We start from the raw sequence: 458428 nt of genomic DNA, 5'->3' as shown, positions 1-458428 counted from the left end.
GAAGGCCCGCCCCGCCTCGGTGCGGTGGGTCACGAACCAGAACACCCGATGGGGCTCGTGCACCCCGGCGGAGGGCAGCATCCGACTCTCCCACCGGTTGCAGGGCATGCCCGAGTACGTCGTCGACTACGTGCTCATCCATGAGCTCGCGCACCTGCTCGTACCCGGGCACGGGCCGCGGTTCTGGAGGCTCATGGAGGCGTATCCGCGCACGGAGCGGGCGCGCGGATATCTCGAAGGAGTGGTCGCGGCCGACCGGCTCCCGCATCTGCCCGCCGCACGCGGCGACTGATCGCCTTTCAACGCGGCTTCTGTACCAGGGGTGTACCGACTTCTCTCGCTGTCGGTGTTTGCGGTTAGCCTTGCGCGACGCAATCACCATCGGGATGGGGGACGGTCGTTACGTATGGCCAGGGAATTCCAACGCGGCCACAAGGCCAAGATCAGTGACCTCACCGCAGGCACGGATCTGTACGTGGGTGTACAGATCACCGGCCCCGGACTGAGCTTCGACATCAGCTGTTTCGGCCTCGACGCCGAGGAGCGGTTGTCCGACGACCGATACTTCGTCTTCTTCAACCAGCCGAAAACTCCCGAGGAGTCCGTTCAGCTGCTCGGCGCACAGGCCGGGGACACGGAATCCTTCCGCGTCACACTCGAGAAGATCCCCGCCCACATCCAAAAGCTCTCGTTCACCGCGACCATCGACGGTGCGGGGCAGATGTCGCAGGTCGCTCCCGGATACATCCGCATCGTCGCCGGTGGTGAGGAAGTCGCGCGGTATTCCTTCCAGGGTGGTGAGTTCTCCACCGAGCGTGCGGTGATGCTGGGCGACTTCTATCTGAAGGATGTCTGGCGGTTCGCCGCTGTCGGGCAGGGCTTCGACGGGGGCCTGGACGCGCTGCTGAGGAACTTCGGCGGTGAGGTCGCGGAGGAGGAGCCCGCCGCCGAGCCGCAGCAGGCCGCGGCTCCCAGCTTCGCGCCCCCCGCCCAGGCCGCCGCACCGCCGTCCTTCGCGGCCCCGGCGGCGCCTGCCCCGGCACCCGCGCCGGCCCCGCCCGCACCGGCCCCCGAGCCGATGCCGCAGAACGTCGCCCCGGCGCAGAACCCCACACCCCCGCCGACCCCCGCGCCCTCGGTGCACGCGGCGCCCACCATCGCCGCCCCGCTCGCCACGCCGCCCGGCACGGTCCCGCCGCCGCCCCCGGCGCCGAGCGCTCCCAGCCCGTACGGCCAGCAGCCGCCCCAGCAGCCGCAGTTCGGCCAGGTCCCCGGCCAGGGAGGCGCGACCCTGCCGCCCGGCTACGGCCAGCAGCCCCAGACGCCGCCCGCTCCCCAGGGCTTCGGGCAGCAGCCCCAGACGCCCCCTGCCCAGCCGGTCTTCGGCCAGGCGCCGGCCCCGCAGGGCGTCCCGCAGCAGGCCGCCGCGCCGGGTGTGGCCGCCGCCCTGGAGAAGTACCGCGAGGCCCCCACAGGGCAGCGCTGGACACTCCAGAACAAGAAGCTGATCCGCGTCGACCTCGGCGCGAGCGGAGACCAGCCCGTCCTCGCCCGCCAGGGCAGCATGGTGCTCTACCAGGGCAAGGTCGAGTTCAGCTACAAGGGTGCCGGGTTCGCGGGCCGCATCGTGGGCAACGCCACGGGCCAGGAGATGCAGCTGATGCGCTGCACCGGCCGCGGCCAGGTCTTCTTCGCGGAAGAGGCCACCCATGTGCACCCCATCGAGCTCCAGGGCGACGCGATCTGCGTCTCCGCGGAGAACGTCCTGGCGTTCGACGAGAGCTTGCAGCACGAAGTGCGCAGGATCGAGGGGCACGGCATCCCCGGAGGCGCCCTGTTCGTCCTCCAGTTCCAGGGCACCGGGACGGTCGTCGTGAAGACCCACGGCACGCCCGTCGTGCTGCCGGTCACGCCCACCACGTTCACCGACTCCAACGCCGTCGTGGCCTGGTCCGCGGCCGCGCAGGCGATCGTGTCCAACCAGGTCCGCATGCGCCGCAACGCCTATCCGGGCGACAGCGGCGAAGGCGTCAACCTGCAGTTCCGGGGCGCACCCGGCAACTTCATCGTCGTCCAGCCGTACGAGGTCTGAGGGAGCCCGTCATGAACCAACCACTCGCGGGCTTCGCCCCGACCCCGGTAGCCGCCCGCATGGAGAACCACGGCAGCAACATGCTGAAGGTCGCCATGCAGACCGGAAACGACCTCTTCGCGCGCGTGGGCTCGATGGTCGCCTACGAAGGCTTCGTCCAGTACGAGCCCAACCCGCCCGCCGTCCGCCAGGTCGCCCGTGACTGGATCACCGGTGAGGGCGCGCCTCTCATGAAGTGCTCCGGTGACGGCCTGCTCTACCTCGCCGACTACGGCGCCGACGTCGTCGTCATCAACCTCGGTGGCGAGTCGATCTCCGTCAACGGCACGAACCTCCTCGCCTTCGACGCGCACCTCCAGTGGGGCGTCGAGCGCGTCAAGGGGCTCGCCAAGTTCACCGGGCAGGGCCTGTGGAACATCACGGTCGGCGGCCAGGGACACGTAGCGCTGACCTCCCGCGGCACGCCCATCGTGGTCGACTGCGGCCGCGGCGAGGACGAGACCTACGTGGACCCGGACGCGCTCATCGCCTGGTCGCCGAGCCTGAAGGTGAAGGGCAAGCGCAGCTTCCGGGCCGGCTCGCTCATCGGGCGCGGCAGCGGCGAGGCCTACCAGATGGGCTTCTCCGGGGAAGGCATCGTCGTCGTACAGCCCAGTGAGGACAGCACCGACCGCCTCCGAGTCCGGGGCTGAGGGGGAGCGAACACACCATGCAGAGCCCGCTTTTCGCGTACACCGAGCAACAGACTCAGGAGCGCTACACGGTGCAGAATCCGCAGATGCTGCGGGTCGCCCTGGAAGGCCACGACGACATCCTCGCCCGCAAGGGCGCGATGGTCGCCTACCAGGGGCTGATGGAGTTCGACGGCGAGTACCAGACGTCCGGACAGCAGCGCGCCCGCGCGCACACCGGCGAGGGACTCAGCCTGATGCGCTGCCATGGGCAGGGCACCGTCTATCTGGCGAACCTCGCCCAGTACATCCACGTAGTGGATGTCGAACAGGACGGCCTGACCGTCGACAGCAGCTACGTGCTGGCGATGGACTCCTCGCTGCACCACGAAGTCGTCGCCGTGGACAGCCAGTTCGGCATCTCCGGCTCGGGCAAGTACCAGCTCAACATCACCGGGCACGGCAAGGTCGCGCTGATGACGTCCGGCCAGCCGCTGATGCTCCAGGTCACCCCCGACCAGTACGTCAACGCCGACGCGGACGCCATCGTCGCCTGGTCCACCGGGCTGCGGGTGCAGATGCAGGCGCAGACGCATTCCTCGGGGGTCTGGCGGCGCCGTGGCAACACCGGCGAGGGCTGGGAGCTCAGCTTCATGGGCAGCGGTTACGCGCTGGTCCAGCCCAGCGAGATGCTGCCGCCGCAGCACGCGGCGGTCGGTGGAGGCCTCGCCGCGCAGTACGGGATGGGTCAGCAGGGCGCCCGCGGCCAGAACCAGGGCAACGTCTGGAGCTGACGCCTCCGTAAGAGCATGTGTAAGGGGCGGTCGCCATGGGCGACCGCCCCTTACACATGGAGGGCCTCGGACAGAGAACCTCAGAGTCGCGCTCGCGTGGCCTCCACGAGACGGACGACGGACGCGTCGGCGACGTCCGCCACCTCGTCGTAGCCGAACCAGCGCAGGTCCAGGGACTCGTCGCTGATCGCTTCCGTGGCGTCCGCCGGGGCGAGCGCCGCGTACTGCACGTCCAGGTGCTGGGTGCACGGCCCCGGAATCGGGTGCCGGTCCAGGCGGACCGGGCCGCCCTCCAGGAGGGTGAGGCCGGGGATGCCCGACTCCTCCGTCGCCTCGCGCAGGGCCGCGGCCCGCAGCGTCGTGTCGCCCTGTTCGCAGTGCCCGCCCATCTGAAGCCACATGTGCAGCTTCTTGTGGAGCGTGAGCAGCACGCGCCCGCGCGCGGGGTCGACGACCAGGGCGCTCGCCGTGATGTGCCCCGCGGTGCAGGGCTTCCACAGGCCGTCGGCGCCGTGCTCCGACAGGTGGTCCAGGTAGGCCTGGCGCAGGTCCGGCTGGTCCTCGTAGCCCTTGAGCACGAGGACCGTGTCGTCGTACAGGCTCACTTGTCGGAGTCGCCCTCGCTCGTGTCGCCCTCGCCCTGGGCGTCCTGGTCGCCCTGGTCCTTCTTCAGGTCCGGCTTCTCGGTGGAGCGGCCGCTCGCGGCCTCGCCGAGCATCTTGTCGATCTCGGAGAAGTCCAGCTGCTCGTCGCGGTGCACGAAGCCGTCCGGGTCGTCCAGGTCGGACGCCGTCGGCAGCATGTCCGGGTGCGCCCACAGGCCGTCACGCCCGTCCACGCCGCGCGCGTCCGTGAGCGAGGCCCACAGGCGCGAGGCGTCGCGCAGGCGCCGCGGACGCAGCTCCAGGCCGATCAGCGTCGCGAACGTCTGCTCCGCGGGGCCGCCGGTCGCGCGGCGGCGGCGCAGCGTCTCGCGCAGCGCGTCGGCGGACGACAGGCGCGGCTTCGCGGCCGCGTGGACCACGGCGTCGACCCAGCCCTCGACGAGCGCGAGAGCCGTCTCCAGGCGGGCCAGAGCGGCCTTCTGCTCCGGCGATTCCTCCGGCTGGAACATGCCCTGCTGGAGCGCTTCCTGGATCTGCTCGGGATTCTGCGGGTCGAACTGGCCGACCACGTCCTCCAGCTTCGAGGTGTCGACCTTGATCCCGCGCGCGTACCCCTCGACCGCGCCGAACAGGTGCGAGCGCAGCCACGGCACGTGCGAGAACAGCCGCTGGTGGGCCGCCTCGCGCAGCGCCAGGTAGAGGCGGACCTCCTCCATGGGGACGCCGAGGTCCTTGCCGTACGCCTCGATGTTCAGCGGCAGCAGCGCGGCCTTGCCGGCCGGGGCCAGGGGCAGACCGATGTCCGTGGACCCGACGACCTCGCCCGCGAGCACGCCGATGGCCTGCCCGATCTGCTGGCCGAACATGGCGCCGCCCATGGAGCGCATCATGCCGATCAGCGGGCCCGCCATGGCCTGCATCTCCTCGGGCAGCACATCGCCCATGGCCATGCCGACGCGCTCGGCGACCGGGTCGACGAGCTCCTTCCACACCGGGAGGGTCGCCTCGACCCACTCGGCGCGGCTCCAGGCCACCGACGAGTGCGCGCCCGAGGGCAGCGACGTCGCGTCGTCCAGCCACAGGTCGGCCAGGCGCACGGCCTCCTCGACCGCGGTGCGCTCGGCGGGACCCACGCTGGCGTCCTTGACGCCGTCCTGCGTGCCCTGCGAGACGGTCTGGCGGGCGATGTCCTTGGCCATGTCCCAGTTCACCGGGCCGCCCTCGTAGGAGAGCATCTGTCCGAGCTGCTGGAAGGCCGCCCCCAGATCGTTCGGATTCATCGAGCCGAACATGGCCGCGAACGGGTTGTCCCCGCCCTCGCCTCCCGGGCCGCCCGCGCCGGGCAGGCCCGGGAACCCGAATCCGAACGGGCCGGCCGGTCCCTGACCGCCACCGCCCTGCTGGTCCTTCTTCTTGCCCTCGTCGCCGTCTTCCGGCTCCTCCGGCGGAAGGCCGAAACCGAATGGGGTGTCACTCACGGGATTCCTCGGCTGGTTGGGCCGCCGGTTTCTGGGCCCGGCGGCGACTGCCCGACTACACACCCAGCGTAGACACCATGACCGGATCGGGCCTCAGTGCTTCGCCGACGAATGGCCTGCGGCAGGATGGATGCCTCCTGGTACGTACGCGTCATACAGGTACGTACTGAAGACAACCGCTGGAGACGCCTGGTGAGTTCCCCAGATCCGCAGGTTCGCGCAGCGCGAAACCCCGCATCCCGTTCAGCAGTCCGCGGCCCCGTCGTCGCGGTCACCGGTGCCGCGTCCGGCATCGGCGCCCTGCTCACCGAGCGGCTCGCCGCGTCGGACGAGATCAAGCAGGTCCTCGCGATCGACGAGCGGCGCGGCGAGTGCACGTCCGCGACCTGGCACGTCCTGGACGTGCGGGACCCGGCCATCGCCGAGAAGCTGCGCGGCGCCGACGTCGTCGTGCACCTGGCCCTCGACCTCGACCTGGAGTCCGACCCCGCGGCCCGCACCGCGTACAACGTGCGGGGCACCCAGACGGTGCTCACCGCCGCGGCCGCCGCGGGCGTGCACCGCGTCGTCCTGTGCACCTCGACGATGGTCTACGGGGCCCTGGAGGACAACGAGCTTCCGCTCGCCGAGGACGCGGAACTGCGCGCCACCGCGGAGGCGACCGGGGTCGGCGACCTCCTGGAGGTCGAGCGGCTCGCCCGCCGCGCCCCGCGCGCGCATCCCGGCCTGAACGTCACCGTGGTGCGCCCCGCGGTGCTCGTCGGCGGCACCGACACCGCGCTCACCAGGTACTTCGAGTCGCCGCGCCTCCTTGTGGTGGCCGGTTCGCGGCCCGCCTGGCAGTTCTGCCACGTCGACGACCTGTGCAGCGCCCTGGAGCACGCGGCCCTGGAGAAGGTCGACGGCGAGCTCGCGGTCGGCTGCGACGGCTGGCTGGAGCAGGAGGAGGTCGAGGAGCTCAGCGGCATCCGCCGCATGGAGCTGCCCTCCGCCGTGGCCCTGGGCGCGGCGGCCCGGCTGCACCGGATCGGCCTGACGCCCTCCCCGGCGGGCGACCTCGCGTACACGATGTACCCGTGGGTGGTCAGCGGGAGCCGGCTGCACGAATCCGGATGGCGACCCCAGTGGACCAACGAGGAGGTCCTGTCGGAACTGCTCGAGGAGGTCGCGGGCCGGCGCACCGTGGCGGGCCGGCGCCTCGGCCGCAAGGACGCGACGGCGGCCGGTGCCGCGGGCGCGACCGTCGCTCTGCTGGGCACGGCGGCCGTGGTGCGACGGGTGCGGAAGGCGCGGCGGCGCATCTGACACCGGGCCGCCCGCACGGCACACCTGTAGGAGGCTCCAACCCCGTACGCGTGCGTGCCGGTCGAAAACGCTATTCACGGTTGTCGGCGGCGTGCGGCACGATGAGGGCATGGCACCCACCCAGCACGAGCACCCCGGCGAGCACGCGGCACAGGACCCGATCAAGCTGCTCGCCGTCCGAGAGACGCCGCTCTCCGTCGACGAGATCTTCCGGGCCGTCGGCGACGACGCCGCGGGCGGCACCGCGCTCTTCGTGGGGACCGTGCGCAACCACGACGGCGGGGCCGACGTGGACAAGCTGGGCTACTCCTGCCACCCGACCGCCGAGGCGGAGATGCGGCGCGTCGCCGAGAAGGTCGTCGCCGAGTACCCCGTGCGCGCCCTGGCGGCCGTGCACCGAGTCGGCGACCTGACCGTGGGCGATCTCGCGGTCGTCGTCGCCGTGTCCTGCCCGCACCGCGGAGAGGCCTTTGAGGCCTGCCGCAAGCTGATCGACGACCTGAAGCACGAAGTGCCGATCTGGAAGCACCAGACGTTCTCGGACGGGACGGAGGAGTGGGTGGGAGCCTGCTGAGGCTCCAGTTGCGTAACCGCCCCCCTGCGGCGAGCGTTGGGACTGCGGATGGTTAATCTGCTGATACGTCGGTGGCAGTCGCTCATGGGGTCGGGAGGTCGGCATGGCAGCGCTCCTGTGGTTGCTCATTCCGGTTGTCGCTGCGGTGGCCGCGGGGTTCTGGGGCATCTGGGCCGGCCGCCAGCGCCACAAGACCGGTGACGTCACCGAACTCAGTGGCTACGCGCGCTTCCGCGAGGCGATGGAGAAGTCGCACCAGGGCACCTGACGGACCCGGCCCCACAGGTGCGCCGACAGCGTCGTCCCGTACTGTCGTTCCATGCCACGCCGCACTGCGACGATGCTCGCCTCGACCCTGATTCTGATCGCGCTCTTGTGCGCGGGGGTACTCATCAAAGTGCCCTACGCGGAGATGTCGCCGGGACCGACGGTGAACACGCTCGCGGACCACGGCGGCGAACCCGTCATCCAGATCAACGGCCACAAGACGTACGAGGCGTCGGGCCACCTGAACATGACGACGGTCCGGGTCACCAGCGCCGACTACAACATGAACCTCGTGTCGGCCGTCTACGGGTGGCTCGCGCACGACAGCATCGTGGTGCCGCACGAGACGCTCTACCCGGACGGCCAGACCGAACAGCAGTCCTCGCAGCAGAACGCCGAGGAGTTCAGCCAGTCCCAGGAGAGCGCCAAGGTGGCGGCGCTGCACGAGATGGGCATCCCCGTGAAGTCCTGGGTGATCGTCTCCAGCGTCGTCAAGGACAGCCCGGCCCAGGGCAGGCTGCACGCCGGTGACGTCATCAAGTCCGTCGACGGCACCAAGGTCACCAAGCCCGCCGATGTCGCCAAGCTCGTCACCAAGCACAAGCCGGGTGAGAACGTCGTCTTCACGGTCGTGCCCGTCAAGGAGGCGGCCGCCGCCGAGAAGGCCGGCAAGACGGCGACGCGCACGGAGAACGTGACGATCAAGACGAAGAAGGCCGAGGACGACCGAGCGATCGTCGGCATCCAGGCGGGGACCGACCACACCTTCCCGTTCGAGATCGACATCAAGCTCGCCGACGTGGGCGGCCCGAGCGCGGGCCTGATGTTCTCCCTCGGCATCGTCGACAAGCTCTCCCCGGACGACCTGACCGGCGGCAAGTTCGTCGCGGGCACCGGCACGATCGACGAGGACGGCAAGGTCGGCCCGATCGGCGGCATCGGCATGAAGACCGTCGGCGCGCGCGACAAGGGCGCCCAGTACTTCCTGACGCCGAAGGACAACTGCGCCACCGCGGCCAAGGACACCCCGGACGGGCTGACGCTGGTCAAGGTGAACACCCTGGACGACGCGATGGACGCCCTGAAGGACATCCGCAGCGGCAACACGGCGGACCTGCCCACGTGCACGGCCAAGGGCTGAGCGAGCGCAAACACCGCACTACGTAGAGGGGCGCCACCGGAACCGACCGGTGGCGCCCCTCTACGTAGCCGAGGAAAAGCTCACTCGGCGAACGTCACCGACAGGGCCTCCGCGAGCCCCGGTACGAGGTTCGAGCCCGTGAGGACCTCCGTCGTCGCGTCCTTCTCGCGCAGCCGCAGCGCCGAGTCGCGGGTGCCGTCGCGCAGCACACCGACCGTCATGCGGACCTCCTGGCGGTCCGGGTGCTCGGAGACCCACTTCGTGAGCTTCTTGCCGCTCAGGCCCTCCGGGACGGACGCCTCCGCGGACGGCGGCAGCATCAGACGCTCGACCGTCAGTGCGCAGCCCACGACGGCGTCGGGCCACGCGATGGTGCCGAGGAACTCGTCCAGCGGCTTTCCGGCAGGGATCTCGTCCTGCTCGATCGGGGTGAGGCCGGGGGCCTCCTGTTCGCCCTCGAGCCCGAGCTGGGCGGCGAGAGCGGGTTCCTGGGCGCGCAGCGCGGCGGTGTCGACGAGGGCGAAGAGGCGAGCGGGCTGGTCCCAGCCAAGCCCGGCGGCGTACTCGTCGATCTCGAGTACGGCTCGGGTGAGGGGGCTCGCTGCCATGGGAGTGTTGGACATGGTCACAATCCTGCCTCGTTCGTCGCCCGAACCGGGAACTGAGTAAAGCGTGAGTAAGTTGCATAGGTGATGGGTCCGCGATCTCGGGGGCCCGACCGACCGACCGAATACCGAACTTCGAGGTGCACACCTTGGCTTTCCAGATGCCGGACCGCGGCGGGGGCCCAACGGGACCGCGGATCAGAGTCGGCCGACCCTCCCGGCGTGCCCGGACGCTGTTGTTGACGCTGGGCGTCCTGGCCGTGCTCGGCATGGCTTTCGTCATGTTCGCCGGATTCTGGACCGACTGGCTCTGGTACCGCTCGGTCAAGTTTTCGTCCGTCTTTACGACTCAACTGTGGACGAAGATCGGGCTCTTCTTCGTCTTCGGACTCCTGATGGCGCTCGCCGTCGGCGTGAACGTGTGGCTGGCGCACCGGCTGCGCCCGCCGCTGAGCGCCATGTCGATGGAGCAGCAGAGCCTCGATCGGTACCGGATGGGCATCGCGCCCTTCAAGCGATGGCTGCTCGTCGGCGTCACCGCCCTTGTGGGCCTGATCGCGGGAGCATCGGCCGCCAGCCAGTGGCGTACCTGGCTGATGTTCGTGAACGGCGTGCCGTTCAACCAGAAGGACCCGCAGTTCCACATGGACGTGTCCTTCTACGCGTTCGATCTGCCCTGGTACCGCTTCCTGCTCGGCTTCGGGTTCGCGGCGGCCGTCATCGGCCTGGTCGCCGCGGCGCTGACGCACTACCTGTACGGCGGCCTGCGGATCACCAGCCCGGGCGCGCGCGCCACGGCCGCGGCGACGGGGCACCTCTCCGTCCTGCTGGGCGTGTTCGTGGCCCTGAAGGCGGTCGCGTACTGGCTCGACCGGTACGGGCTCGCGGTGAAGCAGAGCGACTTCAAGGCGACGGACAACTGGACGGGTCTCAGGTACGTCGACGCGAACGCGTATCTGCCGGCGAAGACGATCCTGTTCTGCATCGCCGTCATCTGCGCGATCCTCTTCTTCGCGACCCTGTGGCGGCGCACCTGGCAGCTGCCGGTCATCGGCTTCGGCCTGATGGTGCTCTCGGCGATCCTGATCGGCGGCCTGTACCCGGCCATCGTCCAGAAGTTCCAGGTCCAGCCGAACGAGCAGTCCAAGGAAGCCCCGTACATCACGAAGAACATCGAGGCGACCCGTAAGGCGTACGGCATCGACAATGCCAAGCCGGTGGACTACAAGGGCAAGGGTTCGGACGACGCCAAGAAGCAGCGGACCGAGTCCGACTCGGCGGCCAGCTACCGGCTGAACGACCCGAACATCGTCTCGCCGACCTTCCAGCAGCTCGAGCAGCAGCGGAAGTACTACCAGTTCCCGACGACGCTGGACGTGGACCGCTACAAGGGCCAGGACACCGTCGTGGGTCTGCGCGAGCTCAACCTGAGCAAGCTCGACAAGCGCAACTGGATCAACGACCACTTCGTCTACACGCACGGCTACGGAGCCGTGACGGCGAAGGGCACGGCGACCTCCGGTGGCGCCCCGCAGTTCACCGAGTCGGGCCTGCCGACCACCGGCGACCTCGGCGACTACAACCAGCGCATCTACTACGGCGAGAAGACCTCGCAGTACTCGATCGTCGGTGGGCCGCAGAAGGAGCTGGACTACGAGCAGGACGACGGCACCCAGAAGACGACCAGCTACAAGGGCAAGGGCGGCGTCAATCTGGCGAACCCGCTCAACCGCGCCGCGTACGCCGTCGCCTTCAGTGAGCCGCAGATCCTCTACTCGGGAGCCATCGGTGAGGGCTCGCGGATCCTCTACAACCGCACTCCCAAGGAGCGCGTCGAGGCCGTCGCGCCGTGGCTGACGATCGACGGAGACCCGTATCCGACGGTCGTGAACGGCAAGATCAAGTGGGTCATCGACGCCTACACGACGTCGAACGGCTATCCCTACGCGTCCCGTACGACGCTGGGCGACAGCACCGCCGACTCGCTCAACGAGGCGGACAGCCAGCGTGCCGTGGTGGCCCAGCAGAACCAGGTCAACTACATCCGCAACTCGGTGAAGGCGACCGTCGACGCGGGCACGGGCGAGGTCAAGCTCTACACCTGGGACGACAAGGACCCGGTCCTGAAGACCTGGAAGAAGGCCTTCCCGGGCACGGTCGAGCCGAAGAGCGCGATCCCGGCCTCCTTGAAGGAGCACCTGCGCTACCCGCAGGACATGTTCAAGGTCCAGCGTGAGCTGCTCAGCCTCTACCACGTGACGAACTCGAACCAGTTCTACAACGCGTCCGACGCCTGGCAGGTGCCGAACGACCCGACCAAGAAGGACAACAGCGCGGTTCCGCCGTACTACCTGTCCATGAAGATGCCGGGTCAGACCAGCCAGCAGTTCTCGCTGACGACGACGTTCACACCGAGCGGCAGGCCCAACCTGAGAGCGTTCATGGCGGTCGACGCCGACGCGACCAGTAAGGACTACGGCGCCATAAGGCTCCTCAGAGTCACCGAGGACAAGGTCGCGGGACCCGAGCAGGTGCAGAACACGCTCAACTCCTCGAACACCGTGGCCAACTGGGTGCGCGACATGAAGGGTGCCGACTCGACGGTCCTGTACGGCAATCTGCTGACGGTGCCGCTCGACAAGGGCTTCCTCTACGTGGAGCCGATCTACGCCCAGGGCCGCAATGCCGAGTACCCACTCATGCGCAAGGTCGCGGTCTCGTACGGCAACAAGATCGGGTTCGCCGACTCGCTGCCCGAGGCGCTCAACCAGGCCTTCGACGTGAAGGGGGACACGCCTTCCGAACCGGAGAAGCCCGGCAGCGCCCAGCCGCCGGAGAACTCGACGGTGAAGGAGGCGCTGGCCGACGCGGACAAGGCGTTCAAGGACGGCCAGAAGGCCCTGAAGGACAACGACTGGACCGCCTACGGCGAGGCCCAGGACGCGTTGCAGGACGCCCTTCAGCGCGCCGAGGACGCCCAGACCAAGGCGGACAAGGCGGCAGGGGACAACAAGAACGACAAGAGCAGCGACAAGGAGGCGGCCGGCGGCTGACTGGTCAAGTGACCCCTCCGCGCCGTGGTACGGTTTGAACACAACGGCGCGGGGTGGAGCAGCTCGGTAGCTCGCTGGGCTCATAACCCAGAGGTCGCAGGTTCAAATCCTGTCCCCGCTACTGAAGATCGAAGGCTCGGAAGCTAAGGCTTCCGGGCCTTCGGTGCGTCGGGGCCCCTCTCGTCATGAGCCCCTGGCATGTGCGAAGCATGTGCGAACGATGCTCCCCTCGGGGGGAGTTCAGAGATCTGTGTTTCACTTGTCTCCCTGTGGGCATGTCGACAAAACGCTGAAGTGACCTCACTGGCTGCGGTATACGAGGTGTACCCAGGTTGCAGGTGGTGCGACGATGGACGTTATGGGGGACAAGGCAACTCTGTTGGAGACAGGGCGGTTTGTGCAGCCGACCGATCGGGACGAACCCGGCGAGGCTGCGGAAGAAGCACGCCAGCGGCTGGCCGCGGAGGCCGGCGACGTCGAGGCGATGAGCGTCCTCGGCGCCATGCTGCTGCGCCGCGGAGATCTCGACGGAGCCGAGCCCCTTCTTCGTGCTGCCACCGGCGCCGGTGACCGGGCCGCGGCCAACAACCTCGGAGTCCTGCTCCACACGCGCGGCTACGCGGACGAGGCCGCGGGCTGGTGGCGGGTCGCGGCCGTCGCGGGCTCCGCGCCTGCCGCGCACGCCCTGGGCCGGCACTTCCGCGAGCGCGGCGACGAGCCCGCCGCCGAGTACTGGCTGCGCCAGGCCGCCGAGCACGGCCACACCCTGGGCGCGTACGCCCTCGCCGATCTTCTGGAGCACCGCAGCGACGTCGGGGCCGAGCGCTGGATGCGGGTCGCCGCGGAGCGCGGGCACCGTGAGGCCGCGTACCGGCTCGCTCGCGCGCTCGACCGGAAAGGCGGCACCGATGTGCTCGTCTCCGGGGACGGCGGCAACCCGGCGGAAGAGGCCGAGCAGTGGTACCGGCAGGCCTCCGCGCGCGGGCACCGGCGGGCCGCGCTGCACCTCGGTTCGATCCTGGAGAAGCGCGGCGAGTTGAAGGAGGCCGGGCGCTGGTACCTGACGTCCGCCAAGGACGGTGAGGCGCGCGCCGCGTGCGCCCTCGCGTTCCTGCTGCGCGACGCGGGCGACGAGGAGAGCGCCGCCGTGTGGTGGCTGCGGGCCGCCCAGGACGGAGACGGCAACGCGGCGAACGCGCTGGGCGCCCTGCACGCCGAGCGCGGCGAGACGCAGACCGCCGAGCGCTGGTACCGCGCGGCCATGGACGCGGGCGACAACAACGGCGCGTACAACCTCGGGCTGCTCTGCGCCGAACAGCAGCGCACCGCGCAGGCCGAGGGCTGGTACCGCCGTGCCGCCTACGCGGGTCACCGCGAGGCGGCCAACGCGCTGGCGGTGCTGCTCCTCCAGAACGGGGACGCGGTCGGCGCCGAGCCCTGGTTCTCCAAGGCGGCGGAGGCCGGCAGCGTCGACGCGGCGTTCAACCTGGGGATCCTCTACGCGAGTCGGGACGACGAGGCGGCGGCGCTCCAGTGGTACGAGCGGGCCGCGGCCGGTGGGCACACCGAGGCCGCGTTGCAGGCCGGGATCGCGCGGCAGCGCGAGGGCGACGAGCAGGCCGCCGAGCGGCACCTGCGGTGTGCGGCCGGTGGCGGCAGCGGGGAGGCCGCGTACCGGCTCGCCTCGCTGCTCGACGTGCGGCGGCCGCCGGCGGTGCGGCACGAGCTGGGGGAGCCGGTCACCGAGAAGAGCGAGTGCGAGGAGTGGTACGAGCGGGCCGCCGAGCACGGGCACCGGCGGGCGCAGGTACGGGTCGGGATGCTGGCCGCCGCGCGCGGCGATGTGGTCGAGGCGGCGCGGTGGTACCGCGAGGCCGCGGAGGCCGGGTCGCGCAACGGGGCGTTCAACCTCGGGCTGCTGCTCGCCCGGGAGGGCAGTGAGCCGGAGGCTGCGCTGTGGTGGACGCGGGCGGCCGATGCGGGGCATGGGCGGGCGGCGTTGCGGCTCGCGCTGCTGTGTGCGCGGCGCGGTGATCTCGCCGAGGGGCAGAAGTGGGCGTCGCGGGCGGTCGAGCTCGGTCCTGCGGAGGTTGCGGAGCGGGCGGGGCGGTTGCGGGATGCGTTGCGGCAGGAGCTGTCGGCGTAGCGCTGCGCTTGGGGGTTCGGCTGGGGCGGGGTTCGGGCCTGAGGTGTGTGCGGCCGGTATCGGTGTTTTCCGGCTGCGACGGGGTGGCGGCCGGGCGTGAGCGTGGCCTGTACCGGTGTTTCCGGCTGCGCCGGGGCGAGGCTCGATGCTGTCGTTGCGCGGCACCGGGCGCCGCCTTGCCCACCCTGCCGCCCAAGGCGGCAGATTGCCCAAGGCGGGGGTGCGGTCGACCGTGGCGGGTGGCGAGCGGTGCCCGAGACGGGTTGCCCGAGGCGGGGGTGCGGCCGACCGTGGCGGGTGGGCAGCCATTCCCGTGGCGGGCTGCTTGTGGCGGGGTAGAGCCCCGTGGGGCCGACGCCCCCGGAGGGGGCGGGTGGGTGGGGTGTGGCGTGGGGTGCGCCCGGGCGGCCGGGGGGCTGTGCCCAGCGTGCCGGGGCACCCGTCACCCGTCATCGGTCGCACGCCGCCCGCCGCTGGCCACCTGTCGCCCGCCCCGCCTCCTCCCGCCACCGGCCCCCCGCGGAGCGGTTTGCGCTGGTCGGGGGTGTCGCGTAAGGTTGTGAACACAACGGCGCGGGGTGGAGCAGCTCGGTAGCTCGCTGGGCTCATAACCCAGAGGTCGCAGGTTCAAATCCTGTCCCCGCTACTCAAGGTCTGAGGCCCGGAACCAGTAATGGTTCCGGGCCTCAGGCGTGTTCACGGCTTGTGGCCGACCGCCTCCTCGTACAGCTTCCTGTTCACCGTCTTCGACTCGGGCAGCGGATCTCCCTCGGAGACGCCCGCCGCTTTGTACGCGGCTTGCAGCCTGTCCGTCGTGCCGGATCGGATCTCCCAGTCCATCCGCAGCGAGGGCGTCTCCTCCAGGACCTTCTTGTCCGTCTTCAGGAGGCGGGCCAGCTCGGCCACGAAGGCGGGGTCCTTCTTGTAGTCGTCCGGGAAGTACGTGTTCACCGTGCGGATGTACGCGCGCAGCAGCGCGACGCCCGCGTCCGGGTCCTTGGTGAGGAGGTTCGGGCCGAACAGCATGCCGCCGAGGGGCTCGCCCTGCGGCTGACCGCCGAGGAACGCGAAGCGCTTGTCGCCGTCGACCTTGCGCCAGATCGGGTCGAGGAGCCAGGCCGAGTCGACGCCGCCGTTCTGGAGGCCGGTCAGCACGTCCGCCGAGCCGAGCTGCTGGAACTGGATCTTGTCGAGCCCTCCGCCGTGCTTCTTCAGGGCGATGTTCATTGGGTACGAGGCGACCGAGCCCTTGCCGATCAGCGTGCCCATCTTCTTGCCCGCCATCCGGACCTGGGACGCGCTCTGCCCCTTCTTGAGGCGCACCCACAGGCCGCTCTTGGACTTGGGGTCGGGGGAGAAGTTGCCGGACACCCACTTGATGTCGAAGCCGCCGAGGATGCCGTTCATGACCGCGGCCTCCGGGGCGGCCCACTGGGCGTCGATGTCGCCCTTGGCGAGGAGGGGGAGGGCGTCGGGCGTGGGGAGGACCTTCAGCTTCACATCGAGGCCCTCCTTCTTGAACTCGCCCTTCTTGACGGCCATTTCGAGCGGGGCCACGTACTCGGCGCTCAGCGTGCCCGTCGCGATCGTCAGCTTGCGGGGCTTGGCCAGCTTCTGCGGCGCGGGCGCGCCCTTGTCGCAGCGGGCCGGTTCGCGGTCGGGGGAGCGGTCCCCCGGATCCGTCCAGGAGCCCTTGCCGCAGCCGTCCACCGCCTTGATCGTGCGGGGTTTGGCCGCGGCGGCGTCCGACGGCGTGTCGTTCTTCGCGCAGGACGCCGTGCCGAGCAGCAGGGCGCCGACCGCGAGCAGGGTCGTACCCGCGTATGACGTACGTACGTGTCTGGTGCGCATGGAGCCTCCGTACAAGAAGTCGAGAGGGAGTCAGGACTGGCCGCGGCCGCGGTCGCGCGGGGCCCAGGGGGTGAGGAACCGGCCCGCCAGGCGCACCAGTTCGGAGAAGAGGACACCCAGGGCGGCGACGCAGACGATGCCGACGAACATCACGTCGTTCTGGAAGAGGGCGCGGGCGTCGAAGATCAGGTGGCCCAGGCCGTCGTTCGCCGCGATCTGCTCCGAGGCGACGATGACCAGGACCGCGACGCCCGCCGCGATGCGCGCGCCGACCAGGACGGCGGGGAGCGAGGCGGGGAGCAGGACGTGGCGGAACATCTGCCACGGTGAGGCGCCGAAGACCTGGCCGGCGTCCCGGTGGCCGGTGGGGACGGAGATGACCGCCGCCATCGTCGAGATCCACACGAAGAAGAAGACCGTCGCCGCGACGAGCGCGATCTGCGGGCCCTCGCCCAGGCCGAACATGTTCAGGAAGATCGGGAGCAGGGCGAGCTTCGGGACCACGTAGAGGGCGTCGAGGAGGGGTTCGAGTGCCGCGCGGACCAGGGAGATCGAGCCCATGAGGAGGCCGAGGAGATAGCCCGACACCGTGCCGATGACGTAGCCGGCGAGGACCCGCTTCAGGGTGGCCCAGACGTCCGGCCACAGTTCGCCGTCGGCCGCGCGCTGCCAGCCGTCGGCGAGGATCGTGGACGGGGCCGGGTAGATCCGCTCGTCGATCCAGGACTGGGAGGCGGCGAGCTGCCAGAGCAGGATCAGGACGACCGGGACCGCGATCGCGAGGGAGAGTTCGAGGGCGCGGCGCCTGCGCCGGGCGCGGGTGGGGTGGAGCTCCTCGGGGCCCGGGGCGCGGACCAGCAGATCGTCGGTGGCCTTGGTCGGGGTGAGCGCGCTCATGCCGGGACCGCCTCCTGGTGCACCTCGCCGCGCAGGAGGTCCCACAGCTCGCCCTTCAGCGACGTGAATGCGGGGGTGTCGCGGATCTCGCCGGTGCGCGGGCGCTCGAACGGCGGCCTGCGCTCGGCGATCACCCGTCCGGGGCGGGCCGACATCACCAGGACCCGGTCGCCGAGGACGATCGCCTCCTCCAGGCTGTGCGTGATGAACAGCGTGGTGGTCCGCGTCGTCTGCGTGAGCGCCAGCAGCTCGTCCTGGAGGATCGTGCGGAGCTGGGCGTCGAGGGCGGCGAAGGGCTCGTCCATGAGGAGGATCTCCGGCTCGACCGCCAGTGCCCGCGCGATGGCGACGCGCTGGCGCATGCCGCCGGAGAGGGCGGACGGGTAGGCGTCGGCGAAGTCGGCGAGGCCCATCCTGGCGAGCCAGTCGCGGGCGCGGGCGTTCGCCTCCTTGCGCGGGACCTTCTGGATGTCGAGGCCGAAGCGGACGTTGGCCAGGACGGTCTTCCAGTCGTAGATCCCGTAGTCCTGGAAGATCATCGCCGCCGGGCGGGGGCTCGTCGTACGGATCTCCAGGGTGCCGCCGGAGGGGCGGGTGAGGCCCGCGGCGATGCGGAGCAGGGTGGACTTCCCGCAGCCCGAGGGGCCGACCACGCAGACGAACTCGCCGGGGGCGAGCGTCAGGTCGAGCGGTCCGAGGGCGTGCGTGCTGCCGAACGTCCTGGTGAGTGCGCGGGCTTGGAGCTTGGGATGCATGGGCCCTCCGGGGTGCGGCGGATTCTCGTGGGCGACCGCGAGAATATGACGACCCGTCAGATTGCGGAAGGGGGTGCGTGGTCGGCTCATGCAACGCGAAAGGCCCGCACCGTGCGGTGCGGGCCTTTCGGAGTGTGTGGAGTGCTGGGGAGCGCTACACCTTCGCGGCGCAGTTCGGGCACAGTCCTCGGTACGTGACCTCGACGTCCGAGATCGTGAAGCCGAAGCGCTCGTCCGACGGCAGGGCCGTCAGCGGATTGCCCGTCGGGTGGACGTCGCGGATCTGGCCGCACAGGTCGCAGACCAGGTGCTGGTGCGGGCGGTGCGCGTTCGGGTCGTAGCGCTTCGCGCGCTTGTCCGTCGCGACCTCGATCACCTCGCCGAGCGAGACCATCTCGCCCAGCGTGTTGTAAACGGTGGCCCGCGAGATCTCCGGCAGCTTCGCGGCCGCGCGCGAGTGCACCTCGTCGGCCGTGAGGTGTACGTGGTCCCCGTCGAGAACCTCGGCCACGACGCGCCGCTGTGCGGTCATCCGCCAGCCGCGTCCGCGCAGCCGTTCCAACAGGTCACTCATAAGGACCAGCCTAACAGTCAGGGGACCTTGGCCCCGATTGGATGTGACTTTGGAGCTTTCCTTGACTTAGACATTGTCCATTGTAGGATCAGGCTTGGCTATAGCCAAGCGACAGGACGACTCGGGAAGGGCACCCAATGTCCGAGAATCAAGAATTTGTGACGGACCCCAACGCGGAGGCGGGCGGTTGTCCGGTCGCGCACGGCCGAGCGGCGCACCCCACGCAGGGTGGCGGCAACCGGCAGTGGTGGCCCGAGAGCCTCAATCTCAAGATCCTTGCGAAGAACCCGGCCGTGGCGAACCCGCTGGGTGAGGAGTTCGACTACGCCGAGGCGTTCAACTCCCTGGACCTCGCGTCCGTGAAGCGCGACATCGCCGAGGTCCTGACCACCTCCAAGGACTGGTGGCCCGCCGACTTCGGGCACTACGGCCCGCTGATGATCCGGATGGCCTGGCACTCCGCCGGTACGTACCGGATCAGCGACGGCCGCGGTGGCGCGGGCGCGGGTCAGCAGCGCTTCGCCCCGCTCAACAGCTGGCCGGACAACGGCAACCTGGACAAGGCCCGCCGCCTGCTGTGGCCCGTGAAGAAGAAGTACGGCCAGAGCATCTCCTGGGCCGACCTTCTGATCCTCACCGGCAACGTCGCCCTGGAGACCATGGGCTTCGAGACCTTCGGCTTCGCCGGTGGCCGCGAGGACGTGTGGGAGCCGGACGAGGACGTCTACTGGGGCCCCGAGCAGGTCTGGCTCGACGACAAGCGCTACACGGGCGACCGTGACCTCGAGGACCCGCTCGGCGCCGTCCAGATGGGCCTCATCTACGTCAACCCGGAGGGCCCGAACGGGAACCCGGACCCGATCGCCGCGGCCCGCGACATCCGTGAGACGTTCCGCCGCATGGCGATGAACGACGAGGAGACCGTCGCCCTCATCGCCGGTGGCCACACCTTCGGCAAGACGCACGGCGCGGGTGACGCGGACCTGGTCGGCGCCGAGCCCGAGGGCGCGCCGATGGAGCAGATGGGCCTCGGCTGGAAGTCCGGCTACGGCAAGGGCAAGGGCCGCGACGCCATCACCTCCGGCCTCGAGGTCACCTGGACCGAGACGCCCACCCAGTGGAGCAACTACTTCTTCAAGAACCTCTTCGAGTACGAGTACGAGCTCACGCAGTCCCCGGCCGGCGCCAACCAGTGGGTGGCGAAGAACGCCGAGGCGATCATCCCGGACCCCGAGGACCCCTCGGTCAAGCGGCTGCCGACGATGCTCACCACGGACCTCTCGCTGAAGTTCGACCCGATCTACGAGCCGATCTCGCGGCGCTTCTACGAGAACCCCGAGGAATTCGCCGACGCGTTCGCCCGCGCCTGGTACAAGCTGACGCACCGTGACCTGGGTCCGGTCGTCCGCTACCTCGGCCCGGAGGTCCCCTCCGAGGTGCTGCTGTGGCAGGACCCGCTGCCGGAGCGCGAGGGCGAGCTCATCGACGCCGCCGACATCGCGGAGCTCAAGCAGCAGATCCTCGCCTCGGACCTCACGATCCCGCAGCTGGTCTCCGCGGCCTGGGCCTCGGCCTCCTCCTTCCGCGGCGGCGACAAGCGCGGCGGTGCCAACGGCGCCCGCATCCGCCTCGAGCCGCAGCGCGGCTGGGAGGTCAACGACCCGGAGAGCCTCGCGCAGGTGCTCCGCGTCCTGGAGGGCATCCAGGAGTCGTTCAACGCCAAGGGCGCCAAGAAGGTCTCCCTGGCCGACCTGATCGTGCTCGCGGGCACCGCGGCCGTCGAGCAGGCCGCCAAGGACGGCGGCGTCGAGGTCGAGGTCGCGTTCACGCCGGGGCGTGTCGACGCCACGCAGGAGCAGACGGACGTCGAGTCCTTCTCGGCCCTGGAGCCGAAGGCGGACGGCTTCCGCAACTACGTGGGCAAGGGCAACCGCCTCCCGGCGGAGTTCCTGCTCACCGACAAGGCGAACCTGCTGACCCTCAGCGCGCCCGAGATGACCGTCCTCGTCGGTGGTCTGCGCGTCATCGGGATCAACGCGGGCGGGTCGAAGCACGGCGTCCTGACCGACCGTCCGGGCGTCCTCAGCAACGACTTCTTCGTCAACATCACCGACATCGACACCCAGTGGAAGTCGACGACGAAGGCGCAGGACGAGTTCGAGGGCACGGACGCCTCGGGTCAGGTCAAGTGGACCGGCACCCGCGCCGACCTGGTCTTCGGCGCCAACTCCGAGCTGCGTGCGCTCGCCGAGGTGTACGCGAGCGACGACGCCAAGGAGAAGTTCGTGAAGGACTTCGCCGCGGCGTGGACCAAGGTCATGGACCTGGACCGGTTCGACGTGCGCTGATCGCGGACCGTTGAGTGAAGAGGGCCGGTTCCCTGCGGGGAGCCGGCCCTCTCTGTCGTGGGTCTACGGTCTACGCGGGGAGCGGGGCGGGCTGTCGCCGGGCCGGGGCCCAGCGGCGGATGATGTCGCGGACCGACACGATGCCGACCGGCTCCTGTCCGTCGAGCACGATGAGGTGCCGGAAGCCGCCGTGCGCCATCGCGGCGGCGGCCTCTTCCACGGTCCACGACGGGGCGGCGAAGACGACGTCCGTCGTGGTGTGGGCGCCGGCGGTCTCCAGGTCCGGATTCTGGTTCTGTCCCAGGGCGTTGAGGATGTCGCGCTCGGTCAGGATCCCGATGCCGCAGCCGTCCGGGTCGAGGACGACGGCGGCGCCGATGCGGCGCGCGGACATCAGTCGGGCCGCCTGGCGCAGGGTGTGGTTGGGGCCGATGGTGAGGACCATCGTGCTCATGGCGTCACGGACGAGCATGGATGGAGCCACCTTCCTGTGTGAGGCACTTGTGGGGCCGGTCCCGTGCGGTACGAGAAACGGTTCACAAGTTCACAAGTGGGGGGACTCTCAGAGTTGCAGGTAAAGGGAGTGTCAACAAGGGGGCGCGGGATGCGAGTTCAGGCGCGCGGGTGGCTCAACCCGAGGTGCGCGTGTGGCTCACCCCGCCTCGCGCCCGTCGCTCACACCGAAGCGCGCAGATAGCTCAGCAACTGGTCGTGCAGCAGGCCGTTCGAGGCCGCCGCGTTGCCGCTGTGCGGGCCCGGGCGCCCGTCGAGCCCGGTGTAGCTGCCGCCCGCCTCGGAGACGACGATCGACGGCGCCGCCATGTCCCACAGCGAGAGCTCCGGTTCGGCGCACATGTCGATCGAGCCCTCGGCGACCATCATGTAGGGCCAGAAGTCCCCGTAGCCGCGCGTGCGCCACACGGTGCGCGACAGGTCGAGGAAGCCGTCGAGCCTGCCCTGCTCCTCCCAGCCGGTCAACGAGGAGTACGCGAACGAGGCGTCCTCCAGGCGGCCCACGTTGGAGGCGTGGATGCGCGACGCGGAGGTCAGGCTGCGGCCCGTGTACGCGCCAGCTCTCTTCGCGGCCCACCAACGACGCTGGAGCGCGGGGGCGGAGACGACGCCGACGACCGGCTGGTAGCCGCCCTCGCCCGCCTCCATCAGGGAGATCAGCGTCGCCCAGACCGGGACGCCGCGCACATAGTTCTTGGTCCCGTCGATCGGGTCGATGACCCAGCGGCGCGGGCCCGTGCCCTGGATCCCGTACTCCTCGCCCAAGATCGCGTCCCGCGGCCTGGCCCGTTGCAGGTTGCCGCGGATCAACTCCTCGGCGGCCTTGTCCGCCTCGCTCACCGGAGTCATGTCCGGCTTGGTCTCCACCTTCAGGTCGAGCGCCTTGAACCGGTCCATCGTCGCGGCATCGGCGACGTCCGCGAGGACGTGGGCGAGCCGCAGATCATCTTGGTAGTCGGGCATGAGTGAACAGTATCGATCGTGGTACGCCGACTGCTACAGGGACCGATCCGACGGCGGGCCCGGGGTGCTCGGCGAGAGGCCTTGACACTGCGTACGGGCGCGTCAACTCTGGCCACACAGGCCTTGTGAAACCCGGCGAACCGGGGAGGCGACGATGCCGGCAGCGCGGGAATCCCTACTCGACGCGGCCTATACGGCGCTCGCGCGGCGACCGTGGGGCGGCGTGCGGATGGTCGACGTGGCGGCGGTCGCCGGGGTCTCCCGGCAGACCCTCTACAACGAGTTCGGCAGCAAGGAGGGGCTCGCGCGCGCCCTCGTGCGGCGGGAGGCCGACGCGTATCTCGCGGGCGTGGACCGGGCGTTGAAGGAGGGCGGGCTCGACTCCGTGGCCGAGTGGACCGTCGCCAGCGCGCGGCGCAATCCGCTCGTGCGGGCCGCGCTCACCGGCTGCTGGAGCGAGCGCCTGCCCTCGCCGACGCTGTCCGCCGTGCCGTCCTCCTCTTCGGTGCCCGCGCAGCGCAGAGCGGACGGGCCGCTGCCGGGTCCTGTCGACTTCGTGGCCGCCGTGCGGGACCGGAGCGTGGCCGCGCTCGGGGTGCCGGGGGCGGCGAAGAGCGAGGGGGAGGCGCTGGCGCGGGACTGCGAGGTGGCCGTGCGGCTCGCCCTGTCGTGCGTGCTGGCGCCGCCGGGTGAGGGCGGGGTCGCGCGGATGGTGCGCGAGGTCGTACGCCGGTAGGGACGCCCGTGGAGCGGACGGCGTCAGTGCGCGGAGCCCGACAGTTGCAGGCCGATCACGCCCGCGATCACCAGGCTGATCGAGACGAGCTTCAGGACCGAGACGACGTCGCCGAGGAAGACCATGCCGTAGATCGCCGTGCCGGCCGCGCCGATGCCCGTCCACACCGCGTAGGCCGGGCCGACGTCGAGCTTCTTCAGGGAGAGCGTGAGGAGGCCGAAGCTGCCGAGGGCGAACGCGGCGAACGCGACCGTCGGCCACAGCCGTGTGAAGCCGTGGGAGAGCTTCAGACAGACGGCGAACCCGGTCTCCAGGATCCCCGCGACGACGACCAGCAGCCACGCCATGTCCTTGTGCCTCCCGCGTTCCACTGATCTCTGAATGTCTGTGATCTTGCGTCCGGCTTGGTGCGATTATGCCCTTACCTGTGCGGCGCGGCAGCAAACAAGTGCGAGTTCAGTCGCCTTCCCGGCGCTCCCGTGTCGCGAGGAGCCGGCGCAGCGAGTACAGCCGGGCGGGATCCGCGTGCCCCTCCTCCACGTAGGCGTCCAGGGCGCAGTCCGGCTCGTCGTGGCTGCACGCGCGCGGGCAGTTCTCCGTGCCCGGCTCCAGGTCGGGGAAGGCGTGGATGACGCGCGAGGGGTCCACATGGTGCAGTCCGAACGACCGCACGCCGGGCGTGTCGATCACCCAGCCCGCGTCCCCCGACAACGGCAGGGCGAGGGCGGAGGTCGTGGTGTGCCGGCCGCGGCCCGTGACCGCGTTGACATGCCCCGTCGTACGCCGCTGGTCGTCCGGCACCAGCGCGTTGACCAGCGTCGTCTTGCCGACACCGGAGTGCCCGACGAACGCCGTGATCTTTCCGTCGAGCTGCTCGCGCACCCGCTCCACGGCCGTGCCGTCCTCCAGCTCCTCGCGGCTGGTGACGACGTACGGGATGTCGAGCGCGCCGTACAGCTCGAGCATCTTGTCCGGCGGGGCCAGGTCCGACTTCGTCAGGACGAGGAGCGGGGTGAGGCCGCCGTCGAACGCCGCCACCAGGCAGCGGTCGATCATGCGCGGGCGCGGCTCGGGGTCGGCGAGCGCGGTGACGATGGCCAGCTGGTCGGCATTGGCGACGACCACCCGCTCGTACGGGTCGTCGTCGTCCGCCGTGCGGCGCAGCAGGGAGCTGCGGCCCTCGATGCGGACGATGCGCGCGAGGGTGTCCTTCTTGCCGGACAGATCGCCGACGACGGAGACCCGGTCGCCCACGACCGCCGCCTTGCGGCCCAGCTCACGGGCCTTCATCGCGGTCACGGGGACGTCGTCAATGAGGACGGTGAGGCGGCCGCGGTCGACCGTGAGGACCATGCCCTCGGCCGCGTCCTCGTGCTTGGGACGGATGTTGCTCCGCGGCCGGTTGCCCTTGCGGTTCGGGCGCTGGCGGATGTCGTCCTCGTCGGTGTGCTTGCCGTAGCGGCGCATCGCGGTGTGCCCCTACGCCCGGTCGGTCCCGAGCATCGCGGCCCACATGTCGGGGAAGTCCGGCAGCGTCTTCGCGGTGGTCGCCACGTTCTCGATCTGTACGTCCTTGACCGCGAGGCCGATGATCGCGCCCGCGGTGGCCATGCGGTGGTCGTCGTACGTGTGGAAGATCCCGCCGTGCAGAGCCCGCGGGCGGATGTGCAGACCGTCGGCGGTCTCCGTCACGTCACCGCCCAGCTCGTTGATCTCCTTGGTGAGGGCGGCCAGCCGGTCCGTCTCGTGCAGTCGCAGGTGGGCGACGCCGCGCAGGGTGGACGGGGAGTCGGCCAGGGCGGCCACCGCGGCGATGCCGGGGGTCAGCTCGCCGACCTCGCTCAGGTCGACGTCGAGGCCGTGCACGCTGCCGGAGCCGGTGAACTCGAGCCCGCGCTCGGTCAGCTCACAGGCGCCGCCCATCTGCGTGAAGATGTCGCGCAGCGCGTCGCCGGGCTGCGTGGTGTGCTCCGGCCAGTCGGGGATCGTCACCTTGCCGCCGGTGACCAGGGCCGCGGCCAGGAACGGCTGGGCGTTCGAGAGGTCCGGCTCGATGGTGATGTCCCGGCCGAGCAGGGCGCCGGGGGTGACCCGCCACACGTTCGCCTCGCCGCCCGACTCCGGGGTGTCGACCTGGGCGCCGACCGCGCGCAGCATGTCGACCGTCATACGGATGTGCGGCATGGAGGGAAGCGCCGAGCCCGTGTGCCGGACCTCGACGCCCTGGTTGAAGCGCGGCCCCGACAGCAGCAGGGCGCTCACGAACTGGGAGGACGACGAGGCGTCGATCTCGACCGGGCCGCCCTCCAGGGCGCCGCCGCCGTGCACCGTCAGGGGCAGCGCGCCGCGTCCCTCGTCGTCGATCCGGGCGCCGAGCGCGCGCAGCGCGTCGATCACGCCGTGCAGCGGACGCTCGTACGAACGGGGGTCGCCGTCGAAACGGATCTCGCCGTCGGCGAGCGAGGCGACCGGCGGCAGGAAGCGCATCACGGTGCCGGCGTTGCCGACGTCGACCGTGGCGGGCCCCTGAAGGCCGGACGGGATGACGCGCCACGCCTCACCGGACCCGTCGGGGCCCACGCCTTCCTCGATGCCCACGCCCATCTCGCGCAGCGCGGCCGCCATCAGCAGTGTGTCGCGGGAGCGCAGCGGGCGGCGCAGCCAGCCCGGCTCCGCGGCGAGCGCGGCGAGCACGAGCGCCCGGTTGGTGACGGATTTGGACCCCGGCACCTGAACAGTCGCGTCGACGGCTCCGCTCGCGAGAGGGGCGGGCCAGAGGGCGGTGTGGGCCGGGTTCGAGGTCATGCCCCAACTCTAGTCGGCCCCCGGGAAGGCACCTGCTCACAGCCCCAGCAGCCAGCGACCCCCGCCGAGCAGTGAGCACAGTGAGACGGCGTGGAAGAAAAACAGCCACATGCCCGCGGGGACGTGCGTGAGGCGCGAGAGCTGATCCGCGTCGGAGTCGCCCGCACCGCCCCTGTGGCGCTTGCGCTGGAGCTCGAAGGCGGGCCGTACGCCGCCGAGCAGCAGGAACCAGACGACGGTGTACGCGAAGGCGGCCTGCACCTGCGGCCCCGCGAGCCAGGAGACCAGGACGAAGGCGCCGCCGGTGACCACCACGGTCAGCGCCCCGTACGCGTTCCGGATCATCACCAGCATCACCACGAGCAGCGCCGTGGCCACCCACAGCAGCAGTGTGATGTGTCCCTCGGAGAGCAGCGCCGCGCCGCCGAGGCCGAGCAGCGGCGGGGCGGTGTACCCGGCGGCCGCGGTCAGGACCATGCCGAGCCCGGTCGGCTTGCCCCGGCTGACGGTCAGGCCGCTGGTGTCGGAGTGCAGCCGGATGCCGTCCAGCTTGCGGCCCATCAGGAGCGCGATCAGGCCGTGGCCGCCCTCGTGGGCGATCGTGATGGCGTTACGGGTCAGCCGCCAGACGGTGTGCGGGACGATCGCGGCGAGCGCGACGACGGCCGTGGCGATCGTCACCCACTGGTCGGGGTCGGACTGGGTCCCGAAGATCCGGTCCCAGAGGCTGGAGTCCATGGGTGGAGGCTGCTCCCGTTCGGGTTCGGTGGCGGTTCGGCATCTGGCACTGTGGCACGTATGTGCGGACGTTATGCATCGAGTCGCAGGCCCGAGGATCTCGCAGGAATCTTTGAGATCGAGAAGTGGGAGCCGGAAGAGGCCTTTGAGGCCGACTTCAATGTGGCTCCCACCAAGGAGGTCTACGCGGTCCTCGACCGCCCGGTGAAAGACGCCGATGACCCCCGTCCGGTTCGCCAGCTCCGCAAGCTCAAGTGGGGACTCGTACCGTCGTGGTCCAAGACCCCGGAGGGCGGCGCCCGCATGATCAACGCGCGGGCCGAGACCGTGCACGAGAAGCCCTCGTACCGCCGCGCCTTCACCACGCGGCGCTGCATCCTGCCCGCCGACGGCTATTACGAGTGGGTGACCGCGGCCTCCGAGCGCGACCTGGAGGTCGAGGGCAAGAAGAAGCGGCCCCGCAAGCAGCCGTACTTCGTGACGCCCGCGGACGGCTCGGTCTTCGCGATGGCCGGGCTCTACGAGTTCTGGCACGACCGCACGCTCCCGGACGAGCACCCGCTGGCCTGGTGGGTGACGTGCTCCGTGATCACCACGGAGGCGGAGACCGCGCCGCTCGGCGTCGCGCCGGAGGACGGGCCGCGCACGCTCGCCGACATCCACCCCCGGATGCCGCTGATGCTGACGCCGGACCGGTGGGACGACTGGCTCGACCCGGCCCGCACGGACGTCGACGACCTCCGGGCGCTCCTCGCCCCTCCTCCGGAGGGGCTGATGCGGGCGTATCCCGTGTCCACGGCGGTGAGCAATGTGCGCAACAACGGGCCGGAGCTGCTGAAGGAGCTGGAGGGGCCGGAGGAGGGGACGCTCTTCTGACGGTTGCGGGCGGCCGGGGTCGACGTCTCGGGGCTCCGCCCCGGACCCCGCCGCTCAATCGCCGCAGGGGCTTGATCGGCCCACAGTGCGTGCACCATGAGCAGGTGACACGCACTGAGATTGTGACCACCGAAACCGGCGACGCCCGTATCACCTGGCACGCCGCCAAGAGCCCGAAACTCACGCTCGCCGTCAGTCACGGTGCCGGGGGCGGCATCGAGGCCCGCGACCTCCAGGCGCTCGCCGCCGCCCTGCCCGCCCACGGAGTGACCGTCGCGCTCGTCGAGCAGCCGTGGCGCGTCGCGGGGAAGAAGCTCGCGCCCGCGCCGAAGACGCTCGACACGGGGTGGCGGGGCATCTGGCCCGCCCTGGAGAAGCCCGGACTCCCGGTGATCGCCGGAGGCAGGAGCGCCGGCGCCCGCGTCGCCTGCCGCACCGCCGAAGAGCTCGGCGCCGCCGCCGTCCTCGCGCTCAGCTTCCCGCTGCACCCGCCCGGCAAGCCGGAGAAGTCCCGCGCCGAGGAGCTCCTCGGCGCGGGCGTGCCGACCCTCGTCGTCCAGGGCGGCAACGACCCGTTCGGCAGGCCCGCGGAGTTCCCGGAGCAGGGCGCGTACGAACTCGCCGAAGTCCCCTTCGGGGACCACGGTTTCGCCGTTCCCAAGCGCGCGGACATCACCCAGGACGAGGCCCTCGCCGTCATCACCGACGCCGTCACGAAGTGGACCGGATCACTCGTCTAGCGGCCGGGAATGTTGAGGGCGGGACGACTGTTGTGCCCACTGTCGGTGCACAGAGTTCGTACGAGAGGAAGTCCGCCGCATGGGTTCAGTCGCTTGCCCCAGCCGTGCCAACGCTCCTGACCTGGAGTGGAGCGTGCTGAGCGCGGCCAAGACCACTTCTGTTCGGGCGGCGGGCGGACCGGATCGTCGTCTATCCTCCGATTCGAGCGGGGTCTCGTTCGTCCCCGCGACGTCGCTTGAGGAGGTGGGTCCGGTCACAGGGACCGACGCAGGGACCGAGTACGGCCAGGCGGACGAGCGCCCGGAGAGCACGGCAGAGCGCAACGCGCGTTTCGAGCGGGACGCTCTGGAATTCCTCGACCAGATGTATTCGGCGGCCCTGCGCATGACGCGCAACCCGGCCGACGCCGAGGACCTGGTGCAGGAGACGTACGCGAAGGCGTACGCCTCGTTCCACCAGTTCCGTGAGGGCACCAACCTCAAGGCGTGGCTCTACCGGATCCTGACCAACACCTTCATCAACTCGTACCGCAAGAAGCAGCGCGAGCCCCAGCGCAGCGCCGCCGAGGAGATCGAGGACTGGCAGCTGGCCCGGGCCGAGTCGCACATGTCGACCGGTCTGCGCTCCGCCGAGTCGCAGGCGCTCGACCACCTGCCCGACTCGGACGTGAAGCGTGCCCTTCAGGCGATCCCCGAGGAATTCCGCATCGCGGTCTATCTCGCGGACGTAGAGGGCTTTGCGTACAAGGAGATCGCGGACATCATGGGAACACCTATCGGTACGGTGATGTCCCGGCTGCACCGTGGCCGTCGCCAGTTGCGCGGCATGCTCGAGGACTACGCCCGTGACCGCGGGCTCGTCCCGGCCGGTGCCGGTCAGGCGAACGAAGCGAAAGGCTCGGGCTCATGAGCTGCGGAGAGCCGCACGAGACGGACTGCGCGGAAGTCCTGGACCATCTCTACGAGTTCCTCGACCACGAGATGCCGGACAGTGACTGCACCAAGTTCGAGGTGCACTTCGAGGAGTGCTCCCCGTGCCTGGAGAAGTACGGCCTGGAGCAGGCCGTGAAGAAGCTGGTGAAGCGGTGCTGCGGTCATGACGACGTGCCCACCGATCTGCGGGCCAAGGTCATGGGGCGGATCGAAGTGATCCGTTCCGGCCAGGCCACGCCCGAAGAGGGCATGGGCAACCCGCTCGCCTGAGCCGGCGGGGCTCTTCGGGGTCCCGTTCACCCGATCGTGCGAATCCGGGGCCCGAGGCCCCGGCAATCCCCGCGATGCCCCGCGAGCGACTTCCCGCGCGTCCTATCCTCCCTGAACTGGACGCCTTGGGGAGGGAGTTGGGGCATGCGGTCCGTTCCGCCCGTGGCCCGCGCGTATGTGCTCCTGACCGCCGGTGTCGCCGCGGTCTGCGCCGCGCCCGCGATCTCCGCCGCCACCCGGTGGCCGGGCGTCGCCCTGCTCGCGCTCCTCTACGCGGGCTGTGAGCAGCTCGGCCGCTGTCGGCTCGTCGGACAGCGTGCGCCCAAGGGGATGGGCACCTTCTTTCCCGTGCTGCTCGCCGGGGCCTTTCTGCTGCCGCCCGCCGCCGCCGCGCTCGTCGCCCTGCCCGGTGCGCTGCTCGCCTCCGTCGAGCGGCGGCCCGCATGGCTGCGCAAGGTGTGGCGCGCGGCCCAGCTCGCCCTCGCCTGCTGGGCTGCGGCACGGGTCTTCGGAGCGCTCGGCGGCCCCGGCGCGGTCGCCGACCCCCGGTTCCCGTACGCGCTCGCGCCCGGAGGCGCCGCGGTCCTCGCGTTCTGCGCCGTCCTCACGGTGCTCGACGGGGGAGTGCTCGCCACCGCGGAGCGGGTTCCGCTGCGCAGCGCCTGGCGCGGGCTCTTCCTGCGGATGCTCGCGCCGGTGGCCGCGCACGGGCTCGCCGGTCTGGTGATGGCGACGATGTGGACGAGTTCGTACGGCCCGATCGCCGCCCTGCTCGTGCTGCTGCCGATGTACATCTCCTGCTGGGTGTTCGCCCAGTACCAGCGCGAGCGGTCGGCCCACCAGGCCACGATCCGGGCGCTCGTGCAGGCCGTCGACATCAAGGACGGGTACACGCGCGGGCACAGCGAGCGGGTCGGGCAGGCGTCGATGCTGATCGCGCGCGAACTCGGCATGGCGGGGGAGCGGGTGGAGGCGCTGAGGTTCGCCGGAATCCTGCACGACGTGGGGAAACTCGGCGTGCCCACGCGGCTGTTGCGGAAGGACGGGCCACTGACACCCGAGGAGCGCGAGGTCATTCAGCTGCATCCGGAGTACGGGCACGAGATGGTGCGGGGCATCGCCTTCCTCGGTGAGGCACGCGCGGCGATCCTGCACCACCACGAGCGGCTCGACGGGAGCGGGTATCCGTACGGGCTCGCGGGGCCGCAGATTCCGGAGTTCGCCCGGGTGGTGGCGGTGGCGGACGCGTTCGACGCGATGACGTCCACCCGTACGTATTCGCGGGCGCGGCCGGTCCCGGTGGCGCTGGCGGAACTGGAGCGGTGTGCCGGTTCGCAGTTCGACCCGGTGATGGTGGGAGCGCTGGTGAAGGTCCTTGAGCGGGACGGATGGCATCCCGTGGTCACGGCGGACGAGACGGTGGTGCCCGCGCCTCGTCCGGAAGGCGTCGCCGTCCCGCCGGCGGCCTCCCGGTGACGGGGGCCGACCCGGAGCACCGCGCCGAAGGGGTCCGCGCGCGCAGGGCGGGGCGGCTGCCCGGGCTGCTCGTGGTGGTGTTCGGGATCGCCGTGGCGGTCGCCTGCGCGGCCCTCGGGGACACCGTGTGGCACGGCGTCGTCGAGCGCGGGAACGCGCTGGCGTTCGGGGTGCTCGTCGCCGTGGGGGAGCTGGCCCGCCGGGGCGGCGCCGAGGACCGGGAGGCCGCGCCGCTCGGGGCCGCGGGGGCGCTCGCGTACGCGTTGCTCGGGGAGGTCGCGGGGCGCCCCACGCACCACGGTGCCTTGCAGGTCGTCGCGATCGCCGTCGCGGGCACGCTCGTCGGCTGCATACCGCACGTGGCGCGCGGCAAGGGCGCCTCGCTCGACCACGTGACCCGGCGCGTGCTCACCGTCGCGTTCGCCGCCGTCTGCTTCCAACCGCTCTACAACCAAGGCGTGTTGGCGAGGTGGTTCGGGGACGGGTCCTCCTACGCGTTGCTCATCGTCGCGCTGCTGGTGCTGACGGCGCTGTGCGACGCCGTGCTCGCCGCCGCCATGGCGCACGCCAGGACGCGCTGGCCGTTCGGCCCGCTGCTGCGCGACGAGCTGCGGGCGATGCTCGGCATCGGCTCCGCGGTGTGCGCGACGGGGGCCGTCATGGCGCTCGCCGTCGCCGTCGCCGGGCTGTGGGCGCTGCCGCTGATCAGCCTGCCGCTGCTGCTCACCCAGTTGGCGTTCCGGCGGTACTCCGTGGTCAAGGCCACGTACCGGCAGACCATCACCTCACTGGCCCGCGCCACCGAGATCGCCGGCTACACCCCGCACGGGCACGCCCGCCGGGTGGCCGCGCTCAGCCGGGCCGTCGGCCGCGACCTGGGGCTCTCCCAGCCGGATCTGTCGGTCCTCGAGTACGCGGCGCTGATGCACGACATCGGGCAGCTCTCGCTCGTCGACCCGGTGGCCGAGGGCGCCACCGCCGCGCTGCCGCCCGCCCAGCAGCGGCGGATCGCCCTCCTCGGCGGCGCCGTCGTCCGCCAGACCGGGGTGGACACCCAGGTGGCGGTGGTGGTCGAGCGGCAGGCCGATCCGTACCGCGAGCAGCCGCTCACCGCCCGGATTGTGCGGACAGCGAACGCGTACGACGAGATGGCGAGGGAACAGGGACCACAGGGGCCGCTCAGGGCCCTGGAAAGCCTGCGTCTGGCCACGGGCCGGGACTACCAGCCGGAGGTCGTGGAGGCGCTGGCCAGAGTGGTCTGCACGCCCGGTCTGAGCCTAGGGTCGGTTGGGTAACCCATGGGTAATGAGCGGCCGTGCGACCGTACGTGGTTGGATGCGAAGCAAGGCAGAACGCGCAAGGCAGAACATGCAAGGCACGCGGAAGACTCGGCGTCCGGGGGCACAGGCCTCGAGTATCGGCAGGCGGGAATCGTGAGGATCTTCGGCAAGGGACGGCACCGGCCCTCCGCCTCCTGGCGGCAGGCCACGGATCGCGCGTTCACGCTGATCGGCGACGGCCGGTACGAGGACGCGGGAGCGCTGCTCACGCGGGCCGCCGATCTGGAGCCCTGGCTGTCGGAGTCCTGGTTCAATCTCGCGCTGCTGCACAAGTTCCGGCACGACTGGGAGCAGGCCCGCACCACGGGCCTGCGGGCCGTCGCCCTGCTCGAGAAGGAGGGCGGGGCACCGGACTGGTGGAACGTGGGCATCGCCGCCACCGCGCTCCAGGACTGGCCGCTCGCCCGCAGGGCCTGGCAGGCGTACGGGCTGAAGGTGCCCGGCGGCGCCACCGCTGCCGGCGAGCCGACGGGGATGGACCTCGGGAGCGCAGCCGTGCGGCTCTCGCCCGAGGGCGAGGCGGAGGTCGTGTGGGGGCGCAGGCTCGACCCCGCGCGCATCGAGCTGCTCTCCATCCCGCTGCCGTCGTCCGGGCGGCGCTGGGGCGAGGTCGTGCTGCACGACGGCGTCCCGCACGGGGAGCGGACCACGGCGTCCGGGCACTCGTACCCGGTCTTCGACGAGATCGAGCTGTGGGCGCCCTCGCCGGTCCCCACCTGGGTGGTGCTGCTGGAGGCCGCCACCGAGGACGACCGGGACGCGCTGGAGCGGCTCGCCGCGGACGCGGGCTTCGCCGCGGAGGACTGGTCGTCCTCCGTACGGCTGCTCTGCCGGACGTGCTCGGAGTCGCGGATGCCGTCCGACGAGGGGGACGGCACGCATCTCGATCCGCACGACCACAGCGAGCCGGGGCATCCGGGGCCGCTCGGGCACCGGACCGACGGGCAGCTGTGGGTGCCGGAGCGGGAGTGCGGGGTGGCCGCGCCGGCCTCGCTGGTGCGGGGGCTGCTCGACGGGTGGGTGGCGGATTCGCCGGACTCCCGTGACTGGCGGGATCTCGAAGAGGTCTGTTAGGCGGGGCAGGTGCGGGGCGGGTTCTGTCGGTATGCCCCCGTACCCTGTAAGGGTTCGACCCCCTCGTTTTCCCAGGAAGGCTTTCGTCCCCCATGGCTCAGCAGGACACCGATCAGCAGCACGCCGGCGTGCTTCCCGTGGATGACGAGGGCTTTGTCGTCGACAGCGAGGACTGTGAGGCGCGGGAGGCGGCGTACCGGGAGCGCGGCACGTCGCGGCCGATCACCGTCGTCGGGAACCCGGTGCTGCACAAGGAGTGCAAGGACGTCACCGCGTTCGACGACGAGCTGGCGAAGCTCGTCGACGACATGTTCGCGAGCCAGCACACCGCCGAGGGCGTGGGCCTCGCCGCGAACCAGATCGGCGTGGACCTGAAGGTCTTCGTGTACGACTGCCCGGACGACGACGGCGTGCGGCACACCGGCGTCGTCTGCAACCCCGTCCTGCGCGAGCTGCCCGCCGAGCAGCGGCGCCTCGACGACTCCAACGAGGGCTGCCTGTCGGTCCCGACGGCGTACGCCGAACTCGCCCGCCCCGACTACGCGGTGGTCGACGGCCGGGACGAGAAGGGCAACGCGATCACGGTGCGCGGCACCGGCTACTTCGCGCGCTGCCTCCAGCACGAGACGGACCACCTGTACGGGTACCTCTACATCGACCGGCTCTCGAAGCGGGAGCGCAAGGGCGCGTTGAAGCAGATGGAGGAGGGGACGCCGCGTTACCCGGTGGTCCCCAACGCCTGAGCAACTGCCCCTTCCCCATGGGGGAGTTGAGGCGTCACGCGGCGTCCGGTACGGAAGAAACCTCCGTCCGGGCGCCGTTCGCATGTGCGGGCAGGGGTGCGGGGCCCGGTCGCGTACCGCCCGAATCCGGTCATGGCGCGTGAAGAATCGGGAAGTACGGGGTAGTGAGGGGAGCAAATCCGTTCCCACAGCGGTCAGTTATGGTGCTGAATAGAAAGCGCGGGGATACACGACGGCGCGCGACCGGCACAGCGGGAGGCGTGCGCCGCAGGCCACAGAGAGGGGTTACTACGTGCCTGCTTTCGCACATACGTCGGTTCCGGCGGCTGTGGCACTTCCGGTGATCGAGGGTGGTTTTCCTCGCCGGCTGCACCCGTATTGGCCGAAGCTCCAGGGAAGGACCAGGTCCTGGCTCCTCGAAATGGGGGTCATGCCGCCCGACAAGGTGGCCAAGTACGCCGATGATCTCTGCTATTCGGACCTCGTCGCGGGCTACTACATCGGAGCGCCGGACGAGCTGCTCGCGACGATCAGCGACTACAGCGCGTGGTTCTTCGCCTGGGACGACCGGCACGACCGCGACGTGATCCACGGCCGCGCGGACAACTGGCGGCGGCTCGTCGCCCAGTTACACGCGGCGACCGAGGCGCCCGAGCTCCATCTCGACCACGGGGATCCGCTGGTCGCGGGCTTCGCTGACTGCCTCCAGCGCTTCTACGGCTCGCTGAGCCGGACCTGGAACGTGCGGTTCGCCCGGCACTTCCACCCGGTGATCGACGCGTACGACCAGGAGTTCAGGAACCGGACGACGGGGACCGTGCCCGCCGTCGACGCGTACATAGAGTTGCGCCGGCAGACCTTCGCGCACTGGATTTGGATAGACCTGCTCGAGGCGACGGCGCAGTACGAACTCCCGGCATGGGTGCGGAAAACACCGGCGTTCACGCGTGCGGCACTTGCGGTCCAGGACTTCTCCGCCTGGTACAACGACCTGTGTTCACTCCCCAAGGAACTCGCGGGAAACGAATTCCACAACCTCGGGATAAGCCTCATCGAGCACGAGGGGCTTTCCGTCGCCGAAGCCTCCGCGGAAGTACGCCGCCGGGTTCTCGGATGTGTCGACGATTTCCTTGAGGCGGAAATCGAGGTCGGCAACATCGCGGACGGTGTCGAGAAGCTCGGGGAAAAAGGAAAAGACCTCTCCGTGGCCATGCGGTCATGTCTGGAGAACATGCGGAACTGGTTCAGTTCCGTCTACTGGTTCCACCACGAATCGGGCCGTTATCAGGTCGACGACTGGGAGGACCGCAGCAACCCGCCGTACGTCAGCGACGAGCCGGTCGGCGCCGATGCCGCGCCCGGCGCGGGACGCATCCCGAGGCAGGCTTCCCGACGGATCCCCGACGGGGTCCCCGAACAGGCAGGTGAGTGCGCATGACCATGGAATCCACGCTGCCGCCCCCGGCGCCCGGCCAGGTGGGAGCGTCGCTGCCGCCGCTCGCACCCGGCGGTGCGCCGCTGCTCGGCCACGCCCCGCAGATGCTCCGCGACCCGCTGGCCTTCCTGACCCGGCTGCGCGACGGCGGCGACATGGTCCGGCTGCGGCTCGGCCCCAAGACGGTCTTCGCGGTCTGCGACCCCGTACTGGTCGAGAAGCTCCTGAAGAGCCCGGACTTCCTCGTCGGCGGCGCGCTGTGGGACACGCTCGAGGTGCTTCTCGGCGAGGGCGTGGCGACCAGCAACGGGCCGAAGCACCGGCGCCAGCGCCGTGCCATCCAGCCCGCGTTCCGGGCCGAGCGGATGGCCGACCACGCCTCGTTGATGACGGAGGAGGCGCAGGCCGCGGCAGACCGCTGGCAGGACGGGCAGACCGTCGACATCAACGCCGAGATGTTCCGTCTGGCGGCCCGGATCACGGCCCGCGCCATGCTGCACATCGACGCGGAGGACGACCGCTCGGACCGCCTCGGCGAGACGATGGGCACGGTCTTCGCCGGCATGTACCGGCGGATGATCCTCTCCTTCGGGCCGCTGTACCGGCTGCCCCTGCCGGCCAATCGGCGCTTCGAGCGTGCGATGGCCGAATTGCACCGCATGGTCGACGAGATCATCGTCGAACGAAGGGCTCAGGCGGCCGAGGGAATCGACACCGGGGACCTTCTCGTGGCATTGCTCGAGGCGCACGACGATGACGGGGAGGCGGTCACCGACCAAGAGATCCACGATCAGGTTCTCGCCCTCCTGTTGGCCGGCGGCGAGAATATCTCCAAGACGCTTGCATGGACGCTCGGGCTCCTCGCCGAACACCCCGACCACGAAAGGCGGCTGCACGAAGAAGTTGAATCGACTACCGGCGGCGTCAGGCAGGTGACTTTCGGTGATCTCGGGAAACTCGCATATATGCGGAATCTCGTGACCGAGTCGATGCGTATTCGTCCCAGCGTGTGGATATTCACGCGCGTTTCGGCGGTCGATACGACGCTCGGCGGGTACAGCATTCCGGCGGGAACGGACATCGTCTACAGCCCGTACGCGATGCAGCACGACCCGCGCTCGTTCGACGACGTGGACGTCTTTGACCCCGACCGCTGGCTGCCGGAGCGCGCCACGGAGGCCGCGCACGTGGCCCACCAGCCGTTCGGCACCGGCAACCGCAAGTGCCCGGGCGATCACTTCAGCATGGTCGAACTCTGCCTGATCCTGGGCACCTTGGTGTCCCAGTGGCGGTTCGAGACGGTCCCCGAGACGGATTCGGTGGCCAAGCTGGGGATCACCATAGGGCCCAGGAACGGGAACCTGCGGGTGCGGGCCCGCGGCTGACCTCCGGCATCCGGGGGCTAGGAGGCGATCCGCACCCGGAAGGTCCTTCTGAAGGCGTTGGGCGTCGTGCCCAGCGCCTTCATGAACTGGTGGCGCATCGCCGCCGCGTTGCCGAACCCGGCGCGCGCGGCGATCGCGTCCACCGTCTCGTCCGTGCGCTCCAGCAACTCCTGCGCGAACAGCACCCGTTGGCGCAGCAGCCAGCGGTACGGCGTCGTGCCCGTCTCCTGCTGGAAGCGCCGGGCGAAGGTGCGCGGGGACATGTGGGCCCGCGCCGCGAGCTCCTCCACGGTGGCCGGCTCGTCCAGGTGCCGCTCCATCCACGACAGCACCTCGCCCACGGTGTCGCAGCGGGTCGCGGGCAGCGGGCGCTCCACGAACTGGGCCTGCCCGCCGTCCCGGTGCGGCGGTACGACCATGCGGCGGGCGATCGTGTTCGCGACCTCGGCGCCGTGTTCGGTCCGCACGATGTGCAGGCAGGCGTCGATGCCCGCGGCCGTGCCGGCGGAGGTGATGACCTGCCCCTCGTCGACGTAGAGCACGTCCGGGTCGACGCGGGTGCGCGGGAAGCGGACGGCGAGCTCGCGCTCGTAGCGCCAGTGGACCGCGCAGCGGCGCCCGTCGAGCAGGCCGGCCGCGCCGAGCACGAACACGCCCGAGCACACGCTGAGGACGCGCGCGCCCCGGTCCACGGCACGGCGCAAGGCGTCGAGAAGTTCGGGCGGGTATCCGTCGTGCGGCTCGGCGGCGGCCGGCACCGCGATGAGGTCGGCCTCGTCCAGGCGGTCGAGGCCGTACGGGGTGGAGACGGTCATGCCCGGCACATGGGTGCCGAGCGTGGGCCCCGCGGCGGAGACGGCCGCGAAGTCGTACACGGGAAGCCCGGCCTCGCTCCGGTCGAGGCCGAACACCTCGCACACGACGCCGAGTTCGAAGGGATGCACGCCGTCGAGCAGCACGACGGCCACGTTTTTCAGCATGCCTGCCAGTGTGCCGCAGGGCTGGCAGTAATTCGAGGGTCAGTGTCAGTCCTGCCACTGCCGCGTGCCGTCGAACCGGCGGACAGTAGAGGACATGAACACAGCACTGAACTACCTCGCCGTCCTCTTCGTCTTCCTCCTCCTGGCCGCCCCGTCCCTGTACGGCATGGCCCACGACCGCCGCATCGACCGGCAGCTCCGCGAGGCGCGCCGGGCCGCCGAACGCCCGTCGAGCCGCGCGGAGTTCACCGAGGCGGCCTAGAAGTCCTCGTCGAAGCCGACCGAGCCCTCGACCGCCACCTGGTACGCCGAGGGGCGACGCTCGAAGAAGTTGGTCAGCTCCTGGACGCCCTGGAGCTCCATGAAGGAGAACGGGTTCTCCGAGCCGTAGATCGGCGCGAAGCCGAGGCGCTGGAGGCGCTGGTCGGCGACGCACTCCAGGTACTGCCGCATCGAGTCGGTGTTCATGCCCGGCAGGCCCTCGCCGCACAGGTCGCGCCCGAACTGGAGCTCCGCCTCGACCGCTTCCCGCAGCATGTCGGTGACCTGCTGCTGGAGCGCGTCGTCGAAGAGCTCCGGCTCCTCCTTGCGGACGGTGTCCACGACGTCGAAGGCGAAGCTCATGTGCATCGTCTCGTCGCGGAACACCCAGTTGGTGCCGGTGGCCAGGCCGTGCAGGAGGCCGCGGCTGCGGAACCAGTAGACGTAGGCGAACGCCCCGTAGAAGAACAGGCCCTCGATGCACGCCGCGAAGCAGATGAGATTGAGGAGGAAGCGGCGGCGGTCCGCCTGCGTCTCCAGACGGTCCATCTCCTCGACCGAGTCCATCCACTTGAAGCAGAACTCCGCCTTCTCGCGGATGGAGGGGATGTTCTCCACCGCCGCGAACGCCGCCGTCCGGTCCTCCGGGTCGGGGAGGTAGGTGTCGAGCAGCGTCAAGTAGAACTGGACGTGCACGGCCTCCTCGAAGAGCTGGCGCGAGAGGTACAGGCGCGCCTCGGGGGAGTTGATGTGCTTGTAGAGGGTGAGGACCAGGTTGTTCGCGACGATCGAGTCGCCCGTCGCGAAGAACGCGACCAGGCGGCCGATCATGTGCTGCTCGCCCGGCGACAGCTTCGCGAGGTCGGCGACGTCCGAGTGGAGGTCGACCTCCTCCACCGTCCACGTGTTCTTGATGGCGTCGCGGTAGCGCTCGTAGAAGTCCGGGTAGCGCATGGGACGCAGGGTCAGTTCGAAGCCCGGGTCGAGCAGGTTCTTCTCGGCAGGGGTGGTCATTACTGGCAGGCCTCGCAGGACTCGGGGTTTTCCAGGGAGCAGGCGACGGCCTCGGGGTCGGCCGCCTGTACGGGGACGGTGCTGTTGCCCGCCGCCCGCGCGATGCGCGTCGCCGGACGCGAGCGCAGGTAGTACGTCGTCTTCAGGCCCGACTTCCAGGCGTACGCGTACATCGAGGAGAGCTTGCCGATGGTCGGCGTCTCCATGAAGAGGTTCAGGGACTGGGCCTGGTCGAGGAACGGGGTGCGGGCCGCCGCCATGTCGATGAGGCCGCGCTGCGGGATCTCCCACGCCGTGCGGTACAGGGCACGGACCTCGTCGGGGATCCAGGTGAAGCCCTGCACCGAGCCGTTGGACTCGCGCAGCGCCTCGCGGGTCTGCGCGTCCCACACGCCGAGCTTCTTCAGCTCGTCGATCAGGTACCCGTTGATCTGGAGGAACTCGCCGGACAGCGTCTCGCGCTTGAACAGGTTGGAGACCTGCGGCTCGATGCACTCGTAGACGCCGGCGATGGAGGCGATCGTGGCGGTGGGGGCGATGGCCAGGAGGAGGGAGTTGCGCATGCCGACCGACGCGATGCGTTCGCGCAGCGCCGCCCACCGCTCCGGCCACGTGAGCCGGACGTCGTAGTGGTCGGGGTGCAGCACGCCGCGCGCCGTGCGGGTCTTCTCCCAGGCGGGGAGGGGCCCGTTGCGCTCGGCGAGGTCGGCGGACGCCTCGTACGCGGCGAGCATGATGCGCTCCTGGATCCGCGTGGACAGGGCCTTCGCCTCGGCCGAGTCGAACGGCAGGCGCAGCTTGAAGAAGACGTCCTGGAGGCCCATCGCGCCCAGGCCCACCGGGCGCCAGCGGGCGTTGGAACGGCCCGCCTGGTCGGTCGGGTAGAAGTTGATGTCGACGACGCGGTCGAGGAACGTGACGGCCGTGCGGACCGTCTCGTCGAGGCGCTCCCAGTCGATGTCCCGGCCCTCGACGTCCACGAGGGCGCCGAGGTTCACGGACCCCAGGTTGCAGACGGCCGTCTCCCCGTCGTCCGTCACCTCCAGGATCTCCGTGCAGAGGTTGGAGGAGTGGACCGTGTGGCCGGGCTCCGCCGTCTGGTTGGCGGTGCGGTTGGCGGCGTCCTTGAAGGTCAGCCAGCCGTTGCCGGTCTGCGCGAGGGTGCGCATCATGCGGCCGTACAGATCGCGGGCCGGGATGGTCCGCTGGGCCTTCCCCTCGGCCTCGGCCCTGCGGTACGCGGCGTCGAACTCCTCGCCCCACAGGTCGACGAGCTCGGGCACGTCGGCCGGCGAGAACAGCGACCACGGCTGGTCCGCGTTGACCCGGCGCATGAACTCGTCCGGGATCCAGTGCGCGAGGTTCAGGTTGTGGGTGCGGCGCGCGTCCTCACCGGTGTTGTCGCGCAGCTCAAGGAACTCCTCGATGTCGGAGTGCCAGGTCTCCAGGTAGACCGCGGCGGCGCCCTTGCGGCGGCCGCCCTGGTTCACGGCGGCGACCGAGGCGTCCAGCGTCTTCAGGAACGGGACGATGCCGTTGGAGTGCCCGTTCGTGCCGCGGATCAGCGAGCCGCGGCTGCGGATGCGGGAGTACGAGAGGCCGATGCCGCCCGCGTGCTTCGAGAGGCGGGCGACCTGGTGGTACCGGTCGTAGATCGAGTCGAGCTCGTCCAGCGGGGAGTCGAGCAGGTAGCAGCTCGACATCTGGGGGTGCCGGGTGCCGGAGTTGAAGAGTGTGGGGGAGGAGGGCAGGTAGTCGAGGCGGCTCATCAGGCCGTAGAGAGCCTCCACCTCCTGAAGCGCGCGCAGGGAGTCGTCCTCCGCCAGACCCGCCGCCACGCGCAGCATGAAGTGCTGCGGGGTCTCGATGACGTGCCGGGTGATGGGGTGGCGCAGCAGGTACCGGCTGTGCAGGGTGCGCAGGCCGAAGTAGCCGAAGCGGTCGTCGCCCGCGAGGTCGATGAGCGCGTCGAGGCGCGCCGCGTGCACCCGTACGAACTCGGCCGTGCGGTCCGCGATCAGGCCCTCGCGGTGGCCGACCGCGACCGATTCGGTGAAGGACGTGACGCCCTGCGAGGCGGCCTCGGCGGCGACGGCACGGGCGAGCAGCCGGGCGGCGAGCCGGGAGTAGGCCGGGTCCTCGGAGATCAGCCCGGCCGCGGCCTCGGTGGCGAGATCGCGCAGCTCGGCCTCATCGGCCCGCGCCGAGCGGCCGCGCAGCGCGGCGGCCGCGATCCGGCCGGGGTCGGCGTCGGGGAGGTCGGCGGTCAGCTCGGTCAGGGTGCGCAGCAGGGCTGCACCCGGACCGTCCTCGGGGGTGGCTGAGACCGGTTCGGCGGGCGCGATGGTCACGTGGAGGCTCTCCCTCGCTCGGCTCGGGGCCTGCGGGGAGGAGGTGGCAGCGCGGGCGCGCGAAGGCGGGCCCTCGTCCACCGGCCCTTTCCGCGAGGCCCGGACGTCGTCGACGCCCGGGCCGGACGGCTCGGGCGTGCCGTCGACAGGTCATCGGACTCGCGCGGGCGCTTTTGTACGCCTACGCACACCGTTGCGGGACAGTTCCGGATTCGCACCGGATTCCCCTGCGGTGACAGCGAGAGCGAGCATACATGTTGTGCCGGGCTTTCGCGTCAGCCCCATATGTTGTGTCGGCCCGGTTCGGGAGTGGACCGGCTAGAGCTTCAACTCGTACGCCCGCAGCGTCACTTCCGGGATCGGGTCCCAGTCGCGCTCCGGGGTCCGGGTGAAGCCGAGGCGTTCGTAGAGCCGGTGCGAGGCCGTCGCCACGGGCTGCGTGCACAGCACCACGGCCTTCTTCCCGGCCGCCCGCGCCCGCTCGATCACGGCCTTCACGAGAGCCTCCCCGACGCCCTTGCCCCGCGCCTCGACCGCCACCGCGAGCATCCGGAACTCGGCCTCGCCGGGGCGCGAGACCTCCGCGTACGGGTGGTCGTGCGTGGGGACGTACGTGACGGCGCCGAGAATCCGGCCCTCCGGGCCCTCGGCGACGAGGACCTCGGCCTGCTGCGCGCGCTTCTCGACGTCGCGCAGCTCGGCGGCGTACCAGTCGTTCTCGCCGTCCGCGAGGAGCCCGCTGCCGAGATAGGCGCGGGCAATCAACTCGCCGAGGGCGGCGTACTCTTCGGGGCGCACAGTTCTGATCACGTCGTCATGGTTACGTGACGTGCGGCGGTGGTCGCAATGCTTTCCCGAAAATGCCTCGGGCCCCTCCATCAGGGAGGGGCCCGAGAGGTGTCCGTACGGGTGACTAGTGGCCGGAGCCCGCGCCGACCTTCGGCAGGTCGACCTGGACGCCCTTGTCGCCCGCGTCGGCCGTGTAGTCCTCGGGGGCCGTCTCGTCGACGCCGTCGGGGGCGTTGAACGCCTTGAGGACGAAGGTCAGGACGACGGTGACGACGACGTTGAGGACGAACGCCGTCATGCCGATGTAGCCGATCTGGCCGATGCCGGGGATCTCCGCCGACGAGCCGCCGAAGTGCTTCTGCGTCGGCGACGCGACACCGTACGCGGCGAGCGTGCCGTACACCATGCCGACGGCCCAGCCGGCGAGCAGCGCCCAGCGGTGGAACCAGCGCGTGAACAGGCCGCCGACCAGCGCCGGGAACGTCTGGAGGATCCAGATGCCGCCGAGCAGCTGGAAGTTGATCGCGACGGTCTTGTCCATGGTCAGGACGAAGGCCAGCGCGCCCACCTTCACGAGCAGCGACACCAGCTTGGAGACCTTGGTCTCCTGCGCGGCCGTCGCGTCCGGCTTGATGAAGTCCTTGTAGATGTTGCGCGTGAACAGGTTCGCCGCGGCGATGGACATGATGGCCGCGGGGACCAGCGCGCCGATGCCGATGGCGGCGAACGCGACGCCCGTGAACCAGTCGGGGAACATGTCCTCGAAGAGCTGCGGGATCGCCAACTGCCCGTTCTGCACCTTGATCCCGGCCGCGATGGCCATGAAGCCGAGCAGCGCGAGCAGGCCGAGCATCAGCGAGTACAGCGGCAGGATCGTGGTGTTGCGGCGGATCACGTTGCGGCTCTTGGAGGACAGCGTCGCCGTGATCGAGTGCGGGTACATGAACAGCGCCAGGGCGGAGCCGAGCGCGAGCGTCGCGTACGTCCACGTGCCCGAGGAGCCCGGCGCGAGTCCCGCGACGGGTTTGCCCGCCGCCTCGTTCGCGGCGTCGAACTTGTCGCCCGCCGCCGAGAAGATGTGCTCGAAGCCGCCCAGCTTGATCGGGATGTAGATGATGGCGACCGCGATCACGAGGTAGATCAGTCCGTCCTTGACGAACGCGATCAGGGCGGGCGCCCGCAGGCCGGAGGAGTACGTGTACGCGGCCAGCACGCCGAAGGCGAGCAGCAGCGGCAGGTCCTTGATGAACCAGTTGGTGTTCTCGCCGCCGCCGACGCCCATCACGTCCAGGACGGCCTGGATGCCGACCAGTTGGAGCGCGATGTACGGCATCGTGGCGAGGATGCCGGTGATCGCGACCGCGAGCGAGAGCCCCTTGGAGCCGAAGCGGCCGCGCACGAAGTCGGAGGTCGTCACGTAGCCGTGCTTGTGCGAGACCGACCACAGGCGCGGCAGGAAGGTGAAGATCAGCGGGTACACGAGGATCGTGTAGGGCACCGCGAAGAAGCCGGCGGCGCCGGCCGCGTAGATCGCCGCGGGGACGGCGACGAAGGTGTACGCGGTGTAGAGGTCGCCGCCGAGCAGGAACCAGGTGATCCAGGTGCCGAACGAGCGGCCGCCGAGGCCCCATTCGTCCAGCGAAGCCTCGTTCTCGGCCTTCCGCCAGCGCGCGGCGAGGAAGCCCATGACCGTGACGGCCACGAAGAAGAAGATGAAGACGGTGAGCGCGACACCGTTGACGCCGCCGTTCACGCGCCCGTCCCTTCGGAAGTGACCTTACGGGCGCGCTGGTCGCGCTGCCACAGCTTGTACGCGATCATCGTGAGCGCGGTCGAGATGAGCACCCAGAGCATCTGGTACCAGTAGAAGAACGGGATGCCGATGAGGGTCGGTTCGACCTTGGCGTACGAGCTGACCCAGAGCATCGCGACGAACGGTGCGACCAGACAGAGTGCAATGATCACGCGGACCGGCGTGACCACCGGTTGTTTCACTTCAGGCGCATCGGACATTCGCGGTTCCGTTCCCCTCGCTGATCAGAGATCCCACTTATCTCATGCTTAACGTGCGGGAAATCTAAGCGAGAGTCTTGATCTATGGAACCCCCGTCCGGATAACGGACGTGCCCAAAGGCCCGTTCAGCAGCAGCGGAACCCCTGCCGGGGATCCGCTTCCTGCCGGTCCGTCCGCATGCGCTCGAAGTCGCGCCGGGACGGCACGGGCGCACCGGGGTGGGTCTCCCCGACGTGCGCCACGTACCGCTCGTACGCGCTCTCGTCCGTCAACTCCCGGACGAACCACCGCACATACCTAGCCACCCGTAGCACTGCCGACGCCGGCATCGCGCGCCTCCGCCTTCTCTTCCTGCGTGGGGACGAGCCCGGCCGGTGCCACCAGCGTGGACTCGACGTACGGCGCCTCGCTCAGCTTGGACGACTGCGGGTTCCGTACGTGCTTCACGCATACCCGCAGCGCGTCGAGAACCACCACGACGATGAGGAGCGCGAGCGCGGCCGAAAGGACGCCGTCCACCGTGGAGTTGGTCACCACGGTGTGCATGTCGTCCATGGTCTTCGCGGGCGGCAGCACCTTCCCGGCGTCGATGGCGTCCTGGTAGTTCGAGCGCTGCTGGAAGAAGCCGACGCGCGGATCGGACGAGAACACCTTCTGCCAGCTGGCGGTCAGCGTCACGACGGTGTCCCAGATCAGCGGAACCCCGGTGATCCAGGCCCACTTGAGCCGCCCCGACTTCACGAGCAGGGTCGTGCAGACGGCGAGGGCGACCGCGGCGAGGAGCTGGTTGGAGATACCGAAGATCGGGAAGAGCTGGTTGATCCCGCCGAGCGGCTCGTGCACGCCGACCCACAGGAAGTAGCCCCACAGACCGACGACGACGGCGCTGGTGAGGAGGAGGCCCGGCTTCCAGCTGATGTTCCTGAAGGGCTTGTAGACGTTGCCGAGCATGTCCTGGAGCATGAAGCGGCCCACGCGGGTGCCCGCGTCGAGCGCGGTCAGGATGAACAGCGCCTCGAACATGATCGCGAAGTGGTACCAGAAGGAGCGCAGGCCGCCCCCGGTCACCTGCGAGAAGATCTCCGATACGCCGACGGCGAGGGTGGGTGCGCCGCCCGTACGGGACAGCAGGCTCGACTCCTCGACGTTCTTCGCGGCCTGCGCGAGTTCCGCGGGTGAGATCGAGTACCCGAAGTTCGCGACGGCCTGGGACGCGGACTGCACGCTGTCGCCGATGACCCCGGCGGGCGCGTTCATCGCGAAGTACAGGCCGGGGTCGATGATCGAGGCGGCGACCAGCGCCATCACGGCCACCGAGGACTCCATCAGCATGGAGCCGTAGCCGATCATCCGGACCTGCGTCTCCTTCTGGATCATCTTCGGCGTCGTGCCGGAGGAGATCAGCGCGTGGAAGCCGGAGAGCGCGCCGCACGCGATGGTGATGAAGACGAAGGGGAAGAGCGAGCCCGCGAAGACCGGCCCGTCGCCGCGCGAGGCGAAGTCGGTGACCGCGTCCATCTTCAGGGTCGGCAGCGCGACGACGACACCGATGGCGAGCAGCCCGATGGTGCCGAGCTTCATGAACGTCGACAGGTAGTCGCGCGGCGCGAGCAGCATCCACACCGGCAGCACCGAGGCGACGAACCCGTAGATCACCATCCAGATCACGAGCGTCGAGGGCGCGAGCGTGAAGGTGTCCGCCCAGGAGGACTCGGCGACCCAGCGGCCCGCGACGAGCGCGAGCAGCAGCAGCGCGACGCCGATCAGCGACACCTCGGACACCCGTCCGGGGCGCAGCACGCGCAGGTAGAAGCCCATGAGCAGGGCGATCGGGATGGTCATCGCGATGGAGAAGGTGCCCCAGGGCGAGGCCGCCAGCGCGTTCACCACGACCAGGGCGAGCACCCCGAGCAGGATGATCATGATGGCGAACGCGGCGACCAGGGCGGCCGCCCCGCCGAACGGGCCGATCTCCTCGCGCGCCATCTGCCCGAGCGAGCGCCCGTCGCGCCGCGTCGAGAAGAACAGCACGACCATGTCCTGGACGGCGCCCGCGAAGATCACGCCGACGATGATCCAGATGGTGCCGGGCAGATACCCCATCTGCGCCGCGAGCACGGGTCCCACCAGCGGTCCCGCACCCGCGATGGCCGCGAAGTGGTGCCCGAGGAGCACGCGCCGGTCGGTGGGGTGGAAGTCGATGCCGTTGTTGAGCCGCTCGGCGGGCGTGGCCCGCTTCGCGTCGACCTTGAGCACCCTGTTCGCGATGAACTTCGCGTAGAAGTGGTAGGCGATGGCGTACGAACCGAGGGCGGCGGCCACCATCCACGCGGCGGAGACCTCCTCGCCGCGGGAGAGCGCGAGTACGGACCAGCCGGCCGCGCCCACCAGGGCGACGACGGTCCACAAAACGATGGTTCTAGGAGAAGCGGTACGCACCGGTCTGTCCTCCCCGTCCATGCGACGACGGGAGGACCGTAAGCCAGAGGGTGTGAGCCGCGCTACACCGCGTGCGGGAAAGCGTCTGCTCCGTTACCGGGCGGGGGAGTTGGGCCCGCTCGGCCGGCTAGTCCGTCGGCCGCTTCAGCCGCGCCACGAACTTGTACCGGTCGCCGCGGTAGACCGACCGCACCCACTCCACCGGCTGCCCCGAGCCGTCGATCGAGTGGCGGGAGAGCATCAGCATCGGCAGGCCCACGTCCGTGCCGAGCAGGCCCGCCTCGCGCGGGGTGGCGAGGGAGGTCTCGATGGTCTCCTCGGCCTCGGCGAGGCGTACGTCGTAGACCTCGGCGAGGGCCGTGTAGAGGGAGGTGTACTTGGTGAGGCTGCGGCGCAGCGCCGGGAAGCGCTTGGCCGACAGGTGCGTGGTCTCGATCGCCATCGGCTCTCCGCTGGCGAGGCGCAGACGCTCGATGCGCAGGACGCGGCCGCCCGTGCCGATGTCGAGGAGCTGCGCGAGCGTCTCGTCGGCGGTGACGTAGCCGATGTCGAGCAGCTGCGAGGTCGGTTCAAGGCCCTGGGCGCGCATGTCCTCGGTGTACGAGGTGAGTTGGAGCGCCTGGGAGACCTTGGGCTTGGCGACGAAGGTGCCCTTGCCCTGGATGCGCTCGAGCCGGCCCTCGACCACGAGCTCCTGGAGCGCCTGGCGGACGGTGGTGCGGGAGGTGTCGAACTCGGCGGCGAGCGTGCGCTCGGGCGGGACCGGGGTGCCGGGCGGCAGCGTCTCCGTCATGTCGAGCAGATGCTTCTTGAGGCGGTAGTACTTGGGCACGCGTGCGGTACGGACGGGCGCCCCGCTCTCGTTCTCCGCACTGCTGACGTCGGTGCTCATGCTCCGCCTTCCCGGCTCCGGTGCCGATGCGACCGACGTCCCGTCGGCCACGGCTCACATCGTGGCACGGCTCGCTCGGAGGAACTCCCTTTGAGCCTTCTCGCACGCACCGTGATCCCTTCTTATACCGCCCGGTGACCGTCTGGTCTAGTCCACCCGCCGGAGTTGCCCGAGGGGCCCAACGACCTTGCCCTGTCTGGCGGGTGTCGTTCCGATAACGGACCCGGAGGCCCTTCTCGTCGACCCTTGACAGCCCTATTGGTCTGGGCCAAGCTCCCGGTACTGGTCTACACCATTAAAGATCAGGTCCCAGTCCCGCGTGCACTACTCGTCGTATGCGCCGCTGTGGGTGGGGGGTTGCTGGATCCCTGAGGAGGGTGACGTGAAGCGCAAGCTCATTGCGGCCATCGGCGTCGCGGGCATGTTGGTCTCGATCGCGGCCTGTGGCGGCGACAGCGAGGACGACGGGAAGAAGGCGGGGCCCGAGAGCTTCAAGGGGCAGACGCTGACGGTCTGGGCCATGGACGGCTCCACGCCGGCGAAGTGGACCAAGGACCTCCAGGCCGCCTTCGAGAAGAAGACCGGCGCGAAGCTGAAGTTCGAGACCCAGAAGTGGGACGGCATCCAGCAGAAGATCACCACCGCGCTCTCCGAGACCACCCCGCCGGACGTCATCGAGGTCGGCAACACGCAGACCCCGGCCTACGCGGCCACCGGCGGCCTCGCCGACCTGAGCGACCTCAAGAAGGAGATCGGCGCGGACTGGACCGAGTCCGTCTCCAAGTCCTCCGTCTACGAGGGCAAGCAGTACGCCGCGCCGTGGTACTTCGCCAACCGCGTCGTCGTCTACAACAAGAAGATCTGGGCCGACGCGGGCATCAAGGACACCCCGAAGACCCGCGACGAGTTCCTCAAGGACCTCGCCACGATCGACAAGAAGACCGACGCCGAGCCGATCTACCTGCCCGGCCAGAACTGGTACTTCTTCGACGGCCTGACCATCGGCCAGGGCGCCGACCTGGTGAAGAAGGAAGGCGACAAGTACGTCTCCAACCTCGCCGACCCCAAGGTCTCCGCCGCCATGGAGATCTACAAGAAGTACGCCGCCCACTCCAAGGCCCCCAAGGACAAGGACGAGGCCACCCCGCAGCAGGCCGAGGTCTTCGCCAAGGGCAAGACCGGCGCCTTCATCGGCATGGGCTGGGAGGCCGGCACGGCCGTCGCCGCCAACAAGAAGATCGAGAAGGACATCGGCTACTTCACGATCCCGGGCGAGACGGCGGACAAGCCCGAGGGCGTCTTCCTCGGCGGCTCCAACTTCGCGGTCGCCGCGGGCAGCAAGAAGCAGGAGCTCGCCAAGGAGTTCCTGAAGCTGGCCCTGGGCGACAAGTTCGAGGGCGCCCTCGCCAAGGAGAACGGCGTCATCCCGAACAAGAAGTCCCTGGAGACCAACCTCAAGGGCAACGAGGTCGCCGAGGCCGCCGCCCCGGCCGCCGAGTTCGGCGGCACCACGCCGCTGATCCCCGAGTGGGCCGCGGTGGAGAACACCCCGAACCCGATCAAGAACTACATGACCTCCGTGCTGAACGGTAAGTCGCCCGCAGCCGCCGCCAAGGCGGTCGAGGGCGAGATCAACAAGCGCCTCGCGCAGAAGAACTGAGCCGCACCGTGCCGGGGGAGGCGTCCACGCACCCCCGGCACGGACGCGCTCGACCGTACGGCGACGGAAGAAATGGCGAGTCATGTCAGTGCAGACCGAAGGCACGGACACGGCCGGGGCGACCGGTGTCCGCAAGTCCGAGGCGCCGCCCCCGCGTGAGCCGGAGAAACCGGCGAGGAAACGCGGCACAGCCCCCTACCTCCTGCTGCTGCCGGCGCTCGCGGCCACGCTGATCCTGCTCGGCTGGCCGCTGGTGAAGAACGGCCTGCTGTCGTTCCAGAACCTCAACCCGCGCCAGCTCATCCTCCACCTCACCGAGTGGAACGGCGTCGACAACTACACCGAGGTCCTCGGCAGCTCGGAGTTCTGGCGGGTCGTCCTGCGCTCCGTGATCTTCACCGCCGCCAACGTGGTGCTGATCATGCTGCTCGGTACCCTCGTCGGCCTGCTGCTCGCGCGGCTCGGCAAGCGGATGCGGCTGCTGCTCCTGTTCGGCCTCGTGCTGGCCTGGGCGATGCCGCTGCTCGCCGGCACCACCGTCTTCCAGTGGCTGTTCGCCCAGCGCTTCGGCGTCGTCAACGGCTTCCTGAACCAGCTCGGCTGGCACTCGATGGCCGACCACAACTGGCTCGACACCCAGTTCTCCACCTTCTCGGTGATCACGATCCTGATCGTCTGGCAGTCGATCCCGTTCGTCGCCATCAACCTCTACGCGGCGACGACCACTATCCCGAAGGAGCTGTACGAGGCCGCCTCCCTGGACGGCGCCGGAGGCTGGACCTCCTGGACCTCGGTGACCTGGCCGTTCCTCAAGCCCTTCCTGCTGGCCACGACGTTCCTCGAGGTCATCTGGGTCTTCAAGGCGTTCCCGCAGGTCTTCGCCATGAACGAGGGCGGACCCGACCGGCTCACCGAGACCCTGCCGATCTACGCCTTCGTCGAGGGCATGGGCAACCAGCACTTCGGCATGGGCGCGGCCATCTCGTTCCTGACCGTCCTGGTGCTGCTCGTCATCACCTCGTACTACCTGCGCATGGTGCTCAAGCAAGAGGAGGACGAGCTGTGAGGCGCTCACTCTTGGGACGCCTGTGGCCGGGGGCCACGGCCACGGCCCTCTTCGTGATCTTCGCGTTCCCCGTCTACTGGATGTTCGCCACGGCCTTCAAGCCGACCAACGACATCCTGACGGACAACCCGGTCTGGTTCCCCACGGACATCACGCTCGACCACTTCGACCGGGCCGTGCACGCCGACCACTTCTGGACGCTGGTGGGCAACTCGCTCACCGTGACGCTGCTCTCGGTGTCCATGTCCCTGGTCATCGCCCTGGTCGCGTCCTTCGCGCTCGCCCGGATGCGGTTCAAGGGACGGCGCGGCTTCCTGGTCGTCTTCATGCTCGCGCAGATGGCCCCGTGGGAGGTCATGGTCATCTCGATCTACATGATCGTGCGCGACAACGACATGCTGGACAGCCTGGTCCCGCTGACCGTCTTCTACACGATGATGGTGCTGCCCTTCACGATCCTGACGCTGCGCGGCTATGTCGCCGCGGTGCCCAAGGAACTGGAGGAGTCGGCGATGGTCGACGGCTGTACCCGCACACAGGCCTTCATCAAGGTGATCTTCCCGCTGCTCGCGCCCGGCCTGATGGCCACGTCGCTCTTCGGCTTCATCACCGCCTGGAACGAGTTCCCGCTCGTGCTGATCCTCAACAAGAGCGTCGAGAAGCAGACCCTGCCGCTGTGGATCTCGCAGTTCCGCACCGCCTTCGGCGACGACTGGGGTGCGACGATGGCGGCGTCCTCGCTGTTCGCCCTCCCCATCCTCGTCCTCTTCGTCTACCTCCAGCGCAAAGCCGTCAGCGGCCTCACCGCCGGCGCCGTGAAGGGATAACGCCACCAGATGACGACATTGACACGTGGTACCGACACTCTGACGCGCGACGCCCTGACCGTCCTTCAGCCCGGGTTCACCGGTACGTCGGCTCCGGACTGGCTGCTGCGCCGGCTCGGCGAGGGTCTTGCGTCGGTCGGGCTGTTCGGGCGCAACATCGCGACGCCGGAGCAACTGGCCGCCCTCACCGCCCAGCTGCGGTCCGAGCGCGACGACGTCCTGGTCGCCATCGACGAGGAGGGCGGCGACGTCACGCGCCTGGAGGTGCGTACGGGCTCGTCCTTCCCGGGCAACCACGCGCTCGGCGCGGTCGACGACGCGGCGCTGACCCGCGCGGTCGCCGCCGAGCTCGGCCGCCGGCTCGCCGAATGCGGGGTCAACCTCAACTGGGCGCCCTCCGCGGACGTCAACGCCAACCCCGACAACCCGGTGATCGGCGTGCGTTCCTTCGGCGCGGACACCGCCCTCGTGGCCCGGCACACCGCCGCGTACGTCGAGGGCCTCCAGTCCGCGGGCGTCGCCGCCTGCGCGAAGCACTTCCCGGGCCACGGGGACACGGCGGTCGACTCGCACCACGACGTGCCGCGCATCGATGTCGGTCCGGACGTGCTGCACGCCCGTGACCTCGCCCCGTTCCGCGCGGCCATCGCGGCGGGCTCGCGGGCCGTGATGAGCGCCCACATCCTGGTGCCCGCGCTCGACCCGGAGTACCCGGCAACGTTGTCGCGTCGCATCCTCACGGGCCTGCTGCGCGAGGAGTTCGGCTACGAGGGCCTGATCGTCACGGACGGCATGGAGATGAAGGCCATCTCCGCCACGTACGGCATCGAGCGCGGCAGCGTCCTCGCCATCGCCGCGGGCGCCGACGCGATCTGCGTGGGCGGCGGGCTCGCCGACGACGACACGGTGCTGCGGCTGCGGGACGCCCTCGTGGGCGCGGTGCGCTCCGGCGAGCTTCCGGAGGAACGCCTCGCGGACGCGGCGACGCGGGTCCGCGCGCTGTCGAAGTGGGCGACGGCCTCGGCCCGCACCGGCACCGTGGAGGGCAACCCCGAGGTGGGGCTCGACGCGGCGCGCCGCGCGGTCACGGTGGCCCGCGCGGGGCACGGGGCGCCCGTATCGGGACCCGTGCACGTGGCGGCCTTCACGCCCGTGGCCAACATCGCGGTCGGCGACGAGACCCCCTGGGGCGTCGCCGCCGAGCTCGAACGACTGCTGCCCGGCACCACCACCGGCTCCTACACCGGTCCCGACGCGGGGTCCGCCGCCCTGGCCGCCGCGGGGGAGCGGCGAGTGGTGGCGGTGGTCCGCGACGAGCACCGCCACCCGTGGATGGCCCGGGCCCTGGACGACCTGCTGGCCGCCCGCCCGGACACGGTGGTCGTGGAGATGGGAGTGCCCCAGGCCGCACCGCGCGGCGCGCTGCACATCGCGACGCACGGGGCCGCGAGGGTGTGCGGGGTCGCTGCCGCTGAGGCGATCGTCGGGGCTTGAGGTGTCGCCGCCTTGGGCAATCTGCCGCCAGGGCCGGCAGGGTGGGCAAGGCGGCACCCCGGCGCGGGCAGCGCCCTCGGCAGGCGCCCACCCCGGCACCCCCGGGCACACGCAACGGTGCCGGTCACCCCGAGCGGGGCGACCGGCACCGTTGTACGTGCGGCAGACCTACAGCCCCTGCCACTCCGGCTTGTTGGCGTACGTGTGCCGGAAGTAGTCCGCGAGCTTCAGCTTCGACGCGGCCGCCTCGTCGACCACGACGGTCGCGTGCGGGTGCAGCTGCAGCGCGGAGGCCGGCACCACGGAGGCGACCGGGCCCTCGACGGTCGCGGCGACCGCGTCCGCCTTGCCCTCACCGGTGGCGAGCAGCACCAGGTGCCGCGCCTCCAGGATCGTCCCGATGCCCTGCGTGATCACATGCCGCGGCACCTGGCTCAGGTCCCCGTCGAAGAACCGCGCGTTGTCCGCGATGGTCTGCTCGGTCAGCGTCTTGATCCGGGTCCGCGAGGCGAGCGAGGAGCACGGCTCGTTGAACCCGATGTGCCCGTCCGTGCCGATGCCCAGCAGTTGCAGGTCCACGCCCCCGGCCTCGACGAGCGCGTTGTCGTAGGCCTCGCAGGCGGCCTGCACGTCGGCGGCGCTGCCGTCGGGCCCCATGAACGCCGCCTCGCTCAGTCCGAGCGGCTCGACGACCTGCCGCAGCACGGTCGCCCGGTACGACTCGGGGTGCCCGGTCGGCAGCCCCACGTACTCGTCGAGCTGGGCGATCCGCGCCTTCGACGCGTCGACCGCACCGGCGCTCACCTGGGCCGCCAACGCCTCGTAGATGGGCAGCGGAGTCGAGCCGGTGGCCACGCCGAGCAGTGCGTCGGGCTTGCGACGCAGCAGCTGGGCCATGGCCTCGGCGATCAGCTCGCCACCTGCCTTGGCGTCCGGAACGATCACAACTTCCACGCTGGGCCTGCCGTTCTGGTCAGAGGGGACGGGATGACATGTGGTATAGACCAATCTAACAGAGCGCGACCCCTCGGTCAGGCCCTTCACCACACCTCTTCGTCCATGCTCGGCGCTGCGCCGGAGCCCGGCACCTCGAAGCGCCCGGTGGGCGGCCCGGGCACCCCGAGGCCACAGTGGAAGGTGCCAGGGGCCCTCGATCCCCGCCCGGCCCCCCGTCGCCCCACCGGAGGTGCCCGTATGAACGCCACTCCGTCCGACCCGGAGCGCCCCGGCCGGATCATGACGCGGGAGATGCGCGAGCAGCCCGACGTGCTCCGGCGACTCCTCGACACGGGCGCCCCGCACATCCGGGACGTGGCCCGCCGGGTCGCCGACCGCGCCCCCCGCTTCGTCCTGCTCACCGCCCGCGGCACCTCCGACCACGCCGCGCTCTACGCCAAGTACCTGCTCGAAATCCGGCTGGGCCTGCCCTGCGGGCTCGCGTCGATGTCCACCACGACGGCCTACGGCGCCCGCCCCGATCTGCGCGACGTCCTGGTGATCACGGTCAGCCAGTCCGGCGGCTCACCCGACCTGGTCGCCTCGACGAAGGCGGCCCGCGAGGCCGGCGCGATCACCCTCGCCGTGACCAACAACCCGGACTCCCCGCTGGCCGCCGTCTCCGAGCACCACATCGACATCATGGCCGGGCCCGAGAAGGCGCTGCCCGCGACGAAGACGTACACCGCCTCGCTGCTCGCCCTGTACCTCTTCGTGGAGGGCCTGCGGGGCGGCGACGGGGCGGCCGCCGCCGTGCTGCCCGACCACGCCGACCGGATCCTGGCCCGCCAGGACGAGGTCCGCACCCTGGCCGCCCGCTACCGCTTCGCCGGGCGCATGGTGATCACCTCCCGCGGCTACGGCTATCCGACCGCCAAGGAAGCCGCCCTCAAGCTGATGGAGACCAGCTACATCCCCGCCCTCGCGTACTCCGGCGCCGATCTGCTGCACGGCCCGCTCGCCATGGTCGACAACATCTCCCCGGTGATCGCCGTGGTCACCGACGGCCGGGGCGGGGAGGCCCTCCAGCCCGTCCTCGACCGGCTGCGCGGGCGCGGCGCCGATCTGATGGTGGTCGGCCCCGAGGCCCAGGTGGCCCGCGCCTCCGCCGGTTTCGTGCTGCCGACCGAAGGGGTGGCCGAGGAGGTCCAGCCGGTGCTTGAGATCCTCCCGCTCCAGCTCCTCGCCTACGAGGTGACCATCGCCCGCGGCCAGGACCCCGACGCCCCGCGCGCCCTCGCGAAGGTGACGGAGACCCGATGATGAACCGACCGGGCCCGGCACTCGTGCAGAGGGACGTACGTTGTAGTGGTGGGAGTGGGAGAAACCCACGACAACAAACCTTCGCGCACGCATGGACATACAAGAATGGTCTAGTCCACAATGCGTAATTGAGACCTCCGCCCTCCCCGCACAGGAGGACGGACAGAGGACCCGACGCTCTCTGCCCTGACCGCGTCGGATCCTCGATCGGCAGCCGGGACCGCACACCTGGAAGCCGGTGCACCTGAAGGGCTGCGGTGCCAGGGAAAGGGCTGAGGGTCCCTACCCCCGGCGCCGCGGCCCGTCGGTCTTTCCGGACCCCGGAGCTTGTCGGACTCCGGAGCTTTTCGGACCCCCGCGCCCCGGCGGTTAAGCTCGGCTCGTGCCCTCCATGAACGATCTCGTCCGCCAGCACACCGCCCTCGGTGACTCCGATCTCGAGTGGCTGCATCTGCTGGTCTCGGAGTGGCAGTTGCTCTCCGACCTCTCCTTCGCCGACCTCGTCCTGTGGGTCCCCACCCACGACGGCACGCGATACGTCTCCGTGGCCCAGATGCGGCCCAACACCGGTCCGACGTCCTACCAGGACGACATGGTCGGCCACCTCGTCCCGCGCGGCCGCCGCCCCATGCTGGACGTCGCGCTCGACGAGGGCCGCATCGTGCGCGAGGGCGACCCCGAGTGGCGCGAGGAGGTCCCGGTGCGGGTGGAGTCCATCCCCGTACGCAGGGAGGGCCGGGTCCTCGGCGTCATCGCGCGCAACACCAACCTGCTGACCGTCCGCACGCCCTCGCGCCTGGAGCTGACCTACCTCCAGTCGGCCTCCGACCTCGCCCAGATGATCGCGGCCGGCAGCTTCCCGTTCCCGGACCAGCAGGTCGACATGGACGCCTCCCCGCGCGCGGGCGACGGCCTGATCCGGCTCGACGCGGACGGCGTGGTCCAGTACGCCTCGCCCAACGCCCTGTCCGCGTACCACCGGTTGGGCTTCCAGGCCGATCTGGTCGGCCACCACCTCGGCACGACGACGGCCGAACTCGCCCCGTCGCGCGGCCCGGTGGACGAGGCGCTCGCCAAGGTGGCCAGCGGCTGGGCGCCGCGCGAGTTCGAGATCGAGGGCGAGGAGGGCTCGATCCAGCTGCGCGCCATCCCGCTCAAGCCCAAGGGCCCGCGCATCGGTTCGCTGGTCCTGCTGCGCGACGTCACCGAACTGCGTCGCCGCGAACGCGAGTTGATCACCAAGGACGCGACCATCCGGGAGATCCACCACCGGGTGAAGAACAACCTCCAGACGGTCGCCGCCCTGCTCCGCCTCCAGGCCCGCCGCATCGGGTCCGACCGGGGGCGCGAGGCCCTGGAGGAGGCGGTCCGCCGGGTCGGCTCCATCGCGATCGTGCACGAGACGCTCTCCCAGAACCTGGACGAGCGCGTGGAGTTCGACGAGATCGCCGACCGGGTGCTCGCCATGGTGGCGGAGATCTCGCCGGGCCAGGTGGTGGGCCGGCGCACCGGTCACTTCGGCATCCTCGACGCCGAGGTGGCGACCCCGCTGTCCATGGTCCTCACCGAGGTGTTGCAGAACGCGCTGGAGCACGGCTTCCGGCAGGGCGACACCGGCACCGTCGAGGTCTCGGCCGTGCGCGGCGGCACCAGCAAGGAGGCCCGCCTCCTGGTCACCGTCCAGGACGACGGCGTCGGGCTGCCCGAGAACTTCGACCCGAAGCGCGCCGGGAACCTGGGACTGCAGATCGTACGCACATTGGTGGAGGGCGAGTTGGGCGGAACGTTCGACATGGTGCCCGCACCGGAGCGCGGCACGCAGGTCATCCTCGACATTCCCGTACGCAGCAGCAAATAGCCGTACGAGGCACGCGCGGTGCCGGAACGGCAGGGCCCGAACACAGCAGTGAGCCCCGGACCGTCGTACGGTCCGGGGCTCACTGCTCGCGTTGCTCGGGTCATGTCCCGGGCTGAGCCTGGGGGAGCATCGGGGGTACTGCGCGCTGCGGCTCGGGGGCGGGAGATGCGTACTCGATGTACGCGCCGCCGGGCTCAGGCTCGTGGGGGGTGGGCTGTCAGGCGGAGGCCTGACGGGCCCGGTTGCGAGCGGCGCGGCGCTTCATCGCGCGGCGCTCGTCCTCGCTGAGGCCACCCCAGACGCCGGAGTCCTGGCCGGACTCGAGCGCCCACTGCAGGCACTGCTCCATGACGGGGCAGCGGCGGCAGACGGCCTTGGCTTCCTCGATCTGCAGCAGCGCAGGACCGGTGTTGCCGATGGGGAAGAAGAGCTCGGGGTCTTCCTCGCGGCAAACGGCGTTGTGACGCCAGTCCATGGCTGCTACCTCTCCTTGGTATTACGTGCAAGTTGCTTGTGAATGTGAACGCTTTCACGAATCCCTCAACAAGTGAACCGGACGAACGTCACATCTGCGACGGATGTCCGTTGCTTTGAGGAGGGGATTCGGGCTCTCTGTGGGGCCGATGTTTCGGGCCGTCCCGAGCGCCATGTAGAGATTCGCAAACCTCGGCGGCGGATACAACCCCTTCCGGAAAGTTTTTTTTGATTCCTCGGTGTCGGCTAGGTCACAGCCGTACTTCCATGGGGTGGATGCCAGCCCAAACGTTCGAGATGAAGGACTTTAGTCTCTTCCACTCACACAATCACACGCAGTGCACGGCGTACGCCTGTGAACGTCACGCTGGTCCGCAGTCCCAGGTGGTCACCGTCCATCTGAAGGGGCAGGGGCGCCTTCGAATGCAAGGTGAAGTCGGTCAGGTCGTGGAGCGTGACCGCGTTCTTTCCGTGCGGGCCGCGTTCGGGTGTCGAAGCCAGCAGCTGGGTGCCGTAGCGGGCCACCGCGGGAGTGGAGAGTTTCTTGAGTCCCAGCACGTCAAGGCCGGTGTCGAAGGACGCCTGGGGCGTCGGGTACAGCGGCCGGTTGCCCAGGAAGGACCACGGCGACGTGTTGCTGACTATGGAGACGACGAGATCCGTGACCGGATCCTCGCCCGGCCGTTCGAGCGTGATCGTGCCGTGCCGGCGGTCGGCCTCGCCGAGGAACTGGCGCACCACCTGTCGCACGTACAGGGCATGCGTCGAACGCTTGCCGCGCTCCCGCTGCTGCTCGACCCGGCCGACCACGCCCGCGTCGAAGCCGAGGCCCGAGGCGAACGTGAACCAGCGGGACGGTACGCCCTCGTCTTCCGTGCCCGCGGTGCCCGAGGCGAGACCGAGGCCCACCGTGCGCCGCCGGCCCTCGCGGAGGGCGTCCAGAAGCTGTCCCGTGGCCTCCACGGGGTGGTTCGGCAGCCCGAGGGCGCGCGCGAAGACGTTCGTGGAGCCGCCGGGGACGACGGCGAGGCCGGGCAGCCGGTCGAGGTCGGGGCCGTGGTGCAGCAGGCCGTTCACGACCTCGTTGACCGTGCCGTCGCCGCCGAGGGCGACGACCAGCTCGATGTCCTTGCTCTCCGCGGCCTGCCGGCCGAGGTCGCGCGCGTGGCCCCGGTACTCGGTGGTGACGGCCTCGAGCTTCATCTCGCTCGCCAACGCGTGGATCAGCACATCACGCGTGCGCGCGCTGGTGGTGGTTGCCGCCGGATTGACCACGAGGAGTGCACGCATGCAAGGCAGCGTACCCAGCGCCCTTGATCGGGCCCAGACCGAGGTGGGCGTCGGGGGAGGGTTCGCGCGGTTTGCGCACGGGGTCCGGGCTTCGGGACGGCATCGGCGGGCGGCTACGCTGCAAAGGTGACCTCAGAGCAGAATCCCGCCCCCGAGCCCGACGAAGACGACACCCCGCGACCCGGCCGGCTGACCGCCGCCGCGGCCCTCGCCGGGCTCGAAGGGCTCGCGCTCCTCGCGGGCGGCGCCTACATGCTGATCGCCGGTCTCGCGGGGCATCCCGACAACCCGGAGCAGGCCGTCACCGGCGGTGTCACACTCATCGTGCTCGCGCTGCTCCCGCTGTTCGCCGCGCGCGGACTGCTCGCCCGCAAGAGCTGGAGCCGCGGCCCCGCGATCATCACGCAGATCATGGCGCTGCCGGTCGCCTACACGCTGTTGCAGGCCGACAGCATGGCCATCGGGGGCGGCATCGCGCTCGCCGCCGTGTCGATCGCCGCGCTCGTGCTGCTCGTCAACCGGGAGACCACGCGCGCCCTGGGCATCCGTACGCCGGGGTCCTCCCAGTAGCTCGCGACGAGAAGGCGCCCGGAGCGAATCCGCTCCGGGCGCCTTCTCGCGTGCACAGGCGGCTCACTCCTCGACGAGGAGCCTGTCCCGGAGCTGGGCCAGCGTGCGGGCCAGGAGGCGGGAGACGTGCATCTGGGAGATGCCGACCTCCTGGGCGATCTGCGACTGCGTCATGTTCCCGAAGAACCGCAGCAGCAGGATGCGCTTCTCGCGCGGCGGCAGGTCCTCCAGGAGCGGCTTGAGGGACTCGCGGTACTCGACGCCCTCCAGCGCCTCGTCCTCGGACCCCAGCGTGTCCGCGACCGCCGGGGACTCGTCGTCCGTGTCCGGGACGTCCAGGGACAGCGTGGAGTACGCGTTGGCCGACTCCAGGCCCTCCAGGACCTCCTCCTCGGAGATGCCCAGCTTCTCGGCCAGCTCATGGACCGTGGGGGAGCGGCCGTTCACCTGGGACAGCTCCGCGGTCGCCGTCGTCAGGGCCAGGCGCAGCTCCTGGAGGCGGCGCGGTACGCGCACGGCCCAGCCCTTGTCGCGGAAGTGCCGCTTGATCTCGCCGACGACGGTCGGCGTCGCGTACGTGGAGAACTCCACGCCGCGCTCGGGGTCGAAACGGTCGACCGATTTGATCAGGCCGATCGTGGCGACCTGGGTGAGGTCGTCCAAAGGCTCGCCGCGATTGCGGAAGCGGCGCGCCAGATGCTCGACGAGCGGCAGGTGCATGCGGACGAGCTGATTGCGCAGCTCCGCGTACTCCGGGCTGCCGTCCTTCAGCGTGCGCAGCTGGATGAACATCGCCCGCGCGCCGCTGCGGTCCGTCGGATCGTGTCGGCCGTGCTGCTCACCGTGTCGCTCGTGATCGCTCATCAATCCCGCCCGTCGCGCGTCCGATCCCCCTGAGCCCCCGCGAAGTACGGCCCCCGGGGTCGGCGCTGCCTGCTGTGCCGCGTCGGTCGCCGGGTCCGCCGTGTCCGCAGCGTCCTCTGGGTGTGGCCGGGCCTGCTGCTCGGGGATGCCGGTGGTCGGCCGCTGCATCCCGCCCGTGCCGTCGGCCGGGAGATCCCGTGTGCCGCGCTTGTCGTCCCGCACCGGACCGTCCCCGTTCCTCACGTCGGGCCGGGGCCCGCGCCGCGCTTCTTGTAGAGGCTGATGGAGACGGTCTTGTCCTCGGCCACCGTGGAGTCGACCTGGCCCGCGAGGGCCGACAACACCGTCCACGCGAAGGTGTCGCGCTCAGGGGCCCGGCCGTCGGTCGTCGGCGCGGAGACCGTCACCTCCAAGGAGTCGTCGACCAGCCGGAACACGCAGCTGAGCACGGAGCCCGCGACGGCCTGCTGAAGCAGGATCGCGCAGGCCTCGTCGACAGCGATGCGCAGGTCCTCGATCTCGTCGAGGGTGAAGTCCAAACGCGCTGCGAGGCCGGCCGTCGCCGTACGCAGCACCGACAGGTAGGCACCCGCAGCCGGGAGTCGGACTTCCACGAAGTCCTGATTTCCGGGGTCGCCTGCGATCTGGGACACCCTCACCTCCAAGGTGGTACAAGCACTTTCGGGCTCCGGAGGCGTCGTCCCCCGGGTGATGCGCCACTTATATCTGCGGTGACGCTACCGCGCGCCCGACTTTCCTGTCCCGGGGACCCCCGGCCCGTTGCTGTCACTCATAGTAAGCCTACGGGTACGGACAGTGGCTAGAGGGTGTGCGGGCTCAATTGGAAAGAGCGGGCGCCGGTTTGAGTTACCCAGGCGTCAGTGGATCGAACCCCGCCGGGGCCGGGGATCCGTCGCGTCAGACGAGAATCGAGTCGACAAAGCACCAACGCCAGCTCTCACCAGGCTCGAAGGTGCGCATCACCGGATGGCCGGTCTCGGCGTGGTGGGCCGTCGCATGCTTGTACGGGGACGAGTCGCAGCACCCGACGTGACCGCAGACCAGACACAGCCGTAGTTGCACAGGGTGACTGCCGACGGCCAGGCACTCCAAGCAGGTCTCGCTCAGAGGCGCGGGCTCGGGGTGCGGCAACGCGGCGACGTGCGGGCACTCGTTCATGATGGCCAGGTTACGACGGCCGGCGCGGAGCAGGGCGGTGGAAGGCGGGTCATGGACGTATTGCCTTTGGTGGGACTGGTCGCCGCGAGTGCGGCGGTGGCGGGGGCGGCGCGCAGGACGCCCGTGCCCGCACCGCTGCTCCTGGTCGCCATCGGCCTGATCGCGTCCTACGTGCCGTGGGTCCCGGAGTACGTGCTCGACCCGCACATCGTGCTGCCGCTGATCCTGCCCCCGCTGCTGCACACCGCCGCTCTGGAGAGCTCCTACCTGGACCTGCGGGCGAACATCAGGCCCGTCGCGCTGCTCTCGGTGGGCTACGTCCTGTTCGCCACGCTCGCGGTGGGCTGGCTGGCGTACGAGCTGATCCCGGACCTGCCGCTGACGGCTGCGCTCGTCCTGGGGGCGGTGATCGCGCCGCCGGACGCGGTGGCCGCCACGGCGATCGCCCGGCGGGTGGGGCTGCCCTCCCGGATCACGACGATCCTCCAGGGCGAGTCCCTCGTGAACGACGCGACCGCGATCACCGCCTACAAGGTGGCGCTCGCCGCGGCGGTCGGGGAGGGTGCGAGCTGGGCGGGCGGGATCCAGGAGTTCCTGGTGGCGGCCGTCGGCGGGGTCGGCGTGGGGCTGCTCCTGATGGTGCCGCTGCACTGGTTGCGCACTCATCTGAAGGAAGCGCTGCTTCAGAACACGCTCTCGCTGCTGATCCCCTTCGTCGCGTACGCGGTCGCGGAGCAGGTCGGCGCCTCCGGGGTGCTCGCCGTCGTCACCGTGGCGCTCTACCTGGGGCACCGCTCCTGGCAGGTCGATTTCGAGACACGGCTCCAGGAGACTGCGGTGTGGAAGGTCGTCGCGTTCATCCTGGAGTCGTCGGTCTTCGCGCTCATCGGCCTCCAGCTGCGCGTCGTCCTCGAAGGCCTCGGCGAGTACAGCGTGTGGCAGGCCGTCCTGTACGCGGTCGGGGTGTTCGTCTTCGTGGTCGTCATCCGCTTCGTGTGGTCGTATCCGGCCACCTATCTGCCGTGGTGCATCTCGCCCCGCATCCGCGCGCGGGAGAGCGACACGGACTGGAAGCGGCCGCTGGTCGTGAGCTGGGCCGGCATGCGGGGTGTGGTGTCGCTGGCCATCGCGTTCTCCATCCCGCTGGTCACGGAGGACGGGGAGCCGTTCCCCTCGCGCAACCTGGTGCTCTTTTTGACCTTCACGACGGTCATCGGGACGCTCGTCGTCCAGGGGCTCACGCTGCCGCCGCTCATCAAGTGGCTGAAGCTGCCCGGCCGGGACGCGCAGGCCGAGACGCTCGCCGAGGCCCAGGCGCAGAACGCCGCATCCGTGGCCGCCGAGGAGCGCGTGGACGAGTTGATGCGCGACGAGCGCAACTGCCTGCCCACCCCGCTCCAGGACCGTCTGCGCACCGTTCTGGAGCGGCGCCGCAACTCGGTGTGGGAGCGGCTCGGGCAGGCCAACCCGGTGACCGGAGAGTCCGCCGACGACACGTACCGCCGCCTCGCGCGGGAGGCCATCGCGGCCGAGCGCGAGGTCTTCGTACGGATGCGGGACGAGCGGCGGATCGACGACGAGATGCTGCGGACGCTGCTGCGCAAACTGGACCTGGAAGAGGCCGCCGCCTACCGGGAGGTCGACGGCTGAGCGTCCTCGAAGGGGGCTCCCGTGATCACCGCCGCGAGCGTCGTGCCGCGTGGGAACGCGCCCTCTTCGGCGAGGGCGACAAGTGCGTACAGCGCTTTGGCGACATACAGGCGCTCGACGGGCACGCCGTGGCGAGTCTCGAAGTCCTCGGCGAACGCCGCGAGTTCCTCGGGCACGCGCGCGTAGCCGCCGAAATGGAACCGGTCCTCCACACGCCAGGTGCCCCGCGGCCCGCCGAACGCCGCCTCTTGCAGGGCGCGTACGTCGTCCGCCAGGAACCCGCCCTTGAGGACGGCGACGCCCACGGCGCGCTGGCCGGGGGAGAGTCCGGCGGCGAGCCCCGCGAGGGTGCCGCCGGTGCCGCAGGCGAGCGCGACGACGTCCGCCCGGCCGCGCAGTTCCCGGCCGAGGTCGGCGCAGCCCTGAACGGCGAGGGAGTTGCTGCCGCCCTCGGGCACCACGTACGCGTCCTCGGCACCCGCGGCGTCGAGGAGTCCGGCCAGCACGTCGGGTTCGGTCTTGCGCCGGTACGTCGACCTGTCGACGAAGTGCAGGCGCATCCCGTCGGCCGCGCAGCGGGACAGGGACGCGTTGAGCGGGCGGTCGGCCAGCTCCTGGCCGCGGACGACACCGATGGTGGGCAGGCCGATGAGACGGCCCGCCGCGGCCGTCGCCCGCAGATGGTTCGAGTACGCGCCTCCGAAGGTGACGATCGCCCGGCCCCGGGCCGCCGCCGCGTCGAGGTTCCGGGCGAGCTTGCGCCACTTGTTGCCGATCAGATCCGGGTGGATCAGGTCGTCCCGCTTGAGCAGCAGCCGCAGGCCGCGGCCCGCGAAGCGCTCGTCGTCGACCTCCACGAGGGGAGACGGGAGGCGAGGGTGCGGGCCGGAGCCGATGGGGCGGGACACCCGGCCATTGTCGGACATCAGGCCGAGTCCCCGCCCGCGCGACGGCGGGCGGCTACTTGAGCCGGTCCCCGATGCGCTTGCGCATCGACGACATCGTGAAGCCCTTGGGGTCGACCTTCCCCGGCTGCCACTCCAGGTGTCCGATGACCGAGCGCTCGGTCCAGCCGTGGTGGCGGCAGATCGCCGCGGCCGCCTTCTCGATGGCCTCCAACTGGGCGGCGGGCCACGGATCGTCGCCGTCGCCGAGGTTCTCGCACTCGAAGCCGTAGAAGCGGCTGTTGCCGTCCGTGTTCGCCTCGTTGTCGTGCGGCAGCCGCTTCTCCGCGATCACCGCGCGCAGCACGTCGTCGTCGCCCAGGCCCGCGTGGTTCGCCCGCCCGTAGCCGACCAGGTGGACGCGGCCGTCCTTCGTGATGACCCCGTGGCACAGGGGCCCCGGCAGGTTCGCGTGGCCGTCGCGGCAGATACGCACCGTGCTGGCGCTGCCGGAGGTGGCGGTGTGGTGGATCATCACCCCGTTCAACGGGCCCCAGTCGCCGATGTGATTGCGGTTGTGGTGCTGCCAGTCGCCGACTTCGACCACCGTCAGACCCTCGTCCTTGAGGGCCTTGATGAAACTGCTTGCGGACATGGGTGGGGCCACGGCCGCCTCCTTCGAAGAGCGGCGGCCGCCGACTGCGCACCGCCTCGTACGGTTCGCTTTTACCCGGAACCGCCGCTCAGCGACCTACTGTTCGCATAACGTGCACAAGGCTCGCGGCGCCGGCGGCCAGGTCGCTCAGCCGCGCAGGACGCCGTCCCCGTTCGCCGCGATGTGGGACTCGAGGGCCTGCAACGCCTGCTGCGTCGCCTGCGGGCTGCCGGTGCCCTTGCGCTCCGCGTAGTACGCCGCGCCCAGTCGCTTGAGCAGGTCGCCGCCCGCGCGCTGCGCCTGCACCTCGTCCAGCTTCTGCTTGCCCTGCGTCAGGCCGCGCTGCGCCTGCTCCTTGGCCCGGTCCATGAAGCCCGCCATGGTGATCACCCTTCGTCGTCTTTACCGTTTCCTGACCAACGCGCGCCGGGATCTTCGAGTTCCGCCCGGTGCCGCCGGATGGGTCGGAAGGGCGCGAGAACTGCCCGCCCAATGCCCCGCCCGTCCGCCATCCATTCCCCCTCATTTGTGTAATGGTGCGATCTCTCTCCGTGCTGAAAGGCTTGTCCTCGCAGGTCAGTTCATGATCGGGAGGGCATTGCACATGTCGGTAGGCGAAGAGGTCCGCGAGCAGACCCCCGGACCGCAGAAGAGTCTGGGTACGTCCGCGGCGCGGAACCTGGCCACGACCACCAAGTCCGCACCGCAGATGCAGGAGATCAGCTCCCGCTGGCTGCTGCGGACCCTGCCCTGGGTGGATGTGAAGGGCGGCACGTACCGGGTCAACCGACGGTTGAGCTACTCGGTGGGGGACGGACGCGTCACGTTCGTGAAGACGGGCGACGACGTCCGGGTCATCCCCGCCGAGCTGGGGGAGCTCCCCGCGCTGCGGGGCTTCGAGGACGAGGACGTGCTCGGCGAGCTCGCCCAGCGCTGCACCCAGCGGGAGTTCGCGGCAGGCGAGCTGCTCGCCTCGTTCGGCAGCCGGTCCGACGAGGTGTTCCTGCTCGCGCACGGCCGCGTCGAGAAGGTCGGCACCGGGCCCTACGGGGACGACGCGGTGCTCGGAGTGCTCGCCGACGGCGCCTACTTCGGCGATCAGGCACTGCTCGACCCCGAGAGCATCTGGGAGTACTCGGCGCGCGCGGCCACCGCGTGCACCGTGCTCACGCTGCCGCGCAGCGACTTCGAGCAGGTCGCCGAGCGCGCCGGGTCGCTGCGCGACCACCTCCAGGGCCTGCGCTCGCTGCCCCAGCAGCGGTCCAACACCTACGGCGAGAAGGCGATCGACCTCGCGGCGGGACACGTCGGGGAAGCGGTCCTGCCCGGCACGTTCGTCGACTACGAAGCCGCGCCGCGCGAGTACGAACTGAGCGTCGCCCAGACCGTGCTGCGCATCCACTCGCGCGTGGCCGACCTCTACAACCAGCCCATGAACCAGACGGAGCACCAGCTCCGGCTCACGGTCGAGGCGCTGAAGGAACGCCAGGAGCACGAACTCATCAACAACCGGGAGTTCGGCCTGCTCAACAACTGCGAGTACGAGCAGCGCCTGCAACCGCACGACGGCGTGCCGAGCCCCGACGACCTGGACGAACTGCTCAGCAGGCGGCGCGGATCCAAGCTGTTCCTCGCGCACCCGAAGGCGATCGCCGCGTTCGGCCGCGAGCTCAACAAGCGGGGCCTGGTCCCCGAGAGCATCGACGTCGGCGGGACCCGCATCCCGACCTGGCGCGGTGTGCCGATCTACCCGTGCAACAAGATCCCGGTCACGGAGGCGCGGACCACATCCATCATCTGCATGCGTACGGGCGAGGAGGACCAGGGCGTCATCGGACTGCGCCAGTCCGGCATCCCGGACGAGATCGAGCCCAGCCTGTCCGTGCGGTTCATGGGCATCAGCGAGCAGGCGATCATCTCGTACCTGGTGTCGACGTACTACTCGGCGGCGGTCCTGGTGCCCGATGCGCTCGGAGTGCTGGAGAACGTCGAGGTCGGCAGGTGGCGGTGACGAGCCGCGCCCCGTTCGCCGTGTCCCCGTCCGACCGGGCGGGTACACCGAGGAGGTACGCGCCCACCCGCAGCGGAACCGCCACCGTCCGCACCCTGTCAGGGGTGAGTCCATGACACAGCCGGCTGTGGAAGAGCAGACACGCGTGGCGGTGGAGACGACCGGTGCGGCCGCGGCGGAAGGGCCCGAGGCGCAGGAGGCGTCGGCGATCCTGGCGCAGGCCAGGGCCGCGGTCGACCCCGAGCTGCGGCGGGCGGTCGAGGCCCTGCCGGTCTCGATGCGCCGCGTCGCCCGCTACCACTTCGGCTGGGAGCACGCCGACGGCACGCCCGCCACGGAGAACGCGGGCAAGGCCGTGCGGCCCGCCCTCGTGCTCGCGGCGGTGCGGGCCCTGGGCGGGCGACCCGAGCGGGCGGTGCGGGCGGCGGCCGCCGTGGAGCTGACGCACAACTTCACGCTGCTGCACGACGACGTGATGGACCGGGACGCCACCCGCAGGCACCGGCCCACCGCATGGGCGGTGTTCGGGGACGCCGGTGCGATCCTCACGGGCGACGCGATACAGGCCCAGGCGCAGCGCATGCTCGCCGAGGAGGGGCACCCGGCGGCCTTCGCCGCGGCCGCCCGGCTCGCGGCCTGCGTCGTGGAGCTGTGCGAGGGCCAGGCCGTCGACGTCGCCCTGGAGGGGCGGGACCCGGCGGACGTGTCGCTGCCCGAGACCCTCGCCATGGCGGAGGCCAAGACCGGGGCGCTGCTCGGCTGCGCCTGCGCGGTCGGCGGACTGTACGCGGGGGCCACCGAGGAGGAGGTCGAGGCGCTCGACGCGTTCGGGCGCTGCGCCGGTCTCGCGTTCCAGCTGATCGACGACGTGATCGGGATCTGGGGCGACCCGGCCCGCACCGGCAAGCCGGCCTGTGCGGACCTGGCCGTGCGCAAGAAGTCCCTGCCCGTGGTCGCCGCGCTCGCCTCCGGCGGCGTCGCGGCGGACGAACTGGCGGCGCTGTACGGGCCGCCCGGAGCGAAGAAGGAAGGAGTGGCCGAGCTGGAGCGGATCGCGCTGGCCGTGGAGCGGGCCGGTGGCCGGGACTGGGCACAGACCCAGGCCGCGGACCACATGTCCCGCGCGGTGGACCGGCTCTCCCAGGCGGTCCCGGTGCCGGAGGCGGCGGACGGTCTGCTGTCCCTCGCGGAGTTCGTCACGCGCCGCGGCTACTGACGCCTGCCGGCCGGGGTGCCGTCGTCACGCACGGCACCCCGGCCGGGGCGGCGCGACCGAGAGTGATCGCCTAGAGTGCCAACGGCCGTGCAGGAAAAGCTGGTTGGGCGAGGGGCGGGACGGATGGGCGTGGGCATCAGGCGGGCGGGGGAGGCGGACCGCGATCTCGTGGTGCGGCTGCTCGACGAGGCGTTCATGGACGACCCGGTCAGCGGCTGGGTGTTCCCCGGCGAGCAGCGGCGCAGGGAGCGGCACTCCGGGCTCATGGGGGCGTTCACGGACGCGACGTTCGCGGACGGGTTCGTGGATCTCACCGAGGACGGCTCGGCGGTCGCCCTGTGGGTCGACATGCCGGCCGATCCGGCGGACGAGGGCGAGGAGGACGTGCCCGCGCAGGTGCGGGCGGCCGTCGACCCCGACAACGTGCGGGTGGAGCAGATAGCCCGGTGGACGGCGCAGGCGCATCCCGTGGGCCGGGCGCACGCCTACCTGTGGATGATCGGCGTCACGCCCGAGCGGCAGGGGCAGGGACTGGGGACCGCGCTGATGGCGCCGGTTCTCGAGCGCTGCGACCGCGAGGGGCTGCCCGCCTACCTGGAGGCCAGCAACCCGCGCAGCCGCGAGCTGTACGAGCGCCTCGGCTTCGTCTTCACCGGGACGGCCATCGAGCTGCCGGACGGGCCGACGATCTGGCCCATGTGGCGGGAGGCCGACGCCCGCTGACGCCACCGCGGGCAGGCCGCCGGTCAGGCGTCGGGGAAGCTCGCGAAGTACGTCGCGGCCATGTCCTCGTCCCCGTGCCCCTGCGCGGACGCGCGCCGGAAGCGGTCGTGGGCGGCCGCCACCGCGTCCACGCGGATGCCCGCGCGCTCGGCCGCGGCGAGCACCAGGCCCGCGTCCTTCGCCGCGTTGTCGACGGAGAAGCTGGGGGTGTAGTCGTCGCCGCGGATGGCGGCGGACTTGTTCTGGAAGTAGCCGCTGTCCAGCGGGCCGCCGGTGACGGCTGCCACCAGGTCGTTCGCGTCCACGCCAAGACCCTTGGCCAGCGCGAGGGCCTCGCCGACGCCCGTGGTCAGCGCGATCACCCAGGAGTTGAGCGCGAGCTTGAGGCGGCTGGCGGGACCCGGGGCGCCGTCGCCGACCCACAGGGTGCGCGAGCCGATGGCGTCGAAGAGCGGCTGGACCGCCTCGCGCGTGGTCTCCGCGCCCGCCGCGAGCACGGTCAGCGTGCCCTGCTCGGCGGGCTGCCGGGTGCCGAGCACGGGCGCGTCGACCAGCGGGAGCCCGGCGCGGGCCGCGTACTCGGCGAGCTCGTCGATGCCCTCGCCGACGGTCCCTGACTGCACCCATACGGTGCCGGGCTTCGGCGTGGCCTCCCGGACGACGTCCAGGGTGCGCGGCCCGTCCGGCAGCACGGTCACGACGACATCGGCGTCGCGGACCGCGTCGGACGCGCTGTCCGCGACGCTCACACCGTCCGCGGCCAGCGGCTCGGCCTTCGCACGGGTCCGGTTCCAGGCCCGCACGGTGAACCCGGCGCGGGCCAGATTGCGGGCCATCGGCGCGCCCATCGTTCCGGTGCCGAGCACGGCGACGACGGGGCGGGCGGCGGACGGTTCGGTGCTGCTCATGAGCGAACTCCCTGGGTGGGTGGTGTCCTCCGTGCGGTGCTTGCTCCTCAGACGCTAGCCCGGACCGAGGCCGTCATCGCGGTCACGAACGCCTCCCGTGTCGCCTCGTCCACCAGGTCGAGCGAGAGGTACGGGTTGAGGTCCTCCAGCTCCACGAGGAGCAGCTCGCCGTCCGGGGCGCGGCAGGCGTCGACGCGCTGGATGCCGTGCGGGAGGGTGTTCCACTCGACGAAGGAGCGGGCGAACTTCCGGTCCGCGGCCGTCGGTTCGTACGGGCGCAGCTCCCAGCGGCGTGCCGGATCGGGCGCGTACAGGGCGTAGAGCAGCTGGTCGTCGACGAAGTAGAACGAGACCTCGTACTGGAAGTCGATGCGCGGCTGCACCAGCAGGCCGTCCCCGTACGGGAGCCCGTCGAGTTCGGCGGCGGGGACCACGCGCAGGCCGATCGAGTCCGCGCCCAGCTTCGGCTTCGCGATGTACGTGTCCGTCTTCGGCAGCCGGTCCAGGTCCGCCGCCCGGTCGACCGTCGGGATGACGGGGAATCCGGCCGTGGTCAGGTCCAGCAGGTACTGCTTTCCGGCCATGTCGGCGCGCCCGGTCAGCGGGTTGTAGACGTTCGTGCCGCGCTCCAGGGCCCGCGTGCGGAACGCGTCGTACGCCTCCTGGTAGCCGAGTACGGGGCCGCTGTTGCGGACCACGACGGCGTCGAAGCCGTCCATGAGCGCGGTCGCGTCCAGCGGGTGGCACAGGGCGAGGTCGAACGCGGAGCGCAGCCGGGACGTGAGGTGGATGTCCTCGTCGCAGTAGCGGCGGCCCCGGGCGGGATACGCGAGATCGGTGACGTAGAGGACGCGGGGACGCGAGGGGGACAAGAAGGGACTCCCGATGGTGCCAAAGAGTGATGCGGGTGGGGACGACGAAGGGGCCCGGCCGGGCGGCAGCGCCGCTCGGCCGGGCCCCTTCAGGAGTTCACGGACCCGCGGGGGTGCACCGCCCGCCGGTCGCCGATGTGAACAGGGCCTGGGTCAGGCCTTCTTGGTCTCCCAGAAGATCTTGTCGATCTGGGCGATGTAGTCCAGCGCCTTCTGGCCCGTGGCCGGGTCCGACGAGCCCTTGGCGGCCGAGAGGGCCTTCAGGGTGTCGTTGACCAGCTGGTGCAGCTCCGGGTACTTCTCGAAGTGCGGGGGCTTGAAGTAGTCGCTCCACAGCACCGAGACGTGGTGCTTCGCGAGCTCGGCGCGCTGCTCCTTGATGCCGATGGCACGCGTCTGGAACTGCGGGTCGTCGTTGCCGGCCATCTTCTCCTGGACGGCCTTGACCGACTCGGCCTCGATGCGGGCCTGGGCCGGGTCGTACACGCCGCAGGGGAGGTCGCAGTGAGCGCTGGCCTTCACCTTGGGGGCGAACAGGCGGGAAAGCATGTGCTGTCCTTCCTCGTGATCGTCTTCTCGGGTGCGACATTACTCCGTGGGGAACGGCTTTTCTCGGGTGCCCCCGGCGGCTTAGGACAAAAGTCCGGGGTGAGACCCAGACCCGTGCGTCTGATGGAGGATGGGACCGTAAAGGCACCGGGCCGACGGGTCGGCGGGAGCAGTGGTGGGAACCGGGGAGGTTTTCTGATGCCCGAGGCGATCGAGGAGATGCGCGAGGCGAAGGTGCCGTTTCAGATCATTGAGGTGGAGGGGCCCTCCATGGTCCCGACGCTGTACCCCGGTGACTGGATGCTGGTGCAGCACGGGGCGCGGGTGCGGGCGGGCGACGTGATCGTGTTGCGCCATCCCTTCCAGCAGGATCTGCTGGTGGTGAAGCGCATCGCCGAGCGCCGCGAGGGCGGTTGGTGGGTGCTCGGCGACAACCCGGGCGCCGGAGGCGACAGCACGGTGTACGGGGTCGTGCCCGACGAGCTGGTCCTTGCGAAGGTGCGCGGCAGGCTGCGGCGCCGCAGGCCGTGGGCCGAGGGTGAGGGTCAGCGCTCGGTGACGGCGGTGCTGTCCTGGGTCTTCTCGGCGGTACGTCCCGTGCTCTCCGACCGGTCGGCCTCCAAGCGCTTGCGGGCCCGGTAGGCGGCGACGTTCGCGCGGGTCGCGCAGCGGTCGGAGCAGTAGCGCCGGGAGCGGTTGGTGGACGTGTCCAGGTAGGCGTTGCGGCAGGGCGTCGCCTCGCACACGCCGAGGCGGTCGACGCCGTACTCGGTGAGGTGGAAGGCGAGGCCCATCGCGGCGATGGCGGCGTAACCGGCCGTCGCGTTCGACGGGTGGTCGGACAGGTGCAGGTGCCACAGCGGGCGGCCGTCGTCGTCGCGGTGGTTGTGCCCGGAGATCTGCGGGCTCACCGGGAACTCCAGGAGCAGCGAGTTCAGCAGGTTCACCGCGAGTTCCTCGTCGCCCCCGTCGGCCGCGTCGAACACCGCGCGCAGCCGTCCCCGTACGCCCCTGAAGCGGGTCAGATCGGCGTCCGTGGCGCGGCGGGCCGCCTCCTTGTTCGCGCCGAAGAGTTCGCGCACCGCGTCCACCGACGTCAGGGAGTCCTTGCCGCGAGCCGGCTCCTCGGTGTTGACGAGGCGCACGGCATAGTCCGAGTAATAGGCCAGTTCCACTTGTAGTCCTTACCGGTGCGCTCTATCGTCGTATCGAGCGAGGGTAATACTCGCTCGCGCCTTAAGGGTATTACGGGAGGGTTCATGTCCGAGACCGCTGCCACCACTCGTACCACCGACTGGCGGGCCTGGCAGGAGAGCTGGGACCGGCAGCAGGAGTACTTCATGCCGGACCGCGAGGAGCGGTTCCGGGTCATGCTCGACATGGTCGAGGCGTTCGTCGGGTCCGCGCCCCGGGTGCTCGACCTCGCCTGCGGGACCGGGAGCATCACGGACCGGCTGCTGAGCCGGTTCCCCGGCGCCACGAGCGTCGGGGTCGACCTCGATCCGGCGCTGCTCGCCATCGCGCGGGGCACGTTCGAGGGGGACGGGCGGGCGACGTTCGTGACCGCGGACCTCAAGGACCCGCGGTGGACCGAGGCGCTGCCGCACGACTCGTACGACGCGGTGCTCACCGCCACCGCCCTGCACTGGCTGCACTCCGAACCCCTCGGGACGCTCTACGGTCAGGTCGCCGGGCTCGTCCGTGACGGCGGCGTCTTCATGAACGCGGACCACATGATCGACCAGTCGACGCCGCGGATCAACGCCGCGGACCGGGCGCTGCGGCACGCGCGGATGGCTGCCGCCAAGGGGGGCGGGGCGGTGGACTGGGCCGCGTGGTGGGCGCTCGCCGCCGCGGATCCGGTGCTGGCCGGGCCGACGGCCGAGCGCTTCGAGATCTACGGGGAGCATGCGGACGGGGACACGCCGTCGGCGGCGTGGCACGCGGAGGCGCTGCGCGCGGGTGGGTTCGGGGAGGCGAGGGTCGTGTGGGCCTCGCCGTCCGATGCGATGGTGCTGGGCGTGAAGTAAGCCCCCGCGGCGACGGCGGCGAGGTCGCGGGGCGCTGCCCCGGACCCCGCTGCTCAATCGCCGCAGGGGCTTGAATTGCCTACAGCACCTTCGACAGGAAGGACTGGGTGCGTTCCTGTTGGGGGTTGGTCAGGACCTCGCGCGGGTCGCCGGATTCGACCACCACGCCGTCGTCCATGAAGACCAGGCTGTCGCCGACCTCGCGGGCGAAGCCCATCTCGTGCGTGACGACGACCATCGTCATGCCGGACTCCGCGAGGTCGCGCATGACGTCGAGGACCTCGCCGACCAGCTCGGGGTCGAGCGCGGACGTCGGCTCGTCGAACAGCATCAGCTTCGGTTCCATCGCGAGCGCCCGGGCGATCGCGACGCGCTGCTGCTGGCCGCCGGAGAGCTGCGAGGGGTAGCTGCTGGACTTGTCGGACAGGCCGACGCGGTCGAGCAGCTCCTGGGCCCGCGTCCGGGCCTCGGACCGCGACTGCTTCTTGACCTGGACCGGCGCCTCCATGACGTTCTCGAGAGCCGTCATGTGCGGGAACAGGTTGAAGCGCTGGAACACCATGCCGATGTCGCGGCGCTGGAGCGCGACCTCGCGGTCCCGCAGCTCGTACAGCTTGTCGCCCTGCTGCCGGTAGCCGACCAGGTGCCCGTCGACGTACAGCCGGCCGGCGTTGACCTTCTCCAGGTGGTTGATGCAGCGCAGGAACGTCGACTTGCCGGAGCCGGACGGGCCGATGAGGCAGAACACCTCACCCTGCTTGACCTCCAGGTCGATGCCCTTGAGGACGTTCACGTGGCCGAAGGACTTGTGGACCTGTTCGGCCTTGACCATGGCGTGCTGTTCGGTCATGCCGCGCCTCCGTTCGGACGACCCAGGGAGAACAGGGTGCCGCGCACCTTCTGCCAGGGCGTGGCCGCCAGCTGGCGGCTCGTGCCGCGGGCGTAGTGCCGCTCGATGTAGAACTGGCCGACGCTGAGGATCGACGTCATGACCAGGTACCAGGCCGCGGCCAGGAAGTACATCTCGACCGGTGAACCGGACTGCTGGCCGATGTCCTGCGCGGCCCGGAACAGGTCGGGGAACTGCACCGCGGACACCAGGGAGGTCGTCTTCAGCATGTTGATGACCTCGTTGCCCGTGGGCGGCACGATCACGCGCATCGCCTGCGGGATGATCACCCGGCGCAGCGTCTTCGCGTGGCTCATGCCGAGCGCGTGCGAGGCCTCGGTCTGACCCTCGTCGACCGACTGGAGGCCGGCGCGGCAGATCTCCGCCATGTACGCGGCCTCGTTGAGGCCGAAGCCGAGCAGCGCCGTCAGGAACGGCGTCATGAAGGACGACCAGTAGTCCTTGTAGATCGGCCCGAGGTTGATGTACTCGAAGACCAGGCCCAGGTTGAACCAGACGAACAGCTGGACCAGGACCGGGGTGCCGCGGAAGAACCAGATGTAGAACCAGGCGATGGAGCTGGTCACCGGGTTCTTCGACAGGCGCATGACGGCGAGCAGGATGCCGCCGACGATGCCGATCACCATCGACAGGACCGTCAGGAGCAGGGTCTTCCCGGCGCCCGTGACGATCCGGTCGTCGAAGAAGTAGTCCGGGATGGCACCCCAGTTGATCTTGCCCTGCGCGAACGCGTAGACGATCAGGGCCAGAACGGCGACGGCGATCAGCGCCGAGAGATACCGCCCGTAGTGCCGCACCGGGATCGCCTTGATGGCTGCCGGTGCGGCCGCGGGCGGCGGGGTGTCCTCGGGGCCGCCGCCCGTCTTGTCTATGTCAACAGACACGGATGTTGCCTTTCACGACGTCGCGGACGTCCATGACGTGAGCCGCGCGGTCAATGACGTGGGACGTGCGGTCACTTGCCGCCGTTGAGGGTCGCCGACTTCACGGCACCCGCCTCGACGCCCCACTTGGCGATGACCTTGTCGTACTCGCCGTTCTTGATGATCGCGTCAAGGGCGGCCTTGATCGCGTCGCGCAGCTGCTTCTGGTCCTTGGAGACCGCGATGCCGTACGGGGCGGCCTCGACCTGGTCGCCGACGAGCTGGAAGTCCTTGCCGCCGCCCGAGGTCTTCACCGCGTACGCGGCCACCGGGAAGTCGGAGGAGCCGGCGTCCGCGCCGCCGGAGCGGAGGCGGGTCTGGGCCTGCTGGTCGTCGTCGAAGGCCTGGATGCCGATCTTCTTGCCGCTCTTGCACTTCTTGGCCTGCGCCTTGGCGAGGTCGTGGGAGACCGTGCCGCGCTGCACGACGATCTTCTTGCCGCAGAGGTCGTCCCAGGTCTTGATGCCCTGGGTCTTGCCCTTGGGCGTGTAGATCGAGACGCCGGCGTTGAAGTAGTCGACGAAGTCGACGCCCGCGCCGACCTTCTTGCCGGTGTCGGAGTCGATGCCGTTCTGACGGTCCTTGGTGTCGGTCATGGCCGACATGGCGAGGTCGTAGCGGTTCGACTTCAGGCCCGTGACCAGGGTGTCGAACGTGCCGTTCTGGAACTCGAACTTCACGCCGAGCTGCTTGCCCATCGCCTTCGCGAGGTCGGGGTCGATGCCGATCGCCTTGCCGGACTTGTCCTTGAACTCGACGGGCGCGTAGGCGATGTCCGAGCCGACCCGGATGACGCCCTTGTCGCGGATCTCCTTGGGGAGCTTGTCCGCGAGCGGCGCGGACTTCGAGCTGCCCTTGGTGCTGTCGGACTTGGTCTGGTCACCGCAGCCGGTCAGCAGCAGAGTGCCGGCGACCGCGATCGCGCCGACCGCTGCTATCCGGGACTTCGCGGACTTCGCGGTCGTGCGCTGGGTGGTGCTTGCGGTCATGGTTGGTTCCTCCGGCCGGGGTGGGAGTTGCCGTGCTGGTCGCCTTGGCACGCACCTTCGGGTGTCGCGACCTCGTGTGATGAGGCATCTTGCCATTCGGACTGGCCGATTCAGGAGGTCAGCCATGTCAAAATCGGATAACGGGTGACCGAAGAGCGCCAACGACCCCCGCGTTCACGGTGCATGGGGGGTACAGCTTCTGCGGCGCTTCCGCCCTCCGGCCGGAGATCCTCCGGTGGACCGCCCGCTGTCTCACCATTCGGGCGGACTTCCCTCCTTTTGGGCGATGGACCTGCGGACTTGTCCAGATATTCGGCTATGAGTCATGTCACCGAGGCGTGATCGATCACGGGCGGGCTCGTCGCCGACACCGCCCGTCAGGTAAGAAGGTTCTTTACACCCCTCATCCGGGGCTCAGGGCGCGCGTGCGGCGCGCCCGTCGCGCAGGTGCCCACAGGCCGGCCCACGACAGGACCGTCCGGCGCGTGCGCGGTGCCCGCCCGTCCCTCAATCAGGGTCGGAACCACCCTCAACCTGTGCAAAATGACTTAAGGGGTCAGAAAAGTGGCAGCGGAGATCGTCAACCCTCGCAGCGACGCGAGTACCGGCAACGAGGGCTCCGACGAGCCCTTCGATCCGGCTTTCGCCCTGCATCGTGGCGGCAAGATGGCCGTGCAGGCCACCGTGCCGGTCCGCGACAAGGACGACCTGTCCCTGGCGTACACGCCCGGCGTCGCGAAGGTGTGCAGCGCGATCGCCGAGCAGCCGGAGCTCGTCCACGACTACACGTGGAAGTCGAGCGTCGTGGCCGTCGTGACGGACGGTTCGGCCGTTCTCGGACTCGGTGACATCGGTCCCGAGGCCTCCCTCCCGGTGATGGAGGGCAAGGCCATTCTCTTCAAGCAGTTCGGCGGCGTGGACGCGGTGCCGCTCGCGCTCTCGACGAACGACGTCGACGAGATCGTCGACACCGTCGTGCGCCTCGCCCCGTCCTTCGGCGGCGTGAACCTCGAGGACATCTCGGCGCCCCGCTGCTTCGAGATCGAGCGCAAGCTCCAGGAGAAGCTCGACATCCCGGTCTTCCACGACGACCAGCACGGCACCGCCGTCGTGACGCTGGCCGCGCTGAAGAACGCGGCCCGGCTCAGCGGGCGCGCCCTCGGCGACCTGCGTGCCGTGATCTCCGGCGCCGGTGCGGCGGGCGTCGCGATCGCGAAGTTCCTCCTTGAGGCGGGCCTCGGCGACGTGGCGGTCACGGACCGCAAGGGCATCGTCAGCCGGGACCGCGAGGACCTCACGCCGGTCAAGCGCGAGCTCGCCGAGATCACCAACAAGGCGGGGCTGTCGGGCTCCCTCGAGGACGCCCTCGCGGGCGCCGACGTCTACATCGGCGTCTCCGGCGGTACGGTCCCCGAGCCCGCGGTCGCCTCCATGGCGCCGGGTGCCTTCGTGTTCGCGATGGCCAACCCGAACCCCGAGGTGCACCCCGACGTCGCGCACAAGTACGCGGCCGTCGTGGCGACCGGTCGTTCGGACTTCCCGAACCAGATCAACAACGTGCTCGCGTTCCCCGGCATCTTCGCCGGTGCGCTCCAGGTCCGGGCCTCCCGGATCACCGAGACGATGAAGATCGCGGCCGCCGAGGCGCTGGCCGCGGTGGTCGGCGACGAGCTGTCCGCCGAGTACGTGATCCCGTCCCCGTTCGACGAGCGGGTGGCGCCGGCCGTCACCGCCGCGGTTGCCGCCGCCGCCCGGGCGGAGGGTGTCGCGCGCCGCTGACACCGGGTGCGCTTTTCGGTCGAGGCCCCGCCTTTTCGGCGGGGCCTTTTCCGTGGGCTCTTTTGGCGGCTCTCGTGCGGGCTCCTCCGGGGACCTTTCCGCGCCCGTGGCTACGGGACGTGTGTCACAGGTGACGGTGGTTCCCCGGCCGGGGGAGCGGCGCCTATCGTCAAGGTCATGTTCGCCGCCTACGCAGCCCGCATCGACCGTGATCAGCCGCTGAACGGCCTGGAGTTGGGGGAGCGGCCCGCCCCCGAGAACCGGCCGGGCTGGACCACCGTGAACGTCAAGGCCGCCTCCCTCAACCACCACGACCTGTGGTCGCTGCGTGGTGTCGGCCTCGGGGAGGAGTCCCTGCCGATGATCCTCGGCTGCGACGCCGCCGGGATCGACAGCGAGGGCAACGAGGTCGTCCTGCACTCCGTCATCGGCCAGACCGGCTACGGGGTCGGGCCGCGCGAGAAGCGCTCGATCCTCACCGAGAAGTACCAGGGCACCTTCGCCGAGCAGGTCACCGTCCCCGAGTGGAACGTGCTGCGCAAGCCGAAGGAGCTCTCCTTCGAGGAGGCCGCCTGCCTGCCGACCGCCTGGCTCACCGCGTACCGGATGCTCTTCACCAACGCGGGCGTACGTCCCGGTGACTCGGTCCTCGTGCAGGGCGCGGGCGGCGGGGTCGCGACGGCCGCGATCGTCCTCGGCAAGGCGGCCGGTCTTCGGGTCTTCGCGACCAGCCGCGACGAGGCCAAGCGCAAGCGGGCCCTGGAGCTCGGCGCCGTGGAGGCCGTGGAGACGGGCGCGCGGCTGTCGCAGCGGGTGGACGCGGTGATCGAGACCGTGGGCGCGGCCACCTGGTCGCACTCCGTGAAGTCCCTGAAGCCGGGCGGGACCCTGGTCATCTCGGGCGCGACGAGCGGGCCGAACCCGCCGGCCGCCGAGCTGAACCGGATCTTCTTCCTCGAACTCAAGGTCGTCGGCTCGACCATGGGGTCCAAGGACGAGCTGGAGGACCTGCTGTCCTTCTGCGCCGCTACGGGGGTCCGGCCGGTCGTCGACGAGGTGCTGCCGCTGGACCGGGCCCGCGAGGGCTTCCAGAAGATGGCCGGTGGCGAGCTGTTCGGCAAGGTCGTGCTGAGCGTCTGACGGGCGCGGGGAGGGGCGGGGCGGGTGTGCTCCCGCCCCGCCTTCGTCACGCCTTCGGGGCCCGCAGCGTCGCCGCGATGCGGGACGCCGCCTCCGACAAGTGGCGCCGGGTTTCCTGGAGCTGGGGTTCCGTGACGCCATGGTCGCGGGCCGTGTCGCGGATCTCGTCGCGGAAGCGGTCCAGGAGGCGGTCCAGGTCGCGGGCCGGGTCGCCGCTGGAGTGCTCCTCCGAGGCCCACGACGGGATGTACTCGGCGGGGACCTCGTCGTTCGCCGGACGGTACTGGAGGTCGGCCGAGGCCGCGGGCCCGGAGTGTCCGGCGTCCTTGCCCCAGGACTTGCCGAACTCGCCGAACTCCTTGGCCAGTTCGGTCAGGCCCTCGCGGACCCCCGTCGGCCAGTCGCCGCGCGTGAAGTGGTCCTGCACCTGCTCCTGGACGCGCTTGGCCATGCGCTGGAAGTCCTCCGCGGCCTGCGCCCGCACCTGCTCCTGCGACTCCTTCGCCTGGCGGCGCGCCCGCTGGGCCTCCTCGCGGGCCCGGCGGCTCTCGTCCTTCGCCCGCCGCGCCTGCTCCTTCCACTCGTGCTTGACGCGCCGCACCTCCTCCTTGGTGGCGCGCCACGCCTCCTTGTCCGTGAAGTCACCGGGCCCGGCCCCCGCGCGGGTCTGGGACGCCGCCGCGCGCACCTCGCGGCGCAGATCGCCCGCCGCTCCCCGCACGTCGTCCCTGATCTCCGCCGCCAGCTCTGCCACGGACTCGCGGATCTCCAGCTCGAGGTCGGCCAGCTCGCCGCTGCGGTCCGCCAGTTCGGCCCGGCCCGCATCGGTGATCGCGTAGACCTTCCGGCCGCCCTCCGTGGTGTGCGTGACCAGGCCCTCGGACTCCAGCTTGGCCAGGCGCGGGTAGACCGTGCCGGCCGAGGGTGCGTACAGGCCCTGGAAGCGCTCCTCGAGGAGACGGATCACCTCGTACCCGTGGCGCGGCGCCTCGTCGAGCAGCTTCAGCAGGTAGAGGCGCAGGCGGCCGTGGGCGAAGACGGGGGGCATGTCAGAGCACCTTCTTGTCGTCGGGGCCGGCGGTGTTGGCGGGGCCGTCGAGGTCTGCGGGCCCGGCGTCCTGCGGCTCGGGGGTGTCCGAGGGCTCCGGGGCGTGCGGGGCCTCTTCGGCAGGAGGCCCTTCCGAAGGTGGCCTGCGCAGCAGGGCGATCGATCCGGAGACCGTCGTCGCCTTCAGCTTGCCGGTGCCCGCGCCTAGGCGGCCGGTGATCTTGTGGGCGCCCCAGGCGCCCGCCACGCGCAGATCCTCGAAGGCGTTCGACACCGCTCCGCTCGCCGTGTTCGCCTCGACCTCTGTGTCCGCCGGGTGCGGGATGCGGATGGCGATCTCGCCGGAGACGCTCGTGAGGCTCACATCGGTGGGGCCCGCGGGGTCCAGGTCCACGATCATCGACCCGCTCACCGTGTCCGCCTTCACGAAGGAGCCCGAGCCGTCGACGACGGTCAGGTCGCCGGAGACCGAGTTGAACCGGAGGTCGCCGGTGACCGCCTGCGCCTCGACGCCACCGGACACCGTGCTGGTGCGCACCGGGCCCGTGACCCCGACGAGTGTCGTGTCGCCGGTGACGCCCTTCACGTCCGTGACCCCCTCGGTGCCCGAGACCACGGCCCCGGCGCCGACCACGCCGACCTCGACCCGGGTGTCCGCGGGCACCGCGAGCGAGACGACCGCGCTGCGGTGCCAGCCCTTGCGGTCGAGCCACTTGAGGAAGCCCTTCCACGGCAGGTCGTCGTACGCGACGGTGAGGACGCCGTCCGACTGCGTGACGCGCAGGGGCGGTCCCTCGATCTCCGAGACCTCCAGGCGGGCCGGGCCCTCGGCCGTCCCCACCACGTTCACCGCGCCGCTCACGATGCGTACGTGCAGGGCGGAAACCGGTTCGTCGAAGACGAGTTTCCGCGGCTCTGTGACGGACCACTCGGGCATGGTGCGACCTCCTCGACGACGGGAGTGAACGCGCCATATCGCGTCCTCTGTCAAACACGATATATCGCGGAACGGGAAAGTCAAGACTGTCGCGAAACTCCGGGCCCCGGCATCCGGTGGGGTGTCCAATTGCTGCGGAATTGCACCGACTTGCCCTAGCGTGGGGCCATGTCGTCCCTCGAACCCGCCGGTGCGCTGCTGCTCTGCCGCGCCGAACCGTCCGTCGTCGGGCCCGCCGCCCTGCTGCTGCGCGAGCGGATGCTGCTCACCCGCGCCGGACGTGAGTGGAGCGTCCTCGTGCCCGAGGCGAAGCCGTGGCTGTCCATGGAGGACAGCGGCGGCGAACCCGTCGACCGGGTCCTCGGCGGCTGGGCGGGCGCCCTCGCCGTCGGCGCGACCTGGCCGGTGCTCGCGCTGTGGTGGGACGCCGACCGCAGCGGATTCACGCTGGCCTCCGGTTTCCGCCGCCCGGTCGGCTACGAATGGCTCGCGAACGGCACCCCGGTCGGTGAGGCCGAGGCGCTGCGCACCTTCGCGGCCCGCCTCGGCCTCGACCCCGTATTCGACCTGCAAGCACTCGAGGCCCTCGCGAAACCCGACACCGGCGACGGTGCCTCCGACGCGCGCGCCCGCATGCTCGGCCTCCTCGCCGTGCTCACCCGCGCCGGGCTCAGCCTCCCCGCCGGGCTGACCCCCGGCGAACCCGCCGACCGGCTGCGCGAGGTCGCCCGGATCCAGCCGGACGCGCAGCAGGTCACGTGGTCGGGCTGGCGCGACGCCGTGCACGCCGAACTCGACGTCGTGGAGGCCACGAGCGTCGGTCCCTGGCTGCGCGGCCCCAGGGCGCGGCTGCTCGCCGCCGCCCAGCTCGCGGCCGGGCTGCCGCTCACCCTGCACGGCCTGCGGCGGCGCAGCGGCGGCTGGATCACGGCCGGGGCGCTCCTGCTGCTGCACGGGGCGCTCGGATTCGCGTACGAGAAGGTGCGGGCGGCACGAAGGACGCCGTGAGCTCCGGGCCCTGCCGGGGCAGGCCTACTCCTCGTCCTCGTCCTCGTCGTCGAGCCGCGCCAGCCAGGTGGCCAGCCGCTCCACCGGCACCTCGAAGTCCGGGTTGAGGTCGACGAACGTCCGCAGCTGCTCGGCGAGCCACTCGAAGGTGACCTCCTCCTCGCCGCGCCGCTTCTCCAGCTCTTCGATGCCGCGGTCCGTGAAGTACATGGGGCTGTTTCTCCTGCGTGCGGGGCCCGCGCGGGCGCGCGGGCGTGGTGTGACTGCCCACCAAGCCTATGGGGAGGGCGGGCCCCGGGTTCCCGCCGAGGGGTAGCCCCCGCTCAACCGGGGAAGGACCCTTGTCCCGCAAGGGGGGTCACGGGGGAACGGGAAACGGGGGAGCGGTATGGAGCGGCAAGGGGCGCAAGGAGAAGCACGGGAAGTGACCAGGGTCGCGCGGATCGCGCTGCCCGACGGGACCCCGGTATGGGCCCGAATATCCGGGGACGCCGAAGAACTGGGCCTGCGCGAGGGCGAGTTGTCGTACTCCGACACCGGGTTCACGGACCGGGTGGAGGCGAGTGTCGAGAGCCTGCACGCCCTCGTGACGGGGGTCGCGCGCTCCCTCGCGCGGCCGCTGCGCGCCGTGCGCCCCGACGAGGTCAGCGTCGAGTTCGGCGTCGAGCTGACCGCCAAGGCCGGCAAGGTCGTCGGGCTGCTCGCGGACGGCGAGGCGAAGGCGGGCATCAAGGTCACGCTCACCTGGAACGAAGGGCCGCCCGACCTGGAGAATCCGCAGGACCCCGCCGCCCACCCGGCCACGGTCCCGCCGCCCGCCTCGCACGCGGACCCGGGCGCGCCACCCGGCGCCCCGGCGCACGGGGGAGCCGATCCGACCGTCGCCGGGGCCGGGGCATGACACCCGGGCGCGACGGGGGCGCACCGGGCCGGCGGGATGCTGCCCTCCTTGCACTGCGTGAACTCGTCATGGCGGCCACGGTGCGCATTCATCGGACGGGGGCCGGGTATGCAGCCGACGAACCCGAAAGCTTCGTCGGGAGCGGCTTCTTCATTGCCCCGAACTGGGTGTTGACCTGCGCACATGTGGCACGCGGCGGGGAAGGGGGCGAGCTGGCGGTGGTCTACGAGAGCGGAGCGGGGCGCGGCACGTCCCAGGTCCCGGGAGAGGTCGTCGCCACGCTCCCCGAGGGAGTCGACCAGGTGGTGTCCGGCAGCTGGCCCGCTCCCGACCTCGCCCTCGTGCGGCTGCGCGAGCCCGTCGACCACGAGTGCGTCTACGTGGCCGAGCGGCCCGCCGCGTACTACAGCGAGGGGGAGGTCTTCTACGCGGGCTGGACCGTGGTGGACGGACAGGTCTGCCGCCTGGACGGGCCGATCGCCGTCAAGGGCACCATCGGCGACTGGTCGTCCGGCGTACAGCTGCGCCTCGGGGAGAACGACCTGCCGTACGGGATCTCCGGCGGCCCCGTCGTCGACCCGGTGCGCGGCGAGGTCATCGGCGTACTGAAGTCGCGGGCGGACCACGGACGGGGCGGCACGTCCATCGGGATCGAGCAGCTGCGCACGCTGCCGGCGCCGGCGCCGGGGCAGGCGGTGCGGGCCGAGCACGACGACCTCTACCAGGCGGTCTGCCACGCCCACGACCGCTACCACCGGGACCGCCAGCGGCAGTCGCAGCCCGCCCGGAACACCTGGGCCGACGTGCAGAACCGGCTCGGCGCGCGGCCGGGGCGCACCCTCACCGCGGGCGAGCGCGTCCAGTTGCTCGGCCGGCTCGCGGACCTGCCGCCCCCGGTCAGCACCCGCGGCCTGCTCGACATCCTGGAGTCGCTTCCGGAGTTCGAGGGGAGCACCCCGCTGCCCTCGCCGCGCGGCTGGCGGGACGGGCTCGGCGCCCTGTACGAGGGCGCGCACGACGAGGGTGTGCGCGGGCTCGTGCTCGACTACGCGATGCGGGTCCTGTCGGCCGAGCGCCCCTTCGTCACGGCGGGCACGGCGGACGCGGAGGCGGCCCTGTGGGAGTGGGTGCGACAGGCGGGCGAGGGACGGCTCGACGGCGTGCGCAGGCGGCGCATCGAGAAGCAGCGGATCGAGCGCCTGCGGCAGCGCAGGCCCCCGGGCACCGCGCCGGAGCCCGCCCCCGACCGGGCGGCCCGGCCCGCCGCGCTGCTCGAACTCGTCGAGCGCGGCTGGGAGCGCGACCACTGGGACTGGCAGGTGTACGTGACCCGGCCGGGCGGCGCGCGCGACTGCGTGCGGCAGGACGAGCGCACCCCGACCGAGGCCCTCCCGGAGCGGCTCGCCGCACCCCTCGCGGAGGCCTTCCGGCAGTGCGACGAGCCCGGGTGGCCCGCGACCCTCCAAGTGGTGCTTCCGCACACCCGCCTCGACCTGCCCGTGGACTGCTGGCGGCTGCGTCCCGACGAACCGCCGCTCGGCGTGCGCGGCCCCGTCGTGCTGCGCTGCGGCGACCGGGACCGGCTGCCCGGCGAACCGGGCTTCGAGGACCGCGGCCCGGCGTCGTCCGAATCCGACGCCGACCGTGTGGACCGCTGGCGCTGGCTGCATGCGCACGGTGCCCGGGCCGAGATCCTCGACTGCGACGACGGGGTGCCCCGGCCGGTGCCGGAGGGCCTGGACCTGCGCAATCTGTCGCCCGGGTCCGTACCGGTCATGTGCCGCTACGGAGAGCACCGCTACGAGGACGACACCGAGGCGCTGGCCCGGATCCTGCTGGGCGGCTTCGGTGTCGCCCTGTGGCGTCGGGGACCGGCCCGTTCGGCCGCGGTCTGCGGCGAGTTCCACCGGGGCGCCGCCGTCACGGTCGCCGACCCGCGCGGGGCGCGGCATCTTCCGGAGCGCGTCCACGAGTTGCGCAGAAAACTCCTGGCGAGCCACACGGAGGCGTACTGGGCCGACGGCATCGCCCTCTTCTACGACGACCCGAACCAGCCCCTGCCCGGCACGGGCGAACTCCTGGAGGCGCCGTGACGCCACCACGTCCCTTCAGGCCAGCTCTCCGCGGAGCCCTTACCAGCGCCACGAACCATCGATACCGTGAGGCACGTCCCTTCGGCTGCCCTGCTGGACGAGTGACGACGAGGACCGGACCATGACCGAATCCAGTGAGTGGCTCATCTACCGTGGCGCCGGCGAACCCCACGAGGGCCTCGACCGCCTGCCCCCGCCGCCGCCCTGGCGCGACTTCTCGGGGCGGGGCGGAGGCGGTGGGGACGGCTCCGAGGACCGCAGGCTCGGCGCGCACCGGCACCTGGCGGAGCTGCACAGGCCCGGCGCCGAAGAGCTCGAAATGATCAACGCGGCGCTGTATCTGCGCCGCCCCCTGCTCGTGACGGGCAGCCCCGGCGCGGGCAAGAGCACGCTCGCGCACTCGGTGGCGTACGAGCTGGGGCTCGGCAACGTCCTGCGCTGGTCCATCGTCAGCCGCTCCACGCTCCAGGACGGGCTCTACCACTACGACGCGATCGCCCGCCTCCAGGACGTGCAGATCGCGGCGCAGGGCGGATTCGGCTCGGCGGCCGGGTCGCCGGGGGCCGTCGAGGGGATCGGCAGCTACATCAGGCTCGGGCCGCTGGGCACCGCGCTGCTGCCCTCGCGGACGCCGCGCGTGCTGCTCATCGACGAGCTCGACAAGAGCGACATCGACCTGCCCAACGACCTGCTGAACGTGCTGGAGGAGGGCGAGTTCGCGATACCCGAACTCGAACGGGTCGCCGACCGGTTGCCGGACGGCGAGGCGGAGGTGCTCACCGCCGACGGCGTCAAGGTCCGCGTCAGGGACGGCCGGGTGCGCTGCAACGCCTTCCCGTTCGTGGTGCTCACCAGCAACGGGGAGCGCGACTTCCCCGCCCCGCTGATGCGTCGCTGCATCCACCTCGAACTCGGCAGGCCCGACCACAACCGGCTCGCCACCTTCGTACGTGCCCACCTCGGCGACGAGGCGGCACGCGCGGGCGACGACCTGATCAACCGGTTCCTGGAGCGCTCGCGCAGCGAACTCCTCGCGACCGACCAGCTGTTGAACGCGATCTACCTGACCGACGCGGCCGCCCCCACCAGCCGCGAGTCCTTCGCCGACCTCCTGATCCAGCGACTCGACCGCCCGAGGTGAAGCGGTGACTCCCGACGCGACGGCGCGTCAGGGTCCCGGTTCGCCCTCGGAGCCCGGACCCCGGGGCGGCGACCCCGTCGCCGAACTCATCGCCAGGCTGCGGCGGATCGGGCTCGACCCCGACGCGGAAGGGCTGTGCGACGCACTGTGGCTGGCCGGGTACGCGCGCCCCGCGCGGGCCGAGGAGCAGCCGGAGCCCGGCCCCGGGCCAAGGCCCCCCTTCGTCGGGCCGCGACCGGCGCCGGTGCTGCCCGACCCGCGCCCCGCGCCACCGGAGCCCGAGCCCGAGCGGCCCGCGCCCCAGGTGTACGACGAGGGCGGCGAGCGGCGCGTCGCGCTGTACCCGGTCCCGCGCTCCGGCAGCGGTCGGGCGCGCGGCGGCGGCCGTACCGCCCCGCTCCCGGTCGGTGTCCCGGCGGCGCCCGCGTTCCCCGCACCGCTCGAACTCCAGCGCGCCCTGCGGCCGTTGCAGGGCTACCGCAGCGCCGCCCCGCCGCTGCGCTCGGTGCTCGACGAGACCGCGACCGCGGAGCGCACCGCGCGCGCGGGCGGCCTCGTGCTGCCGGTGTTCCGCGCGGTGACCCGCGCCGACGCGCGCCTGAGCCTCGTGATGGACGCCTCCTCGTCGATGCGCGTGTGGGACCGGATGTTCACCGAACTGGAGCAGGTCTTCAGCCGGTTGGGGGCCTTCTGGGACATCCAGGTCAGCTATCTGCACGAGGGCCCGGACGCGCAGGCCGCCGTCAGCCGCAGCCCCGAGCTGTACGGGGCGCCCCTGCACTCCACCGACCGGCTCAGCGACCCGTCGGGCCGCCAGATCACCCTCCTCGTCAGCGACTGCGCGGGCCCGCTGTGGCGCAGCGGCCGGGCCCACCGCCTCCTGCACCAGCTGGCACGGCAGGCGCCCGCCGCCGTGCTGCAACCCCTGCCGCAGCGCATGTGGAACAGGACCCGGCTCCCGGTCTCGTACGGGGAGTTGAGCCGCGGCGAGGCACTGGGCGGCGCCGCGGCGCTGCGCGTGCGGACGGCGGCGGGGCCCTCGGCGCAGGCCCGCGCGGGCGCGCTCCCGGTGCCCGTGCTGCCGCCCGAGCCGGTGGCGCTCGGCGCCTGGGCGCGCCTCCTGTCGGGGGCTGGCGCCGGGCCGGTCTCCGGGGCCGTCGGCTGGGTCAGGGCGGACCAGCGGCGGGCGTCGGCGGGGCGGCAGGCGCAGCGGCCCTCCGTGCTCGAACTGGTCTCCCGGTTCCGCTCCACCGCCTCACCGGACGCGAGCCGGCTCGCCGGATTCCTGGCGGCGGCCCCGCTGTGCCTGCCGGTGATGCAACTGGTGCAGCGGACCATGCTGCCCGGATCGGGCCCGTCCGAACTGGCCGAGGTGCTGCTCAGCGGCCTGCTCACGCGCACCAAGGCGGAGCACGGGGGCGGCGGTGGCGATGGCGTCCAGTGGTACGAGTTCGCGCCGGGCGTGCAGGAGGCGCTGCTCGGACCGCTCGGCAGGGACGAGGCGGTGCTGGTCCTCAAGCACTGCTCGGAGTACATCGAGGCCCGTTTCGGCAAGGGCGGCCCCAACTTCCCGGCGCTCGCGCTGGCCCAGCTCGGCGACGGAGGCGGGGACGGCGGCCGCGACACCGGCACCGACCGCCCCACCGGCTCCGGCACCGGATACCGTCCCCCGCACCCCGTCGACGGCGACAACGGGGAGGGCGGGGTGAACGGCCCCGGCCTGGTCCCGCAGCCCTTCGCCGAGGTCGCCGCGCGGGTCCTGGAGCGCTTCATGCCGCTGCCCGAACAGTTCGCGCCGTACGGACGCCCGGGGCGCGACGGGTCCCAGGAAGCACCACCCACCCACCCCGCCGTCACCCGCGCCCGCTCGCTCGCCGCCCGCTTCGACAGCGACCGGATGGTGCAGGACCTCATCGACGCGGTGCAGCTGCTGCGCGGCGCCGCCGAGCACGAGTCGCCCACGGAGCGGGACTTCGAGCTGTGGGCCGAGTACGCCCACTGTGTGCTGCGCCTGTGGGAGGTGCAGGGCGGAGCGGAGCTGCTGCGCGAGGCCGAGCAGGCCGCCGAGCGCGCCGCCGCCCACCCGCACGCGCTGCGCGAACGTGCCGTCCTCGCGCGCGTGCTCTCCACCGCCGCCACGGACCGCAGGCGCCGCGGCGACCGGAGCGGCGCGCTCGAACTCCTGCGCAGGGCCGACCGGGAGTACGCGGTGGCCTGCTCGGCGCCCGACCTCGCGGAGCCGGAGGCGCTGCGGCTCACCCTGGAGCGCGTCACCGCCCTGGAGGCGCAGTGGCGGCTCGGCGGCGACAGCGCGCTGCTCCAGGGCGCCGTCGGCATGCTGGAGGCGTTCGTCGACACCTGGCAGGGCCGCAGCCACCCGCCCGAACTCCCGCTCGCGCACGGGCGCATCCTGCTCCGGCTGTCCGGCGTCGCCGCCGAGGGCGAGCAGGCCGTCAAGTACGCGGAACAGGCGGCGGGTTCGCTGCGCACCGCCCTCAACGGCGAGGCGCAGGACCCGGGCGGCGTGCCGCGGGTGCGGGTGCTGCTCGACCTGGTGGACGCCCTGCTCGTCTGCGGCGACGGGCTCGACGAGGCGGCGGCCCGGGTCGACGAGGCCCTCGCGGCCGCCCGCGACCAGCGGCTGCGCGCCGCGGTCCTGATGCGGGCCGCCCGCGTCGCCCGCGCCCGGCACGCCGAGTCCGGCGACCCGCGCGAACTCCAGGAAGCCGCACGCCACTTCGAGCAGGCGGCGCACTGGATGCCGAGGGACTCCGCGGCCCACGCCGACGCGCTCGCCGAGTGGGGCGAGGTGCTGCTGCTCCGGGCGGGCGCCGAACCGTCGACGCCCGCCGAGCAGGACGCCCTGTCCCGGGCGATCAGGGTGCTGCGGGACTGCCGCGCCCAGACCCCGGCGGGCAGCGCCCGGCTCGCCCACCGGCTGCTGCTGCTCGGCCGCGCCCTGATGCTGCGCTACCGCGCGCGGGGGGACCGCGTCGACCTGCGCGAGGCCGAGTACCTCCTGGGCCTCGCCGCCGCCGAGGCGGACGACTTCCTGCCCGCGGCGCGCAGCTGGCTGGAGCTCGGGCAGGTGCAGTTCGAGGTGTTCCGCAGCCTCGGCCGCCCGGCCCGCCTCGACGAGGCGGTGGACGCCTTCCGGTACGCCGCCGAGTCGGCCCGCGGCGCCGAACGGGAGGCCGATACCGAGCGGTCCCGCCAGGAAGCCGTGCTTCTGGGCGCGCAGGCACACCACTTGCGGGGTATGTCCTACGAAGCGGCGGCACGCCCGCGTGCGGCCCGTGAGGCCTATCGGGCGGCCCGCCGCGAGTGGTCGAGGCTGTCGGACGACAACGTGACCAGGAGCGGACCGACGGCACGGCAGACAGCGGAGCGCCTCGCCGAGCTGGACTGACACCGGGCCGTCGGCCGGGGGAGAGGGGACGTCATGCACGCACAGGAGCCATGTCAGGAGCCGCACCGGGAGCCGGCCGAGCCGTGCCCGGATCTCACCGCCCTGAGCCTCGCCGAACTGCGCGAGGCCCGGCACCCCGTCCTGGACGAGGTCCTCGCGGACCTGCGGGAGCGTGAGGAGCGCCCCGGGGAGATGCTCTGGGGGTTCAACAGCGCGCTCTGACGCGCCGCGCTCGTGCGCGGAGCCGATTTCGGTCGCCGCGCGCGAGCGAACCGGACAACGTTGAACCGACCACGTTTGTGCCGCGCACCCCACCGGGAAGGCGCCCCTTACGCGCGAGCCCGTACTGCGGGCGCACGGCATGGGGGGTACCGGAGTGGCTGGAGTCTCCGAAGGTGCCGTCGGGCGGACACCGCGGCAACGGCCCGTCCCCTTCCGGCAGTTCGTCGTGAAGGTGCACGGCCGCTGCAACCTAGCCTGTCGCTACTGCTACCTGTACGAGGGGCCCGACCGCACCTGGAGCACCCGCCCCGCCGCCGCGTCGCCCGAGGTCCTCGACCGCACCGCGACCCGGATCGCCGAGCACGCGCGCGTACACGCGCTCCCGCACCTCTCGCTCGTCCTGCACGGCGGTGAACCGCTGCTCGCGGGCGCCGCCGCGCTCGGCCGCTTCACCGGCCTCGTCCGCGAACGGGCCCCCGCGGGGTGCCAGGTGCACGCCGTCGTACAGACCAACGCCACCCTGCTCACCGAGCGGCGCCTCGCGACCCTCGCCCGGCACGGCGTCCGCGTCGGCATCAGCCTCGACGGCGGCCTGGAGACCCACAACGCCCGCCGTGTCGACCGCGCCGGACGCCCCTCCTGGGCCGCCGCCGCCCGCGGGGCCCGGCTGACCGCCGAGCGCTTCCCGGACTCGTACGCCGGGATCCTCGCCGTGATCGACCCCGCGCAGGACCCGGTGGAGACGTACGAATCGCTGCTCACGCTCCGCCCACCGGCGCTCGACCTGCTGCTTCCGCACGGCAACTGGTCCGCGCCGCCGCCCGGCTGGGAGCCGAGCGGAGAGGCGTACGGCGGCTGGCTGTGCGCCGCCTTCGACCGCTGGTGGGGCGCCGGGCGCCGGGAGACCCGGGTGCGCCTCTTCGAGGAGTGCCTCGCCCTCCTGCTCGGCCTGCCCTCGTCCGTCGAACCGCTCGGCCTCGCCCCCTTCGACGCCGTCGTCGTCGAGACAGACGGGACGATCGAGCAGGTCGACTCGCTCAAGTCTGCCTACGACGGCGCCGCGTGGACCGGACTCGACGTCTTCCGGCACGACTTCGACGCGGCGCTCGCCCACCCCGCCGTCGCCGCCCGGCAGGCGGGCGCCGCCGCGCTCGCCGCCGACTGCCGGGCCTGCCCGCTGCTCGACGTCTGTGGCGGCGGCCAGTACGCCCACCGCTACCGCGCGGGACACGGGTTCGCCAACCCGTCCGTGTACTGCGCGGACCTCCAGCGCTTCATCCGTCATGTGGCGGCGGTGCTCACCGCGGACACGGTGCCCGCCGCCCACCCCGAAGGGGACTCCCCTTGACCTCCGTCATGCTTCCGGCGATCCCGGACCACGCCCTGACCGAACTCGGCCGCACCGAAGGCGGCCCGCGCGCCCTCGAACTGCTCGTCCGCGCCCAGGACACCCGCAGGCTGCTCGCGCTGCGCGCCGTGCTCGACGCCGCGACGGAAGCCGACCCACGGCTGTGCCCGCCGCCCGCCCGCAGGCGCCTCCAGGAGGACTGGGCGCTCATGGAGGCGGCGGACGCCACGACCGCGCGGCCCGCCGACTCGCCCGCCCGCGAACGCCTCCTGCACCCCCTGGTCGGCCCCTGGGCCCAGCGCTGCCTGACGCTGCTGCGCACCGACCCGGCCCGCCCCGGAGCACAGGAGCGCAGTCGGCGACTGGCGTACGAACTCGCCCACTTCGGCGCCCTCGCCGCGGCGGCGGCCGCCCGCGCCGGCCTCCCCTTCGACAGCCGCCTGACGTCCCGCGACGGACACCTCGGCCTGCCCTCGCTCGGCGCGCTGCGCACCTCGGCGCCCGACGGCACGGCGGTCGAAGTCACCTGCAAATACGGCCAGTTGAAGCTACGCGAGCGAGGCTCTACCCCCGTCGTCGTCCGCCTGGAGCGCGGCACCGGAGCCTGGTCCGACGACCCCGCCTGGACGCCCGCCTACGCACTGCCCGGCCTCACCGAGGGGGCGGGCCCCACCCCGCTCGACGACCTCGACCCGTACCGCGCGGCGGAGGGCGGCGCGCACTACCGGGGCGCCAGTGAACCCCTGGCCCTCGACGACGCCGAGCGCAAGCGCTGGCTGCACGCCTGGTCGGGCACCGCCGTCGAGCTGCGCCTCGGCGGCGAACAGCGGCTCACCGAGGCCGTCGCCCTGCTGCGTTGCCTCGTCCCGCTCACCGCGCCGCCCGGCTCCGACCCGTTCGACGCCACGGCCGGGACGTGCAGCGGCACCCGGCGCGAGGCCTTCGGCGCGGTCCTCAGCAGCACCCCGCCCACGGCCCCGGTGTTCGCGGCGACCCTCGTCCACGAACTCCAGCACACCAAGCTCCTCGCGGTCGCCCAGCTGGTGCCGCTGCACCGGGCGGGCGGCGCGGCCCGCCACTTCGCGCCGTGGCGCCCCGACCCGCGCCCCTTCGACGGGCTGCTCCAGGGCGCGTACTCGCACCTGGCGCTCGCCGACTTCCACCAGCGGCGCGCGCTGCGCGTCGGCAGGACCGCCGAGCGCGAGTCGGCGTGGGCCGTGCACGCGCGCTGCAAGGCGCAGGTCGGCGCCGCGCTCCCCGCCGTCGTCGGGTCGACGGACCTCACCCCGCAGGGGCGGCGCCTCGTGGACCAGATGGTCGCCACCTACGAACGGCTCGACGAGCACCCGCCGCCCCGCGGGCACGCCGCACGCGCGCGTGCCTATGTGGACGCGGCCCGAACTCTGTTCTCCGCACGTCGGATGCGGTCAACTGGGTGATATTCGGGGCCGGTTGGGGCGAGGATCGGGGCATGAGCGAGAAGGGATGCGAGCGCGGCGCGCGCAGCCGGGGCGGGGCCGTCCCGGCCCTGTCGCGGTGTCGTGCCGAGGTTCTACGATTACGTGCCGGGAGGCCGCTGCATGTCTGCAATCCGTAGGCCGGTCGGAGCCACCGGCAAGGGCGCCGGGAAACCCACGGTCACCATCAGCTTCGCCGGGTTCAACCGGGCCTGGGCGGCCTGGATCGGGGACCGCCTCGAGCGGCGCGGCCTGCGGGTCGTCTACGCGCGCTGGGACTCCCGCGCCGACGTCCCGCTCGCCGACCTGCTGGGCGACCTGTTGCTCGCAGAGGGCCGCATCCTCGTCATCGTCAGCGAGTGGTACTTCCAGCTCGGCCCGCGCACCCACGAGGAGTGGAACGCGGCGCTGCGCCGGGTCGTCGCCCCCGACGCCGACCGGTTCGCGGCCGTCTCCGTCACCACCGCCCCGCTGCCCACCGCCACGACCGTGCTGGCCGCGACGCAGCTCACCAACATGGGCGCCGACGAGGCGGAGCGCCGCCTGCTCGACCGGCTCGACCTGCCGACGGACCCGCTGCCCGAGACGCCGGCCGGAGAGCGGCGCGGGCCGCGCTTCCCCGCCTCCATGCCCGAGGTGTGGGGCGGGGTCCCGCGCCGCAACACGCGCTTCACCGGCCGCGAGCCGCTGCTCAACGACGCGTACCACCTGCTCCAGGGCGCCGAACCCGGCGCGGGCGTGCTCACCATGCACGGCATGTCCGGGGTCGGCAAGACCCAGCTGGCCGCCGAATACGTCTACCGCTTCGGCTCCGAGTACGACGTCGTGTGGTGGGTCAACGCCGAGGGCCGGGTCACGTACCGCCGTCTGATGGCCGAACTCGCCCCGAAGCTCGGCCTGTCCACCGGGCCCGAGTACGGCGAGCGGCTGCGCGCCGTGCGCGACTCGCTGCGCCGCGGCGACCCGTACGGGCGCTGGCTGCTCGTCCTGGACGGCGCCGACGAACCCGACCAGATCTGGGACCTGGTGCCCACGGGCCCGGGACACGTCCTGATCACCTCCAGGAACCCGGAGTGGACCGAGCACAACAGCAAGCTCCTGGAGGTGCCGGTCTACTCCCGCGACGAGTCCGTCGCCTTCATCCGCCGCCGCGCGCCCCGGCTCTCCGAACCGGACGCCGACCAGCTCGCCGAGGCCCTGGAGGACCTGCCGCTGCTGCTGGACCAGACGGCCGGCTGGCTCAACGACTCGGACATGTCCGTCGAGGAGTACATCGGGCTCCTGGAGGGCGGCATCGACCAGGACGTCGTCAAGGTCTCCGCCGACTTCCCCGTCGCCTTCCAGACTGCCTGGTCGATCCTGCTCAACAAGCTGCGCGAGACCGTCCCCGAGTCCATCGACCTGCTGCGCCTGTGCACGTTCTTCGCGCCCGGGTTCATCCCCGTACGCCTCCTGCGCGAGATGCCGCACGACGAACTGCCCGAGCAGGTCGCCGGGCTGCTCAACGACCCGCTGCTGTGGAACAAGGCGATCAACCAGCTGCGCCAGTACTCCGTCGTCCGCCTGGAGTCCCACGAGACGGTCGGCGACGAGTCGGCCGCGGCGGGCGAGTCCCTGTATCTGCACCGCATGGTCCACCAGATCGTGCACAAGGACATGCCCGACGAGGACCGGCGCGAGTTCATCGACGTCGTCCGCAGGGCGCTCGCCGCCGCCGACCCGGGCCGCGCCACCGACACCCGCCTGTGGGACGAGTACGCGGCGATCGTGCCGCACCTGAAGTACGCCGACGTCCTTCAGAGCAAGGACCGCAAGGTCCAGAACATGGTCCTCAACTGCCTGCGCTACATGTTCTTCACCGGCGAGTACGTCTCCGGCATCAAGCTCGGCGAGCGCGCCCTCGCCACCTGGAAGCGCCGCCTCGGCGAGACCCACCAGCGGATCTGGGACCTCTCGTACCACCTGTCCAACCTGCTGCGCGCGGCCGGCGAGTACGAGCGGGCCGAGGAGATCGGGCGGACCGCCGTCGACCACCTGCTGGTCGAGCGCGGCGCGCAGGACCTGGACTACCTGCGCGCCAACATGGGCCGCGGCGCCGACCTGTGGGGCCTCGGCCGCTACGAGGAAGCGCGGGAACTGTACGACTGGCTGTACCCGGCCTACCGCGAACTCCTCGGCGAGCAGGACTCCCGGACCCTCAACGCCCTGAACAACCTGGGCTTCGCGCTGCGCCTGCTCGGCCGCTACAAGGAGAGCCTCGACATCGACCGGCGCACCCTGGAGGCACGCAGGCTGCTCCTCAAGAGCCGCCACCCCTGGGCGCTGTTCTCCGAGATCCACTACGCGACGAACCTGCGCCTGCTCGGCCGCTACACCGAGGCCGAGTCCATGCAGGCGAAGAACGTGCGCGAGTACCGCATCGTCATGGGCGGCGACAACCCGCAGACGCTGCTCGCCGAGCACAACCTCGCGCAGTGCCTCTACCGGCTCGGCGACCACGGCCGGGCGGGACCGCTGTTCACCCGCGTCCGGGAGCGTTACGAGCGACAGCTCGGGGACAACGACCCGCAGACGCTGGCCGCCGCCGTCAGCCACAGCTGCTTCGCCCGCGAGCACGGCGACATCGACCAGGCGCGGGAGACCAGCGAGTACGTCCTCGCGCGCTACGAGGAGAGGCTCGCCCAAGGCCACCCGTTCATCGCGGGGGCCCGCGCCAACCACGCGCTGATCCTGCGCAGCGTGGGTGAGCGGGATCTGGCGCACGAGCTGATCGAGCGGGCGATGGCCGACATGGCCGACGCGGTGGGCGAGGACCACCCGTGGACCGTGGGCTGCGCCGTCAACGCGTCGGCGCTGCGCAACCTCGTCGGCGACACCGAGTCCGCGGCCGGCCTCAGCGCGTCGGCGGCCGCCCGCGCGGCGGAGACCCTCGGCCGTACGCATCCGCTCACCCTCACGGCGCGCGTCGCGCACGCGGCCGACCTGCGGGGCCTCGGCAACCGGCAGGAGGCGGAGAAGACCGAGCAGGAGGCGCTGTCCGACCTGACGGCGACACTGGGCAAGCAGCACGTCCACACCCTGTCGGCGCGGGCCCGCAACCGGCCCTACTGGGACTTCGAGCCGCAGGTGACGTGAGCCGTTCGGGAACGGAACGGCCGAAGGCCCGGCCCCCTTTCGGGGACCGGGCCTTCGGTCTGTCGCTGTGCTCCGGGGACTAGGCCTCGAAGACCTCGCGCACCAGCTGCTCCTGCTCGGCCTGGTGGCGCTTGGCCGAGCCGACGGCCGGGGACGAGCCGTGCGGCCGCGAGATGCGGCGCAGACGCTCGGCACCCGGGATGTCGGCGCCGACGGCCAGATCCAGGTGGTCGATCAGGTTGAGCGCGATGAACGGCCACGCACCCTGGTTCGCCGGCTCCTCCTGCGCCCAGAGGTACTTCTCGGCGTTCGGGAACTTGGCGATCTCGGCCTGGAGCTCGGCACCCGGCAGCGGGTACAGGCGCTCGACGCGGATGATCGCGGTGTCGGTGACGCCGCTCTTCTTCCGCTCGGCCTCGAGGTCGTAGTACAGCTTGCCCGCCACGAAGACGACCTTCTTGATGGCCTTCGGGTCCGTGGCGCCCGAGTCGACCTCGGTGTCGCCGATGACCGGACGGAAGCCTCCCGTCGTGAACTCCTCCACCTTCGACGCGGCGGCCTTGAGGCGCAGCATCGACTTCGGCGTGAAGACCACCAGCGGCTTGTGGTGCGGGTTGTGCACCTGCCACCGCAGGAGGTGGAAGTAGTTCGACGGGAGCGTCGGCATCGCGACCGTCATGTTGTTCTGCGCGCAGAGCTGGAGGAAGCGCTCGACACGGGCCGAGGAGTGGTCCGGGCCCTGGCCCTCGTAGCCGTGCGGCAGCAGCAGCGTGACGCCGGAGGTCTGGCCCCACTTCTGCTCGGCGGCCGAGATGTACTCGTCGACGACGGTCTGCGCGCCGTTGACGAAGTCACCGAACTGCGCCTCCCACATCACGAGGGACTCGGGACGCGCGAGCGAGTAGCCGTACTCGAAGCCCATGACCGCGTACTCGGAGAGCAGCGAGTCGTAGACGTTGTACCGGGCCTGGTCGGGCGACAGGTAGAGGAGCGGGGTGAAGTCCTCGCCCGTCTTGTTGTCGATGAGGACCGCGTGGCGCTGACCGAAGGTGCCGCGGCGCGAGTCCTGGCCGGAAAGACGGACCGGCGTGCCCTCCAGGAGCAGCGAGCCGATGGCGAGGGTCTCGCCCATGCCCCAGTCGATCGTCCCGTCCTCGATCATGGTGGCGCGACGCTGAAGCTGCGGCAGCAGACGCGGGTGCACCGTGACGTGGTCCGGGATGTTGACCTGGGACTCGGCGATGCGCTTGACGACCTCCTGGGAGATCGCCGTCTGCACGGCCACCGGGAACTCGGCCTGCGGGTCGGGGACCTCGGCGGCGCCCGGGTGCGCGACGGCCTCGCGGACCTCCGTGAAGACCTTCTCCAGCTGGCCCTGGAAGTCCTGGAGCGCCTGCTCGGCCTCTTCCAGGGTGATGTCGCCGCGACCGATGAGGGACTCGGTGTAGAGCTTGCGCACCGAGCGCTTCTTGTCGATCAGGTCGTACATCAGCGGCTGCGTGAACGCCGGGTTGTCCGACTCGTTGTGACCGCGGCGGCGGTAGCAGATGAGGTCGATGACGACGTCCTTGTTGAACGCCTGGCGGAACTCGAAGGCCAGACGGGCAACGCGGACGACGGCCTCGGGGTCGTCGCCGTTCACGTGGAAGATCGGCGCCTCGATCATGCGGGCCACGTCCGTGGCGTACATGGAGGAGCGCGAGGACTCCGGGGCGGCGGTGAAGCCGACCTGGTTGTTGATGACGATGTGGACCGTGCCGCCCGTGCGGTAGCCGCGCAGCTGCGACATGTTGAGCGTCTCGGCGACCACACCCTGGCCCGCGAAGGCCGCGTCACCGTGCAGGGCGACGGGCAGGACCGTGAAGTCCGTGCCGCCCTTGTTGATGATGTCCTGCTTGGCGCGGACGATGCCCTCGATGACCGGGTCGACCGTCTCCAGGTGGGACGGGTTGGCGGCCAGCGAGACGTTGATCTGCTCGCCGTCCAGGCCGGTGAAGGTGCCCTGGGCGCCCAGGTGGTACTTCACGTCGCCGGAGCCGTGCATCGACTTCGGGTCGAGGTTGCCCTCGAACTCCCGGAAGATCTGCGCGTACGACTTGCCGACGATGTTCGCCAGGACGTTCAGACGGCCGCGGTGGGCCATGCCGATGACGACCTCGTCGAGGCGGTTCTCGGCGGCGGAGTCGATGACCGCGTCGAGCAGCGGGATGACGGACTCGCCGCCCTCCAGGGAGAACCGCTTCTGACCGACGTACTTGGTCTGGAGGAAGGTCTCGAAGGCCTCCGCCGAGTTCAGCCGGCGCAGGATGCGCAGCTGCTCCTCGCGCTCCGGCTTGGCGTGCGGCCGCTCGATGCGGTCCTGGAGCCAGCGGCGCTGCTTCGGGTCCTGGATGTGCATGAACTCGACGCCGGTGGTGCGGCAGTACGAGTCGCGCAGCACGCCGAGGACGTCGCGCAGCTTCATCATCGACTTGCCGGCGAAGCCGCCGACGGCGAACTCGCGCTCCAGGTCCCACAGCGTGAGCCCGTGCTCGGTGATGTCGAGGTCGGGGTGCTTGCGCTGCTGGTACTCCAGCGGGTCGGTGTCGGCCATGACGTGGCCGCGGACCCGGTAGGAGTGGATCAGCTCGAAGACGCGGGCGGCCTTGGTGACGTCGTCGTCGTGCGAGGCGTCGATGTCCTTGAGCCAGCGGACCGGCTCGTAGGGGATCCGCAGGGCCTTGAAGATCTCGTCGTAGAACTCGTTCTCACCGAGGAGGAGGTTCGCGACGATGCGCAGGAACTCGCCGGAGGCGGCGCCCTGGATGACCCGGTGGTCGTAGGTCGACGTGAGCGTCATGACCTTCGAGATGCCGAGCTTGTTCAGCGTGTCCTGGGACGTGCCCTGGAACTCCGCCGGGTAGTCCATGGAACCGACGCCCATGATGACCGACTGTCCGGGCATCAGGCGCGGGACCGAGTGGACGGTGCCGAGGCCGCCGGGGTTGGTCAGGGAGACCGTCACACCGGTGAAGTCGTCCATGCCGAGCTTGCCGTCACGGGCGCGCCGGACGATGTCCTCGTAGGCCTGCCAGAACTCGAAGAAGTTCAGCGTCTCGGCCTTCTTGATGCCCGCGACGACCAGCTGGCGGTCGCCGTTCGGCTTCACGAGGTCGATGGCCAGACCGAAGTTGATGTGGTCCGGCTTGACCAGCGTGGGCTTGCCGTCCTTCTCCGCGAAGGAGTAGTTCATCGACGGCATGGCCTTGATGGCCTGCACCATGGCGTAGCCGATGAGGTGCGTGAAGGAGATCTTCCCGCCCCGGGCCCGCTTCAGGTGGTTGTTGATGACGATGCGGTTGTCGAACAGCAGCTTCACCGGGACCGCGCGCACGGACGTCGCCGTGGGGACCTCGATGGACTTGTTCATGTTCTTCGCGACGGCGGCGGCGGGACCGCGCAGCGTCACGAGCTCGGGGCCGGCAGGGGCCTCGGTCGTCACTTCTTCAGCCTTCTTCGGTACGGGGGTGGCGGCGGCAGCGGCCGGCTTCGGCGCGGTGGGCGCGGCCGGTGCGGCGGGCTTCGCGGGGGCCGGAGCGGCAGCCTGTGCGGGAGCTGCGGCTGCGGGCTTCGCGGGCGCGGCGGGGGCCTGCGCTGCTGGTGCGGCCGGGGCCGCGGGCTTCTCGGCCGGCTTCGGGGTCGTCGCGGCCCCCGCGGCCGCGGCACCTGGCTTGTAGTCGGCGAAGAAGTCCCACCAGGCTCGGTCAACCGAATTCGGGTCCTGGAGGTACTGCTGATAGATCTCGTCGACGAGCCACTCGTTGGGGCCGAAGGCCGCAGCAGGGCTCTTGCCCTGCCCGGCTTGGTCGGTCTCGGTGGAGATGCTCGAGTTACTGGGGGACTGTGGCGACACGGCGGTAACCGCCCTCTTCCGCTTCTCACAAGGTGATGGACAGCGGGAATAAAGGCTACGCCTCCATTGACGAGACGTGCAGACCGGGCCGGTCATCCGTCACGTAAGTCACATCGGAAGTCGCGTTTCGGGCCGGGAAATGGCGGGAAACAACCGGGGTTTCGGTACGTTCGGATGCGCGCCCGGCGTGTTCGTGTCTGCCCGGCGCGCTCTTGACCCTTGCCTGACCGAAACCCTACGTCAACTTTGCGTTCCGGGCTCTCCCGGAAGAGTGACCTTGATCCGGCAGCCCCGAGCGGATTCGGCCACCCGGATCTGTCCGCCGTGCAGTTCCACGGCCCAGCGGGCGATGGCGAGGCCGAGGCCCGTGCCGCCGTCGCCCTTGTCGCCGGTGGCGGCGCCCTGGTTGAAGCGCTCGAAGACCTTGTGCCACTCGGACTGCGGGATGCCGGGGCCCTCGTCGATCACCTCGAGGTCGAGGGATTCGGGGTAGGGGCCGCGGCGGGCGAGCACGGTGACACGGCCGTGCTGCGGAGAGTGCTTCACCGCGTTGTCGATGAGGTTCGCCACGACCTGGTGGATGCGCTCCGGGTCGGCGTTCGCCGTCAGCTCCGGCGGCGAGACGTCGAGGTGCAGATGGACGTCCGTCCGCGTGTGGGTGCCGGATCCTGAGGCGAGTCCCGCGCGCTGGGAGACCGCCATGTTGGCCTCCTTCAGGACGCCCGACAGGTACGGCCAGACCTCGAAGCGGCGCGTCTTCAGCGGCACGACGCCGTTGTCCAGGCGGGACAGGTCGAGCAGCGTGTCGACGAGGCGGCCGAGCCGCTCCGTCTGTTTGAGCGCCGTGCGCATCGTCTCGGGGTCGGCGGCCATCACGCCGTCGACGACGTTCTCCAGGACCGCGCGCAGGCCCGCGATGGGCGTGCGCAGCTCGTGCGAGACATTGGCCACGAGCTCTTTGCGCTGCTGGTCCTGGGCCGCCAGCTCGTCGGCCATGCGGTTGATGGTGACCGCGAGGTCACCGATCTCGTCGCGGCGGCCCGCGCCGCGCACCCGGCGCGAGTAGTCGCCGTTGGAGATGAACCGGGCCACCGTGTTCATCTCGTCGAGCGGGGCCGTCAGCGAGTGCGCCACGAACTGCGTGATCAGCAGCGTGGCGATGATCGAGAACACGGTGATGAAGCGCAGCTCCGTCGCCGTGTACATCGCCACCATGAGCAGGCCCGTGGTGATGAAGACCGAGACGACGACGAGCGTGCCCAGCTTCGCCTTCACGGAGAAGGGGCGCAGACCGCCGGACGCCCACTGCGGGTTGAACGGCGGCCGGTGCGGCCGCCCGCCCGGTGCCCGGTTCCGGTCCGCGGTGCTCACGGGTTCGGCGTCTCCAGCGCGTAGCCCACGCCGTGCACGGTGCGGATGCGCTCCGCGCCGATCTTCCGGCGCAGCGCCTTGATGTGGCTGTCGACGGTGCGGGTGCCCGAGGCGTCCGCCCAGTCCCACACCTCGGCGAGCAGCTGCTCACGGGAGAGGACCGCGCGCGGCGTGTTCGCCAGGCACACGAGGAGGTCGAACTCGGTGGGAGTGAGGTGCACGTCCTCGCTCCTGACCCGCACGCGGCGCTGCGCGTGGTCGATCTCCAGCTCGCCGAGCCGCAGTATGCCGCTGCGCGGCGTCGTGGCGGCCAGCGCGGCCCGCTCGACGCGGCGGAGCAGCACGTGCACGCGCGCCGCCAGCTCCCGCATGGAGAACGGCTTGGTCATGTAGTCGTCGGCTCCCACACCGAGGCCGACGAGCATGTCCGTCTCGTCGTCGCGCGCCGTGAGCATCATGACCGGCACCGGACGCTGGGCCTGCACGCGGCGGCAGACCTCCAGGCCGTCGAAGCCGGGCAGCATGATGTCGAGGATCAGCAGGTCGGGCTGCCAGGCCTCGGCCGTGTCCACCGCCGCCGGGCCGTCCTGCGCGGTTTGCACGAGGAATCCCTCGGCACGCAGCCGGGCGGCGATGGCATCGACGATGGTCGGATCGTCCTCGACGACCAGGACCCGTCGCTGGGCTCCCTGGGTCGTCGTGGTGGTGTTGTGGGAGGTGTGTGTCTGCTCCATCGCCCCGCCCCTGAGTGCGCGCCGTCGTGACGCGCTTGACGCTTGAATGATCGGGTTTCGGACGTCAGCGTACGGGGAGTTACCGCCGGTCGGCTACGTGGGCCTCAGTGCGAGGTGCACCACGTCAGGGACGCCCCGGACAACCGGGATCTCTTCGGTGCGCACCGCCTGGAATCCGGCATTCCGCAAGGTTTCTTCGAAATTTGCTGACGGCTGTGCGGACCATACGGCGAGAACACCGCCCGGGTCGAGTCGGTCCTTGCAGGCGGCGAGGCCCGCCGGCCCGTAAAGGGTGTCGTTGTCCTCGGTGACCGTCCACTCCGGACCGTTGTCGATGTCGAGGCAGAGCGCGTCGTAGGTGTCCGTGGTCGTGTGCAGGTGCCGTACGAGGTCGGCCTCGACGATGTCCGTGCGGGGGTCGGCGAGGGCGCGCTCGGACAACTCGCGCAGCGGGCCTTCCAGGTGCCAGTCGATGATCGCGGGCTCCCGCTCGACGACCGTGATGCCACCCCAGTGCGGATCGGCGGCCGCGTGTTCGAGGGAGAAGCCGACGCCGAGGCCGCCGATGAGGACGCGCGGTTTCTCGCGGTCGTCCAGGGCGGCGCGGGCCGAGTCGACGAGCCGCCGCTCGGAGCGGCCGTCGGAGGTGTCCATCAGGAACGTGCCGTTGGCGATGATCTGGAGCAGGTCGCCGTGACGGCGCAGGACCACCTCGCCGAAGGGGCCTTCGCGGCGATCGAGGACGACGGGTGGATCGGGGTGGTGCGGAGTCGTCATGGCCGACATTGTGGCCGAGAGGGTGGGTGGCCCGCCGGTGTTTTCTGTGTCCCACGTCTCACATGGCGCTCGTCACAGAGGGTGAACCGAACAGGTCCGCGCCGCGTCGGGGGGTGCCCGTGCGCTTCGCGTTCGCCGGCGGCGCCTCGCCCGGCCGCCGCGTGCTCACGACCGCGCACCGGGGCCCGGTCGACGTGATCGCTGACAGCGAACGCCTTCGGCGGAACATCTGGAAGCTCCCGTGCATTGAGTCCATGTAACTCAACTTGACTGCCAAAGGGGAGATCATGGCTTCGACGTCCACACCGCTCACCCTGCCCGTGCTGCCCCTCGACGACGAGGTCGTGCTGCCCGGAATGGTGGTGCCCCTGGACCTCAGCGACACCGACGTACGGGCCGCGGTGGAGGCCGCTCAGGCCGCCGCGCGTACTGGACCCAGCAAGCCGAAGGTGCTGCTTGTTCCACGTATCGACGGCACGTACGCGAACACCGGCGTGCTCGGCACCGTCGAGCAGGTCGGACGCCTCGCCGACGGCGACCCCGGCGCGCTGATCCGCGGCGTCGGCCGCGTCCGCATCGGCGCCGGTACGACCGGGCCCGGCGCCGCCCTGTGGGTGGAGGGTCTGACCGTCGAGGAAGAGGTGCCTGACCCGCTGCCGGGCGCCGTCACCGAACTCGTCAAGGAGTACAAGGCGCTCGCCACGAACTGGCTGAAGAAGCGCGGCGCCTGGCAGGTCGTGGACCGCGTGCAGCAGATCGACGACGTCTCCGCGCTCGCCGACAACTCCGGCTACTCGCCGTTCCTCACCACCGCCCAGAAGGTCGAGCTGCTCGAGGCGGCCGACCCGGTGGAGCGTCTGAAGCTCGCCACCCAGCACCTGCGCGACCACCTCGCCGAGCAGGACGTCGCCGAGTCCATCGCCAAGGACGTCCAGGAGGGCGTCGACAAGCAGCAGCGCGAGTTCCTGCTCCGGCGCCAGCTCGACGCCGTCCGCAAGGAGCTGCGCGAGCTGAACGGGGAGAAGGACGAGGGCGAGGAGTCCGACGACTACCGGGCCCGCGTCGAGGCCGCCGACCTTCCGGAGAAGGTCCGCGAGGCCGCGCTCAAGGAGGTCGAGAAGCTGGAGCGCTCCAGCGACCAGTCGCCCGAGGGCTCCTGGATCCGCACCTGGCTCGACACCGTCCTCGAACTGCCGTGGAACGAGCGGACCGAGGACGAGTACGACATCCAGGGCGCGCGCGGCGTCCTCGACGCCGAGCACGCGGGCCTCGACGACGTGAAGGAGCGGATCACCGAGTACCTGGCCGTGCGCAAGCGCCGCGCGGACCGGGGCCTCGGCGTGGTCGGCGGGCGGCGCGGCGGCGCCGTGCTCGCGCTGGTCGGCCCGCCCGGCGTCGGCAAGACCTCGCTCGGCGAGTCCGTCGCGCACGCGATGGGCCGCAAGTTCGTCCGCGTCGCGCTCGGCGGCGTCCGGGACGAGGCGGAGATCCGCGGCCACCGGCGTACGTACGTGGGCGCCCTGCCCGGTCGCATCGTCCGCGCCATCAAGGAGGCCGGGTCGATGAACCCGGTGGTCCTGCTCGACGAGGTCGACAAGGTGGGCTCCGACTTCCGCGGCGACCCGGCCGCGGCGCTGCTCGAAGTCCTCGACCCGGCGCAGAACCACACCTTCCGGGACCACTACCTGGAGGTCGAGCTGGACCTGAGCGACGTCGTCTTCCTGGCGACCGCGAACGTCCTGGAGGCGATTCCGGAGGCCCTGCTCGACCGCATGGAGCTGGTCCGTCTCGACGGCTACACCGAGGACGAGAAGGTCGTCATCGCCCGCGACCACCTGGTGCCGCGCCAGCTGGACCGCGCGGGGCTCGCGGCCGACGAGGTCACCATCGGCGACGACGCACTGCGCAAGCTCGCCGGCGAGTACACGCGGGAGGCCGGCGTCCGCAACCTGGAGCGGTCCGTGACGCGGGTGCTCCGCAAGGTCGCCGCGCAGCACGAGCTCGGCGAGCGGGAACTGCCGTTCACTGTCGGCGAGGGCGATCTGCGTTCGCTCATCGGGCGGCCGCACCACGTGCCCGAGTCGGCGCAGGACCCGGCCGAGCGGCGCACGGCCGTGCCGGGCGTGGCGACCGGGCTCGCGGTCACCGGGGCCGGCGGCGACGTGCTCTTCGTGGAGGCTTCCCTCGCGGACCCGGAGACGGGCGCGGCGGGCCTGACGCTCACCGGTCAGCTGGGTGACGTCATGAAGGAGTCGGCGCAGATCGCGCTCTCCTTCCTGCGCTCGCACGGGGCCGAACTGGAGCTGCCCGTCGCCGACCTGAAGGAGCGCGGCGCGCACATCCACTTCCCGGCGGGCGCCGTCCCGAAGGACGGGCCGAGCGCGGGCGTCACGATGACGACGGCGCTCGCGTCCCTGCTGAGCGGACGGCTCGTCCGTACGGATGTGGCGATGACCGGCGAGGTGTCGCTGACCGGTCGTGTGCTGCCGATCGGCGGCGTGAAGCAGAAGTTGCTCGCGGCGCACCGGGCGGGGATCACCACGGTGATCATTCCCAAGCGGAACGAGGCCGACCTGGACGACGTCCCGGCCGAGGTCCTGGAGAAGCTGGACGTGCACCCGGTGACGGATGTGCGGCAGGTTCTGGAGCTGGCGTTGACGCCGGCCTCGGCTTCGGCGGACGTGGCGGTGCCGGTGGCCGCGTAAGGGCCTGCTGTGCGGCCGGGGTCCGGGGCTCTGCCCCGGGCCCCGCTGCTCATGGGTTACGCGGCGTCGCCGCCGTCGATGACCAGGTCGGTGCCGACGGCGGAAGCGGCGTCCGGGGAGGCGAGGTAGAGGACGGCCGCCGCGATCTCCGCGGTGGAGGAGACGCGGCCCAGGGGCGACTCGGACTTCATCCGGGCGGCGCGTTCGTCCTCCGTCTCGCCCGGCCTCAGCGACATGGTGGTGGCGGACGCGCCGGGGCTGACGACGTTGATGCGGACCCCGTCGGCGATGTGGTCGAGAGCGGCGGCCCGGGTGAGGGCGGCGACGGCCGCCTTGGTGGCGATGTAGCCGGCCACGCCCGGAGTGCGGGTGTGCGCGCCGAGGTTGGAGGCGATGTTGACGATCGCGCCACCTGTGGGCTGCTCGCGCATCCGGGCGACTTCGGCCTGGAGGCTGAGGAACACACCGGTCACGTTGATGTCGAGCAGGGTGCGCCAGTCCTCCTCGGGAAGGTCGGCCAGGGGCGTGCCGCCCCGGAAGACCCCCGCGTTGTTGACGGCGACGTCGAGGCTGCCGAACAGTTCGACGGTGCGGCGGACCAGCTCCCCGACGTCCTCGGAGCGGGTGATGTCCGCGGTGACCGCGGCCGCCGTACCGCCCTCCTCGTGGATCAGTTCGACCGTCTCGTCGAGCGTCGCGGCGGTACGCCCGGCGGCGACCACCGAGGCCCCTTCGGCGGCGAAGGCGAGAGCGATGGCCCGGCCGATGCCGGAGCCGGCGCCGGTGACGAGGACGGACTTGCCGGCGAAGCGTGCGGTCATGGTGATGACATCCTTCAATGGATAGCAGATCGATCGTTCTAGAATTTGGCCATGCGAGACACCTCCTTGGGAGGAGGTGTCGTTCAGTCCAGAAGGCGCAGCGCCTGCTCGGCGGCATCCCGCGTCCGGCCGGGGTCGTCGGATGCCTTGCCCGCCACGCGCAGGCCCTGCATCAGTACGAGCAGCATCCGCGCGAGGGCGCGCGGATCGCGGTCCGCGGGCAGTTCGCCCTCGGCGCGGGCCCGGACCAGCGCGGAGTGCAGCAAGGTCTCGATGTGCTCCCAGCTCGCCTCCACCCGGCGGGCCGCCGCCGCGTCGTGCGCGCCCAGTTCGGCGGCCGTGTTGGTGACGAGGCACCCCTTCATGCGCTGGTCGGGGGAGCCCGCCTCGGCGGCGAAGCGTCGCACCAGTGCGCGTACGGCGGGCAGTGCGGGGCCCGGCTGGGACAGTTCGTGCAGCAGGCCCGAATTGTGGGTCTCGCTGTACCGGTCCAGCGCCTTCAGATACAGCTCGTGCTTGTTGCCGAAGGTGGCGTAGATGCTGGCGCGCCCGATGCCGAGGTGGGCGACGAGGTCCGCCATCGAGGTCGCCTCGTAGCCGCGCAGCCAGAACAGCTCCAGGGCTGACTGAAGAGCGGCGTCCGGATCGAATTCCTTGGTTCTGGCCACGGTGGGACTGTAGGGCTTATTGGAACGCTCGGTCAATTTGCGGTGCTGGAGTGAGCGGTCGAACGGGACCGGGGCCGCGGGGCGCCGCCCCGGACCCCGGCCCCAAACGCAGGACGGGCTTGAACGCGGTCAGCCGTTGGCGAGCGCCACGACGCGGTCGAGGGCGCCGTTGAACTTGTTGTGGTCGCCGACCGTCGGGCCCGACGACGTGTACTGCCACATGGTGTAGTAGCCCCAGCCGGCCGGCAGCGTGCCGACGGTGGAGGCGTACCGCGCGATCCACAGCGGGTTGTTGGCGGCGAAACCGCCGTAGTTGCCCGTGCACTGGGTCCACCAGCTGGTCGCCGTGTAGATGACGGCGTCGCGTCCCGTGCGGGCCTTGTACTGGTTCAGGAAGTCCCGGATCCAGGTCACCATGCCGCTCTGCGTCTTGCCGTAGCAGGCGGCGCCGTACGGGTTCCACTCGATGTCGAGCGCGCCCGGCAGCGTCTTGCCGTCCCTGGACCAGCCGCCGCCGTGGTCCACGAAGTAGTTGGCCTGGGTGGCGCCGCTCGCGGTGTCCGGTGTCGCGAAGTGGTACGCGCCGCGGACCATGCCCACGTTGTAGGAGCCGTTGTACTGCTGCGCGAAGTACGGGTTGGTGTAGTACGTGCCTTCGGTGGCCTTGGTGTAGGCCCAGCGCACGCCGCTGTTCCAGAGCGTCGACCAGGCCACGTTGCCCTGGTGGCTGGAGACGTCGACGCCTTCGGTCTGTACGGCGCTGGTGCCGGCGCCGGGCGGCAGGGAGCCGACGCCGTCGTGCGCGGCGACCCCCATGCCCATGTGGGCCCCGCCGCGGGCGGGCGTGTCGGCGGCCTGCGCGGGGCCGGGCAGGGCGAGGAGGAGGGAGAGCGCGGCGAGCAGGGTCCCGGTGATTCCCAGGCGGGTGCTGCGTCTGCGACGGTTGGCGACAGGTCTGTGCACGGGCATGAGCGGCCTCCGAGAACGACGTGGGGTGACGTGCGGTGGCGCCGGTGCGCTTGATGGTGTGTGCATGCCACGGCTGGCAGCGGTGAAAACGCTACGCACGTAGACCCGCGGTGGGAAGAGGGGCCGGTGTGTGCCGTTGGTCTACTCCTGCGAAATACTGGTGGAACTGCGGTGATGACCGTGGTGGGCGAAAACTTTCAGAGGTGCTGACGTGCGCGAAGAGGGAAACGGCGGGCGGCGGAGCGCGGAATCCGAACCGCGAGCCGCTGCCGCGCCCGTGACTGTGGACGGCGAGTTCCTCGCCCTGGAACGCGAGTTGACCGTCTTTCTGCGCCGGGCCCGGGCCAACTCCGGCGAGATGGCCCGTGAGGTCCACCCCGACCTGGAGCCGGCCGCGTACGGGCTGCTCGTCCGCCTTGAGGAGTGCGGGGCGCAGCGTGCCACCGAGCTCGCCGGTTACATCGGCGTCGGCAAGGCGACGATGAGCCGCCAGCTGCGGGCTCTGGAGGAACTGGGCTTCGTCGCCCGGGAGCCGGACCCCGCGGACGGCCGGGCGTGGCTGGTCTCCCTCACCGACTACGGGCGCGAGCACTTCGGGCGGGTCAGGGACGCGCGGCGGATGCGGTATGTGCGGCAGCTCGACGGGTGGGATCGGCGTGAGGTGGCGGAGCTGGCGAGGTTGTTGCACCAGTTGAATGCCGGGGCCGAATAGGTTTGCCCGGTCTCGCCGCACCGGCGTTGCGCTCTCGGGGCTCCGCCCCGGACCCCGCGCCTCAATCGCCGGCGGGGCTTGATTGTGCCTGCGGGGCTTGATTGTGCCTGCGGGCTGTCATGGGTCATAGCTCCACGTACGCCACCGTCGCGTCGTCGTGGGTCTTGCTGCGGCGCAGGTACTGGCGGGTCTGCGCGTCCGCGTCCTCCAGGGCGCGGACCCGGGACACCACCGCCTCCGCGCCCTCCTTGCGGACGAGGGTGAACAGGTCCTGCCAGTCGCCCTCGTGGAACTTCTCCACCCAGCGCGTCACACCGTCCGTCATCGCGGCGAGCGCCCGCACCTCGCCGCGGGGGAGCGTGCCGGTCACCGCGCGTGTCGCCACCGACGGGTCCGCGGCGGCCGTGAAGAAGCCGCCCTCCTTGTTGCGCGCCGTGGCGTCGGCCACCTCGTTCGAGACGAGTTGGGCGCGTGGCACCCGGTCGAGGCGGTCGTCGAGCAGCGGCGTGACCGTTCCGTCGGGGGCCTCGACGAGCAACGCCGAGTCGGAGAGCACCAGATGCTCCACCCGCTCCGCGTCCCAGCGGGCGAGCACGACGGTCGCCTGCGGAGTGCGCGGGTGAGAAAGGTCACAGGTGTCCCGATGGGCGTCGGCGGTCCGGCCGATCGCCGCCGCGAGCGCCTCGGCCAGGCTCATGTCCCGGCGCGAAACGGACAGTTCGGCCAGTGCGCCGCCGAGGTGGGCGGTGAACCAGGGTACGGAGTGTCGACAGCCGTCGTCGGTGGCCGGGGGAGTGACCCCGTCGAGGACGACCAGTGATCCACCGTGCCCAGCGGCCGGTGCGGCCACCGATACGTAGTCCTCGTTCGGCCGCTCGACGGCGCTCGGCTCGGTGGTCAGTTCGATGCGCATGCGGTCAGTCTGCATGAGCCATCCTCACGGAGCGGTGGGGCGCGGGGAGTTGGGGCGAGTCGTTCCGTATGGATTCTGTGGAGATCCGGAGGCGGCCCGAAAAACCCCTCTGAGCGCCGGGTTTGCACGGAATGATCACTTCCGTCGGGGGTGTGGCGGGGCATCCTGCCAAAGGCCGCCGAAGACGTCCAACCGGCGCACGGTTGACAGAGCGTGATCGTGACACGGGAACTTGCTCCCCAACTCCCGCTCGATGTTCACTCCTTCGGGTGGCGGGCGAGGTGATGGGCGCCCCCTGCTCACCGGCACTGGAAGGGTCAGGGGCCAGGCCAGAGGGTCACGGGGTGTTGACGCAGCGTCACCCGGACCCATGGGGTAGGACGAATCAGGAATGCGAGCATCAGTGGGGAACACCTCCGGCGGTAATGGAGCCAGTGGTCTTGGTGTGTCGGGTGATGTCGCACCGGGCCAGGCGTCCGAGGTGAGCCGCACGGGTTCCGGTCGGGGCAAGCGTGCCCGGGTCCGCAGCCGCTTGATCGTGGCGGTGGCCGTGGTCGCCGCTGCCGTCGTCGGCGCCGGAGCACCGGTGATCGTCGGCGCCTCCGACCGCGTGGGCGAATCGCAGACCCTCGTCGACGACGCCCAGCAGACGCAGCGCTCGCTCGCCCTCTCGCACGCGCTCGCCGACGAGCGGGACGAGGTCACCCGGTTCATCGCGGCCGGCCGCCCCAAGGGCGCGGGCCTGAGCGAGGAGCGCGGGGCCCGTGTCGACCGCCAGGTCGACGAGCTGCGCGTGGACGCGCCCGCCGCGCTGCGCGGCACTCTCGACGACGTCGCCGCCGTGCGCCGCTCCGCCCTCACCGGCAAGGGATCGGCCCTGGAGGCGCACGCCGCGTACTCCCGCTCCATCGGTGAACTGCACGCGCGCGCAGAGGATCTCGCCGAGCGCATACCCGTACGCGCGGGATCGGGGGCGTACGCCCTCGCCGACCTGGACCGCGCCGTCGAGCAGGCGTCCGCCGCGCGCGGCCTGCTGCTCTCCGCGCTCGCCGTGCCCCGCTCCACGGCCACGCAGGTCAACCCGGCGACCGGCCTGCGCGAGCCGGTCGTGGGCCAGTCCGCCGCGAGCAGTCAGCGCGACGCGCTCAGCGCGGCGGGCCAGCGGGCCCGGGTGCGCGAGCAGGCCGCGCTCGACGACTTCCACGACTCGGGGACCGCCAAGGCCGTGGGCGGGTACGACTCCACGGTCACGGGCCCGGACGTCACACGCGCCGAGGCGTACCTGAAGCGGCTCGCCGACGCCCCGACGCTGAGCGCGAGCGAGCTCCGCTACAACCCGAAGAGCGTCGAGGACGCCCTCACCGCGCGCATCGACCTCATGCGGGGCGCCGAGGCCGCGCTCGGGGACCAGCGGGTCAAGCGCCTGGAGCAGCTGCGCGACGACGACGTGACGGCGCTGGAGATCCGGATCGCGCTCGTCGGCATCTGTCTGCTCGCCGCCGTCGGCGTGGCCATGGCGACGGCCCGCTCGCTGACCCAGCCGCTCGCCGCGCTGCGCATCGGCTCCGCGCGCGTCGCGGGCGATCCGGCTGCCGAGGAACCGGTCAAGTACAAGGGCCGCAACGACGAGTTCGCCCAGGTCGTCGACTCGATCAACGCCCTGCACGCGCACGCCGTCGGGCTGCACGGACGCATCGGCACCCTGGAGTCCGACCGCAAGCACCTCGTCGGCGAGCGCCAGCGGATGGCCGACGAGCGGGACCGGCTGCGCGGCGAACTCGCCGACACCGCCCGCAAGCTGGACCGGGTCAAGCACTCGATCCACGGGACGTTCGTCAACCTGGCGCTGCGCACCCTCGGACTCGTCGAGCGGCAACTGGGCATCATCGAGGGCCTGGAGGAGCGCGAGCAGGACCCGGACCGCCTCGCCACGCTCTACAAGCTCGACCACTCCGCCACCGTCATGCGTCGGCACAGCGAGAACCTCCTCGTCCTCGCGGGCACCGAGCGCGGGCCGCAGCACGGCGGCTCCGTGGCCCTCGTCGACATGGTGCGCGCCGCCGTCTCCGAGATCGAGCGCTACGAGCGGGTGCGGATCGCCGCGCTTCCGCCGCACGCCCACATCGCCGGCTTCGCCGCCGACGACCTCAGCCACCTCATCGCCGAACTCCTGGAGAACGCCACGTCGTTCTCGCCGCCGGACGCCTCCGTCGAGGTCTCCGGCTGGCTCCTGGAGAGCGGCTCGGTCATGCTCTCCGTCCAGGACGAGGGCATAGGGATGACCGACGACCGGATGAGCGAGCTGAACACGCGGCTCTCCACCTTCACTCCCGAAGAGGCGCACGACCCCGAGGACGTCGACGGGTTCGGGCTCGGCCTGTACGTCGTCGCGCGGCTCGCCGTGCGGCACGGGGTGCGGGTACGGCTGCGCGAGCAGAAGCAGGGCGGAGTGGCGGCGGTCGCCGTGCTGCCCGCCTCGCTCTTCGCCGCCGCGCCGGCGGCCTCGGTGCCGCCCGCCGTCCTGGTGCCGGGCGCCGCGCCCGCGGTGCGCCTCGCGGGCTCCGAGGCGGAGGCCAACTCCAACGAGCTGTACGGGCGTACGGAGCCGGAGCACGGGCTTCCGGTCTCCGGTGACCCGCTCATCGAGGCGGCCGAGCAGGCGGTGCGCGCGTCCGAGGAGCCGCCCGCGGAGTACCCGGCGGAGGAGTTCCCGGCGGAGGCCCCTTACGAGGCTCCCGTCGAGGCCCCCGCGGAGACGACGATGGCGCTGGGCGCGCCGGTGCCGCCGGAGCCGGAACCCGAGCCGCAGTCGCAGCTGATCCCCGAGCCCGAGCCGTTCCCGGAGCCCGTCGCCGAGGTGCCGCACCCGCGCGCGCCGCGCGACGAGCACGACGGGCCCGCGGGACACCCCGAGCAGCTCGACCAGCCGCTCGATCCGCAGCCGGCGCCGGAGCCCGCGCCGGAGCCCGCGCCGGAGCCCGCCCCGGAGCCCGCCCCGGAGCCCGAACCGGCCGAGCGCGTCACCGCCAAGGGGCTGCCCAAGCGCACCCCGAAGGCGACCGCTCCCGCCGCCCCGCCGAAGCCGCGCACCGGCTCCGTGGACGCGGACGCGCTGCGCCGCAAGCTCGGCGGGTTCCACCGCGGTGCCACCGCGGGCCGCCGTGACGTGACGGCGGAGCTCGCAGACAACCCTGGACGTAGAAGTGAAGCCGAGGGGGACACAGCCGAGGAGGCAAGCAGTTGACTGCGCCCACCCCTGCACTCAACGGACAAAAGGGAATGAACGGTCTCAGTAGCGAGGCACGAAACCTGCATTGGCTGCTCACCGACCTGGTCGAGGAGGTGCCAGGACTCCAGTCCATCGCCGTCGTCTCGTCCGACGGGCTGCTCCTGCTCTCCTCCGACCCGGGTCTGCACGACGCGGCCCCGGCGACCGACCCGAGCAAGGGCCCCAAAGGGTCCAGCGCCGACCTGGCGGCCATCGTGGCCGGGCTCGGCTCGCTGACCATCGGCGCCGCCAAGCTGATGGACGGCGGAGGCATCAAGCAGACGATGGTCGCGATGGACGAGGGAAGCCTCTTCGTCATGTCGATCAGCGACGGCTCCCTGCTCGGCGTGCACGCCTCCGCGGACTGCGACATGGGTGTCATCGCGTACCACATGGCGCTCTTCGTCGGCCGTGCCGGGCACGTCCTGACGCCCGAACTCCGCAGCGAGCTGCGCCAGTCGATGGAGGCCACCCGATGACCCCCGGCACTTCAGGCAGTGCACACAGTACGAACGGCACGAGCAGGACCTACGGTTCGAGCAGGCTCCCCGTGCGCGGCGGCGACCGCAGGCCCGCCCGCGTACGCCCCTACTCGCTCACCGGCGGCCGTACCCGCTTCGGCCATGTGCTGCTCGTGGAGACCTTCATCTCCAGCACCGCGGCCATCGAGGCGCCCGAAGAGCGTCCCGAGCTGGGCAAGGGCGGGCTCGCCGGGATCATGCCGGAGATGCGTGCCATCGTCGCGCTGTGCCGCCGCATGCGCACGGTCGCGGAGATCGCCGCGCTGCTCAAGATGCCGCTCGGCGTGGTGCGTGTGCTGCTCAGCGACCTCGCCGACCAGGGAAAGATCCGTGTATACGGAACAGGCCACGGACCCGGACAGCCGGACCGGGCACTCCTCGAAAGGGTGTTGAGTGGACTCCGCCGCCTCTGAACTGCTCGGCGAACTGCCCATGGAAGACGAGCAGTTGCAGGCCTGGCAGACCGACAGAACCCGGGCCCCCGTCGCCACGAAGATCATCGTGGCGGGTGGTTTCGGTGTCGGCAAGACGACCCTGGTGTCCGCCGTGTCCGAGATCGAGCCCCTCGAGACCGAGGCGCTGATGACGCAGGCGAGCGAGGAGACCGACGACCTCACCGCGACGCCCGGCAAGTCGACGACCACGGTCGCCATGGACTTCGGCCGCATCACGCTCGACGACGACCTGGTCCTGTACCTGTTCGGCACGCCGGGTCAGCAGCGGTTCTGGTTCATGTGGGACGACCTGGTGCGCGGCGCGATCGGTGCCGTCGTGCTCGCCGACACCCGCCGCCTGAAGGACTGCTTCCCCGCGCTCGACTACTTCGAGAGCTGCGGACTCCCGTACGTCGTGGCCGTCAACCACTTCGACGACACGGAGGAGTTCGCGCCCGACGACGTACGGGAGGCGCTCACGGTGCCGCCGCACGTGCCGGTGCTGATCATGGACGCGCGGCGCCGCATCGCGGCGATCGAGACGCTCCTGGCGCTGGTCGGCCACGCCCTGGACGCGACCCCCGAGTAGTCGCGCAGGCTCCGTGCCCGCATAGTGGTCAAGCCCCGCCCCCCACACATTAGTTACGGCAGTTAAGGCAGTCTCATATGTCGCGGAAGATACTCGTCGTGGGAGCCGGCCAGTCCGGCCTCCAGCTCGCCCTCGGCCTGCAGACCCAGGGGTACGAGGTCACCCTGATGTCCAACCGCACCGCCGACGAGATCCGTTCCGGGCGGGTCATGTCGACGCAGTGCATGTTCCACACGGCGCTCCAGCACGAGCGCGACCTCCAGCTCAACTTCTGGGAGTCGCAGGCCCCGCGGATCGAGGGTCTCGGCGTCTCCGTCGCCGCGCCCGGTTCGCACGACCCGGGTCCCACGCAGCGCGCCATCGACTGGGTCGGGCGGCTCGACGGCTTCGCGCAGTCCGTCGACCAGCGCGTGAAGATGGCCGGCTGGATGGAGACGTTCGCGCAGCGCGGCGGGCAGCTCGTCATCCACGGTGCGGCGGTCTCCGACCTCGACTACTTCTCGCGTACGTACGACCTGGTGCTGGTCTCCGCGGGCAAGGGCGAGCTGGTCTCGATGTTCGGCCGGGACGCCGAGCGGTCCCCGTACAGCGAGCCGCAGCGGGCGCTCGCCGTCGCGTACGTCCACGGCATGGGCGTGCGGCCCGAGCACCCGGACTTCGACGCGGTGCGCTGCAACCTGGTGCCGGGTGTCGGCGAGCTCTTCGTGATGCCCACGCTCACCACCTCCGGCCGCGCCGACATCCTCTTCTGGGAGGGCATCCCCGGCGGCCCGCTGGACGCGTTCAAGGGCATCAAGGACCCCTCCGAGCACCTGGCGCTCACGCTGGAGCTGATGGAGAAGTTCACGCCGTGGGAGTACGCGCGTGCCACGAAGGTCGAACTGACCGACGCGAACGGTACGTTGGCCGGTCGCTATGCCCCGACGGTCCGCAACCCCATCGGTCGGCTGCCCTCCGGCGGCGCGGTGCTCGGTGTCGCGGACGTGGTCGTCGCGAACGACCCGATCACCGGGCAGGGCTCCAACTCGGCCTCCAAGTGCGCGGCGTCGTACCTGGAGTCGATCGTCTCCCACGGTGACAAGCCGTTCGACGAGGAGTGGATGCAGTCGGCGTTCGACCGGTACTGGGAGACGGCGCAGCACGTCACGAAGTGGACGAACACGATGCTCCAGGCTCCGCCGGAGCACGTCCTGAACCTGATCGGTGCGGGCGGTCAGCTCCAGCCGGTGGCCGACCGCTTCGCGAACGGCTTCAACGACCCGTCCGACTTCGAGAACTTCTTCTACGACCCGGCGAAGACCCAGGCGTACCTGGACTCCTTGACGTCCTAACCCACCGGCGCAGCGCCCTTCACACGGCGCTGCGCCCTCCCTTCGCTTCGCGGCGCTGTCCGCCCGCGCCTGTGCCTGTGCCCGCGCCAAGGCGTCATGCCTGCGGAACGCCCTGCTTGCCCGTCCGCCCGTGCGTCTGACCGCCCGCGCTTCGGCCCCGCCGTTCGCCCCGGCCACTTGCGCCGCGCCGGTTCCGTCGCTCGTCGGCCTCGCCGCCTGCTCCGGTCACCCGCGACGTGCCGGTTCCCGGCTCGTTGGCTTGGCCGCTCGCTCCGCTCACCCACGCCACGCCCGCTCTAGCCCGGCCGCGGGGCACATCCGCTGCCCGGCCAGGGCGTCACGTGGGGCTGCCGAAGCCGTGCAGCAAGGTGTCGACGACCCGCGTGGCGAGGGCGTCGAGGGCCGCGTCCGTGTCCGGGGCCTGGCCGGCCGCCTCGTGGATGAGGGCGTAGTAGACGCGCCGGGCCCAGTCCAGGTCGGTGTCAGGCCGCAGGACACCGGTGTCGCGGAGGCGTACGAACAGTCGCGCGCACTGGTCCAGTACGTCGGCGTGGACCCGGGCGACCTCGGGCGCGTCCGTGGGCAGTGCCCCCATGGCGAACCCCCAACCGATCTTCACGCGCAGCACGTTCGCGGTGACCTGGTAGAGCGCGACCGCGGGCGGCGAGGTCTGCGGCCTCGCCGCCTCGACCGCTTCGTGGAACCGCTGCGTCGCCCACGCGGCCAACGCCGCGACCAACGCCTCCCGGGACGCGAACCGCCGATGCACGGTGGTGCGCGCGACCCCGGCGGCCTCCGCGATCTGCTCCATCGTGGCCGCCGGGTTGGTGGAAAGTACCTGCTCGGCGGCTTCGAGGATGGCGCGCACCGTCCGTTCGGTGTCCGCGCGCAGCGGTTTCGATGAGGCGGGCAGCGCCATGGCCTGTTCCTTTCCGACGGGGCGACTGGTCGACGATCTCTCCAGGGTACGACAGTGCGGCAAGTTGCCAGCTAGTTGCATCACACGTGTTGCATGTCGTACGTTCAGTGCGTCATAAGCGATGCGTCCAGACGTGGAGGGGCACCATGGACCTGAAGTTGAACGGCAAGACCGCCCTGGTCACGGGGGCCAGCCGGGGAATCGGGCTGGCCGTCGTCCAGGAACTGGCCGCGGAAGGCGTGCGCGTTGTCGCCGCCGCCCGCAATCCCACCCCGGAACTGGCGGCGGCCGGCGCGAAGGCGGTGGCCGTGGACCTGTCCGACCCCGCCTCGGCCGAGCGCCTGGTCGCGGAGTCCGTCGCCGAGCTGGGCGGTCTCGACGTCCTGGTCAACAACGTCGGAGGGGGCGACGGCGGGCTCGACGGCGGGTTCCTGGACCTGGCCGACGCGCAATGGGCGCAGGTGCTGGACCTGAACTTCCTCGCCGCCGTCCGCGTCACCCGCGCCGCGCTGCCCGCGCTGACGGCAGCCAAGGGGGCGGTGGTCAACGTGTCCTCGATGGGCGCGCGTGTCCCGCACAGCGGCCCCGTCGCCTACACCACCGCCAAGGCGGCCCTGACCGCCCTCGGCAAGGCCCTGGCCGAGGAGTTCGGCCCGCGAGGGGTCAGGGTGAACACGGTGTCGCCGGGGCCGGTCCGCACCGACATGTGGGAGAGCCCGACCGGTTACGGTGCCGAACTCGCCGCTGCCATGGGCGTACCCCATGCGGATCTTCTCGCCGGGCTGCCCGGGGCGACCGGCATGCTCATCGAGCGGCTCGTCGAGCCCGACGAGGTCGCGGCGCTCGTCGCCTACCTCGCGTCACCGCGTGCCGCGGCGACCACCGGTACCGATCACCTCATCGACGGCGGCGCGGTCAAGACGGCCTAGGGCCCTCGCCATCGGTCACGGGGTGGGCGAGGGGGCCGTCCTCGCCCGCCCCGTGACCACTCCCGCTACTGCCCCGGCGCCCCCGCCGCCCCGTACCCCGCGTCGTCCCCCGCCTCCGCCCCCTCCGGCAGGACCGGCGCCCGGTACCCGGACATCGAAGGCGCGTCCCGGTCCGGGCGGACCGCGCCGAGGAGGGGGTTCGCGGCGATGGGGGAGACCTTGACCTTGGCGCCGGGGCGCGGGGCCTGCACCACCATGCCGTCGCCGAGGTACATCGCCACGTGCGTGGCCTTGGGGAAGTAGACGACCAGGTCGCCGGGGCGCAGCTCCGACATGGGAACGCGGGGCAGCGACGCCCACTGTTCCTGAGAGGTCCGGGGAATCACCCGCCCCGCATGCGCCCACGCCTGCGACGTGAGGCCGGAGCAGTCGAAGGAGTCCGGCCCCTCCGCCCCCCAGACGTACGGTTTCCCGATCTGCCGGACGGCGTAGGAGAGCGCCTCGTCGCCCGCCTCCGACGGCGCCCGGCCAGTCGAACTCAGCGCCCCGGACGCCATGAACGCCTCCTGCGCCCGCGTCGTCCCTTGCGCCTCGAGGCGCGCCACATCCGCGAGCTGGTCGGCGGTGAGGGAGGCGAGCAGCTCCTCGACCTCCTTCAACCGGTCCCGTACCGCGTCCCGTTCCTTCTTCTGCCGCTCCGCGAGCCGCAATTGTTCGTCCAGCGCGCCCCGCGCCTTCGTCGCCAGCACGTCGGCCTTCTTCTCCCGGCCCGTGAGCCGCTCGACCGTCGCCTGCCGCTCACGGGCGGCCCGCCGCATCACATGCCCCTCGTCGAGCGCCCGCTGCGGATCGCGGGCGAGGAGGAGCCGCAGGTACGGGGAGAACTCGCTGCGCCCCTGGTACTGCTCGCGCGCGAGCCGCCCGGCGTCGGTCCGGCTGCTGTGCAGCGACGACCGCGCGGCGGCCAGCCTCTTCGCGAGCCCGTCCGCGTCCTCGCGGCGCTCCTTGAGCGCCTCCTCGGTCGCGTTGTACGTCTCCGTGGCCGCCTCGACGTCCTGGTACAGACGCTGGAGGTCCGAGAGGAGGTCGGCGACGGAACGGGTTCCACCGGGCCCCGGCCGTGGCTCGGGGCCCGGCGCCGCGCTCACGGGGAGCGGCGTCAGCAGCGCGCCCGTGACGGCCGCCGTGCACACCCACCGCACCAGCCTGCCTGACACCTGATCACCTCCGGTGCGGGACAACCCCTGTGCCCCGCACCGTGAACATGAACAGAAAGGCGGGCCGCCCACCCGCCGGGCTGCTCGCTTCGGCGCAACCCCACCACCCGTCCGGTGCCCGCCCGGCGAGCCGCCTTTACGCCTCCGGGGACCGCTTCCCGGACCACGGCCACCTGACGGTCCGCCCGGTGTTCCCGTCCGGGGCGAACACGTAGCGCCACTGCGTCACGAGCCGCACCCGCGTGCCGCTGGGCGCGGCCTCCCGTACGTACACGAGCACGGCGTCCGGCACCGGCACCTTGTACACCTTGGGCGGATTCCCGGTGGCGGTCACGAACACGGGCAGCACCCGCCCGTCGAGGGGCCCGCCGACAAAGGGAACGTCTTCGCTCTTCACAGGTCCAGTGTCACGCAAGGCGCCGCACGGCCGTCACGCAGAGCCGCTCACGACCGCCACGCAGAACACCGCACAGCCGTCACCCGCCACATCCACGCACACCCGCCCGCCCCCACAGTCCGTCACAGCAGCCGCGCCGCATCCCCCACCACCGGCAGCACCCGCCGCGCCAGCTCCCCCACGGGTCCCTCCGGTGATTCGAGCGCGAGGGCGTACCGCACCACGGTCGCGGTCTGCGGGTCGCGGCCCGCCGTCGCCGTCAGGACCGCCATGAACTGGTCGACGAGCCCGTCGCGCAGCTCGTCCAGCGGCGGCTGCTTGCCCTCGTCGAGCCAGATCAGGGAGGCCGCCTCCACCGCCGTGATCCACATGCGGACGGTCATCCGCAGCCGCGGCCCCGGCGCGGCCTGGCCGAGGTGACTGAGGACGTGCTCGGCGGCGGCCCTGCGCACCCCGTCGACGATCGCCGTCGTACGGGAGGTCTCCACCACGCTGCCGCCCTGGAGCAGCGCCGCGAAGCCCATGTCGTGCTGGTCGACGAAGGCGAGATAGCGGTCGAGCGCGTGCGTGAGGCGGGCCGTGAGCGGGCCCTCGGCCGGCTCGGCGAAGCACTGTTCCAGGTCCTCGGCGGCGGAGCGCAGCGCGGCCTCGTACAACTGCTGCTTGCCGCCGGGGAAGTAGCGGTAGACGAGCGGCCGGGACACCCCGGCCACCTCCGCCACGTCGTCGAGCGAGACGTCCTCCGGGGCCCGGTGCGCGAACAGCGACAGCGCCGATTCGAGCAGCTGCGCCCGCCGCGCCTCGACGCTGAGCCGCTTGTAGGCGGGCGTGCCGGTTGCCGAGGTCATGTTCCGAGCGTAACCGGCACGTCGAGGGTGCCGGTCAGGCCAGAAGTCCCGAAGACCGCCACATCTTCCGGCCGACGCCGCGCAGCACGCCGATGTCGTCGAGGAAGTCGGTCAGGCGCTTGGCCCCGGACTGCATGACCTCGCGGCGGTGGCCGCTGGCCTTGACCTGGGCCATGGCCTCCTTCTTGTCGAGGCCCACGTTCTCGTACACCTGCGGGTTGATGAACGCCACGGAGAAGACCCGGGCGAACTCGCCCGAGGTGAGCCGCGTGAACTCCTGCGACCAGCGCGGCGCCGTCACCATCTGGCGCCTCAACTCCTCGCGCGCGTACCGGACATGGCGCGCCTCCTCGACGACATGGATGCGCGTCACGCCGCGGATCAGCGTCTGGACGCGCTCGTCGGGGAACGTCAGGCGCTGCATCCAGTCGAGGACCTCCTCGCCGAGCAGCGTCGCCGTGAACGAACCGGGCGTCGTCGAGATGGTCTTGAAGAGGCGGCCGAGGTTGTGGTGGACCGGCGCCACCGCGTACCAGGGCGTCTCGCCGCGCTGGATCAGCCGCGCGAACATCTTCGAGTGCCGGCACTCGTCCTCGATCTCGGTCAGCGCGTAGCGCACGTGCGCGCTCGTCGCCGCCTTGTCGTAGACGTGCCGGACGAGCAGTTGCATCAGGATCAGCTCGAACCAGATGCCGAGCGAGGCAAGCGCCGCCGCCTCGTGCTGCGACAGCTTGATCCGCTGCTCCTCGCTCATCCGCTTCCACAGCGGGGTGCCGTACAGGGACACCAGCTCGGGCGGCCAGAACCATTTGCCCGGCTCGAAGGGGGCGTCCCAGTCCAGCTCCTTGTCCGGGTCGAAGGAGTGCTTGGCGGAAGAGTCGAGCAGCCGCTGGGCCACCTGCTCGCGGTCCTTGAGCAGACCGAGCGCGTCGCGCAGTCCCGCCAGCGCGTCGGCTTCCGTCATGGTCGTCATGGCTGTCCCCACCTCGTCGTACGGGTGTGCGTCGGGCGGCCGCCGGTTACCGGCGGTCACGCCGCCTCCGGTCTTATGAGACTGCGCGTCAGCAAGCGCGTCAATCCCTTGCGCACGACTTGTTGACCCCGCGTCTACCACCGTGTGAGCCTGCCAGCATGGCGACGCATGAGCTGTACACCAAGGCCCCCGATGGGTCCAACTGGCAAGTACCGTCCGCCAGTTCGGCTCGCCTCAGCTGGGAATACGACGATGGGCGCGACCGTCTTCTGTCCCTGTACCAAAAGGGCAAGGACAAGCAGTGGGACGGCGCCAAGCGCATCGACTGGGACCTGGAGGTCGACCCGTACGACCCTCTCGGCACCCCCGACGACGCGCTGGCCCTCTACAACACGCCCTACTGGGCGAAGATGACCGACAAGGACAAGGCCGAGCTGCGCAAGCACTCCGCCTCCTGGCAGTTCAGCCAGTTCCTGCACGGAGAACAGGGCGCCATGGTGTGCGCCGCGCGGATCGTGGAGTCCGTCCCCGACCTCGACGCCAAGTTCTACTCGGCGACGCAGACCATGGACGAGGCGCGGCACGCGGAGATCTACGGCCGCTTCCTGCACGAGAAGCTCGGGATGCTCTACCCGATCAACGACAATCTCCAGTCGCTGCTCGGCGACACCCTGCGCGACTCCCGCTGGGACATGCCCTACCTCGGCATGCAGGTCCTCATCGAGGGCCTCGCGCTCGCCGCCTTCGGCCTGCTCCGCGACACCACCGACAAGCCGCTGCCCAAGCAGATCCTCGCCTACGTGATGCAGGACGAGGCCCGGCACGTGGCCTTCGGGCGGATGGCGCTGCGCGACTACTACAAGCAGCTCACCGACGCCGAGCTCCGCGAACGCGAGGAGTTCGTCATCGAGGGCTGCTACCTGATGCGCGACCGGCTGCGAGGCATCGAGGTCCTGGAGAACTTCGGCATCCCCAAGGCCGACGCGGAGAAGTACACGGAGCAGTCCGAATTCCTGGCCATGTTCCGGCAGTTGCTGTTCTCGCGGATCGTCCCGTGCGTCAAGGACATCGGCCTGTGGGGCAAGCGCCTCCAGCAGGCCTACGTCGACATGGGCGTCTTCGACATGGGCAACTCCAACCTCGACCAGCTCATGGCCCAGGACGAGGAGATCGCCGAACAGCTCGACGCGCAGCGCTTCGCCGCGGAGGAGCAGGAGCGGGTGGCGGAGGTGGCGGAGGCGGTGGAGGCCGGCAGGTCAATCTGAGCCGAGCACCGCTTCCATCACCGACTTGGCGATGGGGGCCGCGCTGCCGCCGCCACTGATGTCGTCGCGGTTCGCGGACGCGTCCTCGACGACCACCGCGACCGCGACCTTCGGCGTGGAGGCGTCCTTCTCCTTGGCGTAGGAGATGAACCAGGCGTACGGCGTGCCCTCGTTGTTCTCGCCGTGCTGCGCCGTGCCCGTCTTGCCGCCGACGGTGGCGCCGGGGATCCGCGCCCCGGTGCCGGTTCCCTTGGAGACGACGTCCTCCATCATCTCCTGCAACTGCGTCGCCGTGTACGGGGACATGGCCTGCTTGTAGGTGTCGTTGCCGGTCTCCGAGACCGTGTCGCCGTCGCTGTCCGTCGTCCTGTCGACGAGGTGCGGTTGCATCAGAACGCCGCCGTTGGCGACCGCCGAGGACACCATCGCCATCTGAAGCGGCGTCGCGGCGGTGTCGTACTGGCCGATCGAGGAGAGCGCCAGCTGCGCGTCGTTCATGTCGGTGTCGAAGTTCGACTTGGCGGCCGTCATCGGGACCTTGATCCCGCTGTCGTTGAAGCCGAAGTTCTCCGACATCTTCACCATGTCCGAGAGCCCGGTCCTCACCCCGAGATTGGCGAACACGGTGTTGCAGGAGACCCGCAGCGCGTATTCGAGCGTCGCGTCCTCGCAGGCGGCCGACGAGGACTCGTTCGTCAGCTGAGTCGTCGTGCCCGGCAGGGTGTACGGGGAGGGGGTGTCGGTCGACGTGTTGATGCCGTTGACGACGCTGTTCTCCAGGATCGCGGCCGCCGTGACGACCTTGAACGTGGAGCCCGGCGGATACGTCTGGCGCAGCGCCCGGTTGAGCATCGGCTGCTCCTCGGACTTGTTCAGCGCGCTCCAGGCATCGGTCGTGGCGGAGTCGGTGCCGGCGATCCGACCGGGATCGTACGAGGGCGTGGAGACCAGCGCCAGGATCTTCCCGGTCGACGGGTCGATCGCCGCGACCGCGCCCTTCTTGCCGCCGAGCCCGGAGTAGGCGGCCTGCTGCGCGCGGGCGTTGATGGTGGTCCGCACATCGCCGCCGGGCTCCTGGGCGCGCGAGATCTCGTTCCAGAACGGGACGGGGGAGAGCATCGGGTCGGTGCCGGAGAGGATGTCGTCCTCGGCGCTCTCCACGAACGTCGTGCCGTACGTCTGCGAGGCGTAGCCGGTGACGGGGGCGTAGAGCGGCCCGTTCTTGTACGTCCGCTCGTAGCGCAGGGACTCCCCGGTGTCCCTGGAGCCGGTGACCGACTTCCCCTGGACGAGGATGTCGCCGCGCGGCTGCCCGTAACGCTCGATCGTGGAGCGGCGGTTGGCGGAGTTGTCGTCGAGCTTGTCGGCCTGGAAGAACTGGATGCGGGCCGCGTTGAGCAGCAGCGCGATCAGCAGGATCAGGCAGAAGACCGAGGCCCGGCGGATGTACTTGGTCACTTGACGCCCTCCACGGGCTCCGGGGCGGTCCCGGGGGACTCGGGCAGCAGCTGGCTCCGGGCCCGGTCGCTCACCCGGATGATGATCGCGACGATGATCCAGTTGGTGACGAGGGACGAGCCGCCCTGCGCGAGGAACGGCATCGCCATGCCGGTGAGCGGGATGAGGCCCATCACGCCGCCCGCGATGACGAAGACCTGAAGGGCGACGATCGAGGCGAGCCCGATGGAGAGCAGCCGGCCGAACGGATCGCGCAGCGCGAGCCCCGCCCGGTAGCCGCGCTCCACGAGCAGCGCGTACAGCAGGAAGATCGCGGTGAGCCCGGCGAGGCCCAGCTCCTCGCCCGCCGTCGCCAGGATGAAGTCCGATTTGGCGGCGAAGCCGATCAGGTTCGAGTGCCCGAGGCCGAGCCCGGTGCCGAGCATCCCGCCCGCCGCGAACGCGAACAGCGACTGCGCGAGCTGACTGGCGCCCTGACCCGCGTCGATGGAGGCGAAAGGATGCAGCCAGTCCTCGACGCGGCTGTGCACGTGCGGCTCGAAGGAGGCGACGACGACCGCGCCCGCGGCGGCGAGCACGAGTCCGATGGCGATCCAGCTGCCGCGGCCCGAGGCCACGTACAGCATGATCACGAACAGGCCGAAGAAGAGCAGCGAGGTGCCGAGGTCGGTCTCCAGGACGAGCACGCCCACGGTCATCAGCCAGATCACCAGGATCGGCGCGAACACCCGCATCGTCGGCAGCTGGAACCGCCAGATCCGCTTGCCGGTGTACGCCAGGGCGTGCCGGTTGGCCGCGAGATAGCTGGCGAAGAAGATCGCGAGCAGGATCTTGGCGAACTCGCCGGGCTGGATGGAGAAGCCGCCGATCTGGATCCAGATCCGGGCGCCGTTGATCGGCGGGAAGAAGATCGGCAGGATCATCAGTACCAGGGCCGTGACGACGCAGATGTACGCGTATCTCTGCAACACCCGGTGGTCGCGCAGGAAGAGCACGGTGAGGATGAACAGGGCCACGCCGAGCGTCGACCAGATCAGCTGGGTGGGCGCCGCCTGGTCGCTCGGCGTCTCCAGGTCGAGCCGCCAGATCAGCACCAGGCCGAGGCCGTTGAGCAGCACCGCGATCGGCAGCACCAGCGGATCGGCGTACGGGGCGCGGAAACGGACCACGAGGTGTGCGACGAGCGCGAGCGCGCCGAGCCCGGCGCCGTAGCCGAGGGCGCCGCCCGGGACCCTGCTGTCCTTGGCGAGCCCGACGTCGATGTATCCGTAGACGCTGAGCAGCACGGCCACGACGAGCAGGGCCAGTTCGGTCCCCCGGCGCCGGGGGACGCGCACAGCGGGCACCGAGGAGGGGGTGCTGGTTCCCGACGTACCCGATGATCCGGTCATACCGGGAACGTAGCAAGCAAGTCCCCGATATCAGGTCATGTCAGCACCAGCGCGGCACGGCGCCGATGTTCTGGATGTACTTCGCCGAACCCCATGCCCAGGTGCCGTCGGTGAGCAGGTACCAGTACGAGTTCCCGCCGATGCTGTCGCCCGAGGTCTTGCAGAAGATCGGGACGATCGCGTGGTACGGCTCGGAGCGGACGACCTTGGCGCCGCGGGTCGGGGCGTCGCGCAGCAGCAGCCCGGACTTGGCGATGACGCGGCCCTTGTAGACGGGCGGCGAATCGTCGGCGCCGGGGGAGCCGGAGGTCTGGGCGACGGACGGGACGGCCGCGGTCGTGACGAGGGTGGCGACGGTGGCGATGCCCATACCGAGGCGCGTGGTGAGGGACATGCGAGTCTCCCTGAGGTGGGGGTGAAGGGCCGGGCGGGGGCGCCCTGAATGCCCGGTTTCACACTAGAAGCGGCACGCAGGGCGCGCAAAAGGTCACTCTCCGCTACGAACCCTCGGGCTCGGCCCCCTCGTGCGGCAGCGTCAGCGTCGCCACCGCCCCGCCGTCCGGCGCGTTCCCGAACTCGAGCCGTGCGCCCAGGACTTCGGCCTGTCCGAGCGCGATGGTCAGGCCGAGCCCGTGCCCCCGGGCGCCGCCGTCGGTGCGGAAGCGCTGCGGACCGTGCTCCACGAGATAGCCGGGATAGCCCGCGCCGTGGTCGCGCACCGTGATCACCGGCCCGTCCACGGTCAGGGTGACCGGCTCGGCGCCGTGCCGGTGCGCGTTCGCCACGAGATTGCCGAGGACCCGCTCCAGGCGCCGACGGTCCGTCAGCACGCAGACGTCCCGCACGAGATCGACCTCCGTGGCCGTGCCGGACGCCCGCACCACCCGCTCCGCCACCGGACCGAGCCGGTTCTCGTCCAGGTCGAGGCGCTCGCTGCGCGCGTCGAGCCGCGAGATCTCCAGCAGGTCCTCGGTGAGGGTGCGCAGCGCGGCGACCCGGTCCCGCACCAGCTCCGTGGGCCGCCCCGGCGGCAGCAGCTCGGCGGCGGCGTGCAGCCCGGTCAGCGGCGTGCGCAGCTCGTGCGCGACATCGGCCGTGAACCGCTGCTCGGTCAGGATCCGGGCCTGCAAGGAACCGGCCATGCTGTCGAGCGCGCCCGCCACATCGGCCACCTCGTCGTGGCGTCGCCCCGGGTCCTTCGTCCTGCGGTCGTCGACCCGCGCGTCCATGTCGCCCGCGCTGATCCTGCGCGCCACCCGCGCCGTCGCGTGCAGGCGCCGCGTCACACGGGTCACCGCGAACGCGCCGACCAGCAGCGTCGCCCCGATCGCGAGCACGGACGAGGTGAGGATCGCCCGGTCGAGCCCGTCGATGGTGCGCCGGCCCTGCGAGAAGTCGACCCGCACCGCGAGGGCCCGGCCGCCGCCCCGGTCGGTGGCCGCCGGGCCCGCCGCCCACATCGTCGGCCGCTCCCCGGACGTCGAGAGCATCGTGCCGCGCTCCCCGCGCGCGGCGAGGGCGCGCAGCTCGGCGGGCAGGCCCCGCGGATCGAGGCCCGCGCCCGGCGCGAGCCTGCCCCCGGCCTCGTACCGCTTGGTGGTGGACTTCAGGAGGGTGAGCGCGCGCTCGCGGGCCTGGCCCGTCGTCTGATCCGTGACCGAGACGTGCACCAGGACGCCGAGCAGCGCGGCGAGCGCACAGCACATCACGGTGATGAAGACCGTCGCCTTCCACGTCAGGGACGCGGTCCAGGCGGGCAGCCGGGGCGCGCGCGGCCTCATGAGCGGCTCGGTGACGGCACGTCAGGAGTGCGCGCCGACCCGGTGCGCAGGATCTCGTCGCGGGTCGGCAGCATCGCCTTCTGGTGGCCGTCGTACGACCAGGACGTGCGGTACTCGTACCCGGACAGGTCGGCGGCGGCGCGCACCACGATGTTCCGGCCCGCCAGATGCACGTTGATGACGGCGTCCTTGTCGTCCATGATCTCGGTCAGCTTCCCGCCGCGGTACGTGTACGCCTGGAGATACGCCTGCCGGTGCGGGGCCCGGACGGCGACGAGCAGATCGTCCTCGCCGTCGCCGGTCAGGTCCCGGTAGTACCCGCCGAGCACGGGACAGTCCTTGGAGTCCGGGCAGCCGGCGACCTCCTTGGCGATGTCCTTGTAGTCGTCGGGCGCGGCGGCGACCCGGGCCCGCACGATCGTCGCCGGGTCGACCGCGCGCAGCTTCCCGCCGGGCACCTCGACGCCCTTGACCACGGCGGTCTCCCCGGCGCCGTAGTCGTCGGCGGCGCGGGTCGCGGGCGGCAGCGTGGGCCACAGTCGCTCCGGTCCGACGGCCGTCGGGGTCGGGCCCGCGCTCTGCGGTCCGCCCTGGTCCCCGCAGCCGGCGCACCACGCGCACAGCAGCGCGGCGGCGGGCACGGCGAGAACCGGTCGGCGAAGGCGCCGGGGCCCTGTCTTCACTGCACTCCTGCCTGCCTGGTCCTGCCGGGTGGAACGGGTCGCGATGGTCATCATGCCGGGCCTGCGGGCTTCTTGCCCTGCGGCATGGCTTGCTGCTCCCATGGTCGTGGGGTGATGGGGCATGAGCGGACTGCGCGTCATACCGACCTGGCGGCACGGCCAGGAGTGGCTCTACGTGTGCGGGGACGACGGCACGAACGTCGCCTGGTACGACCGGGATGCGGCCCGGGTGAACCTGCTCAGCGAGACGCACCGGGCGGACGTCCTCGACGTGCTCCGCCCGTTCATCGTCGGCCAGGTGGCCATCGGTCCGCCCCCGGTGCCGACCCCCGCCGAACTGGCCGGGCTCACCCTCCACCCCGACGACGACCTCGCGCCGAACCGTCCGGGCGAGGCCCTCGTCGTCTCCCTGGACCGCGACCCGGCCCCGCAGCGCCGCCTGCGCACCGACCCGCGCCGCAAGGCGCTCGCCGCGCAGGTGCGGGTGGGCGAGGTCCTCGACGAGCTGGAGGCGGCGGGCTGGCGGGTGCTGCACTCGGTGCCGCTGCCCGGCGGGTCCCGCATCCACCATCTGCTGATCGGCCCCGGCGGCCTGTTCGCACTGCACACCCTGCCCGTGCGCAGGCAACGGGTGCGGGTCGACGATCCCTGGGTGGCGGCGGGCCGCACGGAGCCGCAGCCCCTCCTGCGCCGGGTCCGCGCCGACGCCTCCCGGGCCTCGTTCGCCCTCACCGCGGAGGTCCGCGCGGCCCTGGTCCTGGTCGAACCGGCGACGGTGGAGGTGCGGACACCACCACGCGACGTCCACCTCTTCACGGACCCGGACCTCGCCACCCTCACCCGCACAGGCGGCCACCTCAAACCGGCGGACGTGGAGGCGCTGCACATGATGGCGCGGGACAGGGGAACGTGGACGAGGGTGTGAAACCGCTTCGTCCATGGCCCGCACATTCCAAGCGGTGCTCGGCAAGTCGAGCGGTGTTCGGCAAGTCGAGCGGTGCTCGGCAAATCAAGTGGTGCTCGGCAAGTCGAGCGGTGCTCGGCAAGTCGAGCGGTGCTCGGCAAATCAAGTGGTGCTCGGCAAGTCGAGCGGTGCTCGGCAAGTCAAGCGGTGCCCGGCGAATCGAGCGGTGCTCGGCAAGTCAAGCGGTGCCCGGCGAATCGAGCGGTGCTCGGCAAGTCGAGCGGTGCCCGGCAAGTTAAGTGGTGCTCGGCAAGTCGAGCGGTGCCCGGCGAATCGAGCGGTGCTCGGCAAGTCGAGCGATGCTCGGCAAGTCAAGCGGTGCTCGGCAAATCAAGCGGTGGCCGGGCAAACCAAGCGGTGCCCGGCAAATCAAGCAGTGGCCGGGCAAATCAAGCCCCGCCGGCGATTGAGGCGCGGGGTCCGGGGCAGAGCCCCGAATCCGCAACGTCGGTTCGGCAAATCAAGCCCCGCCGGCGATTGAGGCGCGGGGCCCGGGGCAGAGCCCCGCGACCGCAACACCATCCGCGTCAAGAAATCTCCCCGGCCCGCCCAACGTCGAACAACCCCGCGAGCAAATCCCCGTCCCGCTCAAGCCGCGCAACAACGTCCCCCGCAACAAAAACCAGCTCCTCCGCGGCACCACACCCCTCGACCTCCCCCCACGTCACCGGCGCGGACACGGTCGGCCGCTCCCGCGCCCGCACCGTATAGGCCGCCGCCGTCGTCTTCGCCGCGGAATTCTGACTGTGGTCGACGAACACCTTCCCGCCCCTCAGATTCCGCGCCATCCGATGCACCACGAGCCGCGGCAACGCCGCCTCCGCCTCCCGCGCCAGCCCTTTCGCGTACGCACTGACCCGCTCGGACGCCGTGGGCACCAGCGGCACCAGCAGATGCAGCCCCTTCGACCCGGACGTCTTCGCGAACGCCTCCAGCCCGTCCCGCGCCAGCCGCTCCCGCAGCCACACCGCCACCTCGCAGCACTGCACGATGTCGGCCGGGGCGCCCGGGTCCAGGTCGAACACGAGCCGGTCGGCCCGCCCCGGCGCGTCCGCCCGCCACTGCGGCGTATGGAACTCGGTCACCAGGTTCGCCGCCCACATCAGCGTCGGCAGGTCCTGCACGAGGAGCTGCCGCGAGACCCCGTCCGAGCGCGGCACCTCGGCCGTCCTCACCCAGGAGGGCGTCCCCGGCGGCGCGTTCTTGGCGAAGAACCGCTGACCGTCCGGCCCGTCGGGAAAGCGCAGGAAGGAGACGGGGCGGTCCCGCAGCTGCGGCAGCAGGGCGTCCGCGACCGTCGCGCAGTAGTGCAGCAGCTCGCCCTTGGTGAATCCGGAGGCCGGGTACAGCACCTTCTCCAGATTGCTGAGCGTGAGCCGCCGCCCCTCCACTTCTGTGATCGGAGCCATACGGTAATACTCTGGCAATCCAGCCCGTTATGTCTGCTATGTCGTGCATCGGCGACGCGAACCGGGAGGTCCACCGTGCGCTCCATATGGAACGGCGCCATCTCCTTCGGCCTGGTCAGCATCCCGATCAAGCTGGTCAACGCCACCGAGAACCACTCGATCTCCTTCCGCCAGATCCATCTGGAGGACGGCGGCCGCATCCGCTACCACAAGGTGTGCGAGCTGGAGGACAAGGAGATCCCGAACGACGAGATCGGCAAGGGGTACGAGGACGCCGACGGCTCGATCATCCCGATCACCGAGGACGACCTCGCCCAGCTCCCGATCCCCACGGCCAAGACGATCGAGATCGTCGCCTTCGTGCCGGCCGAGCGGATCGACCCGCTCCAGATGGGCACGGCGTACTACCTCCAGGTCAACGGCGTCCCGGCCGCCAAGCCGTACACACTCCTGCGGGAGGCGCTCAAGCGCAGCAACAAGGTGGCCATCGCCAAGTTCGCGCTGCGCGGCCGGGAGCGGCTCGGGATGCTGCGGGTCGTCGACGACGTCATCGCGATGCACGGCCTGCTCTGGCCGGACGAGATCCGGGCTCCCGAGGACGCCGCCCCCGACTCGAACGTCACGGTCCGCGACGCCGAACTCGATCTGGCGGACGCCCTGATGGACACGCTCGGCGAGGTCGACATGGACTCGCTGCACGACGACTACCGGGACGCCGTGGAGGAGATGATCGAGGCGAAGTCCTCCGGCACGGAACCGGCCGGGCCCCCCAAGAAGTCGGACGGCGGAGGCGGCAAGGTCATCGACCTCATGTCCGCCCTCGAGAGCAGCGTCCGGGCGGCCAAGAAGGCGCGGGACGAGGGCGAGGAGGGCGAGGACGTGGCCGAGGTGACGGAGCTGTCCTCCCGGTCCCGTACGAAGAAGTCCACCGCAAAGAAGAGCACGGCAGCCAAGAAGAAGGCGCCCGCGAAGAAGGCGCCGGCGAAGAAGACCACGGCCAAGAAGTCGACGGCGACGAAGAAGACGGCGGCAGCGAAGAAGACGGCGGCAAAGAAGAAGCCGACGCCTCGCAAGAAGGCGTCGGCCTGAGCATTCAAGCCCCGCTTTTGGACGAGAGCCCGCGGGGCCCGGGGCAGAGCCCCGAGACCGCAACCCCGTCGCCGGGCGGACGGAAGGCGACTACCGCCCCCTGGCAAGCTTCGCGGCGTCCCGCTTGAACGCCCACTCCATCTTCGGCTCCATCACGAACCGGAACATCCGTTGCACGGGTGGCGTGCACAGCACGGTGATCAGGCTGCCCGCGAGCAGCGTCACCACGACCTGGCCCCACGGGGTGTGCACCCAGTCCACCTCGTACCAGTCCCAGAAGCGGGAGCCCTTGGCGACGAAGCCGTGCAGCAGGTAGCCGTACAGCGTGCCCGCGCCGAGCGCCGTGAACCACAGCTTGCGGCCCGGAACCCACGCGAAGAAGCACGCGGTGAGGATCACCGAACAGCCGAACATGGCCAGGGTCATGACGATTCCGGTCCAGCCGGGCGCGCCCAACTCCTGTGCGCTGTCCCGGTGATACGTCCACGCCGCGGTCATCCGCGGCGCCGCCCAGTACGCGAACACCAGCGCCGCCGCGAAGACCGGCAGCGCGATGATCCGCGCCTCCTTGCGGCGCACAAGCCGGAAGTGCTCCGGCTTCAGGCACAGGCCGAGCACGAAGAACGGCAGGAACTGGAGCAGGCGCTGCATGTCCAGGTCGTCGCCGATGCTGGGGGAGACGGACGCGAGCGCCGCGATGGCGAGCGACACCGGCAGCGGCCAGCGGATCACCTTCCAGATCGGCGTGGACAGCCGCCACACGAACAGCGACACCAGGAACCAGGTCAGGTACCAGGGGTCGAGCAGGCTGAAGTCGTATCCCGGATCGTCACCGGCGTACCGCTTGAAGAGCGTGTAGACGACCTCGAACACCACATACGGCACCGCCACACCCGTGATCAGCCGCTTCAGCCGAGCCGGGCTCGCGTCGAACGACCGCGAGAAGTATCCGGAGATCACGATGAACGCCGGCATGTGGAACGTGTACACGATGATGTAGAGGGCGGAGGCCGCTCTGCTCCCGTCGCGCAGCGGCTCCCAGGAGTGCCCCATCGCGACCAGGACGATCGCCAGGTACTTGGCGTTGTCGTAGAACGCGTCCCGGGCCTTGCCCGGCTTCTGTGTCGCGGCCGCGGCCGGTGCGGCCGCGTGTCTCCGGGATGGAGTGCTCGCGGGCTGTGCGACGGCGTCCTGCTGATCGGGCAGCGGGGCCCGATGAGCCGCGAGCTGTACCGGTTCGCTCACGATCCCTCCCGTTGGGAACCCCGGCTACCGGACACGCATCTTCCTGGATTTGTGAGGTTCAAGTGGCTGCGAGACATCGACCGAACCGTAGTCATGCGGTGGGGCACGAGTAAACCTGGATCGGGTCCGCGTGGCGGCTCTCACAGTCCTGATCAGGAATGACAATCGCTCAAACGGGTTCCCCGGTGGTCTCCGTAGCGAGAAGTCGACAACGGCCGAAAGTGTGCGTCAGCCGAGCCCGTTCTCCGCGACCCGCCGCAGCAGCCCGTGCAGCGTCTCGCACTCGTCCGCGTCCAGCGGCGCGAGCAGCTCGCTCGTCACGCGCAGCCCCGCCTCGTCCGTGCCGCGCAGGAAGTCCCGCCCGTCGTCCGTGAGCACCACGATCCGGCTGCGCCGGTCGCCGGGGGACGGCCGCCGCTCCACGAACGAGGCCTTCTCCAGGTCGTCGACCAGGCCCACGATCGCGCTCGGGTCGTAGCCGAGCTGCGCGCTCAACTCCCTTTGCGGCGCGCCCTCGCTCGTCGCCAGGAAGCGCAGTACGGCGTAGTGCCGCAGGCGCAGCCCCGACTCCTGGAGCGAGGCGTTGAACAGCTGCCCCGAGCGCAGGCCGAGCCGGTACAGCAGATAGCCCGTGTCGGAGTGCAGCCCGCGCATCCATGGCTCGTGCGCGTCGATGGGGGCGGGCGTCATGGGGTCTCCCTGGGGTGGTCATGGCGGGTGTCGCGACAGTCTCTCGCAACGTACGGGTCGGCGACAACTATTGACGTCACCAATTATTGCTCTTAGCTTCCTTCTTGCCTCACGTATCGCCGTCAGGAAGGGATCCACACGTGTCCATCGATCTCACCGGGAAGGCGGCCGTCGTCACCGGCAGCGGCCGTGGCCTCGGCCTCTCCTACGCCCACGCCCTCGCCGCCCACGGCGCCTCGGTCGTCGTCAACGACGTCGACGAGGCCGTCGCCGAAGCGGCCGTGAAGTCCATCAGGGAGGCCGGCGGCACGGCGGTCGCGGAGGTGGTCCCGGTCGGCACGGCGGAGGCCGCGGACCGCCTGGTGGCGCGGGCGGTGAGCGAGTTCGGCCGCCTCGACGTCCTGGTCACCAACGCCGGAATCCTGCGCGACAAGGTCCTGTGGAAGATGACCGACGACGACTTCGACGCGGTGCTCACCACCCACCTGAAGGGCACCTTCACCTGCGCCCGCGCCGCCGCCGTCAGGATGCGCGAACAGGGCGAAGGGGGCGCGCTCGTCCTCGTCGGCTCGCCCGCCGGGCAACGGGGCAATTTCGGCCAGACGAACTACGCGTCCGCGAAGGCCGGCATCGTCGCCATGGCCCGCACCTGGTCGATGGAGCTGTCCCGGGCGAACATCACGGTCAACGCGATCGTGCCGGTCGCCGCGACGGCCATGACGGAGACCATCCCGGCCTTCGCCCCGTACATCGAAGCGATGCGCGCCGGCGAACCGCTCCCCTCCTTCCTGCGCAAGGGCGAGGGCTTCGGCACACCGGAGGACTGCGCGGCCCTCGTCCCCTTCCTCGCCTCCGAAGCGGCCCGCTCGGTCACCGGCCAGGCGATCGGCATCGGCGGCGACCGCCTCACGCTCTGGTCGCACCCGCAGGAGATCAAGTCGGCCTACGCGGACGGGGGCTGGACCCCGGACTCGATCGCCGAGGCATGGCCGACCTCGGTCGGCGCCGAACTCCAGACGGTCGGCATCCCGGCCCCGAAGCTCCCGGGGGAGTGACGGTCATGAACATCGACGAACTGACGGCGATCGACGTCCACACCCACGCCGAGGTCTCGTCCAAGGGGCACGCCTCCCTCGACGACGACCTCCACGAGGCCTCGTCCGCGTACTTCAAGACCGAGGGCAACCGGAAGCCGACCCTCGAGGAGATGGCCGCGTACTACCGCGAGCGCCGGATGGCCGCGGTCGTCTTCACGGTCGACGCCGAGTCCGCGACGGGAACGCCGCCGGTCCCCAATGAGGAGGTGGCCGAGGCGGCCGCCGCCAACCCCGACGTCTTCATCCCCTTCGCGTCCATCGACCCGTTCCGCGGCAGGTCGGGCGTGAAGCAGGCCCGCCGCCTGGTGGAGGAATACGGAGTGAAGGGCTTCAAGTTCCACCCCTCCATCCAGGGCTTCTTCCCCAACGACCGCTCCGTGGCCTACGACCTCTACGAGCTGATCGAGGAAACCGGCACGATCGCCCTCTTCCACACGGGCCAGACCGGCATCGGCGCGGGCGTCCCCGGCGGTGGTGGCATCCGCCTGAAGTACTCGAACCCTCTGCACGTCGACGACGTGGCAGCCGACTTCCCCCACCTCAAAATCATCCTGGCGCACCCGTCGTTCCCCTGGCAGGACGAGGCCCTTGCCGTCGCGACCCACAAACCCGGGGTGCACATCGACCTCTCCGGCTGGTCCCCGAAGTACTTCCCGCCCCAACTGATCCAGTACGCGAACACGCTCCTCAAGGACAAGGTCCTCTTCGGCTCGGACTACCCGGTCCTGACCCCCGACCGCTGGTTCGCGGACTTCGCGAAGCTCCAGATCAAGGACGAGGTCCGCCCCAAGATCCTCAAGGAGAACGCGGCCCGGCTGCTCGGACTCACCAAGCCCTGAAGGGGGCCGGTATGCGCAACGAGGGACTGGGGTCGTGGCCCGCACGCCGGGCCCGCAAGACCCCGCACCGCACGGCCCTGATCCACGACGGCACGGCGTATTCGTACGCGGACCTGCACGACCGAACGACCCGTCTGGCGCACGCCCTACGAGCACAGGGCGTACGTCGCGGCGACCGCGTCGCGTACCTCGGCGCGAACCACCCCTCGTACCTGGAGACGCTGTTCGCGGCGGGCACGTTGGGAGCGGTCTTCGTCCCGCTCAACACGCGCCTGTCGACGCCCGAACTCGCGTACCAGCTGGAGGACTCAGGAGCGAAGGCCCTCCTGTACACGGGAGACAGCGAACCCACGGAGTCCCTGCCCACCCCCCTGACGATCGAGGCCGCCGGAAGCGGCTACGAGGACCTGCTCGCGTCCGCCCCCTCGGACCCGATCGACGAGGCGGTCGCCGGCGACGACCTCTGCCTCATCATGTACACCTCGGGCACGACGGGCCGCCCCAAGGGCGCCATGCTCACGCACGGCAACATCATCTGGAACGCGATCAATGTCCTGGTGGACCACGACCTGATCGCGGACGAGGTCGCCCTGGTCTCCGCACCCCTGTTCCACACGGCGGGCCTGAACATGCTGACGCTGCCGGTGCTCCTGAAGGGCGGCACCTGCGTCCTGGTCGCCACCTTCGACCCGGCGGCAACGTTCGACCTGGTGCGGCGTCACCGGGTCACCTTCATGTTCGGCGTGCCGACGATGTTCGACCTGCTGACCCGCCAGCCCGCGTGGCCGACGGCAGACCTCTCCTCCCTCCGCATCCTGACCTGCGGCGGGGCCCCCGTCCCACCGCCACTGATCGCGGCGTACCAGGAACGCGGCCTCACCTTCCTCCAGGGCTACGGCATGACGGAGGCGGCCCCCGGCACCCTCTTCCTCGACGCCGAACACGCGGTGAGCAAGGCGGGCTCCGCGGGAGTGCCGCACTTCTTCAGCGACGTCCAGGTGGTGGGCCCGGACCTCACGCCGGTGGGCGTGGGGGAGACGGGCGAGGTGGTGGTCCGCGGCCCGCACGTGATGCCGGGCTACTGGGGCCTGTCGGCGGAGACCGAGGCCGCCTTCTCCGACGGCTGGTTCCGCACCGGGGACGCGGCCCGCGTCGACACCGACGGCTACGTCACGATCGTCGACCGCTTCAAGGACATGATCATTTCGGGCGGCGAGAACATCTACCCCGCCGAGATCGAGGCCGCACTCCTGGCCCACCCCGACGTGGCGGAGTGCGCGGTGATCGGCGTCCCCGACGCGAAATGGGGCGAGGTCCCACGAGCGGTGGTGGTCCCGGCCTCCGGAGCAACCCCGGACGCATCGGCCCTCCTGGCCGCCCTCTCCGGGCGGTTGGCGAAGTACAAGATCCCCAAATCCCTGACCTTCACGAACGAACTGCCACGCACCGCTTCCGGGAAGCTCCTCAAATCCCGCCTGCGGGAAACCTACGCACAGAACGGCTGACGAGAATGCCCCTCACGGTGAACGGCCTGACCGAACTCACGAAACTGCCGGCCGGCACGGACCTGGGCACCAGCGACTGGCTGGAGATCACCCAGGACCGCATCGACACGTTCGCGGACGCCACGGGCGACCACCAGTGGATCCACGTGGACCCCACCCGCGCCGCCGCCGGCCCCTTCGGCGCCCCGATCGCCCACGGCTACCTGACCCTCTCCCTCTTCATCCCCCTCTTCACCGACCTCCTGGACGTCCAGGGCGTCACCACCAAGGTCAACTACGGCCTGAACAAGGTCCGCTTCCCCTCCCCGGTCAAGGCGGGCTCCCGCATCCGCCTGACGGCGAAGGTGGCCTCGGTGGAAGAGGTCGCGGGCAACGGCGCCCAGATCACGATCGACGCCACGATAGAAGCAGAAGGCTCCCCAAAGCCGGCCGCCGTCCTCCAGTCGGTGTCGCGCTTCTACGCCTGAGGCGTGCACACCGGCCGGTGTCATACCCCTCTACTAGCCTTTTGGGCATGGGACTTGGGGATGTGACCCGCGCAGGGGTGCTGGCTGCCGTCGGTGAGTGTAAGGACCTGGGGCGCGAGTCGTTCCGCAAACGCTACGACTTCGACCCGAGCGTGGCGGATGAACTGGTGGTGGACGGAAACCGCTACGACCCGGAGGTCATCGCGGGCGTCGCTCACCTGTACTCGGTGGGCGATCTGCTGCCGGCTCAGAATTTCAGCGACGGTGTGCGCACGGTGGCGAGCCATCTGCGCGAGCTCGGTTTCACCGTCGAGCACGATGACGCCGCCAGGGGTGGGGCGGAGCATCTGGTTCCGCAACTGGTGCTCCAGCCCCGCGGCGGGGCTCGGGACCGCGGACCGCAGAACTTCGCCCACTCGGTGCGGCGGGGAATTCCGATCGCGGACATCAAGGATGCACTCGGCGAGCAGGCCGACGTACTGACCCGCTTGTACCCGGACGGGATCGCTCGGCTATGGGGCTCGACTCCGACCACGCAAGTCAACAACGAAAAAGCGAAGGCTCTCCGGAATCGACGTGTCGGCGACGACGTGTATTTCTATGCCGAGAAGCATTTCATCGCCCGGGCCCGCATCATCCACCTGTTCAACAGTTTGTCCGCGGCGCGGGCGGTCTGGGGCACGGACGAGGAGAACGCGACCTGGGAACACGTGATGGCGTTGGGGGATGTCGAGGAGTTTCCCACTGCCATACCTGCTACGCCTGTGCTCCGCGGCCTTGGCGTCCCGGTGCCTCTGCGAAGCCTGACCCTGCGGTCGGCCGACGACCGCCGTCGAGTCGCCCGGCTCCTCCCGGCCGCTCGACGGCCGGTCCCGGCCCTGCCCGGGACGCGTCTCCGTACGACACGGTCACAGCGCACCCCGGAACAACTGCTCGAGCGGATCGGCTCCCTCAATACTCATCGCCACCCGGGGACCGGGGCTCCGAGCCGGCACCAACCGCTGGCCCTTCTTTGGGCGATTTCCCGGATAGCGGCCGACAAGCCGCGACTGGCGCCGTGGTCCAGTTTCCGCTCCGAGGTCGGACCGCTTCTCGCCGAATTCGGGCTGCCGGGGTCCAAGGTCACTCCCGAGTACCCCTTCTGGCACCTGAAGGGCAGCGACTTGTGGGAGGTGCATGGGATAGAGGAAGACGTCACCCCCATGCCGCAACCAACGTTCTTCAACAAGGTTCAACCAGTCGCGGGTCTCACGTTGGCGACCGCGGAATTGCTGCAGAACCCGCTGACGCGCCTGGAAACCGTCATCAAGCTGTGCAGCACCTACTTCGCCGACGATGTCGACCAGCGCCAGTTGCTCCACCGCGTCGGCCTGGGCGGTTACGCGACCGCCGACGGTCTGGCCGACGCCGAGGGGAACGACAACGATCGGACGGCCGCCGACGAGGAGGGTGAGACAGGCCCGGTCGGCCGCCGGGAGTCCACATCTTCGAAGCCGATGCGCAATCCCGCGATCGTGAGTCGCGTCAAGGAACTGCACCGCCACGAGTGCCAGGTGTGCGGAATCAGCTTGCGGTACCGGCGCGGTCCGTACAGCGAGGCTGCCCACATACGTGGCCTCGGTACTCCGCACAATGGCCCGGACGTGCTGCAGAACCTGCTGTGCCTCTGCCCCAACCATCACGTTCTCTTCGATGGATTGGAGATCTACGTCGACGACAAGGGCATGGTGAGGCAGGCCCACGGCGACAAGGAACTGGGGGTTCTCCGCCGCCACAAGGCCCACCGGATCGACGAGGCTCACTTGCGCTATCACCGAACTCTGTGCCAGCTGAACGCCGTGAATCCCAGGTAGCACCAGTCGGCGCCTCCGCAGTACCGCCGGGGGCGTCGGCGGAGGCCCCCGGCCGCACTCGCCCGCAAACACAACAAGACCCCGTCGTCAGCATCCGCTGATGACGGGGTCTTTGAGCACCCAGTCCAAGGTGCCCCCGGCAGGATTCGAACCTGCGCACACGGCTCCGGAGGGCAGGCGTCATTGAGCTCGGAATACTCATCTGACCTGGGAGAATGTCAGTAGGAGTAGGCGAACTTGGTTCGCTCACGCGCTGCTCACGCGAGGAGAAGCCTTCGCCTGTGCCAAGGCGCCATTGGGCCAGAAGCTGGCCGCCTTCCAGCCGGCAGTCAACTTGACTTAGTTAGGGACGTCATCCCAGCGAAGCCGGCTGCTGTTCGGTTTCGGAAGAGCAGAACACCCCGTGCGCACCGACCGCTCGACGGGATCATCTCGGCATGGATCTCCAAGGAATCGGAGCGCTGGCTGCGGCCAGCGTGGCACTGCTCAGTGTTCCTGCCACGCTGCTCGTGGGCCGATGGCAGACGAAGGCCGCGCTCCAGACAGCGCAAGCTGCCATGAGGCAGGCAGACGCCACCTATCGGGCCGCACTGGACGCTGTACACGCACAGGGCATCAATGAGCGCGAGCAATGGAGACGTGGCATCCGGCGAGACGCATACGCCGCACTGCTGCAAGCAGTCCAGAACTACAAAGAGCACGCAGGCAGCGTGTTGTCGCAGGTCGCCACCGATGCGCATCAGGCACCGGAGGCCATCGCTGCTTCCAAGCCGCTGGCAGCCGACATGACGCACAGGAATCTGGTGGTGAGACTAGAGGGCCCAGATGAGGTAGCCAACGCTGCGCAAGTTGTGGCGGATGCTGCCGAGCATCTCATGCAGGTATGCCGTACCTGGGCGGGCTCGGTTCTCACCAGCACGCTCCTCGACGAGTGTCGTGCGAGCCATCCGCAAGAAGTAGAGAGAGTCGCGTATCTGGGCGCAACTTTTCGTGGCAGGAACTACTGGCACCTGGTCGGTTCTCCGGATATGCCGACCGAAGCAGACGAGATCTTGAGTGAACTCCGTTCCCTGCTGCGCACCATCGGTCTACTTGGACGGATGCCCTTCTTGCTGACCCAGCAGGAGCCAAGCGCCTACGGGGACGCTTCGTCCACTCTCGAGACTGCCATCGGCGACTTCATCGCGACGACCAGGACGGCATTGCACGCCGGGCCGCAAGCGATCAGCGGTTCCCCGCCCATGCCTGACGTGACTTAAAGGCCGGGCTTCAGCCTTCTCGTACAACCTCTCCGGTCCTCAAGCAGTCTTCATCTCGCCAGTCATCACGGAGAGAGCAACACACGAGCGAAACTGCACTTGAGTGGGTGCAAGAGGGAGATGAGTGGGTGGTCACGATCAACAGCACGACCTACCGGTCCTCTTACGGCAAGGTGTTCGGTCAGGCCGGGACGTACTACGTGCAAGGCGGGACCCTGAGCGGTGAGTATCGGACCCTGAGCCGCTGCCTGCGAGCAGTCATCGACCACGAGTCTGCAACGGAACTCAGATGACCTCATTGGTGACGGTTACAGCAGCAGTCATAGGTGGGACAAGTGGCGGGTTCCTCGCCCCGCGGGCCAAGGCCCGCTTCGATCGCCGGCACGAACGGCACCAGGCGTTTGACCGAGCCATCGCCGCAGTCAAGGCGGTCCTCTACGCCTGCACAGCCCCAACGAACGTTGATCGCGACCAGATTGTTTGCGAGTGGGTTCCAAAAGACCCGAAACTGGGGGGACATTGAGAAAGTACGGCACTGAGCTCGGGCTGACGCTCGTTGTGTCGCCAATGGTTCTCGGAAGGCAGCGAGACCTAGAGAAGGCAGATATACCTAGAGATCCGCCATGTCACATCTACGTGGTTAGCCAGATTCCCCGTATCTCGATTCCGCCGGAAAGCGTGACCATCGAGAACGGTTCGATATCTGGAGTTGCCAGAAGGCAGAACGAGGGAGGCTTCACCTCGATTAATTTCACGATGGGGTACGAACTGACTGGCGGCTCAGGTCCTATAGCCTGGGTATCCGATTACCCGCACGAGGACTTTTCGCTAGTAGATGAGGGGAGTGGGGAGGAGCTCATATCAGGGAGTGCCTATGTCCTCCTGACTCATCTGGGTGTTGACCCTTCATGGCGCACGCATGAGGTTCTCTATGTAGGGCAGGCTTTCGGGAAATCTGGAGAAAGGCAGGCTTTCGACAGGCTTCGAAAGCATGACACTTTGCAGAGAATCTATTCCGAGCAGCGACCGGATCGGGAGATCTGGCTATCGCTCTGTGCGATTACAGACGTTGTGATGATGTCGACTATGCATCCCACCGATAATGGAACTGTTAGCGCCAAGGAAAACACGGACCATGTGGTCCGAGCCCATCGGCGAGTCGTTGAAAACCGGCATTTTAATGGTCGTGAAGGAGTGGCCATTGCGGAAGCTGGGCTTATTCGCTACTTTCAGCCAAAATACAACAAGGTGTTCAAGAACAATTTCCCGGATCCGGATCACGTGTCGCTTGCCGAGTGTATGGATTTGGAAATAAATACCGTTATTCTTGAGCTGCATGGAATGAACGCCCAAACGCGTTATATGTCGCCAGGTGTTGAGGCCAACCACCTACATTTTCCTCAATATCCACTGTTTGAGGCGGACGGTCGGGATTCTCTCCTCGACTTCATGGGTTCATTGGGGGAAGACAAGGCAAGTGACTGAGTTCGGTGGGGCAGGTTTGTGCTAGAGCCGCTCGTGCATGTGCACAGCGCGCCGCTGGGGCGCAGCCAGGAGGCGGGCTATGCCTCAGTAGCGGCGCGCGCCCGTGGCTCGCGCGGAAGCCGCACCGTTGTCGACTACAACCCCCACCGTTTGCTCTGCTGGACCCGGTACCGCACCCGCGGTCTCAATGACTTGGCGTTCGTACTCGGCCCGGACCTTCGCCGACGCGCGACAGGCATGCTGTACGCGGTCCGGCCGCCAACGAGTCAGCAAGCAGTTGTTCTTGCTCCGATTGCAGTGAGAACAGGCAAGCACCAGGTTCGCGACCTCGTGCAGACCGCCACGGCTCAGTGGACGAATATGGTCGACATCGCCGGATTTCGTGGGGCGGTCGCAGTAGACGCATAGTCCTTGGGCGCGAATCTCCGCATAATCTGCCTCGGTTACAGGGTCCTCGACGATTGATCCCAAGACGTGGGCGCGGCGGGCGTTGTAGTACGCCCGGGATCGGTTGGTCCGGATTTCCGCAGGGACTTTTTGCCACTTGCACGGCCCGCAACGACGACTGCGGCCCCAGAACGTGTTTTGGCAGTCAACGCACACTCGGTCTGAGGCCTCACAGCAAGGACAGCGGGACCGGGTGCTCCAAAAGACCCTGTGGCACTCTGGACACTCTCGGTCCTTGGACCTGCAGGTGGTGCAGAGTCGGTTGCCGGCGCTGCGAAACTCGCGTCCGCATCCCGCGCACTCTCGGTCTTCGTTCTGGCAGCGGTTGCAACGGCCCCGCTTGCCGAAGAAGGGGACCCCGCAGTCGCGACACTCACGTTCCGATGCTCGGCAGAAGTCGCAGTAGTTCGTCGCGCCGATGAAGGTCTCGCTGCACCCCCAACAGTCGCGTTCAACCTTGCGACATTGCCAACACCTCAGATCTTTACCTACAAAGACCGTGTCGCACTGGGTGCATTGCCGTTCGACTGCCTGGCAGCTACTGCACCTGAGCATGTCATTGAGGGTTTCTCGGCCACAGTCTACGCAGCTCCGCCGCACCTTCCGGCAGGGCTTGCATTTTCTGTTCGATCCCTTGAATGACGTACCGCAGACGTCGCAGATCCGCTCCCTCTGGCCGCACGATCCGCATACGCGCCCGTGTCCGTGGAATTGCACGTCGCAGTGCTTACATGTGCGCCAGTCAGCACGGCAGGGTGAGCACTTGAAATTGGTTCCCCGGAATCTTCGCCCACAGGCGCATATGCGCTCTAGTACAGGCACCGTTGCCCGTTCCTCTCCTGTCGGCCTCTACAGAGGTCGTGACCTTGAAGGGAGGCTATACGTCGCCTCTGACACACGATCGGCCACGCGACGCGCACAGGTGGCCCAAGTCCCCCATGCAACTCGTAGATGGCGCTTCCTGAACGTCTCACCCAAGCCTTGGACATTGCCAAGGACGCGGCCTCCACCCTGGAGAGCTCTGCCGTCTCTCCGCCGCCGCATCCCTTCGGTACTCACGAGGAGTGGGAGCGCAACCGCAACACCGCGCACCAGGTCTACGAGACCCTGGTGAGGGCGCAACCCCGACCCCGACGAGGGCTTCATCTCTAGTTCCTCCCCAGGCGAGGACGAAGAAGCGGACTACGACGACGCGTGATTTAAGCCGAATGAGGGCCGGCGCTGCTTTGGCGGCGTCGGCCCTCAACTTGCGTGTGACGTCTCGACGCCTCGCAATCAACGGTTGAACGGGCACGAGGTCTTGGCCACGTACCTGTCGAAGACCCGTCCTGCCTGCGTGCTCTCCGCCCCGGTTTCACCCTTCGGCTATGGGGCGGTGGTGAGGGCTGAACCCACGACCTCTTGTCCCGAATAACGTGCGGAAAGATCGCTGACCAGCGAGATTCGACTTCCGTGCAGGTCAGCGGCTTGGTGTGCGTTGGCCTCACCGGGTCGATTGGGGTGTGGTTTTCATGATCCACTCCCCGCTCACTCCCCACTCGATTAGCTTCGAGGTGGTCATGCTGAGTCCTTCTGCATGCTCCCTACTGGTGGCGTCAGGATCGAACCTGCCGCAAGGCCCCGAGGGCAGGGCTAGCCGCAGGTAGTCAGGCGCGGCGCCACGCTTCAAAGAACCGTTCACGGTCTTGAGCTGTCTCGAATTCCCGCCGACCCGCTAGAGCGACGCGCCATGCGCTCATCTCCGCGTCCCGCAGCCATAGTTCGCCGCCGTACCGTCCACTGACGCCGACAGGGGTGCCGCCGAGGGCTGTCCCGATGACTTCCGCCACGTCGGTGCGCTGGGACGGCGTCAGCTCCTCCAGGAAGGTCAGGACGCGCGAGGCGATTCCGCCCTCGTTGCCGTTCTGGGTGCGGTCGAAGAAGGGGCCGCCTATGTTGGCCGGAATGATGTTCCACGCCGCGCTGCCTCCGGCGTCTCGGATGCTCTTCCAGAAGGCGATTCCCTCTGTAGTGCCCGGCAATGGGAGCGCCGCGAACAGGTCAATCAGGTGGCCGTTGGCGGCTCGACTGTATGCGGTGTCGCAGGTTGCGGCAGAGGCAATCTTGGCAACGTGGCTGACGGTGAGGCTGCTGTCCATGGGCCAGTCGAGCGGAGTGTTGAGGCCCTCGACGAGGTGCTGTTCCAACTCGTCGTAGTCATCGGGCTGTTCGCCACTGATGTACCGGTGCACGAGCACACTGTCCCCCTGGAGGTCCGGACCGATGCTCGGTTTTGTCAGCATGCCAGCGATGGCGATCTTCGGGGTGGGCGACTTTTGGTCGAAGTGGCCTACCAGCGCGAGTTTTAATGCGCCACTGCTTCGCCTCGAGCAAGGCGTCACGCTGGCGTGCGTTGATCGCTGATACGCAGGGTTCGAGGGGACGGCAAGGCGCGGCTCCTCGCGAGTTCGAGGAGGGCAGCGGGTACGCCGGCGGGAGCCGCAAAAACCGGCAACGCGCGCGTGATGTGGATCACGTAGGGGGTGACGAAGTGTCATGCCGCTTACGTTGTGCCTGCTGACGGGGTTCGCGCCCCGCTCTGAACGTAGTGCGATGCATCACGCGCGTGTGATTTGCGACTCGCCATGCCTGGGAACTGGCACGGCGTACCCGACGGCCCGTCAAAGATCGCCGCTGGTGGTGGCGTTGCTACATATCTGTACCGGGTGGCGACAGTGGGTAGCTCGCGCTGGGGTGGCACGCGGTGCCGCGATGGGGGTACCGCGAGCGGGAGTTGGTGCGCACTGGTGTACCCCGGGACCCGGGTAAGGTACCCGCTATCCACCCCTGGGTCGGCGGTCCTTCATGTGCCTCCCGGGAGTCCATGACGGTCATGGGCCCAGAAAGGGGTGGATCCCGATGGCTGACAAGCCTGAGGGGCACTGCCGCTGCTGCAGCGGGCGTGACCACTCGTACAGGGCGGCACGCTGGCTGGGGCCGATCTACACGATCTACAAGATCGTGCGAGATCACTGGCCTTACTAACGCGAAGAGCCCCGACCTAAAGGTCGGGGCATCGCTGCATACGGTGTGCTGACGAAGGGCCCTGCCTTGTAGCTTCGCGGGCGACAGGCGGGGCCTTTCCCATGTCCCGAATGCGGTTACCGCGGCGTACAGCAAGCAAAGCGAGGGAAGTGTGTCCCTGATCACATGCCGGCGCGGCGCTGCCCCCATCTTGCCTTGTCCGCCGGCAGTTGGGTACCAGGGGATCGCATGTTGAACTGCGGACTTGCCCCGGCAGGCGCCGGCAAGTTGCAGCTCACTGGGGATATGGGGAACGAAATCCCAATTCCGCCTGTGCGACACATCACACCGCACGAGTGACAGCCTGTACTACTGAACGGGCGCCACTTTGACTGAATTTGTCTGTGATTCACATCCCCGATCACGCCCGGAAGACCCAGCTCCGAGATGAGCGGATGTACCTTACCGGCCGCCACTGACAACGAGCCTCTCGTCTGACCCGTGCGACTCGCCCGCGGTACGACGCAGCAAGCCTGCGGACTGCGTGCAACCTGGACTGACCGAACACGCCTCCGGGCCGCGGCGCAGAGTGCAGTCGATGCTTGCCAGTCCGGCTGTCAGGGACGGGGGAAGCTCTGTTCCAGCCAGTGCTGTACGGCTTCTACGGTGGTGTGGCCGTGCTGCCGCAGGACTTCGATGATGTCCTTGCCGCAGATGAGGGCGATGGGGTGGCCGTCTTCGTGAACCTCTTCCTGAACCTGCTTGTTGAAGTGGGAGGTCGTGACGAGGACGCCGAAGTTGCGGTGCCGGATGCGGGAGATGAGGCGGGAGGCCTCCCGGACGCCGACAGAGTTGGTGGGCGCGTAGCACTTGGCTTCGAGGGCGAAGTCGATAGCGATGGTGTTCGAGGCGGGGCCGAGGATGTACTGGCCGACGGCGTCGCGTCCTCCGTCTCGACTTGGACGGGTGACGTCACAGGCTCCGGTCCGTGGAGCGATGAGGCGCCAGATGGCGACGGCGCAGCTTTCGAAGTCGCTCTCCCGCCCGCGGAAGTGATTACGAACTGCCTCCAGAACGGCCTGGCCGTATCGGTCTTCCGGCAGCTGGTCGGCCTTCGAGCGGATGACTGTCGTGGCGGGGGCGAGTAGCGGTGTGTAGGCGCGGCCCTTGACCCACTGCCGCCAGGTCGGCGGGCAGTCGCCGTCGAGGGGACTTCCGCCGTCGAGGAGGTGCTGGATCCAACTGCGGCTGATCCGGCCGTGATCGAGGACGGTGAAGCGGGCGCGGTAATTCTGGAACCGCTCGCCGGAGGTGGTGCGCCAGATCGCGGCCAGTTCGTCATCGGGGGACAGAGAAGGCCCGCCGGGAACGAGCAGTCCGCGGAACCGCACAGTGCGGCCCGCGCCGCCAGCCTTCTCGAAGAGGAGGAAGGGCGGCACGTTAACGAGCCGGTCCTCCTCCGTGCCGTGGGAGGCTTCGAATGCGTTGCGAAGCAAGACGTTGCCCCTGCGCGAGGTTCCGTGCAGGTCCTGGCCAGGCTTCTTGTTGTCGCCGTAGTACGTGAACGTGCCCGTCTCCATGTCCAGATGGTCAGGCCAGTCCAGGTCAGTGCCGGTGGTGTACAGCACGGCCAGGCGCACGTTCTTCTTGGGGATGGAGCCCTTGTAGCGGAAGCCGCCCTGGTTGCCCACGCCCTTGATCAGGTGGGTAATGGGGTCGTCGCCGGTGCTCCCGCTCGAACCGCCGGCGTAGAGGGTGTCCGCCGTCAGATCAGCGGTTGCCAGGCGATGTGCGGTTCGGGAGCGGCAGGCAGAGTCATGCAGGTACAAGTAACACGCGGCGCTGACAGGGCTGCCGGTGCCGGTGCCGAGTGCTGGAGAGACGGTCCGACCCACACGTGGCCCGGAGCCACAACGTTCAGGGCACAGGTCTGATGGCATCAACTCTTGTTCAACTAGTCCCGACGTACGGCCACGCTGCCCTTGTCGCCCACGTAAGATCCGTCCGTGCCCGATGAGCTGCGTGTGGTCGTCCCGGGGTCAGATGGGCTGCTGGGCCCCACCAAAGATGCACTTGAAGCCTCTGTCACTAAGTACGGGCAGGAGCTCCTCCGCGAGGCCCAGCGCCTGGAGTCCCTCAACCGTGCCAACACTGGTCCTGCCCAAGTGACCGTCCGAGATGTTCGGGATGCCGAGATAATCAAGACCCGGAACCTCACCCCACCCAAGAAGGACATGGCCACTCAGATCCTGTGGGTAATTGCCTCAGCGAGCGGGATCGCAACCGGCTGGTTCGGGAATCAAACGCAGGAAACCTGGGGCGTCATCGGCTTCTTTGTCTGCGGAGCAACTATGGTTGTGACCGGATTGCTGGGGTACCTCAAGTGAACGCATTCGACGAGAATAATGATGTTCAACTGACGCCCGCTGCGGAAGCAGCCCTGCACGACGCACTCAAGGAGATTTCCGCCGAGATCACCTTTCGAGCCGCGGCGAACGCCCACAAGGGAACTAGGGATTCAACACTCGTCGGCGTACTTGACGTGGCAGAAGCCCTAAGCGAGACAAGGCGCCGCCAAAATGGTCTGCCGTCAAGAATTCGCTCACTGTTTCTAGCGACAGGATTCTACGGAGTTACCGGCTTCTTTGTTTTCCTGTACACGCTAACTAAAGATAACCCCAACAGTACACTGCAGTTCGCAGGCGGGCTGCTGATGGGGATTGGGGTGCCGGCGCTTACCTACTCGCTTTTGTATCGATTCTTCGGTGCCGGATTCCCTTTCCAGAGGAAGGCTTCAATCCAGGCGGAAGGAAGCGAACAGCTCCTAATCTTCCGCGCATGGCTAGAAGTCGAAAGCGCCATCCGGTCCTACTACAGTAATCGCCACGGAGAATCCCGAGCAACAGCACCCATTGTGGAGATGGTTAGGGCCCTGTCGAATGATCAAGTGATCAGTCCCGAAATCACCGACAAGATCCAGCGCCTCCGTATCGTCAGGAACTCGCTGGCCCACGGGCTTGAATTGAATTTGAGCAGTAAAGAGGCAAGGGATTTCCTGAAGGATGCGCAAATTGTCCTGAATGCCCTCCGGGCTTAGAAGTCGGTGGTCACTGTTATTGCGGCTATTTCGGAGCCGCCTGCTCGGGCGTATCTGCACAACGAAAACCTGCGTCGTCAACGTGCATCGCATCATTAGCATCATTGGGAACGGTTGACTTCCCCTTAAGTAGAGGGCTCGTGATGGTGCTGTCGCGAAGTTCCTACCTAAGGTGCCCGAACCAGGCCCAGCAGTACGGGCCGTCGGCGTCGTTACGGCCATCGAGCCCGTTGTGCAATGTCTGGCGAAGGCCGAGGTGTAGCGCAAGCGAAGCAGTGCCTGGCAGTCGACTATGCCGGTCTACTGGCGACTTGGGTGGGGTCGATCCACCGCAACCGCGGACGGCGCCTCGTGACCTACTTCGCCTGCCTGATGTACGCGGCGATGCGGCCGTCCGAGGGCGTAGGGCTGAAGCTGGACGACTGCCACCTCCCCGAGAAGGGCTGGGGCACGCTCACCCTTCGCGAGACGCGCCCTGTCTCCGGGAAGAAGTGGACCGACTCGGGTACGCGGCACGACCGGCGCGGCCTGAAGGCCCGGGAGGTCAAGACCGACCGGCCGGTGCCGATCCCGCCCATCCTGGTGGCGATGCTCCGCGACCACGTCGCGGAGTTCGGCACGGCGAAGGACGGCCGGCTGTTCCAGAACGAGCGCGGGGGAGTGCTCGGCACCTCGAGCTACTGGCGCGTGTGGCAAGAGGCCCGCCCGCTGGCCCTGCCGCCCGACAGGGTCAAGTCCCCGCTCGCGCAGCGACCGTACGACCTGCGGCACACCTGCATCACGAACTGGCTGAACGCCGGGGTGCCGGTGGCAGAGGTCGCGCGACGGGCGGGCAACTCCCCGGAGGTCATCCACCGCCGCTACGAGGGCTGCATCGACGGCCACGAGGAGGTGAACAACGAGAAGATCGCCAAGGCCATGGGCTGGACCTAGACAGCGGCGAGGCCCGCGTAAAACTCACGCGCCACTCACGCGTGGACAGTGCTGAACAACGACAAAGAGCGGGACCCAGTGAGACTGGTTCCCGCTCTTTGATCTTGGCACTCGTGCAGGTCAGCGACTTGATCGCGGCTAAAGCTGCAGAGTGCCCCCGGCAGGATTCGAACCTGCGCACACGGCTCCGGAGGCCGTTGCTCTATCCCCTGAGCTACGGGGGCGTGCGCCGCGCTGTGCGTGGCGACGGGTAGAACACTACCAGCTCCTTTGAGGTGTTCAGGAACGGGTTATTGCGTGGGGGAGGGCGGGGTTCGGGTCGCCTGTAGGGGGCGGAAGTGGGGAAAACCCGGACGCGGTGGCCGGTGTCGACCTACTCTCGAGTTGTGCCAGGCGCGTCCGGCCGAGTCCTTGTCGTGGATGACAACAAGGTCATTCGGCAGCTGATCAGGGTCAATCTCGAGCTGGAGGGCTTCGAGGTCGTGACCGCGGCCGATGGTGCCGAGTGCTTGGACGTGATCGACCAGGTGCGGCCCGATGTCGTCACGCTCGACGTCGTCATGCCCCGGCTCGACGGGCTGCGGACCGCCGCCCGGCTGCGGGCGGACGCGCGGACGCGTTCGCTGCCCATCGTCGTCGTCAGCGCCTGCACCCAGTACGAGGTCGAGAGCGGGCTCGACGTCGGCGTCGACGCGTTCCTCGCCAAGCCCTTCGAGCCCAGTGAACTGGTGCGCGTGGTCAGGCAGTTGAGCGAGCAGGGGCGGGCGGGCGCAGGTCCCGCGGGCGCCTCGCGGGCGAGCGTCGCGCGGGCCGCCGACGAGGCCGAGCAGGCCCCCCGTACCGCCGACGCCTGAGCGCCGCCGGGTGAGCGGCCTCGTCCGCATCCCGGACCATCCGGGAAACCGAGTCGCCTACCCACCCCCCTCCTCCCATACGCTTGTCCCGTGACCCCCGCCGAGCTCTCCCGCACCGTCCTGCGCGCCGTCCGTCGCGCGGTCGACGACGGTGAGCTCGACGCGGCCGTGTGCGCGGCCGAGCAGCGGGTCGTCGTCGAGCGGCCGCGGCCCGGTGGGCAGGGGGACTACGCCACCAACGTCGCGTTGCAGCTCGCCCGCCCCGCAGGCCGGCCCCCGCGCGAGGTCGCCGAGATCCTGTCCCGTCGGCTGGGGGAGATCCCCGGTATAGACGGTGTCGTCGTCACCGGGCCCGGGTTCCTCAATTTCAGGATGGCCGAGCCCGGATCCGCGTCCGGCGCACTCGTCGCGGAGATCCTGCGCGCCGGGGAGCGGTACGGATGCGTCGAAGAGGTCCCCGGGCAGGCTGTGCGGCTGCATGCCCCCCATGAAGTGCGCGCCCTCGTCGTCATGGACTCCGTCGCCTGTCTGCTGCGTTCCCAGGGCGTCCTCGTACGGACCGGTTGCGCCGACCGTCCCCGTCCCGAGTGGGTCGACGTCCTCGGCGTGCGCGTGGACGAGGTGGCCGCCGCCGAGCCCGGGGATGTCGGCATCCGCCCCGTGCCCGCCCCCGCCGACCCCACCCCGCTCGGCCGCGACGCCGCCCGCTGGGCCCTGCTCCACCCCGCGGCCCACGACCACCCCCGCGGCGGCGCCGAGCACCTCGCCCAGCGCGAGTCCAACCCGCTCTTCCGCGTCCGGTACGCCCACGCCCGCACCCGCGCCCTGAGTCGCAACGCCGCGGAGCTGGGATTCGACGGTGCCCCCGGCGGCGTACCCGGGCAGGAGGACCTCGTCGCCGCCCTCGGCGACCACCCCCGCATCCTCCGCGCCGCGGCCGAGCAGCACGCCCCCGACCGGCTCGCCCGGCACCTCGTCGGCGTCGCCGACACCTTCATGGCCTCGCTCCACCCGGCCGTACTCCCCCAAGGCGAGGAGAAACCCTCGGCCGCCCACCGCTCCCGGCTCGCACTCGCCGAAGCCGTCGGGACGGTGCTCGCAGGCGGCCTGACCCTGCTCGGCATCGACGCCCCCGAACATCTGTGACACAGAAGTAGACGAAGAGAGCCACCGCAGCCATGAGCCGTTCCGCACACCCCGCCGGTCCCCGTCACGCCGACGTGCTCCCCGAGGGGCACTGGAGTGCCCCGCCCGCCGACCTCAACGCCCTGGACCCGAAGGTGTGGGCGCAGACCGTCGCCCGTGCCGAGGACGGTTCCGTGACCGTCGGCGGCATCGAAGTCGCCCGGCTCGCCGAGGAGTTCGGCACCCCGGCGTACTTCCTCGACGAGGCCGACTTCCGCGCCCGCTGCGCCGCCTGGCGCGATGCCTTCGGGCCCGACGCCGATGTCTTCTACGCCGGCAAGGCCTTCCTGTCGCGCGCCGTCGTGCGGTGGCTGGACGAGGAGGGGCTGAACCTGGACGTGTGCTCCGGGGGTGAGCTCGCCACCGCCCTGTCCGCCGGCATGCCCGCCGAGCGGATCGCCTTCCACGGCAACAACAAGACCGAGGAAGAGATCAGCCGCGCGGTCCAGGTGGGCGTCGGCCGCATCGTGCTCGACTCCTTCCAGGAGATCGCGCGCGTCGCCCACATCGCCGACGGCCTCGGCAAGCGGCAGCGCGTGCAGATCCGCGTGACCGTGGGCGTCGAGGCGCACACCCACGAGTTCATCGCCACCGCCCATGAGGACCAGAAGTTCGGTATCGCGCTCGCCGACGGGCAGGCGGCGGAGGCGGTGCGGCGCGCGCTGAAGCTCGACGGCATCGAGCTCATCGGCATTCACTCGCACATCGGGTCGCAGATCTTCGACATGGCGGGCTTTGAGGTCGCCGCGCGCCGCGTCGTCGGGCTGCTCGCCGAGATCCGCGACGAGCACGGCGTCGAGCTCCCGGAGATCGACCTCGGCGGCGGCCTCGGCATCGCGTACACCAGCGACGACGACCCGCGCGAGCCGCACGAGATCGCCAAGGCGCTGAACGAGATCGTGAGCCGTGAGTGCGAGGCTGCCGATCTGCGCACGCCGCGGATCTCCGTCGAGCCGGGGCGGGCCATCGTCGGGCCGACCGCCTTCACGCTCTACACCGTCGGCACCGTCAAGCCGCTCGAAGGACTGCGTACCTACGTCTCCGTCGACGGCGGCATGTCCGACAACATTCGCACCGCGCTGTACGACGCCGAGTACACCGTCGCCCTCGTCTCCCGTAGTTCCGACGCCGAGCCGATGCTCGTCCGCGTCGTCGGCAAGCACTGTGAGAGTGGCGACATCGTCGTGAAGGACGCGTTCCTGCCGTCGGACGTCGCGGCCGGTGATTTGATCGCCGTACCGGCCACCGGCGCGTACTGCCGTTCCATGGCCAGCAACTACAACCACGCGCTTCGCCCGCCCGTCGTCGCCGTCCGTGACGGTGAGGCCCGGGTGATCGTCCGGCGCGAGACGGAGGAAGATCTCCTGCGTCTCGACGTCGGATAAATGAAATCTACGTCTCACGATCCGGACCCTGGGCTGAAACCCCGGTTCGGTGGGTGAGACTGGTCCCACCGCAGAATTACGTAGTAGTAGAGGAAACGAGGTCGCATGATGCGTACGCGTCCGCTGAAGGTGGCGCTGCTGGGCTGTGGGGTTGTCGGCTCAGAGGTGGCGCGCATCATGACGACGCACGCCGACGACCTCGCCGCCCGGATCGGCGCCCCCGTCGAACTCGCGGGTGTGGCCGTGCGGCGGCCCTCCCGGGTGCGCGAGGGAATCGATCCTGCCCTGGTCACCACCGATGCCACCGCGCTCGTGAAACGCGGTGACATCGACGTGGTGGTCGAGGTCATCGGCGGTATCGAGCCCGCTCGGACCCTCATCACCACCGCCTTCGAGCACGGCGCCTCCGTCGTCTCCGCCAACAAGGCGCTCGTCGCCCAGGACGGCGAGGCCCTGCACGCCGCGGCCGTGGAGCACGGCGAGGACCTCTACTACGAAGCCGCGGTCGCCGGAGCGATTCCGCTGGTCAGGCCGCTGCGGGAGTCGCTCGCGGGCGACAAGGTCAACCGCGTCCTCGGCATCGTGAACGGCACGACGAACTTCATCCTCGACGCCATGGACACGACCGGCGCCGGCTACCAGGAAGCGCTCGACGAGGCCACCGCCCTCGGGTACGCCGAGGCCGACCCGACCGCCGATGTCGAGGGCTTCGACGCCGCCGCCAAGGCCGCCATCCTCGCCGGGATCGCCTTCCACACCCGGGTCCGCCTCGACGACGTGTACCGCGAGGGCATGACCGAGGTGACCGCAGCCGACTTCGCTTCCGCGAAGCAGATGGGCTGCACCATCAAGCTGCTCGCCATCTGCGAGCGGGCCGCCGACGGGCGGTCCGTCACCGCCCGCGTGCACCCGGCGATGATTCCGCTCTCGCACCCGCTGGCCTCCGTGCGCGGCGCGTACAACGCCGTGTTCGTCGAGGCCGAGGCCGCGGGGCAGTTGATGTTCTACGGGCCCGGGGCCGGCGGCTCGCCGACCGCGTCCGCCGTACTCGGCGACCTCGTCGCCGTATGCCGCAACCGCCTCAATGGCGCGACGGGACCCGGCCAGTCCGCGTACACACAGCTGCCCGTCTCGCCGATGGGCGATGTCGTGACGCGGTACCACATCAGCCTCGACGTGGCCGACAAGCCCGGCGTTCTCGCGCAGGTGGCGACGGTCTTCGCCGAGCACGGTGTCTCCATCGACACCGTGCGCCAGTCGGGGAAGGACGGCGAGGCCTCCCTCGTCGTCGTCACCCATCGCGCGGCGGACGCGGCCCTCACCGGGGTCGTGGACGCGCTGCGTCAGCTCGACACCGTGCGCGGTGTCGCCAGCATCATGCGTGTTGAAGGGGAGTAGCAGGGATGACCGGAATGACCCATCAGTGGCGCGGCATCATCGAGGAGTACCGGGACCGGCTCCCGGTGACCGACACCACGCCGGTCGTGACACTGCGCGAGGGCGGCACGCCGCTCGTCCCCGCGCAGCTGCTCTCCGAGCGCACCGGCTGTGAGGTGCACCTGAAGGTCGAGGGTGCCAACCCGACGGGTTCCTTCAAGGACCGCGGGATGACCATGGCCATCACCAAGGCCAAGGAGGAGGGCGCGCAGGCCGTCATCTGCGCCTCCACCGGCAACACCTCGGCCTCCGCCGCGGCGTACGCCGTGCGGGCCGGCATGGTCTGCGCCGTGCTCGTCCCGCAGGGCAAGATCGCCCTCGGCAAGATGGGCCAGGCGCTCGTCTACGGCTCGAAGATCCTCCAGGTCGACGGCAACTTCGACGACTGCCTCAACCTCGCCCGCGCCCTCTCCGAGAACTACCCGGTGGCGCTGGTCAACTCGGTGAACCCGTACCGCATCGAGGGCCAGAAGACGGGCTCGTTCGAGATCGTGGACGCGCTCGGCGACGCGCCCGACATCCACGTCCTGCCGGTCGGCAACGCCGGCAACATCACGGCCTACTGGAAGGGCTACCAGGAGTACGCCGCCGACGGCGTCTCCTCGCGTACGCCCCGGATGTGGGGCTTCCAGGCCTCCGGCTCCGCGCCGATCGTGCGCGGCGAGGTCGTCAAGGACCCGTCGACGATCGCGACCGCGATTCGCATCGGCAACCCCGCCTCGTGGCAGCACGCGCTCGCCGCGCGCGACGACTCGGGCGGCTTCATCGACGAGGTGACGGACCGTGAGATCCTGCGCGCCTACAAGCTGTTGGCGTCGCAGGAGGGTGTCTTCGTCGAGCCGGCGTCCGCCGCGTCCGTCGCCGGTCTGCTGAAGGCCGCCGAGCAGGGCAAGGTCGACAAGGGCCAGAAGATCGTCTGCACCGTCACGGGCAACGGCCTGAAGGACCCGGACTGGGCCGTCGCCGGTGCTCCGCAGCCGGTCACCGTGCCGGTGGACTCCGCCGCGGCCGCCGAGCGGCTCGGTCTCGCCTGAGCCACGCCGCACTTCGGGCGACTTGCGCGACACTGACACCTCGTCAACTGGGCGTTTCAGTACAGGGGGTGCACAGGGGGGGCTTACGACACGCATCGTGCGCCTCCTGTGCGCCCTATGTCGCCACTGAACCTTCCTTCGATAGGCTGTATCGAACCCGCCCACCGCATATGCCGTGGTGCCGCCGCTGTTCCGTCGATCGCGGCCCGGGTGTCGACGTACGCATCACAAGACATCGGAAGTTCTCGAAACATCCCGCAGCTCAAGGAGAGTCATCGACCGATGGCCGGTCCCGCTTTCCGCGCCGCCGCCGTCAGGGTGCGCGTCCCCGCCACCAGCGCCAATCTCGGCCCGGGCTTCGACAGCCTCGGCCTGTCGCTGGGGCTCTACGACGACGTGGTCGTCAGGGTCGCCGACTCCGGGCTGAACATCGACATCGCGGGAGAGGGCTCCGAGACCCTGCCCCGCGACGAGTCGCACCTTCTCGTACGGTCCCTGCGCACGGCCTTCGACGCCCTCGGCGGACAGCCGCGCGGCCTCGAGATCGTCTGCGCCAACCGGATCCCGCACGGCCGTGGCCTGGGCTCCTCGTCCGCCGCGATCGTGTCCGCCGTGGTCGCCGCGCGCGCCGTGACGATAGGCGGGGGCGCCCTGCTCGACGACGCGGCGCTGCTCGAACTCGCCACCGAGATCGAGGGCCACCCCGACAACGTGGCCCCGTGCCTGCTCGGCGGCTTCACCATCGCGTGGACCGAGACCGGCGCGGGCCGGGCGGTCCGTCTCGACGCCGCCAGTTCCATCGTTCCGGTGGTCTTCGTCCCCGGAAAGCCCGTCCTCACCGAAATGGCGCGAGGACTCCTGCCGCGCACCGTCCCGCACGTGGACGCCGCGGCCAACGCGGGCCGGGCGGCCCTGCTCGTCGAGGCCCTGACCAGGCGCCCCGAGCTGCTGCTCCCGGCCACGGAAGACCGTCTTCACCAGGAGTACAGGGCGCCGGCGATGCCGGAGAGCGCCGCCCTGGTGGAGCGGCTGCGGGCCGACGGGGTGCCCGCGATGATCTCCGGGGCGGGGCCGACGGTCCTCGCTCTGGTGGAGGAAGAAACGGCCGACAAGGTCGCCCGGCTGGCCGGGGAGGGCTGGGCGGCGAACCGCCTTGACCTCGATGTCGACGGAGCGAGCGTGCTGCCGCTTGGCTCCTGACACCCGGTTGCCGGAATACGAGAGGGGGAATGTTTGTTGGATCCGGTAGTGTTAACCTCAAGTCTGCACCCGGCCCTACCATGGCGAGGTGCTGTGTGTCCCCGTCAGGGACAACCATTCTTCCGGGAGCCTCCCCAGCGATTCTTTGCATCGTCCTCGCATGTCGAGACGTGGCACTGAAGAGTGGCGAGCACGCTCCGGAACCGGCGTGACCGAGCCGCGTGACACAGAAATCCAGTGCACCCGCGGAATCGGGCTACGCCGTCACCACCGAATTCTTCCGCCTCTTCGGCGGACAACCGCCCCGGCACGGTCCGTACAGGCAGGACCTCCGCCGGACAGCACAACCGGTCGCCGAGCCAGACAGGCCGACGTCCGCTCCAGGGAAGGACCCTTCGTGAGCGACACCACCGATCTGATGGGCGTGACTGCCGACAGCTCTGCTGCCGCGCCCGCCGCGTCCTCTGCGGACGCCTCTGCCGCGCCCGCCGCCGGTGCTACGGGCTCCCGGCGGCGCCGCGGTACCGGCCTTGACGGCATGGTGCTGGCCGAGCTGCAGCAGGTCGCATCGGGCCTCGGAATCAAGGGCACCGCGCGGATGCGCAAGAGCCAGTTGATCGAGGTCATCAAGGAGGCGCAGTCCGGGGGAGGCAACTCACAGTCCGCCCCCGCGAAGAGCGCCGACGCCGCAGAGACGAAGCCGAAGCGGCGGGCCACCTCGAAGGCCCGTACCGGCGAGGAGTCCGCGGCCGACGCCGCGCCCGCGAAGTCGGGCGGCAAGGCCGACAAGGCCGACAAGACGCAGCAGGCCGAGGCGGGAGACGCCAAGGCGAAGAAGTCCGCCGCCCAGCAGCAGATCGACATCCCCGGCCAGGGCGCCGGTGACGAGCAGCCGGCCGGCGAGCGTCGCCGCCGCCGCGCCACGTCCGAGGCGGGCAGCCCCGAGACGGTCACCGCCGAGGCCAAGTCCGACCGGCAGGACCGCCAGCAGGACCGTCAGGACAAGCAGGAGCGTCAGGACGGCGGCGACGGCGCCAAGGGCGACGGCGGCCAGGACGGCAACCACGAGGGTCGTCGCGACCGCCGTGACCGCCAGGGCGGCGGCCGTGGCGGACGCGACCGCGACGGCGGCCGCGAGGGTGGCCGCGACCGCGACCGCCGCGGCGGCAAGGGCGACGACCAGGGCGGTAACAGCCAGGGCGGCGGACGGAACAACCAGCAGGGCGGCGGCCGGAACAACCAGCAGCAGGACGACGGCTACGACGACGACGGCGGCGGCCGTCGCGGGCGCCGCGGCCGTTACCGCGACCGCCGTGGGCGTCGTGGGCGTGACGAGCAGGGCTTCGGCAACGAGCCGCAGATCTCCGAGGACGACGTCCTGATCCCCGTCGCGGGCATCCTCGACATCCTCGACAACTACGCCTTCATCCGTACGTCGGGCTACCTGCCGGGTCCCAATGACGTCTACGTCTCCCTGGCCCAGGTCCGCAAGAACGGCCTGCGCAAGGGTGACCACGTCACCGGTGCCGTGCGGCAGCCGAAGGAAGGCGAGCGCCGCGAGAAGTTCAACGCGCTCGTCCGCCTCGACTCGGCGAACGGCATGGCGGCCGAATCCGGCCGCGGGCGCCCGGAGTTCAACAAGCTGACGCCCCTTTACCCGCAGGACCGCCTCCGCCTGGAGACGGACCCGGGCGTGCTGACGACGCGGATCATCGACCTCGTCGCGCCGATCGGCAAGGGCCAGCGCGGTCTGATCGTGGCCCCGCCGAAGACCGGCAAGACCATGATCCTCCAGTCGATCGCCAACGCGATCACGGTGAACAACCCCGAGTGCCACCTGATGGTCGTCCTCGTCGACGAGCGTCCGGAAGAGGTCACCGACATGCAGCGGTCGGTGAAGGGCGAGGTCATCTCCTCGACCTTCGACCGTCCGGCCGAGGACCACACCACGGTCGCCGAGCTCGCCATCGAGCGCGCCAAGCGCCTCGTGGAGCTGGGTCACGACGTCGTCGTGCTGCTCGACTCGATCACGCGTCTGGGCCGTGCGTACAACCTCGCCGCCCCGGCCTCCGGCCGCATCCTGTCCGGTGGTGTCGACTCGACCGCCCTGTACCCGCCGAAGCGCTTCTTCGGTGCGGCCCGCAACATCGAGGACGGCGGCTCGCTGACCATCCTCGCCACCGCGCTGGTGGACACCGGGTCCCGCATGGACGAGGTCATCTTCGAGGAGTTCAAGGGCACCGGCAACGCCGAGCTCAAGCTCGACCGCAAGCTCGCCGACAAGCGCATCTTCCCGGCGGTGGACGTCGACGCGTCCGGTACGCGTAAGGAAGAGATCCTGCTCGGCAGCGACGAGCTGGCGATCACCTGGAAGCTGCGTCGCGTGCTGCACGCGCTCGACCAGCAGCAGGCGATCGAGCTGCTGCTCGACAAGATGAAGCAGACGAAGTCCAACGCGGAGTTCCTGCTTCAGATCCAGAAGACGACGCCGACGCCGGGCAACGGCAACGACTGACGCTTCACCCGGATCCAGGGGCTGGGCCCGCCGCTTCGTGCGGCGGGCCCAGCCCTTTTCCATGCCTGGTCGGACCGGATCGGGGCACCCGGCGCCCGGAGACCTTCACCACACGTATAAGGATCTGTGCCCTCTGTGAAGCATGCGGCACATGGGCGTGAAAGTGCAGGTGAGAGGGTTGCTGGCCATTGGTGCCGCTACGTACCGTCGCAACTCCGTCCCAGAATGCGCACATACGTTTGTGCAACCCTTCTTCCCGGTCCGTCGTCACACCGAGTGAACGAAGAAGCGGGCCGAAGGATCAGAAGCAGACGAACCTGCGAGGAGTTATGCCGGACCGTGACAGCAAGCCCGGGCGCCACCGCAGCGCCAAGGGCAGCCGCCGCAAGGCGCGCAGCGGGGGCAGCAAGGCGCTGCGCATCGCGGCGTGGAGCGCCGCGGGCGTCGTCGTCCTCGGTGGCACCGGCCTGGGGTACGTCTACTTCCAGCTCAACGGCAACATCAAGAGCGTAGACATCAACGCGCAGCTGGGCACCGACCGTCCGCAGAACGTGGACAACGGCTCCGAGGACATCCTCGTCCTCGGCTCCGACACCCGGGCCGGCGACAACGAGAAGGTGGGCGGCGGCGCCGACGAGGGCTCGGCGCGCTCCGACACCGCGATGGTCGTGCACGTCTACAAGGGCCACAAGAAGGCGAGCATCGTCTCCATCCCCCGGGACACGCTCATCGACCGGCCCTCGTGCACGGACAAGAAGGGCAACGAGTACCCGGCGCAGAACGAGGTCATGTTCAACTCCGCGTACTCGACGGGCGGCGCGGCCTGCGCGGTGAAGACCGTCGAGTCCCTGAGCGGAATCCGCATGGACCACTACGTGGAGGTCGACTTCAGCGGCTTCCAGCGGCTGATCGACGACCTCGGGGGCGTCAAGGTCACCACCACCAAGGCGATCAACGACCCCGACAGCCATCTGAACCTCGCCGCCGGCACGCACAAGCTCAGCGGCGAGCAGTCCCTCGGCCTCGTCCGCACCCGGCACGGCGTCGGCGACGGCAGCGACCTGGGGCGCATCCAGCTCCAGCAGTCGTTCATGAAGGCCCTGATGGACCAGATCAAGAGCGTCGGCGTCTTCACCAGCCCGAGCAAGCTGTACGCACTCGCGAACACCGCCACGAAGACGGTGACCACGGACTCGCAGCTGGCCTCGGTCAAGGACCTGACCTCGTTCGCGAGCGGCCTCAAGGGCATCGGCTCCGGCGACATGAACATGGTGACGCTGCCGGTGAAGTACGACCCGAACGACGCCAACCGCGTGCTGCTCGACGAGACCAACGCGGACAAGGTCTGGAAGGCCCTCAAGGGCGACAAGCCGGTGCCGAAGTCGGCCACGAAGGACTCCGCCAAGGGCTCCGCCGACAGCGTCGTGAAGTAGCCGCGACCCCCTCGGGGAGGGCCGGGAATACTTCCGGGCCCTCCTCGGTTTTGGGGGATACGGCCAGTCCTGGCAGACTGGTACGTCGGCCCCGGTTCACGCTCCCGCATCCCGCGTCAGCGACCCGGCGCCCTCCCGAACCTAGGAGACACCTTGAAGCGCGACATTCACCCCGAGTACGTCGAGACGCAGGTCTCTTGCACCTGCGGCGCGTCGTTCACCACCCGTAGCACCATCTCGTCCGGCACCGTCCGTGCCGAGGTCTGCTCCGAGTGCCACCCGTTCTACACGGGCAAGCAGAAGATCCTCGACACCGGTGGCCGCGTGGCCCGCTTCGAGGCCCGCTTCGGCAAGGCTGCCGCTGCCAACAAGTAGCGAGGCTTCAGCGCCGGTCTTCGGTGCCCCTGGTCACACGGGGGCACCGGGACCGGCGCTTTGCGGTGCAGCCCCTTTTGACCCCCGTACCTGCAGGAGCCGGAGATGTTCGAGGCCGTCGAGGAATTGATCGGTGAGCACGCCGATCTGGAGCAGAAGCTCGCGGACCCCTCGGTCCACGCCGACCAGGCCAACGCGCGCAAGCTCAACAAGCGTTACGCCGAGCTGACCCCGATCGTCACCACGTACCGCTCCTGGAAGCAGACCGGGGACGACATCGAGACGGCGAAGGAGTTCGCCGCCGACGACCCGGACTTCGCGGCCGAGGTCAAGGAACTGGAGCAGCAGCGCGAGGAGATCACCGAGAAGCTGCGGCTTCTGCTGGTGCCCCGCGACCCGTCCGACGACAAGGACGTGATCCTCGAGATCAAGGCCGGCGCCGGCGGTGACGAGTCCGCGCTGTTCGCGGGCGACCTGCTGCGCATGTACCTGCGCTACGCGGAGCGCATCGGCTGGAAGACCGAGATCATCGACGCCACCGAGTCCGAGCTGGGCGGCTACAAGGACGTCCAGGTCGCCGTGAAGACCAAGGGCGGGAACGGCGCGACCGAGCCCGGCCAGGGTGTCTGGGCCCGCCTCAAGTACGAGGGCGGCGTGCACCGCGTGCAGCGCGTGCCCTCGACCGAGTCGCAGGGCCGCATCCACACCTCCGCGGCGGGCGTCCTTGTCACGCCCGAGGCCGAGGAGGTCGACGTCGAGATCCACGCGAACGATCTGCGCATCGACGTGTACCGGTCCTCCGGCCCCGGCGGGCAGTCCGTCAACACGACCGACTCCGCCGTCCGGATCACGCACATCCCCACCGGCGTCGTGGCTTCCTGCCAGAACGAGAAGTCCCAATTGCAGAACAAGGAGCAGGCGATGCGTATCCTGCGCTCCAGGCTCCTTGCCGCGGCGCAGGAGAAGGCCGAGGCCGAGGCGGCCGACGCCCGTCGCAGCCAGGTCCGCACCGTCGACCGCTCCGAGAAGATCCGTACGTACAACTTCCCGGAGAACCGCATCTCGGACCACCGTGTCGGCTTCAAGGCCTACAACCTGGACCAGGTGCTCGACGGCGATCTCGACTCCGTGATCCAGGCGTGCGTCGACGCGGACTCGGCCGCCAAGCTCGCCGCCGCGTAACACCGCACAGCCCGCCCGTACGACAGCTCAGCCCGGAGGACCAGCGTGCAGCAACATTTTGGGGGGCGACCCTCGAACCCCCGCAGCGTGCTGCTCGCGGAAGTGGCCCAGGCCACTCAGCGGCTCGCCGACGCCGGCGTGCCCTCGCCGCGCAATGACGCGGAGGAGCTCGCCGCCTACGTGCACGGGGTCAAGCGGGGCGAACTGCACACCGTCAAGGACGTGGACTTCGACGCCCGGTACTGGGAGGCGACCGCGCGCCGCGAGGCCCGCGAGCCGCTCCAGCACATCACCGGGCACGCCTACTTCCGCTATCTGGAGCTCCAGGTCGGTCCCGGCGTCTTCGTGCCGCGCCCGGAGACCGAGTCGGTCGTCGGCTGGGCCATAGACGCCGTGCGCGCGATGGACGTCGTCGAGCCGCTCATCGTCGATCTCTGCTCGGGGTCGGGCGCCATCGCGCTCGCGCTCGCCCAGGAGGTGCCGCGCTCGCGCGTGCACGCCGTGGAGCTGTCCGAGGACGCGCTCAAATGGACGCGCAAGAACGTCGAGGGGTCCAGGGTCGACCTGCGCCAGGGCGACGCCCTGACGGCCTTTCCGGACCTCGACGGCCAGGTCGATCTGGTGATCTCGAACCCGCCGTACATCCCGCTCACCGAGTGGGAGTACGTGGCGCCCGAGGCCCGTGACTACGATCCGGACCTCGCCCTGTTCTCCGGCGAGGACGGGCTCGACCTGATCCGTGGCATCGAGCGCACCGCCCACCGGCTGCTCCGCCCCGGCGGCATCGTCGTCATCGAGCACGCGGACACCCAGGGCGGCCAGGTGCCGTGGATCTTCACCGAGGAGCGGGGCTGGGCGGACGCCGCCGACCACCCCGACCTCAACAACCGCCCGAGGTTCGCGACGGCCCGCAAGGCGTTGCCGTGACCGACGCGTTGTCCGTTGAGTTTGATGAATTCGAGCGATCCGCAGACCAGCACACCGAGCAGGAGGCCCGCTAGATGGCACGGCGTTACGACACCAACGACGCAGTCGACCGCGCTACCGGCCTGCGTGAAGCCGCCTCGGCAGTCCGCCGCGGCGAGCTGGTCGTGCTGCCCACCGACACCGTGTACGGCATCGGTGCCGACGCCTTCACGCCCGAGGCGGTCGGTGACCTCCTGGAGGCGAAGGGCCGCGGGCGCACCATGCCGACGCCGGTCGTCATCCCCTCGCCGAACACGCTGCACGGCCTCGTCACGGACTTCTCCGAGATGGCCTGGGAACTGGTCGACGCGTTCTGGCCGGGCGGCCTGACCCTCGTCGCCAAGCAGCAGCCGTCGCTCCAGTGGGACCTCGGCAACACCCGTGGCACCGTCGCGGTCCGGATGCCGCTGCACCCCGTCGCCATCGAACTGCTCACCGAGGTCGGCCCGATGGCGCTGTCCTCGGCCAACCTGACAGGACACCCGGCCCCCGAGGACTGCGACGCCGCGCAGGAGATGCTCGGCGACTCCGTCTCCGTCTACCTCGACGGGGGGCCGACGCCCGGCAACATCCCGTCCTCCATCGTCGACGTCACCGGCAAGATCCCGGTTCTGCTGCGCGAGGGCGCGCTGACCGCGGACGAGCTGCGCAAGGTCGTACCCGACCTCGAGGTGGCGAATTGACAGCCCCTGAGACGGGGCGTGGCATAGGCAACGGGTACGTACGCACGCCGGCACTCCCCGGCGACACCTTCCGCATCCTCCACGTCAGCACCGGCAATGTGTGCCGCTCGCCGATCACCGAGCGGCTGACCAGGCATGCCCTCGCGGACCGGCTCGGCGCGCCGCTCGCCGGCGGTCTCGTCGTGGAGAGCGCGGGCACCTGGGGCCACGAGGGCGCGCCCATGGAGGCCAATGCGGAAACGGTCCTGGCCGACTTCGGCGCGGACGCCTCCGGCTTCGTGGGCCGTGAGCTCCTCGACGACCACGTCATAAGGGCCGACCTGGTCCTGACCGCGACCCGCGACCACCGCGCGCAGGTCATCTCCATGGGCCACAGCGCGGGCCTGCGCACGTTCACGCTGAAGGAGTTCACGCGGCTCGTGCAGGCCATAGACCCGGCCACGCTCCCTGACCCCGTGGAGTCCGGCGTGGTGGAACGCGCGCGCTCCCTGGTCCGTGCGGCGGCCGCGCTGCGCGGGTGGCTGCTCGCCCCGTCGATGGAAGCGGACGAGGTCTACGACCCGTACGGCGCACCCCTCCCGTTCTTCCAGTCGGTGGGCGGCGAGATCAACGAGGCCCTGGACCCGGTGGTGACGGCCCTGACGGGCGTGCACAAGTAAGCCCCGCCGGCGATTGAGGCGCGGGGTCCGGGGCGGAGCCCCGTGACGTGAGCACGGGCGGGCGCAACGCTGCGGATCTACATTGGAAGGCACCAACCTCCCCGACGCGAGGCCCGGAGCCGACCATGCCGGTGATGACAGAACCCGCAGCCACAGCGGAGCTACAGCGGCAGGATCCCGAACTGGCCGAGATCCTCCTCGGGGAGGCCGCCCGCCAGGCGGACTCCCTCCAGCTCATCGCCGCGGAGAACTTCACGTCCCCCGCGGTCCTCGCGGCCCTCGGCTCCCCGCTCGCCAACAAGTACGCGGAGGGCTACCCCGGCGCCCGCCACCACGGCGGCTGCGAACTCGTCGACGTCGCCGAGCGCCTCGCCGTCGACCGCGCGAAGGCCCTCTTCGGCGCCGAACACGTCAACGTACAGGCGCACAGCGGCTCTTCGGCCGTGCTCGCCGCGTACGCCGTCCTGCTGAAGCCCGGCGACACCGTCCTCGCGATGGGCCTGCCGTCCGGCGGCCACCTCACGCACGGTTCCCCGGCCAACTTCTCGGGCCGCTGGTTCGACTTCGTCCCGTACGGCGTCGACGCGGAGAGCGGGCTCATCGACTACGAGCAGGTCCGCGCGGCGGCCCGCGCCCACCGCCCCAAGGCGATCGTGTGTGGCTCGATCTCGTACCCCCGGCACATCGACTACGCCGCCTTCCGCGAGATCGCCGACGACGTGGGCGCGCACCTCATCGCCGACGCCGCGCACCCCATCGGCCTGGTCGCCGGGGGAGCGGCCCCGAACCCGGTCCCGTACGCCGACATCGTCTGCGCCACCACGCACAAGGTGCTGCGCGGGCCGCGCGGCGGGATGCTGCTGTGCTCCGCGGAGCTGGCGGACCGCGTCGACCGGGCCGTCTTCCCCTTCACCCAGGGCGGCGCCCAGATGCACACGATCGCCGCGAAGGCCGTCGCCTTCGGCGAGGCGGCGAGGCCCGCCTTCACCGGGTACGCCCATCAGGTCGTCGCCAACGCGCGGCTGCTCGCGGGGGCCCTGGAGGCGGAGGGCCTCGGCGTCACCACGGGCGGCACCGACACCCATCTGGTCACCCTCGACCCGGCCCCGCTCGGCGTCGCGGGCGCGGTGGCGCGCGGCCGGCTGGCCTCCGCGGGCATGATCCTCGACACATGTGCCCTGCCCCATGAGGGCGGCCGAGGACTGCGCCTGGGCACCGCCGCCGTCACCACCCAGGGCATGGGTGAAGGAGAGATGGCCCGCATCGCGGTGCTCCTGTCGGGTGTCGTACGGGGCGTTCTCGACGTCCGCACCGTCCGGGAAGAGGTGCGCGAACTGGCTGGAAGATTCCCCCCGTACCCCGCCCGGAACGGGGTATGCGCCCAGTAAGACACCCCCTGCGTCGCACCAGGTACGTCTCTGGAACCGTCAGCCGTGCAACCATCGTCGCTACCCGGAAGTCCCCAACCCTAAGCACGCGAGACTAGGGTGTGGGGCTGAGATGGCCAGCGATACCTGTGGGGAAGCCCGTGCGTGAATACCTGCTGACGCTCTGCATCACGGCCGCGGTGACCTATCTGCTCACAGGCCCGGTGCGGAAGTTCGCGATCGTGGCCGGCGCGATGCCGGAGATCCGTGCGCGTGACGTGCACCGGGAGCCCACGCCGCGGCTCGGCGGTATCGCCATGTTCTTCGGCCTGTGCGCGGGCCTGTTGGTCGCCGACCACCTGACCAACCTGGACAAGGTCTTCGAGTCCTCGAACGAACCGCGGGCGCTGCTCTCGGGAGCGGCCCTCATCTGGCTGATCGGCGTCCTGGACGACAAGTTCGAGATCGACGCCCTGATCAAGCTCGGCGGTCAGATGATCGCCGCGGGCGTGATGGTCATGCAGGGCCTGACGATCCTGTGGCTGCCGATCCCGGGTGTCGGCACGGTCTCGCTGACCCAGTGGCAGGGGACCCTGCTCACCGTCGCGCTCGTCGTGATCACCATCAACGCCGTGAACTTCGTCGACGGTCTCGACGGCCTCGCGGCGGGCATGGTGTGCATCGCCGCCTGCGCGTTCTTCCTGTACGCGTACCGGATCTGGTACGGCTACGGCATCGAGTCAGCGGCCCCGGCCACGCTGTTCGCGGCGATCCTGATGGGCATGTGTCTGGGCTTCCTGCCGCACAACATCCATCCGGCCAGAATCTTCATGGGCGACTCGGGCTCCATGCTCATCGGCCTGGTCCTGGCGGCCGGTGCGATCTCCATCACGGGACAGGTCGACCCGGACGCGCTCAAGCTCAACCTCGGCGGCTCCACCCGTGACACCACGCACGCGATGCTGCCCGTCTTCATCCCGCTGCTGATGCCGCTGACGATCATCGCGATCCCGTTCGCGGACCTCGTGCTCGCGATCGTGCGCCGCACCTGGAACGGGCAGTCGCCGTTCGCCGCGGACCGCGGGCATCTGCACCACCGGCTCCTGGAGATCGGTCACTCGCACTCCCGCGCGGTGCTGATCATGTACTTCTGGTCGGGGCTCATCGCCTTCGGGGCGGTCGCCTACTCCGTGCACTCCGCGTCGGGGATGTGGGTCATGCTCACCCTCGTCGCGCTGAGCTTCGTCGGGCTCGTCATGCTGCTGCTGCCGCGCTTCACGCCGCACGCGCCGCGCTGGGCCCAGCACTTGGTCCCGCCGCGCTACCGGCGGCCGGCCGAGGCCGCAGAGGGGGACGGGGCGGCCGAGCCGTCCGAGGGTGCCGAGGTCCCCGAGGGCGAACGGGACCGCGACCGGATCCCCGCGGGTGTCAACGGGGCGACGGCGATCGGCGCCCGTTCGCGCTTCACGGATCGGCGTAAGGCCGGAACGTCGCGTTGACGTGACGAGCGCGGGACCCGAAATGAGCCCAATACCAGACATGTTGACCCTGTGCGTGCACAGACGCGCAGGTTCCCCCTCACGTGTGACGGTTGGCACACCTTCTAGGTAAAGACCGCATCAAATAGTTTGTGATACCGTTCACGAAGCCGGGGGAAGGACCGAAAGGCCGTAGTGCGACGGTCATTTGGCCCGAATCGGACTGCTGAATCCCCGGACTACGCTCGTCCATGACGACACCTGCCCCACACCAGTAAGCGGAGCTGCCGCCATGCCGTCCAATGACGCACGGACCCTTCTTCACACCGTCGTACCCACCGCCGCCGCAGGCGTGATTGCCGCGGTGATCAGTGGTGTGGTTGCGGGGGGCAAGGGGGCCATCGGTGCGCTGGTCGGTGCTCTTGTGGTGATCGTGTTCATGGGCCTCGGGCAGGTCGTGCTGATTCGCACGGCAAAATCGCTTCCGCAGCTGTTCCAGGCGATGGGGCTGATGCTCTACGTCGCCCAGCTGCTGCTGCTCATGATCTTCGTGGCCATTTTCAAGGACACGACTCTCTTCAATCCCAAGACCTTTGCCGTCTCTCTGGTCGTCTCGACCGTCGTGTGGATGGCGGCCCAGGCCCGCGCGCACATGAAGGCCAAGGTTTTCTATATCGATCCCGAGGCGGCTCCCGGTTCCAAGGGGACCGGGACCAGTGAGAAAGCCGAGAAGACCGGGTCGTCATCGTGAGAGGTAGGGCCGGGATAAACGCCCGTTCGTCGGGCTGCTATCGTCCGGTGCCAACTGCGGCATCGCCGGCGCGGGCACGAGAGCTGACGCCTGCACGATCGCGAGGCTCACTGCCTGCCCGCCGCCCCCACGCCCGAAACACCAGACCGGTGCCGATCCGCGGCTGCACGCCGCACCGACACAACGAGGTTGCCGTACTTATGCGTCACGCCGAAGGAGCCCGCGGTGAGTGCTGACACGACCCAGCTCGCCTTTGACTGGAGCTGTCGGATCATGTCCGACAACGGATGCGGCTTCCCGGCGCCGGGCCTGCACTCCTTCCTGTTCGAACCGATTGCCGACTTCGGCTGGTTCTACTTCAACAAGGTGATGCTGCTCGCCCTGCTCACCACGATCGTCATCTGCGTTTTCTTCTTCTTCGCCTTCGGCCGCTCCAAGGTCGTCCCCGGGAAGATCCAGATGATCGGTGAGGCCGGCTACGACTTCGTCCGCCGCAACATCGTCTACGAGACGCTGGGCAAGAAGGAGGGCGAGAAGTACGTACCGATCATGGTCTCGATGTTCTTCTTCATCTGGATCATGAACGTCTGGTCGGTCGTCCCGCTGGCCCAGTTCCCGGTCTCCTCGGTCATCGCGTACCCGATCGTCCTCGCGGTGATCGTGTACCTGATCTGGGTGCCGCTGACCTTCAAGCGCCACGGTTTCGTGGGTGGTTGGAAGAACGTCACCGGCTACGACCCGTCGCTCGGGCCGATCAAGTGGCTGGTCTCGTTCATCGAGTTCTTCTCGAACCTGCTGGTCCGCCCGTTCACGCACGCGGTGCGACTCTTCGCGAACATGTTCGCGGGTCACCTGATGCTGGTGATGTTCACCGTCGCCTCCTGGTACCTGCTGAACAGCTGGATGATCCCGGCCGCGGGCGTCTCCTTCGTGATGACGATCGCGATGATCCTCTTCGAGCTTTTCGTTCAGGCCGTCCAGGCGTACGTCTTCGTCCTCCTGGCCTGCACGTACATTCAGGGCGCTCTCGCCGAGCACCACTGAGCCCCACCCGTCCAACCACCCCAGGTCGTCCGGTGGACAACCCCCACCGGTTCGTAAAGAAAAGGAAGTAACGGCATGTCCGCGTCCATCGAACTCGCCGCTGGCGTCTCCGGCTCCCTCGGTTCCATCGGTTATGGTCTCGCCGCGATCGGCCCCGGCATCGGCGTCGGCATCGTCTTCGGCAACGGCACCCAGGCGCTGGCCCGTCAGCCCGAGGCCGCCGGCCTGATCCGCGCCAACCAGATCCTCGGCTTCGCCTTCTGTGAGGCGCTCGCCCTGATCGGCATCGTTATGCCGTTCGTGTTCGGTCAGTAATCACCGCGTACTGACTGACACTTTCGACGAAAGGCACTGATGTGATCGCCAACCTGGTACAGCTGGCGGCCGAGGAGGAGCAGAACCCGCTCCTCCCGCCCGGTCCCGAGCTGCTCATTGGCACCCTTGCCTTCGCCATTGTCTTCTTCGTCTTCGCCAAGAAGCTCCTTCCGCGCATCAACAAGACGCTGGAAGAGCGCCACGCGCAGATCGAAGGCGGCATCGAGAAGGCTGAGGCCCTCCAGACCGAGGCCCAGAGCGTGCTCGAGCAGTACAAGGCTCAGCTTGCCGAGGCCCGGCACGAGGCCGCGCGGCTGCGCCAGGAGGCGCAGGAGCAGGGTGCCTCGCTCATCGCCGAGATGCGTGCGGAAGGCCAGCGGCAGCGTGAGGAAATCATCGCCGCCGGTCACTCGCAGATCGAGGCCGACCGCAAGGCCGCCGCTCAGGCGCTGCGCCAGGACGTGGGCCTGCTGGCCACCGACCTGGCCGGCAAGCTGGTCGGCGAGTCCCTCGAGGACTCCGCCCGGCAGTCGCGCACGATCGACCGCTTCCTCGACGAGCTCGAAGAGAAGGCAGAGGCTGCACGATGACCGCCCACGGAGCGAGCCGCGAGGCCCTGGCCGCCGCGCGTGAGCGTCTGGACGCGCTGACCGACGCTGCGGACATTAACCGCGCCTCGGTCGACGCCAAGGCGCTCGCCGGCGACCTGGCCTCGGTGACCGCGCTGCTCGACCGCGAGGTCAGCCTGCGGCGGGTCCTGACCGACCCGGCGCAGGCCGGCGAGGCCAAGGCCGAGCTCGCGAGCCGCCTGCTCGGTGGCCAGATCAGCGGCGAGGCCGCCGATCTGGTGTCGGGCCTGGTCCGCTCCCGGTGGTCGGCCTCCCGCGACCTGGTCGACTCCCTGGAGGAGCTGGCCAACACCGCGGACCTGACCGCGGCGCAGAAGAACGGTGACCTCGACGACGTCGAGGACGAGCTGTTCCGGTTCGACCGGATCGTCTCCTCCAACACCGAGCTGCGCGCCGCGCTGACCGACAAGTCGGCATCGGCCTCGGCCAAGGCCGAGCTCGTGAAGCGGCTGCTCGACGGTCGGGCCAAGCCCACCACCGAGCGGATCGTCGCGCGTCTTGTGACCGCGCCGCGTGGACGTAGCCTGGAAGCGGGACTCGAGTCCCTCTCCAAGCTCGCCGCGGAGCGTCGCGAGCGCATGGTGGCGGTCGTCACCACGGCGGTCCCGCTGAGCGACGCGCAGAAGCGGCGCCTGGGTGCGGCCCTCGCGAAGCTCTACGGCCGCGAGATGCACCTGAACCTGGACGTGGACCCCGAGGTCCTCGGCGGGATCAAGGTGCAGGTGGGCGACGAGGTCATCAACGGCTCCATCGCGGACCGCATCGAGGAGGCCGGCCGCCGCATGGCCGGCTGACCGCAACACCTCAACACGTACGACTACGGCCCTAGTTGGGCCGTGCAGAGGATTCCTGGGGGCTGACCCCAGACCCCCCAAGAACACTTCGGGCCCAACAAGGAGAGCAGGGAACCCAGATGGCGGAGCTCACGATCCGGCCGGAGGAGATCCGGGACGCGCTGGAGAACTTTGTCCAGGCGTACAAGCCGGACGCGGCCTCGCGCGAGGAGGTCGGTACGGTCACCCTTGCCGGCGACGGCATCGCGAAGGTCGAGGGTCTCCCCTCGGCCATGGCCAACGAACTGCTGAAGTTCGAGGACGGCACGCTCGGCCTCGCGCTCAACCTGGAAGAGCGCGAGATCGGCGCCATCGTCCTCGGTGAGTTCAGCGGTGTCGAGGAGGGCCAGCCGGTCACGCGTACCGGTGAGGTCCTGTCCGTCGGTGTCGGCGAGGGCTACCTCGGCCGCGTTGTCGACCCGCTCGGCAACCCGATCGACGGTCTCGGCGAGATCGAGACCAGCGGTCGTCGTGCCCTTGAGCTGCAGGCCCCCACGGTCATGCAGCGCAAGTCGGTGCACGAGCCGATGGAGACCGGCTACAAGGCCGTCGACGCGATGACCCCCGTCGGCCGTGGCCAGCGTCAGCTGGTCATCGGTGACCGCCAGACCGGCAAGACCGCCCTGGCTGTCGACACGATCATCAACCAGCGTGACAACTGGCGCACCGGCGACCCGTCGAAGCAGGTCCGCTGCATCTACGTCGCCATCGGTCAGAAGGGTTCGACCATCGCCTCCGTGCGTGGCGCCCTCGAAGAGGCCGGCGCGCTGGAGTACACGACCATCGTCGCCGCCCCGGCGTCTGACCCGGCCGGCTTCAAGTACCTGGCGCCGTACACCGGCTCGGCCATCGGCCAGCAGTGGATGTACGAGGGCAAGCACGTCCTCATCATCTTCGACGACCTCTCGAAGCAGGCCGACGCCTACCGCGCCGTGTCCCTGCTGCTCCGCCGCCCGCCGGGGCGCGAGGCCTACCCGGGTGACGTCTTCTACGTGCACTCCCGTCTGCTCGAGCGCTGCGCGAAGCTCTCGGACGAGATGGGCGCCGGTTCGATGACGGGTCTCCCGATCGTCGAGACGAAGGCGAACGACGTGTCGGCGTTCATTCCGACCAACGTCATCTCCATCACCGACGGCCAGTGCTTCCTGGAGTCCGACCTGTTCAACGCCGGCCAGCGTCCGGCCCTGAACGTCGGTATCTCGGTCTCGCGTGTGGGTGGTTCCGCCCAGCACAAGGCCATGAAGCAGGTCTCCGGCCGGCTCCGTCTCGACCTGGCCCAGTACCGCGAGCTGGAGGCGTTCGCCGCCTTCGGTTCCGACCTGGACGCCGCGTCGAAGTCGCAGCTGGAGCGCGGTCAGCGTCTGGTCGAGCTGCTGAAGCAGGCTCAGTACCAGCCGATGGCCACCGAGGACCAGGTCGTCTCCGTCTGGGCCGGTACCAACGGCAAGATGGACGAGGTGCCGGTCGCCGACATCCGCCGCTTCGAGAAGGAGCTCCTGGAGCACCTGCACCGCAAGGAGCAGGGCCTCATGACCTCCATCAAGGAGGGCGGCAAGATGTCGAACGACACCATCCAGGCCATCGACGAGGCCGTTGCCGAGTTCAAGAAGCAGTTCGAGACCTCGGACGGGAAGCTTCTCGGCGAGGACGCTCCGGCCGCCGCCGGTAAGTGACGACGGAAGGGACCTGACTCATGGGAGCCCAGCTCCGGGTCTACAAGCGTCGCATCCGATCCGTCACCGCGACCAAGAAGATCACCAAGGCGATGGAGATGATCGCCGCCTCGCGCGTCGTCAAGGCGCAGCGCAAGGTGGCGGCCTCCACGCCCTACGCGACCGAGCTCACGCGCGCGGTCACGGCGGTGGGGACGGGGTCGACCACAAAGCACCCGCTGACGACCGAGCCCGAGACGGCGACCCGCTCCGCGGTGCTGCTGCTCACGAGCGACCGCGGTCTGGCCGGTGCCTTCAACTCGAACGCGATCAAGGCCGCGGAGCAGCTCACCGAGCGGCTCCAGGCCGAGGGCAAGGAGGTCGACACGTACATCGTCGGCCGCCGCGGTCTCGCCCACTACAACTTCCGCGAGCGCAAGGTCGTGGAGTCGTGGGCGGGCTTCACCGACGAGCCCACGTACGCGGACGCCAAGAAGGTCGCGGCCCCGCTGATCGAGGCGATCGAGAAGGAGACGGCGGAGGGCGGCGTGGACGAGCTCCACATCGTCTACACCGAGTTCGTCTCGATGATGACGCAGACGGCCATCGACGGCCGGCTGCTGCCGCTCAGCCTCGAAGAGGTGGCGGAGGAGTCGAAGGCGTCCGGCAAGGGCGACGAGATCCTTCCGCTGTACGACTTCGAGCCGTCGGCGGAGGACGTCCTCGACGCCCTGCTGCCGCGCTACGTCGAGAGCCGGATCTACAACGCGCTGCTCCAGTCGGCTGCTTCCAAGCACGCCGCCACGCGCCGCGCGATGAAGTCGGCGACCGACAATGCGGGAGACCTGATCAATAACCTCTCGCGACTTGCCAACGCGGCCCGCCAGGCCGAAATCACCCAGGAAATCAGCGAGATCGTCGGTGGCGCCAGCGCCCTGGCCGACGCGACCGCGGGGAGTGACAAGTAATGACCACCACTGTTGAGACGGCCGTCGCCACGGGCCGCGTCGCCCGGGTGATCGGCCCGGTCGTCGACGTGGAGTTCCCCGTCGACGCGATGCCGGACATCTACAACGCCCTTCACGTCGAGGTCGCCGACCCGGCCAAGGACGGCGAGAAGAAGACCCTGACGCTCGAGGTCGCGCAGCACCTCGGTGACGGCCTGGTCCGCGCGATCTCCATGCAGCCCACCGACGGCCTGGTCCGCCAGGCCCCGGTCGTGAACACCGGCGCCTCCATCACGGTGCCCGTCGGCGACTTCACCAAGGGCAAGGTGTTCAACACCCTCGGCGAGGTCCTGAACACCGACGAGCAGTACACGGGCGAGCGCTGGGGCATCCACCGCAAGGCTCCGAACTTCGACGAGCTCGAGTCGAAGACCGAGATGTTCGAGACCGGCATCAAGGTCGTCGACCTTCTCACCCCGTACGTCAAGGGTGGAAAGATCGGCCTGTTCGGTGGTGCCGGCGTCGGCAAGACGGTGCTCATCCAGGAGATGATCTACCGCGTCGCCAACAACCACGACGGTGTCTCCGTGTTCGCCGGTGTCGGCGAGCGCACCCGTGAGGGCAACGACCTCATCGAGGAGATGGCCGAGTCCGGCGTCATCGACAAGACCGCGCTGGTCTTCGGTCAGATGGACGAGCCGCCGGGCACCCGTCTGCGCGTGGCCCTCGCGGGTCTGACCATGGCGGAGTACTTCCGCGATGTGCAGAAGCAGGACGTGCTGTTCTTCATCGACAACATCTTCCGCTTCACGCAGGCCGGTTCCGAGGTCTCGACCCTGCTGGGTCGCATGCCCTCGGCCGTGGGTTACCAGCCGAACCTCGCCGACGAGATGGGCCTCCTCCAGGAGCGCATCACCTCGACGCGTGGTCACTCGATCACGTCCATGCAGGCCATTTACGTGCCCGCGGACGACCTGACCGACCCGGCCCCGGCGACCACGTTCGCCCACCTCGACGCGACGACGGTGCTTTCCCGTCCGATCTCCGAGAAGGGCATCTACCCGGCCGTGGACCCGCTGGACTCCACGTCCCGCATCCTGGACCCCCGCTACATCGCGGCGGACCACTACAACACGGCCATGCGCGTCAAGACGGTCCTCCAGAAGTACAAGGACCTTCAGGACATCATCGCGATCCTCGGCATCGACGAGCTCGGCGAGGAGGACAAGCTCACCGTCCACCGCGCCCGTCGCGTGGAGCGCTTCCTGTCCCAGAACACCCACGTCGCCAAGCAGTTCACCGGCGTCGACGGGTCGGACGTCCCGCTGGACGAGTCGATCACCGCGTTCAACGCGATCATCGACGGCGAGTACGACCACTTCCCGGAGCAGGCGTTCTTCCTGTGCGGTGGCATTGAGGACCTCAAGGCCAACGCCAAGGAGCTCGGCGTCTCCTGAGCCCCGTGCTCGTAGGGAGGGTCGGGGGTATGTCCCGGCCCTCCCGTCACGCCCACTAGACTTTGAACCGACACCCGGCAGCGGATGCCGCCGGGTGGTGACCCGAGGAGCCCACCTTGGCTGCTGAGCTGCACGTCGAGCTCGTCGCCGCGGACCGCAGTGTCTGGTCCGGCGAGGCCACCCTGGTCGTCGCGCGTACCACGTCCGGCGACATCGGCGTCATGCCCGGTCACCAGCCGCTGCTCGGTGTGCTGGAGTCGGGACCCGTGACGATCCGTACGACGGACGGCGGAACGATCGTGGCGGCTGTCCACGGCGGTTTCATCTCGTTCGCCGACAACAAGCTGTCCCTGCTGGCCGAGATCGCCGAGCTTTCGGACGAGATCGACGCCCAGCGGGCGGAGCGGGCGCTGGAGCGCGCGAAGTCGGACGCCGACGCGTCCGCCGAGCGTCGTGCCGACGTGCGACTCCGTACGGTGGCGGCGCGCTGAATCCAGCGAGCCACATGATGTACCTCAGCCGCGGCCCGAGCCGGAGATAATCTCCGGACCGGGTCGCGGCTGAGGCGATCTACAACTGTTTTGCTGTTCCGTTATCGGTCGAGAAGCGAGGAGGTCGGTGCAGATGGTCCTCGTTCTTGTGCTGTGCGTAGTCGCGGTCGTCGTGCTCGTGGTGGTGGGGCTTGTCGCCTTCGGAGTCCGGCGGCGGCTCATCCAGCGCTCCGGCGGTACGTTCGACTGTTCGCTGCGGTGGGACGCGCCGGCGCCCGAAGCGGCGGATGCCTCCGGCAAAGGGTGGGGCTACGGGATCGCCCGCTACAACGGTGACCGGGTCGAGTGGTTCCGCGTCTTCTCGTACGCGCCGCGGCCCAAGCGGATTCTGGAGCGGGCTGCCATCGAGGTGACCGGGCGGCGGGCGCCCGAGGGCGAGGAGGAGCTGGCGCTCCTCTCGGATGCGATCGTTCTTGCCTGTACGCATCGCGGTACGCGTCTGGAGCTCGCCATGAGCGAGGACGCGCTCACCGGCTTCCTCGCGTGGCTGGAGGCGGCGCCTCCCGGCCAACGGGTCAACGTGGCGTGACGCCACGGGGCTCCGCCCCGGACCCCGCTGCTCAATCGCCGCAGGGGCTCCAAAATTGGAGCCCGTGGGGGAGCAGGCATGGAGAAGCCGGGCCGACGGGGGGCGTTCCCGTGGGCCCGGCTTCGGTCTGCGGGGGTTACTTCAGGCCGGAGTTGATGGCCGTGACCAGTTCGCCGTTCGAGGTGTCGCCGGAGAACTCCCAGAAGAACGCGCCGCCCAGGCCCTGGGACTTGGCCCAGCTCATCTTCGAGCCGATCGTCGCCGGGGTGTCGTAGGACCACCAGTCCGAGCCGCAGTGCGCGTACGCCGTCCCGGCCACCGTGCCGTTCGAGGGGCACTTGGTCTTGAGGACCTTGTAGTCCTCGATGCCCTGCTCGTACGTGCCGGCGGCGGGACCCGTCGCCGTGCCGCCCGGCTCCTTCTGCGTCACGCCGGTCCAGCCGCGGCCGTAGAAGCCGATGCCGAGCAGGAGCTTCGAGGCCGGTACGCCCTGAGCCTTCAGCTTGGCGATCGCGTCGGCCGAGTTGAAGCCCTGCTGCGGGATGCCGGAGTACGAGGTGAGCGGGGAGTGCGGGGCCGTCGGGCCCTTCGCGTCCCAGGCGCCGAAGAAGTCGTACGTCATGACGTTGTACCAGTCGAGGGACTGGGCGGCGCCCGCGTAGTCGTTCTTCTCGATCTTGCCGCCGGACGAGGCGTCGGCCGTGATCGCCGCCGTGACCAGGTTCTGCGAGCCGAACTTCGAACGCAGCGCCGTCGTCAGCTTCTTGAGCGCGTCCTGCCCGGACGTGTCACAGCTCAGACCGCACGCGTTCGGGTACTCCCAGTCGATGTCGATGCCGTCGAAGACATCGGCCCAGCGCGGGTCCTCGACCAGCTTGTAGCAGGAGTCGGCGAACGCGGCCGGGTTCTTCGCGGCCTCACCGAAGCCGCCGGACCAGGTCCAGCCGCCGAAGGACCAGATGACCTTGAGGTTCGGGTGCTTGGCCTTCAGCTGGCGCAGCTGGTTGAAGGCGCCGCGCAGCGGCTGGTCCCAGGTGTCGGCCTGTCCGGAGACGGAGTTGGCGGCCGTGTACGCCATGTCGGTGTCGGCGTAGGCGTCGCCCATGGTGCACTTGCCGCCCTGGACGTTGCCGAAGGCGTAGTTGATGTGCGTGACCTTGGCGGCCGAGCCCGAGGTTTCCAGGTTCTTCGGGTAGTACTGGCGGCCGTAGACGCCCCAGTCGGTGAAGTAGCCCATGTTGACCTTGCCGCCGGTGCCGGGGCCCGGGTCGGTGCCGCCGCCCGTGGTGTGCACCTTGACGGAGCCGGAGACCGGCCCGGTCTGGTCGGCGGTGTCGCGGGCCTGCACCGTGTACGAGTAGTCGGTGCCGGCGCTCAGCCCCGTGTCGGTGTACGAAGTGCCGGTCACCGTGGCGACCTTGGCGCCGTCGCGCAGCACGTCGTAGTTCTTGACGCCCTTGTCGTCGGTGGCGGCCGACCAGGACAGCTTGGCCGAGGTGTCGGTGATGCCGGAGGCGGTCGGGGTGCCCGGCGCGGAGGGTGCCGCGTCGCCGGGGACGTCGCCGCCGTCGCAGGAGGCGCCGTTGAGCTTGCAGCCCGTGGGGGCGCCGGAGCCGGTGCCGTTGAAGCCGAAGGAGACCGAGGCGCCGGGGGCGAGCGTCCCGTTCCAGGAGAGGTTCTTGGCGGTCCAGTGGTCGGCGGAGTTGGTGACGGTCGCGTCCCAGGCCGAGGTCACCTTCGTGCCGGACGGGAAGTCCCACTCGACGTTCCACGAACTCACGCTCGTGGTCCCGGAGTTCTTGATGGTCCACTTGCCCTCGAAGCCGCTGCCCCAGTCCTGGGTCTTGGCGTACGTGGCGGTGACGGTGGTGGCCTCGGCGGCGGCGTGGGAGGGGGTGGCGAGGCCGACGAGGGCGGCGGCCGGCAGGACGAGGGTCGCCAGTGCCGCGGTCGTTCTGTGCCGAAGTCTCGGTCTGGGTACGTCAGTCGGGTGCATCGGGTGCTCCTCGGGAGGTCCGGGGTCCGTAATGGGGGTGGAACCCTGCGACGCCCATGAGCACCGGAGTGGGGGGGTGTGCTCACCGCAGTGCGGCGAGAATAGAAAGGTCTGGACCAGCGGTCAAGGTCTAAACCAATCACGGCTTTCGGCCAAGTTCCCGCGCCAGCACGGCTGCCTGCACCCTGCTGCGCAGGTTCAACTTGCCGAGCAGGCGGCTGACATGGGTCTTCACCGTGGCCTCCGCCATGTCGAGCCGGTCCGCGATCTCCGCGTTGGACAGGCCGTCGCCCAGCCGGTCGAGCACTTCCCGCTCCCGGCGCGTGAGCGTCTCCAACTCCGGTGGGAGGTCGGCCGGTTCGTCGTCGCAGGGTCGCGCGAACTCGGCGATCAGGCGGCGGGTGACGGCCGGCGCGATCAGGCCCTCGCCCCGGGCGACCGTGCGGACGGCCTCCAGGAGGTCCTTCGCGTCCGTGTTCTTGAGCAGGAACCCGGACGCCCCCGCCCGCAGTGCCCCGAACACGTACGCGTCGAGGTCGAAGGTGGTCAGGACCAGCACGTCGGCGAGCCCCTCCTCGACCACGGCACGGGTGGCCGAAACCCCGTCGAGCCGCGGCATCTGGACGTCCATGAGGACCAGGTCGGGCCGCAGCTCGCGGGCCAGTTCGAGCGCCTGCTCGCCGTCCGCCGCCTCGCCCACGACCTCGATGTCGGGCGCGCTGTTCAGGATGAGGACGAGCCCGGCCCGTACGGCGGACTGGTCCTCGGCGACGAGTACGCGGATCACTCGGTGACTCCTTCCAGGGGGAGGCGGGCGCACACCCGCCAGACCGTGCCGCCCGGGGTGTCGGGCCCCGCCTCGAACGTGCCGCCGAGCAGCGCCGCCCGCTCCCGCATCCCGACGAGCCCGGCGCCGGAGCCCGGCACGCGCGGCCCGCCGTCCCGCTCGCCGCGCGGGCTGTCGACCCGCACGTCGACGTACGCGTCCGTCCGGTCGACGGCCACCGTGACGCGGCCGGGCCCCGCGTGCTTGAGCGCGTTCGTGAGGGACTCCTGGACGATGCGGTAGGCGGCGAGCTCGACCGGCGCGGGCAGACCGGTGACGGCCCCCGACACGCTCATCCGGACGTCGAGGCCGTTCGTGCGGGACTGCTCGACGAGGGCGCCGAGGCCCGCCAGGGTGGGCGCGGCGGCCGGCTCCTCGCCCTCGCCCGCGTCCCGCAGGATGCCGATGAGGCGGCGCATCTCGGCGAGGCCGTCGACGCTGTTCTCGCGGATCGTCCTCAGCGCCGTACGGGTGGTGTCCTGGTCGTCGAGGGACAGCGCGGCCGTGGAGTGGATCGCGATCGCCGAGAGGTGGTTCGCCACCATGTCGTGCAGCTCGCGGGCCATCCGGGCGCGCTCCGCGGTCACGGCCTGCGTCCGGTCGAGCTCGGCGAGCAGCGCGGTCTGCTCGGCCCGCAGCCGTTCGGCGGCCGCCTTGTCCCGGTGGCTCCGCATCAGCACGCCGGTGGCCGCGGGCCCGAACGACACGAGTCCGGTCACCACCCCGATCAGCACCGCCTCGGGCTTGCGCCACCACGCCAGGAATCCGAGGGTGACGACCACGGTGAGCAGGCCGGTGATCACGGGGAGGCGGCGCGCGGTGGCCGGTGTCCCGTACAGCGCGGCCGCGTACATCAGGTCCGTGAACATCAGCACCGTGGCCAGATTGCCGTCGGTGAACTGGTCGGCGATCGCGACGAAGGTCCCGACGACCACCGCGAACCGGGGCCGGGTGCGGCGCAGCAGCTCCAGGGCCGCCATGAGGACGAGCGGGAGGAGCGCCCACGCCCCGCCGAGTGGCCGGCCCCCGTTCATCGGAAGGCCGATGCCCCACAGCGCGAGCCCGCCGAGCAGCCCGCCGACGGCGATGCGCACGTCGTCGCGGTGCGGGCGGGGGAGAGCGGGGGCCTGCATGACTCCATCCAACACGGCCGGGGCGGTCCTGCCATGGTGCGGCGGGACGAGCCCGGTCCGCGCGGCACTACATCGAAGGATGCAGTGCCACTTCGTCACGTACGACGACGATCCCGCGCCGCGCGGCAGGGAGCCTGGAAACAGGGGAACGGAACGAGAGGAGCCCACCGTGATCGTCACGCTGATCGTCGTCTGCGAGGTCGCCTTCTGGGTGCTCCTCGCCGCGGGTCTCGCCCTGCGCTACTGGGCGAGGATGCCGCGTGCGAGTGTGGCCGTCCTGCTGTGCGAGCCGCTCCTCGAAGTGCTGCTGCTGATCGTCACGGCCATCGACCTCAAGAACGGCGCCGAACCCGACTGGAAGCACGGCCTGGCCGCCGTCTACATCGGCTACTCGATCGCCCTCGGCCACTACACGATCACGTGGGTCGACGTCCGCGTCGCCCACCGCTTCGCGGGCGGCCCGCCGCCTTCGACCCCCAAGTACGGGGTCCCGCGCGCGATCCACGAGTGGAAGCTGGCAGCGCGCTGGATCCTCGCCGCCGTCATCGCGATGGGGCTGTTGCAGGGCGCGATCTGGTACGTGGGCGAGGCCGGGGCGACCGAGTCCCTCACGCAGTGGCAGCAGCGCATGCTCTTCCTGATCGCGATCAACGTGATCATCGCGCTGAGCTACACGGTGTTCCCGAAGAAGGCGCCGCCGGTGACGGCCGGCAAAGGGTGACTAACGCTCGCCGCCCGGCACCCACAGCACGTCCCCGACCTCCTTGTTCGCGATCCGCGCCAGGATGCTGTGTTTGCCCGGGGGGCGACCCCCGGACCCCCGGCAGGGGGCGGATGTTGTCGGCGGTTCTCGTCGGGGTTGCGCGAGTGTTGTCAGCGCTCGCCGCCCGGTACCCACAGCACGTCCCCGACCTCCTTGTTCGCGATCCTCGCGAGGATGAACAGGAGGTCGGAGAGGCGGTTCAGGTAGGTCGCCGTGAGCGGGTTCATCGTCTCGCCGTGGACCTCCATCGCGGCCCACGTCGAACGCTCCGCCCGGCGGACGACCGTGCACGCCTGGTGCAGGAGCGCGGCGCCCGTGGTGCCGCCGGGGAGGATGAAGGACCGCAGCTTCTCCAACTGCTCGTTGAAGTGGTCGCAGTCCGCCTCCAGCTTGTCGATGTAGAACTGCTCGACGCGCAGCGGCGGGAACTCGGGGTTCTCGACGACGGGGGTCGACAGGTCGGCGCCGACGTCGAAGAGGTCGTTCTGGACGCGCGTGAGCACCTTCACGACCTCCTCCTCCAGACCGCCGAGGGCGACCGCGGTGCCGATCACGGCGTTCGCCTCGTTGGCGTCCGCGTACGCCGAGATCCGCAGATCGGTCTTGGCGGTGCGGCTCATGTCGCCGAGGGCGGTGCTGCCCTTGTCTCCGGTACGGGTGTAGATGCGCGTCAGATTGACCATGCGACCACCCTAATTACGCGGCGGCCCGCCGGAAGCCGCGTGTGCCGACCGTCACGGCGAGCGCCGCGAAGGCGAGCGCGACCAGCGCCCCGTAGAGCATGTTCGCCGTCGCGTAGTGCCCGACGTACGCGTCCCGCATCGCGTCCACGAGATAACGCAGCGGCATGACGTGCGAGAGCGCGTCCAGCCAGCCGGGCGCGAGTGCCATCGGCAGCATCAGGCCCGACAGCAGCATCGACGGCATGGTGACCGCGTTGATGACGGGACCGAACTCCTGCGGGGTACGGGCTTTGAAGGCGAGCGCGTACGACAGGGACGCGAGCGAGACCGTCAGGAGCGCCACGAAGGCGAGGCCGATCAGGATGCCCGCGAGCGGCGCCCGCAGGCCCATCGCGAGCGCGGTGAGCACGAGCAGTACGGCCTGGAAGGCGAACAGCGCGGTGTCGCGCAGTACGCGCCCGAGCAGCAGCGCGAGCCGGCTGACCGGCGTCACCTGCATCCGCTCCAGCACGCCGTGGTTCTTCTCCATGAGGATCCCGAAACCGCAGAACGCCGCCCCGAACAGACCGAGTTGAAGCAGCAGTCCGGGGACGAGGACCTGCCAGGAGCTGCCGGTGGAGCCCAGCGGGAGCCCGGTGAGCAGCGGCCCGAAGAACAGCAGGTACAGCAGCGGCATGAGGATGCCGAAGAGCATCTGGAACCGGGAGGAGAGCGTCTGGCGTGCGTAGCGCCCGAAGATGATCCTCGTATCGCAAGCAAGGGTCTTCATCGCGCTCACACCGCCACCGGGGTCGTGTCCACGGGCGCCGGTCCGCGCCCGGTGATGGCCAGGAACGTGTCCTGGAGCGTCGCGTCGATCGACCCGCCGTGCGCCAGCTTGAGCGCGCTCGGCGTGCCCTCCGCGGCCACGACTCCCTTGTCCACCACGACGATCCGGTCCGCGAGCGCGTCCGCCTCGTCGAGGTAGTGCGTGGTCAGGAAGACGGTCGTGCCGTGCTCGGCGCGCAGCCGGCGGACCAGGTCCCACAGGTCGGCGCGGCTGCCGGGGTCGAGCCCGGTCGTCGGCTCGTCGAGGAAGAGCACCGTGGGGTGGTGCACGAGCCCCATCGCGATGTCGAGGCGGCGCCGCTGCCCGCCGGAGAGCGCGCCCGCCTTCCGGTCCATGAGGTCGGTGAGGCCGAGATCCGCCGCCAGCTCCTCGGCGCGCGCGGCGGCCCGGCGCTTCGGCAGCCGGTACAGGCGGCCCTGCGTGACCAGTTCCTCGCGTACGGAGATGTTCGGGTCGACGCCGCCGGACTGGGCGACGTAACCGACGGCGCGCCGCACCCCCGCCGGATCGCTCGCCAGGTCGTGGCCCGCGACGGTGGCCGCGCCGCCGGTCGGCGCGAGCAGCGTCGTGAGCATCCGCAGGGTGGTCGTCTTGCCGGCTCCGTTCGGTCCGAGGAAGCCGAGGATCTCGCCCGGCTCGACGCGCAGGTCGATGCCGCGGACCGCCTCGACGGGGCCGTTCTTGGTGGTGAAGGTCCGGGCGAGCCCGGACGTGCTGATGACTGCCATGCGGGCCAGAAAAACAGAGTCGCTTAAATTTTGCAACGTCCCCAAAATTTCAGCGAGGCCAGCGAACCCGTAGAATCGGCGCATGGCAGAAGGGCTCAGGGAGCGGAAGAAGCGGCAGACCAGGCAGTACATCTCGGACGTGGCGACCGGCCTGTTCCTGGAACGCGGCTTCGACGCGGTGACCGTCGCGGAGATCGCGGACGCGGCGAACGTCTCCGTGAACACCGTCTACAACTACTTCCCGGCGAAGGAGGACCTCTTCCTCGACCGGGCCTCCGGGGTCGTCGACCGGATGTCCCGCTGGGTGCGCGGCCGGGGGGCGGGGGAGTCCGCGGCCGCCGCCGTGCTGCGTGAGCTGCGTGAGGAGGTCGAGTCGGTCTCGCCGCGCGTCGGGCTCATGGAGGGCTACAGCGACTTCATGCGCGTGGTGCACGCCGCGCCCGCCCTGCGCTCCCGACTGTGGGCCATCCAGCAGGAGGTCCACGACAACCTCGTCGAGACGCTGCGCGAGGAGACGGGCGCCGCGGAGGGCGACGGGCTGCCGGATCTGATCGCGGGTCAGATCGGGTGGGTGCACCAGACCGTCATGGCGCACATCGGACGCCGGATGGTCGAGGGCGGCACCCCCGCCGAGGTCTCCCGCGAGATGCTCGACGAGCTCGACGAGATGGAGGAACTTCTGAGCGCCAAGGTGCTCAACTACGCCGTCCGTGGCGCCTGATGAGCACGGATGATCGATCAGTGATCCGTACCAGTGTGATGTCCGTCATTCGAGACGTGACGCGCATCTCTTAGCTGTCACACGGCCGCTCACGGGCGCTAGTGTCCGCCGGAGAGCAAGTAAACAGCGGTTAAGCGGTCGCGCGGGACACGCGGTTAGGGGACGTACGTGGCAAGGAAGCTCGCCGTCATCGGGGCCGGCCTCATGGGGTCGGGCATCGCGCAGGTCTCCGCCCAGGCGGGCTGGGACGTCGTCCTGCGCGACGTCACCGACGAGGCGCTCGCGCGAGGCACCGACGGGATCAAGGCCTCGTACGAGAAGTTCGTGAGCAAGGGGAAGCTCGACGCCGCCGACGCCGAAGCCGCGCTCGGCCGCATCACCGCGACCACCGACCTGGACGCGGCGGCCGACGCGGACGTCGTCGTCGAGGCCGTCTTCGAGAAGCTCGAGGTCAAGCACGAGATCTTCCGCGCGCTCGACAAGATCGTGCGGGACGACACGGTGCTCGCCTCGAACACCTCGGCCATCCCGATCACCAAGATCGCGGCGGCCACCGCCCGCCCGGAGCGCGTCGTCGGCGCGCACTTCTTCTCGCCCGTGCCGATGATGCAGCTCTGCGAGCTGGTGCGCGGCTACAAGACGAGCGACGAAACGCTCGCCACCGCGCGGGAGTTCGCCGAGTCCGTCGGCAAGACCTGCATCGTGGTGAACCGGGACGTCGCCGGGTTCGTGACGACCCGTCTCATCTCCGCCCTCGTGGTCGAGGCCGCGAAGCTGTACGAGTCGGGGGTCGCCACCGCCGAGGACATCGACGTCGCCTGCAAGCTGGGCTTCGGGCACGCGATGGGGCCGCTCGCCACCGCGGACCTGACGGGCGTCGACATCCTGCTGCACGCGACGGAGAACATCTACACCGAGTCGCAGGACGAGAAGTTCGCGCCGCCGGAGCTGATGCGCCGGATGGTGGACGCCGGTGACATCGGCCGCAAGAGCGGGCAGGGCTTCTACAAGCACGCTTGACCGCACGGCTGATGCCATGTCACCCCTCGGGGTGAATTCGGTATCGGTTCGCTTACAGACGGCAACTTTCGGCCCCCGCGGCCCGTCAGTTGCAGTGACATACCCAGATCACCCGGATCACATGACCAGCTGAGTACCGGCTCAGAAGCACTGGAGCAGTCGCGTACTCCGACCATTCTGAATTTCCCACGGGGAGCGCATATGTACATCAGGGGCGACCACGTCGAGCTGGTCGTCGGGGGCCGCCTCGACGTCCGCAGCGCGGCGGACGCCCGTTCGGTCCTGCACACCGCCGTCGACGACGGAATCGGCGACCTGGTGCTCGACCTGTCCGAACTCGACTCCTGGGACGCGACGGGCCTCGGCGTCATCATGGGCGCCCACCGCCGCGCGGGCCGCTGCGGACGCCGGCTCGTGCTGCGCCGCGTGCCGCCCCAGATGCAGCGCCTGCTCGTCGCCACCCGGCTGCACCGGATTCTGGCCATCGAGGGCGGCATCGGCGTCGAGTCCCTGCCCCGCGTCTGAGGCGGAAGGCCGCGCGTGTGGCCGGAGTTGTGCGGTTGAAACGGAAGGTATGTCCCCGGAAGGGGTGAACCAGTCATTCCGGCTGGAATCGCCGACAATCCTCACGAGACTGTGACGTCTCGGGCGGCGCGGTACCTCCCGGCTTCGTAGATACTGGGCGCAGCGACAGCGTGGTGCGCACAGGCCGGGAGGGGCAAGCGGCGCACCACGCTTTTGGGGGGCTTTGACGATGGACCCGACGAACCGGGGACCGGAAGATTCCAGCCAGGAACGGCACGAGGGGACAGAGGGCGGCAGCGGGGGACGACAGCGTCCGCCCCGCGATCCTCTGACACCTGACTACGGCCAGCCCGCACCCGCGCTCGCCCGCACCGTGCAGATCGTCTCGGGCGGCCACCTGCTGACCGTCAATCCCGTGGACGGCAGCGAGATCGAACCCTGCCCGCCCGGAGAGCGCCCGGGCCGGCCCGCCAAGTACGACGCCACGGAGCGCGCGGCACTCGCCCGCGCCGCCCGGCCACCGCTGCCGCCGGGGCCCGCACAGCCCCAACGGCCGCTCCTGGAGCGCCAGGAGGAGCGCGAGCGCCTGGTGCGGCTCCTGGCGCGCGGCCGCTCCGTCCGGCTCACAGGACCCGCGGGCTCCGGGCGCACGGCGCTGCTCGACCAGGTCACCGAGGACTGCGCCGACATCGCGCCCGACGGCGTCGTCCGGCTCTGCGGCCACCGGCGCTCCGTCGACGACCTGCTGTACGAGCTGTTCGGCGCGGTCCACAAGGCGCCGCTGCACCGACCCGACCGCGCGCTGCTGCTCGAACTCGTCCACGAGATCGGCGCCGTCGTCGTCCTCGACGACCTCGAGTTCGGCGGCGCCGCGCTCGACGAACTCCTCGAAGCGACGCCCGAGTGCGCCTTCCTGCTGTCCGCGACGCCCGACGTGCCCGCGCCGTCGGCCGACTCGCACGTCGAGGAGGTCTTCCTGGCGGGGCTCGGGCGCGGCGGCGGCCAGGAGCTCCTGGAGCGGGCCGTCGGCCGGGTGCTCACCGACGAGGAGGCGCAGTGGGCCGCCGACCTCTGGTTCGAGTCCGAGGGCCTGCCGCTGAGGTTCGTACAGGCGGGCGCCCTGCTCCGGCAGCGCGACCAGCTCAGGACCGACCCCGAGGCATTCGACGCGTTCGGGTACTACGAGGGTCCGGACGCGGCCCCCGTGGACGCGCCCTTCGACACCGCCGACGGGCACGACGTGCCGCTGCCCGCGCTCGCCGAGGCCGCGGCGCCCGCCGCGCTGCTCGCCTCCCGGCTCGGCGCGTCCGCGCGCGCCACGCTGGAGTTCGCGGTCGCGCTCGGCGGCGAGATCCCGCACCAGGCGCATCTGCCGGCGCTCGTCGGTGACACGCACGCCGACGCGGCCCTCGCCGAACTCGTCTCCTGCGCGCTCGTCACGCCGGCCGGCAACCGCTACCGCCTCGCGGCCGGGGTGCGCCAACAGTTGGAGGCCGCGGGCTACGGCACCGACGCCGCGGGACGCGGGCGCACCGCCGCCCAGCACTACGCCTGGTGGGCCGCGCACCCGTCGGTGGGGCCCGAGCGGGTCGTCGCGGAGTCCGACGCCGTCCTGGCCGCGCTCGCGGCGACGACGGCGACCGAGGCGTGCGTGGAGCTGGCCCGCGCGGCCGCGCCCGGCTTCGCCGCCGGGCTCGCCTGGGGCGCGTGGGAGCGCGCCCTCAGGGCCGGCCTCGAATCGGCGCGCACCACGGGCGAGGTGGCCGAAGAGGCGTACTTCCACCACGAGTTGGGCATCCTCGCGCTCCTCGGCGGGCAGCTCGACCGGGCCCGCGTCGAGCTGGAGGCCTCCATCGCGCTGCGCGGCGCCGTCGCCGACAAGCACGGCACGATCGCCGGGCGCCGGGCCCTCGCCCTGGTCGCCGACCTTTCGGGCGTCGCGCTGCCCGGCGCGAGCGCGGCGGCGGGGGAGGAGATCCCGGAGGCGATGTACGAGGAGTCGGCCTCGCCGCCCGGCGGAGTCCCCGCGTACGCGCAGTCGGAGGCGCCGCCCGAGCCCGACACCCTGGTGACCCGCCAGCCGGCCCCGCCCGCCTTCGGCGGCAAGGCGCCCGCGCGCAAGTCGGTGGTCGGCGGAGCCCGGCGCAACATGGTGGCGGCGGGCGCGGGCGCCCTGCTCGCGGCGGTGCTCGGCACGGTCGTCACGCTCGGCGCCACGTCGGGCAACGACGACCCGCCGTCCGACAAGGTCGACACGAAGCCGTCGGCGACGGCGGGGGAGAACGGCGGGGACCTCGGCGCCGACAAGGCGGGTGGCGGCAAAACGAGCGCGGCGCCGTCCGACCCCGGCAAGGACGGAGTCCTCGGCACGTCGGACGACCCGACGCCGTCGAGCGGGGCTTCAGGGTCGCCGTCGGACGGCTCCAGCGGCTCCAAGTCGCCGGACGACCCGACGAAGTCGCCGTCCAAGTCGCCCACGAAGTCCCCGACGAAATCGCCGACCAAGTCCCCGACGAAGTCGCCCACTCCCACCAAGCCACCGACGACCCCGCCGACCACGCCGCCGACAACTCCTACGGCGACGCCGACGACGACCGCGCCGACGACCCCGGACACCTCGGACACGGCGAGCGGCCCGATCACGACGACGCCTGACAAATCAAGCCCCGCCGGCGCTTGAGGCGCGGGGTCCGGGGCGGAGCCCCGAGACGTCAACCGCGCCTCCCGCAACGTCAGAAGAGACGCAGCTTGTCGTCCTCGATGCCCCGCATCGCGTCATAGTCGAGGACGGCGCAGCCAATGCCCCGGTCCGTCGCAAGAACCCGCGCCTGCGGCTTGATCTCCTGCGCCGCGAAGACGCCCCGCACCGGGGCCAGGTGCGGATCCCGGTTCAACAGCTCCAGGTAGCGGGTGAGTTGCTCGACCCCGTCGATCTCGCCGCGGCGCTTGATCTCGACGGCCACGGTCTGCCCGTCGCCGTCCCGGCACAGGATGTCGACCGGGCCGATCGCCGTCATGTACTCGCGGCGGATGAGCGTGTAGCCCTCGCCCAGCGTGTCGATGCGGTCGGCGAGCAGCTCCTGGAGGTGGGCCTCGACGCCGTCCTTGATGAGGCCGGGGTCCACGCCGAGCTCGTGCGAGGAGTCGTGGAGGATCTCCTCCATCGTGATGATGAGCTTCTCGCCCGCTTTGTTGACGACGGTCCACTTGCCCTCGTCGTCCCCGGTCCCCTCCTTCAAGGTGCACGGCGGCGACATCCAGTTGAGGGGCTTGTAGGCACGGTCGTCCGCGTGGATGGAGACGCTGCCGTCCGCCTTCACGAGGATGAGGCGGGGTGCCGACGGGAGGTGGGCGGTGAGCCGGCCCGCGTAATCCACGGAGCAACGGGCGATGACGAGACGCATGGTCGGCAACGCTACTCGAACCCCACGGCTCCACGCACTTCGCCCTAGTAAGCACGGTAAGCACGCGTTCGCCATTGGCCGGTTGTGTGCGAACGAATACCCCTACGCCCTGTTGCGGTTCGGACACGTTGCCTACCGTAGAAGACAGGAGGTCGCGGCGCGTGCACGCTGCGTGTTCCACGGGCCCGTGCGTGCCGAGGACTTCTGCCCTGTCCGTAAGCCCCCGCTCCCCGGGGGTGCGAGAGGAGAACCCATGTCGCTCGACGTCTCACCGGCACTGTTGGATCAGGCCGAGCGAGGCGAGGTCGACGAAAAGGACTTCGTCGACTGCGTCCGGACCTCCCTGCCATACGCATGGGAGATGATCAGCTCCCTGGTGGCTCAGCTGAAGGTCGACGGCGGAGCGTTCGCCGACAACCAGACGCCGCCCCCGGACGAGCAGGCACGTGGACAGCTTCTGCGTGCGCTCGCGAGTGACGCCATACGTGGGGCGCTTCAGCGGCACTTCGGTGTCCGCCTGGCGTTCCAGAACTGCCACCGGGTCGCGGTGTTCCCGCAGGACCCGGCGGTGGACGAGACGCTCGCCCGCTTCACGTCGGCTCGCAATCAGCTGCTCAACCAGTCACCGGAACTGCGTGACTGCTGAGCGCTGAGGGCGTAACAGCCTCTGCCTGCCGGCCCGTACGCGGGAGGTGCATCTGTACGGGCCGGCAGGCGCCGGGCTGAAGTGCCCACAAGGTCAGCCGAGTTGCGGCAGTACCTCGGCTCCCAGGCGCCGCACGTTCTCCTCCGTCGCCGTGAGATCTCCCGAGCCCTCCACGAGCAGCGCGAACCGGGTGATCCCCGTCCGCTCCGACGTGGCCGCGAGCCGGTCCGCGCACAGCTGTGGGGTGCCGACCGGGTGCAGGGAACACAGCAACTCCGTGTACGCGTGCGGGTCGCGCATCGACCGCGCCCGCCCGTCGACCGTCACATGGGCGTCAAGACCCTGCTTCAGCCAGCCCGGCATCGCCTTCAGGAGTGTCTCCGAGGCCTCGGACCCGGTGTCACCGATCTGGGCGACACCGGCGGACACGTGCTCCGCCGCGTAGATCTCGTCGACCGGGCGCCCGGCGTCGCGCGCGCAGCGCCGCCACAGGCCGACCATCTCCGCCTTGTCCTCGTCCCCGACGTGCATGCCGAGCAGCATCGGCAGACCCCGCTCGGCGGCGAGCCGCACGCTCTTCGGCGACGTACAGGCAACGATCACTTCCGGCCCTTCCCGGCCCGCCCCGCCGATCGCCTCAGAGGGGCGCGGCACGACCGGGACCTCGCGGAAGGCGAAGCGCTCCCCGGCGCCCCCGACGTGCTCGTCGCGCAGCCACTTGAGGAGCAGGTCGAGGGATTCCGGGAACCCCTTCTCGTACGCCTCGATGCCGGCCCCGAAGACCTCCAGGTCCACCCAGGGCCCGCCCCTGCCGACGCCGAGCGAGAACCGGCCGCCGGACGTGACGTGCAACAGGGCGGCCTGCTCGCCGAGGGCGACGGGGTGCGCGGTCGGCAGCACACTGACCGCCGTGCCCACCCGCAGGGTGTTGGTGCGGCCGAGCAGCAGCGCGGCCAGCGTCACGGCCGAGGGACAGGTCCCGTACGGCACGAAGTGGTGCTCGGCGAGCCACACCGAGTCGAGGCCCGCCTCCTCGGCGACCTCGGCGGACCGCACCGCGCGGTGCAGCGCCTCCCCCTGCCCCTGGCCCGGAAACTGGGCCGCCAGTACAAACGTCCCTACACGCATCGCACTCCTGCCTTCCTTGGCGCCGACGCGGGCATTCCCCCTGAAGGCAATAACGGTTGGCAAGTGCCAAAGACACGGCCTCCCAAGAAGATTGGCGGATTTTCCGGCAAGTCTTGACGAGGTCCCCTCGGCGTGACGGTCTTCGGGTGCCCCCCGGCCTTCGGCGTACGCTGGAGATGACCTCCAGCTCCGTTCACACACCCCGAGGTGAGACGTGTCTCCGCGCCGCAACCGTCCGAAGGCAGGCGGATCGTCCAGCAGCAGCGCATCCGCCGGCGGTGGGGACGAAGGGCGGCGCTACGGCGGGTTCCAGTCCACGGAGAGCTGGCAGGGCGAGGAGTGGAGCGTGCGCCACGTGGCGGGCGCGAGCGCGGCCGGGAAGACGTACCGCTGCCCCGGCTGCGACCAGCAGATCTCCTCCGGGGTCGCCCATGTCGTGGCCTGGCCCGAGTACGGGGGAGTGGACGACCGGCGGCACTGGCACAAGGCGTGCTGGAACGCGAAGGACCGCCGCACCACGAAGGTGCAGCGGTCCAGGAACGCGCCGCGGTACTGAGTCCGGCCGGTACGCCGATACCGCTGGACGCCTACACGTCGCGGTTGTTGATCGACAGGAACGCGCCGCCGAGCGCCACCGCGGTGATCCCCGCCATGATCCACAGCGGCTCCCAGCCGGTGGGACCCGAACTGCCGGTCACGGACTGGTCGTAGAGCACGGCTAGCTGGCTGGGGACCGAGTACTCGAGGAGGGCCTGCTGGAGGTCCTTGAGCGACTCCGCGAACATGAAGATCGCCATGACCAGCGGCAGCAGCACGACGCCGACCATGATGGTGATCGCGCCCGCCGAGTGCCGGACGAGCGTGCCGACGGCCAGGCCCAGCAGGCCGAGCAGCGCGACGAACAGGCCGACGCCGAGCGTCGTCTTCACCCACACGCCGCCGCCCGGCGAATCCGAGCCCACGATCCCCACCTGGAGCGCGCCGACGAGCGCGGCGAACACCGTGGTCAGCACCGTGACGAGGGCGAAGAAGACGATCGCCTTCGCGGCGAGCACCCGGCTCCGGCTCGAGCACGCCGTCATCGTCGTACGGATCATTCCGGTGCCGTACTCGGAGGCGATGGTCAGGACGCCGAGGGTCATCACGCAGATGGTGCCGAGCAGCGTGCCGAAGAAGCCGAGGCCGAGCACCTGGTTGCTGTCCGGCGTCGGTCCTTCGTCGGAGGCGACCACGGCGGCGGAGGCCAGACCGAGGCCGACCATGAGCACGATCATCACGCCCAGCGTCCACATCGTGGAGCGCACGGAACGGATCTTCGTCCACTCCGAGGCCAGCGCGTCGCCGAGGTGGGCCTTGCGGATCGGGATGGGCGAGGCGTACGAGGCGCCGGGTGCGGCGAGGGGCGGGGGCGGCGTGCTCATCGGGCGTCCTTGTCCATCGGCGGGGCGGTCGGGGCCGGCGCGGCGGGCGGCGCAGGAGCGACGGGCGGGGCCGGCGGGGCCATCGGGGTCGCGTACGGGTTCTGGTCCGCGACGGGCGGCTGGACCGGCGGCTGCCCGGGCGGCGCCTGCATCGGGGCCTGAACGGGAGCCTGTCCCGGCGCCTGGGGCGGCGGCGGGGCGTACCAGCCCGGCTGGCCCTGACCCGGCACCGGCATCTGGCCGGGCGGCACCGCGCCGGGCGGCAGCTGCTCGTGCAGGCCCGCGCGCTGGTCGGCGGTCGAGCGGTAGTCGACGGCGCCCTGCGTCATCCGCATGTACGCCTCCTCCAGCGAGGCCTGGTGCGGCGACAGCTCCCACAGCCGTACGTCCGCGCCGTGCGCCAGATCGCTGATGCGCGGCAGCGGCAGGCCCGTGACCCGCAGGCCGCCGTCCTGCTCGGGCAGCACCTGGCCGCCCGCCTCGGTCAGCGCGGCCGTCAGCTTCTCGCGCTGCTGCGGCTCGCTGTCGGGGGTGCGCACCCGCGCGAACCCCGCCGAGTTGTGCGCGATGAAGTCCCGCACGCTCATGTCGGAGAGCAGCTGTCCGCGACCGATCACGATCAGGTGCTCGGCGGTCAGCGCCATCTCGCTCATCAGGTGCGAGGAGACGAAGACCGTGCGCCCCTCGGAGGCGAGCTGCTTCATCAGGTTCCTGACCCAGAGGATGCCCTCGGGGTCGAGACCGTTGACCGGCTCGTCGAAGAGCAGCACCTGCGGGTCGCCGAGGAGCGCGGCGGCGATGCCGAGCCGCTGCCCCATGCCGAGCGAGAACCCGTTGGAGCGCCGCTTCGCGACCTCCTGGAGGCCGACGACGCCGAGCACCTCGTCGACCCGGCGGGCCGGGATGCCGGACAGCTGGGCCAGGCTCAGCAGATGGCTGCGGGCCGTCCTGCCGCCGTGCACGGCCTTCGCGTCGAGCAGCGCGCCCACCTGGCGCGGCGCGTTCGGGAGCTTGTTGTACGGGTAGCCACCGATGGTCACATGGCCCGCGGTCGGCTGGTCGAGGCCGAGGATCATGCGCATCGTCGTGGACTTGCCCGAGCCGTTCGGCCCGAGGAACCCGGTCACGGTCCCCGGCCGCACCTGGAAGGAAAGGTTGTACACGGCTGTCTTCGCGCCGTAGCGCTTCGTCAGGCCGACTGCCTCGATCATTCTCCGCACCCATCGGAAGGTTCTGAGAGTTTCAGGACGTCGGGGCAGACGCCCCCGTAAGGGTTAGGAGCGTATACGCGAGCTGACGGTTCCGGCCAAGAGTGAGCAAAGCGTCAGGCGGGGCCGGAGGGGATGGTTCCGCCCGCGCGCAGGATCCGGGTGCCCTCCTCGCGAACGGCGGGGGACGCGGCGGCGCGCCGCACCCAGTCCCGCGGTGCGGGCCCGAGCAGCGCGGACAGCTCCGCGGAGGCCGCCATGAGCGCGCTCAGGAGGCCCGCCTGATCGCCGCCGCCGGCCCGCGGGCGTCCGGTGCCCGGATCGACGAGAACGCCGTGCTCGCCCACGTACATCTGGAGACCGGGAACGGGGGCGTTCGGGACGTGGGTCCTGCGGTAGTTCGGCAGCTCGGTGGCGTCGACCGCCTTGAGCTGCGCCGCGTCGAGCCAGGACACGACGAGGGTGCGTGCGGCCCGCGGGTCGGGGTAGGGGGCGGCCGCCACGTAGCCGTTGCGCCCGATGTGCGCGGAGCAGCCGACTCCGATGCCGCGCGTGGGCAGCGGGACCATCGGAACGGTGACCGGGAGGCCGAGCTTGTTCAGCTTGTACGCGATCTGGGCGGGGGCCGCGTTGGAGCCGACGGCGAGCACGGGGGTGCGGTCCGCGGTCCAGCGGGGCAGCTCGCGCTCCACGTCCAGGTCGAGGAGTTCGTCGCCGCGCAGCAGGGCGGGGGCGGTGACCGGGCGCCCCGGGTAGCTGAGGGGGGTGAGGGCGGGGACGGTGTCGTAGCCGAGCGAGACGAGGGTGCGGCCGGGGTCGATGAGCGCCATGGTGCCGCAGCGTAGGGCAGGCCCCGGGGCCCGTCCTACGCGTCCCGCTTCTTCAGCAGTACGTAGCCGATGATCAGCGCCGCCGCGACCCACACCAGCAGGATCCCGAGCCCGCCCCACGGCCCGTACGGCGCGTCGTCGCTCGGCGGGTCCACCACCTGCATGATCTTCAGGCCCGCCTGGTCGGGGAAGTACTGGGCGACCTTCTTCGTCGCCGAGACGCTGCCGAGGATCGGCGAGACCAGGAAGAAGAACGGCATCAGGATGCCGAGAGAGAGCATGGGGGAGCGGAGCATCGCCGCGACGCCCATGGAGAACATCGTCACCAGCGTCATGTAGACGGCGGCGCCGAACACCGCGCGCAGCACGTTCGGGGCGCCCAGGTCCGTGCCGTGGTCGCCGAGCATCAGCTGGCCGAGGAAGAACGACGCGAAGCTGATGACCAGCGCGACGACGAGCGCGAGCAGCGCGGCCACCAGGATCTTGGAGAAGAGGAAGGTGCCGCGCTGGGGGACCGCCGCGAGCGAGGTGCGGATCATGCCCGTGCTGTACTCGCTCGCGACCACGAGGACCCCGAAGACCAGCATGGCGAGCTGGCCGAGGGTGAGGCCGGAGAAGGAGATGAAGGTCGGGTCGAAGGTCAGCTTGTCCCCGGTCGACATCTTGTCGAACTCGTTGCTGGTGAGCGCGCTGATCAGCATGCCGAGGCCGACGGAGACGAGCACCGCGAAGCCGAGCGTGAAGGCCGTCGAGTTCACCGATTTGATCTTGGTCCACTCGGAGCGGAGGACCTGGGCCGCGGCCATCTCAGGCGCCCTTCTCTCGGTTCGCTTGATCTGCCTGGTTCGCTTGGTTCCAACTCGAACCCCAGCCCGACTGCTGTGGGTTCTGTGAGGCCTGAGGGTTCTGCGGGGCCTGGAGGGCCTGGGGGTTCTGGGGGTATTGCGGGTTCTGCCGCTCCGGGGCGTCCGTGTGCGCGTGGTACTCCACCGACTCCGCCGTCAGCTGCATGAACGCCTCTTCGAGGGAGGCCTGCTGCGGGCTCAGCTCGTGCAGGACGAGCTGGTTCCGCGCCGCGAGTTCACCGAGCTCCTCGGCGGTGTGGCCGTCCACCTCGAGGGCGCCGCCGGACTCCACGACCGTGATGCCGGACCGGTGCAGGACGTCGAGCAGGCGCTCGCGCTCCGGGGAGCGCAGCCGGACGTACGAGCGCGAGTTCTGCCGGATGAAGTCCGGCATCGACATGTCGGCAAGGAGGCGTCCCTGCCCGATGACCACCAGGTGGTCGGCGGTGAGCGCCATTTCGCTCATCAGGTGGGAGGAGACGAAGACCGTACGGCCCGCGGCCGCGAGGGATTTCATCAGGTTGCGGATCCAGTGGATGCCCTCGGGGTCGAGCCCGTTGACCGGCTCGTCGAACATCAGGATCTGCGGGTCGCCGAGCAGTGCGCCCGCGATGCCGAGGCGCTGGCCCATGCCGAGCGAGAAACCCTTCGCCTTCTTGCGGGCCACCGCCGTGAGACCGACCGTGTCGAGCACCTCGTGCACGCGCTTCTTGGGGATGCCGTTGGACTGCGCCAGGCACAGGAGGTGGTTGTAGGCGTTGCGGCCGCCGTGCATCGCCTTCGCGTCGAGCAGCGCGCCGATGTAGCGCAGTGGGTCCTTCAGCTGGGCGTAGTGCTTCCCGTCGATCCGGACGTCGCCGGCCGTCGGGTTGTCGAGGCCGAGCATCATCCGCATCGTGGTGGACTTGCCCGCGCCGTTCGGGCCGAGGAAGCCGGTGACGATTCCTGGCCGGACGGAGAAGGTGAGGTCGTCCACGGCCGTCTTCTCGCCGTAGCGCTTGGTCAGCCCCGAGAGCTCGATCATGCGGCCACGCTAAAACGTGACAAAGCCCCCGGCCACTTGTGTGTGACCGGGGGCTTGCGTGTGGCCCTTCAAGCCCCCGCGCCTCAATCGCCGGCGGGGCTTGAATTATCGGGACTGCTGAGCCGGAACTCCCCGGGAGACCGGCTCGTCCTCCGCCGGGGCCCCAGCGGCAGCGACCGCCGCACCGGTGAGGGTGGCCAGCATCTCGCGGACGTTCGTGAGCTGCGCGTTGATCGAGTCGCGGCGGTTGGTGAGAGCCGCCAGCTCGCGCTCGGATTCGCTGCGGATACGGTCCGCCTTGGCGTTCGCGTCCGCGACGATGTCCTCGGCCTGGCGCTGGGCCGTCTCCACCGTCTGGCGGGCGCGGCGCTCGGCGTCCGTGCGGAGCTTCTCGGCCTCCAGGCGGAGCTGCTCGGCGCGGTGCTCGATCTCGGCGAGGCGCTTCTCGGCCTTGGCCTGACGCGAGGCCAGGTCGCGCTCCGACTGCTCGCGGCGCTTGGCCAGATTCGTCTCGAAGTCGGCGGCGGCCTGGGCGGCCTTGGCGCGCGTCTCCTCGAAGAGGGCGTCCGCCTCCTCGCGCTTGGACTGCGCGTCCTTCTGCGCCTCGGTGCGCAGCGCGGTGGCCTCGCCCTTGGCCTTCTCGACGATCCGAACGCCCTCGTCCTCGGCCTTGGACTTGCGCTCGGCGGCGAAAGACTCCGCGTCGTTGCGTACCTGCTGGGCCGCGGACTCGGCGAGCTCCCGGTGCTGCTCGGCCGCCCTGCGGGCCTCTTCGCGCAGGTCCTTGGCCTCCTCCTCGGCGAGGCGGAGGATCTTCTCGACGCGAGCGCCGAGTCCGGCGTACGACGGCTCCGCGTCGTTCACCTGAGCCTGGGCGTTCTGCGTCTCGAGGTGGAGTTCCTCGATGCGCTTTTCCAGAGCAGTGATACGGGCAAGAGCGCTGTCACGGTCGGAGACGAGCTTGGAGATCCGTTCGTCCACCTGAGCGCGGTCGTACCCACGCCGCACAAGCTCGAAGCCGTAGGGGGAAGTGTCGCTCATGGGGTTCCTGTCGAATGAGACCGGTGAGGTGATAGTGGGAATCCTAGGGGGCGCAGCGGCGTGTCATCGGGCAGATGTCGGATTGATCAGCCTTCAGCTCTAGAATGACCCCCCTTTTGAGTGGCGTAGGGACGGAGTGCTTGCCATAACAGGGCCAAACGTCCTTGGCGAGCACGGTAGTTGACCTAAAGGCTAGCCCTCCGAGCCCTTGCCACTCGAACGTGTGGCTCCCGCTGCGGCCCCCGCCTTGACGCCACTGTCCTTGTTACCCCCGCCGGACGGAGCCTCAAAACTCTCCAACGCCTCCAGCACGTCCTGGACACGGGAGATCTCGGCATTGATGTCCTCGCGGCGCCTGACCAGCACGTCGAGGTCCCGCTGACCCTTCTCGATCATGGCGGTGGCCTCCTGCTCCGCGTCCGCCTTGATCTTCTCGGCCTCGCGGGACAGCTCGGACTTCTTCTGCTCGGCCTCCTTGAGGAGACCCTCGGCCTTCTTCACGGCGGCGATCCGGACCTTGCCGGCCTCCGAATCCGCGTCGTTCAGGACCTCCTTGGCCTTGGCCTGCGCCTCGGAGAGCTGCTCCTCCGCGGCCTTGACCAGGGCGTCGCAGCGCTCGCCCGCGCTCTTCATGGCCTCCGCCGACTCGCGGCGCGCGCGCTCGTGCAGCTCCTCGATCTCGGCCGTGATCCGGTCGCGCAGCTCCTCGGCGCGCTCCCTGATCTGCGTCGCGTCCCTGCGGGCGCCGACGAGCAGCTCGTCCGCGTCCGTGCGGGCCTTCTCCACGATCGAGTTGCCCTCGACCGTGGATTCCGAGATGAGGCGCTCGGCCTCCGTGCGGGCCGCGCCGACCATCGTGTCGGCCTGCGACTCCGCGTCGGCGGTCGTCTTCTGCGCCGACTCCTGCGCCTCGCGGGTCAGCTTGTCGGCCTCGGTCGCGGACTCCGTGATCAGCTTGTCGACCTGCTCCGCGGCCTCCGTACGCCGCTTGTTGGCGTCCTTGCGGGCCTCGTCGAGCGTGCGCTCGGCCTCCTCGCGCGCGGCGGCCGTGATGCGGTCCGCCTCGGCCGCGGCCTCCGCCTTGACGCGCTCGGCCTCGGTACGGATCCGCTCGGCGTGCTGCTGCGCGGACGCGACCGTCTCGGCGGCCTCGGCGCGCAGCCGCTCCGCGTCGCCGGAAGCGTCCGAGATCAGCTTCTCGGCCTTGGCGACGGACTCGGAACGGACCCGCTCGGCCTCGGCCCGCGTCTCGTTGGTCAACTGCTCGGCGGCGGCCGTCGATTCGGCGCGCAGCCGCTCGGCCTCGGCGGTCGCGTCACCGACGAGCTTCTCGGCCTTCGCCGTGGACTCGGAGCGGACCCGCTCCGCCTCCGTGTTGGTCTCGGTCGTCAGGCGCTCGGCCTCGGCGGTCGCCTCGGTGATCAGCGTGTCGGCCTGCTCGGCCGCGTCGGAGCGGATCCGGTTGGCGTCCTCGCGGGCGTCGGCGCGGGTGCGCGAGGCGTCCTGGTCGGCGGCCGTGCGCAGGTCGGAGGCCTCCGTGCGGACCTGCTGGGCGTGCTCAGAGGCGTCCGTGCGCAGCCGCTCGGCCTCGGTGAAGGCCTCGGAGACGGTGCGCTCCGCCATCGCCTTCGCGGCCTCGGCCTCGGCGGTGGCCTCGGAACGGACCCGGTTCGCGTCCTCGGTGGCGCGCTCGCGCTCCGCGTAGGCGTCGGAGCGGACCCGGTCGGCCTCCTCCTGCGCCTCCGTCCTCGTGCGCTCCGCCGCGTGCTCGGCGGCACTGCGCAGGCCGGTGATCTCCTCCTGGGCCTGCTCGTGAAGCCCGGCCACGGAGTCGCGCACCTGCTGCGCCGTCTGCTCGGCGGTGGAGACCATCTCGGTCGCCCGCTGGTCCGCCTCCTCGACCAGACGTACGGCCTCGGTCTGCGCCTCCTCGACACGCGCGCGTGCCACGGCGAGCAGTTCCTCGCTCTGCTCGCGGGCCCGCTCGCGCTCCTGCTCGGCCTCCTCGCGCGCGCTGCCGAGCGTCTCCTCGGCCTCGCGGCGGCGCCGGGCCGCCTCCTCCTGGGCCGCGGCCAGCGTCTCCGCGGCCTCGGCGGCGATCCGCTCGGCGGCGGTCTGCGCCTCGGCGCGCATCCGGTCGGCGGACTCCTGCGCCTCCGTCTTGAGCCGCTCGGCCTCCGCGGACGCCTCGGAGGTCAGGCGCACGGCGGCGTTCTCGGCCTCGGAGCGGGTCGTCGAGGCGTCGGCCGCGGCCTCCGTGCGAAGGCGCTCGGCCTCCGCCTCGGCCTGCGCCTGCACCGTGCGGGCGCGCTCGGCGGCGTCCGCACGCAGTCGCTCCACCTCGTCGGCGGCCTCGCGGCGCAGCGTCTCGCCCTGCTCCCGCGCCTCGTTCAGCGCCGTCTCCGCGGCGGTGAGGCGCTCCTCGGCCTCCGTGTGCAGGCGGGTCAGCTCGCGGGCCGCCTCCTCCTGCTTGGCCTGCATCGCCCGCTCGGCCTCGTCCTTGAGCGCCTGCGCCGCGCGCTCCGCCTCGGCCCTGGTGGCCTCGGCCTGCTCCTCGGCCTCGGTGCGGTACCGCTCGGCCTCCGCGCGCGTGCGCTCCAGGGTCTCCTCGGCCTGCTTGCGCAGCGACGTGGCCCGCTCGATGGCCTCCGTGCGGACGCGCTCGCTCTCCGTCGTCGCGGCGGTGCGCAGTTCGTCCGCGTCCGCCTTCGCCTTGGAGAGGAGCTGTTCGGCGGTGCTGGCCGACTCCTCGATCTGCTGGACGGCCTCGCGGCGGGCCTCGGCCCGGATCCGCTCGCCCTCCTCGACGGCCTCGGCCCGCAGCTGCTCGGCCTCGCCACGAAGCCGCCGCGCCTCCTCCTGGAGCTCGACGGTCTTGGCGCGGTACTCCTTGGTGTCGTCCTTGGCCGCGCCCTTGAGCTCGGTGGCCAGGTCGTGCGCCTCGGCGCGCAGCCGGTCCGCCTCGGCCTCGGCGTCGGCGCGCAGCCGCTCGGCCTCGTCGGCCGCGGCCTTCGTCGTCGCCTTGGCTTCCTCGGACGCCTTGTTGAGCACGTCCTCCGCGGTGCGCGCGGCCTTCGCGAGCTCGCCGGCGGTCTCCTCGGCGGTGACCGTACGGGCCTTCTCCTTGGCCTCGGCGATCAGCTTCTCGGCCTCGGCCTTGGCGTCGGCGATGACCTGCTCGGCCTCCGACTTCGTCGTCTCCGCGTCCTTGGTGGCCTCCTGGACGAGGCGGGCCACCTGCTCCTTCGCGGTACGGGTGCGCTGCTCGTTGGCCGCCTCGGCGCTCGCGAGCTGCTTGCCCGCGGCTTCCTTCGCCTCCGCGAGCACCTTGTCGGCCTCGGCGCGGGCCTCGCGCAGCGCGCTGTCCGCCTCGGCGATCTTCTGCTCGGCGGCGCGGTTCAGCTCGCCGGACCGGCGGCGGGCCTGCTCGGACTCCTCGCTCGTCGACGTCCGCAGCTGCTCGGCGTGGTCGGTGGCCTCCTGGGCCTGCGTCGACGCGGCGTTCAGCAGGCGCTCGGCGTCCTGCCGGGCGCGGGCCAGGATCGACTGCGCCTCGGCGCGCGCGTCCTCGGCCTCCGAGGTGAGGCGCTGGCGGGCCTGCTCGGCGACCCGCTCGGCCTCCGCGCGGGCGGCGGCGAGCGCCTGGTCGGCCTCGGCGCGCGACTCGTCGAGGAGGCGGCGGGCCTGCTGCTCGGTGCGGGCGCGCAGCTGCTCGGCCCACTGCACGTTCTCGTTGACGTGCGTCTCGACCGTGCGGCGGCGCTCGGCGAGCTCCTGGTCGAGCTGCTGGCGGCGGTTGACCGCCTCCGTGTGCAGCTCGGACTGGAGCCGGGACTGCTGCTCGGCGTGCTCCTGAAGGATCCGCTGGGTCTGCGCGCGGGCATCGCGAAGCTCGCGCTCGGCGTCGGCGCGCAGCTGGTCGGCCTGGATCTGCGCGTTCCGCAGGAGCTGCTCGGCCTGGTAGCCGATGTCCGACCCGTCGTAGGCAGGCCGGGACGCGAGGCTGCGGCGCGCCTCGTGCAGCTTGGCGCGCAACACCTCCACCTGGTAGCCGAGGTCCTCGGCGTGCTGGACGGCCTTCTCCCGATCGGTCTTCAGCCGGTCCATCTCGGCTTCGAACCGCGAGAGATGGTCGGTCTCAGCCGGCCGTCGGCCGTCCTGGCTCTCATAGCCCCGCACTGCGCGGTCCCATCCGTCCCCTGGTCGCAAGTTCTTCTTACGAGCCCCGCTCATTCACGCGAACGGGGCCCCCGGGGAATGGTGTCAGATCGAATTCGCCGGTGCCGTCGGACCGTTCCGGCTGATGCCGTTCGTTCCCGACGTGCCCCGACCCTCGTCCCCCGATACCCGGACCCCGGCCCACGACCGGCCGTTGGTGACGGCAGCCGCCCCACAACCCTACCGGCACGGCTATGTGGAGGTCAGTGCTCCGCCGAGTCCTTCGGTGCGGCGGTGACGAGTTCGGTCAGTACGCCGTGGCAGTCCTTGGGGTGCAGGAACGTGATGCGGGAGTCCATCGAGCCCCGGCGCGGCTCGTCGTAGAGGACACGGACCCCCTTGTTCCTGATGTCCGCGGCGTCCGCGTCGACGTCGGCCGTGCCGAAGGCGATGTGGTGCACACCCTCGCCGTTCTTGGCCAGCCACTTGCCGACGGCGGAGTCCTCGCGGGTGGGTTCGAGCAGCTGGAGGTAGGTCGCGCCCCCGTCGCTCGTCTCGTTGACCTTGAGCATGGCCTCGCGCACGCCCTGCTCCTCGTTGACCTCGGAGTGGTACACCTCGAAGCCGTACGTGGCCCGGTAGAACTCGACGGTCTTGTCGAGGTCGAAGCAGGCGATCCCGATGTGGTCGATTCGCGTCAGCATGCTGTAAGTGCAGCGCGGTTCGAGGTGGTTACGCAACGTGCGCGCGATCACACTCCTGTGGCGATGACGTGCGCCATACCGGTCAGTACATTCGAGTAAACCCTCGTTCACTCCTCACCTCCAAGGGGCCGTGCCTCATGTCAGGAACGACCGGTACCACGTCAGTGATCGTCGCGGGCGCGCGGACGCCCATGGGCCGTCTGCTCGGCTCGCTCAAGTCCTTCTCCGGAGCCGACCTGGGCGGCTTCGCGATCAAGGCCGCCCTCGACCGTGCGGGAATCGGTGGCGACCAGGTTCAGTACGTGATCATGGGCCAGGTGCTCCAGGCCGGGGCGGGGCAGATCCCGGCGCGCCAGGCCGCGGTCAAGGCGGGCATTCCGATGAACGTCCCGGCGCTCACGATCAACAAGGTGTGTCTGTCCGGGCTCGACGCCATCGCGCTCGCCGACCAGCTCGTTCGCGCCGGCGAATTCGACGTGGTCGTGGCCGGTGGCCAGGAGTCCATGACGAACGCTCCGCACCTGCTCCCGAAGTCCCGTGAGGGCTACAAGTACGGCGCCGTCGAGATGCTCGACGCGATGGCGCACGACGGCCTCACCGACGCCTTCGAGAACATCCCGATGGGCGCCTCGACGGAGAAGCACAACACCCGCCTCGGCATCGCCCGCCCGGAGCAGGACGAGGTGGCCGCCCTGTCGCACCAGCGGGCCGCCGCCGCGCAGAAGAACGGCATCTTCGAGGCCGAGATCACGCCCGTCGAGATCCCGCAGCGCAAGGGTGAGCCGGTCGTCTTCAGCAAGGACGAGGGCATCCGCGCGGAGACCACCGCGGAGTCGCTCGGCAAGCTGCGCCCGGCCTTCGCCAAGGACGGCACGATCACCGCCGGCACCTCCTCGCAGATCTCGGACGGCGCCGCCGCGGTCGTCGTCATGAGCAAGGCGAAGGCGCAGGAGCTGGGCCTGGAGTGGATCGCCGAGATCGGCGCGCACGGCAACGTCGCGGGCCCGGACAACTCGTTGCAGTCGCAGCCGTCGAACGCCATCCAGCACGCCCTCAAGAAGGAGGGCATCGCCGCCGAGGACCTCGACCTCATCGAGATCAACGAGGCCTTCGCTGCGGTCGCCGTGCAGTCAATGAAGGACCTCGGTGTGTCCTCGGAAAAGGTGAATGTCAACGGCGGGGCCATCGCGCTCGGTCACCCGATCGGGATGTCCGGCGCGCGCATCGTGCTGCACCTCGCCCTGGAGCTGAAGCGCCGCGGCGGCGGTGTCGGCGCGGCCGCCCTGTGCGGTGGCGGCGGTCAGGGTGACGCGCTGGTGGTGCGGGTACCCAAGGCGTAACGCCCTCGATGGCGGAACTCTTTTCGTACGTGTACGGGAACTGGCGAACGGAGCTGTGATGCAGGACGTCCCCACGTTGGTCGCGCAGGCGAGGGAGGGCAGGCCGCGTGCCGTGGCCCGGCTGATCTCGCTGGTGGAGGGGGCGTCCCCGCAGCTGCGCGACGTCATGGCCGCGCTGGCCCCGCTGACCGGGAACGCGTACGTGGTCGGCCTCACCGGTTCGCCCGGTGTCGGCAAGTCGACCTCCACGTCGGCGCTCGTGAGCGCGTACCGGCGGGCCGGGAAGCGGGTCGGCGTGCTCGCCGTCGACCCGTCGTCGCCGTTCAGCGGCGGCGCGCTCCTCGGCGACCGGGTCCGGATGTCGGAGCACGCGTCCGACCCCGGCGTCTACATCCGCTCGATGGCCACGCGCGGACACCTGGGCGGCCTCGCATGGGCCGCGCCGCAGGCGATCCGGGTGCTCGACGCCGCCGGCTGCGACGTGATCCTGGTCGAGACGGTCGGCGTCGGGCAGTCCGAGGTCGAGATCGCCTCGCAGGCGGACACGTCGGTGGTGCTCCTCGCGCCCGGCATGGGTGACGGGATCCAGGCGGCCAAGGCCGGAATCCTGGAGATCGGCGACGTGTACGTGGTCAACAAGGCCGACCGGGACGGGGCCGACTCCACGGCCCGCGAGCTGAACCACATGCTGGGTCTCGGCGAGTCCCGCGCCCCCGGCGACTGGCGCCCCCCGATCGTGAAGACGGTCGCCGCGCGCGGCGAGGGCATCGACGAGGTCGTCGAGGCGCTGGAGAAGCACCGGGCGTGGATGGAGGAGCGCGGCGTGCTCTCCGAGCGCCGCGCGGCGCGGGCGGCCCGTGAGGTCGAGACGATCGCGGTGACGGCGCTGCGCGAGCGGATCGGCGACCTTTCGGGGGACCGGCGCCTCGGCGCGCTGGCCGAGCGCATCGTCTCGGGCGACCTCGACCCGTACCGGGCCGCGGACCAGCTGGTGGAGGGCCTCACCGGGGCCTGAGCGGCGAGCCCGGCCGGACGCTCCGGCCGGGGTTCCGCGCTCTGTTCTTCCCCTCCGCCCGCTGTTAGGGTGCGGCCATGTCATTCCTCCGTGCGTAGAGAACTCCGGTGCTTTCACGCCCCGTTGAGTTCTCCCCGCATGCTCGCTCCGGAGGAAATCCATCATGTACGCCGCCGTGCTGCGGACCCCGTACGCCCTGCGCACCTTTGGTGCGGCCCTGCTCGGGCGCCTCTCGTACGGGACCGTCGCCCTCTCCCTGATGCTCGCCGTGACCGCCGCCACCGGCTCGTACGCCGTCGCGGGCGCCGTCATGGCGCTGTACGGCGCCGCCAGCGTGCTCCTGTCGCCGCTGCGCGCCCTGTTCATCGACCGGTACGGGCCGCGCCGCGCGCTGCCCCCGATGGCGCTGTCCTACGCGGCGCTGCTCGCGCTCTTCGCCGTGGTTGCCTGGCGGCCGGGGGCGTCGGGGCCGCTGCTCGTGGCCCTCGCCCTGCCGACCGGGGCGCTGACGCCGCCGCTCGGGCCCACGATGCGCGTGGTGTGGGGGCGGATGCTGGCGGACGACCGGCGGCTGTTGCAGCGGGCGTACAGCCTCGACGGGGTCGCCGAGGAACTGCTGCTCGTGTGCGGTCCGTTGCTGGTGGGCGTCCTTGTGCTGTGGGCGCCCGCCGCCTTCGGCGTCGCCCTGAGCGCCGGGCTCGTGGCCGTCGGAACGCTGGCCTTCGTCGCCTCGCCCGCGGTGGCGGGGGTGGCCGCGGTGCCGCGGGCGGCCGGGCGGCCTCGTGCGGCCCGGGGGAAGCTCGCCCGCCGGCTGCGGCAGCCCGTGGTCGTGACCCTCGGCGTCGGTGTCGCGCTCGGGGCGGCCGATCTGCTGGTCCTCGCGTTCGCCGAGGAGCGGGGGCGGGGCGGGGCGGCCGCGTGGATCCTGGCCGCGCTCTCCGCCGGCAGCGCGGTGGGCGGGCTCGTGAACGGGGCCGTGGACTGGCGTGCGCCCGCGCGAACCCGGCTCGCGGTTCTGGCGGCCGGGCTCGCGGCGGCGCTGGGAGGAGCGGCGCTCGCGCCGGGGCTCGGCGCGCTCGCGGTGGCGGCGGCGTGCGTCGGCCTCTTCGTCGCGCCGGCCCTGACCACGGCGTACCTGCTCGCGGACGAGTCGGTGGACGCCGGATTCCGTACGCAGGCCGGGGCGTGGGTCAACACGTCCCTGAACGCGGGCTGTTCGGCAGGGACGGCGGGCATCGGGCTCCTGGTGGGGCAGGTACCGCTGCCGGTGTGTTTCGCGGTGGCGGCGGTGGCTCCGCTGCTCGTGGCGCTCCCACTCAAAGCCCCGCACTTGGACGAGAGCCGACGGGGCCCGGGGCGGAGCCCCGTGGCCCACGCCCCGGTGCCGGGTGAACGTCAGTCGTCGTCGCCGTCGTCGTCCGACGCGTGATCAACGGTCACCGCGCCCGTCTTGAAGTCGACATGCCAGTCGTGCTCCGTGCCGTTCGAGGACGTCGTCTCGACCTCCCAGACCTTCACCGAGCCGTCGTCGTCGGCGTCCACCGAGGTGACCGTGCCCTTCGAGGCCGCGGCCCTGGCGGCGTCCTCCGCCGACGTCGACGCGTCCTTCAGGGTCGCCGCGACGCGGGCCGCGCTGTCGTCGCCGTCGTCGTCGCGCTCGGTGTGGGAGCCGAGCACCTTGCCGTTGCCGGGGTCGACGTCGACGTGCTGCCACTTGTCGCCGGAGCCGATCACGTCGACCTCCCACACCAGGCGCCCGTCGTCGGAGTCGAGGTCGGCGCCGACGGCCGTGCCGGGCGTGTGCTTCAGGGCGGCGGCGATCGCGTCCTCGGCGGACACCTTCGCCCCCTTGGCCTCGTTCGCCTCCTCCTGGTTGTCGCTGACGCCGTCGTCGTCCTTGACCTGCACGGACGACTGCCGTGCCGAGTTCGACGAAGACGAACCGGCACCGTCGTCGCCGGAGACCGCGACCGCGGTGGCCGTGCCCCCGCCCAGCAGGGCGACGACGGCGATGGCGGAGATGACAGTGGTACGGCGCTTCATGGGGTTCCTCCCGTGGTGGGGTTCCGACGGGAAACACACTGCCCGGCCGACCCTGAAGCCCCGCTGAAGGCACCTGAAGGGTTCTTCAGCTTCCTTCAGGGTTCTTCAGGTTCGACCTGCGACCCTTGCTCCCATGCGCCTGTTGATCGTCGAGGACGAGAAGCGACTCGCCCTGTCCCTCGCCAAGGGCCTCACCGCCGAGGGCTACGCCGTCGACGTGGTCCACGACGGCCTGGAGGGCCTGCACCAGGCGAGCGAGGTGCCGTACGACCTCGTCGTCCTCGACATCATGCTGCCGGGCATGAACGGCTACCGGGTCTGCGCCGCCCTGCGCGCCGCGGGCAACGACGTGCCGATCCTGATGCTGACCGCGAAGGACGGCGAGTACGACGAGGCCGAGGGGCTCGACACCGGCGCCGACGACTACCTGACCAAGCCGTTCTCCTACGTGGTGCTGGTCGCGCGCGTGAAGGCGCTGCTGCGGCGCCGCAGCAGCAGTCAGAGCGCCAGCCCGGTGCACACCGTCGGGCCCTACGCCGTCGACACCGCCGCGCGCCGCGTCACGCACGCCGAGGACGGTGAAGTCGCGCTCACCACAAAGGAGTTCGCGGTCCTGGAGCAGCTCGTGACGCGGGCGGGCGAGGTGGTGTCCAAGGGCGAGATCCTCGACCACGTGTGGGACTTCGCGTACGAGGGCGACCCCAACATCGTCGAGGTGTACGTGAGCGCGCTGCGGCGCAAGCTCGGCCCCTCCCTGATCCGCACGGTGCGTGGCGCCGGATACCGGTTGGAGGCGCCGCGATGAGCAGGCTCAGGAGGCCCTTCAGCTCCGTACGGGCCCGCGCCGCCCTCGCCGCCACCCTCGTCGTCGCGGTCGCCCTGGTCGCGGCCGGTGCCACCGTGCTGCTCTCGCTGCGCGGCAACCTCACCGACCGGGCGGGCGGCGACGCCGACTCCACGGCCCGCCGCGTCGCCACCTCCCTGGCCACCGGCACCGCGCCCGACGCGCTCGACCTGGACGACGAGGACCCGGTCCAGGTCGTCGACGACGACGGCAGGGTGCTGGCCACGTCCGAGGACCTGGAGAAGATCTCCGGCACCGGCGCGAGCGGCGTCAAGCCCGTCGCGGCGCGCCCCGACGACGACGGCGACGACGACGGGGGAGACGACGGCAAGCAGAACGGCAGCGTCTCCGACCACACCGACCACACCGACGGCAGCGCCACCATCGACGGCGACAGCGCCGACTACCGGTTCGCCGCGGTCGAGGTCGAGGACACCGCGTACGGGGATCTCACCGTGTACGCGGGCGGCTCGCTGGAGGCCGAACAGAGCGCGGTCGGCACGGCGTTGACCTCCATGCTGATCGGCTTCCCCGTGCTGCTCGTCATCGTGGGCGGGGTGACGTACCTGGTGACCCGGCGCGCGCTGCGGCCCGTGGAGGGCATCCGCGCCGAGATGGCCGCGATCACGGCCTCGCAGGACCTGGGCAGGCGGGTGCCGGAACCGGACACCCACGACGAGGTGGCCCGGCTCGCCGGCACCACGAACGAGACGCTCGCCGCCCTGGAATCCTCGGTGGAGCGCCAGCGCCGCTTCGTCGCCGACGCCTCGCACGAGCTGCGCAGCCCGATCGCCTCGCTGCGCACCCAGCTGGAGGTCGGCGCGGCGCACCCGGAGCTGCTCGATGTGGACGGAGCCGTCGAGGACACGGTGCGGTTGCAGGAGCTGGCCGCGGATCTGTTGCTGCTTGCCCGGCTCGACGCGGGGGAGAAGCCCGGCGGCGCCGGGGTCGACCTCGCCGCCCTGGTGCGCGAGGAGCTGTCCCAGCGCACCGGCGACCGGGTCCCCGTGGCCGTGGACGTGACCGCGGTGCCGCAGGTCAGCGGCTCCCGGGGCCAGTTGGCGCGGGTCCTCGGCAACCTCGTCGACAACGCGCAGCGGCACGCCCGCGCCGGGGTCCGGGTGGCGGTGCGCGCGGAGGGCGGCCGGGTGGTGCTGAGGGTCTGCGACGACGGGCAGGGCGTGCCGGAGGACGAGCGGGAGCGGATCTTCGAGCGGTTCGTACGGCTCGACGACGCCCGCACCCGGGACGGCGGCGGGGCCGGTCTCGGCCTCGCCATCGCCCGGGACGTGGCGGAGCGGCACGGCGGCTCGCTCACGGTGCGTTCCGCGCCGGAGGGCGGGGCGCTCTTCGAGCTCGAGCTGCCCGCCGGCGGCGACGGTCCCTAGCGGATCACGGTTTGCCGCGTTGCGAACGCAGGTGTTCCGCGATGGGGGAGAGGGCCTGGCGCAGGTTGCCCAGCTCCTGCGGGGAGATGAGGTCCACGAAGTGCCTGCGGACGGACGCCACGTGGTGCGGGGCGACCTTCCGCATGGTCTCCATGCCGTAGTCGGTGAGCACGGTGTAGAGGCCCCGGCGGTCCGACTCGCAGTTCTCGCGACGGACCAGGCCGGCGTTCTCCATGCGTGTGATCTGATGTGAGAGCCGACTCTTGGACTGCAAAGTCGCGGCCGCGAGGTCGCTCATCCGCATCCGGAGGTCCTCGGCCTCGGAGAGGTTCACCAGGATCTCGTAGTCGTTCATCGTCAGGCCGAACGGCTGGAGATCCTTCTCCAGTTGGTAATTGAGCAGTCTGTTGACCTCCAGGTGGGTGCGCCAGGCGCACTGCTCCTCGTCGGTCAGCCACGCGGTGGCCGTCTCGGTCTCCATGGAATCGATTCTACCTAAGAAGTTGAAAGGTGAACGAATGTGGGGGGTGACAAATTACGCACTCGCGTTCGACGTCACACTCCGCAGACTACCGCTCACAGCCCGAAGCGACGCTGGAGGTCGCCGAGCTGTCCGGGAAGACGCGGTGCTCCAGGATTACCCGCGGAGGCCCCCGGTCCGCCCGGAACTCCCCCCTGGTGAGGTACGTCACCCACCGGCTGTTCCGGCATCAACGACTCGCTGGATTGCAGCAGCACCGTCCCGGCGCCCACGAACTCGAACTGGTGCTCCTCGCCCGAGACCCCGCCGATGCCCGTCATCGCACGTAGACCGCCGATCACACCCGTCAGATATCCGTGGTCGTAGTGGTGGCACGGCGAGGGGCAGTCGGCCCAGCCGACCAGCGCCTGCGGATCGACCCGGATCGGCGGCTCCATGAACACAACCGGACCGTTTGATGCCGCGACGAATTTGCCGGTGCCAATGAGTGTGAGGAAGCCGGGAACGATCGACTGCTTCAGCGCGAGAGTTGGCTGAAAAGCGAGCAGATTCCCCGCGCGGATCGTCAGATTCCCCTCGTCCAGGTCGTACGAGTTCACGTCGAAGGCCCGGTCCGCGAGCAGCATCTTGCCGCTGCCCTCCGCGACCACCCAGTCGCTCGCGTGCAACGGCGAGTGGAACGAGGTGCGCACGAGCCGGTCGAGCCGGCCGTGCCCGATGCCGTTGAAGTCGATCCGCCCGTAGTGGGCGATCATCTTCCCCTTCTGGAGGAACCACTGGCCGCCGCGCAGTTCCACGCAGAAGGTGTACGCGTTGACGTTGTCGTCGACCGGCAGTGTCGCCGGGTCGTACACGATCGGGGTCACAGCTTTTCCTCCGACGCCTGGACGTACACCGCACCGCTTCCGCTCAGCTCCAGCTGGAACGCCTCGCCGCTGCCGCGCCCCACCATGTCCCGCCAGCCGAGCGCCGTGGACAGCTTGTTGCGCACGTCGCCGTGGTGCGCGACGTACGCCTGCGGGTCGACGTGCACGGGCCTGCCCGGGGTGATCGGGACCTCGATGACGCCGCCGTGCGCCATCACCGCCACCGAGCCGTGGCCCTGCAACGTGGTCGTGAACAGGCCCTGTCCGGTCACCTGGCCGCGCACCATCCCCATGACGCCGCCCTGCGCGCCCATGAACATCGTTCCCTGCCGCAACGCCCCGTCGAAGGCGAGCAGTCGGTCCGCCTCCACATAGAGGGTGTCGCCGGACAGCGTGATCACCTGCACGTGGTGCCCGCCGTGCCCGAACAGCACGGTGCCGCTGCCCTCGACGGTCATCAGCGGCGTCGACTCGTTCGCGACCCGCCGCCCGATCATGGACATCACGCCGCCCTGCCCGCCCTGGACGTTGGGGGTGAAGGAGACGTCGCCCTGGTAGGCGAGCATCGCGCCGCGCTGGCTGTAGAGCCGCTGCCCCGGCACGACGGTCGCCTCGACCATCTTCGAATTGATCTCCCGGAACGCCGCCGATCCCGCCGTCGTCATCACACGTCCCCCGCGATCGTGTTGCGCTCACTGGGCTGTACGTAGACGAGCCCGTCGCCCTCGAAGAGGATCTGGAAGGCCTCGCCGCCGCCCTCTCCGAGGAACGTACGGAAGGTCACTCCGGACTGGAACGACTGCCGCAGGTTCCCCTGGTGCGCGATGTACGCGCCGGGGTCGACGGTGAGTGGGTGGTCGTGGCCGACGCGGAGCACGACGGCCGGGCCCTCGCTCATGATCGCGGCCTGGCCGTGGCCCTCGACGGTCGTCGTGAACAGTCCGTTGCCCTGGGAGGCGCCGCGTACGCCGGTGAACGAGGTGCCCGTGCGCAGGCCGGTGTCCGTGCAGAGCAGGTTGCTCGACTCGACGTACAGCTTGTCGCCCCGCAGTCCCACCAGATTGATCTCGCTCGCCCGGTCCGCGAACCAGCAGGTGCCCTCTCCTTTGACCTCCATCATGGTCATCTGCTCACCGGTGATCCGGCGGGTCACCATGCCCCGGACCCCCTCGCCGCCCCCGCTCAGCTTCTTGAACGCCATCCGGCCGTCAAAGGCGACCATCGAGCCGTTCTTCGCCTTCACGCTGTCGCCTGTCATGTCGACGGCGAGCACCTTGCTGCCCTGAAGTCGGAACGTAGCCACGAGGTCGAAGGTAGCCGCCAAGGAGAGCCCGCCGACAGGGCCCCACCGGCGCGATGCCACAATGGGAAAACGCTTGTGCGTACATTCACAAGATCAATGACCGTCCGCCCGCTCAGCCGAAGGTGCACCTGTGGACCTCAAGACCGCCTCCGCCCTCCGACGCCTCCGCCTCGTCTCCGCCCCCGAGGCCGTCTCGTTCCTCCTGCTGCTGCTCTGCTCGGTCCTGAAGCGGACGACGGACTTCAACGCGGTGCCCGTGATGGGCATGATCCACGGCGTCCTCTTCGTCCTGTACGTGATCTTCTGGCTCGACGCCTGGAACCGCACGAAGTGGAGCTTCGGCACCGCCGCGCTCTACTTCGTCCTCTCGGTCCTGCCCACCGGCGGCTTCTTCGCCGAGCGCAAGCTCAAGCGCGAGGGGGAGGCCGCGGTGATCGCGGGCCGCGCCCGCCAGGAAGGTGTCGTGAACGCATGATCGTCGCCTTCTCCGTGACCCCGCTCGGGGTCGGCGAGGACGTGGGGGAGTACGTCGCCGACGCGGTCCGCGTGGTCCGCGAGTCCGGCCTCCCGAACCGCACCGACGCGATGTTCACCTCCGTCGAGGGTGACTGGGACGAGGTGATGGCGGTGATCAAGCGCGCCGTCGCGGCGGTCGAGGCGCGTGCGCCTCGTGTCTCGGTCGTCATGAAGGCGGACATCCGCCCGGGGGTGACGGACGGTCTGACGTCGAAGGTCGACACGGTCGAGCGACACCTCTCCGAGTAGCTGCCTGGCACGCTTCCGGCCCGGCCCCTCCGTGGGGGTGCCGGGCCGGCTGCTGTTTGCGGCCGGGGGTGACGGACGGTCTGACGTCGAAGGTCGAGACCGTGGAGCGGCAACTCTCCGACGGCTGACCGGGGTAGCCCTCCCCTTAGCTCACTCTTACGCGCCCCTCTGGTCGACACGCCCGGGAAAGTCCCCTTTTGTGGGGGTACCGAGACGGTCGAACACCAGATCCTGGAGGGCGCTGTGCGGCCTGACGAGGGCTACGACTACGACACCTACAGCAGGCTCGCCGGGCCGCTCACCGAGCCGCCCGGCGACGGCGCCTACCGGGTGCAGTACACCTCGCTGCTGGCGAACGAGCCGCACCGAATACGAGCGGTCCTCCTGATGACGCTCGCGCCCCTGCTCACCGGGGCGCTCCTCGTGTACCTGGTGTGGCCCACCCACTGGGTGGAACGCGAGGGCGGCGAACGCTGGTTGGTCTCGCTCGACATCGTGATGCTCGTGGCGATCGGGCTCATCGAGCTGTTCATGGTCGTCAACGTCATCTCCATCGCCCACGCGACGATGGTCGCCAGGGACCCGGTCCCCGTCCGCGCCGAGCCCGGCACCCGCGTCGCGTTCCTCACGACGTACGTCCCCGGCAAGGAACCCCTCCCGATGGTGCGGGCCACCCTCGAGGGCGCCGTGCGCCTCACGCACGAGGGCCCGCTGGACATCTGGCTCCTGGACGAGGGCGACGACCCCGACGTCAAGCGGCTCTGCGACCGGCTCGGCGTCCGGCACTTCACCCGCAAGGGCATCCCGGAGTGGAACCAGAAGAAGGGCCCCCACAAGGCCCGTACCAAGCACGGCAATTACAACGCCTGGCTCGCCGCGCACGGCGCGGACTACGACTTCTTCGCCTCCGTCGACACCGACCACGTGCCGCACCCCGAGTTCCTGGAGCGGATGCTCGGCTACTTCCGCGACCCCGACGTCGCGTTCGTCGTCGGCCCGCAGGTCTACGGCAATTACGACTCCCCGGTCACCAAGGCCGCCGAGTCCCAGCAGTTCCTCTTCCACGCGCTGATCCAGCGCGCCGGCAACCGCTACCGCGCCCCCATGTTCGTCGGCACCAACAACGTCGTACGGATCTCCGCCCTGAAGCAGATCGGCGGCCTCGTCGACTCGATCACCGAGGACATGGCGACCGGCTTCGAGATCCACCGCCACCGCAACCCGGACACCCACGAGCGCTGGCGCTCCGTCTACACCCCCGACGTGCTCGCGGTCGGCGAGGGCCCCGCCTCCTGGACGGACTTCTTCACCCAGCAGCTGCGCTGGTCGCGGGGCACGTACGAGACGCTGTTCCGGCAGTACTGGAAGGCCCCGGCCACGATGCCGCCCGGCCGCCTCTTCTCGTACTCGATGATGCTCGTCTACTACCCGATGACGGCCGTCAACTGGCTGCTCGGCGTGCTGAGCTGCGTGCTGTTCCTGTGGACCGGCGCCTCCGGCACCCAGGTGTCCGCGTCCGTGTGGCTGATGCTCTACAGCGACGCCGCCGCCCTCCAGATCGGCCTCTACCTCTGGAACCGGCGGCACAACGTCTCACCGCACGAACCCGAGGGCTCCGGCGGCCTGGCCGGCATGGGCATGTCCGCGATCTCCGCGCCCATCTACCTGAAGTCGCTCGGCGCGGCCCTCCTCGGCCGCCCCAGCCGCTTCGTCGTCACGCCCAAGGGCGGCGACGCCAGCGCCGACCAGCCGCTGACCTTCCGTATCCATCTGGCCTGGGCGGGCGTGCTCGCGACCTCGCTCGTGGCGTCCGTCGTCCTCGACCACACCCACGTGGCCATGCGCACCTGGGCGGTCCTCGCCCTGTGCATCGCGCTCGCCCCACCCGTCGTGTGGTTCGTCTCGCAGCGCCGTGAGGCCACCGCGGCCGCCGCGGTGGCGGCCACCGTCAGGAGGGCGGAGATCGAACGCGTCCGTGCCGTGCAGCCCGCCGCCCCCAGCACGTCGACCACAGGAGGGAACTGACGCATGGCCTACAGACCTTCGCGCCGGATGAAGAAGACCGTCTTCGGAGCGGGCGGCGTCGCACTCCTCGTCGGCCTGAACGCCCCGGCCGCCTGGACCTTCGCCACCGAGCGGTACGAGAACTGGAAGATCGCACAGCCCGGCTACAAGGCCAAGTACGGCTCCTGGTCGCAGGTCGACATCCCCAAGGAGTACCGCACCAACGCCATCCACGCCGCGCTCCTGCACACCGGCAAGGTCCTGATCGTGGCGGGCTCGGGCAACGAGCAGAAGAAGTTCGACGCGGGCACCTTCGACACCGTCCTGTGGGACCCGAAGGCGAACACCTTCAAGAAGATCCCCACCCCCGCCGACTTCTTCTGCGGCGGCCACGCCCAGCTCCCCGGCGGGCGGCTCCTGGTGGCGGGCGGCACCGCACGCTACGAGCGGCTCGACGGCGAGGTCGACAAGGCCGGCGGCGGCATGCGCGTCAAGAACGAGAGCCCCGACAAGGCGGTGCACCTGAAGAAGGGGACGAAGTTCCGCTCCCCTTCCGGCACCGAGTACGTCTCCAAGTTCGACGTCACCGTGCCCAAGGCGAAGCGCACCTTCGACAAGAAGCGCAACGCGGCCGGCGTCATGCGGCCGTGGCGGACCAGGATCAAGGCGAGCGAGTCCCGGGTCTTCGTCGAGGCGGCGAAGAAGGGCAGGCAGTACGTCACCGACGACAACGCCCAGTACGAGATCGAGGGCCTGCGCGGCAAGGACGCCGACAACGCGTACGGCCTCTCCGAGAAGATCACCATGGAGAAGCAGGACTTCCAGGGGATCAAGGAGGCCTACGAGTTCGACCCCGTCGCCGAGCGGTACGTGCCGGTCGACCCGATGGAGAAGGCCCGCTGGTACCCGACGCTTGTCGGCCTGGAGGACGGCAGGGTGCTCGCTGTTTCGGGGCTCGACGACGTCGGCATGATCGACCCCGGCGACAACGAGATCTACGACCCGAGGACCAAGAAGTGGTCGATGGGCCCCAAGCGCTACTTCCCGACGTACCCGGCGCTCTTCCTCACCAAGGGCGGCAAGCTCTTCTACCCGGCCTCGAACGCCGGTTACGGCCCCGCCACCAAGGGGCGCGTCCCCGGCCTGTGGGACCTGAGGACCAATGAGTTCGAGAAGGTCCCCGGCCTCGCCGACACGGACCAGACGGAGACCTCGTCCTCGCTGCTGCTGCCGCCCGCGCAGGACCAGCGGGTCATGATCCTCGGCGGCGGCGGTGTCGGCGAGTCCAAGAAGTCGACGTCCCGCACGGCGGTCGTGGACCTGAAGGAGGCGAACCCCGCCTTCAAGACGGGCCCCAAGCTCCCGCAGGGCACCCGCTACTTGAACTCGGTCATCATGCCGGACGACTCCGTCTTCACGACGAACGGCTCCAGGGACTACCGCGGCCGCAGCGCCAGCAACATCTTCAAGGCGCAGTTCTACGACCCCGAGCAGAACGCCTTCCAGGAGGCCGCCGCCCCCAAGGTCGGCCGCAACTACCACTCAGAGGCGCTGCTGCTGCCCGACGGCCGGGTCGCCAGCTTCGGCTCCGACCCGCTCTACGACAACCAGCAGAACACCAAGCTCGGCCACTTCGAGCAGCGCATGGAGATCTACACGCCGCCCGCCCTGCACCGCGGCGGCGACCAGCGGCCCGTCCTCGGACCGGGCCCCGAGACCCTCCCGGCGAGCGGTGAGGCCACGTTCCGCACGAAGGACGCGGACGGCATCGCCAAGGCCCGCCTGATGCGGCCGTCCGCCGTGACGCACACGACGGACGTGGAACAGCGCTCGATCGCCCTCGACGTCAAGAAGTCCAAGGGCGCGGTGACGGTGGACGTCCCCAAGGACAAGACACTGGTCCCGCCGGGCTGGTACATGCTGTTCGTGTCCGACGCGGACGGCGTCTCGTCCGAGGCGAAGTGGATCCAGGTGACGTAGTCAATCCCCGCCACCGCCGACGGGCGTAGTCAATCCCCGCCACCGCCGGCGGACGTAGGCAATTTCAGCCCCGCCGGCGATTGAGGCGCGGGGTCCGGGGCAGAGCCCCGCGACCTCAGCCCCGGTGGGGCTCAACTCTTGGCGTTCCGGGCCAATCCCAACGCATAGTCCGCCCACCACGTCCCCGCCGCCGGCCCCCCACGACACGTGCCGTCCGACTCACCGGGCCGCTTGATCCAAAGATTCGCGTCGTTCAGCGCGTCACCCGTCCTCGTGGTCGGGGCGGAGCCCAGCGCACGGCCCGGCGGGTTGCACCACGCGTCGCCCTGGCCGTCCCCGTAGGGGCCCGCGCCGTTGCGGCTGGTGTCGACCACGAAGTGCGCGCCGCCGAGCAGCCCGGAGAGCCGGCGGCCGTACGCGGTGCTGTCCTGGTCCGTCTGGAAGTTGGAGACGTTCAGGGAGAAGCCGTCCGCCTTCTCGATTCCGGCCCGCCGCAACGGCTCCACCAGCTTGTTCGCGTCGGGGATCCAGGCCGGGTTGCCCGCGTCGACGTACACCTTGGTGTTCGGCTGCCGCTTCAGGCGCTCGATCGCCGAGGACATCAGCGCGTACCGCTCGTCCTCGTACCGCTTCGGGGTGCAGCCGCTGACGATGTGCCCGATCGCGTCCGGTTCGAGGACGACGACGGCCTTCGCCTTCCCGATGCCGGAGGCGAACGCGTCGATCCACTGGTGGTAGAAGTCCGCGCTGTGCGCCCCGCCCGCCGAGTGCTGGCCGCAGTCGCGGTGCGGGATGTTGTACGCGACCAGGACCAGCGTCCTGCCCGCCTTCGCGGCCTGCGCGGCGGCCTCGGAGACCGGCGGCCTCGGGTAGTCGCCCGGGGCCCACATCGCCTGCGGGTGCGCGGCGATCCGCTCGATCAGGGCGGCGTCGGAGCCGCGGCCCTCCCGCTTCCACTTCGCGACCTGGTCCGCGGCCGCGGTGTCCGGGTCGACCCAGAAAGGCGAGGAGTCGCGGACGGAGCCGGACGGGTCCTTCCGCTGCGCCACCTCCGCCGCGGAGTCGCGGCCGCCGCCGCTGCTGCCCGCGCCCCCGCCACCGCCGCTGCCGGAGCAGCCGATGGCGAAGGAGGACAGGAGGATCCCGGCGCTCGCGAGCGCGAAGGTGCGGGTGGGGGTGCGGGCGGGCGTGTGGGCGGGTGGGACGGGCATCCTGCCCCCTGGTTCGGAGCGCGTACAGGGCGTACAAAGGCGTACGAAAACGTAAATACCCGGCAATCGTTACACAGGGTTGCCGCTTCGCCGCGCATTAGGCGCCGCGTCAGGAGCCCTGATCGCCCGTCACGAGCGCGCCGCCGAGGGGCGTCCGCTCGTACAGCACCTGGTGCCCGCGCCGCCGCGACGTGAGCAGCCCGGCCGCGCGCAGCGCCGCCAGATGCGCGGACACGGACGACGGCGCACGGCCGAGCCGGTGCGCGAGCGCGCTGGTCGAGGCCGGTTCGGTGAGCGCGCACAGCACGTCCGCGCGGCCTTTGCCGAGCAGGTTCGCCAGCGCGTCGGGGGCCCGCGCGGCGGGCGCGGACCACAGCGCGCCGACGCCCCGCGCCGGATACGCGACGGTGGGCTGCCACGGCGGGTCGAAGCCGCTCACCACGTCCGGCCAGCAGAAGACGCTGGGCAGCAGCACCAGACCTCGGCCGTCGAGGTCCCGGCTGTGCTCGCTCGCGAGGGCGCTGAGGGTGAGGGTGCCGGGCTCCCAGCCGAGCCGTGGATGCAGCTCCCGGAGCAGCCCTTCGAGTCCGACCTCGGCCAGGCGCCGCGAGTGGTGCGCCACGTCCGCCTCGAGCAGCGCCCGCAGCCGCGGCCACTCCGGCTCCACCAGGACGTGCCAGGCCCGCTCCACGAGGTCGGCCAACTCCCTTACGGCACGGGCCGGTTCGGCGGTCATCGCGCGGCCGGGCGGGGTGTCGGCGGCGCCCGGCGTGCACGCCAGCGACTGGACGATGCCGCGCAGCGCCTCCTCGGGAGCGGTCGCCCGCAACGCGGCGATCTCCTCGTCGAAGGTGGCGGCCGGACCGATCGGGGGCGGCCCGAGGAAGTCCGGGGAGTACCCGCGCCGCGGCATCAGGAGCCACACCGGCGCCAGGTCGAGCCCTCGTGCGGCGTCCCGGATCCGGCGCAGCCACGGCAGGTGATAGCCGTGCCGGTCGGGCCGCTTGAGCGTGCGGATCGCCTCCTGTGTCTCCCACAGCGGCGAGATCGCGAACCGGCACCGCAGCAGATCCTCCTGCCCGAACCGGAGATGCAACGGCATCCGTCCCCCCAACATTCGCCGTACGCCGAAACACTACGACCGGCGCGAGCCACTCGGCAGGCTGCGCCCATGACCAGCGAACCGCCGCCCGAACGCCCCGGCTACGCACGGCTCTTCCGGATCGCCGAGTTCCGCGCCGTGTTCACCGCGCACGCCGCCTCCCTCCTCGGCGTCGTCGTCTCGGAGATCTCGCTCACCGTGCTCGTGTACGGGCTGACCGGGTCGCCGCTGCTCAGCGCGCTCACCTTCACGCTCGGCTTCCTGCCGTACCTCGTCGGCGGGACGCTGCTGTCCGGGATCGCCGACCGGTTCCCGGCCCGGCGGGTGCTCGTCGCCTGCGATCTCGTGTGCGCCGGGTGCGCGGCGCTGATGGCGCTGCCGGCCACCCCGGTCGCCGGGCTCCTCGCACTGCGCTGCGTCATCGCGCTCGTGTCACCGGTGTTCAGCGGCACCCGCATGGCCACGCTCGCCGATGTGCTCGGCGACGGCGACCTGTTCGTGCTCGGCCGCTCGCTGCTGCGCATCGTGTCGCAGAGCGCGCTCCTCGTCGGCTTCGGCCTCGGCGGCGTCCTGCTCACGGTCGTGTCCCCGCGCGCCGCGCTCACCGTCACCGTCGCCACGTTCCTGTGCTCGGCGACCCTGCTGCGCCTGGGGACGAAGGCGCGCCCCGCGCGGGAACGGGAGGCGGACGAGGGCGGCGCCCTCCTGACGTACTCGCTGGCCGGTGCCCGGCAGGTCCTCGGGCACCGCCGCATCCGCGCCCTGCTGCTCCTGCTCTGGGTGCCGCCCATGTTTGTGATCGCGCCGGAGGCGCTCGCGGCGGCGTACGCGGACGAGATCGGGGCGGGTGCGGCGGCCGTCGGACTCCTGATGTGCTCGATGGCCGTCGGGACCGTCACCGGCGAACTCGCCGCGGGCTCGCTGCTGTCGCCCTCCGCCCGCTCCCGTATCGCGCTGCCGCTCGCCTCGGCGACCCTGCTGCCCCTGATCGGCTACGCGCTCACGCCCGGACTCGCGTGGGCGGTGGTGATCCTGCTGCTTGCCGGGGCCGGATCCGCGTACACGCTCGGGCTCGACCGCTGGTTCGTGGACGCGGTGCCCGAGGAACTGCGCGGCCGGGCGATGGCGCTGCACAGCGCGGGCCTGATGACCATCCAGGGCGTGGGGACCGCGCTCGCCGGGGCCGCCGCCGAGGTCCTCGACGTGTCCACCGTCGTGTCCTGCGCCGGGCTCATCGGCGGGCTGTGCTGCGCGGCGCTCGCCCTCGAAGTACGGGCGAGCGGACGGGCCGCGGAAGCGGACGGTGGCCCAAAGGCCGAGACGGGGCTGACCGCCATGTGACCGCCCGGTAAGGTCGGATGCGTGCCGAAGCCCCTCTCTCTCCCCTTCGATCCGATCGCCCGCGCCGACGAACTCTGGAAGCAGCGCTGGGGGTCCGTGCCGTCCATGGGCGCGATCACCTCGATCATGCGCGCGCACCAGATCCTGCTCGCCGAGGTCGACGCGGTCGTCAAGCCGTACGGGCTCACCTTCGCGCGCTACGAGGCGCTCGTCCTGCTCACCTTCTCCAAGGCGGGCGAGCTGCCCATGTCGAAGATCGGCGAGCGGCTCATGGTGCACCCCACGTCCGTGACGAACACGGTCGACCGGCTCGTGAAGTCCGGCCTCGTCGACAAGCGCCCCAACCCCAACGACGGGCGCGGCACCCTCGCCACGATCACGGACAAGGGCCGCGAGGCCGTCGACGCGGCCACCCGCGACCTCATGGCGATGGACTTCGGCCTCGGCGTGTACGACGCGGAGGAGTGCGGCGAGATCTTCGCGATGCTGCGGCCCCTGCGGGTGGCGGCGAGGGATTTCGAGGACGCCGAGTGAGCTGACGCGTTAGCGTTTTCGCGGGTCAGCGCGGTGCTCCCCGCCGATGCGGGGGTGTTCCCAAGAGTGTGCTCACTCGGTACCGCAGCATTGAGCGCTCCCCGCTGACGCGGGGGTTTTTCGGGCGGTTACGCTCGTATCCATGAAGAAATCCGTGCTGACCCGCTACCGCACCATGGCCTATGTGACCGGTGTGCTCCTGGTCCTCCTGTGTCTCGGCATGATCGCCAAGTACGCGTTCGGCATGGACGGCGCCGCGGACTTCACGCGCGTCATCGCCATCGCGCACGGCTGGCTGTACGTCGTGTACCTGGTCTTCGCCTTCGACCTGGGCTCCAAGGCCAAGTGGCCGGTCGGCAAGCAGCTGTGGGTGCTGATCGCCGGCACGATCCCGACCGCCGCCTTCTTCGTGGAGCGCAAGATCTCCGCGGAGCTGGAGGGCAAGGTCACGGGCACCGACTCGAACCTCGCCAAGGCGTAACCCCGGCGCCGGACCTCGCGCGCGTCCCTCCCAGGAGCGGACGCGCGCGTTTTCTGTGACGAGGAGTGAGCAGCGCGCCCCGCGGCTCGCCGCCCGGTACGGGCAGGCCTTCCTCGACGACCCCGGCACGGCGGGCGAGCTGCGGCCGCCGCCCGCCGCCCGGAGTACCGGGAGCTGACCGGTGAGGCGGTGCGGCGCCTCGCGATCATGCAGACCGCCTGTGGGGCACGGACCTGACACCGTGTCCCCACAGGCACGCACGGCCCCGAGGAGCACCCGCATGACCGCCACCGCACCCCGCGTCGAGGACCATCCGCTGGTGAAGGCCGCGCGCCGGCTCGCCGCCGAGGTCCTCGCGCCCGCCGCCGAGGCCCACGACCGCACCGGCGTCACCCCGGAGGCGATCGCCGCGGTCAAGGCCTCGGGCGTGCTCGGCGCGAACGCGCCCGTCGAGTACGGCGGGTCGGGCGCCCCGGCCGCCGTGGGCCGCGAGCTCGCGGAGATCCTGGCGGGCGCCTGCTGCTCGACCTTCTTCGTCCAGGTCCAGCACCAGACGCCGGTACGCACCCTCGCCACGGGCAGCGCCGCGGCCCGCGAGCGGTGGCTGCGCCCGCTGTCCGAGGGCACCGCGCTCGCGGGCATCGCCTTCTCGCACCTGCGGGCCTTCCCGAAGCTGCCGGTGCGGGCGACACCGCTCGCGGACGGCGGGGTGCGCTTCGACGGACGGGTGCCCTGGTACACGGGCTGGGGTCTCAACGACGTGTTCCTGCTCGGCGGCGCGACCGAGGACGGCGAGGTCGTCTTCGCGGTGGCGGAGCCGCGCGAGCAGCCCGGCCTCACCCCCACCGAGCCGCTCCAGCTGGCGGCGCTCACCGGCACCCGCACCGTCGGCCTGCACCTGGACGGGCTCACGGTGGCCGAGGAGGACATCGTCGTACGACAGCCGTACGAGGAGTGGGCGCGGGAGGACCGGCCCAAGAACACCAACACCAACCCGGCCGTCTTCGGCGTCGCGCGCGCCGCCCTCGGCCTGCTCGACGCGTCCGGCGACGCCGAGGCCAAGGAGACGGCGGGCGTCCTGCGCGAGCGCCTCGACGCCGCGCGCCGGGAGGCGTACGCGCTGGTCGACGAGGTGCCGGCGGGGGAGGGGCTCGCGGACCGGCTCGCGGTGAAGACCCGCGCGTACGACCTGATGCGGGCGGCGACGACGGCCGCGATCGTGGCCGGTGGCGGCCGCGCCTTCGGCCTGTCGGCACCGGCCCAGCGGCTGGCCCGCGAGGGCCTGTTCCTGGTGGTGCAGGGGCAGACGGCGGACGTGCGCGCGGCGCATCTGGCGGCGCTGCGGGCCTGAGCGCGTCCGGGATCGCGGGGATCGGACGCCGTGGCCCATCGACATTTAGTAGGACGTCCAAGTAAATTTGAAGCATGGACGCTGACGCGATCGAGGAAGGCCGCCGACGCTGGCAGGCCCGTTACGACAAGGCCCGCAAGCGGGACGCGGACTTCACCACGCTCTCCGGGGACCCGGTCGACCCCGTCTACGGGCCCCGGCCCGGGGACGCGTACGAGGGCTTCGAGCGGATCGGGTGGCCGGGCGAGTACCCGTTCACGCGCGGCCTGTACCCGACGGGGTACCGGGGCAGGACCTGGACCATCCGCCAGTTCGCGGGCTTCGGCAACGCCGAGCAGACGAACGAGCGCTACAAGATGATCCTCCGCAACGGCGGCGGCGGGCTCTCGGTGGCCTTCGACATGCCGACGTTGATGGGGCGGGACTCCGACGACCCGCGCTCGCTCGGCGAGGTCGGGCACTGCGGCGTCGCGATCGACTCGGCGGCCGACATGGAGGTCCTGTTCAAGGGCATCCCGCTGGGCGACGTCACGACGTCGATGACGATCAGCGGCCCGGCGGTCCCGGTCTTCTGCATGTACCTGGTGGCGGCGGAGCGCCAAGGAGTGGACCCGGCCGTCCTGAACGGCACGCTCCAGACCGACATCTTCAAGGAGTACATCGCGCAGAAGGAGTGGCTCTTCCAGCCCGAGCCCCATCTGCGCCTGATCGGCGACCTGATGGAGCACTGCGCGTCGTCCATCCCCGCGTACAAGCCGCTCTCGGTCTCCGGCTACCACATCCGCGAGGCCGGCTCGACGGCCGCGCAGGAGCTGGCGTACACCCTCGCCGACGGCTTCGGCTACGTGGAGCTGGGGCTTTCGCGCGGCCTCGACGTGGACGTGTTCGCCCCCGGCCTCTCCTTCTTCTTCGACGCGCACGTGGACTTCTTCGAGGAGATCGCCAAGTTCCGCGCGGCGCGGCGGATCTGGGCCCGCTGGATGCGCGACGTGTACGGGGCGCGCAGCGAGAAGGCGCAGTGGCTGCGCTTCCACACGCAGACGGCCGGGGTCTCGCTGACGGCGCAGCAGCCGTACAACAACGTGGTGCGTACGGCGGTCGAGGCCCTCGCGGCGGTCCTCGGCGGCACCAACTCCCTCCACACGAACGCGTTGGACGAGACGCTCGCCCTCCCGAGCGAGCAGGCGGCCGAGATCGCCCTGCGCACGCAGCAGGTGCTGATGGAGGAGACCGGCGTCGGCAACGTCGCGGACCCGCTGGGCGGTTCCTGGTACATCGAGCAGCTCACGGACCGGATCGAGGCGGACGCCGAGAAGATCTTCGAGCAGATCAAGGAGCGGGGCCTGCGGGCGCACCCGGACGGGCAGCACCCGATCGGGCCGATCACGTCCGGGATCCTGCGCGGGATCGAGGACGGCTGGTTCACGGGCGAGATCGCGGAGTCGGCGTTCCGCTACCAGCAGTCCCTGGAAAAGGGCGAGAAGCGCGTGGTCGGGGTGAACGTGGCGGAAGGCTCCGTCACCGGCGACCTGGAGATCCTGCGGGTCAGCCACGAGGTCGAGCGGGAGCAGGTCCGGGTGCTCGCCGACCGGAAGTCGGGGCGGGACGACGCGGCGGTGCGGGCCGCGCTTGACGTGATGATCGGCGCGGCGCGCTCGGGTTCCAACATGATCGCCCCGATGCTCGACGCGGTCCGCGCGGAGGCGACCCTGGGCGAAATCTGCGGGGTGCTCCGCGATGAGTGGGGCGTATACACGGAGCCACCGGGCTTCTGACCGGGTGTGGTGGCGGGACCCGGCCGTCCTTGCCGCGCGGCACCGTGGCCCCACCGCGCCGTGGCGGGCCCCGCCGGCCCTGTTGCGCGGCACCACACCGTGGCGGGGCCCCGTCGTTTCCGTTGCGCGGCACCGGGGGCCGCCTTGCCCACCCTGCCGCCCAAGGCGGCAGATTGCCCAAGGCGGGACCGGATCATTCAAGCCCCTGCGGCGATTGAGCAGCGGGGTCCGGGGCGGAGCCCCGAATCCGTAACGCCGGTGCGGCAAAACAGCCCCGCCGGCGTTTGAGGCGCGGGGTCCGGGGCGGAGCCCCGTGGCCGCCACCACGGTGCCGGCCCAGGGGAGTTACAGGTGTCACCTGGTGATCTTGGGGTAGGCGCGGGCACGTCAAGTGCCCGCGAATACCCAGGAGCCACCGTGCCGCTGACCGCGCCCACCCGCACCACGACGACCGTCGCAGTCGCCGCCCTCGCCCTCCTCGGCGGGATCGCCATCGGCGGCGCGGGCGCGGTGAGCGCGAGCCCGCCCGCCGAGCCCAAGGTGCAGAACAGCTTCGACTCGCTCGGCGCCGACGTCCACGCCGCGGACCTGTCCTCCGGCCGCACCGCCCACTACACGGACTCCGGCCCGGCCGACGGCACCCCCGTGCTCTACATCGGCGGCACAGGAACCAGCGCCCGCGCCGTCCACATGACCGACTTCATGCGCACCACCAGGCAGAACCTGGACCTCCGCATGATCACGGTCGAGCGCAACGGCTTCGGCGACACCGATTACGACCCGAAGCTCGGCAAGGCCGACTACGCCAAGGACGCCCTCGAGGTCCTCGACAAGCTCGGCGTGCAGAAGTTCAAGGTGATCGCGATATCCGGCGGCGGCCCGTACGCCGCCGAGATCGCCGCCAAGGCCCCCGGCCGGATCAGCGCCCTGCACCTCGCCGCGGCCCTCCCGCCGTACGGCGAGAAGCCCGCGTACTGCGGCCTGACGGACGACCAGCTGGCCGCCGCCGTCAAGGACGAGATCAAGGACCCGCGCAAGTGGTGGGCCTTCCCCGACGACAGCCCGGTCAAGTCGATCCCCGGCTTCGCCGACACCGCGTACGAGGAGGGGGCGCGGACCTACAACCAGCGCGGCCAGCAGGCCGACCCGGCCCCGCAGGTGCACGAGCAGCGGCTGTACTGCGACCGCCCGGGCCCGGACCTGTCGAAGCTGAAGGCCCCGGTGTTCCTCTACCACGGCGACAAGGACACGACCGTGCCCGCGAGCACCCTCAAGGCCTGGCGCGACAACCTCCCGAAGACGGCGCCCGTGAAGACCCGTACGTACGCCGACACCGGCCACGACGTCCAGTACCGCCACTGGGACCAGATCCTGGTCGACCTGGCGGGCCGCGCCGACCGCACGGTGGTCTGCCACGACCGGCGCACGCGCGCGCTCCCGGCGACCGAGGCGGACGCCCTGGTGACCAAGAAGCGCGCCACGCTGGGCAGCTGCGCCTGGAACGACTAGCAGGCACCGCCCGTACACGGCACTAATCGGTGGCGGCGGCCGCGAGCCCTCCCAGCAGGAGGGCCGTGAACCGCCGCACCCACTCCGCGTCGGCCGGCTCCGCGCTCACCAGGGTGCGGTGCACGACCGCCCCCGCCGCCACGTCGTAGATGAGATCCGCCGTGGCCGCGGCGGCGGCGGCGTCCCGGGCCGGCGGAAGTTCGCCGCGGCGCTCGGCCCGCGCCCGCCCCTCCAGGACGAGTCGTTTCTGCCGGTCGACGATCGACGTACGGATCCGGTCCCGCAGCGGCGCGTCGCGGGTGGACTCGGCGACCACGGCCATCAGCGCCGTCTTCGTCTCGGGCCGGTCCAGGATCGCCGCGAACTGCCGCACCACGCCCTCCACATCGGAGGCGAGCGAGCCCCGGTCGGGCAGCTCCAGCTCGTCGAAGAGGACCGCGACCGCGTCCACGACGAGCTCGCTCTTGCCCGGCCAGCGGCGGTACAGCGTCGTCTTCGCGACACCCGCGCGCGTGGCCACGTCCCCGAGCGTCAGCTTCGACCAGCCGAGCTCCACGAGCGCGGCCCTGGTCGCCTCCAGGATCGCCTCGTCCGCCGCGGCGGAACGCGGACGCCCCGTCCGTACGTTGGCAGGGGGAGAGGGGCGAGACGAAGGGGACGAGGGAGACGGCGTGCGGCTCTGCATGGTCGTCGACCATACCGGCGGGTACGGCCGAAAGATCGCGTGAGGCAGATCACCGGGCGATCACGGGGGCCCGGTTCCCGCGTCCCGCCCATGGCAGTTACGCTACGAGTCGTAGCGAAAGCTCGATCTCGTACGAGCGCCTCGGATCTGCACCCCGGGGCGGCCCGGACGAGCGGCAACCACTAGGTGCCGGGTGGGGACCCGGTGCCGAAAGCGCAACCAGGCCGAGTCCGCTCCGTGCCTCCAGATGCGTCTCGCATTCCGGCGGGAGGTGCACGGGGCAGGACCCGGCCCACAACTGTCCGCGGAAGGGGGAGACTGTACGCATGCAGCCACGGAACATGTCCATGAGCGGAGTCGTCGACCTCGCCGCGGTGAAGGCGGCCCAGGAGGCCAAGGCGAAGGCGGAGCAGACGCGCGCCGAGCAGGCCCGGCAGGGCGGCGGCGGTGCCGTACCGCCGTCGAGCCTGGTCATCGACGTCCAAGAGGCCGACTTCGAGAGCGCCGTATTGCAGCGCTCCGCCGAGGTGCCCGTCGTCATCGACTTCTGGGCCGAGTGGTGCGAGCCCTGCAAGCAGCTGAGCCCGCTGCTCGAGCGGCTCGCCGCCGAGTACAGCGGCCGCTTCGTGCTCGCCAAGATCGATGTCGACGCCAACCAGATGCTGATGCAGCAGTTCGGGGTCCAGGGGATCCCGGCCGTCTTCGCCGTCGTGGCGGGCCAGGCCCTCCCGCTCTTCCAGGGAGCAGCCCCCGAGTCCCAGATCCGGGGCACGCTCGACCAGTTGATCCAGGTCGCCGAGGAGCGCTTCGGGCTCACCGGCATCGCCGTCGACCCGCAAGCGGAGGGCGAGGCGCCGGTCGTGGAGGAGGCCCCGGCGGGCCCCTACGACGCGCTCCTCGAGGCGGCCGTCCAGGCCCTGGACGCCGGCGATCTCGACGGCGCCGTGCAGGCCTACAAGAACGTCCTGTCCGACGACCCGGGCAACACCGAGGCCAAGCTCGGCCTCGGCCAGGCGCAGCTCCTCCAGCGCGTGCAGGGCCTCGACCCGCAGCGGGTCCGTCAGGACGCCGCGGAGAAGCCCGCCGACGCGCAGGCGCAGATCGCGGCGGCCGACCTGGACCTGGTCGGCGGTCACGTCGAGGACGCCTTCGGCCGGCTCGTCGAGACGGTGGGGCGCACGGCGGGCGAGGAGCGGGACGCGGCGCGTGTGCGACTGCTCGAACTGTTCGAGGTCGTGGGCGGCGACGACCCGCGCGTGACGACGGCGCGTACGGCTCTGGCCCGAGTTCTCTTCTGAGCCGTCAGTGACCAGTTGTTAAACACTGCGGCTTGTGATGCCGGAGTGAAAATTCTGTCGCCGGGGGCTCACAGCGGCCGCGTTTTGCCAAAACTTGGCAATCGCGGCCGCTGTTACTTGGAGTAAGTCGGACCCGATCTTCTGTCCGATTTCGTCCCATATTCAACCTGTATAAAAACTCGGTTGACTGCACCCTCAGTTGTTGTTCGGTGTCACTCTGCACGTGTTCGGTTACCCGTCCGTTACCCGCGAGTAACGAACCCCCTTGTGTCTGCGCCGCGAATGCACCACGATCGGGCACGCTCGGTCCTCTCCCCACCGTCCGGCAGCCATTCGTGCGGCGGGGTTTTTGGGTCCCCACCGGGCGGTCGACGGCGAACCAAGGGGAGCGCCGGCGGTCTAAGGACAGGGGGGTCTCAGCCTTCCGGCTGGGCCTGTCCGGCAGGTTGCGCGTGATGGCTCAGGTGCGACCAGTGGTTGTCGCTCGGGGGTGATCGCCGGTGATCAAGGTGCGGAACAGACCAAGCACTTCCGATGCGGGCGCTCTCCTTCCCGAGGACGTAGCACTTCTCCCATCCCTGCCCGGCTGAGCCGCCTCTAGGGGCAGTCAGGGCCGGAGATGTACGTCCGAGAAGGAGGAACAGTCATGAAGTCCGTGACTCGTGGCGGAACCAGATGGAAGCGGTTCGCCGTAGTCATGGTGCCGAGCGTCGCGGCGACTGCCGCGATAGGCGTGGCCCTGTCCCAGGGTGCGCTCGCGGCATCGTTCAGTGTGTCGGGTCAGTCGTTCAAGGTGACGGCCGATTCCCTCGACGGCAAGGGCTTTGTCCAGTACGGAGCCGTCGACTCCGGCAAGACGGGTGCCCACCCGGTCGCCGTTGTCGGCATGAAGACCGCGACGATCAACAACCTCTGCCAGTCGGTGGTTGTCCCCGTCCCGGTCTTCGGCGATGTGTCGATGAAGCTGTCGGCCGGTGCGGACAAGAGCGCTCCGGTCGAGGCCAAGACCCTCTACATCGACGCCGATGACCTGAAGGCCGATGCGACCTTCAAGAACATCGACATCGGTGTGGCTGCGGGTGACGCCAAGAAGGGCCCCGGTATCCACCAGGGCGACAAGGCGGACCCCAACGCGTTCGCGCAGCAGGCCGACTCGGTGCACTTCGAGAACGTCCAGCAGCGTGCGTGGGCCACGACAGCCGGCACCTTCAAGCTCTCCGGCCTCAAGATGAAGGTCCAGAAGGGCAAGCACGAGTGCTACTAGGCCCACAGGGCCCGTGTACGGGCCGGGGTCTTGGCACTTGATGTGCTGAACGGCCGGGCGCGGGGGCACTCGCAGTGACGTGGGGTCGTCCCCGTGCCCGTTTCCGGACAGCCACCATCACCACAGATCAACGCCTTTCCCGAGGAGCTGTACGACATGAGCGCCGAAGCGCACGAAGGACTGGGCCCCAAGCTTGGTCAGATGCGCCAATCGTTCCGAGGGTGGCGCGGTCAGCGCCCGTTCTGGGGCGGTCTGCTGTCAATCCTCGGCGGCCTCCCGATCATGTACTTCCCGTACGCGAACCTCGCGATCGGCAACATGACGATCAAGATGGCGACCACGGCCGGTGCCGGATCGCTCATCATCGGTGTCCTGCTGGTCGTGCTCGGCCTGACGATGTGGTTCCAGCCGCACTCCCGTGTGTTCGCGGGTGTCGCGGCGATTCTTCTCGCCCTGGTCTCCCTCGTGGTTTCGAACTTCGGCGGCTTCGTCATCGGTTTCCTGCTCTCCCTCGTCGGTGGTGGCCTCGGCATCGCCTGGGCGCCGGCGGAGCAGCAGGACGACTCGGCCGGGAAGGGCGGTGACCAGGCCACGTCCTCCCCGGACGCGGCGCCGGTCGTGCCGCCGGTTGCGGGAGCCACCTATCAGGTCGCGGGCGTAAACGACGACGTGTCAGGGACGAGCCCGAACAACGGGACGAACGGGAGGCACCGTGCCGGCTGACGAGGTGCAGTACGAGGGCTCTTCGGAGCCCCGTGCGAGAACCGGGCCGCGGCATGCGGCGCGGCGGCATGCGGCACCAAAGAAGCATCTCTTCACCAAGATGCACATGCCGGCGGGCAAGGCGGTGGCTCTCGCGGCCATGCCCACGGCCGTGCTCATGGGACTTGGCCTGACGCCGACGCTCGCGTCGGCCAAGGACAATCCGACGAAGTTCTCGGTCGACGACTACAAGGCGTGCGCCGACGCCGTCGAGTCGAACAAGGACGACGGGTCCGACGAGGCCAAGGACAAGGCCAAGGAGTCGGCGAAGCCGACCCCGAAGCCGTCCCCCTCCGCCTCCGAGGACGCCGAGAGCAAGAAGGAGAAGGCGACCCCGACTCCTTCGCCGTCCGCCTCCGAGTCCAAGGAATCGACGGACTCCGAGGACAAGGACGCGGCCACGCCGTCGCCCTCGGCGTCGGAGACCAAGAACCCGCTGGACCCGCTGGGCGTCGGCGACGCCCTGAAGAAGCTCACGTCCGGCGACCAGGAGTCCGAGAGCGCGACTCCTTCGCCGTCGGCGTCGACGTCTTCGAAGGACTCCGGCGGCCTGCTCGGTGGCACCACCGACAAGGTGGGCGACACGGTCAAGGACACGACCGGGTCGGTCAAGGACACCACCGACAAGCTCGGCGACACGGTCAAGGACACCACCGACAAGGTCAAGGACACGACCGACAAGGTGGGGGACGCGGCCAAGGACGCGACCAAGAACGTGGGCGACCCGCAGGGCTCCGGCGATGTGCCGGACAACTGCCCCGCGGCCACGGACGCGTCGGGCGCCGACGAGGACACCCCGTCCCAGCTTCCGGACAAGACGTGGAAGCTGGAGGCCAGTTCGCTCCTGCTCAAGGGGGCGGACTACAAGGGCCTCGTGGACGTCCGGATGGCCGACGGGTCGACCAAGCGCGTCATGAAGTACGTCGTCTCCAAGGGCACGGACATCGGTGATCTGCACCAGATCGCCCCGGGCCCGGACGGGAAGTTCTTCCACATCCGGTCGGACAAGGGCTCCACGTCCACCATCCGCGACGGGCAGACGACGATGTACACGGAGGAGCTCTCGGGCAATCTGTTCGGGCTCGTTCCGCTGACGTTCAACGCCAAGAACCCGCCGCCGCTCAACCTGCCGACCCTGTTCTTCACGAACGTCAAGGTCACGCAGGCCTCGCAGTTCGGCGGGACCCTGCACGTGCCCGGTCTGCACACCACGGTCGAGGACAGCTGACCGTAGTCTCAAGGCCCGTTCGGGAGCCGCACACGACAAAGGGCGCCCCCTTCAAGGGGGGCGCCCTTTGTCATGCGCTCATGTCGTGCTCGGGCGCGCGGTGACGCGTCAGTCGCGCTCGCCGCCGCCCAGGTGGTGCACCCGGACCATGTTGGTGGTGCCGGGGACGCCGGGGGGCGAGCCGGCGGTGATGACCACGGTGTCGCCGTCGTCGAAGCGGGCCAGCTTGACGAGCTCCGCGTCGACCAGGTCGACCATGCCGTCGGTGTTGTCCACGTGCGGCACGACGTGCGACTCGACGCCCCAGCTCAGCGCGAGCTGGTTGCGGGTCTCCTCGTCCGTGGTGAACGCCAGGATCGGCTGGGCGGCGCGGTAGCGGGACAGGCGGCGGGCCGTGTCACCGGACTTGGTGAAGGCGACGAGCGCCTTGCCGTCCAGGAAGTCCGCGATCTCGCACGCGGCGCGGGCCACCGAACCGCCCTGCGTACGCGGCTTCTTGCCCGGCACGAGCGGCTGGAGCCCCTTGGAGAGCAGCTCCTCCTCGGCCGCCGTGACGATCTTCGACATCGTCTTGACGGTCTCGATCGGGTACGCGCCCACACTCGACTCGGCGGACAGCATGACCGCGTCGGCGCCGTCGAGGATCGCGTTCGCGACGTCGGAGGCCTCGGCGCGCGTGGGGCGCGAGTTGGTGATCATCGACTCCATCATCTGGGTCGCGACGATCACCGGCTTGGCGTTGCGGCGGCACATCTCCACGAGGCGCTTCTGCACCATCGGGACCTTCTCGAGCGGGTACTCGACGGCGAGGTCGCCACGGGCCACCATGACCCAGTCGAAGGCCGCGACGACGCCCTCCATGTTGGCGACGGCCTGCGGCTTCTCGACCTTGGCGCCGACGGGGACGCGACGCCCCTCCTCGTCCATGATCTTGTGGACGTCCTTGACGTCGTTGGCGTCGCGCACGAAGGACAGGGCGACCATGTCGCAGCCCATCTTCAGCGCGAAGCGCAGGTCCTCGATGTCCTTCTCGGACAGGGCCGGGACGTTCACCGCCGCGCCGGGCAGGTTGATGCCCTTGTGGTCGGAGATGACACCGCCCTCGACGACGATCGTCTTCACGCGCGGTCCGTCGACCTCGACGACGCGCAGCTCGACGTTGCCGTCGTTGATCAGGACCTGGTCGCCCTTGGAGACGTCGCCGGGCAGACCCTTGTAGGTCGTGCCGCAGATCGACTTGTCGCCCGGGACGTCCTCGGTGGTGATGGTGAACTCGTCACCGCGCACCAGCTCGACGGGGCCCTCGGCGAAGGTCTCCAGGCGGATCTTCGGGCCCTGGAGGTCGGCGAGCACACCCACGGCGCGGCCCGTCTTCTTGGCGGCGGCGCGAACACGGTCGTAGCGACCCTGGTGCTCGGCGTGGGTGCCGTGGCTGAAGTTGAAGCGGGCCACGTTCATGCCGGCCTCGATCAGCGAGACGAGCTGCTCTTCGGAGTCGACGGCGGGGCCCAGCGTGCAGACGATTTTGGAACGGCGCATGGGGGCGATCCTATCGGTTTGTTTCGCTACGGAATATTCCGTCTGGTGGAATCTACAAATGGGCGGGTGGGCGCTCAGTCGTTGCGCTTCTGTACCAGGGCGTAGGTCTGCTGCGCGATCTCCAGCTCCTCGTCGGTCGGCACCACGGCCACGGCCACCCGGGCGTATTCGGGGGAGATCAGCCGGGGTTCGTCGGAACGTACGGAATTGAGCTCACCGTCGACCGCGAGACCCAGCTCCTCGAGGCCCGCCACCGCAGCCTCGCGCACCGGCGCCGCGTTCTCGCCGACCCCGGCCGTGAACGCGACCGCGTCCACCCGGCCGAGCACCGCGTAGTAGGAGCCGATGTACTTCTTCAGGCGGTGCACGTAGATGTCGAAGGCGAGCTTCGCCTCCTGGTCGCCCTCGTCGATGCGGCGGCGGATCTCCCGCATGTCGTTGTCCCCGCACAGCCCGATCAGGCCGGACTTCTTGTTGAGCAGGTCGTCGATCTCGTCCGCCGACATATTGCCCACCCGCATCAGATGGAAGATGACGGCCGGGTCGACATCTCCCGAACGTGTACCCATCACGAGCCCCTCAAGCGGCGTGAGCCCCATCGAGGTCTCCACGCACTGTCCGCCGCGGACCGCGGAGGCGGAGGCACCGTTGCCCAGGTGCAGCACGATGACGTTGACGTCCTCCGGCTTCTTGCCGAGGAGCGCCGCCGTCCTGCGGGAGACGTACGCGTGCGAGGTGCCGTGGAAGCCGTAGCGGCGCACGCGGTGCTCGTCGGCGGTCTTCACGTCGATCGCGTAGCGCGCGGCCGACTCCGGCATCGTCGTGTGGAACGCCGTGTCGAAGACGGCGACCTGCGGCAGGTCCGGGCGGAGCGTCCGGGCGGTGCGGATGCCGGTCAGGTTCGCCGGGTTGTGCAGCGGCGCCACCGGGATGAGCCGCTCCACCTCCTTGAGCACCGCGTCGTCGATGACGGTCGGCTCCGTGAACAGCTTGCCGCCGTGCACCACGCGGTGGCCGATCGCGGCCAGCTCGGGGGAGTCCAGGCCGAGCCCGTCCTCGGTCAGCTCCGCGGCGACCGCCTTGAGCGCCTCCTCGTGGTCGGCGATCGGCCGGTTCTGCTCCCGCGCCTCGCCTCCCTCGATGAGCGGCGTGTGCTTCAGGCGGGAGGTCTCCTCACCGATGCGCTCGACCAGGCCCACGGCGAGGCGCGAGTGGTCCGCCATGTCGAGGAGCTGGTACTTCACCGACGAGGAGCCGGAGTTGAGGACGAGGATGCGAGTCGCGGTCACGGTACTGCTTTCGGTGGGAGTGGGGAGGAGGGTCAGGTGGCCGGCGTCTGGGCCTGGATCGCCGTGATGACGACCGTGTTCACGATGTCCTGCACGAGCGCGCCGCGCGACAGGTCGTTGACCGGCTTGCGCAGGCCCTGGAGGACCGGGCCCACGGCGATCGCGCCGGCCGAGCGCTGCACGGCCTTGTACGTGTTGTTGCCGGTGTTGAGGTCCGGGAAGATCAGCACGCTGGCCTGGCCCGCGACCTCGGAGTCGGGCAGCTTGGTCGCCGCGACGGACGGCTCGACGGCGGCGTCGTACTGGATCGGGCCCTCGATCTTCAGGTCGGGCCGCGCCGCCTTGACGATCTCCGTGGCCTCGCGGACCTTGTCGACGTCGGCGCCGGAGCCCGAGGTGCCGGTGGAGTACGACAGCATCGCGATCCGCGGCTCGACGCCGAACCGGGCGGCGGTGCCCGCGGACTGGGTGGCGATGTCGGCGAGCTGCTGGGCGTTCGGGTCCGGGTTCACGGCGCAGTCGCCGTAGACGAGGACCTTGTCGGCCAGGCACATGAAGAAGACCGAGGAGACGATCGCGGCGTCCGGCTTGGTCTTGATGATCTCGAAGGCGGGCCGGATCGTGGCGGCCGTGGAGTGCACGGACCCGGAGACCATGCCGTCGGCGAGGCCCTCCTGGACCATCAGGGTGCCGAAGTAGTTCACGTCGGCGACCACGTCGTGGGCCAGCTCCGGGGTGACGCCCTTGTGGGCGCGCAGCGCCGCGTACGCGTCGGCGAATCGTTCCCGCAGCGCCGAGGTCTGCGGGTCGATGATGTCGCTGTCGGCGAGGTCGACGCCGAGGTCGGCGGCCTTCTTGCGGATCTGCTCGACCGGGCCGAGGAGCGTCAGATCGCAGACGCCGCGGCGCAGGAGCACATCGGCGGCGCGCAGCACGCGCTCCTCGGTGCCCTCGGGCAGCACGACGCGGCGCTTGTCCGAGCGGGCCTGCTCCAGGAGCTTGTGCTCGAACATCATCGGGGTGAGGCGGTCGGAGGACGGCGCCTGGATCGTCTTCAGCAGGGCCGCCGTGTCGACGTGCTTCTCGAAGACACCGAGGGCGGTCTCCGCCTTTCGCGGCGTCGCGGCGTTCAACTTGCCTTCCATGGCAAAGAGTTCGGCCGCCGTGGGGAAGGAGCCGCCGGCGACCGCGATCACCGGGGTGCCCGGCGCGAGCCGCTCGGACAGCTTGAGGATCGCGTCGCCGGGCCGCTCGTTCAGCGTCAGGATCACGCCCGCGATCGGCGGGGTGCCCGCGCTGTGCGCGGCGAGCGCGCCGACGACCAGGTCGGCGCGGTCCCCGGGGGTGACGACCATGCAGCCCGGGGTCAGGGCGTTGAGGAAGTTCGGCAGCATGGCGCCGCCGAAGACGAAGTCGAGCGCGTCGCGGGCGAGGCCCGAGTCGTCGCCGAGCAGCACCTTGCCGCCCAGCGCGTGGGTGATCTGGGCGACGGTGGGTGCGGCGAGCGCGGGCTCGTCGGGCAGCACGTAGCAGTCCACCGGCAGCCGCCCCGCCAGCTGCTCGTGCACCTCGTCCCGGTCCCCCGGCGCCACGCGGTTGACGACCATCGCGAGGACGTCGCAGCCGAGGCCGTCGTAGGCGCGGTAGGCGTTGCGGGCCTCGGCGCGCACCGACTCGGCGGTCTGCTTCTTGCCGCCGACGACGGGGATCACGGAGGCGCCGAACTCGTTGGCGAGCCGCGCGTTGAGCGCCAGCTCGTCCGGGAGCTGGGTGTCCGCGAAGTCGGTGCCGAGCACGAGCACGACGTCGAAGTCGCGGGCCACCTCGTGGAAGCGGTCGACCAGGCGGGAGACCAGCTCGTCGGTGCCCTGCTCGGCCTGGATCGCGGAGGCCTCGTGGTAGTCGAGCCCGTAGACCGTCGCAGGGTCCTGCGCGAGGCGGTAGCGCGCCCGCAGCAGATCGAAGAGCCGGTCGGGGCCGTCGTGGACGAGCGGCCGGAAGACGCCCACCCGGTCGACCTGCCGGGTCAGGAGCTCCATGACCCCCAGCTCCACGACCTGGCGGCCGTCGCCGCGATCGATCCCGGTCACGTACACGCTGCGCGTCACGCGTGCTCTCCGTTTCCCTCGTGGTTCTACGCGTCCTGGTCCTACGCGTCCCAACCCGGAGCTTCCGGGTCGATTCGGTCTCTTTCGGGTCAAAAAAAGGCGCGCAATGGAAGCCGTGCCCCCTTGACAATACCTCTGTCGGTGGCTAGGTCGCCCGCCGGACAGAAGGCCTTTTCCACCGGGTACAAGTGCCCATCGAACCCCTGCCGAAGCTCCCTGCACAGCCGAGCGCGAGCGCGTCCCCTCCAAGGGCGTGGAACAATCGACATCGCTCACCGACGTACCAGTAGCGAGCAGGAGACACAGCACGATGCGTATCGGAGTTCTCACCGCAGGCGGCGACTGCCCTGGCCTGAACGCCGTGATCCGGTCGGTCGTGCACCGCGCCGTCACGCACTACGGCGACGAGGTGCTCGGTTTCGAGGACGGCTACGCGGGGCTGCTCGACGGGCGCTACCGCCCGCTCGATCTGAACGCGGTCAGCGGAATCCTCGCCCGCGGCGGCACCATCCTCGGCTCCTCCCGCCTGGAGCGCGACCGATTCCGGGCGGCCTGCGAGAATGCGAAGCAGCTCGCCGAGGAGATCGGTTTCGACGCCCTCATCCCCATCGGCGGCGAGGGCACGCTGACGGCGGCCCGGATGCTGTCCGACGCGGGCCTGCCGGTCGTCGGCGTTCCGAAGACGATCGACAACGACATCTCGTCCACCGACCGCACCTTCGGCTTCGACACCGCCGTCGGCGTCGCCACCGAGGCCATCGACCGGCTCAAGACGACCGCCGAGTCCCACCAGCGCGTCATGGTCGTCGAGGTCATGGGCCGGCACGCGGGCTGGATCGCCCTGGAGTCCGGCATGGCGGGCGGCGCCCACGGCATCTGCCTGCCGGAGCGGCCCTTCGACCCGTCCGACCTGGTCAAGATGGTCGAGGAGCGGTTCTCCCGCGGCAAGAAGTTCGCCGTCATCTGCGTCGCCGAGGGCGCCCACCCGGCCCCCGGGACGATGGACTACGGCACCGGCGAGATCGACCAGTTCGGCCACGAGCGCTTCCAGGGCATCGGCACGGCCCTCGCCTACGAGCTGGAGCGCCGCCTCGGCAAGGAGGCCCGCCCGGTCATCCTCGGCCACGTGCAGCGCGGCGGCACCCCCACCGCGTACGACCGCGTGCTCGCGACCCGCTTCGGCTGGCACGCCATGGAGGCCGTGCACCGCGGCGAGTTCGGCAAGATGACCGCGCTGTACGGCACCGACATCGCGATGGTGCCGCTCGCCGAGGCGGTCACCGAGCTCAAGACGGTCCCGAAGGACCGGATGGACGAGGCGGAGTCGGTCTTCTAGGGCCGCGGAGCAGCCCTTACGGATGACGGATCCTGGACCAGAACTCGTCCAGGATCCGCTCCAGGAACTGCCGTCCCGCGTCCCCCGAGCCGGGGGACGTGCCACCGCCCCAGCTCAGCGTGGCGGCCATCAGCGCCTGGTACTCCAGGTGCATCTCGTGCAGTACGTCCTCCAGCTCGCGGCGCTGCACCGGCACGAGCCGGGCGATCGGCCGCACGGACCCCTGCCAGCGCGTGCGCACCGCGTCCCGCAGCAGCTCCGCGAGGTGCGCGTCGCGCCCGGTCACCGTCGCGAGCGCGCGCGGGCTGAGCCGCAGCGTGTCGGCGAGCGCCGTCGACTGCCGGTCGTTGCCCTGCCAGTCGCCGGTCTCCTCCATCCGCAGATACGAGTGGATCTCCAGGCCGACGGAGCGGGCCACGTCCTCGGGCGCGAGCCCCAGCGCGAGCCGGTGCTCGCGCAAGGTCCGCGGCACGCCGATGAGTTCGCTCATGGAGCACCACAGCGCCCCCGCGAGCGCCGTGAGTTCCCCGGCGGAGGGCGCCGCGTCGCCCCGCTCCCACGCGACGATCACGTCCGGCGTGATGTGCGCGAGCCCGTAACTGGCACGCATGCCGTACGCGACGTGCCCCGGCGCCATCCCGAGCGCTTCGCGCAGACGTCGGGCGGCGGGGGCGTTGAACGGTGGGGTGGGCTGGTTGGGCATGGCCTCGTGCTGCACGGGCACAAAGTAGGGGGTCGCGGGGCGTTTGGCTACGGTCTGTACGTCCTACGTGACAAGTTGGTGTCTGTTGACGGAACTTGTCGCCCGCCCGTCTCATGCACAAGGACGAGAGCGCTCAGCCCTTCACCGCGCCGCCCAGCGCGAAACCGCCGCCGAAACGCCGCGACACCAGGACGTACAGCAGCACCACGGGCGTCGAGTAGATGATCGAGAACGCGGCGAGCTGCCCGTACACGACGGTGCCCCGGTTGCCGAAGAAGTCGTTGATGCTGACCGAGGCCGGCATCTGGTCGGGGGAGAGCAGCAGCATGAACGGGACGAAGAAGTTCCCCCACATCATCGCGAACGAGTACACGGTGACGACGGCGACCCCGGGCCCCATCAGCGGCAGCACGATCCGCACGAGCCCCTGGAAGGTGTTCGCGCCGTCCGTCCACGCGGCCTCCTCCAGTTCCTTCGGCACGCCGTCCATGAAGTTCTTCATCAGCCATACGGCGAACGGGAGCTGGGACGCGGCGAAGAAGTAGATCGTGCCCGACATCGTGTCGATCAGGTTCACCTGCACGAACAGCGCGTACACCGGGACCATCACCGCCGTGATCGGCAGACACGTCGCGAACAGCGTCGTCGTGAGGAACGGGGTGTTCAGGCGCGAGCGGTAGCGGGAGAGCGGATACGCGGCGAGCGCGGCGCAGCCGACCGTCAGCGCGGTCGCGCTGCCGCACAGGATCAGCGAGTTGAGCAGCGGCGTGAAGGTGACATCGGGTGTGAGGACGTCGTCGAAGTTGCCGAACGTGAACTCCGAGGGCCACTTCACCCGCAGATTCGCGCCCGCGTCGAGCGAGGAGAGCACGACCCAGGCGAGCGGCAGCGAGAAGGCGAGCGCGACGAGGAGCAGCGCCGCGTCCGCCGAGAGTCGTCTACGGATCCGGGTCTTCACTCAGTCCTCCGTGCGCAGCAGCCGCATGTACACCAGTGAGAACAGGGAGCCGACCACGAGCAGCAGCAGCGCGACCGCGGTGCCGTAGCCGATCATGCTCTTCTGGAAGGCCTGCTCGTACATGAACAGGGGCAGGGTCTGGCTGTGATTGCCGGGCCCGCCCCTCGTCATCACCCAGATCAGTCCGAAGACCGACAGGGTCTGAAGGGTGTTCAGCATCAGGTTCGTGCCGATGGAGCGGCGGATCATCGGCAGCGTGATGTGCCACAGGCGCTGCCAGGCGTTGGCCCCGTCCACCTCGGCGGACTCGGTGACCTCCGTCGGGATCTCGGAGAGCGCCGCCGAGTACACGAGCATCGAGAAGGCGGTGCCGCGCCACACGTTCGCGAACGACACCGCCAGGATCGGCAGGGTGAACAGCCAGTTCTGGCCGGGCAGTTGGAGCCAGTCGAGAATCGCGTTGAGGGTGCCCTCGCGGCGGAAGAACGCGTACAGCAGAAACCCGGCGACGACCTCCGGCAGCACCCACGCCGTCACCACGACCGCCCCGGTGACCGTCCTGACCGGCTTCGACGCGCGCTGCATCAGCGCGGCGAGCGCGAGCCCCAGCGTGTTCTGGCCGACGATCGACGACAGGAACGTGAAGACGAGCGTCAGCCATACGGCGTTCAGGAACGCGTCGTCCTTGAACGCCGCAGTGAAGTTGTCGAAGCCGACGAACGACGACTCCGCCTGCCCGGTCAGTTGCAGATCGGTGAAGGCGATGTAGGCGCAGTACGCGATCGGTCCCGCGAGGAAGAGGGCCATGAGGACGGTCGCCGGGGCGACCGGCACGAGCCGGAGGACGGTTCTGCGGCGGGTACGGGTCACTGTGACGCTCGCTTCTCGTTCAACCCCCTTGCGCTTACGGCTTCTTGACGACCTTCCCGTCCGTCGCCGTCCTCACCTGCTCGTCGTACGTCGACGCCGCCTTGTCGACCGAGGCGTCGCCCGTCGTCACCGACTCCATCGCCTCCTGGATCGCCGTGGACACCTTCGGGTACGCGGGGTAGGCCGGCCGGTAGTGGGTGCTCGCCACCAGGTCCGTGAAGAACTTGATGCCGGGCTGCGCCTTCACGTACGCGGGGTCGGCGGCCACGTCCTTGCGGACCGCGATCCCGGAGTTGGCGATGTACCAGCGCTTCGCGTTCTCCTTCGTCTGCATCGTCTTGACGAAGTCGAAGGCCAGGTCGGGGTTGGCGGACTTGGCCGGGATCGCCCAGGTCCAGCCGCCCGACATGGAGACCTTGCCGGGGGCCTGGCCGGTTTGCGTCGGCATGTGGGCGAGGCCGAGCTTCTGGGACCACTCGGGCCACTCGTGGCCGCTGCCCTTGATCCAGTCCTGCGGCAGCCAGGAGCCGTCGAGGTTGATGCCGAGCTTGCCCTCGGGCAGCAGCTCGCCGCGCACCTGGGTGGGGAAGTTGGGGTCGAGGGCGTCGGAGACGTCGGGGCCGAGCTTCTCCTTGAAGACCGTCCGCACGAAGTTCAGGCTGTCCTTGAACGCCTTCGTGCCCGTGACCCACTTGCCCGACGCCTTGTCGTAGAGCGGGTCGGCGGTCCCCGCGCCGGTCCCGTACAGGAGCATCTGGAAGCCCTGCATCGTCGAGGCCTCACCGGCCGGCTTTCCCGTGTAGACGTTCAGCGGGGTGACGCCGGGGACCTTCCTCTTGATGGTGCGGGCCGCGTCCAGGACCTCGTCCCAGTTCTTCGGCTGCCACGGCACCTGGATCCCGGCCTTCTTCAGGATCGCCTTGTCGTACCAGAGGCCGCGGGTGTCGGTGCCGTCCGGAACCCCGTACGTCTTCCCGTCCCTGGCCTTCGCCGCGGTCTTCGCCGTGTCGATGAACTGGCCCCAGTCCGGCCACTTGTCCAGATAGGAGTCGAGGGGCTTCAGATAGCCGCTGGCGATGTCGGAGTTGATGAGGAAGGTGTCCTCGTAGACGAGGTCGGGCGCCGTCCTGGGGGAGCGGAGCATCTGCTGGAGCTTGGTGTAGTACTCCGCGTCCGGCGCCTTGATCGGGACGAACTCCACCTTCTTGCCGGGGTTCGCCTTCTCGAACTCCTTCTTCATCGCGGCCAGGTAGTCGTCCATGACCTTGACCTTGTTGTCCGTGGACTGCTTGAAGGAGACCTTGATGGTGTCCGAGTCGCTTCCGGAGCCGCCGCCGCAGGCGGTGAGCGTCGCGGCGGCCAGCAGACCGGTGACGGTGAGGATCGGGGCGGTGGGACGCACGGGCACGACCTCCTACGGAGCAGCGCGGGCTTCGTTGCCTCGCGTGGCTGCCGTGAAGGTATGAGCGGCGGCGATCAGGGTCAATGGGTGATGCAAGTTAGGCAAAGCTAAGCCAAGTTGGTCTCCGGGTGGCGTCGCCGTGGCCCTCGTCGCGGGCGAGGACGCCGTGACGTGGTTCGGCGTACGGAAATAGCGCATACGCCTACTTCCAGGTGTAGACGAGCTCCGGCCGGCCCACCTGCCCGTACTGCGGGCTGCGCACGGCAAGGCCGGAGTCGACCAGATGCTCCAGGTAGCGGCGGGCCGTGATCCGCGAGATGCCCACGGTCTCCGCGGCGGCGGCCGCCGTCAGGCCCTCGGGCGCCTCCCGCAGCGTCTGCGTGACGCGTTCGAGGGTGGGCGCGCTCAGCCCCTTGGGCAGCGCGGCGGGCGCCGGCGAACGCAGGGTCGCGATCGCCCGGTCGACCTCGTCCTGCCCGGACGCCTCGCCGGTCGTCGCGCGGTACTCGGCGTAGCGCACGAGCCGGTCCCGCAGCGTGGCGAACGTGAACGGCTTCAGCACGTACTGCACGACCCCGAGCGACACGCCCTCCCGGACCACCGCGAGGTCGCGCGCGGACGTGACCGCGACGACATCCGCCTGATGCCCGGCCGCGCGCAGCGAACGGGCGAGGGAGAGGCCGTGGCCGTCCGGCAGGTGCAGGTCGAGCAGGAGCAGGTCCACGGGGTTCCGGTCCAGGAACCGCCGGGCCTGCGCCGCCGAGTGCACCTTCCCCACGGCCGTGAACCCGGGAACCCGCCCCACGTACAGCGCATGCGCATCCGCCGCGACGGGGTCGTCCTCGACGACGAGAACCCGGATGGAGCGGTCGACGTCACTCATGGGCTCCCCTTCCTGCGCCCCCGACCGTACCGACACTCCCAACCCCACTGGAGCCTGCCCTATCGGCTCCGGCTGGGCCCGCGCTGTCGGCTCCGCCTGGACTCGTCGTGTCGGCTCCGGCTGGGTCTGCGCTGTTGGCTCCGCTTGGGCCTGCCGTGTCGGCTCCGCCGGAGCCTGCATTCTCAGCCCTGTCGGACCCCGTCCTGTCGGCCACGCCGGAGCCCGTCCTGTCGGTCCCGCTGGGGTCTGCATTTTCAGCCCCGCCGGCGATTGAGGCGCGGGGTCCGGGGCAGAGCCCCGCGGCCGTAACCCCCTCCGGCGCCGAGGACTCGGGGCTCCGCCCCGGACCCCGCTGCTCAAAGGCCGCAGGGGCTGAACCGCCAATCGGCACCCGAACCGTGAACTCCGCGCCCCCCTCCACCGCCCGCCCCAGATCCAGCACGCCCCCACACCGCGCCAACGCCTGCCGCACCAACGCGAGACCGAGCCCCCGCCCACCCGCCACCCCGGAGGGCTTCGGCTTGGTCGACCACCCCCGCTCGAAGACGGCGTCGACGTGCTCCGGATCGACCCCGGGCCCCGTGTCCGCCACCCGCAACAACAACACGTCGTCCTCGGCCCGCGCGGTCACCGTGACCCGCGCCCCGGGCGACCCCTGCGCCGCGTCGACCGCGTTGTCGACGAGATTGCCGAGCACGGTGACCAGGTCACGCGCGGGCAGCGCCTGCGGCAGCAGCCCGTCGTCGATCCGGGTGTCGTCCGACACCACCAGCTCCACCCCGTGCTCATTGGCCTGCGCCGCCTTCCCGAGGAGCAGCGCCGCCAGCACCGGCTCGTTCACCGCGCCCACGACCTGATCGGTCAGCGCCTGCGCCAGCTCCAGCTCCGCGGTCGCGAACTCCACCGCCTCGTCCGCCCGGTCCAGCTCGATCAGCGAGACGACCGTGTGCAGCCGGTTCGCCGCCTCGTGCGCCTGCGACCTGAGCGCCCGCGTGAACCCCCGCTCGGAGTCCAACTCGCCCATCACGGCCTGTAGTTCGGTGTGGTCCCTGAGCGTGACGACCGTGCCGCGCCGGTCCCCGCTCGCCACCGGCGACGTATTGACGACCACGACCCGGTCGACCGTCAGATGCACCTCGTCGACCCGCGGCTCGGCGGCCAGCAACGCCCCCGTCAGCGGCGCCGGCAGCCCCAGCTCGGCCACGGACCGCCCCACCACGTCGTCGCCGACCCCGAGAAGGGCCCGCGCCCCGTCGTTGATCAGCGCGACCCGCCGCTGCCCGTCCAGCATCACGAGCCCTTCGCGCACCGCGTGCAGCGCGGCCTGGTGATAGGCGTGCATCCGGCTCAGCTCGGTGGCGTTCATCCCGTGCGTGTGCCGACGCAGACGGGCGTTTATGACGTACGTACCGATACCGCCCAGCACCAGCGCGGCGAGCGCGACCCCCGCCACGGCGAGCACCTGCCCCTGCGCCTGAGCGGTGATGACATCGATCGTGATGCCGGCGCTGACGAGCCCGACGATCCTGTGCCGCCCCTCGTCGTACACGGGCGTGACCACCCGCACCGAGGGCCCGAGCGTCCCCGTGTACGTCTCCGAGAACGTGTGTCCCTTCAGGGCCGGCCCGATGTGCCCGAGGTAGCGCTCCCCGATCTGCCGCTCGTCGGGATGCGTCCAGCGAATCCCGTCCGGATCCATGATCGTCACGAAGTCGACCCCGGTGTGCCGCTGCACCTCGCGCGCGTACGGCTGCAAGGCCCCGGTCGGATCCACGGCACCCGAGGCCGCCTCGCGCACGGACCGCGCGTCGGCCACGGCCCGCGCCGTGGCCGTGGCCTGGCGCCGCGCGCTGCTCTCCGCCTGCCCCCGGTCACTGACGTACGTGAAGAGCGCACACCCCGCCACGACGACGGCCACCAGCACGACCTGCATCGCGAAGAGCTGGCCGGCGAGGCTGCGGGGACGGGGGAGGCGCATGAGCAACAGTCTGCCTCTTCGTATAAGCACGAACTAAATGAACGGAAGGGTGACGGTCCTCACCGGGGGGAGAGATAGTCGCCAGGATTCGCAGGACGTGAGCCGCACGACCTGGTACGCCGACGTCGTCGTCAGGAGGAACCGTGGCCGATACAGAGACCGCGAACCCAGCCGCACCAGCGAAGCGGGACCGCACTCACTATCTCTACATCGCCGTCATCGTGGCCGTGCTGCTCGGTATCGCAGTGGGCTTTGCGGTGCCCGACTTCGCCAAGGAGCTCAAGCCCATCGGCACGGGCTTCGTGAACCTGATCAAGATGATGATCTCGCCCATCATCTTCTGCACGATCGTTCTGGGCGTCGGCTCGGTCCGGAAGGCCGCGAAGATCGGCAAGGTCGGTGGCCTCGCCCTCGGCTACTTCATGGTGATGTCGGTCGTGGCCCTCGCCATCGGCCTCGTCGTCGGCAACTTCCTGCACCCCGGCGACGGCATGCACCTCACCGAGGCCGTGAAGGGCGCCGGCCACACGGCGGCCGAGGAGGCCAACGAAGGCCCCGTCGACTTCATCCTCGGCATCATCCCGACCACCATGGTCTCCGCCTTCACCGGCGACTCGGTCCTCCAGACGCTGCTCGTCGCGCTCCTCGTCGGCTTCGCCCTCCAGGCCATGGGCCGCTCCGGCGAACCCGTCCTGCGCGGCGTCGAGCACATCCAGAAGCTCGTCTTCCGGGTCCTCGGCATGATCATGTGGGCCGCTCCGGTCGGCGCCTTCGGCGCGATGGCGGCGGTGATCGGCGAAACCGGCGTCGATGCCCTCAAGGCCCTCGCCACGATCATGGTCGGCTTCTACGTCACGTGCGCCCTGTTCGTCGGCATCGTGCTCGCGGCGATCATGCGCCTGGCGACCGGCTTCAACATCTTCTCGCTGCTCAAGTACCTGGGCCGAGAGTTCCTCCTCATCCTCTCGACCTCCTCCTCCGAGTCGGCGCTGCCGCGCCTGATCGCGAAGATGGAGCACCTGGGAGTGAGCCGTCCGGTCGTCGGCATCACCGTCCCGACCGGCTACTCCTTCAACCTCGACGGCACCATGATCTACCTGACCATGGCGTCCATCTTCATCTCCGACGCCATGGACCAGCCGATGTCCGTCGGCCAGCAGATCGGTCTGCTCCTCTTCATGATGATCGCGTCGAAGGGCGCGGCGGGCGTCTCCGGTTCCGGTGTCGCCGTCCTCGCCTCGGGCCTCCAGTCCCACAAGCCGGGCCTGGTCGACGGCGTCGGCCTGATCATCGGCATCGACCGCTTCATGAGCGAGGCCCGCGCCCTCACCAACTTCGCGGGCAACGCGGTGGCGACCCTGCTGATCGGTACGTGGACCGGAGAGGTCGACCGGGACCGCGTGAAGCGGGTCCTCGCCGGCGAGATCCCCTTCGACGAGCGCACGCTGCTGGACTCCGGCGCTGCCTCCGACTCCTCCGACGCCGACTCGGACGTTCCGACGCCGCGCGACGGCGGGGCGAAGGAGCCGGTCGGGGCCTGATCCCCCAGCGCTTCCACGAGGCGGGGCCCGGTGCGATACGTCGCACCGGGCCCCGCTTTTGTGTCACGGGGGCAGGTGGCGTAGAGTCCTTCGAGTTGCCCACAGGGCGGCACCCCCCCAACCACTCGCACGATCTCCCGACCGGGATTCTATTCGGCATGCCCGAATTCAATTCCGAACCCCCGATTCGCTCGGGGGCCGGGAATCCGCTAATGTTTGGGACGTCGGAACGGCCCAACAGCCGGGAAGACAAGCCCCCCTGACTGGGAATCAGGCCCGAAAGGATCTGATAGAGTCGGACTCGCCGGAAAGCCGAAAGGCCGGAAAGCGGAGCGGAACCGAGGAAAACGGGCCGGGAAACGGTCTGATAGAGTCGGAAACGCAAAACAGCAAGAACAAAAGCAAGACCGAAGGGAAGCGCCCGGAGGAAAGCCCGAGAGGGTGAGTACAAAGGAAGCGTCCGTTCCTTGAGAACTCAACAGCGTGCCAAAAATCAACGCCAAAATTTGTTGATACCCCGTCTCCAGCATCCGCTGGGACGAGGTTCCTTTGAAAAGTCCTGCCGGTCATTGGCTGGTAGGCGCACAGCGAGGACGCTGTGAACGGTCGGATTATTCCTCCGGCCGTTCCGCTCTCGTGTGTGTCACCGGGATATCCCGGAAACATTCACGGAGAGTTTGATCCTGGCTCAGGACGAACGCTGGCGGCGTGCTTAACACATGCAAGTCGAACGATGAAGCCCTTCGGGGTGGATTAGTGGCGAACGGGTGAGTAACACGTGGGCAATCTGCCCTTCACTCTGGGACAAGCCTTGGAAACGAGGTCTAATACCGGATAACACTCCCATTCTCCTGGATGGGGGTTAAAAGCTCCGGCGGTGAAGGATGAGCCCGCGGCCTATCAGCTTGTTGGTGAGGTAATGGCTCACCAAGGCGACGACGGGTAGCCGGCCTGAGAGGGCGACCGGCCACACTGGGACTGAGACACGGCCCAGACTCCTACGGGAGGCAGCAGTGGGGAATATTGCACAATGGGCGAAAGCCTGATGCAGCGACGCCGCGTGAGGGATGACGGCCTTCGGGTTGTAAACCTCTTTCAGCAGGGAAGAAGCGAAAGTGACGGTACCTGCAGAAGAAGCGCCGGCTAACTACGTGCCAGCAGCCGCGGTAATACGTAGGGCGCAAGCGTTGTCCGGAATTATTGGGCGTAAAGAGCTCGTAGGCGGCTTGTCACGTCGATTGTGAAAGCTCGGGGCTTAACCCCGAGTCTGCAGTCGATACGGGCTAGCTAGAGTGTGGTAGGGGAGATCGGAATTCCTGGTGTAGCGGTGAAATGCGCAGATATCAGGAGGAACACCGGTGGCGAAGGCGGATCTCTGGGCCATTACTGACGCTGAGGAGCGAAAGCGTGGGGAGCGAACAGGATTAGATACCCTGGTAGTCCACGCCGTAAACGGTGGGCACTAGGTGTGGGCAACATTCCACGTTGTCCGCGCCGCAGCTAACGCATTAAGTGCCCCGCCTGGGGAGTACGGCCGCAAGGCTAAAACTCAAAGGAATTGACGGGGGCCCGCACAAGCAGCGGAGCATGTGGCTTAATTCGACGCAACGCGAAGAACCTTACCAAGGCTTGACATACACCGGAAACGTCTGGAGACAGGCGCCCCCTTGTGGTCGGTGTACAGGTGGTGCATGGCTGTCGTCAGCTCGTGTCGTGAGATGTTGGGTTAAGTCCCGCAACGAGCGCAACCCTTGTTCTGTGTTGCCAGCATGCCCTTCGGGGTGATGGGGACTCACAGGAGACCGCCGGGGTCAACTCGGAGGAAGGTGGGGACGACGTCAAGTCATCATGCCCCTTATGTCTTGGGCTGCACACGTGCTACAATGGCCGATACAATGAGCTGCGATACCGCAAGGTGGAGCGAATCTCAAAAAGTCGGTCTCAGTTCGGATTGGGGTCTGCAACTCGACCCCATGAAGTTGGAGTTGCTAGTAATCGCAGATCAGCATTGCTGCGGTGAATACGTTCCCGGGCCTTGTACACACCGCCCGTCACGTCACGAAAGTCGGTAACACCCGAAGCCGGTGGCCCAACCCCTTGTGGGAGGGAGCTGTCGAAGGTGGGACTGGCGATTGGGACGAAGTCGTAACAAGGTAGCCGTACCGGAAGGTGCGGCTGGATCACCTCCTTTCTAAGGAGCATCTAGGCCGCCAAACTTGTTTGGTGGTCCAGGGCCATTACGTCGGCACACGTTCGACGGTGGTTGCTCATGGGTGGAACGTTGATTATTCGGCACGGTCAGGATGAGGACTGTTAGTACTGCTTCGGCGTGGAACACAGAGCTTCAACTGAACGTGTCGGGCACGCTGTTGGGTGTCTGAAGGTACGGGCTGTAGAGCCTGATCCTTCAGTGCCGGCCCCAGTGCACTCGAACCGGAAGGTTTGGGGTGATGGGTGGTTGGTCGTTGTTTGAGAACTGCACAGTGGACGCGAGCATCTGTGGCCAAGTTTTTAAGGGCGCACGGTGGATGCCTTGGCACCAGGAACCGATGAAGGACGTGGGAGGCCACGATAGTCCCCGGGGAGTCGTCAACCAGGCTTTGATCCGGGGGTTTCCGAATGGGGAAACCCGGCAGTCGTCATGGGCTGTCACCCGCTGCTGAATATATAGGCAGTGTGGAGGGAACGCGGGGAAGTGAAACATCTCAGTACCCGCAGGAAGAGAAAACAACCGTGATTCCGGGAGTAGTGGCGAGCGAAACCGGATGAGGCCAAACCGTATACGTGTGAGACCCGGCAGGGGTTGCGTGTGCGGGGTTGTGGGATCTCTCTTTTACGGTCTGCCGGCCGTGAGACGAGTAAGAAACCGTTGATGTAGACGAAGGACATGCGAAAGGTCCGGCGTAGAGGGTAAGACCCCCGTAGTCGAAACGTTAGCGGCTCGTTTGAGAGACACCCAAGTAGCACGGGGCCCGAGAAATCCTGTGTGAATCTGGCGGGACCACCCGTTAAGCCTAAATATTCCCTGGTGACCGATAGCGGATAGTACCGTGAGGGAATGGTGAAAAGTACCGCGGGAGCGGAGTGAAATAGTACCTGAAACCGTGTGCCTACAAGCCGTGGGAGCGTCGCTGTATGTGCTTGCACATGCAGTCGTGACTGCGTGCCTTTTGAAGAATGAGCCTGCGAGTTTGCGGTGTGTTGCGAGGTTAACCCGTGTGGGGAAGCCGTAGCGAAAGCGAGTCCGAACAGGGCGACATAGTAGCGCGCTCAAGACCCGAAGCGGAGTGATCTAGCCATGGGCAGGTTGAAGCGGAGGTAAGACTTCGTGGAGGACCGAACCCACCAGGGTTGAAAACCTGGGGGATGACCTGTGGTTAGGGGTGAAAGGCCAATCAAACTCCGTGATAGCTGGTTCTCCCCGAAATGCATTTAGGTGCAGCGTCGTGTGTTTCTTGCCGGAGGTAGAGCACTGGATAGGCGATGGGCCCTACCGGGTTACTGACCTTAGCCAAACTCCGAATGCCGGTAAGTGAGAGCACGGCAGTGAGACTGTGGGGGATAAGCTCCATGGTCGAGAGGGAAACAGCCCAGAGCATCGACTAAGGCCCCTAAGCGTACGCTAAGTGGGAAAGGATGTGGAGTCGCAGAGACAACCAGGAGGTTGGCTTAGAAGCAGCCACCCTTGAAAGAGTGCGTAATAGCTCACTGGTCAAGTGATTCCGCGCCGACAATGTAGCGGGGCTCAAGCGTACCGCCGAAGTCGTGTCATTGCAGCTATAGGGCCAACGCCCGCTGTGATGGGTAGGGGAGCGTCGTGTGCCGGGTGAAGCAGCACCGGAAGGTAGTTGTGGACGGTTCACGAGTGAGAATGCAGGCATGAGTAGCGATACACACGTGAGAAACGTGTGCGCCGATTGACTAAGGGTTCCTGGGTCAAGCTGATCTGCCCAGGGTAAGTCGGGACCTAAGGCGAGGCCGACAGGCGTAGTCGATGGATAACCGGTTGATATTCCGGTACCCGCTGTGACGCGAAAGACATCGAATCCAGTGATGCTAAGGCCGTGAAGCCGTTCCGGACCCTTCGGGGAATGGAAAGTGGTGGAGCCGCCGGCCCAAGCTGGTAGTAGGTGAGCGATGGGGTGACGCAGGAAGGTAGTCCAGCCCGGGCGATGGTAGTCCCGGGGTAAGGGTGTAGGGCGCTGTCCAGGTAAATCCGGACAGCTTGTGCCTGAGACCTGATGCCGAGCCGATTGTGGTGAAGTGGATGATCCTATGCTGTCGAGAAAAGCCTCTAGCGAGTTTCATGGCGGCCCGTACCCTAAACCGACTCAGGTGGTCAGGTAGAGAATACCGAGGCGTTCGGGTGAACTATGGTTAAGGAACTCGGCAAAATGCCCCCGTAACTTCGGGAGAAGGGGGGCCATTCCTGGTGATGAGTCTTGCACTCTGAGCTGGGGGTGGCCGCAGAGACCAGCGAGAAGCGACTGTTTACTAAAAACACAGGTCCGTGCGAAGCCGTAAGGCGATGTATACGGACTGACGCCTGCCCGGTGCTGGAACGTTAAGGGGACCGGTTAGTCACATTTCGGTGTGGCGAAGCTGAGAACTTAAGCGCCAGTAAACGGCGGTGGTAACTATAACCATCCTAAGGTAGCGAAATTCCTTGTCGGGTAAGTTCCGACCTGCACGAATGGCGTAACGACTTCTCGACTGTCTCAACCATAGGCCCGGTGAAATTGCACTACGAGTAAAGATGCTCGTTTCGCGCAGAAGGACGGAAAGACCCCGGGACCTTTACTACAGTTTGATATTGGTGTTCGGTTCGGCTTGTGTAGGATAGGTGGGAGACTGTGAAGCGGCCACGCCAGTGGTTGTGGAGTCGTCGTTGAAATACCACTCTGGTCGTGCTGGATGTCTAACCTGGGTCCGTGATCCGGATCAGGGACAGTGTCTGATGGGTAGTTTAACTGGGGCGGTTGCCTCCCAAAGGGTAACGGAGGCGCCCAAAGGTTCCCTCAGCCTGGTTGGTAATCAGGTGTTGAGTGTAAGTGCACAAGGGAGCTTGACTGTGAGACCGACGGGTCGAGCAGGGACGAAAGTCGGGACTAGTGATCCGGCGGTGGCTTGTGGAAGCGCCGTCGCTCAACGGATAAAAGGTACCCCGGGGATAACAGGCTGATCTTCCCCAAGAGTCCATATCGACGGGATGGTTTGGCACCTCGATGTCGGCTCGTCGCATCCTGGGGCTGGAGTCGGTCCCAAGGGTTGGGCTGTTCGCCCATTAAAGCGGTACGCGAGCTGGGTTTAGAACGTCGTGAGACAGTTCGGTCCCTATCCTCTGTGCGCGTAGGAATATTGAGAAGGGCTGTCCCTAGTACGAGAGGACCGGGACGGACGAACCTCTGGTGTGCCAGTTGTCCTGCCAAGGGCATGGCTGGTTGGCTACGTTCGGAAAGGATAACCGCTGAAAGCATCTAAGCGGGAAGCCTGCTTCGAGATGAGTATTCCCACCCCCTCGAGGGGTTAAGGCTCCCAGTAGACGACTGGGTTGATAGGCCAGATCTGGAAGCACCGCAAGGTGTGGAGGTGACTGGTACTAATAGGCCGAGGGCTTGTCCTCAGTTGCTCGCGTCCACTGTGTTGGTTCTGAAACCACGAACAACCGTCGTAGCCATGTGCCACGGCTCCGGTTGACAGTTTCATAGTGTTTCGGTGGTCATAGCGTGAGGGAAACGCCCGGTTACATTCCGAACCCGGAAGCTAAGCCTCACAGCGCCGATGGTACTGCAGGGGGGACCCTGTGGGAGAGTAGGACGCCGCCGAACTAATTTTAGAGAAAAGCCCCGTGCCATTGGCACGGGGCTTTTCTGCGTTTTCTACTGGGTTGAAATCCGGAGGCAGGCCCGCAATTCCTCGACCGCCTCAGGAGCCCCGGTGACTCGCACCTTCGAGGTCTCCTCGGCGTCCGCCCGGTTCCAGAGCTCGCGCAGCAGTGCCGTCGGCGTGCCGCTCAGGGTGACGTCGGCAGAGCTTCCCGCTTCGCCGTCCTCGACCGTGAAAGAGGGTTCGGCCCCCGTACGGATCCGCCACGTCGCGCCCTTCCCGGTCTCCGCGCGTACCTCGTACGTCCGGCCCGGGGACGCGGCCAGTGGCTCCCGGAAATAGTCGGACCACTCGGTGACCGCGTAAGCGGTGAACACCTTGAGGAGTTCGTCGATACCGTCGACGGCGAGGTCGTCCGGGACCGCGGTGACCGGTCCGCCGGCCGCGAGTTCGGCGTCGATGCGGTGGATGACCGTCTCCTGTGCCATGCGGCGGATCCAGAAGCCGACGGTCTGGTCCGGGGCGTACCAGGTGCCCGACGGGTCCGCCGGGTTCCGTGCCTCGATGGACGTCCGCAGTTCGGTGTACGCGCGGTGCAGGAGGGCGAAGGGCTCCTCGTCGGACGTGCCCTTCGGCGGCCACTCGGGTTCGGAGCCCGGAGCGGCCGCCACAATGGCCTCTGTCTTGTGTGCGTAGACCTGGCCGACATGGCGCACCAGGTCGGTGGCGGTCCAGCCGGGGCAGCTCGGGACCTGTGCCGTCGGGTCCTGCGCGGCGGCGGCCTCGAGCCGCTCGAAGTCGGCGGCCAGGCAGTCGAGATACCGGGCGACGGACAAGGTGGTGCCTGCATCGTGGCTCATGGACGCAACGTAGCGGCAGGCACTGACAATTGGCCGGGGATGTGCGGCCCGTCAGGTCAGGAGGCCTCCCGTTCCACCGGCAGCCACAGTTCGGCGTCCGCCGTCGTGCCGTCCGGGGACATCCGGGTGCGGAGGATCTCCGGGCCCGGGCGGGTGCGGTACGGGTTGGCGGGGAACCACTCCGCGTACACCGTCGCCCAGAGGGCCTGGATGGCCTCCGGGGCCGGGCCCGACGTGGTGAAGACGGCCCAGGTGCCGGCGGGCACGGGGAGCACCGTGGCGCCCGCGGGGGCCGGTGCGTCCGGGCCGGCCACCACCCCGTGGTAGTAGTCGAGTTCGCTGCCCTCGGCGCGGCCGGGGTCCAGGTCGTCGCAGACCGCGACGATGCCCTCAGGGTCCTCACCGGAAGCCTTCGACAACTGCTCCAGGGCCGAGACGGTTTCCGGCGCGACGGAGCGGACGAAGTCGATGATCGCCCGGTTCGGGCCCAGGTGGATCAGGGGGACCCGGGCCTTCGGGCCGACGACGCTGAAGTCGGGGCGGTCCACTACGCGGTAGCGCATGCTGCTGTTCCCTTCGACGGTGAGCCGGAAGGAGAGGCGGGGCTGGGAGACCAGGGCCGGTTTCGTGCGGCGGGCCTCGCCGGGGCCGACCCCGTGCAGGGCACGGAACGCCCGGGCGAACGCCTCGCCCGAGCCGTACCCGTAGCGCACGGCGATGGTCAGGAGCGGCTCCTGGCCGGCGAGGACCTCGGCGCCCGCCACCGTGAGCCTGCGCCGCCGGACGTACTCCGACAGCGGCATGCCCGCGAGCGCCGAGAACATCCGGCGCAGGTGGTACTCGGACGTGGTGGCGATGCGCGCCAGTTCCGCGATGTCCAGGGGCTCGTCGAGGCGCAGCTCGACGTGGTCCATGACCTGGTTGAGTCGGTCGAGCAACCTGGCCTCTCCTCTCCGGTTCCTGCTGCTTTCCGGTGCTGCTGTTGACGTCTTGAACGCTAGGCGCGGTGGCCCGGGGCGGACCCGACATCCTGTGCCCGATCAAGTCGGCTGTACGGGCTTGGACAGCTGAGTACATGAGCTGAGTACGCGCACTCAGGTAGGGGAACGGCTGTCCGCCTTGGATGGAGACATGATCTCCGAACTCGTGGACGACTCCGTCGCACCGCCCGCGCCGCGTCCCCGGTCGTGGGTCGCTCCCCTGGTGTCCAGTGTGATCACGCTGCCCGCCGCGCTCCTCGCGTACGGGGCCGCCGCGGCCTCGCAGAAGTGGCCCTTCACCGTCTTCGGCTGGGGCCTGACGGTCGCGCTCCTCACGCTCGCCACCGCCTGGCTGCTGCCGTGGGAGGAACGGTTCGTGGCCCGCAGGCGGGGGTTCTCGGTGGCGGCGCCGTTCGCCGTCATGGCGGCGTTCGCGCTGTACCTCGTGCTCGTCGACTGGCCTTGACGTCAGCGGCAAGGTCTAACGTCTCCCGTATGCGCATCGGAGAGCTCGCCGCCCGCGCCGGTACGACGACGCGGGCGCTCAGGTACTACGAGTCGCGGGGGCTGCTGCCCGCGCGGCGCGGCGGCAACGGCTACCGGACGTACGACGAGGACGATCTGCGGGCCCTGCGGCAGATCCGCACGCTCCAGGACTTCGGGTTCGACCTGGAGGAGACCCGGCCGTTCGTCGAGTGCCTGCGGGCCGGTCACCCGGAGGGCGACTCGTGTCCGGCGTCGGTGGCCGTGTACCGGAGCAAGGTCGCCGAACTCGATGCGCTGATCGGCGAGTTGACCGCCGTGCGCGAGACCGTCGGCGCGCAGTTGGCGCGCGCCGAGCTGGCCATGGAGGCGCTGGCCGCGTCGCAGGAGACGGAGCCGCGCTGCGAACTAGGGGAGACAGGATGACGTTGCGTGGAGTGAGTGACGCGGACTTCGATGAGCAGGTGCTGCGGGCACAGCGGCCGGTGCTCGTGGAGTTCACCGCGCGGTGGTGCGGACCCTGCCGGCAGCTGGGGCCCGTGCTCGAGTCGATCGCCGAGGAGGAGCGGGAGCGGCTCGACGTCGTGGCCGTCGATGTCGATGTCAGTCCGGAGGCGGCCGTGAAGTACCAGGTGCTCGGGACGCCCACGCTCATGGTCTTCAAGGACGGTGAGCCGGTGTGGTCGCGCGTCGGGGCGCGGTCCAAGCGGAAGCTGCTGGAGGAACTGGCCGAGCTTCCGTAACCCTCGAACTCCCGCAATTGGAATTCGGCCCCGCCCGGGGTATATTCGGTGTTTCTGTGTGCCCACAGAAAAGGCCCCACAGTGGGGGCCAACAAAAACCACGGTACCGGGCAGGGAGTTGTTTTGTCAAGCCGGGACAGCCTGGAATTGCAGAAAGAGCAGGAATACATCGACGCGCTCTACAGGCGCGTCGATGAGCTGCGTGGCGTCGCCGCGGACTCCGTCCGGGATGCGATCACCCCGGTGGGAAGCGGCCAGCAGGCGCTCCTCGAGCGGGACCTGTTGGTCGTCGAGCGCTCGGGGCTGCTCGCCGCGTTGAATGCGGTGGAGGGGTCGCTCTGCTTCGGTCGAATTGACCTCAAGGGCGACGACGATCAAGAACTCGGTGTGGCGCATCACATCGGCCGTATCGGAATTCGCGCCGACGACTCCGAGCGCACGCCGATGCTGATCGACTGGCGGGCGCCCGTCGCCCGGCCTTTCTATCTCGCCACCGGTCATACGCCGATGGGTCTGCGCAGGCGCCGCCACCTCACGTTCGACGGGCGCACGGTCACCGAGCTGCACGACGAGATCCTCGACCTCGACGACTCGGAGCGCACCGGGTACGAGGACCCCACCGGCGACGCCGTGCTGCTCGCCGCCCTGAACTCGGCGCGCACCGGCCGCATGGGCGACATCGTGCAGACGATCCAGGCCGAGCAGGACCGCATCATCCGCCACCCGCACCCCGGCGTACTCGTCGTCGAGGGCGGCCCCGGCACCGGCAAGACGGCCGTCGCGCTGCACCGCGCCGCGTTCCTGCTGTACGAGCAGCGGGAGCTGCTCGCTAAGCGGGCCGTGCTGATCGTCGGCCCGAACCCGGCCTTCCTGCGGTACATCAGCGAGGTGCTGCCCGGACTCGGCGAGACCGGAGTGCTGCTCTCGACCGTCGGCGAGCTCTTCCCGGGCGTGCGCGCCACGCTCAAGGACACGCCGCGCGCGGCCACCGTGAAGGGCTCGGCCGCCATGGCCGAGAGCCTCGCCATGGCCATCGAGGACCAGCAGCGGCTGCCCGAGCCCGGCGCGCCGCTGATCGTCCCGCACGACGACGGCGACCTGATCCTCGACTGGGAGATCGCCTACGAGGCCCGGCAGGCGGCCCGCGACACCAAGCTGCCGCACAACCTCGCCCGCCCGCACTTCGCGTTCCGGGTGATCGACGCGCTCACCGAGCAGCTCACCGAGCGGATCGGCGCCGACCCCTACGGCGGCCCGAACTTCCTCGGCCCCGACGACATCGCCCAGCTCGGCAAGGCCGTCGCGTCCAGCGCCGACGTGCACGCGGCGATCGAGGAGCTGTGGCCCCAACTGACGCCGCAGGGCTTCGTCGCCGACTATCTGGCCGACCCCACCCATCTGCCGGACGAGGACGCAGATGCGATCCGCAGCGAGCGGCAGGGCGAGGGCGAGTGGACGGTCGGGGACGTGCCGCTGCTCGACGAGGCCGCCGAGCTGCTCGGGTACGACGACAGCGCCGAGCGGGCCGCCGCGGAGGCGGCGCGGCAGGAGCGGATCGCGTACGCGCAGGGCGTGCTCGACCTGTCCAAGGGCTCGGAGACGTACGAGTTCGAGGACGAGGACGAGTCGGAGGTGCTCGCCGCGCACGACATCGTGGACGCGGACCGGGTCGCCGGCTGGTACGAGGAGGAGGACCACCGCAGCGCCGCGGAGCGGGCCGCAGCCGACCGGACCTGGGCGTTCGGGCACATCATCGTCGACGAGGCGCAGGAGCTGAGCCCGATGGCGTGGCGGCTGCTCATGCGCAGGTCGCCGACGCGGTCGATGACGCTGGTCGGCGACCCCGCGCAGACCTCGGAGGAGGGCAGCGTCGGCGCGTGGGCGGACATCCTCGCGCCGTACGTCGAGGACCGCTTCGAGCACACCCGGCTCGGCGTCAACTACCGGACCCCGTCCGAGATCATGGACGTCGCGGCGGCGGTGCTGCGGGACTCCCACCCCGAGTACGAGGCGCCGTCATCGGTGCGCTCGACCGGGGAGCGGCCGTGGGCACTGCGCGCGGACGACGTCGTGGAGGCCACGGCCAAGGCAGCCGTCGAGCGGATCCCGGAGGAGGGGCGGCTCGCGGTGATCGCGCCTCGGCGGCTCCACGAAGGGCTGGCCGCCCGGCTGCCCGGAGTCGTCGCTGGGGGTGAGCCCGACCTCACGCGGCATCTGGTGCTGCTCGATCCGCGGCAGGCCAAGGGCCTGGAGTTCGACCGGGTGATCGTGGTCGAGCCGGGGGAGTTCGGGGTGAGCGATCTGTATGTGGCGCTCACGCGGGCGACGCAGGACCTGGGTGTGGTGCATGCGGGGGAGTTGCCGGAGGCGTTGGGGGCGGCGTTGCGGTAGGCCGCGTCGGGGTGGGGCGTGTTGATTCCCCCACCCCGCCCCTTCCCGGAACCGGGGGCTTCGCCCCCTGGACCCCCCTAAAAGATTGCGCAGTTCCCCGCGCCCCTGGGGATCAGGGGCGTAGCCACACCGTTGCCAGGGGCGGCAGTGTGAGGGTGATGGTCGCCGGGCGGCCGTGGGTCGGTTCGGAGATCGGTTTGATCGGGTCCCGGTTCGTCACGTCGCCGCCGCCGTAGCGTCCGGCGTCCGTGTTGAGGATCTCGTGCCACGCCGGGATGTCTTCGGGGACGCCCAGGCGGTACTCGTGCCGGACGACCGGCGAGAAGTTCGACACGGACAGCAGCGGGGTGCCGTCCGCGGCGTGGCGGAGGAACGCGAAGACGTTGTCCTCCGCCGCGTCGCCCGCGATCCAGGAGAAGCCCGCCGGGTCGGTGTCCCGCTCCCACAGGGCGGGTGCCGCCCGGTACAGGGTGTTGAGATCGCGTACGAGGTCGCGCACGCCCCGGTGGTCGGGCTCGGCGCCGTACGCGGGGTCGAGCAGCCACCAGTCGGGGCCGTGGGCCTCGGACCATTCGGCGCCCTGGGCGAACTCCTGGCCCATGAAGAGGAGTTGCTTGCCGGGGTGGGCCCACATGAAGCCCAGGTAGGCGCGGTGGTTGGCGCGTTGCTGCCACCAGTCGCCGGGCATCTTGGAGACGAGTGAGCGTTTGCCGTGCACGACCTCGTCGTGGGAGATGGGCAGGACGTAGTTCTCGCTGTACGCGTACACCATCGAGAACGTCATGTCGTTGTGGTGGAACTTTCGGTGCACCGGTTCGTGGCTCATGTAGGCGAGGGAGTCGTGCATCCAGCCCATGTTCCATTTCAGGCCGAAGCCGAGACCGCCGAAGCCGCCGGGCCCGATGTGGTGGGTGGCGCGGGTGACGCCGTCCCAGGCCGTCGACTCCTCGGCGATCGTGACGACGCCCGGCACCTGCCGGTACAGGGTCGCGTTCATCTCTTGGAGGAAGGCGACGGCGTCGAGGTTCTCGCGGCCGCCGAACCGGTTCGGGGTCCACTGGCCGTCCTCGCGCGAGTAGTCGAGGTAGAGCATCGAGGCGACCGCGTCGACCCGCAGGCCGTCGATGTGGAACTCCTGGCACCAGTACAGGGCGTTGGCCACCAGGAAGTTGCGGACCTCCTTGCGGCCGTAGTCGAATTCCAGGGTGCCCCAGTCGGGGTGCGCGGCGCGCAGCGGGTCCTCGTGCTCGTACAGCGGGCGCCCGTCGAACTCCGCGAGCGCCCAGTCGTCGCGCGGGAAGTGGGCGGGGACCCAGTCCATCAGGACGCCGATGCCGGCCTGGTGCAGGGCGTCGATCAGGTGCTTGAAGTCGTCGGGGCTGCCCAGGCGGGCCGTGGGCGCGTAGAAGCCGGTGACCTGGTAGCCCCAGGAGCCGCCGAAGGGGTGCTCGGCCACGGGCAGGAACTCCACGTGCGTGAACCCCAGATCCGCGACGTAGGCGGGGAGTTGCTCGGCGAGCTGGCGGTAGGTGAGGCCGGGGCGCCAGGACGGCAGGTGCAGCTCGTACACCGAGAACGGCGACGCGTGGGCGGGGTGCGCGGCCCGCCACTCCAGCCAGTCCTCATCACCCCAGACGTGGTGGGAGGCGTGCACCATCGAGGAGTTGGCCGGAGGCTCCTCGGTGCGGGTGGCCAGCGGGTCGGCGCGCATCGTCTTGCTGCCGTCGGGCCGGGTGATCTCGAACTTGTAGAGCTCGCCCTCGCCGATGTCCGGCACGAACAGCTCCCACACGCCGGACGAGCCGAGCGAGCGCATGCTGTGGGCCGCGCCGTCCCAGAAGTTGAAGGTGCCGACGACCCGGATGCCCCGGGCGTTGGGCGCCCACACCGTGAAGCGGGTGCCCTGGACCCCCTGGTGCTCCATGGGGTGTGCGCCGAGCGCGTCCCAGAGCCGTTCGTGCCGGCCCTCGGCCAGCAGGTGCAGGTCGAGGTCGCCGAGGGAGGGGAGGAGGGCGTAGGAATCCGCGATGCGCTGGGTCGTGTCGGCGTACGTGATCTCCAGTTCGTACGCGGACGGGACCTCGCGGAGCTGGAGCAGGGCGGTGAAGAACCCGTCGCCGTCGTCGTGGAGTTCGGCGTGCAGGCCCTCAGGGGTGGTGACGGCCACCTGCCGGGCGTAGGGGCGCCAGGTGCGGAAGGCGATGCCGCCGTGGGAGGCGTGCGCGCCGAGCACCGCGTGCGGGTCGTGGTGGGTCGCTGCGAGCAGCCGGGCGCGGTCGTCCGGGGGTACGGGGGCCGGAGTGGTGGTCGGGCGGCGGGTCACGGTGGGGGCCTCCTTGGGCGCCTTCGTGTGTGCGGGCCGGGTCTCGTGCGGTGCGACCTAGTCGGCGGCCAGGCGTTTCAGCGCGGCCAGGGGGACCTGGAGCCAGTCCGGCCTGTGGCGGGCCTCGTACAGGGCCTCGTAGACGGCCTTGTCCGTTTCGTAGGCGCGCAGCAGGACCGGGGCCGTACGGGGGTCGGTGCCCGTCACCTCCGCGTAGCCGTCGCAGAACGCGGCGCGGCAGGACAGCGACCAGTCGCTCTGCGGGGAGGCGTAGTCGAAGGAGCGGAGCATGCCGGCGATGTCGCGGTGGACGGGGTGCGGCAGTCGGCGTTCCGCGAGGGGGCGGGTCGGTTCGCCCTCGAAGTCGATCAGCTTCCAGGTGCCGGACGGCTCGCGCAGGCACTGGCCCAGGTGCAGGTCGCCGTGGATCCGCTGGGCCTGCCAGGTGCGGCCCTCGGCGCCGAGCTGGGCGAGTGCCTCGAAGGCGGAGCGGAGGTCGTCCACGTAGGGGAGCAGGGGCGGGACCTGCTGCGCCGTCGCCTCCAGGCGGTGCGTCATCGACTCGGCGAGCTGGTCGATGTGGGCGCGCGTGTACGTGACCGTGGGCAGCGCGCGGGCCAGGGCCGTGTGCACCTCGGCGGTGGCGCGGCCGAGGTCGCGGGCCTGCGCCGTGAAGTCCTGCTGGTTGGTGACGTGCTTGAGGGCGAGGTCCCAGCCGTCGGTCGCACCCCTGAGGAAGGGCTGGAGGAGGCCGAGCGTCGAGCGCTGCGCGGGCTGCGTACCGGCCGTCTCGAACCAGGCGACCGGCGCGGGCACCCGGTCGCAGCCCTCCCGGGCCAGGGCCAGTGGGAGTTCGAGGTCGGGGTTGATGCCGGGGACGACCCGGCGGAACAGCTTGGCGATGAGCGTGTCGCCGTACACGACCGAGGAGTTGGACTGCTCGGCCGTCAGCGGGCGGGGCGCGAGGTCGCGCGGAACCTCGCCGTGCGGGCCGCGGTGGAAGCGGAGGGCGCCGAGCGCCCCGGGTATTCGGAGCCGCTCCAGCAGGACGGCGCTGTGGCGCGGGTCCTGGAGCGCTTCGTACGCGGTGCGTCCCGCGAGCGGTCCGTGCGTGATGTGCCCGATCACGGCGGGCGCGAGATGCGGGGCCGCGGCCTCGGCGGTACCGATGAGCAGCTGGTAGCGGTCGCCGGGCCCCTCCTCGTCGGCCGGTGGCTGATGGGCGCGGACGAGGAGGTGCAACAGGGCGGCGTCCGGCAGCAGTTCGGTGACGGAGTCCAGGGTGAAGCCGGTGACGGGGCGGCCCTTGCCGGCGAACCAGCGCTGGCGCGGCAGCCATTCGCGCAGCAAGGGGTCGAGCGACATGAGCAGCTCGGTTTCTCCGGCCGTCGGGGCGGCGGCCCGGGTTGCGGCTTCCGACATGGCGTCGCGTCCTTTCCCGGATATGCGTGGAGAGTGCCCAGGTATGTCGTCGTCAGTCCTTGCGGAGGCGGAACCAGTAGAACCCGTGTCCCGCGAGGGTGAGCAGGTAGGGGAGTTCGCCGATCGCGGGGAAGCGCACGCCGCCGATCAGTTCGACCGGGTGCCGGCCGTTGAACGACTGGAGGTCCAGCTCGGTGGGCTGGGCGAAGCGGGAGAAGTTGTGCACGCACAGCACCAGGTCGTCCGCGCCGTCCTCGCCCGCGGGGGCCTCGCGCAGGAACGCGAGGACGGCCGGGTTGGAGGAGGGCAGTTCGGTGTACGAGCCGAGGCCGAACGCCGGGTTCTGCTTGCGGATCTCGATCATCCGGCGGGTCCAGTGCAGCAGCGAGGACGGGGAGGACATCGACGCCTCCACGTTCGTGACCTGGTACCCGTAGACCGGGTCCATGATCGTGGGGAGGAAGAGGCGGCCCGGATCACTGGAGGAGAAGCCGGCGTTGCGGTCCGGGGTCCACTGCATCGGGGTGCGCACCGCGTCGCGGTCGCCGAGCCAGATGTTGTCGCCCATGCCGATCTCGTCGCCGTAGTAGAGGATCGGCGTGCCGGGCAGCGACAGCAGCAGCGCGGTGAACAGCTCGATCTGGTTGCGGTCGTTGTCCAGGAGCGGGGCCAGGCGGCGGCGGATGCCGATGTTGGCGCGCATCCGCGGGTCCTTGGCGTACTCCGCGTACATGTAGTCGCGCTCTTCGTCCGTGACCATCTCCAGCGTGAGCTCGTCGTGGTTGCGCAGGAAGATGCCCCACTGGCAGCCGGCCGGGATCGGCGGGGTCTTGGCCAAAATCTCCGAGACCGGGTAGCGCGACTCGCGGCGCACCGCCATGAAGATCCGCGGCATCACCGGGAAGTGGAACGCCATGTGGCACTCGTCGCCGCCGGACGCGCTGTCGCCGAAGTAGTCGACGACGTCCTCCGGCCACTGGTTGGCCTCCGCCAGCAGCACCACGTCCGGGTACTGCGCGTCGATCTCTTTTCGGACCCGCTTGAGCATCTCGTGGGTGGCGGGCAGGTTCTCGCAGTTGGTGCCCTCCTGGGCGTACAGGTAGGGGACCGCGTCCAGGCGGAAGCCGTCGATGCCCAGGTCGAGCCAGAACCGCAGGGCGGCCAGGATCTCCTCCTGCACGGCCGGGTTCTCGTAGTTGAGGTCCGGCTGGTGGGAGAAGAACCGGTGCCAGTAGTACTGCTGGCGCACCGGATCGAACGTCCAGTTCGACGCCTCGGTGTCCACGAAGATGATCCGGGCGTCCGCGTACTGCTTGTCGTCGTCCGCCCACACGTAATAGTCGCCGTACGGGCCCTCGGGGTCCGAGCGGGACTCCTTGAACCACTCGTGCTGGTCACTCGTGTGGTTCATCACGAAGTCGATGATCACGCGCATGCCCCGCTGATGCGCCGCGTCCACGAACTCCACGAAATCGGCCAGATCACCGAACTCCGGGAGCACCGAGGTGTAGTCCGAGACGTCGTAACCGCCGTCCCTGAGCGGCGACTTGAAGAACGGCGGCAGCCAGAGGCAGTCCACCCCCAGCCACTGGAGGTAGTCCAGCTTGGCCGTGATGCCCTTGAGGTCTCCGACGCCGTCGCCGCTGCTGTCCTGGAAGGAGCGGACCAGGACCTCGTAGAAGACCGCGCGCTTGAACCAATCCGGGTCCCGGTCCTTCGCAGGGGTGTCCTCGAAGGTGTCCGGGACGGGCTCATTCATCATCATGGTGTGGGTGACCCTCCGAATCCCATGTCCCGAATGCTCCTGAGAATTCATCGCGGCGTGGCCGGTGGCGTCAGGACGAGGATGTGCGCGGGCGTGCGGCCCGGCTCTAGGCGCACATAGTTCGTCCTGCCCCAGTGGTACGTGTCGCCGGTGAGTTCGTCGTGCACCGGCACGGACGCGTGCCAGTCGAGGCCCAGGTGCGGCATGTCCAACGACACCGTCGCCTCCTGGGTGTGGTGCGGGTCGAGGTTCACGACCACCAATACCGTGTTCGATCCCCGTGCGGACGCCGTGGTTTTGGAGTACACGAGCACCGCGTCCTTGTCGGCCCGGTGGAAGTGCACGTCCCGCAGCGTGCGCAGGGCCGGGTTGCGGCGCCGGATCGCGTTGAGCGCGGTGATCAGCGGGGTGATCGTGCGGCCGTCCCGCTCGGCCGACTCCCAGTCCCGCGGCCTCAGTTGGTACTTCTCCGAGTTCAGATACTCCTCGCTTCCCGCGCGCAGCGGGGTGTTCTCGCACAGTTCGTAGCCGCTGTAGACGCCCCAGGTGGGCGAGAGCGTCGCGGCCAGCACCGCACGCAGCTCGAAGGCCGCACGGCCGCCGTCCTGCAAGAACTCGTGCAGGATGTCGGGGGTGTTCACGAAGAAGTTCGGCCGCATATAGGCGGCCGCATCGCCGCTCAACTCCTCGGCGTACTCGGTGAGTTCGCGCTTCGAATTGCGCCAGGTGAAGTACGTGTACGACTGCTGGAAGCCGACCGCGGCCAGGGTGTGCATCATCGCGGGCCGGGTGAACGCCTCCGCCAGGAAGATCACGTCCGGGTCGGTGCCGTTGATGTCGGCGATCACCTTCTCCCAGAACACCACGGGCTTGGTGTGCGGGTTGTCCACCCGGAAGATCCGCACCCCGTGCCCCATCCACAGCCGCAGGATCCGCGTCGTCTCCGCGATCAGCCCCGGCATGTCCCGGTCGAAGGCGATCGGATAGATGTCCTGGTACTTCTTCGGCGGGTTCTCCGCATACGCGATGCTGCCGTCCGGCCGGTGATGGAACCAGTCGGGATGCTTGTGCACCCACGGATGATCCGGCGAGCACTGGAGCGCGAAGTCGAGGGCCACCTCCATGCCCAGCTCCCGCGCCCGGCCCACGAAGGCGTCGAAGTCCTCGAAGGTGCCCAGGTCCGGATGGAGCGCGTCGTGACCGCCCTCGTGCGAACCGATCGCCCACGGCACCCCCACGTCAAAGGGGCCCGGGGACAGCGAGTTGTTCGGGCCCTTGCGGAAGGTCGTGCCGATCGGGTGCACCGGCGGCAGATACACCACGTCGAAGCCCATCGCCGCGATCGCCGGCAGCCGCCGCGCCGCCGTACGGAACGTGCCACTCACCGGCGGCCTCCCCGGCTCGACCACCGCCCCCTCGGACCGCGGGAAGAACTCGTACCAGGACCCGAACAGAGCCCGCTCCCGCTCCACGAGGAGGGGCAACCGGCCGCTGCGCGTGACCAGTTCGCGCAGCGGATGGCGGGCCAGGACCCGGCTCACGTCGGGGGCCAGGGCGGCGGCCAGCCGGGAGGGGGCCGGGCGCGTGGTGTCGCGGAGCGCGGCGGCGGCCCGCACGATCGTTTCGCGCAGCGGTGCGGGGGCGCTCTTCGCGGCGCGTTCGTGCAGCAACGCGCCCTCCTCCAGGACGAGTTCGGTGTCGATGCCCGCCGGAATCTTGATCTTCGCCGTGTGCCGCCACGTGGCCACCGGGTCGCCCCATGCCTCGATCCGGTACGTCCAGTGGCCGGGCTTGTCCGGGGTGACCTCGGCGCCCCAGCGGTCGGTGCCGGGGGCCAGCTCGCGCATCGGGGTCCAGGGGCCCGGCTCGCCGTCGGGCCCGCGCAGCACGACGTTCGCGGCGACGGCGTCGTGCCCCTCGCGGAACACGGTGGCCGTCACCAGGAAGGTCTCGCCGACCACGGCCTTGGCGGGCCGCCGGCCGTGGTCGACGACCGGGCGGACGTCACATATGGGGATGCGGCCCATGGTGGCGCGTGGTGTCGTGGGCGTAGGGCGCTTTGAGGGCATGACCGCTCCTGTCCGCGGGGGATCGGGGGTGCGGAAACGAGATTCGGGGAGAGGGCCGTGCGGTGGAGCCGTGCGGCGTACCGAGGGAGCCTTCCACGCTCCATCGGCGGGCAATCCGTGTCGTACCCACTACTCGTCACTACTGGCGCGTAAGGGAACACATGAGACCGGCCCCGCCGAGAACGACGGGACCGGATCATGAACTCACCTCCTCCTAAGGGTTGTTGACCTGAAGCAGCTTGTTCGGCGAGCCGAGGCCCGCGCCCGACACCTTGCCCGTCGCCGCCCGCCCGGCCAGCGCCTTGCTCACCTCTGCGGGCGAGGCGGTCGCGTGATCGGCGAGGTACAGCGCGGCCGCGCCCGCGACGTGCGGCGAGGCCATCGACGTACCGGAGAAGGTGGCCTTCCCCGAGTCGCTCTTGTACGAAGCGGACGTGATGTCCACGCCGGGCGCGAACAGGTCGAGACGAGTACCCCAATTGGAGAAGCTCGCACGCGCGTCCTTCTTGTCGCTCGCGCCGACGGTGATCGCTTCCTTGACGCGGGCCGGCGAGTACAGCTCCGCGGGCAGCCCGTCGTTGCCCGCGGCCACCGTGTAGGTGACACCGGAGGCGATGGAGTTGCGGACGGCGGCGTCGAGCTGGGCGTTCGCATAGCCGCCGAGGCTCAGGTTCGCCACGGCCGGCTGCTGGGCGTGCTTGGTCACCCAGTCGATGCCCGCGAGCACCTGCGCCGTCGTGCCGGAGCCCTCGTCGTCGAGCACGCGCACGCCGACCACGTCGGCCTGCTTGGCGACGCCGTACGTCTCGCCCGCGACGGTCCCGGCGACATGGGTGCCGTGCCCGTTGCCGTCCTGGGCCGTCGAGTCGTTGTCGACGAAGTCCCAGCCGCTCGTGGCCCGTCCGCCGAAGTCGCGGTGGGTGGCGCGGATGCCGGTGTCGATGACGTAGACGTGCACGCCGGCGCCCGCGGACTCGGGCCAGGTGTACGACTTGTCGAGCGGCAGATCGTTCTGGTCGATGCGGTCCAGGCCCCACGAAGGCGGGTCCTTCTGGGAGTGCTCCATCGTGACCCGGGAGTCCTGGACGACCGACGCGACGCTCCCGTCGGCCGCGAGCCGCTTCGCCTGTCCCTCGCCGAGCGTCACCGCGTACCCGTTGAGCGCCTTGCTGTAGGTGTGGCGTATTTTCGCCCCGTACTTCTCCGCGAGGCCCTTGCCCGCCTCGGACGGGGCCTTCGTGCCCCCCTTCAGTGTCACTATGTAGCTGCCCGCTATGGAGCCGGGCTCCCCGGCGCCGAATATCCGTCCCTGCGCGGGGGCGGCGTCCGCGGGCAGCGTGATGGCCGAAAGCACCGCGACCGTGGCGACCGCGGTGAGCCCGCCGGCCCAGCGCGTCCGTCGCTTCCGCGTCACTCGCACGGTCCCTGCCATGGATGAGTTCCCCTCCTCAACTCGGCGCGGTCTCACGCCAGTTGGCAGCCTCTCGTGCGGTGTGAAGCACCACAAGGAGGTACGAGGTGGCGGAATCGGCCATATCGGTCGTGAGGGTTGTGCGATTGAGTTGCGGCGTTTTTCGGTCTCCGTACGGGGCTTTCGGCCGCAGGGCGGGCGCGCAATTGCCTGGCGCGGCACGGGGCGAGGTCCGATGATGAAGCCGTGTCGATCATTCACCGCACCACACTGAAGCCCACCAAGCTGGAACTCCTCGCCGAGTGGCTGCCGAAGCAGCCCTGGTACCGGGGCTCCGGAACCCCGGAGCTGACCAAGGCCGGCGGGTTCCGGCTCGACGACCCGGCCGGCGAGGTCGGTATCGAGTTCATGGCCGCGACGGACACCTCGGGCCCCGAGCCGGTGACGTACCACGTGCCGATGGCCTACCGAGGGGCCCCGCTGGAGGGCGCCGCGGACGACGCGCTCATCGGCACCGTCGAGCACGGCGTCCTCGGGAAGCGCTGGGTGTACGACGGCGCCGAGGACCCGGTCCTCGTACGGGAGTTGACCGCGTTGCTGAAGGGCGATGTGCCCGCGCACGCGCAGAGCATCGACGGGGCGCTCGACCCGACCGTGCACGCGCACGTCACCGCCGACGGCGCGCGACCCGAGATCGTGCGCGTCCTGGAGGCCGGGTCGAAGGCCCCCGACGACGCCGTCGGCGAGGTGTCCGCGGAATGGGTCGCGGAGGACGAGCGGCGGGTCCGTGGGGTTTTCGTGGTGGTCCGCGCCGGCTGACGACCTCTGGGCGTTGCGTGCCTCTGGGTGATCATGAAATCTGGCATCGTGGGAAGGTCGCCGATGACCTACGGCGACAACTTCCTGCACCGACGTCCGAATGGTTTGGATGTGGTTTTTTGATCTGGGGGGCAACACGCATGACAGCGACCCGACGTCCGCGACGGCTTGCACGCATCTTCACGGGAGCGGCCCTCACGGTGGGCGCGCTGCTCGGCGCCGCGGCCGCACCGGCCGCGGCCTACGACCCCAACCCCGACGCCTCGGTCACCTACCGGCAGGCCGCGGGCGGCAGCCTCGGCGCCGACGTGGCGCTGACGCAGAACGGTTCGCGCCTCGGTGAGGTGGAGTTCCAGCCGGAGACGCAGCAGTTGCGGGTGTACGACACCCGCAACGACGACGACACGTTCTACGTGCACGTCTCCTCCACCACGAACGGTGTCACGCACAACCTGGGCACGTACGCCGCGCCCGGCAGCGAGGCCCCCGTGGACTTCCTCGTGAAGGACTTCCACCTGACCAAGGGCACCCCCGTCGACATCGAGGTGTACGACGACGCGGCACTCACCGACTACATCGGCGGGGCGCGCGGCACCGGGGCGGCCATCGCCTGACAAGAGCCCCCAGGGCATCCGCGTACGGCGGTCCGGGCGCACGCAGCGCGTGCCCGGACCGCCGTACGCGTTCCGGCGCCAGGTCACGCGCCGTGGCCCGTGGCGTGGGAGGGCGGCTACCGTCGGGAGGCGACTCCGGCATCCGACGCGCAACCGCAGAGGTGAGCACGTGAAGGCCATCCGTCGATTCACCGTCCGCCCGGTCCTGCCCGAATCCCTCGCCCCGCTGCACGAACTGGCGCGCAATCTGCGCTGGTCCTGGCACGCCGGGACCCGTGACCTGTTCGCCGCCGTGGACCCGGGCCGCTGGGCCGCGTCCGGCGGCGACCCGCTGCGACTGCTCGGCAGCGTCCCGCCCGAGCGGCTCGCCCGGCTCGCCGTGGACGAGGACTTCCTCGCGAGACTGAGCGAGGTCGCCGACGATCTGCGCGGCTATCTGCACGACGACCGCTGGTACCAGGAGCGGTCGCGGGCCTCTCAACTGCCCGCCGCAATCGCCTACTTCTCGCCCGAGTTCGGCATCACGGCCGCGCTGCCGCAGTACTCGGGCGGCCTGGGGATCCTCGCGGGCGACCACCTGAAGGCGGCGAGCGACCTGGGGGTGCCGCTGATCGGCGTGGGACTCCTCTACCGGCACGGCTACTTCCGGCAGTCGCTCTCGCGGGACGGCTGGCAGCAGGAGACGTACCCGGTCACCGACCCGAACGAGCTGCCGCTGAACCTGCTGCGGGAGCCCGACGGCACGGCCGTGCACCTCGCGCTCGCCCTCCCCGGAGGCCGGCGGCTGTTCGCGCGGGTGTGGCAGGCACAGGTCGGCCGGGTTCCGCTGCTGCTTCTCGACTCGGACGTCGAGGAGAACGACGCCCACGAGCGGGACGTGACCGACCGGCTCTACGGCGGCGGCAGCGAACACCGGCTGTTGCAGGAGATGCTGCTCGGGATCGGCGGGGTGCGCGCGGTCCGCGCGTACTGCCGGCTCACCGGGCATCCCGCGCCCGAGGTCTTCCACACGAACGAAGGGCACGCGGGCTTCCTCGGCGTGGAGCGGATCGCCGAACTCGCCGAGCGGGGAACGGACTTCGACTCGGCGCTCGAAGCCGTGCGGGCGGGCGCCGTCTTCACGACGCACACCCCCGTCCCCGCCGGCATCGACCGTTTCGACCGGGAGCTCGTCGCCCGCCACTTCGGGGCCGCGGCCGAGCTGCCGGGCCTCGACGTGCAGCGCATCCTCGGGCTCGGCATGGAGACGTACGCGGGTGGCGACCCGAACGTGTTCAACATGGCGGTGATGGGGCTGCGGCTCGCCCAGCGCGCCAACGGCGTCTCCACCTTGCACGGGTCCGTCAGCCGCGACATGTTCGCCGGTCTTTGGCCGGGATTCGACGTCGAGGAGGTGCCGATCGCCTCCGTGACCAACGGCGTGCACGCGCCCACCTGGGTCGCGCCCGAGGTGTACCGGCTCGGCGCCTGCCAGATCGGGGAGCGGCGCACCGAGGACGCCCTGTCGGTCGGCGGTTCGGACCGCTGGGACGCGGTCGGCGAGATACCCGACCGGGACATCTGGGAGCTGCGCGGCGAACTGCGCGGTCAGCTCGTCGACGAGGTGCGCGAGCGGCTCGCCGCTTCCTGGCGCCAGCGCGGCGCGGGCGCGGCCGAACTCGGCTGGATCGACGGCGTGTTGGATCCGGACGTCCTCACCATCGGCTTCGCCCGCCGCGTCCCCTCGTACAAGCGGCTCACGCTGATGCTGCGCGACCCGGACCGGCTGATGCGGCTGCTGCTCGACGAGGAGAGGCCCGTGCAGATCGTCGTCGCGGGCAAGGCGCACCCGGCCGACGACGGCGGCAAGCGGCTCGTGCAGGAGCTTGTCCGGTTCACCGACGACCCGCGGGTGCGGCACCGCATCGTCTTCCTGCCCGACTACGGGATGGCGATGGCGCAGAAGCTCTACCCCGGCTGCGACGTGTGGCTGAACAATCCGCTGCGCCCGCTGGAGGCGTGCGGCACGTCCGGCATGAAGGCGGCGCTCAACGGCTGCCTCAATCTGTCCGTCCTGGACGGCTGGTGGGACGAATGGTTCGCGCCCGACTACGGCTGGGCCATCCCGACGGCCGACGGCACGGCCACGGACGAGCACCGGCGCGACGACCTGGAGGCGGCCGCCCTGTACGACCTGCTGGAGCGCCGGGTGACGCCGCGCTTCTACGAGCGGGGACCCGAGGGGCTGCCCGACCGCTGGATCGAGATGGTCCGCCGGACCCTCACCCACCTCGGCCCCAAACTCCTCGCGGGGCGCATGGTCCGTGAGTACGTGGACCAGCTGTACGCTCCGGCCGCGGGCTCCGCGCGCGCCCTCACCCCGGACGCCGCCCGGGACCTCGCGGCGTGGAAGGCCCGGGTCCGCGCCGCCTGGCCGCGGGTCACCGTCGACCATGTGGAGGCGTCGGCGGGCGGTGCCGAGCTGGGCGCCACGCTCGGGCTCCATGTCCGGGTCGCGCTCGGCGAGTTGGGGCCCGACGACGTCGAGGTGCAGGCCGTCGCGGGCCGCGTCGACACCGAGGACCGGATCACCGAACCGGGGACGGTGCCGCTGAAGCCGGTCGGCGGGCCGGACGCGGAGGGCCGCTGGGCGTACGAGGGGCCGCTGGCCCTCGACCGCAGCGGTCCTTACGGGTACACGGTCCGAGTGCTGCCCGCGCATCCGCTGCTCGCTTCGGTGGCGGAGACCGGGCTTGTCGCGCTGCCGACGGAGGCGACGCAGGAGGGCGCCGGGGTCCTGATGCGGTGAGACGACGGCCGGGGCGGACGCCCGCGCGCCCGCCCCGACCGCCCTGCCGTGAGAACTACTTGACGTTCACGGCCGTCCACGCCGCCGCCACGGCCTTGGACTCCGCGGAGTCGGCGCCGTACAGGTCGTCGGCCGCGCTCAGCGTTCCCGTGCGCGCCTTCGCGTAGTCCGTGGTGGACGTGAAGTACGACGTCAGCGCCTTGAACCAGATCTTCTCGGCCTTGTCGCGGCCGATTCCGGTGACCGTGGAGCCGTCCGCGGTCGGGGAGTCGTAGTCGACTCCGTTGATCGTCTTCTTTCCGCTGCCCTCGCTGAGCAGGTAGAAGAAGTGGTTGGCGATGCCCGAGGAGTAGTGGACGTCCACGTCCCCCGCGCCGTCCTTCCAGCTGTCGAGCGAGTTGCCGTCCTTGCTCGGCTTGTCCATGTAGCGCAGCGGCTTGCCGTCGCCGGCGATGTCGATCTTCTCGCCGATGAGGTAGTCGCCGACGTCCTCGGCGTTCTTCGCGTAGAACTCGACGGAGGTGCCGAAGATGTCGGAGGTCGCCTCGTTGAGGCCGCCGGACTCACCGCTGTAGACGAGGCCGGCCGTCGCCGACGTGACGCCGTGGCTCATCTCGTGCGCGGCCACGTCGATCGAGGTGAGCGGCTTCTTGTTGCCCTCGCCGTCGCCGTACGTCATGCAGAAGCAGCTGTCGTCCCAGAACGCGTTGGAGTACGCGTCGCCGTAGTGGACCCGGGAGTAGGCGCCCTTGCCGTCGCCGTTGATCCCGCTGCGGCCGTGCACGTTCTTGTAGTAGTCCCAGGTGACCTGCGCGCCGTAGGCGGCGTCGACACCGGCGGTCGCCGCGTCGTTGGTCGTGCCGTCGCCCCAGGTGTCGTCGGCGTCGGTGAACAGCGTGCCCTTGCCGGACTCGCCGTGCTTCAGGTCGTACGTGGAGTGGCCGCCGCGCTCGGCGTCCGTGAGGGAGAAGGACGATCCGGATCCCGAGGTCCCGATGTCGACCTTGCCGCTGTAGAGCGAGTCGCCCGCGCCGGTGCGGATGTCGTCGTACTCGTAGATCTTCTTGCCGGACCTCGCGTCCGTGATGACGTGCAGCTTGCTCGGTGTCCCGTCCTTCTTCGTGGACGTGACGACCTTCTCGTAGGCGAGTCTCGGGGTGCCGGACGCCGCCCAGATCACCTTGCGGGCGCCGGACGGGGCGGCCTTGAGGGAGACGCCTTCGGTTTTGACGGCGATCGACTTGGCGGTGGCGCGGGTGACGCCCTCGCTCGCGCCGGACTTCTTCCGGTGGACGATCAGGTCGCCGCCGAGCACCGGGAGCCCGTCGTAGGTCCGCTCGTAACGGGTGTGGGTGGTCCCGTCCTTGTCCTTCACGACGTCCTTGACCACGAGCTTCTCGCCCGAGGCCGCGGGGTCCGCCGAGGCGCCGGTCGTGGCGAGGGTGCCGGCGAGCAGGGCGCCCGCGGCGACGGCGGTGGCGATACCGAGGGTGGTCCGCTTGCCGCGCGAGAACGAAGTGCGGCCGGATATGTGGGGGTTCACGAAGAAAGCTCCTTGTGTGATGTGGGGGGTGAGCTTTGCCGTGCGGGACGACTGTGACAGCAGACGTCGGTAAATGTCATGTACGTGATCGCAGGTTGACCAGAATTCGTCCGTTCAACGGAAAACGGCCACCGGATTGCGAACGGAACATGAACAGGCGCGCCACGACGTGGAGTTGATCCGCCGTCGTGGCGCGCCCGGTTGGGTGGTGCCAGGGGGCTGGGGCCTACGGGAACGTCAGCTTGAAGCTGTTGATGTAGCCCGTGTCCTGCTGGCCGAGGTCCTGGACCTTCAGCTTCCAGGTGCCGTTCGCGGTCTCGGCCGAGGCGTTGACCGTGTACGTCGTCTGGATGTTGGGCGTCGGGTCGTACGTCGAGCTGTGCAGCCGGTACGTTCTGCCGCTCGGGCCGACCAGATCGACCTGGAGGTCACCGCTCCACGTGTGCACGATGTCGACGCCGACCTTCAGCGTGGACGGGGCCGCGCCGCTGATGCCGGTGACCGGGACGGACGAGGTGACGGCCGCCCCCGGGTAGTCGGGGATGTTCACGTCGGTGTCGTTGGTGAACGTCTTGCCGGTGCCCGGGTCGCCACCGCCGGACCGGGCGCCCACGGCGACGCCGGCCCACGCGTCCTGGACCGCCTTGTACTCGGCGGACGTCGTCCCGTACAGCTCACCGGCGGCCGCGAGGGTGCCGGTGCGGGCGCCCGCGTAGTTCGTCGTCGACGTGAACTTCGTGGACAGCGCCTTGAACCAGATCAGCGCCGCCTTGTCGCGGCCGATGCCGGTGACCGGAAGGCCGTCGGAGGTCGGCGAGTTGTAGGTCACGCCGTTGATCGTCTTCGTTCCGCTGCCCTCGCTGAGCAGGTAGAAGAAGTGGTTCGCAGGACCCGAGGAGTAGTGCACGTCGACGTTGCCGATGCCCGAGTACCAGGCGTCCTTGGACGCGCCGTCCTTGCTCGGCTTGTCCATGTAGCGCAGCGGCGTTCCGTCGCCATTGATGTTGATCTTCTCGCCGATGAGGTAGTCACCCACGTCGGACGAGTTGTTGGCGTAGAACTCCACGGTGGAGCCGAAGATGTCGGAGGTCGCCTCGTTCAGGCCGCCGGACTCGCCGGAGTAGTTGAGGCCCGCCGTGTTCGACGTGACGCCGTGCGTCATCTCGTGCGCGGCCACGTCGATGGACGTCAGCGGGTGCGTATTGCTGGTGCCGTCGCCGTACGTCATGCAGAAGCAGCTGTCGTCCCAGAACGCGTTGACGTACGCGTTGCCGTAGTGGACCCGGCTGTACGCGCCGACGCCGTCGCCGCGGATGCCGCTCCTGCCCTGCACGTTCTTGTAGTAGTCCCAGGTCAGCGCGGCGCCGTAGTGGGCGTCGGCGGCGGCCGTCTCGGTGTTGGAGGCGGAGCCGTTGCCCCACACGTCGTCGGCGCCGGAGTAGAGGGTGCCGGTGCCCGACGTGCCGCGGTTCAGGTTGTACGTCTTGTGGCCGCCGCGCGTGGTGTCGTTCAGCGTGTACGAGGAACCGGACTGCGCGGTGCCGAGGGTGACGGTGCCGCTGTACTGGGTGTTGCCCGTGCCCGTCTCGATGGCCTGCCACTCGTGGAGCTTCTTGCCGGTGGTGGCGTCGGTGATGACGTGCAGCTGGTTGGGCGTGCCGTCCTCCTGGAGGCCGCCGACCACGGTCTCGTACGCGAGGGTGGGCTGCCCCTTCTTCGCGCCCTGGCCGAGCCAGACGACCTTGCGGGGCGCCTTGTCGGCCTCGGTCCGCTTCGAGCCGTCGGCCTTCGCGAGCTTCACGGCCTGGGACTCGGCGGTGGCCGCCTTCACGTCGGCGGTGGTGTCGACGTTCTTGAGCTCGGCCTTGGCGGCCTTGGTGACGCTCTTCTCGGCGCCGGACTTCGTGGCCTCGACGATCAGGTCGCCGCCCAGGACCGGGAGCCCGTCGTAGGTGCGCTCGTAGCGGGTGTGGGTGGTGCCGTCCCTGTCCTGGAGGACGTCCCGTACGACGAGCTTCTCCTGCTTGCCGAGGCCGAGGTCCTTCGCGGTGGCGGCCTTGCCGGCGTTCGCCTCGCGCATCAGCTCGGCGCGCTTGGCGGGGGAGAGCTTCGCCGGGAGGGAGCCCGGGTCGGCGCCGTGCGAGGCGTCCGCCGTGGCGGGGAGGGTCTGGAACGTGACCGTCAGCAGCGCGGTGAGGGTGCCGGCGGCGAGGGCCGAGGCCCGGCGTCTGGGCGAGCCGGGTCTGTGGGAGGTGGTGTTCTTGCGCAACGCTGAACTCCTTACGCGTGACCGCGGATCGGCGGTCAGTGGGGACCGGCCGGTGGGTGTCCGGCCGGGCAGAGCGCAATGCGGAGTGGTGCGGTTGGGAGAGTGGCACCAAGCGCTGCCGCGTGTCAGGAGCCCGTCAACAGGTTGGCCGGAAATCGTTCGTTGTCCGGTGTGCGTCGTTCGTTAGCCGGTGACGTGGTTGCGGCCACGGGGCTCCGCCCCGGACCCCGCGCCTCGCGGGTGGGCAATTCAAGCCCCTGCGGCGATTGGGCAGCGGGGTCCGGGGCGGAGCCCCGAGGCGTAGGACCGGTGCGGCGGGTCAGCCGATCACGCTGTCGCGCCATGCTCGGTGGAGGTCGGCGAACTCGCCTGTTCCGGCGATGAGTTCCGACGGGGGGCCGTCCTCGACGACCTCGCCCGCTGCCATCACCAGCACCCTGTCCGCGATCTCCACCGTCGACAGCCGGTGCGCGACGACGACCGCCGTACGGCCGCGCAGCACCGTCCGCATGGCCCGCTGCACCGCCCGCTCGCCGGGGATGTCGAGCGAGCTGGTCGCCTCGTCGAGGATCAGCACCGCCGGGTCCGCGAGCAGTGCCCGCGCGAACGCCACCAACTGCCGCTGCCCGGCGGAGATCCGGCCACCGCGCTTGCGTACGTCCGTGTCGTAGCCGTCGGGGAGCGCCGCGATGAAGTCGTGGGCGCCGATGGCCTTCGCGGCCTGTTCGATCTCCTCGCGGCTCGCCTCAGGGCGGCCGATCGCGATGTTCTCTGCCACCGTCCCGGAGAAGAGGAAGGCCTCCTGGGTGACCATGACGACCCCGCGCCGCAGCTCGGCGCCCGACAGTTCGCGCAGGTCGACGCCGTCGAGGAGGACCTGGCCGTGGGAGGGGTCGTAGAAGCGGGCCAGGAGCTTGGCCAGGGTCGACTTGCCCGCTCCCGTCGAGCCGACCACCGCCACCGTCTGGCCCGCCGGAATCGTCAGGTCGAAGCGGGGGAGGACCTCGCCGCCCGTGCGGTAGCCGAAGGAGACCGACCGGAACTCGACCTCGCGGCCCGGCTGTTCGCTCTCCAGGGCGGGCAGCGGGCGCGGTGTGGCCGATTCCGGTACCGAGGGGGCCTGCACCAGGAGGCCCGCGATCTTCTTGAGGGACGCGGCCGCGCTTTCGTACGCGTTGAGAAACATCGCCAGGCGGTCGATCGGGTCGTACAGGCGGCGGATGTAGAGCACCGCCGCCGCGAGCACGCCGAGTTCGAGCGTGCCGCCCGCGACCCGGTACGCGCCCCACAGCACCATGCCCGCCACCGCCGTGTTCGCGAGGAGCCGGGAGCCGACGACGTAGCGCGCCATCTCCAGCATCGCGGTGCCGTTGGACCGCTCGTGCCGGTGGTTGAGCCTCGCGAAGTGCTCGTCGTTCGCGCGTTCGCGGCGGAAGGCGCGCACGGGACGGATCCCGTTCATGGTCTCGACGAACTTCACGATGACGGCCGCGATGGCCGAGGAGCGCTCCGCGTACGCCCGCGCCGCGCGCTGCCGGTACAGCCGGATCAGGACGTACAGCGGGGCGAAGGACAGGGCCGCGACCGAGCCGATGCCGAGGTCGAGCCAGAGCAGCATCGCCGTGATGTAGACCGAGCCCACGATGACGTTGACCAGTTCCTGGAGGCCCTCGCTGAGCAGTTCGCGCAGCGCCTCGACGTCCGTGGTGGCCCGCGAGATGACCCGGCCCGAGGTGTACCGGTCGTGGAAGTCGACGCTCAGCGCCTGCGCGTGCCGGAAGATGCGGCCGCGCAGATCGAGCAGCACGTTCTGGCTGACGCGGGCCGAGAGCCGGATGTACGCGTACACGAACGCGGCCGAGCCGACCGCGCACAGCAGGAAGCCCGCGCCGACGACGATCAGCGGCCCGTAGTCGTGCGCCCGGAACGCGGGGACCGCGCTGTCGATGGCGTACGCGACGATCAGCGGCCCCGACTGCACCGCGGCCTGTTGCAGGAGCAGCGCGAGGACGGTGAGGGCGACCATGCGGCGGTGGGGCGCGAGCAGCGAGCGCAGCAGCCCGCCCGTCGCACCCTCGGGTGTCGGCAGGTCGTCCTGGTCGAACGGGTCGCCGGGGGAGCGGAGTCGGATGTCCTCGGGCTGCTGGGGGTCGCCCTGCGCACCCGTCGTGTCGTTCGGCTTCGCGGTCGTCGTCATACGCGCTCCGTCTCCGTCCCCGCGTCCGTCTCCCCGGTGTGCTCGCCCGACATCAGGTGTCTGTACTCGGCGTTCGTGCGCAGCAGTTCGTGGTGGGTGCCGACCGCCGTGATCCGGCCCTCGGACAGCAGCGCCACCCGGTCGGCGAGCAGCACCGTGGACGGCCGGTGCGCGACCACGAGGGCCGTGCTGTCGGCGAGCACCCGGCGCAGCGCGGCCTCCACCGCGGCCTCCGTGTGCACGTCGAGCGCGGACAGCGGGTCGTCGAGGATGAGGAAGCGGGGCGTGCCCACGACGGAGCGGGCCAGGGCGAGGCGCTGGCGCTGGCCGCCGGACAGGCTCAGGCCCTGCTCGCCGACCTCCGTGTCGACCCCGTCGGGAAGCCGGTGCACGAACTCGGCCTGTGCGACGCCGAGCGCCTGCTCCAGGTCCGCGGTCCCGGTGTCCTCGGAGGCTCCCATCAGTACGTTCTCGGCGACCGAGGCGGAGAACAGGGTGGGCTCCTCGAACGCCACGGACACCAGCTCGCGCAGCTCGGCGCGCGGCATCGCCGTGATGTCGCGGCCGTCGAGCGTGATGCGGCCCTCGGTCACGTCGTAGAGCCGCGGCACGAGCGCGGTGAGCGTGGTCTTGCCGCTGCCGGTCGAGCCGACGAGGGCCATGGTCTCGCCCGAGCGGATGTGCAGGTCGACGCGGGCCAGGGTGGGGGCGGAGTCCTCGGCGGCGTCGGGGTAGCGGAAGGCGACGCGTTCGAACCGTAGGCCGTCGTCGGTCTCGCCCTGTGGGGCCGGGGAGGGGAGCGGGGTTGCGGGCGCGGGGCTCTGCCCCGGACCCCGCTGCTCAAACGCCGCAGGGGCTTGATCTGCCTCCGGGTCCACGTCCAGCACCTCGAAGTACCGCCGCGTCGCCGTCGCCGCCTCCTGGCTCATGGCCAGCAGAAACCCAATGGACTCGATCGGCCAGCGCAGCGCCAGCGCCGTGGACAGGAACGCGACGAGCGTGCCCGCGGACAGCGAGCCGTCGGACACCTGGATCGTGCCGATCACCAGGGCCGCGCCGAGCGCCACCTCGGGAAGGAGCGTGATCACCGTGAGGATCCCGGCGAGGAGGCGCGCCTTGAGCAGTTCCGTGCCGCGCACCGTGCGCGCCAGGTCCCGGAAGGCGCGGGCCTGGCTGCGGTGCCGGCCGAAGCCCTTGATGACGCGGATGCCGAGGACCGACTCCTCGACGACCGTCGTCAGATCGCCGACCTGGTCCTGGGCGCGGCGCGAGGCGTGCGCGTACCCGTGCTCGAACTTGTAGCAGAACGCGATCAGCGGGACGGCCGGCGCGAGCAGCACGAGGCCGAGCGACCAGTCCTGGACGATCAGCACGGTCAGGCCGGCCAGGATCGTCACGCCGTTGACGATCAGGAACGTCAGCGGGAAGGCCAGGAACATCCGCAGCACCATCAGGTCCGTCGTGCCGCGCGAGAGGAGCTGGCCCGAGGCCCACCGGTCGTGGAAGGAGACCGGGAGCCGTTGCAGATGCCGGTACAGATCGGCCCGCAGCGCCGCCTCCACCCCCGCGAGGGGCCGCGCCACCAGCCACCGGCGCAGGCCGAACAGGAGCGCCTCCGCGATGCCGAGCGCGAGCAGCACCCCGGCGCCCAGCCACACCCCGCCCGGATCGCGCTCGGTCACCGGGCCGTCCACGATCCACTTCAGGACCAGCGGGAAGACAAGGGCCAGACACGACGCGAGCACCGCCACGAACGCCGCGCCCGCCCACCGCGCCCGCACCGGACGCACGTACGGCCACAGCCGCAACAGCGTCCGCACGGCGGAGAGTTGGCCGGTCGTCTCTGTGGTGGCACGTGTCGTCGTCGGCATCAGGTGCGAGCCTACGGTTTGCCACTGACAACGCCCACCGAGTTTCGGCCCGGCGCCCGCGGGACCTCGGAGTCGTACCGGCCATCAACCGATCGGCTGATGCGTGCTCGAGCGCGATGGCCGATGCCCCGGCAGGGCCCGCACGGCGAGTCTTGATGCCATGACCACCACCACAGCACCGCTCATCGAGGTCGCCGGGCTGCGCAAGACGTACGCCGGGCGGGCCGTCGTCGACGGGGTGTCCTTCACCGTCGGCGAGGGCGAGATCTTCGGGATCCTCGGGCCGAACGGCGCGGGCAAGACCACCACCGTCGAATGCGTCGAGGGGCTGCGCGCGGCCGACGAGGGGCACATCCGGGTCGCCGGGTTCGATCCCGTACGCGATCACGCCCAGGTCACCGGGATCCTCGGCGCCCAGCTCCAGGAGAGCGAGATCCAGCCGAAGCTGACCGTGAAGGAGGCCCTTGAGCTGTACTCCGCCTTCTATCCGGCGCCCCTCGACTGGCGGCCGCTGGCCGACCGGCTGCGGCTCACCGACAAGCTCGGCACCCGGTTCGCGAAGCTCAGCGGTGGCCAGAAGCAGCGCCTGTTCATCGCGCTCGCCCTCGTCGGCAACCCCCGCGTCGTCGTCCTCGACGAGCTGACCACCGGGCTCGACCCGCGCTCGCGCCGCGACACCTGGGAGCTCATCGAGGAGGTCCGCGACAGCGGCGTCACCGTCCTCCTCGTCACGCACTTCATGGAGGAGGCGCAGCGGCTCTGCGACCGGATCGCCGTGATCGACAAGGGCCGGGTCGCCGCGCTCGACACCCCGGCGGGCCTGATCCGGCAGGCCGCGGGCGCCACCGTCATCTCGTTCACGCCGTCCGCGCCGCTCGACGAGCACGAACTCGCCGCGCTGCCGGGCCTCGCCTCCACCGAGCACAAGGACGGCCGGGTGACCCTCACCGGCGGCGAGGACACCGTCGCCGCCGTCCTCACGCTGCTCGCCCGGCACCGCGTCACCGCCCACCAACTCCGCGTGTCCGACGCCACCTTGGACGACGCGTTCCTCGACCTGACGGGAGCCGGACAGTCATGAGCACCACCACCGCGCCCACCAGCACCGCCGCCGCACCCGCCGAGCGGGCATCCGTCAACAGGGCGGTCCTCAAGGCCGAGTTCACGCTCTTCCGGCGCGAGGCCGGCAGCCTCGTCGGAATCCTGCTGTTCCCGGTCGCGCTGCTCCTGATCCTCGGCTCCATCCCGTCCTTCCGCCAGGCCGACGCCGGGCTCGGCGGCATCCGGCTCGTCGACGCGTACGTGCCCGTCACCGTGCTGCTCGGCATGATCGCGGGCGGCATCCAGTCGATGCCGCCGATCATCACCGGGTACCGCGAGCGCGGCATCCTGCGCCGCATGTCGACCACGCCGGTGCGCCCGACATCCGTCCTCGGCGCGCAGATGGGCATCCACGGCGTGGCCGTCCTCGTCTCGGTCGTGGTCTGCCTCGCCGTCGGCCGGACCGCCTTCGACGTCGCGCTGCCGCGACAGCTCGGGGGCTATCTGCTCGCGCTCGTCCTGTCCGTCGTCGTCTCCCTCGCCCTCGGCGCGCTGATCGCCTCCCGGGCCCGGACGACCAAGATCTCCAACGCGATCGGCTCGATCGTCTTCTTCCCCGCGATGTTCTGCGCGGGCGTCTGGCTGCCGGTGCAGGCGATGCCGGACACGCTGGCGCGGATCGTCGAGCTGACGCCGTTCGGCGCCGCCGCGCAGGCCCTGAACCAGGCCGCTGCGGGCGACTGGCCCGCCTGGTCGCACCTGCTCGTGCTCGCCCTCTGGGCCGCGGGCCTGACCGGCGCGGCCGCGCGCTGGTTCCGCTGGGAATGACCGAGGAGGCGGGCGTGGTCGCGCAGACTGGGGGCATGGACCAGCGGGACCCACAGGGCGTACGGGCAGCGGGCGGCCCGCTCGGCGACGCCGTGGCGGACGTCGAGCGGCGGTGGCGGGACTTCCACCGCTACTCGCCGTACGCGCTGCTCGGCGTCAGTGTGCTGCTGTCGCTGCCGACGAACGCGGCCTTCGGAGTGACCCGCCCCGGCTGGTACGCGATGGCCGGACTGGTGGTCGCGGCGGCGGTCCTGGAGGGTGTCGCGGTGCGGGCCCGGCTCGCCGCGAAGGGGCCATCGGCGACCGGGTCCGTCTACTACGGGCTGCGCTGGGCGCTCGCCTTCGGCCTCGCGTGGATCAACCCGCTCTTCGCGTTCTACGCCGCCATCGGCTACTTCGGCGCCGACCGTTTCCTGCTGCCGCGCCTGATCAAGCCGGGGCTCGCGGCGTCCGCGGTGATCCTCGCCGGTTCGCAGTCCGGCGGCCTTCCGCCGGAGAACGCGGCGCAGTGGGCGCTGTTCGGCGCGCTGTACGCCATCAACATGGCGCTGGTCGCGGCCATGATCCACCTCGACTCCAAGGAACGGGAGCGCACCGAGGCGCAGGTCGCGACCATCGCCGAGCTGGAGCGCACCAACAAGGCGCTCCAGGACGCGCTCGACGAGAACGCCGCGCTGCACTCCCAGCTGCTCGTCCAGGCGCGGGAGGCCGGCATCTCCGACGAGCGGCGCCGGCTCGCCGCCGAGATCCACGACACCATCGCCCAGGGCCTGACCGGGATCATCGCCCAGCTCCAGGTCGTCGCGGGCACCGACGACCCGCGGCTCTCCCGCGAGCACCTCGACCGGGCCGCCGATCTCGCCCGGCACAGTCTCGGCGAGGCCCGCCGCTCCGTGCACAACCTGGCGCCCGCGGCCCTGGACGACGCGACGCTCGCCGAGGCCCTCAAGAAGACCGTCGCCGACTGGTCGTCCCGCACCGGAGTCCGCGCCGACTTCACCCTCACCGGCACCGCGGAGCCGCTGCACGAGGAGATCGAGGCGAGCCTGCTGCGGATCGCCGAGGAGGCGCTGTCCAACGCCGCCCGGCACGCGGCCGCCACCCGCGTCGGCGTCACCCTGTCCTTCATGGCGGGCCAGGTCACCCTCGACGTGCGCGACGACGGCCGCGGCTTCGACCCCCTCGCGGTGCCCGCCCGCTCCGGCAGCGGCGGCTTCGGACTCGACGGGATGCGGGCCCGCGCCGAGCGGCTCGCGGGCGGCGTCACCGTCGAGTCGGAGCAGGGCGGCGGCACGGCGATCTCCGCTCACGTACCTTTGGTGCGCCATGACCAGTGACTCCGCACCTCCCGCCATCAGCCTGCTGATCGTCGACGACCACCCCGTCGTACGGGACGGTCTGCGCGGCATGTTCGAGTCGACCACCGGCTTCACGGTCCTCGGCGAGGCGGCGAACGGGGTGGAGGCCGTCGCCCGCGCCGCCGCCCTCGACCCGGACGTCGTCCTCATGGACCTGCGGATGCCGGGCGGAGGCGGCGTCGACGCGATCCGCGAGCTGGCCAGACAGGGCGTGCGGGCCCGCGTCCTGGTCCTCACCACGTACGACACGGACTCCGACACGCTGCCCGCGATCGAGGCGGGCGCCACCGGCTATCTGCTCAAGGACGCCCCGCGCGAGGAACTCTTCACGGCGGTACGGGCCGCGGCCGAGGGCCGCACCGTCCTCTCACCGGCGGTGGCGTCCCGCCTGGTCACGGCCGTGCGCACGCCCGCGGCGCCCGCCGACGAGACGCTCTCGGCCCGCGAGCGCGAGGTCCTGGTCCTGGTCGCGAAGGGCACCTCGAACAGGGAGATCGCGCGCGAGCTGTTCATCAGCGAGGCCACGGTGAAGACCCATCTCACCCACATCTACGGCAAGTTGGGCGTGAAGGACCGCGCGGCGGCGGTCGCCGTGGCCTACGACCGCAAGATCCTCGGCTGAACCGCGGGCTGCCCAGGGCCCTTCTGACGGATCTTGCTGGAGTCGCGGGCCCTAGCGGATCTGGTCCGGGGTGACCGTCACCCACCGCTTGTCGGCGGTCACCTTCTGGCCCAGCTCCTTCTGCCGCTTCACCCCGTCCGCCTTCATCCCGTCCAGCTCCTTCATGTAGCTGTCCTTGCGGTTGACCCACACCCGCACTCCGCCGTGCGCCACGTCCACCGAACGGAACAGCATCGGACCGTCGCTCTTGGGCGTGTCCCCGGCGGCGAGAATCGGCTTCTTCCAGGCGTCGATGTACGTACTGATGGCGGCGGGCTTGCCCTCGTACCAGGTCGCGGGCGCCCACAGCGACGGCGTCAGCTCCCGGTTCTCCAGGGCCTTCTGGTCGAAGGTCCCGGCGGCGATCTCCTTGCGCGAGCTCGTCACGTCACCCGTCCTGCGGTCCTTCAGGAGGGCTGCGACCCCGAGGACGTTCTCCGGCTTCACGTCGTAGCCGTACTTCGGATCGGCCAGCACCATCCGTACGAGGTCCTCGCTCGCGGCGCTCACTACGTACACCTCGATGCCGTGCGAGCGCAGCGCGTGGTACAGCTCGCGCATCCCCTCCGAGAACTCCGGCGGCTTCGCCCCGCCCGGCAGCGGCTTGTCGTACGCGAGCAGCTCGTCGATCCAGCCCTTGAGCTGCTTCAGCGTGAACCCGGAGAAGATCTGCGCGGCCCACGGATAGCAGACCTGGTCGTCGACCTCGCACAGCCGGTTGTAGTACTCGGTCAGCGTCTCCTTGTGGTCCGCCGTGTCCTTGAAGGGGATCACCTTCAGCGACGGGTCCATCGTGTCCCGCGTCAGGACGCCCTTCTGCTCCAGGAACGGCAGCAGCGACTCCTCCAGGTCGTTGCGGTACGTCGTGTTGTCCGCGTCGAACGTCGCGTACGCGCCCTTCTCGCCCTCGTGCGCCGCCACGACCCGGGCGAGCTGCTTCGCCTGCGCCTTCGGCCAGTGCTTCAGCTGGGCGGCGACGGTCCGCGCCGTCGCGTCCCGCCCTGTGGCGGCCGTCGCCTCGGTGTCCGGCCACAGCACGGTGGCGGCGAGCGTCGCGGTGAGGGCGGCGCCCACGGCACCGGCGATGAGGGGCTTCTTGCGCAGGGGGTTCTTTCTGACTTCGGTCACGGCGCGCCACCTTAGAGCCACAGCGCCCTGATTCCCATGATCGAGGTCACCGACCGTGACCGGCATGCGACCGCCGGGCGCGGGTAGATGTCCGGCTCGCATACTGGAGTCATGAGCAACGGCTCCCAGGAGTTCGTGCGCGTGACGCCACGGCCCGGCGGCCCGATCGTCTCCGCGGTCGGCTATCGCACGCGGGGCCTGCCTCCCGCGCTCCACCGCGGCCTGCCGTCCCCGTACCTCACGGTGATCTTCACCCTCGACGAGCCGGTCGTCGGCGGTCACACCCCCGAGGAGGCCCTGGGCCCCGACGCGGTCCGCACGGACATCGTCGTGGGCGGCCTGCACCAGCGCCCCGAGTTCATCGCGCAGTCCGGCTCCGAGGCCGGCATCCAGCTCGCGGTGCACCCCCTCGCGGCCCGCGCGCTGCTCGGGGCGCCGGCGGCCGACCTCGCGGGCCCCGTGGCGGTCGAGGGCACGGACGTGCTCGGCCGGACGGCGGCCCTCGTACGGGAGGAGCTGGCCGAACTCGACGACTGGCGGGCCCGGTTCGAGCTCGTCTCCGGCTATGTGGCGCGCCGGACGGCCGGGGACCCGCTGGCCGGGGTGCGCCCCGAGGTCGCCGAGGCGTGGACCTGGCTCGCCCGGCACCGTGGCGCGGGCACCCTGCGCGGGCTCGCCGCCCACATGGCCCTCAGCGAACGCCGCCTCACCACGCTGTTCCGCGCCGAGACGGGCCTCGGCCCGAAACAGGCCGCCCGCCTGATGCGCTTCCAGCACGCGAAGGCCGCCGTCGTCCGCGCCGTGGCCGCGGGCGCCCCGCCGGACCTGTCCCGCGTCGCCGCCGAGCACGGCTACTGCGACCACTCGCACCTGGTCCGCGACTTCCGCCAGTACACGGGCCTGAGCCCGACCGGCTGGCTCGCAGAGGAGTGCCGAAACATCCAAGCCGGGGGACACCGGAACGGCGAAGACTCGGACCCATGAACACCACACAGAGCACCCAGCAGAGCACCCCGCGGACCCCGCGCGAGCCCGCCGTCTGGCCCACTCTCCAGGCGAACGACGCGCCCGCGCTCATCGACTTCCTCGTCGACACCGTCGGCTTCCTGCGCACCGCCGTCTACGAGGACGGCGACCGCGTCGCCCACGCCCAGCTCGACTGGCCCGAGGGCGGCGGGATCATGCTCGGCTCCCACAAGCCGGACGCCGAGCCGGGCACCTGGTGCGTGAAGCCGGGCAGCTTCGGCGGGTACGTCGTGACCGCCCGGGTCGACGAGCTGTACGCCCGCCTCGTCGACGCGGGCGTCAAGATCCTCCGCGAGATCGAGGACCAGCCGTACGGCAGCCGGGAGTTCGCGATCACCGACCCCGAGGGCAACCTGTGGTCCTTCGGCACGTACGCCGGCGAGCCGCGGCCCCGATAAGGGGCGCGGGTCTGTGTCGATGTGCGGCTCCGCCGCGTGGGCGCAAACCCACAGCGGAACCGGCGGCCGCCGACGAAACGGCACCCCCGCCGCACGAGGCGGGACCTACTCGACCACGCGGAGCAAAAGCACCGTCCGCGCGGCGACGGTGACCGTGGCGCCGGCCTCGTGCAGCACGGCCGGCGCCGCGCCCTGCTCCTCCTCGCCGGTGTCCACCACCACCTCGTACGAGCGGGCCCAGGGCTCGCCCGGCAGCACGAAGGACTCGGCCCGGTCGCCCGCGTGCAGCACCGCGAGGAAGCTGTCGTCGCGCACCGGCTCGCCGCGCGCGTCCCGGCCGGGGATGTCGCGCCCCGACAGATACATGCCGATCGTGGCGGCGGGCGCGTACCAGTCGCCCTCCGTCATCTCGGTGCCCCGCGAGGTGAACCACGCCAGGTCCCGCAGGCCGTCCGCCGAGTGCGCGCGCCCCGAGAAGAACGCGCGGCGCCGCAGCACGGGGTGCGCGTGCCGCAGCGCGACGAGCCGTGCGGCGAGCGCGAACAGCTCCCGGCAGCCGGGGTCGTCGAGCAGCCCCCAGTCGACCCAGCTGATCTCGTTGTCCTGGCAGTACGCGTTGTTGTTGCCGCGCTGCGTGCGCCCGAACTCGTCGCCCGCCACCAGCATCGGCACCCCGGTCGACAGCAGCAGCGTCGTCAGCAGGTTCCGCAACTGCCGCCTGCGCAGGGCCCGCACGTCCTCGTCGTCGGTCTCGCCCTCGACGCCGCAGTTCCAGGACCGGTTGTCGTGCGTGCCGTCCCGGTTGCCCTCGCCGTTGGCCTCGTTGTGCTTCCTCTCGTACGACACGAGGTCGCGCAGCGTGAAGCCGTCGTGCGCGGTGATGAAGTTGACCGAGGCGTACGGGCGGCGCCCGCCCCACGCGTACAGGTCGCTCGAACCCGAGAGGCGGTACCCGAGGTCCCGTACGTCCGGCAGCGCGCCGCGCCAGAAGTCCCGCACGGCGTCGCGGTAGCGGTCGTTCCACTCGGTCCACAGGGGCGGGAAGGAGCCGACCTGATAGCCGCCCGAGCCCACGTCCCACGGCTCGGCGATCAGTTTCACGCGGCGCAGGACCGGGTCCTGCGCGATGACGGCGAGGAACGGGGAGAGCATGTCGACGTCGTGCATGGAGCGGGCGAGCGCCGCCGCGAGATCGAAGCGGAAGCCGTCGACGCCCATCTCCGTGACCCAGTACCGCAGCGAGTCCGTGATCAGCCTGAGCACCTGCGGCTGCACGACGTGCAGGGTGTTGCCGCAGCCCGTGTAGTCGGCGTAGCGCCGTGCGTCGTCCTGGAGGCGGTAGTAGCCGCGATTGTCGATGCCCTTCAGGGACAGCATCGGGCCCAGCTCGCCGGCCTCCGCCGTGTGGTTGTAGACGACGTCGAGGATGACCTCGATGCCCGCGTCGTGCAGCGCCCGCACCATCCGCTTGAACTCGCCGACCTGCTGCCCGGCCGTCCCGGTCGCCGCGTAGCCCGCGTGCGGAGCGAAGTAGCCGATGGAGTTGTAGCCCCAGTAGTTGCGCAGGCCCCGGCGCAGCAGATGGTCCTCGTGGGCGAACTGGTGCACGGGCAGCAGCTCCACCGCCGTCACGCCCAGCTTCACCAGGTGCTCGATCGCCGCGGGGTGCGCGAGCCCCGCGTACGTGCCCCTCAACTCCTCGGGAATTCCCGGGTGTTGGCGCGTGAAGCCGCGCACGTGCAGCTCGTAGATCACCGAGTCCGCCCACGGCGTCTTCGGCCGCCGGTCGTCCACCCACTCGTCGCCGGACGCGTCGTCGTGCACGACCACGCCCTTGGGGACGTACGGCGCCGAGTCCCGGTCGTCGCGCACCGTGTCCGCGACATGCTGCTCGGGCCAGTCCCGGACGTGCCCGTACACCTCGGGTGGCAGTCCGAACTCGCCGTCCACGGCCCGCGCGTACGGGTCGAGCAGCAGCTTCGCCGGGTTCCAGCGGGCGCCGGTCCACGGGTCCCAGCGGCCGTGCACCCGGAACCCGTAGCGCTGCCCCGGCGGCACGCCCGGCACGAAGCCGTGCCAGATCTCGTGCGTCAACTCCGTGAGCGGGGCCCGGCGTTCGCGGCCCTCCTCGTCGAAGAGGCACAGCTCGACGGATTCGGCGCCGCCCGCCCACAGCGCGAAGTTGGTGCCCGCGACGCCGTCAGGACCGACCCGGTAACGGGCGCCGAGCGGCACGGGCGTGCCCGGCCACACCGGCTCCAGTGGGGACACCCGCTCCCGCTCGCGGCCGGGGAACGGGGCCGGCAGCGCTCTGCCGTTGCCCGCGCGCGGCGCGCTCTGAACTGCCTCCTGCTCGGGTGCGCTCGACACCTGACGGCCTCCCGCGGCTCCACGGATCCTGGGCGGCGGGGCGTGCGGCGTCCCGGCCGCGCTCGCCCTGCTTCCTCCCACTGTTCTGCCCAGAGCTTCGCTCGCACTCACGTTTCCCCAGCGGGGTGCACGTCGTTGCCCTTGGCGTGAACAGAGCATTGAGGCGTGCGCGGCACGCAGGGGCGACATTGGGCGCCGTACTGACCTGGGCGGGACTGATGGGTGCGCTCGCCGGATGCGGCGGCGGGGACACGGTGTTCGGCAAGCCGCGATCCGCGAAGGAGCTGATCCGGGTCACGCCCGACAACGGCGCGAAGGGGGTGCGGGCGCGGGGGCGACTCCACGTCACGGTCCCCGAGGGCCGGTTGGAGTCGGTCAAGGTCGTCAAGGTCCAGGACGCCGAGGAGCGGGCCGTGCCCGGCCGCCTGGAGCGGGACGCGATGCGCTGGCGCCCCACGGGCTCGGGCCGCCTCGCGCTCGCCGCGCAGTACAAGGTCGACGCGGTCGCCGTGGACGGCCACGGCCGCCGGGTGGCCCGGCACACCACGTTCCGGACGTACGTCCCCGACAGGCGCTTCATCGGCTACGTCACGCCCGAGCACCGGGCCCGGGTCGGCACCGGAATGATCGTGAAGGTCGCGTTCAACCGGGAGATCGAGAACCGGGACGCGGTGCGGCGCGCGATCAGGGTCACCGCCGAGCCCGGCGTGGAGATCGCCCCGCACTGGTTCGGCAGGAGCCGCCTCGACTTCCGGCCCGAGCACTACTGGAAGCCCGGCACCAAGGTCACCGTCGACCTGCGGCTGCGCGACGTACAGGCGGCGCCCGGCGTCTACGGGCTCCAGCGCAAGGCGTTCACGTTCACGGTCGGCCGCAGCCAGGTCAGCGTGGTGGACGCGGCGGCGCACACCATGAAGGTGCGCAGGGGCGGCAAGGTGGTGGACACCGTGCCGATCACCGCGGGCGCGCCGGGCTCGACGACGTACAACGGGAAGATGGTCGTCAGCGAGAAGCTCGACGTCACCCGCATGGACAGCCGCACCGTCGGCTTCGGCGGCGAGTACGACATCCCGGACGTGCCGCACGCCATCCGGCTCACCGACTCCGGCACCTTCCTGCACGGCAACTACTGGTCGGGCGGCGTCTTCGGCCGCAGCAACGTCAGCCACGGCTGCGTAGGACTGCGCGACGTGAAGGGCGGCGGCTCGGGCACCCCCGCGGGCCGGTTCTTCGACCGCAGCCTGATCGGCGACGTGGTGGAGGTCAGGAACAGCGCGGACAAGAAGGTGGCCCCGGACAACGGGATGGGTGGCTGGAACATGGACTGGGCGCGCTGGAAGGCCGGGGGAGCGCTTACGCGATAGCCGAAAGTCGGGCATCCTCCCCGCTGTTGGGACGAAACGGTGACATCCCTGGGGATCCGTTTCCCCAGGTCGTGTGGTTATCTTTCGCAGTGCGCGCGTGCAGGCGCGGTAGTGCGGGCCTTGGGGCAAGGCCGTGCGAGGGGAGAAAGATCTTGAACGGGCGACGACCGATATCCGCGGCTCTGCTGGGGGCGGCACTCTTCCTTGTCACCGCGTGCGGGGGCGGCGGTGGTTCCGGCGACGGCAAGGGGACATCCGGCAAGGCGGCCGAGGCGAAGAAGGAGTCGCAGGCCGTGGTGAAGGTGGCCCCCAAGAACGGCGCCGACGGTGTCGCGACCAGCGGGGCCCTGGAGGTCACCGCGGACAAGGGGAAGCTGACCGAGGTGAAGGTCGCCGACACCAAGGGCAACGAGGTGCAGGGCGAGATCGCCGACGGCGGCAGGAGCTGGGCTCCGGCGCGGCACCTCGCCGCGTCGACCGAGTACAAGGTGCACGCGGTCGCCAAGGACAAGGAGGGCCGCGAGTCGGCCAAGGACTCCACGTTCACCACGCTCACCCCGAAGAACACCTTCATCGGCACGTTCACTCCGGAGGACGGCTCGAAGGTCGGCGTCGGCATGCCGTTCTCGATCCGCTTCTCGCGCGGCATCACGCACCCCGAGGACGTCGAGAAGGCGATCTCGGTCAAGGCCGAGCCCTCCGTGCCGGTCGAGGGCCACTGGTTCGGCAACGACCGCATCGACTTCCGCCCGGAGAAGTACTGGGCGAAGGGCACCGAGGTCACCGTCAAGATGAACCTCGACGGCGTCGAGGGCCGCCCCGGCGTCTACGGCAAGCAGGTCAGGACGGTGAAGTTCACCGTCGGCCGCAGCCAGATCTCCACCGTCGACGCCAAGACGCACATGATGACGGTCAAGCGCGACGGCAAGACGCTCAAGAAGATCCCGATCACCACGGGCAAGCCGGGCTACGAGACGTGGAACGGCACGATGGTGATCAGCGAGCGGCTGCGCGTGACCCGCATGAACGGCGAGACGGTCGGCTACGGCGGCGAGTACGACATCAAGGACGTTCCGCACGCCCAGCGCCTGACCGACTCCGGCACGTTCATCCACGGCAACTACTGGGGCGGCGGCACCTTCGGCAACGTCAACTCCAGCCACGGCTGCATCGGTCTGCGCGACGTCCGCGGCGGCTACGACAAGAAGGCCCCGGCGGCCTGGTTCTTCGACCAGTCGATGACGGGCGACGTGGTGGTGGTCAAGAACACCCACGACAAGAAGGTGGACGCGGGCAACGGCCTGAGCGGCTGGAACATGTCGTGGGCGGACTGGAAGAAGTAGACACCGCGGGCTACGGCGGCGGGTGAGCATATTGAGCCCCGCCGCCGGTGGGCCGCAACCACCGGCTGGGTACGCTGCGCCGCATGACCGTTCACCTTGAAGTAGCCGACGGCGTCGGGACCATCCGTCTGGACCGCCCCCCGATGAACGCCCTGGACATCGCCGTCCAGGACCGCATCAAGGAACTCGCCGAGGAGGCCACGGCCCGGGACGACATCCGGGCCGTGGTGGTCCGCGGCAGCGAGAAGGTGTTCGCGGCCGGCGCGGACATCAAGGAGATGCGCGAGATGGACCACGCGGCCATGGTCGCGCGCTCCCGCGGGTTGCAGGACTCGTTCACCGCGGTCGCCCGCATCCCGAAGCCGGTCGTCGCAGCCGTCACCGGCTACGCGCTCGGTGGCGGCTGCGAGCTGGCGCTCTGCGCCGACTTCCGGATCGCCGCCGACAACGCCAAGCTCGGGCAGCCGGAGATCCTGCTCGGCCTGATCCCCGGCGCGGGCGGCACCCAGCGTCTCTCCCGGCTCGTCGGCCCCTCCAAGGCCAAGGACCTGATCTTCACGGGCCGCCAGGTGCGGGCCGACGAGGCGCTCACGCTCGGGCTCGTCGACCGGGTGGTCCCGGCCGCCGAGGTCTTCGAGGCCGCGAACGCCTGGGCCGGGCAGCTCGCCAAGGGGCCCGCGATCGCGCTGCGGGCGGCGAAGGAGTCGATCGACACGGGTCTGGAGACGGACCTCGACACCGGCCTCGCGATCGAACGCAACTGGTTCGCAGGTCTGTTCGCCACCGAGGACCGGGAGACCGGTATGCGCAGCTTCGTGGAAGAGGGCCCGGGGAAGGCGAAGTTCGCCTGAGGGGTGTTCCCGACGCCGCCGGACGGCCCGTCAAATGCCGTGCGGGCAAGCCGAGTTGATCAGTTCGCTCGTTCGGGGAGCATTATCCGGACCTTAAGCGAACCTTAAGCGCGTTCGGCGGCAAACGATCAACGGTTGCGCGCCCCCGGAGCGTTTCCGCAGGTCGTCCCGGGTGTCGATGCCCTTGTACTGCCAAAGGCATATGCCCAGACAGCCCTCCGGAACGAAGCGTTCCGGGGGGCTTATTCCGTCGGAACGGCCCCACGGGGCGCTCCCTGGCCCCATCATGGAGACATGGCGGGGCTTGAGGGTGTGGAACAACCGCGGCGGCATGCGAGTGCCACCGCGGCGCGCTGGTCTCCCGCGGTCGAGGACGAACACGCCCTGAGGGCACTGGAGTTGTTCGGAAACCCGGCCGAGGCGGAGGTGTCGCTGCCGTCGCGCCCCGAATCGGCCGCGACCGCGCGGCGGCTCGCGCAGGTCGTCGTCCTGCGCCACTGGGGCCTCTCCCCGAAAATGACCGAGGACGGCGTCCTGCTCGTCTCCGAACTCGTCGGCAACGCGGTGCGGCACACCGGTGCCCGCCACTTCGGCCTGCGCATGCTGCGCCGCCGCGGCTGGATCCGCATCGAGGTGCGCGACCCGTCCCGCGGACTGCCGTGCCTGATGCCCGTGCACGAGATGGACATCTCAGGACGCGGCCTCTTCCTCGTCGACAAGCTCTCCGACCGCTGGGGCGTCGACCTGCTGCCGCGCGGCAAGACGACCTGGTTCGAGATGCGTGTCGCGGACCGCTGACCCCTGTGCATCTGCATATGTAGCCGTTCGCATGCGTCAGAGAGCGTCGCGAGCGGCGGGGGCTCCTCCATGGCGCCGACGGCTTGGCCCCGGTCAATGGGAGGGCGCGCGGCCGATCATGACGTACGCCCATGAGTCTGGCCAAGTGGGTGGAGATCGCAGGGTGTTCAGCAGTCGATGGATTGGCTTGGGGGGTGGGGGCCTTCCTGGGCTACGCGGGGGTAATGGGTCGGGGGCATACGGGCGTGTGTAACTCGTACGGGGGTGCGGTCGTTGATGTGATGGTCGGTCCGATCGCGCGGAACGTGTTCGGGAGTGGGGGTGGGGCGGGTGCGACGCAAGGTTGCGGTGGGTGCGGGGGAGGTGCAGCAGGTCGCGGTGGCCTGCGCCCGGGTGTTACGGGGCGTGGACCTGACGACCGGCGAAGCCTTGGGCGAGGCGGGAGTGGTGGAGCGGGCCGGCTGGCTCGCCACGCTGGTCGGCGAGATGGCCGAAGGGTTGGTCCGCACACACTGGACGCAGGCCGATCTGGCTCAACTGGCTTCCGGCGTCGACCGGTTCGGGGCAGCGTTGCCGTCGCAGGCGTGGATGGCGTTGCGCCGCCTGGGCTGGGGGCCGGTGGTGCCGGAGGGCGTGTATGTGTCCGATCGGGTGGCGCGGATGGCGCAGGAACAGGCGGGCCGGGTCTTGAGATCGGCCTGGTGGCGTGCCCAGCTTGCCGATGCGGTGCTGGCGACCTGGCCCGCCGATCCCGACCGCCGCACGACGCAGGAGTGGGAAGCGCTGAGGGCCGCGCTGCCCGATGACAGCGGTGCGGTGGCATCCAGTGTGCTGAAAGCTCGCACCCGGCAGATCGCCGCCCACAGGGCCCGGCATCACTCGCTTCCGGCGGGGCTGACCGAGTGCGAGGACGTCCCGCGGGTAGGTGGGCAGGTGCTGCTGGCCGCCGTCGACCGGCGGATGGCCGTTCTGGAGCGCTGCGATCAGGATCCGGTCCGCTACGCGGTGCTGACTGTGCGGCTGCCGGTGCGGTCCGACCCTACTACCCGGACGGACTGGCATTCGGTGCGTCTGCGTTTCCGCCTGCCCCCACACGTCCCCGCGACCTCGGTACTGTGCCCGCCCACCCTGCGGATCCGCCAGGGCCGCCTGCTGCTGGACGTGCCCTACGCGCACCCGGTGCCCAAGACTGAAAAGTCGGGGCATCGGGTGGCCGTGGCCTTCGACTGGGGGCTGAACACCCTGCTCACCGGCGGCCACCTGCATCTCTCTGACGAGGCCCAGCCCCGCGTGGTCACCGAGGGGCGGCCGCTGTTCTTCCGCGCGGACGGGGTGCTGGCCAAGACCGACCGGCTGCGCGTCCAGGGCGAGCACCTGCATGCCCGCATCAGTGCGCTCGATACTCTGACCGCCGCCCGCACCGCACACGTCCTGCCCCAGGATCCGTGGGTGCGCGGCAAGCTTTCAGTCCTGGAGGTGGAGCGGGAACGGGTCGGCCGCAAGCGGTCTCGTCTCAACGCGCATCTGGCGCGGGCCGCGGCCCGGTTCATGGTCGACCACGCGCGGGCGGCCGGGGCGAGCGTTATCTACCTGGAGGATCTGCGGGACATGGAGGCCCGCGGCAGAGGCCGCACGCTGAACACCCGGCTGTCCCAGACGGTGCGCGGCGCGATCGTCACCCACGCCCGGCATCAGGCCGCCGTGCACGGCATCGCTGTGGTGATCGTCCCGCCGCGCGGCACGTCGAAGTACTGCCCGCGCTGCCTCACCGCCTTCCGCCACCACCGCGCCCCGGATGACCCCCGACCCGGGTGGGCGTGGGCGAGCTGCCCGAACAGTGCCTGCGGGTACAGCACCGGTCGGGATCAGGCTGCCTGGCAACGGATCGGTGCCCGCGGGCTGACCCACCAGCACACCACCCGCTCCGATCGCACCAGCGGCACCTATGTGATCCGCGGCGTCATCGAGGCCCTGGACCGCGCCAGTGCGGTCCACCCGCAAGCTCCGGATCGCACCAAGAGCGGTCCGACAACCAGACGCCCTGTGCCCGGGAAGCGGCGCAGGGTCCCCGCCCCACCCGATACCCCCACCCCCGCCCCGGCGGGGACGACGGGTCCGGGTGGCAAGCGTCCGGCGGGGCGGCTCCCCACGCACCCGACACGCCGCAGCCAGCGGCGGCCACGGCAGCAGGGCCCGACCACGATTGGCACTCCTCCCCGGCCACTCCGGCCGGACGGGACACGACTCGGGGCAGGCTTCCATCGCCATGCCCACACCACACCCACCCGAAGACCGAGGCGGCCGTGGCGGAGTCACCCTCCCGGATCATCCCGAACACTCGGGGTGACTCAGGAAACCCAAGCCAATCAGAGACGCTTGAGTCTCCACCCACTGGAAGGCCCAGACTCCTCGACATGATCGACGACGGCCCGCAGCTGCTCACGATCGGACAACTGGCGCGCCGCACCGGCCTCACGGTGCGCACCATCCGGTTCTGGTCCGACGAGGGCGTCCTGCACCCCGTGACCCGCAGCGAGGGCGGCTACCGGCTCTACGACGCCGAGTCCGTGGCCCGCCTGGAGCTGATCCACACCCTGCGCGAGCTGGGCCTCGGCCTGGACGCCGTACGGAAGATCCTCTCCGGGGAACGGGACATCGCGTCCGTCGCCGCCGCGCACGTGGCGGCGCTCGACGCGCAGATCCAGGTGCTGCGGCTCAACCGGGCCGTGCTGTCGACCGTCGCGAAACGGAATTCGAGCGCCGAGGAGATGGCCCTGATGAACAAGATGGCACGGCAGTCCACCGCCGAGCGCAAGCGGATCATGGACGAGTTCGCCGAGGAGATGCTGCACGGCCTGGACACCGTCGACCCGGCGGTCCAGGAGCGGATGCGGGGCATGAGCGCGGGCCTGCCGGACGAGCCGACGCCCGAGCAGGTCGACGCCTGGGTGGAGCTGGCGGAACTGCTTCAGGACCCGCAGTTCAAGGCCCGCATGCGGCGGGCCACCGAGTACAACGCCGCGGACCGCAGCGCTGAGGACACGGCCGGCTCGTCCATGCGGTTCCTGAGCAAGCTGGTCGCCCTCGCGGGCGCCGCGGTACGCGACGGGATCGACCCGGAGTCCCCGGAAGCGGAGCCCGTCCTCCAGGAGCTGCTCGGCGACGCCGACCGCGCGGCCGTCCTCGACCGGCTGCTCGCCACCATGAACGACAAAGTGGCCCGCTACCGCGAACTGCTCGGCGTCCTCAAGGGCGGCACTCCCGAGCACCCGCACCGCGAGGAGTTCGCCTGGGTACTCGCCGCACTGCGTGCGAGGGTCGCCAGTTAATCTGGCCTCCGTCAACACGGTAGTGCGAAAAAACGAGGGGTGACCCGGTGGCGGACATCGAAGAAGCACGCAAGGCGTTCCAGCGGTTCGACGCGGACGGCGACGGCTTCATCACGGCGGCCGAGTACAAGAGCGCCATGGCGCAGATGGGCGACTTCAACGTCACGGACTCCGTGGCCGAGGTGCTCATCGCCGGGCAGGACGCCAACGGGGACAAGCGGCTGTCGTTCGACGAGTTCTGGGCGAACCTGAACAAGTGAGCCCAGGGCCTGTCGTCAAACTCCCGTCTGCTTCGCCGCCCTGCGGGCGACGACGGGAGTTTGACGACAGGCCCTGCCCGGTGGGGCGTGCGCCATGGTGCGCACGCCCCACCGGTGTCTCACGCCCCGGCGGCCGCCCTGTTCACGGCCGACAGCACCGCCCGTACGGAGGCGGCCAGCACGGACGTGTCCCGGCCCGCGCCCCACACCGGCACCCCGTCGACCCGGCACCGCGCGAACGCCACGGTCTCGGCCTCCCGCCCCGCCGTCAGCGCGTGCTGGCCGAAGCCCAGCACGTCCACCTCCCGGCCGGCCGCCGCCAGCGCGTCCGCGAAGGCCGCCAGCGGACCGTTGCCCTTGCCCTCCGACTCCCGTACGTCACCGTCCACTTCGAGGGCGCACGTGAAGTGGTGCACGGCGCCGTCCTGCCGCGCCGACCAGCCCTCGGCGAGCGACACGGGACCGGTGGCATCCAGATACGCCGCCCGGAACAGCTCGTACAGGTCGTCCGGCGTCGCCTCCCGGCCGCTGTCGTCGGTCGCCTCCTGCACGATCCGCGCGTACTCGGGCCGCAGCTCCCGCGGCAGATCGACGCCGTGGTGCTCCTTCAGCAGATACGCCATCCCGCCCTTCCCGGACTGCGAGTTGACGCGGATCACGGCCTCGTAGGTGCGCCCCACATCGGCCGGGTCGACCGGCAGGTACGGCACGTCCCACGGCTCGTCCGGGTGCGCGGCGCGGGAGGAACTCGAGGTGATGCAGGGGAAGTTGCGGAATTAGGGCCCCGTCGGCGCGGCACCTGTACCCCGGTCGGCCCGTCGACGGGCGGCGGACGGAGTGGCAGCCTCGGCCGGTACAGCATGTTCGACCGCACGGGGGTGCGCGATGAGGTCACCGGGATGGATATCGGGAAGGCACGGGCCTGCGCTGGCGCTGATGCTCTGTCTGACGTTGGCGGGTGCGGGCTGCGGCAAGGGCGGCCCTGACGCCTCCGGCGATCCGGACGGCGGCCAGGGGCAGCCGACGTCGACGGAGCGGCTCACCTCCGGCGGGACGGAGGGGGACGACGCGGACGGGGGCGCTGTCGGGGGCGGCGGCTCGGGTTCCTCGGGCGGCTCAGGGGGCGGCGCGAGTTCGAGTCCGGGCTCGGGTTCAGGGGACGGCGGGAGTTCCACCGGCGGGTCCGGCGGGTCAGGCGGCAGCGGCGGCGGAGGCTCAACTGGCGGTGGCGGTAAGGACGGCGGGGGTTCCACCAGCGGCGGACCGAGCGGCGGAAAGGGTGGCGGTGGCGCCCCCGGAGGTCCCGGCGGCGGAGGCAACAGCGGTGGCGGAACCGGTGGAGGCGGAGGCGGCGGTGGTGGTGGCGCGCCGGGGACGCCGATGCACGTACCGGACATCGTCCTGGAGGGCCGGCCGATCAACGACGAGGGCGTCGAAGGCGACGAGAGCGTGTGGCCCACGATCCGGCAGCAGTTCATCGACGAGTGCGGCGGAAAGCTCTGCGTCACGCTTGCCCGACAGTACGAAACGTTGCCCGGCGTCAGCGAGTGCGGGTACGCCAACAAGACGTTCCCCAAGGAACTGGACGAGATGAAGGCCGGCCAGACGGTCGTCGTCTACGGCGGCGCCCCCTGCCCGCCGAAACAGGAGCCACCGCCCGAGGACTCGACGTCCCCCGCTGGTTCGGCCTCCTCCTCCCGGTCGCAACCCGCGCCATGACGGGGACCCCCGACCCGGAGCCGCCCACTTTGCCGGACGGCGCGTCGCAGGCGGCCGGCATGCGCCGCGTGGGCGCACTGTTCGGGGCGGTCGTCGCACCGACCACCTTTGTCACCGCGCTGCTCTACTACTTCGGGTGGCACCACGCGTTCTGGTTCTTCGACTACTTCGGCGTGAACTCGACGCTGCTCGGCTTCAGCACCTTCGACTACCTCATGCGCAGCCTGGACGGCCTGTTCGTGCCGATGATCGTGACCGCGGGCATCGGACTGCTCGCGTTCTGGGGCCACGACATGCTCCGCGCCCGGCTCGCGGCGGGCCACCGTCCCGCGCTGCTTCGGCGTGCGGTGCCGGTCCTGGCAGGCATCGGCTTCCTGCTCGCGCTCGTCGGCTTCTGGAGCGTGTTCGCCCGGACGTTCCTCACGCCGTATCTTGGCCTGCCCCCGATCAGTCTGGTCGCGGGCGTGATCCTGCTGTCGTACGCCGTGCACCTGCGCCGCGCACTCGGCCCGCGGCCGCGGCCCCACCAGGACCCGGGCCCGGACCCGTCGCCGGACTCTCAGGGAGACCAGGGAGACCAGGGAGACCAGGGAGACCCGCCCTCGCCCACCCCAACGCCCCTCCGGTCGACCCCACTTCGCGCCGAATGGGCGACTGTCGCCGAATGGGGCGCCCTCTTCGTCATCCTCGGCCTGGGCCTGATGTGGGCGGCCAATGACTACGCCGCGTCCGTCGGTCACGGCCGCGCCGTCAGCTTCGCGGCGAGCCTCGACTCCCTGCCGTCCACCGCCCTCTACAGCGAGCGCGACCTCGCCCTCCACGAACCCGGAGTGCGCCAACTCCACTGCGAGGTGGGCAAGTCGGGCTACGCCTACCGCTACGAGGGCCTCGTCCTGGTCCTCCAGTCCGCGGGCCAGTACGTACTCGTCCCCAGGAAGTGGACCCCGGCCACGGGAGTCGCCCTCGTCCTGCCGCGCAACGACTCCGTCCGCCTGGAGTTCGCGCCGGCCCCGGCGACGGGGGTGCTCGGGCGCACCCGTTGCTGACGGCCGCGGAATAGCCCGCCCGCTCTCCAGGTTCGTACTTCCTGCGCATGCACGAACCACTGGTTCCCGAAGGGCGGCACACAATGAAGATCGGCATCATCGGCGCGGGCAACATCGGTGGCAATCTCACGCGGCGCTTCACCGCCGTCGGCCACGACGTCCACGTGGCCAACTCCCGCGGCCCGCACACGCTCACCGCGCTCGCGGAGGAGACCGGGGCCACCCCCGCCACCATCGAGGACGCGGTCCGGGACGCGCAGGTCGTCGTCGTCACGATCCCGCTCAAGGCCGTGCCGAACCTGCCGAAGGGCTTCCTCGACGCGGCGGCTCCCGACGTGGCGGTCATCGACACCGGCAACTACTACCCGCAGCAGCGCGACGGGAGGATCGCCGGGATCGAGGACGAGGGCCTGACGGAGAGCCGTTGGACGGAACGCCAGATCGGCCACCAGGTGATCAAGGCCTTCAACGGCACCTACGCCCACGACATCCTCGACAAGCCCCGCCCGGCCGGCGACCCGGCCCGCGTCGCGCTCCCGGTCGCGGGCGACGACGCGGCGGCCAAGCGGGTCGTCACGGCGCTCCTCGACGAGATCGGCTTCGACACCGTGGACACCGGCGGCCAGGACGACTCCTGGCGCCAGCAGCCCGGCACCCCCGTCTACGGCATGGCCGCCGACGCGGCCACCGTCCGCAAGGCGCTGGACTCGGCGTCCCCGCAGCGCACGGCGGAGTGGCGCGCCTGACCGCCGCCTCCTGTCAGACGCCGCCCGCCCACTCGTACAGGGAGTCCTTGCTCTCGAAGTCGGCGACATTCTTGTCGAGCGGGCTGTCGGTGTACTGGTGGATCGCCCAGTCCGCCTTGATGCGGGGCTTGCCGGCACTGACGTAGTCGGCGATCCAGAGGCCGTCGCCGGCGTATGAGGTGGAGTCCTGAGTGAGCCAGTAGTGCCTGTTGCAATAGAGCAGAACCCGGTGGTTGGGCCGCAGCCGCTTCACCTCGCGGATGAACTTGTCCTTCTCCGCGTTGCTCGCGTGCGTGCCCTCGCCGGTCGTCTCCCAGTCCACCGCGAGCAGGTCGCCCACCTTTTCCGGGGACTTGCTGACGAAGTACTCGGCCTGCTCCTTCAGGTTCCCCGGCCACAGGAAGTGGTAGAAGCCGACGACGCAGTGCGCGTCGCGGGCCCGCTTGGTCTGCGCAGCCAGGCGCGGGTTGACGTACGAACGCCCCTCCGTCGCCTTGATGAACACGAACGACAGGCCGTCCGTGTCGAACGTGGACTGGTGCGAGCTGACGTCGATGCCACGGATCATGCGGGCCTCCCGGTCGGTGGGGCGACGAGGTCGAACTTTCATCGTCCCTGATCCGGACGGTTATGAGATCCCCTTTACGTAGATCGGTGACGGTCGGTCGCGTCCGTGGCTCGGGACGCGTCTGCGGGTGGAGGGGGCCGGGACCACGGTGCGTGGTCGTTCCGCTGCGCACTCGCCGTGGCCACCCCGGTCCTGAGGGTCACTGTCTAGCGTTCGAGGTTTCGGACGGCCCAAGTCTTGGAACGCGCTTTACCGCGGAGACGCAACTGGCGGAGCCCCTGTGCCTGTCTGACAGGGAGGCTGGGGCGGACTCGGAGAATGGGGCAGGTCGTGGGACGGAGCAGGGGCAGCGGCATAGGGATCGCGCTGGCGACGGTCGCGGTGCTGGTGGGCGCGAGCGCCTGTGGCGGTGGCGGCACGGACAAGGCGGGCGCGGAGGCGTCGGGGAAGGCGAGCGCGAAGCCCTCGCCGACCAAGCCCAAGGGCCCGCCGATGCTGCTGGAGACGATCACTCCGCAGACCGACGCCAAGGTCGGCGTCGCCATGCCGGTGTCGGTGGTCTTCACCAACCCGGTGGCGGCGAAGGCGCGTGCGAACGTCGAGAAGCACATGAAGGTGAGCACGTCGCGGCCGGTCGAGGGCGCCTGGCACTGGTTCGGCGACAAGCGCGCCGACTGGCGCCCCAAGACGTACTGGCCCTCCGGTACGAAGGTGAAGGTCGACGCCGACATGAAGGGCGTCAGCAACGGCAACGGCCGGTACGGCGTGCACGGCTACACCCACACCTTCACGGTCGGGGACGACGTCCGCGCCGATGTCTCGGTGCCGGGACACACCCTGAAGGTCACGAAGAACGGCAAGCCCGTGCGCACGCTGTCGATCAACGCGGGCAGCTCCGAGTACCCGACCTGGAACGGCACGATGGCCGTCATCGACAAGCAGAAGAAGGTCCACATGACCTCGTGCAGCGTCGGGATCAGCTGCGACAAGGGCAGCCCCAATTATTACGACCTGACGCTGCCGTGGGACGTCCACCTCACCCAGTCCGGCACATACGTTCACTACTCGACCGGTGACCCGAACCCGGGCAGCGGCAGCGCCCGCGGCTCGCACGGCTGCGTCCACCTGTCGATGTCCGACGCCAAGTGGTTCTACGAGCAGGTCAAGCAGGGCGACCCGGTCACCATCACCGGATCGCCGCGCGCCAAGGCCCCGGCCGACAACGGTTACGCGGCCTTCAACCTGAGCTGGGACGACTGGCTCGCGGGGAGCGCGGCGGGCGCCGGGAAGGCCGCCGCCCTGTAGCGACGGCGGCCCCGGTTCCGGTGCCGGTCCTGGTTCCGGTCAGCACTCGATGATGTTCACCGCGAGGCCGCCTCGCGCCGTCTCCTTGTACTTGACGGACATGTCGGCCCCGGTGTCCCGCATCGTCTTGATGACCTTGTCCAAGGACACCTTGTGCGAGCCGTCGCCGCGCAGGGCCATCTTGGCCGCCGTGACGGCCTTGACCGCCGCCATGCCGTTGCGCTCGATGCACGGGATCTGGACGAGGCCGCCGACCGGGTCGCAGGTCAGGCCGAGGTTGTGCTCCATGCCGATCTCGGCCGCGTTCTCGACCTGCTCGGGGGAGCCGCCGAGGGCCTCGGCGAGCGCGCCCGCCGCCATCGAGCAGGCGGAGCCGACCTCGCCCTGGCAGCCGACCTCGGCGCCGGAGATCGAGGCGTTCTCCTTGAAGAGCATGCCGATGGCGCCCGCGGTGAGCAGGAGGCGGACGACGCCGTCCTCGTCGGCGCCGGGCACGAAGTTCACGTAGTAGTGCAGGACCGCCGGGATGATGCCGGCCGCGCCGTTCGTCGGGGCGGTGACCACGCGGCCGCCCGCCGCGTTCTCCTCGTTCACGGCCATCGCGTAGAGGGTGATCCACTCCATGGCGTGGGCCACGGGGTCGCCCTCGGCGCGCAGCTTGCGGGCCGAACCGGCCGCGCGGCGGCGCACCTTGAGGCCGCCGGGGAGGATGCCCTCGTGGGACATGCCGCGCGAGACGCAGGCCTGCATGACGCGCCAGATGTCGAGGAGCCCGGAGCGGATCTCGTCCTCGGTGCGCCAGGCCTTCTCGTTCTCCAGCATCAGGGCCGGGATGGACAGGCCGGTCTCCTGCGTGAGGCGGAGCAGCTCGTCGCCGGTGCGGAAGGGGTACTTGAGGACGGTGTCCTCGGGGACGATCGGGTTCTCGCCCTCGACCGCGTCCTCATCGACGACGAAGCCGCCGCCCACCGAGTAGTACGTCTTGGTGAGCAGTTCCTTGCCGTCGGCGTCGTGAGCCCACAGCGTCATGCCGTTCGCGTGGTACGGGAGGGCCTTGCGGCGGTGCAGGACGAGATCGTCGTCGTAGGAGAACGGGATCTCGTGCGCGCCGAGCAGGTTGAGGAGACCTTTTTCCTTGATCGTCTCGACGCGTTCGTCCGCCTTCTCGACGTCGACGGTGCGCGGGGAGTCGCCTTCAAGGCCGAGCAGTACGGCCTTCGGGGTGCCGTGCCCGTGTCCGGTCGCGCCCAGGGAGCCGTAGAGCTCGGCGTGGACGGAGGTGGTGTGGGCCAGCAGGCCCTCGTTCTTGAGGCGCCGCGCGAACATGCGGGCCGCGCGCATCGGGCCGACCGTGTGCGAGCTGGACGGGCCGATGCCGATCGAGAACAGGTCGAAGACCGAGATGGCCACGGTGGGACTCCAAAGGTGGTGGTAGACGCCGTTGTCTGCCGGACGAGCGGGAGTGCGGTGGAAGCGGCCGGGGCACCGCGCTCACTGATGCCTTCTGGTTCCAGTGTGCGTGGTGCCCCGGTAGGACGTACGTACGCAAGGGTACGTAATCCGGGCCGAAGGGCCGTGGCTACTTCAGGCCGGGGTACAGCGGGTGCTTGTCGGCCAGAGCGGTCACCCGGGCCTTGAGCGCCTCCGCGTCGTAGGACGGCTGGAGGGCGAGCGCGATGACGTCGGCGACCTCGCGGAAGTCCTCGGCCCGGAAGCCGCGGGTGGCGAGGGCCGGGGTGCCGATCCGCAGGCCGGAGGTGACCATCGGCGGGCGCGGGTCGTTCGGGACCGCGTTGCGGTTGACCGTGATGCCGACCTCGTGGAGGCGGTCCTCGGCCTGCTGGCCGTCGAGCTCCGACTCGCGCAGGTCGACGAGGACCAGGTGCACGTCGGTGCCGCCGGACAGGACGTTGACGCCCGCCGCGCGGGACTCCGGGGTCGTCAGGCGCTCGGCGAGGAGCTGGGCGCCCTCGATCGTGCGGGCCTGGCGCTCCTTGAAGTCCTCCGAGGCGGCGACCTTGAAGGAGACGGCCTTGGCCGCGATCACGTGCTCCAGGGGGCCGCCCTGGAAGCCCGGGAAGACCGCCGAGTTCAGCTTCTTCGCGAAGTCCTTGTTGCGGGCGAGGATGATGCCGCCGCGCGGGCCGCCGAGCGTCTTGTGCGTCGTGGACGTGACGACGTCGGCGTGCGGGACCGGGTTGGGGTGCAGGCCCGCGGCCACGAGGCCCGCGAAGTGCGCCATGTCGACCCAGAGGTACGCCTCGACCTCGTCGGCGATGCGACGGAACTCGGCGAAGTCCAGCTGGCGCGGGTACGCGGACCAGCCGGCGATGATCACCTTGGGGCGGTGCTCCTTGGCGAGCCGCTCGACCTCGGCCATGTCGACCAGGCCGGCGTCGTCCACGTGGTACGGGACCACGTTGAACTGCTTGCCGGAGAAGTTCAGGCGCATGCCGTGCGTGAGGTGGCCGCCGTGCGCCAGGTCCAGGCCGAGGATCGTGTCGCCCGGCTTGGCGATGGCGAAGAGCGCGGCCTGGTTCGCGGAGGCGCCGGAGTGCGGCTGCACGTTCGCGTACTCGGCGCCGAAGAGCGCCTTCACGCGGTCGATGGCGATCTGCTCGGTGACGTCGACGTGCTCGCAGCCGCCGTAGTAGCGGCGGCCGGGGTAGCCCTCCGCGTACTTGTTGGTGAGGACCGAGCCCTGGGCCTCCATGACGGCGGCGGGAGCGAAGTTCTCCGACGCGATCATTTCGAGGGTCGACTGCTGGCGCTTCAGCTCGGCGTCGACCGCGACGGCGACCTCGGGGTCGAGCTCGTGCAGGGATTCGTTCAGTACGGACATCGGTGGGGTCAGCTCCCGGAGAACTCGGTGTACTCGTCGGCGGAGAGCAGGTCCTTCGGCTCGTCGGCCAGCCGGACCTTGAACAGCCAGCCGCCCTCGAACGGGGCCGAGTTCACGAGGGCCGGATCGTCGACGACGTCCTGGTTGATCTCGGTGACCTCGCCGTTCACGGGGGAGTACAGGTCGGAGACCGACTTGGTCGACTCGAGCTCGCCGCAGGTCTCGCCCGCGGTCACGGTGTCGCCGACCTCGGGGAGCTGGACGAACACGATGTCACCGAGCGCGTTGGCGGCGTGCTCCGTGATGCCGATGGTGGCGACGCCGTCCTCGACGGCGGAGAGCCACTCGTGCTCCTTGCTGTAACGCAGCTGCTGGGGGTTGCTCATGATGCGAATTCTCCTGTACGCGGGAAGGTGCTGGTGACGGAGGGGGCGCCCGGACGGGCGGGGCCTACTTCTGACGCTTGTAGAACGGCAGTGCCACGACCTCGTACGGCTCGTGCGTGCCGCGGATGTCGACGCCGACGCCCGCCGTGCCGGGCTCGGCGTGCGCGGCGTCCACGTACGCCATCGCGATCGGCTTCCCGAGCGTCGGGGACGGGGCTCCGGAGGTGACCTCGCCGATCACCTGGCCGTCCACGACGACGGACATCCCGGCGCGCGGGACGCGGCGGCCCTCGGCGATGAGGCCGACGAGCTTGCGGGGCGGGTTGGCCTCGGCGCGCTCGGCGGCGGCGACCAGCGCGTCATGGCCCACGAAGTCGTCGCTGTGGGAGGTCTTCTCGAACTTCACGACCCGGCCGAGACCGGCGTCGAAGGGGGTGAGGGACGTCGACAGCTCGTGCCCGTACAGCGGCATGCCCGCCTCCAGGCGCAGCGTGTCCCGGCAGGACAGGCCGCAGGGGATCAGGCCGTACTCGGCGCCCGCCTCGGTCAGCGCCTGCCACAGCTTCTCGGCGTCGGCGGGGGAGACGAACAGCTCGAAGCCGTCCTCGCCGGTGTAGCCGGTGCGCGCGATGAGCGCCTGCACACCGGCGACGGTGCCGGGCAGCCCCGCGTAGTACTTCAGGCCGTCCAGGTCCGCGTCCGTGACCGACTTCACGATCGCCGCGGAGGTCGGGCCCTGCACCGCGAGCAGCGCGTACGCGTCGTGGTCGTCGCGGACCTCGGCGTCGAAGCCGGCGGCGCGCTCGGTGAGGGCGTCGAGCACGACCTGCGCGTTGCCCGCGTTCGCGACCACCATGTATTCGGTCTCGCCGAGCCGGTACACGATCAGGTCGTCGAGGATCCCGCCGTCCGCGCGGCAGATCATCGTGTAGCGGGCGCGGCCGAGGCCGACGGAGCCGATGTTGCCGACGAGAGCGTGGTTGAGCAGGTCCACGGCCCCCGGCCCGGACACCGTGATCTCGCCCATGTGGGACAGGTCGAAGAGACCGGCCCGCGTGCGCACGGCGTTGTGCTCGTCGCGCTCACTGCCGTAGCGCAGCGGCATGTCCCAGCCGGCGAAGTCGGTCATCGTCGCGCCGAGCGAACGATGCAGGGCGTCGAGAGATGTCGTACGGGTCATCAGTGGTGCTCCCGGGCATGACGGCGATGGCGAAGTGTCCTCCCCATCTGTCATCGGAACCTGAGAGGTTCGCCCCGAGGGGGCTTGCACCTTGGGTGGGGGCGCCGTGTCACAAAGGCGCCCCACTTTTCAGATCTGCCTCGCCCGCGCGGTACGGGGCCTGAGAGATTCAAGGGAGGAACTTGCTCCTTCGGCGTCCGGGGACCGATGGGTACCCGGAACTCTCCCGCGCGGATTCAAGCGGCCGGTATGCAGTTGCGCGCACATCATTGCATGCCCGTCCGACAGGGAAACCCCTTGAGTGGCATTACCTTCTCTTTACACTTGAGGGGCAAGGGTGACGTGACCGGAACGGGGAGGACGATCGCGGTGCACAAGGCAGTGGCGGGGGCTTACGCGGTGTCGGCTTCGGCATCGGTGGTGGCGGGGGTGCGGATCCCCGGCCAGCGCTCGGTACGGGACCTGCGCGGCCGCCGCGGACACACCCCGCGCAGACTCGCCTTCGAGGCGGGCGACCTCGTCGTGCTCTCCGGCCTGCCCGGCAGCGGCAAGTCGACGCTGATGCGGCGGGCCGTCAAGGAGATCCGGATCGATTCGCAGGACACCCGCGAGCGCTGGGCCGCGCGCATGCCGGCCCGCCTGCCGTACGCGCTGTACCGGCCGCTGGTCCGCATCGCGCACTATGTGGGCCTGCGGCGGGCGATGCGCTCGGGCGTCAGCGTCGTCGTGCACGACTGCGGTACGCAGGCGTGGGTGCGCCGCTGGGTGATCCGCACGGCGCGGCGGCGCGGGGTCGCCGTCCACCTGATGCTGCTCGACGTACCGGCGGACACGGCCCTCGAGGGGCAGCGGGACCGCGGCCGTGGAGTGTCCCGGTACGCCTTCGCCCGGCACCGCAGGGCGGTGGGCGCGCTCGTCAGCTCGACGGAGCGGGGGGAGCCGCCGGCCGGGATGGAGTCGGCGGTGCTGCTCGACCGGGCGGCGATGGAGGCGCTCGCCGGGATCACGTTCGGCGACTGACGGCCGGGGCCCCTGCGCAAGCGGACGGAACCGCACCGTGTCCAATTGTGTGTACGAGTTAAGGTCGGCGGGCACAGCAGCGGGCAGAACGGCAGAGGTTGATGGCAGTCATGGAGTTCCCAGGCACCCCGGAGCCGGGTCACGGTCACGCCCAGGGGCACGAGGGCGGCTACGGCCACCCCGCGCAGGGCTGGCCCGCCAACGAGTTGGAGGAGGTCCTCGCCGCGGCCCTCGGCCAGGAGGCGGGGAGTGCTGGGGATTCGGCGGGGCGCCGAATAGTCGAGGTCCTCGGCCGCAGCCACGTGTGGATCCCGCTGCCCCGCGGCGGCTCGAACGCGAGCCGGGACCTCGACCTGCCGAGCCTGGAGATCGGGGGCCAGGCCTTCGTCCCCGTGTTCAGCTCCGAGCAGCAGTTCATGGCGGTCACCGGTGGCCGGATGGACTGCACGATCGCCCCGGCGGTGGAGTTCGCGCGCGGGCTTCCGCCGCAGGTCGGCATCGCCGTGAACCCGGACGGCACGGTCGGTGTGCCGCTGCCGCCGCCGGCCGTCGCCGAGCTGGCCCGCAGTGGCCGCACGCCGCTCGACGGTCCGGCGACGGGCGGCCGCGTGGTGCTGAGCGAGCCGGACTGGCAGGTCGACCCGATGGACTTCCTGGCCGCGGTGCGCGAGGAGTTCGAGGGGCTCGGCACGGTGCTGAGCGCGCGGCGCTGCCTCGCGACCGTGGAGGACGCGGAGCCGTCCCTGTTCATCGGCGTGGAGCTGGCGCAGGCGGTGAGCGCCCCGAGCGGCGCGGGGGACCTTCCGCTGGACGCGCTGGGGCGGGCGCTGGGCCGGGCGCCGGTGCCGTGGGCCGTCAACCTGGTGTTCCTGGATGTGACGCAGGACCCGGTCGCGGACTGGCTGCGTACACACGTACGGCCGTTCTACGTACGAGAAGGGTGACGGCGTCCGTCAAGTCGGTGTCAGTATCGCCGCTTAAGCTGGTTTCATGACGTGACCGGTCGGCGCTTCGCTTTCCGGCCACGTGTGGAACACGGACGTATTTGAAGAGCCGAAGGGGCGGTTACGGGTGAGTGCGGGCACGGCCGCGGCCGGACAGGTCGAGCACATGCTGCGCCAGGTGACTCCCGGGCGCTACGACGCGTACGAGGCGCTCCTCAAGGCCCTCGCCGACCCCGCGGCCGGGCAGGTCTGGATGCTGCTCTGGCACGGTCAGGCCGGCTCCCCGGACGCCCAGTACGGGAACATGGAGGTGGACGGCTTCAGTTACGCCCCCTGCGTCACCTCCGCCCAGGAGCTCTCCGCCTCCGGCTGGTCGCGGGCGTACGAGGTGGTGAGCGGGGTCGACGCGGCGCGCACGCTCTACCCGGACCACTACGGGCTCTGGCTGAATCCGCACGCGCCGGGCGGCGGCGTCGGCATCCCGTGGCTCGACCTGCGGCGCATCGCGGGCGGCCTGGACCGGCAGCCGGCCGGCCCGCTCAGGCTCTCCGAGCCGACGATCGAGATCCCGCAGTTCTACGCGACCCTGACGCAGAACGCGCACCGCACGACGGCGATCCGCTCCCTGCGCCGCGCCTGGGTCCAGCCCGCGCTGGGCGCGCCCTACCTCGCCATCGGCCTGGACGTCTACGACACGTCCCCGGCGTCGGTGGACGCGGTCCGGGCGATGATGCAGCAGTCCATCCCTGCGGTCCCCGAGGGCCTTCCGGTCTCCACGGTCGCGATGTCGGACGAGTACGACCCGGTGGCGATGTGGCTCCGACAGGCACGTCCGTTCTATGACCGGGAGGCCCACGCGGCGCCTCCCGCTCCCGCCGGTGGGGGGTACGGATTCCCGCCGCCGTACGGGGCGACGTACTGAATGAAAAAGCTGCCCTCAGTCGCCGGGCGGGCTTGATCTGTCCGGACGGGCTGGAGAAATCCAGCCCGTCCGGCGTTTGAGGACATCATTTCAAGCGGCGACCGCAACATGACCCGTTCCGTACCAACTCGCCCGGCCAAAGACCGGGTTGACCACTCGCGTCCCAACTGCCCACCGTCCGACCCCCGTTCACGGCAGTCCGGATAACGGAACACCCCAGCCTGCATCACGTTTAGGCATCCTTTCGCCGTCAAGTCTGGCAACAGATCGCGCCCAGGTTGAAGACTCCCGCTCCAAGGGGGCTTCGCCTCTGTGTACGACGGACTGAACCACGCCGCCACAGCGGCAAGTGCGGGCCGGTCACCGCCGGTTGAGAGGGGTCCCTGCCACGATGACGGCACCATTGCACGACACGAGCGCGGAAGCGGAACCGAGCGCACCGGTCGAGCCTGCCAAGGGAGACGGAGGCCGCAAGGTCGAGGGCCGGTCGCTCAAGCAGATCGCCTGGGGCCGGCTCAGGCGCGACAAGGTCGCCCTCGGCGGTGGCATCGTTGTCGTCCTCCTCGTCCTGGTCGCGGTCTTCGCTCCGCTCATCGTCAGCCTGCTCGGCCACCCGCCGAACGAGTTCCACCAGGACAAGCTGGACGAGCTGACGAACCTGCCCAAGGGCGCCCTGGGCGGAGTCAGCGCCGAGCACCTCTTCGGCGTGGAGCCCAACAAGGGCCGCGACATCTTCAGCCGCATCGTCTACGGCGCCCGCGTCTCGATGCTGGTCGCCGTCCTCGCCGCGTTCGTCGCCGTCGTGCTCGGCACCTTCTTCGGCATCATCGCCGGCTACTTCGGCGGCTGGGCGGACGCGGTGATCAGCCGCGTGATGGACGTGCTGCTGTCCTTCCCGCAGCTCCTCTTCATCATCTCCCTGGTCTCCGTCCTCCCCAACGACCTGCTCGGCCTCACCGGCAGCGGCGTGCGCATCATGATCCTGATCATGGTGATCGGCTTCTTCGGCTGGCCGTACATCGGCCGGATCGTGCGCGGTCAGACGCTCTCGCTGCGCGAGCGGGAGTACGTGGAGGCGGCCCGCAGCCTCGGCGGCGGACCCCGGCACATCCTCTTCCGCGAACTGCTGCCGAACCTGGTGGCGCCCATCACCGTGTACACCACGCTGATGATTCCGACCAACATCCTCACGGAGGCGGCGCTCAGCTTCCTCGGCGCCGGTGTCCGGCCGCCGACCGCCTCGTGGGGCGGCATGCTGCGGGACGCGCTCAGCACGTACGAGCACGACCCGATGTTCATGGTCTTCCCTGGCGTGGCGATCTTCATCACCGTGCTGGCCTTCAACCTCTTCGGGGACGGCCTGCGCGACGCGCTCGACCCCAAGGGCACCCGATAGACCCAGTTCACTGCCCCTGCCGTCCCGTCAGGAGCACTCCCTGTATGTCCCCCTTGGTCACGCGGCCGCAAGGCCGGGGACCGCGAATCCCGGAGGATGCGAGAAGAATGCCCAAAGGTTTCCAGAGTCGACGGATGATGGCGGGCGCGGCCCTCGTGGCGGCGTCGGCGCTCACGGTCACCGCCTGTGGCGGTGGCGACGACAGCGACAACGAGTCGAAGGGCGCCGGCTACAACGCCGCCATAGGCAAGATCGCCAACAAGTCGACCACAAAGGGCGGCACGCTCCGCATGGTCGCCAAGCAGGACCTGGACAGCTTCGACCCGCAGCGCGCCTACTTCGGTATGGCGTGGGACTTCATGCGCTTCTACAACCGCACCCTGGTGACGTACGACACCAAGCCGGGCGCCGCGGGCAACGCGCTGGTCCCCGACATGGCGAAGGGCATGGCCGAGGTCAGCGACGGCGGCAAGACCTACACGTACAAGCTGCGTGACGGTCTCACTTGGGAGGACGGCTCGAAGCTGACCTCCAAGGACATCAAGTACGGCATCGAGCGCATCTGGGCGGACGACGTCATCACCGGCGGTCCGGTGTACCTGAAGCAGGTGCTCGACCCCAAGGGCGAGTACAAGGGCCCGTACAAGGACAAGTCCAAGGACAAGCTCGGCCTGAAGGCGATCGAGACGCCCGACGACACCACGATCGTCTTCCATCTGCCGCAGCCCAACAGCGACTTCGAGCAGATGCTCGCCATGCCGTCCGGCTCCGCCGTGAAGGCCTCGGCGGACACCAAGGAGAAGTACACGACCAAGCCGCTGGCCAACGGTCCGTACAAGGTCCAGTCGCACAAGGCGAACAAGTCGATCGTGCTGGTCCGCAACAAGGCCTGGAAGAAGGCCTCGGACCCGAACAACCCCGCGCTGCCGGACAAGATCACTGTCGCGATCAACAAGAACCTCGAAGAGAACGACAAGAACCTGATGGCCGGCCAGTACGACGTCGACCTCAACGGCACCGGCATGACGCAGTCCGGCCGGACCACCGCGGTGACGGACCACAAGGGCGACGTCGACAACATGCAGACGCCGTTCGTCCGTTACGTCGCCCTGGTCACCACGACCAAGCCGATGGACAACGTCGCCTGCCGCAAGGCCGTCTTCTACGCCACCGACTTCAAGAGCCTTCAGCAGACCCGAGGCGGCGAGGTCGCGGCCGGCAAGATCGCCAACAACCCCTTCCCGAAGGCGGTTCCGGGCCACGACGACAGTTACGACCCGTACGGCGTGGTGGAGCGCAAGGGCAAGCCGGACCTGGCCAAGGCCAAGGACGAGCTGAAGAAGTGCGGCAAGCCGAGCGGCTTCTCGACCGTGCTGACCGCGCGCAGCGACCAGCCCGGTGAGGAGGACGCCGCCGAGGCGCTCCAGGAGCAGCTGGGCAAGGTCGGCATCAAGCTGACCATCGACACCTTCTCCGGTGCCGACGCCTCCTCCATCTCCGGTGACCTCAAGAAGGTCAAGGAGCGCGGCTACGGCATGACGATGAGCGGTTGGGGCCCGGACTTCAACACCGGCCAGGGCTTCGGCCAGCCGCTGTGGGACAGCCGCTTCATCCAGAAGACCGGCAACTACAACGAGTCGCAGATCGACGACCCGAAGATCGACAAGATGTTCGACAAGGCGCTGAAGACGACCGACAAGGCCGAGGCGAAGAGCATCTACACCGACATGGGTCACCGGATCCTCGACGAGGCCTACTGGATGCCGTTCATCTACGAGGCCAACATCACCTGGCGCGGGCCGCGTCTGACGAACGCCTACTCGGCTCCCGCCTGGAGCGGCCGCTACGACTACGCCAAGCTCGGCGTGACGAAGTAGCAGCGACCGACTCGCTGAAATCCCAGCCGACACCCACCAGTCCGAAGGGCAGGTGATGGTCCCGGCAGGCGGCCGGACCCCGCGACCCGAGGTCCGGCCGCCCCCAGGGGCCGCGCACAGTGCTTGCTTACCTCATCCGGCGCCTGAGCGCCGTCATTGTGATGGTGCTCATCGTCCTGCTGACGACGTTCGCCATCTTCTTCCTGCTGCCGAAGTGGTCCGGCCAGGACGTCGCCGCTCTCTTCGCGGGCAAGGCCACATCGCCGGAGCAGCTGGCGGGCATCCGCGTCAAGCTCGGCCTCGACGACCCGCTGCTCGTGCAGTTCTGGGACTTCGTCAGGGCGATCCCGCTGGGCCGGGACTACGTCTCCGGCGGCAGTGTGACCCACTGTCCGGCGCCGTGCCTGGGCTACTCCTTCCGTACGGAGGAGCCGGTCTGGAACACGATCACCGACGCCCTGCCGGTGACCGTGGCGCTCGCCGCCGGTGCCTGCGTCCTGTGGCTGGTCGGCGGCGTGGCCGTGGGTGTCGTCTCCGCGCTGAAGCGGGGCACCGTCTGGGACCGCAGCGCGATGATCGCCGCGCTCTCCGGCGTCTCCATGCCGATCTTCTTCACCGGCATGGTGATGATGGGCATCTTCGTCCACAGCCTGGGGCTCATCAAGATCAGCGACAACCTGTCGAGCGACCAGCCCATCGGTACCTGGATCGAGACGCTGATCCTGCCCTGGATCGCCCTGGCCTTCCTTCAGGCGGCGATGTACGCCCGCCTCACCCGGGCCACCATGCTCGAGGTGATGGGCGAGGACTACATCCGCACCGCCCGCTCCAAGGGCCTCGGTGAACGGTCCGTCATCACCCGGCACGCGCTGCGCTCCACGATGACGCCGATCCTCACCGTCTTCGGTCTCGACCTGGGCGTGTTGATGGGCGGCGCCATCCTGACGGAGTCCACCTTCGGGCTGAAGGGCGTCGGCTTCGAGGCCGTCAACGCCGTCGAGGCGAAGGACCTCCCGGTGATCCTGGGGGTCACCCTGGTCATGTCGCTGGCCATCGCCATCGCGAACCTCGTCGTCGACATGATGTACGCCGTGATCGACCCCCGAGTGAGGCTGGGATGAGCGAGCAGAGCAACACCGGGACCGTCGTGGGCGAGCCGTTCGCGGCCGACTCCCCGCCACCGTCCGCCTTCCTTGAGGTCCGCGACCTCAAGGTGCACTTCCCGACCGACGACGGCCTCGTGAAGTCCGTCGACGGCCTGAACTTCTCGCTGGAGAAGGGCCGGACCCTCGGCATCGTGGGCGAGTCCGGCTCCGGCAAGTCCGTGACCTCGCTCGGCATCATGGGCCTGCACACGGTCGGCCAGTACTCCAAGCGCCGGGCGCAGGTCTCCGGCGAGATCTGGCTGGACGGGGAGGAGCTGCTGTCCTCCCCGCCGGACAAGGTGCGCCGGCTGCGCGGCCGCGAGATGGCGATGATCTTCCAGGATCCGCTGTCGGCCCTGCACCCGTACTACACGATCGGCAAGCAGATCGTGGAGGCCTACCGGGTCCACCACAACGTCGACAAGAAGGTCGCGCGCAAGCGGGCCGTCGAGATGCTCGACCGGGTCGGCATCCCGCAGCCGGACAAGCGGATCGACTCCTACCCGCACGAGTTCTCGGGCGGCATGCGCCAGCGCGCGATGATCGCGATGGCGCTCGTCAACAACCCCGAACTGCTCATCGCCGACGAGCCGACCACCGCGCTCGACGTGACGGTGCAGGCGCAGATCCTCGACCTGATCCGCGATCTCCAGAAGGAGTTCGGCTCGGCCGTCATCATGATCACGCACGACCTCGGGGTCGTCGCGGAGATGGCCGACGAGCTGCTGGTCATGTACGGCGGCCGCTGCGTCGAGCGGGGCACGGCCGAACAGGTCTTCACCACGCCCCAACACCCTTACACCTGGGGCCTGCTGGGTTCGATGCCGCGCATCGACCGGGACCAGACCGAACGGCTCACCCCGGTCAAGGGCTCCCCGCCCAGCCTCATCAACCTGCCGAGCGGCTGCGCCTTCAACCCGCGCTGCCCGTACGCGGATCTGCCCAAGGACAACATCACGCGCACCGAGCGCCCCGAACTGCGGGAGGTCGGCTCCGGACACTTCTCCGCCTGCCACATGTCGGGCGAGGAACGCGAACGGATCTGGACCGAAGAGATTGCGCCGAAGCTGTGACGGATGCCGAAGGAACGGACGCCAAAGGACCTGACACCGAGATGACGCCCCCTACGCTCCCTCAGCAGACGACGACCTCTCCGGACCCGGCGGCCGGTGAGCCGCTGCTCAAGGTCGACGGCCTGGTCAAGCACTTCCCGATCCGCAAGGGCCTGCTCAAGCGGCAGGTCGCCGCCGTGCAGGCGGTCGACGGGCTCTCCTTCGACGTCCGCGCGGGGGAGACCCTCGGTGTCGTCGGCGAGTCCGGCTGCGGCAAGTCCACGATGGGCCGGCTCATCACGCGGCTGCTCGAACCCACGGGCGGGCGCGTCGAGTTCGAGGGCAAGGACATCACGCACCTCGGCACCGGCGGCATGCGGCCGCTGCGCCGCGATGTGCAGATGATCTTCCAGGACCCGTACTCCTCGCTGAACCCGCGCCACAACATCGGCACGATCGTCGGCACCCCGTTCCGGCTCCAGGGCGTCAAGCCCGAGGGCGGCGTGCGCAAGGCCGTGCAGGAGCTCCTGGAGAAGGTCGGGCTCAACCCCGAGCACTACAACCGCTACCCGCACGAGTTCTCCGGCGGGCAGCGCCAGCGCATCGGTATCGCGCGGGCGTTGGCGCTGCGGCCGAAGCTCGTGGTGGCGGACGAGCCGGTGTCGGCGCTCGACGTCTCCATCCAGGCGCAGGTCGTGAACCTCCTGGACGACCTCCAGGACGAGCTCGGGCTCACGTACGTGATCATCGCGCACGACCTCTCGGTCATCCGGCACGTCTCCGACCGGATCGCGGTCATGTACCTCGGCAAGATCGTCGAGTTGGCGGACCGCGACGACCTGTACTCGACGCCGATGCACCCGTACACGAAGGCGCTGCTGTCGGCGGTGCCGGTGCCGGACCCCAAGCGGCGCGGCGCGAAGAGCGAGCGCATCCTGCTGCGCGGCGACGTGCCCTCGCCGATCGATCCGCCCACCGGGTGCCGGTTCCACACGCGGTGCTGGAAGGCGACGGAGGTCTGCACGACGAAGGAGCCTCCGCTGCTCCAGCTCGGCAGGGCCCACCAGGTGGCCTGCCATCACCCGGAGAACGCCCCGGACCAGGCGCCGGAGGACACCAAGCTCCTTCAGGTGGCGAAGGAGGCGATCGACGTGATCACGGTCCCGAAGACGGTGGCTCCGCCGGAGGACCGGAAGCCGTCTTAGCGGCGGGGCGGGCGCGGCACCGGGGTCGCGGTTGCGGGTCTCCGGTTTGCCGCACCGGGGTTGCGGTCGCGGGGCTCTGCCCCGGACCCCGCGCCTCAATCGCCGGCGGGGCTGAGTTGGTGGAGCCCTCGTGGGGCTGTTGCGCTGCATCGGGGTTGCGGTCGCGGGGCTCCGCCCCGGGCCCCGCTGCTCAATCGCCGCAGGGGCTTGAAATACCTGCCCGCACCGCCCCAACAGGCCCGGTTTGCCTGGCCCGTGGGACGTAGGCCCCACGGGGTTCCGCACCACGCCTCGCGGCGATCTGCTGCGGGTACGACTTCCCGCCCGTTGCGGTCGACCGCCACCGCCTTGGGCAATCTGCCGCCTTGGGCGGCAGGGTGGGCAAGGCGGCCCCCGGTGCGGCGCAACGGGGCGATGGGCGCCGACCCCGTGAAGCGGCCGGGCGCCGGACGACCGGAGCCCCCGGAGGGGGCGGGTGGGTGGGAGATGGGCGGCGGGAGCACCGTGATGCCGCACAGAGCCCCTCGTTCGGCTGGGCGGCGCAGCCGGGACGCCGCATAGCGCCCCACCCGTTCCGTGAGGCCGTACAGGGCCCACCCGGAGGGCACCCGTTCCGCGGGGCCGCGCGGCGGTCATCCGTTCCGCGGGGCCGCACCGGCCCGCCCGTTCTGCGGGGCCGCACCGGCCCGCCCGTTCTGCGGGGCCGCACCGGCCCGCCCGTTCTGCGGGGCCGCACCGGCCCGCCCGTTCTGCGGGGCCGCACCGGCCCGCCCGTTCTGCGGGGCCGCACCGGCCCACCCGTTCCGCGCGGCAGCGCAGGGTGGCGACATGGCCCAAAAGGGTCATGTACACGCACACCCCCTCACGGCAGAGTTCCGCTGTCCGTTACACCGGAACCCGTTCGAAGGGACGCCCCATGGCACTCTCCCGTTGGGCACGACTGGCCGCGCTCACCGTAGCCGCGGCCTCCTTCTGCCTGATAGCCGCCGCACCCGCCCCCACCCCCGGCTCCGACGGCATCGGCGACCCGTACTTCCCGCAGCTCGGCAACGGCGGCTTCGACGCCCGGCACTACGCCCTCGACGTCGACTACAACCCCGACACCGACCGCCTCGACGGCCGCACGACCCTCACCGCCCGCGCCACCCAGAACCTCTCCGCCTTCGACCTCGACCTCCAGAAGCTGACCGTCACCAAGGTCGAGGTGGACGGCAGACCCGCCCGGTTCACCCGCAGCGGCGACGAACTGCGCATCACCCCGCGCACGTCGATCCGCAAGGACAACACCTTCACGACCACCGTCACGTACGGCGGCGTGCCCGAGCCTCTGAGCGGTCCCATCGTCTTCGGCTCCGACTACGGCTGGATGAAGACGGGCGACGGCGTCTTCGTCGCGTGCGAGCCGAACGCCGCCTCCACCTGGTTCCCCTCCAGCGACCACCCCTCCGACAAGGCCACGTACGACATCAGGATCAAGGCGCCGAAGGGGCTCACCGGCGTATCGAACGGCCGGCTCGTCGACACGTACGACACCGACAAGGGCAAGCGGACCGTCCACCACTGGCGCGAGACCAAGCCCATGGCGACGTATCTCGCGACCGCCACCATCGGCAAGTTCGATGTGAAGACCGGAAAGACGGCCGGTGGCATCCCCGTCTACGTGGCCATCGACCCCGTGCTCGCCAACAGCAACAACGTCGACGTGTACGCGGTGACCGCCGAGGCCACCGACTACTGGTCGCAGGTCTTCGGCCCGTACCCCTTCGAGGAGACGGGCGCGATCGTCGACGACATGCCGCAGGCCGGCTTCTCCCTGGAGACCCAGTCCAAGCCGATCTACTCCGCCGTCCGCTCCGAGTCGACGATCGTGCACGAGCTGGCCCACCAGTGGTTCGGCGACTCCGTCTCGGTCGACCAGTGGGACGACATCTGGCTCAACGAGGGCTTCGCCACGTACGCCCAGTGGCTGTGGACCGAGCACAAGGGCGGCGCCTCCGCGCACGACTCCTTCCTCGCCGGCTACAACTCGCGCCCCGCCAACTCCACGTTCTGGCAGGTCAAACCGGGCGATCCGCAGCGCGACACGATGTTCGCCTCCGCCGTCTACCAGCGCGGCGCGATGACGCTCCAGATGCTGCGCGAGCGCATCGGCGACAAGGCGTTCTTCAAGCTGCTGCCGCAGTGGACGCGGCTGCACCGGTACGCGAACGCCGACACCGACGACTTCATCGCCCTCGCCGAGCGGGTCTCGGGCAAGCAGCTCGACGACCTGTTCGAGACCTGGCTGTTCACGACGGGCAAGCCCAGCCTGTAAAGGGTCCGCGGACGCGACAGGTAAGAATGTCGCGTGCTTCAGGAACTGTTCAGTCCCTCCGTCCAGCATTGGCTCGACCTCATCGGGATCTTCGTCTTCGCGATCTCCGGCGCCCTGATGGCCGTCCGCAAGAACTGGGACGTCTTCGGGATCGCCGCGCTCGCGGAGGTCACCGCGCTGGGCGGAGGGGTGTTCCGCGACCTGGTCATCGGCGCCGTGCCGCCGGCCGCGTTCACCGACCTCGGCTACTTCGTCACGCCGCTGATCGCCGCCGCGCTCGTCTTCTTCCTGCACCCGGAGGTCGAGCGCACCCAGACGGCGGTGAACGTCTTCGACGCGGCGGGTCTCGGCCTGTTCTGCGTCACGGGCACGACGAAGGCGTACGACTACGGCCTCGGCCTCACCGCGTCCGCCGCGCTCGGCCTCGCCACCGCGGTCGGCGGCGGTGTGCTGCGCGACATCATCGCCAACGAGGTGCCGTCCCTCGTGCGCTGGGACCGCGATCTCTACGCGGTGCCCGCCATGGTCGGCGCCGGGATCGTCGTCCTGTGCATCCATCTCGACGCCCTGGACGGCTTCACCAGCGGCCTCGCGGTCCTCACCGCGTTCGTTCTGCGGCTGCTCGCGATGCGTTTCCACTGGCGGGCGCCCCGCGCATGGAACCGCAGGTCGGCCGGGGTGGAAGTGACGGAGGAGACGCCGTAGCCGGGGGTCGGGCGGCAATGAAAGCTACCGCTTAGTAATTTCCTGTTGTACGTTTCCTGGTATGGCAGACGCAGTATCCACGCAGAGTCGCCCGGCGACCATCGGCGACAGCGAGTTCGACCGCGACACCGCCGTCATCCGGCGCGCGGGCGAGCCCGGTGTCTACGACATCGACCTCTCCGCGGGCTGGACGATCATCAACGCCCTCAACGGCGGCTACCTCCTCGCCGTGCTCGGCCGCGCCCTCGCGGACGCCCTGCCGCACGACGACCCGTTCACGATCTCGGCGCACTACCTGACCGCGTCCGCGCCCGGTCCCGCCGTGATCAGGACCGACGTGGCCCGCTCCGGCCGCACCCTCTCCACGGGCCAGGCCTCCCTCTTCCAGTACGCGGAGGACGGCAGCGAGGTCGAGCGGATCCGGGTCATCGCGTCGTACGGCGACCTGAACACGCTCCCCGACGACGTGCGCACGAGCGCCGAGCCGCCCGTACTGCCCGCCATCGACCAGTGCTTCGGCGCGGGCGACGCCCCCGAGGGCGCGCCGCCCGTGCCCGGCAGCTCCGCGATCTCCGACCGGCTGCACCTGAAGCTCGACCCCGCCACGCTGGGCTGGGCGCTCGGCGCGCCGTCCGGCAAGGGCGAGATGCGTGCCTGGTTCGGCCTCGCCGACGGTCGCGACATGGACCCGTTGTCGCTGCTGCTCGCGGTGGACGCGCTGCCGCCGACCGCCTTCGAGATGGGCCTCAAGGGGTGGGTGCCGACGGTCGAGCTGACCGTCCACGTGCGCTGCCGCCCGGCCCCGGGCCCCGTCCGCGTGTCGATCACGACGCGGAACCTGGCCGGCGGCTTCCTGGAGGAGGACGCCGAGATCTGGGACGCGAAGGACCGCCTGGTGGCCCAGTCCCGCCAGCTCGCGCGCGTACGGCTGGGCTGAGCCGCTACGAACCCAGGAACTCGCCCAGTACGGCGGCGAGTTCCGCGGGCGCGTCCTCCTGGACGAGATGCCCGGCGCCCTCGATGATCCGCAGCTCGGCGCCGGGGATCAGCTTGGCCAGCTCGTGCGCCCGCTGGACCGGGATCCAGCTGTCCTCGGCGCCCCAGGCGACCAGGACGGGAAGCTCCAACTCCCCGTAGCGGCCCTGGATGTCGTCGGTCGCGGCCCACAGGGGGTTCTGCTCGATCTGCCGGTAGAAGGAGTCCTTCCCGGCCTCGGTCAGCCAGGGCGCGACCACGCGCGCGTGCGTCTCGGGGTGCAGCCCGTGGTGGCTGCCGGAGGCGATGTAGCGGTGCACGAGCGCCTCGTGCAGATCGGGCGGCAACTGCCGGAACACATCGGAGTGTTCGCCGAGCAGCCGGTACGTGGGGGAGCCCCACGGCCGGACCGCCACCGGGTCGACCAGGGCGAGGCGGGCGTACGCGGCGCCGTGCACCAGGTGCGCGCGCAGCGCGATGCAGCCGCCGAAGTCGTGGCCCACGACGGCGGGTGCGTGTCCCTCGCCGGTCAGGCCCCAGTGGTCGAGGAGTTCGGTCAGGACGCGGGCCTGGGTGTCGAGCGAGAGGTCCTGTCCCGGGCCCGTCTCGGAGACGCCGTAGCCCGGCAGATCCCATACGTGGACCCGGTGTTGACGTGCGAGCGCGCGGGCCGGCTGCCGCCAGACGTACGAGGAGAACGGCGTGCCGTGGACGAGGACGACGGGCGGCGCGTCGGCCGGTCCGAGTGACGTCCAGCGGATCTCGCCGGACGAGCTGGAGAAGCTTCGGTCGAGGTTCCAGTCGGCTGCTGTCATGACCGTAACGCTAGTTGCTCATGACACGTCGAGCCAGTGCTTTCGGCCGATACTGACGAGCCGCAGCTGCCGCTCGGCCCGGTCCGCCACCTGTTCGAACTCCTCGATAGGCGTCGTGAGCAGCACCGATGCCGTCACCAGCATGTGATCGACGTACAGGTTCGCCAGCATTCTCAGGTCCTCCTCGCTCCAGCCCGCCGCGCCGGGGTCGTGCCGGAGCGCCTCCCGCACCTCGTCCGCGAACTGCCCGAGCTGCTCGCCGATCGCCTCCCGCACCCGCTGCACGCCGCCGTTCCGCTCGCGCGCGATGAAGCGGACGTGTGCGGGGTGCGCGTGCACATGGCGGACGATCAGCTCGACGGTGCGCGTGATGCGCTCTTCGCTGTCCCAGGTCGCGGTCAGCGCGTCGCGGATCACCGCGTGCAGGCTGCCGAGCGCCTCCTCGACCAGGGCCACTCCGAGGTCGGCCGTGCTGTCGAAGTGCCGGTAGAACGCGGTCGGCGTCACGCCCACGGCGCGCGTCACCTCGCGCAGGCCGAGGCTGCTGAGGCTCTGGTCCTCCAGCAGTCCCAACGCCGCGTCCAGGAGCGCCTGTCGGGTCTTCTGTTTCTGCGCCTGACGGGCGCCGAGGGTGTGACTCATGTCATCCAGTTAACAACTGTTCTCTGTAATGGGGAAGTCGTGACGCGAGCTAGACTCGATAGTCAGTGAACAGTTGTAACCCAACTTTCCGAGAGGCTTCCATGCTGTTCCTCGTAGCGGCCCTCCTGCTGCTGGGCTTCGCGCTCGGCACCGTGGCCCACGCCCCGCTTCCCGTCACGCTCGTCGCGGCCGCCGTCATCGGCGTCTGGCTGGCCGTCTTCGCCGTTCGCGAGCGCCACGCGCGCCGTCGGCACCAGCACTGAACCGTTCGGCGGTTCACCTTCCGCAGTTCACGTTCAGCAGTTCACGCATTCAGGGGGTATCACCGTGCAACTCACCGCAGAACCGCAGACGACGTCCCGGCCCCAGGCCCGCCCCGCCGTCCGGCGGGACGCCGACGGCATGGCCGTCGCCTCGTTCGTCCTCGGCCTGGTCGGGCTGCTCGTCATGAACGTCTTCCTCGGCCCCGTCTCGATCATCCTCGCGTCCGTCGCCCTGTGGCGCGGCACCGAGCGACGCGGCCGCGCCTTCCTCGGGCTCGGTCTGGGCCTCGCCGACCTGGTCGTCCTCGGCGCCCTGATCGCCGCCGACGGCACGATGTCCTGGAGCATCACGGGCTGACCGTCAAACGCGCACACGTGGGCTCGTAGAATCGAGCCCACCATGGCTTACCTCGACCACGCCGCGACCACCCCGATGCTTCCGGAGGCGGTCGAGGTGATGACCGCCCAGCTCGCCGTCACCGGCAACGCCTCGTCCCTGCATGCCGCGGGGCGCCGCGCCCGGCGCACCGTCGAGGAGTCCCGCGAGACCCTCGCCGAGTCGCTCGGTGCCCGGCCCAGCGAGGTCGTGTTCACCTCCGGCGGCACCGAGGCCGACAACCTCGCCGTCAAGGGCCTGTACTGGGCGCGCCGCGCGGCCGATCCGGCCCGCACCCGCGTCCTGGCCAGCCCCGTCGAGCACCACGCCGTGCTCGACGCCGTGCACTGGCTCGCCGAGCACGAGGGCGCGACGGTCGAGTACCTGCCCGTCGACGCGTACGGCCGGGTGCACGCCGAGGTGCTGCGCGAGGCGATCGAGCGGAACCCCGACGACCTCGCGCTGGCCACGGTCATGTGGGCCAACAACGAGATCGGCACGGTCCAGCCCGTGCGCGAACTCGCCGATGTCGCGGGCGAGTTCGACATCCCGCTGCACGCCGACGCGGTGCAGGCCTACGGGCAGATCCCGGTCGACTTCGCCGCCTCCGGGCTCGCCGCGATGACCGTGTCGGGCCACAAGGTCGGCGGGCCCTACGGCATCGGCGCCCTCCTGCTCGGCCGCGAGTACACCCCCGTCCCCGTACTGCACGGCGGCGGACAGGAACGGCACGTCCGCTCCGGCACGCTCGACGTCCCCGCGATCGCGGCCTTCGCCACGGCCGGCCGGATCGCGGCCGAGCAGCGCGAGTGGTTCGCCCGGGAGATCGGTGGGCTCCGGGACGCCCTGGTCACCGCCGTGCGCACCGCCGTCCCCGAGGCGATCCTCGGCGGCGACCCGGCGCCCGGCGGCCGACTGCCCGCCAACGCCCACTTCACGTTCCCCGGCTGCGAGGGCGACTCGCTCCTCCTTCTCCTGGACGCCCAGGGCATCGAGTGCTCCACCGGCTCGGCCTGCACCGCGGGCGTGGCCCAGCCGAGCCACGTCCTGCTGGCCACCGGCACCGACCCGGACCTGGCGCGCGGCACGCTCCGCTTCTCGCTCGGCCACACCACGACGAAGGCCGACGTGGAGGCGGTGGCGACGGCGATCGGGCCGGTGGTGGAGCGCGCGAGGTCGGCGGGGCTCAGCTGACTGCCGGGCGCTGCCCTACGCCTTCGCCGAGCCGTCCCGCTCGTACGCCGCCTTCACCAGGCGTATGTACCGGTCCCAGTCCCAGTTCGGCCCCGGGTCGGTGTGGTCGGTGCCCGGAACCTCGACGTGCCCGATGATGTGCTTCCGGTCGACCGGCATGTCGTAGCGCCTGCATATTTGGGCGGTGAGCCGCGCCGACGCCTCGTACATCGCGTCCGTGAAGTCCTCGGGCCGGTCCACGAAGCCCTCGTGCTCGATGCCGACACTGCGCTCGTTGTACTCCCGGTTCCCCGCGTGGAACGCGACGTCCAGCTCCCGGATCATCTGCGCGATGTGCCCGTCCTGCCGGACCACGTAGTGCGCCGCCGCCCCGTGCCACGGGTCCTTGAAGACCTTCAACGTGCCCTGGTAGCTGCCCTGGGTGACGTGAATGACGACGCGGTCGACGGAGTAGTCGGCAGGGCGGTCCGCCCGCCGCCAGTTCGCCGCCGCCGCAGCCACCCACTCCGCGCCCTTGAAGTCCACCGCGCCGGCCTTGCGCGGCTTGTCGACCCCCGGCATCTGCCACCACATGCGGGCGAGATCCCCGCGCGCGAGCAGCCCGACGCCCACGGCCGACGCGGCCCCGCCGATGATCAGGGTCCGGCGGCTGATCCCGCGGTCGCCGTCCCCGCCGCGGCCCTTCCCGGACCCCGCCCCCTGCTTGCCCATATGACGCCCCCGTCCGTCCCGTACGAGATCCACAACGGATATCCGAACGATTCGGTTCCCGCGGGCCCGTACCCTGTTAGTGCTATGACTTCGCAGACCTCGATGCTTCCCGCCGACCGCCCCCTCCGTGTCCTGGCCGCCATGTCCGGCGGCGTGGACTCCGCCGTCGCCGCGGCCCGCGCCGCCGAAGCGGGCCACGACGTGACCGGCGTGCACCTCGCGCTCTCGGCGAACCCGCAATCGTTCCGCACCGGCGCCCGCGGCTGCTGCACCATCGAGGACTCCCGCGACGCGCGCCGCGCGGCCGACGTCATCGGCATCCCGTTCTACGTCTGGGACCTCGCCGAGCGCTTCCGCGAGGACGTCGTCGAGGACTTCATCGCGGAGTACGAGGCGGGCCGCACGCCGAACCCGTGCCTGCGCTGCAACGAGAAGATCAAGTTCGCCGCGCTCCTCGACAAGGCGCTCGCCCTCGGCTTCGACGCGGTCTGCACGGGCCACTACGCGCAGGTGATCGTCAACGAGAAGGGCGAGCGCGAGCTGCACCGCGCCGCCGACATGGCCAAGGACCAGAGCTACGTCCTCGGCGTCCTGGACGACCGCCAGCTCGCCCACGCGATGTTCCCGCTGGGCGACACGGAGACGACCAAGGAAGAGATCCGCGCGGAGGCGGAGCGCCGCGACCTGGCGGTCGCCAAGAAGCCCGACTCCCACGACATCTGCTTCATCGCCGACGGCGACACCCAGGGCTTCCTCGCGGACCGCCTCGGCAAGGCGGAGGGCGACATCGTCGACGAGTCGGGCGCCAAGCTCGGCACCCACGAAGGCGCCTTCGGCTACACGATCGGCCAGCGCAAGGGCCTGCGCATCGGCAGGCCGGCCGCCGACGGCAAGCCGCGCTACGTCCTGGACATCTCCCCGGTCGACAACACGGTGACGGTGGGCCCGGCGAAGGCCCTCGACGTCACCGGCCTCACGGCCATCAAGCCCCGCTGGTGCGGCGCCGCCCCGACCGGGCCCGGCACGTACACGGCCCAACTGCGCGCGCACGGCGGCGAGACCGAGGTGTCGGCCGAGCTGGTCGACGACGAGCTGCGGGTGCGCTTCACGGAGGCCGTCCGCGGTGTCGCCCCCGGCCAGGCGATCGTGCTGTACGACGGCACGCGCGTGGTGGGCTCGGCGACGATCGCCACGACGGAGCGGGCCACCGCGGCGGTCTGAGCCTGGCCTCAGCGGCCCTGCAAGTAGTAGTGCAGTACGGCGCCCAGCTGGCCGCACCACTCGGCGGCCTGCGCCTTCTTCCGGGCCTGCACCTGGCAGGTGTAGACGGCGCCGTCCGACATCGAGGCCGTGACGAACACCCCGGACGGCAGCGGCTGGAAATTGGCCGTGCGCACATGCGACCAGGGCAGGTCGATGGCGTGCGGCCCCTGCTCGAAGTGCAGCCCGTCCACGTCCACGACCATGCCGTTGTGCTGGTCCGCGGCCACGAACTCCGGTCCGGCTGGCCCGGCCGGAGGCCCCGCCGGGGGAGCGGGCGGCGTGGGTGCGTGCGAGGGCGGCGGCGGTGCCACCGGAGGGTGCGGCGGCGGTGCCGGAGCGAACGGGGGCGGGGGACCGCCGAACCCGCCCGTCGGAACGTTCTGCTGTCCGTCTCCGTGAGCCATGTCGCCTCACCCTCCGCCGTGCGCCGTGTACCTCCTCATTCGACCACGCGCGCGTGGTTACGCGGCGTCGACCTGCGTCTCGTAAAAGCACAGGTGGTCCTTGATCGCGGCCACCTCGGCCTTCGGGTCCGGATACGCCCACACCAGGTCCCGCGCGTCGGGCAGCGACCAGTAGGAGGCGTCGCCCTTGAAGGGGCAGTGCGTCGTCGTGTCCGATGCCGTCAACAGCTCGGTGCGCACATCCTCCGGAGGCAGGTAGTACCGCACCGGACAGCCGGTCTCCTTCAGCACCAGCGGGCGCGAGCTCTCGGCGAGCACCTGCCCCTGGTGGACGACCCGCACGCGCTGCGAGCCCTGCTCGACGGTGATCGTGTGTCCTTGAGTCATACGTGTGTCAGCGCTCACAGCGCCCGGGTTCTTCCCGGGGACGGCCGCGGATCGCTGTCGGAGGCGGCCCGTACGGTAAGGGGTATGAACATCTGCGTCTTCCTCTCCGCCGCCGACCTCGACGAGCGCTACACCCGGCCCGCCCGCGAATTCGCCGAACTGCTCGGCAAGGGCGGGCACACCCTCGTGTGGGGCGGCTCGGAGAGCGGCCTCATGAAGGTCGTCGCCGACGGTGTGGCGGAGGCGGGCGGCGGGCTCGTCGGGGTGTCCGTGGACTTCCTCGCGGCCAAGGCGCGCGTCGTCGCCGAACCCGACCAGATGGTGATCGCCAAGGACCTCGCGGAGCGCAAGGCGCTGCTCCTGGAGAAGTCCGACGCCATCGTGGTCATGGTGGGCGGCACCGGCACGCTCGACGAGGCCACCGAGATCCTGGAGCTGAAGAAGCACGGCAAGACCGACAAGCCCATCGTGCTGCTCAACTCCGAGGGTTTCTACGACGGCCTGAAGGAACAGTTCCGGCGCATGGAGGACGAGGGTTTTCTCCCGATCCCCCTCACTGACCTCGTCTTCTTCGCCGAGGAGCCGGTCGGCGCCCTGGCTTACCTCGAGGAGTCGCGCGGCGTCGAGTAGTGAAAGCATGGCGGGCATGGCTACACATGTGATCACCGGCGCCGGTTCCGGAATCGGCGCCGCCGTCGCCCGCCGCCTGCACGAGCGCGGGGACGAAATCTTCCTCCACGCGCGCGACGCGGGCCGCGCCAAGGAGCTCGCCGCCGAGTACCCCGGCGCCAGGACGCTCGTCGGCGACCTCGCGGACCCGGACAAGCTGTCCTGGGCCTTCTCGCACCAGACGCTGCCCGACCGGATCGACTCGCTGCTGCACATCGCCGGCGTCGTCGACCTCGGCAAGGTCGGGGAGCTCACCCCGAAGGCGTGGCGCAACCAGCTCAACGTGAACCTCATCGCCCCGGCCGAGCTGACCCGCCACTTCCTGCCCCAACTCCGCGTCGCCCAGGGCCACGTGGTGTTCGTGAACTCCGGCTCCGGCCTCAACGCGCACGCGGGCTGGTCCGCGTACGGCGCCTCCAAGCACGGCCTGAAGGGCCTCGCGGACGCGCTGCGCGAGGAGGAGCACGGCAACGGCGTGCGCGTCACGTCCGTCTACCCGGGCCGCACCGCGAGCGCCATGCAGGCCAAGGTGCACCAGCAGGAGGGCAAGGAGTACGACCCGGAGCGCTGGATCGACCCCGAGTCGATCGCCACGACGATCCTCATGGCGCTCGACCTCCCGCGCGACGCCGAGGTCAACGACCTGACGGTGCGACCCGGCCGCTGACGCGCCGCCCGTCCGGTGGCCCGACGTGCCGCCCGCCCGGCGGCCGGCGTTACGTACCCTTCCTGGGTGACTGAAAAGAGCGACTTCAGGTGGGGGCCGGCCACGGGCGTCGGCTCGATGCCCGGTGGTGACGCCCGCGAGGCCGCCAAGACCGTGACCGGCAGCTTCGAGGGCCCCGAGCAGGGGATGCCGTTCCTCGCCGAGCTGCCCGCGCGCGGCCCCGGCGCCGACATGATCGGCCGCACCGCGGGGATGCTGGTCGACCTGTACGCGCGCGTGGAGCCCAGCGGCTGGCGGATCGGCGACCGGCCGGGCCGGGACACCAAGCGGGCCCGGTCCTGGCTCGGCGAGGACCTCGACGCGCTCGAGGAGTTCACGCAGGGGTACGAGGGACCGCTCAAGGTCCAGGCCGTCGGGCCCTGGACGCTCGCGGCCGCACTGGAGTTGCGGAACGGGGAGGCCGCGCTCTCCGACCTCGGCGCGTGCCGCGACCTCGCCGCGTCGCTGGCCGAGGGGCTGCGCGAGCACCTCGCCGACGTCCGCCGCCGGGTGCCCGGCGCCCAGTTGGTGCTCCAGCTCGACGAGCCCTCGCTCATCGCCGTGCTGCGCGGCCGGATCAAGACCGCCAGCGAGTACCGCACGCACCGCGCCGTCGACCGCCAGATCGTCGAGGGCGCGCTGCGCGACGTCATGGGCGTGCTCGACGACGGGCCGCGGCTCGTCCACTCGTGTGCCCCCGACGTTCCGTTCGCCCTCCTGCGCCGGGCCGGCGCCGACGCGGTCTCCTTCGACTTCTCGCTGCTCACCGAGCGTGACGACGAGGTCATCGGGGAGTCCGTCGAGTCCGGTCTGCGACTCGTCGCGGGTGTCGTGCCGGGCGTGGACGGCCCATTGTCAGACCCTGCCGGTAGCGTCATGGGTGTCAGGACGCTGTGGCGCAGGCTGGGGCTGAATCCGGGTTCCCTCGCGGACTCGGTGGTGCTCACGCCGTCGTGCGGACTCGCGGGTGCGTCGCCCGCGTACGCCCGCGCGGCGCTCGCCCACTGCGTCCGGGCGGCGAGATCACTCGCGGACAACCCTGAGTGACCGTGGACGAAGGCAAACGGGAGGACGAGACGGTGGCTGACGCACTGCACAGCGAGGGTTCCGTGCCGGCGAAGGCGCGGGAAGAGCACACCCAGCTGGCCGAGCAGATCGAGGAGCACCGCTTCCGGTACTACGTGAACGACGCTCCGGTCGTCTCCGACGCCGAGTTCGACAAGCTCCTGCGCTCCCTGGAGGCGCTGGAGGAGGAGCACCCCGAGCTGCGCACGCCGGACTCGCCGACCCAGAAGGTCGCGGGCCAGTACGAGACGGTGTTCACCTCCGTGGAGCACCGCGAGCGCATGCTCTCGCTCGACAACGCCTTCGACGACGAGGAGTTGGCGGCCTGGGCCGACCGCGTCGCCAAGGACGTGGGCGCGCCCGGGTACCACTTCCTGTGCGAGCTGAAGATCGACGGCCTCGCGGTCAACCTGACGTACGAGGACGGGCGGCTCACGCGCGCGGCCACGCGTGGGGACGGCCGGGTCGGCGAGGACATCACGTCCAACGTCCGCACGATCACGGAGATCCCGAACCGCCTCAAGGGCGAGAACATCCCGCCGCTCGTCGAGATCCGCGGCGAGGTCTTCTTCCCCATGGACAAGTTCGAGGAGCTGAACGCCCGGCTCGTCGAGGCCGGCGACAAGCCCTTCGCCAACCCCCGCAACGCGGCGGCGGGTTCGCTGCGCCAGAAGGACCCGCGCGTCACCGCGACGCGCCCGCTGCACATGGTGGTGCACGGCATCGGAGCCCGCGAGGGCTTCGACATCGACCGCCTCTCCGAGGCCTACGCCCTGCTGCGCGAGTGGGGCCTGCCCACCACCAAGTACAGCAAGGTGGTCGACGACCTCGAAGGCGTCCGGAAGTTCATCGCGTACTACGGGGAGAACCGTCACTCCGTGGACCACGAGATCGACGGCGCCGTCATCAAGCTCGACGAGATCCCGCTCCAGGGCCGCCTCGGCTCCACGGCGCGCGCCCCGCGCTGGGCCATCGCCTGGAAGTTCCCGCCCGAAGAGGTCAACACCAAGCTGATCAACATCCGCGTGGGCGTGGGCCGCACGGGCCGCGTCACGCCGTACGCGCAGGTGGAGCCGGTCACCGTCGCGGGCTCCGAGGTCGAGTTCGCGACGCTGCACAACCAGGAGATCGTCAAGAAGAAGGGCGTCTTCATCGGGGACACCGTCGTCATCCGCAAGGCCGGAGACGTCATCCCCGAGATCCTCGGCCCCGTCGCCGACCTCAGGGACGGCAGCGAGTACGAGTTCGTGATGCCCGCCGAGTGCCCCGAGTGCGGCACCGAACTACGGGCCATGAAGGAGGGCGACATCGACCTCCGGTGCCCCAACGCCCGCACGTGTCCCGCCCAGTTGCGTGAGCGCCTCTTCTATCTGGGCGGCCGCCAGTGCCTGGACATCGAGAACTTCGGGTATGTCGCGGCCGCCGCGCTCACCGGGCCGCTCGAGCCCGAGCAGCCGCCGCTCACGGACGAGGGCGACCTGTTCGACCTCACGATGGACCAGCTCCTGCCCATCAAGGCGTACGTCCTCGACCAGGACAGCGGACTGCCCAAGCGCGATCCGAAGACGGGCGAGGAGAAGATCGCGGACATCTTCGCCACGAAGGCGGGGGAGCCGCGCAAGAACGCCGTCTCGATGCTGGAGCACATCGAGGCCGCCAAGAGCCGCCCGCTGGCCCGCGTCATCAACGGCCTGTCGATCCGTCACGTCGGACCGGTCGCCGCCGAGGCGCTCGCCCGCGAGTTCCGCTCCATCGACCGCATCGACCAGGCCACCGAGGAGGAGCTCGCCGCCACGGACGGAGTGGGCGGGATCATCGCCGCCTCCGTGAAGCAGTGGTTCGCCGAGGACTGGCATCGGGAGATTCTGCGGAAGTGGCGTGCGGCCGGTGTGAGGATGGAAGAGGAAGGGGCGGGAGAGGACGAGGGCCCGCGCCCCCTCCAAGGGCTCACGGTCGTGGTCACCGGAACGCTTCAGAACTTCACGCGGGATGGCGCAAAAGAGGCCCTTCAGACCAGAGGCGCCAAGGTCACGGGTTCCGTTTCGAAGAAGACGTCCTTCGTGGTCGTGGGGGACAACCCAGGCTCCAAGTACGACAAGGCCATGCAGGTCAAGGTTCCGGTTCTGGACGAGGACGGGTTCGCCGTCCTGCTGGAACAGGGGCCCGAAGCGGCGGTCGAGGTGGCGCTTCCCGCCGAGCAGGAGGCCGCCGAGTAGCGGCCGCGGGTCACTCGAACGGCGCATATCAGACGCAGGCGGAACGCCGGGGTCATTCGGGCAACCGTGCCCGGGCGCGTCCGTCTGGTGCCCGTGGAAGCCTTCTGCGGCCTACTGTTGAGGTGTGCGCCTGCCGAGTCCTGCTGCGGATGGGGCGAATCCTCGCCCGCTGGGTACGAGGAGAGCGGGCAGCGGACGCAGGCACCGCCGGCAGTGAGAGGGACGGGAATGGAACCGACCGAGAGCGCCGCCCCGGACTCACGCCTGCGCCCACGTCGACGTGCGCGGCGCGACACGGCACCGCGCGCCGACCGGGGCGACGGAGTCGACGGCAGCGACAGCGGTCACGGGGAGAACGAGCGCGGTGGTGTGGTGAACTGGCGCAAATGGTGGCGCGGGGCCGGATTCGGCGCCGACCGGACGAGCGGCGCGCCTGGCCCTGAAGCGGCCGGGCCCGAAGTGCCGGGCCACGAGGGGCCGCTGAGGCGCGGGGCGAAGGACCACCCCGCGGACAGCGGCAGTTCGGCCCACGCCCACACGGCGCCCGGCCCCGAGGGACCCGCCGCGGCCCGGCTCCGGAACACCGACGAGCAGCCCCCGCGCGCACTGCCGGCCCGCCCCCCGAGGACCGAGGGCCTGCCCGGCGAGCAGATATCGGGCGGCCGGGGGCCCGGCGCCCGCCCGCAGGACATCGGCGCGGTCAACTCACGTAGGTCCGGCGCCCGGCCGTCGGGCGACCGGGAGGCCGGCGCCGAGGCCTCCCACGCACACGCTTCGCACCCCCACGTGACGGCCGCTGGCCCGGTCGTGCACGGGCGCACCGCGGACGGTCGGCCGGAGCTCGCCGCGGGAGGCGCCCGGCCCGCCGCGGCCCAGCGCGGCGCCGGAATCGGCAGGGGCCCGCTCCCCGGCACCGTCCCCGCGGGCGGCAGCGTCGGGATGGCGACGCCCGCGCGCAATCAGCTCGCGGGCCAGGGGGAGACCTCGCGGGCCGCGCTCGTGCCGCTGCTGCCCGGCGTCGTGGTGGCGCTGGCCGCCGTGGTGCTCGGCGCCGGGTTCTACTGGTCGCTCGAACAGGGGCACGCGCTCTTCCCGTCCGGCACGGTCGGCTGGTGCCTCGCGCTCCTGACCGGGATCATCGTCGGCCACCTCGTCGCCCTCGGCCGCGACCGCTGGTGGGGCGGCACCGGATCCGGCGCGGCCCTCACCCTCGCGGTGCTGCTCCTGTACGGCTGGGTGCCCGCGGGCATGGTCAGCCTCACCGTCGTCGTCCTCGTCGGCATCGCCCGCAGACACTGCTGGCGCCAGGGACTGCTGCACGGCGCGATCGACATCCTCGGCATCGGCGCGGGCGCCCTCGTCCTCGCCGCGTTCGGCCGCGTGCCCTCCGTCGAGACGCCGTGGAAGCCGGAGGGCTGGGGCCTGACCACGGTGCCCGAGGTGGCCCTCGCGGCCCTTGCCTATCTGTTGATCACCCGCACCCTGCTCTGGTACGTGCATGCGCCACCGAACTCGGGCCTTCCGACCGTCGCCCGCACCTCGCTCGTGCGGCAGGGCCTGGTCGCCGTCGCGCTGCTCGGCATCGCGCCGCTGATCTGCGTCGTCGCCGTCGCGCTGCCGGTGCTGCTGCCGCTGTTCGCGATCCCGCTGATCGCGCTCGACTCCACGCTGTGGATCGCGCGGGCCCGCGCCGAGGAACAACTGCGCGACCCGCTCACCGGACTGCCGAACCGCCAGTGGCTGCTCGAGCGCACCTGGAGCGCGCTCGACGACGCCGAGCGGATCGGGGTGCGCAGCGCGCTGATGCTGATCGACCTCGACCGGTTCCGTTCGGTGAACGACACGCTCGGCCATCTCGCCGGTGACCGGCTCCTGTTGCAGATCGCGGACCGGCTGAGAGCGGCGCTGCCGCGCGGCGCGGAGGTCGCGCGCCTCGGCGGCGACGAGTTCGCCGTGCTGCTGCCCGTCGCCGACTCCACGACGTCCGCGACGCGGGTGGCCCGCAACCTCGTGGCGACCCTGGGCTCCCCGCTGGACCTGGACGGGCTGACCCTCGTACTGGAGGCGAGCGCGGGACTCGCCGTCTTCCCCGACCACGCGCTGGACGCGGAGGGGCTGCTCCGCCGGGCCGACGTCGCGATGTACCAGGCCAAGCGGGACCGCACGGGCGTCGAGGTCTACGAGTCGAAGCGGGACTCCAACACCCCGGACCGGCTCGGCCTGTTGGGCGATCTGCGGCGCGCGCTCGACGCGGGCGATGTGGAGCTGCACTACCAGCCGAAGGTCCGGTTCGACGGGCACGTCGCGGGCCTTGAGGCGCTCGTGCGGTGGGTGCACCCGGAGCGCGGGAAGGTGCCGCCGGACGAGTTCATCGCCATCGCCGAGTCGTCCGGACTCATGCCGCACCTGACCGAGTACGTCCTGGAGACCGCCCTCGCGCAGGTCGCGCGCTGGCGTGCGCAGGGGCTGCACGTGCCGGTCGCGGTGAACGTGTCGCCGCGTGATGTGCACACGCCCGGCTTCGCCGGAGCCGTCGCCGCCCGGCTCGCCCGGCACGGGGTCCCGGCCGGGTCCCTCCAGCTGGAGATAACGGAACACGTACTCCTGGAGGACCCGCAGCGGGCCGCCGACACCCTGGCGGGGCTCACCGGGCACGGCGTGAAGATGTCGCTCGACGACTTCGGCACCGGGTACTCGTCCCTCGTGCACCTGCGGCGGCTCCCGGTCAGCGAGCTGAAGATCGACCGGTCCTTCGTGGCCCGGCTCGCCGTGGACAACGAGGACGCGGAGATCGTCCGCTGCACCGTCGACCTGGCGCACTCGCTCGGCCTGCTGGTCGTCGCCGAGGGCGTCGAGGACGACGAGACGTGGGAGCGGCTGCGGGACCTCGGCTGCGACGCGGTGCAGGGCTGGCTCGTCGCCGCCGCGATGCCGCCCGACGAGACGACGGCCTGGCTCCGCGCCCGCGGCGCCCGCGGCTGGCGCCCACCGGCGGCCCTCCCCGCGGCCCAGTCCGACGACTGCGGCCCCCTCGGCTGACGGCGCCGGGCGGTTTCCGCCGCCCGGGTGGGCATCTCGGGGGCGCGGGGGACTGCGCGCCCAGCCCCGTACAGCATGAACCCGGGGTGCGGCCCCGCCCCGCCCCCGTAAACCGTTTACCGACCATGGTGCCGCGACCCATAGGATTGGGGCCAAACCGAGAACACGCACCCCGTGAGGATCCGCATGCCTGGCATCACGCGCGAGGAGGTCGCCCACCTCGCACGGCTGGCGCGTCTGGAGCTGAAGCCCGAAGAGCTCGACCACTTCGCAGGCCAGCTCGACGACATCATCGGCGCGGTCGCCCGCGTCAGTGAGGTCGCCGACCAAGACGTACCGCCGACCTCCCACCCGCTGCCGCTGACGAACGTCATGCGCGCGGACGAGGTCCGTCCGTCGCTCACCCCCGAGCAGGCGCTCTCCGGCGCCCCGGCCCAGGAGCAGCAGCGTTTCAAGGTGCCGCAGATCCTGGGGGAGGACTAAACAGTCATGACGGACATCAACGTCAACATCATCAAGCTGACCGCCGCGGAGATCGCGGCGAAGATCGCTTCCGGCGAGCTCACCGCCGTCGAGGTCACCGAGGCCCACCTGGCCCGGATCGGTGCCGTCGACGAGAAGGTGCACGCCTTCCTGCACGTCGACCGTGAGGGCGCGCTCGCGCAGGCCCGCGCCGTCGACGAGAAGCGCGCCAAGGGCGAGAAGCTCGGCCCGCTGGCCGGCGTCCCGGTCGCGCTCAAGGACATCTTCACCACCGAGGGGATCCCGACCACGGTCGGCTCGAAGATCCTCGAGGGCTGGATCCCGCCGTACGACGCGACGCTGGTCAAGAAGCTGAAGGCCGCCGACGTCGTCATCCTCGGCAAGACCAACATGGACGAGTTCGCCATGGGGTCGTCGACGGAGAACAGCGCGTACGGGCCCACCGGCAACCCGTGGGACCTCACCCGGATCCCCGGCGGCTCCGGCGGCGGCTCCTCCGCCTCCCTCGCCGCGTACGAGGCCCCGCTCGCCATCGGCACGGACACCGGCGGCTCGATCCGCCAGCCCGCGGCCGTCACCGGCACCGTCGGCGTCAAGCCGACCTACGGCGGCGTCTCCCGCTACGGCATGGTGGCGTTCTCCTCGTCCCTGGACCAGGGCGGGCCCTGCGCCCGTACGGTCCTGGACGCGGCGCTGCTGCACGAGGCCATCGCCGGGCACGACCCGCTCGACTCGACGTCCATCGACGCCCCGGTTCCGGCCGTCGTCGAGGCCGCGAGGAACGGCAGCGTGCAGGGCATGCGCGTGGGCGTCGTCAAGCAGTTCCGCGGCGAGGGCTACCAGGCCGGCGTCGTACAGCGCTTCGACGAGTCCGTCGAGCTGCTGAAGTCGCTGGGCGCCGAGGTCGTCGAGCTTGACTGCCCGTCGTTCGACCTGGCCCTGTCGGCGTACTACCTGATCGCGCCGTCCGAGTGCTCCTCGAACCTCGCCCGGTTCGACGCCATGCGCTACGGCCTGCGCGTCGGCGACGACGGCACGCACTCCGCCGAGGACGTCACCGCGCTGACCCGCGAGGCCGGCTTCGGCGACGAGGTCAAGCGCCGCATCATCCTGGGCACGTACGCGCTGAGCTCCGGCTACTACGACGCGTACTACGGCAGCGCCCAGAAGGTGCGCACGCTGATCACCCAGGAGTTCGAGGCCGCGTTCGAGCAGGTCGACGTCATCGTGTCGCCGACCACGCCCACCACCGCCTTCCCGATCGGCGAGCGCGCCGACGACCCGATGGCGATGTATCTCGCGGACCTCTGCACGATTCCGACCAACCTCGCGGGGAACTCGGCGATGTCGCTGCCCTGCGGCCTGGCCCCCGAGGACGGGCTGCCGGTCGGTCTGCAGATCATCGCCCCCGCGATGAAGGACGACCGCCTGTACAAGGTGGGGTCCGCCGTCGAGGCCGCATTCGTGGAAAAGTGGGGGCACCCGCTGCTTGAGGAGGCTCCGTCGCTGTGAGTGCCATGGCAAAGAAGGCCAAGAACTTCAAGAAGTCCAAGACCGGCGTCTACGTCTCGCTGGCCAGCACCGCCTTCGGCGCGATCAGCGTCGCGAAGCAGGCGAAGATGGCCCGCAACGACGCCGACACCCTGCGGCTGATCGACGCCGCCGTGTCCGCCGCCGCCATCGTCACCGGTATGGCGATCCTCTACCGGGAGCTCAAGCGCCTGGGCGACGACGACGTCCTGCTGGGCTGAGAGGGAAGTTTCAAAAATCGTGACTGCCACGACCACGTCCGAGCTGATGGGGTACGAGGACGCGCTCGCGTCGTACGACCCGGTCATGGGCCTCGAGGTCCACGTCGAGCTCGGTACGAAGACGAAGATGTTCTGCGGATGCTCCACCGAGCTGAAGCAGGACGCCAACAGCCAGACCTGTCCGACCTGTCTCGGCCTGCCCGGCGCGCTGCCGGTCGTGAACGAGATCGGCGTCGAGTCGGCCATCAAGATCGGCCTCGCGCTCAACTGCTCGATCGCCGAGTGGTGCCGCTTCGCCCGGAAGAACTACTTCTATCCGGACATGCCGAAGAACTTCCAGACCTCCCAGTACGACGAGCCGATCGCCTTCGACGGTTACCTCGACGTACAGCTGGAGGACGGCGAGGTCTTCCGCGTGGAGATCGAGCGCGCCCACATGGAGGAGGACACCGGCAAGTCGACGCACGTCGGCGGTGCCACGGGTCGTATCCAGGGCGCCTCGCACTCGCTGCTCGACTACAACCGCGCGGGCATCCCGCTCATCGAGATCGTCACCAAGCCCATCGAGGGCGCGGGCGAGCGGGCCCCCGAGGTCGCGAAGGCGTACGTCGCCGAGCTGCGCGAGGTCATCAAGGCGCTCGACGTGTCCGAGGCCCGGATGGACAAGGGCCAGATGCGCTGCGACGTGAACCTGTCGCTGCGTCCCCACGGGACCGAGAAGTTCGGCACGCGCTCCGAGACGAAGAACGTGAACTCGCTGCGTTCCGTCGAGCGTGCCGCGCGCTACGAGATCCAGCGGCACGCCGCGGTGCTGTCCTCCGGCGGCTCGATCGTGCAGGAGACCCGTCACTTCCACGAGGAGGACGGCTCCACCACGTCGGGCCGCATCAAGGACAACGCCGAGGACTACCGGTACTTCCCGGAGCCCGACCTGGTGCCCGTCGCCCCGTCCCGCGAGTGGGTCGAGGCGCTGCGTGCCGAGCTCCCGGAGATGCCGCTCGCGCAGCGCAACCGGCTGATCGAGGAGTGGGCCATCAGCGCCCACGACATGCAGTCGATCCGCAACGCCGGTGCCATCGGCCCGATCGTCGCCACCATCGCGGCCGGCGCCGACTCGGCGTCCGCCCGCAAGTGGTGGATGGGCGAGCTGGCCCGCTCCGCGAACGACCAGGGCGTCGAGCTTGCCGCGCTGCCGATCACGCCGGAGCAGGTGGCCCGCGTGTCCGAGCTGGTCGCCGCGGGTGACCTCAACGACAAGCTGGCCCGTCAGGTCATCGACGGTGTGCTGAAGGGCGAGGGCACGCCGGACGAGGTCGTCGAGAAGCGCGGCCTCAAGGTCGTCTCGGACGAGGGTGCGCTGTCCACCGCCGTGGACGAGGCCATCGCCGGGAACCCGGGGGTCGCCGACAAGATCCGTGGCGGCAAGGTCGCTGCCGCGGGGGCGCTCGTGGGGGCCGTCATGAAGGCGACCCGGGGTCAGGCCGACGCGGCGCGCGTCAAGGAGCTGATCCTGGAGAAGCTGGGCGTCTCCGACGGTTGATCGGATCGGGGCGGCGGGCATCGGGCAGCCGGTGCGCCGCCGCCTTTCCGCGTCCGACGTCTCGGGGCTCCGCCCCGTACCCCGCTGCTCAATCGCCGCAGGGGCTTGGAAACGGGGCTCTGCCCCGGGCCCGGCTGTTCAATCGTCGCGGGGGCTTGAAGTGGGGCTCTGTGCCGGACCTGGCTGTTCAATCGTCGCAGGGGCTTGGAAATGGGCTCTGTTCCGGACTCGGCTGCTCAATCGCCGCAGGGGCTTGGAAGTGGGGCTCTGCCCCTGGGTCCCGCTGTTCAATCGCCGCAGGGGCTTGAAGTGGGGCTCTGTGTCGGACCTCGCTGCTCAATCGCCGCGGGGGCTTGGAAATGGGCTCTGTTCCGGACTCGGCTGCTCAATCGCCGCAGGGGCTTGGAAATGGGGCTCTGCCCCTGGGCCCCGCTGCTCAATCGCCGCAGGGGCTTGAAGTGGGGCTCTGTGTCGGACCTCGCTGCTCAAATGCCGCAGGGGCTTGAAATGGGGATGCTCTGCCCCGGGCCCCGTTGGCTCTCGTCCGAAAGGCGGGGCTTGAATGAGGGGGTCGGCCCCGTACTCAGCTCCCCATCACCGCAGGGGCTGTAAGTGCTCGTCTCCCTCGCTCTCCTCGCCATCACGCTCGTCTTCGCGGTTCTACGGCCCCGTAAATGGCCGGAGGCCGTGGTCGCGGTGCCCGCCGCAGTCGTGGCCGTCGTCACCGGGAAGGTGACACCCGCCCACGCCTGGTCGGAGACCCAAGAGCTGCTGCCGGTCGTCGGGTTCCTCGCCGGGATTCTGCTGCTGGCCCAACTCTGCGCAGACGAAGGACTGTTCAAGGCCGCGGGTGATCTCGTCGCGCGTGCCTGTCACGGGAGTCCGAAGCGGATGCTCGGCGGGGTGTTCGCGGTCGCCGCCGGGATCACCGCCGTACTGAGCCTCGACGCCACCGTGGTCCTGCTCACCCCGGTCGTGTTCGCGACCGCGGCCCGGATCGGCGCACGCCCGCGCCCGCACGTCTACGCGAGCGCCCACCTCGCCAACTCGGCGTCCCTGCTGCTCCCCGTGTCGAACCTCACGAACCTGCTGGCCTTCACGGCGAGCGGGCTCACGTTCACGCACTTCGCCGGGCTCATGGCGCTGCCGTGGCTGGTGGCGATCGGCATCGAATACGCGGTGTTCCGGCGCTACTTCGCCGAAGACCTGGCCGCGCCCGCGCACGAACCGGACCCCGAAGAGCCGCCCGGCGTCCCGCTGTTCACCCTGACGGTGCTCGCGCTCACCCTCGTCGGCTTCGTCGTCACGTCCTTCGTGGGCGTCGAACCGCTGTGGGCCGCCTTCGCCGGGGCGGCCGTGCTCGCCGTCCGGGCCCTCGCCCGCCGTCACAGCACCCCGGTGGAGCTGCTCAAGGCGGCCAACCTGCCGTTCTGCCTCTTCGTCCTCGCGCTCGGCATCGTGGTCAAGGCCGTGGTCGACAACGGGCTCGGCGACGCCATCGCCCGCTTCCTGCCGGACGGTTCGTCCCTGCCCACGCTGCTCGCGATCGCCGGGGTCGCGGCGCTTCTCTCCAACGTCATCAACAACCTGCCGGCGATCCTCGCCCTGCTCCCGGTCGTCACCCCGATGGGCCCTGGCCCGGTGCTCGCCGCCCTGATCGGCGTCAACCTCGGCCCCAACCTCACGTATGTCGGCTCCCTCGCGACGCTGCTGTGGCGGCGCATCGTGCACGAACACGGAACCGAGCCCGAGTTGGGCGAGTTCACCCGCCTCGGGCTGCTCACCGTCCCCGCGACGCTCGCGGCGTCGACGGTCGCGCTGTGGGCCGTGCTGCTCCTGTGAGGGGGCGACTCCCCTTGTGAGTAAGGACACGAAAGCGACAAAGGATCACTTCCGGCTGTAAGAGTGTCTCGTCATTGCTCATGTGTTCTTTGCGGACGGTTCACGCTCCAAGCGGATGTTCCCGGACAAAGATCCACGAAATGACTCAGGGAGCACGTCCGTGGCCGCACTCGCCCGCTGGTGTGTCAATCACCGGCTCGTGGTCGTACTTCTGTGGCTGACCGCCCTTGTGGGCACGAGCGCCGCCGCGGCCGTCGCGGGCTCCGCGTACTCGAACGACTACGAGGCGCCCGGCACCGAGTCGGGGCGCGCCACCCAGCTCCTCGACGAGAACTTCTCCGGGCTCGGCGGCGACAGCGACACCGTCGTCTGGCACATCGAGGGCTCCACCGTGCGCGCCGACGACGTCGAGAAGACGATGAGCAACACGCTCGGTGAGATCGCGGACCTGCCGGGCATCGTCTCCGTCGGCTCGCCGTACGAGGCCGGGGGCACCGGCCAGGTCAGCGCCGACGGGCACACCGCGTACGCCACGGTCACCTTCGAGAAGCAGGCCGACGACATCCCCAAGGGGCAGGCCCAGGCTCTCGTCGACACCGCGCAGGCAGCCGAGGACGACGGGCCCGACGGGCTCCAGGTGGAGCTGGGCGGCAGCGCCGTCGCGCTCACCGAGTCCACCTCGGCCCACACGTCCGAGATCATCGGCGTCGTCGTAGCGGCCGTCGTGCTCTTCCTCGCCTTCGGCTCCCTCGCCGCCGCGGCGCTGCCCATCGCCACCGCGCTGGTGAGCGTCGGCACCGCCTACGCGGGGATCGTGCTGCTCGGGCACGCCATGACGGTCGCGGACTTCGCGCCGATGCTCGGCATGCTCGTCGGGCTCGGCGTCGGGATCGACTACGCGCTGTTCATCGTGACCCGGCACAGGAGAGGGCTGAAGCGGGGGCTCCCGGTGGCCGAGGCCGCCGAGCGGGCCGTCGCCACCACCGGTCGGGCCGTGGTGTTCGCCGGGGCCACCGTGTGCATCGCCCTGCTCGGCATGCTGATGCTGGGCCTGAGCTTCCTCAACGGCGTGGCCATCGCCGCCTCCGTGACCGTGCTGCTCACCGTCGCCGCGTCCGTGACGCTGCTGCCGGGGCTGCTCTCGTACATCGGGATGCGGGCGCTGTCGCGGCGCGAGCGGCGCCGGCTCGTCGAGCACGGCCCCGAACCCGTGCTGCCGACCGGGCTCGCCGCCCGCTGGGCCGCCTTCGTGGAGCGCCGGCCGAAGCTGCTCGGCGCGCTCGCCGTCGCCGTGATCGCGGTGCTCTCGCTGCCCACCTTCTTCCTCCACCTGGGCACGTCCGATCAGGGCAACAATCCGGCGAGCAGCACCACCCGGCAGGCGTACGACCGCCTTGCCGACAGTTTCGGGCCCGGTGTGAACGGGCCGCTGACCCTCGTCACCCAGGTCGACGGCGCCAAGGACAAGGCCGCGCTCGCGGAGCTGACGGGGGAGCTGCGGGCGACCGACGGGGTCGCGTCCGTCTCGCGTGTTACGTATAACGCGGACGACACCGCGGCCCATGTCACCGTCGTGCCGAGTTCGTCGCCTCAGTCCGAGCGGACCAGCGACCTCGTCGACCGGCTGCGCACCGACGTCGTGCCGGCCGCCGAGCAGGGCAGCACCCTCGATGTGCAGGTCGGCGGCGTCACCGCGAGCTACGACGACTTCGCGGAGGTCATCGTCGGCAAGCTGCCCCTGTTCGTCGGGGTCGTGGTCGGCCTCGGCTGCGCGCTGCTCCTGCTCGCCTTCCGGTCCATCGGGATCCCGCTCAAGGCCGCCGCGATGAACGTCGCCGCCGTGGCCGCGGCCTTCGGTGTCGTCGTCGCGATCTTCCAGTGGGGCTGGGGGAGCGAGCTGCTCGGTCTCGGGGCGTCCGGGCCGATCGAACCCTTCCTCCCCGTGATCATGGTGTCGGTCCTCTTCGGCCTTTCCATGGACTACCAGGTGTTCCTCGTGAGCCGGATGTACGAGGAGTGGCTGGAGACCGGCGACAACCGGCGGGCCGTCCGGGTCGGGCTCGCCGAGACCAGCCGCGTGATCAACTCGGCCGCCGTGATCATGATTTCGGTGTTCCTCGCGTTCGTGCTCAGCGGGGACCGGGTGATCGCCATGTTCGGCATCGCGCTCGCCGTGGCCGTCGCCGTCGACGCGTTCGTCCTCCGTACGCTCCTCGTTCCCGCCCTGATGCACATGCTCGGCGGCGCCAACTGGTGGCTGCCCGCGTGGCTCGACCGGCGCCTGCCGCGACTGAGCATCGAGCCTCCCGAGTGCCGCGCCGCCGCGGGTGCGAGGATCCCGGTGCGGCGCGCGCCCACCGACGAGGCGCTGGACGAGCTGTTGACGAAGGAGACCGAGGACACCGATGTACGCGATCCCGCTGGGTGACGGCAGCGCCGAACTGAGGCCACTGGAGACCTGGCACGCCGAGGAGTTCCTGGCCCATCTGGACCGGGGGCGCGAGTTCATCGGGCGGTTCATCCCGTTCGGCTCCACGGCGACCGACCTCGCCTCCACCCGGGAGCTGCTCCAGCAGTTCGCGGACGCGAGGGCCGCGGGCACGCGCGCGTACCACGGCATCTGGCTGGACGGCCTGCTCGTCGGCGGCGTACTCGCGCTCAACTTCGACGAGGCGAACGGCAACTGCGAGGTCGGCTGCTGGCTGGAGCCGGCCGGCGCCGGCCGGGGCCTCGTCACGCGCGCGATGCGGCACCTCGTCGACTGGGCCGTCGAGGAGCGCGGGATCCACCGGGTGGAGTGGGTCGCCGCGGCCGGAAATGTCCCGAGTCTCAACGTGGCGCGGCGCCTCGGATTCACGAAGGAGGGCGTCCACCGGGAAAGTTTTCCCTGGCGCGGAACCCGCCATGACATGGAGGTTTGGTCGGTGCTCGCGCCCGAGTGGCGTAGCGCACGGAGCGGGCACAGGGAACGTTAAGACACCTCTCAGACTCCGTCCGTACCGTGCGCAGCATGACTACGAAGACTGAAGCGCAGCGCGACGCCGAGACGCGGGAGGAGGGCGTGGAGGCCCAGGACGCCAAGGCCACCGAGGCGACCGAGAAGGCCGAGGCGACCGAGGCGACCGAGAAGGCCGAGCCGACCAAGGCGGCCGACGAGGCCACCGAGGACGTGCAGGACGAGGACGCGGCCGATGAGGCCGCCGCCGAGGCCGAGCTCGCGGCCCTCGCCAAGGCCGAGGCCGACAAGCCGTCCGGCGTCGGCCAGGGCGCGGGCGCGATCGTCTCCGTGGCCCTCGGCATCGTCGGCCTCAGCGGCGGCTGGCTCGGCACCATCGCCTCGGCCCGCGCGCAGCTCAAGGGCCAGCTCACCACCGCGCAGAGCGCGGGCATCGCCAAGCAGATCTCCGCGATGTACGGCGAGGCCTGGCACTCCGCCGCCCTGGTCGGCGGCCTCTTCTCGCTCGTCGCCCTCGTGATCGGCGCGGCCGTCCTGGCCAGGCCCGCGTTCGGCGCGCCCGGCAAGCCGCAGGCGCCGTGGATCAAGTCGACCGCCTGGGCGGGTCTCGCCGTCGGCGTCATCGGGCTGCTGCTCGCCGTCGCCAAGTACACCGATCTCATCCTCGGCATGCCGGGCACCAGCGGCTGAGGCACTTACGTAAGGGCGGCCGAGCCGCCTAAGGCACACCGTGGGCCGCGCCTAAGGAGGCGCGGCCCACGAACATGCGGCACTCTCCCGATGTGCCGCACCCCCCTGGGAGACGAGAGTCGAGGCATCGCGGAGAACGCTCCGCGAGAGCCGCAGAGACCGTCACCAGGGAGACGAGATGTTCGAGTACGAAATGCACCAGCTCCGCTCCGCCGAACTCATCGAGGAGGCCGAGCGGTTCCGCCTCGCACGCTTCGCCCGCAAGCAGGCGAGGGCCCAGCGCGCGGAGCGCCGAGCACCGGAACACGACACCGAGAGGCCGGTGAGCACCGGCCGCTCGGACCGGCGCCGCGCACCGCGCACGGCGTGAGCGCGCCCGCCGCGGCCGGCGGCGCCGACATCATGGTCCCGCTGTCAGACCCGTGTGCCATCCTCGGCGATGTGGAGACCAGGTCCGTCAGCCCGGTGTTCGTCGGTCGCGCCGACGAGCTGGGTGTACTCAGCAAGGCCCTTGAGCGGGCCGAGGCCGCCGAGCCGCAGGCGCTGCTGCTCGGCGGCGAGGCCGGTGTGGGCAAGACGCGCCTCGTCGAGGAGTTCGGCGCGGCCGCCCGCGAGCGGGGTGCCGTCGTCGTCACCGGCGGCTGCGTCGAGATCGGCGCCGACGGACTGCCGTTCGCGCCGTTCTCCACCGCCCTGCGCGCCCTGCGCCGCGCCCTGCCCGCGGAGGTGGACGCGGCGGTCGCGGGCCGGGAGGACGAACTGGCCCGCCTGCTGCCGGAATTGGGCGACCACGAAGGCCGCGGATTCGACGGGCGCGGCGATGAGAGCGCGACGGCCCGCCTCTTCGAACTCACCGCCCGGCTCCTGGAGCGCGTCGCCGCCGAGCACACCCTCGTCGTCGTCCTGGAGGACCTGCACTGGGCGGACGCCTCCACCCGCCACCTGCTCTCCTACCTGTTCCGTACGCTGCGCAGCGGCCGCCTCGCCGTCATCGCCAGCTACCGCGCGGACGACGTGCACCGCCGCCACCCCCTGCGCCCACTGCTCGCCGAACTCGACAGGCTGCGCACCGTCACCCGCATCGAACTCGGCCGCCTCAGCCGGGACGAGGTGGCCCGCCAGATCGCCGGAATCATGGCCGCGGAACCCGAACCCGCCGACGTGGACGACATCTTCCGACGCTCCGACGGCAACGCGTTCTTCGTCGAGGAGCTCGCCGTGTCCGCCGCCGAGGGCTGCGCCACGGGCCTGACCGACTCGCTGCGCGACGTCCTGCTCGTCCGCGTCGAATCCCTGCCCGAGTCCGCCCAGCGCGTCGCCCGGATCTGCGCGGAGGGCGGCTCCACGGTCGAGTACTCGCTCCTCGCGGCCGTCGCCGGGCTCGGCGAGGACGAGCTGATCGAGGCGCTGCGCGCGGCCGTCGGCGCGAACATCCTGCTCGCCTCGCCGGACGGGGACGGCTACCGGTTCCGCCACTCCCTGGTCCGCGAGGCCGTCAGCGACGACCTGCTGCCCGGCGAGCGCTCCCGCCTCAACCGCCGCTACGCCGAGGCCCTGGAGGCCGAGCCGACACTGGTGCCCGCCGACGCGCGCGTGACGCGCCTGGCCAGCTACTGGTACCACGCCCACGACGCGGCGAAGGCCCTGCCCGCCGTCCTCGACGCCTCCGTGGCGGCCCGCCGCCGGCACGCGTACTCCGAGCAACTGCGTCTCCTGGAGCGGGCGATGGAGCTGTGGGACGGCGCGCCGCGGGAGATCCGCGCCGCACTGCGGATGGGCGACTACGTCATCGCCTTCAGCGCCTGCGGCTGCGATCCCGCCGAGACCCCGCTCGACCACCTCGACCTGCTGTCCGAGGCCGCCGTGGCGGGGCGCCTGTGCGGGGAGCGGGAGCGCGCGCTGAAGATCGGCAAGCGGGCGCTGCGCATCCTGGAGGAGGCCGAGGGCACCGGGAAGGCCGACCCCCTGCGGGCCGCGTGGTTCCACATCCAGAACTCCAAGATCGTCTCTCATATCGGGCGCGGCGACGGGTGGGACGAGATCGCCACGGCCCAGGAGCTCGTCCGGGGCCTCCCGCCGTCCGCCGTGCACGCCGAGGTCCTGGCGAACGTGGCGGCCTGGGGCATGCTGCACAGCCCCGGCGCCGAGACCCTCGCCGCCGCCGAGCGGGCCGTCGAGTACGCGCGCATGGTCGAGGACGCGGAGGAGATCGAACTCCACGCCCGGCTCGTCCGCGGCGGACTCCTCGTCGACGCGGGCGCCGTCGAGGAGGGCTTCGCCGAGATGTACGCGGTCCGCGAGCGCTCCTTGGCGCTGGGCATGACCGCCCGCCTCATCAACGTCAACGTCAACCTGCCCTCCCACCTGGAGGGCGTCGGGCGGTCCGCCGAATCCGTGCGGATCTGCGAAGAGGCCGTCGTCCTGTGCCGCCGCTACGGCCTCTCCGACAACAAGGGCTGGGTCCGTTCCAATCTGGCCGAGTCCCTCGTCTCCCTCGGCCGCTGGGACGAGGCGGTCGAGGTGGCCGAGTGGGTGAGCCGGCGCTTCGGACTCAGCGACAAGCCGCGCGGCACCGCGTGCGCGCACCTCGCGATGATCGCGCTCGGCCGCGGCGCCCTCCAGGAAGCGTCCGACCACCTCGCCGCGGCCAACGGGTACTACGGCGCGCACGACCCGCAGCCCCAGTACACGCTGCCCCGCGCCCACCTCGCCCTCGCGCTCGCCGCCGCCCAGGGCCGCCTCCTGGACGCCCGCGCCGAGCTCGACCGGCTGGTGTCGGCGGGGCTGCCGCCCTCCATGCACCGCTACTCCTGGCCCCTCCTGCGCACCGCCGCCGCGGCCGAGGCGGACGCCCGCGGACTGCCCGCCGCCGACGCCGGTCGCGCCGAGGCGGTCGCCCGTATCCGGGACGCCGCCAAGCGGCAGGCCACCCCGGTCCCGGTCTGGCGGGCCCATGAGCAGTGGGTGCGCGCCGAGCTGCGGCGCGCGGAGGACCGCGACACCCCGGAGGACTGGTCCGCCGCGGTCACCGCCTTCGAGTCACTCGACCGCCCGTACGATCTGGCCCGCGTCCGGTTCCGCCTCGCGGAATCCCTGGTCGCGCGGGGCGCGGCGGGGGACCGGGACCGCGCCACCGAACTCCTCCGCCTCACCGGAGCCGTCGCCGAGCGGCTGGGCGCGCGCCCGCTCACCGAATCCGTCGCCCTGCTCGCCCAGCGCGCCCGGCTGACCCTGGCCCGCGAGGCGCCCCGACAGAGCGCTCCGGCCGACCCCGCGCAGGAGTTCGGCCTCACGAGCCGCGAGCGGGACGTGCTGCGCCTGGTCGCGGCGGGCCGCAGCAACCGCCAGATAGCCGAGGAGCTGTTCATCTCGCCGAAGACGGCCAGCGTGCACGTCTCCAACATCCTCGCGAAGCTGGGCGTCGCGGGCCGCGGCGAGGCGGCGGCCCTGGCCCACCGCCTGAGCCTCTTCCCGGCGGAGCGGGCTCCCGTACGCTGAGGGGGAGGGCCCGGTCGGACCCCGCCCCTGGGAGGCGCCGTGTTCAACATGTTCGAGGAGCTGTTCTCGCCCGGCCGCAAGCACACCAACGACGAGCGCAAGCGCCTTGAGCTGACCCGGGTCGACATGAACGACGGAGATCCGGGCCGCGGCCCGATAGACCTGACCTCGGGCAAGGTCGTGGTCCGCCCGTCGCGCCCCGCGGAAACGGCCGAGGACGCCAGGAACGCCAGGGACGCCAAGGACGCCGAGGACACAGCGGACGCCGCCGAGGGCGACGACGTCAGCTGACCTTCAGCTCCAGGATCCGGTCGTCCCCCTTCTCGGGCGTCCCGCGCGTGTCCGTCTCGCTCGTCACGAGCCACAGCTTGTCGCCGCCCGCCGCGACCACGGTGCGCAGCCGCCCGTACTTCCCCTCCAGGAACGCCTGCGGGTCGTGGGCCGCCTTCGCACCGTCCAACGGAATGCGCCACAGCCGCTCGCCCCGCAGCCCGGCCATCCAGATCGACCCCTTGGCGTACGCGATCCCGCTGGGCGAGGCCTCCGAGGTGTGCCACTGCGCGACCGGGTCGTGGTACTTCTCGTCGCCGCTCTTCCCCTCGGCGTCGGGCCAGCCGTAGTTGTCGCCCGCCACGATGTGGTTCAGCTCGTCCCAGGTGTCCTGCCCGAACTCCGAGGCCCACAGCCGCTTGTCGTCGTCCCAGGCCAGACCCTGCACATTGCGGTGCCCGTACGAGTACACGGGGGAGTCGCCGAAGGGATTGCCCGGCGCCGGCTCGCCCTCCGCGGTCAGCCGGAGGATCTTGCCGCCCGTCGACTTCTTGTCCTGCGCCAGCGGCTTGTCGTACGTCTCGCCGGTGCCCACGTACAGCAGCTTGTCCGGGCCGAACGCGATCCGCCCGCCGTTGTGATTCGTGCCCTTCGGAATGCCCCGGAAGACGGTGTCGGGAGCGCCGAGCTGCTCGCCCGACGGCTTCTTCTCGTCGTAGATCATCCGCACGATGCGGTTGTCCGACTCCGTCGTGAAGTACGCGTAGACCATGTGGTCGGAGGCGTACGAGGGGGAGAGCGCGAGTCCGAGGAGGCCGCCCTCGCCCTCGGGCGCGACCCCGGGCACCTCGCCGAGCACGGTCTTCTTCCCGGTCTTCGTGTCGACACGGGTGATCGTCCCCTCGTCGCGGGACGAGACGAGCAGGCCGCCGCCGGGCAGCTCGGCGAGCCCCCACGGCGACTTGAGGCCGTCCGTGACGGTTCGCTCGACGCTCACCGAGCCCTTCGCCGCCGGTACGTCCCCCTGGGGTGACGCGGAGCCGCCAGAACCGCTCGCGCTCGGCGCGGACGTCGAGTCCTTGCTCGGCGCGGGGGAGTCGTCACCGGAGGAGCACCCGGCCGTGAGCAGGAGCGCGGCACAGGCGGTGAGGGCCAACGCGGGCCGCACAGCTGGACGTTGCACGATCAGGATCCCTTCGACGTGAAGCTCGGTCGTTCACACACCGCTCTACCGTTGAAACACCCCACACGCGGCTCAGGTTCCCGAGCTGCCCGCCGCAAGGCTGTTCGCTCAGTCCCAGGAGCCCTGCGCCGCCGGGAGCCCCGCGATCTCCGTGAAGTCCTCCGCGGTGAGCCGCAGTTCGGCGGACGCCGCGTTCTCCAGCGCCCAGCGCTCCTGCTTGGTGCCCGGCACCGGAACCACGCCCTCACCCTGCGCCGCGGCCCAGGCGAGCGCCACCTGGGCCGGTGTCACGTGCTCGCCGTGCCGCGCGGCGACGCGGCGCAGGCCCGCCACGATCGGCTGGTTCGCCGCCATCATCTCGGCGGTGAAGCGGGGATGGCGGGCGCGCAGGTCGTCCGGCTCGAAGCCGCCTCCGGGGGTGAGCGTGCCGGTCAGGAACCCGCTGCCCAGCGGCATCGCGGCGAGGAACCCGACGCCGCGCGCCGCGCACCACGGCAGCAGCGCCCCCAGCGCCTCCGGGGACCACACCGACAGCTCCGCCATGACCGCGCTCACCGGGAACACCTGCTGCACGCGTTCGAGCAGGCGGATCGTTCCGGCATGCCGCGCGGCCCGGCCGCCGCGCCGCGAGCCCCGCGCGCCCACGGCGCAGAAGCCCAGCGAGCGCACCTTGCCCGCGCTCACCAGCTCCGCCATCGCACCCCACGTCTCCTCGACGGGAACCTCGGGGTCCTCGCGGTGCAGCTGGTACAGGTCGATGACATCGGTCTGAAGGCGCCGCAGCGACGCGTCACAGGCCCGCTTCACATAGCCGGGCCTGCCGTTGGCGACGATGTGCTGCTCCCCGACGAGCAGGCCCACCTTCGTCGACACGAAGGCGTCCGCCCGCCGCTCCTTGAGCGCGCGGCCGATCAGCAGCTCATTGGTGAAGGGCCCGTACATGTCCGCGGTGTCGACCAGGCTGGACCCCCGGTCCAGGGCCGTGTGCAGAGCGCGCAGGGATTCCTCGCCGCGCTGCATCGAGCCCGTGTACGCCCAGCTCATCGGCATGCACCCGATTCCGACGGCACCCACGTCGAGGCCCGCCGCACCGATCGCCTTGCGCTTCACCTGCCCGTGACCCTCCCTGGCCCCCTCCGGCCCCTCGTGCTGAGGACCCCAACCTAACCTCTGTACCTTCACGTGGCTGACATAGCCTCCTGGCCATGACTGGAGATGTGTGGCTGCCTTTCCGCGCCGATGAGATTCCGGGCCTCCCGCAGGGGCTCAACTACCGCTTCTGGAACGGCGAACCCGAGTTCCCCGCGGACCCCGCCGACTGCGCCTACTACGTCGTCCCCTACATGAAGCCGCCGGGCGTCGGCGTCCGCCCGATGCCCGAGATGACGTCCGTACGCGCCGTGCAGACGCTCTCCGCAGGGGTCGACCACGTACAGGGCGGCCTGAAGTACCTGCGCTCCGGCGTCCAGTTGTGCAATGCGCGCGGCGTGCACGACGCCAGCACCGCCGAGCTCGCGCTCACCCTGATCCTCGCTTCCCTGCGCGGCATCCCCGACTTCGTCCGCGGGCAGGAACGCGGCGAGTGGCGCGGCGGATTCCGGCCCGCGCTCGCCGACAAGCACGTCCTCATCGTGGGCTACGGAGCCATCGGCAGTGCCATCGAGGACCGGCTCACGCCGTTCGAGGTCGCGCGGGTGACACGCGTCGCGCGCTCCGCCCGTACAACGGAGCGCGGGCCCGTGCGCCCGCTCACCGAACTGCCGGAACTACTGCCCGAGGCCGATGTCGTCGTCCTGGTGACCCCGCTCACCGAGGACACCCGCGGCCTCGTGAACGCCGAGTTCCTCGCGCGCCTCAAGGACGGCGCGCTGCTCGTGAACGTCGGCCGGGGCCCGGTCGTCGAGACCAAGGCCCTTCTCGCGGAGCTGGAAACCGGCCGTATCTCCGCGGCCCTCGACGTCACCGACCCCGAACCGCTGCCCCAGGAGCACCCGTTGTGGCAGGCTCCAGGGGTGCTCATCTCGCCGCACGTGGGCGGTCCCACGTCCGCCTTCCTGCCGCGTGCCAAGCGTCTCCTCGCCGCTCAGCTCACCCGGTTCGCGGCGGGGGAGCCGTTGGAGAACGTCGTGCTCACCATCGATGGGCAGGGCGACTGACACCCGGTCACCCGCGTCCCCGCACACCCCGCGGGCCTCGCGGACCACACCGGTCCCTCGGGCAACTCCCGTAAGGTCGCATGCCGTTCGCCGGGCACGCTGTGCGCCCGTCCGGATGCACCCCGTGCCCACTCCGCGCCCGCATCGTGCCTGGTCGTCACGGAGAGTAGAGGAACTATGTCCCTGAGTGACGAGACTGGTGTATCGTCCCGACTGGGGCAGCGCCGTGCCAGCACACGGCGCCGGGGAAGAGTGACGGACTGCGAGGGGGGCGACGGGCGATGCACGGCCTATGGGCGAACGATCCGACGCGACGGGGCCGCCGGCGGCTGTCCTGTGCGGTGACCCTGACAGTGACGCGCGGCCGAAGTCCGGGCTGTCGCAGGACCCCTGTGCATCGGAGCGGCCCGCGCGGGGGCCGCAGAAGGCATCAGCAGCCGGGTCAGGCCAAGGCGGACCCGGGAGTCGCCCGGCGGACCGGGGCGGCCCGGTGAGTACGTCCCCCACGCCGACGACAGCCCTGGGCGCCTCGATGTACTCCGGCGGCCAGGCCCCCGCCCGCGCACCGCAGCGGGGCGCCTCGGGAGCCCAGTTGCTCCTCGCCCTGCTGTGCGCCGGCTTCGCGGTGGGGTCCGCGCTCGGCTGGGGATCCGACCGACTCGCCCTGATCATGGGCGACTTCGGCCTGAGTCTCGCGGCGGCCGTCGCCGCCGTGTCGAACTTCGTGTATGCACGCAGCAGCCGCAGCCGTTTTCGACCCGCCTGGCTCCTGTTCGCGTTCTCCTCGCTCATGGCCAGCCTCGGCAACGGGGTGTGGGGCTGGTACGAGGTCGTCCTGCGCGAGCCGGTGCCCACGCCGAGCCTCGCCGACCTGTTCTTCCTCTGCTTCGCGCCGCCGGCCATCATCGGGCTGCTCGTCCTCGCCCGGCGGCCCGTTACCAAGGCCGGCTGGATCTGCCTCGCGCTCGACGCCTGGCTCATCGCCGGCTCCCTGATCACCCTCTCCTGGAGCCTCGCCCTCGCGCACACCGCCGAGTTCGAGGGCCAGAGCGTCACCCGCACCGCGCTCTCGCTGGCGTATCCGCTGCTCGACATCGCCCTGGTCAGCATGGTGCTCGCGCTGCACTTCCGGCGCACCCCAGGCAACCGCACGGCGGTGAACACCGCGATCGGCGCGCTCGCCCTCACCGTGATGTGCGACGCGCTGTTCACCTCCCCGCTGCTGCACGCCAGTTACCGCTCGGGCGAGATCCTGGACGCCGGCTGGTTCGCGGGCTCGCTGCTGCTTGCGTACGCGCCGTGGGTGGGGGCGCGCCGCGGGGTGCGCGAGGAGGAGCGCTCGCCCGGTTCCGGCGGCCGCTACCAGGTCAGCTACACACGGCCGATCTCCGGCTCGCTCGCCGCGCTCACCCCGTATCTGGCCGCCGCCGTCTGCACGTTGGGCATCCTCTACAACGTGCTGAACGGGCACAGGGTGGACCGTGTGGTGCTCTTCACGGCCTGCACCGTCGTCCTGGCGCTCGTCATGCGCCAGGGCATCATGCTGCTCGACAACATCACGCTCACCCAGGAACTGGCGCAGAAGGAGAACCACTTCCGCTCCCTGGTCCAGGGTTCGAGCGACGTCATCATGATCGCCGCGCCGAACGGGACGCTGAGATACGTCAGCCCGGCCGCCGCGGGCGTCTACGGGCGGGAGGCGGAGGACCTCGTCGGCTCCGAGCTCTCGTCGATCATCCACCCCGAGGACCTCGGGCGTGTGATGCACGAGGTGCGCAGATTCCTCGCCGCGAGCCAGGTCGAGGAGCCCACTACGCGCATCGAGTGCCGCTTCCGGTCCGGCACGGGCACCTGGCTGAACGTGGAGTCGACGATCAACCGCCACCACGGCGGCCTGATCCTCAACAGCAGAGACGTGACCGAAAGGGTCCGCCTCCAGGCCCAGTTGCAGCACAACGCGGAGCACGACCCGCTCACCGACCTGCCCAACAGGTCGCTGTTCACCAAGCGGGTCGGACAGGCCCTCGCCGGCCGGCGGGCCGGTGACCTGGGCACCGCCGTGCTCTTCATCGACCTGGACGGCTTCAAGCAGGTCAACGACACGATCGGCCACCAGGCGGGCGACGAGCTGCTCGTGCAGGCGGCGAGAAGGCTGGCCGAATCCGTCCGCGCCTCGGACACCGCGGCCCGCTTCGGTGGTGACGAGTTCGCCGCGCTGATCGTCGGCGACGGGGGGCGCGACCACACCGCGAGAGAGCAGCAGATCTACGAGCTGGCCGACCGGCTCAGAATCACCCTGTCCCAGCCCTACACGATCGAGGGGCACGACGGGGTGCGGGTCGCCGCCTCCATCGGCGTCGCCTTCGCCGAGCCGGACATCACGGCGGGCGAGCTGCTGCGCAACGCCGACCTGGCGATGTACCGCGCGAAGGCGGCGGGCAAGGGCCGCGTCGAGCTGTACGCGCCGCAGATGCAGGCCGACGTCGTACGCAAGGCGGAGCTGGCGACGCGGCTGCGATCGGCACTGCACGAGGGCGAGTTCGCCCTGCTCCACCAGCCGATCGTGTCGCTCGACGACGGCCGGATCACGGCGGTCGCCGCGCAGGCCCGATGGCGCAGCGCGCAGGGCATCCTGTTCACGCCCGCCGAGTTCCTGCGGGTGGCCGACGACAGCGAGCGCACCGCCGAGCTCGGCCGCTGGATGCTGGAGGAGGCCGTCGAGCAGGCCGCCGAGCGGGGACACAGCGGGCATGCGACGCCGGTCGCCGTGCGGATCAGCGCCCGCAGGCTCCTCGACCGCTCCATGCCGCTCGCCTCCATAGAAGCGCTCCTCACCCGGCACGGACTGCCCTCGGGTGCGCTCATGATCGAGCTGGCGGACAGCGACCCCAGAGTCCCGCTGGACGAGCTGGAGCGGCGTCTGACGGCGCTGCGCCGCCTCGGCGTCCGGATCGCCCTGGACGGCTTCGGCAGCGGCTATGCGGCCATCACAGCGCTGCGCCGTCTCCCCGTCGACGTACTGAAGCTGGACCGCTCGCTGATCGAGGGCGTCGTCGAGTCCGCCCGGCTGCACAAGATCACCAGTGGGCTGCTGCGGATCGCGGGCGACCTCGGCCTCGGCTCCGTGGCGGACGGCGTGGACCTGCCCGAGCAGGTCGCGGCGCTGCGCTCGATGGGGTGCACGCACGGGCAGGGCATGGCGTTCTCCGGGCCGCTCGACGAGTACCGGCTGCGCCGCGCGCTCACCTCGGGGGAGTACCCCGTCCCCGCGGGGCCCGCCGAGCCGGTGTTCGCGGGCATCACCGCGCTGCGCTCACATAATGAGACGTCCGTCCCACCCACTTGACACGCCCTACGCGCCGGGGGGAGGGTCAGTGCCATGCGCACCCGAATTCTCGTACTTGGAAAGCGCGTCGGCTGAAGCTGGGACCACCGGTAGAGACACCGGAAACCCGGCGACCGCACCCGGCGCGCTCCCCTCGCTTGCCTCACGGCACGAGGGGTTTTTTGTTGCACCGGTGCCGCTTCAGACCCGCCGCCACCCACCCGACAAAGACGTAAGACCCTGCACAACCCTCGCAAAACACCCTCAGCATCGAGAAGAGAATGCCGATGACCGAGCAGGCCACCGGGGCCAGCCAGCCGCAGCCGCGGCCCCGTTCCGGAGGACAGCAGTCCGCCCCCGTCGAGCACGTCACGGGTGCGAAGTCCCTCATTCGCTCGCTTGAGGAGGTCGGGGTCGACACCGTATTCGGTATCCCCGGCGGCACGATCCTTCCCGCGTACGACCCGATGATGGACTCGAGCCGGGTGCGCCACGTGCTCGTCCGTCACGAGCAGGGTGCGGGCCACGCGGCCACCGGTTACGCGCAGGCCACCGGCAAGGTCGGCGTCTGCATGGCGACTTCGGGTCCGGGTGCGACGAACCTGGTGACCCCGATCGCCGACGCGATGATGGACTCGGTGCCGCTCGTCGCGATCACCGGCCAGGTCGTCTCCAAGGCGATCGGCACGGACGCCTTCCAGGAGGCGGACATCGTCGGCATCACCATGCCGATCACCAAGCACAGCTTCCTGGTCACCAAGGCCGAGGAGATCCCGCAGGCGATCGCGCAGGCGTTCCACATCGCCTCCACCGGCCGCCCCGGTCCCGTCCTCGTGGACATCCCGAAGGACATCCTCCAGGCGCAGACCACCTTCTCGTGGCCGCCGCAGCAGGACCTGCCCGGATACCGCCCGGTGACCAAGCCGCACGCCAAGCAGATCCGCGAGGCCGCGAAGCTGATCACGAATGCGAAGCGGCCCGTCCTCTACGTCGGTGGCGGCGTCCTCAAGGCGCAGGCCACCGCCGAGCTCAAGATGCTCGCCGAGCTCACCGGAGCGCCCGTCACCACCACCCTGATGGCGCTCGGCGCATTCCCCGACAGCCACCCGCTGCACGTGGGAATGCCGGGCATGCACGGTGCGGTCACCGCCGTCACCGCGTTGCAGAAGGCCGACCTGATCGTCGCCCTCGGAGCCCGCTTCGACGACCGCGTCACCGGCAACCTGGACAGCTTCGCGCCGTTCGCCAAGATCGTGCACGCGGACATCGACCCGGCGGAGATCGGCAAGAACCGCGCCGCCGACGTGCCGATCGTCGGGGACGCCCGCGAGGTCATCGCCGACCTGATCCAGGCGGTCCAGAAGGAGCACTCGGACGGCCACGCGGGCGACTACAGCGCCTGGTGGAACGACCTCAGCCGCTGGCGCGACACGTACCCGCTGGGCTACGACCAGCCCTCGGACGGATCGCTCTCCCCGCAGCAGGTCATCGAGCGCATCGGTCAGCTCGCCCCCGCGGACACGATCTTCGCGGCGGGCGTCGGCCAGCACCAGATGTGGGCCGCGCACTACATCCAGTACGAGAAGCCGGCCACCTGGCTGAACTCGGGCGGCGCCGGGACCATGGGCTACTCGGTGCCCGCCGCGATGGGCGCCAAGGCCGGCGCGCCGGGCCAGACGGTCTGGGCGATCGACGGCGACGGCTGCTTCCAGATGACCAATCAGGAGCTGACCACCTGCGCCCTGAACAACATCCCGATCAAGGTCGCCATCATCAACAACGGCGCCCTCGGGATGGTCCGCCAGTGGCAGACGCTGTTCTACAACCAGCGCTACTCGAACACCGTGCTGCACGCGGGCCCGGACGGCGAGACCCCGCCCAACAAGGGCACGCGCGTCCCGGACTTCGTGAAGCTGAGCGAGGCCATGGGCTGCTACGCCATCCGCTGTGAGCGCCCCGAGGACCTCGACAAGTGCATCGAGGAGGCGAACTCGATCAACGACCGCCCGGTCGTGGTCGACTTCATCGTCCACGAGGACGCCATGGTGTGGCCGATGGTCGCCGCCGGCACCTCCAACGACGAGATCATGGCCGCTCGGGACGTCCGCCCCGACTTCGGCGACAGCGAAGACGACTGAGAGCCGCAGGAGAAGGAACCAAGACCATGTCCAAGCACACGCTCTCCGTCCTCGTCGAGAACAAGCCCGGTGTCCTGGCCCGGATCACCGCGCTCTTCTCGCGCCGCGGCTTCAACATCGACTCGCTCGCCGTCGGTGTCACCGAGCACCCCGACATCTCGCGCATCACCATCGTCGTGAATGTCGAATCGCTCCCGCTCGAACAGGTCACGAAGCAGCTCAACAAGCTGGTCAACGTCCTGAAGATCGTCGAGCTTGAGCCCGACTCGGCCGTGGCCCGCGAGCTGGTGCTCGCCAAGGTCCGCGCCGACAACGAGACGCGCTCGCAGATCGTCGAGATCGTCCAGCTGTTCCGCGCCAAGACGGTGGACGTCTCCCCGGAGGCCGTCACCATCGAGGCCACCGGCTCCAGCGACAAGCTGGAGGCGATGCTCAAGATGCTGGAACCCTTCGGCATCAAGGAGCTCGTCCAGTCCGGCACCATCGCGGTCGGCCGCGGCTCGCGCTCCATCACCGACCGGAGCCTGCGGGCGCTCGACCGCTCCGCGTAGCTCGCATCGCGAGACCCCCAAACCTCATTTCCGCACCCGCCGTACGGTGGGACGCAACACCAGCACACCAAGGAGAACCCCAGTGGCCGAGCTGTTCTACGACGACGATGCCGACCTGTCCATCATCCAGAACCGCAAGGTCGCGGTGATCGGCTACGGCTCCCAGGGCCACGCCCACGCGCTCTCGCTGCGCGACTCGGGTGTCGACGTGCGCGTCGGTCTGCACGAGGGCTCCAAGTCCAAGGCCAAGGCCGAGGAGCAGGGCCTGCGCGTCGTCACCCCGTCCGAGGCGGCGGCCGAGGCGGACGTCATCATGATCCTGGTCCCGGACCCGATCCAGGCCAAGGTCTACGAGGAGACCATCGCCCCGAACCTGAAGGACGGCGACGCCCTCTTCTTCGGTCACGGCCTGAACATCCGCTACGGCTTCATCAAGCCCCCGGCCGGCGTCGACGTCTGCATGGTCGCCCCGAAGGGCCCGGGCCACCTCGTGCGCCGCCAGTACGAGGAGGGTCGCGGCGTTCCGTGCATCGCGGCCGTCGAGCAGGACGCCACGGGCAAGGGCTTCGAGCTGGCCCTCTCCTACGCGAAGGGCATCGGCGGCACCCGCGCCGGCGTCATCAAGACGACCTTCACCGAGGAGACCGAGACCGACCTGTTCGGTGAGCAGGCCGTTCTCTGCGGTGGCACGGCCGCGCTGGTCAAGGCCGGCTTCGAGACGCTGACCGAGGCCGGCTACCAGCCGGAGATCGCGTACTTCGAGTGCCTGCACGAGCTGAAGCTCATCGTCGACCTCATGTACGAGGGCGGCCTGGAGAAGATGCGCTGGTCGGTCTCCGAGACCGCCGAGTGGGGCGACTACGTCACCGGCCCGCGGATCATCACGGACGCCACCAAGGCCGAGATGAAGAAGGTCCTCGCCGAGATCCAGGACGGCACGTTCGCCAACAACTGGATGGACGAGTACCACGGCGGCCTGAAGAAGTACAACGAGTACAAGAAGCAGGACGAGGACAGCCTGCTCGCCACCACGGGCGCCGAGCTGCGCAAGCTCATGAGCTGGGTGAACGAGGAGGCCTAGGCCTCCACGAACGGGGTCGCGGCACACGCCGCGACCCCGTTCTTCATCACTCGTCCACGCTGTTGTCCACCGTGTCCAGCCTCGGACGAGTGATCCTTCCGGGGAGGCGCAAGACGGCCTCCCCAGCGCCACTACACTGCTGACTACATTCGCGTTGGGCCCACAGCGTCGTGCGTCTTCGCGGCAAGCACCCTCCACCGCCTGCGGCCGTCGGGACGGCCGTCCGCACTGGACCTGTGAGGACTCACGTGAGCACTGCTGCCAACGGCAAACCCGTCGTACTCATCGCCGAAGAGCTGTCGCCTGCGACGGTCGACGCCCTGGGCCCGGACTTCGAGATCCGCCAGTGCAACGGCGCGGACCGGGCGGCGCTGCTGCCCGCCATCGCCGACGTCGACGCGATCCTGATCCGCTCGGCCACCAAGGTCGACGCCGAGGCCATCGCCGCCGCGAAGAAGCTGAAGGTCGTCGCGCGAGCCGGCGTCGGCCTCGACAACGTCGACGTGTCCGCCGCCACCAAGGCGGGCGTGATGGTCGTCAACGCGCCGACCTCGAACATCGTGACCGCCGCCGAGCTGGCCTGCGGTCTGCTCATCGCCACCGCGCGCAACATCCCGCAGGGCTCGCAGGCCCTCAAGGCCGGCGAGTGGAAGCGCAGCAAGTACACGGGCGTCGAGCTCGCCGAGAAGACCCTCGGCGTCGTCGGCCTCGGCCGCATCGGCGCGCTCGTCGCGCAGCGGATGTCCGCCTTCGGCATGAAGGTCGTCGCGTACGACCCGTACGTGCAGCCCGCCCGCGCCGCGCAGATGGGCGTGAAGGTCCTCTCCCTCGACGAGCTGCTCGAGGTCTCGGACTTCATCACCGTCCACCTCCCGAAGACGCCGGAGACCCTCGGTCTCATCGGCGACGAGGCGCTGCACAAGGTCAAGCCGAACGTGCGCATCGTCAACGCCGCGCGCGGCGGGATCGTCGACGAGGAGGCGCTGTACTCGGCGATCAAGGAGGGCCGCGTCGCGGGCGCGGGCCTCGACGTGTACGCGAAGGAGCCCTGCACGGACTCCCCGCTCTTCCAGTTCGACCAGGTCGTCTGCACCCCGCACCTCGGCGCCTCCACGGACGAGGCGCAGGAGAAGGCCGGCGTCGCCGTCGCCAAGTCGGTGCGCCTCGCGCTCTCCGGTGAGCTCGTGCCGGACGCGGTCAACGTCCAGGGCGGCGTCATCGCCGAGGACGTCAAGCCGGGTCTGCCGCTCGCCGAGCGCCTCGGCCGGATCTTCACCGCGCTCGCGGGCGAGGTCGCGGTCCGCCTCGACGTCGAGGTCTACGGCGAGATCACCCAGCACGACGTGAAGGTGCTCGAACTCTCCGCGCTCAAGGGCGTGTTCGAGGACGTCGTCGACGAGACGGTCTCCTACGTCAACGCCCCGCTGTTCGCGCAGGAGCGCGGCGTCGAGGTCCGCCTCACGACGTCCTCCGAGTCGCACGAGCACCGCAACGTCGTCACGGTGCGCGGCACCCTCGGCGACGGCCAGGAGGTCTCGGTCTCCGGCACGCTGGCGGGCCCGAAGCACCTCCAGAAGATCGTCGCCGTCGGCGAGTACGACGTGGACCTCGCGCTCGCCGACCACATGGTCGTCCTGCGCTACGAGGACCGTCCCGGCGTCGTCGGCACCGTGGGCCGCGTCCTCGGCGAGGCGGGCATCAACATCGGCGGCATGCAGGTCTCGCGTGCCGACGTCGGCGGCGAGGCCCTCGCGGTCCTCACCGTGGACGACACCGTCCCGCAGAACGTTCTGAACGAGCTGGCCGCCGAGATCGGCGCCACGTCGGCGCGGTCCGTCAACCTCGTCTGAGGTCCGACGGCTTTCCCGAGTACGGCTGAGGGCCGGGTCACCCACGGGTGGCCCGGCCCTCGTGCGTTCCCGCACGCTCAGCCGGAGGCGCTGGTCTCCGGTTCGATCAGCCCCTCGCGGTAGGCGATGCCGACGGCCTCGGTCCGGCTGGACGCGCCCAGCTTGGCGAGGATGTTCGAGACGTGGACGCTCGCCGTCTTGCCGCTGATGAACAGCTCCTCGCCGATCTGGCGATTGGTGCGCCCCCGGCCGAGCAGCCGCAGCACGTCGCTCTCCCGGGCGGTCAGCGCGGCGATACGGTCCTTGGCCGCCGGTGCGTCGGCGAGGCGGCCCCGCCGGATCAGGGTGTCCAGGGCCTCGCGCAGCGGCTCGGCGCCGAGCCGTACGGCCTCCTCGCGGGCCGCGTACGCCTGCTCGGCTGCCTCCTCGCGGCGGTCGTCGGTGAGCAGGGCCTCGGCCAACCGCCGTCGGCAGCGGGCGAGTTCGTACGGCTCGCCGTAGCCGAACGCCGTCACGGCCCGCTCCCAGGCCGCGACGTCGGGGCCGCTCACGGCGCGCACCCGCTCGGCCTCGGCGCGGGCCAGCCAGGCCAGGCCCTCGGGGCCCTGCTCCGTACCGTCCTCACCGTGGGTCGCGGTGTCGCGGGCCAGCTCCACCAGCTCGCTTGAGGTCGCCGCCCAGCGGTCCGCGCCCGCCGTGTCGCCGGAGAGCCGGGCCGCCTCCGCCGCGTCCGCGACGGCCGCCAGGGCCAGCGCGGCGAGCCGTACGACGGCGTCGGGCCGGGTGCCGCCCGAGACGTCGGTGAGCGACTCGACCGACGAGCGCATCTGCCGCACACAGCCCTCGGCGTCGCCGCGCAGCGCCGCCGCGTCGGTCAGCACGATCGCGGCGACGAGCGCCGCCATCCAGTCGAAGTGGTGGTCGAGCAGCCCGCTCGCCCCGGCGACGGCCGCGTCGTACTCGCCGCGGGCCAGGGCCACGTACAGGGCGGGCGCGATCGCGAACCCGCCCGCGGGCGGCAGCAGTTCGGTGTCGGCGGCCGCCGCACGCGCGCACTCGTCCCAGCGGCCCAGCGTGTAGAGCAGCAGGGACTGGAGGTAGCGCAGCTCCAGGGCGTACGGCGAGGTGAGCAGCCCCGCGCGGCGGGCGATGGCGAGGCCCTCGGCGAGCCAGGGCAGGCACGCGTCCAGGTCACCGGACTCGTAACAGCCGATGGCGAGGTTGTAGAGCGCCCGCATCTCCACCGCGAGGTTCCCGGCGGCGTCGGCCAGCGCGCGGGCCGCGATCAGCCGGTCGCGGCCCTGCGGCGTACGCCGGTTGTGCGCCTCGAGGCCGACGAGCGAGATGATCAAGTCGGCCTGGGCGTCGGACAGTTGGAGCCGCTCGGCGACGCCGAGCGCCTGCCGGGCGACGCGCTCGGCGTCCTCGTTGCGGCCCACGTAGCGCGCGGCCAGGACGTGGGTCGCGGCGGCCCACACCCAGGTGCCCGAGGGCGGCTCGGCCGGGATCAGCGCGAGCGCCTCGCTGCTGTACGTGAACGCCGCGTCCATGTGGTCGATCCGGATCAGATTGCCCGCGAGGGTGTAGCGCACGCGCGCCGCGAGTTCGGAGTCGGCGTCGGATCCGGCCCGGGCGAGCGCGGAGCGGGTGAGCTGGACCGCGCGATGGGGGTCGCCCGCGCGGGCGGCGGCGGCCGAGGCGCGCAGGGTGAGCGTGGCCGCGTCGTCGGCCTCGGGGTGTGCGGACGCGTCCACCACGGCCAGCAGTTCGAGCGCGGTCTCCAGGTGCCGAAGTTCCTCGGCGGGCGCGCCGACGCGCTGGGCGTGGTCGGCGGCCTCCAGGGAGGCCGCGAGGGCGTCGGCCAGGTCGTGGCTCTCGCGCGAGTGGTGGGCACGCTCCGCCGCGCTCTGCGGCGAACGGCCCTCGCCCGCGAGGAGCGCGGCGAACCGCCCGTGCAGCCGGACCCGTTCGCCGGGCAGCAGATCCGCGTACACGGCCTCGCGGATGAGGGCGTGCCGGAACGAGTACGTCGCGTCGTCTCCCGGCACGAGGAGCAGGCGTCCGACGGCCTCGCGCAGCGCCGACTCCAGCTCCTCCTCGGGCAGTTGCACGGCGGCCCGCAGCAGCTCGTGCCCGACCCGGCGGCCCGCGACGGCCGCCGTGCGCAGGACCTGCTGGGCGGTCTCGGTGAGCTGCTCGACCCGGATGAGCAATACGTCAGCCAGGCCGCCCAGGTCGTCGGGCGCGGCGGGGGAGTCGGCCCCCGCGCCGTCGCCGGGCAGCGCGGCGAGCAACTCCTCGGCGTAGAAGGCGTTTCCCTCGGCGCGGTCGACGATGCTGCGGACCGTGCTGTCGGGTACGGGGCCCGTGCGGCGCGCGCGTACGAGCCGGGCCATGTCGGCGTCGGCCATCGGGCGCAGGTCGAGCCGGTCGACGGCGGGCAGCCTGATCAGCTCGGCGAGCAGCGGCCGCAGCGGGTGGCGGCGGTGCAGGTCGTCGGCGCGGTACGAGGCGAAGACCGCGAGGCGGCGGGGCGGTCCGCCCGGCGCGGGCCGTTGCAGGACGCCCCGGCTGAGCAGGAAGCGGAGCAGGTCGCGGGAGGACTGGTCGGCCCAGTGGAGGTCCTCGACGACCAGGAGCAGCGGGGTCAGGTCCGCGAGGTCGGCGAGGAGCCCGGCGACGCCCTCGAAGAGCTGGAGGCGGCTGCCGGGGTCGGGGGCCGGGCCCGCGCCGGAGGCTCCGCCGATGAGCCGCTCCACCGCGGGGTACGCGGCGAAGGCGGGGGCGAGCCTGTCGTCGGCGGCCGCCGCGCCGAGGATCTCCGTGAACGGGAGGTACGGCAGGCCCACGTCCCCGAGGTCCACGCAGTGGCCGGTCAGGACGGTCAGGCCGGTGGCGGCGGCGTGCGCCGCGGCCTCCGTCAGCGCCCGGGTCTTGCCGACGCCGGCGTCCCCCGCCACCAGGACGGCGCGCGGGTCGCCGGCCGCGGCCCGCTCCAGGACGCCGGTGAGCCGGGCGAGTTCGTCCGCCCGGCCGATGAACGGCGTATCGAATGTCTGAGAGGGCACGGGCCCATCCTGGCACGGTCCGTCCCGAGGCCCGGGCGGCTGTCGGAGCCGCCCGGGCCCACGGGCTCTCAGACCGTCGCCTTCTCGCCCGGCGCCGCGTCCTCGGGGGTCGCCTCGGTCTCGCGCACCACCACCTTGCGCAGGGTCGCCACGGAGAGGACCGCGGCGGCCAGGAGCAGGACCGCCCCGGCGATCGCCGCCGCCTGCATGCCGTCGGTGAACGCGTCCCGCGCGGCGGTGGTCAGGGCGCGGCCCGCTTCGCCCGGCAGCTGCGCGGCGACCGCGAGGGCGCCGCCCAGCGTTTCGTGGGCCGCCGCCGGGGCGTCGGCGGGGACGCCGTGGCGGTAGACGGCCGTGCCGATGGAGCCCAGGACGGCCATGCCGAGGGCGCCGCCGAACTCGGCTCCCGTCTCCAACAGGGACGCCGCGGAGCCGGAGTTGGCGACCGGGACGGTGCCGAGCGCCAGGTCCATCATCTGGGACATCACGGTGACGATTCCGGCGGCGAGGACGCCGGCGCCGGCCAGGACGAGCCACAGCGAGTCGGTGCCCGCGAGCGTCAGCAGGCCGTAGCCGCAGGCGGCGAAGGTGAAGCCGCCGGCCACGACATGGGCGCGGTGCACGCCCTTCTCGACGAGCCGCGCGGCGACGGGCGCCGCGACACCGACCAGGACCGTCGGAAGCAGCGCCCAGAGCGCGGCCGCCATCGAGCTCTTGCCGAGCACGGACTGGAGGTACTGGGTGGTGAAGTACGCCGAGCCCATCATGCCGAAGGAGGAGACGAGGTTGAGGACGACGGCGGGGGCGAAGCCGCGGCCGCGGAACAGGGCGGGGGAGATCAGCGGGGACCTCGTGGTGCGCTGCCGGTGCACGAAGAGGGCGGCGAACAGCAGGCCGACCGTGATCGAGACGACGTAGCGCACGTTCCAGCCCTCGGACGGGATCTCCTTGATGCCGTAGATCACCGGCAGCACGGCGGCCATCGACAGCGGCACGCTGAGCAGGTCGAAGCGGCCGGGCTCCGGGTTCCTGGACTCCGGCAGCAGGAACGGGCCGAGGGCCAGGAGCAGCACCATCGCGGGCAGGTTGACCAGGAAGACCGAGCCCCACCAGAAGTACTCGACGAGGACGCCGCTCATCACCGAGCCGAGCGCGACGCCGCCGGTCATGACCGCCGACCACAGGCCGATCGCCTTCGCGCGCTGCCCGGCGTCGGTGAACATCGTGCGGACGAGCGCCATGGTCGACGGCATGAGTGTCGCGCCGCCCACCCCGAGGAGCGCGCGGGCGGCGATGAGCGTCTCGGCGCTGTTCGCGTACGCGGCGAGGAGCGAGGCCCCGCCGAAGGCGGCGGCGCCGAACAGGAGCAGCCTGCGGCGCCCGATGCGGTCGCCGAGCGAGCCCATCGTCATCAGCAGGCCGGCGAGCACGAACGCGTAGATGTCGAAGATCCACAGCTGCTGGGTGCCGCTCGGCTCCAGGTCGGCGCTGATCTCCGGGATTGCGAAGTAGAGGACGGAGACGTCCATCGAGACCAGGAGCAGCGGAAGCATCAGCACGCCGAGGGCGGTCCACTCGCGGCGCCCGGCAAGGGGGGCGGCGGGTGGGGTGGTGCTCGTCGGGTTCGTCATGCCAGGAACTGTACGAGCGTCTTAAACGCTTGTCTAGTACGAGCGTTTAAGACGTGCGTCTGGATTCCGGTTAGGGTGGGGTCATGGGACATCGTGAGGATCTGCTCGAAGGCGCCAAGCGCTGCCTGATGGAGAAGGGGTTCGCGCGCACGACGGCGCGCGACATCGTCAAGGCGTCGGGGGCCAATCTGGCCTCCATCGGCTACCACTACGGATCGAAGGACACGCTGCTCGCGCAGGCGTACGTGGCCCTGATTGAAGGGGCGTCGCTCGACTGGGGCGAGCCGCATGAACTGGCGGGCGCGCCGGGCTCGCTGGAGCGCTTCCACGCCCTGATGGAGAACGTGATCGCCGGCCTCGGCAAGCCGGACTCCATGTGGCACCTGAGCATCGAGCTGCTGACGCTGGGCGACAAGATGCCCGCCCTGCACGAGTACCTGGTGCGGGCCCAGGCGGAGGCCGGGCGCGGGTTCATCGGAATGATCACGGGGGAGGAGCCGCCCGCCGACGACCCGAAGGTGGCGACGCTCGGCGGACTCCTGTCGGTGCTGTTCCTCGGGCTCGTCGCGCAGTACACCTTCGACGCGCAGACGTCGCCGTCCGCCGAGCAGCTCACCGAAGGGCTGCGGCAGCTCTTCGAACTGTCACAGGCGTGAGGCCTTCAGGCCCATGTGCAGGAGCAGCCGGTCCTCGCCCTCGTCCAGGTCGAGACCGGTGAGCTGCTCCACCCGCGACAGGCGGTAGTACAGCGTCTGGCGGTGGATGCCGAGGGCCGCGGCCGTGCGGCCCGCCTGGCCCGCGCAGTCGAGGAACACCTCGGCGGTGCGCGCCAGTTGGCGGTGCGCGGGGGAGAGCAGGGGTGCGACCGCGGGGTCGTGCGCGGCCTCCGCGGGCAGGGCGGTGAGCAGCCGGTACGGGCCGATCGACGACCACTGGGCATCCGGGCCGAGGCGCGGGTCGGCCAGCGCCGCGCGCGCCGCGGCCGTCGCCTCCTGCCAGGCCGTGGCCAGTTCGGCGAGGTCGTCGCGCGCGGCGCCGACGCCCGCCGCCACCGGGGAGCCCGCACGGGCCCGCAGTTTCGCCGCCGCCGTCAGCGCGGGCGCCAGGGCCTCGCGCGAGCGCAGCCGCACGAGCAGGGCGAGGCACTGGCCCGTCACCCCCCACGGCACCGTGCACAGCGCGTCCGCCGCCGGGATCGTGCGGACGGACGGGGCGTCGTCCGGGTCCGCCGAGGGCCACGGCGCGACGCAGACCACCGTGTGCAGGCCGGACGCCCGGCTGCCGAGCGCCGTGCGCAGCGCCGCCACCGCCATGTCCCGCTGCCAGCCCCGCTCCGCCGTCAGTACGGAGTGGAACTCGCGGGTCAGATCCGCGCCCGCCTGCGCCTCGTCGGCGAGCTGCGCCCCGATCCGTCCCGTCACCTCCATCGCTGCATCGAGCTGCTCCTGCGTGGGACCCGGATCGTCGTCGAGCAGCCATACGTAGCCGAGGACGAAACCGTGATGGCGTACGGGCAGGCAGATGCGGCCGCGGTAGACGCCGGCCTCCGGGGTCGCCGGGATCCGGACCGGCTCCTTGGCGCTCGTGATGCCGAACCCCTCGAACCAGGAGCGGACCGCCGAGGTCGAGCCGCGCGTCAGGATCGAGCGCGTGCGCACCGGGTCGAGCGCCGCCTCGTCGAAGCCGTCCGCGTCGTCGTCGGCGCTGGCCTGGGCGCCGAAGGCGATGAGCCGGAAGTCGCGGTTCTCCAGGGTCGCCGGGGCGCCGAGCAGCGCCGAGATCTCGTCGACCAGGTCCTGGTAATCACCTTTCACCCCACCATTCTCGCCCATCCCGGGCCCCTCTTCATACAGATGTCTGAGGTGGTGGCCACAGATGCGTGACAGGTGTCGATGGCACAGGATCGGAGGGATCCTTAGATTTCTGAGTGGTTCTCCGTGCCGTCCCGTTACGCGCGGAAATGAACCCAATTGACGTACTGAATCAGTGGTCCGCTCTCAACTCGTGATCCGTGGAGGTGCCCCGTGCTGGCTCCCTTGATCCTCGCCGCGTCGCGCAGCGACAAGATGCGCGCTTTCGTGTCGGCGGCGCCGGGCACCAAGCAGGTCGTCGACCGCTTCATCGCCGGTGAGTCGGTCGACCAGGTCGTGCCGATCATCGAGGACGCCGCCGCCAAGGGCCTGGAGGTCACGCTCGACGTCGTCGGTGAGGACATCACCACCGTCGAGCAGTCGCAGGCCGCGCGGGACGCCTACCTGACGCTGGTCGAGCGCCTGAAGGACCTGGGCCTCGGCACGAAGGCCGAGATGTCCGTGAAGCTGTCGATGTTCGGCCAGGCGCTGGAGGGCGGCCACGAGCTGGCGCTCGCCAACGTCCGCCCCGTCGTCGAGGCCGCCGCGAAGATCGGCACCACGGTCACCCTCGACGCCGAGGACCACACCACCCTCGACTCGATGTTCGCCATCCACGAGGAGCTGCGGAAGGACTTCCCGCAGACCGGCTGCGTCATCCAGGCCTATCTGTTCCGCACCGAGGACGACGCCCGCCGCCTCGCCGCCGCCGGCAGCCGCGTGCGCATCGTGAAGGGCGCCTACAAGGAGCCCGCCGAGGTCGCGTACCAGGACAAGGCGGAGATCGACAAGGCGTACGTGCGGATCATGCGCATCCTCATGGAGGGCGCCGGGTACCCGATGATCGGGTCCCACGACCCGCGGCTCGTCTCCATCGCGCAGGAGCTCGCGCGGCAGGCCGGGCGCAAGCTGGACGAGTACGAGTTCCAGATGCTGTACGGGATCCGCAGCGACGAGCAGCTGCGCCTCGCCGCCGAGGGACACCGGATGCGTGTCTACACCGCGTACGGCACCGACTGGTACGGATACTTCATGCGCCGCCTCGCGGAGAAGCCGGCCAACCTCCTCTTCTTCGCCCGCTCGGTCCTCACCAAGGGCTGACCCCTCCCGCTTGCTCAACCGATAACTCCCCGACCCCCCGAAGGAGATACGGACCCATGACCCTCGACGCCGTGACCCAGGTCCCCGCCCCGGTCAATGAGCCGGTGCACGGCTACGCCCCCGGTTCCCCGGAGCGTGCCCGCCTGGAGGCCAAGCTCAAGGAGCTGGCCGAGAACCCGATCGAGCTGCCCTGCACCATCGGCGGTGTGCGTCGGATGGGTGGCGGCGAGCGCTTCGACGTCGTGCAGCCGCACAACCACAAGTCCGTCATCGGTACGTACGCCAACGCCACCGAGCAGGACGCCCAGGACGCGATCGACGCCGCCCTGGCCGCCGCCCCGGCCTGGCGCGCGACGTCCTTCGACGACCGCGCCGCGATCATCCTGCGCGCCGCCGAGCTGCTGTCCACGAAGTGGCGCGAGACGATGGCCGCGTCGACGATGCTCGGCCAGTCGAAGACCGCGCAGCAGGCCGAGATCGACACTCCCTGTGAGCTCATCGACTTCTGGCGCTTCAACGTCCACTACGCCCGCAACCTGCTCGCCGAGCAGCCGCCGGCGAACTCCACCGGCGTGTGGAACCGCATGGACCACCGCCCCCTCGAGGGCTTCGTCTACGCGATCACGCCGTTCAACTTCACGGCCATCGCGGGCAACCTGCCTACCGCGCCCGCGCTCATGGGCAACGTCGTGGTGTGGAAGCCGTCGCCGACGCAGACGCACGCGGCCGTGCTGCTGCTTCAGCTCCTTGAGGAGGCCGGTCTTCCGAAGGGCGTCATCAACCTGGTGACGGGTGACGGCCTGGCCGTCTCGGACGTCGCGCTGAACCACCGCGACCTCGCCGGCATCCACTTCACCGGTTCGACCAAGACCTTCCAGCACCTGTGGAAGACGGTCGGCACCAACATCGAGAAGTACCGCACCTACCCGCGGCTCGTCGGCGAGACCGGCGGCAAGGACTTCGTCGTCGCCCACCCGAGCGCCGACCGTGCGGTCCTGAAGACCGCGCTGACGCGTGGTGCGTTCGAGTTCCAGGGCCAGAAGTGCTCGGCGACTTCGCGGGCCTACATCCCGGCGTCCATCTGGAACTCCGGTTTCAAGGAGGAGTTCGCGGCCGAGGTCGACGGCATCAAGATGGGTGACGTCACCGACCTGACGAACTTCATCGGCGCCCTCATCGACGACCGCGCGTTCGCCAAGAACAAGGCCGCGATCGACCGGGCGAAGGACGACGCGTCCTGCACGATCGTCGCCGGTGGCTCGTACGACGACTCCGTGGGCTACTTCGTGCGGCCGACCGTCGTCGAGTGCTCGGACCCGGAGAACGAGGTCTTCAAGACCGAGTACTTCGGCCCGTTCCTCGCCGTGCACGTCTACGAGGACGACCAGTACGACGCCATGCTGGAGCAGATGGAGTCGGCCTCGGACTACGCGCTGACCGGCTCCGTCGTCGCGAACGACCGTGCCGCCGCGGCCCACACGATGGAGAAGCTGCGGTACGCCGCGGGCAACTTCTACATCAACGACAAGTCGACCGGTGCGGTCGTCGGGCAGCAGCCGTTCGGTGGTGGGCGTGCGTCCGGTACCTGTGACAAGGCCGGGGCGCCGCAGAACCTTCAGCGGTGGACGCTGACCCGTGCCATCAAGGAGACGTTGGTTCCGCCGACGGACTACGTGTACCCGCACATGGGCTGACCGCCCCTGCAACGCGTGCCGCCCCTGGCCGAGGTCTTCCCCTCGGCCGGGGGCGGTTCTGCGTGGGCCGGTCCTACGCCACGGGGCTCTGCCCCGGACCCCGCGCCTCAATCGCCGGCGGGGCTCGATGTGGGTCCGGGGCAGAGCCCCGGGAGCGCAACGCCGGTGGCGCTCAGGAGACCGTCAGGACGATTTTGCCCTGGGTGTGGCCCGAGGCGCCCAGTTCGTGGGCCTTGGCGGCCTCTTCCAGGGGGAGAGTGGCCGAGACGTGGGGGCGGAGGCGGCCCGCGGCGAGGAGGGCCGCGACCTTGCGGAGCGTCGCTCCCGAGGGCTGGACCGAGACGGGGGCGAAGCGGACGCCGCGGGCCTCGGCGTCCTCCTGGCTGACCCCGGGATCCCAGATCACCGCCGAGGCAAGAAGCCCACCGGGCCGCAGGGTGACCAGGGTGCGCGGGCCGTAGTCGCCGCCGATCAGGTCGAAGGCCACGTCCACGTCGCGCAGGGCGTGGGCGAAGTCCGTGGTCGTGTAGTCGATGGTTTCGTCGACGCCGAGCTCGCGCAGGAAGTCGTGCTTGTCGGGGCGTGCGGTGGCGATGACGTACGCGCCCTCGGCCTTGGCGATCTGGACCGCGACGTGGCCGACGCCCCCCGCCGCCGCGTGGATCAGTACCCGGCGGCCCGGCCCGATCTGCCCGGTGTCGACGAGCGCGAGCCAGGAGGTGAGCGCCGCCGCGGGCACCGCCGCTGCGTGGACGTGGTCGACATTGCCCGGCTTCGGCGCGAGGTGTTCGGTGCGGATCAGGGCGTACTCGGCGTAGCCGCCGCCCCGGATCATCGCGAACACCTCGTCGCCCGGCCGGAATTCGGTGACGTCCTGGCCCGCCGACTCGACGACCCCGGAGACGTCCCAGCCGAGCGTGAACGGCGGGTCGCCGAAGAGCGCCGCGTCGCCGGAGCGCGCCAGCCGGTCCACCGGGTTCACCCCCACGGCACAGATCCGGACGAGCACTTCGCCCGCCAGTGGCTCGGGCCGTTCCACCTCCACCACTTCGAGCACCTCGGGTCCGCCGAGCCGGCGCTGACTGATGACGCGCATGGTGGGACTCCTCCCCAGGACCCGCCGGGCCACCGCGGCCCGGCCGGTAGGGGACCCATCGTGGTGCGTGCGCGTCGGCCGCGCCATGGTCGGGACCGCCCCTGCCACCGGACTCGGCCACCGCCGTGACGCCTGTGACCAAAGGGGCTGGTGGGGCCGGAGAAGCGGCTCCCGTCTCAGATAGTAGGAAGTCCGAGTAATTGTGGAGACAGAAGCAGGGACCTGTCCTAGCTTTGTAGAAGCCGAACGACTCGCCCGATCCGGCGAATGGCGGCCGCGAGCCGGAGCACCTGGCAGGCAACCCCTGCGCTCCCGCTTCCCGCCCTTCCGGCGCCTCGAAATCCCCTTGCGCGCATGGCGCGCGAGGAGTCCCACGGATTCTCAAGGAGTCGATCCCTCATGGCCACTGCCACGCCCGTCCGCCGCCGAGTCCGTCACGTCTCCCCGTCGAGCGAAGCCGACCGCCAGGCCGCCAGGACCGCTGCCGCCGCCCTCCAGCGCGCCCTCGACCGCAGGGACAACGGCGGCGAGACCGGTCACTGAGACCGGCCCCCACCGGCTGCCTCAGGAACCGCGCCGCACCTCGAAGTGGTCGATGCGCTCGCCGGTCTCGGCCAGCGCCGACACCTTCATCCGGCCCTTCTCCACCTCCACCGCGAGGAACGAGAAGCCGGTGTACCGCACCCGGGACCACTCGACGGTGTCCGGGTCGGGAAGGCGTGACCTGGTCCAGTGGAAGGTGACGATCGGCTCGCGGTCGGCCGCGCCGTCCTCGTGTCCCTCGTAGCTGTCCTGCACGCCCGGCCCGAAGCCGTAGAGGTCCTTGCCGGCGCCGCCCGCGGTGACGTACACGATGCCGTCGCGCGTCGGATCGGTCGACGCGCCGACCGGCACCGGCTTGCCGACCTCGCCGTTCCCCGCACCCTTGATCGCGTCCGTGCGCTCGTAGACGTGGTTGTGCCCGTTGATCACCAGGTCCACCTGGTGCTTCGCGAACAGCGGCACCCAGGCCTCGCGCACCCCGCCGTCCGAGGCGTGCGTGGACGTCGAGTACGCGCAGTGGTGGAAGAAGACGACGAGGAACTCGATGTCCTCACGGGCCCGCAGTTCGCCCAGCCGCTTGTCCAGCCACGCCGTCTGCTTCCCGTCCAGGTAGCCCTTGTTGGCGGGGATCTCGAACGAGACGTCGTTCGCGTCGAGCGCGACCACGCCCACGCTCCCGTACGTGAAGGAGTAGACGCCGGGCGCCGCCTTCGGGTCCGGTCCGTTGTCGGGCAGCGACCAGCGGGCGCTCTGGCCGCCGTACCCGTTGGGCGAGTACCAGGCCTCCATGTCGTGGTTGCCGGTCGTCACCATCCACGGCACCGACTTGGCGACCGTCTCCGTCTGCGCGAGGAACTGGTCCCACACCCGCGCGTCGTACGTGTCCGACTCCTTGCCGTGGCCGCTGCTGTCGGCGTAGCAGATGTCGCCCGCGTGCAGATGGAAGGACGGGTTCTGGCCGAGGATCACCTGGTCGTTGGCGAGCGCGTCGTAGCTCACGCCCTGGTCGCCGAAGGCCGTGAAGACGAACGACTCCGGGGAGGCCGGCGCCGTACGGAAGGTGCCGAGCGTGCCGAGGCGCTCCGCGTCGGCCGGGTCGAAGCCGTCGTGGCCGACGCCGTAGTAGTACGTCGTGCCGGGCTGGAGGTTGTCGAGCGCCGCGTGGAGGTAGTGCTGCTCGACCTCGGGGAGCTTCTTCGACAGGGACGGGGTGTGCAGGGCGCGCACCTCCGCCGGGATCTTCCGGCTCAGCTCCCAGGGCTTCGAACCCACCCGCAGATACGGGTTCTCGACCGCGAACGGCACCTGCCAGGACACCCGCATCTGCGTCTTCGGGTCGGCGCCGAAGGCGAGGTGCCGGCCGAAGGGGGCGACGAGGGAGCCGTCGACCCGTGCGGCCGCCCGCGCCGGGAGCAGCGGCGCCGCGTACGCGCCGGTCGCGGTGCCGCCGCCGAGCAGTGCGGCCCCGCCCACGGTGGCCGCGGCCCCCGTCAGGGCGCGCCGCCTGCTGAATCTCGCGCGCAGGTACTCGTGCTGCTCGGGCATGCTCATGCGCCGGGCGAGCCGCTCGGGTATGCCGACATTGGGGGTGTCGTTGGCGGTGGTCATGGAAGGGAACTTCCCAGTAACTTCCAACTGCCGCCATACATACGGGTGAACAGCGTCTGGCCGCGAGGAGGCCATGCCCGACGGCCTGTCCGGATGATGGACAGCGCGTGTCATCCCATGGGACGAGGAGTACGGTGCTGGCATGTCTCGCAGCATCAATCTCGCAGTGATCCCCGGTGACGGTATCGGCCAGGAGGTCGTGGCCCAGGGTCTCAAGGTCCTCTCCGCCGTCCTTCCGCAGGATGTGAAGCTGGAGACCGAGGAGTACGACTTCGGCGCCAAGCGCTACCACGCCTCCGGTGAGACCCTCACGGACGCCGACCTCGACTCGCTCAAGAAGCACGACGCGATCCTGCTCGGCGCCATCGGCGACCCGTCGGTGCCGTCCGGCGTCCTGGAGCGCGGCTTCCTGCTCAAGCTCCGCTTCGCGTTCGACCACCACGTGAACCTGCGCCCGTCGAAGCTCCTTCCGGGCGTCTCGACCCCGCTCGCGGGCGAGCCGGACATCGACTTCGTCGTCGTCCGCGAGGGCACCGAGGGCCCGTACACCGGTAACGGCGGCACGATCCGCAAGGGCACCGAGCACGAGGTCGCCACCGAGGTCTCCGTCAACACCGCCTTCGGTGTGGAGCGCGTGGTCCGTGACGCCTTCGCCCGCGCGCAGGCCCGCCCCCGCAAGAAGCTCACGCTGGTCCACAAGAACAACGTGCTGACCTTTGCGGGCCACCTGTGGACGAACATCTTCAACAAGGTGGCCGAGGAGTTCCCCGAGGTCACCACCGACTACATCCACGTCGACGCCGCGACGATCTACCTCGTCACCGACCCGGCCCGCTTCGACGTGATCGTCACCGACAACCTCTTCGGCGACATCATCACCGACCTCGCCGCGGCCGTCTCCGGCGGCATCGGCGTCGCGGCCTCCGGGAACATCAACCCGAGCCGCGAGTTCCCGTCCATGTTCGAGCCCGTGCACGGCTCGGCCCCGGACATCGCGGGCCAGGGCAAGGCCGACCCGAGCGCCACGATCCTCTCGGTCGCCCTCCTCCTGCGCCACCTCGGCTACGAGGCCGAGGCCGCCCGCATCGAGACCGCGGTCTCCGCGGACCTCGGCGAGCGCGGCGACGCCGTCCGCTCCACCGACGAGATCGGTGACGCCCTCGTCGCCCGAGTAGTAGCCGGCTGACCCGGCGCTCACCATTACGGCAACAGCCGCCGGGTCGCACACCGCGCCCGGCGGCTGTTCTCGTGCGGCCCCTGGGTGCGACCATCAACCCATGGGCCGCTTCACGCACCCGTACCCATCGGGTCCGTTTCGAGCACACCCCGCCACGCGCGATAATCGAACGTGGGGCCGCGGTGTACGGCGAAGCTCGGACTTCCCAGTACCGGAGTGCAAGCGTGAACGCGGTCCGTCACAACCAACGGTGAAGGACACGCAACCATGACGACGCCCACGATCGAGCTCAAGCCCACCGCCACCCCGCTGTCCGCCGCGCAGCGCGAGGAGATCCTGGCCAATCCGGGATTCGGCCGCCACTTCACCGACCACATGGTGACGGTCAAGTGGACCGAGGGGCGGGGCTGGCACGACGGGCAGCTGGTGCCCTACGGACCGCTCTCCCTCGACCCGGCCACGAACGTCCTGCACTACGCGCAGGAGATCTTCGAGGGCCTCAAGGCCTACCGCCGGCCCGACGGCTCCGTCGCCACGTTCCGCCCCGACATGAACGCCAAGCGCTTCCAGCACTCCGCCTGGCGCCTCGGCATGCCGGAGCTGCCGGTCGAGACCTTCGTCGAGGCCTGTGACCTGCTCGTCCAGCAGGACAAGGACTGGGTGCCCGCGCACGGCGGCGAGGAGTCCCTCTACCTGCGCCCGTTCATGATCGCGACCGAGGTCGGCCTGGGCGTGAAGCCCGCCAACGAGTACCTCTTCATCGTCATCGCCTCGCCCGCCGGCGCCTACTTCTCCGGCGGCGTGAAGCCCGTCTCCATCTGGCTCTCCGAGGACCGCGTGCGCGCCGTCCCCGGCGGCGTCGGCGACGCCAAGACCGGCGGCAACTACGCGGCGTCCCTGCTCGCGCAGGCCGAGGCGGCCGCGAAGGGCTGCGACCAGGTCGCCTACCTCGACGCCGTCGAGCACAAGTGGGTCGAGGAGCTGGGCGGCATGAACCTGTACTTCGTGTACGGGAACAAGATCGTCACGCCCACCCTGACCGGTTCGCTGCTCGCGGGCGTCACCCGTGACTCCCTCCTCCAGGTCGCCCGCGACCTCGGCTACGAGTCGGAGGAGCGCCGCATCTCGATCGACGAGTGGCAGTCGGCCACCGAGTCCGGCGAGCTGACCGAGGTCTTCGCCTGCGGCACCGCCGCCGTCATCACCCCGGTCGGCACGGTCAAGCGCGAGGGCGCCGAGTGGCAGCAGTCCGGCGGCGAGGCCGGCGAGGTCACGATGAAGCTGCGCAACGCGCTCCTGGACATCCAGCGCGGCAAGGCCGAGGACAAGCACGGCTGGATGCACGAGCTGGGCTAGTCCGGCCCGCATGCACGAAGTTCGGCCCTCGTCCCGCTTTCGCGGGGCGGGGGCCGACTCATGTGTGGGGGCCGGGTCAGTCCCCGTCGCCGGAACTGCTCGACCGGCTGCCCGAGCCCTTCCTCGACGCCTGGCCCAGCGCGCCGAGAACGATGAGCAGGACCTGTGCGCAGCGCAGGAGCCCGGCGGCGGTGTACTTGGCCGCGCGGATCGCCCTCGTCCGGGCGGGGGATCTGGTGGTCTCCGTCATGAGCAGCATGTTCCCACTCCTTCGGTGTCCAGTCCTTGGAACCGTGCTCTATACGCTCACCGCATTACGGCGCCGGGTCTATGGGCGTAGACGCCGTGGGGGTTTAGAGTGGCGTTCTAAGAACGACGAGGAGGCGTGACGGCGTGAGACTGACCCCCACGGAACGCGACCGGCTGCTGCTGTTCGGCGCCGCCGAGCTCGCGCGGGCCCGCAGGAGCCGCGGCCTGCGGCTCAACGTGCCGGAGGCGACGGCCCTGATCGCGGACACCGTCTGCGAGGCGGCCCGCGACGGCAGGCGGCTCGCCGAGGCGATCGAGGCGGCGCGCTCCGCGCTCGGGCCCGACGACGTGCTGCCGGGCGTCGCCGACGTGGTGACCGAGGTGCACGTGGAGGCGGTCTTCGACGACGGCTCGCGGCTCGCGGTCGTGAGCGACCCGATCGGTTCCGGCCCGGACTCCGGCTCCCTGGGCGAGGACGCCCCCGGCGCCCTGCTGCCGGGGCCCGAGCACGAGGACCCGCAGGCCGTCCTCACGCTCACCGTCACCAACACGGCCACCGTCCCGGTCTCCGTCACCTCCCACTTCCACTTCTTCGAGGCCAACCCGCGCCTGGACTTCGTACGGGACGAGGCCTACGGGATGCGGCTCGCGGTGCCCGCGGGGTCCTCGGTGCGGTTCGGTCCCGGGGAGACCCAGGACGTCGGGCTGCTGCCGATCGGCGGGGCCCGGATCGCCATCGGCTTCGCCGGGCTCGTCGACGGCCCGCTGGACGCGCCCGGTGCCCGCGAGGAGGCGCTGCGCCGCGCCGCCGCCTGCGGATATCTGGGCGTCACGACCGAGGAGGAGGGCCGATGAGCCGCCCCGGAGGCCACGCCGCCGAAGCCCGCCGACTGACCCCGTACGAGTACGCGGGGACGCACGGACCGCGCGCCGGCGACCGGGTCCGGCTCGGGGACTCGGGGCTGACCATCAAGGTCGAGTCCGACTCCCAGAGCTACGGGGACGAGTTCCTCGCCGGATTCGGCAAGACCGCGCGCGACGGCCTGCACCTGAAGGCCGCCGCCGTCCGCGACACCTGCGACATCGTGATCAGCAACGTCGTGGTGATCGACGCCGCGCTCGGGATCAGGAAGGTGTCGATCGGCATCCGCGAAGGGCGCATCCACGCCGTCGGCCGGGCCGGAAACCCGGACACGATGGACGGCGTCGACGTCGTGGTCGGCACCGGCACGACGATCGTCTCGGGCGAGGGCATGATCGCCACCGCCGGGGCCGTCGACACCCACGTCCACCTGCTGTCGCCGCGCATCATGGAGGCCTCGCTCGCCTCCGGCGTCACCACGATCATCGGCCAGGAGTTCGGCCCGGTCTGGGGCGTCGGGGTCAACTCGCCGTGGGCGCTCAAGCACGCCTTCTCCGCCTTCGACGCGTGGCCGGTCAACATCGGCTTCCTGGGCCGGGGTTCGTCCTCCGACGGGGCGCCCCTGGTGGAGGCCCTCGCCGAAGGGGGCGCCTGCGGCTTCAAGGTGCACGAGGACATGGGCGCGCACACCCGCGCGCTCGACACCGCGCTGCGCGTCGCCGAGGAGCACGACGTCCAGGTCGCCCTGCACAGCGACGGCCTCAACGAGTGCCTGTCGGTCGAGGACACCCTGAAGGTCCTCGAGGGCCGCACGATCCACGCCTTCCACATCGAGGGCTGCGGCGGCGGCCACGTGCCGAACGTCCTGAAGATGGCGGGCGTCCCGAACGTCATCGGCTCCTCCACCAACCCCACCCTCCCCTTCGGCAGGGACGCGGTCGCCGAGCACTACGGCATGATCGTCTCGGTCCACGACCTGAAGACGGACCTGCCCGGCGACGCCGCGATGGCCCGCGACCGGATCCGCGCCGGGACGATGGGCGCCGAGGACGTGCTGCACGACCTGGGCGCCATCGGCATCACGTCGTCGGACGCGCAGGGCATGGGCCGCGCGGGCGAGACGGTGCGCCGTACGTTCGCGATGGCCGGGAAGATGAAGGGCGAACTCGGCGATCCGGGCGTCGGCCACGACAACGAGCGCGTCCTGCGCTACATGGCGAAGCTGACCATCAACCCCGCCATCGCGCACGGCCTCTCGCACGAGATCGGCTCCCTGGAGCCCGGCAAGATGGCCGACATCGTCCTGTGGTCGCCCGAGTACTTCGGCGCGAAGCCGCAGCTCGTCCTGAAGTCCGGCTTCCCCGCGTACGGCGTGGTGGGCGATCCCAACGCCGCCACCGACACCTGCGAACCCCTCGTCCTCGGCCCGCAGTTCGGGGCGTACGGCGCGACGGCCGCCGAGCTGTCGGTCGCCTTCGTCGCGCAGGCCGCCGTCGACGACGGGCACGACACGATGCCCACCCGCAGGCGCCGCGTCGCCGTGCGCGGCACGCGCGGCATCGGCCCTGCCGATCTGCGCCTCAACTCCCGTACGGGAGCGGTCGACGTCGACCAGCGCACGGGCCTCGTCACCCTCGACGGCGACCCGCTGCGCTCCGAACCGGCCGAGTCCGTCTCCCTCAACCGCCTCTACTTCCTCTAAGGGGTCACCTGATGTCGAAGCCGTATGTGATGCCGCCCGAGTGGGCCCCGCACGAGCGCACGTGGATGGCGTGGCCCGGCCCCAACCCGACCTTCTCCGGCGAGGCCGAACTGGCCGGGGCGCGGGCCGCGTGGGCGAAGGTCGCCAACACGGTGCGCCGCCACGAGCCGCTGACGATGGTCGTCGGCACGGGCCAGGCGGCGTCCGCGAAGGCGCTGCTCGACCCGTCCGTCGAGCTGGTCGAGCGGGACCTGGACGACGCGTGGATGCGCGACATCGGCCCGACGTTCGTGAAGTCCGACTCGGGCGAACTGGCCGCGGTGGACTGGACGTTCAACGGCTGGGGCGCGCAGAGCTGGGCCCGCTGGGACAACGACGCGAAGATCGCGCGCCACGTCGCGGACCTCGCGGGTGTGCCCGCGCACTCGACGTCGCTCGTCAACGAGGGCGGCGGCATCCACGTCGACGGCGAGGGCACCGTGCTCCTCACGGAGACCGTGCAGCTCGACAAGGGCCGCAACCCGGACCGTTCCAAGGAGGACGTCGAGGCCGAGATCCACGCCAGGCTCGGTACCACCAAGGCGATCTGGCTGCCGCGCGGACTCACCGCGGACTACGGCGAGTTCGGCACGCGTGGACATGTCGACATCGTGGCGGCCTTCGCGGCGCCGGGCGTCGTCCTGGTCCACTCCCAGCGCGATCCGGCGCACCCGGACTTCGAGGTCAGCCGCGAGATCATCGCGGCCCTCTCCGGCGAGACGGACGCGCGGGGCAGGTCCCTGGAGATCGTCGAGGTCCCGGCGCCGACCGTTCTCAAGGACGAGGACGGAGACTGGGTCGACTACTCGTACATCAACCACTACCTCTGCAACGACGGCGTGGTGCTGTGCGGCTTCGACGACCCGAACGACGAGGAAGCCGCCGCGATCTTCCGCCGGCTCTTCCCGTCCCGGACGGTCACCCTCGTCGACGCCCGCACGATCTTCGCGGCGGGCGGCGGCATCCACTGCATCACCCAGCAGCAGCCGGTCACGGGGGTCTGAGCGGTGACCGGGACGCAGCGCAGGCGCACCCCGGCGCCGCCGCGCGAGGACGTGCTCGCCGCGACGATGGCGATGATCGCCGAGCACGGCCTCGAACGGCTGACGATGGCCGCGCTCGGCCGCGAGGTCGGCATGAGCAGCGGGCACCTCGCGTACCACTTCGGCAGCAAGGACGAACTGCTCCTGCGCACGCTGGAGTGGAGCGAGGGCCGCCTCGGCGCACGCCGCAGGGAGCTGCTGGTCGGACCCGCCGGGGCCCGGGAGCGCCTCGACGCGTACGTCGACCTGTACGTCCCGGACGCGCCGCGCGACCCGCACTGGACGCTGTGGCTGGAGGTGTTCAACCGCTCGCGGAACGCCGACGACGACGCGCGCGCACGGCAGGCCGCCATCGAGGGGGCCTGGCACCGCGACCTCGTGGCGCTGCTCGCCGAGGGCATCTCACGCGGCGAGTTCGGCCCCCTCGACCCCGACCGCTTCGCGACCCGCCTGCGGGCGCTGCTCGACGGTTTCTCCATCGCGGTGGCGATCGGCCTGCGCGCGGACCGTGCCCACGTCATGGGCCACGTAAGGGAGTTCCTGGACGAGGGCCTTCGCCCCTAGCCGGTGAACCGGACCCGGGTGCCGGGCGCCGCCTGGGCCGCCGCGCCGAGAGCGGCCTCGTCCACGACGGCGATCACCGGGTAGCCGCCGGTCGTCGGATGGTCGTGCAGGAACACCACGGGGCGGCCGTCCGGCGGCACCTGCACGGCCCCGAGGACCATCCCCTCGCTGGGCAGCTCACCGTCCGACGCCCGCTCCAGGGCGGGTCCTTCGGTCCGCAGTCCGATCCGGTTGCTGTTGCCCGAGACGGTGTACGTGGCGGTGACGAAGGTCCGCCGGGCGGCCTCGGTGAACCAGTCCGCGCGGGGCCCGAACCGCACCGGCAGCACGAGTTCCGCCGGGGGAGCGGGCCACGGTGCGGCGACGGGCGTGGCGGGCCGCGTACCGGGCGCATCGCCGACGGGCAGCACGTCGCCCGTGCTCAGCGGCGCGGGCCCGAGCCCCGACAGCAGATCGGTGGACCGGCTCCCGAGCACGGCCTCGACGGCGACCCCTCCGGCGACGGCGACGTAGGACCGCACACCCGCACCGACGGCCCCCACGTCGAGGGTCGCTCCGGCGGGTACGTACACGGGGACACCCCAGGCCGCGGGCGCCCCGTCGACGGTGACCGGGCAGGGCGCCCCGCCCACGACGAAGGTGGCGCCACGGTCGGGCCGCAGCGCACACCCGGTGAGCGTGGTCTCCAGCACGGCGGCGTCCTCGGGGTTCCCGACGAGCCGGTTGCCGAGCCGCAGCGCGCCTTCGTCGAGCGCGCCCGACCGGGGCACGCCAAGGTGGGCATGCCCACCCCGCCCGAGATCCTGCACGGTGGTGAGCGCCCCTGCGCGAATGACGGTGACCTTGCCGCTCACGTCTCCACCACCCCGTGGCCAAGCCCCTCCGAACGCCCGGCCTGCGCCGGGGGCCGCCTTGCCCACCCTGCCGCCCCAGGCAGCGGATTGCCCAAGGCAGGGGCGGCACTGTCAAGCTCCGGTGCGGCGGGCAAATCAAGCCCCTGCGGCGATTGAGCAGCGGGGTCCGGGGCGGAGCCCCGAGGCGTCAACCCCGCCACGGCGAAACGAACCCGGGTCCCGGGGGCCAACAACGCCGCGGACGACCGCGCCACATCCCACAGAACCCCGGGATCGGGCATCGTTCCGATCAACTGCCACCCACCCGGCGTCGCCCGGGGATACACCGCCGAGTACGGCCCGGCAAGGGCAACCGCCCCGGCAGGGACCCGCGTACGCGGAGTCGCCCGCCGCGGCACATGCAACTCCTCCGGCAACCCGCTCAAATACCCGAACCCCGGCGCGAACCCACAGAACGCCACCCGGTACTCGTACGAGGAGTGCACCGCGGCGACCTCCGCCACCGACACCCCCCACAGCTCCGCGACCTCGGCCAGATCGGGCCCGTCGTACACGACAGGAATCGTCACGACGTCCCCGTCCGCCGCGGCCCCCAACGGCACGTCCCACTCGCCCAGTTGGCGCGCGAGGGCCTCCGGCTCGGCGACCCCGTCGAGCAGCACCGTCCGCGCCCCCGGCACGATCTCCCGCACCGGCGGCAGCGCCCCCGCGCCCCGCCTGCGCAGCACCTCCGCGTGGAACGCCCCCGCGTGCTCGGCCTCGGCGAACTCCACGAGCAGCGCGTGCCGCCCGGCGGTCCTCACCCGCAGCCCGACGCTCACGCGAAGGACCCGACCTTGACCCCGGCGTCCTCGAGCGCCACCCGCACCCGCGCGGCGATCGCCGCCGCACCGGGGGTGTCTCCGTGCACGCACAGGGACCGCGCGGCGACGGCGACCCGGGACCCGTCGACCGCCTCGACCCCGCCGTCCACCGCGAACGCGACGGACCGGCGCACCACGGCGTCCGCGTCCTCGACGACGGCGTTCGGCTCGCGGCGCGGCACGAGCGTGCCCTGAGGGGTGTAGGCGCGATCGGCGAAGGCCTCGCGCACGGGCCGCAGCCCGAACTCCTCGGCGGCAGCGAGCAATTGGGACCCGGGAAGCCCGAGCACGGGCAGTTCCCCGCCCGCGAGCCGCACCCCGTCGACGACGGCGCGCGCCTGCTCCGCGTCCCGTACGGTCCGGTTGTAGAGCGCGCCGTGCGGCTTCACGTACGCCACCTCGGCCCCGGCCGCCTCGGCGAACACCCGCAGCGCACCGATCTGGTACGCCACTTCGGCGGCGAGCTCGTCCGGCGGCACGTCCATCGCGCGCCGCCCGAACCCGGCGAGGTCCCGGTAGGAGACCTGCGCCCCGATCCGTACGCCGCGCTCGGCGGCCAGGTCGCAGACCCGGCGCATCACGGAGGGGTCGCCGGCGTGGAAGCCGCAGGCGACGTTGGCACTGGTCACCACGGAGAGCAGGGCCTCGTCGTCGGTGAGGGTCCACCGGCCGAAGCCTTCGCCGAGGTCGGCGTTGAGGTCGATGACGTCCTGGATCACTGGCTCAACGTAGAGGATTGTTCAACGATCCGACAAGAGGAAAGATTTTCCGCGCTTTCCCGCCGTCCGAATTCCGGAACCTCTTGTTAGATCGTTGAACGATCCCCTAAGGTCCGTGCATCCCTCATCCATAAGTGCGTCCCTCATCGAAAAGGCCGCCGCATGATCGTTCTGCTCGGCGTGCTCGTGGTGATCCTCGGATTCGTCACGCGCCGCAATCCCGTTCTCGTGGTCGGCGTCGCCGGCATCGTCACCGGGCTGCTCGGCAAGATGAACCCGCTGGAGATCCTCGCCGCCTTCGGCACCTCCTTCGCCGACAGCCGCTCCGTCACCGTCTTCGCCATCGTGCTGCCGGTGATCGGCCTTCTGGAGCGCTACGGCCTGCGTGAACAGGCCCGCACGCTCATCGGGAAACTCGGCAGGCTCAGCGCCGGCCGCTTCCTCACCGCGTATCTGCTGGTCCGCCAGGTCACCGCCGCCTTCGGTCTCAACAACCTGGGCGGTCCCGCCCAGGCGGTGCGCCCGCTCGTCGCGCCGATGGCCGAGGCCGCCGCGGAACGCAAGGCGGGGGCCGCGCTGCCGGACAAGCTGCGCGAGAAGGTCCGCTCCTACTCGGCGTCCGCCGACACCGTCGGCGTCTTCTTCGGTGAGGACTGCTTCATCGCGATCGGCTCGATCCTGCTGATCACCGGATTCGTGAACTCGACGTACCACGAGCACCTCGAGCCCACCCAGCTCGCGCTGTGGGCCATCCCGCTGGCCGTCTGCGCCTTCGTCATCCACGGCGCCCGGCTGCTGCTCCTCGACAGGCAGCTGGAGCGCGAAATGGCGCTCGCCGTCGCCGAACACGAGATCCCGCTGCCGAAGGAGCCCTCGAAGTGATCAAGGTCGAATGGCTCTACTGGCTGATCGGATTCGTCTTCGTCGTCATGGCCGTGCAGATGGCGACGGACCGCAGCAACCCCAAGCGCTGGACATCGGCCGCCTTCTGGGGACTGCTCGGACTGACCTTCCCCTACGGCACCGGGGTCGCGGGCGGCTCGAAGGCGCTGCCCGCCGAACCCCTCGGCGTCGCGGTCCTCGCGCTGATCGCGCTCGCCGGGTTCAACTTCATCGGCAAGGGCGAACCCGTCACCACCACCCAGGAGCAGCGCGAGGAATCGGCCGCCCGCCTGGGGAACAAGCTCTTCATACCGGCGCTCACCATCCCGCTCGTGGCGATCGTCTGCGCCTCCTTCCTCGACGACTCGGGCATCTTCGAGACCGGCCAGGCCACCCTCCTCGGGCTCGGCGTCGGCTGCGTCGTGGCGCTCGTCGTCGGGATGTTCGTCACCGGCGAGCGCAAGGTCTCGACGCCCCTCCACTCCGGCCGCTCGATGCTGGAGGCGATGGGCTCCGCGCTGCTGCTGCCGCAGCTGCTCGCCGTCCTCGGCTCGATCTTCGCGGTCGCCGGCGTCGGCACCCAGGTCGGGAAGATCACCAACGCGGTGCTGCCGGACGACTCCAAGTACCTGGCCGTGATCGCGTACTGCGTCGGCATGTTCCTGTTCACCGTGATCATGGGCAACGCCTTCGCCGCGTTCCCCGTCATGACCGCGGCGATCGGCTGGCCGGTGCTCATCGAGCAGATGCACGGCAACGAGGTGGCGATCCTCGCGATCGGCATGCTCGCCGGTTTCAGCGGCACGCTCGTCACGCCCATGGCGGCCAACTTCAACATCGTCCCGGCGACCCTTCTCGAACTGAAGGACCAGTACGGGCCGATCAAGGCGCAGCTCCCCACGGGGTTCGCGCTGCTCGGCTGCTGCACCGTGATCATGGCGTTCTTCGCGTTCTAGGAGGTCGAGAAATGACTCGGGTACTGCTCACCGGGTTCGAACCGTTCGGCGGGGAGTCCGTGAACCCCTCCTGGCAGGCCGCGGAGGCAGTCGCCGCCGCGCCGCCCGACGGCCTGTCCGTCACGGCGGTCCAACTGCCGTGCGTCTTCGGCGAGTCGATCGCGGCACTGCGGACGGCGGTGGCGGAGCACCGCCCCGACCTGGTGCTCTGCCTCGGCCAGGCGGGCGGCCGCCCCGGCGTCACCGTCGAACGCGTCGCGGTCAACGTCGACGACGCCCGCATCCCCGACAACGCCGGGGCCCAGCCCATCGACACACCGGTGGTGCCGGACGGCCCCGCGGCGTACTTCTCCACGCTCCCGGTGAAGGCGTGCGTGGCGGCGATGCGCGAGGCGGGCGTCCCCGCGGCGCTCTCCAACACGGCCGGAACGTTCGTCTGCAACCACGTCGCGTACGGCCTCGCCCACCTTCTGGCCACCGAACTCCCCGGTGTGCGGGGCGGTTTCGTCCACGTGCCGTGGGCCCCGGAACAGGTCACGGACGGCACAGCGGCATCGCTCCCGTTCGAAACGGTGGCCACCGGCATCCGGGCGCTGCTGCTGGCCGCGGCGACGACCGGCGAGGACCTCCGGGTCACCGAGGGCGCGACCCACTAGAGGTGGCTCCCCGCGCCCCTTTCAGGGGCGCGGGGAACTGCGCGAACGCAACCAGAAGCAGCACCGCACCCGGCTACGAACACGCACCCCGCGCACACCCGCCCGCGACCCCAACCCCGCCCCACCGAAACGGACCCACCATGCTCACCCCGGAGGAAACCGCCCGACTGGCGGCAGCCAACGTCACCCGCGAATACCCCAACTTCACGGCCCACCTCACGACCTCCCCGGCCGACACCCCCCGCCCGTCCGAGCTCCACCCCGCCTTCTACGGCGCCTACGACTGGCACTCCTCCGTCCACATGCACTGGCTGCTGCTCCGGACCCGGCCGGAGGCCCACGCCGACGTACTGGACCGTCACCTCACCCGCGACAACCTCGCCACCGAGGCCGCGTACCTCCTCGCCCGCCCGAGCTTCGAGCGCCCCTACGGCTGGGCCTGGCTCGTCGCCCTCGCCGCCGAATGCCACGACACCCGCTGGGCCGACGCCTTCGCCCCCGCCGTGGACGCGGTCGACCGCCTCCTCACGGACTGGCTCCCGAAGGCCACGTACCCCGTGCGCCACGGCAACCACCCCAACAGCGCCTTCGCCCTCGGTCTGATCCTCGACACGGGGGAGCGGGCCGGACTTCCGGGCCGCACCCTGGACGCCGTACGGGAGCGGCTGCGCAGCTGGTTCGCCGACGACCACGACGCACCCGCCCACTGGGAGCCCTCGGGACAGGACTTTCTGTCGCCGGCCCTCACGGAGGCCGACGCGATGCGCCGCGTGCTCGACGACGCCGACGGGTTCGCCGCCTGGCTGGACCGCTTCCTCCCGGCCCTGGCCACCGGCGCGCCCTGCCCGCTGCTCGACGTACCGGTCGTCTCCGACCACAGCGACCCGCAGATCGGCCACCTCCTCGGCCTCGCGCTCTCCCGCGCCGCCTGCCTGAGCGCCATCGCCAACGCGCTGCCCCAGGGAGCCGTGCGCGAGCGGCTCGCGAAGGCCGCGCGGGAGCACCTCGACGCCGGTCTCCCGGCCGTCGAGAGCGGCGACTTCACGACCGACCACTGGCTCGCGACGTTCGCCGAACTCGCCCGTGAACACTATGAACGCAAGTAGGCGTGATCGTTGCCCGGGTGCTCTTGCCCTGAGCATGACCAGTCCCGCATCGTGCCGATCATGGGACGAGAACAATGGAAGAAGGTCCTGGTCGGCTCGGCCGGGAACATGGTCGAGTGGTTCGACTGGTTCGTGTACGCGAGCTTCGCGACGTACTTCGCGGGATCCTTCTTCCCCAGCGACAACCCGACCGCCCAGCTGATGAACACGGCCGGCGTCTTCGCCGTCGGCTTCTTCATGCGCCCGGTCGGCGGCTGGCTGCTCGGCCGGGTCGGTGACCGCAAGGGCCGCAAGGCGGCGCTGACGCTCACGGTCACCCTGATGTCCGCGTCGGCGGTGCTCATCGCCGTCGCGCCGACCTACGGAGTCGCCGGCTACGGCGGCGCCGCGGTGCTGCTGATCGCGCGCCTGCTCCAGGGCCTCTCGGTCGGCGGTGAGTACGCGGCCAGCGCCACGTACCTCACCGAGGCGTCCACCCCCGAGAAGCGCGGCTTCGCCTCCAGCTTCCAGTACGTGTCGATGACGGCGGGCCAGATCGTCGGCCTCGGCCTCCAGATCCTGCTCCAGAACACGATGTCCGACGACGCCCTGCACAGCTGGGGCTGGCGCATCCCGTTCATCATCGGCGCCCTCGGCGCGGCGGTCATCTTCTACCTGCGCCGCAACATGCTGGAGACCGACGTCTACGAGGAGTCGGCCGACGCCGACGCCACCGTGGGCGGCGACGACAAGGGCACCCTCAAGGCCCTGTGGGCGCACAAGCGCGAGGCGTTCCTCGTCATCGCGCTGACCATGGGCGGCACCGTCGCGTACTACACGTACACGACGTACCTGACGAAGTACCTCTCCAACTCCGCGGGCCTGAGCAAGGAGACGGCCACCCTCGTCTCGTTCTGCGCGCTTGTCGTCTTCGCCTGCCTCCAGCCGGTCGCGGGCGCGCTCTCCGACCGGATCGGCCGCCGCCCGCTCCTGATCACCTTCGCGATCGGCTCGACCTTCCTGACGGTCCCGATCATGACGCTGCTCCAGCACGCGGGCTCCTTCTGGCCGGCCCTCGGCCTCTCCCTGCTGGCCCTCCTCATCGTCACGGGCTACACGTCCATCAACGCCTGCGTGAAGGCCGAGCTGTTCCCGACGGGCATCCGCGCCCTCGGCGTCGCCCTCCCGTACGCCATCGCCAACGCCCTGTTCGGCGGCACCGCCGAATTCGTGGCGCTCTGGTTCAAGGACGCGGGCATCGAGTCCGGCTACTACTGGTACGTCGCGGGCTGCGCGGCCGTCTCCCTCGTCGTCTACCTGCTGATGCGCGAGACCCGCGACATCGACCTGAACCGGGTCGCGTCGGAGGAGGCCCCCGCCGACGAGGCCAAGCAGGTCGCCTGACCGGGCCCTGAACCCACCGGACCAAGAAGCCCCGGCTCCTCCTGCGACAAGGAGGGGCCGGGGCTTCCTCCCGTACGGGGAAGCTCGTACGGGGGAGTGGCGTCAGATCCCCAGCCGTCGTGCGATCCCGTCGAGCACGCAGTCGAGGCCGAACTCGAACTCCCAGGCCGGGTCGTCCTTGCGGGTCGCCGACAGGGCGTACGCCCGGTAGGTCGGGTAACGGCCGCTCTCCATCAGGTAGTTCATCTGCGGGGCGAGCGCCTGACGGGTCTCGTCCCCGCTCTTCCAGTCGTGCCGCTCGCGGTACTCGCGCAGCGCGATCTCGGCCTGCGTCGCGCCGTGCACGAACGCGCCGACCGCACGGTGGGCGGCCACCATCGCGTCCGCGTCGAGGTCCTTGCCGGCCAGCGCCTTCAACTGCCGCTCCGCGACGGCCATCCGCGCCGGAGTGAGCTGGATGACCGGCAGCGGCGTCTGCCCGAGCCAGGGGTGGCGGAGCATCAACTCCCGTGTCTGCACAGCGAAGGAGCGCAGCACCTCACGCCAGTCGGTCACGTCGTCGGGCACCGTCAGCTCGGCCGAGACCCGGTCGAACATCAGCGCCCACAGGTCCTCCTTGCCGGAGACGTGCCGGTACGCGGCCATGGGCGCGACGCCCAGCTTGGTGGCGAGGCGGCGCATGGTGACGGCGGCACCGCCCTCCTCGTCGGCCAGTTCCACGGCCGCCGCGGCGATCCGGTCGAGGGTCAGTGCGGCGCGCCGGGCGGGCGCGGGCCGCTCAAGCCGCTCCCAGAGCGAGGGCTCGACGAGTCGGCTCTCCCCGTCCCCGGTCTTCTTCTCCGCTGCCACGCTCCGGCTCCTCCCGCTCGTCATTGCGTACAGCGTATCCCCAGTGGACGCCGTACACATCGATGTGTACGTTGTACGCGAATGAGTACGCCGTACACATCCAGGGGGTTCACCATGTCCGACACCGCTCCGATGACCACCGCGCTCCGCGTCGCCGTCCTCGTCGGCTCCACCCGCGAGGGCCGCTTCGCGCCCGTCGTCACGCGCTGGCTCACAGGGCAGCTCGGCCAGCGCCCCGACCTGCGCACCGATGTGGTCGACCTCGCCGAGACCCCGCTGCCGTCCGTGCTGCCCGCCTTCGGCGAGGAGCCGCCGCCGGGCACGAAGGAGGCGCTCGCGCTCGTCTTGCCGCGCCTCGCGGCCGCCGACGCGTTCGTCCTCGTCACGCCCGAGTACAACCACAGCTTCCCGGCGGCCCTGAAGAACGCGATCGACTGGCACAACCAGGAGTGGCACGGCAAGCCGGTCGCCTTCGTCTCGTACGGCGGCCTGTCCGGCGGTCTCCGCGCGGTCGAGCAGCTCCGCGTGGTGATGGCCGAGTTGAACGCCATGAGCATTCGCAACACGGTCAGCTTCCACAACGCCTGGGGCGCCTTCGACGCGGAGGGGCGCGTCGGCGATCCGGCCGTGGAGGCCGCCGCGAAGGCGATGCTCGACCAGCTGACGTGGTGGGCGCATGCGCTGCGCGACGCCAAGGCCGTCCGCCCGTACGCGGCTTGAGGACAGCCATGACGACACTCATGGAGAAGGCGGCCGAGGAGCGGGCGACGCCCTCCCGGTTCGTGATCGCGGGCCTGCTGCTCGGCATCGTGCTCGCCACGCTGGACGGCACGATCGTCGGCACGGCCCTGCCCGTCATCGTCGACGACCTCGGCGGCATGGACCGCCTGTCCTGGGTGGTGACCGCCTACCTTCTCGCCACGGCCGTCACCACCCCGCTCTGGGGCAAGATCGGCGACCTCTACGGCCGCAAGGGCGGCTACCTCACCGCGATCGCCGTCTTCCTCGCCGGATCCGTCCTGTGCGGACTCGCCCAGGACATGGGCCAGTTGATCGCGTTCAGGGCGGTGCAGGGCATCGGTGCGGGCGGCCTGTTCGTGGGCGCGCTCTCGCTCGTGGGGACACTGCTCGGCCCCGCCGGGGCGAGCCGCTCGCAGTCCGTCATCGGCGTGCTGCTGCCGGCCGCGATGATCGGCGGGCCGCTGCTCGGCGGCTTCCTCACGGACCAGCTGAACTGGCGGTGGGTGTTCTACGTCAATGTGCCCGTCGGGGCCGTCGCGCTCGCCGTCGTCGGGGCGGGCGTGCGACTGCGCTCGACGCGGGTGCGGGCACGGGTCGACCTCGCGGGCGCCGCGCTGCTCACCGCCGCGATCCTCGCCCTGACGCTGCTGTCGTCGTGGGCCGGGACGCGGTACGCCTGGACCTCACCGCGGATCGTGGTGCTCGCGCTGGTCTCGGTGGCCGCCGTCGCGGGGTTCGTCGCGGTGGAGCGGCGTGCGGACGAACCGGTGATCCCGCCCCGCCTGTTCCGCGACCGCAATTTCGGGGTCGCGCAGGTGCTCAGCTTCACCTCGGGGGCGGCGATGCTCGCGGCCGCCACCTATCTGCCGCAGTACATGCAGCACGTGCGGGGGGTGTCGTCGACGGGCAGCGGACTGCTGCTGCTTCCGCTGATGCTCGGCATGATGGGCGCCCAACTGGCCATCGGGCGCCGGGTGGGCAACGGCGGCCGCTACCGGCACTACCCGGTCGCGGGCGGCGTCATCGCGACGGCGGGCGCCCTGGCCCTGCTCCTGCTGGACGTCGCAACGGCGGCCTGGGTGGCATCCGCCCTGACCCTGCTCCTGGGCATCGGCCTCGGGTGCCTGCTCCAGCCCTCCTTGCTGATCACCATGAACAGTGCGGAGCCCCGTGACATCGGTGCGGCCAGCGGGACCCAGACGCTGCTGCGAACCGTCGGAGGCTCACTCGGCGTCGCGGTCCTCGGGTCCGTGTTCGCCGGGCGGGCCCACGACGGCGGCGGCCCGGCGGGCATCGTCGCGGGCCTGCACGGGGTGGCGCTCGGGACGGCAGCACTGTGCGCGGCGGCGTTCGCGGCGGCACTCCTCGTACGGGAAGTACCGCTGCGCACACAGCGGGACGGGGGCGGGGCCGCGGCCGGCCGGACGGCCTGACCGCATCGTGAGACCACGGCCCGGCGCCCGGCCGGGCTGTGGCACACTCAGGCCGTGCTCTCGTTCGCCATGATTATTGGCAGCAGGCGCGCCGGTCCGCAGTGACCGCCTCGTACGACCCGGTACAGGTGGACACCGTCGTCCTCGACCCGCGCGCAGACCTCTCGCACCCGCGAGAGGTTTTTCTGTTTCTGGCCCACCCACAGCCAGGCGGAGAGCGCGAGGGATCATAGATGGACGGTGGAGCCGGTCATTCCGGTAGACCGAGAATCCCCATCAGGAGCCAGATCAGCATGAGCAGCAGCCTCAGTGAACGTCCCAGTGCACAGCCCACTGAACTCGACGATTCCTTCCACGTCTTCGACACGACGCTGCGCGACGGCGCGCAGCGCGAGGGCATCAACCTCACCGTCGCGGACAAGCTGACCATTGCCCGGCACCTGGACGACTTCGGCGTGGGCTTCATCGAGGGCGGCTGGCCCGGCGCCAACCCCCGGGACACCGAGTTCTTCGCCCGCGCGCAGGAAGAGATCGACTTCAAGCACGCGCAGCTCGTCGCCTTCGGCGCCACCCGCCGCGCGAACTCCAAGGCGAGCGAGGACCCGCAGGTCAAGGCCCTCCTCGACTCCGGCGCCCCGGTGGTCACGCTCGTCGCCAAGTCGCACGACCGGCACGTCGAGCTGGCCCTGCGCACGACCCTCGAAGAGAACCTGGAGATGGTCCGCGACACCGTCTCCTACCTGGTCGCCCAGGGCCGCCGCGTCTTCGTCGACTGCGAGCACTTCTTCGACGGCTACCGCGCCAACGCCGAGTACGCGAAGTCCGTCGTGCGGGCCGCGCACGAGGCCGGCGCCTCCGTCGTCGTCCTCTGCGACACCAACGGCGGCTTCCTGCCCGCCCAGGTCCAGGCCGTCGTCTCCACCGTCCTCGCCGACACCGGCGCCCGCCTCGGCATCCACGCCCAGGACGACACGGGCTGCGCCGTCGCCAACACCCTGGCCGCCGTGGACGCGGGCGCGACCCACGTCCAGTGCACCGCGAACGGCTACGGCGAGCGCGTCGGCAACTCGAACCTCTTCCCGGTCGTCGCCGCCCTGGAGCTCAAGTACGGCAAGCACGTCCTCCCCGAGGGCGCGCTGCGCGAGATGACCCGTATCTCGCACGCCATCGCCGAGGTCGTGAACCTGACCCCCTCCACGCACCAGCCGTACGTGGGCGTCTCGGCGTTCGCGCACAAGGCGGGCCTGCACGCCTCCGCGATCAAGGTCGACCCGGACCTGTACCAGCACACCGACCCGGAACTCGTCGGCAACCACATGCGGATGCTGGTCTCCGACATGGCGGGCCGCGCCTCCATCGAGCTCAAGGGCAAGGAGCTCGGCGTCGACCTGGGCGGCGACCGCGAGCTGATCGGCCGCGTCGTCGAGCGCGTCAAGGAGCGCGAGCTCCAGGGCTACACGTACGAGGCGGCGGACGCCTCGTTCGAGCTGCTGATGCGCGCCGAGGTCGAGGGCAGGGAGCGCAAGTACTTCCAGGTCGAGTCCTGGCGCGCGATCGTCGAGGACCGCCCCGACGGCAGCCACGCCAACGAGGCCACCGTGAAGCTGTGGGCCAAGGGCGAGCGCATCGTCGCGACGGCGGAGGGCAACGGCCCGGTCAACGCCCTCGACCGGGCGCTGCGCGTCGGCCTGGAGCGGATCTACCCGCAGCTCGCGAAGCTGGAGCTCGTCGACTACAAGGTCCGCATCCTGGAGGGCAAGCACGGCACGTCCTCCACGACCCGCGTCCTGATCTCGACGACCGACGGTTCCGGCGAGTGGTCCACGGTCGGCGTCGCCGAGAACGTGATCGCGGCGTCGTGGGGCGCCCTTGAGGACGCGTACACATTCGGTCTGCTGCGGGCGGGTGTGGAGCCGGTCGAGTAGGACCGATCGGGCTCGGCTGGGTTAGCGTCGAGGGTATGAGGCCCTTCATCGCCGCCCTCGCCGCTCCGCTCCTCGCCCTGGGCGCCACCCTCGCGGTGGCGCCACCCGCGGCCGCGGCGACGGATGTGTCGTCCGTGGCCGACGCCCTGGAGAAGAGCCCGGTCTACGTCGCGCCCGGCGCGGCCGACGGGCTCACCTCCGACGACGTCGACGCGCTCGAGAACAAGATCAAGGACGCGGACAAACCGGTGATGGTGGCGGTGCTGCCCGCCGACTTCCCGACGCAGAAGCTCTTCAGCGACCTGCGCGCGAAGACCGGGATCGTGGGCGTGTACGGGGTCCGCCTCGGTGACCGGTTCGACGCGCGGGCGGACCACCAGGTGATGTCCCAGCAGGCCGTGAAGAACGCGGTGGACAGCGTGCAGGGCCAGTCCGCCAAGAGCCAGCTCGACGACTTCGTCAGTACGTCGATCAGTACGGCCAAGGGCTCCGCCCCCGCCGCCTGGGACGCGGGCGACGACGGGTCGTCGGCCGGCACCCTGATCGGCGTCGGCGCGGTCGTCGTCGCCGGTGGAGCGGGCATCTACGCCCTGAACCGGCGCAGCCGCCGCAAGCGCGAGGCGGAGCAGCGCGAGGCGCTCGACAAGCTGCGGGTCGTGGTGGACGAGGACATCACGGCGTTCGGCGAGGAACTCGACCGGCTGGACTTCCACCCCGCGGAGGCCGGGGCGGACGACGCGATGCGCGCGGACTTCGAGCGGGCGCTCGACGCGTACGAGAAGGCCAAGCAGTACATGAACGACGCCCAGCGCCCGGACGACGTGCGGGGCGTGACGCAGGCCCTGGAGGACGGCCGGTTCTCCCTGGCCCTGCTGGCCGCGCGCCGCGAGGGCCGTCCGCTGCCCGAGCGCCGGGCGCCCTGCTTCTTCGACCCGCGCCACGGGCCCTCCGTCGAGGACGCCCTGTGGACGCCGCCCGGCGGTTCCTCGCGCGAGGTCCCGGTGTGCGCGGCGGACGCGACGCGGCTGCGGGACGGCGAGGACCCGCACGTGCGCACGGTCGACGCGGGGGCGGGGGAGCGCCGCCCGTACTACGACGCGGGTCCGGCGTACGGCCCGTGGGCCGGCGGCTACTTCGGCGGCGGCATGCTGCCGGGCCTGCTGGTCGGCACGGTCCTCGGCTCCATGCTGGCGAGCCCCGCGTACGCGTCCGACTACGGCGGCGGTGACTTCGGCGGCGGGTTCGACGGCGGCGACGTCTCGGGCTCCGACTTCGACCCGGGCGACTTCGGCGGTGGCTTCGGCGACGGCGGGGGCGGCGGCGACTTCGGTGGCGGCGGCGGGGACTTCGGCGGCGGATTCTGACGTACTGCGCCGCCTCTGGCCCGGCAATTTCGGGAGTGCTTTAATTCCCCCACGGCTTCGGGGGGATACGCCATGAGCGGTGGGGCGGGCGGTAATAGCGGGTCGAATGCGTCGGGATTCTTTCACCGGTCGGCTGGTGTCTGGACCATAATCGGTGGGATATGCGCCGTGCTCAGTGTGGTGATCGCGCTGGTCGCGATAAAACTCGGAGCGGCCGAGCCCTCCGGCGCTGTCGGGGGCGGTTCCGGCGGCGCCGGCCCGATCAGGACGGCGGCCTCGTCCACACCGCCCACCGAGGACCCCACGTCGGACGAGCCGACGGACGACCCCACGAGCGATGAGCCGACGGACGACCCCACGAGTGATGAGCCGGCGGACGATCCCACGAGCGACGAGCCGTCTCCGACGGACACCTATGTCCCCATCCACTATGAGGGCAGCGGCACCGCGTACTACTCATGTGCCAGGGAGGGCCAGATCGCTTCGGCAGCCGGTGTGTCGACCACCTGGGAAATCGAGAACGATTCGAGCACCGATCTCACCCTCTACTGGCTGGACTCCCGCGGAATGCGGAGCGCTCCGCGACGACTCGAATCCGGTGGAACCATCAATTTCACTCAGGTGAACACCGGAAGCGTCTATGTGTTCGTCGGGAGGTATGCGAGCTGCTCTGCGATCGTCCGCATCGACCCGGCGGCGTTGGGGTCGTCGGGGGCGAGCACGACCGTCACCGACAAGGACTGACGGGCCCCGCCCCGTTCACGGCCGCCGGGCAGCAGCCTCCCGGTCCCCTTCCCGCGGCAGCTCCGGACGGGCCTTCGGGATCCGGGAATCCGCCCCGAACATCCACCGCGACAGAGCGACCCGTACGCGCCCGCGGACCCCGGACCCGTCCGGCGACGCCTTCAGGGCGGCGGGTTGTTCGTGCTGGGTGAGGCGGTACAGCTCGCCCTGCTCCAAAGGCTCGTGGACCTCGACGTACTCGCCGTGGGGGAGTCGCCTGATCCGGCCCGTTTCCCGGCCGTGCAGGACCTTCTCCTGGTCGCGGCGCTGGAGCCCCAGGCACAGGCGCTTCGTCACGACGAACGCGAGGACGGGGCCCGCGAACAGTGCCCCGCGGGCGAACCACGTGATGACGTTCACCGAGAGGTGGAAGTGCGTGGCCCAGAGGTCGTTGCCGCCGGCCGCCATGGCGACGAGAAAGCCGGTCAGCCAGGCCACTCCCAGTGCGGTGCGCACCGGGCGGTTGCGGGGGCGGTCCAGGATGTGGTGCTCCCGCTCGTCGCCGGTGACCCACGCCTCCACGAACGGATAGACCCCGATCAGCACCAGCCACAGCGGGAACGCCAGGAACGGGACGAAGACGCCGAGCGCGAGGGTGTGGCCGCCCAGCACGATCTCCCAGCCCGGCATCACGCGCACCAGACCCTCCGCGAACCCCAGGTACCAGTCCGGCTGGGCGCCGGTGGAGACATGGTCGGGGCGGTAGGGCCCGTACACCCAGACCGGGTTGATGGACGCGACCGCCGAGACGAGCGTGACCACGCCGAACACGAGGAAGAAGAAGCCGCCCGCCTTGGCGACGTAGTTCGGGTAGAACGGCTCGCCCACGACGGTGCGTTCGGTCTTTCCGGGGCCCGGGTACTGCGTGTGCTTGTGGTAGAAGACCAGGATCAGGTGGGTGACGACGAGCGCCGCCATGATGCCGGGCAGCAGCAGGACGTGGATCGAGTAGAAGCGCGCCACGATGTCGTGCCCCGGGAACTCGCCGCCGAACAGGAAGAACGACAGATACGTGCCGACGACCGGGACCGCGAGCGTCATGCCCTCGATGAGCCGCATGCCTGCGCCGGAGAGCATGTCGTCGGGCAGCGAGTAGCCGAGCAGCCCCTCGAAGAGGGCGAGGAACAGCAGCAGCCAGCCGAACAGCCAGTTCAGCTCGCGCGGCTTGCGGAACGAGCCGGTGAAGAAGTGCCGCATCATGTGCACGAACATCGCCGCGACGAAGATCAGCGCCGACCAGTGGTGGATCTGCCGGATGAGCAGTCCGCCGCGCACGTCGAAGCTGAGGTCGAGCGTGGAGGAGTACGCCTCCGACATCCGGATGCCCTTCAGTGGCACGTAACTGCCGTTGTACGTCACCTCGTTCATCGACGGATGGAAGAAGAGCGTGAGGTAGACGCCGGTGAGGATCAGGATGAGGAAGGTGTAGAGGCAGATCTCGCCCAGCATGAACGACCAGTGGTCGGGAAACACCTTGCGCAGATACGTGCGGCCGAGACCGTAGATCCCGAGCCGTCCGTCGGCCCAGTCGGCGAGGCGTTCCCCCGCGGCGGGGGCGGGCGCGTTGCGTTCCGTGCGTGCGGACATCCGGTTCCTCCCGTGGCTGCTCACGGAGGAGACGGACCGGGGCGGGCCGGATGTGACACGGCGCGCGGGAATGTGGCGCGCGTCACGCGTGGCGTCAGGCCCGGCTGAGCGTCCGCGTCACCCCGGCGACCAGGGTCGTCGTCAGGATCCAGCCGACCGCGATCAGCGCGTACGACAGTCCCTGCACGCCCGCCTCGGCCCAGTGCCAGCCCTCCCGCTGGCCGAGGCCGCCGACCGGGACCAGCAGATCGAGGGTGTACGCGACCGGGTTGAACGGCGCGCCCTCGCCCGGCTTGTTCGGCACGGGCTTGAACGCGTGGAAGACGAGCGAGCCGATGAGGGTGAGCAGGGCGAGCCAGATCCCGGCGATCCAGGGCCGGTAGCCGTATCCGACGGTCGCGTCGAGCAGCCGCCCCCACGCCTTCCCGGCGGGTCCGAGCGTGCCGCGCCGCCTGCGCTCCCGTACGAGGAGGACCCGGCGCGCCTCGTCCTCGTGGCCCGACCGCCGGTAGTGCGCGGCGAGTTGCTCGTAGGGCTGCGGAGCGTAGACGGGCTGGCGGTGCAGCCACGCGAGGCGGCGCGTGACGTCCTCGCGGCGCGTGGGGGCGACGTCGCCCAGCCAGTCGTACGTCAGCCCGTCGAGGCCCAGCGTCGCGGGCCAGGTCCGGGGGTCGTCCTGGAGCCTCGCCACGTACGCGTTGCGCAGGTTCACGCCACCCGCGGGCGTGCGCGCGAACGCGAGGTCGATGGCCTCCGCGCGCATGCCCACGCACATCAACGACGATCCGGTGCCGCCGAGTTCGGCGTCCTGGAAGGAGACGAGGTCCGTCACCCGCGCCCCGCGCAGCCGGATCCTGCCGTCCGCCCGCAGGCCCTGGCAGCGGATGTTCGAGGCGCTGAGGCCGTCGCCCTGGAACGCGTACGCGTCCGCGGCCCCCACGCGTATCCGGGCGCCCCGCATCCACAGCCCGCCCGGCAACTCGGCGCCGGGAAAGCCGACTTCACCCTCCGCGACGAACCCGTGCTCGCAGAACACGCCGCCCCGCACCAGGGCCCCGCCGCCCTCCAGGGCCACCCGGCCCGGCGCCACGAGATGTGCCCCGTCGAGCCGGATGGCGCCCGCGGCGTCGGCGTGCACCAGGTCGACGGCGCTCTCCGCCCCGTCGCGCTCGCCGATCGTCGAACGCCGCAGGTCGACCCGCCCGCCGAACCGGGCCGTCGAGGCCCGCAGCCCCGGCAGTACACAGTCCGTGAACGCGATGCCGAGCGTGCTCGCGCCCTCCAGGCCCACCGCCTCGTCGAAGCGGCACGCCTCGAAGCGCACGGCCCGCCGGACCTCCGCCCCGTCGAGCCGCAGCGCGCCCGTGACGCGGGTGTCGCGCAACACGTACGGCGCGGAACCCGCGCCCTCGTCGAGGATCTCCCGTCTGACGCCCTCGGCGTCAGCACTTCGCTCAAGGGTGGGCGCCATGGGCGGCAGTGTCGCACGCCGGTTGCCGGGCGGGTCGTGTGATTGCACGCGAAAGCAAATCACCTCGCGTGGGGCCGGTAGTGAATGGCGTGAACTGGCGCACCTGTTTCCGCGCCAACGGGTCATGATGACACCGGTGTTCACACGCTTCACACCCATCACGGCCGTCCCCCACAGATGAGATGGAGAGGTCATGAAGCAGCAGTCGCAGTTGCAACCGCAGGAAGAAGCCGGACGCAGGGTCTACGTGAAACCGGCGATGTTCCAGCAGGGCGACTTCGCCAAGGTGACGGCCCGATGAGGCTCAACGACGGCATCGCGGTCACGACGACGGACCAGGGCGGCATTCTCCTCGACCAACGGGCCGGTACCTACTGGCGGTTGAACGAGACCGCGACCGTCGTCGCCATCGCCGTGGTGCAGGGGCGGGGTCCGCGAACCGCGGTCGACCGGCTCGTCGCGGCCTTCGACGTGGACCGGGCCCAGGCCGAGGCGGACGTCTGCGAACTCACCCGCCAGTTCGTCGCCGCGAGGCTGGCCACGCCGTGAGCACCGGGATGACGATGCGGGGCCGCGGGGCCTGACGGGACGCCCTCAACGCCGAGTTGGCGGCCACGCATCTCGTGGCCGCCGCAACTCGTGACTGAACCTCAGGCCTCCTTGATGGCCGAGATGTCGAAGTTCAGCTTGATCTTGTCGGAGATCAGGACGCCACCGGTCTCCAGCGCGGCGTTCCAGGTGAGGCCCCACTCCGAGCGGAGGATCTCGGTCTTGCCCTCGAAGCCCACACGCTCGTTGCCGAACGGGTCCTTCGCGACGCCGTTGAACTCCAGGTCGATGCTGAGCGGCTTGGTGGTGCCGAGGATCGTCAGGTCGCCCGTGATGCGGTAGTCGTCGCCGCCGAGGGACTCGGCGGAGGTCGACCGGAAGGTCATCGTCGGGAACTCGTCGATCTTGAAGAAGTCGGCGCTCTTCAGGTGGCCGTCACGGTCCTCGTTACCGGTGGAGATGCTCGCCATCTGCACGTCGAAGGAGGCCGTGGACTTGGCCGGGTCCGAGCCGTCCAGGTGCAGCGAGCCCGTGAAGTCGCTGAAGCTGCCCTTCACGTTGGTCACCATGGCGTGCCGGGCGACGAAGCCGAGCGTGGTGTGAGCGGGGTCGACGGTGTAGTCGCCGGTGACGGCGGCGAGGTCCGGGTTGGCCGGCGCGGCGGCAGCGGCGGGGGTGGTGGCGGACTCGTTCTTGCGGCCGAAGATGCCCATGACGTGCTCCTTGGGGACGGGCGGCACGGGGGGTGCCAGGTGGAGTGATGTGCTGATGTTGAACGTTGAACCATCAACTGGTTCCGACTGTAGCGCGATGATGTTCAATGTTCAACATCAAGCGGTGTGTGCTTCTTCGATTACAGCCCGATATGGGCCATGCCGCCCTTTCGGGCGTGCGCGGGGCGCGGGGCCCCGGCCGCGGTGTGAGGCGGGTCTCAGGGCGCCGCTTTGTGTGACGTCTACAAGACGGACCCGCCCTGAGCAGTCACTTCGGCCCTCCCTCGGCGGGGTTCTGTTCAGGGCTACCAGGAAAACGGGCCGGAGACTGTACGGAGTCGACGGCCCGTTTTTGGGTGTGCACTTCGTAAGGTCACTACATGACCGTTTTGGACGACACCGCCTCGAACCCGGGGGACGAGCCCACCGACGCCCGTGGACGCGTGGCGGAGCTGCACGCGATCCGTGCGCAGGCGCTGGCCGGGCCGAGTGAGAAGGCGACCGAGGCCCAGCACGCGAAGGGCAAGCTGACGGCGCGCGAGCGTATCGAGCTGCTTCTGGACGAGGGTTCGTTCAACGAGGTCGAGCAGTTGCGCCGGCACCGGGCCACGGGCTTCGGCCTGGAGGCCAAGAAGCCCCACACGGACGGTGTGATCACCGGCTGGGGCACGGTCGAGGGCCGCACGGTCTTCGTCTACGCGCACGACTTCCGGATCTTCGGCGGGGCGCTCGGCGAGGCGCACGCCACGAAGATCCACAAGATCATGGACATGGCCATCGCGGCGGGTGCCCCGCTGGTCTCGCTGAACGACGGCGCGGGCGCCCGGATCCAGGAGGGCGTCTCGGCGCTCGCCGGTTACGGCGGCATCTTCCAGCGCAACACCCGGGCGTCGGGCGTCATCCCGCAGATCAGCGTGATGCTCGGCCCGTGTGCGGGCGGCGCGGCCTACAGCCCGGCGCTCACGGACTTCGTGTTCATGGTCCGTGACACCTCGCAGATGTTCATCACCGGCCCGGACGTCGTGAAGGCGGTGACGGGCGAGGAGATCACGCAGAACGGGCTCGGCGGCGCCGACGTGCACGCCGAGACGAGTGGTGTCTCGCACTTCGCGTACGACGACGAGGAGACCTGCCTCGCCGAGGTCCGTTACCTGCTCTCCCTCCTCCCGCAGAACAACCGCGAGAACCCGCCGACCGTCGAGTCCGACGACCCGGCGGACCGTCGCGGCGACGTCCTGCTCGACCTGGTCCCGGCCGACGGCAACCGCCCGTACGACATGACCAAGGTCATCGAGGAGCTCGTCGACGACGGCGACTACCTGGAGGTCCACGAGCGCTGGGCGCGCAACATCATCTGTGCGCTCGCCCGGCTCGACGGCCAGGTCGTCGGCATCGTCGCCAACCAGCCGCAGGCCCTCGCGGGCGTCCTGGACATCGAGGCCTCGGAGAAGGCCGCCCGGTTCGTCCAGATGTGCGATGCTTTTAATATCCCCATCGTGACGCTGCTCGATGTGCCCGGCTTCCTGCCGGGTGTCGACCAGGAGCACGGCGGGATCATCCGGCACGGCGCCAAGCTGCTGTACGCGTACTGCAACGCCACCGTGCCCCGGATCTCGCTGATCCTGCGCAAGGCGTACGGAGGCGCGTACATCGTCATGGACTCGCAGTCCATCGGTGCCGACCTCACCTATGCCTGGCCGACCAACGAGATCGCGGTCATGGGCGCCGAGGGCGCGGCCAACGTGATCTTCCGCCGGCAGATCGCCGAGGCCGAGGACCCCGAGGCCATGCGCCAGAAGATGGTCAAGGAGTACAAGGCCGAGCTGATGCACCCGTACTACGCGGCGGAGCGCGGCCTGGTCGACGACGTGATCGACCCCGCGGAGACCCGCGAGGTGCTGGTCAAGTCCCTGGCGATGCTGCGCACCAAGCACGCCGACCTGCCGTCGCGCAAGCACGGCAACCCGCCGCAGTAACCGGCACTACTCGTAGGAGACCTGCCACATGTCCATGCCTGACATCCGCGTCGAGAAGGGCCACGCCGAGCCGGAGGAGGTCGCGGCCATCACCGCGATCCTGCTGGCCCGCGCCTCCGCCACTCCCGCCGCTCCGGCGCACCGCGTCCGGCTCGACCGGGCGGGGTGGCGTCGTCTGGAGCGGGAGCCCGGCTTCCGCGCTCCGCACAGCTGGCGCTGACCGGCACACACGTCTGAGGCCCTCTTCCCGAAACGGGGAGAGGGCCTCAGTGCGTCATTCAAGCCTCGCCGGCGATTGAGGCGCGGGGCCCGGGGCAGAGCCCCGAGACCGCAACGCCGTCCTACCGGAGCCGCGCCATCAACGCATGCTCCACCAAGGTGATGAGCGTCGACTTCGCGTCCGCGCGGTGGCGGGCGTCGGTCGTGATGATCGGGGTGTCGGGGCCGATCTGAAGGGCCTCGCGCACCTCGTCCGGGTTGTACGGCTGCGCGCCGTCGAAGCCGTTGAGGGCGATGACGAAGGGCAGGCCGGAGTTCTCGAAGTAGTCGACCGCGGGGAAGCAGTCGGCGAGGCGGCGGGTGTCGACGAGGACGACGGCGCCGATCGCGCCGCGCACCAGGTCGTCCCACATGAACCAGAAGCGGTCCTGGCCCGGCGTACCGAAGAGGTACAGGATCAGGTCCTGGTCGAGCGTGATGCGGCCGAAGTCCATGGCGACCGTCGTGGTCGTCTTGTCCCCGGTGTGAGTGAGGTCGTCGATGCCCGCCGACGCGGACGTCATGACGGCCTCGGTGCGCAGCGGGTTGATCTCGGAGACGGCGCCAACGAACGTCGTCTTGCCGACGCCGAAACCACCCGCCACCACGATCTTCGCCGATGTGGTGGAACGGCTTGGAGCAGCCGGCCCTCCGCTAGAGCTTGCGAAGTCCACTGAGCACCCTTTCGAGCAATGTCACGTCTGGCTGGCCGCCGGCGCTCTCGTCGCCGCCGGGCTGATGGATGGCGACCAGTCCCGCCTCCGCGAGGTCGGCGACGAGAATCCTGGCCACGCCGAGAGGAATCTGGAGCAGGGCCGAGATCTCGGCCACCGACTTGATCTCCCGGCACAGATTGCAGATCCGCTGGTGCTCGGGCAGTTGGCCCTGCAACTGGTGCGGCTGCGCGGTGGTGTGCACCAGCGCCTCGATGGCGAGCTGGTACCGCGGCCTCGTGCGGCCGCCCGTCATGGCGTACGGGCGCACCAGCGGGTTGTTCTTCGCGGCGGGTGCGGGATTCGCGTCGGGACGCGGCTGCGGCTGCACGGGCTGGATGCGCGGCGCGGGCGGCTGGTCGTAGGGACCGGGCTGCCGGGTCGGTCGGGCGTGGTTCGCCGACGAGGGGGAAGACGGGAAGTTGTAGCGGTTCTGCGAACCGTCGTCTCCCATGCCTGCCTGGTGCTGCCCCCGGCCGTGGCCGTAGGGCGGCCACCCGGCCGACGAACCGCTCGGGGGTGTTGCTGAACCAGACACGAACTTCCTCCTCCGACTGCGCTGGGCACCATCACTGTGGAGCCGCGTCCCGAAACCTTACGGCCCCGGGGCGCGAATACGCACTGCCTGTCTGTTAGTTGAGAAGGCTTCCCTGAAGCTCCGCCCGCAGGTCCGGCGTGAGAACCGTTCCCGCGCGGTCGACAAGAAGGGCCATCTCGTACCCAACGAGGCCAATGTCCGCCTCGGGGTGTGCAAGGACGGCGAGAGAAGAGCCGTCCGAGATGGACATGATGAAGAGGAATCCTCGCTCCATCTCCACAACTGTCTGGTTCACCGGGCCGCCTTCGAAGATGCGGGAGGCGCCCGCGGTCAACGAGGTCAGACCCGAGGCGACGGCCGCCAGCTGGTCGGCGCGGTCGCGGGGGAACCCTTCGGACATCGCCAGAAGGAGTCCGTCGGCGGAGACCACCACCGTGTGGGACACACCGGGGGTGTTGTCCACGAAGTTGGTGATCAACCAGTTCAGGTTCTGTGCCGCCTGGCTCATCGGGCTCACACTAACGCTCCTGGTTGTAGGTGCTGTCAGGGCCGAAGCCCTGGCCGTTCGTATCACTGCTGCCCTCGCTGCGTCCCCGCTGTACGCCGCGACGCAGGTTGCTGAGCCTGCCCCGGACGTCCTCGGGCGCGCGGGAGACCTGGGGGCCGCCCTGCGGCGTCGACTCCGCCGCGCCCTCGACCAGGTTGGCCTTGGGCACCCGGCGCGGGAGTCCGGAGGCGGTGACTCCGCCCGCCTTCGGCTTCTTGAGCTGCTCCGCGCGCTCCCACCTGGCGTCGTTGGCCGAGCGCCAGCTGGTGTCCTCGTCGGAGTGGGTCTCGGGGGCCTGCTGGGGGTTTGGAGCGGGCTCCTGCGGGGCACCGCCACCGCGTCGCGGCAGACCTGCGTCGGTCAGCGCGTGGGGAGCGGAGGGGGCCGGTCCGGTCTGATCCGCCGAGGGAGCGATGTCCTGCCCGTCGAAGCCTACGCGTTCCCGGTCCGCCGCGGCAGTGTCCGGAGCGGATTCCGCTTCGGGGCCGAACGGGCCCTGGAAATCGGCCTGGTAGGGCTCCCGGTAGGCGTCCTGCGCCTGCCAGTCGGCCCGCTGTGCGGACGGCTCGAAGGGGTTGTACGACTCCCGGGGAGCTTCCGCATAACCGTCCTGCGGCGCGTACCCGGAGGCGAACCCGTCCGGCTGCCCGTTGTCGTGAGCGGGCTGCACGGGGACGAACCCGTCGAAACTTCCCTGCTGCCGGCCGTCGTAGCCGCCCTGACGCTCGTCGTAGACGCCCTGCTGCGGATCGTCGTAGGCGAGCTGCTGACGGTTGTCGTACGGGGCCTGCCGGGTGTCGTACGCGTTCTGCTCCGCGAAGGGCGGACGGTCCTGCTGCGGCTGCTGTGGCTGGAACTCGTCGCGGAAGAGCGGGCGATCCTGTTGCGGCTGCTGCTGGTCCTGGGAGGGGTCCTGCTGCTGTGCCTCCAGGGCCGCGCGGCGCTCCTCACGCATGAGGGAGCGGCCGACCGGGTCCAGCTCGCGGGCGTCGTCAGGGACGTCATAGCGGCTGTCGTCGAAGCCGAGCTCGGCGGCCGTGCGCAGCGGCGTGTGCTCGAAGGCGGCCTGCTCCGGGATCATCGTCGAGACGGTGAACTCGGAGTCCTCCAGGACCCCGCCGCCACCACCGTGCGTGATCACCTCGGGCAGCATGACCAGCGAGGTCGTGCCCGCCTGCTCGCCCGAGGGGCGCAGCTGCACGCGGATGCCGTGCCGGTCGGCGAGCCGGCCGACCACGAACAGGCCCATGCGCTGGGAGATCGCTGCGTCCACGGTCGGCGGGTTGGCCAGCTTGTGGTTGATGTCCGCGAAGTCCTCGGCGGTGAGGCCGATGCCCTTGTCGTGGATCTCGATCATGATGCGGCCGTCGGGGAGACGGGTCGCGGTGACGCGGACCTTGGTCTGCGGCGAGGAGAACGTCGTCGCGTTCTCCAGCAGCTCGGCGAGCGCGTGCACGAGGTCGGTGACCGCGCGGCCGTGGATGTCGGCCTCCGGGACGCCGGCCAGCTCGATGCGCTCGTACTGCTCCACCTCGGAGGTGGCGGCACGGAGCACGTCGACGAGCGGCACGGGCTGGTCCCAGCGGCGGCCGGGCTCCTCGCCCGCGAGCACCAGGAGGTTCTCGCCGTTGCGGCGCATACGGGTCGCGAGGTGGTCCAGGCGGAAGAGGTTCTCCAGCTGGTCCGGGTCGGCCTCGTTGTTCTCCAGGTCGGTGATGAGGGTCAGCTGGCCCTCGATCAGCGACTGGTTGCGCCGCGACAGGTTGGTGAAGATCGCGTTGATGTTGCCGCGGAGCAGGGCCTGCTCGGCGGCGAGCCGGACGGCCTCGCGGTGCACCTGGTCGAAGGCGCGGGCGACCTCACCGATCTCGTCGGTGGTGACGATCGGGATCGGCTGGATACGGGTGTCCACCCGGCCCGGCTCGGTGCGCGAGAGCTGGTCGACGAGCATCGGCAGGCGCTGCTCGGCCACGTCGAAGGCGGCGGAGCGCAGCCGGCGCATCGAGCGGGACATCTGCCGGGCCATCTGGCCCGCGAGCAGGAAGGCGGCGAGCAGGGCGACCACGACGGCGACGCCGATGACGATCGCCTCGCGCTTGGCGTCGGCGGCGATGGCGGAGGCCTCGCTCACGGCCTTGTCCGCCAGATTCGACTCGATCGTGCGGTAGGCGTCGAACTTCGCCGTGTTGACGGCCCACCAGTTCTCGGGCGTGACGCCCTTCTGGGCGAGCGCGAGCCGGGCGCTCGGCTGCGTGCTCGGCAGGGCCACCACGGCCGCCACCATCTTCGTGTTCTCGGGCGGCGGGACGTACGAGGGGTTCTTGGCCTTGGCCGCGGCCGCCTGCTTGGCGCCGTCGGTCTTCAGCTTCTTGATCGTGCCCTCGAGCTTCTTGAGGTCCTCGGCCGTGCCGCCGCCCTTGTACTCCTCGATCGCGATGTTCTCGAGGTAGGCGTAGCTGCCGAGCGCGGTGCGCTGACGGCTCAGGTTCGTGGCGCCGGGGCCCGGCTTCACCAGGAGGTGCATGCCGATCGACCGCTCGAGCGAGAGCGCCGCCTTGGTCAGCGAGATCGCGTAGACGGTGCGGCCGTAGCTGGTGATGTTGCCGGTGCCGAGGCCGAGCTCGTTGGCGAACTCCATCAGCGGGTGCTGGATGGCGACGTAGCCCTCTTCGGTCTGCACGCCGGAGAGCTTGGAGGTGTAGGCGGCCGCGCGCAGCTTCTTCAGCTGGGGCTCGACCTTGGTGAACTGCGCCATGCGGCGCTCGAGGCCTTCCTTCTGCGGCATGTTCTCGGCCGCGGCGTGGAACTTCTCGGCGGCGGCGTCCGTGGCCTGCCGGGCGTTGGCGACCTTGGGGTCGTCCGTCTTGCCCTGAAGGAGGGGCGCGGCGGTGATGTCGCGCTCCTCGATGAGGCGGTTGCCGTAGGTCAGCGAGGCCTGCACGAGGCGTGCGGTGCTCTCGGCGTCCTCGGCCTCCTGCCAGGTGTCGATCGAGTTCGACACCTGGAAGCCGCCCATGACGAGACCGACGACCACGGGTATGAGGAGGATGGCGTTCAGCTTGGTGGGTACACGCCAGTTACGGGGCGACATGCGGCCGCCCGACGGTGCGGGCGCCGTGGCCTCGGCCGCCGGTGCGGGCCGCGCCGCGTCGCGCGGGGGCGGGGTGAAGTTGCCCCGCGCCGAGACCGGCTCGGGACTGCTCTTGCTTCGCCTCACTCGACCAACAACCTCTCGGCGTCGGCACCTACGTCGTGCCGCTGTATGTCTCCAGGCCCATTGCTACTGGGCAGTTCAGCGCATTCCAGCACGTCAGGAGGCGCACTTCCAAACAGTCGGAAGCGGAAGCTCCGCGTGACGCACACCCCAGATAAAACGGTCATAAAGAGCGAGCCCCGCCAAAAGGCGGGGCTCTTGTGAGCGCAGTGGAACCGGCTGTGCGCGACGTGTGTCGGTGCCCTGGGAATTCTCTTTCGAAACGTTATGAACACCACGGCCCGGCGTGTCAAAGGCCACAGGGGCCGCCGAATGGGCTACGACAACTGCCGTACGGAACCAGCCACTTGGTGACCGAGATTCGACCGTTCCTGACAGGTACCGGCTACTTCAGGCGGGCCATGAGGGCGTGCTCCACCAGCGTGATCAGGCCGCTCTTCGCATCGGCGCGGTGCCGGGCGTCGGTCGTGATGATCGGGGTGTCGGGGCCGATCTGAAGGGCCTCGCGCACCTCTTCGGGGGTGTACGGCTGGTGCCCGTCGAAGCCGTTGAGGGCGATGACGAAGGGCAGGCCCGAGTTCTCGAAGTAGTCCACGGCCGGGAAGCAGTCCGCGAGCCGGCGCGTGTCCACGAGCACCACGGCGCCGATCGCGCCGCGCACCAGGTCGTCCCACATGAACCAGAAGCGGTCCTGGCCCGGCGTACCGAAGAGGTACAGGATCAGGTCGTCGTCGAGCGTGATGCGGCCGAAGTCCATGGCGACCGTCGTGGTCGTCTTGTCCCCGGTGTGGGTCAGGTCGTCGATCCCGGCGCTCGCCGAGGTCATCACGGCCTCGGTGCGCAGCGGGTTGATCTCGGAGACGGCGCCCACGAACGTGGTCTTGCCGACGCCGAAGCCGCCCGCCACCACGATCTTCGCCGAGGTGGTCGCGCGGGCGGTCCCCACGGAGCCGTCAGAGCTTGCGAAGTCCACTGAGCACCCTTTCGAGCAGAGTCACGTCCGGCGCACCGCCGTTGGCCTCGTCGCCGCCCGGCTGGTGAATGGCGACGAGCCCGGCCTCGGCCAGGTCCGCGACGAGGATCCGGGCCACGCCGAGCGGCATCGAAAGCAGCGCCGAGACCTCGGCCACCGACTTCACCTCGCGGCACAGGTGGCAGATCCGCTGGTGCTCGGGCAGCAGGGTCATCAGGGCCGCGGGGTCGGCCGTCGTGCTGACCAGCGCCTCGATGGCGAGCTGGTAGCGCGGGCGGGTCCGGCCACCGGTCATCGCGTAGGGGCGGACCAGGGGCTGGTCGCCCTCAGGACCGTACGCGGCGTGGGCGGTGGCGCCGTACGGGTCGTATGAGTCGGTGGGCGGGGTCATGGATCCTCCGGGCGGGACGACAAGTGCGGGGGCCTGCCGTCTGAGGGTGGGCCGGTGGGGGGATTGTGGCGGCGGAACAACGGGTGTGCGGATTGCGTGCGCTGACTGGATTCCGGGGCTGCCGATGGAGCAGACTGCGGGGGCGGTCGGGGTTACCGGCCGTTACCCGCCTCAGTGCAACAGGCTGCCCTGGAGTTCTGCGCGCAGGTCGGGGGTGAGCACGGAGCCCGCCCGGTCGACCATCAGCGCCATCTCGTAGCCGACGAGGCCGATGTCGCAGTCGGGGTGCGCCAGTACGGCGAGCGACGAGCCGTCCGAGATGGACATGATGAAGAGAAAGCCGCGCTCCATCTCCACCACCGTCTGATTCACCGGGCCGCCCTCGAAGATCCGGGACGCGCCGGCCGTGAGCGAGGTGAGCCCCGACGCCACGGCCGCGAGCTGGTCCGCGCGATCGCGCGGGAACCCCTCGGACATCGCGAGCAACAGCCCGTCCGCGGACACCACGACCGTGTGCGAGACACCGGGCGTGTTGTCCACGAAGTTCGTGATCAACCAGTTCAGGTTCTGTGCCGCCTGGCTCATCTGGCTCAACTAACGCTCCTGCTGGTGAGTGGGGCGGGGGTAGCTGCCGGTGTTGCCGGCTTGCCGCCCCTGCTGGATGCCCCGACGGAGATTGGTCAGCCGACCGCGCACCTCGTCGGGCGCGCGCGAGACCTGAGGACCGGTCTGAGTCTGCTGCTCCTGGGCGGTTCCCGCCACAAGGTTCGCCCTCGGCACACGGCGCGGCAGACCGGAGTGGGTGACGCCGCCCGCGGCGGGCTTGCGCACCCGCTCGGCCTGACGCATCAGGTCGTCGTTGGGGGACTGCCGCCAGTTGGCCTCGGCCGGGTCCGCGGACGCGGCGGGGCGCGAGGGGGCGGCCGACGGAGCCTGTGCCTGCTGCCGCTGCGGGAGACCCTGATCGGGGCGCCCGCCCGGCGACTGCATGCCCTGGCTGCGGCCCTGACCGTTCTGGTTCCGGCCGCCGCGGCCCTGAGCGTTCTGGCTCTGAGCGCTCTGGCCCTGACCCTGAGCGCCCTGGCCCTGGCCCTGGTTCTGGCTCTGGCCGCCCTGGCCGTGGAACCAGTTCGTCTCCAGCGTGTCGTACAGCGGTGTCCGGCCGTCCCCGCCCGACGCGTCGCCGGGCGGCAGGAAGTCCTCCTGCGAGGGCTGCGCCGGGATGCCCTGGCCCTGAGCGCCGTTGCGCTGAGGCGGCTTCGGGGGCGTGAACTCGAACTGACCGGTGGCCGAGCGGCCCTGGGGCTGCGCGTACTGGCCGGTGTTCGCGGGGTCGCTCGGCGGGCGGTTGTACTGCCCGGTGTCCGCCGGGTCCTGGGACCGCGGGAACTGGCCGGTGCCGGCCGAGGGGTCCTGGACGCGCGGGAACTGAGCGGTGCTCGACGGCTCCTGCGGGTTCTGCGGGTTCTGGAACTGACCGGTGGCCGACGGGTCGCCCTGCGGCTGCGCGTACTGGCCGGTGTTGGCCGGGTCGCTCGGCGGGCGGTTGTACTGGCCGCCGCCGGCCGAGGGGTCCTGTCGGCGCGGGAAGCCGCCGCCGGCCGCCGGGCCCTGCGTCTGCGCGAACCGGCCCGTGGCCGAGGGGTCGCTCTGCGGTTGGTCGAACCGGTCCGTGCCGGACGGGTCCTGACGGTCCGTGAGACCGCCGTCCCGGAAGCCGTTCGCCGTCGTGTCGGGGCCGCCGGTGTTGCCACCGCGCGGGCCGAAGACGTCCGAGCGGACGAACTGGCCGGAGTCCTGCGACTGTCCGTGGCCACCCTGCTGGGGCGGGCCCTGGCGGTCGTCGCGGACGCGCGGGAAGCGGGCCGTGGAGTCCGGCTCGTCGTGACCGCGCGGCGTGTCCAGGTTCGGCTGCGCGTTCTCGTCGCCCCAACTCGGCGTACGGGGCTGCGGGTTGCCACCCGGCAGCTCGGCGCGCGGGCCACCGCGCGGGGGCAGCACCGGGCGCCGGCCCTGCGGCTCGTTCGGGTCGCTGTGGGTGCGCTGCTGCGGCGGCACGGGGCCGCCGGGAGCCTGCCCCTTGCCGAACATGTCGGGACCGGAGGGGCCGGAGGGACCGGAGGGCCCGGCGGACGGGCCCGAAGGACCGCCCGCACCGGCACCGGCCGGAGCCTGCGGGCCACCGCCGCGTCCGGGCAGCGCCGCACGCGGCCCACCCGCACCGGCGCCGACCTGCGGCCGCCCGCCACCGGGCGCACCGGAGCCGCCACCGAGGAGACCGGCAGGGCCACCGGCGTTGCCGGGCGCCTGGCCGCGGCGCGCGGCGGCGACACCGGCCGCGGCCTGCGCGGCGGCCGGGCCACCGGAACCACCGGGGCCGCCCTTGCCGGAAGGCTTCTTGCCGCCCTGCGCGACGTCCACGGGGAGCATGACCAGCGCGGTCGTACCACCGGAGTCGGAGGGGCGGAGCTGGATGCGGATGCCGTGGCGCTGCGAAAGGCGGCCGACCACGAACAGACCCATGCGGCGCGAGACCGACACGTCGACGGTCGGGGGAGAGGCGAGCCGCTCGTTGATCGCGGCGAGGTCCTCGGGGGAGAGGCCGATGCCGGTGTCGTGGATCTCGATCAGCACACGGCCGTCGGGCAGCGCGTGACCGGTGACCTTGACCTTGGTCTGCGGCGAGGAGAAGGAGGTCGCGTTCTCGAGCAGCTCGGCGAGCAGGTGCACGAGGTCGTTGACGACGCGGCCTGCGACGTCCGTCGCGGGCACGGCGGCGAGCTCGATGCGCTCGTACTGCTCCACCTCGGACGCGGCGGCACGCAGCACGTCGACGAGCGGCACGGGCCGCGTCCAGCGGCGGCCGGGCTCCTCACCGGCGAGAACGAGCAGGTTCTCGCCGTTACGGCGCATGCGGGTCGCGAGGTGGTCGAGCTTGAACAGCGAGGAGAGCTGGTCCGGGTCGGCCTCGCGGGACTCCAGCTCGGAGATGAGCGAGAGCTGACGCTGGATGAGGCCCTGCGAACGACGCGAGAGGTTGGTGAACATCGCGTTGACGTTGCCCCGCAGGAGGGCCTGCTCGGCGGCGAGACGCACGGCCTCGCGGTGCACGTCGTCGAAGGCCGCGGCCACCTTGCCGATCTCGTCGCGCGAGTGCACGCCGACCGACTCCACGGACGTGTCGATGTCCTGCGGGTCGGACTCGGAAAGCTCCCTGACCAGCTCGGGCAGGCGGTCCTGGGCGACCTTGGTCGCGGTGTCCTGGAGCCGGCGCAGCGAGCGGATCATGGACCGGGCCACGACGAAGGCGCCGACGAGCGAGACGCCGAGCACGAGCAGGATCAGCGCACCGTTGATGATGGCCGAGCGCTCGGAGGCGTTGCGCAGCTCGCGGGCCTGCTGCTCCATCTGGTTGAGCAGCGTCAGCTCGATCTTGGACATTTCCTGGATGCGCGTGGTGTCCGCGTCGACCCAGTCCTTGTACGAGCGCTTGTCCTGCGACTTGATGCCGTCTGCCTTTTGCAGCACGCGGTTCGCATAGGTGTCCGCGGCCTTGATCGTGGAGTTGTTCTCCTCGATCGGCTTCAGCAGCTCCTGCGCGGGCACCGCGCCGTAGACCGCCTTGAACGACTGGATCTGCGATTCCTGGTTCTCGGCCGCCGCGAGACCGTACTGCCGGTCGGTCTCCGAGAGCTTGCCGAACCGGGCGCTGTTGGGCGGCAGGGCGGCCGCGATGATGGCGCGCTGCTCGGAGGCGTACTCCTTGGCGGAGGAGAAGGCTGCCAGGGCGCGCGTGCGCTGGATCATCTCGGGGCTGCTGGTCGCCTGCGCCATGTCCGTGGACAGGGAGAGCAGCTCGTCGATGATCCGGCCGTAGGAGTCGACGGTCTGCGAGGTGTTCGACTTGTCGTCGTACGCCCCCTGCCGGATCTTGTTCAGGTTGATCAGCTCGTGGGCGATCTGCACCGCGTGCTCGCGCACACCGTTGAGGCTGCCGGTCTCGCCGTCGGCCTTGATGTCGGTGGTGCTCTGAAGGAACGTGTCCTGGGCGCGGTCGGTCTTCTCCCGCGTCGACTTGACGTTGAAGTCGCTCGTCGACGAACCGTTGGACAGCGGGCCCGCCGCTTGGTCGCGCTCCTCCTGGAGCGCCGACGCCAGCTCGGTCGCCTGCTTCGTCATCTCGGTCAGCAGCTTCATGTTGTCGAGCTGCTGGATGTCGTTGAGGGACTCGGCGATGCGCAGCGCGCCCAGCGAGGTCGCGGCGACCACGGGCAGCGCGAGCAGCGAGACGAGGCGCGTCGAGATGCGCCAGTTGCGCAGCGCCATCCGCGAGCCGGGCCCGGTGGGGCCCTTGGCCTTCGCCGAAGACGGCGTGGCCGAGCCCGATGAGCCGCTCCTGCCGTCGGCCTCCGAGGTGTCGACGGACGCGGTGCGTCCCGGGTTCTGGGCGTGCGGGGGCCGGGTACCGCCGGCTATCGGGCCGGTCCCGCCGCGCGGCTCCGGCTCCGCCGCAGCGCTGCCATCCCTGTTCTTACGTCCCTGCACTAGCGTCGCAACCTCTGGACCAGGCGCCCCGCCCGTATACACGGACAAGACGGTGTCGGCGTCGTTCGGGGGACGACCTGAAACGTCCCCCTGTGGTCGTGAGTGACCGGCGCTGGTTCCCCCTCTCCGCCGCTGCTCGGCGCTGCGATGCGCCCGTGCGCGCCGGTTCTGTACCTGCGGCGGTCCACGCGATTCCAGCACAGTGCAGGATCTCCAACAAGGCCCGAGGTGTTGGCCGCACCCAGTGTGACGCGACGTGAGAGGAGAGTCACGGGACGTGCAACTCGACCTGCTCCAACCCGGTCATTACTGGACTTTCCGCGTACGCCTGGGGGGTGTCCCAGTCGCCATGATCGGGAGCGGAATAGTGGCTTCAGTTGTGTAATGTCCGTTTCTCGCGCCGCAGTTGGCGGCCCGAAGTGCCCCATTTGCGAGGTACTCCGTGAGCAAACTCACATACGGTGGATCGCAACTTCCCGGCTTTCGGCGGGAATCAGATGTTTAGCCTGGCGTTTTACAGGGATGGCCCATCGGACTACGGAGAAGGTTCCCGAGCACAGTCATGACGAAGACGATGATGTTCCAGAACATTGCCAACCCGCGGCGCACGACGCTGGCGCACCTCACGGACGCCGACGAGATCCAGGCCGCGCCGGCCGTCCCGGAGCACTCGGCCGACCTGCCCTCGAACACGGCGAACCCCAAGCGCACGATCCTGATGGTCGCCCCGGAGACCGCCCCGGCGGCGTAATGACCGGGCCGACGGCCCAGGCCCCACCGCGTTAGCCTGGCTCTGTCACATCCCACCCGGGCCAACGCATAAAAAAGGGGCGCAGCAGACCGTGCGCATCGCCAGATTCTCCATCGACGGGAACGTCGCCTTCGGCGCGGTCGAGGGCGACAAGCCAGACGAGCTCGTCCTCGACATCATCAAGGGCATCCCGTTCGCGGACTTCGAACTCTCCGGTACGAAGGTGCCGGTCGGCAAGGTCCGGCTGCTGCCCCCGGTGCTCCCGAACAAGGTGATCGCCTTCGGCCGCAACTACGCGGAGCACGCGAAGGAGCTGGGCAACGAGGTCCCGGACGCCCCCTTCGCCTTCTTCAAGCCGTCGACGTCGGTGATCGGTCCGGACGGCGAGATCCAGTACCCGAGCTTCTCGCAGGAGCTCCACCACGAGGCGGAGCTCGCCGTCGTCATCGGCCGCATGTGCCGCGAGGTCCCGCGCGAGCGCGTCAAGGACGTCATCTTCGGCTACACGGCCGCCAACGACGTCACCGCCCGCGACGTGCAGAAGCGCGAGAAGCAGTGGGCGCGGGCCAAGGGCTTCGACACGTCCTGCCCGCTGGGCCCCTGGGTCGAGACGGACCTCTCCCTTGAGCAGGCCTCCGACCTCACGATCCAGTGCACGGTCAACGGCCAGCAGCGACAGCTCGGCCGCACGTCGCAGATGATCACGTCCATCGAGGACCTGATCGTCAACATCTCCGAGGCCATGACGCTGCTCCCCGGCGACGTCATCCTCACGGGCACCCCCGAAGGGGTCGGCCCGCTCGCCGTCGGCGACGAGGTCGCCGTCAGCATCGAAGGCATCGGCACTCTCACCAACAAGGTTGTCAAGCGTGGCTAGCGCACCCGTACGCGTCCGTTTCTGCCCCTCGCCCACCGGTAACCCCCACGTGGGCCTGGTCCGCACCGCCCTGTTCAACTGGGCCTTCGCGCGCCACAACCAGGGCACCCTGGTCTTCCGCATCGAGGACACCGACGCGGCCCGCGACAGCGAGGAGTCGTACAACCAGCTCCTCGACGCGATGCGCTGGCTCGGCTTCGACTGGGACGAGGGCCCCGAGGTCGGCGGCCCGCACGCGCCGTACCGGCAGTCCGAGCGGATGGACATCTACAAGGACGTCGCCGACAAGCTCGTCGAGGCCGGCCGGGCGTACCCCTGCTACTGCTCCACCGAGGAGCTGGACGAGCGCCGCGAGGCGGCCCGCGCCGCCGGCAAGCCGTCCGGCTACGACGGCCACTGCCGCGACCTCACCGCCGAGCAGAAGGCCGCGTACGAGGCGGAGGGCCGCAAGCCGATCGTCCGCTTCCGGATGCCCGACACGAAGATCACGTTCAACGACCTGGTCCGCGGCGAGATCTCGTACGAGCCCGAGAACGTGCCGGACTACGGCATCGTCCGTGCCAACGGCGCCCCGCTCTACACGCTCGTCAACCCGGTCGACGACGCGCTGATGGAGATCACCCACGTCCTGCGCGGCGAGGACCTGCTGTCCTCCACCCCGCGCCAGATCGCCCTCTACTGGGCGCTCAAGGACCTGGGCATCGCCAAGCTGGTGCCCGAGTTCGGTCACCTGCCGTACGTGATGGGCGAGGGCAACAAGAAGCTCTCGAAGCGCGACCCGCAGTCCTCGCTCAACCTGTACCGCGAGCGCGGCTTCCTCCCGGAGGGCCTGCTCAACTACCTCTCCCTCCTCGGCTGGTCCCTCTCCGCGGACCGCGACATCTTCTCCATCGACGAGATGGTGGCGGCCTTCGACGTCAAGGACGTCCAGCCGAACCCGGCGCGCTTCGACCTCAAGAAGTGCGAGTCGATCAACGGCGACCACATCCGGCTGCTCGACCCGAAGGACTTCGCGGAGCGCTGCGCGCCGTGGCTCCAGGCGCCCTTCGCGCCGTGGGCCCCGGAGGACTTCGACGAGGCGAAGTGGGCGGCCATCGCGCCGCACGCCCAGACCCGCCTCAAGGTCCTCTCCGAGATCACGGACAACGTGGACTTCCTCTTCCTCTCCGAGCCGGTCTTCGACGAGGCGAGCTGGACGAAGGCCATGAAGGAGGGCTCCGACGCCCTCCTGCGCACGGCCCGCGAGAAGCTCGACGCGGCCGACTGGTCGTCCCCCGAGTCCCTCAAGGAGGCCGTCCTGGCCGCCGGCGAGGCCCACGGCCTGAAGCTCGGCAAGGCCCAGGCCCCGGTCCGGGTGGCCGTCACCGGCCGCACGATCGGCCTGCCCCTCTTCGAGTCCCTGGAGATCCTGGGCAAGGAGACGACCTTCGCCCGCATCGACGCGGCCCTGGCGAAGCTCACCGCGTGAGCGCGACCCCGCGCGCGTAGCCCCGCGAGAGACCCGGAAGCGCCCCGCTTCCGGGTCTCTCGCCGTTACGGGCCCCGGGGCGGTTGTGCGATCTCGTGGTCGGGGGCTGGGGCCGCGGTTACGGTCGTCGTATGTCTATCCGCGCCATCGTCTGGGACATCGACGACACCCTCTTCGACTATGCGACCGCCGACACCGTCGGCATGCGGGAGCATCTCGCCGCCGAGGGGCTGCTCGGCGGGTACGGCTCCGTCGAGGAGGCGCTCGTGCGGTGGCGGGCCGCCACGCGGGAGCACTGGGCCCGGTTCGAGGCGGGGGAGGCCGACTGGGAGGGGCAGCGCAGGGACCGCGTGCGCAGCTTCGTGGGGCGCGCCATGGCGGAGGAGGAGGCCGACGGCTGGTTCGCCCGTTATCTCGGCCACTACGAGGCCGCGTGGAGCCTCTTCCCCGACACCGTCCCGGTCCTCGACACCCTCGCCGCCGGCTACCGGCACGCGGTGCTGTCCAACTCGTCACTGCACAACCAGGACCGCAAGCTGCGCGTCCTCGGCGTGCGCGACCGCTTCGAGGCCGTCCTGTGCGCCGCCGAACTCGGCGTCGCCAAGCCCGAAGCGGCCGCCTTCCACGCCGTCTGCGAGGAGCTCTCCCTGGAGCCGCACGAGATCGCGTACGTCGGTGACCAGCCGGACACGGACGCCCGTGGAGCCGTCGACGCGGGCCTGAGCGGAATCTGGCTCGACCGCGCGGAGCTGGGCGGCAGGCCCGAACTCGTACGCATCACAGGGCTTGATCAACTGCCGGCGCTGTTGGCGGGGGATACCCGTTTTGGAGCGCAGTCCACCTTCGGGTAATGTTCTTTCTGCGCCAAGGGGAGCGGGCCGAAAGCCCGGGTCCCGGAAGCGCAAGCCAAGCAAGATCCCCCTCGGGGGTTGTGCTTCGGTGGCCTATGGTGTAATTGGCAGCACGACGGTTTCTGGTTCCGTTAGTCTAGGTTCGAGTCCTGGTAGGCCAGCTCGCAGAGCTCATCTGCAACCGTGGATATGGCGTCCACAAAGCCCCCGTTGTGTAGCGGCCTAGCACGCCGCCCTCTCAAGGCGGTAGCGCCGGTTCGAATCCGGTCGGGGGTACAGATCCTTCCCGCGGGGACGGCCTGGGTAGCTCCCACCGACTCTGATGCAGGATCGCTAGGGCCCCCGTTGTGTAGCGGCCTAGCACGCCGCCCTCTCAAGGCGGTAGCGCCGGTTCGAATCCGGTCGGGGGTACGCATTGAGTTCGCAGACCGCAAGGTCTTGAACTTGATTGGTCTATGGTGTAATTGGCAACACTACGGTTTCTGGTACCGTCATTCTAGGTTCGAGTCCTGGTAGACCAGCTTGGCCCCCGTTGTGTAGCGGCCTAGCACGCCGCCCTCTCAAGGCGGTAGCGCCGGTTCGAATCCGGTCGGGGGTACTCGCGAACGATCAAGGCCCTTCCCGAATATGGGAAGGGCCTTCTTCGTGCGTGCGTACGGAATACGGGAGTTGAAGTCCCGCAAGGACAACTCCGGCCGGTCGCTGCGGCGTTGAAGCGACCGGCCGGGAACGGGCAGGGAACGTAAGGGGAGTTGGGGCGACCGGCTCAACCGGTACGACGCAGGGCCTCGGAGAGGCGCCCCGCGGCGTCGATGACCGCCTGGGCGTGCATCCGGCCCGGGTGGCGCGTGAGGCGCTCGATCGGTCCGGAGACCGAGACCGCCGCCACGACGCGGTTGGAGGGGCCGCGCACGGGCGCGGAGACGGACGCGACGCCCGGCTCCCGCTCGCCGATCGACTGGGCCCAGCCGCGGCGCCTGACGCCCGACAGGGCCGTCGCCGTGAAGCGGGCGCCCTGGAGGCCCCGGTGCAGGCGCTCCGGCTCCTCCCAGGCCATCAGGATCTGCGCGGAGGAACCCGCCTTCATCGTGAGGGTCGAGCCCACCGGAACCGTGTCCCGCAGTCCGGAGAGCCGCTCCGCCGCGGCGACGCAGATGCGCATGTCGCCCTGTCGGCGGTAGAGCTGCGCGCTCTCGCCCGTGACGTCCCGGAGGTGCGTGAGCACCGGGCCCGCCGTCGCGAGCAGGCGGTCCTCGCCGGCTGCCGCCGAGAGTTCCGAGAGGCGCGGGCCGAGAATGAAACGGCCCTGCATGTCGCGCGCCACCATGCGGTGGTGCTCCAGGGCCACCGCCAGGCGGTGGGCTGTGGGTCTTGCCAGTCCGGTGGCCGCGACAAGGCCTGCGAGGGTCGCGGGTCCGGACTCCAGGGCGCCCAGGACAAGGGCTGCCTTGTCCAGAACGCCGACGCCGCTACTGTTGTCCATGCGTCGATACTCCCGTCTCACTCTGTGAAACGCAAGTTCAATTTTCCGTGGAACTTGCCACCCTGTACGTCACACCGGCCCGTGGACCAAACGGACCCGGCCGTCGGCGTCCGGTACGAGGGGTACGGGCGACGGCGATCCGAAATCTCTAGTTGGGCCGGCGCACCTCAAGCCGGCCGGAGGGAAAGCGATGGGTAGGACACTCGCGGAGAAGGTCTGGGACGACCACGTCGTCCGGCGCGCCGAGGGCGAGCCCGACCTCCTCTTCATCGATCTGCACCTGCTGCACGAGGTGACCAGCCCGCAGGCCTTCGACGGCCTCCGTCAGGCGGGTCGCACGGTGCGGCGCACCGACCTCACCATCGCCACCGAGGACCACAACACCCCGACCCTCGACATCGACAAGCCGATCGCCGACCCGGTCTCGCGTGTACAGCTGGAGACGCTGCGCAAGAACGCCGCCGAGTTCGGGGTCCGCCTGCACTCGCTGGGCGACGTCGAGCAGGGCGTCGTGCACGTGGTCGGCCCGCAGCTGGGTCTGACGCAGCCGGGCACCACCGTCGTCTGTGGCGACTCCCACACCTCGACGCACGGCGCCTTCGGCGGTCTGGCGTTCGGCATCGGCACCTCGCAGGTCGAGCACGTGCTGGCCACGCAGACGCTGCCGATGGCCCGCCCGAAGACGATGGCCATCACCGTCGACGGCGAACTGCCCGAGGGTGTCACCGCCAAGGACCTGATCCTCGCCATCATCGCGAAGATCGGCACCGGCGGCGGCCAGGGCTACATCCTGGAGTACCGCGGCTCGGCCATCGAGAAGCTGTCGATGGAAGCGCGGATGACCATCTGCAACATGTCCATCGAGGCCGGTGCCCGCGCGGGCATGGTCGCCCCGGACGAGACCACCTTCGCGTACCTCGAGGGCCGCCCGCACGCCCCCAAGGGCGCGGAGTGGGACGAGGCCGTCGCGTACTGGAAGACGCTGAAGACGGACGACGACGCGGTCTTCGACGCCGAGGTCTTCATCAAGGCCGACGAGCTGTCCCCGTTCGTCACCTGGGGCACCAACCCCGGTCAGGGAGCGCCCCTTTCGGCGAACATCCCCGACCCGGCTTCGTACGAAGACGCTTCGGAGCGGTTCGCCGCCGAAAAGGCCCTGGAGTACATGGGGTTGGAGGCCGGACAGGCGCTGCGCGACGTCAAGGTCGACACCGTCTTCGTAGGCTCGTGCACCAACGGCCGCATGGAGGACCTGCGCGCCGTCGCCGAGATCCTCAAGGGCCGCAAAATCGCCGACGGCGTACGGATGCTGGTCGTTCCCGGCTCCGCGCGGGTGGGCCTCCAGGCCGTCGACGAGGGCCTGGACAAGGTCTTCAAGGAGGCCGGCGCCGAGTGGCGCTATGCGGGCTGCTCCATGTGCCTGGGCATGAACCCGGACCAACTCGCTCCCGGCGAGCGCTCCGCGTCCACCTCCAACCGCAACTTCGAGGGCCGGCAGGGCAAGGGTGGCCGTACCCACCTGGTCTCGCCCCAGGTCGCCGCGGCCACCGCCGTGCTGGGCCACCTGGCCTCGCCCGCCGACCTGTCCGACACCCCTGTCGCCGCTGGAGTCTGAGAGTCATGGAAGCATTCACCACGCACACCGGCCGGGCCGTCCCGCTGCGCCGCAGCAACGTCGACACCGACCAGATCATCCCCGCCCACTGGCTCAAGAAGGTGACGCGGGACGGGTTCGAGGACGGGCTGTTCGAGGCCTGGCGCAAGGACTCCGAGTTCGTGCTCAACAAGCCCGAGCGCGAGGGTGCCACCGTTCTGGTGGCCGGTCCCGACTTCGGCACCGGTTCCTCCCGTGAGCACGCCGTCTGGGCCCTCCAGAACTACGGGTTCAAGACCGTCATCTCCTCCCGCTTCGCGGACATCTTCCGCGGCAACTCCCTCAAGAACGGTCTGCTGACCGTGGTTCTCGACCAGAAGGTCGTGGACCAGCTGTGGGAGCTGGTGGAGAACGACCCGCAGGCCGAGATCACGGTCGACCTCCAGGAGCGCGAAGTTCGGGCCGAGGGCGTCACGGCGTCCTTCGAGCTGGACGAGAACTCCCGCTGGCGGCTGCTGAACGGCCTGGACGACATCAGCATCACGCTGCGCAACGAGGACGACATCGCCGCCTACGAGGCGAAGCGCCCCGCCTTCAAGCCGCAGACGATCCAGGTCTGAGCCGACCGGACTCCTACGGCTCGCTAACGGATCCGTAGCCGGGCAAGGCTTATTCAGGCCACTTCCACAGGGCCCCGTACCCCCAATCGTGCACCGGTTGGGGGTACTTCTGTGTGCGGCTCCAAACGCCCTCCCGGGGCCCGCGCGGGGGTCTGTCGAGGTGTCCCAACTCCCTTGAATACCAGGGGTGTTCCGGGGGTACGCGTGCTTCGGCGCCACTCGCGGCGGGCACGCCGCGAAAGGCTCCAGAAGGGCCTTCTGGGGCGGGAGTTGCACCCTGCGGAGGCGACAACTCGCCCCAGATGGCACAATCTGTGCATGGAACACGACGGCCAACTCCAGCTGTACGCGGCGGTCGCGGACCAACTCAAGGAAGCGCACGCCAGAGTGCGCACACTGCAAGTCCCGGAGGGCGTACGGATGGCGCTGACCCGGAAGCTGCTGGCCGTCACGGCCGCGGCCAAACACGATCTCGCCGGTGCGGCAAGGCGTCTGGAGCGATTCATGGCGGACCTCGACGACTTCGAAGAGGGCTCGATCACTGAAGAGGAACTCTGAGACTGCCCAGTTCGTTGCGGCACAAGGGTGATTAGCCCGTTTCGCGTTTGATTTGCGGTATATATCTGCCTAACGTGCGAAAAAGCCGGTGCGAAAGAGATTCGTTCCGGCAATGTCTCCGAAGGGGAAGACGTGAACAAGGCGCAGCTCGTAGAAGCCATTGCCGACAAGGTCGGCGGCCGTCAGCAGGCCGCTGACGCCGTCGACGCAGTACTCGACGCCATCGTGCGTTCCGTGGTCAGCGGTGACCGCGTCTCGGTGACGGGCTTCGGCTCGTTCGAGAAGGTCGACCGCCCGGCCCGCTACGCCCGCAACCCGCAGACCGGCGAGCGGGTCCGCGTCAAGAAGACCTCGGTGCCGCGTTTCCGCGCGGGTCAGGGCTTCAAGGACCTCGTCGCGGGTTCGAAGAAGCTCCCGAAGAACGACGTCGCGGTCAAGAAGGCGCCCAAGGGCAGCCTGAGCGGCGGCGCTTCGGCGACGGTCAAGAAGGCGGCCGCCAAGAAGGCCACGGCCAAGAAGACCACCGCCAAGAAGACGACGGCGAAGAAGACCACCGCCGCCGCCAAGAAGGCCACGGCGAAGAAGACCACCGCCAAGAAGGCGGCTCCGGCCAAGAAGGCGGCCCCGGCCAAGAAGGCCACCACCGCCAAGAAGGCCACGGCGAAGAAGACCACCGCCAAGAAGGCCGCCCCGGCGAAGAAGGCGACCGCGAAGAAGACGGCGCCCGCCACGAAGGCCACCGCCAAGAAGGCGCCCGCCAAGAAGTCGACGGCGCGCAAGACCACCGCCAAGAAGGCCACCGCCCGCAAGAAGTAAGTCGCTTCTCGGGCGTACGCCACAAGGTTGCTCACGCGTCGGGCCGGGCTCCCTCCGGGGAGACCGGCCCGCGGTGTGTTCAGGGGCCCCGCGGGGCCCACAGGGGTTTTCGGAAGGGTTCAGAAGGTTTGCAGGGTCACCAGGGTGATCCGCCGCGCGTCGCCCTCGCCCTGGACCTCGATGCGCACCCGCTGGCCGGGACGCAGCAGCCGCAGGCCGCCCGCGTCGAAGGCGGCGGCGTCGAAGGAGACGGGCGTGCCGTCGTCCAGAAGGACGCTGCCGGCACGGGTTTCGGAGTCGTACGTGTAAGCGGTGGCCTGCATACGGGCAGCGTACTCAGTACGTGATCGTGCCCGTCGTTCCGTACGGGATTCAGTCCGGGATGAGGAGCCCCGCCGCGGCCCTCGCGGTGTGCGGGCCCACGCCCAGGGCGAGCGCCGCCCGCAGGTCCTCGCCGGTGTCGACGTCCTGGCGTACGGAGTGGACGTCTTCGAGGGGGAGTTCCGCGGCGCCGGACGCGGTGTGCCGGGCGCGCGAGGCCCCGCCGAATGCGGGCAGCAATTCCGTGCCGGGGGCCGCGGACAACAGCGTCGTGCCGATTCCGGCGGCATCGGGCAGAAATGCGCGGGGAAATGCGGCGGCCGCCGTGAGAACACGGGCCAATTCCGATGGGCGCAGAGCCGGCAGATCGGCGTTCAGGGCGGCGAGGGCCGCGGCCGGGCGCCCGGAACGCACGGCGGCCGCTCCGTGTGCCAGAGCTGCGTTGAGGCCCGCCTGCGGGCTGTCCGGGACCACGTGGGCGCCGAGGGCCGCCAGTTCGCGCCCCGCGCGGGAATCGTCCGTGACGACCACCACATCCCGCACCACCGCACAGGCCCCCGCTGCGGCGACGGTGTCCTGGGCGAACGCCAGGGCGAGACTTGGGCGCAGGGCGTCTCCCGCCGTCGGGGCCAGTCTGCTCTTGGCCCGCACCAGCGGTTTCAGCGGTATCACCAGGGTCCACTGCACGCGCCCATTGTGACCTGTGCATGAGGTGCGGCCGTCGGTGCGGGCGTACGGTGTTCTCGACAGACCGGTGGTCGGGGGCGACACTTGTGCGCCCGTAGACCCCCTTAGAGGAAGGTGTCCGAGTGTCCCGCCGCAGAATCGGCTTCTGGTACCGCTTCGCCGCGGTCCTCTGCAAACCACCGCTGGTGGTTCTGTTCAAGCGGGACTGGCGCGGAATGGAGAACATTCCGGCCGACGGAGGCTTTATCACCGCGGTCAACCACAATTCGCATCTGGACCCGTTCCTCTACGCCCACTTTCAGTACAACACGGGACGGGTCCCGCGTTTCCTCGCCAAGCACGGCCTCTTCAGGAAGGGGTTCGTGGGCGCCGCGATGCGGGGCACGGGGCAGATTCCCGTCTATCGCGAGTCCACGAACGCGCTGAGCGCCTTCCGTGCCGCGATCGACGCGGTGGAGCGCGGCGAGTGCGTGGCCTTCTATCCCGAAGGAACGCTTACCCGCGACCCTCAACTGTGGCCGATGACCGGCAAGACCGGTGTCGCGCGCGTGGCCCTTCAGACGAAATGCCCGGTGATTCCGGTCGGCCAGTGGGGTGCCACGGAAGCGCTCGCGCCGTACTCCAAGAAGCCGGACTTCTTCCCGCGCAAGACGCACCATGTGCTCGCCGGTGAACCCGTCGACCTCTCGGCGTACTACGACAGGGAGATCACGCCGGACCTCCTGAAGGAGGTGACCGAGGTCATCATGACCGCGATCACCGCCGAGGTGGAGGTGCTGCGCGGCGAGAAGGCCCCGCAGAAGCGTTACGACCCGCGTGAGGCGCGCATCGAGCAGCGCCGCAAGCTACAGGCGGGCAGCGGCAAGTCGCAGGCCGGGACCGGCAGTTCGGCAGCGAGCGGTACGAGCGGTACGAGCGAGGAGAGCAGCAAGTGACCCGACCCGTGAAGGCCGCCGTCTTCGGCACCGGCTCCTGGGGCACCGCCTTCGCGATGGTGCTCGCGGACGCGGGCTGCGACGTCACCCTCTGGGCCCGGCGCGCCGAGCTCGCCGAGGCCGTCAACTCCACGCGCACGAACCCGGATTACCTGCCCGGCGTGGAGCTCCCGGAGAACGTGCGGGCCACCTCCGACCCGGCACAGGCCGCCGCGGACGCCGATTTCACGGTGCTCGCCGTGCCCTCGCAGACGCTGCGCCAGAACCTGGGGGAGTGGGCGCCGCTGCTCGCTCCCGACACGGTCCTCGTCTCGCTCATGAAGGGCGTCGAGCTCGGCTCGGCGATGCGCATGAGCGAGGTCATCGAGGACGTCACGAAGGTCGGCGAGGACCGCATCGCGATCGTCACGGGCCCCAACCTCGCGCGCGAGATCGCCGCCCGGCAGCCCGCCGCGGCGGTCGTCGCCTGCCGCGACGAGTCCGTGGCCCAGCGGCTCCAAGTCGCCTGCCACACCCCGTACTTCAGGCCGTACACCAACACCGACGTGGTCGGCTGCGAGCTCGGCGGCGCGGTCAAGAACGTGATCGGGCTCGCCGTCGGCATCGCGGACGGCATGGGGCTCGGCGACAACACGAAGGGCTCGCTCATCACGCGCGGGCTCGCGGAGACGACACGGCTCGGGCTCGCCATGGGCGCGGAACCGCTGACGTTCTCCGGTCTCGCGGGCCTCGGCGACCTGGTGGCCACCTGCTCCTCGCCGCTGTCGCGCAACCACACGTTCGGCACGAACCTCGGCAAGGGCATGACCCTTCAGGAGACGATCGCGGTCACCAAGCAGACCGCGGAGGGCGTCAAGTCCTGCGAGTCGGTGCTCGATCTGGCGCGCCGTCACGGCGTCGACATGCCCATCACGGAGACCGTCGTCGCGATCGTCCACGAGGGCAAGTCCCCGGTCGTCGCGGTGAAGGAGCTCATGTCGCGCTCCGCCAAGCCGGAACGACGCTGAGCGACGGCGGCACGGCGAGGCTCTGCGGGCGCTGACTCTCGTACTACCAGCAGGTACGCTCAACGCGATATGAGCAGCGAGAACCTCCCCCAGAGCCCTGCGTCCACCGCAGGTGGGCCCAAGCCGCGCGTGGCCGTCGTCTTCGGTGGCCGCAGCTCCGAGCACGGCGTATCCGTGGTCACGGCGGGCGCCGTGCTGCGCGCCATCGACCGCTCCAAGTACGACGTGCTGCCGGTCGGCATCACGCGTGAGGGCCGTTGGGCGCTGACGGCGGACGATCCCGAGCGGATGTCCATCACCGACCGCCGGGTGCCGGACGTCGCCGATCTCGCCGAGTCGCCCGAGGGCGGCGTGGTCCTCCCGGTCGACCCGGGCTCCCGCGAAGTCGTCTACAACGAGCCGGGATCCGTCCCCAAGGCCCTCGGCGAGGTCGACGTCGTCTTCCCCGTGCTGCACGGCCCGTACGGCGAGGACGGCACCATCCAGGGTCTCCTGGACCTCTCCGGAACCCCGTACGTCGGCTGCGGTGTGCTCTCCTCGGCCGTCGGCCAGGACAAGGAGTACATGAAGCGCATCTTCACGTCCTTCGGACTGAAGGTGGGTCCCTACCTGGTGATCCGGCCCCGCGAGTGGGAGCAGGATCAGGACGGCGCCCGGCGCCGCGTCGCCGACTTCGTCGGGGACCACGGCTGGCCGCTGTTCATCAAGCCCGCGCGCGCGGGCTCGTCGATCGGCATCACGAAGGTCGACTCCTTCGAGGGCCTCGACGAGGCGATCGAGACCGCCCGTGAGCACGACCCGAAGGTGATCGTCGAGGCGGGCATCGTCGGGCGCGAGATCGAGTGCGGGGTCCTGGAGTTCGAGGACGGGCCGCGCGCCTCCGTCCCGGCCGAGATCCCGCCGGCCGACTCCCACGCGTTCTACGACTTCGAGGCGAAGTACATCGACTCCGCGGCCGGCATCGTGCCCGCGCCGCTGAGCGAGGAGCAGACCGCCGAGGTCCGCAGGCTCGCCGTCGACGCCTTCGAGGCCATGTCCTGCGAGGGGCTCGTGCGGGCGGACTTCTTCCTCGACGAGGAAGGGGAGTTCGTCATCAACGAGATCAACACCCTGCCGGGCTTCACGCCGATCTCCATGTACCCGCGGATGTGGCAGGAGACCGGGGTCGGCTACCCGGAGCTGGTGGACCGGCTCATCCAGGCGGCACTGCGACGGTCGACCGGACTGCGGTAGACCGCGGTTTCCATGACAGGCGTTCTAGTCGGCGATCCCCTTGGGGATCGCCTTCTTGATGGGGCCCGCCAGGTCGACCAGGGAGCCCGCCCCGTTCTTGGTCACCTCGTCCTTGGGGATCGTCACCTCTACGTAGGCGAGGCGGCCGCCCGTCGTCATGCGCTGCGCGCCGTCGTCGAGTTCGTCCGCGACCCAGCCGACGCCGTCGATGGTCGCCGTGTTGCTGCTCGTCTTCAACGCCGCGTCGGGCCACGGCACGCCGCAGCGCAGTATGATCGCGGGGCTTCCCCACGCCGCGGTGAGCTCCGAGCCCGGTTCGGGATCATTGCGCTCGAGTCCGTCGACCTTCTCCGGCAGGACCTTGTCCAGGTTCCGGCACAGCTTGGCGGCCTTCGCGTCCGGAGTGGGAACCGCCGCCTTAGGCGCCTCGTCCGTCGAAGCGCAGCCCGCGGTGGCGATCAGCAAGGAGAGCGAGGGCACCGCGATGGACAGGCGGCTCAGCCGGCCGTGCCGGATCCGGTGACGATATGACTTCACCGGCACAGCGTAGACGGGGACTACAGGTGGACGACCGGGCAGGTCAGAGTGCGCGTGATGCCGTCCACCTGCTGGACCTTGGCGACCACCATGCGGCCGAGTTCGTCGACCGTGTCGGCCTGGGCGCGCACGATCACGTCGTAGGGGCCGGTGACGTCCTCGGCCTGGATCACTCCTGGAATCTTCCCGATCAGCTCGGCGACGGTCGACGCCTTGCCTACTTCGGTCTGGATCAGGATGTACGCCTGTACCACGGAACCTCCAGGGCGGCCACGAGGATCATCACGCGGATCATGTGGGGAGAAGGGACGCCACGTTATCGCGTCACCGCTCGTCGCGGGGAGACCCGGTGGCGGCTGTGGCGCCGGGCGGACGTGGAAGGCAGGCCCGTGACAAGAACCGTACCCATGACAGAGACGGCCCGCGACCGCAAGCGGGCCGGGGCAGACGGCCCTGGCGGTCGGCAGCGAACCGGGGCAGAAAGGGCAGCACGCGCATGAAGGGCACCGTCGGCGAGTTGGGGGAGTTCGGCCTCATCCGAGAGCTGACCTCTCGGCTCACCACCACCCCGGCCGTACGCATCGGTCCCGGCGACGACGCCGCCGTGATCGCCGCGCCGGACCGCAGGGTCGTCGCCAGCACGGACGTCCTGCTGGAGAACCGGCACTTCAGGCGCGACTGGTCCACCGCGTACGACGTCGGGCGCAAGGCCGCAGCGCAGAACCTCGCCGACATCGCGGCCATGGGCGCCGTGCCCACCGCGCTGCTCCTCGGCCTCGTGGTGCCCGCCGAGCTGCCCGCGTCCTGGCCGTCGGAGCTGATGGACGGGCTGCGCGACGAGTGCCAGGTGGCCGGCGCCGCCGTCGTCGGCGGCGATGTCGTGCGCGGCGACACGATCACCGTGGCGATCACCGCGCTCGGCGACATGCAGGGCCACGAACCGGTGACCCGGGCCGGCGCACAGCCCGGCGACGTCGTGGCCGTGACCGGCTGGCTCGGCTGGTCCGCCGCCGGCTACGCGGTGCTCTCCCGCGGCTTCCGCTCGCCCCGCGCCTTCGTGGAGGCGCACCGCCGCCCCGAACCGCCGTACCACGCGGGTCCCGCGGCGGCCGGGCTCGGCGCCACCGCCATGTGTGACGTGAGCGACGGGCTCATCGCCGACCTCGGCCACATCGCCGAGTCGAGCAAGGTCCGCATCGACATCAAGTCGGGGCAGGTGGACGTGCCCTCGCAGATGAGCGACATCGGCCAGGCCGTCGGCGTCGACCCGCTCCAGTGGGTGCTGTCCGGGGGCGAGGACCACGCGATCGTGGCCACCTTCCCGCCGTCCGTGAAGCTGCCCGCCCGCTGGAAGGTGATCGGCGAGGTCCTCGGCCCCTCCGCGCTGTCCCAGGTGACCGTGGACGGGGCGCCCTGGACGAACCAGGGCGGCTGGGACCACTTCGGGGACGGGTACGAGATCGAGTCGTGAGGCGCGGGTGCGGGCGGGGGCCCGCGCCGGGTCTGCTCCGGCGGGCGTGAACAAAGAAATGAGCCGGTCCCCGAGGGGACCGGCTCATTTCAAGCAACCAGCTAGGTGGCCGCGCTAAGCGTTACGTCAGCGCGAGACCTTGCCGGCCTTGATGCACGAGGTGCAGGCGTTGAGGCGCTTCGGCGTCCCACTGACCACTGCACGCACACGCTGGATGTTGGGGTTCCAGCGACGGGGCGTACGGCGGTGCGAGTGCGAGATGTTGTTGCCGAAGCCCGGCCCCTTGCCGCAGACGTCGCAGTTGGCAGCCACGGGTCACTCCAAAGACTTCAGATGCACTTACGGTTGATCCCGGCATGCCGGGATCAGGATCGGAGGATCTGAGTGGCGGTGCCAGGGGATGGCCCGACGGATATCGGGCAACCCGAGCAGCATACAACGGCTGCGTCGGTAGAACGAAACTACCATGGCTGATGAGAGGCCCCGCCCGGGCTCCGGACCAGGTCGGGAGCGGCTTTCGGGCCGGGCCCTCTTTCCGGACGCTCACCTTCCGCGGTCTACTCTGCGGTGCCAGTCCAGCTGCTCGAGGAGGCGCAGGTGCCGCAGGTGCTCGACGTGATCGCGGTGCGCGCCTGGTGCTCACTCGCCCTGGAGGCGCTCGGCCGCGACCGGGCCGAGATAGACGCGATCAACGTGTATCCGGTGGCCGACGGGGACACCGGCACCAACCTCTATCTGACCCTCGAGTCCGCGCACCAGGCGGTCGAAGCGGTCTTCGCCGGCCTTGAGGCGGGCCCCGAGCCGACCGCTCCCGCGCTCCCCGAAGTGATGCGCGCCATGGCGCACGGCGCCCTCATAGGCGCCCGCGGCAATTCCGGGACGATCCTCGCGCAGCTGCTCCGGGGCATGGCCCAGGTCCTCGCCGGGGGCGGATCCGGTGAGGGAGATCACGTCACGGGCGCCGACGCGGACGCCCTGCGGCTCGCGCTGGGCCGGGCCGCCGAGGCCGCGCGCGAGGCGGTCGCCCACCCCGTGGAGGGCACCGTCCTGACCGTGGCGACGGCGGCCGCGGCGGCCGCCTCTGCGGTCGACGGGGACTGCCGGGACGTCGTCCGGGCCGCGTACGAAGGCGCGTGTGTGGCGCTCGACGCGACGCCGGGGCAGCTCGCGGCCCTGGGCAGCGCCGGGGTCGTGGACGCGGGTGGGCGGGGGCTCGTGGCCGTCCTGGGGGCGCTGAGCGAGGCGGTCTCGGGGGAGGCGGCGCCGGTGCGCCGCCGGGGAGCGGGCACCCACGCGCGCGTGGACGCCGTTCCCGATGGCGTGCTGCTCGAATGCCCCGAGGACGAGGGTGCGGCGGGCCCCGCCTTCGAGGTCATCTACCTGCTGGAAGCGGACGACAAGGCGGTGGCCCGGCTGCGGACCCGGCTCGACGCCCTCGGGGACTCGCTCGTCGTCGTCGGCGGGGACGGCCTGTGGAACGTCCACGTGCACGTGGACGACGCGGGTGCGGCCGTGGAGGCGGGCGTCGAGGCCGGGCGCCCGTACCGCATCCGCATCACCCACTTCGGACTCGGTGACGTGCACGCGACGCACGCCTCGGCGCCGCCCGAGCGCGCACAGCGTGCCGTGGTGGCGGTCGTGCCGGGCGACGGGCTCGCGGGGCTCTACCGGGAGGCGGGCGCCACGACCGTGCCCGACCGGCCGGGGGAGCCGCCCGCCAGCGGGGAACTGGTCGACGCGATACGGCGGGCCCACGCGCGCGAGGTGGTGCTGCTGCCGAACGACGCCGAGCTGCGGCACACCGCCGCCGCGGCGGCCGAGCAGGCCCGCTCCGAGGGTCTGCGGATCGCGCTCATCCCGACCCGCTCGGCGGTCCAGGGCATCGCCGCGCTCGCCGTCCACGAGCCCGACCGGCGCTTCGACGAGGACGTCGTGGCGATGACCTCGGCCGCGGGGGCGACCCGGTACGGCGAACTGGCCGTCGCCGAGCGGCAGTCGTGGACCATGGCGGGCATCTGCCAGGCGGGCGACGTCCTCGGCCTCATCGACGGGGACGTGGCGGTGATCGGCGGCGAGGTTCCCGCGACGGCCCGCACGGTCCTCGACCGGATGCTGGCGGCGGGCGGCGAGCTCGTCACGCTCGTCCTCGGCGAGGAGGTCTCCGACGAGGTCGCGGCCGGGCTCGAACAGTACGTGCGGGAGTCCTACCTGGCGGTGGACACGGTGGTGTACCGCGGCGGGCGGCAGTCGGCGCTGATGCTGATCGGCGTCGAGTAGAAGAGCCGCTGAACCAGCCACTGGGTCACGTACAGAAGTCTTGTCTACATACGTGGACCGTGGCACGATCCCGCCATGCCGGACACCGCCCCAGTCGCCGAGAAGCACCGGATCACCGGGGTGCGCGTGACGCCGGTGGCCTTCCGTGACCTTCCGCTGCTCAACTCCGTAGGCGTGCACGAGCCGTTCGCGCTGCGCTCGGTCGTCGAGGTGACGACCGACAGCGGTCTGTGCGGGCTCGGCGAGTCCTACGGGGACCTGCCGCACCTGCACCGCCTGGAACGGGCGGGCCGACACCTCATCGGCACCGATGTCTTCGACCTCAACGGCCTCTGGCGCGCCGTCAACGAGTCGCTCGCCTCCGACAGCGGCGTGGGCGGGCACGGGATGAGCGGAATGGTGACCGACAGCTCGCTCGCCGACCGGGTCGTCCCGCCCTTCGAGGTCGCCGCGCTCGACCTTCAGGGCAAGGTCGTCGGCCGGCCGGTGAGCGACCTGCTGGGCGGCGCCGTGCGCGACCGCGTCGCCTACAGCGCGTACCTCTTCTACAAGTGGGCGGGCCACCCCGGACAGGATGACGACGAGTGGGGCGCCGCACTCGACCCGGACGGACTGGTGCGCCAGGCGCGGCGCATCATCGACGCGTACGGGTTCGGCGCGATCAAGCTGAAGGGCGGCGTCCTCCCGCCCGAGGAGGAGATCGAGGCCGTCCGGGCGCTGCGCGCCGCCTTCCCCGGGCTGCCGCTCCGCCTCGACCCCAACGGCGCCTGGAGCGTGGCCAGTTCGGTCAAGGTGGGGCAGGAGCTCGACGGTGTCGTCGAGTACCTGGAGGACCCGACACCCGGGATCGGGGGCATGGCCCGCGTCGCCCGCGAGGTGTCGATGCCGCTCGCCACCAACATGTGCGTGGTCGCCTTCGAGCACCTGCCGCCCGCCGTGCGCCAGGACGCCGTCCAGGTGGTGCTCTCCGACCACCACTTCTGGGGCGGGCTCCGCAGGTCCCAGCGGCTCGGCGCGATCTGCGAGACGTTCGGCATGGGGCTTTCCATGCACTCCAACTCGCATCTGGGCATCAGCCTCGCGGCCATGACCCACCTCGCCTCCGCCACCCCGAACCTCGACTACGCCTGCGACACGCACTGGCCGTGGAAGGACCCGGCCGAGGACGTGGTCGTGCCGGGCGCGCTCACGTTCGCGGACGGTGCCGTCGCGGTGCCCACGGCCCCCGGCCTCGGCGTCGAGCTCGACCGCGACGCGCTCGCCCGGCTGCACGAGCAGTACCTCGCCTGCGGTATCCGCGAGCGCGACGACACCTCCTACATGCGCCGCTTCCGGCCGGAGTTCGACCCGGCGGTGCCGCGCTGGTGAGACCCGTCGACCCCGGTGTTCGCGGGGGAGGGCGGTGATTGTCAGTGGCGTGGTGTGCAATGGATCTCGTGCCCGCGCTCGAAGAACCACTGAAGAAGGTGCTCGGCCCCGCCACCGCGAAGGTGATGGCCGAGCATCTAGGCCTGCACACGGTCGGTGACCTGCTCCACCACTACCCGCGCAGATACGCGGAGCGGGGCGAGCTCACCCGCCTCGCGGACCTGCCGCTCGACGAGCACGTGACGGTCGTCGCGCAGGTCGCGACCGCCCGCATCCTGAAGTTCAACGGCGGCAGGGGCCAGCGCCTCGAAGTCACCATCACCGACGGCAGCGGCCAGCTCCAGCTCGTCTTCTTCGGCCGCGGCATCCACAAGCCGCACAAGGACCTGCTGCCCGGCACGCGCGCGATGTTCGCGGGCAAGGCATCGGTCTTCAACCGGAAGATGCAACTGGCGCACCCCGCCTACCAGTTGCTCAACGCCGAGTCCTCCGACGAGGCGGCCGAAGCCGTCGGCTCGTGGGCCGGCGCCCTGCTGCCGATCTACCCGGCCACGGCCAAGCTGGAGTCCTGGAAGATCGCCAAGGCCGTGGACCTGGTGCTGCCCAGCGCGCGCGAGGCCGAGGACCCGCTGCCCGAGTCGCTGCGCGAGGGGCGCGGACTGGTCCCGCTGCCCGAGGCCCTGCTGAAGATCCACCGGCCGCAGACGAAGGACGACATCGCCGCCGCCCGGGACCGCCTCAAGTGGGACGAGGCGTTCGTCCTCCAAGTGGCCCTCGCCCGCCGCCGGTTCGCGGAGACGCAACTGACGGCCGTCGCGCGCGTACCGCAGGAGAACGGGCTGCTGACCGCCTTCGACGCGAAGCTTCCCTTCACACTCACCGAAGGCCAGCAGAAGGTCTCCAAGGAGATCTTCGACGACTTGGCCACGGAGCACCCGATGCACCGGCTGCTCCAGGGTGAGGTGGGTTCCGGTAAGACGATGGTGGCGCTGCGCGCCATGCTCGCCGTCGTCGACGCGGGCGGTCAGGCCGCGATGCTCGCGCCCACCGAGGTCCTCGCCCAGCAGCACCACCGCTCCATCACCGAGATGATGGGCGAGCTGGCGGAGGGCGGGATGCTGGGCGGCGCCGAGCACGCCACCAAGGTCGTCCTGCTCACCGGCTCCATGGGCACGGCCGCCCGCCGCCAGGCCCTGCTCGACCTGGCCACGGCCGAGGCGGGCATCGTCATCGGCACGCACGCGCTGATCGAGGACAAGGTGCTCTTCGACGACCTGGGCCTGGTCGTCGTGGACGAGCAGCACCGCTTCGGCGTGGAACAGCGCGACGCGCTGCGCTCGAAGGGCAAGCAGCCGCCGCACCTCCTGGTCATGACGGCGACGCCGATTCCGCGCACGGTCGCCATGACGGTCTTCGGCGACCTGGAGACGTCCGTCCTGGACCAGCTCCCGGCCGGCCGCTCGCCGATCGCCAGCCATGTCGTACCCGCCGCCGACAAGCCGCACTTCCTGGCGCGCGCGTGGGAGCGCGTACGGGAGGAGGTCGGCAAGGGGCACCAGGCGTACGTGGTCTGTCCCCGGATCGGCGACGACGAGGACGAGAAGCCCAAGAAGGGCGCCGCCAAGAAGCAGTCCGCCGAGGACGAGGCGGAGAAGCGGCCGCCGCTCGCCGTGCTCGACGTCGCGGAGGACCTGGCAGGCGGCGCGCTCAAGGGCCTCAAGGTCGAGGTCCTGCACGGCCGCATGCAGCCCGACGACAAGGACGCCGTGATGCGCCGCTTCGCCGCGGGGGAGACGGACGTCCTGGTGGCGACGACGGTCATCGAGGTCGGTGTGAACGTGCCGAACGCGACGGCGATGGTGATCATGGACGCCGACCGGTTCGGCGTCTCGCAGCTCCACCAGCTGCGCGGCCGGGTCGGCCGGGGCTCGGCGGCGGGCCTGTGCCTGCTGGTCACCGAGATGCCGGAGGCCGCCCCCGCGCGCGCCCGCCTCGGGGCCGTCGCCTCCACGCTCGACGGGTTCGAGCTCTCCCGGATCGACCTGGAGCAGCGCCGCGAGGGCGACGTCCTGGGCCAGGCGCAGTCCGGCGTGCGCTCGTCCCTGCGGATGCTCGCCGTGATCGAGGACGAGGAGATCATCGCCGAGGCACGCGAGGAGGCGACCAGAGTGGTCACGGCCGACCCCGAACTCGACCACCTGCCGGCCCTGCGCATCGCGCTGGACGCGCTCCTGGACGAGGAACGCGAACAGTACCTGGACAAGGGCTGACCCGCGCCGCCTCAAGCGCCGGCGGGGCTTGATCCCTCAAGCCCCGCCGGCGATTGAGGCGCGGGGTCCGGGGCAGAGCCCCGGGAGCGCAACGCCGGACGGGGCGAAAGATTGGGGCTCTGCCCCATACCCCGCTGCTCAATCGCCGCAGGGGCTTGATGGATCCAGCCTCGCCGGCGCTTGAGGCGCGGGGGCCGGGGCGGCGCCCCGTGGCGCAGGACCGGCCGGCCCCCACTGCCCGGCAGGCGAGGTGTGTCGGCGTCCTGACAGACTGGAGCCGCACCACAAGCCCGCGGAAGACAAGGACGTACCTGCGCGATGACCCGCGTGATCGCCGGAACCGCCGGCGGACGCCGCCTCGCGGTGCCGCCGGGCAACGGCACCCGGCCCACCTCCGACCGGGCGCGCGAGGGCCTCTTCTCCACCTGGCAGGCGCTCCTCGGCGGCAGCCTCGACGGCACCCGCGTCGCCGACCTGTACGCGGGCTCCGGCGCCGTCGCCCTGGAGGCGCTCTCCCGCGGCGCCGCGCACGCGCTGCTCGTCGAGGCCGACGCCCGCGCCGCCCGCACCATCCGCGAGAACATCCGCTCGATCGGCCTGCCCGGAGCCGAGGCGCGTACCGGAAAAGCGGAGCAAATCGTCGCAGGCCCGCCCCCAACCACCCCCTATGACCTGGTATTTCTCGACCCCCCGTACGCCGTCTCCGACGACGATCTTCGCGAGATACTGCTCACACTCCGCACCGGGGGCTGGCTCGCGGACGAAGCGCTCGTCACCGTGGAACGCAGCACCAGAGGCGGCGAATTCCGGTGGCCGGACGGCTTCGAGGGCCTGAGGTCCCGTCGCTACGGCGAGGGCACGTTTTGGTACGGTCGCGCCGCCTTGAACACCACCCTCACGTGCGACGACGCACGATGACCGGACCGGAGAGCGAGGGACTTCCCGTGCGCCGCGCAGTCTGTCCGGGGTCGTTCGACCCCATCACCAACGGCCACCTCGACATCATTGCCCGAGCCTCCAAGCTCTACGACGTCGTGCACGTCGCGGTGATGATCAACCAGTCCAAGAAGGGACTGTTCGAGGTCGAGGAGCGGATCGAACTGATCCGCGAGGTCACGGCCGAGTTCGGCAACGTGGAGGTGGAGGCCTTCCACGGCCTCCTCGTCGACTTCTGCAAGCAGCGCGACATCCCGGCCATCGTGAAGGGCCTGCGCGCCGTCAGCGACTTCGACTACGAGTTGCAGATGGCCCAGATGAACAACGGCCTGTCCGGTGTGGAGACCCTCTTCGTCCCCACCAACCCGACGTACAGCTTCCTGTCGTCCTCCCTGGTCAAGGAGGTCGCGGCCTGGGGCGGCGACGTCTCGCACCTGGTTCCGGAGCAGGTCAACCAGGCTTTGGCGGAGCGCCTTCCCAAGAAGTGACGCGCACGTCCACGTTGGGCTTACAGTCGTCTCGTCCGTCTCCAACACCCCAGCCATACCGGCGTCTAGACGAGAGAGTGGCGAGCACACGGTGGACGTGCAGAAGAAGCTCGACGAGATCGTCAGCACGGTCGGCGGCGCGCGCTCGATGCCCATGTCGGCCTCGTGCGTGGTCAACCGCGCCGACCTGCTGGCGATGCTCGAAGAGGTGCGCCAGGCGCTGCCCGGTTCCCTCGCCCAGGCCCAGGAGCTCATCGGCGGCCGCGAGCAGATGGTCGAGCAGGCCCACGCCGAGGCCGAGCGGATCATCGAGGGCGCCCGCGCCGAGCGCGGCTCCCTGATCGCCGACACGGAGATCGCCCGCCGCGCCCAGGCCGAGGCGGACCGGATCCTCGCCGAGGCCCGCCAGGAGGCCGAGGAGGTCCGCGCGGAGGCCGACGACTACGTCGACTCCAAGCTGGCCAACTTCGAGGTCGTCCTCAACAAGACGCTCGGCTCGGTCGGCCGTGGCCGCGAGAAGCTGCTCGGCACCGGCCCCGGCGTCGACGAGGCGGGCTACGAGGACGAGGACGCCCCCGAGCGCAGCCACGACCCGGAGACGCTGCGGCGCGACGCCGACGCGTACGTGGACACCAAGCTCGGCGCCTTCGAGGCGGTGCTCGCCAAGACCCTGGACGCCGTCGGCAAGGGCCGGCAGAAGCTGCACGGCCGCATCGCGAGCGACGACCTCGGCACGCTGGCCGTGGACGGCGAGGGGCAGTCGCACACCAGCGACGCCGACTACCTCGCGGGCCTCGCCGAGATCGGCGGCGGCCAGACCCCGCAGCCGGCCGCGGCGCAGCCCCCGCAGATGCCGCAGCAGCCGCAGGTCCCCCAGATCCCGGCGCAGGCCCCCGAGCCCGCGCCCGCGTACGCGCAGCAGGGCCAGGACCCGTACGGCGGCGGTTACCAGCAGCAGCCCTATGCCCAGCAGGACGCGTACGGCACCTATCAGCAGGACCCGTACGCGGCGTACCAGCAGGACCCGTACGCGTATCAGCAGCAGCACCAGCAGCAGGACCCGTACGCGTACCAGCAGCACCAGCAGGACCCCCAGCAGCAACAGCCGCAGGCCCAGGACGGCGCGCTCGACGAGACGAGTCTCTTCGACACGAGCATGATCAGCCTGGAGCAGATGCGGCAGTACGAGCAGGGGTGCTGAGCCGGTCCCGTACCGGCCCCCGGGGGCAGATTGGGCCGTGAGCGAAAGGTCCAGTACCCTGGTTCTTCGGTCGCGCGTAGCACGTGCGTTCCGAGCTGCCCGGAAATTCGGGGCGGCAATCCCCACATGAGCTTCGAAGAACGAAAGCAGGACCAGCCCTGAACACCCACCTCGACCACCGCAACCCGTTCGTGTTCGATACGCACGAGCTGGGTCGGCGTCCTGGTGCCATGCAGCGGCTGTCCCGCACGATCGACGCTCCCAAGGAGTTCGGCCTCCTGGGAGTCATCGAGGTGCCGGAAGGCGCCCCGGTGGAGCTCGACCTCCGCCTGGAGTCGGTCATGGAAGGGGTGCTTGTCACAGGCACCGCCCGTGCATCGGCCAAGGGGGAGTGCGTAAGGTGTCTGGAGCCGCTCGTCCAAGAGGTCGATGCGGACTTCCAGGAGATGTTCTCGTACCCTGACGCCGACGACCGGGGCCGTGTGAAAGCGGAGCCGGCCGACGACGCCGAGGAAGACGAGGACAGGCTCTTTCTCGAGGACGGCCTGTTCGACCTCGAGCCGGTGCTGCGTGATGCGGTGGTGCTCGCACTGCCGATGCAGCCGGTGTGCCAGGAAGACTGTGAGGGTCTGTGCTCCGAGTGCGGAGTGCGGCTCTCGGACGAGCCGGGCCACCACCACGACGCCGTCGACATCCGTTGGGCGGCTTTGCAGGGACTCGCTGAATCCATCCAGGACGGCGAGAAGGACGAGATGAGCGGCGCCGAAGCGCAAGCGGGCGTCGACGAGAAGCAGGAGAAGTAGCCGTGGCTGTTCCGAAGCGGAAGATGTCGCGCAGCAACACGCGCCACCGCCGGTCGCAGTGGAAGGCTGCGGTCCCCACCCTGGTTTCGTGTGAGCGTTGCCAGGAGCCCAAGCTGCAGCACATCGCGTGCCCGGCTTGCGGCACCTACAACAAGCGCCAGGTCCTCGAGGTCTGAGCGGCTGGTGAGAGGCACAGTGTCGAGCCCCAAGAAGGCGGATGACGCCAAGAAAAAGGTGGACACCACAGCCTCGTCCCATACGCTTCTGGAAGGGCGGCTCGGGTACAAGCTCGAGTCCGCCCTTCTGGTGCGTGCGCTGACGCACCGTTCGTACGCGTACGAGAACGGCGGCCTGCCGACGAACGAGCGCCTGGAGTTCCTGGGCGACTCGGTCCTCGGCCTCGTGGTCACCGACACTCTCTACCGGACCCACCCCGACCTGCCGGAAGGCCAACTGGCCAAGCTGCGGGCCGCGGTGGTCAATTCGCGTGCACTTGCGGAGGTCAGCCGCGGGCTCGACCTGGGCTCCTTCATCCGGCTCGGCCGGGGCGAAGAGGGCACGGGCGGCCGGGACAAGGCGTCGATTCTCGCCGACACCCTTGAAGCGGTGATCGGTGCGGTGTACCTGGACCAGGGTCTGGACGCGGCGGGCGAACTCGTCCACCGGCTGTTCGACCCGCTCATCGAGAAGTCCTCGAATCTCGGTGCCGGCCTGGACTGGAAGACCAGTCTCCAGGAGCTGACGGCGACGGAGGGACTCGGCGTGCCCGAGTACCTGGTCTCCGAGACCGGCCCGGATCACGAGAAGACCTTCACTGCTGCCGCCCGCGTCGGAGGCGTCTCGTACGGCACCGGCACCGGCCGCAGCAAGAAGGAAGCGGAGCAGCAGGCCGCTGAGTCCGCGTGGCGTGCGATTCGCGCTGCCGCGGATGAGCGGGCGGAGGCTGCGGAGGCCGTTGATACGGCTCCCGGAGCGTAACCGCTCCGCTTCCTGAGCCCGTCCCACCGGTCACCCCGGAGGGGCGGGCTTCGCATTTCCCCGACGCCACGGGGCTCCGCCCCGGACCCCGCGCCTCAATCGCCGGCGGGGCTGGAAAGATCGGGGCTCCGCCCCTGGCCCCGCGCCTCAATCGCCGGCGGGGCTGGAAAGATCGGGGCTCCGCTCCGGACCCGTTGCTCAATCGCCGCAGGGGCTTAGGATGCCCCCAGTCCACCCACCCCCGCCCGGAGGATCCCTGTGCCAGAGCTGCCCGAAGTGGAAGTCGTGCGGCGTGGGCTCGCGCGGTGGGTGGCGCGGCGGACCGTCGCGGAGGCCGAGGTCCTGCATCCGCGCTCCGTGCGCCGGCACATCGCGGGCGGCGAGGACTTCGCGTCCCGGCTCAAGGGGCAGACGATCGGCGAACCGAGCCGCCGCGGCAAGTACCTGTGGCTGCCGCTGGAGGGCACGCACACCTCCGTCCTCGCCCACCTCGGCATGAGCGGCCAGCTCCTGGTGCAGCCGCACGACGCCCCCGACGAGAAGCACCTGCGCATCCGCGTCCGCTTCGACGACGACCTCGCCACCGAGCTGCGCTTCGTCGATCAGCGCACCTTCGGCGGGCTCTCGCTGCACGACACGGACGACGACGGCCTGCCCGACGTCATCGCGCACATCGCCCGGGACCCCCTCGACCCGCTCTTCGACGACGCCGCGTTCCACACCGCGCTGCGCGCGAAGCGCAGCACCATCAAGCGGGCCCTGCTCGACCAGTCCCTCATCAGCGGCGTCGGCAACATCTACGCGGACGAGGCACTGTGGCGCGCGAAGCTGCACTACGAGCGCCCCACGGCGACGTTCACCCGCCCCCGCACGGCCGAACTCCTGGGCCACGTAAGGGACGTGATGAACGCCGCGCTGAGCGTCGGCGGGACGAGCTTCGACTCCCTGTACGTGAATGTGAACGGGGAGTCGGGATACTTCGACCGGTCGCTGGACGCGTACGGGCGTGAAGGGCTGCCGTGCCGTCGGTGCACGACCCCCATGCGTCGGCGCCCGTGGATGAATCGGTCCAGCTACTACTGCCCGCGCTGCCAGCGTCCGCCGCGGACCACCGTCGCGTAGCGGCTCAGTAGCCGAAGTCCTGCGTCCACCACGGCCCGCCCGAGCCGAAGTGCACGCCGACGCCCAAGGTCTTGAAGTCGCAGTTCAGGATGTTCGCCTTGTGGCCGGGGCTGTTCATCCAGGAGTCCATGACCGACTGGGCGTTGGCCTGGCCGCGGGCGATGTTCTCGCCGCCGAGGTCCGTGATGCCCGCCTTCTTGGCGCGGTCCCAGGGCGTCGCCCCGTCCGGGTCCGTGTGGTCGAAGAAGTCCCGCGCGGCCATGTCGTCGCTGAACGCCGTGGCGAGCGAGGCGAGGCCGCCGTCCGCCGTCACCGGGGAGCAACCCACCTTGGAACGCTCCTGGTTGACGAGCGTGAGCACCTGGGCCGACGCCGCCTTCTCCGACGTCGTCGCCGAGCCGCCGCCCGCACCGGAGGGTGCCTTCGTCCGCGCGGGCGACGACGGTGCGGGGGCCGCCGGGCTCGCGCTCCTCGTCCTCGTACCGCTGCCGCCACCGCTGCCTTCGTCGGAGGTGCGGGACGGCTGCGTGCGCTTCGACGGTTCGGAGGACCGGGGCGCGGCGCTCGAAGCGGACCGGGACGGTGTCGCGGAAGGGGTGGAGCGCTCCCTGTCGCGGCTCGCCGCGGACGGCGCCCGGTCGTCGACCGTGCCCGTCGTGCCGCCCTGCGCCGTGACATCGGGGGAGTCGGCGGCCTGCACCTTGCTGCCGTCGCCGCCGAACGTGAAGCCGCCGCCCCCGGGGATCAGTCCCGTGGTCACCGCGACCGCGCCCATCGCGACCGCGGCCGAGGCGCCGAGCAGACCGGTGCGCAGCGGGACGCCGTCGCGCTTCTTGCGGTGGTGGGAGGCGCCGGCCGGTGCGGGAGGCGAGGGGGGCGGCGGGTACTCCGCGTAGCCCTGCGCGAAGTCGCTCGCGTGCGGGCGGCCGGCGGCGGAGCGTCGGTGGCGTCCCATGTCCTGGCCTTCCTGGTTCTCTGGTCCTCGCGGTCGTCACTGTGGTGCGTGCTTCTCACCCGTACGAGTGAGGTTCGATGGTCGGGGACGCTACCCCAACTCCCCAGTGGGCGAAGTGCTCCGAGTGCTTTTGGCCGGTTAGCGTGCACCCATGAACGAAGAAGTACGACTCACCGCCTGGGTGCGGGGACGCGTCCAACGTGTGGGTTTTCGGTGGTTCACCCGTGCACGTGCGCTGGAGATCGGCGGACTGAGTGGTTTTGCTCTCAATCTGGACGACGGGCGTGTCCAGGTGGTCGCGGAAGGACCGCGCGGCGGATGTCAGCAACTGCTCGACTGGCTCCATGGCGACGACACACCCGGCAGGGTCGACGGAGTGACTGAGATCTGGGACACGCCCCGCGGCGGCTACGACGGGTTCGCCATCCGCTGAGCCGTCACCGCAGGCGGGCGCGGGTGGGGTGGTGCGGGACGTGCCGAAGGCACCTGCGTGCGGCAGAAACGCCCTGGTGGTTGCCAAGAACGGGGACCTCGTGGCAAGCTCCGCGGGAACGGATGATCTCCACGCCCCCGGGCCCCGAGCGCGAGGCCGTACCGCAGGTTCTGCGGCGCGAAGCCCCCGGTTTGCCCGCCAATACGGGGCGTGATCGTGTTGACCGTCAAACTTTTTGGTGAGACTCTGGAAGTCCCCGCGCACCTTAGCTGTTTGGCATGTGGGAACGGCAGTAATACAAGAAGTGCCAAGCACCGCGGGTGCGATTCCCTCACGACCCACACCGCATCGGTCGGTCACGCATTGTGGAGGACCATCCATCATGGCAAAGGCGCTTCTCGGTTACGTCGGCGGCAGCGACCCGCGACTTCTCGCCGAGATGCGACGGCTCCAGCAGCGCGTCCAGGACCTCGAATCCGAGCTCGGCCGCATCCAGGCCGAGAATGACGCGCTCGCGGCTGCCGCTTCTCACGACTCTCTCATCGAGGGTATCGACGTACCCCAGGCGGAGCCTGCGCTCACCTGACCACCATCAGCGACGTAGGTGGTCGGGCAGCCGTCCGTAACCAGCCGCACAACAGAGTTGCCCAAGGGACGCTTCGGCGTCCCTTTTTTCTTTCCGGCCGTGCCTTCAGGCGCCCCCGCGCACCGTTTCCCTGACGTTCTTTACGTCAGATGTGCCCTGCATGTTCACGGGTGAAACCGTGGGTTCATGGAGTGAGACAGGGGCGCCCGGTAGAGTCCGACGGCGTGCACCTCAAGGCCCTGACCCTGCGCGGGTTCAAATCGTTCGCCTCGGCCACCACACTGCGGTTCGAGCCGGGCATCACCTGCGTCGTGGGTCCCAACGGTTCCGGCAAGTCCAATGTCGTGGACGCGCTCAGTTGGGTCATGGGCGAGCAGGGCGCCAAATCGCTGCGCGGCGGCAAGATGGAGGACGTCATCTTCGCCGGCACGACCGGGCGGCCACCGCTCGGCCGCGCCGAGGTCTCGCTCACCATCGACAACTCCGACGGCGCGCTGCCCATCGAGTACGCCGAGGTCACCATCACGCGGATCATGTTCCGCAACGGCGGCAGCGAGTACCAGCTCAACGGCGACACCTGTCGTCTGCTCGACATCCAGGAGCTGTTGTCGGACTCCGGCATCGGCCGCGAGATGCACGTCATCGTCGGCCAGGGCCAGCTGGACGGTGTGCTGCACGCCGACCCCATGGGCCGACGCGCCTTCATCGAGGAGGCCGCGGGCGTCCTCAAGCACCGCAAGCGCAAGGAGAAGGCGCTGCGGAAGCTGGACGCGATGCAGGCCAACCTCTCCCGCGTACAGGACCTCACCGAAGAGTTGAGGCGGCAGCTGAAGCCGCTGGGCAGACAGGCCGCCGTCGCGCGGCGCGCCGCCGTCATCCAGGCGGACCTGCGCGACGCGCGGCTGCGGCTGGTGGCTGACGATCTCGTACGCCTCAGGGGAGCGCTCAGCGCCGAGGTCGCCGACGAGGCGGAGCTGAAGCGGCGCAAGGCGAACGCCGAGGACGAGCTGAAGAAGGCGCTGCTGCGCGAGGGGCACCTGGAGGACGCGGTCCGGCAGTTGACGCCCCGGCTCCAGCGGGCTCAGCAGTCCTGGTACGAGCTGTCGCAGCTGGCCGAGCGGGTGCGCGGAACGGTGTCGCTGGCCGACGCCCGGGTCAAGAGCGCCACATCGGCTCCCGCGGAGGAGCGCCGCGGGCGCGACCCCGAGGACCTGGAGCGCGAGGCCGCGCGGGTGCGCGAGCAGGAGGCCGAGCTCGAAGCGGCGCTCGAGGCGGCGCAGATCGCGCTGGACGAGACGGTCGCGCACCGGTCCGACCTCGAGCGGGAACTGGCGGTCGAGGAGCGTCGCCTCAAGGACGTCGCGCGGGCCATCGCCGACCGGCGCGAGGGCCTCGCCCGCCTTCAGGGGCAGGTCAACGCCGCGCGTTCGCGGGCCGCTTCCGCGCAGTCCGAGATCGATCGCCTCGCCGCGTCCCGCGACGAGGCGCAGCAGCGGGCGTCCGCCGCGCAGGAGGAGTACGAGCAGCTGCGGGCCGAGGTCGACGGGCTCGACGCCGGTGACGAGGAGCTGTCCGCGCGGCACGAGGAGGCCAAGGCGGCGCTCGCCGAGGCGGAGGCCGCGCTGAGCGCGGCGCGGGAGGCCGCCACGTCCGGGGAGCGCAAGCGCGCGGCGCTCGCGGCCCGGCACGAGGCGCTCGCGCTCGGACTGCGGCGCAAGGACGGCACGGGCGCGCTGCTCGGCGCGAAGGAACGTCTTACCGGGCTGCTCGGCCCCGCCGCCGAGTTGCTGTCGGTCGAGCCGGGGTACGAGGTGCCGATCGCGGCGGCCTTCGGCGCGGCGGCCGACGCCATCGCGGTGACCACGCCCACGGCGGCCGCCGAAGCGATCCGCCTGCTGCGCAAACAGGACGGTGGACGGGCGTCCCTGCTGCTGACGTCGGACCCGGCCCCCGCCGATCAAGCCCCGCCGGCGATTGAGGCGCGGAGTCTGGGGCAGAGCCCCGGCGGTGCCGCGAACCCTGCGGTTCAGGGCGAACCCCGACCCACCCGGAACCCCCCACCCGCAGCGGAGCTGATCCGCGGCCCCGCCGAGTTGATGCCCGCTGTCCGCCGCCTGCTGCGCGACATCGTCGTCGTAGGAACGCTGGAGGACGCCGAGGACCTGGTCTACGCGCGACCCGAGCTGACCGCGGTCACCGCCGAAGGCGACCTGCTCGGCGCGCACTTCGCGCACGGCGGGTCGGCCGGGGCGCCCAGCCTCCTGGAGGTGCAGGCGTCCGTCGACGAGGCCGCCGCCGAGCTGGAGGAGCTGGCGGCCCGGTGCGAACAGTGGGCCGAGGCGCAGCACGCCGCGGCCGAGCGGCGCGGCGAATGCGCGGCGCTCGTCGAGGAGTTGGGGCAGCAGCAGCGGGTCATGGAGCGCGAGCGCTCCGGTCGCGCCCAACAGCTCGGCCGACTCGCGGGACAGGCGCGCGGCGCCGCCGGCGAGGCGGAACGCAGCGCCGCCGCCGCGGCCAAGGCGCAGGACGCGCTGGAGAAGGCGGTGCAGGACGCCGAGGAGCTGGCCGAGCGGCTCGCGGTGGCCGAGGAGATGCCCGCCGACGAGGAACCCGACACCTCCGTGCGCGACCGCCTGTCCGCCGACGGGGCCAACGCGCGGCAGACGGAGATGGAGGCGCGCCTCCAGGTACGTACGCACGAGGAGCGGGTCAAGGGGCTCGCGGGGCGGGCCGACTCGCTCGACCGGGCGGCCCGCGCCGAGCGGGACGCACGCGCGCGTGCCGAGCGGCAGCGCGCCCGCCGCCAGTACGAGGCCGCCGTCGCCGAGGCCGTCGCCTCCGGCACCCGGCAGCTGCTCGCGCACGTCGAGGTGTCCATCACCCGGGCCGACGAGGAGCGGACCCTCGCCGAGCGGGCGAAGGCAGCGCGGGAGCAGGAGCTGGGCGCCGAGCGGGCCCGCGGCCGCGCGCTCAAGGAAGAACTCGACAAACTGACGGATTCGGTCCACAAGGGCGAGGTACTCGGCGCCGAGAAGCGGCTGCGGATCGAGCAGCTGGAGACCAAGGCGCTGGAGGAACTCGGTGTCGAACCGGCCGGACTCGTCGCGGACTACGGTCCCGACCAGCTCGTGCCGCCCTCGCTCCCCGCCGAGGGCGAGGAGTTGCCCGAGGACCCGGAGCACCCGCGCAACAAGCCGCGTCCCTTCGTCCGTTCGGAGCAGGAGAAGCGGCTGAAGTCCGCGGAGCGCGCGTACCAGCAGCTCGGCAAGGTCAACCCGCTGGCTCTCGAGGAGTTCGCGGCCCTTGAGGAGCGCCACAAGTTCCTCAGCGAGCAGTTGGAGGACCTGCGCAAGACCCGCGCCGACCTGCTTCAAGTGGTGAAGGAGGTCGACGAGCGTGTGGAGCAGGTCTTCACCGAGGCCTACCGGGACACGGCGCGCGAGTTCGAGGGCGTCTTCAGCCGGCTGTTCCCGGGCGGCGAGGGACGCCTCGTGCTGACCGACCCGGAGAACATGCTCACGACGGGTGTCGATGTCGAGGCCCGCCCGCCGGGCAAGAAGGTGAAGCGGCTCAGCCTGCTCTCGGGCGGCGAGCGGTCCCTGACCGCGGTGGCCCTCCTCGTCGCCATCTTCAAGGCGCGGCCCAGCCCGTTCTATGTGATGGACGAGGTGGAGGCGGCTCTGGACGACACCAATCTTCAGCGCCTGATCCGCATCATGCGGGAGCTCCAGGAGGCCTCGCAGCTCATCGTGATCACGCACCAGAAGCGCACGATGGAGGTCGCCGACGCGCTGTACGGCGTCTCCATGCAGGGCGACGGGGTGTCGAAGGTCATCAGCCAGCGGCTGAGCCAGGGCCAGGGAAGCCGGGGAAGCCAGGGCTCCTGACATTCCCTGACGGGTCGTCTCTTATCAGCGTTCAAGTCTTGAACACATCACGACACGCCCATGCTCAAAAATCACAGCACCCGAAGTATTGACTTCAAAACATGAAGGCATAGTCTCTGCAACGTTGCTTTTACCTTCAGGTGGTGGGCGGCGTGAAGTTGTGCGCCACTGGAATCGCATCTGAAGGGCTCGCCCCCACCCCCGGCAGCGAGGCCGGTGGCCCGAGGAGTACATGTGACCAGCAGTGCGGCACCCACGTCAGGAGCCCGGGAAGCCAGGCCCGAGCATCTGAGCCATGTCATCTTCATCGCGGCGGCAGCCGCGATGGGCGGTTTCCTCTTCGGCTACGACAGTTCCGTCATCAACGGCGCCGTCGAGGCCATTCGCGACCGGTACGACATCGGCTCTGCCGCGCTCGCCCAGGTCATCGCCATCGCCCTGATCGGCTGCGCCATCGGCGCCGCCACCGCGGGCCGGATCGCCGACCGCATCGGCCGCATCCGTTGTATGCAGATCGCGGCGGTCCTCTTCACCGTCAGCGCCGTCGGCTCGGCGCTGCCCTTCGCGATCTGGGACCTCGCCTTCTGGCGGATCATCGGCGGCTTCGCCATCGGCATGGCCTCCGTGATCGGCCCGGCGTACATCGCCGAGGTCGCCCCGCCCGCCTACCGCGGCCGGCTCGGCTCCTTCCAGCAGGGCGCCATCGTCATCGGCATCGCCATCTCGCAGCTCGTCAACTACGCGCTGCTCCAGGCCGCGGGCGGCGACCAGCGCGGCAAGCTGATGGGCCTCGAGGTCTGGCAGGTCATGCTCGGCGTGATGGTCATCCCGGCCGTCATCTACGGGCTGCTCTCCTTCGCGATCCCCGAGTCGCCGCGCTTCCTGGTCTCCGTCGGCAAGGTCGACCGCGCCAAGCAGGTACTCGAAGAGGTCGAGGGCTCGCAGGTCGACCTCGACGCCCGCGTCGCCGAGATCGAGCACGCGATGCACAGCGAGCACAAGTCCTCCTTCAAGGACCTGCTCGGCGGCAGCTTCTTCTTCAAGCCGATCGTCTGGATCGGTATCGGCCTCTCGGTCTTCCAGCAGTTCGTCGGCATCAACGTCGCGTTCTACTACTCCTCGACGCTGTGGCAGTCGGTCGGCGTCGACCCGACGGACTCGTTCTTCTACTCGTTCACGACGTCGATCATCAACATCATCGGTACCGTCATCGCGATGATCTTCGTCGACCGCATCGGTCGTAAGCCGCTGGCCCTGATCGGTTCGGTAGGCATGGTGATCGGTCTGGCCCTGGAGGCCTGGGCGTTCAGCTACGACCTGGTCGACGGCAAGCTGCCGGCGACGCAGGGCTGGGTGGCCCTGGTCGCGGCCCACTTCTTCGTCCTCTTCTTCGCCCTGTCGTGGGGTGTGGTCGTCTGGGTCTTCCTCGGCGAGATGTTCCCGAACAAGATCCGCGCCGCGGCGCTCGGTGTGGCCGCCTCGGCCCAGTGGATCGCCAACTGGGCGATCACCGCGAGCTTCCCCTCGCTGTCCGAGTGGAACCTCTCCGCGACCTACGTGATCTACACGATCTTCGCCGCGCTCTCCATCCCCTTCGTGCTCAAGTTCGTGAAGGAGACGAAGGGCAAGGCGCTGGAGGAGATGGGCTGACCCCAGCTCCTCCCCGGGACCCGGGGAGATGGATTCAAGTCCCCGCTGCCATCTCCCCGCTGCCGTCACTGCCCCGGCTCATGGACCTATGACTGGTCCTTGAGCCGGGGCAGTACGTTTTCGCAGTACAGCTGAAGGCTGCGACGGCCCTCGTCCAGGGGCATCCCGCCGGAGAGCGGATGCAGGATGTAGTTGTCGAGCCCCTGCGCCACGCACTCGTCGGGCGTGAGGATCCGGTAGACGCCCTCGGCGCGCAGCTCGTCGACCGTCGCCGCGCCCGACTTCACCGCGGACTTGATGTCGCCCGACTGCCAGGACGCGTACGTCCGCGCCTCGTGCAGGAAGTGCTCGCCGTACGTGGCCCAGGTGCGGTCCGGGTCCTCGGACAGGTGGAGGAGCGGGGTGACCTTCCCGGGCATCATGGTCCAGCCCTCGGTCCCGTACTCCTGGAGCTGTTCGTTGTAGTACGCCTCGATCTCCGGCAGATGTGCGCTCGGGAAGAACGGGAGGCCGAGCCGGGCCGCCCGGCGCGCGGCCGCCCGTGAGGAGCCGCCGACCAGGAGCAGCGGATGCGGCTGGGTGAAGGGGCGGGGCGTGACGCGGACCCGGCGCCCGCGGAAGGTGAACTCCTCGCCGGTCCAGGCCTTGAGCAGCGTTTCGAGCAGCTCGTCCTGGAGCTTGCCGCGCCGCTTCCACTCCACATCGAACTGGGCGTACTCCTCCGGCCGGTAGCCGATCCCGGAGACCGTCACCAGGCGGCCGCCGCTGACCAGGTCGAGCACGGCGATGTCCTCGGCGAGGCGCAGCGGGTCGTGCAGCGGGCCGATGATCGCGGAGACGGTGACCGCGATGCGTTTCGTGGCGCCGAGGACCGCGCCCGCGAAGGTGAAGGGCGAGGGCAGCCAGTTGTTGGCGACGCCGTGGTGCTCCTCCGTCTGCACCGTGTCGATGCCCTGCTCGTCGGCGTAGCGGGCCATCTCGACGGCCGCCTGGTAGCGGGCGGCGAGCGTTTCGGGTGTGCCGGCGGGGTCGACGAGATTGAACCGTACGACGGACACGGGCATGGAAAAGTCCCCCTCCGCGAGGCGTGGAGCCGGTTTCGTGGAGGGGGACGTTAGCTGACGGAGCGTCAGGAGGCCATGGCTTCGGCGGCCTCGGGCTCTTCCGGGGCCTTCGTGGTGTCGGCCGGCTTGGGCAGCGCCAGGTACAGCAGGCCGGAGACGACGATCGTGACGACCCAGCCCAGGCCGTACTCACCGATGAAGTTGTTCGTGGCGAGCGGTCCCGAGAACCAGGTCGACGAGGTGAAGAGCAGGCCGACGACCAGGCCGACCGCCCAGGCGGCGCACGCGGCGGGGGAGAAGCCGCCCTTGTACCAGTAGGCGCTGGTGGGGGTGGTGTCGATCAGGGCCGCGCCGTCGTAGTGCTTGCGCTTGAACATGTCCGCGCCGAAGACGCCGACCCAGGCGGAGAAGGCCACGGCGAGCAGCGAGAGGAAGGAGATGAACGAGCTCATGAAGCTCGTCGCGACCAGCATCAGGATGGCGCCGAAGACCAGCGAGATCACCGCGTTGATGGAGACGGCCCAGTGGCGCGGCACCTTGAAGCCCAGGGTCTGCGCGGTGAAGCCGGCCGAGTACATCGACATGGCGTTGATCAGCAGCATGCCGACCAGGGCGATCAGCAGATACGGCACCGCGATCCACATCGGCAGGATCTCGCCGAGGAAGGAGACCGGGTCCTGGGCGGAGGCCAGGTCCGGGGTGGAGACCGCCATCACGGAACCCATCAGGACCATCGGCAGTACGACGATGCCCGCGCCGCCGATCGAGTTCCCGATGATGCCCTTGGTGGAGGCGGTGCGCGGCAGGTAGCGGGTGAAGTCGGGGGAGGACGGGATCCAGCTGACGCCACCGGCGGCGATCATGCCGATGCCCGCGACCATCAGGGACGTCTTCCCCGCGGGCTGCCCGAAGACCTCGGACCAGTCGGTGTTGATGATCAGGTAGACGAGCACCAGGACCGAGAAGATGCCGAACAGGAACGTCGCGTACTTGTTGCACATCTGCACGACGTTGATCCCGAGGCCCGAGATCGCGAACGTCACGCACACGAACAGCAGCAGGGTGAGGATCACCAGGAAGTTGTTCTGCTTGATGCCGAACAGGATGTCCAGGACCGTGAGCACGGCGTACGCGCCGGTCACCGCGTTGATCGTCTCCCAGCCCCAGCGCGCGACCCAGATCAGCGAGCCGGGCAGCAGATTGCCGCGCTGACCGAACACCGCGCGGGACAGCGCCATGCCGGGCGCGCCACCGCGCTTGCCCGCGATGCCGATCAGGCCCACCAGGCCGTACGACACGATGGGCGCGGCGATGGCGACGATGATCGCCTGCCAGAAGTTCAGCTTGTACGTCACGACGAGGCTCGCGCCCATCGTGAGCAGCAGCACGCTGATGTTGGCGGCGACCCAGGTCGGGAAGAGTTCGCGGGTCTTGGCGGTGCGCTCGGCGTCGGGGACGGGCTCGATGCCGCGTGTCTCCAGCGCGCCTTCGGCTTCGGCGGTCTTGCTCATGCGGTGGGGTTCCGTGCCTCTCGCTCGGCCCGGCCGTGGGGGACGGAGAGCCGGTGGGGGGTGGGGTCGTGAATGCGATGGACTCTACGCGCGTTGATGCGGCGACTGCCATCGTACTTTAGTCCGAGTCCGACCCGTCAGAGCCCTTTGTCCTTTAGAGGAACGCACAAACACGGCTTCGGTCGGGCCCATGACTGATACTGGACGGGTTATGGAAACCGTCATCCTTGCTGTAGTCATCGCCGTGGTCGTGATCGGCGCGCTCGGCGGGCTCGTGATCGGCAGCCGCAAGAAGAAGCAGCTGCCCCCGTCCCCGCCGTCGGCGCCCGACATCACCACCGCCCCGCCCACCGAGCCGCACGTCGGCGAAGAGGCCGAGACGCCGCGCGACGAAGCGCGGCGCACGATCGAAGAGGTCGACCTCCCGACGGCCGAACCGACCGTCGAGGAGGAACCCGAGGCCCCGGCCGCCGCGGAGCCCGCCGCCCCCGAGGTCGAGGTTCCCGAACCCACCGCGGGCCGCCTCGTGCGGCTGCGCGCCCGCCTTTCCCGGTCGCAGAACGCGCTCGGCAAGGGCCTGCTCACCCTCCTGTCCCGCGAGCACCTGGACGAGGACACGTGGGAGGAGATCGAGGACACGCTGCTCACCGCCGACGTCGGCGTGCAGCCCACTCAGGAACTCGTCGAGAACCTCCGTGAGCGCGTCAAGGTGCTCGGCACCCGCACCCCCGACGAGCTGCGCGCGCTGCTGCGCGAGGAGCTCCTCAAGCTGCTCGTCCCCGAGTTCGACCGCACCGTGAAGACGGAGGGTCTCACCACCGAGGGCACGACCCCCGGCATCGTGATGGTCGTCGGCGTCAACGGCACCGGGAAGACCACCACCACCGGCAAGCTCGCGCGCGTGCTCGTCGCCGACGGCAAGAACGTGGTGCTCGGCGCCGCGGACACCTTCCGTGCGGCCGCCGCCGACCAGTTGCAGACGTGGGGCGAGCGGGTCGGTGCGCGCACCGTGCGCGGCCCCGAGGGCGGCGACCCGGCCTCCATCGCCTTCGACTCCGTCAAGGAGGGCATCGAGGAGGGTGCCGACGTCGTCCTCATCGACACCGCCGGGCGGCTGCACACCAAGACCGGCCTCATGGACGAGCTCGGCAAGGTCAAGCGGGTCGTGGAGAAGCACGCGCCGCTCGACGAGGTGCTGCTCGTCCTCGACGCGACGACCGGGCAGAACGGCCTGGTTCAGGCCCGCGTCTTCGCCGAGGTCGTCGACATCACGGGCATCGTGCTGACCAAGCTGGACGGTACGGCCAAGGGCGGCATCGTCGTGGCCGTGCAGCGGGAGCTGGGCGTGCCGGTCAAGCTCGTCGGTCTCGGCGAGGGTCCGGACGACCTGGCGCCGTTCGAGCCGGAGGCGTTCGTGGATGCGCTTATTGGCGAGTAGACGCTCCGCTTCGGTGCGGGAGGCCGCGGTCGGGCCGCTCTTGGTTTGAGCGGTGCGGCCGCGGCTTTTCCGTGGTCCGGTTCCTTTGTGCGCCCCCGCGGCGGAGCCGCATGTCGATGCGGCCCCGCGTCCCTTGCCGCGCCGTATTACGTGGACGGCGAACGGTGCGCCACGTAGGCCAGGGTGCCCAGCAGCAGGCGTGCCTGGGGTGGTTGGTTCGCCGTGTCCAGGGACGGGGCGCGCAGCCACGTCGTCGGGCCGAGGCCGCCGCGGTCCGAGGGCGGGGCCGTGACGTACGAGCCGGCGCCCAGCGCGTGCAGGTCGAGGGCCGCGTCGTCCCAGCCCATCCGGTAGAGCAGCGTGGGGAGTTCGGCCGCGGCGCCCGGGGCCACGAAGAAGAGGGCGCGGCCCTCGGGGGTGGCGACGACCGGGCCGAGCGGCAGGCCCATGCGCTCCAGGCGGATCAGGGCGCGGCGGCCCGCGGGCTCCGGCACGTCGATCACGTCGAAGGCCCCGCCGACCGGGAGCAGTACCGCGGCGCCGGGGAACCGGCCCCAGGATTCGGTCACTTCGTCGAGCGTGGCCCCCGCCTTCACCACGGCATCCGGATCCAGGGGGTGCGCGCCGGGGGCCGGGCAGTTCGCCTTGCCGCAGGAGCACGCGGAGCCGGCGGCGCGGGCGCCGGGCACCACGTCCCAGCCCCAGAGTCCGGTGAACTCCGCCACCGTGGTGCAGTCCGAAGCGCGGCCGGACGTGCGGCCGCGGCGACGTGAGCCGGTGCGCATCTCGCGCATGCCGCCGATCGTGAAGCCCATGCCCCCTCCAACACATCCCGTGCGCCGATGGTTACGCGGCGGAATCGGATCGTTACCCGATGCGCACGCCGCTCCGGTCGGACCGGAGCCGATTCGCATTCGGGGTGGTGCGCCCGGTGGCGCGCGCCCCCGTCCACCCTGGTCCGCCTACTTCCGGCTGTCCTATGTCAAGTGAATCGTGTGGGGCCGCCGCTGGGTTCATTCGAAGGGGTGGCGAATGGTGGCGTTTCCGTGTTCGCCCTCGCCGGAGGGGTGATCGTAGGATTACTTTCAGTGCACGAGCCCTGAGGGTGCGTGCACCCGTGGGTATGCCGGAGGCAAGTCGGTTTCCTGTTCGAGGAGTGACAACTGCCGGACGGGAAGCCTGGTTTGACGGCATCCTGGTAGGGCTTGCGGGCAAGAGTGCGGAACTCAGTGGTCGACGGGACTTCGCACACGGCGTCTTAGATGGCTTCAGGGAATGGGGGCGTTCCAGTGGGCGGCAGCGGCGGTGGCGTCACGAACGCCGAGAAGCGCCCCAACGAGCTGCTCGGTTCGTGGTTCGTGCGCAGCGGCTGGTCCAAGGGCGAGCTGGCGCGCCAAGTGAACCGACGGGCCCGGCAGTTGGGTGCGAACCACATCTCCACGGACACGTCGCGCGTGCGCCGATGGCTCGACGGGGAGAACCCGCGCGAGCCGATCCCGAGGATCCTCAGCGAGCTGTTCTCCGAGCGCTTCGGCTGCGTCGTCGCCGTCGAGGACCTCGGCCTGCGCGCCGCGCACCAGGCGCCTTCGGTGTCCGGCGTCGACCTGCCCTGGACCGCCCCCCAGACCGTGGCGCTCATCGGAGAGTTCTCGCGCAGCGACCTGATGCTCGCCCGCCGCGGTTTCCTCGGCAGCTCGCTGGCGCTCGCCGCGGGCCCCTCGCTCATCGAGCCGATGCAGCGCTGGCTGGTGCCGACGCCCGGCGGGGCGTCCGCAAGGCCGGAGCCGGAGTCGGCCACGCAGCGTCGCGGGAACCGGCTCTCGAAGCCCGAGCTGGACCTCCTGGAGTCGACCACGGTGATGTTCCGCCAGTGGGACGCCCAGTGCGGCGGCGGGCTGCGCCGCAAGGCGGTCGTCGGCCAGCTCCACGAGGTGACCGACCTGCTTCAGGAGCCGCAGCCGGAGGAGACGACGCGCCGCCTGTTCAAGGTCGCCGCCGAGCTGGCCGAGCTGGCCGGCTGGATGAGCTACGACGTGGGCCTCCAGCCCACCGCCCAGAAGTACTTCGTGCTCGCCCTGCACGCCTCCAAGGAAGCGGGCGACAAGCCGCTGGGCTCGTACGTGCTCAGCAGCATGAGCCGGCAGATGATCCACCTCGGCCGGCCCGACGACGCGCTCGAACTCATCCACCTCGCCCAGTACGGCAGCCGCGACTGCGCCAGCCCTCGCACCCAGTCCATGCTGTATGCGATGGAGGCCCGCGCGTACGCGAACATGGGGCAGCCCGGCAAGTGCAAGCGCGCCGTGCGGATGGCCGAGGACACCTTCACGGACGCGGATGACTGGGACGACCCGGATCCCGACTGGATCCGCTTCTTCTCCGAGGCCGAACTGCACGGCGAGAACAGCCACTCGTACCGGGATCTCGCCTATGTCGCGGGCCGCAGCCCCACGTACGCGTCGATGGCCGAGCCCGTCATGAAGCGTGCCGTCGAGCTGTTCGGGAAGGACGCCGAGCACCAGCGTTCGTACGCGCTGAACCTGATCGGGATGGCCACGGTGCACCTCCTTCAGAAGGAGCCCGAGCAGTCCACGGTGCTCGCGGGGCAGGCCCTGGAGATCGCCAGGAAGGTGCGCTCGGAGCGGGTCAACACCCGGATCCGCAAGACCGTCGACAACGCGACGCGGGACTTCGGTGATGTCGCCGAGGTCATCGACCTCACCGAACAGCTCGCGCTCCATCTGCCGGAGACCGCCGAAGCCGCGGTCTGAGGCGGGGAGCACCCCACAAGCCCCGGCCACGGCCACCGTCCCGCAACAGCCCGACTCGGCTCCCCTACGCCAGGTCACGCGGACGGAGGCCGTGGTCGGCCTGTTTCAGGCATTTCATTCACCCGTAACACCCGCACGCTCTTCGTCACTGCGGCGAAACATCAAGGGGCCCGAACGGAAACGGCGCTGCACCAATGTCAGGGCGCATAACCGGCCCGATGACGAGGAGACGCCGATGGCTCCAGCCATCACGCTGGCGGCAGACGCACCCACACTGTCGCCCGCCAATACAGGCTTCATGTTGATCTGTTCCGCTCTGGTGATGCTCATGACGCCGGGCCTGGCCTTCTTCTACGGAGGCATGGTCCGCGTCAAGAGCACCCTGAACATGCTGATGATGAGCTTCATCAGCCTCGGGATCGTGACGATCCTGTGGGTGCTGTACGGCTTCTCCGTCGCGTTCGGCACCGACAAGGGATCGGTCCTCGGCTGGGACGGCGACTTCGTCGGGCTCAGCGGAATCGGCCTCACCCAGCTCTGGGACGGCTACACGATCCCGATTTATGTCTTCGCCGTCTTCCAGCTGATGTTCGCGGTCATCACGCCCGCGCTGATCAGCGGCGCGCTCGCGGACCGCGTGAAGTTCAGTGCCTGGGCGCTGTTCATCGCGCTGTGGGCCACGATCGTGTACTTCCCGGTCGCGCACTGGGTGTGGGGGACCGGTGGCTGGGCCTTCGAGCTCGGAGTGATCGACTTCGCGGGCGGCACGGCCGTGCACATCAACGCCGGCGCCGCGGCGCTCGGCGTGATCCTCGTCATCGGCAAGCGCGTCGGCTTCAAGAAGGACCCGATGCGGCCGCACTCGCTGCCGTGGACGATGCTCGGCGCCGGTCTGCTGTGGTTCGGCTGGTTCGGCTTCAACGCCGGTTCCTGGCTCGGCAACGACGACGGCGTCGGCGCGCTGATGTTCGTCAACACGCAGGTCGCGACCGCCGCCGCCATGCTGGCCTGGCTGGCGTACGAGAAGATCCGGCACGGCGCGTTCACCTCGCTCGGCGCCGCCTCCGGTGCCGTCGCGGGTCTGGTCGCCATCACTCCTTCCGGTGGTTCCTGCTCGCCGCTCGGTGCCATCGCGATCGGCGCCATCGCCGGTGTGCTCTGCGCCATGGCCGTGGGCCTCAAGTACAAGTTCGGCTACGACGACTCGCTCGACGTCGTCGGCGTCCACCTGGTCGGCGGCGTCGTCGGCTCCCTGCTCATCGGCTTCTTCGCCACGGGCGGCGGCCAGTCCGACGCGGCTGGCCTGTTCTACGGCGGTGGCCTCGCCCAGTTCTGGAAGCAGTGCGCGGGCGTCGGCGGCGTCCTCGCCTACTCGCTGATCGTCTCCGCGATCCTCGCCTTCGCCCTCGACAAGACGATCGGCATGCGGGTCGACGAGGACGACGAGGTCTCCGGCATCGACCAGGCCGAGCACGCCGAGACCGCGTACGACTACAGCGGCGCGGGCGGCGGCAGCATCGCCCGCCAGGCGGCTCCCGCCCCGGCCACCCCGCAGGTTTCCCAGGACAAGAAGGTCGACGCATGAAGCTGATCACCGCCGTCGTCAAGCCGCACCGGCTCGACGAGATCAAGGAAGCGCTCCAGGCCTTCGGGGTCCAGGGCCTGACCGTGACCGAGGCCAGCGGCTACGGCCGTCAGCGCGGACACACCGAGGTCTACCGCGGCGCCGAGTACACCGTGGATCTGGTACCCAAGATCCGTATCGAGGTCCTGGTCGAGGACGACGACGCCGAGGAACTGCTCGATGTCGTGGTGAAGGCCGCTCGGACCGGCAAGATCGGAGACGGCAAGGTCTGGGCGGTCCCCGTCGAGACGGCCGTGCGGGTGCGCACCGGCGAACGCGGTCCGGACGCGCTGTAACGGACATGGACGGAAGCGGGAGCTGCCGGGTGACGAGCGTGAACGACGTACGTGCTGAAGCAGAGGATTCCGGATCCGGCGGCTATGCGGCGGCCCGGCTGCGCCTTCTCCAGGGGGAGGCGCGGTCCGGGCCGCCGCGCCGTGCCGCCCTCGCGGAACTGACCGACGACTGGCTCACCGGCCTCTTCGGCAGCGGGGCGCCGGGCATCTCGCTCGTCGCGGTCGGCGGGTACGGGCGCGGCGAGCTCTCCCCGCGCAGCGATCTCGACCTGCTCCTGCTGCACGACGGCTCGGCGGACGCCGACGCGGTCGCGGCGCTCGCCGACCGCATCTGGTACCCGGTGTGGGACCTGGGCCTCGCCCTCGACCACTCCGTCCGTACGCCGGCGCAGGCGCGCAAGACCGCGGGCGACGACCTCAAGGTGCAGCTCGGCCTGCTCGACGCCCGGCACCTCGCGGGGGACCTCGGCCTGACGGCGGGACTGCGCACCGCGGTGCTCGCGGACTGGCGCAACCAGGCGCTGAAGCGGCTGCCCGAACTCCGTGAACTGTGCGAGGAACGGGCCGAACGCCAGGGCGAGTTGCAGTTCCTCCTCGAACCGGACCTGAAGGAGGCGCGGGGCGGCCTTCGGGACGCCACCGCGCTGCGCGCCGTCGCCGCCTCCTGGCTCGCGGACGCGCCCCGCGAGGGCCTCGCGGACGCGCGCCGCCGGCTCCTCGACGTACGGGACGCCCTGCATCTGGCCACCGGGCGCGCCACCGACCGGCTCGCGCTCCAGGAGCAGGACCAAGTGGCCGCGGAACTGGGCCTGTTGGACGCCGATACGTTGCTGCGGCAGGTGTACGAGGCCGCGCGCACGGTGTCGTACGCCAGCGACGTCACCTGGCGTGAGGTGGGGCGGGTGCTCAAGTCCCGGTCCGCCAAGCCCCGTCTGCGGTCCCTGCTCGGCGGCGGGAAGTCCGTGCCGGTCGAGCGGTCGCCGCTGGCCGAGGGCGTCGTCGAGATGGAGGGGGAGGTGGTGCTCGCCCGCGCCGCCAAGCCCGATCGCGACCCGGTGCTTCCGCTGCGCGCCGCCGCCGCTGCCGCCCAGGCCGGGCTCCCGCTGTCGCTGCACGCGGTGCGCCGGATGGCGGCCGCCGCCCGGCCGCTGCCCGCGCCCTGGCCCGCCGAGGCCCGCGAACAGCTGGTCACGCTGCTCGGCGCGGGCCGCCCGACCGTCGAGGTGTGGGAGGCCCTTGAGGCCGAGGGTCTGATCACCCGGCTGATCCCGGACTGGGAGCGGGTGCGGTGCCGGCCGCAGCGCAATGCCGTGCACACCTGGACCGTCGACCGTCATCTCGTCGAAACGGCCGTGCGGGCCTCCGAGTTGACGCGCCGCGTGCACCGGCCCGACCTGCTGCTCGTCGCGGCGCTGCTGCACGACATCGGCAAGGGCTGGCCGGGGGACCACTCGGTGGCGGGCGAGATCATCGCGCGGGACGTCGCCGCCCGGATCGGCTTCGACCGGGCCGATGTCGCCGTGCTCGCCTCCCTCGTACGTCACCATCTGCTGCTCATCGAGACCGCCACGCGGCGCGACCTGGAGGACCCGGCGACCGTGCGGTCCGTCGCGGACGCGGTCGGATCGATCGGCACGCTCGAACTGCTGCACGCGCTGACCGAGGCGGACGCGCTGGCCACGGGCCCGGCCGCCTGGTCGTCCTGGCGGGGCTCGCTGGTGGCCGACCTGGTCAAGCGGGTCTCCGCGGTGCTCGCGGGGGACGAGCCGGTCGATCCGGACGACGCGGAGCCGACGGCCGAGCAGGAGCGGCTCGCGGTGGAGGCGCTGCGCACGGGTGGGCCCGTGCTCGCGCTGCGGGCGCAGACGGACGCGGTGCCGACCGAGACCGAGGGGGCCGGGGAACCGGAGCCGCTCGGTGTCGAGCTGGTGATCGCGGTGCCGGAGCAGGACGGGGTGCTTCCGGCCGTCGCCGGGGTGCTCGCGATGCACCGGCTGACCGTGCGGACGGCTGAGCTGCGGGCGCTGACACCGCCGGAGGGCGTGGAGGGGGTCGCCCTGCTCCTCGACTGGCGGGTCGCCGCCGAGTACGGCTCGCTGCCGCAGGCTGCGCGGCTGCGCGCCGATCTCGTACGGGCCCTGGACGGTTCGCTCGACATCGCGGCGCGGCTCGCCGAGCGGGACGCCGCGTATCCGCGCAGGCGTGGCGTGGTGGCGCCGCCGGCCCGGGTGACGGTGGCCTCGGCGGGCTCGCGCCGGGCGACGGTGATCGAGGTGCGGGCGCACGACGCGCCCGGTCTGCTGCACCGCATCGGGCGGGCGCTCGAGGTGGCCGGGGTGCGGGTGCGTTCGGCGCATGTGTCGACGCTGGGCGCCAACGCGGTCGACGCGTTCTACGTGGCCGGGGGCGACGGGGGGCCGCTGCCTTCGCAGGAGGCGGTGTCCGTGGCGCGGGGGGTGGAGGAGGCGCTGCGGGGGTGATCCCGCGGTTGCTTCGGTGAGCGGTCGAGCGGGGCGGGGCCGGGGTGTGCGAACCCCGGCCCCTGCCGCGTCACTTGCCGATGAAGCCGTTCGTGCGCAGGAAGTACAGCGCGGCCTGATCCGCGCTCTTGCCCTCCAGGTCGACAAGACCGTTGAGCTTGATGATGGTCTTCTCGGTGAGCGCGTCACCGAGTTCCTTCGACAGCTTCGCGAGCTGCGGGTACTTCTTCGCGGTCGCGTCGCGCACGGTCAGCGCGGCGAGCTCCGTCGTGAAGTGCCCCTTGTCGTCGTCGAGGACCTTCAGGTCGAGGGACTCCAGGCGGGCGTCCGTGGTGAACACCTCGGCGAACGTGCAGGGGCTGCCCTTCGCCACGTTCACGAAGTTCAGCGCGAACGCGTTCTGGTAGACCTGCGGCGCGGGGAACGCGAGCTTGTACGGGCTCTGCTCCATCGCCGTCAGCTCACGGTCGAGGAATTCAGAGGCCCCGCACAGCGTGGCGTCCTCCGGATGCTCCCTGGCCAGCTTCGCGAGGTCGCTGATTGAGTCGACGTCGCCGGCCCGGCCCGGGGCGTCGGCCGCGCGCGCCAGCGCGTACTGGTTGCCGAACTTCGCCGGGCCCAGCCACTTGATCTTGTGCTTCCTCAGGTCCTCTCCCGCGGTCGCCCTGAACTGGGCGGCGCTGCCCTGCACGGGTTTGTCGTGCTGGAGGAACTGGGTCCAGCCGGTACCGGAGTAGTCCCAGTACATGTCGACGTCGCCGCTCTTCAGCGCGCTGCGCGCGATCGTGGTGCCCTGAAGGCCCGTCTGGTCCTTGGTCTTCGCACCGGCCGCTTCGAGCGCGTACAGCGTGATCTTGCCGAGGATCTGCTGTTCGGTGAACTCCTTGGAGCCGACCGTGAAGTGCGCGCCCTTCAGGCCGTGCAGGTCGGGGTTCTTGGCGATCGAGCCGCCGTCGAGCTGCTTCTGGCGCGCCGTCCGCGGCAGGTCGCCGGAGGAGCCGCCGCTCGCGCCGGTGTCCGTGCAGCCGGTCAGCGCGACGCCGCCGAGCAGGGCCGCGCACAGGGCGACGGAGAACGTTCGGCGCAACCTCGCCGGTCCGCATCGCATGGGTGTTGTCACTTCTCTCAGGCCCCTTCTCACAGACCGCGCGGGCGCAGCAGGTTCTCGACGATCCCGGCGACCCAGTCCACGAGCAGCGCGAGGACGGCGACGAGCACGCTTCCGGTGATCAGGACCAGGTTCCGGCTGGAGTTGATCCCGTTCGAGATCACATCGCCGAGGCCGCCGGCCCCGATGAACGTCGCGAGCGCGACGGTGCCCACCGTGATCACCAGCGCCGTACGGATTCCGGCGAGCATCACCGGCACCGCGAGCGGCAGTTCGATCCGGCGCAGCACCTCCCACTTCGTCATCCCCATGCCGCGCGCGGACTCCAGGACCGACGGATCGACCTGCTGAAGGCCCGCGATGGTGTTGCGCAGCACCGGCAGCACCCCGTACGCGACGAACGCGATCAGGGCGATCTGCGTGACGCCGAGGCTGACGAAGGCCACCGCGAGGAGCACGATCAGGCCGAGCGAGGGCAGCGCCTGCCCGATGCTCGCGACCGCGAGGACGGGCCCCGCGAGGGGACGGGCCCAGCGGCGGGTCAGCAGCACGCCGAGCGGGACGGCGATCACCAGGATGAGGACCGTGGCGACCGCGGTCAGTTCGATGTGCGTGAGGGTCCGGCTGAGCAGGTAGTCCGCCTTCAGACTGCGCAGCTCGATCCGGTCCTTCGCCTGCCCGGAGACGTACCAGGCGAGCAGCGCGAGGACCACCGCGAGGGCGAGCGGGGTGAGGGCGAGGCGCCACAGCGGAGGCAGGACGCGGGTGCGCTCCGGGGTTGCTGCCGCGCCGGGGAGTTCGTCGACGAGTGCCTGGGTCACGGGCGGGCCCCCTGAAGCGGACCGGAGCCGTTGTCGGTGTGGATCAGTGTGCGCAGCGTGTCGAGGGTGACGACGCCGCGGTAGCGGCCCAGGTCGTCCACGACCGTCAGCGCGGACGCGTTCGCGGCGAGCATCTCGTCGAGCGCGTCGTACAGGCTGGTGTCCGGGCCGAGCGGGGAGAGCAGCGGCAGCGTCGTGCCGCCGTCGGCGGGCAGTCGGCCGGCCGGGCGGCGGTCCTCGTCGAGCAGGACCACGAACTCGCGGTCGCTGCCGGCGGCCGCCTCCTGCCGCTCCTCGGCGCTCGCCGACTCGGCGACGGTGGGCCACAGCGGTACGTCGACGTTCCCGAGCCGGGTCAGCGAGAGGCGGCGCACGGCGGCGCCCGCCCCGATGAAGTCGGTGACGAACTCGTTCGCGGGCTCGGCGAGGATCTTCTCCGGGGTGTCGTACTGGACGACGTTCCCGTGCTCGGCGAAGACGGCGATCTTGTCGCCCATCTTCACGGCCTCGTCGATGTCGTGGGTGACGAACACGATCGTCTTGCGCAGCTTGGCCTGGATCTTGAGGAACTCGTTCTGCAACGCCTCGCGATTGAGCGGGTCGATCGCGCCGAACGGCTCGTCCATGAGCATCACCTGCGGGTCGCCGCCGAGCGCGCGGGCGACGCCCACGCGCTGCTGCTGCCCGCCGGAGAGCTGCTTCGGGTAGCGGCCGCGATACGTGTCCGGGTCAAGGCCCACCATGTCGAGCAGCTCGTCCACGCGCGCGTGGACACGCTTCTTGTCCCAGCCGAGCAGGCCGGGCACGGTGGCTATGTTCTGGGCGACGGTCTGGTGCGGGAAGAGCCCGGACTGCTGGATCGCGTAGCCGATGCGGCGGCGCAGCTCGTGCACGGGGATCTTCGTGACGTCCTCGTCGGCCAGGTGGATGCGGCCGGAGGTCGGCTCGATCAGCCGGTTGATCAGCTTCATCGTCGTCGTCTTGCCGCAGCCCGAGGGCCCGACGAAGACCACGATCCGCCCCTCGGGGATCTCCAGCGACAGCTCGTCCACGGCCGGACGCGCCTGGCCGGGGTAGGACTTGGTCAGCCGGTCGAGCCGGATCATCGGGTGACCCCCTTCGGAGTGGTCAGGCGATTGAGCAGGGCGAAGAGCAGATCGAAGAGCAGCGCGAGGACGACGATGGCGAGCGCGCCCTCGAGCGTCAGATAGACGGCGAACGGGGTGCCCGCGCTGGCGAGTCCGTCGAGGATGAGCTTGCCGAGCCCCGGGCCGTTCACGGCGGCGGCGATCGCGGCGATGCCGAGCAGCATCTGCGTCGCGACCCGCAGGCCGGTGATCACCACGGGCCAGGCCAGCGGGAACTCGATGGTGGTGAGCACCTTGAGCCGGGTCATGCCCATCGCGTTCGCGGACTCGACGACGGCCGGGTCCAGTTCGCGCAGACCGACCACGGTGTTACGTATGACGGGCAGCAGCGCGTACAGCGTCAGGGCCACGACCGAAGGTCCTGTGCCCAGGCCGAGCGGCGTGATGAGCAGGCCGAACAGCGCGTAGGACGGAATCGTCAGGAGCAGCCCGGCCGCACCGAGCACGGCGGCGCGCGGTGCCCGCGTCCGGTACGTCAGGATCGCCACCGGCACCCCGATGAGCACCGCGAGGGCGAGGCCTTCGAGGACCAGCAGGATGTGCGCGAGCGTGGCGTCGAGCACATCGGTCCAGTTGCCCTGGAGGTAGTCGAAGAAGTTCACGCCGGCCTCCCTTGGGGTGCCGGGGGCCTACGCACGGGCCGCGGCGGCCGGTACGTGGAGAGGGAGGTCATCTGTGAGCTCCAGTTCACGTCAGAGGTGGGTACGGCGGTGTGCCGCACGGCTGCTGGTGGCGGTTCCGGGCACGACCGGGCACGCCCCGGCGCGGAGCCATGGAGAGGGGTGGCGTCGAAACCTGGGGGCGCCTACCCGGCCGGGCGCCACTGATGTGCACGGATTTACGGAACCGCCGGGACCGTAATTATGGCGAAGGTCCTGGTCGTGCCGGGGTGCCTGTGGAGGACATGGAGGCGTATGCCCGGGTTTTTCGTACGTGGGTGCGACCGGTGGGGCGCATCGGGACCGGGCCACTGACCACGGCAGCGCGGGCGGATACCCTGGAGAGCGACCTGTCCGTAAAGCCCCCGACCCGAGGATTCGCGACCGCCGTGTTCGACACTCTCTCCGATCGCCTCGCAGCGACATTCAAGAACCTCCGCGGCAAGGGGCGCCTCAGCGAGGCGGACATCGACGCCACGGCGCGCGAGATCCGGATCGCCCTCCTTGAAGCCGACGTGGCGCTGCCCGTCGTCCGCGCCTTCATCAAGCAGATCAAGGAGCGCGCGACCGGCGCCGAGGTCTCCCAGGCGCTGAACCCCGCCCAGCAGGTCATCAAGATCGTCAACGAGGAGCTCATCGGCATCCTCGGCGGCGAGACCCGCCGGCTGCGCTTCGCCAAGACCGGCCCGACCGTGATCATGCTCGCGGGCCTCCAGGGTGCCGGTAAGACGACCCTGGCGGGCAAGCTCGGCTTCTGGCTCAAGTCCCAGGGCCACTCGCCGCTGCTCGTCGCCTGTGACCTCCAGCGTCCGAACGCCGTGAACCAGCTGAGCGTCGTCGCCGAGCGCGCGGGTGTCGGCATCTACGCCCCCGAGCCGGGCAACGGCGTGGGCGACCCGGTGAAGGTGGCCAAGGACTCCATCGAGCACGCGAAGGCCAAGGTCTACGACGTCGTCATCGTCGACACCGCGGGACGCCTCGGCATCGACCAGGAGCTGATGCAGCAGGCCGCGGACATCCGCGACGCCGTGAAGCCGGACGAGGTCCTCTTCGTCGTCGACGCCATGATCGGTCAGGACGCGGTCAACACGGCCGAGGCCTTCCGTGACGGCGTCGGCTTCGACGGCGTGGTGCTCTCCAAGCTCGACGGTGACGCCCGCGGTGGCGCCGCCCTGTCGATCGCGCACGTCACCGGCAAGCAGATCATGTTCGCCTCCAACGGCGAGAAGCTGGACGACTTCGACGCGTTCCACCCGGACCGCATGGCGTCCCGCATCCTCGGCATGGGCGACATGCTCACGCTGATCGAGAAGGCCGAGCAGACCTTCTCGCAGCAAGAGGCCGAGAAGATGGCCTCCAAGCTGGCCTCCAAGAAGGGCCAGGACTTCACGCTCGACGACTTCCTGGCGCAGATGGAGCAGGTCAGGAAGATGGGCTCCATGTCCAAGCTGCTCGGCATGCTGCCGGGCATGGGGCAGATGAAGGACCAGATCGCCAACCTCGACGAGCGCGACGTCGACCGCACGGCGGCCATCATCAAGTCGATGACCCCGGCCGAGCGCCAGGAGCCGACGATCATCAACGGCTCGCGCCGCGCCCGTATCGCCAAGGGCTCCGGTGTCGAGGTCAGCGCGGTCAAGAACCTGGTCGAGCGGTTCTTCGAGGCCCGCAAGATGATGTCCCGCATGGCCCAGGGCGGCGGCATGCCGGGTATGCCGGGCATGCCTGGTTCGGGCGGCGGCCCCGGCCGGACGAAGAAGCAGCCGAAGAAGGCCAAGGGCAAGCAGCGCTCCGGCAACCCGATGAAGCGCAAGCAGCAGGAGCAGGAGGAGGCCGCCCGGCGCGCGGCGGCCGCCGAGGGCGGCGCCCTCGGCCTGCCCGGCGCGGGCCAGCAGGACGCCAAGGACTTCGAGCTCCCCGACGAGTTCAAGAAGTTCATGGGCTGACACGTCGGCAGCTGAACGGGTAAGGGGCGTCCGCCATGCGGGCGCCCCTTACGCATGTCCACGAGTGGCGGGCCCCCGGCAACTGTGCGGTCATGGGCGGAAGGCCTCGGGGCCGTGACCGCCTCCGAGGACGGCAGGCACCAGGAGGAGAGGCAGGCGTGGCGAACCCGGTACCCCCGCGCGATCGGACGGATCAGCCCTGGCGTTCCGAGGGCGCGCCGCCGCCTCCGCCGACTCCCGGGCCCAAGCGCAAGATGCCCGGCGGCTGGGGCGGCCTCATCCTGACGGCCCTGATCGTCTACCTCATCGCCAACCTGGTGCTGTCCTTCTTCAACGAGGGCGACGAGCCGACGGTCTCGTACACCGAGTTCAGCAAGCAGGTCGAGGCCGACAACGTCACCAAGATCTACTCCAAGGGCGACGCCATCCAGGGCGAGCTCAAGAAGGAGAAGCCCACCCCCAAGGACAGCGACAGCAAGCGCAAGAACTACACCAAGTTCACGACGCAGCGCCCGGCCTTCGCCGACGACGACCTCTGGGCCAACCTGGAGAAGCACGACGTCACGGTGACCGCCGAACCCGTCGTCCAGGAGCGCAGCTTCCTGTCCAACCTGCTCATCTCGCTCGCCCCGATGCTGCTCCTGGTCTTCCTGTGGGTGTTCATCG

Annotated in this window: 398 protein-coding genes, 8 tRNA genes, 3 rRNA genes, 2 pseudogenes and 3 riboswitches (2 of these 414 running past the window's edge); of the genes and pseudogenes, 250 read left to right on the top strand and 161 right to left on the bottom strand. The window is 70.4% G+C overall.

The features are described 5' to 3' along the window. From ACNYS0_RS15175 to ACNYS0_RS15160, 4 genes are all read left to right on the top strand, one after another. Positions 1-292: the 3' portion of a M48 metallopeptidase family protein gene (locus ACNYS0_RS15175; RefSeq protein ID WP_422474032.1), read on the top strand. Its footprint begins 305 nt before the window's first position; 292 of the gene's 597 nt are visible here — the last part of the coding sequence; its start codon lies off the left edge, out of view; it ends in the stop codon at positions 290-292. 114 nt (positions 293-406) lie between these two features. Further along, complete coding sequence (locus ACNYS0_RS15170; RefSeq protein ID WP_422474030.1) at positions 407-2092, top strand: TerD family protein; 1686 nt, start codon at positions 407-409, stop codon at positions 2090-2092. An 11-nt stretch (positions 2093-2103) separates the two neighbouring features. Then, positions 2104-2784, top strand: a complete 681-nt coding sequence (locus ACNYS0_RS15165) for an AIM24 family protein (RefSeq protein ID WP_422409592.1) — start codon at positions 2104-2106, stop codon at positions 2782-2784. Between the two features lie 17 nt (positions 2785-2801). After that, positions 2802-3557 (top strand): AIM24 family protein, encoded by a 756-nt coding sequence (locus ACNYS0_RS15160; protein WP_422409594.1) that lies wholly within the window; start codon positions 2802-2804, stop codon positions 3555-3557. 80 nt (positions 3558-3637) lie between these two features. Here ACNYS0_RS15160 and ACNYS0_RS15155 read toward each other — a convergent pair whose 3' ends face one another. Then, entirely contained in the window at positions 3638-4162 is a 525-nt protein-coding gene (locus ACNYS0_RS15155) for an NUDIX hydrolase (protein ID WP_422474028.1), read from the bottom strand. Continuing rightward, positions 4159-5640 carry a zinc-dependent metalloprotease gene (locus ACNYS0_RS15150; protein WP_422474026.1) on the bottom strand — a complete coding sequence of 494 codons (1482 nt, stop codon included), beginning with the start codon at positions 5638-5640 and terminating at the stop codon, positions 4159-4161. Before ACNYS0_RS15150 ends, ACNYS0_RS15155 begins: the two co-directional genes overlap by 4 nt. A 192-nt stretch (positions 5641-5832) precedes the next feature. Here ACNYS0_RS15150 and ACNYS0_RS15145 point away from each other — a divergent pair, with 192 nt between their 5' ends. The 4 genes from ACNYS0_RS15145 to ACNYS0_RS15130 all read left to right on the top strand — a co-directional run bounded on the left by ACNYS0_RS15145 (position 5833) and on the right by ACNYS0_RS15130 (position 8927). Beyond that, positions 5833-6945, top strand: coding sequence for an SDR family oxidoreductase (locus ACNYS0_RS15145; RefSeq protein ID WP_422409599.1), 1113 nt, complete (start codon positions 5833-5835; stop codon positions 6943-6945). 109 nt (positions 6946-7054) lie between these two features. Beyond that, positions 7055-7519: a molybdenum cofactor biosynthesis protein MoaE gene (locus tag ACNYS0_RS15140; protein ID WP_422474024.1), complete on the top strand. Its 465-nt coding sequence runs from the start codon at positions 7055-7057 to the stop codon at positions 7517-7519. Positions 7520-7622: 103 nt separating this feature from the next. Beyond that, a complete protein-coding gene (locus ACNYS0_RS15135; RefSeq protein WP_266713872.1) occupies positions 7623-7787 on the top strand; it encodes a hypothetical protein in 165 nt (54 codons plus the stop codon). A gap of 51 nt (positions 7788-7838) precedes the next feature. Further along, on the top strand, positions 7839-8927 hold the full coding sequence (locus ACNYS0_RS15130; protein WP_422474022.1) for a YlbL family protein: 1089 nt from the start codon (positions 7839-7841) through the stop codon (positions 8925-8927). Positions 8928-9007: 80 nt separating this feature from the next. Here the strand turns inward: ACNYS0_RS15130 and ACNYS0_RS15125 are convergent, their stop codons facing one another. Then, positions 9008-9550 (bottom strand): PPA1309 family protein, encoded by a 543-nt coding sequence (locus ACNYS0_RS15125; protein WP_385769244.1) that lies wholly within the window; start codon positions 9548-9550, stop codon positions 9008-9010. Positions 9551-9693: 143 nt separating this feature from the next. On the opposite strand from ACNYS0_RS15125, the gene ACNYS0_RS15120 reads away from it, so the two are divergent. The 4 genes from ACNYS0_RS15120 to ACNYS0_RS15105 all read left to right on the top strand — a co-directional run bounded on the left by ACNYS0_RS15120 (position 9694) and on the right by ACNYS0_RS15105 (position 15377). Beyond that, positions 9694-12585 carry a UPF0182 family membrane protein gene (locus ACNYS0_RS15120; protein ID WP_422482653.1) on the top strand — a complete coding sequence of 964 codons (2892 nt, stop codon included), beginning with the start codon at positions 9694-9696 and terminating at the stop codon, positions 12583-12585. 47 nt (positions 12586-12632) lie between these two features. Continuing rightward, a tRNA-Met gene (locus tag ACNYS0_RS15115) sits at positions 12633-12706 on the top strand. 228 nt (positions 12707-12934) lie between these two features. After that, positions 12935-14731: a tetratricopeptide repeat protein gene (locus ACNYS0_RS15110; protein ID WP_422474020.1), complete on the top strand. Its 1797-nt coding sequence runs from the start codon at positions 12935-12937 to the stop codon at positions 14729-14731. Positions 14732-15303: 572 nt separating this feature from the next. After that, positions 15304-15377: transfer RNA gene (locus ACNYS0_RS15105), tRNA-Met, on the top strand. Between the two features lie 50 nt (positions 15378-15427). Here the strand turns inward: ACNYS0_RS15105 and ACNYS0_RS15100 are convergent. From ACNYS0_RS15100 to ACNYS0_RS15085, 4 genes are all read right to left on the bottom strand, one after another. Further along, the gene (locus ACNYS0_RS15100) at positions 15428-16582 is read right to left on the bottom strand and encodes an ABC transporter substrate-binding protein (protein ID WP_422474018.1); all 1155 of its coding nucleotides are present in this window, start codon (positions 16580-16582) and stop codon (positions 15428-15430) included. A 30-nt stretch (positions 16583-16612) separates the two neighbouring features. Then, positions 16613-17479 carry an ABC transporter permease gene (locus ACNYS0_RS15095; protein ID WP_422474016.1) on the bottom strand — a complete coding sequence of 289 codons (867 nt, stop codon included), beginning with the start codon at positions 17477-17479 and terminating at the stop codon, positions 16613-16615. Next, positions 17476-18234, bottom strand: a complete 759-nt coding sequence (locus ACNYS0_RS15090; RefSeq protein WP_422474014.1) for an ABC transporter ATP-binding protein — start codon at positions 18232-18234, stop codon at positions 17476-17478. The genes ACNYS0_RS15095 and ACNYS0_RS15090 overlap by 4 nt, the downstream gene beginning before the upstream one ends. 154 nt (positions 18235-18388) lie before the next feature. Then, entirely contained in the window at positions 18389-18808 is a 420-nt protein-coding gene (locus tag ACNYS0_RS15085) for a Fur family transcriptional regulator (RefSeq protein ID WP_422409613.1), read from the bottom strand. A 137-nt stretch (positions 18809-18945) separates the two neighbouring features. Here ACNYS0_RS15085 and katG point away from each other — a divergent pair, with 137 nt between their 5' ends. Further along, positions 18946-21156 carry a catalase/peroxidase HPI gene (gene katG, locus ACNYS0_RS15080; RefSeq protein ID WP_422474012.1) on the top strand — a complete coding sequence of 737 codons (2211 nt, stop codon included), beginning with the start codon at positions 18946-18948 and terminating at the stop codon, positions 21154-21156. 70 nt (positions 21157-21226) lie between these two features. On the opposite strand, the gene ACNYS0_RS15075 is transcribed toward katG, so the two are convergent. Both ACNYS0_RS15075 and hisN read right to left on the bottom strand, forming a co-directional pair. Then, the gene (locus tag ACNYS0_RS15075) at positions 21227-21628 is read right to left on the bottom strand and encodes a CBS domain-containing protein (protein ID WP_422432123.1); all 402 of its coding nucleotides are present in this window, start codon (positions 21626-21628) and stop codon (positions 21227-21229) included. A 203-nt stretch (positions 21629-21831) separates the two neighbouring features. Then, a complete protein-coding gene (gene hisN, locus ACNYS0_RS15070) occupies positions 21832-22632 on the bottom strand; it encodes a histidinol-phosphatase (RefSeq protein WP_422474010.1) in 801 nt (266 codons plus the stop codon). Positions 22633-22786: 154 nt separating this feature from the next. Between hisN and ACNYS0_RS15065 the strand changes: the two genes are divergently transcribed. Further along, on the top strand, positions 22787-23368 hold the full coding sequence (locus ACNYS0_RS15065) for a TetR/AcrR family transcriptional regulator (RefSeq protein ID WP_422474008.1): 582 nt from the start codon (positions 22787-22789) through the stop codon (positions 23366-23368). Positions 23369-23391: 23 nt separating this feature from the next. On the opposite strand, the gene ACNYS0_RS15060 is transcribed toward ACNYS0_RS15065, so the two are convergent. The 4 genes from ACNYS0_RS15060 to ACNYS0_RS15045 form a co-directional block, all read right to left on the bottom strand. Next, positions 23392-23715, bottom strand: coding sequence for a DMT family transporter (locus ACNYS0_RS15060; RefSeq protein WP_326013912.1), 324 nt, complete (start codon positions 23713-23715; stop codon positions 23392-23394). A 109-nt stretch (positions 23716-23824) separates the two neighbouring features. Next, on the bottom strand, positions 23825-24835 hold the full coding sequence (rsgA, locus tag ACNYS0_RS15055) for a ribosome small subunit-dependent GTPase A (protein ID WP_422474006.1): 1011 nt from the start codon (positions 24833-24835) through the stop codon (positions 23825-23827). A gap of 12 nt (positions 24836-24847) precedes the next feature. Next, positions 24848-26173, bottom strand: coding sequence for a 3-phosphoshikimate 1-carboxyvinyltransferase (gene aroA, locus ACNYS0_RS15050; RefSeq protein ID WP_422474004.1), 1326 nt, complete (start codon positions 26171-26173; stop codon positions 24848-24850). A gap of 36 nt (positions 26174-26209) precedes the next feature. After that, positions 26210-26911: a M50 family metallopeptidase gene (locus tag ACNYS0_RS15045; protein WP_422474002.1), complete on the bottom strand. Its 702-nt coding sequence runs from the start codon at positions 26909-26911 to the stop codon at positions 26210-26212. 60 nt (positions 26912-26971) lie between these two features. Between ACNYS0_RS15045 and ACNYS0_RS15040 the strand changes: the two genes are divergently transcribed. The 10 genes from ACNYS0_RS15040 (at position 26972) to ACNYS0_RS14995 (ending at position 37183) form a co-directional block, all read left to right on the top strand. Continuing rightward, a complete protein-coding gene (locus ACNYS0_RS15040; RefSeq protein ID WP_422474000.1) occupies positions 26972-27787 on the top strand; it encodes an SOS response-associated peptidase in 816 nt (271 codons plus the stop codon). Positions 27788-27891: 104 nt separating this feature from the next. Then, positions 27892-28527, top strand: a complete 636-nt coding sequence (locus tag ACNYS0_RS15035) for an alpha/beta hydrolase family protein (RefSeq protein WP_422473998.1) — start codon at positions 27892-27894, stop codon at positions 28525-28527. A 244-nt stretch (positions 28528-28771) separates the two neighbouring features. After that, entirely contained in the window at positions 28772-29437 is a 666-nt protein-coding gene (locus ACNYS0_RS15030; RefSeq protein ID WP_399231568.1) for a sigma-70 family RNA polymerase sigma factor, read from the top strand. After that, the gene (gene rsrA / locus ACNYS0_RS15025; RefSeq protein ID WP_422409631.1) at positions 29434-29730 is read left to right on the top strand and encodes a mycothiol system anti-sigma-R factor; all 297 of its coding nucleotides are present in this window, start codon (positions 29434-29436) and stop codon (positions 29728-29730) included. Before ACNYS0_RS15030 ends, rsrA begins: the two co-directional genes overlap by 4 nt. Before the next feature lie 144 nt (positions 29731-29874). Then, positions 29875-31206 (top strand): HD-GYP domain-containing protein, encoded by a 1332-nt coding sequence (locus tag ACNYS0_RS15020; protein ID WP_422473996.1) that lies wholly within the window; start codon positions 29875-29877, stop codon positions 31204-31206. Further along, complete coding sequence (locus ACNYS0_RS15015) at positions 31203-32501, top strand: HD-GYP domain-containing protein (RefSeq protein ID WP_422473994.1); 1299 nt, start codon at positions 31203-31205, stop codon at positions 32499-32501. The genes ACNYS0_RS15020 and ACNYS0_RS15015 overlap by 4 nt, the downstream gene beginning before the upstream one ends. A gap of 138 nt (positions 32502-32639) precedes the next feature. Further along, positions 32640-33620 carry a tetratricopeptide repeat protein gene (locus ACNYS0_RS15010; protein WP_422473992.1) on the top strand — a complete coding sequence of 327 codons (981 nt, stop codon included), beginning with the start codon at positions 32640-32642 and terminating at the stop codon, positions 33618-33620. Between the two features lie 92 nt (positions 33621-33712). Continuing rightward, complete coding sequence (gene def, locus ACNYS0_RS15005; RefSeq protein WP_385769206.1) at positions 33713-34363, top strand: peptide deformylase; 651 nt, start codon at positions 33713-33715, stop codon at positions 34361-34363. A gap of 292 nt (positions 34364-34655) precedes the next feature. Beyond that, on the top strand, positions 34656-35801 hold the full coding sequence (locus ACNYS0_RS15000; RefSeq protein WP_422473990.1) for a terpene synthase family protein: 1146 nt from the start codon (positions 34656-34658) through the stop codon (positions 35799-35801). Further along, positions 35798-37183, top strand: a complete 1386-nt coding sequence (locus tag ACNYS0_RS14995) for a cytochrome P450 (protein WP_422473988.1) — start codon at positions 35798-35800, stop codon at positions 37181-37183. The genes ACNYS0_RS15000 and ACNYS0_RS14995 overlap by 4 nt, the downstream gene beginning before the upstream one ends. Before the next feature lie 17 nt (positions 37184-37200). On the opposite strand, the gene ACNYS0_RS14990 is transcribed toward ACNYS0_RS14995, so the two are convergent. Next, the gene (locus ACNYS0_RS14990; protein ID WP_422473986.1) at positions 37201-38163 is read right to left on the bottom strand and encodes a helix-turn-helix domain-containing protein; all 963 of its coding nucleotides are present in this window, start codon (positions 38161-38163) and stop codon (positions 37201-37203) included. Positions 38164-38257: 94 nt separating this feature from the next. On the opposite strand from ACNYS0_RS14990, the gene ACNYS0_RS14985 reads away from it, so the two are divergent. Beyond that, positions 38258-38425 carry a hypothetical protein gene (locus tag ACNYS0_RS14985; protein WP_422473984.1) on the top strand — a complete coding sequence of 56 codons (168 nt, stop codon included), beginning with the start codon at positions 38258-38260 and terminating at the stop codon, positions 38423-38425. Here the strand turns inward: ACNYS0_RS14985 and ACNYS0_RS14980 are convergent. The 8 genes from ACNYS0_RS14980 to ACNYS0_RS14945 form a co-directional block, all read right to left on the bottom strand. Next, entirely contained in the window at positions 38422-39438 is a 1017-nt protein-coding gene (locus ACNYS0_RS14980; RefSeq protein WP_422473982.1) for a ribonucleotide-diphosphate reductase subunit beta, read from the bottom strand. The two genes, ACNYS0_RS14985 and ACNYS0_RS14980, sit on opposite strands and share 4 nt — an antisense overlap. Beyond that, the gene (locus ACNYS0_RS14975) at positions 39438-41789 is read right to left on the bottom strand and encodes a ribonucleoside-diphosphate reductase subunit alpha (protein WP_422473980.1); all 2352 of its coding nucleotides are present in this window, start codon (positions 41787-41789) and stop codon (positions 39438-39440) included. Before ACNYS0_RS14975 ends, ACNYS0_RS14980 begins: the two co-directional genes overlap by 1 nt. Before the next feature lie 127 nt (positions 41790-41916). Beyond that, positions 41917-42047, bottom strand: a riboswitch (cobalamin riboswitch). Positions 42048-42107: 60 nt separating this feature from the next. Next, positions 42108-42599 carry a GNAT family N-acetyltransferase gene (locus ACNYS0_RS14970; RefSeq protein WP_422473978.1) on the bottom strand — a complete coding sequence of 164 codons (492 nt, stop codon included), beginning with the start codon at positions 42597-42599 and terminating at the stop codon, positions 42108-42110. Positions 42600-42702: 103 nt separating this feature from the next. Continuing rightward, on the bottom strand, positions 42703-44331 hold the full coding sequence (mctP, locus tag ACNYS0_RS14965) for a monocarboxylate uptake permease MctP (protein ID WP_422473976.1): 1629 nt from the start codon (positions 44329-44331) through the stop codon (positions 42703-42705). Beyond that, entirely contained in the window at positions 44328-44591 is a 264-nt protein-coding gene (locus ACNYS0_RS14960; RefSeq protein WP_422473974.1) for a DUF3311 domain-containing protein, read from the bottom strand. Before ACNYS0_RS14960 ends, mctP begins: the two co-directional genes overlap by 4 nt. Positions 44592-44717: 126 nt before the next feature. After that, positions 44718-44921, bottom strand: coding sequence for a YbdD/YjiX family protein (locus ACNYS0_RS14955; protein ID WP_351338955.1), 204 nt, complete (start codon positions 44919-44921; stop codon positions 44718-44720). After that, positions 44890-47031, bottom strand: a complete 2142-nt coding sequence (locus ACNYS0_RS14950) for a carbon starvation CstA family protein (protein WP_422473972.1) — start codon at positions 47029-47031, stop codon at positions 44890-44892. Before ACNYS0_RS14950 ends, ACNYS0_RS14955 begins: the two co-directional genes overlap by 32 nt. Positions 47032-47158: 127 nt before the next feature. Then, positions 47159-47923: a GntR family transcriptional regulator gene (locus ACNYS0_RS14945; RefSeq protein ID WP_422473970.1), complete on the bottom strand. Its 765-nt coding sequence runs from the start codon at positions 47921-47923 to the stop codon at positions 47159-47161. Between the two features lie 382 nt (positions 47924-48305). On the opposite strand from ACNYS0_RS14945, the gene ACNYS0_RS14940 reads away from it, so the two are divergent. From ACNYS0_RS14940 to ACNYS0_RS14925, 4 genes are all read left to right on the top strand, one after another. Then, positions 48306-49583 (top strand): extracellular solute-binding protein, encoded by a 1278-nt coding sequence (locus ACNYS0_RS14940; protein WP_422473968.1) that lies wholly within the window; start codon positions 48306-48308, stop codon positions 49581-49583. A gap of 82 nt (positions 49584-49665) precedes the next feature. Next, the gene (locus tag ACNYS0_RS14935; RefSeq protein ID WP_422473966.1) at positions 49666-50649 is read left to right on the top strand and encodes a carbohydrate ABC transporter permease; all 984 of its coding nucleotides are present in this window, start codon (positions 49666-49668) and stop codon (positions 50647-50649) included. Then, positions 50646-51476: a carbohydrate ABC transporter permease gene (locus tag ACNYS0_RS14930; RefSeq protein ID WP_422473964.1), complete on the top strand. Its 831-nt coding sequence runs from the start codon at positions 50646-50648 to the stop codon at positions 51474-51476. The genes ACNYS0_RS14935 and ACNYS0_RS14930 overlap by 4 nt, the downstream gene beginning before the upstream one ends. A gap of 9 nt (positions 51477-51485) precedes the next feature. Next, positions 51486-52970 carry a glycoside hydrolase family 3 protein gene (locus tag ACNYS0_RS14925; RefSeq protein ID WP_422473962.1) on the top strand — a complete coding sequence of 495 codons (1485 nt, stop codon included), beginning with the start codon at positions 51486-51488 and terminating at the stop codon, positions 52968-52970. Between the two features lie 168 nt (positions 52971-53138). On the opposite strand, the gene nagB is transcribed toward ACNYS0_RS14925, so the two are convergent. Continuing rightward, a complete protein-coding gene (nagB, locus tag ACNYS0_RS14920) occupies positions 53139-53924 on the bottom strand; it encodes a glucosamine-6-phosphate deaminase (protein WP_422473960.1) in 786 nt (261 codons plus the stop codon). A 240-nt stretch (positions 53925-54164) separates the two neighbouring features. On the opposite strand from nagB, the gene ACNYS0_RS14915 reads away from it, so the two are divergent. Next, the gene (locus ACNYS0_RS14915) at positions 54165-55229 is read left to right on the top strand and encodes an SIS domain-containing protein (protein ID WP_422473958.1); all 1065 of its coding nucleotides are present in this window, start codon (positions 54165-54167) and stop codon (positions 55227-55229) included. A 391-nt stretch (positions 55230-55620) separates the two neighbouring features. Beyond that, positions 55621-57087 carry a sensor histidine kinase gene (locus tag ACNYS0_RS14910; RefSeq protein WP_422482651.1) on the top strand — a complete coding sequence of 489 codons (1467 nt, stop codon included), beginning with the start codon at positions 55621-55623 and terminating at the stop codon, positions 57085-57087. 217 nt (positions 57088-57304) lie between these two features. Here ACNYS0_RS14910 and ACNYS0_RS14905 read toward each other — a convergent pair whose 3' ends face one another. Together ACNYS0_RS14905 and ACNYS0_RS14900 are read right to left on the bottom strand one after the other, a co-directional pair. Then, a complete protein-coding gene (locus ACNYS0_RS14905; protein WP_016639615.1) occupies positions 57305-57562 on the bottom strand; it encodes a WhiB family transcriptional regulator in 258 nt (85 codons plus the stop codon). A gap of 320 nt (positions 57563-57882) precedes the next feature. Continuing rightward, on the bottom strand, positions 57883-58851 hold the full coding sequence (locus tag ACNYS0_RS14900) for a diacylglycerol/lipid kinase family protein (protein WP_399231612.1): 969 nt from the start codon (positions 58849-58851) through the stop codon (positions 57883-57885). A gap of 126 nt (positions 58852-58977) precedes the next feature. Between ACNYS0_RS14900 and ACNYS0_RS14895 the strand changes: the two genes are divergently transcribed. Next, the gene (locus ACNYS0_RS14895) at positions 58978-59421 is read left to right on the top strand and encodes a hypothetical protein (protein WP_422473955.1); all 444 of its coding nucleotides are present in this window, start codon (positions 58978-58980) and stop codon (positions 59419-59421) included. Between the two features lie 63 nt (positions 59422-59484). Here ACNYS0_RS14895 and ACNYS0_RS14890 read toward each other — a convergent pair whose 3' ends face one another. The 3 genes from ACNYS0_RS14890 to ACNYS0_RS14880 all read right to left on the bottom strand — a co-directional run bounded on the left by ACNYS0_RS14890 (position 59485) and on the right by ACNYS0_RS14880 (position 61464). Then, a complete protein-coding gene (locus tag ACNYS0_RS14890; RefSeq protein ID WP_422473953.1) occupies positions 59485-60528 on the bottom strand; it encodes an RNA polymerase sigma factor SigF in 1044 nt (347 codons plus the stop codon). Continuing rightward, a complete protein-coding gene (locus tag ACNYS0_RS14885; protein WP_266713954.1) occupies positions 60525-60938 on the bottom strand; it encodes an ATP-binding protein in 414 nt (137 codons plus the stop codon). Before ACNYS0_RS14885 ends, ACNYS0_RS14890 begins: the two co-directional genes overlap by 4 nt. A gap of 265 nt (positions 60939-61203) precedes the next feature. Further along, positions 61204-61464, bottom strand: a complete 261-nt coding sequence (locus ACNYS0_RS14880; protein WP_422409674.1) for a UBP-type zinc finger domain-containing protein — start codon at positions 61462-61464, stop codon at positions 61204-61206. 51 nt (positions 61465-61515) lie between these two features. Between ACNYS0_RS14880 and ACNYS0_RS14875 the strand changes: the two genes are divergently transcribed. Next, positions 61516-63114, top strand: a complete 1599-nt coding sequence (locus ACNYS0_RS14875; protein WP_422473951.1) for a Na+/H+ antiporter — start codon at positions 61516-61518, stop codon at positions 63112-63114. Here the strand turns inward: ACNYS0_RS14875 and ACNYS0_RS14870 are convergent. The 3 genes from ACNYS0_RS14870 to ACNYS0_RS14860 form a co-directional block, all read right to left on the bottom strand. Beyond that, positions 63093-64040 (bottom strand): 1-aminocyclopropane-1-carboxylate deaminase/D-cysteine desulfhydrase, encoded by a 948-nt coding sequence (locus ACNYS0_RS14870; protein ID WP_422473949.1) that lies wholly within the window; start codon positions 64038-64040, stop codon positions 63093-63095. The genes ACNYS0_RS14875 and ACNYS0_RS14870 overlap by 22 nt on opposite strands. A 34-nt stretch (positions 64041-64074) precedes the next feature. Beyond that, positions 64075-64665 carry an N-acetylmuramoyl-L-alanine amidase gene (locus tag ACNYS0_RS14865; RefSeq protein WP_422473947.1) on the bottom strand — a complete coding sequence of 197 codons (591 nt, stop codon included), beginning with the start codon at positions 64663-64665 and terminating at the stop codon, positions 64075-64077. 135 nt (positions 64666-64800) lie between these two features. Beyond that, positions 64801-65034, bottom strand: coding sequence for a hypothetical protein (locus ACNYS0_RS14860; protein ID WP_422409680.1), 234 nt, complete (start codon positions 65032-65034; stop codon positions 64801-64803). A gap of 223 nt (positions 65035-65257) precedes the next feature. Between ACNYS0_RS14860 and ACNYS0_RS14855 the strand changes: the two genes are divergently transcribed. The 3 genes from ACNYS0_RS14855 to ACNYS0_RS14845 all read left to right on the top strand — a co-directional run bounded on the left by ACNYS0_RS14855 (position 65258) and on the right by ACNYS0_RS14845 (position 68603). After that, a complete protein-coding gene (locus tag ACNYS0_RS14855) occupies positions 65258-66664 on the top strand; it encodes a family 2B encapsulin nanocompartment shell protein (RefSeq protein ID WP_422473945.1) in 1407 nt (468 codons plus the stop codon). Positions 66665-66776: 112 nt separating this feature from the next. Further along, a complete protein-coding gene (locus ACNYS0_RS14850) occupies positions 66777-67880 on the top strand; it encodes a family 2 encapsulin nanocompartment cargo protein polyprenyl transferase (protein WP_422473943.1) in 1104 nt (367 codons plus the stop codon). Between the two features lie 123 nt (positions 67881-68003). Then, positions 68004-68603 (top strand): GNAT family N-acetyltransferase, encoded by a 600-nt coding sequence (locus ACNYS0_RS14845; RefSeq protein WP_422473941.1) that lies wholly within the window; start codon positions 68004-68006, stop codon positions 68601-68603. A 23-nt stretch (positions 68604-68626) separates the two neighbouring features. On the opposite strand, the gene ACNYS0_RS14840 is transcribed toward ACNYS0_RS14845, so the two are convergent. From ACNYS0_RS14840 to sodN, 3 genes are all read right to left on the bottom strand, one after another. Next, positions 68627-69511 carry an NAD(P)-dependent oxidoreductase gene (locus ACNYS0_RS14840; RefSeq protein WP_422473939.1) on the bottom strand — a complete coding sequence of 295 codons (885 nt, stop codon included), beginning with the start codon at positions 69509-69511 and terminating at the stop codon, positions 68627-68629. A gap of 47 nt (positions 69512-69558) precedes the next feature. Beyond that, entirely contained in the window at positions 69559-70383 is an 825-nt protein-coding gene (locus tag ACNYS0_RS14835; protein ID WP_422473937.1) for an ATP-grasp domain-containing protein, read from the bottom strand. Between the two features lie 153 nt (positions 70384-70536). After that, positions 70537-70932, bottom strand: a complete 396-nt coding sequence (gene sodN, locus ACNYS0_RS14830; protein WP_306323441.1) for a superoxide dismutase, Ni — start codon at positions 70930-70932, stop codon at positions 70537-70539. Positions 70933-71130: 198 nt separating this feature from the next. Here sodN and sodX point away from each other — a divergent pair, with 198 nt between their 5' ends. Beyond that, positions 71131-71574, top strand: a complete 444-nt coding sequence (sodX, locus tag ACNYS0_RS14825) for a nickel-type superoxide dismutase maturation protease (protein ID WP_351342154.1) — start codon at positions 71131-71133, stop codon at positions 71572-71574. On the opposite strand, the gene ACNYS0_RS14820 is transcribed toward sodX, so the two are convergent. Beyond that, a complete protein-coding gene (locus ACNYS0_RS14820; RefSeq protein WP_422473935.1) occupies positions 71478-72107 on the bottom strand; it encodes a CGNR zinc finger domain-containing protein in 630 nt (209 codons plus the stop codon). The genes sodX and ACNYS0_RS14820 overlap by 97 nt on opposite strands. An 84-nt stretch (positions 72108-72191) precedes the next feature. Between ACNYS0_RS14820 and ACNYS0_RS14815 the strand changes: the two genes are divergently transcribed. Beyond that, positions 72192-72962: a class I SAM-dependent methyltransferase gene (locus ACNYS0_RS14815; protein WP_422473933.1), complete on the top strand. Its 771-nt coding sequence runs from the start codon at positions 72192-72194 to the stop codon at positions 72960-72962. 79 nt (positions 72963-73041) lie between these two features. Here the strand turns inward: ACNYS0_RS14815 and ACNYS0_RS14810 are convergent, their stop codons facing one another. The 3 genes from ACNYS0_RS14810 to ACNYS0_RS14800 all read right to left on the bottom strand — a co-directional run bounded on the left by ACNYS0_RS14810 (position 73042) and on the right by ACNYS0_RS14800 (position 75784). Then, positions 73042-73794, bottom strand: coding sequence for an amino acid ABC transporter ATP-binding protein (locus ACNYS0_RS14810; protein WP_422482649.1), 753 nt, complete (start codon positions 73792-73794; stop codon positions 73042-73044). A gap of 14 nt (positions 73795-73808) precedes the next feature. Continuing rightward, the gene (locus ACNYS0_RS14805; RefSeq protein ID WP_422409697.1) at positions 73809-74756 is read right to left on the bottom strand and encodes an amino acid ABC transporter permease; all 948 of its coding nucleotides are present in this window, start codon (positions 74754-74756) and stop codon (positions 73809-73811) included. 71 nt (positions 74757-74827) lie between these two features. Next, positions 74828-75784, bottom strand: a complete 957-nt coding sequence (locus ACNYS0_RS14800; protein ID WP_422473931.1) for an ABC transporter substrate-binding protein — start codon at positions 75782-75784, stop codon at positions 74828-74830. 564 nt (positions 75785-76348) lie between these two features. Here ACNYS0_RS14800 and ACNYS0_RS14795 point away from each other — a divergent pair. Next, complete coding sequence (locus tag ACNYS0_RS14795; RefSeq protein WP_422473929.1) at positions 76349-77563, top strand: NAD(P)-dependent malic enzyme; 1215 nt, start codon at positions 76349-76351, stop codon at positions 77561-77563. A 177-nt stretch (positions 77564-77740) separates the two neighbouring features. Then, complete coding sequence (locus ACNYS0_RS14790) at positions 77741-78703, top strand: zinc-binding dehydrogenase (RefSeq protein WP_422409703.1); 963 nt, start codon at positions 77741-77743, stop codon at positions 78701-78703. A 46-nt stretch (positions 78704-78749) separates the two neighbouring features. On the opposite strand, the gene ACNYS0_RS14785 is transcribed toward ACNYS0_RS14790, so the two are convergent. Both ACNYS0_RS14785 and ACNYS0_RS14780 read right to left on the bottom strand, forming a co-directional pair. Beyond that, positions 78750-79751: a helix-turn-helix transcriptional regulator gene (locus ACNYS0_RS14785; protein WP_422473927.1), complete on the bottom strand. Its 1002-nt coding sequence runs from the start codon at positions 79749-79751 to the stop codon at positions 78750-78752. Between the two features lies 1 nt (position 79752). After that, positions 79753-80688, bottom strand: a complete 936-nt coding sequence (locus ACNYS0_RS14780; protein ID WP_422473925.1) for a DUF4097 family beta strand repeat-containing protein — start codon at positions 80686-80688, stop codon at positions 79753-79755. 168 nt (positions 80689-80856) lie between these two features. Between ACNYS0_RS14780 and ACNYS0_RS14775 the strand changes: the two genes are divergently transcribed. Beyond that, on the top strand, positions 80857-81696 hold the full coding sequence (locus ACNYS0_RS14775) for a hypothetical protein (RefSeq protein ID WP_422473923.1): 840 nt from the start codon (positions 80857-80859) through the stop codon (positions 81694-81696). Positions 81697-81720: 24 nt separating this feature from the next. Here the strand turns inward: ACNYS0_RS14775 and ACNYS0_RS14770 are convergent, their stop codons facing one another. After that, positions 81721-81906 (bottom strand): DUF6104 family protein, encoded by a 186-nt coding sequence (locus ACNYS0_RS14770; protein WP_030190019.1) that lies wholly within the window; start codon positions 81904-81906, stop codon positions 81721-81723. A gap of 178 nt (positions 81907-82084) precedes the next feature. On the opposite strand from ACNYS0_RS14770, the gene ACNYS0_RS14765 reads away from it, so the two are divergent. From ACNYS0_RS14765 to fxsT, 8 genes are all read left to right on the top strand, one after another. Continuing rightward, the gene (locus tag ACNYS0_RS14765; protein ID WP_422473920.1) at positions 82085-82597 is read left to right on the top strand and encodes a CU044_2847 family protein; all 513 of its coding nucleotides are present in this window, start codon (positions 82085-82087) and stop codon (positions 82595-82597) included. Next, a complete protein-coding gene (locus ACNYS0_RS14760) occupies positions 82594-84690 on the top strand; it encodes a VMAP-C domain-containing protein (RefSeq protein ID WP_422473918.1) in 2097 nt (698 codons plus the stop codon). The genes ACNYS0_RS14765 and ACNYS0_RS14760 overlap by 4 nt, the downstream gene beginning before the upstream one ends. Positions 84691-84811: 121 nt before the next feature. Then, positions 84812-85831, top strand: a complete 1020-nt coding sequence (locus tag ACNYS0_RS14755) for an AAA family ATPase (RefSeq protein WP_422473916.1) — start codon at positions 84812-84814, stop codon at positions 85829-85831. A gap of 4 nt (positions 85832-85835) precedes the next feature. After that, positions 85836-89240: an SAV_2336 N-terminal domain-related protein gene (locus ACNYS0_RS14750; protein WP_422473914.1), complete on the top strand. Its 3405-nt coding sequence runs from the start codon at positions 85836-85838 to the stop codon at positions 89238-89240. Between the two features lie 33 nt (positions 89241-89273). Continuing rightward, positions 89274-89462 (top strand): FxSxx-COOH cyclophane-containing RiPP peptide, encoded by a 189-nt coding sequence (fxsA, locus tag ACNYS0_RS14745; protein ID WP_422473912.1) that lies wholly within the window; start codon positions 89274-89276, stop codon positions 89460-89462. A gap of 139 nt (positions 89463-89601) precedes the next feature. Next, positions 89602-90810 carry an FxsB family cyclophane-forming radical SAM/SPASM peptide maturase gene (locus tag ACNYS0_RS14740; RefSeq protein WP_422473910.1) on the top strand — a complete coding sequence of 403 codons (1209 nt, stop codon included), beginning with the start codon at positions 89602-89604 and terminating at the stop codon, positions 90808-90810. Between the two features lie 8 nt (positions 90811-90818). Next, a complete protein-coding gene (locus tag ACNYS0_RS14735) occupies positions 90819-92249 on the top strand; it encodes an aKG-HExxH-type peptide beta-hydroxylase (RefSeq protein ID WP_422482647.1) in 1431 nt (476 codons plus the stop codon). 141 nt (positions 92250-92390) lie between these two features. Further along, on the top strand, positions 92391-95402 hold the full coding sequence (gene fxsT, locus ACNYS0_RS14730; protein WP_422473908.1) for an FxSxx-COOH system tetratricopeptide repeat protein: 3012 nt from the start codon (positions 92391-92393) through the stop codon (positions 95400-95402). A 79-nt stretch (positions 95403-95481) separates the two neighbouring features. On the opposite strand, the gene ACNYS0_RS14725 is transcribed toward fxsT, so the two are convergent. From ACNYS0_RS14725 to ACNYS0_RS14710, 4 genes are all read right to left on the bottom strand, one after another. Then, positions 95482-99294 (bottom strand): multifunctional oxoglutarate decarboxylase/oxoglutarate dehydrogenase thiamine pyrophosphate-binding subunit/dihydrolipoyllysine-residue succinyltransferase subunit, encoded by a 3813-nt coding sequence (locus ACNYS0_RS14725; RefSeq protein WP_422473906.1) that lies wholly within the window; start codon positions 99292-99294, stop codon positions 95482-95484. A gap of 240 nt (positions 99295-99534) precedes the next feature. After that, positions 99535-100584: a HAMP domain-containing sensor histidine kinase gene (locus tag ACNYS0_RS14720; RefSeq protein ID WP_422482645.1), complete on the bottom strand. Its 1050-nt coding sequence runs from the start codon at positions 100582-100584 to the stop codon at positions 99535-99537. Positions 100585-100661: 77 nt separating this feature from the next. Continuing rightward, positions 100662-101399: a response regulator transcription factor gene (locus ACNYS0_RS14715; protein ID WP_266714016.1), complete on the bottom strand. Its 738-nt coding sequence runs from the start codon at positions 101397-101399 to the stop codon at positions 100662-100664. A gap of 93 nt (positions 101400-101492) precedes the next feature. Beyond that, on the bottom strand, positions 101493-102185 hold the full coding sequence (locus ACNYS0_RS14710) for a spermidine synthase family protein (protein WP_422473904.1): 693 nt from the start codon (positions 102183-102185) through the stop codon (positions 101493-101495). A 278-nt stretch (positions 102186-102463) separates the two neighbouring features. Between ACNYS0_RS14710 and lon the strand changes: the two genes are divergently transcribed. Beyond that, complete coding sequence (gene lon / locus ACNYS0_RS14705) at positions 102464-104881, top strand: endopeptidase La (RefSeq protein ID WP_422473902.1); 2418 nt, start codon at positions 102464-102466, stop codon at positions 104879-104881. Positions 104882-104937: 56 nt separating this feature from the next. Here lon and ACNYS0_RS14700 read toward each other — a convergent pair whose 3' ends face one another. The 3 genes from ACNYS0_RS14700 to ACNYS0_RS14690 all read right to left on the bottom strand — a co-directional run bounded on the left by ACNYS0_RS14700 (position 104938) and on the right by ACNYS0_RS14690 (position 107339). Next, positions 104938-105702 carry an SDR family NAD(P)-dependent oxidoreductase gene (locus tag ACNYS0_RS14700; RefSeq protein WP_422473900.1) on the bottom strand — a complete coding sequence of 255 codons (765 nt, stop codon included), beginning with the start codon at positions 105700-105702 and terminating at the stop codon, positions 104938-104940. Positions 105703-105785: 83 nt separating this feature from the next. After that, positions 105786-106370, bottom strand: coding sequence for a TetR/AcrR family transcriptional regulator (locus ACNYS0_RS14695; RefSeq protein ID WP_422473898.1), 585 nt, complete (start codon positions 106368-106370; stop codon positions 105786-105788). A gap of 129 nt (positions 106371-106499) precedes the next feature. Beyond that, positions 106500-107339, bottom strand: coding sequence for a lysozyme (locus ACNYS0_RS14690; RefSeq protein ID WP_422473896.1), 840 nt, complete (start codon positions 107337-107339; stop codon positions 106500-106502). A gap of 211 nt (positions 107340-107550) precedes the next feature. Between ACNYS0_RS14690 and ACNYS0_RS14685 the strand changes: the two genes are divergently transcribed. Next, the gene (locus ACNYS0_RS14685; RefSeq protein ID WP_422473894.1) at positions 107551-108051 is read left to right on the top strand and encodes a MarR family winged helix-turn-helix transcriptional regulator; all 501 of its coding nucleotides are present in this window, start codon (positions 107551-107553) and stop codon (positions 108049-108051) included. A 124-nt stretch (positions 108052-108175) separates the two neighbouring features. On the opposite strand, the gene ACNYS0_RS14680 is transcribed toward ACNYS0_RS14685, so the two are convergent. After that, positions 108176-108964, bottom strand: coding sequence for a protein phosphatase 2C domain-containing protein (locus ACNYS0_RS14680; protein ID WP_422482643.1), 789 nt, complete (start codon positions 108962-108964; stop codon positions 108176-108178). Positions 108965-109355: 391 nt separating this feature from the next. Between ACNYS0_RS14680 and ACNYS0_RS14675 the strand changes: the two genes are divergently transcribed. From ACNYS0_RS14675 to ACNYS0_RS14655, 5 genes are all read left to right on the top strand, one after another. Further along, on the top strand, positions 109356-112208 hold the full coding sequence (locus ACNYS0_RS14675) for a sensor histidine kinase (RefSeq protein WP_422473892.1): 2853 nt from the start codon (positions 109356-109358) through the stop codon (positions 112206-112208). 35 nt (positions 112209-112243) lie between these two features. After that, entirely contained in the window at positions 112244-112711 is a 468-nt protein-coding gene (locus tag ACNYS0_RS14670) for a roadblock/LC7 domain-containing protein (protein ID WP_422409730.1), read from the top strand. Continuing rightward, positions 112708-113166: a DUF742 domain-containing protein gene (locus tag ACNYS0_RS14665; RefSeq protein ID WP_422409731.1), complete on the top strand. Its 459-nt coding sequence runs from the start codon at positions 112708-112710 to the stop codon at positions 113164-113166. The genes ACNYS0_RS14670 and ACNYS0_RS14665 overlap by 4 nt, the downstream gene beginning before the upstream one ends. Before the next feature lie 19 nt (positions 113167-113185). Further along, entirely contained in the window at positions 113186-113776 is a 591-nt protein-coding gene (locus ACNYS0_RS14660) for a GTP-binding protein (RefSeq protein WP_422482641.1), read from the top strand. A gap of 77 nt (positions 113777-113853) precedes the next feature. Next, the gene (locus ACNYS0_RS14655) at positions 113854-115107 is read left to right on the top strand and encodes a styrene monooxygenase/indole monooxygenase family protein (RefSeq protein ID WP_422473890.1); all 1254 of its coding nucleotides are present in this window, start codon (positions 113854-113856) and stop codon (positions 115105-115107) included. 337 nt (positions 115108-115444) lie between these two features. Here ACNYS0_RS14655 and ACNYS0_RS14650 read toward each other — a convergent pair whose 3' ends face one another. Then, positions 115445-116026 carry a TetR/AcrR family transcriptional regulator gene (locus tag ACNYS0_RS14650; protein ID WP_422473888.1) on the bottom strand — a complete coding sequence of 194 codons (582 nt, stop codon included), beginning with the start codon at positions 116024-116026 and terminating at the stop codon, positions 115445-115447. A 146-nt stretch (positions 116027-116172) separates the two neighbouring features. Between ACNYS0_RS14650 and ACNYS0_RS14645 the strand changes: the two genes are divergently transcribed. Further along, entirely contained in the window at positions 116173-116955 is a 783-nt protein-coding gene (locus ACNYS0_RS14645) for an SDR family NAD(P)-dependent oxidoreductase (protein ID WP_422473886.1), read from the top strand. A gap of 65 nt (positions 116956-117020) precedes the next feature. Here the strand turns inward: ACNYS0_RS14645 and ACNYS0_RS14640 are convergent, their stop codons facing one another. The 4 genes from ACNYS0_RS14640 to ACNYS0_RS14625 form a co-directional block, all read right to left on the bottom strand. Further along, positions 117021-118172 carry a C40 family peptidase gene (locus ACNYS0_RS14640; RefSeq protein WP_422473884.1) on the bottom strand — a complete coding sequence of 384 codons (1152 nt, stop codon included), beginning with the start codon at positions 118170-118172 and terminating at the stop codon, positions 117021-117023. Positions 118173-118308: 136 nt separating this feature from the next. After that, the gene (locus tag ACNYS0_RS14635; protein ID WP_422473882.1) at positions 118309-118569 is read right to left on the bottom strand and encodes a hypothetical protein; all 261 of its coding nucleotides are present in this window, start codon (positions 118567-118569) and stop codon (positions 118309-118311) included. Between the two features lie 122 nt (positions 118570-118691). Then, a complete protein-coding gene (locus ACNYS0_RS14630) occupies positions 118692-119417 on the bottom strand; it encodes a TetR/AcrR family transcriptional regulator (RefSeq protein WP_422473881.1) in 726 nt (241 codons plus the stop codon). A gap of 34 nt (positions 119418-119451) precedes the next feature. Further along, entirely contained in the window at positions 119452-120390 is a 939-nt protein-coding gene (locus tag ACNYS0_RS14625) for an AurF N-oxygenase family protein (RefSeq protein ID WP_422473879.1), read from the bottom strand. Positions 120391-120548: 158 nt separating this feature from the next. Here ACNYS0_RS14625 and ACNYS0_RS14620 point away from each other — a divergent pair, with 158 nt between their 5' ends. Beyond that, positions 120549-121655, top strand: coding sequence for a ferritin-like domain-containing protein (locus ACNYS0_RS14620; protein WP_422473877.1), 1107 nt, complete (start codon positions 120549-120551; stop codon positions 121653-121655). On the opposite strand, the gene ACNYS0_RS14615 is transcribed toward ACNYS0_RS14620, so the two are convergent. The 5 genes from ACNYS0_RS14615 to ACNYS0_RS14595 all read right to left on the bottom strand — a co-directional run bounded on the left by ACNYS0_RS14615 (position 121647) and on the right by ACNYS0_RS14595 (position 126968). Continuing rightward, on the bottom strand, positions 121647-123113 hold the full coding sequence (locus ACNYS0_RS14615) for a peptidoglycan D,D-transpeptidase FtsI family protein (RefSeq protein ID WP_422473875.1): 1467 nt from the start codon (positions 123111-123113) through the stop codon (positions 121647-121649). The two genes, ACNYS0_RS14620 and ACNYS0_RS14615, sit on opposite strands and share 9 nt — an antisense overlap. Beyond that, positions 123110-124504, bottom strand: coding sequence for an FtsW/RodA/SpoVE family cell cycle protein (locus ACNYS0_RS14610; protein WP_422473873.1), 1395 nt, complete (start codon positions 124502-124504; stop codon positions 123110-123112). Before ACNYS0_RS14610 ends, ACNYS0_RS14615 begins: the two co-directional genes overlap by 4 nt. 40 nt (positions 124505-124544) lie before the next feature. Beyond that, positions 124545-124898: an SH3 domain-containing protein gene (locus tag ACNYS0_RS14605; protein ID WP_422473871.1), complete on the bottom strand. Its 354-nt coding sequence runs from the start codon at positions 124896-124898 to the stop codon at positions 124545-124547. 103 nt (positions 124899-125001) lie between these two features. Further along, positions 125002-126285, bottom strand: coding sequence for an ATP-binding protein (locus ACNYS0_RS14600; RefSeq protein ID WP_422473869.1), 1284 nt, complete (start codon positions 126283-126285; stop codon positions 125002-125004). Next, a complete protein-coding gene (locus ACNYS0_RS14595) occupies positions 126282-126968 on the bottom strand; it encodes a hypothetical protein (protein WP_422473867.1) in 687 nt (228 codons plus the stop codon). Before ACNYS0_RS14595 ends, ACNYS0_RS14600 begins: the two co-directional genes overlap by 4 nt. Positions 126969-127089: 121 nt before the next feature. Here ACNYS0_RS14595 and ACNYS0_RS14590 point away from each other — a divergent pair, with 121 nt between their 5' ends. After that, complete coding sequence (locus tag ACNYS0_RS14590) at positions 127090-127893, top strand: nuclease-related domain-containing protein (RefSeq protein WP_422473865.1); 804 nt, start codon at positions 127090-127092, stop codon at positions 127891-127893. 566 nt (positions 127894-128459) lie between these two features. On the opposite strand, the gene ligD is transcribed toward ACNYS0_RS14590, so the two are convergent. After that, the gene (gene ligD, locus ACNYS0_RS14585; RefSeq protein ID WP_422473863.1) at positions 128460-129341 is read right to left on the bottom strand and encodes a non-homologous end-joining DNA ligase; all 882 of its coding nucleotides are present in this window, start codon (positions 129339-129341) and stop codon (positions 128460-128462) included. A 75-nt stretch (positions 129342-129416) separates the two neighbouring features. Between ligD and ku the strand changes: the two genes are divergently transcribed. Further along, a complete protein-coding gene (ku, locus tag ACNYS0_RS14580; protein ID WP_422473861.1) occupies positions 129417-130430 on the top strand; it encodes a non-homologous end joining protein Ku in 1014 nt (337 codons plus the stop codon). A 90-nt stretch (positions 130431-130520) separates the two neighbouring features. Here the strand turns inward: ku and ACNYS0_RS14575 are convergent, their stop codons facing one another. Beyond that, on the bottom strand, positions 130521-131675 hold the full coding sequence (locus tag ACNYS0_RS14575) for an acyltransferase family protein (protein WP_422473859.1): 1155 nt from the start codon (positions 131673-131675) through the stop codon (positions 130521-130523). 228 nt (positions 131676-131903) lie between these two features. Continuing rightward, complete coding sequence (locus ACNYS0_RS14570) at positions 131904-132365, bottom strand: MarR family winged helix-turn-helix transcriptional regulator (protein ID WP_422473857.1); 462 nt, start codon at positions 132363-132365, stop codon at positions 131904-131906. A 140-nt stretch (positions 132366-132505) separates the two neighbouring features. Between ACNYS0_RS14570 and ACNYS0_RS14565 the strand changes: the two genes are divergently transcribed. The 7 genes from ACNYS0_RS14565 to ACNYS0_RS14535 all read left to right on the top strand — a co-directional run bounded on the left by ACNYS0_RS14565 (position 132506) and on the right by ACNYS0_RS14535 (position 140870). Continuing rightward, the gene (locus tag ACNYS0_RS14565) at positions 132506-133420 is read left to right on the top strand and encodes an SDR family NAD(P)-dependent oxidoreductase (RefSeq protein ID WP_422473855.1); all 915 of its coding nucleotides are present in this window, start codon (positions 132506-132508) and stop codon (positions 133418-133420) included. Positions 133421-133425: 5 nt separating this feature from the next. Then, a complete protein-coding gene (locus ACNYS0_RS14560) occupies positions 133426-134301 on the top strand; it encodes an amidohydrolase family protein (RefSeq protein ID WP_422473853.1) in 876 nt (291 codons plus the stop codon). Between the two features lie 11 nt (positions 134302-134312). Next, positions 134313-135806, top strand: a complete 1494-nt coding sequence (menE, locus tag ACNYS0_RS14555) for an o-succinylbenzoate--CoA ligase (protein WP_422473851.1) — start codon at positions 134313-134315, stop codon at positions 135804-135806. Between the two features lie 5 nt (positions 135807-135811). After that, positions 135812-136273, top strand: coding sequence for a MaoC family dehydratase (locus ACNYS0_RS14550; RefSeq protein ID WP_422473849.1), 462 nt, complete (start codon positions 135812-135814; stop codon positions 136271-136273). 47 nt (positions 136274-136320) lie between these two features. After that, entirely contained in the window at positions 136321-138126 is a 1806-nt protein-coding gene (locus ACNYS0_RS14545; RefSeq protein ID WP_422473847.1) for an HNH endonuclease, read from the top strand. 437 nt (positions 138127-138563) lie between these two features. Then, a complete protein-coding gene (locus ACNYS0_RS14540; RefSeq protein WP_422473845.1) occupies positions 138564-139385 on the top strand; it encodes a hypothetical protein in 822 nt (273 codons plus the stop codon). Between the two features lie 678 nt (positions 139386-140063). Then, on the top strand, positions 140064-140870 hold the full coding sequence (locus ACNYS0_RS14535; RefSeq protein WP_422473844.1) for a hypothetical protein: 807 nt from the start codon (positions 140064-140066) through the stop codon (positions 140868-140870). A gap of 84 nt (positions 140871-140954) precedes the next feature. Here ACNYS0_RS14535 and ACNYS0_RS14530 read toward each other — a convergent pair whose 3' ends face one another. From ACNYS0_RS14530 to ACNYS0_RS14520, 3 genes are all read right to left on the bottom strand, one after another. Then, positions 140955-141872 (bottom strand): HNH endonuclease, encoded by a 918-nt coding sequence (locus tag ACNYS0_RS14530; RefSeq protein WP_422473842.1) that lies wholly within the window; start codon positions 141870-141872, stop codon positions 140955-140957. Between the two features lie 1091 nt (positions 141873-142963). Then, complete coding sequence (locus ACNYS0_RS14525; protein ID WP_422473840.1) at positions 142964-143548, bottom strand: hypothetical protein; 585 nt, start codon at positions 143546-143548, stop codon at positions 142964-142966. 1389 nt (positions 143549-144937) lie between these two features. Further along, complete coding sequence (locus tag ACNYS0_RS14520; RefSeq protein ID WP_422473838.1) at positions 144938-146149, bottom strand: restriction endonuclease; 1212 nt, start codon at positions 146147-146149, stop codon at positions 144938-144940. A 177-nt stretch (positions 146150-146326) separates the two neighbouring features. Between ACNYS0_RS14520 and ACNYS0_RS14515 the strand changes: the two genes are divergently transcribed. From ACNYS0_RS14515 to ACNYS0_RS14505, 3 genes and pseudogenes are all read left to right on the top strand, one after another. Beyond that, the gene (locus ACNYS0_RS14515) at positions 146327-146707 is read left to right on the top strand and encodes a hypothetical protein (protein ID WP_422473836.1); all 381 of its coding nucleotides are present in this window, start codon (positions 146327-146329) and stop codon (positions 146705-146707) included. Then, positions 146704-147417: a hypothetical protein gene (locus ACNYS0_RS14510; protein ID WP_422473834.1), complete on the top strand. Its 714-nt coding sequence runs from the start codon at positions 146704-146706 to the stop codon at positions 147415-147417. Before ACNYS0_RS14515 ends, ACNYS0_RS14510 begins: the two co-directional genes overlap by 4 nt. Positions 147418-147726: 309 nt before the next feature. After that, positions 147727-148350: pseudogene (locus ACNYS0_RS14505) on the top strand (tyrosine-type recombinase/integrase); the annotation flags it as partial. Positions 148351-148502: 152 nt separating this feature from the next. Here the strand turns inward: ACNYS0_RS14505 and ACNYS0_RS14500 are convergent. Continuing rightward, positions 148503-148574: transfer RNA gene (locus ACNYS0_RS14500), tRNA-Arg, on the bottom strand. A gap of 114 nt (positions 148575-148688) precedes the next feature. Here ACNYS0_RS14500 and ACNYS0_RS14495 point away from each other — a divergent pair. The 25 genes from ACNYS0_RS14495 to ACNYS0_RS14375 all read left to right on the top strand — a co-directional run bounded on the left by ACNYS0_RS14495 (position 148689) and on the right by ACNYS0_RS14375 (position 174811). Continuing rightward, positions 148689-149204: a response regulator gene (locus ACNYS0_RS14495; RefSeq protein WP_422473832.1), complete on the top strand. Its 516-nt coding sequence runs from the start codon at positions 148689-148691 to the stop codon at positions 149202-149204. A 90-nt stretch (positions 149205-149294) separates the two neighbouring features. Next, a complete protein-coding gene (nrtL, locus tag ACNYS0_RS14490; RefSeq protein WP_422473831.1) occupies positions 149295-150350 on the top strand; it encodes an ArgS-related anticodon-binding protein NrtL in 1056 nt (351 codons plus the stop codon). 32 nt (positions 150351-150382) lie between these two features. Next, entirely contained in the window at positions 150383-151774 is a 1392-nt protein-coding gene (gene lysA, locus ACNYS0_RS14485) for a diaminopimelate decarboxylase (protein WP_422473829.1), read from the top strand. A 105-nt stretch (positions 151775-151879) separates the two neighbouring features. Further along, on the top strand, positions 151880-153172 hold the full coding sequence (locus tag ACNYS0_RS14480) for a homoserine dehydrogenase (protein ID WP_422473827.1): 1293 nt from the start codon (positions 151880-151882) through the stop codon (positions 153170-153172). A 14-nt stretch (positions 153173-153186) separates the two neighbouring features. Continuing rightward, entirely contained in the window at positions 153187-154245 is a 1059-nt protein-coding gene (gene thrC / locus ACNYS0_RS14475; RefSeq protein WP_422482639.1) for a threonine synthase, read from the top strand. Positions 154246-154527: 282 nt separating this feature from the next. After that, positions 154528-155445, top strand: a complete 918-nt coding sequence (gene thrB / locus ACNYS0_RS14470; protein ID WP_422473825.1) for a homoserine kinase — start codon at positions 154528-154530, stop codon at positions 155443-155445. Positions 155446-155842: 397 nt separating this feature from the next. After that, a complete protein-coding gene (gene rho / locus ACNYS0_RS14465) occupies positions 155843-157960 on the top strand; it encodes a transcription termination factor Rho (RefSeq protein WP_422473823.1) in 2118 nt (705 codons plus the stop codon). A 329-nt stretch (positions 157961-158289) separates the two neighbouring features. Next, positions 158290-159393, top strand: coding sequence for an LCP family protein (locus tag ACNYS0_RS14460; RefSeq protein ID WP_422473821.1), 1104 nt, complete (start codon positions 158290-158292; stop codon positions 159391-159393). Positions 159394-159546: 153 nt separating this feature from the next. Next, complete coding sequence (gene rpmE, locus ACNYS0_RS14455) at positions 159547-159768, top strand: 50S ribosomal protein L31 (RefSeq protein ID WP_100595864.1); 222 nt, start codon at positions 159547-159549, stop codon at positions 159766-159768. Positions 159769-159873: 105 nt separating this feature from the next. Further along, on the top strand, positions 159874-160950 hold the full coding sequence (gene prfA, locus ACNYS0_RS14450) for a peptide chain release factor 1 (RefSeq protein ID WP_422473819.1): 1077 nt from the start codon (positions 159874-159876) through the stop codon (positions 160948-160950). 87 nt (positions 160951-161037) lie between these two features. After that, positions 161038-161877 (top strand): peptide chain release factor N(5)-glutamine methyltransferase, encoded by an 840-nt coding sequence (prmC, locus tag ACNYS0_RS14445; protein ID WP_399231743.1) that lies wholly within the window; start codon positions 161038-161040, stop codon positions 161875-161877. A 74-nt stretch (positions 161878-161951) separates the two neighbouring features. After that, positions 161952-162599 carry an L-threonylcarbamoyladenylate synthase gene (locus ACNYS0_RS14440; RefSeq protein WP_422409834.1) on the top strand — a complete coding sequence of 216 codons (648 nt, stop codon included), beginning with the start codon at positions 161952-161954 and terminating at the stop codon, positions 162597-162599. Then, positions 162596-163258 (top strand): arsenate reductase/protein-tyrosine-phosphatase family protein, encoded by a 663-nt coding sequence (locus ACNYS0_RS14435; RefSeq protein WP_422473816.1) that lies wholly within the window; start codon positions 162596-162598, stop codon positions 163256-163258. Before ACNYS0_RS14440 ends, ACNYS0_RS14435 begins: the two co-directional genes overlap by 4 nt. 125 nt (positions 163259-163383) lie before the next feature. Next, positions 163384-164646 (top strand): serine hydroxymethyltransferase, encoded by a 1263-nt coding sequence (locus ACNYS0_RS14430; RefSeq protein WP_422473814.1) that lies wholly within the window; start codon positions 163384-163386, stop codon positions 164644-164646. A 140-nt stretch (positions 164647-164786) separates the two neighbouring features. Continuing rightward, complete coding sequence (locus tag ACNYS0_RS14425) at positions 164787-166124, top strand: MraY family glycosyltransferase (RefSeq protein ID WP_422473812.1); 1338 nt, start codon at positions 164787-164789, stop codon at positions 166122-166124. 271 nt (positions 166125-166395) lie between these two features. Then, on the top strand, positions 166396-166854 hold the full coding sequence (locus ACNYS0_RS14420; protein ID WP_422473810.1) for a Cg1360 family ATP-synthase-associated protein: 459 nt from the start codon (positions 166396-166398) through the stop codon (positions 166852-166854). A gap of 273 nt (positions 166855-167127) precedes the next feature. After that, a complete protein-coding gene (atpB, locus tag ACNYS0_RS14415; protein ID WP_422482637.1) occupies positions 167128-167898 on the top strand; it encodes a F0F1 ATP synthase subunit A in 771 nt (256 codons plus the stop codon). 75 nt (positions 167899-167973) lie between these two features. Continuing rightward, the gene (gene atpE, locus ACNYS0_RS14410; RefSeq protein ID WP_385762526.1) at positions 167974-168213 is read left to right on the top strand and encodes an ATP synthase F0 subunit C; all 240 of its coding nucleotides are present in this window, start codon (positions 167974-167976) and stop codon (positions 168211-168213) included. A 41-nt stretch (positions 168214-168254) separates the two neighbouring features. After that, positions 168255-168803 carry a F0F1 ATP synthase subunit B gene (locus ACNYS0_RS14405; RefSeq protein ID WP_422473808.1) on the top strand — a complete coding sequence of 183 codons (549 nt, stop codon included), beginning with the start codon at positions 168255-168257 and terminating at the stop codon, positions 168801-168803. Then, the gene (locus tag ACNYS0_RS14400; RefSeq protein WP_422473806.1) at positions 168800-169636 is read left to right on the top strand and encodes a F0F1 ATP synthase subunit delta; all 837 of its coding nucleotides are present in this window, start codon (positions 168800-168802) and stop codon (positions 169634-169636) included. Before ACNYS0_RS14405 ends, ACNYS0_RS14400 begins: the two co-directional genes overlap by 4 nt. A 119-nt stretch (positions 169637-169755) precedes the next feature. After that, positions 169756-171348, top strand: a complete 1593-nt coding sequence (gene atpA, locus ACNYS0_RS14395) for a F0F1 ATP synthase subunit alpha (protein WP_422409844.1) — start codon at positions 169756-169758, stop codon at positions 171346-171348. A 20-nt stretch (positions 171349-171368) separates the two neighbouring features. Continuing rightward, complete coding sequence (locus ACNYS0_RS14390; RefSeq protein WP_422473805.1) at positions 171369-172295, top strand: F0F1 ATP synthase subunit gamma; 927 nt, start codon at positions 171369-171371, stop codon at positions 172293-172295. Beyond that, complete coding sequence (gene atpD, locus ACNYS0_RS14385) at positions 172295-173731, top strand: F0F1 ATP synthase subunit beta (protein ID WP_422473803.1); 1437 nt, start codon at positions 172295-172297, stop codon at positions 173729-173731. Before ACNYS0_RS14390 ends, atpD begins: the two co-directional genes overlap by 1 nt. Before the next feature lie 116 nt (positions 173732-173847). Then, positions 173848-174222, top strand: coding sequence for a F0F1 ATP synthase subunit epsilon (locus ACNYS0_RS14380; protein ID WP_385762538.1), 375 nt, complete (start codon positions 173848-173850; stop codon positions 174220-174222). A gap of 133 nt (positions 174223-174355) precedes the next feature. Next, positions 174356-174811: a DUF2550 domain-containing protein gene (locus ACNYS0_RS14375; protein WP_385762540.1), complete on the top strand. Its 456-nt coding sequence runs from the start codon at positions 174356-174358 to the stop codon at positions 174809-174811. A gap of 136 nt (positions 174812-174947) precedes the next feature. On the opposite strand, the gene ACNYS0_RS14370 is transcribed toward ACNYS0_RS14375, so the two are convergent. The 3 genes from ACNYS0_RS14370 to ACNYS0_RS14360 form a co-directional block, all read right to left on the bottom strand. Continuing rightward, positions 174948-176807 carry a glycoside hydrolase family 18 chitinase gene (locus ACNYS0_RS14370; RefSeq protein ID WP_422473801.1) on the bottom strand — a complete coding sequence of 620 codons (1860 nt, stop codon included), beginning with the start codon at positions 176805-176807 and terminating at the stop codon, positions 174948-174950. Between the two features lie 139 nt (positions 176808-176946). After that, positions 176947-177594 (bottom strand): response regulator, encoded by a 648-nt coding sequence (locus ACNYS0_RS14365; RefSeq protein WP_422473799.1) that lies wholly within the window; start codon positions 177592-177594, stop codon positions 176947-176949. Next, positions 177591-178766: a sensor histidine kinase gene (locus tag ACNYS0_RS14360; RefSeq protein ID WP_422473797.1), complete on the bottom strand. Its 1176-nt coding sequence runs from the start codon at positions 178764-178766 to the stop codon at positions 177591-177593. The genes ACNYS0_RS14365 and ACNYS0_RS14360 overlap by 4 nt, the downstream gene beginning before the upstream one ends. A gap of 169 nt (positions 178767-178935) precedes the next feature. Between ACNYS0_RS14360 and ACNYS0_RS14355 the strand changes: the two genes are divergently transcribed. Continuing rightward, entirely contained in the window at positions 178936-179487 is a 552-nt protein-coding gene (locus ACNYS0_RS14355) for a hypothetical protein (RefSeq protein WP_422473796.1), read from the top strand. A gap of 152 nt (positions 179488-179639) precedes the next feature. Here ACNYS0_RS14355 and ACNYS0_RS14350 read toward each other — a convergent pair whose 3' ends face one another. The 3 genes from ACNYS0_RS14350 to ACNYS0_RS14340 are packed head-to-tail and all read right to left on the bottom strand — an operon-like array spanning position 179640 to position 181769. Then, positions 179640-180212: a cob(I)yrinic acid a,c-diamide adenosyltransferase gene (locus ACNYS0_RS14350; protein ID WP_422473794.1), complete on the bottom strand. Its 573-nt coding sequence runs from the start codon at positions 180210-180212 to the stop codon at positions 179640-179642. A gap of 13 nt (positions 180213-180225) precedes the next feature. Next, positions 180226-180981 carry an ABC transporter permease gene (locus tag ACNYS0_RS14345; protein WP_422473792.1) on the bottom strand — a complete coding sequence of 252 codons (756 nt, stop codon included), beginning with the start codon at positions 180979-180981 and terminating at the stop codon, positions 180226-180228. 5 nt (positions 180982-180986) lie between these two features. After that, a complete protein-coding gene (locus ACNYS0_RS14340; protein ID WP_422473790.1) occupies positions 180987-181769 on the bottom strand; it encodes an ABC transporter ATP-binding protein in 783 nt (260 codons plus the stop codon). 82 nt (positions 181770-181851) lie between these two features. Between ACNYS0_RS14340 and ACNYS0_RS14335 the strand changes: the two genes are divergently transcribed. From ACNYS0_RS14335 to ACNYS0_RS14320, 4 genes are all read left to right on the top strand, one after another. Beyond that, the gene (locus tag ACNYS0_RS14335) at positions 181852-182490 is read left to right on the top strand and encodes a TetR/AcrR family transcriptional regulator (protein WP_422473788.1); all 639 of its coding nucleotides are present in this window, start codon (positions 181852-181854) and stop codon (positions 182488-182490) included. Between the two features lie 168 nt (positions 182491-182658). Continuing rightward, positions 182659-183510: a 3-hydroxyacyl-CoA dehydrogenase family protein gene (locus ACNYS0_RS14330; RefSeq protein WP_422409865.1), complete on the top strand. Its 852-nt coding sequence runs from the start codon at positions 182659-182661 to the stop codon at positions 183508-183510. A gap of 201 nt (positions 183511-183711) precedes the next feature. After that, entirely contained in the window at positions 183712-184035 is a 324-nt protein-coding gene (locus ACNYS0_RS14325) for an STAS domain-containing protein (RefSeq protein WP_266714147.1), read from the top strand. A 229-nt stretch (positions 184036-184264) separates the two neighbouring features. Further along, complete coding sequence (locus tag ACNYS0_RS14320; protein WP_422473786.1) at positions 184265-186715, top strand: ATP-binding protein; 2451 nt, start codon at positions 184265-184267, stop codon at positions 186713-186715. A 52-nt stretch (positions 186716-186767) separates the two neighbouring features. Here the strand turns inward: ACNYS0_RS14320 and nucS are convergent, their stop codons facing one another. Further along, the gene (gene nucS / locus ACNYS0_RS14315) at positions 186768-187439 is read right to left on the bottom strand and encodes an endonuclease NucS (RefSeq protein WP_422473784.1); all 672 of its coding nucleotides are present in this window, start codon (positions 187437-187439) and stop codon (positions 186768-186770) included. Between the two features lie 253 nt (positions 187440-187692). On the opposite strand from nucS, the gene ACNYS0_RS14310 reads away from it, so the two are divergent. Then, positions 187693-188085: an SCO5389 family protein gene (locus ACNYS0_RS14310; RefSeq protein ID WP_385762564.1), complete on the top strand. Its 393-nt coding sequence runs from the start codon at positions 187693-187695 to the stop codon at positions 188083-188085. A gap of 93 nt (positions 188086-188178) precedes the next feature. Here the strand turns inward: ACNYS0_RS14310 and ACNYS0_RS14305 are convergent, their stop codons facing one another. Then, entirely contained in the window at positions 188179-189213 is a 1035-nt protein-coding gene (locus ACNYS0_RS14305) for an LLM class flavin-dependent oxidoreductase (RefSeq protein WP_422473782.1), read from the bottom strand. 214 nt (positions 189214-189427) lie between these two features. Here ACNYS0_RS14305 and ACNYS0_RS14300 point away from each other — a divergent pair, with 214 nt between their 5' ends. Continuing rightward, positions 189428-189769, top strand: coding sequence for an ATP/GTP-binding protein (locus tag ACNYS0_RS14300; protein WP_422409872.1), 342 nt, complete (start codon positions 189428-189430; stop codon positions 189767-189769). 31 nt (positions 189770-189800) lie between these two features. On the opposite strand, the gene ACNYS0_RS14295 is transcribed toward ACNYS0_RS14300, so the two are convergent. The 8 genes from ACNYS0_RS14295 to mce all read right to left on the bottom strand — a co-directional run bounded on the left by ACNYS0_RS14295 (position 189801) and on the right by mce (position 200444). Further along, entirely contained in the window at positions 189801-190634 is an 834-nt protein-coding gene (locus ACNYS0_RS14295; RefSeq protein WP_422473780.1) for an ABC transporter permease, read from the bottom strand. Then, positions 190631-191845, bottom strand: a complete 1215-nt coding sequence (locus tag ACNYS0_RS14290; protein WP_422473778.1) for an ABC transporter ATP-binding protein — start codon at positions 191843-191845, stop codon at positions 190631-190633. The genes ACNYS0_RS14295 and ACNYS0_RS14290 overlap by 4 nt, the downstream gene beginning before the upstream one ends. A gap of 113 nt (positions 191846-191958) precedes the next feature. Next, positions 191959-192672 (bottom strand): hypothetical protein, encoded by a 714-nt coding sequence (locus ACNYS0_RS14285; RefSeq protein ID WP_422473776.1) that lies wholly within the window; start codon positions 192670-192672, stop codon positions 191959-191961. Positions 192673-192707: 35 nt separating this feature from the next. After that, positions 192708-193478, bottom strand: a complete 771-nt coding sequence (locus tag ACNYS0_RS14280; protein ID WP_422473774.1) for an ABC transporter permease — start codon at positions 193476-193478, stop codon at positions 192708-192710. Between the two features lies 1 nt (position 193479). After that, on the bottom strand, positions 193480-194541 hold the full coding sequence (locus ACNYS0_RS14275) for an ABC transporter ATP-binding protein (RefSeq protein WP_422473772.1): 1062 nt from the start codon (positions 194539-194541) through the stop codon (positions 193480-193482). A 105-nt stretch (positions 194542-194646) separates the two neighbouring features. Further along, the gene (locus tag ACNYS0_RS14270; protein WP_399231794.1) at positions 194647-195582 is read right to left on the bottom strand and encodes a coiled-coil domain-containing protein; all 936 of its coding nucleotides are present in this window, start codon (positions 195580-195582) and stop codon (positions 194647-194649) included. A 192-nt stretch (positions 195583-195774) separates the two neighbouring features. Continuing rightward, positions 195775-199761 (bottom strand): polarized growth protein Scy, encoded by a 3987-nt coding sequence (gene scy, locus ACNYS0_RS14265; protein ID WP_422473770.1) that lies wholly within the window; start codon positions 199759-199761, stop codon positions 195775-195777. 242 nt (positions 199762-200003) lie between these two features. Next, positions 200004-200444 carry a methylmalonyl-CoA epimerase gene (mce, locus tag ACNYS0_RS14260; protein ID WP_422473768.1) on the bottom strand — a complete coding sequence of 147 codons (441 nt, stop codon included), beginning with the start codon at positions 200442-200444 and terminating at the stop codon, positions 200004-200006. A gap of 137 nt (positions 200445-200581) precedes the next feature. On the opposite strand from mce, the gene ACNYS0_RS14255 reads away from it, so the two are divergent. The 3 genes from ACNYS0_RS14255 to ACNYS0_RS14245 all read left to right on the top strand — a co-directional run bounded on the left by ACNYS0_RS14255 (position 200582) and on the right by ACNYS0_RS14245 (position 204228). Continuing rightward, entirely contained in the window at positions 200582-201784 is a 1203-nt protein-coding gene (locus ACNYS0_RS14255; protein WP_385762586.1) for an acetyl-CoA C-acetyltransferase, read from the top strand. 58 nt (positions 201785-201842) lie between these two features. Beyond that, the gene (meaB, locus tag ACNYS0_RS14250) at positions 201843-202799 is read left to right on the top strand and encodes a methylmalonyl Co-A mutase-associated GTPase MeaB (RefSeq protein WP_422473766.1); all 957 of its coding nucleotides are present in this window, start codon (positions 201843-201845) and stop codon (positions 202797-202799) included. 163 nt (positions 202800-202962) lie between these two features. Beyond that, positions 202963-204228 carry an MFS transporter gene (locus ACNYS0_RS14245; protein ID WP_422473764.1) on the top strand — a complete coding sequence of 422 codons (1266 nt, stop codon included), beginning with the start codon at positions 202963-202965 and terminating at the stop codon, positions 204226-204228. Here ACNYS0_RS14245 and ACNYS0_RS14240 read toward each other — a convergent pair. Beyond that, entirely contained in the window at positions 204195-204842 is a 648-nt protein-coding gene (locus ACNYS0_RS14240; protein ID WP_422473762.1) for a PepSY domain-containing protein, read from the bottom strand. The genes ACNYS0_RS14245 and ACNYS0_RS14240 overlap by 34 nt on opposite strands. 133 nt (positions 204843-204975) lie before the next feature. Here ACNYS0_RS14240 and ACNYS0_RS14235 point away from each other — a divergent pair, with 133 nt between their 5' ends. Continuing rightward, positions 204976-205647, top strand: a complete 672-nt coding sequence (locus tag ACNYS0_RS14235) for a response regulator transcription factor (protein ID WP_422473760.1) — start codon at positions 204976-204978, stop codon at positions 205645-205647. Further along, positions 205644-207074: a sensor histidine kinase gene (locus tag ACNYS0_RS14230; RefSeq protein ID WP_422473758.1), complete on the top strand. Its 1431-nt coding sequence runs from the start codon at positions 205644-205646 to the stop codon at positions 207072-207074. Before ACNYS0_RS14235 ends, ACNYS0_RS14230 begins: the two co-directional genes overlap by 4 nt. A gap of 4 nt (positions 207075-207078) precedes the next feature. Here the strand turns inward: ACNYS0_RS14230 and ACNYS0_RS14225 are convergent, their stop codons facing one another. The 4 genes from ACNYS0_RS14225 to ACNYS0_RS14210 all read right to left on the bottom strand — a co-directional run bounded on the left by ACNYS0_RS14225 (position 207079) and on the right by ACNYS0_RS14210 (position 209724). Beyond that, positions 207079-207555, bottom strand: coding sequence for a MarR family winged helix-turn-helix transcriptional regulator (locus tag ACNYS0_RS14225; RefSeq protein ID WP_422409893.1), 477 nt, complete (start codon positions 207553-207555; stop codon positions 207079-207081). Positions 207556-207650: 95 nt separating this feature from the next. Next, complete coding sequence (locus tag ACNYS0_RS14220) at positions 207651-208421, bottom strand: AIM24 family protein (RefSeq protein WP_422409895.1); 771 nt, start codon at positions 208419-208421, stop codon at positions 207651-207653. Then, entirely contained in the window at positions 208418-209086 is a 669-nt protein-coding gene (locus ACNYS0_RS14215; protein WP_422473756.1) for an AIM24 family protein, read from the bottom strand. The genes ACNYS0_RS14220 and ACNYS0_RS14215 overlap by 4 nt, the downstream gene beginning before the upstream one ends. Then, the gene (locus ACNYS0_RS14210) at positions 209086-209724 is read right to left on the bottom strand and encodes an AIM24 family protein (protein ID WP_422473755.1); all 639 of its coding nucleotides are present in this window, start codon (positions 209722-209724) and stop codon (positions 209086-209088) included. Before ACNYS0_RS14210 ends, ACNYS0_RS14215 begins: the two co-directional genes overlap by 1 nt. 130 nt (positions 209725-209854) lie before the next feature. Between ACNYS0_RS14210 and ACNYS0_RS14205 the strand changes: the two genes are divergently transcribed. The 4 genes from ACNYS0_RS14205 (at position 209855) to glxA (ending at position 214473) form a co-directional block, all read left to right on the top strand. Next, positions 209855-210199: a DUF3817 domain-containing protein gene (locus ACNYS0_RS14205; protein ID WP_422473753.1), complete on the top strand. Its 345-nt coding sequence runs from the start codon at positions 209855-209857 to the stop codon at positions 210197-210199. Further along, a complete protein-coding gene (locus ACNYS0_RS14200) occupies positions 210196-210489 on the top strand; it encodes an MTH1187 family thiamine-binding protein (RefSeq protein ID WP_422473751.1) in 294 nt (97 codons plus the stop codon). The genes ACNYS0_RS14205 and ACNYS0_RS14200 overlap by 4 nt, the downstream gene beginning before the upstream one ends. A gap of 243 nt (positions 210490-210732) precedes the next feature. After that, entirely contained in the window at positions 210733-212514 is a 1782-nt protein-coding gene (locus tag ACNYS0_RS14195; protein WP_422473749.1) for a glycosyltransferase family 2 protein, read from the top strand. Between the two features lie 3 nt (positions 212515-212517). After that, a complete protein-coding gene (glxA, locus tag ACNYS0_RS14190; RefSeq protein ID WP_422473747.1) occupies positions 212518-214473 on the top strand; it encodes a radical copper oxidase GlxA in 1956 nt (651 codons plus the stop codon). 131 nt (positions 214474-214604) lie between these two features. Here glxA and ACNYS0_RS14185 read toward each other — a convergent pair whose 3' ends face one another. Continuing rightward, positions 214605-215684 (bottom strand): glycoside hydrolase family 6 protein, encoded by a 1080-nt coding sequence (locus tag ACNYS0_RS14185; RefSeq protein ID WP_422473745.1) that lies wholly within the window; start codon positions 215682-215684, stop codon positions 214605-214607. A gap of 109 nt (positions 215685-215793) precedes the next feature. Further along, positions 215794-216786, bottom strand: a complete 993-nt coding sequence (locus ACNYS0_RS14180) for a DUF5937 family protein (RefSeq protein WP_422473743.1) — start codon at positions 216784-216786, stop codon at positions 215794-215796. A 69-nt stretch (positions 216787-216855) separates the two neighbouring features. Between ACNYS0_RS14180 and ACNYS0_RS14175 the strand changes: the two genes are divergently transcribed. The 7 genes from ACNYS0_RS14175 (at position 216856) to ACNYS0_RS14145 (ending at position 223777) form a co-directional block, all read left to right on the top strand. Beyond that, a complete protein-coding gene (locus ACNYS0_RS14175) occupies positions 216856-218127 on the top strand; it encodes an MFS transporter (RefSeq protein ID WP_422473741.1) in 1272 nt (423 codons plus the stop codon). Positions 218128-218148: 21 nt separating this feature from the next. After that, positions 218149-218661 carry a MarR family winged helix-turn-helix transcriptional regulator gene (locus tag ACNYS0_RS14170; protein ID WP_422473739.1) on the top strand — a complete coding sequence of 171 codons (513 nt, stop codon included), beginning with the start codon at positions 218149-218151 and terminating at the stop codon, positions 218659-218661. Positions 218662-218803: 142 nt separating this feature from the next. Beyond that, positions 218804-219142, top strand: a complete 339-nt coding sequence (locus ACNYS0_RS14165; RefSeq protein WP_422473737.1) for a DUF3817 domain-containing protein — start codon at positions 218804-218806, stop codon at positions 219140-219142. Positions 219143-219197: 55 nt separating this feature from the next. Then, a complete protein-coding gene (locus ACNYS0_RS14160) occupies positions 219198-219320 on the top strand; it encodes a hypothetical protein (protein ID WP_422473735.1) in 123 nt (40 codons plus the stop codon). Positions 219321-219422: 102 nt separating this feature from the next. Beyond that, positions 219423-220493 (top strand): acyl-CoA dehydrogenase family protein, encoded by a 1071-nt coding sequence (locus ACNYS0_RS14155; RefSeq protein WP_422473733.1) that lies wholly within the window; start codon positions 219423-219425, stop codon positions 220491-220493. 74 nt (positions 220494-220567) lie between these two features. Beyond that, entirely contained in the window at positions 220568-222268 is a 1701-nt protein-coding gene (locus ACNYS0_RS14150) for a coenzyme B12-dependent isobutyryl-CoA mutase large subunit (RefSeq protein WP_422473731.1), read from the top strand. Between the two features lie 417 nt (positions 222269-222685). Next, complete coding sequence (locus tag ACNYS0_RS14145; protein ID WP_422473729.1) at positions 222686-223777, top strand: alpha/beta fold hydrolase; 1092 nt, start codon at positions 222686-222688, stop codon at positions 223775-223777. Positions 223778-223799: 22 nt separating this feature from the next. On the opposite strand, the gene ACNYS0_RS14140 is transcribed toward ACNYS0_RS14145, so the two are convergent. Next, complete coding sequence (locus tag ACNYS0_RS14140; protein WP_422473727.1) at positions 223800-224462, bottom strand: TetR/AcrR family transcriptional regulator; 663 nt, start codon at positions 224460-224462, stop codon at positions 223800-223802. Positions 224463-224788: 326 nt separating this feature from the next. Between ACNYS0_RS14140 and ACNYS0_RS14135 the strand changes: the two genes are divergently transcribed. The 4 genes from ACNYS0_RS14135 (at position 224789) to ACNYS0_RS14120 (ending at position 229014) form a co-directional block, all read left to right on the top strand. Next, positions 224789-225760, top strand: coding sequence for a tetratricopeptide repeat protein (locus tag ACNYS0_RS14135; RefSeq protein WP_422473725.1), 972 nt, complete (start codon positions 224789-224791; stop codon positions 225758-225760). A gap of 646 nt (positions 225761-226406) precedes the next feature. Next, on the top strand, positions 226407-227024 hold the full coding sequence (locus ACNYS0_RS14130; RefSeq protein ID WP_422473723.1) for a DUF6230 family protein: 618 nt from the start codon (positions 226407-226409) through the stop codon (positions 227022-227024). A 156-nt stretch (positions 227025-227180) separates the two neighbouring features. After that, positions 227181-227747, top strand: coding sequence for a DUF6114 domain-containing protein (locus ACNYS0_RS14125; protein ID WP_422473721.1), 567 nt, complete (start codon positions 227181-227183; stop codon positions 227745-227747). A gap of 106 nt (positions 227748-227853) precedes the next feature. Continuing rightward, entirely contained in the window at positions 227854-229014 is a 1161-nt protein-coding gene (locus ACNYS0_RS14120) for a hypothetical protein (RefSeq protein WP_422473719.1), read from the top strand. A gap of 108 nt (positions 229015-229122) precedes the next feature. Here the strand turns inward: ACNYS0_RS14120 and pyk are convergent, their stop codons facing one another. From pyk to pta, 3 genes are all read right to left on the bottom strand, one after another. Further along, positions 229123-230553 carry a pyruvate kinase gene (gene pyk / locus ACNYS0_RS14115; protein ID WP_422409928.1) on the bottom strand — a complete coding sequence of 477 codons (1431 nt, stop codon included), beginning with the start codon at positions 230551-230553 and terminating at the stop codon, positions 229123-229125. A 74-nt stretch (positions 230554-230627) separates the two neighbouring features. After that, a complete protein-coding gene (locus ACNYS0_RS14110; protein WP_422473717.1) occupies positions 230628-231842 on the bottom strand; it encodes an acetate kinase in 1215 nt (404 codons plus the stop codon). Between the two features lie 32 nt (positions 231843-231874). Further along, positions 231875-233950, bottom strand: a complete 2076-nt coding sequence (pta, locus tag ACNYS0_RS14105; RefSeq protein WP_422473715.1) for a phosphate acetyltransferase — start codon at positions 233948-233950, stop codon at positions 231875-231877. 310 nt (positions 233951-234260) lie between these two features. Here pta and ACNYS0_RS14100 point away from each other — a divergent pair, with 310 nt between their 5' ends. Further along, positions 234261-235286: a 6-phosphofructokinase gene (locus ACNYS0_RS14100; protein WP_422409934.1), complete on the top strand. Its 1026-nt coding sequence runs from the start codon at positions 234261-234263 to the stop codon at positions 235284-235286. Between the two features lie 16 nt (positions 235287-235302). Here the strand turns inward: ACNYS0_RS14100 and ACNYS0_RS14095 are convergent, their stop codons facing one another. From ACNYS0_RS14095 to ACNYS0_RS14070, 6 genes are all read right to left on the bottom strand, one after another. Further along, on the bottom strand, positions 235303-235989 hold the full coding sequence (locus ACNYS0_RS14095) for a helix-turn-helix domain-containing protein (RefSeq protein ID WP_422482635.1): 687 nt from the start codon (positions 235987-235989) through the stop codon (positions 235303-235305). A gap of 133 nt (positions 235990-236122) precedes the next feature. Then, positions 236123-236947 carry a carbohydrate ABC transporter permease gene (locus tag ACNYS0_RS14090; RefSeq protein ID WP_422473713.1) on the bottom strand — a complete coding sequence of 275 codons (825 nt, stop codon included), beginning with the start codon at positions 236945-236947 and terminating at the stop codon, positions 236123-236125. Continuing rightward, positions 236948-237754: a carbohydrate ABC transporter permease gene (locus ACNYS0_RS14085; RefSeq protein ID WP_422482633.1), complete on the bottom strand. Its 807-nt coding sequence runs from the start codon at positions 237752-237754 to the stop codon at positions 236948-236950. Between the two features lie 97 nt (positions 237755-237851). Beyond that, the gene (locus tag ACNYS0_RS14080) at positions 237852-239219 is read right to left on the bottom strand and encodes an ABC transporter substrate-binding protein (RefSeq protein WP_422473711.1); all 1368 of its coding nucleotides are present in this window, start codon (positions 239217-239219) and stop codon (positions 237852-237854) included. A 202-nt stretch (positions 239220-239421) separates the two neighbouring features. Continuing rightward, on the bottom strand, positions 239422-240102 hold the full coding sequence (locus tag ACNYS0_RS14075; protein ID WP_422473709.1) for a response regulator: 681 nt from the start codon (positions 240100-240102) through the stop codon (positions 239422-239424). Next, positions 240095-242080 carry a sensor histidine kinase gene (locus tag ACNYS0_RS14070; protein WP_422473708.1) on the bottom strand — a complete coding sequence of 662 codons (1986 nt, stop codon included), beginning with the start codon at positions 242078-242080 and terminating at the stop codon, positions 240095-240097. The genes ACNYS0_RS14075 and ACNYS0_RS14070 overlap by 8 nt, the downstream gene beginning before the upstream one ends. Positions 242081-242223: 143 nt before the next feature. On the opposite strand from ACNYS0_RS14070, the gene ACNYS0_RS14065 reads away from it, so the two are divergent. The 4 genes from ACNYS0_RS14065 (at position 242224) to rrf (ending at position 249449) form a co-directional block, all read left to right on the top strand. Next, the gene (locus tag ACNYS0_RS14065; RefSeq protein WP_422473706.1) at positions 242224-243621 is read left to right on the top strand and encodes a cation:dicarboxylate symporter family transporter; all 1398 of its coding nucleotides are present in this window, start codon (positions 242224-242226) and stop codon (positions 243619-243621) included. A 665-nt stretch (positions 243622-244286) separates the two neighbouring features. Then, positions 244287-245812: ribosomal RNA gene (locus ACNYS0_RS14060) — 16S ribosomal RNA — on the top strand. 310 nt (positions 245813-246122) lie between these two features. After that, positions 246123-249244, top strand: a 23S ribosomal RNA gene (locus ACNYS0_RS14055). Between the two features lie 88 nt (positions 249245-249332). Then, a 5S ribosomal RNA gene (rrf, locus tag ACNYS0_RS14050) occupies positions 249333-249449 on the top strand. The 16S, 23S and 5S rRNA genes sit together here, the layout of an rRNA operon. A gap of 51 nt (positions 249450-249500) precedes the next feature. On the opposite strand, the gene ACNYS0_RS14045 is transcribed toward rrf, so the two are convergent. Next, the gene (locus tag ACNYS0_RS14045) at positions 249501-250307 is read right to left on the bottom strand and encodes a maleylpyruvate isomerase family mycothiol-dependent enzyme (RefSeq protein WP_422473704.1); all 807 of its coding nucleotides are present in this window, start codon (positions 250305-250307) and stop codon (positions 249501-249503) included. 56 nt (positions 250308-250363) lie between these two features. Next, complete coding sequence (locus ACNYS0_RS14040) at positions 250364-251245, bottom strand: AraC family transcriptional regulator (RefSeq protein WP_422473702.1); 882 nt, start codon at positions 251243-251245, stop codon at positions 250364-250366. Positions 251246-251438: 193 nt separating this feature from the next. Here ACNYS0_RS14040 and ACNYS0_RS14035 point away from each other — a divergent pair, with 193 nt between their 5' ends. The 4 genes from ACNYS0_RS14035 to ACNYS0_RS14020 all read left to right on the top strand — a co-directional run bounded on the left by ACNYS0_RS14035 (position 251439) and on the right by ACNYS0_RS14020 (position 254904). Then, on the top strand, positions 251439-251753 hold the full coding sequence (locus tag ACNYS0_RS14035) for a hypothetical protein (RefSeq protein WP_422473700.1): 315 nt from the start codon (positions 251439-251441) through the stop codon (positions 251751-251753). Between the two features lie 29 nt (positions 251754-251782). Next, positions 251783-252196, top strand: a complete 414-nt coding sequence (locus tag ACNYS0_RS14030) for a MerR family transcriptional regulator (protein ID WP_422473699.1) — start codon at positions 251783-251785, stop codon at positions 252194-252196. Beyond that, on the top strand, positions 252193-252513 hold the full coding sequence (gene trxA / locus ACNYS0_RS14025) for a thioredoxin (RefSeq protein ID WP_422473697.1): 321 nt from the start codon (positions 252193-252195) through the stop codon (positions 252511-252513). The genes ACNYS0_RS14030 and trxA overlap by 4 nt, the downstream gene beginning before the upstream one ends. Positions 252514-252660: 147 nt before the next feature. Beyond that, positions 252661-254904: a HelD family protein gene (locus ACNYS0_RS14020; protein WP_422482631.1), complete on the top strand. Its 2244-nt coding sequence runs from the start codon at positions 252661-252663 to the stop codon at positions 254902-254904. A gap of 112 nt (positions 254905-255016) precedes the next feature. Here ACNYS0_RS14020 and glgB read toward each other — a convergent pair whose 3' ends face one another. The 5 genes from glgB to ACNYS0_RS13995 form a co-directional block, all read right to left on the bottom strand. Continuing rightward, on the bottom strand, positions 255017-257227 hold the full coding sequence (gene glgB, locus ACNYS0_RS14015) for a 1,4-alpha-glucan branching enzyme (RefSeq protein WP_422473695.1): 2211 nt from the start codon (positions 257225-257227) through the stop codon (positions 255017-255019). A gap of 57 nt (positions 257228-257284) precedes the next feature. Beyond that, positions 257285-258649, bottom strand: a complete 1365-nt coding sequence (locus ACNYS0_RS14010; RefSeq protein WP_422473693.1) for a maltokinase N-terminal cap-like domain-containing protein — start codon at positions 258647-258649, stop codon at positions 257285-257287. Between the two features lie 52 nt (positions 258650-258701). After that, entirely contained in the window at positions 258702-260414 is a 1713-nt protein-coding gene (gene treS, locus ACNYS0_RS14005; RefSeq protein ID WP_422473691.1) for a maltose alpha-D-glucosyltransferase, read from the bottom strand. 47 nt (positions 260415-260461) lie between these two features. Further along, entirely contained in the window at positions 260462-262483 is a 2022-nt protein-coding gene (locus ACNYS0_RS14000; RefSeq protein WP_422473689.1) for an alpha-1,4-glucan--maltose-1-phosphate maltosyltransferase, read from the bottom strand. A 214-nt stretch (positions 262484-262697) separates the two neighbouring features. Continuing rightward, positions 262698-263915 carry a S8 family peptidase gene (locus ACNYS0_RS13995; protein ID WP_422473687.1) on the bottom strand — a complete coding sequence of 406 codons (1218 nt, stop codon included), beginning with the start codon at positions 263913-263915 and terminating at the stop codon, positions 262698-262700. 225 nt (positions 263916-264140) lie between these two features. On the opposite strand from ACNYS0_RS13995, the gene ACNYS0_RS13990 reads away from it, so the two are divergent. The 3 genes from ACNYS0_RS13990 to glgP all read left to right on the top strand — a co-directional run bounded on the left by ACNYS0_RS13990 (position 264141) and on the right by glgP (position 268115). Further along, positions 264141-264713, top strand: coding sequence for a maltokinase N-terminal cap-like domain-containing protein (locus tag ACNYS0_RS13990; protein WP_422473685.1), 573 nt, complete (start codon positions 264141-264143; stop codon positions 264711-264713). A 140-nt stretch (positions 264714-264853) separates the two neighbouring features. Next, the gene (locus ACNYS0_RS13985; protein ID WP_422473683.1) at positions 264854-265327 is read left to right on the top strand and encodes a hypothetical protein; all 474 of its coding nucleotides are present in this window, start codon (positions 264854-264856) and stop codon (positions 265325-265327) included. A gap of 169 nt (positions 265328-265496) precedes the next feature. Continuing rightward, on the top strand, positions 265497-268115 hold the full coding sequence (gene glgP, locus ACNYS0_RS13980; RefSeq protein ID WP_422473681.1) for an alpha-glucan family phosphorylase: 2619 nt from the start codon (positions 265497-265499) through the stop codon (positions 268113-268115). Positions 268116-268170: 55 nt separating this feature from the next. On the opposite strand, the gene ACNYS0_RS13975 is transcribed toward glgP, so the two are convergent. The 4 genes from ACNYS0_RS13975 to ACNYS0_RS13960 all read right to left on the bottom strand — a co-directional run bounded on the left by ACNYS0_RS13975 (position 268171) and on the right by ACNYS0_RS13960 (position 275995). Beyond that, positions 268171-269658 carry a M4 family metallopeptidase gene (locus ACNYS0_RS13975; protein WP_422473679.1) on the bottom strand — a complete coding sequence of 496 codons (1488 nt, stop codon included), beginning with the start codon at positions 269656-269658 and terminating at the stop codon, positions 268171-268173. Positions 269659-269884: 226 nt separating this feature from the next. Beyond that, positions 269885-271927 (bottom strand): M4 family metallopeptidase, encoded by a 2043-nt coding sequence (locus ACNYS0_RS13970; RefSeq protein WP_422473676.1) that lies wholly within the window; start codon positions 271925-271927, stop codon positions 269885-269887. 319 nt (positions 271928-272246) lie between these two features. After that, complete coding sequence (locus ACNYS0_RS13965; RefSeq protein ID WP_422473674.1) at positions 272247-274124, bottom strand: ABC transporter ATP-binding protein; 1878 nt, start codon at positions 274122-274124, stop codon at positions 272247-272249. Beyond that, complete coding sequence (locus ACNYS0_RS13960; RefSeq protein WP_422473672.1) at positions 274121-275995, bottom strand: ABC transporter ATP-binding protein; 1875 nt, start codon at positions 275993-275995, stop codon at positions 274121-274123. Before ACNYS0_RS13960 ends, ACNYS0_RS13965 begins: the two co-directional genes overlap by 4 nt. A 160-nt stretch (positions 275996-276155) precedes the next feature. Between ACNYS0_RS13960 and ACNYS0_RS13955 the strand changes: the two genes are divergently transcribed. From ACNYS0_RS13955 to ACNYS0_RS13940, 4 genes are read left to right on the top strand one after another with little or no spacing between them, the layout of a single operon-like run. Then, entirely contained in the window at positions 276156-277076 is a 921-nt protein-coding gene (locus tag ACNYS0_RS13955) for an ABC transporter ATP-binding protein (RefSeq protein ID WP_422473670.1), read from the top strand. After that, positions 277073-277864: an ABC transporter permease gene (locus tag ACNYS0_RS13950; protein WP_422473668.1), complete on the top strand. Its 792-nt coding sequence runs from the start codon at positions 277073-277075 to the stop codon at positions 277862-277864. The genes ACNYS0_RS13955 and ACNYS0_RS13950 overlap by 4 nt, the downstream gene beginning before the upstream one ends. 35 nt (positions 277865-277899) lie before the next feature. Then, positions 277900-279201 carry a sensor histidine kinase gene (locus ACNYS0_RS13945; RefSeq protein ID WP_422473666.1) on the top strand — a complete coding sequence of 434 codons (1302 nt, stop codon included), beginning with the start codon at positions 277900-277902 and terminating at the stop codon, positions 279199-279201. Further along, positions 279191-279844: a response regulator gene (locus ACNYS0_RS13940; protein WP_422473664.1), complete on the top strand. Its 654-nt coding sequence runs from the start codon at positions 279191-279193 to the stop codon at positions 279842-279844. The genes ACNYS0_RS13945 and ACNYS0_RS13940 overlap by 11 nt, the downstream gene beginning before the upstream one ends. A 51-nt stretch (positions 279845-279895) precedes the next feature. On the opposite strand, the gene ACNYS0_RS13935 is transcribed toward ACNYS0_RS13940, so the two are convergent. Then, the gene (locus ACNYS0_RS13935; protein ID WP_422473662.1) at positions 279896-281011 is read right to left on the bottom strand and encodes an HAD family hydrolase; all 1116 of its coding nucleotides are present in this window, start codon (positions 281009-281011) and stop codon (positions 279896-279898) included. Positions 281012-281122: 111 nt separating this feature from the next. Between ACNYS0_RS13935 and ACNYS0_RS13930 the strand changes: the two genes are divergently transcribed. Both ACNYS0_RS13930 and ACNYS0_RS13925 read left to right on the top strand, forming a co-directional pair. Beyond that, on the top strand, positions 281123-281995 hold the full coding sequence (locus ACNYS0_RS13930) for an AraC family transcriptional regulator (RefSeq protein ID WP_422473660.1): 873 nt from the start codon (positions 281123-281125) through the stop codon (positions 281993-281995). Next, the gene (locus ACNYS0_RS13925; protein WP_422473658.1) at positions 281992-282435 is read left to right on the top strand and encodes a VOC family protein; all 444 of its coding nucleotides are present in this window, start codon (positions 281992-281994) and stop codon (positions 282433-282435) included. Before ACNYS0_RS13930 ends, ACNYS0_RS13925 begins: the two co-directional genes overlap by 4 nt. A 105-nt stretch (positions 282436-282540) precedes the next feature. Here ACNYS0_RS13925 and glgX read toward each other — a convergent pair whose 3' ends face one another. Next, on the bottom strand, positions 282541-284805 hold the full coding sequence (glgX, locus tag ACNYS0_RS13920) for a glycogen debranching protein GlgX (RefSeq protein ID WP_422473656.1): 2265 nt from the start codon (positions 284803-284805) through the stop codon (positions 282541-282543). A 146-nt stretch (positions 284806-284951) separates the two neighbouring features. Here glgX and ACNYS0_RS13915 point away from each other — a divergent pair, with 146 nt between their 5' ends. From ACNYS0_RS13915 to ACNYS0_RS13885, 7 genes are all read left to right on the top strand, one after another. After that, a complete protein-coding gene (locus ACNYS0_RS13915; protein ID WP_422473654.1) occupies positions 284952-286169 on the top strand; it encodes a L,D-transpeptidase in 1218 nt (405 codons plus the stop codon). Between the two features lie 152 nt (positions 286170-286321). Beyond that, positions 286322-287512 carry a L,D-transpeptidase gene (locus tag ACNYS0_RS13910; RefSeq protein ID WP_422473652.1) on the top strand — a complete coding sequence of 397 codons (1191 nt, stop codon included), beginning with the start codon at positions 286322-286324 and terminating at the stop codon, positions 287510-287512. 83 nt (positions 287513-287595) lie between these two features. Then, positions 287596-288363, top strand: coding sequence for an enoyl-CoA hydratase/isomerase family protein (locus tag ACNYS0_RS13905; RefSeq protein WP_422473650.1), 768 nt, complete (start codon positions 287596-287598; stop codon positions 288361-288363). A gap of 294 nt (positions 288364-288657) precedes the next feature. Continuing rightward, the gene (locus tag ACNYS0_RS13900) at positions 288658-289161 is read left to right on the top strand and encodes an ATP-binding protein (protein WP_422473649.1); all 504 of its coding nucleotides are present in this window, start codon (positions 288658-288660) and stop codon (positions 289159-289161) included. Between the two features lie 405 nt (positions 289162-289566). Continuing rightward, positions 289567-291579 (top strand): zinc ribbon domain-containing protein, encoded by a 2013-nt coding sequence (locus ACNYS0_RS13895; protein WP_422473647.1) that lies wholly within the window; start codon positions 289567-289569, stop codon positions 291577-291579. Beyond that, the gene (locus ACNYS0_RS13890) at positions 291576-292490 is read left to right on the top strand and encodes a MerR family transcriptional regulator (protein WP_422473645.1); all 915 of its coding nucleotides are present in this window, start codon (positions 291576-291578) and stop codon (positions 292488-292490) included. The genes ACNYS0_RS13895 and ACNYS0_RS13890 overlap by 4 nt, the downstream gene beginning before the upstream one ends. Before the next feature lie 47 nt (positions 292491-292537). Next, positions 292538-292750: an EF-hand domain-containing protein gene (locus ACNYS0_RS13885; protein ID WP_422473643.1), complete on the top strand. Its 213-nt coding sequence runs from the start codon at positions 292538-292540 to the stop codon at positions 292748-292750. Positions 292751-292869: 119 nt separating this feature from the next. On the opposite strand, the gene ACNYS0_RS13880 is transcribed toward ACNYS0_RS13885, so the two are convergent. Beyond that, positions 292870-293508 carry an alpha-isopropylmalate synthase regulatory domain-containing protein gene (locus ACNYS0_RS13880; protein WP_422482629.1) on the bottom strand — a complete coding sequence of 213 codons (639 nt, stop codon included), beginning with the start codon at positions 293506-293508 and terminating at the stop codon, positions 292870-292872. A gap of 622 nt (positions 293509-294130) precedes the next feature. Between ACNYS0_RS13880 and ACNYS0_RS13875 the strand changes: the two genes are divergently transcribed. The 3 genes from ACNYS0_RS13875 to ACNYS0_RS13865 all read left to right on the top strand — a co-directional run bounded on the left by ACNYS0_RS13875 (position 294131) and on the right by ACNYS0_RS13865 (position 296261). Next, positions 294131-294469, top strand: coding sequence for a hypothetical protein (locus ACNYS0_RS13875; protein ID WP_422473641.1), 339 nt, complete (start codon positions 294131-294133; stop codon positions 294467-294469). Next, positions 294466-295515: a hypothetical protein gene (locus ACNYS0_RS13870; RefSeq protein WP_422473639.1), complete on the top strand. Its 1050-nt coding sequence runs from the start codon at positions 294466-294468 to the stop codon at positions 295513-295515. The genes ACNYS0_RS13875 and ACNYS0_RS13870 overlap by 4 nt, the downstream gene beginning before the upstream one ends. A gap of 83 nt (positions 295516-295598) precedes the next feature. Further along, positions 295599-296261: an NADPH-dependent F420 reductase gene (locus ACNYS0_RS13865; RefSeq protein WP_422473637.1), complete on the top strand. Its 663-nt coding sequence runs from the start codon at positions 295599-295601 to the stop codon at positions 296259-296261. Between the two features lie 13 nt (positions 296262-296274). Here ACNYS0_RS13865 and ACNYS0_RS13860 read toward each other — a convergent pair whose 3' ends face one another. Next, positions 296275-296829: a glycoside hydrolase family 25 protein gene (locus tag ACNYS0_RS13860; protein WP_422473635.1), complete on the bottom strand. Its 555-nt coding sequence runs from the start codon at positions 296827-296829 to the stop codon at positions 296275-296277. A gap of 318 nt (positions 296830-297147) precedes the next feature. Between ACNYS0_RS13860 and ACNYS0_RS13855 the strand changes: the two genes are divergently transcribed. Beyond that, positions 297148-298134 (top strand): L,D-transpeptidase, encoded by a 987-nt coding sequence (locus ACNYS0_RS13855; protein WP_422473633.1) that lies wholly within the window; start codon positions 297148-297150, stop codon positions 298132-298134. 39 nt (positions 298135-298173) lie between these two features. Here the strand turns inward: ACNYS0_RS13855 and ACNYS0_RS13850 are convergent, their stop codons facing one another. The 4 genes from ACNYS0_RS13850 to gcvT all read right to left on the bottom strand — a co-directional run bounded on the left by ACNYS0_RS13850 (position 298174) and on the right by gcvT (position 302542). Further along, positions 298174-299544: an L-serine ammonia-lyase gene (locus tag ACNYS0_RS13850; protein ID WP_422473631.1), complete on the bottom strand. Its 1371-nt coding sequence runs from the start codon at positions 299542-299544 to the stop codon at positions 298174-298176. A gap of 169 nt (positions 299545-299713) precedes the next feature. Next, positions 299714-300976, bottom strand: coding sequence for a serine hydroxymethyltransferase (gene glyA, locus ACNYS0_RS13845; RefSeq protein ID WP_422473630.1), 1263 nt, complete (start codon positions 300974-300976; stop codon positions 299714-299716). Between the two features lie 8 nt (positions 300977-300984). Next, positions 300985-301362, bottom strand: coding sequence for a glycine cleavage system protein GcvH (gene gcvH, locus ACNYS0_RS13840; protein WP_266714318.1), 378 nt, complete (start codon positions 301360-301362; stop codon positions 300985-300987). A gap of 64 nt (positions 301363-301426) precedes the next feature. Further along, positions 301427-302542 (bottom strand): glycine cleavage system aminomethyltransferase GcvT, encoded by a 1116-nt coding sequence (gene gcvT / locus ACNYS0_RS13835; RefSeq protein WP_422473628.1) that lies wholly within the window; start codon positions 302540-302542, stop codon positions 301427-301429. A 37-nt stretch (positions 302543-302579) separates the two neighbouring features. Next, a riboswitch (glycine riboswitch) is annotated at positions 302580-302681 on the bottom strand. After that, positions 302682-302781: riboswitch (glycine riboswitch) on the bottom strand. A gap of 160 nt (positions 302782-302941) precedes the next feature. Here gcvT and ACNYS0_RS13830 point away from each other — a divergent pair. The 8 genes from ACNYS0_RS13830 (at position 302942) to ACNYS0_RS13795 (ending at position 312103) form a co-directional block, all read left to right on the top strand. Beyond that, on the top strand, positions 302942-303562 hold the full coding sequence (locus ACNYS0_RS13830; RefSeq protein WP_422482627.1) for an AAA family ATPase: 621 nt from the start codon (positions 302942-302944) through the stop codon (positions 303560-303562). Positions 303563-303672: 110 nt separating this feature from the next. After that, positions 303673-304506 carry an enhanced serine sensitivity protein SseB gene (locus tag ACNYS0_RS13825; RefSeq protein WP_422473626.1) on the top strand — a complete coding sequence of 278 codons (834 nt, stop codon included), beginning with the start codon at positions 303673-303675 and terminating at the stop codon, positions 304504-304506. A 166-nt stretch (positions 304507-304672) separates the two neighbouring features. After that, a complete protein-coding gene (locus ACNYS0_RS13820) occupies positions 304673-305428 on the top strand; it encodes an enhanced serine sensitivity protein SseB C-terminal domain-containing protein (protein WP_422482625.1) in 756 nt (251 codons plus the stop codon). Between the two features lie 391 nt (positions 305429-305819). Beyond that, the gene (locus tag ACNYS0_RS13815; RefSeq protein ID WP_422473624.1) at positions 305820-306824 is read left to right on the top strand and encodes an ABC transporter permease; all 1005 of its coding nucleotides are present in this window, start codon (positions 305820-305822) and stop codon (positions 306822-306824) included. Positions 306825-306931: 107 nt separating this feature from the next. Then, entirely contained in the window at positions 306932-308701 is a 1770-nt protein-coding gene (locus tag ACNYS0_RS13810; RefSeq protein WP_422473622.1) for an ABC transporter substrate-binding protein, read from the top strand. Between the two features lie 119 nt (positions 308702-308820). Then, the gene (locus tag ACNYS0_RS13805; protein WP_422473620.1) at positions 308821-309822 is read left to right on the top strand and encodes an ABC transporter permease; all 1002 of its coding nucleotides are present in this window, start codon (positions 308821-308823) and stop codon (positions 309820-309822) included. Continuing rightward, on the top strand, positions 309819-310919 hold the full coding sequence (locus tag ACNYS0_RS13800) for an ABC transporter ATP-binding protein (RefSeq protein WP_422473618.1): 1101 nt from the start codon (positions 309819-309821) through the stop codon (positions 310917-310919). The genes ACNYS0_RS13805 and ACNYS0_RS13800 overlap by 4 nt, the downstream gene beginning before the upstream one ends. 41 nt (positions 310920-310960) lie before the next feature. After that, positions 310961-312103 carry an ABC transporter ATP-binding protein gene (locus tag ACNYS0_RS13795; RefSeq protein ID WP_422473616.1) on the top strand — a complete coding sequence of 381 codons (1143 nt, stop codon included), beginning with the start codon at positions 310961-310963 and terminating at the stop codon, positions 312101-312103. A gap of 632 nt (positions 312104-312735) precedes the next feature. On the opposite strand, the gene ACNYS0_RS13790 is transcribed toward ACNYS0_RS13795, so the two are convergent. Continuing rightward, positions 312736-312933, bottom strand: a complete 198-nt coding sequence (locus tag ACNYS0_RS13790) for a hypothetical protein (RefSeq protein ID WP_422473614.1) — start codon at positions 312931-312933, stop codon at positions 312736-312738. Between the two features lie 86 nt (positions 312934-313019). On the opposite strand from ACNYS0_RS13790, the gene ACNYS0_RS13785 reads away from it, so the two are divergent. The 3 genes from ACNYS0_RS13785 to ACNYS0_RS13775 all read left to right on the top strand — a co-directional run bounded on the left by ACNYS0_RS13785 (position 313020) and on the right by ACNYS0_RS13775 (position 316059). Next, positions 313020-314417: a M1 family metallopeptidase gene (locus ACNYS0_RS13785; protein ID WP_422473612.1), complete on the top strand. Its 1398-nt coding sequence runs from the start codon at positions 313020-313022 to the stop codon at positions 314415-314417. A 33-nt stretch (positions 314418-314450) separates the two neighbouring features. After that, positions 314451-315122 carry a trimeric intracellular cation channel family protein gene (locus ACNYS0_RS13780; RefSeq protein ID WP_422410031.1) on the top strand — a complete coding sequence of 224 codons (672 nt, stop codon included), beginning with the start codon at positions 314451-314453 and terminating at the stop codon, positions 315120-315122. A 61-nt stretch (positions 315123-315183) separates the two neighbouring features. Beyond that, positions 315184-316059 (top strand): thioesterase family protein, encoded by an 876-nt coding sequence (locus ACNYS0_RS13775; protein ID WP_422473610.1) that lies wholly within the window; start codon positions 315184-315186, stop codon positions 316057-316059. Between the two features lie 4 nt (positions 316060-316063). On the opposite strand, the gene ACNYS0_RS13770 is transcribed toward ACNYS0_RS13775, so the two are convergent. Continuing rightward, complete coding sequence (locus ACNYS0_RS13770) at positions 316064-316912, bottom strand: alpha/beta fold hydrolase (RefSeq protein ID WP_422473608.1); 849 nt, start codon at positions 316910-316912, stop codon at positions 316064-316066. 18 nt (positions 316913-316930) lie between these two features. Then, positions 316931-317554: a TetR family transcriptional regulator gene (locus ACNYS0_RS13765; protein WP_422473606.1), complete on the bottom strand. Its 624-nt coding sequence runs from the start codon at positions 317552-317554 to the stop codon at positions 316931-316933. Between the two features lie 101 nt (positions 317555-317655). Between ACNYS0_RS13765 and ACNYS0_RS13760 the strand changes: the two genes are divergently transcribed. From ACNYS0_RS13760 to ACNYS0_RS13750, 3 genes are all read left to right on the top strand, one after another. Further along, positions 317656-317817 (top strand): hypothetical protein, encoded by a 162-nt coding sequence (locus ACNYS0_RS13760; RefSeq protein ID WP_266714344.1) that lies wholly within the window; start codon positions 317656-317658, stop codon positions 317815-317817. A gap of 64 nt (positions 317818-317881) precedes the next feature. After that, positions 317882-318175: a hypothetical protein gene (locus tag ACNYS0_RS13755; protein ID WP_422410037.1), complete on the top strand. Its 294-nt coding sequence runs from the start codon at positions 317882-317884 to the stop codon at positions 318173-318175. Positions 318176-318217: 42 nt separating this feature from the next. Beyond that, complete coding sequence (locus tag ACNYS0_RS13750; protein ID WP_422473604.1) at positions 318218-319387, top strand: cysteine desulfurase family protein; 1170 nt, start codon at positions 318218-318220, stop codon at positions 319385-319387. A 15-nt stretch (positions 319388-319402) separates the two neighbouring features. Here ACNYS0_RS13750 and ACNYS0_RS13745 read toward each other — a convergent pair whose 3' ends face one another. After that, positions 319403-320098 (bottom strand): N-acetylmuramoyl-L-alanine amidase, encoded by a 696-nt coding sequence (locus tag ACNYS0_RS13745; RefSeq protein ID WP_422473602.1) that lies wholly within the window; start codon positions 320096-320098, stop codon positions 319403-319405. 84 nt (positions 320099-320182) lie between these two features. Here ACNYS0_RS13745 and mnmA point away from each other — a divergent pair, with 84 nt between their 5' ends. Next, positions 320183-321319 (top strand): tRNA 2-thiouridine(34) synthase MnmA, encoded by a 1137-nt coding sequence (mnmA, locus tag ACNYS0_RS13740; RefSeq protein ID WP_422410042.1) that lies wholly within the window; start codon positions 320183-320185, stop codon positions 321317-321319. 8 nt (positions 321320-321327) lie between these two features. Here mnmA and ACNYS0_RS13735 read toward each other — a convergent pair whose 3' ends face one another. Both ACNYS0_RS13735 and ACNYS0_RS13730 read right to left on the bottom strand, forming a co-directional pair. After that, on the bottom strand, positions 321328-321588 hold the full coding sequence (locus ACNYS0_RS13735) for a hypothetical protein (RefSeq protein WP_422473600.1): 261 nt from the start codon (positions 321586-321588) through the stop codon (positions 321328-321330). A gap of 234 nt (positions 321589-321822) precedes the next feature. After that, positions 321823-322152 (bottom strand): DUF427 domain-containing protein, encoded by a 330-nt coding sequence (locus ACNYS0_RS13730; protein WP_422410045.1) that lies wholly within the window; start codon positions 322150-322152, stop codon positions 321823-321825. An 84-nt stretch (positions 322153-322236) separates the two neighbouring features. Here ACNYS0_RS13730 and ACNYS0_RS13725 point away from each other — a divergent pair, with 84 nt between their 5' ends. The 16 genes from ACNYS0_RS13725 (at position 322237) to ACNYS0_RS13650 (ending at position 342898) form a co-directional block, all read left to right on the top strand. Continuing rightward, complete coding sequence (locus tag ACNYS0_RS13725) at positions 322237-322782, top strand: LOG family protein (RefSeq protein ID WP_422473599.1); 546 nt, start codon at positions 322237-322239, stop codon at positions 322780-322782. Positions 322783-322798: 16 nt separating this feature from the next. Next, complete coding sequence (locus tag ACNYS0_RS13720) at positions 322799-323488, top strand: SDR family oxidoreductase (protein ID WP_422473597.1); 690 nt, start codon at positions 322799-322801, stop codon at positions 323486-323488. Between the two features lie 66 nt (positions 323489-323554). Further along, positions 323555-324574 carry a methionine synthase gene (locus ACNYS0_RS13715; protein WP_422473595.1) on the top strand — a complete coding sequence of 340 codons (1020 nt, stop codon included), beginning with the start codon at positions 323555-323557 and terminating at the stop codon, positions 324572-324574. A gap of 32 nt (positions 324575-324606) precedes the next feature. Then, positions 324607-326808, top strand: a complete 2202-nt coding sequence (ligA, locus tag ACNYS0_RS13710; RefSeq protein WP_422473593.1) for an NAD-dependent DNA ligase LigA — start codon at positions 324607-324609, stop codon at positions 326806-326808. A gap of 651 nt (positions 326809-327459) precedes the next feature. Further along, positions 327460-329847 (top strand): putative bifunctional diguanylate cyclase/phosphodiesterase, encoded by a 2388-nt coding sequence (locus tag ACNYS0_RS13705; protein WP_422482623.1) that lies wholly within the window; start codon positions 327460-327462, stop codon positions 329845-329847. A gap of 186 nt (positions 329848-330033) precedes the next feature. Beyond that, on the top strand, positions 330034-330330 hold the full coding sequence (gatC, locus tag ACNYS0_RS13700; protein ID WP_018531282.1) for an Asp-tRNA(Asn)/Glu-tRNA(Gln) amidotransferase subunit GatC: 297 nt from the start codon (positions 330034-330036) through the stop codon (positions 330328-330330). Between the two features lie 6 nt (positions 330331-330336). Beyond that, positions 330337-331842 (top strand): Asp-tRNA(Asn)/Glu-tRNA(Gln) amidotransferase subunit GatA, encoded by a 1506-nt coding sequence (gatA, locus tag ACNYS0_RS13695; RefSeq protein ID WP_422473591.1) that lies wholly within the window; start codon positions 330337-330339, stop codon positions 331840-331842. Positions 331843-331847: 5 nt separating this feature from the next. Beyond that, the gene (locus ACNYS0_RS13690) at positions 331848-332081 is read left to right on the top strand and encodes a hypothetical protein (protein WP_326017347.1); all 234 of its coding nucleotides are present in this window, start codon (positions 331848-331850) and stop codon (positions 332079-332081) included. A gap of 19 nt (positions 332082-332100) precedes the next feature. Continuing rightward, the gene (gene gatB, locus ACNYS0_RS13685; protein WP_422473589.1) at positions 332101-333621 is read left to right on the top strand and encodes an Asp-tRNA(Asn)/Glu-tRNA(Gln) amidotransferase subunit GatB; all 1521 of its coding nucleotides are present in this window, start codon (positions 332101-332103) and stop codon (positions 333619-333621) included. 612 nt (positions 333622-334233) lie between these two features. Then, positions 334234-335463, top strand: a complete 1230-nt coding sequence (locus tag ACNYS0_RS13680; RefSeq protein ID WP_422473587.1) for an SLC13 family permease — start codon at positions 334234-334236, stop codon at positions 335461-335463. 160 nt (positions 335464-335623) lie between these two features. Beyond that, positions 335624-337891 carry an MMPL family transporter gene (locus ACNYS0_RS13675; protein WP_422473585.1) on the top strand — a complete coding sequence of 756 codons (2268 nt, stop codon included), beginning with the start codon at positions 335624-335626 and terminating at the stop codon, positions 337889-337891. Then, positions 337869-338438 carry a GNAT family N-acetyltransferase gene (locus ACNYS0_RS13670; protein WP_422473583.1) on the top strand — a complete coding sequence of 190 codons (570 nt, stop codon included), beginning with the start codon at positions 337869-337871 and terminating at the stop codon, positions 338436-338438. The genes ACNYS0_RS13675 and ACNYS0_RS13670 overlap by 23 nt, the downstream gene beginning before the upstream one ends. 35 nt (positions 338439-338473) lie before the next feature. Next, the gene (locus ACNYS0_RS13665; RefSeq protein ID WP_422473581.1) at positions 338474-339109 is read left to right on the top strand and encodes a hypothetical protein; all 636 of its coding nucleotides are present in this window, start codon (positions 338474-338476) and stop codon (positions 339107-339109) included. A 178-nt stretch (positions 339110-339287) separates the two neighbouring features. Next, positions 339288-339479: a hypothetical protein gene (locus ACNYS0_RS13660; protein WP_422473579.1), complete on the top strand. Its 192-nt coding sequence runs from the start codon at positions 339288-339290 to the stop codon at positions 339477-339479. 32 nt (positions 339480-339511) lie between these two features. Then, positions 339512-342607, top strand: coding sequence for a helix-turn-helix transcriptional regulator (locus tag ACNYS0_RS13655; RefSeq protein ID WP_422482621.1), 3096 nt, complete (start codon positions 339512-339514; stop codon positions 342605-342607). A gap of 48 nt (positions 342608-342655) precedes the next feature. Beyond that, complete coding sequence (locus ACNYS0_RS13650) at positions 342656-342898, top strand: DUF6191 domain-containing protein (RefSeq protein WP_422482619.1); 243 nt, start codon at positions 342656-342658, stop codon at positions 342896-342898. Here the strand turns inward: ACNYS0_RS13650 and ACNYS0_RS13645 are convergent. Then, positions 342891-344066: a PQQ-dependent sugar dehydrogenase gene (locus tag ACNYS0_RS13645; protein WP_422482617.1), complete on the bottom strand. Its 1176-nt coding sequence runs from the start codon at positions 344064-344066 to the stop codon at positions 342891-342893. The genes ACNYS0_RS13650 and ACNYS0_RS13645 overlap by 8 nt on opposite strands. Before the next feature lie 102 nt (positions 344067-344168). Then, positions 344169-345170 carry an aldo/keto reductase gene (locus tag ACNYS0_RS13640; protein WP_422473577.1) on the bottom strand — a complete coding sequence of 334 codons (1002 nt, stop codon included), beginning with the start codon at positions 345168-345170 and terminating at the stop codon, positions 344169-344171. 95 nt (positions 345171-345265) lie between these two features. Here ACNYS0_RS13640 and ACNYS0_RS13635 point away from each other — a divergent pair, with 95 nt between their 5' ends. From ACNYS0_RS13635 to serA, 6 genes are all read left to right on the top strand, one after another. Beyond that, complete coding sequence (locus tag ACNYS0_RS13635; protein WP_422473576.1) at positions 345266-346216, top strand: 2-hydroxyacid dehydrogenase; 951 nt, start codon at positions 345266-345268, stop codon at positions 346214-346216. A 532-nt stretch (positions 346217-346748) separates the two neighbouring features. Then, positions 346749-349562 carry a putative bifunctional diguanylate cyclase/phosphodiesterase gene (locus ACNYS0_RS13630; RefSeq protein WP_422482615.1) on the top strand — a complete coding sequence of 938 codons (2814 nt, stop codon included), beginning with the start codon at positions 346749-346751 and terminating at the stop codon, positions 349560-349562. Between the two features lie 266 nt (positions 349563-349828). Then, positions 349829-351679: an acetolactate synthase large subunit gene (locus tag ACNYS0_RS13625; protein ID WP_422473574.1), complete on the top strand. Its 1851-nt coding sequence runs from the start codon at positions 349829-349831 to the stop codon at positions 351677-351679. A gap of 26 nt (positions 351680-351705) precedes the next feature. Further along, entirely contained in the window at positions 351706-352230 is a 525-nt protein-coding gene (ilvN, locus tag ACNYS0_RS13620) for an acetolactate synthase small subunit (protein WP_385767107.1), read from the top strand. A gap of 82 nt (positions 352231-352312) precedes the next feature. Further along, the gene (ilvC, locus tag ACNYS0_RS13615; RefSeq protein ID WP_422410074.1) at positions 352313-353311 is read left to right on the top strand and encodes a ketol-acid reductoisomerase; all 999 of its coding nucleotides are present in this window, start codon (positions 352313-352315) and stop codon (positions 353309-353311) included. A gap of 248 nt (positions 353312-353559) precedes the next feature. Next, positions 353560-355161: a phosphoglycerate dehydrogenase gene (serA, locus tag ACNYS0_RS13610; protein WP_422473572.1), complete on the top strand. Its 1602-nt coding sequence runs from the start codon at positions 353560-353562 to the stop codon at positions 355159-355161. A gap of 77 nt (positions 355162-355238) precedes the next feature. Here the strand turns inward: serA and ACNYS0_RS13605 are convergent, their stop codons facing one another. Together ACNYS0_RS13605 and ACNYS0_RS13600 are read right to left on the bottom strand one after the other, a co-directional pair. After that, the gene (locus tag ACNYS0_RS13605; protein WP_422473570.1) at positions 355239-358229 is read right to left on the bottom strand and encodes a helix-turn-helix transcriptional regulator; all 2991 of its coding nucleotides are present in this window, start codon (positions 358227-358229) and stop codon (positions 355239-355241) included. A 68-nt stretch (positions 358230-358297) separates the two neighbouring features. After that, positions 358298-359860, bottom strand: coding sequence for an MFS transporter (locus tag ACNYS0_RS13600; protein WP_422473568.1), 1563 nt, complete (start codon positions 359858-359860; stop codon positions 358298-358300). Between the two features lie 83 nt (positions 359861-359943). Here ACNYS0_RS13600 and ACNYS0_RS13595 point away from each other — a divergent pair, with 83 nt between their 5' ends. Continuing rightward, positions 359944-360516 carry a TetR/AcrR family transcriptional regulator gene (locus tag ACNYS0_RS13595; protein ID WP_422473567.1) on the top strand — a complete coding sequence of 191 codons (573 nt, stop codon included), beginning with the start codon at positions 359944-359946 and terminating at the stop codon, positions 360514-360516. Here the strand turns inward: ACNYS0_RS13595 and ACNYS0_RS13590 are convergent. Further along, on the bottom strand, positions 360505-361692 hold the full coding sequence (locus tag ACNYS0_RS13590; protein ID WP_422473565.1) for a PucR family transcriptional regulator: 1188 nt from the start codon (positions 361690-361692) through the stop codon (positions 360505-360507). The two genes, ACNYS0_RS13595 and ACNYS0_RS13590, sit on opposite strands and share 12 nt — an antisense overlap. Positions 361693-361884: 192 nt before the next feature. Between ACNYS0_RS13590 and ACNYS0_RS13585 the strand changes: the two genes are divergently transcribed. Beyond that, entirely contained in the window at positions 361885-362811 is a 927-nt protein-coding gene (locus tag ACNYS0_RS13585; protein WP_422473563.1) for a proline dehydrogenase family protein, read from the top strand. Positions 362812-362867: 56 nt separating this feature from the next. Further along, entirely contained in the window at positions 362868-364505 is a 1638-nt protein-coding gene (gene pruA / locus ACNYS0_RS13580; protein WP_422473561.1) for an L-glutamate gamma-semialdehyde dehydrogenase, read from the top strand. Between the two features lie 172 nt (positions 364506-364677). On the opposite strand, the gene ACNYS0_RS13575 is transcribed toward pruA, so the two are convergent. Continuing rightward, positions 364678-365601 carry an NADP-dependent oxidoreductase gene (locus ACNYS0_RS13575; RefSeq protein ID WP_422473559.1) on the bottom strand — a complete coding sequence of 308 codons (924 nt, stop codon included), beginning with the start codon at positions 365599-365601 and terminating at the stop codon, positions 364678-364680. Between the two features lie 399 nt (positions 365602-366000). Here ACNYS0_RS13575 and ACNYS0_RS13570 point away from each other — a divergent pair, with 399 nt between their 5' ends. Beyond that, positions 366001-366144, top strand: coding sequence for a hypothetical protein (locus tag ACNYS0_RS13570; RefSeq protein WP_266714423.1), 144 nt, complete (start codon positions 366001-366003; stop codon positions 366142-366144). Positions 366145-366165: 21 nt separating this feature from the next. On the opposite strand, the gene ACNYS0_RS13565 is transcribed toward ACNYS0_RS13570, so the two are convergent. Continuing rightward, positions 366166-367752: a purple acid phosphatase family protein gene (locus ACNYS0_RS13565; protein WP_422473557.1), complete on the bottom strand. Its 1587-nt coding sequence runs from the start codon at positions 367750-367752 to the stop codon at positions 366166-366168. Positions 367753-367894: 142 nt separating this feature from the next. Here ACNYS0_RS13565 and ACNYS0_RS13560 point away from each other — a divergent pair, with 142 nt between their 5' ends. After that, positions 367895-368938 carry a 3-isopropylmalate dehydrogenase gene (locus tag ACNYS0_RS13560; RefSeq protein WP_422473555.1) on the top strand — a complete coding sequence of 348 codons (1044 nt, stop codon included), beginning with the start codon at positions 367895-367897 and terminating at the stop codon, positions 368936-368938. Between the two features lie 258 nt (positions 368939-369196). Beyond that, positions 369197-370285, top strand: a complete 1089-nt coding sequence (locus ACNYS0_RS13555; RefSeq protein ID WP_422473553.1) for a branched-chain amino acid aminotransferase — start codon at positions 369197-369199, stop codon at positions 370283-370285. A 76-nt stretch (positions 370286-370361) separates the two neighbouring features. Here the strand turns inward: ACNYS0_RS13555 and ACNYS0_RS13550 are convergent, their stop codons facing one another. After that, complete coding sequence (locus ACNYS0_RS13550) at positions 370362-370544, bottom strand: hypothetical protein (RefSeq protein ID WP_422473551.1); 183 nt, start codon at positions 370542-370544, stop codon at positions 370362-370364. Positions 370545-370678: 134 nt separating this feature from the next. Between ACNYS0_RS13550 and ureA the strand changes: the two genes are divergently transcribed. The 4 genes from ureA (at position 370679) to ACNYS0_RS13530 (ending at position 374744) form a co-directional block, all read left to right on the top strand. Beyond that, positions 370679-371389 (top strand): urease subunit gamma, encoded by a 711-nt coding sequence (gene ureA / locus ACNYS0_RS13545; protein WP_422473549.1) that lies wholly within the window; start codon positions 370679-370681, stop codon positions 371387-371389. Beyond that, the gene (locus ACNYS0_RS13540) at positions 371386-373098 is read left to right on the top strand and encodes an urease subunit alpha (RefSeq protein WP_422473547.1); all 1713 of its coding nucleotides are present in this window, start codon (positions 371386-371388) and stop codon (positions 373096-373098) included. The genes ureA and ACNYS0_RS13540 overlap by 4 nt, the downstream gene beginning before the upstream one ends. 11 nt (positions 373099-373109) lie before the next feature. Next, positions 373110-374141 carry an agmatine deiminase family protein gene (locus ACNYS0_RS13535; protein WP_422473545.1) on the top strand — a complete coding sequence of 344 codons (1032 nt, stop codon included), beginning with the start codon at positions 373110-373112 and terminating at the stop codon, positions 374139-374141. A gap of 66 nt (positions 374142-374207) precedes the next feature. Beyond that, positions 374208-374744 (top strand): TetR/AcrR family transcriptional regulator, encoded by a 537-nt coding sequence (locus ACNYS0_RS13530; RefSeq protein WP_422482613.1) that lies wholly within the window; start codon positions 374208-374210, stop codon positions 374742-374744. Here the strand turns inward: ACNYS0_RS13530 and ACNYS0_RS13525 are convergent. The 3 genes and pseudogenes from ACNYS0_RS13525 to ACNYS0_RS13515 all read right to left on the bottom strand — a co-directional run bounded on the left by ACNYS0_RS13525 (position 374741) and on the right by ACNYS0_RS13515 (position 377180). Continuing rightward, positions 374741-375598 (bottom strand): 5-oxoprolinase subunit C family protein, encoded by an 858-nt coding sequence (locus ACNYS0_RS13525; RefSeq protein ID WP_422473543.1) that lies wholly within the window; start codon positions 375596-375598, stop codon positions 374741-374743. The genes ACNYS0_RS13530 and ACNYS0_RS13525 overlap by 4 nt on opposite strands. A gap of 173 nt (positions 375599-375771) precedes the next feature. Further along, positions 375772-376419, bottom strand: a pseudogene (locus ACNYS0_RS13520) (5-oxoprolinase subunit B family protein); the annotation flags it as partial. Next, positions 376416-377180, bottom strand: coding sequence for a LamB/YcsF family protein (locus ACNYS0_RS13515; RefSeq protein WP_422473542.1), 765 nt, complete (start codon positions 377178-377180; stop codon positions 376416-376418). The pseudogene ACNYS0_RS13520 and the gene ACNYS0_RS13515, both read right to left, overlap by 4 nt. 162 nt (positions 377181-377342) lie before the next feature. On the opposite strand from ACNYS0_RS13515, the gene ACNYS0_RS13510 reads away from it, so the two are divergent. From ACNYS0_RS13510 to ACNYS0_RS13490, 5 genes are all read left to right on the top strand, one after another. Beyond that, on the top strand, positions 377343-378062 hold the full coding sequence (locus ACNYS0_RS13510) for a DUF969 domain-containing protein (RefSeq protein WP_422473540.1): 720 nt from the start codon (positions 377343-377345) through the stop codon (positions 378060-378062). After that, positions 378059-379018 (top strand): DUF979 domain-containing protein, encoded by a 960-nt coding sequence (locus ACNYS0_RS13505; RefSeq protein WP_422473538.1) that lies wholly within the window; start codon positions 378059-378061, stop codon positions 379016-379018. The genes ACNYS0_RS13510 and ACNYS0_RS13505 overlap by 4 nt, the downstream gene beginning before the upstream one ends. Before the next feature lie 11 nt (positions 379019-379029). After that, positions 379030-379674 carry a pyroglutamyl-peptidase I gene (gene pcp / locus ACNYS0_RS13500; protein WP_422473536.1) on the top strand — a complete coding sequence of 215 codons (645 nt, stop codon included), beginning with the start codon at positions 379030-379032 and terminating at the stop codon, positions 379672-379674. A gap of 140 nt (positions 379675-379814) precedes the next feature. Continuing rightward, positions 379815-380780: a DUF2891 domain-containing protein gene (locus ACNYS0_RS13495; protein WP_422473534.1), complete on the top strand. Its 966-nt coding sequence runs from the start codon at positions 379815-379817 to the stop codon at positions 380778-380780. Positions 380781-380840: 60 nt separating this feature from the next. Further along, entirely contained in the window at positions 380841-382163 is a 1323-nt protein-coding gene (locus tag ACNYS0_RS13490; RefSeq protein ID WP_422473533.1) for an MFS transporter, read from the top strand. Positions 382164-382265: 102 nt separating this feature from the next. On the opposite strand, the gene ACNYS0_RS13485 is transcribed toward ACNYS0_RS13490, so the two are convergent. Further along, positions 382266-383012: a TetR/AcrR family transcriptional regulator gene (locus ACNYS0_RS13485; RefSeq protein WP_422473531.1), complete on the bottom strand. Its 747-nt coding sequence runs from the start codon at positions 383010-383012 to the stop codon at positions 382266-382268. Positions 383013-383126: 114 nt separating this feature from the next. Here ACNYS0_RS13485 and ACNYS0_RS13480 point away from each other — a divergent pair, with 114 nt between their 5' ends. The 5 genes from ACNYS0_RS13480 (at position 383127) to ACNYS0_RS13460 (ending at position 389219) form a co-directional block, all read left to right on the top strand. Continuing rightward, complete coding sequence (locus ACNYS0_RS13480) at positions 383127-383732, top strand: NADPH-dependent FMN reductase (RefSeq protein WP_422473529.1); 606 nt, start codon at positions 383127-383129, stop codon at positions 383730-383732. An 8-nt stretch (positions 383733-383740) separates the two neighbouring features. Then, positions 383741-385186, top strand: coding sequence for a DHA2 family efflux MFS transporter permease subunit (locus ACNYS0_RS13475; protein ID WP_422473527.1), 1446 nt, complete (start codon positions 383741-383743; stop codon positions 385184-385186). 293 nt (positions 385187-385479) lie between these two features. After that, complete coding sequence (gene cimA / locus ACNYS0_RS13470; RefSeq protein ID WP_422473525.1) at positions 385480-387111, top strand: citramalate synthase; 1632 nt, start codon at positions 385480-385482, stop codon at positions 387109-387111. 35 nt (positions 387112-387146) lie between these two features. Then, positions 387147-388475, top strand: coding sequence for a hypothetical protein (locus ACNYS0_RS13465; protein ID WP_422473523.1), 1329 nt, complete (start codon positions 387147-387149; stop codon positions 388473-388475). A gap of 168 nt (positions 388476-388643) precedes the next feature. Continuing rightward, on the top strand, positions 388644-389219 hold the full coding sequence (locus tag ACNYS0_RS13460; protein WP_422473521.1) for a hypothetical protein: 576 nt from the start codon (positions 388644-388646) through the stop codon (positions 389217-389219). A 15-nt stretch (positions 389220-389234) separates the two neighbouring features. Here the strand turns inward: ACNYS0_RS13460 and qcrB are convergent, their stop codons facing one another. Then, positions 389235-390845: a cytochrome bc1 complex cytochrome b subunit gene (gene qcrB, locus ACNYS0_RS13455; RefSeq protein WP_422473519.1), complete on the bottom strand. Its 1611-nt coding sequence runs from the start codon at positions 390843-390845 to the stop codon at positions 389235-389237. 94 nt (positions 390846-390939) lie between these two features. Beyond that, positions 390940-392316, bottom strand: a complete 1377-nt coding sequence (locus tag ACNYS0_RS13450; protein ID WP_422473517.1) for a pentapeptide repeat-containing protein — start codon at positions 392314-392316, stop codon at positions 390940-390942. Positions 392317-392509: 193 nt separating this feature from the next. Here ACNYS0_RS13450 and ACNYS0_RS13445 point away from each other — a divergent pair, with 193 nt between their 5' ends. Beyond that, positions 392510-392617 carry a keywimysin-related RiPP gene (locus ACNYS0_RS13445; RefSeq protein WP_422473515.1) on the top strand — a complete coding sequence of 36 codons (108 nt, stop codon included), beginning with the start codon at positions 392510-392512 and terminating at the stop codon, positions 392615-392617. After that, on the top strand, positions 392614-392865 hold the full coding sequence (locus ACNYS0_RS13440; protein ID WP_422473513.1) for a lasso peptide biosynthesis PqqD family chaperone: 252 nt from the start codon (positions 392614-392616) through the stop codon (positions 392863-392865). The genes ACNYS0_RS13445 and ACNYS0_RS13440 overlap by 4 nt, the downstream gene beginning before the upstream one ends. 101 nt (positions 392866-392966) lie before the next feature. Here ACNYS0_RS13440 and ACNYS0_RS13435 read toward each other — a convergent pair whose 3' ends face one another. Then, complete coding sequence (locus tag ACNYS0_RS13435) at positions 392967-393578, bottom strand: YceI family protein (RefSeq protein ID WP_422473511.1); 612 nt, start codon at positions 393576-393578, stop codon at positions 392967-392969. 380 nt (positions 393579-393958) lie between these two features. Between ACNYS0_RS13435 and ACNYS0_RS13430 the strand changes: the two genes are divergently transcribed. Next, positions 393959-395554: an acyl-CoA carboxylase subunit beta gene (locus ACNYS0_RS13430; RefSeq protein WP_422473509.1), complete on the top strand. Its 1596-nt coding sequence runs from the start codon at positions 393959-393961 to the stop codon at positions 395552-395554. 28 nt (positions 395555-395582) lie between these two features. After that, complete coding sequence (locus tag ACNYS0_RS13425) at positions 395583-395774, top strand: acyl-CoA carboxylase subunit epsilon (RefSeq protein WP_422473507.1); 192 nt, start codon at positions 395583-395585, stop codon at positions 395772-395774. Between the two features lie 121 nt (positions 395775-395895). On the opposite strand, the gene ACNYS0_RS13420 is transcribed toward ACNYS0_RS13425, so the two are convergent. The 8 genes from ACNYS0_RS13420 to ACNYS0_RS13385 form a co-directional block, all read right to left on the bottom strand. After that, complete coding sequence (locus tag ACNYS0_RS13420; RefSeq protein ID WP_266714479.1) at positions 395896-396486, bottom strand: GTP-binding protein; 591 nt, start codon at positions 396484-396486, stop codon at positions 395896-395898. Then, positions 396467-397063 carry a DUF742 domain-containing protein gene (locus ACNYS0_RS13415; RefSeq protein ID WP_385761314.1) on the bottom strand — a complete coding sequence of 199 codons (597 nt, stop codon included), beginning with the start codon at positions 397061-397063 and terminating at the stop codon, positions 396467-396469. The genes ACNYS0_RS13420 and ACNYS0_RS13415 overlap by 20 nt, the downstream gene beginning before the upstream one ends. 94 nt (positions 397064-397157) lie before the next feature. Further along, the gene (locus ACNYS0_RS13410) at positions 397158-397571 is read right to left on the bottom strand and encodes a roadblock/LC7 domain-containing protein (RefSeq protein WP_266714481.1); all 414 of its coding nucleotides are present in this window, start codon (positions 397569-397571) and stop codon (positions 397158-397160) included. A gap of 10 nt (positions 397572-397581) precedes the next feature. Continuing rightward, a complete protein-coding gene (locus tag ACNYS0_RS13405) occupies positions 397582-400827 on the bottom strand; it encodes a nitrate- and nitrite sensing domain-containing protein (RefSeq protein WP_422473505.1) in 3246 nt (1081 codons plus the stop codon). Between the two features lie 382 nt (positions 400828-401209). Beyond that, positions 401210-401797, bottom strand: a complete 588-nt coding sequence (locus ACNYS0_RS13400) for a GTP-binding protein (protein WP_356388885.1) — start codon at positions 401795-401797, stop codon at positions 401210-401212. Further along, the gene (locus ACNYS0_RS13395) at positions 401778-402188 is read right to left on the bottom strand and encodes a DUF742 domain-containing protein (protein WP_389282636.1); all 411 of its coding nucleotides are present in this window, start codon (positions 402186-402188) and stop codon (positions 401778-401780) included. Before ACNYS0_RS13395 ends, ACNYS0_RS13400 begins: the two co-directional genes overlap by 20 nt. A gap of 171 nt (positions 402189-402359) precedes the next feature. Beyond that, complete coding sequence (locus ACNYS0_RS13390) at positions 402360-402773, bottom strand: roadblock/LC7 domain-containing protein (RefSeq protein WP_306318913.1); 414 nt, start codon at positions 402771-402773, stop codon at positions 402360-402362. Positions 402774-402782: 9 nt separating this feature from the next. Beyond that, a complete protein-coding gene (locus ACNYS0_RS13385; RefSeq protein ID WP_422473503.1) occupies positions 402783-406733 on the bottom strand; it encodes a sensor histidine kinase in 3951 nt (1316 codons plus the stop codon). Positions 406734-407295: 562 nt separating this feature from the next. Between ACNYS0_RS13385 and ACNYS0_RS13380 the strand changes: the two genes are divergently transcribed. The 9 genes from ACNYS0_RS13380 (at position 407296) to ACNYS0_RS13340 (ending at position 411278) form a co-directional block, all read left to right on the top strand. Further along, complete coding sequence (locus ACNYS0_RS13380) at positions 407296-407484, top strand: hypothetical protein (protein ID WP_422473501.1); 189 nt, start codon at positions 407296-407298, stop codon at positions 407482-407484. Between the two features lie 91 nt (positions 407485-407575). Next, positions 407576-408361 carry a fumarylacetoacetate hydrolase family protein gene (locus ACNYS0_RS13375; RefSeq protein ID WP_422473500.1) on the top strand — a complete coding sequence of 262 codons (786 nt, stop codon included), beginning with the start codon at positions 407576-407578 and terminating at the stop codon, positions 408359-408361. Further along, positions 408345-409829: a glutamate--tRNA ligase gene (gene gltX, locus ACNYS0_RS13370; protein WP_422473498.1), complete on the top strand. Its 1485-nt coding sequence runs from the start codon at positions 408345-408347 to the stop codon at positions 409827-409829. Before ACNYS0_RS13375 ends, gltX begins: the two co-directional genes overlap by 17 nt. Positions 409830-409960: 131 nt before the next feature. Continuing rightward, complete coding sequence (locus tag ACNYS0_RS13365; protein WP_422473496.1) at positions 409961-410680, top strand: HAD family hydrolase; 720 nt, start codon at positions 409961-409963, stop codon at positions 410678-410680. Positions 410681-410769: 89 nt separating this feature from the next. After that, a tRNA-Gln gene (locus ACNYS0_RS13360) sits at positions 410770-410841 on the top strand. Positions 410842-410883: 42 nt separating this feature from the next. Next, positions 410884-410956, top strand: a tRNA-Glu gene (locus tag ACNYS0_RS13355). Positions 410957-411018: 62 nt separating this feature from the next. Beyond that, positions 411019-411091, top strand: a tRNA-Glu gene (locus ACNYS0_RS13350). A 38-nt stretch (positions 411092-411129) separates the two neighbouring features. Next, positions 411130-411201 (top strand) — tRNA-Gln (locus ACNYS0_RS13345). 4 nt (positions 411202-411205) lie between these two features. Next, positions 411206-411278 (top strand) — tRNA-Glu (locus ACNYS0_RS13340). 168 nt (positions 411279-411446) lie between these two features. Here the strand turns inward: ACNYS0_RS13340 and ndgR are convergent. Continuing rightward, positions 411447-412163 (bottom strand): IclR family transcriptional regulator NdgR, encoded by a 717-nt coding sequence (ndgR, locus tag ACNYS0_RS13335; RefSeq protein WP_326015364.1) that lies wholly within the window; start codon positions 412161-412163, stop codon positions 411447-411449. A 190-nt stretch (positions 412164-412353) separates the two neighbouring features. On the opposite strand from ndgR, the gene leuC reads away from it, so the two are divergent. The 4 genes from leuC to ACNYS0_RS13315 all read left to right on the top strand — a co-directional run bounded on the left by leuC (position 412354) and on the right by ACNYS0_RS13315 (position 415751). Continuing rightward, on the top strand, positions 412354-413778 hold the full coding sequence (leuC, locus tag ACNYS0_RS13330; RefSeq protein WP_422473494.1) for a 3-isopropylmalate dehydratase large subunit: 1425 nt from the start codon (positions 412354-412356) through the stop codon (positions 413776-413778). Between the two features lie 5 nt (positions 413779-413783). Next, positions 413784-414377, top strand: coding sequence for a 3-isopropylmalate dehydratase small subunit (leuD, locus tag ACNYS0_RS13325; protein WP_422473492.1), 594 nt, complete (start codon positions 413784-413786; stop codon positions 414375-414377). 318 nt (positions 414378-414695) lie between these two features. Beyond that, positions 414696-414935: an SCO5555 family protein gene (locus tag ACNYS0_RS13320; protein WP_266714505.1), complete on the top strand. Its 240-nt coding sequence runs from the start codon at positions 414696-414698 to the stop codon at positions 414933-414935. A gap of 132 nt (positions 414936-415067) precedes the next feature. Further along, positions 415068-415751 (top strand): HU family DNA-binding protein, encoded by a 684-nt coding sequence (locus ACNYS0_RS13315; RefSeq protein ID WP_422410151.1) that lies wholly within the window; start codon positions 415068-415070, stop codon positions 415749-415751. Between the two features lie 119 nt (positions 415752-415870). Here the strand turns inward: ACNYS0_RS13315 and ACNYS0_RS13310 are convergent, their stop codons facing one another. Together ACNYS0_RS13310 and cofC are read right to left on the bottom strand one after the other, a co-directional pair. Then, entirely contained in the window at positions 415871-416074 is a 204-nt protein-coding gene (locus ACNYS0_RS13310; RefSeq protein WP_422410153.1) for a hypothetical protein, read from the bottom strand. Between the two features lie 49 nt (positions 416075-416123). Continuing rightward, entirely contained in the window at positions 416124-416759 is a 636-nt protein-coding gene (cofC, locus tag ACNYS0_RS13305; RefSeq protein WP_422473490.1) for a 2-phospho-L-lactate guanylyltransferase, read from the bottom strand. Between the two features lie 122 nt (positions 416760-416881). Here cofC and ACNYS0_RS13300 point away from each other — a divergent pair, with 122 nt between their 5' ends. From ACNYS0_RS13300 to ACNYS0_RS13290, 3 genes are all read left to right on the top strand, one after another. Next, positions 416882-417694 carry a lysophospholipid acyltransferase family protein gene (locus tag ACNYS0_RS13300; RefSeq protein WP_422473488.1) on the top strand — a complete coding sequence of 271 codons (813 nt, stop codon included), beginning with the start codon at positions 416882-416884 and terminating at the stop codon, positions 417692-417694. Further along, positions 417691-418701: an NAD(P)H-dependent glycerol-3-phosphate dehydrogenase gene (locus ACNYS0_RS13295; protein WP_422473486.1), complete on the top strand. Its 1011-nt coding sequence runs from the start codon at positions 417691-417693 to the stop codon at positions 418699-418701. The genes ACNYS0_RS13300 and ACNYS0_RS13295 overlap by 4 nt, the downstream gene beginning before the upstream one ends. Before the next feature lie 69 nt (positions 418702-418770). Then, complete coding sequence (locus tag ACNYS0_RS13290; protein ID WP_422410161.1) at positions 418771-419934, top strand: D-alanine--D-alanine ligase family protein; 1164 nt, start codon at positions 418771-418773, stop codon at positions 419932-419934. Between the two features lie 24 nt (positions 419935-419958). On the opposite strand, the gene ACNYS0_RS13285 is transcribed toward ACNYS0_RS13290, so the two are convergent. Then, a complete protein-coding gene (locus ACNYS0_RS13285) occupies positions 419959-420471 on the bottom strand; it encodes a DUF3515 domain-containing protein (protein ID WP_422410163.1) in 513 nt (170 codons plus the stop codon). 20 nt (positions 420472-420491) lie between these two features. Continuing rightward, positions 420492-420725, bottom strand: coding sequence for an Lrp/AsnC family transcriptional regulator (locus tag ACNYS0_RS13280; RefSeq protein ID WP_016642988.1), 234 nt, complete (start codon positions 420723-420725; stop codon positions 420492-420494). Between the two features lie 242 nt (positions 420726-420967). On the opposite strand from ACNYS0_RS13280, the gene ACNYS0_RS13275 reads away from it, so the two are divergent. Further along, positions 420968-421942: a thiamine-phosphate kinase gene (locus ACNYS0_RS13275; RefSeq protein ID WP_385761263.1), complete on the top strand. Its 975-nt coding sequence runs from the start codon at positions 420968-420970 to the stop codon at positions 421940-421942. Positions 421943-422068: 126 nt separating this feature from the next. Here the strand turns inward: ACNYS0_RS13275 and rpmB are convergent, their stop codons facing one another. After that, positions 422069-422254 (bottom strand): 50S ribosomal protein L28, encoded by a 186-nt coding sequence (gene rpmB, locus ACNYS0_RS13270; protein WP_016642993.1) that lies wholly within the window; start codon positions 422252-422254, stop codon positions 422069-422071. A gap of 255 nt (positions 422255-422509) precedes the next feature. On the opposite strand from rpmB, the gene ACNYS0_RS13265 reads away from it, so the two are divergent. The 10 genes from ACNYS0_RS13265 to mutM all read left to right on the top strand — a co-directional run bounded on the left by ACNYS0_RS13265 (position 422510) and on the right by mutM (position 433385). Then, the gene (locus ACNYS0_RS13265) at positions 422510-424219 is read left to right on the top strand and encodes a DAK2 domain-containing protein (protein WP_422473484.1); all 1710 of its coding nucleotides are present in this window, start codon (positions 422510-422512) and stop codon (positions 424217-424219) included. A gap of 75 nt (positions 424220-424294) precedes the next feature. Beyond that, positions 424295-425587 (top strand): glucarate dehydratase family protein, encoded by a 1293-nt coding sequence (locus ACNYS0_RS13260; RefSeq protein WP_422473482.1) that lies wholly within the window; start codon positions 424295-424297, stop codon positions 425585-425587. A gap of 59 nt (positions 425588-425646) precedes the next feature. Beyond that, positions 425647-427857, top strand: a complete 2211-nt coding sequence (gene recG, locus ACNYS0_RS13255; protein WP_422473481.1) for an ATP-dependent DNA helicase RecG — start codon at positions 425647-425649, stop codon at positions 427855-427857. Between the two features lie 318 nt (positions 427858-428175). Continuing rightward, complete coding sequence (rsmD, locus tag ACNYS0_RS13250) at positions 428176-428775, top strand: 16S rRNA (guanine(966)-N(2))-methyltransferase RsmD (protein WP_422473479.1); 600 nt, start codon at positions 428176-428178, stop codon at positions 428773-428775. Between the two features lie 26 nt (positions 428776-428801). Continuing rightward, positions 428802-429281: a pantetheine-phosphate adenylyltransferase gene (gene coaD / locus ACNYS0_RS13245; RefSeq protein ID WP_385761251.1), complete on the top strand. Its 480-nt coding sequence runs from the start codon at positions 428802-428804 to the stop codon at positions 429279-429281. Between the two features lie 91 nt (positions 429282-429372). Continuing rightward, on the top strand, positions 429373-430482 hold the full coding sequence (locus tag ACNYS0_RS13240; protein WP_422473477.1) for an ATP synthase F0 subunit B: 1110 nt from the start codon (positions 429373-429375) through the stop codon (positions 430480-430482). A 158-nt stretch (positions 430483-430640) separates the two neighbouring features. Beyond that, the gene (locus ACNYS0_RS13235; protein WP_266718907.1) at positions 430641-431285 is read left to right on the top strand and encodes a YceD family protein; all 645 of its coding nucleotides are present in this window, start codon (positions 430641-430643) and stop codon (positions 431283-431285) included. Positions 431286-431287: 2 nt separating this feature from the next. Beyond that, positions 431288-431461 (top strand): 50S ribosomal protein L32, encoded by a 174-nt coding sequence (gene rpmF / locus ACNYS0_RS13230; RefSeq protein ID WP_030361955.1) that lies wholly within the window; start codon positions 431288-431290, stop codon positions 431459-431461. A 7-nt stretch (positions 431462-431468) separates the two neighbouring features. Then, on the top strand, positions 431469-432263 hold the full coding sequence (gene rnc, locus ACNYS0_RS13225; RefSeq protein ID WP_422473475.1) for a ribonuclease III: 795 nt from the start codon (positions 431469-431471) through the stop codon (positions 432261-432263). A gap of 258 nt (positions 432264-432521) precedes the next feature. After that, positions 432522-433385, top strand: coding sequence for a bifunctional DNA-formamidopyrimidine glycosylase/DNA-(apurinic or apyrimidinic site) lyase (gene mutM / locus ACNYS0_RS13220; protein WP_422473473.1), 864 nt, complete (start codon positions 432522-432524; stop codon positions 433383-433385). A gap of 4 nt (positions 433386-433389) precedes the next feature. Here the strand turns inward: mutM and ACNYS0_RS13215 are convergent, their stop codons facing one another. After that, complete coding sequence (locus tag ACNYS0_RS13215) at positions 433390-434340, bottom strand: CAP domain-containing protein (RefSeq protein WP_422473471.1); 951 nt, start codon at positions 434338-434340, stop codon at positions 433390-433392. A gap of 151 nt (positions 434341-434491) precedes the next feature. On the opposite strand from ACNYS0_RS13215, the gene ACNYS0_RS13210 reads away from it, so the two are divergent. From ACNYS0_RS13210 to ACNYS0_RS13195, 4 genes are all read left to right on the top strand, one after another. Next, positions 434492-434773: an acylphosphatase gene (locus ACNYS0_RS13210; RefSeq protein WP_385761237.1), complete on the top strand. Its 282-nt coding sequence runs from the start codon at positions 434492-434494 to the stop codon at positions 434771-434773. 382 nt (positions 434774-435155) lie between these two features. After that, positions 435156-435359: a hypothetical protein gene (locus ACNYS0_RS13205; RefSeq protein ID WP_306318751.1), complete on the top strand. Its 204-nt coding sequence runs from the start codon at positions 435156-435158 to the stop codon at positions 435357-435359. Between the two features lie 224 nt (positions 435360-435583). Beyond that, on the top strand, positions 435584-439246 hold the full coding sequence (gene smc / locus ACNYS0_RS13200; protein ID WP_422473469.1) for a chromosome segregation protein SMC: 3663 nt from the start codon (positions 435584-435586) through the stop codon (positions 439244-439246). Between the two features lie 234 nt (positions 439247-439480). After that, entirely contained in the window at positions 439481-440896 is a 1416-nt protein-coding gene (locus ACNYS0_RS13195) for a sugar porter family MFS transporter (RefSeq protein WP_422473467.1), read from the top strand. An 86-nt stretch (positions 440897-440982) separates the two neighbouring features. On the opposite strand, the gene ACNYS0_RS13190 is transcribed toward ACNYS0_RS13195, so the two are convergent. After that, positions 440983-441960, bottom strand: a complete 978-nt coding sequence (locus ACNYS0_RS13190; RefSeq protein WP_422473465.1) for an LLM class flavin-dependent oxidoreductase — start codon at positions 441958-441960, stop codon at positions 440983-440985. Between the two features lie 65 nt (positions 441961-442025). Next, on the bottom strand, positions 442026-443471 hold the full coding sequence (locus ACNYS0_RS13185) for a cytosine permease (protein ID WP_422473463.1): 1446 nt from the start codon (positions 443469-443471) through the stop codon (positions 442026-442028). Positions 443472-443682: 211 nt separating this feature from the next. Between ACNYS0_RS13185 and ftsY the strand changes: the two genes are divergently transcribed. Next, positions 443683-444909 carry a signal recognition particle-docking protein FtsY gene (ftsY, locus tag ACNYS0_RS13180; protein ID WP_422473461.1) on the top strand — a complete coding sequence of 409 codons (1227 nt, stop codon included), beginning with the start codon at positions 443683-443685 and terminating at the stop codon, positions 444907-444909. 146 nt (positions 444910-445055) lie between these two features. Here ftsY and ACNYS0_RS13175 read toward each other — a convergent pair whose 3' ends face one another. Further along, positions 445056-445724, bottom strand: a complete 669-nt coding sequence (locus ACNYS0_RS13175) for a bifunctional DNA primase/polymerase (RefSeq protein WP_422473459.1) — start codon at positions 445722-445724, stop codon at positions 445056-445058. Between the two features lie 474 nt (positions 445725-446198). Between ACNYS0_RS13175 and nsdA the strand changes: the two genes are divergently transcribed. The 4 genes from nsdA (at position 446199) to ACNYS0_RS13155 (ending at position 452080) form a co-directional block, all read left to right on the top strand. Further along, complete coding sequence (nsdA, locus tag ACNYS0_RS13170; protein WP_422410193.1) at positions 446199-447680, top strand: transcriptional repressor NsdA; 1482 nt, start codon at positions 446199-446201, stop codon at positions 447678-447680. Between the two features lie 235 nt (positions 447681-447915). Further along, a complete protein-coding gene (locus ACNYS0_RS13165; protein WP_422473457.1) occupies positions 447916-449265 on the top strand; it encodes an ammonium transporter in 1350 nt (449 codons plus the stop codon). Continuing rightward, positions 449262-449600, top strand: coding sequence for a P-II family nitrogen regulator (locus ACNYS0_RS13160; RefSeq protein WP_326015327.1), 339 nt, complete (start codon positions 449262-449264; stop codon positions 449598-449600). The genes ACNYS0_RS13165 and ACNYS0_RS13160 overlap by 4 nt, the downstream gene beginning before the upstream one ends. A 5-nt stretch (positions 449601-449605) precedes the next feature. Then, a complete protein-coding gene (locus tag ACNYS0_RS13155; RefSeq protein ID WP_422432294.1) occupies positions 449606-452080 on the top strand; it encodes a [protein-PII] uridylyltransferase in 2475 nt (824 codons plus the stop codon). A gap of 70 nt (positions 452081-452150) precedes the next feature. Here ACNYS0_RS13155 and ACNYS0_RS13150 read toward each other — a convergent pair whose 3' ends face one another. The 4 genes from ACNYS0_RS13150 to ACNYS0_RS13135 are packed head-to-tail and all read right to left on the bottom strand — an operon-like array spanning position 452151 to position 455759. Beyond that, a complete protein-coding gene (locus ACNYS0_RS13150; protein WP_422473455.1) occupies positions 452151-453167 on the bottom strand; it encodes a glycine betaine ABC transporter substrate-binding protein in 1017 nt (338 codons plus the stop codon). A gap of 50 nt (positions 453168-453217) precedes the next feature. Further along, positions 453218-454009 (bottom strand): ABC transporter permease, encoded by a 792-nt coding sequence (locus ACNYS0_RS13145; protein WP_422473453.1) that lies wholly within the window; start codon positions 454007-454009, stop codon positions 453218-453220. Further along, positions 454006-455115 (bottom strand): ABC transporter ATP-binding protein, encoded by a 1110-nt coding sequence (locus tag ACNYS0_RS13140; RefSeq protein ID WP_422473451.1) that lies wholly within the window; start codon positions 455113-455115, stop codon positions 454006-454008. The genes ACNYS0_RS13145 and ACNYS0_RS13140 overlap by 4 nt, the downstream gene beginning before the upstream one ends. After that, on the bottom strand, positions 455112-455759 hold the full coding sequence (locus ACNYS0_RS13135; RefSeq protein ID WP_422473450.1) for an ABC transporter permease: 648 nt from the start codon (positions 455757-455759) through the stop codon (positions 455112-455114). Before ACNYS0_RS13135 ends, ACNYS0_RS13140 begins: the two co-directional genes overlap by 4 nt. 446 nt (positions 455760-456205) lie before the next feature. Here ACNYS0_RS13135 and ffh point away from each other — a divergent pair, with 446 nt between their 5' ends. Together ffh and ftsH are read left to right on the top strand one after the other, a co-directional pair. After that, a complete protein-coding gene (ffh, locus tag ACNYS0_RS13130) occupies positions 456206-457762 on the top strand; it encodes a signal recognition particle protein (protein WP_422473448.1) in 1557 nt (518 codons plus the stop codon). 158 nt (positions 457763-457920) lie between these two features. After that, positions 457921-458428: the start of an ATP-dependent zinc metalloprotease FtsH gene (ftsH, locus tag ACNYS0_RS13125; RefSeq protein ID WP_422473447.1), read on the top strand. It continues 1436 nt past the right edge of the window; only the first 508 of its 1944 coding nucleotides appear in the window; its start codon is at positions 457921-457923; the stop codon falls past the right edge of the window.

It is taken from the genome of Streptomyces anthophorae (assembly GCF_049310305.1).
GTDB lineage: Bacteria > Actinomycetota > Actinomycetes > Streptomycetales > Streptomycetaceae > Streptomyces.
This window is presented reverse-complemented; position numbering and strand designations above follow the sequence as displayed.

Excerpts from the sequence above, each read along its gene's own strand:
- ACNYS0_RS13310 (WP_422410153.1), bottom strand. The coding sequence starts at position 416,074 with ATGCAGGCCACCGCTTACACGTACGACTCCGAAACCCGTGCCGGCAGC.
- ACNYS0_RS13725 (WP_422473599.1), top strand. The coding sequence starts at position 322,237 with ATGAACATCTGCGTCTTCCTCTCCGCCGCCGACCTCGACGAGCGCTAC.
- ACNYS0_RS14460 (WP_422473821.1), top strand. The coding sequence starts at position 158,290 with ATGCCGGACCGTGACAGCAAGCCCGGGCGCCACCGCAGCGCCAAGGGC.
- ACNYS0_RS13670 (WP_422473583.1), top strand. The coding sequence starts at position 337,869 with ATGTACGCGATCCCGCTGGGTGACGGCAGCGCCGAACTGAGGCCACTG.
- ACNYS0_RS14370 (WP_422473801.1), bottom strand. The coding sequence starts at position 176,807 with ATGCACCCGACTGACGTACCCAGACCGAGACTTCGGCACAGAACGACC.
- ACNYS0_RS14185 (WP_422473745.1), bottom strand. The coding sequence starts at position 215,684 with ATGCCCGTCCCACCCGCCCACACGCCCGCCCGCACCCCCACCCGCACC.
- ACNYS0_RS13430 (WP_422473509.1), top strand. The coding sequence starts at position 393,959 with ATGACCGTTTTGGACGACACCGCCTCGAACCCGGGGGACGAGCCCACC.
- ACNYS0_RS13590 (WP_422473565.1), bottom strand. The coding sequence starts at position 361,692 with ATGGGCGAGAATGGTGGGGTGAAAGGTGATTACCAGGACCTGGTCGAC.
- ACNYS0_RS15020 (WP_422473996.1), top strand. The coding sequence starts at position 29,875 with ATGCGGTCCGTTCCGCCCGTGGCCCGCGCGTATGTGCTCCTGACCGCC.
- mce (WP_422473768.1), bottom strand. The coding sequence starts at position 200,444 with ATGCTGACGCGAATCGACCACATCGGGATCGCCTGCTTCGACCTCGAC.
- ACNYS0_RS13540 (WP_422473547.1), top strand. The coding sequence starts at position 371,386 with ATGAGCCGCCCCGGAGGCCACGCCGCCGAAGCCCGCCGACTGACCCCG.
- ACNYS0_RS14100 (WP_422409934.1), top strand. The coding sequence starts at position 234,261 with ATGCGTATCGGAGTTCTCACCGCAGGCGGCGACTGCCCTGGCCTGAAC.
- ACNYS0_RS13155 (WP_422432294.1), top strand. The coding sequence starts at position 449,606 with ATGGACGGAAGCGGGAGCTGCCGGGTGACGAGCGTGAACGACGTACGT.
- ACNYS0_RS13530 (WP_422482613.1), top strand. The coding sequence starts at position 374,208 with ATGGCGATGATCGCCGAGCACGGCCTCGAACGGCTGACGATGGCCGCG.
- ACNYS0_RS14200 (WP_422473751.1), top strand. The coding sequence starts at position 210,196 with ATGATCGTCGCCTTCTCCGTGACCCCGCTCGGGGTCGGCGAGGACGTG.
- ACNYS0_RS13190 (WP_422473465.1), bottom strand. The coding sequence starts at position 441,960 with ATGCCCGTGTCCGTCGTACGGTTCAATCTCGTCGACCCCGCCGGCACA.
- ACNYS0_RS14665 (WP_422409731.1), top strand. The coding sequence starts at position 112,708 with ATGACCCCCGGCACTTCAGGCAGTGCACACAGTACGAACGGCACGAGC.
- ACNYS0_RS14215 (WP_422473756.1), bottom strand. The coding sequence starts at position 209,086 with ATGACGACGGCGGGATCGGCGGCGTTCCGGGAGATCAATTCGAAGATG.
- ACNYS0_RS14035 (WP_422473700.1), top strand. The coding sequence starts at position 251,439 with ATGATCTCCGAACTCGTGGACGACTCCGTCGCACCGCCCGCGCCGCGT.
- prfA (WP_422473819.1), top strand. The coding sequence starts at position 159,874 with ATGTTCGAGGCCGTCGAGGAATTGATCGGTGAGCACGCCGATCTGGAG.
- ACNYS0_RS14010 (WP_422473693.1), bottom strand. The coding sequence starts at position 258,649 with ATGTCGGAAGCCGCAACCCGGGCCGCCGCCCCGACGGCCGGAGAAACC.
- ACNYS0_RS14955 (WP_351338955.1), bottom strand. The coding sequence starts at position 44,921 with ATGCCGGCGTCGGCAGTGCTACGGGTGGCTAGGTATGTGCGGTGGTTC.
- ACNYS0_RS14880 (WP_422409674.1), bottom strand. The coding sequence starts at position 61,464 with ATGAACGAGTGCCCGCACGTCGCCGCGTTGCCGCACCCCGAGCCCGCG.
- ACNYS0_RS14760 (WP_422473918.1), top strand. The coding sequence starts at position 82,594 with ATGACACCCGGGCGCGACGGGGGCGCACCGGGCCGGCGGGATGCTGCC.
- ACNYS0_RS13475 (WP_422473527.1), top strand. The coding sequence starts at position 383,741 with ATGACGACACTCATGGAGAAGGCGGCCGAGGAGCGGGCGACGCCCTCC.
- ACNYS0_RS13550 (WP_422473551.1), bottom strand. The coding sequence starts at position 370,544 with ATGCTGCTCATGACGGAGACCACCAGATCCCCCGCCCGGACGAGGGCG.
- ACNYS0_RS14540 (WP_422473845.1), top strand. The coding sequence starts at position 138,564 with ATGGATCTCCAAGGAATCGGAGCGCTGGCTGCGGCCAGCGTGGCACTG.
- ACNYS0_RS14360 (WP_422473797.1), bottom strand. The coding sequence starts at position 178,766 with ATGCAGGCCCCCGCTCTCCCCCGCCCGCACCGCGACGACGTGCGCATC.
- ACNYS0_RS14645 (WP_422473886.1), top strand. The coding sequence starts at position 116,173 with ATGGACCTGAAGTTGAACGGCAAGACCGCCCTGGTCACGGGGGCCAGC.
- lon (WP_422473902.1), top strand. The coding sequence starts at position 102,464 with ATGGCTTCGACGTCCACACCGCTCACCCTGCCCGTGCTGCCCCTCGAC.
- ACNYS0_RS14780 (WP_422473925.1), bottom strand. The coding sequence starts at position 80,688 with ATGCCCGAGTGGTCCGTCACAGAGCCGCGGAAACTCGTCTTCGACGAA.
- ACNYS0_RS14625 (WP_422473879.1), bottom strand. The coding sequence starts at position 120,390 with ATGACGACCATGACGGAAGCCGACGCGCTGGCGGGACTGCGCGACGCG.
- ACNYS0_RS13760 (WP_266714344.1), top strand. The coding sequence starts at position 317,656 with ATGCTGTTCCTCGTAGCGGCCCTCCTGCTGCTGGGCTTCGCGCTCGGC.
- ACNYS0_RS14045 (WP_422473704.1), bottom strand. The coding sequence starts at position 250,307 with ATGAGCCACGATGCAGGCACCACCTTGTCCGTCGCCCGGTATCTCGAC.
- ACNYS0_RS14670 (WP_422409730.1), top strand. The coding sequence starts at position 112,244 with ATGAACGGTCTCAGTAGCGAGGCACGAAACCTGCATTGGCTGCTCACC.
- ACNYS0_RS15130 (WP_422474022.1), top strand. The coding sequence starts at position 7,839 with ATGCCACGCCGCACTGCGACGATGCTCGCCTCGACCCTGATTCTGATC.
- ACNYS0_RS13480 (WP_422473529.1), top strand. The coding sequence starts at position 383,127 with ATGTCCGACACCGCTCCGATGACCACCGCGCTCCGCGTCGCCGTCCTC.
- ACNYS0_RS13175 (WP_422473459.1), bottom strand. The coding sequence starts at position 445,724 with ATGGGCTTCACGATCGGCGGCATGCGCGAGATGCGCACCGGCTCACGT.
- ACNYS0_RS14600 (WP_422473869.1), bottom strand. The coding sequence starts at position 126,285 with ATGAGGCCGCGCGCGCCCCGGCTGCCCGCCTGGACCGCGTCCCTGACG.
- ACNYS0_RS14960 (WP_422473974.1), bottom strand. The coding sequence starts at position 44,591 with ATGTCCGATGCGCCTGAAGTGAAACAACCGGTGGTCACGCCGGTCCGC.
- ACNYS0_RS14255 (WP_385762586.1), top strand. The coding sequence starts at position 200,582 with ATGTCAGGAACGACCGGTACCACGTCAGTGATCGTCGCGGGCGCGCGG.
- ACNYS0_RS14620 (WP_422473877.1), top strand. The coding sequence starts at position 120,549 with ATGGCGACGCATGAGCTGTACACCAAGGCCCCCGATGGGTCCAACTGG.
- ACNYS0_RS15120 (WP_422482653.1), top strand. The coding sequence starts at position 9,694 with ATGCCGGACCGCGGCGGGGGCCCAACGGGACCGCGGATCAGAGTCGGC.
- ACNYS0_RS13465 (WP_422473523.1), top strand. The coding sequence starts at position 387,147 with ATGAGGCCCTTCATCGCCGCCCTCGCCGCTCCGCTCCTCGCCCTGGGC.
- ACNYS0_RS14275 (WP_422473772.1), bottom strand. The coding sequence starts at position 194,541 with ATGATCGAGCTCTCGGGGCTGACCAAGCGCTACGGCGAGAAGACGGCC.
- ACNYS0_RS14135 (WP_422473725.1), top strand. The coding sequence starts at position 224,789 with ATGCAGCCACGGAACATGTCCATGAGCGGAGTCGTCGACCTCGCCGCG.
- sodN (WP_306323441.1), bottom strand. The coding sequence starts at position 70,932 with ATGCTTTCCCGCCTGTTCGCCCCCAAGGTGAAGGCCAGCGCTCACTGC.
- ACNYS0_RS13860 (WP_422473635.1), bottom strand. The coding sequence starts at position 296,829 with ATGATCCGTGGCATCGACGTCAGCTCGCACCAGTCCACGTTCGACACG.
- ACNYS0_RS14125 (WP_422473721.1), top strand. The coding sequence starts at position 227,181 with ATGAGCGCCGAAGCGCACGAAGGACTGGGCCCCAAGCTTGGTCAGATG.
- ACNYS0_RS14710 (WP_422473904.1), bottom strand. The coding sequence starts at position 102,185 with ATGTCGGCCATGACGACTCCGCACCACCCCGATCCACCCGTCGTCCTC.
- ACNYS0_RS14935 (WP_422473966.1), top strand. The coding sequence starts at position 49,666 with ATGTCAGTGCAGACCGAAGGCACGGACACGGCCGGGGCGACCGGTGTC.
- ACNYS0_RS14230 (WP_422473758.1), top strand. The coding sequence starts at position 205,644 with ATGAGCAGGCTCAGGAGGCCCTTCAGCTCCGTACGGGCCCGCGCCGCC.
- ACNYS0_RS13260 (WP_422473482.1), top strand. The coding sequence starts at position 424,295 with ATGCCGGACACCGCCCCAGTCGCCGAGAAGCACCGGATCACCGGGGTG.
- qcrB (WP_422473519.1), bottom strand. The coding sequence starts at position 390,845 with ATGTCCGCACGCACGGAACGCAACGCGCCCGCCCCCGCCGCGGGGGAA.
- ACNYS0_RS14310 (WP_385762564.1), top strand. The coding sequence starts at position 187,693 with ATGTCGCTCGACGTCTCACCGGCACTGTTGGATCAGGCCGAGCGAGGC.
- ACNYS0_RS13635 (WP_422473576.1), top strand. The coding sequence starts at position 345,266 with ATGACTGGAGATGTGTGGCTGCCTTTCCGCGCCGATGAGATTCCGGGC.
- ACNYS0_RS14700 (WP_422473900.1), bottom strand. The coding sequence starts at position 105,702 with ATGACCGCACGCTTCGCCGGCAAGTCCGTCCTCGTCACCGGCGCCGGC.
- ACNYS0_RS13210 (WP_385761237.1), top strand. The coding sequence starts at position 434,492 with ATGAACGAAGAAGTACGACTCACCGCCTGGGTGCGGGGACGCGTCCAA.
- menE (WP_422473851.1), top strand. The coding sequence starts at position 134,313 with ATGCGCAACGAGGGACTGGGGTCGTGGCCCGCACGCCGGGCCCGCAAG.
- gatC (WP_018531282.1), top strand. The coding sequence starts at position 330,034 with ATGCCTGGCATCACGCGCGAGGAGGTCGCCCACCTCGCACGGCTGGCG.
- ACNYS0_RS13810 (WP_422473622.1), top strand. The coding sequence starts at position 306,932 with ATGCCCAAAGGTTTCCAGAGTCGACGGATGATGGCGGGCGCGGCCCTC.
- gcvT (WP_422473628.1), bottom strand. The coding sequence starts at position 302,542 with ATGACCCGTACGACATCTCTCGACGCCCTGCATCGTTCGCTCGGCGCG.
- ACNYS0_RS13665 (WP_422473581.1), top strand. The coding sequence starts at position 338,474 with ATGACTACGAAGACTGAAGCGCAGCGCGACGCCGAGACGCGGGAGGAG.
- ACNYS0_RS14130 (WP_422473723.1), top strand. The coding sequence starts at position 226,407 with ATGAAGTCCGTGACTCGTGGCGGAACCAGATGGAAGCGGTTCGCCGTA.
- atpB (WP_422482637.1), top strand. The coding sequence starts at position 167,128 with ATGTCCGACAACGGATGCGGCTTCCCGGCGCCGGGCCTGCACTCCTTC.
- ACNYS0_RS13600 (WP_422473568.1), bottom strand. The coding sequence starts at position 359,860 with ATGACGAACCCGACGAGCACCACCCCACCCGCCGCCCCCCTTGCCGGG.
- ACNYS0_RS13595 (WP_422473567.1), top strand. The coding sequence starts at position 359,944 with ATGGGACATCGTGAGGATCTGCTCGAAGGCGCCAAGCGCTGCCTGATG.
- ACNYS0_RS13965 (WP_422473674.1), bottom strand. The coding sequence starts at position 274,124 with ATGACGACGACCGCGAAGCCGAACGACACGACGGGTGCGCAGGGCGAC.
- ACNYS0_RS14180 (WP_422473743.1), bottom strand. The coding sequence starts at position 216,786 with ATGCCGTTGCATCTCCGGTTCGGGCAGGAGGATCTGCTGCGGTGCCGG.
- ACNYS0_RS13690 (WP_326017347.1), top strand. The coding sequence starts at position 331,848 with ATGGCAAAGAAGGCCAAGAACTTCAAGAAGTCCAAGACCGGCGTCTAC.
- ACNYS0_RS15110 (WP_422474020.1), top strand. The coding sequence starts at position 12,935 with ATGGACGTTATGGGGGACAAGGCAACTCTGTTGGAGACAGGGCGGTTT.
- ACNYS0_RS14995 (WP_422473988.1), top strand. The coding sequence starts at position 35,798 with ATGACCATGGAATCCACGCTGCCGCCCCCGGCGCCCGGCCAGGTGGGA.
- ACNYS0_RS14350 (WP_422473794.1), bottom strand. The coding sequence starts at position 180,212 with ATGGTCAATCTGACGCGCATCTACACCCGTACCGGAGACAAGGGCAGC.
- ACNYS0_RS14345 (WP_422473792.1), bottom strand. The coding sequence starts at position 180,981 with ATGAAGACCCTTGCTTGCGATACGAGGATCATCTTCGGGCGCTACGCA.
- ACNYS0_RS14870 (WP_422473949.1), bottom strand. The coding sequence starts at position 64,040 with ATGTCCGACAATGGCCGGGTGTCCCGCCCCATCGGCTCCGGCCCGCAC.
- ACNYS0_RS14650 (WP_422473888.1), bottom strand. The coding sequence starts at position 116,026 with ATGGCGCTGCCCGCCTCATCGAAACCGCTGCGCGCGGACACCGAACGG.
- ilvN (WP_385767107.1), top strand. The coding sequence starts at position 351,706 with ATGTCCAAGCACACGCTCTCCGTCCTCGTCGAGAACAAGCCCGGTGTC.
- ACNYS0_RS13630 (WP_422482615.1), top strand. The coding sequence starts at position 346,749 with ATGTACTCCGGCGGCCAGGCCCCCGCCCGCGCACCGCAGCGGGGCGCC.
- ACNYS0_RS14140 (WP_422473727.1), bottom strand. The coding sequence starts at position 224,462 with ATGCAGAGCCGCACGCCGTCTCCCTCGTCCCCTTCGTCTCGCCCCTCT.
- ACNYS0_RS13905 (WP_422473650.1), top strand. The coding sequence starts at position 287,596 with ATGACCGTTCACCTTGAAGTAGCCGACGGCGTCGGGACCATCCGTCTG.
- ACNYS0_RS13890 (WP_422473645.1), top strand. The coding sequence starts at position 291,576 with ATGATCGACGACGGCCCGCAGCTGCTCACGATCGGACAACTGGCGCGC.
- ACNYS0_RS13165 (WP_422473457.1), top strand. The coding sequence starts at position 447,916 with ATGGCTCCAGCCATCACGCTGGCGGCAGACGCACCCACACTGTCGCCC.
- ACNYS0_RS13490 (WP_422473533.1), top strand. The coding sequence starts at position 380,841 with ATGGGACGAGAACAATGGAAGAAGGTCCTGGTCGGCTCGGCCGGGAAC.
- ACNYS0_RS15040 (WP_422474000.1), top strand. The coding sequence starts at position 26,972 with ATGTGCGGACGTTATGCATCGAGTCGCAGGCCCGAGGATCTCGCAGGA.
- ACNYS0_RS13410 (WP_266714481.1), bottom strand. The coding sequence starts at position 397,571 with ATGAGCCAGGCGGCACAGAACCTGAACTGGTTGATCACCAACTTCGTG.
- ACNYS0_RS13785 (WP_422473612.1), top strand. The coding sequence starts at position 313,020 with ATGGCACTCTCCCGTTGGGCACGACTGGCCGCGCTCACCGTAGCCGCG.
- ACNYS0_RS14285 (WP_422473776.1), bottom strand. The coding sequence starts at position 192,672 with ATGGCGCTCATCGACCCCGGCCGCACCCTCGTCTCGCTCGGCTACGAC.
- ACNYS0_RS15165 (WP_422409592.1), top strand. The coding sequence starts at position 2,104 with ATGAACCAACCACTCGCGGGCTTCGCCCCGACCCCGGTAGCCGCCCGC.
- ACNYS0_RS14990 (WP_422473986.1), bottom strand. The coding sequence starts at position 38,163 with ATGCTGAAAAACGTGGCCGTCGTGCTGCTCGACGGCGTGCATCCCTTC.
- ACNYS0_RS14280 (WP_422473774.1), bottom strand. The coding sequence starts at position 193,478 with ATGGCCGCGGCCCAGGTCCTCCGCTCCGAGTGGACCAAGATCAAATCG.
- ACNYS0_RS13215 (WP_422473471.1), bottom strand. The coding sequence starts at position 434,340 with ATGGGACGCCACCGACGCTCCGCCGCCGGCCGCCCGCACGCGAGCGAC.
- ACNYS0_RS13795 (WP_422473616.1), top strand. The coding sequence starts at position 310,961 with ATGACGCCCCCTACGCTCCCTCAGCAGACGACGACCTCTCCGGACCCG.
- ACNYS0_RS14530 (WP_422473842.1), bottom strand. The coding sequence starts at position 141,872 with ATGCTCAGGTGCAGTAGCTGCCAGGCAGTCGAACGGCAATGCACCCAG.
- ACNYS0_RS13750 (WP_422473604.1), top strand. The coding sequence starts at position 318,218 with ATGGCTTACCTCGACCACGCCGCGACCACCCCGATGCTTCCGGAGGCG.
- ACNYS0_RS13450 (WP_422473517.1), bottom strand. The coding sequence starts at position 392,316 with ATGGCGCCCACCCTTGAGCGAAGTGCTGACGCCGAGGGCGTCAGACGG.
- ACNYS0_RS14775 (WP_422473923.1), top strand. The coding sequence starts at position 80,857 with ATGTCGTCCCTCGAACCCGCCGGTGCGCTGCTGCTCTGCCGCGCCGAA.
- ACNYS0_RS15135 (WP_266713872.1), top strand. The coding sequence starts at position 7,623 with ATGGCAGCGCTCCTGTGGTTGCTCATTCCGGTTGTCGCTGCGGTGGCC.
- ACNYS0_RS13900 (WP_422473649.1), top strand. The coding sequence starts at position 288,658 with ATGGCGGGGCTTGAGGGTGTGGAACAACCGCGGCGGCATGCGAGTGCC.
- gatA (WP_422473591.1), top strand. The coding sequence starts at position 330,337 with ATGACGGACATCAACGTCAACATCATCAAGCTGACCGCCGCGGAGATC.
- gcvH (WP_266714318.1), bottom strand. The coding sequence starts at position 301,362 with ATGAGCAACCCCCAGCAGCTGCGTTACAGCAAGGAGCACGAGTGGCTC.
- ACNYS0_RS13730 (WP_422410045.1), bottom strand. The coding sequence starts at position 322,152 with ATGACTCAAGGACACACGATCACCGTCGAGCAGGGCTCGCAGCGCGTG.
- ACNYS0_RS15065 (WP_422474008.1), top strand. The coding sequence starts at position 22,787 with ATGCCGGCAGCGCGGGAATCCCTACTCGACGCGGCCTATACGGCGCTC.
- ACNYS0_RS14480 (WP_422473827.1), top strand. The coding sequence starts at position 151,880 with ATGATGCGTACGCGTCCGCTGAAGGTGGCGCTGCTGGGCTGTGGGGTT.
- ACNYS0_RS14390 (WP_422473805.1), top strand. The coding sequence starts at position 171,369 with ATGGGAGCCCAGCTCCGGGTCTACAAGCGTCGCATCCGATCCGTCACC.
- ACNYS0_RS14235 (WP_422473760.1), top strand. The coding sequence starts at position 204,976 with ATGCGCCTGTTGATCGTCGAGGACGAGAAGCGACTCGCCCTGTCCCTC.
- pruA (WP_422473561.1), top strand. The coding sequence starts at position 362,868 with ATGACCCTCGACGCCGTGACCCAGGTCCCCGCCCCGGTCAATGAGCCG.
- ACNYS0_RS14980 (WP_422473982.1), bottom strand. The coding sequence starts at position 39,438 with ATGACCACCCCTGCCGAGAAGAACCTGCTCGACCCGGGCTTCGAACTG.
- ACNYS0_RS13565 (WP_422473557.1), bottom strand. The coding sequence starts at position 367,752 with ATGACCACCGCCAACGACACCCCCAATGTCGGCATACCCGAGCGGCTC.
- ACNYS0_RS13365 (WP_422473496.1), top strand. The coding sequence starts at position 409,961 with ATGTCTATCCGCGCCATCGTCTGGGACATCGACGACACCCTCTTCGAC.
- ACNYS0_RS13435 (WP_422473511.1), bottom strand. The coding sequence starts at position 393,578 with ATGGGCATCTTCGGCCGCAAGAACGAGTCCGCCACCACCCCCGCCGCT.
- trxA (WP_422473697.1), top strand. The coding sequence starts at position 252,193 with ATGACGTTGCGTGGAGTGAGTGACGCGGACTTCGATGAGCAGGTGCTG.
- ndgR (WP_326015364.1), bottom strand. The coding sequence starts at position 412,163 with ATGGACAACAGTAGCGGCGTCGGCGTTCTGGACAAGGCAGCCCTTGTC.
- pyk (WP_422409928.1), bottom strand. The coding sequence starts at position 230,553 with ATGCGCCGTTCCAAAATCGTCTGCACGCTGGGCCCCGCCGTCGACTCC.
- ACNYS0_RS14810 (WP_422482649.1), bottom strand. The coding sequence starts at position 73,794 with ATGGTCAAGGCCGAACAGGTCCACAAGTCCTTCGGCCACGTGAACGTC.
- ACNYS0_RS14680 (WP_422482643.1), bottom strand. The coding sequence starts at position 108,964 with ATGCGCATCGAACTGACCACCGAGCCGAGCGCCGTCGAGCGGCCGAAC.
- ACNYS0_RS14715 (WP_266714016.1), bottom strand. The coding sequence starts at position 101,399 with ATGGAGCAGACACACACCTCCCACAACACCACCACGACGACCCAGGGA.
- ACNYS0_RS14245 (WP_422473764.1), top strand. The coding sequence starts at position 202,963 with ATGTACGCCGCCGTGCTGCGGACCCCGTACGCCCTGCGCACCTTTGGT.
- ACNYS0_RS14660 (WP_422482641.1), top strand. The coding sequence starts at position 113,186 with ATGGAAGACGAGCAGTTGCAGGCCTGGCAGACCGACAGAACCCGGGCC.
- ACNYS0_RS14420 (WP_422473810.1), top strand. The coding sequence starts at position 166,396 with ATGCCGTCCAATGACGCACGGACCCTTCTTCACACCGTCGTACCCACC.
- ACNYS0_RS14545 (WP_422473847.1), top strand. The coding sequence starts at position 136,321 with ATGGGACTTGGGGATGTGACCCGCGCAGGGGTGCTGGCTGCCGTCGGT.
- lysA (WP_422473829.1), top strand. The coding sequence starts at position 150,383 with ATGAGCCGTTCCGCACACCCCGCCGGTCCCCGTCACGCCGACGTGCTC.
- ACNYS0_RS14340 (WP_422473790.1), bottom strand. The coding sequence starts at position 181,769 with ATGGCAGTCATCAGCACGTCCGGGCTCGCCCGGACCTTCACCACCAAG.
- ACNYS0_RS13395 (WP_389282636.1), bottom strand. The coding sequence starts at position 402,188 with ATGACCCCGCCCACCGACTCATACGACCCGTACGGCGCCACCGCCCAC.
- ACNYS0_RS13140 (WP_422473451.1), bottom strand. The coding sequence starts at position 455,115 with ATGATCCGGCTCGACCGGCTGACCAAGTCCTACCCCGGCCAGGCGCGT.
- ACNYS0_RS13865 (WP_422473637.1), top strand. The coding sequence starts at position 295,599 with ATGAAGATCGGCATCATCGGCGCGGGCAACATCGGTGGCAATCTCACG.
- ACNYS0_RS13560 (WP_422473555.1), top strand. The coding sequence starts at position 367,895 with ATGTCTCGCAGCATCAATCTCGCAGTGATCCCCGGTGACGGTATCGGC.
- ACNYS0_RS14690 (WP_422473896.1), bottom strand. The coding sequence starts at position 107,339 with ATGCCCGTGCACAGACCTGTCGCCAACCGTCGCAGACGCAGCACCCGC.
- ACNYS0_RS14120 (WP_422473719.1), top strand. The coding sequence starts at position 227,854 with ATGCCGGCGGGCAAGGCGGTGGCTCTCGCGGCCATGCCCACGGCCGTG.
- glyA (WP_422473630.1), bottom strand. The coding sequence starts at position 300,976 with ATGTCCGTACTGAACGAATCCCTGCACGAGCTCGACCCCGAGGTCGCC.
- ACNYS0_RS14590 (WP_422473865.1), top strand. The coding sequence starts at position 127,090 with ATGAGCGGACTGCGCGTCATACCGACCTGGCGGCACGGCCAGGAGTGG.
- ACNYS0_RS14860 (WP_422409680.1), bottom strand. The coding sequence starts at position 65,034 with ATGGCGGGCTTCATGGACCGGGCCAAGGAGCAGGCGCAGCGCGGCCTG.
- ACNYS0_RS15085 (WP_422409613.1), bottom strand. The coding sequence starts at position 18,808 with ATGAGTGACCTGTTGGAACGGCTGCGCGGACGCGGCTGGCGGATGACC.
- atpD (WP_422473803.1), top strand. The coding sequence starts at position 172,295 with ATGACCACCACTGTTGAGACGGCCGTCGCCACGGGCCGCGTCGCCCGG.
- ACNYS0_RS15160 (WP_422409594.1), top strand. The coding sequence starts at position 2,802 with ATGCAGAGCCCGCTTTTCGCGTACACCGAGCAACAGACTCAGGAGCGC.
- thrC (WP_422482639.1), top strand. The coding sequence starts at position 153,187 with ATGACCCATCAGTGGCGCGGCATCATCGAGGAGTACCGGGACCGGCTC.
- ACNYS0_RS14905 (WP_016639615.1), bottom strand. The coding sequence starts at position 57,562 with ATGGACTGGCGTCACAACGCCGTTTGCCGCGAGGAAGACCCCGAGCTC.
- ACNYS0_RS13960 (WP_422473672.1), bottom strand. The coding sequence starts at position 275,995 with ATGCCGACGACGACACGTGCCACCACAGAGACGACCGGCCAACTCTCC.
- ACNYS0_RS13720 (WP_422473597.1), top strand. The coding sequence starts at position 322,799 with ATGGCTACACATGTGATCACCGGCGCCGGTTCCGGAATCGGCGCCGCC.
- ACNYS0_RS14270 (WP_399231794.1), bottom strand. The coding sequence starts at position 195,582 with ATGAGCGACACTTCCCCCTACGGCTTCGAGCTTGTGCGGCGTGGGTAC.
- ACNYS0_RS13570 (WP_266714423.1), top strand. The coding sequence starts at position 366,001 with ATGGCCACTGCCACGCCCGTCCGCCGCCGAGTCCGTCACGTCTCCCCG.
- ACNYS0_RS14800 (WP_422473931.1), bottom strand. The coding sequence starts at position 75,784 with ATGACCGCAAGCACCACCCAGCGCACGACCGCGAAGTCCGCGAAGTCC.
- ACNYS0_RS14295 (WP_422473780.1), bottom strand. The coding sequence starts at position 190,634 with ATGAGCACGCCGCCCCCGCCCCTCGCCGCACCCGGCGCCTCGTACGCC.
- ACNYS0_RS15060 (WP_326013912.1), bottom strand. The coding sequence starts at position 23,715 with ATGGCGTGGCTGCTGGTCGTCGTCGCGGGGATCCTGGAGACCGGGTTC.
- ACNYS0_RS13575 (WP_422473559.1), bottom strand. The coding sequence starts at position 365,601 with ATGCGCGTCATCAGTCAGCGCCGGCTCGGCGGACCCGAGGTGCTCGAA.
- rsmD (WP_422473479.1), top strand. The coding sequence starts at position 428,176 with ATGACCCGCGTGATCGCCGGAACCGCCGGCGGACGCCGCCTCGCGGTG.
- ACNYS0_RS14630 (WP_422473881.1), bottom strand. The coding sequence starts at position 119,417 with ATGACCTCGGCAACCGGCACGCCCGCCTACAAGCGGCTCAGCGTCGAG.
- ACNYS0_RS15125 (WP_385769244.1), bottom strand. The coding sequence starts at position 9,550 with ATGTCCAACACTCCCATGGCAGCGAGCCCCCTCACCCGAGCCGTACTC.
- ACNYS0_RS13290 (WP_422410161.1), top strand. The coding sequence starts at position 418,771 with ATGAGCAGCGAGAACCTCCCCCAGAGCCCTGCGTCCACCGCAGGTGGG.
- ACNYS0_RS14850 (WP_422473943.1), top strand. The coding sequence starts at position 66,777 with ATGACACAGCCGGCTGTGGAAGAGCAGACACGCGTGGCGGTGGAGACG.
- ACNYS0_RS14325 (WP_266714147.1), top strand. The coding sequence starts at position 183,712 with ATGTACATCAGGGGCGACCACGTCGAGCTGGTCGTCGGGGGCCGCCTC.
- ACNYS0_RS14910 (WP_422482651.1), top strand. The coding sequence starts at position 55,621 with ATGAACGATCTCGTCCGCCAGCACACCGCCCTCGGTGACTCCGATCTC.
- ACNYS0_RS13765 (WP_422473606.1), bottom strand. The coding sequence starts at position 317,554 with ATGAGTCACACCCTCGGCGCCCGTCAGGCGCAGAAACAGAAGACCCGA.
- ACNYS0_RS14335 (WP_422473788.1), top strand. The coding sequence starts at position 181,852 with ATGGCAGAAGGGCTCAGGGAGCGGAAGAAGCGGCAGACCAGGCAGTAC.
- ACNYS0_RS14770 (WP_030190019.1), bottom strand. The coding sequence starts at position 81,906 with ATGTACTTCACGGACCGCGGCATCGAAGAGCTGGAGAAGCGGCGCGGC.
- leuC (WP_422473494.1), top strand. The coding sequence starts at position 412,354 with ATGGGTAGGACACTCGCGGAGAAGGTCTGGGACGACCACGTCGTCCGG.
- ACNYS0_RS13930 (WP_422473660.1), top strand. The coding sequence starts at position 281,123 with ATGAGCAACGGCTCCCAGGAGTTCGTGCGCGTGACGCCACGGCCCGGC.
- ACNYS0_RS14945 (WP_422473970.1), bottom strand. The coding sequence starts at position 47,923 with ATGAGCACCGACGTCAGCAGTGCGGAGAACGAGAGCGGGGCGCCCGTC.
- ACNYS0_RS14815 (WP_422473933.1), top strand. The coding sequence starts at position 72,192 with ATGTCCGAGACCGCTGCCACCACTCGTACCACCGACTGGCGGGCCTGG.
- ACNYS0_RS14075 (WP_422473709.1), bottom strand. The coding sequence starts at position 240,102 with ATGAGTGACGTCGACCGCTCCATCCGGGTTCTCGTCGTCGAGGACGAC.
- ACNYS0_RS13790 (WP_422473614.1), bottom strand. The coding sequence starts at position 312,933 with ATGTCGCCACCCTGCGCTGCCGCGCGGAACGGGTGGGCCGGTGCGGCC.
- ACNYS0_RS14165 (WP_422473737.1), top strand. The coding sequence starts at position 218,804 with ATGAAGAAATCCGTGCTGACCCGCTACCGCACCATGGCCTATGTGACC.
- ACNYS0_RS14560 (WP_422473853.1), top strand. The coding sequence starts at position 133,426 with ATGAACATCGACGAACTGACGGCGATCGACGTCCACACCCACGCCGAG.
- ACNYS0_RS14790 (WP_422409703.1), top strand. The coding sequence starts at position 77,741 with ATGTTCGCCGCCTACGCAGCCCGCATCGACCGTGATCAGCCGCTGAAC.
- ACNYS0_RS13510 (WP_422473540.1), top strand. The coding sequence starts at position 377,343 with ATGATCGTTCTGCTCGGCGTGCTCGTGGTGATCCTCGGATTCGTCACG.
- ACNYS0_RS13855 (WP_422473633.1), top strand. The coding sequence starts at position 297,148 with ATGGGGCAGGTCGTGGGACGGAGCAGGGGCAGCGGCATAGGGATCGCG.
- ACNYS0_RS14925 (WP_422473962.1), top strand. The coding sequence starts at position 51,486 with ATGACGACATTGACACGTGGTACCGACACTCTGACGCGCGACGCCCTG.
- ACNYS0_RS14550 (WP_422473849.1), top strand. The coding sequence starts at position 135,812 with ATGCCCCTCACGGTGAACGGCCTGACCGAACTCACGAAACTGCCGGCC.
- ACNYS0_RS14225 (WP_422409893.1), bottom strand. The coding sequence starts at position 207,555 with ATGGAGACCGAGACGGCCACCGCGTGGCTGACCGACGAGGAGCAGTGC.
- ACNYS0_RS15090 (WP_422474014.1), bottom strand. The coding sequence starts at position 18,234 with ATGCATCCCAAGCTCCAAGCCCGCGCACTCACCAGGACGTTCGGCAGC.
- ACNYS0_RS14855 (WP_422473945.1), top strand. The coding sequence starts at position 65,258 with ATGTCGGTAGGCGAAGAGGTCCGCGAGCAGACCCCCGGACCGCAGAAG.
- mnmA (WP_422410042.1), top strand. The coding sequence starts at position 320,183 with ATGACTTCGCAGACCTCGATGCTTCCCGCCGACCGCCCCCTCCGTGTC.
- ACNYS0_RS15095 (WP_422474016.1), bottom strand. The coding sequence starts at position 17,479 with ATGAGCGCGCTCACCCCGACCAAGGCCACCGACGATCTGCTGGTCCGC.
- rsgA (WP_422474006.1), bottom strand. The coding sequence starts at position 24,835 with ATGCGCCGCTACGGCAAGCACACCGACGAGGACGACATCCGCCAGCGC.
- ACNYS0_RS14765 (WP_422473920.1), top strand. The coding sequence starts at position 82,085 with ATGGAGCGGCAAGGGGCGCAAGGAGAAGCACGGGAAGTGACCAGGGTC.
- ACNYS0_RS13925 (WP_422473658.1), top strand. The coding sequence starts at position 281,992 with ATGAACACCACACAGAGCACCCAGCAGAGCACCCCGCGGACCCCGCGC.
- thrB (WP_422473825.1), top strand. The coding sequence starts at position 154,528 with ATGGCCGGTCCCGCTTTCCGCGCCGCCGCCGTCAGGGTGCGCGTCCCC.
- ACNYS0_RS14655 (WP_422473890.1), top strand. The coding sequence starts at position 113,854 with ATGTCGCGGAAGATACTCGTCGTGGGAGCCGGCCAGTCCGGCCTCCAG.
- katG (WP_422474012.1), top strand. The coding sequence starts at position 18,946 with ATGTCCGAGAATCAAGAATTTGTGACGGACCCCAACGCGGAGGCGGGC.
- ACNYS0_RS13495 (WP_422473534.1), top strand. The coding sequence starts at position 379,815 with ATGCTCACCCCGGAGGAAACCGCCCGACTGGCGGCAGCCAACGTCACC.
- ACNYS0_RS14150 (WP_422473731.1), top strand. The coding sequence starts at position 220,568 with ATGGACGCTGACGCGATCGAGGAAGGCCGCCGACGCTGGCAGGCCCGT.
- ACNYS0_RS13745 (WP_422473602.1), bottom strand. The coding sequence starts at position 320,098 with ATGGGCAAGCAGGGGGCGGGGTCCGGGAAGGGCCGCGGCGGGGACGGC.
- recG (WP_422473481.1), top strand. The coding sequence starts at position 425,647 with ATGGATCTCGTGCCCGCGCTCGAAGAACCACTGAAGAAGGTGCTCGGC.
- ACNYS0_RS15100 (WP_422474018.1), bottom strand. The coding sequence starts at position 16,582 with ATGCGCACCAGACACGTACGTACGTCATACGCGGGTACGACCCTGCTC.
- ACNYS0_RS15075 (WP_422432123.1), bottom strand. The coding sequence starts at position 21,628 with ATGCTCGTCCGTGACGCCATGAGCACGATGGTCCTCACCATCGGCCCC.
- ACNYS0_RS13555 (WP_422473553.1), top strand. The coding sequence starts at position 369,197 with ATGACGACGCCCACGATCGAGCTCAAGCCCACCGCCACCCCGCTGTCC.
- ACNYS0_RS14440 (WP_422409834.1), top strand. The coding sequence starts at position 161,952 with ATGGCACGGCGTTACGACACCAACGACGCAGTCGACCGCGCTACCGGC.
- def (WP_385769206.1), top strand. The coding sequence starts at position 33,713 with ATGGCTCAGCAGGACACCGATCAGCAGCACGCCGGCGTGCTTCCCGTG.
- ACNYS0_RS13800 (WP_422473618.1), top strand. The coding sequence starts at position 309,819 with ATGAGCGAGCAGAGCAACACCGGGACCGTCGTGGGCGAGCCGTTCGCG.
- ACNYS0_RS13275 (WP_385761263.1), top strand. The coding sequence starts at position 420,968 with ATGAAGGGCACCGTCGGCGAGTTGGGGGAGTTCGGCCTCATCCGAGAG.
- ACNYS0_RS14875 (WP_422473951.1), top strand. The coding sequence starts at position 61,516 with ATGGACGTATTGCCTTTGGTGGGACTGGTCGCCGCGAGTGCGGCGGTG.
- aroA (WP_422474004.1), bottom strand. The coding sequence starts at position 26,173 with ATGACCTCGAACCCGGCCCACACCGCCCTCTGGCCCGCCCCTCTCGCG.
- ACNYS0_RS14755 (WP_422473916.1), top strand. The coding sequence starts at position 84,812 with ATGACCGAATCCAGTGAGTGGCTCATCTACCGTGGCGCCGGCGAACCC.
- ACNYS0_RS13425 (WP_422473507.1), top strand. The coding sequence starts at position 395,583 with ATGTCCATGCCTGACATCCGCGTCGAGAAGGGCCACGCCGAGCCGGAG.
- ACNYS0_RS14000 (WP_422473689.1), bottom strand. The coding sequence starts at position 262,483 with ATGCCCTCAAAGCGCCCTACGCCCACGACACCACGCGCCACCATGGGC.
- ACNYS0_RS14845 (WP_422473941.1), top strand. The coding sequence starts at position 68,004 with ATGGGCGTGGGCATCAGGCGGGCGGGGGAGGCGGACCGCGATCTCGTG.
- ACNYS0_RS13160 (WP_326015327.1), top strand. The coding sequence starts at position 449,262 with ATGAAGCTGATCACCGCCGTCGTCAAGCCGCACCGGCTCGACGAGATC.
- ACNYS0_RS13995 (WP_422473687.1), bottom strand. The coding sequence starts at position 263,915 with ATGGCAGGGACCGTGCGAGTGACGCGGAAGCGACGGACGCGCTGGGCC.
- ACNYS0_RS14740 (WP_422473910.1), top strand. The coding sequence starts at position 89,602 with ATGGGGGGTACCGGAGTGGCTGGAGTCTCCGAAGGTGCCGTCGGGCGG.
- nucS (WP_422473784.1), bottom strand. The coding sequence starts at position 187,439 with ATGCGTCTCGTCATCGCCCGTTGCTCCGTGGATTACGCGGGCCGGCTC.
- sodX (WP_351342154.1), top strand. The coding sequence starts at position 71,131 with ATGCCCGAGGCGATCGAGGAGATGCGCGAGGCGAAGGTGCCGTTTCAG.
- ACNYS0_RS14610 (WP_422473873.1), bottom strand. The coding sequence starts at position 124,504 with ATGACCGGATCATCGGGTACGTCGGGAACCAGCACCCCCTCCTCGGTG.
- ACNYS0_RS13870 (WP_422473639.1), top strand. The coding sequence starts at position 294,466 with ATGACGGGGACCCCCGACCCGGAGCCGCCCACTTTGCCGGACGGCGCG.
- ACNYS0_RS14305 (WP_422473782.1), bottom strand. The coding sequence starts at position 189,213 with ATGCGTGTAGGGACGTTTGTACTGGCGGCCCAGTTTCCGGGCCAGGGG.
- ACNYS0_RS13825 (WP_422473626.1), top strand. The coding sequence starts at position 303,673 with ATGGAGTTCCCAGGCACCCCGGAGCCGGGTCACGGTCACGCCCAGGGG.
- ACNYS0_RS13655 (WP_422482621.1), top strand. The coding sequence starts at position 339,512 with ATGGTCCCGCTGTCAGACCCGTGTGCCATCCTCGGCGATGTGGAGACC.
- ACNYS0_RS15045 (WP_422474002.1), bottom strand. The coding sequence starts at position 26,911 with ATGGACTCCAGCCTCTGGGACCGGATCTTCGGGACCCAGTCCGACCCC.
- ACNYS0_RS13650 (WP_422482619.1), top strand. The coding sequence starts at position 342,656 with ATGTTCGAGGAGCTGTTCTCGCCCGGCCGCAAGCACACCAACGACGAG.
- ACNYS0_RS13320 (WP_266714505.1), top strand. The coding sequence starts at position 414,696 with ATGGAACACGACGGCCAACTCCAGCTGTACGCGGCGGTCGCGGACCAA.
- glxA (WP_422473747.1), top strand. The coding sequence starts at position 212,518 with ATGGCCTACAGACCTTCGCGCCGGATGAAGAAGACCGTCTTCGGAGCG.
- meaB (WP_422473766.1), top strand. The coding sequence starts at position 201,843 with ATGCAGGACGTCCCCACGTTGGTCGCGCAGGCGAGGGAGGGCAGGCCG.
- ACNYS0_RS13770 (WP_422473608.1), bottom strand. The coding sequence starts at position 316,912 with ATGACAGCAGCCGACTGGAACCTCGACCGAAGCTTCTCCAGCTCGTCC.
- ACNYS0_RS14155 (WP_422473733.1), top strand. The coding sequence starts at position 219,423 with ATGACCGCCACCGCACCCCGCGTCGAGGACCATCCGCTGGTGAAGGCC.
- ACNYS0_RS13955 (WP_422473670.1), top strand. The coding sequence starts at position 276,156 with ATGACCACCACCACAGCACCGCTCATCGAGGTCGCCGGGCTGCGCAAG.
- ACNYS0_RS15140 (WP_422474024.1), top strand. The coding sequence starts at position 7,055 with ATGGCACCCACCCAGCACGAGCACCCCGGCGAGCACGCGGCACAGGAC.
- ACNYS0_RS14095 (WP_422482635.1), bottom strand. The coding sequence starts at position 235,989 with ATGCCCAACCAGCCCACCCCACCGTTCAACGCCCCCGCCGCCCGACGT.
- ftsY (WP_422473461.1), top strand. The coding sequence starts at position 443,683 with ATGGAAACCGTCATCCTTGCTGTAGTCATCGCCGTGGTCGTGATCGGC.
- ACNYS0_RS14840 (WP_422473939.1), bottom strand. The coding sequence starts at position 69,511 with ATGAGCAGCACCGAACCGTCCGCCGCCCGCCCCGTCGTCGCCGTGCTC.
- atpA (WP_422409844.1), top strand. The coding sequence starts at position 169,756 with ATGGCGGAGCTCACGATCCGGCCGGAGGAGATCCGGGACGCGCTGGAG.
- ACNYS0_RS13660 (WP_422473579.1), top strand. The coding sequence starts at position 339,288 with ATGTTCGAGTACGAAATGCACCAGCTCCGCTCCGCCGAACTCATCGAG.
- ACNYS0_RS13440 (WP_422473513.1), top strand. The coding sequence starts at position 392,614 with ATGAGGCTCAACGACGGCATCGCGGTCACGACGACGGACCAGGGCGGC.
- cimA (WP_422473525.1), top strand. The coding sequence starts at position 385,480 with ATGAGCAGCAGCCTCAGTGAACGTCCCAGTGCACAGCCCACTGAACTC.
- ACNYS0_RS14030 (WP_422473699.1), top strand. The coding sequence starts at position 251,783 with ATGCGCATCGGAGAGCTCGCCGCCCGCGCCGGTACGACGACGCGGGCG.
- ACNYS0_RS14605 (WP_422473871.1), bottom strand. The coding sequence starts at position 124,898 with ATGTCCCTCACCACGCGCCTCGGTATGGGCATCGCCACCGTCGCCACC.
- ACNYS0_RS14175 (WP_422473741.1), top strand. The coding sequence starts at position 216,856 with ATGACCAGCGAACCGCCGCCCGAACGCCCCGGCTACGCACGGCTCTTC.
- ACNYS0_RS13390 (WP_306318913.1), bottom strand. The coding sequence starts at position 402,773 with ATGAGCCAGGCGGCACAGAACCTGAACTGGTTGATCACGAACTTCGTG.
- ACNYS0_RS13820 (WP_422482625.1), top strand. The coding sequence starts at position 304,673 with ATGCTGCGCCAGGTGACTCCCGGGCGCTACGACGCGTACGAGGCGCTC.
- ACNYS0_RS14735 (WP_422482647.1), top strand. The coding sequence starts at position 90,819 with ATGCTTCCGGCGATCCCGGACCACGCCCTGACCGAACTCGGCCGCACC.
- atpE (WP_385762526.1), top strand. The coding sequence starts at position 167,974 with ATGTCCGCGTCCATCGAACTCGCCGCTGGCGTCTCCGGCTCCCTCGGT.
- ACNYS0_RS14290 (WP_422473778.1), bottom strand. The coding sequence starts at position 191,845 with ATGATCGAGGCAGTCGGCCTGACGAAGCGCTACGGCGCGAAGACAGCC.
- ACNYS0_RS14570 (WP_422473857.1), bottom strand. The coding sequence starts at position 132,365 with ATGACGCCCGCCCCCATCGACGCGCACGAGCCATGGATGCGCGGGCTG.
- ACNYS0_RS13875 (WP_422473641.1), top strand. The coding sequence starts at position 294,131 with ATGCACGTACCGGACATCGTCCTGGAGGGCCGGCCGATCAACGACGAG.
- ACNYS0_RS14400 (WP_422473806.1), top strand. The coding sequence starts at position 168,800 with ATGACCGCCCACGGAGCGAGCCGCGAGGCCCTGGCCGCCGCGCGTGAG.
- ACNYS0_RS13940 (WP_422473664.1), top strand. The coding sequence starts at position 279,191 with ATGACCAGTGACTCCGCACCTCCCGCCATCAGCCTGCTGATCGTCGAC.
- pcp (WP_422473536.1), top strand. The coding sequence starts at position 379,030 with ATGACTCGGGTACTGCTCACCGGGTTCGAACCGTTCGGCGGGGAGTCC.
- ACNYS0_RS14785 (WP_422473927.1), bottom strand. The coding sequence starts at position 79,751 with ATGCCCCCCGTCTTCGCCCACGGCCGCCTGCGCCTCTACCTGCTGAAG.
- ACNYS0_RS14430 (WP_422473814.1), top strand. The coding sequence starts at position 163,384 with ATGCCGGTGATGACAGAACCCGCAGCCACAGCGGAGCTACAGCGGCAG.
- ACNYS0_RS14070 (WP_422473708.1), bottom strand. The coding sequence starts at position 242,080 with ATGCGCCTCCCCCGTCCCCGCAGCCTCGCCGGCCAGCTCTTCGCGATG.
- ACNYS0_RS14915 (WP_422473958.1), top strand. The coding sequence starts at position 54,165 with ATGAACGCCACTCCGTCCGACCCGGAGCGCCCCGGCCGGATCATGACG.
- treS (WP_422473691.1), bottom strand. The coding sequence starts at position 260,414 with ATGATGATGAATGAGCCCGTCCCGGACACCTTCGAGGACACCCCTGCG.
- ACNYS0_RS13815 (WP_422473624.1), top strand. The coding sequence starts at position 305,820 with ATGACGGCACCATTGCACGACACGAGCGCGGAAGCGGAACCGAGCGCA.
- ACNYS0_RS14675 (WP_422473892.1), top strand. The coding sequence starts at position 109,356 with ATGCGAGCATCAGTGGGGAACACCTCCGGCGGTAATGGAGCCAGTGGT.
- ACNYS0_RS14375 (WP_385762540.1), top strand. The coding sequence starts at position 174,356 with ATGGTCCTCGTTCTTGTGCTGTGCGTAGTCGCGGTCGTCGTGCTCGTG.
- ACNYS0_RS13945 (WP_422473666.1), top strand. The coding sequence starts at position 277,900 with ATGGACCAGCGGGACCCACAGGGCGTACGGGCAGCGGGCGGCCCGCTC.
- ACNYS0_RS14240 (WP_422473762.1), bottom strand. The coding sequence starts at position 204,842 with ATGAAGCGCCGTACCACTGTCATCTCCGCCATCGCCGTCGTCGCCCTG.
- ACNYS0_RS13380 (WP_422473501.1), top strand. The coding sequence starts at position 407,296 with ATGACGAAGACGATGATGTTCCAGAACATTGCCAACCCGCGGCGCACG.
- ACNYS0_RS13205 (WP_306318751.1), top strand. The coding sequence starts at position 435,156 with ATGGCAAAGGCGCTTCTCGGTTACGTCGGCGGCAGCGACCCGCGACTT.
- ACNYS0_RS13775 (WP_422473610.1), top strand. The coding sequence starts at position 315,184 with ATGGCAGACGCAGTATCCACGCAGAGTCGCCCGGCGACCATCGGCGAC.
- fxsA (WP_422473912.1), top strand. The coding sequence starts at position 89,274 with ATGCACGCACAGGAGCCATGTCAGGAGCCGCACCGGGAGCCGGCCGAG.
- ACNYS0_RS14085 (WP_422482633.1), bottom strand. The coding sequence starts at position 237,754 with ATGGCCCTCTTCCTCGCGGGACCGATCGCGTACTGCGCCTACATCGCC.
- rsrA (WP_422409631.1), top strand. The coding sequence starts at position 29,434 with ATGAGCTGCGGAGAGCCGCACGAGACGGACTGCGCGGAAGTCCTGGAC.
- ACNYS0_RS13950 (WP_422473668.1), top strand. The coding sequence starts at position 277,073 with ATGAGCACCACCACCGCGCCCACCAGCACCGCCGCCGCACCCGCCGAG.
- hisN (WP_422474010.1), bottom strand. The coding sequence starts at position 22,632 with ATGCCCGACTACCAAGATGATCTGCGGCTCGCCCACGTCCTCGCGGAC.
- ACNYS0_RS13625 (WP_422473574.1), top strand. The coding sequence starts at position 349,829 with ATGACCGAGCAGGCCACCGGGGCCAGCCAGCCGCAGCCGCGGCCCCGT.
- ligD (WP_422473863.1), bottom strand. The coding sequence starts at position 129,341 with ATGGCTCCGATCACAGAAGTGGAGGGGCGGCGGCTCACGCTCAGCAAT.
- ACNYS0_RS13185 (WP_422473463.1), bottom strand. The coding sequence starts at position 443,471 with ATGAGCAAGACCGCCGAAGCCGAAGGCGCGCTGGAGACACGCGGCATC.
- ACNYS0_RS13445 (WP_422473515.1), top strand. The coding sequence starts at position 392,510 with ATGAAGCAGCAGTCGCAGTTGCAACCGCAGGAAGAAGCCGGACGCAGG.
- ACNYS0_RS13535 (WP_422473545.1), top strand. The coding sequence starts at position 373,110 with ATGTCGAAGCCGTATGTGATGCCGCCCGAGTGGGCCCCGCACGAGCGC.
- ACNYS0_RS14985 (WP_422473984.1), top strand. The coding sequence starts at position 38,258 with ATGAACACAGCACTGAACTACCTCGCCGTCCTCTTCGTCTTCCTCCTC.
- leuD (WP_422473492.1), top strand. The coding sequence starts at position 413,784 with ATGGAAGCATTCACCACGCACACCGGCCGGGCCGTCCCGCTGCGCCGC.
- fxsT (WP_422473908.1), top strand. The coding sequence starts at position 92,391 with ATGTCTGCAATCCGTAGGCCGGTCGGAGCCACCGGCAAGGGCGCCGGG.
- ACNYS0_RS15170 (WP_422474030.1), top strand. The coding sequence starts at position 407 with ATGGCCAGGGAATTCCAACGCGGCCACAAGGCCAAGATCAGTGACCTC.
- ACNYS0_RS14320 (WP_422473786.1), top strand. The coding sequence starts at position 184,265 with ATGGACCCGACGAACCGGGGACCGGAAGATTCCAGCCAGGAACGGCAC.
- ACNYS0_RS14900 (WP_399231612.1), bottom strand. The coding sequence starts at position 58,851 with ATGCGTGCACTCCTCGTGGTCAATCCGGCGGCAACCACCACCAGCGCG.
- ACNYS0_RS13985 (WP_422473683.1), top strand. The coding sequence starts at position 264,854 with ATGACAGCGACCCGACGTCCGCGACGGCTTGCACGCATCTTCACGGGA.